At 71.6% G+C, this 323,215-nt stretch carries 280 protein-coding genes and 6 pseudogenes; 115 read left to right on the top strand and 171 right to left on the bottom strand.

Features of this window, described 5'->3' with window-relative positions:
- Both AB0L65_RS23695 and AB0L65_RS23690 read right to left on the bottom strand, forming a co-directional pair.
- Positions 1–141: pseudogene (locus AB0L65_RS23695) on the bottom strand (deoxyribose-phosphate aldolase); the annotation flags it as partial.
- Positions 138–1,178, bottom strand: a complete 1,041-nt coding sequence (locus tag AB0L65_RS23690; protein WP_364248814.1) for a LacI family DNA-binding transcriptional regulator — start codon at positions 1,176–1,178, stop codon at positions 138–140. The gene AB0L65_RS23690 and the pseudogene AB0L65_RS23695, both read right to left, overlap by 4 nt.
- A gap of 418 nt (positions 1,179–1,596) precedes the next feature.
- Between AB0L65_RS23690 and AB0L65_RS23685 the strand changes: the two genes are divergently transcribed.
- Genes AB0L65_RS23685 through AB0L65_RS23670 form a run of 4 tightly spaced genes read left to right on the top strand, consistent with a single transcriptional unit; the run spans position 1,597 to position 6,151 of the window.
- Entirely contained in the window at positions 1,597–2,853 is a 1,257-nt protein-coding gene (locus tag AB0L65_RS23685) for an alpha-L-fucosidase (protein WP_364248812.1), read from the top strand.
- Between the two features lie 24 nt (positions 2,854–2,877).
- Positions 2,878–4,353, top strand: coding sequence for a sugar ABC transporter substrate-binding protein (locus AB0L65_RS23680; protein ID WP_364248810.1), 1,476 nt, complete (start codon positions 2,878–2,880; stop codon positions 4,351–4,353).
- Between the two features lie 2 nt (positions 4,354–4,355).
- The gene (locus AB0L65_RS23675) at positions 4,356–5,243 is read left to right on the top strand and encodes a sugar ABC transporter permease (protein WP_355213135.1); all 888 of its coding nucleotides are present in this window, start codon (positions 4,356–4,358) and stop codon (positions 5,241–5,243) included.
- Between the two features lie 8 nt (positions 5,244–5,251).
- Positions 5,252–6,151, top strand: a complete 900-nt coding sequence (locus AB0L65_RS23670) for a carbohydrate ABC transporter permease (protein ID WP_364248807.1) — start codon at positions 5,252–5,254, stop codon at positions 6,149–6,151.
- 80 nt (positions 6,152–6,231) lie between these two features.
- Here the strand turns inward: AB0L65_RS23670 and AB0L65_RS23665 are convergent, their stop codons facing one another.
- Positions 6,232–7,305, bottom strand: a complete 1,074-nt coding sequence (locus tag AB0L65_RS23665; RefSeq protein ID WP_364248805.1) for a Gfo/Idh/MocA family oxidoreductase — start codon at positions 7,303–7,305, stop codon at positions 6,232–6,234.
- A gap of 198 nt (positions 7,306–7,503) precedes the next feature.
- On the opposite strand from AB0L65_RS23665, the gene AB0L65_RS23660 reads away from it, so the two are divergent.
- Positions 7,504–8,535, top strand: coding sequence for a hypothetical protein (locus AB0L65_RS23660; RefSeq protein ID WP_364248803.1), 1,032 nt, complete (start codon positions 7,504–7,506; stop codon positions 8,533–8,535).
- 259 nt (positions 8,536–8,794) lie between these two features.
- On the top strand, positions 8,795–10,537 hold the full coding sequence (locus AB0L65_RS23655) for a DUF1996 domain-containing protein (protein WP_364248801.1): 1,743 nt from the start codon (positions 8,795–8,797) through the stop codon (positions 10,535–10,537).
- On the opposite strand, the gene AB0L65_RS23650 is transcribed toward AB0L65_RS23655, so the two are convergent.
- Genes AB0L65_RS23650 through AB0L65_RS23640 form a run of 3 tightly spaced genes read right to left on the bottom strand, consistent with a single transcriptional unit; the run spans position 10,515 to position 12,437 of the window.
- The gene (locus AB0L65_RS23650) at positions 10,515–11,075 is read right to left on the bottom strand and encodes a hypothetical protein (protein ID WP_364248799.1); all 561 of its coding nucleotides are present in this window, start codon (positions 11,073–11,075) and stop codon (positions 10,515–10,517) included. The genes AB0L65_RS23655 and AB0L65_RS23650 overlap by 23 nt on opposite strands.
- Entirely contained in the window at positions 11,003–11,431 is a 429-nt protein-coding gene (locus tag AB0L65_RS23645) for an FAD-dependent oxidoreductase (protein ID WP_364248797.1), read from the bottom strand. Before AB0L65_RS23645 ends, AB0L65_RS23650 begins: the two co-directional genes overlap by 73 nt.
- Positions 11,432–11,459: 28 nt before the next feature.
- Positions 11,460–12,437 (bottom strand): nitroreductase family protein, encoded by a 978-nt coding sequence (locus tag AB0L65_RS23640; RefSeq protein WP_364248795.1) that lies wholly within the window; start codon positions 12,435–12,437, stop codon positions 11,460–11,462.
- A 162-nt stretch (positions 12,438–12,599) separates the two neighbouring features.
- On the opposite strand from AB0L65_RS23640, the gene AB0L65_RS23635 reads away from it, so the two are divergent.
- Entirely contained in the window at positions 12,600–13,007 is a 408-nt protein-coding gene (locus AB0L65_RS23635; protein ID WP_364248793.1) for a pyridoxamine 5'-phosphate oxidase family protein, read from the top strand.
- 341 nt (positions 13,008–13,348) lie between these two features.
- Here AB0L65_RS23635 and AB0L65_RS23630 read toward each other — a convergent pair whose 3' ends face one another.
- A complete protein-coding gene (locus AB0L65_RS23630) occupies positions 13,349–13,990 on the bottom strand; it encodes a DUF305 domain-containing protein (protein WP_364248791.1) in 642 nt (213 codons plus the stop codon).
- A gap of 117 nt (positions 13,991–14,107) precedes the next feature.
- Complete coding sequence (locus tag AB0L65_RS23625; protein ID WP_364248789.1) at positions 14,108–15,802, bottom strand: GAF domain-containing protein; 1,695 nt, start codon at positions 15,800–15,802, stop codon at positions 14,108–14,110.
- 72 nt (positions 15,803–15,874) lie between these two features.
- On the opposite strand from AB0L65_RS23625, the gene AB0L65_RS23620 reads away from it, so the two are divergent.
- Positions 15,875–16,516: a response regulator transcription factor gene (locus AB0L65_RS23620; RefSeq protein ID WP_364248787.1), complete on the top strand. Its 642-nt coding sequence runs from the start codon at positions 15,875–15,877 to the stop codon at positions 16,514–16,516.
- 26 nt (positions 16,517–16,542) lie between these two features.
- On the opposite strand, the gene AB0L65_RS23615 is transcribed toward AB0L65_RS23620, so the two are convergent.
- From AB0L65_RS23615 to AB0L65_RS23570, 10 genes are all read right to left on the bottom strand, one after another.
- Entirely contained in the window at positions 16,543–17,028 is a 486-nt protein-coding gene (locus AB0L65_RS23615) for a CBS domain-containing protein (protein WP_364248785.1), read from the bottom strand.
- A 101-nt stretch (positions 17,029–17,129) separates the two neighbouring features.
- Positions 17,130–18,227 carry a YbdK family carboxylate-amine ligase gene (locus AB0L65_RS23610; protein ID WP_364248783.1) on the bottom strand — a complete coding sequence of 366 codons (1,098 nt, stop codon included), beginning with the start codon at positions 18,225–18,227 and terminating at the stop codon, positions 17,130–17,132.
- A gap of 48 nt (positions 18,228–18,275) precedes the next feature.
- Positions 18,276–19,115 carry a universal stress protein gene (locus AB0L65_RS23605; RefSeq protein ID WP_364248781.1) on the bottom strand — a complete coding sequence of 280 codons (840 nt, stop codon included), beginning with the start codon at positions 19,113–19,115 and terminating at the stop codon, positions 18,276–18,278.
- A gap of 114 nt (positions 19,116–19,229) precedes the next feature.
- A complete protein-coding gene (locus AB0L65_RS23600; RefSeq protein WP_364248779.1) occupies positions 19,230–20,684 on the bottom strand; it encodes a hypothetical protein in 1,455 nt (484 codons plus the stop codon).
- A 92-nt stretch (positions 20,685–20,776) separates the two neighbouring features.
- Complete coding sequence (locus AB0L65_RS23595; protein WP_364248777.1) at positions 20,777–21,847, bottom strand: cellulose-binding domain-containing protein; 1,071 nt, start codon at positions 21,845–21,847, stop codon at positions 20,777–20,779.
- 142 nt (positions 21,848–21,989) lie between these two features.
- A complete protein-coding gene (locus AB0L65_RS23590) occupies positions 21,990–24,032 on the bottom strand; it encodes a GxGYxYP domain-containing protein (RefSeq protein WP_364248775.1) in 2,043 nt (680 codons plus the stop codon).
- A 101-nt stretch (positions 24,033–24,133) separates the two neighbouring features.
- Positions 24,134–25,456 carry an FAD-dependent monooxygenase gene (locus AB0L65_RS23585; protein WP_364248773.1) on the bottom strand — a complete coding sequence of 441 codons (1,323 nt, stop codon included), beginning with the start codon at positions 25,454–25,456 and terminating at the stop codon, positions 24,134–24,136.
- Positions 25,457–25,486: 30 nt separating this feature from the next.
- The gene (locus tag AB0L65_RS23580) at positions 25,487–26,032 is read right to left on the bottom strand and encodes a PadR family transcriptional regulator (protein WP_364248771.1); all 546 of its coding nucleotides are present in this window, start codon (positions 26,030–26,032) and stop codon (positions 25,487–25,489) included.
- A 126-nt stretch (positions 26,033–26,158) separates the two neighbouring features.
- Entirely contained in the window at positions 26,159–27,619 is a 1,461-nt protein-coding gene (locus tag AB0L65_RS23575; protein WP_364248769.1) for a serine/threonine-protein kinase, read from the bottom strand.
- A 132-nt stretch (positions 27,620–27,751) separates the two neighbouring features.
- Positions 27,752–28,126, bottom strand: a complete 375-nt coding sequence (locus tag AB0L65_RS23570; RefSeq protein WP_364248767.1) for a substrate-binding domain-containing protein — start codon at positions 28,124–28,126, stop codon at positions 27,752–27,754.
- Between AB0L65_RS23570 and AB0L65_RS23565 the strand changes: the two genes are divergently transcribed.
- A complete protein-coding gene (locus tag AB0L65_RS23565; protein WP_364248765.1) occupies positions 28,125–28,256 on the top strand; it encodes an SDR family oxidoreductase in 132 nt (43 codons plus the stop codon). The two genes, AB0L65_RS23570 and AB0L65_RS23565, sit on opposite strands and share 2 nt — an antisense overlap.
- Before the next feature lie 7 nt (positions 28,257–28,263).
- Here AB0L65_RS23565 and AB0L65_RS23560 read toward each other — a convergent pair whose 3' ends face one another.
- On the bottom strand, positions 28,264–28,983 hold the full coding sequence (locus tag AB0L65_RS23560; protein ID WP_350727581.1) for a GntR family transcriptional regulator: 720 nt from the start codon (positions 28,981–28,983) through the stop codon (positions 28,264–28,266).
- A 74-nt stretch (positions 28,984–29,057) separates the two neighbouring features.
- On the opposite strand from AB0L65_RS23560, the gene AB0L65_RS23555 reads away from it, so the two are divergent.
- From AB0L65_RS23555 to AB0L65_RS23520, 8 genes are all read left to right on the top strand, one after another.
- Positions 29,058–30,554: an amino acid permease gene (locus AB0L65_RS23555; protein WP_364248763.1), complete on the top strand. Its 1,497-nt coding sequence runs from the start codon at positions 29,058–29,060 to the stop codon at positions 30,552–30,554.
- Between the two features lie 2 nt (positions 30,555–30,556).
- Positions 30,557–31,987: an FGGY family carbohydrate kinase gene (locus AB0L65_RS23550; protein WP_364248761.1), complete on the top strand. Its 1,431-nt coding sequence runs from the start codon at positions 30,557–30,559 to the stop codon at positions 31,985–31,987.
- The gene (locus tag AB0L65_RS23545) at positions 31,984–33,354 is read left to right on the top strand and encodes an NAD(P)/FAD-dependent oxidoreductase (RefSeq protein WP_364248759.1); all 1,371 of its coding nucleotides are present in this window, start codon (positions 31,984–31,986) and stop codon (positions 33,352–33,354) included. Before AB0L65_RS23550 ends, AB0L65_RS23545 begins: the two co-directional genes overlap by 4 nt.
- Entirely contained in the window at positions 33,351–34,589 is a 1,239-nt protein-coding gene (locus tag AB0L65_RS23540; RefSeq protein WP_364248757.1) for an FAD-dependent oxidoreductase, read from the top strand. Before AB0L65_RS23545 ends, AB0L65_RS23540 begins: the two co-directional genes overlap by 4 nt.
- A 203-nt stretch (positions 34,590–34,792) precedes the next feature.
- The gene (locus AB0L65_RS23535; RefSeq protein ID WP_364248755.1) at positions 34,793–34,981 is read left to right on the top strand and encodes a hypothetical protein; all 189 of its coding nucleotides are present in this window, start codon (positions 34,793–34,795) and stop codon (positions 34,979–34,981) included.
- Positions 34,982–35,174: 193 nt separating this feature from the next.
- Complete coding sequence (locus tag AB0L65_RS23530; RefSeq protein ID WP_364248753.1) at positions 35,175–36,512, top strand: cellulase family glycosylhydrolase; 1,338 nt, start codon at positions 35,175–35,177, stop codon at positions 36,510–36,512.
- A gap of 73 nt (positions 36,513–36,585) precedes the next feature.
- Positions 36,586–37,785: an ROK family transcriptional regulator gene (locus AB0L65_RS23525; protein WP_364248751.1), complete on the top strand. Its 1,200-nt coding sequence runs from the start codon at positions 36,586–36,588 to the stop codon at positions 37,783–37,785.
- 48 nt (positions 37,786–37,833) lie between these two features.
- Positions 37,834–38,559 (top strand): FadR/GntR family transcriptional regulator, encoded by a 726-nt coding sequence (locus tag AB0L65_RS23520; RefSeq protein ID WP_364248749.1) that lies wholly within the window; start codon positions 37,834–37,836, stop codon positions 38,557–38,559.
- Here the strand turns inward: AB0L65_RS23520 and AB0L65_RS23515 are convergent.
- Together AB0L65_RS23515 and AB0L65_RS23510 are read right to left on the bottom strand one after the other, a co-directional pair.
- Positions 38,556–39,998, bottom strand: coding sequence for a pectinesterase family protein (locus tag AB0L65_RS23515; RefSeq protein ID WP_364248747.1), 1,443 nt, complete (start codon positions 39,996–39,998; stop codon positions 38,556–38,558). The genes AB0L65_RS23520 and AB0L65_RS23515 overlap by 4 nt on opposite strands.
- 64 nt (positions 39,999–40,062) lie before the next feature.
- Positions 40,063–41,541, bottom strand: coding sequence for an RICIN domain-containing protein (locus AB0L65_RS23510; RefSeq protein WP_364248745.1), 1,479 nt, complete (start codon positions 41,539–41,541; stop codon positions 40,063–40,065).
- A 374-nt stretch (positions 41,542–41,915) separates the two neighbouring features.
- Here AB0L65_RS23510 and AB0L65_RS23505 point away from each other — a divergent pair, with 374 nt between their 5' ends.
- From AB0L65_RS23505 to AB0L65_RS23495, 3 genes are all read left to right on the top strand, one after another.
- Entirely contained in the window at positions 41,916–45,755 is a 3,840-nt protein-coding gene (locus tag AB0L65_RS23505) for a Pls/PosA family non-ribosomal peptide synthetase (RefSeq protein ID WP_364248743.1), read from the top strand.
- Complete coding sequence (locus tag AB0L65_RS23500) at positions 45,752–47,023, top strand: M1 family metallopeptidase (RefSeq protein WP_364248816.1); 1,272 nt, start codon at positions 45,752–45,754, stop codon at positions 47,021–47,023. The genes AB0L65_RS23505 and AB0L65_RS23500 overlap by 4 nt, the downstream gene beginning before the upstream one ends.
- A 183-nt stretch (positions 47,024–47,206) precedes the next feature.
- Entirely contained in the window at positions 47,207–47,503 is a 297-nt protein-coding gene (locus AB0L65_RS23495) for a DUF3817 domain-containing protein (RefSeq protein ID WP_363984751.1), read from the top strand.
- 37 nt (positions 47,504–47,540) lie between these two features.
- Here AB0L65_RS23495 and AB0L65_RS23490 read toward each other — a convergent pair whose 3' ends face one another.
- Positions 47,541–49,343 (bottom strand): cytochrome c oxidase assembly protein, encoded by a 1,803-nt coding sequence (locus AB0L65_RS23490; RefSeq protein ID WP_364248741.1) that lies wholly within the window; start codon positions 49,341–49,343, stop codon positions 47,541–47,543.
- 184 nt (positions 49,344–49,527) lie between these two features.
- Between AB0L65_RS23490 and AB0L65_RS23485 the strand changes: the two genes are divergently transcribed.
- Positions 49,528–51,489, top strand: a complete 1,962-nt coding sequence (locus tag AB0L65_RS23485) for a beta-N-acetylglucosaminidase domain-containing protein (RefSeq protein WP_364248739.1) — start codon at positions 49,528–49,530, stop codon at positions 51,487–51,489.
- A gap of 12 nt (positions 51,490–51,501) precedes the next feature.
- Here AB0L65_RS23485 and AB0L65_RS23480 read toward each other — a convergent pair whose 3' ends face one another.
- The gene (locus AB0L65_RS23480; protein WP_364248737.1) at positions 51,502–53,397 is read right to left on the bottom strand and encodes a glycoside hydrolase family 35 protein; all 1,896 of its coding nucleotides are present in this window, start codon (positions 53,395–53,397) and stop codon (positions 51,502–51,504) included.
- A 142-nt stretch (positions 53,398–53,539) separates the two neighbouring features.
- On the opposite strand from AB0L65_RS23480, the gene AB0L65_RS23475 reads away from it, so the two are divergent.
- The 8 genes from AB0L65_RS23475 (at position 53,540) to AB0L65_RS23440 (ending at position 62,885) form a co-directional block, all read left to right on the top strand.
- Positions 53,540–54,514 carry a LacI family DNA-binding transcriptional regulator gene (locus tag AB0L65_RS23475; protein ID WP_364248735.1) on the top strand — a complete coding sequence of 325 codons (975 nt, stop codon included), beginning with the start codon at positions 53,540–53,542 and terminating at the stop codon, positions 54,512–54,514.
- 206 nt (positions 54,515–54,720) lie between these two features.
- Positions 54,721–56,043: a carbohydrate ABC transporter substrate-binding protein gene (locus tag AB0L65_RS23470; protein WP_364248733.1), complete on the top strand. Its 1,323-nt coding sequence runs from the start codon at positions 54,721–54,723 to the stop codon at positions 56,041–56,043.
- A gap of 1 nt (position 56,044) precedes the next feature.
- On the top strand, positions 56,045–56,938 hold the full coding sequence (locus AB0L65_RS23465) for a sugar ABC transporter permease (RefSeq protein WP_364248731.1): 894 nt from the start codon (positions 56,045–56,047) through the stop codon (positions 56,936–56,938).
- An 11-nt stretch (positions 56,939–56,949) separates the two neighbouring features.
- Positions 56,950–57,816, top strand: coding sequence for a carbohydrate ABC transporter permease (locus tag AB0L65_RS23460; RefSeq protein ID WP_364248729.1), 867 nt, complete (start codon positions 56,950–56,952; stop codon positions 57,814–57,816).
- Between the two features lie 29 nt (positions 57,817–57,845).
- Positions 57,846–58,025 (top strand): hypothetical protein, encoded by a 180-nt coding sequence (locus AB0L65_RS23455; protein WP_364248727.1) that lies wholly within the window; start codon positions 57,846–57,848, stop codon positions 58,023–58,025.
- Positions 58,022–59,434: an alpha-L-fucosidase gene (locus AB0L65_RS23450; RefSeq protein WP_364248725.1), complete on the top strand. Its 1,413-nt coding sequence runs from the start codon at positions 58,022–58,024 to the stop codon at positions 59,432–59,434. The genes AB0L65_RS23455 and AB0L65_RS23450 overlap by 4 nt, the downstream gene beginning before the upstream one ends.
- Positions 59,431–60,531 carry a peptidylprolyl isomerase gene (locus AB0L65_RS23445; protein WP_364248723.1) on the top strand — a complete coding sequence of 367 codons (1,101 nt, stop codon included), beginning with the start codon at positions 59,431–59,433 and terminating at the stop codon, positions 60,529–60,531. Before AB0L65_RS23450 ends, AB0L65_RS23445 begins: the two co-directional genes overlap by 4 nt.
- Positions 60,528–62,885, top strand: a complete 2,358-nt coding sequence (locus AB0L65_RS23440) for a discoidin domain-containing protein (protein ID WP_364248721.1) — start codon at positions 60,528–60,530, stop codon at positions 62,883–62,885. Before AB0L65_RS23445 ends, AB0L65_RS23440 begins: the two co-directional genes overlap by 4 nt.
- Positions 62,886–62,927: 42 nt before the next feature.
- Here AB0L65_RS23440 and AB0L65_RS23435 read toward each other — a convergent pair whose 3' ends face one another.
- Genes AB0L65_RS23435 through AB0L65_RS23420 form a run of 4 tightly spaced genes read right to left on the bottom strand, consistent with a single transcriptional unit; the run spans position 62,928 to position 66,668 of the window.
- Positions 62,928–64,220 carry an FAD-dependent oxidoreductase gene (locus tag AB0L65_RS23435; protein WP_364248719.1) on the bottom strand — a complete coding sequence of 431 codons (1,293 nt, stop codon included), beginning with the start codon at positions 64,218–64,220 and terminating at the stop codon, positions 62,928–62,930.
- Positions 64,221–64,224: 4 nt separating this feature from the next.
- Complete coding sequence (locus AB0L65_RS23430; RefSeq protein WP_364248717.1) at positions 64,225–65,007, bottom strand: amino acid ABC transporter ATP-binding protein; 783 nt, start codon at positions 65,005–65,007, stop codon at positions 64,225–64,227.
- Positions 65,004–65,735, bottom strand: coding sequence for an amino acid ABC transporter permease (locus AB0L65_RS23425; RefSeq protein WP_364248715.1), 732 nt, complete (start codon positions 65,733–65,735; stop codon positions 65,004–65,006). The genes AB0L65_RS23430 and AB0L65_RS23425 overlap by 4 nt, the downstream gene beginning before the upstream one ends.
- A gap of 12 nt (positions 65,736–65,747) precedes the next feature.
- The gene (locus AB0L65_RS23420) at positions 65,748–66,668 is read right to left on the bottom strand and encodes a transporter substrate-binding domain-containing protein (RefSeq protein WP_364248713.1); all 921 of its coding nucleotides are present in this window, start codon (positions 66,666–66,668) and stop codon (positions 65,748–65,750) included.
- Between the two features lie 141 nt (positions 66,669–66,809).
- Between AB0L65_RS23420 and AB0L65_RS23415 the strand changes: the two genes are divergently transcribed.
- Positions 66,810–67,979 (top strand): sugar diacid recognition domain-containing protein, encoded by a 1,170-nt coding sequence (locus tag AB0L65_RS23415; RefSeq protein ID WP_364248711.1) that lies wholly within the window; start codon positions 66,810–66,812, stop codon positions 67,977–67,979.
- Positions 67,980–68,078: 99 nt separating this feature from the next.
- Positions 68,079–68,309 carry a hypothetical protein gene (locus tag AB0L65_RS23410; RefSeq protein ID WP_364248820.1) on the top strand — a complete coding sequence of 77 codons (231 nt, stop codon included), beginning with the start codon at positions 68,079–68,081 and terminating at the stop codon, positions 68,307–68,309.
- Between the two features lie 11 nt (positions 68,310–68,320).
- Here AB0L65_RS23410 and AB0L65_RS23405 read toward each other — a convergent pair whose 3' ends face one another.
- Together AB0L65_RS23405 and AB0L65_RS23400 are read right to left on the bottom strand one after the other, a co-directional pair.
- Complete coding sequence (locus AB0L65_RS23405; RefSeq protein ID WP_364248818.1) at positions 68,321–68,671, bottom strand: hypothetical protein; 351 nt, start codon at positions 68,669–68,671, stop codon at positions 68,321–68,323.
- A 22-nt stretch (positions 68,672–68,693) separates the two neighbouring features.
- Positions 68,694–69,176: pseudogene (locus AB0L65_RS23400) on the bottom strand (LLM class flavin-dependent oxidoreductase); the annotation flags it as partial.
- 141 nt (positions 69,177–69,317) lie between these two features.
- On the opposite strand from AB0L65_RS23400, the gene AB0L65_RS23395 reads away from it, so the two are divergent.
- On the top strand, positions 69,318–70,010 hold the full coding sequence (locus tag AB0L65_RS23395) for a hypothetical protein (protein ID WP_364248709.1): 693 nt from the start codon (positions 69,318–69,320) through the stop codon (positions 70,008–70,010).
- Between the two features lie 7 nt (positions 70,011–70,017).
- Here AB0L65_RS23395 and AB0L65_RS23390 read toward each other — a convergent pair whose 3' ends face one another.
- Positions 70,018–70,644 (bottom strand): TetR/AcrR family transcriptional regulator, encoded by a 627-nt coding sequence (locus tag AB0L65_RS23390; protein WP_364248707.1) that lies wholly within the window; start codon positions 70,642–70,644, stop codon positions 70,018–70,020.
- Positions 70,645–70,728: 84 nt separating this feature from the next.
- On the opposite strand from AB0L65_RS23390, the gene AB0L65_RS23385 reads away from it, so the two are divergent.
- Both AB0L65_RS23385 and AB0L65_RS23380 read left to right on the top strand, forming a co-directional pair.
- Positions 70,729–71,931 carry a cytochrome P450 gene (locus tag AB0L65_RS23385; protein WP_364248705.1) on the top strand — a complete coding sequence of 401 codons (1,203 nt, stop codon included), beginning with the start codon at positions 70,729–70,731 and terminating at the stop codon, positions 71,929–71,931.
- Positions 71,932–72,009: 78 nt separating this feature from the next.
- Entirely contained in the window at positions 72,010–72,909 is a 900-nt protein-coding gene (locus AB0L65_RS23380; RefSeq protein WP_364248703.1) for a CHRD domain-containing protein, read from the top strand.
- Positions 72,910–73,026: 117 nt separating this feature from the next.
- On the opposite strand, the gene AB0L65_RS23375 is transcribed toward AB0L65_RS23380, so the two are convergent.
- The 4 genes from AB0L65_RS23375 to tatA form a co-directional block, all read right to left on the bottom strand.
- Complete coding sequence (locus AB0L65_RS23375; RefSeq protein ID WP_364248701.1) at positions 73,027–74,322, bottom strand: hemolysin family protein; 1,296 nt, start codon at positions 74,320–74,322, stop codon at positions 73,027–73,029.
- 65 nt (positions 74,323–74,387) lie between these two features.
- Complete coding sequence (gene mgtA, locus AB0L65_RS23370; RefSeq protein ID WP_364248699.1) at positions 74,388–76,913, bottom strand: magnesium-translocating P-type ATPase; 2,526 nt, start codon at positions 76,911–76,913, stop codon at positions 74,388–74,390.
- Entirely contained in the window at positions 76,897–77,265 is a 369-nt protein-coding gene (locus AB0L65_RS23365) for a metalloregulator ArsR/SmtB family transcription factor (RefSeq protein ID WP_364248697.1), read from the bottom strand. Before AB0L65_RS23365 ends, mgtA begins: the two co-directional genes overlap by 17 nt.
- A 19-nt stretch (positions 77,266–77,284) precedes the next feature.
- Positions 77,285–77,548 carry a Sec-independent protein translocase subunit TatA gene (tatA, locus tag AB0L65_RS23360; RefSeq protein WP_364248695.1) on the bottom strand — a complete coding sequence of 88 codons (264 nt, stop codon included), beginning with the start codon at positions 77,546–77,548 and terminating at the stop codon, positions 77,285–77,287.
- 198 nt (positions 77,549–77,746) lie between these two features.
- Between tatA and AB0L65_RS23355 the strand changes: the two genes are divergently transcribed.
- Together AB0L65_RS23355 and AB0L65_RS23350 are read left to right on the top strand one after the other, a co-directional pair.
- On the top strand, positions 77,747–82,456 hold the full coding sequence (locus tag AB0L65_RS23355; protein WP_364248693.1) for an amino acid adenylation domain-containing protein: 4,710 nt from the start codon (positions 77,747–77,749) through the stop codon (positions 82,454–82,456).
- Complete coding sequence (locus tag AB0L65_RS23350) at positions 82,453–91,947, top strand: amino acid adenylation domain-containing protein (RefSeq protein WP_364248692.1); 9,495 nt, start codon at positions 82,453–82,455, stop codon at positions 91,945–91,947. The genes AB0L65_RS23355 and AB0L65_RS23350 overlap by 4 nt, the downstream gene beginning before the upstream one ends.
- Before the next feature lie 57 nt (positions 91,948–92,004).
- Here the strand turns inward: AB0L65_RS23350 and AB0L65_RS23345 are convergent, their stop codons facing one another.
- From AB0L65_RS23345 to AB0L65_RS23255, 19 genes are all read right to left on the bottom strand, one after another.
- A complete protein-coding gene (locus AB0L65_RS23345; protein WP_364248690.1) occupies positions 92,005–92,709 on the bottom strand; it encodes a BTAD domain-containing putative transcriptional regulator in 705 nt (234 codons plus the stop codon).
- 254 nt (positions 92,710–92,963) lie between these two features.
- Positions 92,964–97,121, bottom strand: coding sequence for a DUF4157 domain-containing protein (locus AB0L65_RS23340; RefSeq protein WP_364248688.1), 4,158 nt, complete (start codon positions 97,119–97,121; stop codon positions 92,964–92,966).
- 2 nt (positions 97,122–97,123) lie between these two features.
- Positions 97,124–98,446: a DUF6519 domain-containing protein gene (locus AB0L65_RS23335; RefSeq protein ID WP_364248686.1), complete on the bottom strand. Its 1,323-nt coding sequence runs from the start codon at positions 98,444–98,446 to the stop codon at positions 97,124–97,126.
- A 10-nt stretch (positions 98,447–98,456) separates the two neighbouring features.
- The gene (locus tag AB0L65_RS23330) at positions 98,457–100,523 is read right to left on the bottom strand and encodes a phage tail protein (protein WP_364248684.1); all 2,067 of its coding nucleotides are present in this window, start codon (positions 100,521–100,523) and stop codon (positions 98,457–98,459) included.
- Positions 100,520–102,982: a putative baseplate assembly protein gene (locus AB0L65_RS23325; RefSeq protein WP_364248682.1), complete on the bottom strand. Its 2,463-nt coding sequence runs from the start codon at positions 102,980–102,982 to the stop codon at positions 100,520–100,522. Before AB0L65_RS23325 ends, AB0L65_RS23330 begins: the two co-directional genes overlap by 4 nt.
- Before the next feature lie 105 nt (positions 102,983–103,087).
- Complete coding sequence (locus AB0L65_RS23320) at positions 103,088–105,691, bottom strand: putative baseplate assembly protein (protein WP_364248680.1); 2,604 nt, start codon at positions 105,689–105,691, stop codon at positions 103,088–103,090.
- A complete protein-coding gene (locus tag AB0L65_RS23315; RefSeq protein ID WP_357745506.1) occupies positions 105,688–106,056 on the bottom strand; it encodes a GPW/gp25 family protein in 369 nt (122 codons plus the stop codon). The genes AB0L65_RS23320 and AB0L65_RS23315 overlap by 4 nt, the downstream gene beginning before the upstream one ends.
- Positions 106,053–106,397: a hypothetical protein gene (locus AB0L65_RS23310; RefSeq protein ID WP_364248678.1), complete on the bottom strand. Its 345-nt coding sequence runs from the start codon at positions 106,395–106,397 to the stop codon at positions 106,053–106,055. Before AB0L65_RS23310 ends, AB0L65_RS23315 begins: the two co-directional genes overlap by 4 nt.
- A gap of 14 nt (positions 106,398–106,411) precedes the next feature.
- Positions 106,412–106,999, bottom strand: coding sequence for a phage baseplate assembly protein V (locus AB0L65_RS23305; protein ID WP_364248676.1), 588 nt, complete (start codon positions 106,997–106,999; stop codon positions 106,412–106,414).
- Positions 107,000–107,008: 9 nt separating this feature from the next.
- The gene (locus AB0L65_RS23300) at positions 107,009–108,118 is read right to left on the bottom strand and encodes a hypothetical protein (protein ID WP_364248674.1); all 1,110 of its coding nucleotides are present in this window, start codon (positions 108,116–108,118) and stop codon (positions 107,009–107,011) included.
- Positions 108,108–108,422 (bottom strand): LysM domain-containing protein, encoded by a 315-nt coding sequence (locus AB0L65_RS23295; protein WP_350727530.1) that lies wholly within the window; start codon positions 108,420–108,422, stop codon positions 108,108–108,110. Before AB0L65_RS23295 ends, AB0L65_RS23300 begins: the two co-directional genes overlap by 11 nt.
- Positions 108,422–109,102: a hypothetical protein gene (locus AB0L65_RS23290; RefSeq protein WP_364248672.1), complete on the bottom strand. Its 681-nt coding sequence runs from the start codon at positions 109,100–109,102 to the stop codon at positions 108,422–108,424. The genes AB0L65_RS23295 and AB0L65_RS23290 overlap by 1 nt, the downstream gene beginning before the upstream one ends.
- Positions 109,099–109,332 carry a hypothetical protein gene (locus tag AB0L65_RS23285; RefSeq protein ID WP_364248670.1) on the bottom strand — a complete coding sequence of 78 codons (234 nt, stop codon included), beginning with the start codon at positions 109,330–109,332 and terminating at the stop codon, positions 109,099–109,101. The genes AB0L65_RS23290 and AB0L65_RS23285 overlap by 4 nt, the downstream gene beginning before the upstream one ends.
- Entirely contained in the window at positions 109,329–111,455 is a 2,127-nt protein-coding gene (locus tag AB0L65_RS23280; RefSeq protein ID WP_364248668.1) for an ATP-binding protein, read from the bottom strand. Before AB0L65_RS23280 ends, AB0L65_RS23285 begins: the two co-directional genes overlap by 4 nt.
- A complete protein-coding gene (locus AB0L65_RS23275) occupies positions 111,452–112,639 on the bottom strand; it encodes a DUF4255 domain-containing protein (RefSeq protein WP_364248666.1) in 1,188 nt (395 codons plus the stop codon). The genes AB0L65_RS23280 and AB0L65_RS23275 overlap by 4 nt, the downstream gene beginning before the upstream one ends.
- Positions 112,636–113,325, bottom strand: coding sequence for a hypothetical protein (locus tag AB0L65_RS23270; RefSeq protein ID WP_364248664.1), 690 nt, complete (start codon positions 113,323–113,325; stop codon positions 112,636–112,638). Before AB0L65_RS23270 ends, AB0L65_RS23275 begins: the two co-directional genes overlap by 4 nt.
- The gene (locus AB0L65_RS23265) at positions 113,322–113,960 is read right to left on the bottom strand and encodes a hypothetical protein (RefSeq protein ID WP_364248662.1); all 639 of its coding nucleotides are present in this window, start codon (positions 113,958–113,960) and stop codon (positions 113,322–113,324) included. The genes AB0L65_RS23270 and AB0L65_RS23265 overlap by 4 nt, the downstream gene beginning before the upstream one ends.
- A gap of 12 nt (positions 113,961–113,972) precedes the next feature.
- Positions 113,973–114,503, bottom strand: coding sequence for a phage tail protein (locus tag AB0L65_RS23260; RefSeq protein ID WP_364248660.1), 531 nt, complete (start codon positions 114,501–114,503; stop codon positions 113,973–113,975).
- Between the two features lie 26 nt (positions 114,504–114,529).
- Complete coding sequence (locus AB0L65_RS23255; protein WP_364248658.1) at positions 114,530–116,029, bottom strand: phage tail sheath C-terminal domain-containing protein; 1,500 nt, start codon at positions 116,027–116,029, stop codon at positions 114,530–114,532.
- A gap of 166 nt (positions 116,030–116,195) precedes the next feature.
- On the opposite strand from AB0L65_RS23255, the gene AB0L65_RS23250 reads away from it, so the two are divergent.
- The gene (locus AB0L65_RS23250; RefSeq protein WP_364248656.1) at positions 116,196–116,927 is read left to right on the top strand and encodes a DUF3592 domain-containing protein; all 732 of its coding nucleotides are present in this window, start codon (positions 116,196–116,198) and stop codon (positions 116,925–116,927) included.
- A 16-nt stretch (positions 116,928–116,943) separates the two neighbouring features.
- Here AB0L65_RS23250 and AB0L65_RS23245 read toward each other — a convergent pair whose 3' ends face one another.
- Both AB0L65_RS23245 and AB0L65_RS23240 read right to left on the bottom strand, forming a co-directional pair.
- Complete coding sequence (locus AB0L65_RS23245; protein ID WP_364248654.1) at positions 116,944–117,525, bottom strand: carboxymuconolactone decarboxylase family protein; 582 nt, start codon at positions 117,523–117,525, stop codon at positions 116,944–116,946.
- 80 nt (positions 117,526–117,605) lie between these two features.
- On the bottom strand, positions 117,606–118,988 hold the full coding sequence (locus tag AB0L65_RS23240; RefSeq protein WP_364248652.1) for a cytochrome b N-terminal domain-containing protein: 1,383 nt from the start codon (positions 118,986–118,988) through the stop codon (positions 117,606–117,608).
- A gap of 151 nt (positions 118,989–119,139) precedes the next feature.
- On the opposite strand from AB0L65_RS23240, the gene AB0L65_RS23235 reads away from it, so the two are divergent.
- The 6 genes from AB0L65_RS23235 (at position 119,140) to AB0L65_RS23210 (ending at position 129,994) form a co-directional block, all read left to right on the top strand.
- Entirely contained in the window at positions 119,140–119,625 is a 486-nt protein-coding gene (locus AB0L65_RS23235; protein ID WP_185075897.1) for a SigE family RNA polymerase sigma factor, read from the top strand.
- The gene (locus tag AB0L65_RS23230; protein WP_364248650.1) at positions 119,622–120,794 is read left to right on the top strand and encodes a hypothetical protein; all 1,173 of its coding nucleotides are present in this window, start codon (positions 119,622–119,624) and stop codon (positions 120,792–120,794) included. Before AB0L65_RS23235 ends, AB0L65_RS23230 begins: the two co-directional genes overlap by 4 nt.
- A gap of 192 nt (positions 120,795–120,986) precedes the next feature.
- Entirely contained in the window at positions 120,987–121,886 is a 900-nt protein-coding gene (locus tag AB0L65_RS23225) for a sulfotransferase domain-containing protein (RefSeq protein ID WP_364248648.1), read from the top strand.
- Between the two features lie 55 nt (positions 121,887–121,941).
- Positions 121,942–123,120, top strand: a complete 1,179-nt coding sequence (locus tag AB0L65_RS23220) for a peptidogalycan biosysnthesis protein (protein ID WP_364248646.1) — start codon at positions 121,942–121,944, stop codon at positions 123,118–123,120.
- 21 nt (positions 123,121–123,141) lie between these two features.
- The gene (locus AB0L65_RS23215; protein ID WP_364248644.1) at positions 123,142–124,794 is read left to right on the top strand and encodes a non-ribosomal peptide synthetase; all 1,653 of its coding nucleotides are present in this window, start codon (positions 123,142–123,144) and stop codon (positions 124,792–124,794) included.
- Positions 124,787–129,994, top strand: coding sequence for an SDR family NAD(P)-dependent oxidoreductase (locus AB0L65_RS23210; RefSeq protein WP_364248642.1), 5,208 nt, complete (start codon positions 124,787–124,789; stop codon positions 129,992–129,994). Before AB0L65_RS23215 ends, AB0L65_RS23210 begins: the two co-directional genes overlap by 8 nt.
- Here AB0L65_RS23210 and AB0L65_RS23205 read toward each other — a convergent pair.
- A complete protein-coding gene (locus AB0L65_RS23205; RefSeq protein ID WP_364248640.1) occupies positions 129,975–130,673 on the bottom strand; it encodes an alpha/beta fold hydrolase in 699 nt (232 codons plus the stop codon). The genes AB0L65_RS23210 and AB0L65_RS23205 overlap by 20 nt on opposite strands.
- Positions 130,674–130,742: 69 nt before the next feature.
- Here AB0L65_RS23205 and AB0L65_RS23200 point away from each other — a divergent pair, with 69 nt between their 5' ends.
- From AB0L65_RS23200 to AB0L65_RS23185, 4 genes are all read left to right on the top strand, one after another.
- Positions 130,743–131,465 carry a sulfite exporter TauE/SafE family protein gene (locus AB0L65_RS23200; protein WP_364248638.1) on the top strand — a complete coding sequence of 241 codons (723 nt, stop codon included), beginning with the start codon at positions 130,743–130,745 and terminating at the stop codon, positions 131,463–131,465.
- 137 nt (positions 131,466–131,602) lie between these two features.
- Positions 131,603–132,088 carry a molybdopterin-dependent oxidoreductase gene (locus tag AB0L65_RS23195; RefSeq protein WP_364248636.1) on the top strand — a complete coding sequence of 162 codons (486 nt, stop codon included), beginning with the start codon at positions 131,603–131,605 and terminating at the stop codon, positions 132,086–132,088.
- 69 nt (positions 132,089–132,157) lie between these two features.
- Entirely contained in the window at positions 132,158–132,607 is a 450-nt protein-coding gene (locus AB0L65_RS23190) for a cytochrome b/b6 domain-containing protein (RefSeq protein WP_364248634.1), read from the top strand.
- 48 nt (positions 132,608–132,655) lie between these two features.
- Complete coding sequence (locus AB0L65_RS23185; RefSeq protein ID WP_364248632.1) at positions 132,656–133,207, top strand: CGNR zinc finger domain-containing protein; 552 nt, start codon at positions 132,656–132,658, stop codon at positions 133,205–133,207.
- Positions 133,208–133,223: 16 nt separating this feature from the next.
- Here the strand turns inward: AB0L65_RS23185 and AB0L65_RS23180 are convergent, their stop codons facing one another.
- Positions 133,224–133,757, bottom strand: a complete 534-nt coding sequence (locus AB0L65_RS23180; protein WP_364248630.1) for a hypothetical protein — start codon at positions 133,755–133,757, stop codon at positions 133,224–133,226.
- Between the two features lie 73 nt (positions 133,758–133,830).
- Positions 133,831–134,037, bottom strand: a complete 207-nt coding sequence (locus AB0L65_RS23175; protein WP_364248628.1) for a hypothetical protein — start codon at positions 134,035–134,037, stop codon at positions 133,831–133,833.
- Positions 134,038–134,076: 39 nt separating this feature from the next.
- On the opposite strand from AB0L65_RS23175, the gene AB0L65_RS23170 reads away from it, so the two are divergent.
- The gene (locus AB0L65_RS23170; protein ID WP_364248626.1) at positions 134,077–134,970 is read left to right on the top strand and encodes a PAS domain-containing protein; all 894 of its coding nucleotides are present in this window, start codon (positions 134,077–134,079) and stop codon (positions 134,968–134,970) included.
- A gap of 10 nt (positions 134,971–134,980) precedes the next feature.
- Here AB0L65_RS23170 and AB0L65_RS23165 read toward each other — a convergent pair whose 3' ends face one another.
- Genes AB0L65_RS23165 through AB0L65_RS23155 form a run of 3 tightly spaced genes read right to left on the bottom strand, consistent with a single transcriptional unit; the run spans position 134,981 to position 140,470 of the window.
- Positions 134,981–135,496, bottom strand: coding sequence for a hypothetical protein (locus tag AB0L65_RS23165; RefSeq protein ID WP_364248624.1), 516 nt, complete (start codon positions 135,494–135,496; stop codon positions 134,981–134,983).
- A gap of 31 nt (positions 135,497–135,527) precedes the next feature.
- Positions 135,528–140,087, bottom strand: a complete 4,560-nt coding sequence (locus tag AB0L65_RS23160) for an amidoligase family protein (protein ID WP_364248622.1) — start codon at positions 140,085–140,087, stop codon at positions 135,528–135,530.
- The gene (locus AB0L65_RS23155; protein ID WP_364248620.1) at positions 140,087–140,470 is read right to left on the bottom strand and encodes a YbaB/EbfC family nucleoid-associated protein; all 384 of its coding nucleotides are present in this window, start codon (positions 140,468–140,470) and stop codon (positions 140,087–140,089) included. The genes AB0L65_RS23160 and AB0L65_RS23155 overlap by 1 nt, the downstream gene beginning before the upstream one ends.
- A gap of 99 nt (positions 140,471–140,569) precedes the next feature.
- Between AB0L65_RS23155 and AB0L65_RS23150 the strand changes: the two genes are divergently transcribed.
- Entirely contained in the window at positions 140,570–140,875 is a 306-nt protein-coding gene (locus tag AB0L65_RS23150; RefSeq protein WP_364248618.1) for a hypothetical protein, read from the top strand.
- Positions 140,876–140,898: 23 nt separating this feature from the next.
- Here AB0L65_RS23150 and AB0L65_RS23145 read toward each other — a convergent pair whose 3' ends face one another.
- From AB0L65_RS23145 to AB0L65_RS23110, 8 genes are all read right to left on the bottom strand, one after another.
- On the bottom strand, positions 140,899–141,144 hold the full coding sequence (locus AB0L65_RS23145) for a hypothetical protein (RefSeq protein WP_364248616.1): 246 nt from the start codon (positions 141,142–141,144) through the stop codon (positions 140,899–140,901).
- 43 nt (positions 141,145–141,187) lie between these two features.
- Positions 141,188–141,412 (bottom strand): hypothetical protein, encoded by a 225-nt coding sequence (locus AB0L65_RS23140; RefSeq protein WP_364248614.1) that lies wholly within the window; start codon positions 141,410–141,412, stop codon positions 141,188–141,190.
- Positions 141,413–141,537: 125 nt separating this feature from the next.
- Positions 141,538–141,669, bottom strand: a complete 132-nt coding sequence (locus tag AB0L65_RS23135) for a hypothetical protein (RefSeq protein WP_364248612.1) — start codon at positions 141,667–141,669, stop codon at positions 141,538–141,540.
- A 139-nt stretch (positions 141,670–141,808) separates the two neighbouring features.
- Entirely contained in the window at positions 141,809–143,056 is a 1,248-nt protein-coding gene (locus AB0L65_RS23130; RefSeq protein ID WP_364248610.1) for an amidohydrolase family protein, read from the bottom strand.
- Entirely contained in the window at positions 143,053–143,859 is an 807-nt protein-coding gene (locus AB0L65_RS23125; protein ID WP_364248608.1) for an ABC transporter ATP-binding protein, read from the bottom strand. The genes AB0L65_RS23130 and AB0L65_RS23125 overlap by 4 nt, the downstream gene beginning before the upstream one ends.
- Entirely contained in the window at positions 143,852–145,537 is a 1,686-nt protein-coding gene (locus tag AB0L65_RS23120) for a dipeptide/oligopeptide/nickel ABC transporter permease/ATP-binding protein (RefSeq protein ID WP_364248606.1), read from the bottom strand. Before AB0L65_RS23120 ends, AB0L65_RS23125 begins: the two co-directional genes overlap by 8 nt.
- Complete coding sequence (locus tag AB0L65_RS23115) at positions 145,524–146,540, bottom strand: ABC transporter permease (RefSeq protein ID WP_364248604.1); 1,017 nt, start codon at positions 146,538–146,540, stop codon at positions 145,524–145,526. The genes AB0L65_RS23120 and AB0L65_RS23115 overlap by 14 nt, the downstream gene beginning before the upstream one ends.
- A gap of 5 nt (positions 146,541–146,545) precedes the next feature.
- Positions 146,546–148,051, bottom strand: coding sequence for an ABC transporter substrate-binding protein (locus tag AB0L65_RS23110; RefSeq protein WP_364248602.1), 1,506 nt, complete (start codon positions 148,049–148,051; stop codon positions 146,546–146,548).
- A 290-nt stretch (positions 148,052–148,341) separates the two neighbouring features.
- Between AB0L65_RS23110 and AB0L65_RS23105 the strand changes: the two genes are divergently transcribed.
- Together AB0L65_RS23105 and AB0L65_RS23100 are read left to right on the top strand one after the other, a co-directional pair.
- Entirely contained in the window at positions 148,342–149,436 is a 1,095-nt protein-coding gene (locus tag AB0L65_RS23105) for an Lrp/AsnC family transcriptional regulator (protein ID WP_364248600.1), read from the top strand.
- A gap of 48 nt (positions 149,437–149,484) precedes the next feature.
- A complete protein-coding gene (locus AB0L65_RS23100) occupies positions 149,485–150,738 on the top strand; it encodes an amidohydrolase (protein ID WP_364248598.1) in 1,254 nt (417 codons plus the stop codon).
- Here AB0L65_RS23100 and AB0L65_RS23095 read toward each other — a convergent pair whose 3' ends face one another.
- Positions 150,739–151,869, bottom strand: coding sequence for an acyl-CoA dehydrogenase family protein (locus tag AB0L65_RS23095; protein WP_364248596.1), 1,131 nt, complete (start codon positions 151,867–151,869; stop codon positions 150,739–150,741).
- 135 nt (positions 151,870–152,004) lie between these two features.
- On the opposite strand from AB0L65_RS23095, the gene AB0L65_RS23090 reads away from it, so the two are divergent.
- Together AB0L65_RS23090 and AB0L65_RS23085 are read left to right on the top strand one after the other, a co-directional pair.
- On the top strand, positions 152,005–153,474 hold the full coding sequence (locus tag AB0L65_RS23090) for an ATP-binding protein (RefSeq protein ID WP_364248594.1): 1,470 nt from the start codon (positions 152,005–152,007) through the stop codon (positions 153,472–153,474).
- Between the two features lie 95 nt (positions 153,475–153,569).
- Entirely contained in the window at positions 153,570–154,058 is a 489-nt protein-coding gene (locus AB0L65_RS23085; protein WP_355375479.1) for a flavin reductase, read from the top strand.
- Between the two features lie 14 nt (positions 154,059–154,072).
- Here the strand turns inward: AB0L65_RS23085 and AB0L65_RS23080 are convergent, their stop codons facing one another.
- Positions 154,073–154,705 carry a response regulator gene (locus AB0L65_RS23080; RefSeq protein ID WP_355200259.1) on the bottom strand — a complete coding sequence of 211 codons (633 nt, stop codon included), beginning with the start codon at positions 154,703–154,705 and terminating at the stop codon, positions 154,073–154,075.
- 159 nt (positions 154,706–154,864) lie between these two features.
- Between AB0L65_RS23080 and AB0L65_RS23075 the strand changes: the two genes are divergently transcribed.
- Genes AB0L65_RS23075 through AB0L65_RS23065 form a run of 3 tightly spaced genes read left to right on the top strand, consistent with a single transcriptional unit; the run spans position 154,865 to position 158,023 of the window.
- Positions 154,865–155,950 (top strand): Gfo/Idh/MocA family oxidoreductase, encoded by a 1,086-nt coding sequence (locus AB0L65_RS23075; RefSeq protein WP_364248591.1) that lies wholly within the window; start codon positions 154,865–154,867, stop codon positions 155,948–155,950.
- Positions 155,947–156,354, top strand: a complete 408-nt coding sequence (locus tag AB0L65_RS23070; RefSeq protein WP_364248589.1) for a gluconate 2-dehydrogenase subunit 3 family protein — start codon at positions 155,947–155,949, stop codon at positions 156,352–156,354. The genes AB0L65_RS23075 and AB0L65_RS23070 overlap by 4 nt, the downstream gene beginning before the upstream one ends.
- Positions 156,355–156,394: 40 nt before the next feature.
- Positions 156,395–158,023 carry a GMC family oxidoreductase gene (locus AB0L65_RS23065; protein ID WP_364248587.1) on the top strand — a complete coding sequence of 543 codons (1,629 nt, stop codon included), beginning with the start codon at positions 156,395–156,397 and terminating at the stop codon, positions 158,021–158,023.
- A 34-nt stretch (positions 158,024–158,057) separates the two neighbouring features.
- Here AB0L65_RS23065 and AB0L65_RS23060 read toward each other — a convergent pair whose 3' ends face one another.
- Positions 158,058–158,993 carry an NADP-dependent oxidoreductase gene (locus tag AB0L65_RS23060; RefSeq protein WP_364248585.1) on the bottom strand — a complete coding sequence of 312 codons (936 nt, stop codon included), beginning with the start codon at positions 158,991–158,993 and terminating at the stop codon, positions 158,058–158,060.
- A 212-nt stretch (positions 158,994–159,205) separates the two neighbouring features.
- Between AB0L65_RS23060 and AB0L65_RS23055 the strand changes: the two genes are divergently transcribed.
- Genes AB0L65_RS23055 through AB0L65_RS23035 form a run of 5 tightly spaced genes read left to right on the top strand, consistent with a single transcriptional unit; the run spans position 159,206 to position 165,579 of the window.
- Positions 159,206–160,774: an ABC transporter substrate-binding protein gene (locus tag AB0L65_RS23055; protein WP_364248583.1), complete on the top strand. Its 1,569-nt coding sequence runs from the start codon at positions 159,206–159,208 to the stop codon at positions 160,772–160,774.
- 14 nt (positions 160,775–160,788) lie between these two features.
- Positions 160,789–161,736 carry an ABC transporter permease gene (locus AB0L65_RS23050; RefSeq protein WP_364248581.1) on the top strand — a complete coding sequence of 316 codons (948 nt, stop codon included), beginning with the start codon at positions 160,789–160,791 and terminating at the stop codon, positions 161,734–161,736.
- A 2-nt stretch (positions 161,737–161,738) separates the two neighbouring features.
- Positions 161,739–162,608 carry an ABC transporter permease gene (locus AB0L65_RS23045; protein ID WP_364248579.1) on the top strand — a complete coding sequence of 290 codons (870 nt, stop codon included), beginning with the start codon at positions 161,739–161,741 and terminating at the stop codon, positions 162,606–162,608.
- Entirely contained in the window at positions 162,605–164,704 is a 2,100-nt protein-coding gene (locus tag AB0L65_RS23040) for an ABC transporter ATP-binding protein (RefSeq protein WP_364248578.1), read from the top strand. Before AB0L65_RS23045 ends, AB0L65_RS23040 begins: the two co-directional genes overlap by 4 nt.
- Positions 164,701–165,579 (top strand): sugar phosphate isomerase/epimerase, encoded by an 879-nt coding sequence (locus tag AB0L65_RS23035; RefSeq protein WP_364248576.1) that lies wholly within the window; start codon positions 164,701–164,703, stop codon positions 165,577–165,579. Before AB0L65_RS23040 ends, AB0L65_RS23035 begins: the two co-directional genes overlap by 4 nt.
- A 9-nt stretch (positions 165,580–165,588) precedes the next feature.
- Here the strand turns inward: AB0L65_RS23035 and AB0L65_RS23030 are convergent, their stop codons facing one another.
- Positions 165,589–166,386, bottom strand: a complete 798-nt coding sequence (locus AB0L65_RS23030; RefSeq protein ID WP_355200268.1) for an IclR family transcriptional regulator — start codon at positions 166,384–166,386, stop codon at positions 165,589–165,591.
- Between the two features lie 125 nt (positions 166,387–166,511).
- On the opposite strand from AB0L65_RS23030, the gene AB0L65_RS23025 reads away from it, so the two are divergent.
- Positions 166,512–167,321 (top strand): alpha/beta fold hydrolase, encoded by an 810-nt coding sequence (locus AB0L65_RS23025; protein WP_364248574.1) that lies wholly within the window; start codon positions 166,512–166,514, stop codon positions 167,319–167,321.
- Here AB0L65_RS23025 and AB0L65_RS23020 read toward each other — a convergent pair whose 3' ends face one another.
- From AB0L65_RS23020 to AB0L65_RS22985, 8 genes are all read right to left on the bottom strand, one after another.
- Positions 167,322–168,146: an IclR family transcriptional regulator gene (locus AB0L65_RS23020; protein ID WP_350727480.1), complete on the bottom strand. Its 825-nt coding sequence runs from the start codon at positions 168,144–168,146 to the stop codon at positions 167,322–167,324. It lies immediately after the preceding gene.
- A 70-nt stretch (positions 168,147–168,216) separates the two neighbouring features.
- On the bottom strand, positions 168,217–169,167 hold the full coding sequence (locus tag AB0L65_RS23015; protein WP_364248572.1) for a zinc-binding dehydrogenase: 951 nt from the start codon (positions 169,165–169,167) through the stop codon (positions 168,217–168,219).
- Positions 169,164–170,057 (bottom strand): alpha/beta fold hydrolase, encoded by an 894-nt coding sequence (locus AB0L65_RS23010; RefSeq protein ID WP_364248570.1) that lies wholly within the window; start codon positions 170,055–170,057, stop codon positions 169,164–169,166. Before AB0L65_RS23010 ends, AB0L65_RS23015 begins: the two co-directional genes overlap by 4 nt.
- Positions 170,058–170,070: 13 nt before the next feature.
- Positions 170,071–170,196, bottom strand: coding sequence for a hypothetical protein (locus tag AB0L65_RS23005; protein WP_364248568.1), 126 nt, complete (start codon positions 170,194–170,196; stop codon positions 170,071–170,073).
- Positions 170,193–171,041 carry an alpha/beta hydrolase gene (locus AB0L65_RS23000; RefSeq protein WP_364248566.1) on the bottom strand — a complete coding sequence of 283 codons (849 nt, stop codon included), beginning with the start codon at positions 171,039–171,041 and terminating at the stop codon, positions 170,193–170,195. Before AB0L65_RS23000 ends, AB0L65_RS23005 begins: the two co-directional genes overlap by 4 nt.
- A 9-nt stretch (positions 171,042–171,050) precedes the next feature.
- Positions 171,051–172,343: a peptidase dimerization domain-containing protein gene (locus AB0L65_RS22995; protein ID WP_364248564.1), complete on the bottom strand. Its 1,293-nt coding sequence runs from the start codon at positions 172,341–172,343 to the stop codon at positions 171,051–171,053.
- Positions 172,340–173,278: a hypothetical protein gene (locus tag AB0L65_RS22990; protein ID WP_364248562.1), complete on the bottom strand. Its 939-nt coding sequence runs from the start codon at positions 173,276–173,278 to the stop codon at positions 172,340–172,342. Before AB0L65_RS22990 ends, AB0L65_RS22995 begins: the two co-directional genes overlap by 4 nt.
- Positions 173,278–174,492 carry an aromatic ring-hydroxylating dioxygenase subunit alpha gene (locus AB0L65_RS22985; RefSeq protein ID WP_364248560.1) on the bottom strand — a complete coding sequence of 405 codons (1,215 nt, stop codon included), beginning with the start codon at positions 174,490–174,492 and terminating at the stop codon, positions 173,278–173,280. The genes AB0L65_RS22990 and AB0L65_RS22985 overlap by 1 nt, the downstream gene beginning before the upstream one ends.
- Before the next feature lie 206 nt (positions 174,493–174,698).
- Between AB0L65_RS22985 and AB0L65_RS22980 the strand changes: the two genes are divergently transcribed.
- The gene (locus AB0L65_RS22980) at positions 174,699–175,673 is read left to right on the top strand and encodes an NAD(P)/FAD-dependent oxidoreductase (protein ID WP_364248558.1); all 975 of its coding nucleotides are present in this window, start codon (positions 174,699–174,701) and stop codon (positions 175,671–175,673) included.
- A gap of 15 nt (positions 175,674–175,688) precedes the next feature.
- Entirely contained in the window at positions 175,689–176,042 is a 354-nt protein-coding gene (gene fdxA / locus AB0L65_RS22975) for a ferredoxin (RefSeq protein ID WP_364248556.1), read from the top strand.
- On the opposite strand, the gene AB0L65_RS22970 is transcribed toward fdxA, so the two are convergent.
- From AB0L65_RS22970 to AB0L65_RS22945, 6 genes are all read right to left on the bottom strand, one after another.
- Positions 176,043–176,813, bottom strand: coding sequence for an enoyl-CoA hydratase-related protein (locus AB0L65_RS22970; RefSeq protein WP_364248554.1), 771 nt, complete (start codon positions 176,811–176,813; stop codon positions 176,043–176,045).
- Positions 176,814–176,821: 8 nt separating this feature from the next.
- Complete coding sequence (locus tag AB0L65_RS22965; protein ID WP_364248552.1) at positions 176,822–179,125, bottom strand: CoA transferase; 2,304 nt, start codon at positions 179,123–179,125, stop codon at positions 176,822–176,824.
- Between the two features lie 92 nt (positions 179,126–179,217).
- Positions 179,218–180,798 (bottom strand): AMP-binding protein, encoded by a 1,581-nt coding sequence (locus AB0L65_RS22960; RefSeq protein WP_364248550.1) that lies wholly within the window; start codon positions 180,796–180,798, stop codon positions 179,218–179,220.
- A 95-nt stretch (positions 180,799–180,893) separates the two neighbouring features.
- On the bottom strand, positions 180,894–182,846 hold the full coding sequence (locus AB0L65_RS22955; protein WP_364248548.1) for an ABC transporter ATP-binding protein: 1,953 nt from the start codon (positions 182,844–182,846) through the stop codon (positions 180,894–180,896).
- Positions 182,843–184,579: an ABC transporter ATP-binding protein gene (locus AB0L65_RS22950; protein WP_364248546.1), complete on the bottom strand. Its 1,737-nt coding sequence runs from the start codon at positions 184,577–184,579 to the stop codon at positions 182,843–182,845. The genes AB0L65_RS22955 and AB0L65_RS22950 overlap by 4 nt, the downstream gene beginning before the upstream one ends.
- On the bottom strand, positions 184,579–185,175 hold the full coding sequence (locus tag AB0L65_RS22945; RefSeq protein WP_364248544.1) for a helix-turn-helix domain-containing protein: 597 nt from the start codon (positions 185,173–185,175) through the stop codon (positions 184,579–184,581). Before AB0L65_RS22945 ends, AB0L65_RS22950 begins: the two co-directional genes overlap by 1 nt.
- 105 nt (positions 185,176–185,280) lie before the next feature.
- On the opposite strand from AB0L65_RS22945, the gene AB0L65_RS22940 reads away from it, so the two are divergent.
- The 5 genes from AB0L65_RS22940 to AB0L65_RS22920 all read left to right on the top strand — a co-directional run bounded on the left by AB0L65_RS22940 (position 185,281) and on the right by AB0L65_RS22920 (position 190,741).
- Complete coding sequence (locus tag AB0L65_RS22940) at positions 185,281–186,222, top strand: DMT family transporter (RefSeq protein WP_364248542.1); 942 nt, start codon at positions 185,281–185,283, stop codon at positions 186,220–186,222.
- A 105-nt stretch (positions 186,223–186,327) separates the two neighbouring features.
- Positions 186,328–187,410 carry a hypothetical protein gene (locus tag AB0L65_RS22935; protein WP_364248540.1) on the top strand — a complete coding sequence of 361 codons (1,083 nt, stop codon included), beginning with the start codon at positions 186,328–186,330 and terminating at the stop codon, positions 187,408–187,410.
- A gap of 28 nt (positions 187,411–187,438) precedes the next feature.
- Positions 187,439–188,581, top strand: coding sequence for a toxic anion resistance protein (locus AB0L65_RS22930; RefSeq protein WP_364248538.1), 1,143 nt, complete (start codon positions 187,439–187,441; stop codon positions 188,579–188,581).
- The gene (locus AB0L65_RS22925; RefSeq protein ID WP_364248536.1) at positions 188,578–190,134 is read left to right on the top strand and encodes a VWA domain-containing protein; all 1,557 of its coding nucleotides are present in this window, start codon (positions 188,578–188,580) and stop codon (positions 190,132–190,134) included. Before AB0L65_RS22930 ends, AB0L65_RS22925 begins: the two co-directional genes overlap by 4 nt.
- Complete coding sequence (locus AB0L65_RS22920; protein WP_364248534.1) at positions 190,121–190,741, top strand: hypothetical protein; 621 nt, start codon at positions 190,121–190,123, stop codon at positions 190,739–190,741. The genes AB0L65_RS22925 and AB0L65_RS22920 overlap by 14 nt, the downstream gene beginning before the upstream one ends.
- Positions 190,742–190,769: 28 nt before the next feature.
- Here AB0L65_RS22920 and AB0L65_RS22915 read toward each other — a convergent pair whose 3' ends face one another.
- Both AB0L65_RS22915 and AB0L65_RS22910 read right to left on the bottom strand, forming a co-directional pair.
- Positions 190,770–191,819 carry an aldo/keto reductase gene (locus AB0L65_RS22915; RefSeq protein WP_364248532.1) on the bottom strand — a complete coding sequence of 350 codons (1,050 nt, stop codon included), beginning with the start codon at positions 191,817–191,819 and terminating at the stop codon, positions 190,770–190,772.
- 67 nt (positions 191,820–191,886) lie between these two features.
- On the bottom strand, positions 191,887–192,165 hold the full coding sequence (locus tag AB0L65_RS22910) for a hypothetical protein (RefSeq protein WP_364248530.1): 279 nt from the start codon (positions 192,163–192,165) through the stop codon (positions 191,887–191,889).
- Between the two features lie 271 nt (positions 192,166–192,436).
- Here AB0L65_RS22910 and AB0L65_RS22905 point away from each other — a divergent pair, with 271 nt between their 5' ends.
- Complete coding sequence (locus AB0L65_RS22905) at positions 192,437–192,931, top strand: hypothetical protein (RefSeq protein WP_364248528.1); 495 nt, start codon at positions 192,437–192,439, stop codon at positions 192,929–192,931.
- Here AB0L65_RS22905 and AB0L65_RS22900 read toward each other — a convergent pair.
- Positions 192,880–195,000, bottom strand: coding sequence for an AAA family ATPase (locus AB0L65_RS22900; protein WP_364248526.1), 2,121 nt, complete (start codon positions 194,998–195,000; stop codon positions 192,880–192,882). The genes AB0L65_RS22905 and AB0L65_RS22900 overlap by 52 nt on opposite strands.
- A 236-nt stretch (positions 195,001–195,236) precedes the next feature.
- Here AB0L65_RS22900 and AB0L65_RS22895 point away from each other — a divergent pair, with 236 nt between their 5' ends.
- The 6 genes from AB0L65_RS22895 to AB0L65_RS22870 all read left to right on the top strand — a co-directional run bounded on the left by AB0L65_RS22895 (position 195,237) and on the right by AB0L65_RS22870 (position 202,157).
- Entirely contained in the window at positions 195,237–196,466 is a 1,230-nt protein-coding gene (locus tag AB0L65_RS22895) for an MFS transporter (protein WP_364248524.1), read from the top strand.
- A gap of 257 nt (positions 196,467–196,723) precedes the next feature.
- Positions 196,724–197,479, top strand: coding sequence for a TnsA-like heteromeric transposase endonuclease subunit (locus AB0L65_RS22890; protein ID WP_364248522.1), 756 nt, complete (start codon positions 196,724–196,726; stop codon positions 197,477–197,479).
- A complete protein-coding gene (locus tag AB0L65_RS22885; RefSeq protein WP_364248520.1) occupies positions 197,479–199,575 on the top strand; it encodes a Mu transposase C-terminal domain-containing protein in 2,097 nt (698 codons plus the stop codon). Before AB0L65_RS22890 ends, AB0L65_RS22885 begins: the two co-directional genes overlap by 1 nt.
- Complete coding sequence (locus AB0L65_RS22880; RefSeq protein WP_364248518.1) at positions 199,569–200,600, top strand: ATP-binding protein; 1,032 nt, start codon at positions 199,569–199,571, stop codon at positions 200,598–200,600. The genes AB0L65_RS22885 and AB0L65_RS22880 overlap by 7 nt, the downstream gene beginning before the upstream one ends.
- A complete protein-coding gene (locus tag AB0L65_RS22875; RefSeq protein WP_364248516.1) occupies positions 200,597–201,562 on the top strand; it encodes a hypothetical protein in 966 nt (321 codons plus the stop codon). The genes AB0L65_RS22880 and AB0L65_RS22875 overlap by 4 nt, the downstream gene beginning before the upstream one ends.
- A 376-nt stretch (positions 201,563–201,938) precedes the next feature.
- Positions 201,939–202,157, top strand: coding sequence for a hypothetical protein (locus AB0L65_RS22870; RefSeq protein WP_364248514.1), 219 nt, complete (start codon positions 201,939–201,941; stop codon positions 202,155–202,157).
- 75 nt (positions 202,158–202,232) lie between these two features.
- On the opposite strand, the gene AB0L65_RS22865 is transcribed toward AB0L65_RS22870, so the two are convergent.
- The 5 genes from AB0L65_RS22865 to AB0L65_RS22845 all read right to left on the bottom strand — a co-directional run bounded on the left by AB0L65_RS22865 (position 202,233) and on the right by AB0L65_RS22845 (position 204,502).
- Positions 202,233–202,607 (bottom strand): nuclear transport factor 2 family protein, encoded by a 375-nt coding sequence (locus AB0L65_RS22865; protein WP_364248512.1) that lies wholly within the window; start codon positions 202,605–202,607, stop codon positions 202,233–202,235.
- Positions 202,608–202,717: 110 nt separating this feature from the next.
- Positions 202,718–203,011, bottom strand: a complete 294-nt coding sequence (locus AB0L65_RS22860; RefSeq protein ID WP_364248510.1) for a DUF952 domain-containing protein — start codon at positions 203,009–203,011, stop codon at positions 202,718–202,720.
- Entirely contained in the window at positions 203,008–203,562 is a 555-nt protein-coding gene (locus AB0L65_RS22855) for a GNAT family N-acetyltransferase (protein WP_355203509.1), read from the bottom strand. The genes AB0L65_RS22860 and AB0L65_RS22855 overlap by 4 nt, the downstream gene beginning before the upstream one ends.
- 20 nt (positions 203,563–203,582) lie before the next feature.
- Complete coding sequence (locus AB0L65_RS22850) at positions 203,583–204,182, bottom strand: TetR family transcriptional regulator (RefSeq protein WP_364248508.1); 600 nt, start codon at positions 204,180–204,182, stop codon at positions 203,583–203,585.
- The gene (locus AB0L65_RS22845) at positions 204,179–204,502 is read right to left on the bottom strand and encodes a multidrug efflux SMR transporter (protein ID WP_364248506.1); all 324 of its coding nucleotides are present in this window, start codon (positions 204,500–204,502) and stop codon (positions 204,179–204,181) included. The genes AB0L65_RS22850 and AB0L65_RS22845 overlap by 4 nt, the downstream gene beginning before the upstream one ends.
- A gap of 106 nt (positions 204,503–204,608) precedes the next feature.
- On the opposite strand from AB0L65_RS22845, the gene AB0L65_RS22840 reads away from it, so the two are divergent.
- Positions 204,609–205,586, top strand: coding sequence for a radical SAM protein (locus tag AB0L65_RS22840; protein ID WP_350736340.1), 978 nt, complete (start codon positions 204,609–204,611; stop codon positions 205,584–205,586).
- Positions 205,587–205,635: 49 nt separating this feature from the next.
- Here AB0L65_RS22840 and AB0L65_RS22835 read toward each other — a convergent pair whose 3' ends face one another.
- The 17 genes from AB0L65_RS22835 to AB0L65_RS22755 all read right to left on the bottom strand — a co-directional run bounded on the left by AB0L65_RS22835 (position 205,636) and on the right by AB0L65_RS22755 (position 224,196).
- Complete coding sequence (locus tag AB0L65_RS22835; RefSeq protein ID WP_364248504.1) at positions 205,636–206,283, bottom strand: response regulator transcription factor; 648 nt, start codon at positions 206,281–206,283, stop codon at positions 205,636–205,638.
- Positions 206,284–206,420: 137 nt separating this feature from the next.
- Positions 206,421–207,608, bottom strand: a complete 1,188-nt coding sequence (locus AB0L65_RS22830; RefSeq protein ID WP_364248502.1) for a M20 family metallopeptidase — start codon at positions 207,606–207,608, stop codon at positions 206,421–206,423.
- Positions 207,605–208,942: a SagB family peptide dehydrogenase gene (locus AB0L65_RS22825; RefSeq protein ID WP_364248500.1), complete on the bottom strand. Its 1,338-nt coding sequence runs from the start codon at positions 208,940–208,942 to the stop codon at positions 207,605–207,607. Before AB0L65_RS22825 ends, AB0L65_RS22830 begins: the two co-directional genes overlap by 4 nt.
- The gene (locus AB0L65_RS22820) at positions 208,939–210,318 is read right to left on the bottom strand and encodes a pitrilysin family protein (protein WP_364248498.1); all 1,380 of its coding nucleotides are present in this window, start codon (positions 210,316–210,318) and stop codon (positions 208,939–208,941) included. The genes AB0L65_RS22825 and AB0L65_RS22820 overlap by 4 nt, the downstream gene beginning before the upstream one ends.
- Before the next feature lie 10 nt (positions 210,319–210,328).
- Positions 210,329–211,585: a pitrilysin family protein gene (locus AB0L65_RS22815; RefSeq protein ID WP_364248496.1), complete on the bottom strand. Its 1,257-nt coding sequence runs from the start codon at positions 211,583–211,585 to the stop codon at positions 210,329–210,331.
- A 73-nt stretch (positions 211,586–211,658) separates the two neighbouring features.
- Positions 211,659–211,874 (bottom strand): hypothetical protein, encoded by a 216-nt coding sequence (locus AB0L65_RS22810; protein ID WP_355203530.1) that lies wholly within the window; start codon positions 211,872–211,874, stop codon positions 211,659–211,661.
- 186 nt (positions 211,875–212,060) lie between these two features.
- Complete coding sequence (locus AB0L65_RS22805; RefSeq protein ID WP_364248494.1) at positions 212,061–215,054, bottom strand: adenylate/guanylate cyclase domain-containing protein; 2,994 nt, start codon at positions 215,052–215,054, stop codon at positions 212,061–212,063.
- Complete coding sequence (locus tag AB0L65_RS22800) at positions 215,051–215,236, bottom strand: aroma-sacti cluster domain-containing protein (protein ID WP_364248492.1); 186 nt, start codon at positions 215,234–215,236, stop codon at positions 215,051–215,053. The genes AB0L65_RS22805 and AB0L65_RS22800 overlap by 4 nt, the downstream gene beginning before the upstream one ends.
- The gene (locus AB0L65_RS22795; protein WP_364248490.1) at positions 215,233–215,919 is read right to left on the bottom strand and encodes an iron-containing redox enzyme family protein; all 687 of its coding nucleotides are present in this window, start codon (positions 215,917–215,919) and stop codon (positions 215,233–215,235) included. The genes AB0L65_RS22800 and AB0L65_RS22795 overlap by 4 nt, the downstream gene beginning before the upstream one ends.
- The gene (locus AB0L65_RS22790; RefSeq protein ID WP_364248488.1) at positions 215,909–216,901 is read right to left on the bottom strand and encodes a hypothetical protein; all 993 of its coding nucleotides are present in this window, start codon (positions 216,899–216,901) and stop codon (positions 215,909–215,911) included. The genes AB0L65_RS22795 and AB0L65_RS22790 overlap by 11 nt, the downstream gene beginning before the upstream one ends.
- Entirely contained in the window at positions 216,889–218,016 is a 1,128-nt protein-coding gene (locus AB0L65_RS22785; protein ID WP_364248486.1) for a radical SAM protein, read from the bottom strand. Before AB0L65_RS22785 ends, AB0L65_RS22790 begins: the two co-directional genes overlap by 13 nt.
- A 7-nt stretch (positions 218,017–218,023) precedes the next feature.
- Positions 218,024–218,671: a GAF domain-containing protein gene (locus AB0L65_RS22780; RefSeq protein WP_364248484.1), complete on the bottom strand. Its 648-nt coding sequence runs from the start codon at positions 218,669–218,671 to the stop codon at positions 218,024–218,026.
- Positions 218,672–218,679: 8 nt separating this feature from the next.
- Positions 218,680–219,498, bottom strand: a complete 819-nt coding sequence (locus AB0L65_RS22775; RefSeq protein WP_364248482.1) for a S8 family serine peptidase — start codon at positions 219,496–219,498, stop codon at positions 218,680–218,682.
- A complete protein-coding gene (locus AB0L65_RS22770) occupies positions 219,495–220,820 on the bottom strand; it encodes an MFS transporter (protein WP_364248480.1) in 1,326 nt (441 codons plus the stop codon). The genes AB0L65_RS22775 and AB0L65_RS22770 overlap by 4 nt, the downstream gene beginning before the upstream one ends.
- A 19-nt stretch (positions 220,821–220,839) precedes the next feature.
- Positions 220,840–222,048, bottom strand: coding sequence for a YcaO-like family protein (locus tag AB0L65_RS22765; RefSeq protein ID WP_364248478.1), 1,209 nt, complete (start codon positions 222,046–222,048; stop codon positions 220,840–220,842).
- On the bottom strand, positions 222,042–222,857 hold the full coding sequence (locus tag AB0L65_RS22760) for a TOMM precursor leader peptide-binding protein (protein WP_364248476.1): 816 nt from the start codon (positions 222,855–222,857) through the stop codon (positions 222,042–222,044). Before AB0L65_RS22760 ends, AB0L65_RS22765 begins: the two co-directional genes overlap by 7 nt.
- Positions 222,850–224,196 carry a radical SAM protein gene (locus AB0L65_RS22755; protein WP_364248474.1) on the bottom strand — a complete coding sequence of 449 codons (1,347 nt, stop codon included), beginning with the start codon at positions 224,194–224,196 and terminating at the stop codon, positions 222,850–222,852. The genes AB0L65_RS22760 and AB0L65_RS22755 overlap by 8 nt, the downstream gene beginning before the upstream one ends.
- Positions 224,197–224,342: 146 nt before the next feature.
- Here AB0L65_RS22755 and AB0L65_RS22750 point away from each other — a divergent pair, with 146 nt between their 5' ends.
- Genes AB0L65_RS22750 through AB0L65_RS22735 form a run of 4 tightly spaced genes read left to right on the top strand, consistent with a single transcriptional unit; the run spans position 224,343 to position 228,920 of the window.
- The gene (locus AB0L65_RS22750; protein ID WP_364248472.1) at positions 224,343–225,248 is read left to right on the top strand and encodes a TIGR03621 family F420-dependent LLM class oxidoreductase; all 906 of its coding nucleotides are present in this window, start codon (positions 224,343–224,345) and stop codon (positions 225,246–225,248) included.
- Entirely contained in the window at positions 225,245–226,582 is a 1,338-nt protein-coding gene (locus AB0L65_RS22745; protein WP_364248470.1) for a YcaO-like family protein, read from the top strand. Before AB0L65_RS22750 ends, AB0L65_RS22745 begins: the two co-directional genes overlap by 4 nt.
- Positions 226,561–227,268, top strand: a complete 708-nt coding sequence (locus AB0L65_RS22740) for a TOMM precursor leader peptide-binding protein (protein WP_364248468.1) — start codon at positions 226,561–226,563, stop codon at positions 227,266–227,268. The genes AB0L65_RS22745 and AB0L65_RS22740 overlap by 22 nt, the downstream gene beginning before the upstream one ends.
- Before the next feature lie 14 nt (positions 227,269–227,282).
- Positions 227,283–228,920, top strand: a complete 1,638-nt coding sequence (locus AB0L65_RS22735) for a DUF692 family multinuclear iron-containing protein (RefSeq protein WP_364248466.1) — start codon at positions 227,283–227,285, stop codon at positions 228,918–228,920.
- 15 nt (positions 228,921–228,935) lie between these two features.
- On the opposite strand, the gene AB0L65_RS22730 is transcribed toward AB0L65_RS22735, so the two are convergent.
- From AB0L65_RS22730 to AB0L65_RS22700, 7 genes are all read right to left on the bottom strand, one after another.
- The gene (locus AB0L65_RS22730; protein WP_364248464.1) at positions 228,936–231,791 is read right to left on the bottom strand and encodes a BTAD domain-containing putative transcriptional regulator; all 2,856 of its coding nucleotides are present in this window, start codon (positions 231,789–231,791) and stop codon (positions 228,936–228,938) included.
- A 130-nt stretch (positions 231,792–231,921) separates the two neighbouring features.
- The gene (locus AB0L65_RS22725) at positions 231,922–232,440 is read right to left on the bottom strand and encodes a GNAT family N-acetyltransferase (protein ID WP_364248462.1); all 519 of its coding nucleotides are present in this window, start codon (positions 232,438–232,440) and stop codon (positions 231,922–231,924) included.
- Position 232,441: 1 nt separating this feature from the next.
- Positions 232,442–233,650: an Ig-like domain-containing protein gene (locus AB0L65_RS22720; protein ID WP_364248460.1), complete on the bottom strand. Its 1,209-nt coding sequence runs from the start codon at positions 233,648–233,650 to the stop codon at positions 232,442–232,444.
- Between the two features lie 122 nt (positions 233,651–233,772).
- Positions 233,773–235,977, bottom strand: a complete 2,205-nt coding sequence (locus tag AB0L65_RS22715) for an ATP-dependent RecD-like DNA helicase (RefSeq protein ID WP_364248458.1) — start codon at positions 235,975–235,977, stop codon at positions 233,773–233,775.
- Positions 235,978–237,210: 1,233 nt separating this feature from the next.
- On the bottom strand, positions 237,211–237,486 hold the full coding sequence (locus AB0L65_RS22710) for a hypothetical protein (protein ID WP_364248456.1): 276 nt from the start codon (positions 237,484–237,486) through the stop codon (positions 237,211–237,213).
- A 1,274-nt stretch (positions 237,487–238,760) separates the two neighbouring features.
- On the bottom strand, positions 238,761–239,900 hold the full coding sequence (locus AB0L65_RS22705; protein ID WP_364248454.1) for a tyrosine-type recombinase/integrase: 1,140 nt from the start codon (positions 239,898–239,900) through the stop codon (positions 238,761–238,763).
- 686 nt (positions 239,901–240,586) lie between these two features.
- Positions 240,587–240,796 carry a hypothetical protein gene (locus tag AB0L65_RS22700; RefSeq protein ID WP_364248452.1) on the bottom strand — a complete coding sequence of 70 codons (210 nt, stop codon included), beginning with the start codon at positions 240,794–240,796 and terminating at the stop codon, positions 240,587–240,589.
- 356 nt (positions 240,797–241,152) lie between these two features.
- Here AB0L65_RS22700 and AB0L65_RS22695 point away from each other — a divergent pair, with 356 nt between their 5' ends.
- The 3 genes from AB0L65_RS22695 (at position 241,153) to AB0L65_RS22685 (ending at position 244,247) form a co-directional block, all read left to right on the top strand.
- A complete protein-coding gene (locus tag AB0L65_RS22695) occupies positions 241,153–241,875 on the top strand; it encodes a DUF6082 family protein (protein WP_364248450.1) in 723 nt (240 codons plus the stop codon).
- A 471-nt stretch (positions 241,876–242,346) separates the two neighbouring features.
- On the top strand, positions 242,347–243,819 hold the full coding sequence (locus AB0L65_RS22690) for an MFS transporter (protein ID WP_364248448.1): 1,473 nt from the start codon (positions 242,347–242,349) through the stop codon (positions 243,817–243,819).
- Between the two features lie 38 nt (positions 243,820–243,857).
- Positions 243,858–244,247, top strand: a complete 390-nt coding sequence (locus tag AB0L65_RS22685; RefSeq protein WP_364248446.1) for a cupin — start codon at positions 243,858–243,860, stop codon at positions 244,245–244,247.
- Positions 244,248–244,274: 27 nt separating this feature from the next.
- Here AB0L65_RS22685 and AB0L65_RS22680 read toward each other — a convergent pair whose 3' ends face one another.
- From AB0L65_RS22680 to AB0L65_RS22670, 3 genes are all read right to left on the bottom strand, one after another.
- The gene (locus AB0L65_RS22680) at positions 244,275–245,024 is read right to left on the bottom strand and encodes a hypothetical protein (RefSeq protein ID WP_364248444.1); all 750 of its coding nucleotides are present in this window, start codon (positions 245,022–245,024) and stop codon (positions 244,275–244,277) included.
- Between the two features lie 29 nt (positions 245,025–245,053).
- Positions 245,054–245,602 carry a YciI family protein gene (locus tag AB0L65_RS22675; protein ID WP_364248442.1) on the bottom strand — a complete coding sequence of 183 codons (549 nt, stop codon included), beginning with the start codon at positions 245,600–245,602 and terminating at the stop codon, positions 245,054–245,056.
- Between the two features lie 276 nt (positions 245,603–245,878).
- Positions 245,879–246,280, bottom strand: coding sequence for a hypothetical protein (locus AB0L65_RS22670; RefSeq protein ID WP_364248440.1), 402 nt, complete (start codon positions 246,278–246,280; stop codon positions 245,879–245,881).
- A gap of 153 nt (positions 246,281–246,433) precedes the next feature.
- On the opposite strand from AB0L65_RS22670, the gene AB0L65_RS22665 reads away from it, so the two are divergent.
- Positions 246,434–246,802, top strand: coding sequence for a hypothetical protein (locus AB0L65_RS22665; protein WP_364248438.1), 369 nt, complete (start codon positions 246,434–246,436; stop codon positions 246,800–246,802).
- Between the two features lie 187 nt (positions 246,803–246,989).
- Here AB0L65_RS22665 and AB0L65_RS22660 read toward each other — a convergent pair whose 3' ends face one another.
- The 7 genes from AB0L65_RS22660 to AB0L65_RS22630 all read right to left on the bottom strand — a co-directional run bounded on the left by AB0L65_RS22660 (position 246,990) and on the right by AB0L65_RS22630 (position 251,675).
- Positions 246,990–247,745, bottom strand: a complete 756-nt coding sequence (locus AB0L65_RS22660) for a hypothetical protein (protein WP_364248436.1) — start codon at positions 247,743–247,745, stop codon at positions 246,990–246,992.
- Entirely contained in the window at positions 247,745–248,638 is an 894-nt protein-coding gene (locus AB0L65_RS22655; RefSeq protein WP_364248434.1) for an ABC transporter ATP-binding protein, read from the bottom strand. The genes AB0L65_RS22660 and AB0L65_RS22655 overlap by 1 nt, the downstream gene beginning before the upstream one ends.
- Positions 248,635–248,853: a PLD nuclease N-terminal domain-containing protein gene (locus AB0L65_RS22650; RefSeq protein ID WP_364248432.1), complete on the bottom strand. Its 219-nt coding sequence runs from the start codon at positions 248,851–248,853 to the stop codon at positions 248,635–248,637. The genes AB0L65_RS22655 and AB0L65_RS22650 overlap by 4 nt, the downstream gene beginning before the upstream one ends.
- Before the next feature lie 122 nt (positions 248,854–248,975).
- Positions 248,976–249,638 carry a DUF4097 family beta strand repeat-containing protein gene (locus tag AB0L65_RS22645; RefSeq protein WP_364248430.1) on the bottom strand — a complete coding sequence of 221 codons (663 nt, stop codon included), beginning with the start codon at positions 249,636–249,638 and terminating at the stop codon, positions 248,976–248,978.
- A 227-nt stretch (positions 249,639–249,865) separates the two neighbouring features.
- The gene (locus AB0L65_RS22640) at positions 249,866–250,477 is read right to left on the bottom strand and encodes a response regulator transcription factor (protein ID WP_364248428.1); all 612 of its coding nucleotides are present in this window, start codon (positions 250,475–250,477) and stop codon (positions 249,866–249,868) included.
- Positions 250,456–251,466: a histidine kinase gene (locus tag AB0L65_RS22635; RefSeq protein WP_364248426.1), complete on the bottom strand. Its 1,011-nt coding sequence runs from the start codon at positions 251,464–251,466 to the stop codon at positions 250,456–250,458. Before AB0L65_RS22635 ends, AB0L65_RS22640 begins: the two co-directional genes overlap by 22 nt.
- Before the next feature lie 11 nt (positions 251,467–251,477).
- Complete coding sequence (locus AB0L65_RS22630) at positions 251,478–251,675, bottom strand: hypothetical protein (RefSeq protein ID WP_364248424.1); 198 nt, start codon at positions 251,673–251,675, stop codon at positions 251,478–251,480.
- 59 nt (positions 251,676–251,734) lie between these two features.
- Between AB0L65_RS22630 and AB0L65_RS22625 the strand changes: the two genes are divergently transcribed.
- On the top strand, positions 251,735–252,529 hold the full coding sequence (locus tag AB0L65_RS22625; RefSeq protein WP_364248422.1) for an LLM class flavin-dependent oxidoreductase: 795 nt from the start codon (positions 251,735–251,737) through the stop codon (positions 252,527–252,529).
- 66 nt (positions 252,530–252,595) lie between these two features.
- Here AB0L65_RS22625 and AB0L65_RS22620 read toward each other — a convergent pair whose 3' ends face one another.
- The 14 genes from AB0L65_RS22620 to AB0L65_RS22555 form a co-directional block, all read right to left on the bottom strand.
- Positions 252,596–253,504 carry a MerR family transcriptional regulator gene (locus AB0L65_RS22620; protein ID WP_364248420.1) on the bottom strand — a complete coding sequence of 303 codons (909 nt, stop codon included), beginning with the start codon at positions 253,502–253,504 and terminating at the stop codon, positions 252,596–252,598.
- Between the two features lie 125 nt (positions 253,505–253,629).
- Positions 253,630–255,045 carry an MFS transporter gene (locus AB0L65_RS22615; RefSeq protein WP_364248418.1) on the bottom strand — a complete coding sequence of 472 codons (1,416 nt, stop codon included), beginning with the start codon at positions 255,043–255,045 and terminating at the stop codon, positions 253,630–253,632.
- 119 nt (positions 255,046–255,164) lie between these two features.
- A complete protein-coding gene (locus tag AB0L65_RS22610; protein WP_364248416.1) occupies positions 255,165–256,151 on the bottom strand; it encodes an NAD-dependent epimerase/dehydratase family protein in 987 nt (328 codons plus the stop codon).
- Positions 256,152–256,275: 124 nt separating this feature from the next.
- Positions 256,276–257,412 (bottom strand): bifunctional class I SAM-dependent methyltransferase/N-acetyltransferase, encoded by a 1,137-nt coding sequence (locus AB0L65_RS22605; RefSeq protein WP_364248414.1) that lies wholly within the window; start codon positions 257,410–257,412, stop codon positions 256,276–256,278.
- A gap of 49 nt (positions 257,413–257,461) precedes the next feature.
- Positions 257,462–258,544, bottom strand: a complete 1,083-nt coding sequence (rsgA, locus tag AB0L65_RS22600) for a ribosome small subunit-dependent GTPase A (protein ID WP_364248412.1) — start codon at positions 258,542–258,544, stop codon at positions 257,462–257,464.
- 237 nt (positions 258,545–258,781) lie between these two features.
- A complete protein-coding gene (locus tag AB0L65_RS22595; protein ID WP_364248410.1) occupies positions 258,782–259,270 on the bottom strand; it encodes an Ohr family peroxiredoxin in 489 nt (162 codons plus the stop codon).
- Positions 259,271–259,320: 50 nt separating this feature from the next.
- Complete coding sequence (locus AB0L65_RS22590) at positions 259,321–260,013, bottom strand: hypothetical protein (protein WP_364248408.1); 693 nt, start codon at positions 260,011–260,013, stop codon at positions 259,321–259,323.
- Between the two features lie 169 nt (positions 260,014–260,182).
- The gene (locus AB0L65_RS22585; protein ID WP_364248406.1) at positions 260,183–261,085 is read right to left on the bottom strand and encodes an RNA polymerase sigma-70 factor; all 903 of its coding nucleotides are present in this window, start codon (positions 261,083–261,085) and stop codon (positions 260,183–260,185) included.
- A gap of 59 nt (positions 261,086–261,144) precedes the next feature.
- Positions 261,145–261,378: an alpha/beta fold hydrolase gene (locus AB0L65_RS22580; RefSeq protein WP_364248404.1), complete on the bottom strand. Its 234-nt coding sequence runs from the start codon at positions 261,376–261,378 to the stop codon at positions 261,145–261,147.
- On the bottom strand, positions 261,375–263,123 hold the full coding sequence (locus AB0L65_RS22575) for a ferritin-like domain-containing protein (RefSeq protein ID WP_364248402.1): 1,749 nt from the start codon (positions 263,121–263,123) through the stop codon (positions 261,375–261,377). Before AB0L65_RS22575 ends, AB0L65_RS22580 begins: the two co-directional genes overlap by 4 nt.
- A 34-nt stretch (positions 263,124–263,157) precedes the next feature.
- Positions 263,158–263,388, bottom strand: coding sequence for a hypothetical protein (locus AB0L65_RS22570; protein WP_364248400.1), 231 nt, complete (start codon positions 263,386–263,388; stop codon positions 263,158–263,160).
- The gene (locus tag AB0L65_RS22565) at positions 263,385–264,176 is read right to left on the bottom strand and encodes a class I SAM-dependent methyltransferase (RefSeq protein ID WP_364248395.1); all 792 of its coding nucleotides are present in this window, start codon (positions 264,174–264,176) and stop codon (positions 263,385–263,387) included. The genes AB0L65_RS22570 and AB0L65_RS22565 overlap by 4 nt, the downstream gene beginning before the upstream one ends.
- A 143-nt stretch (positions 264,177–264,319) precedes the next feature.
- Complete coding sequence (locus AB0L65_RS22560; protein WP_364248393.1) at positions 264,320–265,075, bottom strand: SDR family oxidoreductase; 756 nt, start codon at positions 265,073–265,075, stop codon at positions 264,320–264,322.
- A gap of 136 nt (positions 265,076–265,211) precedes the next feature.
- The gene (locus AB0L65_RS22555) at positions 265,212–266,942 is read right to left on the bottom strand and encodes an FAD-dependent oxidoreductase (RefSeq protein ID WP_364248391.1); all 1,731 of its coding nucleotides are present in this window, start codon (positions 266,940–266,942) and stop codon (positions 265,212–265,214) included.
- Between the two features lie 179 nt (positions 266,943–267,121).
- On the opposite strand from AB0L65_RS22555, the gene AB0L65_RS22550 reads away from it, so the two are divergent.
- A complete protein-coding gene (locus tag AB0L65_RS22550) occupies positions 267,122–267,964 on the top strand; it encodes a sigma-70 family RNA polymerase sigma factor (protein WP_364248389.1) in 843 nt (280 codons plus the stop codon).
- On the opposite strand, the pseudogene AB0L65_RS22545 reads toward AB0L65_RS22550, so the two are convergent.
- The 7 genes and pseudogenes from AB0L65_RS22545 to AB0L65_RS22515 form a co-directional block, all read right to left on the bottom strand.
- Positions 267,918–268,979: pseudogene (locus AB0L65_RS22545) on the bottom strand (adenosylhomocysteinase); the annotation flags it as partial. The gene AB0L65_RS22550 and the pseudogene AB0L65_RS22545 overlap by 47 nt on opposite strands.
- Before the next feature lie 18 nt (positions 268,980–268,997).
- Positions 268,998–269,795 (bottom strand): Cof-type HAD-IIB family hydrolase, encoded by a 798-nt coding sequence (locus tag AB0L65_RS22540; RefSeq protein WP_364248387.1) that lies wholly within the window; start codon positions 269,793–269,795, stop codon positions 268,998–269,000.
- A complete protein-coding gene (locus tag AB0L65_RS22535) occupies positions 269,792–270,994 on the bottom strand; it encodes an MFS transporter (protein ID WP_364248385.1) in 1,203 nt (400 codons plus the stop codon). The genes AB0L65_RS22540 and AB0L65_RS22535 overlap by 4 nt, the downstream gene beginning before the upstream one ends.
- Positions 270,994–271,950: a hypothetical protein gene (locus AB0L65_RS22530; protein ID WP_364248383.1), complete on the bottom strand. Its 957-nt coding sequence runs from the start codon at positions 271,948–271,950 to the stop codon at positions 270,994–270,996. The genes AB0L65_RS22535 and AB0L65_RS22530 overlap by 1 nt, the downstream gene beginning before the upstream one ends.
- Positions 271,947–273,101 (bottom strand): NAD(P)-dependent oxidoreductase, encoded by a 1,155-nt coding sequence (locus AB0L65_RS22525; protein WP_364248381.1) that lies wholly within the window; start codon positions 273,099–273,101, stop codon positions 271,947–271,949. The genes AB0L65_RS22530 and AB0L65_RS22525 overlap by 4 nt, the downstream gene beginning before the upstream one ends.
- Before the next feature lie 57 nt (positions 273,102–273,158).
- Positions 273,159–273,860 carry an SDR family NAD(P)-dependent oxidoreductase gene (locus AB0L65_RS22520; RefSeq protein ID WP_364248379.1) on the bottom strand — a complete coding sequence of 234 codons (702 nt, stop codon included), beginning with the start codon at positions 273,858–273,860 and terminating at the stop codon, positions 273,159–273,161.
- Positions 273,857–274,546 carry a phosphoribosylaminoimidazolesuccinocarboxamide synthase gene (locus tag AB0L65_RS22515; RefSeq protein ID WP_364248377.1) on the bottom strand — a complete coding sequence of 230 codons (690 nt, stop codon included), beginning with the start codon at positions 274,544–274,546 and terminating at the stop codon, positions 273,857–273,859. Before AB0L65_RS22515 ends, AB0L65_RS22520 begins: the two co-directional genes overlap by 4 nt.
- 290 nt (positions 274,547–274,836) lie before the next feature.
- Here AB0L65_RS22515 and AB0L65_RS22510 point away from each other — a divergent pair, with 290 nt between their 5' ends.
- From AB0L65_RS22510 to AB0L65_RS22495, 4 genes are read left to right on the top strand one after another with little or no spacing between them, the layout of a single operon-like run.
- The gene (locus tag AB0L65_RS22510; protein ID WP_364248375.1) at positions 274,837–276,390 is read left to right on the top strand and encodes a hypothetical protein; all 1,554 of its coding nucleotides are present in this window, start codon (positions 274,837–274,839) and stop codon (positions 276,388–276,390) included.
- Positions 276,391–276,408: 18 nt separating this feature from the next.
- Complete coding sequence (locus AB0L65_RS22505) at positions 276,409–277,740, top strand: serine hydrolase domain-containing protein (protein ID WP_364248373.1); 1,332 nt, start codon at positions 276,409–276,411, stop codon at positions 277,738–277,740.
- A 39-nt stretch (positions 277,741–277,779) separates the two neighbouring features.
- The gene (locus AB0L65_RS22500; protein WP_364248371.1) at positions 277,780–280,863 is read left to right on the top strand and encodes a BTAD domain-containing putative transcriptional regulator; all 3,084 of its coding nucleotides are present in this window, start codon (positions 277,780–277,782) and stop codon (positions 280,861–280,863) included.
- Positions 280,857–281,309, top strand: coding sequence for an SRPBCC family protein (locus tag AB0L65_RS22495; RefSeq protein WP_364248369.1), 453 nt, complete (start codon positions 280,857–280,859; stop codon positions 281,307–281,309). Before AB0L65_RS22500 ends, AB0L65_RS22495 begins: the two co-directional genes overlap by 7 nt.
- A 3-nt stretch (positions 281,310–281,312) precedes the next feature.
- Here AB0L65_RS22495 and AB0L65_RS22490 read toward each other — a convergent pair whose 3' ends face one another.
- Positions 281,313–281,999: a gamma-glutamyl-gamma-aminobutyrate hydrolase family protein gene (locus AB0L65_RS22490; RefSeq protein WP_364248368.1), complete on the bottom strand. Its 687-nt coding sequence runs from the start codon at positions 281,997–281,999 to the stop codon at positions 281,313–281,315.
- A gap of 70 nt (positions 282,000–282,069) precedes the next feature.
- Between AB0L65_RS22490 and AB0L65_RS22485 the strand changes: the two genes are divergently transcribed.
- Both AB0L65_RS22485 and AB0L65_RS22480 read left to right on the top strand, forming a co-directional pair.
- A complete protein-coding gene (locus tag AB0L65_RS22485) occupies positions 282,070–282,936 on the top strand; it encodes a LysR family transcriptional regulator (RefSeq protein ID WP_364248366.1) in 867 nt (288 codons plus the stop codon).
- A 48-nt stretch (positions 282,937–282,984) separates the two neighbouring features.
- Positions 282,985–283,622: pseudogene (locus AB0L65_RS22480) on the top strand (ATP-binding cassette domain-containing protein); the annotation flags it as partial.
- Positions 283,623–283,871: 249 nt separating this feature from the next.
- Here AB0L65_RS22480 and AB0L65_RS22475 read toward each other — a convergent pair.
- Both AB0L65_RS22475 and AB0L65_RS22470 read right to left on the bottom strand, forming a co-directional pair.
- The gene (locus AB0L65_RS22475) at positions 283,872–284,987 is read right to left on the bottom strand and encodes an SWIM zinc finger family protein (RefSeq protein WP_364248364.1); all 1,116 of its coding nucleotides are present in this window, start codon (positions 284,985–284,987) and stop codon (positions 283,872–283,874) included.
- Positions 284,984–287,737 (bottom strand): DEAD/DEAH box helicase, encoded by a 2,754-nt coding sequence (locus AB0L65_RS22470; protein WP_364248362.1) that lies wholly within the window; start codon positions 287,735–287,737, stop codon positions 284,984–284,986. Before AB0L65_RS22470 ends, AB0L65_RS22475 begins: the two co-directional genes overlap by 4 nt.
- 101 nt (positions 287,738–287,838) lie before the next feature.
- Here AB0L65_RS22470 and AB0L65_RS22465 point away from each other — a divergent pair, with 101 nt between their 5' ends.
- Genes AB0L65_RS22465 through AB0L65_RS22455 form a run of 3 tightly spaced genes read left to right on the top strand, consistent with a single transcriptional unit; the run spans position 287,839 to position 290,160 of the window.
- Positions 287,839–288,456, top strand: coding sequence for a DedA family protein (locus AB0L65_RS22465; protein ID WP_364248360.1), 618 nt, complete (start codon positions 287,839–287,841; stop codon positions 288,454–288,456).
- A complete protein-coding gene (locus AB0L65_RS22460; protein WP_364248358.1) occupies positions 288,440–289,525 on the top strand; it encodes a histidine kinase in 1,086 nt (361 codons plus the stop codon). The genes AB0L65_RS22465 and AB0L65_RS22460 overlap by 17 nt, the downstream gene beginning before the upstream one ends.
- A complete protein-coding gene (locus AB0L65_RS22455) occupies positions 289,516–290,160 on the top strand; it encodes a response regulator transcription factor (protein WP_364248356.1) in 645 nt (214 codons plus the stop codon). Before AB0L65_RS22460 ends, AB0L65_RS22455 begins: the two co-directional genes overlap by 10 nt.
- 44 nt (positions 290,161–290,204) lie before the next feature.
- Here the strand turns inward: AB0L65_RS22455 and AB0L65_RS22450 are convergent, their stop codons facing one another.
- A complete protein-coding gene (locus AB0L65_RS22450) occupies positions 290,205–291,713 on the bottom strand; it encodes an FAD-dependent monooxygenase (protein WP_364248354.1) in 1,509 nt (502 codons plus the stop codon).
- A gap of 124 nt (positions 291,714–291,837) precedes the next feature.
- Here AB0L65_RS22450 and AB0L65_RS22445 point away from each other — a divergent pair, with 124 nt between their 5' ends.
- Complete coding sequence (locus AB0L65_RS22445; RefSeq protein WP_364248352.1) at positions 291,838–295,038, top strand: BTAD domain-containing putative transcriptional regulator; 3,201 nt, start codon at positions 291,838–291,840, stop codon at positions 295,036–295,038.
- A gap of 98 nt (positions 295,039–295,136) precedes the next feature.
- Here the strand turns inward: AB0L65_RS22445 and AB0L65_RS22440 are convergent, their stop codons facing one another.
- The gene (locus tag AB0L65_RS22440; RefSeq protein ID WP_364248350.1) at positions 295,137–295,997 is read right to left on the bottom strand and encodes an oxidoreductase; all 861 of its coding nucleotides are present in this window, start codon (positions 295,995–295,997) and stop codon (positions 295,137–295,139) included.
- Between the two features lie 217 nt (positions 295,998–296,214).
- Here AB0L65_RS22440 and AB0L65_RS22435 point away from each other — a divergent pair, with 217 nt between their 5' ends.
- The 4 genes from AB0L65_RS22435 to AB0L65_RS22420 all read left to right on the top strand — a co-directional run bounded on the left by AB0L65_RS22435 (position 296,215) and on the right by AB0L65_RS22420 (position 300,307).
- The gene (locus tag AB0L65_RS22435; RefSeq protein WP_364248348.1) at positions 296,215–296,355 is read left to right on the top strand and encodes a LysR family transcriptional regulator; all 141 of its coding nucleotides are present in this window, start codon (positions 296,215–296,217) and stop codon (positions 296,353–296,355) included.
- A gap of 75 nt (positions 296,356–296,430) precedes the next feature.
- A complete protein-coding gene (locus tag AB0L65_RS22430) occupies positions 296,431–298,890 on the top strand; it encodes a xanthine dehydrogenase family protein molybdopterin-binding subunit (protein ID WP_364248346.1) in 2,460 nt (819 codons plus the stop codon).
- Positions 298,887–299,828: an FAD binding domain-containing protein gene (locus AB0L65_RS22425; protein WP_364248344.1), complete on the top strand. Its 942-nt coding sequence runs from the start codon at positions 298,887–298,889 to the stop codon at positions 299,826–299,828. Before AB0L65_RS22430 ends, AB0L65_RS22425 begins: the two co-directional genes overlap by 4 nt.
- The gene (locus tag AB0L65_RS22420; protein WP_364248342.1) at positions 299,825–300,307 is read left to right on the top strand and encodes a (2Fe-2S)-binding protein; all 483 of its coding nucleotides are present in this window, start codon (positions 299,825–299,827) and stop codon (positions 300,305–300,307) included. Before AB0L65_RS22425 ends, AB0L65_RS22420 begins: the two co-directional genes overlap by 4 nt.
- 214 nt (positions 300,308–300,521) lie before the next feature.
- Here the strand turns inward: AB0L65_RS22420 and AB0L65_RS22415 are convergent, their stop codons facing one another.
- The gene (locus tag AB0L65_RS22415) at positions 300,522–300,755 is read right to left on the bottom strand and encodes a helix-turn-helix domain-containing protein (RefSeq protein ID WP_364248340.1); all 234 of its coding nucleotides are present in this window, start codon (positions 300,753–300,755) and stop codon (positions 300,522–300,524) included.
- Positions 300,756–300,846: 91 nt separating this feature from the next.
- Positions 300,847–303,345: a hypothetical protein gene (locus AB0L65_RS22410; RefSeq protein WP_364248338.1), complete on the bottom strand. Its 2,499-nt coding sequence runs from the start codon at positions 303,343–303,345 to the stop codon at positions 300,847–300,849.
- 47 nt (positions 303,346–303,392) lie between these two features.
- Here AB0L65_RS22410 and AB0L65_RS22405 point away from each other — a divergent pair, with 47 nt between their 5' ends.
- Positions 303,393–303,614 (top strand): hypothetical protein, encoded by a 222-nt coding sequence (locus tag AB0L65_RS22405; RefSeq protein ID WP_364248336.1) that lies wholly within the window; start codon positions 303,393–303,395, stop codon positions 303,612–303,614.
- 83 nt (positions 303,615–303,697) lie between these two features.
- Here AB0L65_RS22405 and AB0L65_RS22400 read toward each other — a convergent pair whose 3' ends face one another.
- The 3 genes from AB0L65_RS22400 to AB0L65_RS22390 all read right to left on the bottom strand — a co-directional run bounded on the left by AB0L65_RS22400 (position 303,698) and on the right by AB0L65_RS22390 (position 305,970).
- Positions 303,698–304,942, bottom strand: coding sequence for a GNAT family N-acetyltransferase (locus AB0L65_RS22400; RefSeq protein ID WP_364248334.1), 1,245 nt, complete (start codon positions 304,940–304,942; stop codon positions 303,698–303,700).
- Between the two features lie 12 nt (positions 304,943–304,954).
- A complete protein-coding gene (locus AB0L65_RS22395) occupies positions 304,955–305,290 on the bottom strand; it encodes a metalloregulator ArsR/SmtB family transcription factor (protein WP_364248332.1) in 336 nt (111 codons plus the stop codon).
- Between the two features lie 152 nt (positions 305,291–305,442).
- Positions 305,443–305,970 carry a GNAT family N-acetyltransferase gene (locus tag AB0L65_RS22390; protein WP_364248330.1) on the bottom strand — a complete coding sequence of 176 codons (528 nt, stop codon included), beginning with the start codon at positions 305,968–305,970 and terminating at the stop codon, positions 305,443–305,445.
- Between the two features lie 329 nt (positions 305,971–306,299).
- Here AB0L65_RS22390 and AB0L65_RS22385 point away from each other — a divergent pair.
- Positions 306,300–306,839: pseudogene (locus tag AB0L65_RS22385) on the top strand (tyrosine-type recombinase/integrase); the annotation flags it as partial.
- 236 nt (positions 306,840–307,075) lie between these two features.
- On the opposite strand, the gene AB0L65_RS22380 reads toward AB0L65_RS22385, so the two are convergent.
- Both AB0L65_RS22380 and AB0L65_RS22375 read right to left on the bottom strand, forming a co-directional pair.
- A complete protein-coding gene (locus tag AB0L65_RS22380; protein ID WP_364248328.1) occupies positions 307,076–307,387 on the bottom strand; it encodes an EthD family reductase in 312 nt (103 codons plus the stop codon).
- Between the two features lie 78 nt (positions 307,388–307,465).
- On the bottom strand, positions 307,466–307,612 hold the full coding sequence (locus AB0L65_RS22375) for a hypothetical protein (RefSeq protein ID WP_364248326.1): 147 nt from the start codon (positions 307,610–307,612) through the stop codon (positions 307,466–307,468).
- Positions 307,613–307,818: 206 nt separating this feature from the next.
- Here AB0L65_RS22375 and AB0L65_RS22370 point away from each other — a divergent pair, with 206 nt between their 5' ends.
- Positions 307,819–308,721: a LysR family transcriptional regulator gene (locus AB0L65_RS22370; RefSeq protein WP_364248324.1), complete on the top strand. Its 903-nt coding sequence runs from the start codon at positions 307,819–307,821 to the stop codon at positions 308,719–308,721.
- Here AB0L65_RS22370 and AB0L65_RS22365 read toward each other — a convergent pair.
- Positions 308,656–309,096 carry a DUF4158 domain-containing protein gene (locus AB0L65_RS22365; protein WP_364248322.1) on the bottom strand — a complete coding sequence of 147 codons (441 nt, stop codon included), beginning with the start codon at positions 309,094–309,096 and terminating at the stop codon, positions 308,656–308,658. The genes AB0L65_RS22370 and AB0L65_RS22365 overlap by 66 nt on opposite strands.
- A gap of 268 nt (positions 309,097–309,364) precedes the next feature.
- Between AB0L65_RS22365 and AB0L65_RS22360 the strand changes: the two genes are divergently transcribed.
- Positions 309,365–309,610 (top strand): arginase family protein, encoded by a 246-nt coding sequence (locus AB0L65_RS22360; RefSeq protein WP_364248320.1) that lies wholly within the window; start codon positions 309,365–309,367, stop codon positions 309,608–309,610.
- A gap of 191 nt (positions 309,611–309,801) precedes the next feature.
- Here AB0L65_RS22360 and AB0L65_RS22355 read toward each other — a convergent pair whose 3' ends face one another.
- Positions 309,802–310,995: a hypothetical protein gene (locus tag AB0L65_RS22355; RefSeq protein WP_364248318.1), complete on the bottom strand. Its 1,194-nt coding sequence runs from the start codon at positions 310,993–310,995 to the stop codon at positions 309,802–309,804.
- Positions 310,996–311,401: 406 nt separating this feature from the next.
- On the opposite strand from AB0L65_RS22355, the gene AB0L65_RS22350 reads away from it, so the two are divergent.
- Complete coding sequence (locus AB0L65_RS22350) at positions 311,402–311,956, top strand: Lrp/AsnC family transcriptional regulator (RefSeq protein ID WP_364248316.1); 555 nt, start codon at positions 311,402–311,404, stop codon at positions 311,954–311,956.
- A 411-nt stretch (positions 311,957–312,367) separates the two neighbouring features.
- A complete protein-coding gene (locus AB0L65_RS22345; protein ID WP_364248314.1) occupies positions 312,368–312,517 on the top strand; it encodes a hypothetical protein in 150 nt (49 codons plus the stop codon).
- Positions 312,518–312,601: 84 nt separating this feature from the next.
- Here the strand turns inward: AB0L65_RS22345 and AB0L65_RS22340 are convergent, their stop codons facing one another.
- The 4 genes and pseudogenes from AB0L65_RS22340 to AB0L65_RS22325 all read right to left on the bottom strand — a co-directional run.
- Positions 312,602–314,227, bottom strand: a complete 1,626-nt coding sequence (locus AB0L65_RS22340) for an alpha/beta hydrolase (protein WP_364248312.1) — start codon at positions 314,225–314,227, stop codon at positions 312,602–312,604.
- 303 nt (positions 314,228–314,530) lie between these two features.
- Positions 314,531–314,725: a helix-turn-helix transcriptional regulator gene (locus AB0L65_RS22335; RefSeq protein WP_364248310.1), complete on the bottom strand. Its 195-nt coding sequence runs from the start codon at positions 314,723–314,725 to the stop codon at positions 314,531–314,533.
- Positions 314,722–315,000 carry a hypothetical protein gene (locus AB0L65_RS22330; protein WP_364248308.1) on the bottom strand — a complete coding sequence of 93 codons (279 nt, stop codon included), beginning with the start codon at positions 314,998–315,000 and terminating at the stop codon, positions 314,722–314,724. The genes AB0L65_RS22335 and AB0L65_RS22330 overlap by 4 nt, the downstream gene beginning before the upstream one ends.
- A gap of 505 nt (positions 315,001–315,505) precedes the next feature.
- A pseudogene (locus tag AB0L65_RS22325) lies at positions 315,506–315,849 on the bottom strand (recombinase family protein); the annotation flags it as partial.
- A 443-nt stretch (positions 315,850–316,292) separates the two neighbouring features.
- On the opposite strand from AB0L65_RS22325, the gene AB0L65_RS22320 reads away from it, so the two are divergent.
- From AB0L65_RS22320 to AB0L65_RS22310, 3 genes are read left to right on the top strand one after another with little or no spacing between them, the layout of a single operon-like run.
- Entirely contained in the window at positions 316,293–316,790 is a 498-nt protein-coding gene (locus AB0L65_RS22320; protein WP_364248306.1) for a hypothetical protein, read from the top strand.
- A gap of 20 nt (positions 316,791–316,810) precedes the next feature.
- Complete coding sequence (locus AB0L65_RS22315; RefSeq protein ID WP_364248304.1) at positions 316,811–317,059, top strand: Tn3 family transposase; 249 nt, start codon at positions 316,811–316,813, stop codon at positions 317,057–317,059.
- Between the two features lie 5 nt (positions 317,060–317,064).
- Positions 317,065–317,277: a hypothetical protein gene (locus AB0L65_RS22310; RefSeq protein ID WP_364248302.1), complete on the top strand. Its 213-nt coding sequence runs from the start codon at positions 317,065–317,067 to the stop codon at positions 317,275–317,277.
- An 88-nt stretch (positions 317,278–317,365) separates the two neighbouring features.
- On the opposite strand, the gene AB0L65_RS22305 is transcribed toward AB0L65_RS22310, so the two are convergent.
- A complete protein-coding gene (locus AB0L65_RS22305; protein WP_364248300.1) occupies positions 317,366–318,055 on the bottom strand; it encodes a TetR family transcriptional regulator in 690 nt (229 codons plus the stop codon).
- Between the two features lie 96 nt (positions 318,056–318,151).
- Between AB0L65_RS22305 and AB0L65_RS22300 the strand changes: the two genes are divergently transcribed.
- The 5 genes from AB0L65_RS22300 to AB0L65_RS22280 all read left to right on the top strand — a co-directional run bounded on the left by AB0L65_RS22300 (position 318,152) and on the right by AB0L65_RS22280 (position 321,799).
- Complete coding sequence (locus AB0L65_RS22300; protein WP_364248298.1) at positions 318,152–319,063, top strand: SDR family oxidoreductase; 912 nt, start codon at positions 318,152–318,154, stop codon at positions 319,061–319,063.
- A 30-nt stretch (positions 319,064–319,093) separates the two neighbouring features.
- A complete protein-coding gene (locus AB0L65_RS22295) occupies positions 319,094–319,480 on the top strand; it encodes an SDR family NAD(P)-dependent oxidoreductase (RefSeq protein ID WP_364248296.1) in 387 nt (128 codons plus the stop codon).
- A 284-nt stretch (positions 319,481–319,764) separates the two neighbouring features.
- Positions 319,765–320,697 (top strand): SDR family NAD(P)-dependent oxidoreductase, encoded by a 933-nt coding sequence (locus AB0L65_RS22290; RefSeq protein ID WP_364248294.1) that lies wholly within the window; start codon positions 319,765–319,767, stop codon positions 320,695–320,697.
- A 247-nt stretch (positions 320,698–320,944) separates the two neighbouring features.
- Positions 320,945–321,208, top strand: a complete 264-nt coding sequence (locus AB0L65_RS22285; protein ID WP_364248292.1) for a hypothetical protein — start codon at positions 320,945–320,947, stop codon at positions 321,206–321,208.
- Between the two features lie 87 nt (positions 321,209–321,295).
- Positions 321,296–321,799 carry a hypothetical protein gene (locus AB0L65_RS22280; protein ID WP_364248290.1) on the top strand — a complete coding sequence of 168 codons (504 nt, stop codon included), beginning with the start codon at positions 321,296–321,298 and terminating at the stop codon, positions 321,797–321,799.
- 275 nt (positions 321,800–322,074) lie between these two features.
- Here AB0L65_RS22280 and AB0L65_RS22275 read toward each other — a convergent pair whose 3' ends face one another.
- Positions 322,075–322,341, bottom strand: coding sequence for a hypothetical protein (locus AB0L65_RS22275; RefSeq protein WP_364248288.1), 267 nt, complete (start codon positions 322,339–322,341; stop codon positions 322,075–322,077).
- Positions 322,342–322,393: 52 nt separating this feature from the next.
- Positions 322,394–322,963: a TetR/AcrR family transcriptional regulator gene (locus tag AB0L65_RS22270; RefSeq protein WP_364248286.1), complete on the bottom strand. Its 570-nt coding sequence runs from the start codon at positions 322,961–322,963 to the stop codon at positions 322,394–322,396.
- Positions 322,964–323,215: the final 252 nt, after the last annotated feature.

Here is a 323,215-nt window from a genome sequence, read left to right as displayed (position 1 = left end):
GGTCTTGATCGAACGGGTGCCGAGCATCGCCGCCCGCTGGTCCGCGCCGACCCGGTCAACCCCGGGCAGGCCGTGCAGGAAAGCTCGCAACGCCGCCTCCGAAGAGGCCACGTCCGCGAGCGAGGTGGTCGCTACGCTCATCGCGATCGGGTCTTTCTCGTGCGTGAGGGGGCCGGCCAGCCGCCCGGCGGGGCGGTGGAGGCGCGTTCGATCAGCTTGGTGTCCAGGACGATGCGGCTGGCGCTGCCGCCGGCCTCGTCGGGGTCGAGCCGGCGCAGCAGCAGGCGCATGGCGAGCACGCCCTGCTCGACCATCGGCCGGTCGATGACGGTCAGGGGCGGCCTGAGCAGCGGGCCGGTGTCCAGGTCGTCGAAGCCGATCAGGCTGATCTGGCCGGGGATGTCGATCCGCATGTCGTGCAGCGCCTTGAGCACGCCCAGCGTCATGAGGTTGTTGGCGGCGAAGATGGCGGTGGGCGGCTCGGGCAGCGACAGCAGGGACAGCGTGAGCTGGTAGCCGCTGTGCTCCTTGAAGTCGCCGACCAGGTCGTACTCGGGCGGCACCTCGATGCCCGCCTTGGCGAGCGTCCCGACGAACCCCTCGCGCCGCAGCCGCCCGGGGGTGGTGTCCAGGGTGCCGCTGATCGCGGCCACCTTGGTGTGCCCGAGGGCCAGCAGGTGCTCGGCCGCCTGCTTGCCGCCGCCGTCGTTGTCGACCAGCACGGCGTCGAACCGTTCGCCGCCCGCCAGGTCGCGGTCCACGAACACCAGGGGCACGTCGGCGTCGCGCACGTGCAGCGGCGTCTGGTCCTGCTCGGTGGCGGGGGCGAGGATGATGCCGTCGACCCTGCGCACCAGGTCCGCCAGCACGTCGTCCTCCTGCTCGCCGCTCTCGTCGCTGTTGGCGAGCAGGATGCGGTACGGCTCCGTACGCGTGACCGACTCCATGCCCTTGACCACCGCGGCGAAGTACGGGTTCGTGATGTCCGGGACGACGACGCCGATCGTGTTGGTGCGCCCGGACTTCAGCGACTGCGCCGCGGCACTCGGCCAGTAGCCCAGCTCGTCGACGGCGGCCTGGATCGCCTCGTACGAGCGCACCCGCTGGCCCCGCAGGAAGCGCGAGACCGTGGCGGGAGAGACCCCCGCGCGAGCTGCTACGTCATGGATGGTGACCAAGTGAGCTCCAAACTGAAATCGATGTCAGTGATGATGGCAGGATCCGGCCACGGAGTGTCAATGGCATGTTTCCAAGTCGTTACTTCCACGGACATTTGCCCAACTCAGGGCCCCGTCCGGCCGCCCTCCCCAGAGGCTTACTGAAACCGTTGTCAGTAGAACGGGCGTGGAGGAAACATCGGATGTAGTAGCACTCATCAGCGCCGTAGCAGATCCCCTGGAGCGCTCGCCAAACACTCCCGCACCATCTCGGCTCAACCGCCAGGGCCTGGGACGGAAGAACGATGCAGGCCGGGCCGCGCGACTGATTCGCAACTCAGGAAACCCTTGACCACATCCGATGTTTCGCCTACGTTACCCGCAAGTCGAGAGTTGCGAAATTTTTCGCACAGCGCCAACACGACAGAGGGTGTCACGGATGTCCGATTCCCGTATCGACGAATTCCGGCAGCGCAGGTTCGGCCTGTTCATCCATTGGGGGCTCTACGCGCTGGCGGCCCGCCACGAGTGGGTCAAGCAGCGCGAGCACATGTCCGACGAGCAGTACCAGCGGTACTTCGAGCGCTTCGACCCCGATCTGTACGACCCCGACGCGTGGGCGGAGGCCGCGCAGCGCGCGGGGATGCGCTACACCGTGCTGACCTCCAAGCACCACGACGGCTTCTGCCTGTGGGATTCGGCCCTGACCGACTACTGCGTGAGCGGCACCCCGTACGGCAAGGACCTGATCGGCCCGTTCGTGCAGGCGTTCAGGGGCAGGGGCCTCGGGGTCGGGTTCTACTATTCGCTGCTGGACTGGCATCACCCGGACTTCCCGATCGACGGGCTGCACTCGTCGTACGTCGAGGGCGGCACGTTCCCCGACCGCGATGTCACGAAATATGCGGATTATCTGCACGGGCAGGTCGAGGAGCTGCTCACCCGCTACGGCCCCATCGACACGCTGTGGTTCGACTTCTCCTACGCCGGCCGGGTCAAGCAGGGCAAGCCGGTCTACGGCGGCAAGGGCAGGGCCGAGTGGCGCTCGGAGGAGCTGGTCGACAAGATCCGCCGCATCCAGCCGGACATCCTGATCAACAACCGGCTGGAACTGCCGGGCGACTTCACCACGCCGGAGCAGTTCCAGCCCCCTGCCCCGCTGTCGACGGTCTGGGAGGCCTGCCAGACGCTGAACGGAAGCTGGGGCTACGACCGGGACAACAACGCGTGGAAGTCGCCCGGCCTGCTGATCCGCATGCTGATCGACTCGGTCTCCAAGGACGGCAACCTGCTGCTCAACGTGGGGCCCAACGGCCGCGGCGAGTTCGAGCCCCGGGCGCTCGACACGCTGCGGGAGATCGGCGACTGGATGCGGCTGCACGGCCAGTCGATCCACGGCGCGGGGACGAGCGAGTTCCAGGCTCCCGAGCACTGCCGCTACACCCAGCGCGGCGACCGGCTCTACGTGCACGTCTTCTCCTGGCCGTACCGGCATCTGCACCTGCCGGGGCTGGCGGGCAAGGTCCGCTACGCGCAGCTGCTCAACGACAGGTCGGAGATCCGCATGTGGGCCCCCGACCCGAAGGTCGACAACGGGAACGTCAACTTCTTCACGATCCCCGAGGGCACCCTCACCCTCGAGCTTCCCGTGGAGCCGCCGGACGTGGCCGTCCCGGTGATCGAGCTCTTCCTCTGAAAAGGCTGAAAGGCGATACCCCCCATGGACAACCCCCTGCGCGGTCTGAACACCACCGGCCTGAACCGGCGCCAGGTTCTCAGCCTCGCCGCCATGGCGGCGGCGGCCGTACCCCTCACCGCCTGCGGGAGCGGCGAGCGCACCCGCCAGGCCGGCCCGGCCTCCTCGACCGCCTCCGCGTCCGGCAACTCCGCGGTGATCAACCCGGACCGGCCGGAGAGCGCGCTGTTCCCCTACGCCGAGGCGGAGCAGCTCTTCGACTCGCTGCCCTGGCCCAAGACCAACGTGCCGGAGCCCACGTCCAAGGTCACCGTCACCGTCGCGATCATCCCGGGTCAGCGGCACGAGGTGCGGCACGCGCAGTTCGCCAAGTTCATCAAGAAGCGGCATCCGAACATCGAGATCAAGGTGGAGGTCACGCCGTTCGACGACTTCCGCACCAAGTACCTGACGGGCGCCGCCAGCGGCGTGCTGCCCGACATCATGTACTCGCAGTTCCAGTGGGGGCAGAGCTTCATCAAGAACAACCTGTACCTGCCGCTGGACGACTACATCGCGGCCACGCCCGAATTCAACCGCGCGGACTTCTCCGAGGCGGCGCTCAGCTACTGGGAGCGTGACGGCAAGCTCTACGCGCTGGGCACCGACTCGGCGCCCAAGCTGCTCTTCTACAACAAGGAGATCCTCGACAAGGCGGGCGCCAAGGCGCCCGACGCCTCGTGGACCTGGGACAAGCTCATGGAGGCGGCCCGCGGGCTGGTCTCGGGCACGGGCGCGCAGAAGGTCTTCGGGTTCACGCCGGTGCCCAAACCCACCAGCGACCTCACCGCGACGTTCCTGCGCGCCCACGGCGGCCGTTACCTGACGGCCGACGAGACCAAGTGCGTGATCCAGGAGCCGGCCAGCCGCGACGTGCTCAAGCGCTGGATCGACCTGCTGATCAAGGACAAGGCGATGCCCGACCTGGCCGAGACGCAGGCGACGGCGAAGGTGGAGCCGTTCACGCTGGGCCGGGGCGCCCTGTACGTCGGCGGCGCGTGGAACATCGTCACCCTGCTCACCCTGCCCGCCGAGCAGCAGTTCGAGTGGAGCCTGACGCACGTGCCCAGCGGCCCCGAGGGCCGCTTCACACCGGTCCTGGGCAGCGCCTTCGGCATCACCAGCAGGACGCGCAACCCCGAGGCGGCGTGGATCGTGCTCAACTCCCTGCGCTCCTACGCCGGCCACCGCTTCTTCCTCGACACCCCGCCGTCGCGGCTGTCGGCGTTCGAGGAGAACCTCCAGGACCTCAAGCTCGACAAGGAGGTGATCGACACCACCAAGGACTCGCTGCACAAGTACGGCACCAGCGACGGCGTGCTGAGGCTGCCCGCGACGCCCAAGCTCGAGGACCTGACCAAGCCGATCTGGGAGCGGGTCATGTCGGGGTCGCTGTCGGTGGACGAAGGGCTCAAGCAGGTCACCGAGCGGGTCACGCCGATGCTCGCGGAGAACGTCTGATCATGGCCGCCTCCCCGCTGGTCCGGCGCGAGGCCCGCCGGTTCCACCTGTTCGCCCTGCCGTGGAGCATCGGCTTCGTCTTCTTCACCGGCGGGCCCATCGTCGTGTCGCTGGTGCTCAGCTTCACCCGCTACGAGCTGCTGTCGTCGCCGCAGTGGGTGGGCCTGGACAACTACGCCCAGCTCCTGCGCGACCCCGACTTCTGGATGGCGACGAAGAACACCGTGTACTTCGGCGCCGCCTCCGCCGCGGCCGGTGTCGTCTACAGCCTCGCCGCGGCGCTGCTGCTCAACATCAAGGTACGCGGGCAGGCGATCTTCCGGACGATCATCTACATGCCGTCGGTGATCTCCGGCATCGCCACCGCCCTCCTCTGGATCCACGTGCTCCATCCCGACTACGGCCTGGTCAATTACCTGATCGGCCTGGTGGGCATCCAGGGGCCCGGGTGGCTGACCGACGCGAGCTGGGCGATCCCCGGCCTGGTCATCATGACCACCTGGACGACCGGGAACGCGATGATCATCTTCCTGGCCGGGCTGCAGGGCGTGCCCGCCTCGCTGTACGAGGCCGCGCACATCGACGGCGCCGGCTGGTGGAGCAGGTTCAGGCACGTGACGGTCCCGATGATGTCGCCGGTCATCTTCTTCAACCTGGTCGTGGGCTTCATCGGCAGCCTGCAGGCCTACCAGCTCATCCTGTTCATGACCGACGGAGGGCCGGCCAACTCCACCCTGGTCCTGGGCCTGTACGTCTACCGCTACGCCTTCAAGTACTTCGAGATGGGCTACGCCTCGACGATCGCCTGGGCGCTGTTCTTCCTCGTCATCGTGTTCACCGTGATCCAGTTCGCGCTCGCGCGCCGCTGGGTCCACTACGAGGTCAAGTAGGTCACCAGATGGCAATCAAGGTCCTGCCCGCACAGGCCCGCCCGGTGGAGAAGCGGTCCGTGGCCCCCGCCCAGGCCGAGCGGATCCGCCGGGTCCAGCGCCTGACGGCCTACGCGCTCCTCGTCCTGGCCTCGGCGGCCAGCCTGCTCCCGCTGCTGTGGATGCTGACCACCGCGCTCAAGCCGGCCGGAGCCGTGCTGGAGTTTCCGCCGAGGTTCCTCCCCGACGTCTTCACCTGGTCCAACTTCCCCGACGCGTGGACGAGCCTGCCCTTCAGCACCTTCCTGGTCAACAGCGTGGTGGTGACCACGCTGTCGATCGTGGGCAATCTCATCTCCTGCATCCTGCCCGCCTACGCCTTCGCGCGGCTGCGCTCGCGGGTGCGCGGCATGGCCTTCGCGCTGATGCTGGGCACGATGATGATCCCCGCTCAGGTGGTCATCGTGCCGAGGTTCCTGCTGTTCTCCCAGCTGGACCTGGTGGACACCTTCTGGCCGCTGTTCCTGCCCAACTTCTTCGGCACCGCGCTGTACATCTTCCTGCTCAGGCAGTTCTTCACCACGATCCCGCAGGAACTGGTGGAGGCGGCGCGCATCGACGGCGCGGGGGAACTGCGGATCCTCTGGCGGATCATGATCCCGCTGTCCAAGCCGGCGATCGCGACCGTGACGCTGCTGTCGTTCGTCGGGGCCTGGGGGGAGTACATCGATCCGCTCATCTACCTGCGCTCGACGGAGAACTACACGATCCCGCTCGGCATCTCGCTGTTCCGCGGCCAGTACGCCGATGACTACAACCTCATGATGGCGGTGTCCATCCTCGCCCTGGTCCCGGTCATCGTGGTGTTCCTGGCGGCGCAGAAGTACTTCATCCGGGGCATCATGCTCACCGGCATGGCGGGGAGGTAGGAAACCTCCGGCCTCGCCTTTCGAAACATGGCGAAAGGCGAGGGCCCCGCGCCGCGCCGCCGTCGCGGAGAAGGCATCCGTCAGCCCGCCCACGCCTCCTTGCCGGTGGTGACCGGGCCGCCGGTCCTCGCCGACTCCTGGACGGCGAGGCTGATCAGGTGGTCCTGGCAGGCCTCGGCCAGCGGGTACGGCGGCGGGCCCTCCTGGCGTGCCCAGGCGCCCGTGCGTTCGAGGAGGTCCGCGACCGCGATGTCGTCGTCCGACCGGGACGCGCCCTCGAACGGGTTGCGGTAGACCACCCGCCCGTCGAAGCTGATGTGCTTGAGGTCGCGCAGCTCCAGGCTGAGGTCGACGCCGGTGTCCCGCCGGATCAGCGCGGACTCCACCGGCGTCGTGGGGTCGACCAGCCGGACCACCCGGTCGTCGACCAGCTCGCCGATCGAGCCGCGCACCACGATGCGCCGCATCCGCAGGGGGTTCCACCACTGGTTGTCGGTGAAGTCGTACAGGCCCATCCTGCCGCCGAAGTCGAGCGTGGCGATGGTCGTGGTCAGCCGCTGCGGCGTGGCGTCGCCGGTCCACCCGCCGAACCCCAGCGGGTCGGCGAGCGGCGCCTCGAACGCGCCGGCGCGTACCTCGGCGGCGTCGAACCCGACGCCCAGCAGGCCGCGGATCAGCGACACCGCGTGGTAGAGGTGGGTCGAGGAGATCTGGACAGAGGTCGGCTCGCCGATCACGCCTTCCCGGACGAGCGCCAGCCGGGCCGCGTGCCCGGGCATCAGCAGGTACTGCTCGGCCACCTGGACCAGGCCGGTGGCGCCCACGTCCCGCCACAACGAGCGCAGCCCGGCCAGGTCCGGCGCGGGCGGCGTCTCGGCGAGGACCGGAATCCCGTGCCCGGCCACCTCGCGGACCGCGTCCGGCATCGCGGCCCACGGCACCGCCGCCGCGAGGTAGTCGGGCCGCTCGTGCCGCAGCAGCTCGTCGATCGAGCGGAAGGCCGGTACGCCCCATTCGGCGGTGACCTCGTCGCCCCGCTCCGCGCTGCGGGTCACGACGCCGCCGACCCGCAGCCGGTCCGGCATCGCGGCCGCCAGCCGCAGGAAGAACCGGGTCCGCCGCCCGCTGCCGATCGCGCCGAACGTCGTGGTCATGAAACCGGACCTCCTCGGGAGCCGGAGCGATCTCGTGCCGGATCGACTCCGGAACAACATACTCGGCAGGCGCTGTCCCGCCCCGTCCGGGCGGCCGCTCGGCGAGAACAACCGACGGTGAACATTTCTGAACGGGCTGTCAGCGCAGGACCCCTTACGCAAGAATCGGTGGAGACCGTAATCAAGGAGGTTTTCCCTGTGCGCGCCGTTCTCACCGCCGTGCTCGCGACGCTCATCCTGTTGGCCACCGGGGCCGGTTCGGCCGGAGCCGCTTCATCCCGATCGTCCTTGCCCGGCGGAAAGGCCAACTTCGTGGTCACGCAGGGCTTCCTGCGTGCCTCGTCCACTCAGAACTGGGTGCGTCTGGGGACGTACCAGTTCAAGGCCAACGGCACCGTCAGCGCGAACACCTACCTCTGGTGGCAGCGCAACCCCGAGGGCAGGCAGGCCACCGGTGTCGTCCCCGACTCCAGCTGCTCGACCAAGGCGGGCGGCTCCAGCACCCGCGTACGCGCCTGCGACGTGCTGACCGCTCCCGGCTTCCCCGGCTCCCCGGACGAGGCCCGCACGGGGACGTACACCGTGGCCGGCAACGTGGTGAGCATCAGATGGAAGATCGCCCAGACCTGGACCGAGAAGTGGCGGGTGCAGCTGTCACCTGACCGCAAGCTCGCGCAGCTGCAGCTCGCCGACAGCAGCCTGGCCACCAACGGGTACGGCTACGGCAGCAACGCCTCGCTCACCACCCGCCGGGCGATGAGCTCCGTGCGGGCCTTCGGCGGAGCCCTCAAGCAGGACCTGGTCTCCTGGTCGCGCAACACCATCGTGAAGTCCGACGGCCAGGTCTTCAAGCAGTCCTCCTTCCGCAGCTGCGCCACCACGACCTGGTGCCTGACCTACCTGCAGCCCTCCTCCCCCGGCGCCTGCCAGAAGGCCGGCGGCTGCCCCAACTTCGGCGGCGGCACCAAGGCGAACGTCAGCTCCATCCAGTACTACCTCACCAAGATCTCCAACAACGATCGCCGTGACACCCTGTGGCACTGGTGCACCTGCCTGGCGATGGAGAGCAAAACGTTCTGCTATTCGGGCAACTCGCACATCAAACCGCTGCTGCAGATCATCGACGACAGCGGAGCCTTCCGTGGCTGGGTCGGCGCCGAGGCCTCGTTCTACAACGGGTCCCGGTCCAAGGACATGATGGCCGTGTTCCGCATCTCCGACTTCCGCTGACGTCCGCGCGCCGCTCCTGACTGTCCCGGGTCACGGATTTGTCAACCACGATTCTCGGTAAATAGTCGAACTGCTCCCGTATGGCCTCGCGTATCTCCCGGAGACCGGACTTCCACCCGGGTCATGAGACTTGAAGGAGCAACACATGCGGAATCCGCTCGGGGGGAGCCGACTCAGGTCGTGGCGAGCAGTCGTTTCCTTAGGGGGAAGCATCGCACTTGTCCTGACCGGCTCCTCACTGTCCGCGCAGGCGGGCACGATGGCGGCGGCGCAGACCATCGTCTGCCCCAGCGTGGCGGACAAGCTCCCTGAAATACCGGCGGCCGCCAGGGCCGAAGTCGACAGAAATCTGGCCCTCCTGGAAACCCAGATCCAGGAGGCCAACAACCGACTCGCCCGCTCAGCCGGAGAAGGAGGCCCCAACTTCGTCCAGAACGCCATCCTCGGCCCGCTGGCCGACAAGCGCGCCGCCACCCTCGACCGCATCGCCATCTCCATCGGCCGCACCGGCCAACGCCCCACCGGCCTCAACAACCTGGCCACCTGCAGACTCACCGGCACTGCCGATGGCGGCAACAACGGCAATAACGGCAACGGGGGTAACGGCGGGAACGGAGGTAATGGCGGCAACGGCGGGAATGGGGGAAACGGCGGCAACGGCTCGACCCAGGCGCCGAACCCCGGGAACACGGTGAGGCCGACCCAGGGAACAGGGTCGGGATCCGGGCAGACCATCGTCTGCCCCAGCGTCGCGGACAAGCTCCCCGAAGTTCCCGCCGCCGCCAGGGCCGAAGTCGACAGAAACCTGGCCCTCCTGGAAACCCAGATCCAGGAGGCCAACAACCGACTCGCCCGCTCAGCCGGAGAAGGAGGCCCCAACTTCGTCCAGAACGCCATCCTCGGCCCGCTGGCCGACAAGCGCGCCGCCACCCTCGACCGCATCGCCATCGCCATCGGCCGCACCGGCCAACGCCCCACCGGCCTCGGCAACCTGGCCACCTGCACACTCGGCAACGGCGGTAACAACGGCAACAACGGCAACGGTGGAAATGGCGGCAACGGGGGCAACGGCTCGCCCAGCCCCAGCCCGACCGGTGGCCAAGGCAACGGCAACGGTGAGGACCCCGCCAACGGCGTCGGGCCGTTCGCCCAGGACTTCGTCGACATCCGGCAGGTTCAGCCGGGCCAGTCCAACCTCGCCGAATTCGGGGCCGGCAGGAACGGCTCCCGCGGCACCTTCGTCGCCCAGTGCGGAAGGAACGAGAACCGCCACAACAACTCGGACAACTTCATCGTCACCCCCGGCGTGAGCGACGGGGCACACCACCTTCACGACTACGTGGGCAACCTGACGACGGACGGATTCTCCACCGACGAGAGCCTGGCCGCAGGCGGTACGACCTGCCAGCGCGGCGACAAGTCCGCGTACTTCTGGCCCGTGCTCAGGGACCGCACGTCGAACGAGAACGCCGACGACGAGCACGGCAACATCGGCCGGGTGCTGACGGCCCGCTCCGTTCAGCTCCAGTTCCGCGGCAACGCGAGCTCCCAGGTCACGGCCATGCCGAGGTTCCTCAGGCTGATCACCGGCGACGCCAAGGCCGCGACGAACGGCGGGGGCAACGCCCGCGCCGCGTGGACCTGCACGGGATTCCAGAACCGGATCACCGACAAGTACCCGCTGTGCCCGCGCGGCAGCCAGGTCGTCCGGATCCTGGACTTCCCGAGCTGCTGGGACGGCCAGAACATCGACAGCGCCAACCACCGCACGCACGTGGTCTTCCCCGGCCAGAACGGCGCCTGCCCCCAGGGCACCCAGGCGGTTCCCCAGCTGCGCATGACCCTCGCCTACTCGGTGCCGCAGGGTCAGTCGTTCGCCGTGGACGCCTTCCCTGAGCAGAAGCACAACCCGATCACCGACCACGCCGACTTCGCCAACGTCATGCCCGACAACCTGATGCGCGTCGTCGTCGACTGCATCAACCGGGGCCGCCGTTGCTGATCTGACACCCGGCCGGACCACCCCCTTCCCGGGGGCGGTCCGGCCGTTCGGCTCTGATCATCCGGTGGCACCCTGGCACCGCCTCCAGCTCGCCGAACACCCGCTCGCCGTCCCCCGGGATGGGCTTGCGGCCGAGCCGCCACGACGCCGCCCGGAGGGAGACCTCCCCCTGGAGCAGGGCGGACGCCTCGGCGAGAAGTTCCTTGACGTACGCCTCGTCGATCGAGCAGGAGCCGTCGTCGTGCTCGACGATGTGCTCTTCGTACCAGGAGTGGTCGATCGCGAACGTCGAGCCGGGATGGGGGCGCATCGCGGCACGTGGGGTGTTCAGCACCGTCACAGCCTCGGTCTCGACGGCTCCGTGACGACGAGCATGGACAGCGTCCTCCACGGTCACCGAGCAGCGGCCCGCGCCGGTGACGAGCCGTCCCCCGCGCCGGACCAGCTCGTCCGCGAGCGCCTGGATCAGGTGCGGCAGGGAGACCCAGCCCTCGCCCGGGTTGTGGATCGCGAGCCCGCCGCGCGGGCCCGCCCGCACCCCGGCCACCCGCTCGCCGACATCCGCCCGGTCCAGGAGGTGGGACTCGTAGCCGCGGTCTCGTGCTCGTGCCGGGCGCGGGTCCGCTCGGCGCCGTCGGGGGTCGTCCACCACAGGCCGCCGTCGAACCGCAGCCACTCCAGGACCGGGTCGGCGGCGAACCGGGTGCGGTAGCGGTCGATGCCGAGCAGGCGCCGGAGATGGTACGGGCCGGACCGCGCGCCCGCCGAGTTGAGCCAGGACAACGAGCGGCCCGACGCCCCGCCGGCCGGCTCCGCCTCGGTGACCAGGACGACCTCGGCGCCGCCCCGCCCGAGGTGCGCGGCGGTGGACACGCCGAGGATGCCGCTCCCCACGAACCTCCTGGCCGAGCGGAAGTGACCGCTACATCGTCGCCTCCGACACCGTGCGGCGGACCGACCCCTTGTCGTCGGAGGTGACGCCCAACCGCATGATCATCTGCGGGTACTCGTCCGAGCAGAGCTCGTGGCGCAGGAACTCGCGCAGCAGATCCATCTCCAGCGCCTGCGTGTGGAAGGCGGCGCTGACACCGTAGGCGGCGGCCTCCAGCAGGACGTGCTGCAGCGCCTGCCCGGCGTCGATCCACTCCTGTCGGCCGTCGCCCCGCGTGGTGAGCAGCGCCACAACTCCGGCACACGTCTCGGTCCGCTGGTCGGCCTGGCTGCCCCAGTCGTGCCCCCAGGAGTAGTCGCGCTGGGGGAAGTCCGGGTCCGTGCGTACCGCCTGGCGGGGGTAGCCCTCGGCGGGCACCCCGTCCTTGCGGCTGCTGCCCGGCGGCCGGGCCCAGCGGACCACCTCCAGGCTGAAGCGGCGGTCCTGCGCCTGGATGCCCTGCGCGGCCTGGGTGAGGGCCGCGATGACCCTGACCGCGTCCGGGGAGCGGACGGGGGTCAGCCTGGCGCCCTCCTCCATGGCCGCGCGGGTCAGCCGTTCGATCAGCCTGTCGGGCACCGGCACGTCGGCGAAGCCGGCGCGGTGGGTACGGCGCCGCTCGATCTCCTTGCCCAGAGTCTTGAGGGACTCGTCGGGGGCCATTTCGGCGCCCGGACGGAGCCTGGCGAGCAGCGAGGGGCGGTCCGGGTCCGGCAGCGTTCGCACCACGGGCTCCCAGCCTTCGCAGCGCATGGCCGTACGGAGGGTGTAGAGGGCGGCGCCGCAGCTGATCAGCAGCTCGCGGCCGGAGGTGTCGCTCACGCGCAGTTTTCTGTCCGGGTCCGCCCGCAGGCTGATCTCCTCCCCGGAGGTCGTGAAGATCCAGGGCTGCGTGTTGTGTATGGACGGCGCCCAGCGCGCGGCCTCCAGCGCGGTGTCGATCGCGTGCTTCGCCGATAGGACAGCCATGGCTTCCACCTCCGTCGGGCCCTCTGTCCAGCGCATCACACCCTCCACTTCCGGGTCAGGGCCGAAGGTCCCGGCCGCCAGGGCCGTCAGGCCCTCTATCGGCGGTGACGAAGGGACTTTCGCCTCTAACGCGGAGGTGGCACCAGCAGGGAGGTTAAGGGTATGCAGCTCGATTCGTCCGGACTTCAGGTGCTCTCCCGCGAGGAGTGTCTCGGCCTGCTGTCCACGACCCCCATCGGCCGGATCGTGTTCACCGAACATGCCCTGCCGGCCGTGCAGCCGGTCAACTTCCACCTCGACGGCCGCTCCATCGTGATCCGGACCTCGATCGGGTCGAAACTGGCGGCCGCCACGCGGCACGCCGTGGTGGCCTTCGAAGCCGACGAGTTCGATTCCGAGCTGCGTACGGGCTGGTCCGTCACCGCGGTCGGGCAGGCGCGGGCCGTGACGGACCCGGACGAGATCCACCGGCTGGCGGCGCTGCCGTTGACCACCTGGGCGCCGGGGAACCGGGACCACTACATCGTGGTCGACGCGCAGGAGCTGTCGGGCCGGCGCATCACCCCCTGAGGGCCCTGAGGGTGCCGCTGTTCGCGCGTTTGACGAATCCAGGAAAAAGCGCGGGATTCATAGCAAGCCATCAGGCAACAGTAATAGCAACATCACTGTCTGTAATCGGGGTGAAGTAATGCGCAAAGTGATCATTCTGACTGTGGCCGTGGCCGCCGCCGCCGCGCTGACGATGGCGGGCCTGGCGGTCCTTCGAGGCGACTCGCGTTCGGCCAAAGCCCGCTAGGCGGACCTGGGGCCAGGACCCCGAAGTCCCGCAGTTCGCGTCGCGGGCTGCGGGAAGGTCGCGGACTGCGGGAAGGCCGCGGGCTGGGGAAAGGCCGCAGGCTGGGGAAAGGCCGTCACTTCCGCATCCCGCACGGCATGCTCCAGCCCTTGAACCAGTGGGCCAGGTACCGCTGCATCCGGAACATCTCGGCATGCCGGGCGTCGCGCATCCTGACGGCGAAGCCGGCGGTCTCGGCGTGCGTTGCCCGCCCGGACATCAGCAGTTGCTGCGACATCGACACCGCGGCCATGTGATGCGGAATCATGTCGAGCAGGAACGCGTTGTCCAGCGCGTCGCCCGACAACTCGGACAGATCGCGGATCATCGGCTGGTAGCCGGTCACCGTCCCCGAACGCCCTGGATACCACTTGTCCAGCCAGGCCCTCATCGTGGCGATGTCGGCGCTCTGCCGGGCGATGATCGAGGCTCCGAGAGTGCGCATCTGCGGCCGGTCCGAGCGCCGCAGCTGCCGGGCCGCCGTCACGGCTTCTTGGTCGTGAGCCACCATACGGGCCAGATAGCCGGCCTCGTCGGTGACGTTCATGCTGCGCGTCGACCCGTACGGCCCGGTCAGGCTCCGCTCCGTCGGCGTGGCGTTGCGCTGCTCGACGATGGCCTGCTGGGCGATGCCGGTGGCCGTTGCGGCAAGGCCGGTAACCGCGACGGCCGCCAGCGCGGAACCGGCCGCGATCCCCGCCACTGCCGAACGCTTCATCTCGGCTCCCCGTGTTCGATTCCCCTTCCTCTCCCATGCTCCGGGGTGACTCACCGCGTCCGACAGGGCCTTACGCCCCATACGATCAGGACCAACGTCCTTCCAGCAGAGTCGATCTCACAGGGGGATCAGCCAGCACAGCCGTGTCCCGCCCGCTTCGGGCGTCGTGAGCTCCGCGCTGCCGCCCAGCCGGGTGGCGCGTTCCTCGATGTTGCGCAGGCCGCTCCGGCGTCCCGTCTCCCCCAGGCCGACGCCGTTGTCCGCTACGACGAGCACGAGCCCGCCGCCCGCGGCCTCGACGAGGACGTCGACGCTCGTCGCGCGGGAGTGGCGGACCACGTTGGACAGGGCCTCGCGCAACACGGCCAGCAGATGATCGGCGACCGGCTCGGGCACCAGCGCGTCGATCTGCCCTTCCATGCGCAGGCCCGGCATGAAGCCCAGATGGCCGGCGGCGCCCTCCACCAGCTCCACGATCCGGCCCCGCAGGCTGGGAGCGGCCTGCTCGCCGGAGCCCTGCAGCGCGAAGATGGACGAGCGGATCTGCCGGATCGTCCCGTCCAGCTCGTCGATCGCGTGCTGGACCCGCTTGGCCGCCTCCGGCCGCTCCACCAGCCGGATCGTGCTCATCAACGTCATCGCGGTGGCGAACAGCCGCTGGATGACCACATCGTGCAGATCTTTGGCGATGCGATCGCGATCTTCCAGCAGGCCCAGCCGCTCGGCGTCCTTGCGCGCCTCGGCCAGCTCCAGCGCGATCGCCGCCTGACCGGCGAACGCCTGCACCACCTGCTCGTCCGCCCCGCTGAACGGCAACCGCCCGCTCCGCTTGGCCAGCACCAGCACCCCGCGCACGTTCGGCGCGGTGCCGAGCGGCACCATCATCACCGGCCCGTAACCCAGCCGCCGCAGCGGCGAGCCGGGGCGCGGGCCGCTCTGCATGTCCGGGTCGGACATCGACTCGCCCTGGACGAACACGTCGCCCGCGAGCGTCTCCGACACCACGAAGACGGCGCCCAGCAGCTCCTGCGTGCCCTCGCCCTCCGCGAACTCCACGATCAGCGACTGCCTCGACGGCTCCGGCATGAGCACCTCGACCAGGTCCGCATCGGTCATCGCGAGGGCGGAGTCGGCCACCAGGCTCAGCACCTGATGCGGGTCGGCACCGGACAGCAGGCGGGTGGTCACCTCGGCCGACGCCTGCAGCCAGGTCTCCCGCCGCCGGGACACCTCGTACATGCGGGCGTTGTCCACGGCGACGCCCGCCGCGGTGGCCAGCGCCACGACGATGGCCTCGTCCTCCTCGTCGAACTCTTCGCCGCCGCGCTTCTCGGTCAGGTAAAGGTTTCCGAAAACTTCCTCGCGCACCCGGATCGGGACGCCGAGGAAGGTGCCCATCGGCGGATGCCCCTGGGGGAAGCCGTACGACTCCGGGTGATCGGCGATCCGGCCGAGCCTGAGCGGCCGCGCGTCCTTGATCAGCAGGCCGAGCAGGCCCAGGCCGTGCGGCCAGTGCTCGATCCTGGCGATCTCCTCCTCGGTCAGCCCCACCGGGATGAACTGGATGAGCGTGCTCTCGTGGCCGATCACGCCCAGCGCGCCGTAGCTGGCGTCCACGAGCTTGGTCGCGGTCTCCACGATGCGGCGCAGCACGGTCTCCAGATCGAGCTCGCTGCCCACCGACACCACGGCCTCGAGCAGTACGTGCACCCGATCCCGGGTGGCCAGCACGGCGTTGAGCCGTACCTGCAGCTCGGCCAGCAGCTCGTCGAGCCGCACCTGCGGCATCACCGGATGATGCTCGCTCTCCACATCTTCAAGTGTCGCACCAGGTCGGCGGCGGTGTCTCTCGCGGTGCTCCCGGCATCGGATAGCGTCGTATATGTGATTCGTGTGTTCCTCGTCGACGATCACGAGGTCGTCCGGCGGGGCGTGGCCGCGTTGCTGGAATCCGAGGACGACATCGAGGTCATCGGAGAGGCCGGCACGGCCGAGTCCGCGATCGCCCGCATCGTCGCGCTGAAGCCCGAGGTGGCGGTGCTGGACGTACGGCTGCCGGACGGCAACGGCGTGGACGTGTGCCGCGAGGTGCGCTCGAGGGTGCCGGGGCTGGCGTGCCTGATGTTGACGTCGTTCGCCGACGACGACGCGCTGTTCGACGCGGTGATGGCCGGCGCGGCCGGCTACGTGCTCAAGCAGATCCACGGCTCCGACCTGGTCGGCGCGGTCCGCACGGTCGCCGCGGGACAATCGCTGCTCGACCCGCAGACCACCGCCGCCATGCTGCAACGCCTGCGCGACCAGGCCGCCAGGAAGGATCCCCTCGCCGCGCTGTCGGACCAGGAACGGCACATCCTCGACCTGATCGGCGAGGGGCTGACCAACCGGCAGATCGGCGAGCAGCTGTTCCTGGCGGAGAAGACCGTCAAGAACTACGTGTCCAACCTGCTGGCCAAGCTCAACATGCAGCGCCGCACCCAGGCCGCCGCGCTGGCGGCGCGGCTGCGGGACGCCCGTCCCGAGTAACCCGCCGGCGGCCGGGGGGACAGCGTTCAGGGCGCGTCTCCCACGGTGGAGGCCGGGGGAAGGACGGGTTCGAGGTGGAACATCCCGGTGACCACCTCATGGGACCCTTCGGCGGGGCGGAGCCGTCCGGCGACGGCCAGCAGCACGTCATGAGCCGTGACCAGGCCGATCAGCCCGCCGCCGTCGACCACCGGCACGGCGTCGCACCCGGCGTCCAGCATCGCCGCCGCGACCCGGGTCAGCGGGGTGTCCGGGCGGACCACCGGCCTGCGCTCGCACCCGAGCAACGTCCGTACCTGACGGCTGGACTGCTCCTCCGGACCGCCCGACCAGGACACCGCCACCTGCTCACGCGTCAGGATGCCGAACACATGCCGCCCCTCGACGACCGGCAGGTGGTGAACGTCGGCGCGGCGCATCAGCTCCCAGGCCATCAACGGCGACTCGTCCGGCTTGACCGCCACCAGGACCCGGCTCATCACCTGCTCGGCGGCCAGCATTTCGACGGTCATGACCCCTCCTTTCTCCCACCTCCACCTTCGCGACGGCGAGCCCGCCGCGCCCGGGGACGAAGTCCCGAATGGGGGTGACATTGGTCCCCATCTCGCCTGATTCAGGGGAGTGTCGCGTCGGCGAGCAGCTGGGCGAATCGACGGGGCGTGCCGGCCTGGGACCACATCGTCCGCTGCCGGGCCGCACCCGTCCCCCGCCGGGCGAGCCGGTGGAGCAGCAGGGCGATCGGTTCGGGCTCGGGCAGGCGCGGCAGGAGAAGCTCAAGCAGGTCGCGGTGGGTCAGGGCCCGCGACGTGTACGGATCGAGGGCGAGCGCGTCCAGGCCGAGGCGGGCGGCGGCGGCCAGCTCGGCGACGATCTGCCGGTCACTCAGCGCCTTGATCGGCACATTTCTTGTCATGTCGGCGATGGCCAGGGCGACGAGCGCCCGCGCCATGGCGGCCAGCAGCACGGTGTCCTCGACCGAGAGGCAGGTGTCCATGACCCGCAGCTCCACGGTCGGGTAGCGCGGTGACAGCCGGGCGTGGAAGTACACGCTCCGTTCGTCCAGGGCCCGGCCGCGGCGGATCAGGTGGCACACGGTGGCGTCGTAGTCGGCCGCCGACCGCCACGCCAGGGGAGGCGCCGCCGTCGGCCAGCGGCTCCACTGCCGGTAGCGGCGGCTGGCCCAGCCCGTGTCCCCGCCGGCGGCGATCGGAGAGTTGGCGCTGAGCGCCAGCAGCGTGGCCAGATAGGGCCGGAGCCGGGTCAGGATCTGCACGCCCAGCTCGCGGGAGGAGATGCCGACGTGTACGTGGCAGCCGCAGGTGCCCGAGCCCGCGACCAGGGCTCCATAGCGGGCCGCCAGCGCCCGGTAGCGGTCGTCGGCCGTGAGAGCGGACAGACCGGGCATGTTTCGCTGGGGAATCCCGCACGCGACGAGATGGCAGCCCAGTTCCCGCGCCGCGCTTGCCGCGAGCACCCGGTGGCGGGACAGCTCCTCGGCCACCTGCGCCAGGTCCGTGCACACGCCGGTGACCGTTTCGAGCTGGTAGCGCATGGCCTCGGCTTTGACGTGCGGATCGCCGCCGAGCAGCGCCAGGACCGCCGGCGCGGCCAGGGCCGGGCGGCCTTCGGCGTGATCCAGCAGCAGGAATTCCTCCTCCACGCCCACCGTCAGCGTCCGGACCACAGGCGTGGGGATGCCCTCCGCTCTCATCGCAGCCTCCCCGGAAGCGACCTGCGTACGAGGCGATCGATCCGTTCCCTACCGCACCACGGCGACGGCGCAGCGGGCGTGGTGGAGCATCGCGTGGCTGACCGAGCCCAGGAGCGCCGAGCGGATGACTCCGCGCCCGTGCGAGCCGACCACCACCAGCGCGGCCTGGGCCGAAGCGGCCACCAGAGCGTCGACCGGGTGGGCGCGCCGCACGTCCTCGACCACCTCCACCCCCGGGTACGCCTCCCGGAATCGGGTGATCCGGGTGGCGACGACCTGGTTGGCGGCCGCGGTGATGTCGTCGGGGTCGTAGTTGACCTGTGGGGCGTACAACTGCACCGGCGGCTGCCAGGCGTGGATCGCGCGCAACGGGCTGCCGCGCAGCTCGGCCTGGCGGAAGGCGAACTCGAGCGCGGGCTCGCACTCCGGCGAGTCGTCGACGCCGACCACCACCTCACCGCGTACGGACTCCTGCTCGGGCCGCACCACGACGACCGGGCAGTGCGCCTGACCGGCCACGTGCAAGCTCACGGAGCCGAGCAGGGCCCCCTCGAACCCGCCCAGCCCCCGGCTGCCGATGACGATCTCGGTCGCGTCCTTGGCCTGCTCCCGCAGGGCCACCGCCGCGGGCCCCTCGACGACCTCGGTCGACACCTCGACGTCCAGCTGGCGCTCGCCGGCCAGCTCGGCCGCCTCGGTCACCATCGTCTGCGCCATGCGGTCGAGCACGTCCGGCTCGGGAGCGGCGTGGAACCTCGAAAAACGGTACGAATCGCGGTTCACGGCGTGCACGACGCGCAGCGGCTCGTGCCTGCGCTTCGCGTCATCGACCGCCCAGGCCACCGCCGCGCACGACGCCCGCGATCCGTCGACACCTGCAATGATCATGTCGGTCCCCCCTCTCCCCCTCATCGCACCGCACGCGACCTCGCCGCCCCAGGGCCATAAGTCCCTCATGGACAGGGCCAACGACCCGGCGTCCGACGGTCGTGAAAGGGCTCGTCAAGGGGCCTTTTCGGGGCCTGGCGCGCTGCCGGCCGGCTCGCGCGCGAAGAGCCCGCCGAGAGCGGCGGCGAGGACGGGCAGCGCGACGACCACGGCCGCGATCGTCGGCCACGGGGTTTCGAAGGACACCCGCGGCGGCGAATCCCACGAGGTCGTCGCCGTCAACGGCCACATCAGCAACATCCCGATGGGGCACCCGGCGACCGCGCCCAGCACCGTTCCGCACAGCGCGCTCAGCCCGGCGCGGGAGGCGCCGAACCACCGGAAGGTCGCGGCCGATCCGCCACCGGCCCGCCTCAGCACCCGCCCAGGTCGCGAACTCGTGGCCTTGCCGCCCCCGGCGGCGCAGGCGCAGCCGAGCGCGACGAGGAGCGCCGCCGCGGCGACGATCATCCAGCCGGTCGAAGGCTGGTATCCCCGCTCGACGTAGGTGTCCGCGACGCCGCCCAGGCGACCGTCGAGCCGTTCCTGCTCGCCCGCCGAGATCCGGCGGAGGGAGGGGTCCACGATCAGCTCTTCCGGCTCCAGCCGGTAGCCGAGGTCCCGCACGAGCTTCGCCGGGACGAAGATCGTCTCCATCTGGGGGTCGGCGGTTCTGGCGACGATCGCCGGAATGGTCTTGATCTTCTGCGGTTCGTCCATCCCGATCAGGTTGACCGAGTCGACTTTCACGTCGGCGGCCGTGATCACCACGGCCGTGCCCTCGTCGTAAGGCGTCGACCGGTCGCCGGTGAGATACCGAAGCAACGTCTCGTCGCCGATGACCTCGGATGAGTACATGGACTCTTCCGTCAGGTACACGTTCTTGGCCCGCGCGTCGAAGTACCGGTCCTCACCGGGGGTCTCACTCTGCGTGATGGGCACTCCGGGTAACTCCCGCTGGATCGCCGCGCGCACGGTCCCCACGTGCTCCGCCGGGAAGTGCCCCACCAGGAGGGTCCCGGGCCGGGCCCGGGGCACGTATTCGGCCCTGAGCTGCGCCGTGAAGCCGACCGCGATGATCGTCAACGCGATCCCGAAGGCCGTCGCCAACATCGTCAGCGTGATCGCGGGAGCCGTGGTGGCCCGGCGACCGGCCAGGTCGCGGGCCGCCAGGCGAACGGGCAGCGGCAGCCGTTCCGCGTATCGGCCGAGGATCTCCAGCGACCACGCGGCGAACGGGCCCAACCCGAAAACGAGCAGCCCTCCACCCGCGAGGGTCGCCAGCGTGATCGTGGCCCAGTCGATGATGCCGTAGCGCGTGTCTTCACGGGCCGCCCACGCGCCGAACCCCATCATCCAGACGCCGAAGAACGACAGGAAGAATCCCCCGGCCACGTAGCGCCGGCGTATGCGCGCATGGCGATCCGGTGGGGCGGACAGCACCGCGAAGGGGACGGAAGCGGTCGCGAGCAGCGCCGGAATGCTCGTGATCACGGCAATGATCGGGAGTCCTATGAGATCGAAGATCATGGCCGAATGCTAGTGAGCTTCGTGCGGACCAGGCCGGCGATCGGAGCGCGCCGATGGGCGGCGTGATCGTTGATCACGCCGCCCATCGCCGGTCAGGTGAGGAAGCTGCCGTAGGGGCCGTTCAGCATGCCGTTCTTCTGTGTCTGGTTGAAGATGCAGTTCGGGTAGGAGTAGAAGGTCGCCGACATGCACGTCCCGTCGGTGGAGGTGGCGTCGGGCAGGCCGAACGCGTGCCCCAGCTCGTGCACCATTCCGCCGTACCACCGGTTCATCGCGCCGTTGATCCCCGCGGCGCCGTCGGCGTCGTGTCCGCTGAGGATCACCCATCCGTTGCCGCCGCCGCCACCGGCGCCGTCGCCTTCGGCGCTGATCTCGCCGACGTTGACCCAGCGGTTGTCCGGCGCCCCGAGTCCGAGCTTACGGCGCAGCTCGGCCTGCATGTTGCACACCGTCCACCAGTACTTCTCGCCGCAGTTCGGGGTGTTCTCGTACCAGGTCCGCGGCTGGTCGCCGTTGACGACCTCGACGACCGGGTTGTTCAGCGTGAACGTCTTGCCCAGCTGCTGCTTGAAGAAGCGCTGCGCCTCCTGCATGACCTTCGCGATGCCGTCCGGGTAGCGCTGGTCGTAGGCCACGTCCGAAGGCTTGAGCCAGTAGACCCGCACGGTCCGCGACGGCGGCGGGCCCGACGTCGGGGTCACGGTCGGGGTCACCGTGGGAGTCACGGTGGGGGTGGGGGTCACCGTGCCCGTGCAGGTGACGCCGTTGAGGGTGAAACTGGCCGGCACCGGGTTGGTGGAGTTGTTCCACGTACCGTTGAACCCGAACGAGGCGCTGCCGTTCGTCGGCAGGGAGCCGTTCCAGCCGGCGTTGGCGGCGGTCACCGCGCTGCCGCTCTGCGTCACGACGGCGTTCCAGGCCTGGCTGACCGTCTGCGAGGCGGCGAAGCTCCAGCGCAGGGTCCAGCTCGTGAGTGGATCACCGAGGTTCTTGATCGCGACGTTGGCGCTGAAGCCGCCGGCCCACTGCGAGCCCAGGGTGTAGGTGACCTGGCAACCGGCCGCGGCCGCGTGCGCCGTGATCGTGCTCGCCACCGCGGCACCGGCCATGCAGACGGCCAGGACTCCGGCGATGAGGCCCCTGCGTAATCCTCGTAAGTGCATCCGCTTTCTCCGTGTGAGGGGGGAGCCCGAAAAATGTGAACCTTAACAACGAGTACGGTGATGATCCATACCGAGCCTGTCAATGAACGTCGGCGGGAGGCTGCTACGGACGTGGGGAAATGCTTTTGGGACTCTGAAAGTTTCAGGCCGACAGATGTTCGCGCAGCAGCGCGAAGAACGTGTCGCCGCGGACGATCTCGAACGGATCCCCCAGGAGGCCCGCGAGCTCGGCGATGTCGGCCGGCGTCCAGTTCCAGGCGTTGACCGCGCCGGCGATGAACAGCGGCGCTCCCCCGTCCCATCCCTCGATCCGCCGCACCAGCGTGTCCCGGTACTCCCGCGCCTTGCCCTGCGGCGAGAAGTTCCCGATCACGGGCAGGCCCGCCGGGTGGATCAGCAGGTCGCCGGTCTCCCACGACTGGATGATGCCGCGCACCGGGGTGTCGCGCCCGTAGGCGGCGACGACGCGCTCGTCGAAGGCCACCCAGCCGTCGCCCTCGGGCCTGCGGTGGTTGTAGGCGTAGACGAGATCCATGCCGGTACGGCGCAGGAATCGGCCGGTGAGCCGCGTGTACGCGGCCAGTGCCGCCGTCGGCCAGGACCCCGGGTAGGTGTAGCCGGCGCCGGACGGGCCGGCCACGAGCAGGTCGTTGGCGGTGGCCGTGCGCTGGTAGTACGCCAGCAGCGCGGGCCCGATGTCGGCCAGCAGCGGGCTGACCGTCCAGTTGACCGGCACGCCACCGCGCTTGGGGTCGTCCCAGATCTCGCGCATCCGGCGCTGGCAGTACTGGATGTTGTCGCCCTCGCCGACCGTGAGCGTCAGATAGACGCGAGCGCGTAACCTGGCCGGCGGTCGCGGGCGTACCCGATCGGAGATCCTGGCGGAGACCCCGGCGTGGACGGTGGCGTTCATGTAGTAGTCGGCGGGGACCACCTCGACGCCGTGCTGCGAGGCCCGGTCGACCCCGCCCCACTCGCCCGCCACGTCGTTGGAGAACCAGCCCGCGTACGGCGTGGCGGGCTCCACCCGGCCGAAGATCTCGTCGAGCAGCTCACCGGTGGCGCCGCTGGGCGGCAGCCAGAAGACCATGGCCCGGGTGGCCACCGCGTAGTCGCGGAAGTAGGGGAACGGCTCGACCCGGGTGGGCGCGGTCGTCGCGGCCATGACCAGGTACTGGTTCCACAGGTCCACCTCGACCAGCAGTTGCCGGGCCCCGGCCGGGGCGGTGAAGCGGTAGATGAAGTAGTTGCCGCCGTCGGCGAAACGGTTGTCGTCGCCGCCGATGGCGGAGTTGAGGCCGTCGAAGAGGTAGGGGGCCTCGGCCTCCGTGCCGGGGGTGAACGCCGCGATCTGCGTCCCGTCCGCGGTCACCTTCACCGAGCCCACGGAAGCGCCCCAGCCGTCGTCGCCGAGCGAGTCCTGGAAGCGCAGGTAGACGCCGTCCTGGGCGGTCGGCAGCTCCTGGCTCAGGTCGAACGTGCGCACCGCCCGGTTGGAGGAGTCGCGGACGCGCTCGGTCTCCCGCGCGAGCTCGCGCCACCGCACGCCGTCCACCCGCACGGTCCTGGTGGGCGGGAGCCCGGCGAGCAGGGCGTGGGTGCAGCGCGGGAACAGGTGGTCGAGCTGCCAGCGGTACGTGGCCAGGACGTCGGCGGGGTCGAAGCGGCCGCGCAGGTCCACGACGGTACGCAGGCCGTACGCGGCGGCCTGCTCGGCGGTCGCGGCGACGGCGTCCTCGAGACCGGCCAAGGTGGTGGCGACGTTGACGGAGTCGGGGACGTCCGGGTCGTGCAGGATCGCCCCGCGCACCTCTCCGCGGTAGCGGGCGACCAGGTCGAGGGGGCGGTCGTGACGGGTGACCGCCGCGCCGGTGCTGGACAGCCAGCGCTGGTCGTGTCCGGCGGCGTCGTAGTTGAAGTAGAGGCGCGGCCGGCGGCGGTTGACGACACCCTGGAGGGTGGTCAGGAGCAGCTGGTCGTCGCCGTGGAGGGTGGTGAGGTCGGCGAAGTCGAGGTGGGTGGGACGGCCGAAGTTCGGCAGGAAGGTGGGGAGGGTTCGCGCCGCGACGGGGCCCTGGCCGGTGGGGAGGGTTCGCGCGGCGGCGGGGTCCTGGAAGGTGAGGCCGAGGCCGCCGGCCGCCAGGACCACGCCGTTCGCCCGCAGGAAACTGCGTCGTGACACCATCGACGATCTCCGCTCCTCGTGGGGGGACAAGGATTGACACCGCTGTCAACTGCCCTCGAACGTAACAACGTGACGTGATGTTGTCCATGGTGTAAACCACCTCAGCGCTCCCCGAACACCGCCCGCCCGAGCGGCGGGACGGCCCCGCAGGCGCGGAAGAACCACCGGGTCGCCGACCGCTTCAGCGGGCTGCGCTCGAGCGCGGCGTCGGTGTTGCGGACGACCTCGCGGACGCTGTCGAACCCGTGGCGCAGCATGTCCGCCTCGTAGGCGCGCAACGCCTGCGGCAACGGCTGCTCGCCGCGGTCGGCCGCGGTGAGCGCGGCGCAGAGCCGGTGCGCGTCGCGCAGCGCCGCGTTGCCGCCGAGCCCGCCGACCGGGGGCATGTGGTGGACGGCGTCCCCGAGCCCGGTGACGTTGCCCGTCTCCCACGGTCGGAGCGGCGCGGCGGCGCTGAACTCGGTCTGGTAGAGGGTGTCCGGGGTCGAGTCGGCGAGCAGCCGGCGCAGGTCGGGATGCCAGCCGGCGGTCCGCCGGGCCAGCATCTCCCGTACCGCGGCCGGGTCGGCCTGGGCCTGCGGCGTGAAGTCGGCCGGGAGGGAGTCCCGGTGCGCGATGAACGCCCACAGCACGTAGTCGTCGTCGTGCGCGTCCGCCAGCAGCCGCTCCGGCTCCAGCCCGAGCGCGCGCACCCGGTCGCCGAGCCGGGCGGTGATCGCCGCGGGGTCCTCGCGCCTGCGGAAGATCGCGGTGAACAGGAAGTCCCGGCGTGGCCAGAAGACATTCATGCCGGCGAGCAGCCGCTCCGGCAGCCATCGCCGGTTGTCCTCCGTGAGGAAGAGCTTGCCGGCCACGGCCGTCGCCGGCAGCGTGGTGCGGCCGGCCGCGGGATGGAGCTGCGCCCACACCCGGGAGTTGACGCCGTCGGCCGCGACGAGCACGTCGGCGGTCGCGGCGGTGCCGTCGGCGAACTTCGCCGTGACCGTCCCGTCGTCCGCCCGGGCGAAGCCGGTGAACTCCTTGCCGAAGCGGACGACGTCGTCCAGGCCGGCCAGCAGCAGCTTGCGCAGGGTGATGCGGCTGACCGCGTGCCGGCCGGTCGCGGGATCCAGCGGGTCCCGGTCAGGGCCGTCCTGGCCGATGCGGACGAGCGTGCGCATCCGTTCGTCGAGGAAGCCGATCCCGGGCCCCGGGTCGCCCGCGGTGGCCACCAGCACCTCCCACAGGGCGGGTGGCAGGCAGGCGTGCAGCGCGACGCTCCCGGACGGATCGATGTTCAGCCGGAAGCCCTGGAGGCGCGAGTCGGCCGTGCGGTCCCGTTCGTACACGGTGACCGCCACGCCGGCTCGCTTCAGGCCCTGCGCCAGGCAGAGCCCGCCGATCCCGCCGCCGATGACGGCGACGTGCAAACGCCGAGGGGGCATGAGTTTCTCACCTTTCTGGTAGCGGGCGCGTCAGGGCTGCCCGGCGGGGTTCGCGAGCTCCGCGAGCAGGCGGTCGTGCCAGGTCAGCTCCATCTCGAGCTGCATCAGGGTGTAGTCGAAGGCGACGGCCTCCAACCTGGTCAGGTGCGGGTCGGCCTCGACGCGCAGGTTGCGCCAGAAGTCGAGCTGCGCGGCGAAGGCGTCCCGCCGTCGCTGGACGGCCGTGCGCAGCTCGTCGGGGCCGATCTCGCCGCTGTGCAGGAGCACGAGCTGGATCGCGTCCGGCCGGAACTTCGTGTCCTCGAGGACGGACCTGATCAGCGAGACCAGCTCGGTCCGGCCCTTGCCGGTGATGCCGTAGACCGTGCGGGCGGGCAGATTGCCTTCCTGCTCGGTGCGGACCACCTCGACGACGCCTTCGTCCGCCATCCGGCGCAGCGCGCCGTACAACGAGCCGGGCTTGACGTCCGCCCACAGCTCCACCCGGTCCAGCTGAGCGGCGGCCCGGATCTTGTGCCCGTGCATGGGGCCGCCGTCGGCCAGGGCGCCGAGAATGAAAAGGCGTGTTGCTCGCATATGAGTACTCAAACACGAGCACCCGCCGCGACGCAAGTCCGCCGGCGGCAGGCGCGAGCCCGAAGGCGGCGGGCGACCTGATCGCCCACCGCCCCCTGCGACCGCCGCCGACCGGGCGGTCCGTCCCTACAGCCCCTGGACCAGGGCCACGATCACCGAGGTCAGCGCGACCGGTCCCATCACGGCCACCGTCACCACGGTCGCGTTGCGGCCGGGCAGCAGGCGGGCGAGGGTGCGCGCGGCGACCTGCCGCACCACGCCCGCGCCGGGCAGCACGAACAGCCCCAGCGTGAACGCGCCGGCGGCCAGGGACTCCGCGTGGCTGGCGCTCAACCGGCCGGACAAGTGCAGGAGGCTCGCGACGACGGTGCCGAACGCCAGCGACAGGAACAGGTGGCCCACCGCGACGAGCGCGGCCCTGCCGAACGGCGGCCGGGTCTCAGCGAGGAAGTGATCGCCGGCGCGCAACGCCAGCGAGAGGGCCGCCGCCACCAGACCCACGGCGACCGGCATGACGACGGTCGCCGCCACCAGCGTCACGAGCACCAGCACCCCGACGAACCCGCTGCCGGCCAGGAAGCGCTTGAGCTCGAAGGGCTCCGCGGGCGGCGGGGCCGGGCGGGGCTCCCGCGGCCGGTCGTCGTGGACGGTCGGAGCCGGGGCGGGCACGTAGGGCGGCGGCCGCTCCTCCTGGCGGCTCGGGGCGTACTCGACCGGCGGGAGCAGGTCGGCGACGATGTCCATGGTCAGCGTGCCGCTCGCGATCCGCTTGGTCCTGTCCGGGCGGCCCGCCGGATCGAGGGCCCTGGCCAGCCGCAGCAGCTCCCCCGCGCCGGGCCGCGCCGCCGGATCGACCTGCATCGCCCGGCTCAGCCAGCCCCGCAGCCACGCCGGCGCCTTGTCGATCTGCGCCCGCCCTTCCATGGTGTTGAAGCAGATCGCCTCGAACGTCCCCGTCCCGAACGGCGGCAGCCCCGTGGCCGCGAAGAACACCGTCGAGGCCAGCGCGTGCACGTCGGCCGCCTGGGTGATCTGCGAGTCACGGATGATCTCCGGCGCCAGGTAGCCCGGCGTGCCGACGAACATCCCGGTCTGCGTCAGCCGGGCCGCGTCCACCAGATGCGCGATGCCGAAGTCGATGACCAGCGGCTCGCCGTCGACCAGCATGACGTTGGACGGCTTGAGGTCGCGATGGATCACGTCGGCCGCGTGGATGTCCACCAGCGCCTGGCACAGCCCATGGGCGAGCTTGACGACCTCGCGCGCCTCCAGCGGGCCGTCGGCCAGCACGGTGTCCTCCAGCGTGCGGCCCGCGGCGAAACGGGTCACCACGTAGGGCCGGTTGCCCGCCAGCTCGGCGTCGATCACCTCGGCCACGTAGCGGCTGCGCACCCGCCGCATCGTCTCCACCTCGCGGAGCAGCCGGTCACGCGACTTGAGATCGGCGGCCACGTGCGGGTGCAGCACCTTGATCGCGACCTCGCGGCCCGCGCCGTCCAGACCGAGGTGGGCCACCCCCATGCCGCCCTCACCGATCTTCCCGAGCACCCGGTACGGGCCGAGATGCTCGTGCGTCTGCGTGCTCATTCCCGACGTCATCCTCCGTTTTCCCCCGGTACGCCGCGCTTCCGTGCGCGCTGGCCCGGCCATTCTCCCGCAGCGTTTCCCCGAGATGCACAGTAAGCGAAGATCGGCCCGAGCGCGGCGCTCCCGGAGGTTTCAGGTGGAGGCGCGGTGAATGACGTGCGGGGACAGCGAGGCCGGCGTCAGGCGGGGCTTGCGGCCCGACAGGTTGGCCACGACCGCGTCGGCCAGGGAGCGGCCCACCTTCTCCAGGTCGAAGGCGATCGTGCTGAGCGGCGGGTCGGCCGCCTGGGCGAGGGGGATGTCGTCGGTGCCGATGACCGCCAGATCGCCGGGGGCGGCGAGCCCGGCCCGGCGCATGCCCATGAGGAGGGCGATCGCGACCTCGTCGTTGTAGGCGCACACGGCGGTCACGGACTCTCGCCGCCAGCGCCTGGCGGCGCGGGCCATGGCGGCGCCGTCGAGCTTGGTGTCGAGCGCGGCCGGCGACCTCCCGCCGACCGACCTCATGCTGAACGGCCCGATCGGCCGGATCGGCGTCCCCGACGACATCGCGCGCGTCGTCCTGTTCTGCGCGTCCGACCTGTCCGCCTTCATGACCGGCAGCACGCTGCCGGCCGACGGCGGCGACACCGCCTGACGCGCGTTCAGCCGCCTTCGACGGGTACCGGGATCCGCGCCTCCACCTTGAACGACGCGCGGTCGGCCCGGTACACGTCGCGCGCGAACTCGATGCAGCGCCCCTCGGCCGTGTAGGTGCGGCGGGTCAGGAGGATCCCGCTGGAGGCGCTGCGGACCTGCAGCCGGGCGCAGGAGGCGTCGTCGATGACGATGGACTCGATGACGGCGGAGGCGTCGGCCGGCACGACGCGATAGTGGGCACGCAGGATGTGCCAGAGCGAGCCGGTGAGGGGCCGCTCCAGCAGGCCGGGCGTGATCGCGCTGGGGAAGTAGGTGGTCTCCAGCGCGATCGGCTCGTCGTCGGCGAAGCGCAGCCGGTGCAGAGCGTGCACGGTCTCGTCGCCGGCCAGGTCGAGCGCCTCCCGGGCCGAAGGCGTCGGGGGGCGCTCCTCGGCCCAGATGAGCTGCGCCGACGGCCGCCGCCCGGCCAGGATGATCTCGTCGGAGAAACTGCCGATGTGGAACGGCACCCGCGGTTCGGCCACGAACGTGCCCCGCGGCGGCCGCCGGTAGACGTATCCCTCCTTCTCCAGCAGCGCCAGGGCCTGCCGGGCGGTCATCCGGCTGACGCCGAACGTCTCGCTGAGCTCCCGTTCCGACGGCATGAGGGTGTGCGGGCCGAGCTTCTCGCCGGTGATCCGGTCACGCAGCTCCGCGGCGATCGTCACGTAACGGGGTGAACCCATGCTTGACACCCTAGCCCACTTGGACGATACCTTGCGGTCTACACCACATGGTATATACCAAGAGGGAGGTTGCGATGAGAGACCACACAGCGCGTACCGACAGCGCCGAGCTGGCCCGGTTCGGCTACGAACAGTCCTTCGAGCGGCGGACCGGCAGGTTCGCCTCGTTCGCCGTGGCCTTCGCGTTCGTCTCGATCGCGACCGGCATCTTCACCACCTACGGGTCGGTGCTGAGCTCCTCCGGGCCGCTCGGCATCTGGACCTGGCCGATCGCGGTGGTCGGCCAGCTCGCGGTGGCGTTCGTCATCGGCTCGCTGGCCTCCCGGATCCCGGTGACCGGGTACGCCTACCAGTGGACCTCCCGCCTGGCCAACCCGGTGCTCGGGTGGATCATCGGCTGGATCTCGTTCATGTTCCTGGCCGTCGTCGTCGTGGCCGTGGACTACACGGTGGCCTCGACGGTCCTGCCCGTCCTGCTGGACTACACGGCGAGCGGCGGCATCACCTGGGCGGTCACCGCGGTGATCCTGCTCGGTCAGGCCGCGCTCGTCGGCGGCTCCACCCGGTGGTCCGAGAAGGTCAACAACACCGCCGTGTCGGCCGAGCTGGCCGGCATGGTGCTGCTGACCGTGCTGCTGCTCGTCGTGGCCGCGGTCCGCAACGACATGGACTTCGGCAACCTGTGGAGCCGGGGCGCCGTGCCCGCCGAGGGATACTGGAGCTTCGGCGACCTGACCTCGGCCGGGCCGTGGGTGCTGGGCTTCCTGCTCGGCGCGTTCACCATCGTCGGGTTCGAGTCGGCGGCCAACCTCGCCGAGGAGACCACCGACCCCGAGCGGGTGGTCCCGCGGGCCATGTGGCAGGCGGTCCTGGCCTCCGGCGTCCTGGGCTTCCTGTTCCTGGTCGCGGTCACGCTCGCGGCCGGCGACCCGGTGGCGCTCGCGGCGTCCGGCACCCCGATCGCCGACGTCATCAAGCAGACCCTCGGGCCGGTCGTCGCCACGCTCCTGCTGCTGCTGGTCGTGCTGGCGATCTTCGCCTGCGGCCTGGTCATCATGATGACCGGCACCCGCCTGACCTGGGCGATGTCCCGCGACGAGCGGTTCCCGGGCTGGCGGCACTGGCAGCGGGTCTCGCCGCGCTTCGGCACCCCGCTGCGGGCGACGGTGTTCTACGTGGTGCTCGCCGAGGTGATCCTGGGCCTGTTCTCGGCCTTCTCGGAGGACGCGCTGTTCACCCTGTTCGGCGCGGCCACGCTGCTGCCGGCCGTCATCTACGCCGCGACCGTCGCGCTCTACCTCGCCAAGCGGCGGCACCTGCCGGCCAACGGCAAGTTCGACCTCGGCGCCTGGGAGAAGCCCGTCCTGGCGGTGTCGGTCGTGTGGCTGGTGTTCGAGCTGTCCCTCTTCCGCGATGCCTCCTTCCGCGACGCCTGGCTCTACGTTCTGGTGATGGTCGTGATCGGCGCCGCCTACCTCGTGACGCTGCTGGCGACCCGTGGCCGCCGGGCGCTGGACATGCCCGACATGCACTCGATCGACGGCGCTTTCGCGCAGAAGGAGCAGATCTGACGATGCACGTCCTCGCGATCGACCAGGGCACGTCAGGGACCAAGGCCATCGTCGTGGACGCCGGTGGCGCCGTCCTGGCGATCGCCGAGGAGGCCCTGCGCCCGCGTTACCTGGAGGGCGGCGGAGTCGAGCAGGACCCGCGTGCCCTGCTCGACTCCGTTCTGACCGCCGGGCGGCGCGCGGCCGCCGCGGCGGGCGTGCCGCTGGACGCGGTCGCCCTGGCCAACCAGGGCGAGACCGTGCTGGCCTGGGATCCCGTCACCGGCGAGCCGCTCACGCCCGCCATCGTCTGGCAGGACCGCCGTGCCGAGCCGCTGTGCGCCGCGCGGGCCGGGCATGCCGGCCGGGTGGCCGCGCTGACCGGCCTCGTGCTCGACCCGTACTTCTCGGCGCCGAAGATGCGCTGGATCCGCGAGGAGCTGACCACCGAGGGCGTCGTGACGACCACCGACACCTGGCTGGTGCACCGGCTGTGCGGCGCGTTCGTCACCGACGCCTCCACCGCCAGCCGCTCCCTCCTGCTCGGGCTGGAGGACGCGCGGTGGAACGGCGAGCTGCTGGAGCTGTTCGGGCTCGGCTCCGAACGGCTCCCCGAGATCGTCGCCGGTGACGCCGTCGTCGGCACGACCACCGCTTTCGGCCCGGAGGTCCCGGTGACCGGGCTGATCGTCGATCAGCAGGCCGCGCTGCTGGCCGAGGCGTGCCTGGAGGCGGGCACCGCCAAGTGCACGTACGGCACGGGCGCCTTCCTGCTCGCCCAGCTCGGGACGTCCCCGGCGCGCTCGGTATCGGGCCTGGCCACCTCGATCGCCTGGCGGCTGCGCGGCGAGACGCGCTACTGCGTGGACGGCCAGGTCTACACCGCGGCCTCGGCCGTGCGCTGGCTCGCCGACCTCGGCCTCATTTCCGGCGCGGACCAGCTCGACGCCGTCGCGGCGCCCTCCGGCGACGGCGTGCTGTGCGTGCCCGCGCTAGCCGGGCTGGCCGCGCCGTGGTGGGACGCCGGCGCCACCGCCTCGTTCACCGGCATGACGCTCAGCACCGGCCGCGGGCACCTCGTACGGGCGCTGCTGGAGGGGATCGCCGCGCAGGTCGCCGAGCTGACCGCGCTGGTGGGGGCGGATCTCGGCGCGCCGCTGTCCCGGCTGCGCGTGGACGGCGGCCTGACCCGCTCGCGCGTCCTCATGCAGGCGCAGGCCGACCTCGCCCAGCTCCCCGTGGAGGTCTACCCGTCGCCGCACGCGACCCCGCTCGGCGCCGCCGCCTGCGCGCTGATGGCCCTCGACCCGGCCCTGGACGCCGCCGCGGCGGTCGGCGGCTGGCGGCCGTCGGCCGTCTACGAGCCCGTCTGGCCCGCGGACCGGGCCGCCGCGTACCTGGAGCGGTGGCAGGCCGCCGCCCGGGCCACTCTGTCGTCGAAGGAGAACTCGTGAACACCTACGACGTGGCCGTGATCGGCGGCGGCATCGTCGGCGCGGCCATCGCGCGCCTGCTGGGCGGCACCGCGCTGTCGGTGGCGCTGGTGGAGGCGCGCGACGACGTGGGCGACGGCACCAGCAAGGCCAACACCGCCATCCTGCACACCGGCTTCGACGCCAAGCCCGGCACCCTGGAGTCCCGCCTGGTCGCCCGCGGCTACGACCTGCTCGGCCGGTACGCCGAGGCCACCGGCATCCCGGTCGAGCGCACCGGGGCGCTGCTCGTGGCCTGGACGCCGGAACAGCTCGACGCCCTGCCCGAGCTGCGGGCCAAGGCCGAGCGCAACGGCTACACCGCCTGCGAGATCGTCGACGCCGCCGAGGTCTACCGCAGGGTCCCCGCCCTCGGCGCGGGCGCGCTCGGCGGGCTGACGGTGCCCGGCGAGTCCATCATCTGCACCTGGACCACGAACCTCGCCCTGGCCACCGACGCCGTCAACCGCGGCGTGACGCTGCTGCGCGGCCACCGCGTCACCGCGGTCCACCCCGGGCCGGACGCCACCCGGCTGGTCACCACGGGGGGCGAGCTCTCCGCCCGGTGGGTGATCAACGCCGCCGGGCTCGGCGCCGACGCGCTCGACGCCCTCTTCGGCCACGACCGCTTCACCGTCACGCCGCGCCGCGGCGAGCTGCTGGTCTTCGACAAGCTCGCCCGGCCGCTGGCGCCCTGCATCGTGCTGCCGGTGCCGTCGTCGGCGGGCAAGGGCGTGCTCGTCAGCCCCACCATCTACGGCAACGTCATGGTCGGCCCGACCGCCGAGGACCTGACGGACCGGACCGCCACCGGCACCTCCGAGGCGGGGCTGGAGTTCCTGCGCGAGAAGGGCGCGGAGCTCATGCCCCGGCTGATGGCGGAGGAGGTCACCGCGACCTACGCGGGCCTGCGCGCCTCGATCGGACGCGACGACTACCTGATCGACCTCGACGCCGGGCAGCGCTATCTCCTGGTCGGCGGCATCCGCTCCACCGGCCTGACCGCCGGCATGGCGATCGCCGAGCACGTCGCGGACCTGCTCAAGGGCCACCTCGACCTGGCCGAGCGCACCGCGCTGCCCGCGCCGCCCCGCATGCCCAACCTGGGCGAGGCCTTCCCGCGCCCCTACCAGGACGCCGCCGCGATCGCCGCCGACCCCGAGTACGGCCGGGTCGTGTGCTTCTGCGAGCGGGTGACGAAGGGCGAGATCCGCGACGCCCTGGCGTCGGTGATCCCGCCGGCCGGGGTGGAGGGCCTGCGCCGCCGCACCAGAGCCATGAACGGACGCTGCCAGGGCTTCTACTGCGGGGCCCGGGTACGCGAGATCTTCGAAGGGGGAACGGAATGAACGAGCGGGTACGGGTGGCCGTGATCGGCGGAGGTCCGGCCGGGCTCACCGCCGCCGCCACGCTCGCCCCGTCCGTGGACGGCGACGTCCTGGTCCTGGAACGCGAGCCGGAGACCGGCGGCATCCCCCGGCACAGCGACCACCCCGGCTACGGCCTGCGCGACCTGCGCAGGTTCATCTCCGGACCCGCGTACGCGCGCCAGCTGACCCGCCACGCCCGCGACGCCGGAGCCCGGCTGGAGACCGAGGCCATGGTCACCGGCTGGGCCGGACCGCGGACCCTGGAGGTGACCTCGCCGAACGGCCGCCGCCTCGTCCAGGCCGACGCGGTGGTCCTGGCGACCGGCGCCCGGGAGCGGCCCCGCCCGGCCCGGCTCATCCCCGGCGACCGTCCCGACGGCGTCTACACCACCGGCCAGTTGCAGAACCTCGTCCACCTGCACCACCGCGAGGTCGGGCGGCGCGCCGTGGTCGTCGGCGCCGAGCTGGTCAGCTGGTCGGCGGTCCTGACCCTGCGCGAGGCGGGCTGCCGCACGGTGCTGATGACCAGCGAGTACGACCGGCCCGAGGCCTACGCGGCCTTCCACCTCCCGGGACGGCTGGCCTTCGGCGTGCTCGTCCGGGCCCGCACCCGGGTCGTCGCCGTCAACGGCAAGGGCCGCGTGACCTCGGTCGACATCGAGGACCTCGGCACCGGGCGACGCCGCCGCGTCCCCTGCGACACGGTGATCACCACCGGCGACTGGATCCCCGACCACGAGCTGGCCCGTACGGGCGGCCTGGAGATGGACGCGGCCACGCTCGGGCCGCGTGTGGACACCTCCCTGGCCACGAGCCTGCCCGGGGTGTTCGCGGCCGGGAACCTCCTGCACCCGGTCGACACCGCCGACGTCGCCGCGCTCGACGGCCGCCACGTGGCCGCGGCCGTCCTGCGGCACCTGGCCGGGAGCCCCGCCCCCGCCGGCGGGGTGCCGCTGGTGGCCGAGGCTCCTCTGCGCTGGGTCGCGCCGCAGCTCGTCCGCCCCGGCGGGCCGCCGCCCTCCCGTGGCAGGCTCCTGCTCTGGGCGGACGCCTTCCGGACGCTTCCGCGGGTCACCGCCACCCAGGACGGACGCGTCCTCGGCCGTGCCCGGCTTCCGTGGCCGGCCGCTCCCGGCCGCGTCTTCCGCGTCCCCTACTCCCTCGTGGCGGACGCCGACCCCACGGGCGGCCCGGTGCACCTGGCCTTGGAGTGACCGCTATCCCTGTGGTTTGCGGCCGGCGAGCGCGAACCGCCAGAGCCCGTCGAGGCCGACCAGCTCGCGGGTGGGGGTGGAGCGCGGCTTCAGCATCAGATCTCCCCTCGGCGGGCGACCCCGCCCAGCCAGGCCAGGCTCGGCTTGGGGTGGCGCTCGAACGTCGTGCGGTCGACGGCGATGAGCCCGAAGGTCGGCTCCCGGTGTCCCCACTCCGCGACGGGCTGCGCCCGGCGATCGACCCCGAGACGCTGGCCACCATGACCATCTCCCTCATCAACGGCCTGCAGGCGCAGTGGCTCTTCGACCGCGACTCCGTGAAGGTCGAATCCGCCATCCGCGAGTTCTTCCTCTCGGTCATCCCAGGGCTGCCCCGCGCGGCCCTGTCGTGAGCAGACTTATTTAACGGCTGAAACTTTCAGGTGATCCCTCACCTCCCCCGGGCCGGTCGCCGCAGGCAGGGGCATGGATCGGCAGTTCGCGCGGGCCGGGCGTGATCTCCCCTGCTTCTCCGGCCTTCGGCGGCTCTATAGCGTGTGGGGCGCTTCCGCCCCGGATGGCCGGGGCCCGACCACGAGGTAGGTCATGAGAAGAAGGCTTCTCGCCCTCGGCGCCGCCGTGCTCGCGGCCGTCGCGTCGGTCTTGGTGTACGTCCAGTCCGCGTCCGCGGCCGCGGGCCTGCACGTCAGCGGCACGAAGATCGTCGAGGCCAACGGCCGGGAATTCATCATGCGGGGCGTCAATCACCCCCACGTCTGGTACACCAGCCAGACCGGCTCGTTCGCCAACATCAAGGCGCTCGGCGCCAACACCGTGCGCGTCGTGCTCGGCAGCGGCAAACGGTGGGGCCCGTCCACCGACGTCGCCAACGTCATCTCCCTGTGCAAGCAGAACAAGCTGATCTGCGTGCTGGAGGTGCACGACACCACCGGCTACGGCGAGGAGGGCGCCGCCGCCTCGCTCGACGAGGCGGCCGACTACTGGATCAGCCAGAAGAGCGCGCTCGTCGGCCAGGAGAACTACGTCGTCATCAACATCGGCAACGAGCCGATCGGCAACACCAACGCCGCCCAGTGGACCGCCGCCACCGCGAACGCGATCAAGAAGATGCGCAGCAACGGCTTCGAGCACCTGCTCATGGTCGACGCCCCCAACTGGGGCCAGGACTGGCAGTACGTCATGCGCGACAACGCCCAGACGATCCTGAACGCCGACACCCAGCACAACACCGTGCTGTCGATCCACATGTACGCCGTCTTCAACACCGCCGCCGGCATCGTCGACTACCTCAACCGCTTCCAGGCGAACGGGTGGCCGCTGGTCATCGGCGAGTTCGGCTGGCGCTTCAGCTCCAGCGAGGTCGACCACGAGACGATCCTGGCCGAGGCGCAGTCACGCGGCCTCGGCTATCTCGGCTGGTCCTGGAGCGGCAACACCGACCCGATCCTCGACATGGCGACCGGCTTCAACCCGAGCCAGCTCACCACCTGGGGCCAGCGGATCTTCAACGGCGCCAACGGCATCAAGGCGACCGCCAAGGAGGCCACGATCTACGGCGGCTCGTCCGGCACCCCGTCACCCACTCCCACCCCAACCCCCACGCCCACCCCCACGCCTCCCTCCGGCGCCTGCTCGGCCACCTACCAGGTGACCGGCCAGTGGGGCGGCGGCTTCCAGGCCGAGGTCCGGGTCACCGCGGGCAGCTCGGCGATCAGCGGCTGGACGGTGACGTGGGCCTTCGCCAACGGCCAGACCGTCACCAACGCCTGGAACGCGACGGTCAGCAGCAGCGGATCCAACGTGACCGCCCGCAACATGAGCTACAACGGCAGCCTCGGCGCCGGAGCCAGTACGACCTTCGGGTTCCTGGGCTCGTGGAACGGCAGCAACAGCGTCCCCACGCCGTCCTGCGCCGCCCGCTGACGGAACGACGGCCCGGGCCGGACACACCGGCCCGGGCCCGGCTTTCTTTGGCACCCGAAGTAAGGGAGACCGAGTGGCCGGTAGGCCGAGAACCCGCGGGATCGTGCTCAACCGCATCCGGGCGGCGCGCACCATCAGCCGGATCGAGCTCGCCGCCGAGTCCGGGGTCACACCGGCGACCATCACCCAGGTCGTCCGCGAGCTCATGGACCACGGGCTGGTCGTGGAGGTCGGGCGCGGGGCGTCCACCGGCGGCAAGCCCCGGACGCTGCTGCAGCTCAACCCGCGGGCCCGGTACGCGGTGGGCGTCCTGTTCGAACGCAACACCTGCGTCGTCGTCCTCGCCGACCTGACGGGCCGGCCGGTCGCGCGGACCTCGTTCCCCGGCACGGCCCTGCTGCCTCCCGGGCAGGGCCTCACGCTGGTGGCCTCGCGCGTGAACGCCCTGCTCGACACCGCCGGAGTCGATCGCGGGAAGGTGCTCGGGGTGGGACTGGCGACGTACGGGCCGCAGGACCGGCGGGCGGGCGTGCTGCTGACCCACCAGCCGACCGCCGAATGGTTCGGATACCCGGTCGCGCCGCGCCTGTCGGAGATCCTGGGCCTGCCGGTGCTGCTCGACAACGACGCGGCGGCCGCGGCGATCGGGGAGTACTGGCTGGGGGCGGTGGACACGCCCGCGTTCGGCTGCGTCTACATGGCCAGCGGAATCGGCGGGGGCGTCGTCGTGGACGGCGAGCTCTACCGGGGCAGCTCCTCCAACGGCGTCGAGATCGGCCACATCACGGTCGACCTGGACGGAGGGCCGTGCGGCTGCGGCAACTACGGCTGCCTCGGCAACTACGCCGATCCCACCGCGGTGATCAGGCAGGCGCTAGAAGCATCCGGCCTCGGGCTGCGGCTGGGGCTCGACCCCGCCGACTCCGACGTCATGGCCGGGTTCGGCCGCATCGCGACCGCGGCGCAGGCCGGAGACCCCGAGGCGCGTACCCTCATCGAGCGCTCCGCCCGCCACCTGGGCACCGCCGCCGTCACCATGGCGAGCCTGTTCGACCTCGACACGATCGTGCTCGCCGGGCCCAGCCTCGCCGCGGCGGGCCCGATCTACCAGTCGGTCGTCCAGGAGGAGGTGCGGCGGCGCACCTTCGCCCGGCGCGCGCACCCGGTGCGGGTGGTCTCCTCGGTCAGCGGCTCGGACGCGGCCGCGATCGGCGGGGCCGTGCTCGTCCTGCAGGGCGAGCTGGCCGTCCTGGAGCTGGCTCATCTTCATTAATATGATTACTTTTTGTTGCAGGCGGTCCGGCCATGGCATGATTCCGGCATGGAGGAGATCGGAAGGGCCGGCGCCCACGACCGCGTGGTCGTCAGTCTCGGCACGGCCATCGTCAACGGCGTCATCGCCCCCGACGACGACCTCGACGTGGTGGCGCTGCAGGAGCGGTTCGGGGTGAGCCGGACGGCGGTGCGGGAGGCGCTGCGCGTGCTCGCCGCCAAAGGTCTGGTGGGCGCGCGGCCCCGGCGCGGCACGTTCGTCGCGCCGCGCGAGCAGTGGTCGCTGCTCGACGCCGACGTGCTGCGCTGGCGCTTCGCCGCCCAGGTCGACGAGGTGTTCCTCGACGAGCTGGGCGAGGTGCGCCTGACGATCGAGCCCGCGGTGGCGCGCATGGCCGCGCTACGGCGTACCGACCGGGACCTGGCCGCGCTCGAGGACGCTCTGACCGCCATGCGCGAGGCCGCCGGTCGGCCGACCGGCGACCAGGTCGAGGCCGACCTGGCCTTCCACCACGCGCTGTTGCGCGCGGCGCACAACGAGCTGATGGCCCGGATGGCGACCGCGATCGAGGCCGGGTTGCGGCTGCGCGACCAGTTCGTGCACGCGAACCTCACCAGCGAGTCCGCCGACAAGCACGCCGAGGTCCTGCTGGCCGTCCGCCGGCAGCGCCCGAAGGCGGCCGAGACCGCGATGCGAGCGCTCATCGAGCGCTCGATCGCGGACGTCGACATCGCCAAGAAGATCCACGCCGAACAGGGCGGTCACCGGCGCTAGCCGGCGGGGTTCCAGCCGTCGCCGCCGGCCAGGTACTTCTGGGGGGTGTAGTTCGCCGCCTGCGCGTCGCTGAGCTGCGGGCGGTTGGCGTTGGTGGTCGCGCCGGCGCCGTTGTTCCGATATTCGAGGAAACGGGCGTTCTTCCAGGAATTCGATGACATGTCCGTCCAGGGCTGCGCGGTCGCGATCGTCGCGCTCAGCGTCGACTCCCGGTAGAGCACCTGCGCGTCGGGGCGCCACGGCCGCCCGAGGGTGGTCGTGTTGTTCGTGGCGCCGGTGATGCGCGACTTGTAGAACAGGAAGCCGTACGTCTTGGCCGCCGCCGTGCTGGCCGCGGTGACGGGACCGCCCGTGCTGCGCTTCTCGTAGATGTCGCAACTGTGGAAGACGATCGTGCCGCCGCCGAAGACGAAGTCGACGGTCCCCTCGACGTAGGAGTTCTTGACGTACGCGCGGGCCGAGTCGTTGACGAGGAAGGTGTCCTGGTCTCCCAGGATGCGGACGTTCGTCAGCGTGGTGCGGTCGCCGTCCAGCCGCAGGGCTACGGCCTGCGCACCGCTGGGGACGGTGCTCTCGTCGAGGTCGTTGGAGATCGTCAGGTTGGTGGCGGCGGCGTCACGTGCCGAGATCAGCGCGGTGTAGCTGCCGGAGGTGCCGTGGGTGTAGGCCGAGTGGTTGTTCACGATGAGGGTGTCCGACGGGGACGAGCCCAGGCCCTGCAGCGTCACGTACGGCTTGTTGACGACGACGATCTCCCGGTAGGTGCCCGGCTTGATGGTGATCACCACCTGGCTGCCGTTGCCGGCCGGCACCGCGTCGATCGCCGCCTGCACGGTCCGGTAGCGGCCGGTGCCGTCGGACGCCACCGTCGGAGTGGCCGATCCGGAGATGGAGTTGAAGGTCCACTGCATGCGGGCCACGTCGGAGCAGGTCTCCTGGACGATGGGGTTGTTGCCCGCCGTGGAGCCGTCCTTGTTGCTCACGCACAGCCCGGTCGCGACGCTCTTCACCAGATACTTGCCGGACGCGGCCGTCGAGGGCATGAGGGTCCACTGCTGGTTGGTCTTGCCGCCGTCGCCGCAACCCCACTGCTGCAACTGCGTACCGGAGACCGTCGAAGCCCCGGGCACGTCGACGCACCGGCCGCTGCCGCTGTTGACCAGATTGAACGCGCTCCCCCGCGCCACCGCCCTGAACTGCTGATCGAGCGCGGAGGAGGCGCAGGCGGTCTGGACGAGCAGGGCGCCGTTGTCGGCCGAAGCGCCCGTCACATCGACGCACTTGCCGCTCGACCCCGACGCCAGCGTGTAGACGCCGCCGTCGGCCGGGGCAGCGGCGGCCGAGCTCACTCCGGTGGAGAGGGTCAGGACGGTGACGGGCATCGCCAGGACGACCGCGATCTTCGCGGCGCGTGACGGTGCCTGGATGCCGTGGCGCATGGTCGGCCCTTTCCTGAGGTGGGGGGTGCCCCGGGCCGGCTCTGGCGCCGGCCCGGGGTGTCGATCACAGGCCGATGTTGGCCTGCGGGCCCGCGTAGGTGCGAAGGAGCGCCGGGACCTGCGCCGCGGGGTCCAGCGTGTAGGAGTAGAAGGAGGACGGCGTGAAGGCGGAGCCGCCGGTCTCCCGCTGGCCCGTCGAGTTGACCACGATGCTGCCGCTCTGGCGGAGCTCGGCGGCGTCGTCCCTGTAGTAGGGGTCCTTGACGTTGTCGTAGTAGCTGTTCTCGAGCACCATCTTGGTGGCGCCGCGCGAGTAGTTGCCGTAGCCGGTGATGTTCTGCAGGTAGTTGTTGTACAGGTGGGCGTAGGCGACGTTGTCGGTGCTGGGGTTGCGCTGGTTGTTGTCGTGGATCCAGTTGTGGTGGATCGTCATCCGCGCCGTGACGTTGTCGGTCCAGCCGATGCCGAACGCCTTGTTGTTCTCCGACAGGACGTTCCAGGACACGGTGAGGTAGCTGGTGTCCTTGCGGCTGTCGATCAGCCCGTCGTTCATCCGGGTGATCGTGTTGTGGTCGATCCAGATGTGGTGGGCGGTGTCCATCTGGATGCCGTCATAGTCGTACAGCTTGTCGTCGGGGTCGTCGTCGGCCATCCGGGTGTCGCGGATGGTCAGGTTCCGGATGATCACGTTGCTGACGCCGGTGCCGAGGAAGAAGCCGCCGTTGACGATGTGGCCCCTGGTGCCGACGCCGACGATGGTCTTGTTGGAGGCGACCTTGATCTCGGTGCCGTACGGCGTGACGGTGATGGCGCCGTTGACCTTGATGACGTACGGGGCGGCGGCGGTGGCGTACTTGACCAGGTCGGCGTAGGTGGTGACGGTCACCGTGGCGCCGGCCGCGCCTCCGGTGGTGGTCGTCAGGCCGCTGCCGCTGGTGGCGGCGAACCCGTCGGCGTTGTTGGACCAGACCCGGTCGCCCGACGAGGTGGAGTTGACGGACCACTGCATGCGGGCGACGTCGGAGCAGGCCTCCTGGACGATCGGGTTGTTGCCCGCCGTGGAGCCGTCCTTGTTGCTCACGCACAGCCCGGTCGCGACGCTCTTCACCAGGTACTTGCCGGACGCGGCGGAGGAAGGCGTGAAGGTCCACTGCTGGTTGCTCTTGCTGCCGTCGCCGCAACCCCACTGCTGCAACTGCGTACCGGAGACCGTGGACCCGCCCGGCACGTCGACACACCGGGTGCTGCCGCTGTTGACCAGATTGAACGCGCTCCCCCGCGCCACCGCCCTGAACTGCTGATCGGCGGCGGTGGGGACGCAGGCGGTCTGGACGAGCAGGGCGCCGTTGTCGGCCGAGGCGCCCGTCACATCGACGCACTTGCCGCTCGACCCCGACGCCAGCGTGTACACGGCGCCGTCGGCCGGGGCCGCCGCCTGCGCCGGTCCCGCGGACGTCACCAGCGCGGTGGCGGTGACCAGGACGGCGGCCATGGGGACGCCGATCGATCGGGTGCGGCCTTTGATGGTTGTGAGCAGATTCATTGATCGCATCCTCGAAGGTCGAGAGGAATCTCCGCATCGGACGAATCAGCGCGCTTCACTAAATCGCCGCCCTCCGCGTCAGTGCGCTGAGGTTACGACCGCTTTTCTGATTACGTCAATCCATGAAACAAACAGGAGGTAGCTGGTCGAGCCCGGTTTTCAGCGCCCCTGACGGCCGGTCAGCCCACCCTTGCGGCGTTCTTCGCTGGTCATTGCATGACCCCGGGGCGAAGGGCGACAAGCCGTCATCCGAAAAATTTCGATGATTCGGCGGCGCGCCCATCTGAAACTTTCCTCGGTCACCCGGCGGCCCGGTCCGTAACTCGGTGCGCGTACTCTGGCATGTCACCCGTCGTCCACCCAGGGAGCACCGCTTGCGCAGCAATCCGGCCGATTTACGCCTGAGGGCCTCGACCGCGGTCTACCCCGCGGGCGTACTGGCCCCATCACCCCGTACCCTCATCGACGTCCTCGACGAGACCGCGCGCCGCCACCCGCACGCGCCGGCGATCGACGACGGCACCGTGGTCCTCGACTACCTGTCGCTGCGCGCCGAGGTGGACCGGCTGGTCGCCGAGCTCGCCGAGGCCGGGGTCGGCCGCGGCTCCCGCGTCGGCGTGCGCCTCGCGTCGGGGACCGCCGAGCTGTACGTGTCCATCCTCGCCGTGCTCGCCGCCGGCGCCGCCTACGTGCCCGTCGACGCCGACGACCCGGCCGAGCGCGCGGAGACCGTCTTCGCCGAGGCCGGCGTGGACGCGATCGTCTCCGGAGAGCTCACGGTGACCGGCACCCCGGTCCGGGCCCCCGCGCCGCCGGAGCCCGGCGACGACGCGTGGATCATCTTCACCTCCGGCTCGACCGGCAAGCCGAAGGGCGTCGCGGTGACGCACCGGTCCGCCGCCGCGTTCGTGGACGCGGAAGCGGGGCTGTTCCTGCAGGAGCGGCCGCTGGGCCCCGGTGATCGGGTGCTGGCCGGGCTCTCGGTGGCCTTCGACGCCTCCTGCGAGGAGATGTGGCTGGCCTGGCGGCACGGCGCCTGCCTCGTGCCCGCGCCCAGAGCCCTGGTGCGCACCGGGATGGACCTGGGCCCGTGGCTGGCCGCCCACCGGATCACGGCCGTCTCGACCGTGCCCACGCTGGCCGCGCTCTGGCCGGCCGAGCACCTCGACGGCATCCGGCTGCTCATCTTCGGCGGCGAGGCCTGCCCGCCCGAGCTGGCCGAGCGGCTGGCCGTGCCGGGGCGCGAGGTGTGGAACACGTACGGGCCCACCGAGGCCACCGTGGTGGCCACGGCGGCGCGGCTGACCGGCGAGGGCCCGGTCCGCATCGGCCTGCCCCTCGACGGGTGGGACCTCGCGGTCGTGGACGGCACGGGCGAGCCGGTCGCCATGGGCGAGACCGGCGAGCTGGTGATCGGCGGCGTCGGCCTGGCCCGCTACCTGGACCCGGCCAAGGACGCCGAGAAGTACGCGCCGCTGCCCTCGCTGGGCTGGCAGCGCGCCTACCGCAGCGGCGACCTCGTACGCGCCGAACCCGACGGGCTCATCTTCGCCGGCCGGGCCGACGACCAGGTGAAGCTGGGCGGCCGCCGGATCGAGCTGGGCGAGGTGGACGCGGCGCTGCAGGCGCTGCCCGGGGTCGCGGGCGCGGCCGCCGCCGTCCGCACCGCCGGCGGCGGCCACCAGGTGCTCGTCGGCTACCTCGTCACCGAGCCCGGCTTCGACCTCGCCCAGGCGCGCGAACGGCTCGCGGACACGCTGCCCGCGGCCCTGGTGCCGCGCCTGGCGCCGGTCGACTCGCTGCCCACCAGGACCTCGGGGAAGATCGACCGGGCCGCGCTGCCGTGGCCGCTGACCGAGCCGGCCGCCGCGGAGGTCGCGCTGAGCCCGGCCGAGGCGCGGCTGGCCGGACACTGGACCGCCGTCCTCGGCGTGCCGCCGAGCGGCCCCGACGCCGACTTCTTCACCGACGGCGGCACCAGCCTGGCCGCGGCCCGGCTGGTGTCGGTCCTGCGCGCCGACCATCCCGACGTGGCCGTGGGCGACGTGTACGCCCAGCCGACGCTCGGCGGGCTGGCCCGGCTGCTGGCCGGCAGGGGCGAGGCCGAGCCGGATCGGCCGCCGGTGACCCCGATGCCCCGGCGGGCCGCGCTGGCCCAGTCCGCGCTCATGGTCGTGCTGCTGAGCGCCGGCGCGGCGCGCTGGATCGTGCTGCTCGCCGCGCTCGGCAACCTGCTCGCACCCTCCTGGGCCCCCTTGTTGTCGTGGTGGTGGGTGGCGCTGGGCGCGCTGCTGTTCGTCACCCCCGCGGGACGGATGGGCCTGTCCGCGGCCGTGGCCCGGCTCGTGCTGCGCGGCGTGCGGCCCGGCGCCTATCCGCGCGGCGGCGGCGTGCACCTGCGGGTGTGGTTCGCCGAGCGGTTCGCGGAGCGGCTCGGCGTGCCCGACCTGGCCGGGGCCCCGTACATGGCGTGGTACGCCCGGCTGCTCGGCGCCCAGGTGGGCGCCGACGCCGACCTGCACTCGCCGCCGCCCGTCACGGGGCTGCTCAAGCTCGGCAGAGGCGCCTCGGTCGAGCAGGAGGTCGATCTCAGCGGCTACTGGTACGACGGCGACCTGCTGCGCGTCGGAGAGATCAGGATCGGCGCGGGCGCGACCGTCGGGTCCCGCTCGACGCTGCTGCCCGGCACCAGGATCGGGAAGAACGCCCAGATCGCTCCCGGATCGGCGGTCGCCGGCACCGTGCCGGCAGGGCAGCACTGGGCCGGCGCGCCGGCGTTCCGGCAGGGCAAGTCCCGCCGGTCGCGCCCGGCGGAGCGGCCCGCCCGCTCCCGGTTCTGGGCCGCCGTGTACGGGGTGAGCGCGATGGTGCTCAGCCTGCTCCCCGCCGTCGCGGCCGCGGCCGGGCTCGCGGTCCTGGCCGCGTTCGCCGGGGACGCGCTCACGATCGGCGCGGCCCTGGCCGCCGCCCTGCCGGGCGTGCCGGTCGCGACCCTCGCGGGCATGGCGGCCTTCGCCCTGGTCACGCTGGTCAGCGTGCGGCTGCTCGGGCTGGGCCTGCACGCGGGCCGTCACCCGGTGCACAGCCGCCAGGCGTGGCAGGCGTGGGCGACCGGACGGCTGATGGCCTCGGCGCGGGTCTGGCTGTTCCCCCTGTACGCCAGCGTCCTGACGCCCGTGTGGCTGCGGGCGCTCGGCATGAAGGTGGGCCGCGGCGTCGAGCTGTCCACGGTTCTGGCGCTGCCCACCATGACCTCCGTCGGCGACGGCGCGTTCCTGGCCGACGACACGATGGTGGCCCCGTACGAGCTGGACGGCGGGTGGATGCGCATCGCCTCCGCGCGGATCGGCAAGCGGGCCTTCCTCGGCAACTCGGGGATGACCGCGCCCGGCCGCAAGGTGCCCAAGGACGGCCTGGTCGGCGTGCTGTCGGCGACGCCGAAGAAGGCCAGGTCCGGCTCGTCGTACGTGGGCATGCCGCCCATGGAGCTGCGCCGCACCGCCGAGGACGCCGACCGCAGCCGCACCTACGACCCGCCCGCCCGGTACAAGGCGGCCAGGGCGCTGGTCGAGGCGTTCCGCGTGGTGCCGGCGATGTGCGCGGTCGCGCTCGCCGTCCTGGTCGCCGCCGCCTTCGAGTGGCTCGCGGCGAGCTACGGCTTCGCGGTGACGCTCGCGCTGGGCGGCGTGGTGCTGCTGGCCGCGGGTGTGGCCGCCGCTCTGGTCGCGACGGCCGCCAAATGGGCGCTGATCGGCCGGATCCGGGCGGGCAGCCGGCCGCTGTGGAGCTCGTTCGTGTGGCGCAACGAGCTGGCGGACAACTTCGTGGAGGTGCTGGCGGCGCCCTGGTTCGCGCAGCCGTGGCTGGGGACCGCGCCGCTGAACGTGTGGCTGCGTTCACTCGGGGCGCACATCGGGCATGGTGTCACATGTGACACATATTGGCTTCCAGAGGCAGATCTGGTGACATTGGGTGATGGAGCCTGCGTCAACCGGGGCTGCGTCCTGCAGACCCACCTGTTCCACGACCGGGTCATGAACATGGACACCGTGACCCTCGACGCGGGCGCGACGCTGGGTCCGCACGGCGTGGTGCTGCCCGCCGCGCGGGTGGGCGCCGACGCCACGATCGGGCCGGCCTCGCTCGTCATGCGGGGGGAGTCGGTGCCCGGCCGTACGCGCTGGTTCGGCAACCCCATCTCGGCGTGGCGATGACACCGTACTTCCCCGGGCACGGCGACCACCGCTACATGGTGTCGCACTATGACCTGGCGCTGAAGTACCGGTTGGCGAACAACCGGCTCGACGGCACGGCCCTGCTCACGGTGACGGCCGCCGAGCCCCTCAGCGTGCTCGACCTGGACCTCGGCCGCTTCCGGGTCGAAGGCGTCACCGTGGACGGCGTTCCCGCCCGCCATACGCACGGCCAGGGCAAGCTGCGGGTGACGCTGCCCTGGTCGCTGGCCGCGGGCGCCGTCGCCGGTGTCGAGGTCCGCTACGGGGGCAGGCCGGCGCCGGTGCCGAGCCCGTGGGGCGGGCTGGGCTGGGAGGAGCTGTCCGACGGCGCGCTGGTCGCCGGGCAGCCCATCGGCGCGCCGTCCTGGTTCCCGTGCAACGACCGGCCCGGGGACAAGGCGACGTACCGGATCTCCGTGACGACCGCGTCGCCGTACGTGGTCATCGCGAACGGGGCGCTCACCGGCCAGCGTCGCGCGGGCGGGAACACGACCTGGGTCTACGATCAGCCCGAGCCGATGGCGAGCTACCTGGCCAGCGTGCAGATCGGGCGCTACCGGCTCGCGGAGGTCGCGGGCGCCCGGGTGGCCCACCCCACGCGCCTGGCCACCCGCGTCCGGCACGACTTCGGGCGGCAGGGCGAGATGATGGCGGTGTTCACCGACCGTTTCGGGCCCTATCCGTTCGGCGGCTACGTCGTCGTCGTGGTCGACGACGAGCTGGACATCCCGGTCGAGGCGCAGGGCATGTCGATCTTCGGCAGGAACCACGTGGACGGGCGGCGCGGGTTCGAGCGGCTGGTGGCGCACGAGCTGGCCCACCAGTGGTTCGGCAACAGCCTCACGCTGTCCCGCTGGAGCGACATCTGGCTGCAGGAGGGGTTCGCCACCTACGCCGAATGGCTCTGGTCGGAGGCCTCGGGCGGGCAGCCCGCCGCCGCCCACGCCCGGCGCTGGCACCAGCGCCTCACCGCCCTCCCGCAGGACTTCATCCTGACCGACCCCGGGGTGGGCACGCTGTTCGACGACCGCGTGTACAAGCGGGGGGCGCTGACCGTGCACGCGCTGCGCCGGACGCTGGGCGACGAGGTTTTCTTCCCCATGCTGCGCGACTGGACGGCGGGACGCCGGCACGCGAACGTCACCACCCAGGACTTCGCCGCGCACGTCCAGCGGCACGCCGCCCAGCCGGTGGGGCCGCTGCTGTCGGCCTGGCTCCACGACAAGCCCCTGCCGCCGCTCCCCTGACGACGCGCCCTAATACCGGTTCATCCTGGCGTCCATGGCGAGACCCGCGTCGATCACCTTCGCCGGAACCCCCTTGATGCCCATTTGGTCCTTGGCGATCCGACCAGCCGGTGGTCGTCGAGGACCAGCACTGTGCTCTACAGCCTGTAGAGTTAGCGCGACAATCGGACGAAAGGGTGGATTGTGCTGCGCTGGTTTCGACTCGTGGCGGTGGCCGAGGCGTGCTCGTGGGCGGGGCTGCTGGTCGGGATGTTCTTCAAGCATGTGACCGAGACCGGCGAGCTCGGCGTGAAGGTGTTCGGGCCGATCCACGGCGCGCTGTTCGTGCTGTACGCGGCCGGGGTGATGCTCTCGGCGCGGGAGGCGGGCTGGAGCCGGGGCACCGTGGTGCTGGGGCTGGCGTGCGCGGTGCCGCCGTTCACCTCGGTGTGGTTCGAGCGGCGGATGGCGGCGCGTACGGCGGCCGGGCAGCTCGCCTGACCCCGACGGCGGGCTGCCAGGGCGCCGAGCGCGTGCGTCACGGGCCTGGCACCTGCCGCGCCTGCCGCACGGCCAGGAGGGCGAGCGGGAGCAGCGGGACGAGCAGGTGGACGGCCCCGGCCAGCTGCTGGTCGGTGAGAAGGTCCGGCCCGTCGTCGGGGCCCACCAGGTAGAACCAGTCGGCCGCGACCGGCGGGCCGAGCAGCAGGAACGCCCCCACGGCGAGCTGCACCAGCAGCACGCCGCCCAGCAGCCCGGCACGCAGCGGCCGGGAGACGGGGCGCGGCATCGGGTCCACGCCGGCCAGCACCCGGAAGACCAGCAGCCCGCCGCCCAGGAACAGGGCCATGGTGAGCAGGTGGGCGGCGTGACCGGCCAGCGACCAGACCAGCCAGCCGGTGCGGTACAGCAGCGGGAACGCCACCATGTACGCCGCCGGCAGCAGGGCGAGGAAGGTCAATCTGCGCTTCCGGAGCCGGGCGCCGAGATCGCCGTACTGGGAGGACTCCGTCGTGGCCCGGGAGGCGAGGGTGAGCGGGGCCCCGAGGCAGAGCAGGAGCGGAGCCACGACGGCCAGCACGACGTGCTGCAGGGCCTGGACCGACAGCATCGCCCGCGCGTAACCACCGATGCCGGAGAGCAGGACGAGCGCCAGGAGCGCCAGGCCGGCGTACCAGGCGAGTGTGCGGCCGAGCGGCCAGTCCCCCACGCGGCGCACGCCGACCAGGTATCCGACGGCGGGCAGGGCCAGGCAGAGCAGGATCAGCGTGTCCGGGCGGAACTCGGTGAGCAGCGCGCCGGGCGTGAAGGGCGGCAGGTCGTACTCCAGCAGGCGCTCATGCGCGTCCCCGGCGCCCGGCGACGGGGGCGGCGGCGGGGTGCGGGACAGGCCGACGGCCAGGCCCATGGCCGCCATCATCACGATCATCTCGCCCGCCGCCAGCCGGACGAAGACGTGGCGCGCGCTCCGGTCGGCGACGTGCGCGACCGTACGGCTCCGGTGGGTCCAGCCGAACAGGCCGAGCAGCGCGAGCGCGGCGGTCTTGGCCAGCAGGAACTGCCCGTACTCGGTCCGCCAGAGGTCGGACACGACGCTCAGCCGCACCCACGCCCCCACGACCCCGGAGACGGCCACCGCCGCGAAACAGCACAAGGCGATCGTGCTGAACCGGGACAGCACGGCCCGCAGGTCGCCGGCGCGGCGGAAGTGGATGAGGACGGCGCCCAGCCCGCCGACCCACAACGACACCGCGATCAGGTGAGCCGTCAGCGCGGAGACCGCGACGTCGTGGTCAGCGGCCGAGGCGGCGTGCCCGACGTAGGCGGGGGGCAGCAGCCCGAACGCGGCGACCGCGAGCGCGATCCACCCGGGCAGGCGCGGCAGCCGGGTGGCCAGGACGACCATGGTGATGGCGCCGAGCACCGGCAGCAGGGCCCGCGCCTGCGGGATGGTCAGGCCGTAGCGCAGCAGGCCGGGATCGGCGATCAGGTCCGTGACGGGCAGCGGCAGCACGTACGACATGGTCAGCGGGTAGCTCAGGGCGGCGGCGACCGCCCATCCCAGCGCCCACCACCGGGCCGCCCGCAGGCAGGCCGCCTTCTCGGGCGAGCCGGCCGGCGCGAGGACGACGGCGGCCAGCAACGTTCCCAGGGTGGCCACCGCGCACAGGTCGTAGCCGAGCTTGACCAGCGGCAGGGCCCACTCGGTGACCGGGCCGGCGGTGGGCAGGCCGGCGATCACCGGCTCCGCCTCAGCACCCCCGAACCGCAGGGCCGCGACCAGCACCACGACCCCCGCCGCCACCACCGAACCGGCGTAGATCCGCGTCGCTGCCCTCATATTCATCGGATACGCGGAGGGGCGGAGGCCGGTTCATTGGCAGGGTTTGCCGGACATGTGCTGCATTGCAACTCTTGACAGTAAAGATGCCGATATTAGGGTGATGATCAGGTTGCCGGTCTAGACCGCGCAGAGAAAGGCGCGCCCCCCGACCCCTCATGGGTATAGACCAGTGGAGACTTCCTTGAGCAGACGCAAGATCACCCCTGCGGCGTGCCTCGCGCTGGCCGCGACCCTGTGTGCGGGGGCGCTCCTGCCCGTCCCCGCGGCCCAGGCCGCTCCCGTCCCGCCCTTACCCTCGGTGTCGCCCACCCCACAGTCGCTGACCGGCGCCGGCGCCGCCGCCGTCGTCACCGGCCGGGTGCTCGTGGTCGCCGACGGCCAGACCGACCCCGCCGCCCGCGACCGCCTCGTACGGGAGCTCAAGGCGCACGGCGCCGGCCGGGTGGACACGGTCGCCCCCGACAAGATCCCCGCAGGCACGTCCGGCCTGCTCAAGGTCCGCCTCGGCCCGGCGGCCCGCCCGGACATCGCGCAGGCGCTCGGCGGCACGGTCGTCCCCGGCCAGGCCGAGGGATACGCGTTGCGGGTCTCGGGCGGCACGCCGCGCCAGATCGCGCTCGGCGGCAAGGACGCCGCGGGCCAGTTCTACGCCGTGCAGACGCTGCGGCAGCTGTTCGTCCCGTCCGGCGGTGGCTGGCAGGTGGCGGGGGTCCAGGTCAGCGACTTCCCGTCCATGCCGCTGCGCGGCACCATCGAAGGCTTCTACGGCGCGCCGTGGACCCACGCCGAACGCCTCGACCAGATGGACTTCTACGGCGACGTCAAGGCCAACACCTACATCTACGCCCCCAAGGACGATCCCTACCACCGCGACAAATGGCGCGACCCCTACCCGGCGGACAAGCTGGCCGAGCTGGGCGAGCTGGTGGCCCGGGCCGGCGCCAACCACGTCCGCTTCACCTTCGCGCTCTCCCCCGGCGTGTCGATCTGCTATTCCGACCGCGCGGACCGCGACATCCTCAAGCGGAAGCTGCAGGCGCTCTACGACCTGGGCGCCAGGGCGTTCTCCATCCCGCTGGACGACATCAGCTACACCCGCTGGAACTGCGCGGCGGACGAGACGGCGTACGGCGCGGCCGGACGCACCGCCGCGGCCAAGGCCCAGGTCGACCTGCTCAACGATCTGCAGCGCGACTTCATCGCCACCCACGACGGCGCACAGCCGCTGCAGATGGTGCCCACCGAGTACGGCGACCTGACCGACACCACGTACAAGCAGACCATGCGGGCCTCCCTCGATCCCGCGGTCGAGGTGATGTGGACCGGCACCGACACCGTCCCGCCGGAGATCACCAACGCGCAGGCCGAGAAGGCGGCGCAGCTGTTCGGCCGCAAGGTCTTCGTCTGGGACAACTACCCGGTCAACGACTACGGCAACACCAGCGGCCGGCTGCTGCTGGCGCCCTACGACAAGCGCGAGGGCGGCCTGGCGGCGCACCTGTCCGGCATCGTGGCCAACCCGATGAACCAGCCGTACGCGAGCAAGGTCGCGGTCTTCGGCGCCGCGGACTTCACCTGGAACGACAAGGTGTACGACGCGAGGAGGAGCTGGCCGCGCGCGATGGCCTATCTCGCCGGCGGCGACCAGGCGGCCACCGCGGCCCTGCTGGTCTTCGGCGACCTGGAGCACATGGCCCCGACCTTCGGCGGCACCCCCTGGCAGACCCAGGCGCCCGAGCTCGCCGCGCGGGTGGCCGCGTTCTGGCAGGCGTGGGACGCCGGGCGGCGCACCCAGGCGATCACCGCGCTGCGGCCGTACGCGAAGGCCATCGCCACGGCGCCGGCCACCATCCGCGGCGGAGCGGTGCAGAAGGGCTTCACCGACGACGCCGCGTCCTGGCTGGACGCCACCGAGCTGTGGGGCCGGGCGATGGTGGACCTGCTCGACGCGCTGCAGGCCCGGGAGGCCGGGGACGAGACCAAGGCCGCCGCGTTGCTCGCCGAATCGCGTGACCTGCAGCGGCAGGCCCGCGCCGTCCGGGTCAGCCCGCCGCGCAACCGCTGGGGCGCGGCCCAGCCGCAGGTCGGCGACGGGGTGCTCGACGTCTTCCTGGCCGCGGCCGACGCCCGGCTCCAGCGGTGAGGGGCCGGCGGGTCAGCCGAACTCCTCGACGTACTCCTCCGGCGGGCCCAGCTCGGGGCGGTCGCGCAGCTCCAGGGTCGTGCCGAGCCGTTCGAGCTCGAGGACCGTCACGGTGTTGCGGCCCGCGCGGAGCAGCGGCGCCGGGCAGTACAGCGTGACCTGCGGCCCGATGTCCCAGTAGCGGCCGAGCAGGAACCCGTTGACCCAGACGAGGCCGCGCCGGGATCCCGGCAGAGCGAGGAAGGTGTCCGCGGGCGTCTCGACGTCCACCGTCGCGACGGCGAACCCAGCCGTCCCGGACCCGCGACCGGCGTGCTCGGCCTGCCCGGGCCCGGGACCGCCCTGCTCGACCGCACCGCCGTCGAGGGCGCGGGTCAGCTCGGCGGTGGACCACTCCTGCAGGGCGATCGGCGTGCTGTCCCAGCCCTGCACGATCCGCCGGTCCACGAGGACCGGGCCGATCAGGCCCTTGTGCCGGCCGATGCCGGGCCCGTAGTTCACCCGGCCGAGGCTCTCGACCAGGACCTCCAGGTGGACGGCGGCGCCGGTGCCGCGGACCGGCAGCTCCCGCTGGTCGGGGCCGGCGACGCCGAGGAAGGCGCCGTCGGCGAAGACCAGGGCCCGGTCGCGTACGTCGGTGAGGACGAGCCGGTGCTCGCCCGCCGGGATCCGCGGTCGAGCGCTGTGCAGGACCATGCCCGCGTCGAGCCCGAGCCGCTCGAACGAGGCCGGGCGCGGCCCGCTCGAGGTGGACGCCGGCACGGCACGCAGGCCGGCAAGCAGGCCCGCGCGGTGGACGAGCGGGACGGACGCCGGCGGCAGCGTCGGCGTCCGCACGGGCATCCGCACGGGCCCGCGCGCGCCGAGCACCTCCCGCACGGCGAAGAACTTGGCGGTCAGCGTGCCGTCCTCGGCGACCGGCGCGTCGGAGTCGTAGCTGGTCACGGTGGGCTGCAAGCGGCCCTCGTGCTCATTGGCGCCTGCCCAGAGCCCGAAGTTGGTCCCGCCGTGCGCCATGTAGATGCTCACGCTGCCGCCGTCGGCGACGATCTGCTTGAGCGCGTCCACGACGCCGCCGGGGTCGCGGACGTGGTGGCGCTCACCCCAGTGGTCGAACCAGCCGTTCCAGAACTCGGCGACGACGAACGGCTCCTCCGGCCGCCGCGCCGCGAGCAGCCGCCGGGCGGCGTCGGGCTTGGAGCCCAGCGTGGCGGCCGCCAGGGTCCCCGGCAGGGTGCCGCCGTCCAGCATCAGCTCGGTGGGCCCGTCTGCGGTGAACAGCAGCTCCCCGATGCCGCGCTCGATCAGGGCCGCGCGGTTCCAGCGCAGGTACGCCTGGTCGTCGCCGAAGCTGCCGAACTCGTTCTCCACCTGCACCGCCACGACCGGCCCGCCCTCGGCGGCCTGGAGCGCGGCGATGCGCGGGACCAGCTCGTCGAACCAGCGGCCGACCGCCGAGGTGAACGCGGGGTCGGAGCTGCGGATCGCGACGTCGCGGCCGGTGAGCCAGCTCGGCAGGCCGCCGTTCGACCACTCCGCGCAGATGTACGGGCCAGGCCGGACGACGACGTCGAGCCCCTCCTCCCCCACCATGCGGATGAACCGCTCGACATCCCGCCAGCCGTCGAAGCGCGGCTCCTCGTCCTCGCGCGGCTGGTGGAAGTTCCACGCCACGTAGGTGTCCACCGTGTTGAGCCCCAGGTCGGCGAGCCGGCGGATGCGGTCGCGCCAGAGGTCGGGGTGGACGCGGAAGTAGTGCAGCCCCCCGGACAGGATGCGATGGGGGACGCCGTGCCGGTACAGGCGGCGCCCGCGCCAGGTGAGCGCGGTCCCAGCAGTCGGGCTCGTGGTCGGGGTCGTGGTCGTCGTCGGGGCCGGCGAGAGGTCCGGCGCGGGCAGCTCGATCACGGTGGGAGAGCCTATGTTATCGATGCCATACGTAACAAGGGCGGTAGGATCAGCTGACGACGTCGCGGGCAGGCCGCAAAAGGGGAGCGCCATGACGAAGGCCACCGGGCAACCCACTGGGCGGCCCACGAGGCAGCCGAGCATGGCTGACGTGGCCAGAGCCGCCGGGGTGTCGGCGCAGACCGTCTCGCGCGCGCTGCGCGACTCGCCGAACGTCAACCCGGAGACCAGGAAGCGCGTGATCGCCGCCGTGGAGCGGCTCGGCTACCGCTTCAACAACGCCGCGCGAGTGCTCTCCTCCGGGCGCAGCCACACCGTCGGGCTCGTGCTGCTGCAGTCCGGCGGCTACTACTCGCGCTCGGCGGTGACCGCCGGCGTCGAGGCGGCCGCGGGCGCGGCGGGCTACGCGGTGAGCATCGCGACCATCGCCAGGCTCGACACCGGCCTGATGGAGCGGTCCCTGTCCAAGCTCGCCGACCAGGGAGTGGACGGCATCGTGATCGCCGTGCCGCTCATCTCGGTGACGCAGAAGATGGAGGACATCACCCGCGACATCCCCACCGTCACGCTCGACGGCTCCCGCACCGCGAGCGCCCGGGTGCTCGGGATCGACCAGAAGGAGGCGGGCCGCGTCGCCACGCAGCACCTGCTCGACCTGGGGCACCGCCAGGTGTGGCACGTGTCGGGCCCCGACGAGTGGATCGAGGCGCGCCAGCGGCGGCAGGGCTGGCAGGAGTGCCTGGCCGCGGCCGGGATCCAGGCGCCTCCCCCGCTGGAGGGCGACTGGTCGCCCGACTCGGGATACCGGCAGGGGCAGGTCCTCGCGATGATCCCGGACGTGACCGCGGTCTTCGCCGCCAGCGACGAGATGGCCTTCGGGGTGATCCGCGCGCTGCGCGAGCACGGCCGGTCGGTGCCCGCCGACGTGTCCATCGTGAGCGTCGACGACATCGCCCTGGCGGCCTATTGCCACCCGCCGCTGACGACCGTGCGGCAGGACTTCTACCGCTCCGGCGCGGCGGCCGTCGCCCTGCTGCTGGCCGGCGAGACCGCCGACGCCCTCGCCACCGCGTCGCTGTCGGTGCGCGACTCCACGGCGCCGCCGCGTCACCACTGAGTCATGTCGCGCTTGTCCGCAAAGTTCCTCTTGCGCCTTCATGTTATCGATGCCACTGTAACAACGTCCGGATCCTGCCGAGAGATCCAGATCCCCGGTCGGCGGCGCGGCGCCCCGTCGTCGTGACCTCCGGCGCGGCCGGACCCCGGACTCGTTCCTCCGCCTCACCCAGGTGGGCAGTCGTCCACGGGAAGGACTCCAGAACCATGAGGAGATCACTCGTCCTCGCGAGCGCCGCGATCTCGGCGCTCGGACTGCTCACCGGCTGCTCGGCCGACGGGGACGGCTCGGGCTCCGGCAGGACGACCCTGAGCGTCGCCGCCCTCGAAGGCGGTTACGGCCGGGACATGTACGCCCAGGTCATCCAGGCGTACAAGACCTCCCACCCCGGCGTCGACGTGCAGTTACAGATCTCGAAGAGCATCGAGGACGAGATCACGCCGAACATGAAGGCCGGGCGCTTCCCGGACGTCGTGGTGCTCGGCCAGGGCCGCAAGGCCGCGCTCACCGAGACGCTCATCAAGGACAAGGCCCTCGAGGACCTGACGCCCGTGCTGAAGGCGAAGGTCCCCGGCGAGGACAAGACCGTGGCTGACAAGCTCATCGGGGGCATCGTCGGCAACCTCAACACCAACCCGTACGGCACCGGCCAGACGTACACGATGCCGATGTACTACGCGCCGAGCGGGCTCTTCTACAACAAGGGGCTGTTCGCCCAGAAGGGCTGGAAGGTCCCGGCCACCTGGGACGAGATGTTCGCGCTGGGTGAGAAGGCCAAGCAGGAGAAGATCTCGCTGTTCACGTATCCGACCGCCGGGTACCTCGACGCGTACTTCTTCGCCCTCCTCGCCGACGTCGGCGGGGAGCAGTTCTACACCGACGTCATGACGTACAAGCAGGGCGTCTGGCAGACGCCGCAGGCCCGGCAGGCGCTCGACCTCACCACCCGGCTGCTGAAGTACGCCGCGCCGACCACGGTCGGATACGCCAACGAGCAGGACTTCACCAAGAACCAGCAGTCGATCCTCGACAACAAGACCCTGTTCATGCCGAACGGAACCTGGGTCGTCGGCGAGATGAAGGACGCCCCGCGCGCCGCCGGCTTCCAGTGGGGCCTGACGCCGCTGCCGCCGGTCACCGTGGGCGGCAAGCGCTTCGTCACGACGTCGGTGGAGTCGGTCTGGGTCCCCGCCGCAGCCAAGAACAAGGACGCGGCGAAGGAGTTCGTCGCCTACCTGTACTCCGACGAGGCGGCGAAGATCTTCGCCAGGTCGAACGCGATCCAGCCGATCAAGGGCATCGCGAGCAGCCTGTCCGGGGAGAACGCCGAGTTCTACAAGGTCTACGAGGAGACGGCGGTCGAGGCGCTCGTCGGCGGGTTCGCGAGCACCGCGCCCGTCGAGGGCGTCGACATCAAGGCCGCCCTCTTCGACACCGCCAACAGCATCATCAGCGGCGACAAGACCGAGGACCAGTGGCAGGCCGCGCTCAACGACGCCAGCGAGAAACTGCGCCAGGCAGGTGGGTGAGGTGACCACGCGGCGGCGCGGCGACGGCCTCTTCGTGCTCGCCTGCCTCCTGCCCGCGCTCGTGCTCTTCGCGGTGTTCATGATCGTCCCGACCCTGAACGTGTTCCGGATGTCCCTCTTCACCTGGAGCGGGTTCTCCCCGGACATGCGCTTCGTCGGATTGGGCAACTTCGCCCGGCTGCTCGACGACGCGCAGTTCGTCCGCGCGTTCCAGAACACCGTCGCACTCCTGGTCGTGGTGACCGTCGTGACGATGGGCACGGGCCTGTTCCTCGCGGCGATCATGACCCGGCAACGGCTGCGGGGCCGGACGGTGTACCGGTTCGTCCTGTACGTGCCGAGCGTGCTGTCCGTGGTCGTGATCGCGGCGATCTTCTCCGCGATCTTCGACCAGCGGAACGGCCTGCTCAACGGCGCCCTGCGGCTGCTGTCGCTCGACGGCCTGCAGCAGATCTGGCTCGGCGACCAGCAGCTCGTCATCTGGTCGGTCGCGATCGCGATGGTCTGGCAGTCGCTCGGCTACTACATGGTCCTCTACATGTCCGGCATGGCGAGCATCCCGGAGGAGATCTACGAGGCCTCCGCGCTCGACGGCGCGTCCGCGGGGCGGCAGTTCTTCGCCATCACGCTGCCGCTCATCTGGCAGAACCTCCGCACGACGCTGACGTTCTTCGTCATGAGCGCGGTCAACCTCAGCTTCGTCCTGGTCCGCGCGATGACCGGCGGCGGGCCCGACGGTTCCTCGGAGGTCCTGCTGAGCTACATGTACAAGCAGGCGTACACGAACTCGTCGTACGGCTACGGCATGGCCATCGGCGTCGTCGTCTTCGCCTTCTCGTTCCTCGTGTCGCTGCTGGTCAGCCGCGCGACGCGGCGCGAGCCGCGCCAGTTCTGAGGACCGCCACCATGACCACGATCAAGCGCGCCGGAAGGCCGCTGACCTACGTGCTCGTCACCGCGATCGCCCTGGCCATCGCGGTGCCGGTCGGCTGGGTGCTGCTCGCCTCGCTCAAGGAGAAGGGCGAGTTCTACGGCAGCCCCTGGACGCTGCCGAAGGGCCTGCACGTCCAGAACTACGCCGACGCGTTCGTCACCGCGCGCATGGGCCAGTACTTCTTCACCTCGGTGCTGGTCACGGTGCTCGGGCTGGTGTTCGTCGTGGCCGTCTCCGTCCCGGCGGCCTACGTCATCGCCCGGTACGAGTTCCGCGGCCGCGGCCTCGTCGAGGTCGCGATGCTGGCCGGGCTGTTCGTCAACGTCAACTACATCGTCGTGCCGATCTTCCTCATGCTCGTCGGCTGGGACCGCGCGCTCGCCGACGTGTTCCCCGACGGTTTCTTCATCGACAACCCCGGGGTCCTCTCGCTCGTCTACGCGGCCACGTCTATCCCGTTCACCATCTACCTGCTCACCGCGTACTTCCGGTCGATCCCGGCCGACTACGAGGAGGCCGCGGCCCTGGACGGGGCCTCCCGCTTCCAGGTCATGGTCAGGGTGATGCTGCCGATGGCGCGGCCGGCGCTCACCACCGTGATCCTGTTCAACTTCCTGGCCTACTGGAACGACTTCATCATCGCGCTCACCCTGCTGCCCGGCGAGGGCAAGACGCTGCAGGTGGGCCTGCTCAACCTGATGACCGCGCAGAAGGCGGCGGCCGACTACGGGCGGCTGTACGCCGGCATGGTCATCGTGATCGTCCCCGTCCTCATCTTCTACGCGCTGATCCAGCGCCGGCTGATCGAAGGCATGGCATCCGGCGGCGTGAAGGGCTGACCGGCCCGTTTCCCAGAGAGGAAACCGTCATGAAGGATTCGACGCGCAGCGTGCTGCTCGTCACCGCTCGCACGCTCGTCGCGGCCGTCTGCGTCGCCGTCGTCGTCTCCGCCCGTACGACGGCCGGGTGGGGCAGCCTCGCGATCATGCTCGCGGCGCTGGTCGGGCTGCTGGCCGTGCTGGCCTCGTACAACCGGCGGTTCCGGTGACCCTGCGGACACTGACGGCGGTACGGCCGAGCGAGCGCCAGCTCGCGTGGCAGGCGATGGAGTTCTACGGGTTCATCCACTTCGGCATGAACACGATGACGGACCGGGAGTGGGGCGAGGGGCACGACGACCCGGCCGCCTTCGACCCGGCCGGGCTCGACGCCGACCAGTGGGTCAGGGCGCTCAAGGCCGCCGGGATGACCGGCGTGATCCTCACCTGCAAGCACCACGACGGCTTCTGCCTGTGGCCGAGCGACGTCACCGCGTACTCGGTGGCCGCGTCGCCCTGGCGCGGCGGCCGCGGTGACGTGGTCGCGGAGGTCTCGGAGGCGGCGCGGCGGCACGGCCTGCGGTTCGGGATCTACCTGTCGCCCTGGGACCGCACCGAGGCGTCCTACGGCAGCGGGAGCGCGTACGACGACTTCTACGTCGCCCAGCTCACCGAGCTGCTCACCCGCTACGGGCCGGTGTTCACGGTGTGGCTGGACGGCGCGAACGGCGAGGGCCCGAACGGCAGGCGCCAGGTGTACGACTGGGAGCGGTACTACGCGGTGGTCCGCGAGCTGCAGCCGGACGCGGTCATCAGCGTGTGCGGCCCCGACGTCCGCTGGTGCGGCAACGAGGCAGGGAGCACCCGCCCCGACGAGTGGAGCGTCGTCCCGCGGGCCCTGCTGGACGCCGAGCGGATCGCGGACCGCTCGCAGCAGGCGGACGACGGCACGTTCGCCCGGCTGGTCCGCAGCGACGACCTCGACCTCGGCAGCCGCGCCGCCCTGGCGGGACGCGAGGACGACCTGGTCTGGTACCCGGCGGAGGTGAACACCTCGATCCGGCCCGGATGGTTCCACCACCCGGCCGAGGACGCCCTGGTCCGACCCGCGGACGAGCTGTTCGGCATCTACCTGCGTGCCGTCGGCGGCAACTCCTGCTTCCTGCTCAACGTCCCGCCCGCCCGTGACGGGCTGCTGCGGGACGCCGACGTGGCGGTGCTGGAGCGGCTCGGGCGGCGCGTCGAGGACTTCCGGGCGCGGCGCCTGGAGGCGACCGTGACGGTGTCGTCCGGTACGGCGGGCGACGTCGCCACCGCGTGGCCCGGCGGGGGCCGTACGCCGTGGCGGCCGGACGACGCCGACCCCCAGCCCGGCGTGCGGCTCGTGTTCGCGCGGCCCGGCCTGGTCGAGGCGGTCGTGGTGGGCGAGGACATCGCGTACGGGCAGCGCATCGAGCACGTCGTGGTCCGCGGCCGCCGGGACGGCCGGTGGACGACGCTCGCGGCGGCGAACGCGGTGGGTTACCAGCGCATCCTGACGTTCACGCCGGCCGAGGTGGACGCCGTGCTGGTCGAGGTGCCGCAGGCCCGGGACACCCCCGTCGTCGCCCACGTGACCGCGATCGGAGCAGCGTCATGAAGGCCGTCCTCGTGAAGAACGCCACCAGGAACGCCGCAGGAAAGGGCACCGTTCGTAGCCGGTCACCTCGCGCGGCCGTCCTCATCGCCGCCGTGGTGGCCGCCCTCGCCGCGCTGGTGGTCGGCGGCGTGGCGCTCGCCCAGCGCACCGACGAGGTCGCCTCCCTCGACGGGCACGCCGTCACCCGCGACGAGCTGCTCTTCCACATGCGCCGCCTGACGCCCCAGGTAGAGAACGAGTTACGCAACCAGTACCGGCTCCAGGGCGCGATCGACTGGAACGCGAAGGCCGGCGACAAGACCGCACTCCAGCGGCTCGCGGCCCGCGCGCTCGACGAGATCCGGCGGGACAAGACGGCGCTCGTCCTGGCAAAGGAGCAGCACCTGATCGGCTCCGCCGACCACGCGGACTTCCTCGTCGAGCTGGCCGCCGAGAACGAGCGGCGCGCCGACGCCATCGCCAGGGGCCAGGTCGTCTACGGCCTGGCGGAGTTCTCCCCCGAGGAGTATTACTCGCACCGGCTCACCGGGCTCACGACGGGCCTGAAGCAGCGGCTCAGCGCGAACGGCCCGCTCCGGGTGAGCGAGGCCGAGGTCCGGCGGGCGTTCGACGCCGACCGGGACTCCTGGAGCGCCAACGCGACCACGTACACGTACGCGACGCTCGTGGTGCCGGTGCCCGGCGGCGCCTCTGCTGACCACACGGCCGGCTACGCGGCCGGGCTCCAGCGGCGGGTGGCCGCCATCCGCCGGCTGGCGGAGCTCGCGGACCGCGAGCCCGGCGCCAGGCTCACGACCGCCACGCAGCGGGGCGGCGGCTCGGCCGCCCACGACCAGGAGCTCATGGCCGTGCTGGGCAAGCTCGCGCCGGGCCAGATCTCCGGCCCGGTCCCGGGCACCGGCCAGATCACGTACTACCAGCTCAACGGCAAGACCGTCGACGAGGACGCGGCGTTCGCCGAGTACTCGCGGCGGATCCGGCAGTCGCTCATCGAGGAGAAATTCGACCGGTTCCTCCAGCGCCGGGTGGCCAGCAGCGTCTTCAAGGTCGACACGGCGGCGGTGGACGCCATCAACGCAGAGGATGTTCAACAGTGAAACCTGTCGGTATCGCACCCCCCGCCGCATTACCCGCGCCCGCCCGCCGGCGGCCCGTGGCCCGGGCGCTCCGCGTGGGCCTCACCGCCCTGCTCGCCGCGCTGCTCGCAGGGTCGCTCGCGCCCGCCGCCGCCGCAGCCGCAGCCCCGGACCGCTCCCCCACCGCCGCCAAGAAGGCGGACTTCCCGGGCAACACGCCGAACCCGACGGGCGGCAAGGACTACTTCATCGACGCCACGACCGGTCGCGACAGCGCGGCCGGGACCACGCCGCAGACCGCCTGGCGCACCCTGGCCAAGGCGAACGCGACGACGTTCAAGCCCGGCGACCGGATCCTGCTCAAGGCCGGCGAGCAGTGGAACAACGAGCAGCTGTGGCCGAAGGGCTCGGGCAGCGCGGGCAAGCCGATCACCATCTCGGCCTACGGCGACTCGAAGGCCCGCCGGCCGTACATCGCGACGAACGGCCGGGTGCCGAGCCCCTTCCGGGCGGACGGCACCAAGAACCCCGACACGGTCGGCCGGACCGGCGCCATCGTGCTGCGCAACCAGCAGTACTTCGAGATCAACAACGTCGAGCTGTCCAACGACGACAACTTCGCCACCGACATCACCACGGGGACCTACGTCCGCGACGGCATCGTGGTCTCCATCAACGCCGACCTGCTGGCGGCCGGCGCGGACAGCGTCATGGACCACTTCCGCATCTCCAACGTCTACGTCCACGACCTCGACGGCCCGAGCACCTGGCAGACGATCCACTACGGCGGCGTCAACTTCCAGGTCTTCGGCGGCAAGAGCTACAAGTCGTACGGCACCGGCGGCTATTACTTCAAGGACGTCCGGATCGAGAACAACACCTTCGTGAAGGTCGAGCTGCACGCCGTGCAGTTCTCGTTCAACTGGTTCGCCGCCGACGGAGCCGACGCCGGCCAGTACGACGAGAGCGGGAAGTTCCACGAGGGCTGGGAGCAGCTCTGGGTGCGGACCCGCGACCTGTACAGCCGTGACGTCTACATCGGCCACAACTACGCGGAGAGCGTCGGCCAGGGCGCGTTCCAGTTCGCCAACGCCAAGAACATGACGGTCGAGTACAACGAGGTCAACGGCTTCCTCAAGCGCTACAACGCGGTGTCCTGCGGGCTCTACCTGTGGGCGGGGGCCGACTCGGTCATGCAGTTCAACGAGGTCTACGGCGGCCCGGACAACGAGTACGACGGCACCCCGTGGGACCTGGAGTACACGAACTTCAACGTCACCTACCAGTTCAACTACTCGCACGACAACGCCGCCGGCTGGATGGCGTACATGGGCAACAGCTCCAACTCGGTCGCCCGCTACAACCTGAGCGTCAACGACAACGGCGTGCTGGTGAAGAACATGTTGTCGACGAACTACTCGCCGACCTACTTCACGAACAACACCTTTGTGTACGACGGCGCGGACCTCGACTACATGCATGACGAGACGTTCCTGAGCAGGGTCTACTTCCTCAACAACATCTTCTACAACACCTCCGCGACGAGGCCGACGCCCTGGTACCGCCGCACGGGCGCCCTGCGCCAGGCGGTGTTCGCCAACAACGACTACTACGAGGCCGGCGGCACCCACTCCACCCAGGAACCGGCCGACCGGGCCGGCCTGCGCGCCGACCCGAGGTTCGTCGGCGACCCGGCGAAGTACGTCACCGGAGCGGGCGTGGACCGGATCCGGACGGCCGCCGCGCACTTCAAGCTCCGCGACGACTCCCCGCTCATCGACGCCGGCCGCTACAACCCCCACCTGGGCACCGAGGACTTCCTCGGCACCCACATCTACTACGGCGACGCGCCGGACATCGGCATGGCGGAGAGCCCGATCGGCGTGAAGGTCACCGACCCGGTCGACGACGACCCCATCGAGAACGAGCCCGGCGACGGCCGGGTCAACCTCGCCCTCGGCAAACCGGTCACCGCCGGCTCGACCCACCCCGGCCAGAACGGCACGCTCGTCGCCAAGAACCTGACCGACGGCAACCCGGCGACCCGCTGGGCGGCGGCCGACGACGCCGCCTACCCGATCACGCTCGACATCGACTTCGGCGCGGCCACCACCTTCGACGAGGTCTACCTGGACGAGTACACCGACTCGGGCACCAACCCGCGGGTCCAGACGTTCGACCTGCAACGATGGGACGCCGGGACCGGCGCCTGGGTGACGTTCGCCAGCCGCGCCGACGGCATCGGGCACGACCGGTCCGTGACCGGCTTCGGCAGCGTCACGACCTCCCGGCTCCGGGTGTCGCTCACCGGGAAGGTGCCGAGCGAGGTGTACACCCCGACGATGACCGAGATCGCCGTCTATCGCGCCGCCTGACGACGCGGGCGGGTGGCTGCCACGGCCGCCACCCGCAGGGGACTACCTGTGGAGCGGGCCGGCGAACCGGTCGCAGCGGAAGGCTTCCAGCCCTTCCGGCCGGCGTCCCGTGGTGACGTAGCCGGCCATCGCCTCGCCGGTCGCCGGTGCGAGGGTGATGCCGAGCATGCCGTGCCCGGTGGAGACGTACGCGTTGGGGACCGACGGCAGGCGGTCGAGGACGGGCAGACCGTCCGGCAGCATCGGGCGCCCGCCGACCCACGGGTCGTGGATCAGCGCCATGAGATCGTCGGGGCTGTCGTACCACGGCCCCAGGTAGTCGCGGCTGGCGCGGGCGATGGCCTCCACGCGCCGCCAGTCGAGCCGCCGGTTGTTGCCGCTGAGCTCCATCGTCCCGGCGATGCGGGTGGTGCCGCCGATGGGCGAGATCGCGATGTGCTTGTCGCCGAGGTACAGGGGGTGCAGGGGCGGTGCGGCGAGGTCGACGGAGAAGCTGTAGCCCTTGCCGGCCTGCAGAGGGAGCCGCAGTCCCAGCGTACGCAGCAGATCGGCGGACCAGGCGCCGGCCGACACGACCACCGCGGCGCAGTCGATGTCGCCGTCTGCGGTGCGCACCGCGCTCACCCGGCCGCCCCGCACCCGGAAGCCGCGCACCGCCACGTGCTCGGTGATGCTCGCTCCCCCCTTGCGCAGGTGGGCGGCGAGGGAGTCGATCAAGGCGGTCGGGTCGAGCACGCCTTCCCCCGGCACGAGGTAGCCCGCCGCGACCCTGCCACCCAGCGCGGGGTCGAGGGCCGCGGCGTCGGCGCCGGTGAGGATCCGCTCGGGGATCTCGTAGCCCGTCCAGGACATGGCGCTCTGCGTGCGCTGGACGCGCCGGGCCTCGTCCACGGAGGTGAACGCGTGCACCAGGCCGGGCCTGGTCAGGGTGGTGTCGACCCCGGCGGCGGCCAGCTCGCCGAAGCGGTCGAAGGCGGTACGGGCGAAGCCCGCGACAGCGGCGTACCCGCGCTCGAAGGCCTGCCGCCGACTGCTGCGCTGGAACGTCAGCAGCCAGCGCGCGAAGGCGAAGGTGAGCTGGGGCCGCAGGTAGAAGGGCGAGTCCGGCCTGCCGATGGAGCGGGCGGCGTGGGCGATGACGCCCGGGGCGGGCACCGGGGCGGAGTGGCTCAGGCAGACCCAGCCCGCGTTGCCCCGGGAGGAGCCCCCGCCGACGGGGCCGCGGTCCACCACGTGCACCGCCACGCCCTGGCGCCGCAGGTAGAAGGCCGTGGCCAGGCCGATGGCGCCGCCGCCGACGATGACGACCGGGTTGTCGCCGGACAATGTGGTCACGTGGTCACCTTTGCCCGAAGGAACTGAGGAAGGCCCTGGTGCGCTCCTGCCGCGGGCGGTCGATGACCTCCTGCGGCGGCCCCTGCTCGATGACGCGGCCGCGGTCGAGGAAGACGACCTCGTCGGAGATCTCCCGGGCGAAGGCGACCTCGTGGGTGACGATCATCATCGTCATGCCCTCGTCGGCGAGCGCGCGCATGACCCGGAGCACCTCGCCGGTGGATTCGGGGTCGAGAGCGGAAGTGGGCTCGTCGAACAGCAGCACGGCCGGCCGGAGTGCCAGCGCCCGGGCGATGGCGACCCGCTGCTGCTCGCCGCCGGACATCTGGTCGGGGAAGGCGAGCGCGCGATGCGCCAGGCCGACGCGGCGCAGCAGCCGTACCGCGGTGGCGATCGCCTCGTCCTCGGCGATCCCGGCGGCCTTCGTCTGCGCCAGGACGACGTTCTCCACGGCCGTCAGGTGGGGGAACAGGTGAAAGCGCTGGAAGACCATGCCGACGCGCTGCCGCAGCCCGGCCAGGTCGGTGCGCACCGGACGGTCGCCGGTGAAGATCGGCTCCCCGGCCAGTTCGATGGTTCCCCGGTCGGGCCGTTCCAGCAGGTTGACGCAGCGCAGCAGCGTGCTCTTGCCGCCACCGCTCTGGCCGAGGATGCTCACGATCGCGGCGGGGCGTACGTCGAGGCTGACGTCGTCGAGCACCGGGCGGCCGTCGAACGCCTTGCACAGGCCGCTGATCCGCACGACCGGCGCGGTGTCCAGAGCCGGTTGGGTGAGTTGCGGTTTCATGACGCCTCCACGGCCTGATCGACGGAGGCCAGCAGGGCGCGGGCCTTGCGCAGGCGGCGTCGCCTGCCGGGCAGCAGCGGCGTGCCCGCCCGGATCCGCCGTTCCAGCCACAGCAGCGCCTGTGACAGCGGATAGCACAGCGCGAAATAGATCGCGGCGATGACGAGATAGACCTCCAGGGCACGGAAGGTGTCGGAGGTGATGAGCTGGGCCTGGGTCATGAGTTCGGCCGCCGAGATGGTCACGAGCAGCGACGTGGACTTGAGCAGGTCCACCAGCATTGTGCTGGTGCCCGGCAGGGCCAGCCGGAGCGCCTGGGGCAGGATCACGTGGGCGAAGGCGCCGGCCGGGCTCATGCCCAGCGCCTGGGCGCTCTCGAGCTGACCGGCCTGCACTCCGGCCAGGGCGGCGCGGAAGATCTCCGACAGGTACGCGCCGTAGAAGATCACCAGGCTCAGCGCGCCCGCCTCGACCGTGCCGAGCCTGATCCCGATGGAGGTCAGCCCGAAATAGGTGACGAAGATGATGGCCAGCAGGGGGATGTTCTTAAACACTTCGGTGTAGACCGTCGCGGGCAGCCGGACCAGGCGCAGGCCGCTCATGCGCAGCAGCGCGAGGAGCAGCCCCAGGACGACGGCTCCGGCGAAGCCGAGCGCGGCATACTCAAGGGTGCGCAGCAGACCCTGGAGCAGCGCGCCGGTGTACTCGGACCACGGCACCTCGAACACGTCGGATCTCCGTCACACGGTGGGGGGCTGCCAGTCGGCCGGCCGGTCGACGCCGCGCCGCTGCCCGGCCATCCACGGGGACGGCTTCAGGAACTGCTCGGGGTCGCCGCCGTACTTCTTCACCAGTGCGGCCAGCTCACCGCCGGCGTACATCTGCCTGATCTCCTTGGACACGGCCTGCTCCAGCCTGGGCTCCTGCTTGGGGATGTAGAAGCTGGTCATGTACGGCCGCAGGTATTCGTACGACGCGTTCTCCTTGACCTCCGCGTCGGTGGGAGCGGTGAGGTAGCGCGTGCTGAATCGCATGTCGGGACGTTTCTGCTGGGTGTAGATGATGAGCAGCGGATCGAGGAAGCCCACCTTGATGCGGCCGGCCGACAGGTCGTTGAAGACGCCGTTGGCGTCGGGGTAGGCGTGCAGCTTGGCACCGGGGATGGCCTGGATCGACTTCACCCACACGTACCCCGTGACCGTGCCCAGCGGGAGCCCGGCGAGGTCCCTGACGGTCGAGTAGCTCTGGTCGCCGTGGACCGCCATCGCCGGCGGGGAGTAGTACGGCGGGTCCGTGAACAGGCCCTGGGCCTGACGCTCCTTCGACCAGGCGATGCCGCCGATCGAGATGTCCACCCGGCGGGCCTGCACGTTGCCCAGCATGCCGCTGAAGTCGGTGACCTGGGGTTCGAGCCGCAGGCCCAGCTTCTTGGCGACCGCCTGGAGGATCTCGCTGTCGATGCCGACCAGATCCTCGCCCCTGACCGCCGTGTACGGCATGTACGGCTGGACGGCCACCTTCAGCACCCCGGGTTCGAGGGTGCCGTACGCGTTCCCGGCCGCCGGTTCCGCCGCGTCGTCGCCGCACGCAGTGAGCGAGGCGAGCGTGACGAGAGCGAGGGCCGCGCTGAAGACGTTGCTCCGGCGCCTTGTCCACCACATAGATCCCGACCTCCATTTCGGTGGCCTTGTCGAACAGGCACCACGTTAAAGAGGGTTAACTCCGAGGTCATTGGATGATAAGTACGTAGATATCTCGATGAATGGTCTTCAATTCGTACGATTCGCACGAAGGCAGGTCTCATGGCGATGTCCGGCCACGGGTGGCCGCCGATTCTGACGCCCGCGCTCGCGCAGGGGATCGCCGGCGACACCAGCGACATCATCGGCTTCAACGTCCTGATCACCGATCGGGACGGCATGGTCATCGGCAGCGGCGACAGCAGCCGCCTCGGCTCGTTCCACGAGGCGTCGGTCGAGGTCATGCGCACGCTGGAATCGGCCGCCCACTCCGGCGACCAGGCCCGCAGGCTGCGCGGGGTGCGGCCCGGGATCACCCTGCCGATCGTCATCGACGGCCGCGCGGTCGGCACGGTCGGGATCACCGGCTCCCCCGCCCAGGTGAAGCGGTTCGGCCTGGTCGTCAAGCGCCAGACGGAAATCCTCCTGCAGGAGTCGATGTTGCTGCGCTCGCGGCTCATGCGCGAACGGACCATGGAGGACCTGCTCCGCGACATCATGCAGTTCGACCCGGACGTGGCCGACCCCGACGAGCTGCTGGCCAGGGCCCAGGAGCTCGGCTTCGACCTGGGCCGATCGCACACGGTCGTGCTCATCGAGATCTCTGGGCAGGGGGATGGCACGGACTCCCGGCCGGGCCTGCTGCGCGTCATCCGGGAGGTCTTCTCCGGCCCGCAGGACCTCGTCGCCTCCGTGGCAGGCGGCCGCTATGCCGCTCTCCGCCGGACGCTCACCCCTGGCGACCTGCGCCCGCTCGCCGACCGGGTGGCCGACCGCCTCCGGCAGCGGTCCGGGCTGCAGGCCAGGATCGGCATCGGCGTCAGCGCCGCCTCCATCCCCGAGCTGCACGCCTCCTTCGCCGACGCGGCGGCGGCGCTGCGCCTCGGCCCCCGCGTCCGCCCCGGCTCGCCGGTGCACGCCATCGACGAGCTACGCGTCCACCAGGTGCTGGCCGCCGCCCCCGCGACCGCCCGCCTGCGGCTGGCGGAGGTCTTCACCGCCGAGCTGCGCGCCCGCCCCGAGTGGCCCGCCCTGCGCCAGACGATCATCGCGTTCTGCGAGAACGGGTTCAACCTCGTCCAGGCGGCCTCGGCCCTGAACATCCACCGCAACACGCTGCTCTACCGCCTCGACAAGATCGCCGCGCTGACCGGCCACGGCGGCGACGATCAGGTGGCCCGGCTCGGCATGTACCTGGCCTGCGTCGCCGACCAGGTCGACCGCCCGACATAAGCCCACAAACCCGCACCCTTTGCCTGACCTGCAACAACACCCCGAACAACCACCGACAACCGAGCATCAAACCCGGCAGACCACAACACCGGGAGCACCATGAGAACTGGAACGAGAGCAGCCCTCGCCGTCATCACCGGCGCCCTCACCACGACCGCCACGTTCCTCATCACCGCCGCCCTGAGCCCCGTCCCGACCCCCGCCCAGCCCGGCCTCCAGCCGCCCCGGCCCCACTGCGCCGGCCGCCACGGCACCTGGCACCCCACCAAACGGACGTGCCGCCGCGACCCCGTCGGCCGGCCCCGTGAGCTCAGCCCGGCCCGGCCATGACCCGGCCACGGTCAGCCGCGCAGCAGCGGTAGGAGCCGGTCGCCCTGGCGTCTGATCTCCGGCAGGTAGGGGGTGTCGGAGAGGACGAAGTGGGTGATGCCGAGGGCCTGGTAATTGCGCAGCGACGTTGCCACGTCCTCGGCCGAGCCGACCAGCCAGGTGCTGCCCGCGCCGCCGCCCCCGAACCTGCCGGGGGCGGTGTAGAGGTTGCCGTCGAGCACCTCTCCCCGCGCGGCCAGGTCGAGCAGCCGCCGCTGGCCGACGGCGGCGCGCCAGTTCGGGTCGCGCGAGATGCCGCCTCCGGCCATCCTCCCGACCCTGGCCTCGGCGTCGGCCCAGGCCTGTTCGGTGGTGTCCCGCACCAACGTGGTGACCCGCAGGTGCCACGGTGGAGCCGGTGACGCTGAAGTGCTCGCCGTGGTAGGTGACGTTCTCCTCGGTCCACAGCTTGCGCACGATCCGCATGAACTCCTTGGTACGGGCGTAGCGGTGCGCCTGGTCGCCCTCGCTGTCGCCGTACGCCGCCAGGTCGTCCTTGCCCGACACGATGTTGACCAGCACCCGTCCCCCGGTGAGATGGTCCAGGGTCGCGGCGGCGGAGGCGAAGTTGGCGGGCCGCCAGTAGCCGGGCCGGACCGCGATCAGCGGCTGGAAGGTCGTCGTCCGCGCGGCCAGCGCGGTGGCGACCGTGAAGGTGTCGGGCCGTCCCCAGCCGGCTCCGATGAGCGCCCCGCTCCACCCGTGCTCCTCGACGGCCCTGGCATGGCCGCTGAGGGTCTCCAGGCTGTTGTGGTCCGCGACGACGTCGTCGCCGCGATGCCCTGGCCGGGCCTGGTTGGGGATGTACCAGAGGAACTGAAGGCTCATAAAACCCATTATTCCCGTAGGTAAAGGCTAAAACATCCGCGAAAGTTTCACCCGGGGTTGACCGGCCGAGTCAACAGGCGCAAAGTGTCGTTTAGTTTGGACGTCAGCCAAACTAACGATGGCAGGCAGAAGGGATCCAGCATGCGCAAGATCGTGCGTTCCGCCGTCCCCGTTTGCGTACTGGCGATGGTCGCCGTCCTCTTCGCCCCGCCCGCGCTGGCCGCCACCTGGTCCTCCACCGACCGGTGGGGCACCTGGTCCAACGGCGGCTACACGCTCTACAACAACATCTGGGGCAGCGGCGCCGGCCCGCAGACCATCTGGGCGAACTCCTACAGCAACTGGGGCGTGTGGGCCAACCACCCCAACACCGGCGGGGTGAAGTCGTACCCGAACGCCACCAAGTACGTCGGCAAACGCATCAGCGCCCTCGGCAGCGCCACCAGCAGCTTCAACGTCACCGTGCCGAACGGCGGCTCGTACACGACGGCGTACGACATCTGGGACTCGGCCAACGCGTACGAGATCATGCTCTGGATGAACAAACACGGCGCCGTCGGCCCGCTCGGCTCCCGCCAGACCGGCGCCACGGTGGGCGGCCACAGCTGGGACGTCTACCGCGGCAGCAACGGCGCCAACCAGGTCTTCTCGTTCGTCAGGACCGGCAACACCAACTCCGGCACCGTGGACGTCAAGGCGGTGCTCAACTGGCTGCGCACCAACGGCTGGATGGGTGACGTGACGCTCGGCAACGTGCAGTTCGGCTACGAGATCACCTCCTCCAGCGGAGGGATGGACTTCGTCACCAACAGCTTCTCGGTGTCCGCCGGCTGACCGCTCCCTAGGCCTGGGGGTGGTCGTCCCCTCGGTAGACGGCCATCAGCAGCGGGCGGGTCAGGTCCGCCATCTCGGCGGGTGAGCGCGGGCAGTCGTGCTGGAGCCAGTCGGTGGCGACGCCGATGAGCGCGCCCGCCGTGAACGCGGCGGGCACGTCATGCGGGGTCCGGGCCGTGTAGTCGGTCGGGGTGTCGTCCCCGGTGGCCTTGCGGCGCGCGCCGACGTAGGCCGCGACGGTGGCGTGGCGGCGCACGTGGTCGATGACGCGCGCGCTGCCCTGGGGGCCGAGCACGCTGCGGTAGAGGCCGGCGTGCTCGTCGAGGTGGGCGAAGAAGGTCAGCAGCGTGTCGGGGGCGTCGTCCGGGACGTCCCGGACACCGGGGTCGGGGATGGCCTCGATCAGGTCGTCGATCATCGTGGTGCACGCCGCCTCGGCCAGTTCGTGCACGTCACGGTAGTGGTCGTAGAACGTGGAGCGGCTCACCCCGGCGCGTTCGGCGACATCGGCGACGCTGATCCTGGACAGGTCGCCGTCCTGGACGAGGTCGATCAGCGTGCGTTGCAGGGCCGCCTGGGTGCGGCGCACCCGCGGGTCGCTCAGGTCGCTCTTTCTGTCTCTGGTGAGGGCCACGCCTCAGTGTACTGTGCCCTACATCTGTAGGTTAGCCTACAGATGTAGGGAAATTTGGGAATGGCACGCTGATTGGGGACAACCGTGACCGCCGACTCCGCTGAGACGCTCCAGATCACCCGCACCTGCCCGTACGCACCGCCCGAGCAGCACCTTCGCCTCCTGCGCGAGCAGCCGGTCACCGAGGTCGCGCTGCCGGGCGGTTCGAGCGCCTGGGTCGCCGCCCGCTATGAGGACATCCGTACGGTCCTGAGCGACCCGCGTTTCAGCGCCGACCGCCGCCATCCCAACGCCCCCAGGCTGAGCGGCGAGATGGCGCCCGGCGAGTCGCCGCTGCCCAAGATGATGCTGGAGATGGACCCGCCCGAGCACGGTCCGGCGCGACGCGCCGTGATCGGGGAGTTCACCCTCAGGCGCATCGCGGCCCTGCGGCCGCGCATCCAGCAGATCGTGGACGAGCACCTCGACGCCCTGCTGGACGGCCCCCGCCCGGTCGACCTGGTGCGGGCGTTCGCCCTGCCGGTGCCCTCGCTGGTGATCTGCGAGCTGCTCGGGGTGCCGTACGAGGAGCACGACTTCTTCCAGACCCACTCCGCGCAGCTGCTCAACCGCGCCGCCACGCCGCAGGAGCGCCAGCACGCCTCCTTCGAGCTGGCCGTCTACCTGGACAAGCTGATCAGGGCCAAGGAGGAGGACCCGACCGACGACCTGCTCGGCCGCCAGGTGGTCAAGCAGCGCGAGAGCGGCGAGGTGGACCACGGCGCGCTGCTCAGCCTGGCGTTCCTGCTGCTCATCGCCGGGCACGAGACCACGGCCAACATGATCTCGCTGGGCACGTACATGCTGCTGCGCCACCCCGACACGCTCGCCGCGCTGCGCGAGGACCCGAGCAGGACGCCGGGCGCGGTCGAGGAGCTGCTGCGGCACTTCACCATCGCCGAGTTCGCGATCATGCGGGTGGCCACCGAGGACGTGGAGCTCGGCGGCGCGGTCATCCCCGCGGGGGCGGGCGTGCTCACGCTGGCCAACGCCGGCAACCGCGATCCGGAGGTGTTCGCGGACCCCGACGCGTTCGACATCGAGCGCGACGCCCGCAGCCACCTGGCCTTCGGTTACGGCCCGCACCAGTGCCTGGGCCAGAACCTCGCCCGCGTGGAGCTGGAGATCGTCTTCGACGCGCTGTTCCGGCGGATCCCCGGCCTGCGGCTGGCCGTGCCCGCCGAGCAGCTCTCGTTCAAGGACGAGGCCAGCGTCTACGGGATGCACGAGCTGCCCGTCACCTGGTGACGCGGAACCGTTGAACCAAGTTCATGAATCGGCCCGTACCTCCCAGGAGTAAGCAATCACCTAACCAAGGGCCGATTCATGAACAAGCGCACCCTCGTTCTTCCTGGCCTGGCCGTCACCACCGCACTGGTCGCCGCTCCCGTGCCACCGGCCGCCGCGCAGACCAGCACTCCCGTCTACCTGGCCGCCAGCCTCGCCGGCAAGCACGAAGTGCCCGCACCCGGCACCAAGGTCGGCGATGACGACGGCGCCGCCCTCGCGGTCTTCCGCATCCATGGAAACCGCGTCGACTATGCCGTCCGCTGGAGCAACGTCAACGCCCCCAGCGGCTTCCACATCCACAAGGGCAACGCCGGCCAGAACGGCGAGGTCAAGATCCCCTTCATCACCACCGCCCTGCCGGCCCAGCTCCACGCCATCAAGGGCACCGTCATCGTCAAGGACCTCAACCTCCTCGGCCGCATCCTCAACAACCCCCAGGGCTGGTACGCCAACCTCCACAACGCCGACTTCGCCGGCGGCGCCGTACGGGCCCAGCTCCAGCGCATCCGCCCCGTCGCCCTGGAGAGCATCCTGGCCCACGGCTTCGGCCGCACCCTGACCACCCGCGCCGACGGCAAGCAGGAGATCCCCGCCCCCGGCACCAAGGTCGGCGACCACAACGGCCGCGCCGCCTGGCTCGTCCAGCCCGAAGGCGACCGCGTCTGGTTCGCCGCCACCTGGAAAAACGTCGACACCCCCACCGCCGCCCACGTCCACCGCGCCCCCAAGGGCAAGAACGGCCCCGTCGTCGTCCCCTTCTTCGAGGCCAAGGACGGCCTGCCACCCAGCGTCAACGGCCTCGCCGGCAGCTCCAAGACCGACACCGCCACCGCCGGCCGCATCTGGAAGAACCCCAAGAACTGGTACGCCAACCTGCACAACGCCAAATTCCCCGGCGGCGCGGTCCGCGGCCAGCTCTACCGGGGCGACTGGTAGCGGGGGTCTCCTCGGCCCGGCGCGGGTGCGCCGGGCCGAGGAGGCGGTCCGGCTGGGGCGGCCGGTCCCGCGCGGCTAACAGGCCGGCTCGGCGACGGCCGGATCCGCCGCTCCGGTCTACGCGTCCTGTTCCGCGGCGTCGGGTACGGCGGCCGGATGCAGGCGGACCTGCGTGATCGCGTGGCGTTCGACGCCGAGGACCTCGATGCGCCAGCCGGCCACGGTCACCGACTCGCCCGGCGCGGTCGGCACCCGTCCGAGCTCGGCCAGGACCAGGCCCGCGACGGTGGTGTAGTCGCCCTCCGGCTGCCCCTCCAGGTGCACGTCCACGTCCGGCAGGTCGTGCACCGGGAAGCCGCCGGGCATCGTCAGCGTCCCGTCGTCGCCGCGCTGGACGGTCTCCAGGTCGCTGTCGGTCTCGTCGTAGATCTCGCCGACCACCTCTTCGAGGAGGTCCTCCAAAGTGACGATGCCGTCCACGGCGCCGCGTTCGTCGACGACGAGGGCGAACTGCTGGCGCTCGGCCTTGAAGCGGCGCAGCGCGTCGGAGACGTGCAGGCTCTCGGGGAGGACCAGGGCGGGCCGGGCGACGTCCGCGGCGGCCTCGGCGTCCTGGGTGAGCAGGTCGCGCAGGTTGGCGATGCCGAGCGTGTCGTCCAGGTTGCGCCCGCGGACGACCGGCGCGCGCGAGTGCCCGGACGCCGCCAGTTCGGCCGCGGCCTGCCGGAGCGGGGTGCCGGCCTCGATCGTGAACACCTGGCGCGGGGGCACCAGGACCTCGCGCAGCACCCGTTCGGTGATCTCGACGGCGCCGGAGATGATCAGCCGCTGCTCCGGGGTGAAGCCGCGATGGACGCTGACCAGATCGCGGATCTCCTCCGGGCTCATCTCCTCCCGGTGCAGGTCGGGGTCCCCGCCCATCAACCGGACCGTCAGGTCGGTGGACTTGCCCAGCGCCCAGATGACCGGCCGCGACATGCTCCCCAGCACGCTCAGCGGACGGGCGACCAGCAGCGCCCAGGTCTCCGCGCGCTGCATCGCCACCCGCTTGGGCGCCAGCTCGCCGAACACCAGGGTGAGGAACGTCAGCACCAGGGTGACGAGGATGATCGCCACCGGACCGGCCGCGCCGCCGAGGAAGGACAGCAGCGGCACCAGGGGTTCGGACAGGGTCACCGCCGCGGTGGCCGAGGCGAGGAATCCGGCCAGGGTGATGCCGATCTGGATGGTCGCCAGGAACTGGTTCGGGTCGCGGGCCAGCTTGGCCAGCACCCGTCCTCCGCTGCTGTGCTGCTCCAGGCGGCGCAGCTGGCCCTCCCGCAGGGAGACCAGCGCGAGCTCGCTTCCGGCGAACACCGCATTGATCACGATGAGGACCGCGACCAGGGCGAGTTGCACCCAATAACCATCCACGAAAGGGGTTCCTCCAGACGCCATGACACTTGCCGTATTGCGCAACTATAAAACAAGTGTGGCGTCTACGGCGTTCTGCGGCCTCTGTCCTGGAATCTCCGGCGGGTGATGGCCAGCAACGCGCCGCCGTACAGGCCGACCACCGCCAGCAGCCACAGGTAGCTCGTGGCGGGCAGCGCGACCAGCCCGAACGCGCTCGCCAGCGGCGAGAGCGGCAACAGCAGGCCGACCGCGGCGAGCGCGCCCGTGGCCAGTCCGAGCGGGCGCGACACCCCGCTGATGGGACGCAGCAGCAGCATGATGACGGCCTGGGTGAGCATGTTCTCGATGAACCAGCCGGTGTGGAAGGCGGGCGCCCCCTCCACGCCGAGGACCCAGGTCAGGACGGCGAACGTGACGAGGTCCGCCACGGCGTTCAGGGCCCCGAACCCGACGACGAAGCGCAGGAGGGCGCGTGGCTGGAGCCGGAGAGGGCGGCGCAGGACGGCCGGGTCGGCGCGGTCGAAGGCGAGAGCGAGCTGCGCGGCGTCGAAGCACAGGTTCTGCACCAGCACCTGGACGGGCAGCATCGGCAGGAACGGCAGCGCCAGCCCGGCCGCGAGCATCGCGATCACGTTCCCGACGTTGGACGACAGCGCGATGCGCAGGTAGGTGACGATGTTGCCGGTGCTGCGCCGCCCGGCGGCGACCGCCTGATCGACCGCGGCGAGATCCTTGGCCGCCAGCACGACGTCGGCCGCCTCCCGGGTGACGTCCACCGCGCCTCTCGGGCAGATGCCGACGTCGGCGGCGCGCATGGCGGCCAGGTCGTTGACGCCGTCGCCGAGGAAGCCGACCGTGTGGCCGGAGGCGCGCAGCGCGCGTACGACCCGTGCCTTCTGCTCCGGGGTGCAGCGGGCGACCACCGTCGCCCGGCCGACCGCCTCGGCCAGCTCGGCGTCGGACAGGTCCGCCAGCTCGCCCGCGTTGACCACCGTGCCCACGCTCAGGCCCAGGTCCCGGCAGGTGCGGGCGGCGGTCGCCGGATGGTCGCCGGTCAGCACCTTGGGAGTGATCCCGCGGCGGGAGAGCGCCGCCAGGGCCCCGGGCGCCTCCGGCGACGGCTCGTCGGCCAGCGTGACGAAGCCGGCGAAGGAGAGCCCGCGCTCCTCGCCCAGGCGGTGGACGGCAGGGCGGCCGGCCGTGGCGACCGCGAGCACCCGCAGCCCTTCCTCGGCCAGCCGGTCGGCCAGGCGGGCGGCGCGCAGGCGATCCTGCGGGCTGAGCGTGCAACGTTCCAGCACCGGCTCCACGGCGCCCTTGACCACGACGCGGTGCGCGCCGCCGTCGTGCACGAGCGCGCACGAGACGCGGCTCACCGGATCGAACGGCGAGGCGTCCACGCCCTCGACGTCCCCATGGTCGGGCGCGCCGAGCAGGATCGCCTCGTCCAGGGCGTCGGGCACCGGCGGGTCGGCCAGGTGCAGCGTCCAGAAGCTGTTGATCGCGGCCCAGCGCAGCGCCTCGGGGTCCGGACCGCCGTCCGGGCCGATGGAGTCCCGGAGCACGGGACGGTCCCGGGTGAGCGTGCCGGTCTTGTCCATGCACAGCACGTCGATCGCGCCCACGTCGTGCAGCGCGGCCAGCCGCTTGACGATCACGCCGCTGCGCGCCAGCAACGCCGAGCCCCTGGCCAGGGCGGTGGTCACGACGACGGGCAGCATCTCGGGCGTGAGCCCGACGGCCACCGCCACCGCGAACGGCAGCGCCTCCAGCCCTCGGCCGCGCAGGACCGCGTTGGCCACCAGCGCCAGCGGCGGGATGATCACCATGAGCCGGACCAGCGTCCAGGAGATGCCGTTCACCGAACGGTCGAACGCCGACAACTCGCGCGCCGGCGCGGCGGAGGAGCCCGCGAGCATCGTGTCCGCGCCGGTGGCCGCCACCACCGCCAGCGCGCTCCCCGAGACGACGCTGCTGCCCTGCCGGCACAGGTGGTCGTCACCCTCGGGCAGGTCGAGCGCCCGCTTGGGAACCGGAGCCGACTCCCCGGTCAGCGGCGCCTGGTGCACCGTCAGACCCCTGGCACGCAGCAGCCGGACGTCGGCCGGCACCAGGTCGCCCGGCCCCAGCTTGATCACGTCGCCCGGTACGAGCTGATCGACCGGGATCTCCCGCTCCCACGGCTCGGCGTCCTCCGACGCACGCCGCCGGACCGTCGCCGTGGTGGCCACCAGCTCCCGCAGCGCCGCGGTCGAGCGGTCGGCCCGGTATTCGCCGTTGGAGCGGAGCACGCAACTGGCCACGACCAGGAGCACGATGACGCCCGCCGTGCCCCAGGACGCGATCAGGGCCGACACCACCCCCAGCGCGAGCAGCACCATCGTGAACGGGTCCCGCAGGCTGCGCGCCAGCCGGCGCGGCCAGGACACGGGACGACGACCGGGAAGGATGTTCTCACCGTGGCGGAGCAGCCGGGACTCGGCCTCCGCCTCCACCAGGCCGCGCGGCCCGCTGTCCAGCAGCCGCAGCACCTGCAGCCTGCTCAGGGCCGCGACCTCGTCCCCGGCCGGCCGGGACGGCGTGCTCGGCGCCTCAGGCGCCCAGACCACGGGCCTGTCCCCCCGGGCGGCCCGCCCGCTCGGCAAGGCGTCCCACCAGCACCTGGACCGTGGCGACGATGTCCTGATCGTCGATCAGGTAGACCACCCGGCGCCCCTCGCGCCTCGACCGCACCAGGCCGGCCAGCTTCAGCTTGGCCAGGTGCTGGCTGACCGCGGGAAGCGCGCCGCCCACCCGCTCGGCCAGCCCGGTCACGTCGCATTCGCCCTGCGCCAGCGCCCAGACGATGTGCAGCCGCGGGGGCGACGACAGCAACCCGAAAGCGGCCGCGGCTTCGGCCAGCACGTCGGCGGGCGGGTCGCCGGCCTCCCCCATCGCCACCGTCACTCCTCCTCCGGACATAGCCGCCCAGTCTAGGGCGTCACGGCTTGGCCTGCCCGTCCTCCCGCATACCCGCGCGCAGCCTGGCCGCCTGCTCCTCCAGCCGCCGCGCCTGCTCCTCCAGCGTCGGGCCGGAAGGCGGCGGCTCGGCCGGTTCGTCGTCGTGGAGCTTGCCGGCCTCGGCCTTGAAGATCCGCAGGGACCTGCCGACGGCGCGGGCCGTCTCCGGGAGCTTCTTCGCGCCGAAGAGCAGTACGAAGACCAGGGCGATGATGAGGATTTCAGCCCATCCGAGATCCTGCATGAGGAGTCCTAACGTTGCTCGGATGCGCAAGTATAGGAGTGTCCGGGCGCATCGAAGACGCCACCTGCCGGTCGAGCGCCGCCGCCTCTGGATCGCATGATCACCAGATGGTTGACAGAGATCTAATGACAAGGTCATTCTGTTCGGCGGCCCACCCCCAAAGGGTCCTAAAAAACTCAACAATCGGCAGGCGTGACAATGACGTCAGATGCACCACCCTTGGCATCTGTTCTGCACCTTTACCAGGAGCAGTTGTGCGCGGCCCCCGAAAGGGTCGCTGTTTCGGCCGGGCAAGAACACCTCACTTGCCGGCAGTTAGATCGCCTGGCGAACGGCATCGCCGCCCAGCTGCGTCATCTCACGATGACCGGACAGCGGTGGGTCGCCGTGCTCGCCGGCCGTTCCATCCGGCTGGTCGCGGGACAGCTCGGCGCGATGAAGGCGGGCGTCGCCTTCGCGCCGATCGACCCGGCCACGCCCGTGGAGCGGATCCACGCCATGCTGGCGGGAGCCGGCGCCGTGATCACGGCGCCGGAGTGGAGATCGCTGGTCCCCGACGGCATCCCGGTGATCGACACCCCCGCCGAGGCGGACGCCTCACCCCTGCCCGACGTCGAGCCCGACGACCTCGCCTACGTCGTCCACACCTCCGGCTCGACGGGGGCGCCCAAGGGCGTGCTCGTCCCCCACCGCGCGCTGGCCAACCTGATCGGGTGGTCCCACGAGACCTTCGGCCTCGGTGGCCGTGCCTCGCTGCTCACCAGCCCCAACTTCGACCCGTCGGTCTGGGAGATCTGGATGTGCCTGACCGCGGGCACCACGATGGTCATCCCCACCGAGGAGATCCGGCTCTCGCTGCCCGCGCTCCGCGACTGGATCGTGGACCAGCAGCTGACCACCTGCTACGCGCCCACTCCCATCGCCGAGGGCCTGCTCGGCCTGTCCTGGCCTGCGGAGACCGCGCTCGCGACGCTGAGCACCGGCGGTGATCGCCTCACCGCCTACCCGAGGCCCGGGCTGCCCTTCCGCCTCGTCAACCTGTACGGCCCGGCGGAATGCGCCGTCAACGCCATCGCCGGCGAGGTGCCCGTCCACGACGGCCAGAGCCGCCCGCCCGCGCTCGGCTCGCCGCTGCCCGGCGTCACCGTCCGCCTCCTGAACGAGGAGATGCGGCCGGCCGACGAGGGCGAGATCCACCTCGGCGGCGTGTGCGTCGGCCTGGGCTACCTCGACCGGCCCGACCTCACCGCCGAGCGATTCGTCCGCGATCGCGACGGGCAGTTGCTCTACCGCACCGGCGACCTGGCCCGCCGCAACCGGGCGGGCGAGATCGAGTTCCTGGGACGCCTCGACGACCAGGTCAAGATCCGCGGCAACCGGGTGGAGCTCGGCGAGGTCGAGACCGTGCTCGGCCGTCACGAGCGGGTACGGGCCGCCACCACCGCCGTCCGCGGCCACGAGCTGGTCGCCTACGTCGTGGGCACGGCGACCGAGCAGGAGGCCCGCGCCCACCTGCGCAGGTTCCTGCCCGACTACATGATCCCCACGGCCTGGGTCTTCCTGGACGAGCTCCCGCTGACCGGCAACGGCAAGGTGGACCGGGCCGCGCTGCCCGACCCGGTCCGCGCGCCCCGCTCGATCACGCCGCCCGCCACCCCCACGCAGGCGCTGCTCGCCGAGATCTGGCAGGACGTCCTGGGCGCCGGGCCGATCGGCGCCGACGACGACTTCCTGGCGCTGGGCGGCCAGTCGCTGCTGGCGATGCGCATCGCCGCCCGCGCCTTCGAGAAGCTGGGCAAGCCGGTCGAGCCCCGGATGCTCTTCGAACATCCCACGCTCGCCGCCCTCGCCCACGCGATCGACGACCTCCCGGAGGCGACGGCCGTCACCGCGGCCCAGGGCGGGCTCACGCCCGCGCAGCGCCGCCTCTGGTTCATCGACCAGGTCGCGCCCGGCCCGCAGTACAACGTGCCCATCCTGTTCGCCCTGGACGGCCCCCTCGACACCGGGCGCCTGGAGAACGCGATCAACGAGATCGTGCGCAGGCATCCGCCCCTGCGCACCCGCTACGAAGAGCGCGACGGCGAGCCGGTGCCCGTGATCGACGAGGCGGCGCCCGTACGGATCAAGGTCATGGACGCCACCCCGCGTGGCGCGCACGCCCTGGCGCTGCACCACGCGCGCGACCCCTTCGACCTGCGCGACGGTCCCGTGCTGCGGGCGCTGCTGCTCCGGCTCGGCGACGACCGGCACCGGCTGCTGGTGACCGTCCACCACATCGCCTTCGACGGCTGGTCGGCCGGGGTCTTCCTGGACGAGCTGGCGCGGCTCTACGCCGGGGAGAGCCTGCCCGCGGCGGCCGGGCCGTACCGGCGCGGGCAGAGCCTGGACGGCCTGCCGTACTGGAGGAAGGTCCTGGACTCGCCGCCCGAGCGGCTGGGGCTGCCCGCGGACGGGCCGGGACCGGCCCCGGGACCGGCAGGGGCGTCCCGGCGCGGCGGCCGGGTCCGGGCCACGCTGCCGGACGGGCTGCTCGCCGAGCTGGAGTCGCTGGGCAGGCGCGCCCAGGCCAGCCCGTTCATGGTGCTGTTCGCGGCCTTCCAGGCGCTGCTGCACCGCTACAGCGGCCAGGACGACATCGTGACGGGCGTGCCGTTCTCCGGCAGGGAGACGCCGGGCGCGGACTCGATGATCGGCTTCTACGTGGAGACGCTGCCGATCAGGACCCGTCTGGACGGCGAGCCGACCTTCGAGCGGCTGCTGGCACAGGTGCGGGCGACGGTCCTGGCCACGCCTTCGGACGTGCCGCTCGAGGAGATCGTACGAGAGCTGCGCCCCGACGGCCGGCCGCCCTTCGACGTGATGTTCGCGATGCAGGAGCCGGCGGACGCCAGGCGGGGCGACGGGGTGACCTTCCGGATCCTCGAGGAGGTCGAGAACGGCGGCGCCAAGGCCGACCTGGTGCTCTACGCCGAAGGGCGGGAGATGAGCCTGGAGTTCGCCGCCGACCTGTTCGAGCGCGCCACCGCGGAGCGGCTGCTGGGCCACTACGTGCGCGTCCTGGAGCAGGTGGCGGCCGACCCGGCGGCACCGCTCGCCGCACTGCTCGCCCGCGAGCACGAGCCCCCCGGCCGTGGCCCGGACCAGTGCCTGCACCGGCTCTTCGAGCAGCAGGCCGACCGGACGCCCGACGCGGTCGCCGTCGAGTTCGAGGGCGCCGCCCTCACGTACGCCGAGCTCGACCGGCGGGCCAACAGGCTGGCCCACCTGCTGCGCGGGCTCGGGGTCGGCCCGGAGGTGCCGGTCGCCCTGCACGTACGGCGCTCGCTCGACCTGCCCGTGGCCTTGCTGGGGATCCTGAAGTCGGGCGGCGCGTACGTGCCGCTCGACCCCTCCTACCCCGAGGGACGCCTCACCCAGGTGCTCGGCCGCGTCGACACCCCGGTCCTGGTGACGCACCGGGCGCTGGCCGGCGGCCTGCCGCACGAGCGGCCCGTGTACGTCGACACCGACCTCGACGGACAGCCCGAACACCGGCCGGACAGCGGCGTCACCCCGGACGACCTGGCCTACATCCTGTTCACCTCGGGCTCGACCGGACAGCCCAAGGGCGTGGCGATGCCGCACCGCCCGGTCGCCAACCTCATGGCCTGGCACAGCGGCGCCTACCGGAGCCTGCAGTTCACCGCGCTCGGCTTCGACGTCTCGGTGCAGGAGATCTTCAGCACCTGGGCGTACGGCGGGACCCTGATCATGGTCAGCGACGAGGTCCGGCGCGACCCGGCCGCCCTGCTCGACCACATCGCCCGGACCCGCGTGAAGCGGATCTTCCTCCCCTTCGTGGCGCTCCAGTCATTGGCCGGCGCCGGGGTCGAGCCGCCCGCCACGCTGCGCGAGGTGATCACCGCGGGCGAGCAGCTCCAGGTCACCCCGCAGCTCGAGCGGTTCATCAAGCCGTGGATGACGCTGCACAACCAGTACGGGCCGACCGAGGGCGCGATCATCGACATCGCCCACACGCTCACCGGTCCTCCGGCGGACTGGCCCCGGCTGCCGCCCATCGGCAAGCCGGTCACCGGTGTCCAGGCGCTGATCCTGAACCGCCTGGGCCACGAGGCGCCCGACGGCGTCCCCGGCGAGCTGCACCTCGGCGGCGCCTGCCTGGCCAGGGGCTACCACGGCCAGCCCGAGCTGACGCGGGAACGCTTCATCACCTGGCGGGACGGGCGCCGGCTCTACCGGACCGGGGACCTGGCCCGCCGCAACGAGGCCGGGGAGATCGAGTTCCTGGGCCGCGCGGACGACCAGGTCAAGATCCGCGGTTACCGGGTCGAGCCCGGCGAGATCGCCGCGGTGCTGGCCGGGCATCCGGCCGTGCGTGAGGCGTTCGTCATGGCTCTGGAGGGCAGGCTGGTGGCCTACGTGGTCGCCGACGGGACTCCCGAGCTACGTCCCTACCTGGTCGAACGGCTGCCCGAGTACATGGTGCCGAGCACGTTCGTCGCGTTGGACGCCCTGCCGGTGAACCCGTCAGGCAAGGTGGACCGGCACGCCCTGCCGGACCCCGGCCAGGGCGTGCGGACCGTCGCGGCGCCGCTCACCCCGGTGGAGCAGACCATCGCCGCCATCTGGCAGGAGGTGCTGGGCGGGACGGTCGGGCGGCACGACGACCTCTTCGAGCTGGGCGGCCACTCGCTCAACGCGACCCGGATCGCCGCCCGGTTGCACGAGGCGCTGGACGTACGGGTGCCGCTGCGGACGCTCTTCGCCCACCCGACCGTCGCCGAGCTCGCCGCCCAGCTCACGTCGCCGGACGTGGAGGCCGCGGCCGAGCTCTATCTCATGGTCGCCGCGTATTCAGATGACGAGGCCGAGGCCCTGCTGCGGTCGATGGAAGGTGACGAATGAGCCTGTCAGACCAGCAGCGCCAGCTCCTGGAAGCGTTACGCAAGAAGAAGCAGGCGCAGGCCGGGCCGCTCAGGCCCGACCGGCTGCCGATGTCCTTCACCCAGCTCCGCGCCTGGTACCTGGACCGGATGGCCCCGGGCGCCGCGCACTACCTCATCCCGCTCGCCTTCCGCGTCGAAGGCCCGCTCGACCGAGACGCGCTGCACCGCGCGTTGAACGCGCTGGTGGCCAGGCACGAGAGCCTGCGCACCACGTTCGCGATGGACGAGGACGGCCCGTACCAGATCGTGGCCGGCTCGCTGGAGATCGACCTGGCGGACGCCGCCGACGGCACGCCGATGGACCTGACCACCGGCCCGCTCATCCGCGCGCACCTGGAATGCGAAGGCGCGGACCGGCACGTCCTGCACCTCACGCTCCACCACATCATCGCCGACGCCTGGTCGCTGGACGTGCTGCGCCGGGAGCTGGGCGCGCTCTACGACGGCCGGGAGCTGCCGGCGTTGACCCGGCAGTACCCCGACTACGCGATCTGGCAGCGGGAGAACGACTACGGCCGGGATCTGGACTTCTGGCGGGAGAGGCTGGCGGACGCGCCGCCGATCAGCGAGCTGCCGCCGGACCTGCCCCGGCCGGCCGTCCAGACGTACGCGGGCGCCGAGCTGCCCTTCTCCCTCGACCTCCCGCGCGAGGAGTTCAAGGCGTACTGCCGGCGCCTGGGCGCCACCCCCTACATGGTGCTGTTCGCGGCCTATCTGGTGGTGCTCTCCCGGCGCTCGGGCGGGCGGGACCTGGTGGTGGGCACGCCCATCGCCAACCGGGACAGGGTCGAGTTCGAGGGCCTGATCGGGTTCTTCACCAACACCCTGGCCATCCGCGCCGACCTGTCGGGCGACCCGTCGTTCGCCGAGGTGGTCGAGCGGGTCAAGGACGCGGTGCTCGACGCTCACGACCACCAGGGGATGCCCTTCGAGCGGCTGGTGGAGGAGCTCAACCCGGAACGCCGCCTGGACCGCAGCCCGGTGTTCCAGACGATGTTCAACATGCTGCCCGAGGCCACGGCGGCGCTGGAGCTGGACGGGCTGACGGTCACCCCCGTGGAGATCGCCGAGCACACGGCCAAGTTCGACCTGACCGTGGGCGTCCGCGAGACCCTGGACGGGCTCGTGGAATACAACACGGACCTGTTCCACGCGGGGACGATCCGCGATCTGGTGGCCGACCTCTGGCGAGTACTCTCGGCTGCGATGGCCGGGGACGAGGCGCCCACGGAGATGCCGCGCCACCAGATCGCCCAGCTCGTCACCCGAGCCTGGCGCAAGGCGCTGGGCAGCGACGCCTTCGGCCCCGACGACAACTTCTTCGACGTGGGCGGCCACTCGCTGCTGGTCCTGCAGGTGCACGAGCGGCTGCGCAAGCAGTTCAACCTGACGGTCACCGACCTGTTCAGGTACCCGACGATCGCCTCGCTGACGGCCTACCTGAGCCCTGACGCGCCGCCGCCCGCGGTGGTCGCGAGCACCGCGGCCGCCGGCGGCGCGCTCGCCATCGTCGGCATGGCCTGCCGCTTCCCCGGCGCCACCGGGCCGGAGGAGTTCTGGGCGGCCATCCGCGACGGCGTCGAAGCCGTACAGGACTTCACCGACGAGGAGCTGCTCGCCGACGGCGAGGACCCCGACCGGCTGGCGGACCCCGCCTACGTCAGGTCGGGGACGGTGCTGGACGGCATCGACCTGTTCGACGCCACGCTGTTCGAGTTCACCCCGCGTGAGGCCGAGATCCTCGACCCGCAGCAGCGCCTGTTCCTGGAGACCGCCTGGGAGGCGCTGGAGGACGCGGGCTGCGACCCCGCCCGCCACCCGGGGCGCATCGGCGTCTTCGCCGGTTCGGCGATGAGCAGCTACTACATCGAGAACCTGCTGGCCGCGCCCGACGTGCTCAGGGCCGTGGGCGAGTACCAGGTCATGCTCGGCAACGACAAGGACTCCCTGCCGACCAGGACCTCGTACAAGCTCGACCTGCGCGGGCCGAGCGTCAGCGTCAACAGCGCCTGCTCCACCTCGCTGGTCGCGCTCCACCTGGCCAGGCAGAGCCTGATCGCGGGCGACTGCGACCTCGCGCTGGCCGGGGCGGTGCGGGTCAACGCCTGGAGCCGCCGCGGCTACCTTTACCAGAGCGGCGGCATCGGCTCCCCGGACGGCCACTGCCGGCCCTTCGACGCCGAGGCCCAGGGCACGATCGGCGCCAGCGGCGTGGGCATCGTCGTGCTGAAGCGGCTGGAGGACGCCCTCGCCGCGGGCGATCCCATCCACGCCGTCGTACGCGGCTCCGCGGTCAACAACGACGGCACCAGGAAGATCGGCTACACCGCGCCGGCCGTGGACGGGCAGGCCGAGGTCATCACCGCGGCGCTGGCCTCGGCCGGCGTGGACCCCGGCACGATCGGCTACGTCGAGGCGCACGGCACGGGCACCGCGCTCGGCGATCCCATCGAGGTCGCGGCGCTCTCCCAGGTCTTCACCGGGGATCGGCCGATCGCGCTGGGCTCGGTCAAGTCCAACATCGGCCACGCCGACGCCGCCGCCGGGATGGCCGGGCTGATCAAGACCGTGCTGGCGCTCAAGCACCGTACGCTGCCGCCCACGGTCAACTTCGCGACGCCCAACCCGCGCATCGACTTCAGCCCGTTCTACGTGCCCACCGCCGGCGCGGAATGGCCGCAGGGCCAGGGACCGCGCAGGGCTGGCGTCAGCGCGTTCGGGATGGGCGGCACAAACGCCCACGTGGTGCTGGAGGAGGCGCCCGAACAGCCCGCCGCCCCGCCGGCGACCGGCCCGCACCTGCTCGTCATGTCGGCCGCCGGGGACTCGGCGCTGACGGAGACGGCCACGCGGCTGCGCGCCCACCTGGCCGCGCATCCGGACGCGGACCTGGGCGAGGTCGCCGCCACCCTCCGGCACGGCCGCCGCCAGCTGCGGCACCGCGGCATCCTGGTCGCCGAGGACCACCGGTCGGCGCAGGACGCCGAGCTCGTCGCGGGCGAGTCGCGCCCGCGCGAGATCGCCTTCCTCTTCCCCGGCCAGGGCGCGCAACGCCGCGGGATGGGCGCGGGCCTGTATCGATCGGAGAGCGTCTTCCGCGCCACCGTCGACGCCTGCTCCGGCCTCCTCGAGCCGCACCTCGGCCTCGACCTGCGCGAGGTCCTGTACGGCGAGGCCGGCGATCTCGACCAGACCTGGCTCACCCAGCCCGCGCTCTTCGTCACCGAGTACGCGCTCGCCCGCGCACTGATCGAGCGCGGGGTCCGCCCGGCGATGATGGCCGGGCACAGCATCGGCGAGTACGTCGCCGCCTGCCTGGCCGGGGTCTTCACCCTGGAGGACGCGCTGCGCCTGGTCGCCGCCCGCGGCCGCCTGGTGCAGAGCCTGCCCTCGGGCTCGATGCTGGCCGTGCCGCTGCCCGAGTCCGAGGTCGGCGACCTGCTCGGCGAGGACATCTCGCTGGCCGCGGTCAACGCCCCCGAGCTGTGCGTCCTGGCCGGCCCCGAGCAGGCCGTCGCCGAGCTGGAGCGGCGGCTGGCGGGGCAGGGTGTCGCCTGCCGCGCGCTGCGCACCTCCCACGCCTTCCACTCCGCCATGCTGGATCCGGTGCTCGACGCCTTCGCCGCCGAGGTCGCCTCGGTACAGCTGGGGGCGCCGGACCTGCCGTACCTGTCCAACGTCACGGGCGGCTGGGCGTCCGGCGCCGAGACCAAGGACCCCGCCTACTGGGTGCGCCACCTGCGGGAGACCGTGCGGTTCGCCGACTGCGCCGGCGCCCTGGTGGCCGCCGACGCCGCGGTGATCGAGGCGGGGCCGGGCCGTACGCTGACCACCCTGGTCCGCCGCCAGGGAGGCCAGGCGGCGGTCGCCCCGTTCACCGAGCCGGACAGCGGGCAGTCCGCCCTGCTGGAGGGCATCGGACGCCTGTGGGTGAGTGGCGCCGGCATCGACTGGACGGCGTTCGGCCCGCCGGGCAGGCGGGTGCCGCTGCCCACGTACCCGTTCGAGCGGCGGCGCTACTGGATCGGGCCGCGTGCCCGGCGCTTCGAGATCGCGGCGGCGGCTCCGGCGCCGCTGACGGCGGAGCCGGTGGCGCAGGCCCGGGCGGTCCAGGAGCTCGACGCGGTCGCCGCCGCCTGGCAGGACGTGCTCGGCATCGTGCCCGCCGGCCCGCAGGACGACTTCTTCGGCCTGGGCGGCGACTCCCTGGTGGCCACCCAGCTCGCCTCCCGCCTCGGCCTGCCGATCGAGGCGATCTTCGAGCACCCGACGCTGGCCGGCCAGCGGGCGCTCGTCGCCCCGGCGTCCGCCCCCGCGCTGGTCCCGGCCGTCGCTTCGGTGGGAGCCCGCGAGGTGATCCCCGTCGTCGAGGATCCCGGTCCCGCGCCCGTCTCGTTCATCCAGCGGCGCATGTGGTTCATCGACCAGGTGCACGGCTCGGCCGCGTACGCCGTGGCCACGGCTCTGGACCTGCGGGGCGAGCTGGACCTGGAGCGGCTGCACGGCGCCCTGCGCGAGCTGGTGCGGCGGCACGAGTCGCTGCGGACCGTCTTCCGCGCCCCGGACGGTGAGCCGGTGCAGGTGGTGCTGCCCGCAGGGGAGGTGCCGCTGCCGGTCGAGGACTGCGACGACGCCGAACGGGCGCTGAGCGAGGCCGCGGCCGAGCCGTTCGACCTAGCGCACGGCCCGCTGTTCCGGGCCCGGCTGCTGCGGCTCGCCCCGGATCACCACGTCCTGTCGCTCGGCTTCCACCACATCGTCGTGGACGGCTGGTCGATCACCCTGCTGCGGACCGAGCTGGTCGCGCTGTACAACGGCGAGACGCTCCCCGAGCAGCCGGTCAGGTACCGCGACTACGCTCGCTGGCAGCGGGAGCAGGTCGCCGATCTCGGCTTCTGGAAGGAGCGGCTGCGCGGCATCCCGCACAGCCTGGACCTGCCCACGGACCGGCCGCGCCCGCCGATGCAGACCTTCGAGGGTGCGGTCGCCACCCACGTACTCCCTGCGGAGCTGGCCGGGGGCCTGCGGAAGCTCAGCCAGGAGCGCGGCGCGACGCTCTACATGACGCTGCTGGCCGCGCTCCACACGCTGCTGTACCGCTACAGCGGCCAGGAGGACATCTGCGTCGGCTCGCCGGTGGCCGGGCGCACCCGCCCCGAGTTCGAGGGCATCGCGGGCTGTTTCATCAACACCCTCGTCATGCGGGCCGCGATGGACGGCTCGATGCCGTACACGCAGCTCCTGGCGCAGGTGCGCGAGTACGCCCTGGGCGCGTACGCGCATCAGGACGTGCCGTTCGAGCAACTGGTGGAGGAGCTCAACCCGCCCAGGGACCTGTCGCGCAACCCGCTCTTCCAGGTACTGTTCAACCTGCTCAACCTGCCCCAGAGCGACCTGGACATGAACGGGCCGGCCGTGCGGGAGCTGGCCGTGGAGACCGGCACCGCCCAGGTGGACCTGGTGCTCTACGTCTACGAGCAGGGCGACGAGCTGCTGTGCCGGCTGGAGTACAACACCGCGCTCTACGACGCCGGCACCGCCGGGCGGCTGCTGCGGCACTACGAGACCCTGCTCTCCGCGATCGCCGCGGCACCCGGGACCGCGCTGTCCGGCCTGGACTTCCTCACCGGCGAGGAGCTGGAGGAGCAGCTGGCCTGCCAGGACGTCGAGGTGCCCGACCTGTGCATCCACGAGCTGGTGGAGGCCCAGGCCGACCGGACGCCCGACGCCGTGGCCGTCACCTTCGAGGGCGTCTCGCTGACGTACCGGGAGCTGGACGAGCGGGCCAACCGGGTCGCCCGGCGCCTGCGGGCGGCGGGGACGGGACCCGAGACGCTGGTGGGCGTCGCGCTGGAGCGGTCGGCCACGATGCTGGTCAGCCTGCTCGGCGTGCTGAAGGCGGGTGGCGCGTACGTGCCGCTCGACCCGATGTACCCGCAGGAGCGCCAGGACTACATCCTGGACCACTCCGGCATCGGCGTCCTGGTCACCGAGCGCGAGCTGGCCGGGCGCTACACCGGCTACCAGGGCGAGCTGATCCTCGCCGACGACGGCTTCCCGGAGGAGAGCCCGGAACGGCTGCCCGCGCAGGCCACCCGGCAGAACCCCTGCTACGTCCTGTACACCTCCGGTTCCACCGGGCGGCCCAAGGGCGTGCGCGTCCAGCACTCCTCGGTGGTCAACTTCCTCACCTCGATGAGCCGCGAGCCCGGCCTGACCGGCCAGGACACGCTCCTGGCCGTCACGACGTCCGCATTCGACATCTCGGTGCTGGAGCTGTTCCTGCCGCTGACGGTCGGCGCCCGCGTGCTGATCGCGAGCCGCGAGGCGGCCTACGACCCGGTGAGCCTGGCCGCCCTGCTGGAGGACGCGACGGTCATGCAGGCCACCCCGGCCACCTGGCGGCTGCTGCTGTCGGCGGGCTGGGAGGGCAAGCCGGGGCTGAAGGCGCTGTGCGGCGGCGAGGCACTGCCCGCCGACCTGGCCACCGGCCTGCGCGGGCGCGTGGCCGAGCTGTGGAACATGTACGGGCCGACCGAGACCACGATCTGGTCCACCCTCACCCGCGTCACCGACGGGCCGATCACGATCGGCCACCCGATCGCCAACACCCGGATCCACCTGCTCGACACCGCGATGCAGCTGGTTCCCACCGGCGTGGTCGGCGAGCTCTACATCGGCGGGGCGGGCCTGGCCCGCGACTACCTCCACCAACCCGAGCTGACGGCCGAACGCTTCGTCACCTGGCAGGACGGCAGCCGGCTGTACCGGACCGGTGACCTGGCCCGCCGCCGGGCCGACGGCTCGATCGAGTTCCTCGGCCGGGCGGACGGGCAGGTGAAGGTCCGCGGCTACCGGATCGAACTGGGCGAGATCGAGTCGCTCCTGCTGGCACATCCCGCGGTCCGCGAGGCGGCCGTGGTGGTGCGCGGCTCGGACGAGGACAAGAGCATCGCCGCCTACCTGGCCGCCGATTCCGACCATGACTGGCGCGAATACCTGCGGCGCAAGCTGCCCGACTACATGATCCCTTCGGCGTTCGTGCCGCTGGAGGCGCTGCCGCTCACCCCCAACGGCAAGGTGGACCGCAAGGCGTTGCCCGAGCCGGTGGGCCAGGCACGCGCCGAGGGCGCGGCGGCGCGGACTCCGGCCGAGGTCAAGCTGGTCGAGCTCTGGTCGCAGATCCTGGGCGTGAAGGGGATCGGGATCGACGACGACTTCTTCGCGCTGGGCGGCGACTCCTTCAAGGCCGTGCGCGCCGTACGGGACTCGGGGATCCAGGCGACCGTGCTGGACCTCTTCAAGAACCCCACGATCCGAGCGTTCGCCACGCTCGACGGCTCATCGCACGACATCGGCCTCCTGCACGAACTGACGCCTGCGCGCCCGGCGGCCTCGCTGACCCTGGTCTGCGTGCCGTTCGCGGGCGCCGGTGCGATCACGTACCAGCCGCTGGCCGCGGCCCTGCCCGAGCACATCACCATGCTCGCGCTGGAGCCGCCCGGCCACGACACCGGCAACCCCGGCGAACCCATGCTGCCCTTCCACGAGCTCGTCGAGGGCTGCGTCAAGGAGATCAAGGAGAAGGTCGACGGGCCACTCGCGCTCTACGGCCACTGCATGGGCGGCGCGCTCACCGTCGAACTGGCCCGCAGACTGGAGGAGGAGGGCGTCGAGCCGGAGAAGGTGGTGATCGGCGGGCACTTCCCGGCGCCCCGCCTGCCGGGCAAGGCCTTCGCCTGGTTCCGACGGAACTTCCCGATGGAGCGGTGGACCTCCAAGCGGCAGGCGCTGGAGTTCCTGCGGGCCATGGGCTTCTTCACCGAGGCGCTGGACCCACGCGAGCGCGACTTCATCATGGGCGTCTTCCTCCACGACACCCAGGAGGGCGAGGACTACTACACCGAGCTCTACCAGGCGCCCATCAAGAAGCTGTCGGCGCCGCTGGTGTGCGTGGTCGGCGAGAACGACCGCGCCACCGAGCTGCACGAGGAGCGTTTCCGCGAATGGGAGGCCTTCTCCGACTCGGTGTCGCTGGAGGTCATCCCCAAGGCCGGGCACTACTTCCAGAAGCACCAGGCGACCGAGCTGGCCGGGATCCTCGGCGGCCACGACCGGGCGGCGGCTCCGCTGCCGCCCCGCTACCAGCAGGCCAGCCTGAAGACGTTCTCCCTGGTGGCCTTCGGCCAGCTGGTGTCGCTGATCGGCACCGGGCTGACCACGTTCGGCCTGGGCCTGTGGGCCTATCAGCAGACCCGGTCGGTCTCCATGTTCGCCCTCGTCTCGGTCATGGCCCTGCTGCCCGCCGTCGTGCTGGCGCCGATCGCCGGCGCGGTGGCGGACCGCTTCAACCGCAGGCTCGTCATGATCACCGCCGACTCGGCGGCGGGGTGCGCCTCCGTCTCGCTGGCCGCCCTGCTCTGGACCGGCGGGCTCCAACTCTGGCACGTCTACCTCATCGTCGCCATCGGCGCGGTGTCGACGGCCTTCCACCAGCCCGCCTACATGGCGGCCGTGGCCCAGCTGGTGCCCAAACGCTATTACGGCAGGGCCAACGGCCTGACCCAGCTGGGGCAGGCGGCGGGAACCGTACTGGCGCCGCTGCTCGGCGGTGCGCTCGTGGCCGCCGTCGGGCTGAGCGGCATCATCCTGATCGACCTGTCCACCTTCGCCTTCGCGGTCGTCGTGACCTTGGCGGTCCGGTTCCCGGACACGCTGTTCAAGAAGCGGGAGGAGCCGTTCTGGCAGGAGGTGACCGGCGGCTGGCGCTACATCAGCCGCAGGCACGGGCTGCTGGCGATCATCCTGTTCACGGCGTTCCTGAACTTCCCGTTCGCGATGGTCGAGGTCCTGTCCACGCCGCTGCTGCTCAGCCTCACCGACACCCGCGGCCTGGGCGTGGCGCTCTCGATGACCGGCATCGGGCTCCTGCTGGGCAGCCTGGTCATGACGGTGACCGGCGGCCTGGCCCGGCGCACCAACGGCATCCTCGGCTCCTTCATGGCGCTGGGCGTCGCCTTCGCCGTCATCGGGATCGCGCCCCATCCGGCGCTGCCCGCGATCGGGCTCTTCCTCATCGGGCTGCTCACCGCGTTCCTGAACGCGCACTGGTTCTCCATCGTGCAGCAGAAGGTCGGGCTCGACCTGCAGGGCCGGGTCATCGCCACCAACCTGATGCTCAGCTGGGCGCTGGTCCCGGTCGGGTTCCTCCTGGCCGGACCGCTGGTGGAGCAGGTCTTCAACCCCATCGCCGGCTCCGCGCACGGCCGGGGGATCGCCCTGCTCACCATCGTGGCGGGCGCGGTGACCGTCCTGATCGGGCTGGCGGCCTTCCGCTACCGGCCGGTCCGCTTCCTGGAGGACGAGCTGCCCGACGCGACCCCCGACGCGGTGGCCATCTCCGACAAGAACCTGATCCAGCGGGAGGCCGACAGACAGCTCGTCGCGTGACCCCTCCTCTCCCCCGGTACGGCGTGTGCCGGGGGAGAACTGCCCTGTTGAACGTGGTCAGCTCGGCGCCGGAAGCTCGACCAGCCCCGTGAACTCGGGGCTGGGCCGGACCTTGATCTCCCGCCACAGCAGCTCCGTGAACGCGCGCACCGCGCGGACCGCCTCGACCAGGTTGCCCTCGGCGAGGTGGATGCGGACGACCAGGCGCTGGGAGCTCTCGCGCAGCGGCTCGTACTCGACGGCGGCCAGCGCGAGGTCCAGCGCCCGGCCGTAGGCGCCCCGGACGAGCTGCCGTTCGGCCATGGCCTCCAGGGTGTGCAACTGGAGCTGACGGACGCGCTCGCGGACGGCGACGACCCACTCGTCGTACCAGCCGGGCAGCAGCACGCCGCGCGGCGGCACCCACGAGCCGTCGTCCTCGGCCTGCGCCGGTCGCCGCACGTGCAGCCGCCGGCTCAGCGCCTGCAGCTCGTCCACGTCGACCGAGACCCGCGGGTCCAGCCGCATGACCGGGCCGCCCGTGACGATCAGCCCCGGGCAGGCCCGGCCGGCCCGCCAGAGGGTGGTGCGGAGGTCGGCCTGCGCGCGGGCATCGCTGGAGTCGGGCCACAGGCTGCCTGCGGCGAAATCACGGGTCGCGGTGCCGTGCAGGCCGAGAAAGGCGACCAGCCGCCGAGCGCTGTGCGGGAGCTCGCCCCACCGTGCACCGCCCGTTTCAGCGCATGCCGACACCTCGAAGGTGCCCAGCAGACGCAGGCTCACCGACCCCTCCGGCCGTGCATCGTACGCCGCGACAGCAGAAGTGCTGTCCATCGGGCGCCCCTCCTCTGCACGAACAGATCCCCCTGGGTTTTATGTCGTCCGCAGATGATCTGTCAATAGGGCGTAACTTTTCGTGAGCAAGGTGGCCATGAGCTGGGCTTTTGAGCTACATTCAGGCGACCGATAAAATCACGCTGAAACTGCCGAAAATCCCATTCGCCGTTTATTCCGAGCGATATCGAAAAGCACGTGACTCAGCCGTATTTGGTCAGTTCCGGGTGGCGGCGCAGCGCCTCGTAGGTCTTGCGGTCGGGGGCATACGCGTCGGCGCGCGACCCGTCCTCGCCGCGTTCGCGGAAGACCTCGCGAAGCCTGTCAACCAGCGGGTCCCACTGCGTGTAGACCGGCTTGAGCTTGTTGAGCGCCTGGATGACGGCGATGACGTCCGGGCCCCGGTACCACGGCGGATGCTCGAGCTCCTTGCGCACCTCGGCGAAGACCGCCCTCTCCTGGTCGCGCAGCGTCAGCATGGCGGGGATCAGGCTCCGGAGCTTGGCGTTGCGCTCCTCCACCGCTTCGGCGTCAGGAGCGGCCGCGGGCGGAGGGCCTATCGTTTCCTTCTGCACGGGTGCAGCCGCCGGCTTCAGCTTGCGCAGCTCGGTGCGGATCTCCGTCTGCCTGTCGCCGATCCTGCGCAGCATCTCGGCCACCGCCGCCACGTCGGTGAACTGCTCGGAGGCGGCCGTGATGGCTCTGGCGGCCTTGTCGAGCCTGAGATTGTCGGCCTTCAGGCCCGCCTGGGCCTCCTCGAACGCCCCGGCCGCGGCGCGGGCCTTGAGCTGGGCGACCCGGTCGCCCACCACGATCGTCTCGAACGCCTCCCGCTCCTTGGCCAGCTCGGCCGGCCAGTCGTATCGCACGCCGCCCTCGGCCTGGCCCTGCGGCCGGACCACCGCCTGCACGGCGTCGGACGCGCCGTCGTTGTGGCTCGCGTACTCGGCGAGCGCGCGGCTCATCGCCTCCCTGTCCCCGCCGCCGGCGGCGATCCTGCGGCCGAGGCGCTGCCAGTCCTGGAAGCTCGCGATCCGGCCGCGGAAGGCGTGGTTCCACCTGCCGGGTTCCCGGGAGATCGACGCGATGCTCGCGAAGTCGTCGTCCGACAGCTTCATCCCGATCACCTCGGTACGGGACTGCAGCAGCTTGCTGCCGCCGGTGGCCAGTTTGAGCGAGCCGGCGACGGGCGACTGGTCGGCGGCGGAGGCCAGCGCGCGGGCCGAGGCCCCCAGGTCGGACTCCGAGGTCGTGGTGCTGACGTCACCCGTGGCCTTGTTGCCGGGACCGACGGCGGCGGTGACGGCCTGCTCGGTCCGGTACTCGAGCTGCGGGCCCGACGCCGCTCCGGCCGTGAGCGCGCCGCCCGTCGCCCCCGCGAACAGCTTGTGCGTGCCCGTCTCGTCGACGACCGTCCTCTCCGCGAAGGAATGGGTGGTCGAGATCGACGCCTCCAGCCCCCCGACGCCCACCTTGGGGGTCAGCGTGCTCGACCAGCCGGTGCCGGACTCCGTACCGGCCACCCGGGTGGGGTCGGCGGCGGCCAGGGCGGTCAGTTCGGCCGCTCCGTCGACCGCGAGGATCCGGTCGAACCTGGTCTGGTAGTCCGGGTCGCCGGGGTTCAGGCGGAAGGTGACCGCCCTGGCCTCCGACGTCGTCCTGCCGTAGCTGAGGCCGGCGCTCACGGCTCCCGACGAGCCGGACGCGCCGATGGACCTCGCGGTCTCCGACACCACCTCGACCGTGACGAGCACGGCCCCGCCCCTGCGCGCCACCGTGCGCTTGAGCGACCTGCTCCTGCTGTAGGAGACCTCGGCGCCGACCGGCGATCTGCCCGCGCCGGTCACGCCGAGCGAGCCGCCGACGCCCTTCCTGGCCTCCAGGCTCGCCTGGTCGCCCTCGCCGAGCTTGGCCGCCTCCGCGGCCGACAGCGGGGCCGCCAGGGTCGTGAGCAGCTGCCGCGCGTCGTCGACGCTGCCGCGCGCGACGAGGTTGACGACCCGCAGCTCCTGCTCCGCGCCGCCCGATCCGTCGCGGGCCAGGTCCCCGAGGTAGCGCTTGGTCTCCGCCTCGCTGAACCGGTGGACGAACGTCCCGGTCACCGACCCCGTGACCGACAGCGACGCGTTCGCCGTGCCCTTCCGTCCCGCCCCGCCGCCCGCCCCGCCGCCCACTGTGCCGGTCGCGCCGATCGTGACGGTCACCATGAGCTGGTACGCCGGCGGGTCCGTCGCCTCGACCCGCGTGGCCTTCACCACCACGCGGGCGTTGCCGGCGACGGACCTGGTGGTGGTGAAGCCGTTGCCGTACGCGGTGGTCCGCTGGGCGCTCGCGGCCCCCTGCCCGCCGAACCCCTCGGGACCGGCGACGACGCCGGCACTCGCCTGCCGGCCGGTCCGGGTCCCCTGCTGGAGCCTGCCCTCCTCGTCGAACGTCCCCGTGCTGGTGTCCTTGCTCCGGGTGAGGGTCAGGCTGCCCTCGTTGCGTGCCACCGTCGTCCCCGTCGTGCTCTTGGACGTGGCCTCAGGGGCCCCCTTGGAGGGAGCCCGGGTCCCGGACGCGGGGGCCGCGGACGCTTTCGGCGCCGTGCCAGGAGGCGGGGTCGGCACAGGGGCCGGGGGCTTGGTGGGTGCCGGGGTCTTGGCCGGTTCGGGGGCGGGGGCCTGCTGCGGAGCTTCCGGTTTCGGCTTGGCCTTGGGCACCTTCGGCTGGGCCTGGGCCTGCTGGAGGATCCCGTCGTCCGCATCGGCCGGGACCGGGAGGGTCACGATCCTGCGCCGCGGCGGCGCCGGGGGCGGGGCCGCGGCCGGCTGTGGGCGCGCCGGGCGGCGCTGCTCGACGACCGGTTCGGGCCTCGACGGCTTGGGCGGGAGCTTCTTGATGGCCTCCAGCGCCGGGGAGAGGTTCGCAGGGACGTGCTCGCGCAGCGGGTCCTTGGCCCGGCCGGTGCCGACGGTGGCGCCGGCCAGCCCGAGCTTGGCCGCGCAGTGCGGGCAGATCAGGGAGCTGGCGCCGACCGCTATCAGCTTGAGCTTGTGCTTGGCCGCGTGGGCGACCAGCCTCGCCTCCGCGTCCTTGCGCGCCTGCTCCGCCGTACGCTTGCGCTCCGGCGCGTCCGACTCCGACGTCTCCCCTTCAGCGCTCCCGCCCTCATGCTGGTCGACGAGATGCGGCCCCGGCTGGGACGCCGGAGCGGTCTTCGGCACCACCCCCGACAGAGGCACCGGCTCGGACTTCGGCACCACTCCCGACTGTGGCACCGGTTCGGACTCGGGCTCGGGCTCGGGCTCGTGGGCGTGCGCGAGCGCCGACCCGGGCGCGGGCACCGGGCCGGGAGTCGCCGAAGGGGCCGCTGCCGGTGAAGGGGCGGGCTTGGCGGCCGGGGCCGGTTCGGCGGGTTCGGCCGGTACGACCTTGAGATCGGGAGCCTCCGGCTTCTGCTTCTTCAGGCGGACGGCCTTGACCCACGTCTCCCCCGGCCCCAGGTCGACGAGCTTGCGGCGGCTGCCTTTGGTGGTGGTGACGAGCTCGTGCAGGTTGCCTTCCTCGTCCACGGCGTAGCCGACGGTGACGGTGACGTCACCCCGGATGGAGCCCTCGGCCGCCTCGCGACGATCCTCAGGGGTGCGCTGGTCCACCGGCAGCGGCTTGCCCTCCTTCTCCGCCTTGGCGGCCTTCGCCTCCTGTCCCGCCTCCCACCGGACGAGGCTCTTCCGGACGACCCCCTCCATCAGCTCGGTCGCCCGCAGGTCGGCGGCGTCCTGGAACTCCCGCAGCCGGGCGAACGCCGCGACGTCCTCCGGGCTCGCGGGGCCGCCCGTCTCCTCCGCCATGGCCAGCCCGACCGACGCGCTGCCGCCCACGGCCACGTAGCCGCTCTCTGGGCCGCTCTCTGGGCCGCTCTCTGGGCCGCTCTCTGGGCCGCTCTCTGGGCCGCTCTCTGGGCCGCTCTCTGGCCCGCTCTCGTGCGCCACCGCGTCGGCCGCCGCGTGGGCCGCGGCCTCGAGCCCGGCGTGGCGGGTCGGCCGCGGGCCCGCGCCGCGGCGCTGCTGGATGACGTGGGCCAGCTCGTGGGCGAGCAGGTGCCTGCCGTCGGGGGTGTGCGGCGCGAATCTGCCGGGGCCGAAGACGATCCGCTCCCCGACCGTGTACGCGCGGGCGCCCAGCTCGCGCGCCGATCTCCCGGCCGAGCCGTCGGAGTGCACTCTGACCTGGCTGAGGTCCTGCCCGAACCGCTGCTCCATGGCCGTACGCGTCGCCCGGTCCAGCGGCTCGCCCCTGCGCGCCAGCTCCCTGCGGGCCGCGGCGGGGACGGGCGCCGAGGCCCGCGCGGGTTCGGCGCGTCGGTCGCCGGCCGCCATGGTCACAGTCCGTGCGTGAGCGGCAGCGCGAACGACGTCCGCCAACCGGTGACCCCGTCGCCCTCGACGACGGCCAGCGGCGCGTAGTGGTAGGCCACGCCGTGCGGGCCGCGGCCCTGGGGATGGTGCCAGATGACGTCACCCAGCGTGCGGCGCGCCGGGAAGACCCAGTAGTCGCCCGTACGGTAACGGTGCGGGTTGCCGCGCTCGCCGGTGAGGAAGCGCACCTCGACGCCCCGCTCCAGCGGGATCCACCCCGCGTCCTTCCTGGCCGCCTGCGCCTCGGTCACCGGGACGGCCCCGTCGGGGGACTTGCCGGGCGGCGTGTGGTCCCAGCGCCGCAGGTACGGGTGGCGGCGCCGGTCGATCCCGGGCGGCGGCTCGTCCAGGGTCACGGTCGACAGGTCCACGTCCACGTCGACCACCTGCCGCAGCGGCGCGGCCGGACGCGGCCAGCCCAGCTCGCGGCGCAGCGAGACGGCGTCGTCCACGGCCTCCACCCACTGGCCGACCTCCAGCGCGGTGTGCCGGTCGCGGCCCAGGCTGCTCACCTGGACCACGGGCCCGTCGCTCGTCACGATCGGATAGATCACCGAGCCGTTGTCCCGCGACCAGGCGAAGCTCGCCCCTTCCCGGGCGGTGCCGCCGCTGCGGATCTCCACCCGGTAGAGCTGGTTCTCCCCGGTGTACCCCGCGTCGGACGGCGCGGTGCACGGGTCGTCGTCGGCCTCGTGCGGGCGCGTGGCCCGTACCTGGAGCACTCCCCGGTGCTCCGCCGACTCGGCGGCGGCGATCCAGTCGGCGACCCAGGTCTCCACCGACACGTCGCCGGTCGGCACGGGCACGGCGCGCGCCTGCCAGACCACCTGCGCGCGGCTGCTGGTGTCGGGGTGGTGCGGGCCGAGCGCGGGCTCGTGCAGGGTGGGGTCCTCCACCTCGGTGACGTGCCGCTCCCAGACCTTCAGGTAGACCAGGTACCTGCCCTTGGGCAGCCGGTCGGCGCCCGCGACGTCCAGCACGGCGTGCGGCTGCCTGGCGTAGGTGGTCTCGGCCGGGTTCTCGACGCCGATGCCGTTCACGTAATAGCGGCCCGCCCCGATGGTGAAGTCCGCCACGGCCGGGTCGCCGACGGCGAAGCCCAGTCCGGGGCCCGCCGGCCCGGCGTGGGGGCCCATCAGGTCGGCCAGCACGCCGCGCAGCTGGTGCAGCAGGAGCGCGGTCTGCTCGTTGCGGTTGGCGTCCAGGCCGACCCTGCCCTGCAGGTCGAAGACCGCGGAGTAGCCGCGCTCCGGCGAGAAGGTGATGTTGGAGAAGTCTCCGTGCACAGCGGTCTCCCTAGGTGGCGTTGATGACGGCTGCATCGACACCGAGGGGGACGAACCCGTCCAGGTGGTCGACGAGGTTGGCGAGTCTGCGCGCCTCGAACAGGTCGTGGAAGGCGCCCATCTCGGCGCCGTCCTCCGCTCCTGTGCGGATGGCGTCGGCACAGGTCTCGTGCAGCCGGCAGTAGCCGGGCGTGCCGTACCTGACGCTGGTGAACCTGGGCCGCAGCCGGTTGTCCGAATCGGGCGGGCACCGGTAGCGGGGCGGGCCGCCGTGGCAGGCGTAGGAGACGTAGGAGTGGCGCGCGCAGCCGGCGTCGCGCCTGGCCACGTGCACGCAGCCGGTCACGATGCTGTCCTCGGCGAGCCTGAGCAGGTGGACGCGCACCTGGCCGAGCACGGTGCAGCGGCGCAGGGTCAGGTCGGCGTAGGCGTTCCTGGCGTCCACGCCCGTCACGGCGGCGAGCTCGCGGCCGGTCGCGTCGATGATCGAGTCGTACGCCTCGACGATGAGCGGCTCCCCCGCGGTCTCGTCCTGGTCGACGAGGATCGTGCCGACGATCGACCGTTCGACGCGCAGGCGGGCGGTGGTGCGGCGCAGCTCGATCGACGGCTCCTCGCCGTGGCGGGGCTCGCACCGGTCGTCCAGCTCCCAGCCGGGCACGAGGGTGCAGTGCCTGATCGTCACCTCGCCCACCTGCCCGGTGATGTCGACGCTGCGGCCCGAGATCACGAGCCCGTCCAGGAGCAGGCGGGGGCGGCGCGCGGACGGCGGCGGGCAGTCGGCGGCGCCGCCCGGCGGCGGGGTCTTGGAGCGGGCGCGCACCGAGAGCGCGTCGAACCTGTTGGCCCGCTGGTTGAGCAGCCTGATGACCGGCCGCTGGTACGGCGCCGCCCGCAGCTCCAGCCGGTCGTCCAGGTCCAGCTCGACGCAGAGCGCCTCGGTGTAGTCGGCCGAGTCGACGATCTCCACGAGCGCGTCGTGCAGCGCCGGGTCGGCCTCCTTGTCCTCCTGCCACTGCCGGAGCGCGGCGGTGATCGAGCCGAACCCGTCACCGCCGACGACGTACCGGCGGCGCTCGCCGACGGGAGCGGTCGCCCTGGCGTAGGCGCCGCCGCCCATGCGCTCGCTGAAGCCGTAGCACCAGCTCACCCACACCCCCTCCTCCGGCGCCTCGTCCGGCGGGAAGGCGATCCTGCCCAGCACCGGGTCCACGACCACCTGGCCCGGCTGGGGCCGGTAGCGCCAGTCACTCAGGTCGGCGCCGACGATCCGGCTCGCGGGGACGGGGTTGTCCAGGCTGTCGCGCCAGATCCGCAGGGCGCGGCCCGGGCCGTAGTACTCGGTCACGGCCGCGGCGAACTCCTCGTGGCCGATCGGCTGCGGCAGGTCGGCGGGTCCCGACAGGTGGGCGGCCTTCGGCCCCGTCCCCTGCGGGGCGAACAGCTGGGTGTCGATGCCCAGCACGTTGACCAGGTAGCGGCTGTAGCGCTGGTCGACGCAGAACGCCGGTGCCCGGGTGACGGGGAAGGACAGCAGCCGCCACACGTACAGCGCCAGGCTGGGGATGTTGGGCAGGCCCCGGGTCAGCTCGCTGTTGATCCGGCGCACGTCGGGCAGCCTGGGGGCGGTGTCGAAAGGGCCGCCGACGCGCTCGCAGGCGACGAGGTCGCGCACGTCGAAGGTGGCCGGCCGGTCCGGCCGCAGGTGCCGGAGGTGCTGGTCGCGCACCAGCATCCGGTACGTCTCCACCGCCCGCGCGGGCCGGCCGGCGACGTCGAAGGCGAGCTGTTCCAGCGCGGCGGCGGTGCCCTTGCGGCGGCGTACGGCCACCGCGTCCGCCACCTCGGCGCGGGAGACGCCCTCCCTGTCGATGCCGACCAGGGCCGCGATGTACGGCACGATCCACTCGTCGCAGGTCTCGACGAACCAGTTGGCGTACCAGGTGTCGAGGTCGTCCTCGATGACGCGTACCTGCTCCTCGATGATCCGCAGCAGCGCCCGCAGCGGGTGGCCCCGCTCCTCGTCCCTGCTGCGGTGGATGGCGGGCAGCAGCGCGGCCAGCTCGTCGCGGGTCATCGGGCCACCTCCACGTGCAGGACGGCGAACCCGTCCAGGCCAGGTGTGATCAGGACGAGCTCGGCGGGGTCGATGTGGACGCCGTCGGCCCGGGTCCTGGCCGGTCTCGCGGGTATCCGTTCGGCCACGCCGGTGACCGCGGCGGCGTCGGGGGCGGTCGTGCCGAGGGTGGCGCCCAGCCGTACGACGTCGGCGAACGCGACGCCGGGCACGCGCTGGAGCTGCGCGACGACCTCGGACAGATACAGGCTGCGGCCGAGAGCGCGCGCGTCGAACCCGAACGCCGACTCCAGGGCCGCGCGGGCCTGCGGGCCGACCAGGTCGGGGGCGCGGTCGGCGTCGATCCACACGTTCGCCTCCAGGACGACGTTCCACAGGGTGCGCGGCGCCGCGGCGACCGGCACGCCGGGGTCGCCGTAGCGGCGGCAGGCCGCGAGCAGGCCGCGCAGGAGGTCGGAGTCCGGCTCGATCGGCGCGTCGTCCACGCCCGCCACCGTCACGTGGACCAGTTCCCTGCCGCCCGCGCTCAGACGGGTCGCCACGGCCTTGCCGATGCCCGCGCGGGCCAGGGTGAAGTCCGCGTAGTCGCGCAGGCCCACCAGCCGGTCCATGGCCAGCGTGGGCAGCGGCGCCCGGCCGCGCAGCGCCGAGTCCGCGTCGTGGTCGGTGCCGCCGCTCGCGCGCAGCGGGTTGGTCACCGCGCTGACGCCCAGCGGCTTGGTCTGCAGCTGGCTGAGCTGCCCGGCGCGCACGTTGCCCGCCCTGCCGATGCCCACCCGGTAGGTGAAGGCCACGTTGCCGGTGCCGGTGGGCAGCCGCGATCCGCGCCTGCCGTCGCCGAACTCGACGGTCGCGCCGCCCGCGGCGTCCACGCTCAGCTGGTAGGCCCGCTCGGACGGCCCCGCCCAGGCCAGCTCGGGGACCTCGTGCCAGGCGATCCCGCCGACCCTGACGATCAGCTCCGCCTCGGCGCCGTCGGCGTCGGGGGTGGCGAGGTACGTCAGCGGCTGCTGGCCCAGGGTGAAGCGCTGGCCGGCCGCGCCGGCGTCGCCGCTGCCCGCCGCGGGTTCGAGCTTCGTCTCGCCGTTCGTGGCCCGTACGACGTTGGCCCAGACGGTGACGGTGGAACGGCGGTAGCTGCCGCGCAGCGGGGCCGCGAGGTCCAGCACGGTGTGGTCCGGCACGCTCCCCGACGAGGAGACCCGCCGGGTGCCGATGACCCGCGCGACCTCGCCGCTCGGCGGGGTGAGCGGGCCCGCGTCCTGCGGCATCCCGGACACGACGATCGTTCGGCCGGTCGGCAGGTCCTCGATCACCACGCCGAGGTCGATCGAGCCGCCCTCGACGGGCCCCGTGATGGGCTCGTCGGCCAGGGCGAGGGGCTCGGCCTGGACGTAGAAGGTGTAGCCGCGCAGCTCGGACAGGGAGCGCCCGGCGTCGCCGTGCTCCTCGGGGAACCAGGGCGCCACCAGCACGAGCGCGGTCACCCTGCCGGAGATGCCGTAGCGGGCCAGGCCCAGCGTGCGCACCTCTTTCACGAGGTTGACGTTCACGAGGCCGTCGCCGGAGACCACCACGATCCAGCTGCCCGGGAGGATGCGCGGGTAGTCGGCGTCGAGCGGGAGCAGGGTGCGCGCGCCCGCGTCGGAGTCGTACAGGCCCTCGTCGAGCTCCCAGTCGGAGTCGTCCGCGGCGACCTCGCCGACCACCCCGCCGGATGTCGCGGGCGGGAGCGGGGCGGCGGAGCCGAACGTGGCCGCCTTGGCCCGCAGGACCTCCAGCCGGACGAACTCCGCCTCCTCGTCGCCGTCCTCGGCCGCACCGGCCGGGGACAGCTGGAGCCTGGCGGCGGTCACCTGCGCGTCCAGATCGGTCTCCGCCGACTCGACGATCCTCAGCAGGGGCGATCCGTCGGTGAAGTGGAAGAGCAGGCGGTCGTTGGGCGCGAGCCCGGTCGCGATCCCTTCGACGTGCACCACCCGCAGGGAGGCCACGCGGCAGCGGGTCAGCCGCGTCGGGCGGCGCAGCCTGGGCGGCAGCGCGCCCCACGACGGGCGGGCCACCAGCTCCTCAGCCGTCTCGAAGATCTGCGGCTTGGCGCCGGGGTCGGGCACGCTCTGCACCCTGGCGCCCGCGGGCACCCGCACGAGCGGGTCGCCGGGGTCGGGGTCGAGGGTGTAGGCCAGCCAGGCGCTCGCCGCCAGACCCGGCCGGGGCCGGTAGCCGACGAGCGCGGCCAGCTCCACCAGCGAGCGCCGTTCCTTGGCCGTCGCGAGGTAGCCCTCGTCGGCGATGCGTTCCTGGTAGAAGGTCAGCACGTCGCCGACGCAGGCCCACGCGTCCAGCAACGCCAGCGCGGGGTCGTCGGGGGCGCGCGTGGTGAGCCTGGCCAGCTCGGGATGGTCGGCGGAGGCCAGCCGCCCGATCATCCTGGCCAGGAACGCCGCCCGGGTGCCCACGCGGACGCTCAGGCTCGACCGCCCCGGCGGGTTGGCCGTCTGCAGCAGTGTCCCCGAAGCGCACCGACCGCAACATCCCGCCGCTTCACCGCAGCTCATACCGGCTCACCGCCCTCCCACGAGATCCAGCGTCAACGTCCCGGCCGAGGGGATCTCCAGCGGGCCGAACGCCAGCGCGCCGCCGGGAGGCACGGGCGGCCCGGTGGAGACCGTGCGGGCCAGCCGGACGACGCTCGCCGACACCACTCCCGGCACGGCCATGGCCTCGGCCAGGATCCGGCTCACGTACAGGCCGGTGCCGAAGGTGAGGCGGTCGGGGTCGAACATGCCGCCCGGCGCGTCGCCGAGCCGGGCCCGCAGCGCGACGGTGACGGCCAAGCGGGCCGCGGTCGCCGCCAGGCAGACGCGTAGCCCGAGGTCGACCGCGACCAGCCGGGGCGGGTCGGCCCGCAGGTCGTGCCCGATCCGCCGGACCTGCTCCAGCCGGGTCCGCACCGCCTCGAGGGGGAACTCCTCGCCGCAGCGGCCGCGCAGGGGGTCGATCGCCACGTCGGCCTCGTACCAGCCGCCGGTCCAGGCCAGGTCGGTGGCCGCGCTCTGGACTCCCGGCTGGGCGGCGGCGATCGTGGCGTAGTCCTCGGCGGTGACCGCCCGTATCAGGCGGTGCCGGTAGGCGGTGGGGCCGAGCAGGCGGGCTTCGGCGACCGGTTCGGGGTCGATGCCGCCCGTGGCGGCCAGCGGGTTGCGTACGCCGGTCACGGGCACCGCGATGGGGCGCGAGGCCACCAGGTGAGCCACCGCCTCGGGGCCGACGTTGCCGGCCGTCCCGTTGCCGACCCGCAGGCGCAGCTCGAAGCGCTGGCCGGGGCGGACCCCGCGGCCGTACTTTCCGTCGCCGAAGCGCAGGTGCGAGCTGCCCTCGTCGTCCGCCTCGACGACGACGTGCCGGTCCTCGGGGCCGCTGCCGATCAGGTCGGCCCGCACCGTCCACGTCTCGCGGTCGGAGGTGAGCCACAGCTGGGCCAGTGCCGTACGCGGGTCCTGGGTGAGCGCGGCGGCGGCGGGACCGGCGGCGACCGGCTCGGCGGGGTCGAGCCCCGCGCCGACCCCCCAGGTGGCGGCCACCTCGGCCGCGTCGGCGGCGTCCAGCGGCAGGCCGAGGCGGGCCTGGGCGGTCAGCCTGGCCAGCCTGGCGAGCTGACGCGGCCGGAGCGCGGTGCCGGCGGGGATGCGGGCCAGCGTCAGGGCCTGGCCTGCCGCGACGGTCTCGGGGGCGGGGTAGGGCGCGCGGCGGGTGAGGGGCGCGTGCGGCAGCACGGGTTCGAAGCGCACCCGTACGGGGTCGCGCTCCGGACGGCCGAGCCCCTCGCACCGCACAGGGCCGGGCTCCCCTTCGGGCACGGTCAGCGTGCCGGTCTCGGTGGCGCCGTGGTCGACGAGGACCACGTTGGCCCTGGCCACGCTCACGTCCTCGAACAGGCAGCACTCCTCGCCGCCGATGGCGGCCAGGCACAGGTCGAACGTCAGGGCGTCGGCGCACGCCCAGCTCACCCGGAGCAACGGCTGGTCGTAGACCGGGTCGTCGAGCTCCTCGACCTCGGTCAGCCGTACGGCCTGGCGGTGGGTGACGTCCCGGTCGCCCGGCACCCCGGTCAGCGGGCCGCGTACCTCCTCGAAGATCACCACGTCGCCGGGGCACAGGCCGAGCAGCCGCTCCGACCGCTCCTCGTCGCACCAGCCGTCCACCAGCGTCGCGGCGGTCGCGCCGCGCGGCAGGCAGCACTCCTCGCCGCCCCAGGTCCACAGCCGGATGCGGTTGCGGGCGGGGCTGACGGCCACGTCGTGCTCCAGCACGGGTTCGTACACCTGGTAGCCGCCACCGGGCGCGAGGCGGCGCAGCTCGCCTTCCGAGACCATCGGGCGGCCGCCGAGCGCCGGGACCGCCGTCACGAACCGGTAGCTGCCCGCGTGCAGGACCCCGGGCTCCTCGACCTCCAGGTGCACCCAGGTGCGGGCGTTGCAGCCGTCGTGCATCCGGTAGTCGACCAGCCGCAGGTGCCGCCGCACCGAGGTCCGCAGCCGGGCCGTGCCCAGGTACGCCTCGGTGGCCACCGCGTCCTGGCGGTAGGAGAGCTGGTCGCCGACGTAGGCGAGCAGCTCGACCAGCGTGACGCCCAGGTCGGGGATCTGCCGGTCGGTCCAGGCGGGGGAGGTCAGCGCGAGCCGGTCCAGGATGAGCCGCCGGAAGCTCGCGTAGTCCTTGGCCAGGTAGTCGATGACCGCCCGGTCCTCCTCGCCCGGCGGGCAGGGCGCCGTCGCGCCGCAGTCGCTCTCCTCGCCGCAGTCGCGGGTGAAGGTGCCAGTGAAGGTGAAGGCGGCCCGGGCGTACCGGGGGTCGAGGTCCTGCGCGCAGGCCAGCTCCACCTCGTACGGCGAGCGGTCCCCGAGCCGGTCGAGGTGGACGACCAGCTCGTCGTAGCGACCGGCCCGCGCGGCGACCACCTCGACGTGGACGGCCCGCACCACGCGCCCAGGACCGGTGATGGCGACGTCGTCCGCCTCCGGCACCGGCTCGGGGGCCTTGCCGAACAGCAGCAGCCGCAGCGTGCGCGCCTCGTTGTCGACCTGCACGCCCGCGATGCCGCCCCATCCGCAGGCGCGGTCCCGTTCCCGCCGCGCGCGGGGCGGGCAGCCCTCGTCGGCCGTCATGGCCCGGTCCTCCGTTCGACGGTGACCGAGTTGAGCTCCCCGGTCAGCAGCAGCACGTACGCCACCGACACCAGCAGCGCCCCCTCCTCGGCCCGCACGTCCACGCGCTCGACCCGCAGGTCGTCGGGCAGCCACTGCTGCAGGGCGGCCTGGAGGGTGTACTCGACGGCCCCGGCCAGTTCGGGGCTGTTGGGGGCGAAGACCAGCCGCAGGACGCCGGTGCCGAAGTCGGGCCGGTTGACCCGCTCCCCCGGGATCGTGAACAGCAGCTGCTCGACCATGTCGCGCACGTGGTCCTCGTCCGTGGTGGTGGCCGACCTGCCGTGCGCGTCGACGTGGAAGGGGAAGTCCAGGTGGGTGCTCATGATCCGGCCGCCCTGAGCTGCGTCGAGGTGATGACCGGCGTGCCCTGGGGGGCCTTGGTCGCCGACTGGCTGACACCGGTGCCGGGCCCCGCGGGCTCCAGGACGACCGGTTTGCCGAGCACGAAGACCCGGGTCGAGGCGGCCAGGGCGAAGTCGACGGTGACGCAGGGGCTCGGCGGGGTCGCGCCCGACAGCGCGCAGCCCGCCACCGCGACCACGTCGCCGACGGTCACCACCGGCGCGCCCCCGGCCAGCACCACGGTCTGGCCGGGGACGATCGTGGCCTTGCCCTGGTGCAGGCAGGTCACCTGCGAGGCGACGGTCAGGAGGAAACCCGGCATCGTCGGCACCCCTCTCAGGCCGGCTTCACGACGAGCGCGCCGTTGTTGATGTTGACGAGCCCGACGAGGTTGATGGCCGGCGCGGTGATGGTCACGCCCGAGGTGTCGACCGTGATGGCCGCCGACTGGGACTGCAGCAGCACGCCGCTGCCCTTCATCGGGGCCACCGGGGTGTCGGACAGGGCGATCTTGCTCTTGCCGATGGTCTCGATGAGGAGCGCGGGCACCGCCGGGGGCAGCAGCTTGGCGGTGGCGGGCGCCTCTTCCCGGCTCCCCCAGAAGAAACCCACCCAGATGGGGCTGTCGGGGCTGCCCTGCTCGAACTCCACCCAGACCCCGGCGCCGGGCGGCGGCACGGCGAAGAAGCCCATCTGCAGCCCGGCCAGCGGCACGCACGGCATCGCCCACGTCGACGGCAGCACGCCGAGCACGTCGGGCACGCTGACCAGCAGCCGTCCCTTGCCGAGAGGGTCGATGTTGTTCAGCACCGAGCCCCGGTACTTGCCGTAGAAACGTCTGGTGCCCGGCGGCTCGGCGTCCTCGCGCTCGGCGGGGCCGAAGAAGCCGGGAGACTCGACATAGCCGAGCTCGTCCATGTTCATGGCAGGTCCTTAGGAGAGGGGCAGGAACGCGTTGCGGGTCAGGGTGAACTGCTGGGTGTAGCCGCCGCGCGTGATGTCGTGGGTGACGCTCTTGACGAAGTAGGTGCCGTCGTAACCGAGGCTCGCGCCGCGCACCGTGACGGGACGGCGGGCGCGCAGCGGCTGGCCGTAGCGCAGCACGTCCAGCTTGCCCTGCCCGCTGATCACCTCGTAGCCGTCGGCGGCCCTGGCCAGCGCGACCAACCCCGCCTCCAGGGGGGACAGCTTGGCCAGGCCCCTGACCACCGACGCCTTCAGCGGCAGCGGCTTGCGGGCGCCCATCGGCGGGTTGACCGGGGTGATGTCCGGGATCGGGACGGGAACGGGGAACTTGGTGACCGGCTCCTGGACCAGCGCCACGTACTGCGTCGCGGAGAACCCGTCGAAGGTGAACGTCAGCGTCTCGACGTTGGTGGTCGCGTCGGCGTTGGCCCACAGAGTGGGCTGTGGCGGCCCGGCCTTGACCAGCGGCCCCCAGTACGCGTAGTTGACCCCGGGGTCCGGCCCCGGCTCGACGTAGAACTGGTAGCCGACCTGCGCCGCGAGCGCCTTGACGTAGGCCAGGTCGGTGCCCTGCTGCGCGGGGATCGACTCCATCGGGTTCGGGGTGATCAGCTTGACGCTCGGCACGATCTTCGGGACGAGCCCATACATCGGGTATTTGGCGCAGATCACGGCAACCCGCACCTCCGGCGGCAGACCTATGTACGGCACGCCAGTGAAGTCGACGACGTCCATCATCCGGGAGACGTCCTCGCCGGTGAGCGTGAGCCGCGCCTGGCCGGGCTCGGCGGACGGCGTCACCTCGTGCCGGGTGACGACACCGTCCATCAGCACGGTGGCCTGGCCTCTGATCGTCACGACGATCTGCGCCCTGGCCGGCGGGTCGAGGGCCCCCGAGGGCAGCAGCTCGCGGAACAGCAGCGACCGCTTGCCCATGCCGAACGACAGCCGGAACCCGCCCGGCTGGCCCACGCCCTCGCTCACCTGCACCGACAGCAGCGCGTCCACGACCTCGCGCGGCACCCGCTCGGCCCGCACCGCGCCGAGCCTGAGCGACAGCAGCAGCTCAGAAGCCATGCGGGCTCCCGATGGTCGCGGTGGGCAGCGCGACGTCGAGCCGCCGTCCCGGGCGGGCGGTGAGGTCGGCGGGGTCGAGCACCGGGTTGGCGTCCGCGATCTGCCAGAAGCGCTCGGGGTCGTCGAGGTGCAGCGCGGCGATCCGGTCCAGGCGGTCGCCGTCGCGCACCACGTGCACGGCGATCACGGTGAGCGTGCGCCGGTCCGGCAGGAACCTGCGGCGCACGTACGGGATCGGCTCGCCGCCCTCCGGCCGGTGGGTGGCGATCTCGATCCCCTGGTAGCGACTGGTCGCGGTGAACATCAGGTGCCTCCTGGCGGGCCGTCGAGGCCGAGGGTGCGCAGCTGGTCGGACGGGTGCAGCGCGGCGAGCTGCTCGCGGCGCCGCTGGTGGCCGATGAACAGGCCGCTCCCCCGGTGGGTGAACCCCAGGTCGTCGACGGTGAGGATGCGCATCGACAGCGACACCTTGGCCCTGATCGGGTTGAGGTTGGAGTCGAACGCCTCCTCCGTGACGGTGAACTCGGTGAGCCTGACCGGCACCACGCGCTCGCGGCTCCACACGAAGACCGTCAGCGGCGACTCGACGGGGACGATCTCGAAGGCGCCCTTGCGGGCCGCCTCGTCCTGCGCGATCAGGGCGCCGGCCGTCGGGTTCACCAGCAGGTCCAGCGTGGCCAGGACGGGCAGCAGGCCGTACGCGGCGACGGCGTCGTTGCCCGGCGCGAAGGGGTCTTCGAGCTGCGTCGTCGCGTCGAGCTCCGCCTCTAGCTTGATGGTCTCGTGCGCGGGCCCGCGCAGCCGCAGCGCCTCGCTGCGGTCGCCGGGTTCGGCGCCCACGCCCTGGGGCTGGAGCGTGCGGGTGATGGTGTCCGGGTTGTACTGCAGGGTGATGACCCTGAGCACCGTGCCGTCGGCGGGGTCGAGCAGGACGAGCCCGCCCCTCGGCACCACCGGCGTCCCCGGTGCGAACTGCGCGCTCACCGCTGCCCGCCTCCCGCCAGCCCGTGGATCCCACCGACGACGGCCTGTGCCAGCCCCGGCGCGGAGCCGTCGGCGGCGTCCACGCTCAACCGCCGCCGGGCGGCCTGTCGAGTGGGCCCGTCCGCCAGATCCCGCCGTACGGCCTCGGCCAGCGCGTCGATGAGCTCCTGCCGGGAGAGGCCCGCCGACTCCAGCACGACCCTGTCGATGTGCAACACGATGCGCGTCACCGGCCCACCCGCTCGGGGTGCGGGACCGTCAGCGGCAGGCCCAGTTTGCGGAACTCCGCCCGCGCCGCCGTGAGCACCGTCGCGGTGTCGACGGGCTCGCCGGCGTCCGCGGCGAGGAACGCGGCGCCCAGCGCGATCGCCTGTACGGCGGCGCCCGTGACCGGCAGGTCCACGAGCGCGTCGAGGTCGAGGCCGCCGAGCGGCACGCCCGCGGGAAAGGCCGCCGACCACAGCCGTCTGCGCTCCTCCCGCCCCGGCATCGGGAAGTCGACGACGAACCGCAGCCTCCGCAGGAAGGCCGGGTCCAGCGCGGCACGCAGGTTGGTGGCCAGCACCGCGACCCCCTCGTAGGCCTCCATCCGCTGGAGCAGGTAGCTGACCTCGATGTTGGCGTAGCGGTCGTGGCTGTCACGCACCTCGCTGCGGCGCCCGAACAGCGCGTCGGCCTCGTCGAACAGCAGCAGCGCGCCACCGTCCTCCGCCGCGTCGAAGACCCTGCGCAGGTTCTTCTCGGTCTCGCCGATGTACTTGTTGACCACGGCCGACAGGTCGACGCGGTAGAGGTCCTGGCCGAGCTCGTGGGCGAGCACCTCGGCCGCGAACGTCTTGCCCGTCCCGCTGGGGCCGCTGAACAGCGCGGTGACGCCGTTGCCGCGTGCCCGGCGCTCTCCGTACCCCCAGGTGGACATGACCGTGGCGCGGTGCCGCACCTGCGCGACGAGCCCGCGCAGCAGGTCCGTCTGCTCGCCGGGCAGCACCAGGTCCTCCCACCTGGCCTGCGGCACCGTCCGCTGGGCCAGGGCCTCCAGCCTCGGCCTGGCCGAGCTGCGGCAGGCCGCCCACAGGCGTGCCCGCCCGTCGGGGGCGTCGAGCACGGGCCGCAGGGCGGTGGCGATGCGGTGGACGGCGGGCACGCTCAGCCGGAACTGGCCGGCCAGCGTGCGCGGCGCCCCCTCCAGGGGCAGCCCGGTCGCGGCCGCCCACAGCTCGGCCTGCTCGGCGAGGGTCGGCCGGCCGACGTCGATCACCGACGTGGCCCGGTCGGTGACCGGCCACACCTCGCGCGTGGCCAGCAGGACGAGCCCGCCCACCTGGGACAGGAAGCGCCGCAGCGCCGCAGCGGTGGCGGGGTCGGCCAGGTCGGCGTCCACGGCGTCGAGCAGCAGCGCCATCGGCAGCAGCAGGCTTTCGCGCTGCCACAGCCTGGCCACCAGGTCCTGGTCCGCCCCCGCCGCCACGAGCGCGCCGACGGGCAGGTGGTACAGCTCGCGGTTGAGCAGCGCCATGGCCCGTACGGCGACCAGCTCGCAGCTCGGCTCGTCACCGCCGAGCAGCTGGATCACCGGGAAGCGGCCGTCGGGCGTGTCGGTCAGCGCCGCGCCGACCAGGGCGTCCGCCGCGGCCTGCGACGAGCGGGGCAGCCCGAGGCCCGCCGCCGGGTCGGGGCGGTGCTCGACCAGCCCCGTCAGGCGCTCGTCGAGCCGGTTGAGCCCTCTGATCAGGTCCACGATCCGGTCGTCGGCCCGCAGCGGCACGACGGCCAGCGGCTGGGCACCCGCGCCCACGGGCTCCACCAGCCGCCAGAACCGCAGGCCCCGCTCGGGCGAGAGCACGTCCCAGCGGGCGTCGTCGAACAGGCGCAGCGCCAGGGCGAAGGTGGGCGCTGGCTCCCCCTGTGCCGCGGCGATCAGCGCGGTGATGCCGGGCTCGATCGCGGGGGCGGCGCACAGCAGCAGCACGTCCCGCTCGAAGTCGCTCAGCCCCAGCCGCTCGGCGATCTGCACCAGCGCGGGCGCCCCGAGGCCCGCCATCGCCCGAGCCGCGGCCTCCCGCGCGCCCGCCATCGCCTGCGCCGGGGTTTGCCGATCATCCGCCATCGCCTGCGCCGCACCCTGCCGTGGGGCCGCTTGGCCAGCGGCCGGCGCGTCGGCGGGCACGGCGGGGACGGCGGTGCGGTCACGGGTCCTGCGCCAGCCCTTCCTCGTCTCCAGCGGCTCCGGCTCAGACCGCTGGGCGGGACTCGGGGGTTGCGGGGTGAGGCCGGCGAGCCGGACGGCCAGCCAGTCGAGGGACGCCTTCAGGTAGGCGCCGTTGGCCTGCTCCCAGGCGGGCGCGTCGGTCATGGGATCACCACCTCTGCCGTGGGGCCGGTCTTGAAGGCGCCCGTGGCGCGGTCGACGATGTCGGTGTCGACGCCGTCCACGCGGACGCGGACCTTGTACGTGCCCGGCGGGATCGCGGCGACGACCGAGAGCGTGCCGGTGCCGGCGGTCAGCAGGGGCACCGGCAGGTGCAGGCCACCCACGAGGACGGCCGCCTGCTGGCCGACCAGCACCGGATCGGCGACGGTCGCGGTCACCGTGGTCCTGGCCGGGGTGCCACCGGCGGGGGTGGCGGCGAGGGCGATGATCTCGGGGGCGACGGCCAGGGGGACCTCGTTGGTGGGCACCCCGCCGGACGCGGGCGTCAGGGAGATCGCCCACGGTCCCGCGGGCAACCCGGTGGCGGGCAGCGCGACGGCAACCTCGTCGGTTCCCGGAGACGGGAGGTGGACCTCGGTCGCGGCCGGCACCCGCAGATGACGCAGGTGGGCCACGAGGGCGCCCGCGGGGAGGTTGCGAACGCTCAGCGTGACGGTCTCGCCGGGCAGCGCGACCGGGCTCCCCGGCACGCCGTACCGGATGCCGGTGAGCGCGGGGAAAGGCGAGGCGGCGTCCGGGTGGGCGACCGGCGACCTGCCGTCGGGACCGCGCTTGAGCACGGGCAGCGGCGCGGCGCCGGGCGCGGGGTTGTCGATGAGCACCGCCGAGACCTGGTAGGACGCCGAGACCCGGTACGGCGTGGCGAACGCGGTCCACATCTTGGCGATGTCGTCCTGGCTCAGCGACTCGAAGCTGACCTTCACGTTCTCGAGCTGCAGGTGCAGGTCGCTGCCGGGCAGCGGGATCGCCGTGGCGGCCCGGATCTCCTCCCCCGGCAGGATCGGGGTGTCGTGCAGGGCCAGCATCGCGGCGCCGAGCAACTCGTGGGCGGTGCCCTCGTCGTTGCTGTAGGCGGCCAGCAGGTAGTGCAGGACCAGCGGGAGCAGCGGTCTGGGCGACTCCCCGGGCGGCGCGCCCGGCGGGTCGGCGTTGCGGAAGGCGGGGTGCATGTCGGTGCGGTACAGGAACAGGTTCACGTGGTCGCCGTTGACCTCGTCGGGCGCGCGGTCCGGCGGCACGATGGTCACCTGCGGGCCGCCGAGCCGGTTGAAGATCCTGGCGCGCAGCGCGGCGGTCACGGCGGCGATGGCGAGGGAGTTGCTCATGCCAGCTCCCCCTTGCTCCGGCCGCGCAGGTACGCCTGGAGCACCGAGGCGTGGTCCTTGCGCGGCGGCTTGGCCTGCGGGGCGGCCTGGGCCTGCGGGGCGCGTACCTCGAGCCGCCCGATCGAGATCTCGACCACCGACGGCGCGGGGGCGTCCTGTGCCGCCTGGGCAGGCGAAGGCCGCGCCGGCGCGGCGAGCACGGGGCCCGCGGCGACCCGCAGCAGCGGTGCGCCTGCCGCGCGCCTGGCTTCGGCGATGTCGGGGAGCGGCGAGTCGGGCCGGTCTGCGGGGGCGTGCGACCGCGACGGGGTGGCGGGGGCGCGGCGCCCGACGCGCGGCGCCTGGGCCGCGGCGATCGTGTCCACCACATCGGGCCTGGTCACGGACGGCACCGGCGGGGTCCGCTCGCGGCCAGGTTCTTCGGGGGCGCGCGGGGGCCGTTCCATGTCGATCTCGTGCTCCTCGTACGCCTCCGCCTCCTCCGCCGCGGGCCGTCGGAGTCTCGTCGCGGGGACGGCGGGCGGCCGGGCGGCAGGGGCGGGGTGCGGCACGTCGGAGAAGGCGGGCGGTTCGGTCTGGGCGCGGCTCATCGGCGGCTGGTCCTCGTACAGCGAGGCCGGGCGGGGGCGGATGCCGGTCACCGGTTCGCGGCTGCGCGCGATCAGCCGCTGGACCAGGCCGCTCACGATCTCACCAGCCCCAGGTAGCACTGCCGCCGCCAGGCGCTCAGCGCGAGGACCTGCGGCTCGGTCCAGCCGTAGGCGGCGGCCAGGTCGTGCACCTCCAGCAGGGTCCTGCGGCACCAGCCGTCCAGCTCCGACCACAGGTAGCTGACGATGTCGAAGGACTCGGCCCACTCCAGCCCGCAGTCGGGGCACGCCAGGCACAGTTCGACGTCCACCAACGGGTCGGCCGCGGCCCAGGCCGCGGCCGTCTTCTCGATGTCCTCCACGTCGGAGCAGCGGCCGACGAGGGCTTCGCACGGGTCGCGCTCGGACAGCGCGGCGGCGACGTCGGCGCTGGTGGGCAGCCGGCACGGCGCCGAGGACGGCGGGTCGAGCAGTTGCTCCTGGTCGAAGGAGACCTCCACGTCCGTGCCGCACTCCGGGCACGTGGACACGCCGTCCAGGCTGGAGCCGAACAGCGCGGCACGCAGCTCGAACAGAGCCCGGTCGCGCTGCCCGACGGTCAGGTGGGCCAGCTCGCCCGGGGAGCGGCCCGTACCGGCCTGGAGCAGGGCGAGGCCCCGCTCCAGCGGCGTGCGGTCCCAGCCCGCCTCCCACGCGTCGAGCAGCTCAGCAGCACCGGCCACCACTGTCACCAGGACCGCCCCTCAGGAGTCCTGCTCGGTGGGCTCGGTGACGCTCAGGTCGCGCACCCATCCCTCGTTCTCCAGCTTCAGGTGCTGGATCGCGATGGCGTTGGCGTTGGCGTCGAGGTCGGGCAGCGCCTGGAACTCCGACACCCAGCAGCGGAAGACCTGGTACGCCAGCACCTTCTGGCCCGCCTCGTTGAAGACCTCGATGACGAGGTCCTTCCTGAAGGCGGCCAGCGCCACCTCGCGGTCGCGCTGGTCGGGGCCCGCCTGGGCGTTGGCGTAGTTCCACACCTTGTTGGCCCACAGCTCGAACTCGGGGTCGTGGGTGACCCCGCGTTCCAGGGTGATCGGCTCGTACTTGGTGCGGCCCGGCGACTTGCGCGAGCTGGAGTGGTCGCCGCCGTCGCGGTGCTCGACCACCTCCGTGGTCCGGCGCAGGGCACTGACCTTGCTGATCCCGGCGACGTACTTGTTGTCCCACTTCACCCGGAACTTGAAGTTCTTGTACGGGTCCAGGCGAGTGGTGTTGACGGAGAACTGAACCAATGTCGCTCCTAGGGAGTGGCCGATCGTCAGGCGTCGGGACGCTTCTGCTGGATCCGGATGCGCACGAACTCGGCGGGTTTCAGCGGCTGGAAGCCGACGTCCACGTTGACGACGCCGACGTCGATGTCGGCCTGCGGGTTGTTCTCCCTGTCGCACTTGACGAAGTACGCCTCCCGGGCCGTCCTGCCCTGGAAGGCGCCCTGGCGGAACAGGCCGTCCATGAAGGCGCCGACGTTCAGCCGGATGGAGGCCCACAGCGGCTCGTCGTTGGGCTCGAACACCACCCACTTGGTGGCGCGGAACAGCGTCTCCTCGATGAACAGGGCGAGCCTGCGGACGGGGACGTACTTCCACGGGTCGCCCACCTCGTCGTTGCCCCGGCAGGTCCGCGACCCCCACAGCACGTGCGAGTAGACGGGGAAGGTGCGCAGGCAGTTGACGCCCAGCGGGTTGAGGCCGCCGTTCTCCGCGTCGGTCAGCGCCACGGTCGCCGAACGTACGCCGGCCAGCGCCGCGTCCACCCCCGCCGGCGCCTTCCACACCCCGCGCAGGGTGTCGGTGCGGGCGAACACCCCGGCCACGGTGCCGATGGGCCCCACGGTCAGGTCGGGGCCGCCCGCCGGGTCGGAGATCGTGAGGCGCGGGTAGAAGACGGCGGCGTTGCGCCCGGCGACGCCGGTGACCGGCAGCCCCACGCCCGCCCCCGAGGTCGCGTTGGCGACGCTGGTCCAGGAGAAGGGCGGATCGAGCAGCAGCATCGCCCTGCGGTCCACGCACAGCCGGGCCGCCGCGTCGATCACTGGCGCCCAGCGGGCGTCCCTGTCGTCGGGGCTCCCGGACGCGGGGGGCGCGAGCTGCGGCGGGATCACCAGCAGGTTGAAGATCGGCACGTCGAGCAGGGCCTGCATGCCGGTGCGCCGGACCGGGTCGCCGATCACGTCGGCGGCGTTGAGCGTCACGTCGGCCGCCGGAGTGACGGTTTTGTCCCCTTCGGCGGGCCGCTTGTCGACCGCGCTGCCGTCGGCCGGCCCGACCAGCCGGGAGGTCTCCAGCGCCCGGTCCAGCCACCTGCCGCGCAGGGCCGCGTCGATGGAGATCTCGTACGTCTCGGTCGCCTTGCCGGAGACCTTGATCGTCAGGGTGTAGTGCTTGCTGTCGGCGGGGTCGTGCTTGACGGTCGCCGTCAGCGTGTTGCCCGCCGTGCCCGGGGCAGTGGCCCGCAGCTTGACGCCGTCACCGAGGTCGATGGTGGCGTACTGGGTGTCGGCGCCGACCCGTACGACGATCGCCTTGGCGCCGCCGTTGAGGAAGAACTGGTAGACCGCGTAGCTCAGTTCGCTGCCGGTCCACAGCCCGCCGAAGGTGCTGTCGTACTCGGTCCAGCTGTTGATCGTCGTCGGGGTGCGCGGCCCTTCCAGCGCCAGGCCGACGAACGCCGCCACGGACGTGTCGACGCCGACGATCGGCCGGACCGCGCTCTCGATCTCCTCAAGATAGACACCGGGATAGGTGAATCTCGTCGCCATCGGCCTTCCTCGTCCTGTAGCCGCAGAGCCTCTGCCGGTAGTGTCGGCCCAGGCCATAACCCGGCCGTCACCTCACCGTCACTGCGCCATCACCCGGGCCCTGGACGGGCCGTTTCCCGGCTGGACCGCCGCGACCCTCATGGGGCCGATCGGGCACACTCGTCCTATGCGTAACGGACGGCTCTTCACCATCGTGGGCGGGATCTTCGGTCTGATCGGGCTGGTGCTGCTCTGCGTCGGCATCGCGATCGCCGCCTCCACGGCGGGCTTCCTGGCCTCGGCCGAGCGGACCGACGGCACGGTGGTCGAGCTGACCGCGCGGACCAGCACGACCCGGAGTTCCGACGGCCATACCCGCCGCGCGACGTTCTGGTACCCGACCGTGGAGTTCACCGTCGGCGGCAGGCTGTACGCGTTCCAGAGCTCCACGGGCAGCAACCCGCCGTCCCATCAGAAGGGCGAAAGCGTGCCGGTCGCCTACGACCCGGGCGATCCGTCCGACGCGCGGATCGCGTCGTTCTCGTCGGCGTTCCTCGCTCCGCTGATCGTCGGCGGGCTGGGGGTGGTGTTCACCCCGATCGGCACGGTCCTGTTCGTCAAGGGACGGCGGATCACCCGGCTGCGAGCCTGGCTCCTGGAGCGGGGACAGCAGGTGTGGGCGGAGGTCGAGCACGTGGGACGCGACTTCAGCGTGCGGGTGAACAACCGGCACCCGTACGTCGTCCATGCGACGTGGCAGGACGAGCGGACGGGCCGGACGTACACCGCGGCCAGTGACCATCTCCGCGACGACCCGGGTCCCCGCCTGCGGGGCCGGACCAGCGTTCGGGTGCTGTACGACGCCGCCGACCCCGATCGCAACCTGATCGACCTGGACGCGCTTCCGTCCCCGTCCTGACGGGCCCGCAGGCCGGCTAGAGTGGCGCGCCGATCGCGAACACGTCCATCAGCTGCGCGAGGGTGCGGTAGTAGCCGATGAGGACGACCAGCTCCACGACACCCTCGCGGCCGAGCGGTCCGGCCGCGGCCGCGTACTCCTCGTCGTCCAGGGGGCGCGGGTCGTCCTGCAGCCGCCGGCATAGGCGGTAGGCCGCCGCCTCGACAGGGTCGGCGGAGGTGAAGGTGCCGGAGGCGAGCGTGGACAGCTCCTCTTCGGTGAGCCCGGCCGCGCGGCCCACCCGCTCGTGGGCGTACCTCTCGAAGTCGCTTCCGGTCGCCGCGGCGACGGCGAGAATCGCGATCTCGCGGGTGCGGGCGCTCATCCGCGTGCGGTAGCGCAGCGCCGCGCCCAGTTCCTGGAGCGGGCCGCCGAGGAGAGGCGCGTGCAGCATCACGCCGAAGGGCCCGTTGAGCGCCCCGTCCTGGTCCTGGAGCGCGAAGAGCTGGGGCCCCGCGGCGCGGGGACCCGAGGTGATCTGCCGGTAGAGGGCCAGCTGCTCCTCGCTCAGCTCGGCCTCGGTCAGTTTCGGAAGCCGCGGGGCGGGCGTGTCGCGCACGTCGATGTCCTGTTCGCCGGTGTCGGGTCAGAGATGTGTGGTGAAGAAGCCCGCGACGGTGGGCAGGGCGAGCGTACCTGTCATCGCCCTGAGGTGATCGCCGGTTCCCGCCGCGCCGGCGCCAGCCGTTCGTGGAAACCGCCGTCAGGGGAGCGCACGATGATCCCGGTCTCCACTCCGTGCTCGGCCACGTCGCGATCGGTCTGCTGGAGGGCCAGGCAGATCCACCGGGTGACGACGAAGGCGATGACGGGGCCGATGAGCACGGCGTACCTGAAGAAGATCGTCACGGCATCGACCGTGAGCTGGAACTGGTGGGCGAACTGGTCGTTGGCCGCGGCCGCCCACAGCAGGCCGTAGAACGTGACGCCGGCGACCGCGACGGCCGTCTTCACCGGCGTCTCGCGGGGCCGATCGAGCAGGTCGTGCGCGAGCGTCTCGCGGGCCATGCGGCCCGTCGTCTTGGGCCGGCCCAGCGCGTCGCGGCGGCCGCGTCGTGAGGCGAGGAAGCGCTCGGCCATCGGGTAGGCGGCCAGGGCGGTGAAGAAGACCCCGGGGATCACCAGCGTGGGGACGATGACCGCGAGGCTGAGCGTGTAGTCCCCGATGGTGAGCTCCCACCCGGGCATGATCCGCAGAGCGCCGTCGAGGAACCCCATGTACCAGTCGGGAACCGAGCCCGCCGAGATCTGCGTCGGCGTCGCCGGGCCGTACAGCCATATGGGGGCGATCTGGAACCCGAACCCGAGGATGATCAGCATCCCGATCGTCGCGAGCGCCATCATCGGGCGCACGCTCCGCCGCGCCGGCAGCGAGGCGACGAACCGGGAGTGGCCGTGCCGCCGCACCAGCAGCTCACGGGCGATCAGCAGCGCGGCCATGATCACCGCGACCAGCAGGTGGCCCCCGTACATGACCGGAATGACCCTGTCACCGGGGAAGTCCGGGCCGAACAGCAGCGACAGCGCCCAGGTGCCCACCACGGGGACGGACTGCACGACCGACTTGATCAGCCACAGGCTTCCGCCCGACAGCAGGTCGTCGGGCAGGGCGTTGCCGGTCTCGCCCGCGGCCATGCCCAGCGCCAGCAGCGTCACCCAGATCAGCCACTGCCCGGTGCGCGGGCGGCGGAACGCGCCGGTGAGGAACATCCGCAGCAGTTGCACCGCGACGGCCGCCACGAAGACGAGCGCCGCCCAGTGGTGGACCTGGCGGATGAGCAGGCCGCCGCGCACCTCCAGGCTCAGGTGCATGGTCGAGTCGAAGGCCCTGCTGACGAGGAGTCCGCGCAGCGGGCCGTACGAGCCGTCATAGGTCACCTGGGACATGCCGGGGTCGTAGAACACCATCAGCACCGCCCCGGTCACCGCCAGGACGACGAACGACCAGACGGCGATCTCGGCGAACATGAACGACCAGTGGGAGAACTGAAACGAGCGGCGCTTGGCCGGCAACGAACGCATGTGAGCCCCCTCAAACGTGCCTCACTCACAAGACGAAATCGAGCCGGGAGGTGTGACACCGAAGAGCCGCCGGTGACGGTGATTCACGTCACCACCGACCTGATTTCGCGGAGGCCCCAACCGTTCACCCCCTCTGGGACGTCTTGTCTACATGACGGATTCCGAGGCGTTCGAGGCCTTCGTCGCCGCCTGGCACCCGCGCCTGCTGCGGGCGGCCATCCTCATCAGCGGTGACAGGCATCTGGCCGAGGACGTCCTCCAGGATGCCCTGATCAAACTGGCGCGCCGCTGGTCGAAAGTGCATACCGACCCGGTCAATTACGTGCGTACCACCCTGTACAGGGACGTGGCGTCCAGCTGGCGGAGGCGGCGGGAATTCGCCTACGGGGAGCCGCCCGACCTGGCGGATCACGACACCTCGGGAGCGTCGGACCTGAAGGTGGTGTTCGCCCGCGCGCTGGCCAGGCTGCCGGTGAAGCAGCGGGCGGTGCTGGTGCTGCGCTTCTACGAGGACCTGCCCGTCGGGGAGGTCGCCGCGATCCTGCGGGTCTCGCCGGGGACGGTGAAGAGCCAGACGCACGCGGCGCTGAAGCGGTTGCGCGAGGTCGCTCCCGAGCTGGAAGAGGTGTTGATATGACGGACCAGAGGCTGCGGGAGCTCTTCGACGATCTCGCCGAGACGCTGCCCGAGGGGCCGTCCCGCGCGGGCGAGCTGTGGCGGCAGGGCACGCGGAGCCGGGCCCGCCGCCGGTGGACGGCGGTCGCGGTGGCCGCGACGCTCACCGCGCTCGTCGCGGTGGAGATCGTCGTGTCCCCGGAGCCGGTCGAGCGCGGCATCACCGTGTACCCCAGCGTCACCCCCACTCCCACGATCCCGTCGACCCCGCCCATGGACACGGCGCCGCCGCCCGGCGGTGAGGCGGGGCTGCCCACGCTGGCGACCGGGCTGCCGCAGAAGTGGGCCGGCATCCCCGCCGTGACCTCGGTTCCCGGACCCGTGCTGGCGCTGGCCGAGTTCGGCGACGGGCGGATCTACCAGATGAAGTCCGACGGCCGCGTCCCCCTCGATGTGAAGCTGAGTGATTCGGTGGACTCGGCCGGCAACGGCGGGACGGCGCTGAAGCCCAACTCGCTCTCCCCCGACGGGACGATGGCCGCCTTCCCGCAGAAGGACGCGGTGGTGGTCGTCGACCTGGTGATCGGCCAGACCAGGCGCTACAAGGTGCCGGGGTTCAACGAGGTGGTGCTCTGGCGCGGCGAGCAACTCCTCGTCGAGCAGGAGAAGGCGAACTACCTGCTCGACCTGGCCACGGGGAAGGCGCGGCGGCAGTCGTACCAGGGCTTCACGGGTGTCGCGGGCTACCGCGACCTGAGGATCGTCTCGCCCGGCGAAGGCGGCCGGACGGTCATCCAGGAGGGCGGGTCGGAGGTGGTGCTGGACGTCCGGGGCCTCACCGGCGAGGGCGGCATGCCCGTGGGCGTCCTGGGCAACCACGGATGGCAGCGCGGCGACCTCGTCGCCAGGTCGGCGTCCGCCCAAGGCGACCAGGCGGGGAACGCCGACGTGGTCGTCGTGGCCGACCCCGACACGGGACGGGTGGTCAGGACGCTGCTCCTGCCCTGGGGCGACGCTCCTGACACGAGGTGCGGGAAGGGCGGCTGCCCCGTACGCGGCTGGATCGGCCAGGACACGGTGATCATCGAGAGCGGGGACAGGCTGCTCGGCTGGAACATCGGCACCGGCGCCCTGTCCCGCGTCGCCGAACTGCCCGATGAGGTGACCGCCTACTCCCTGCGCGGTTGGTGAGCCCGCGATTTGATCATCAAAAGCCCAGACAGGGGGTTTACCGGAACAATTCCCGGCTAGTCAGATCAGTAATATGGATAAATCCCGATTCATATACGGAATGCACACGCACAATCACATACCTTCCGTAACTCATGTGCAGTGATTAAACTCACACAAATGACGACGCATCTAGCTCGTTACCTCACACCGATGGAGGACAGCTCTCGGTGGGACGGGTTCCAATTCCGGCCTGGCGACATCGTCATCAATTCCCCGGCTAAGTGCGGCACCACCTGGACCCAGATGATCTGCGCGCTCCTGGTCTTCCAGACGCCTCAGCTGCCCGCGCCGCTGTCGAGCCTCTCACCGTGGATCGACATGCTCGTACGTCCGAAGCAGGAGGTCTGGGACCACCTGTCCGCGCAGCGGCACCGCCGTTTCATCAAGACCCACATCCCGCTCGACGGCATCCCCACCGATCCGCAGGTCACCTACATCACGGTGGGCCGGGATCCGCGCGATGTCGCCATCTCCCTGCGCAGCCACGGCAAGAACCTCAAGCGCGAGGTGATCCGCCGGCTGATCCACCAGGCCGCCAACCCCGGCAACGGGGCGGCCGAGGCCCCGGTCGACGGCCATGACGAGAGGGACCTCCTCGACGAACGGACGTACTTGTTACGTTGGGTCGACAACGACGACTCGCCGTACGCCAACCTCGACTCGCTGCGCGCGCTGATCTGGACGCAGAGCCGCGCATGGGTCCGCCGCTCGGAGCCGAACGTCATCCTGCTCCATTACGCCGAGCTCTCCGAGGACCTCCCCGGCCAGATGCGACGGCTCGCCGGACGGCTCGGCATCGAGATCGACGAGAGCAGGTGGCCGGAGTTGGTCGAGGCAGCAACGTTCCAACAGATGCGAAATCGCGCGGAGGAACTCGCACCCGATGAGCAACTGGGCTACATCCGCGATCGCGAACGCTTTTTCCGCAGCGGTAAGTCGGGCCAATGGCAGCAGTTCCTCAGCGTTGAGGATCGAGCGCACTACGACCGCCGGATAGCCGAGTTCGCGGAGCCGGACCTGCTCGAATGGCTCCATCACGAGCCCGGCTGACCGTGACTGCGGTGTTTCGATGACGCACCAGAAAATTCCAGAAATACAGCCAGAAGTGCCCGGGCTCGTGACGGTCGAGCGCGTCCCCTCGTTGGACGACATCGCCGGGCGCGCGTGGGATGACGTCGCCGACCCGCGGGACCTGTTCCAGAGCCGCGCGTGGCTGCGGGCTCTGGAGCAATCCGGCGAAGCGCCCGTCACCTACCTGATCGCCCGTCAACCCGGGCACCCCCGGATCCTCGGCGCCCTTCCCCTCTATGACCCGCTCCCCAGTCGTGGTGACTTCCTGTACTGGCCGGAGCTCCACTTCCAGGACCTTCTACACGCCGCGGGCCCGCCCGGCGGCCGGCTGGGACTGCTGGCCGGTTCCCGTGCGGGGTTCACCACGCGGCTCATCATCGACCGCACCCTGCCGGCCACGACCAGGACGGTGGTCCTGCGCGCGCTCCGGGACGCCGCCGGCGCCGTGGCGGCCGAGCGCGGGCTCCCGTACACCTTCTTCCTGTTCCTCGACGCCTCCTCATGGAGAGATCTCGCTCCGGTCGTCGGCGACGGAGATCACCACCGGCTGGCGAGCGTCGCGCAGACCGAGCTGGTGCTCCCCGGTGAGGGCTTCGAGGATTACCTCGCGACGCTGCCACGGAACACCCGAACCAGCGTCCGCAGGGAGGTGGGGCTCTTCGCCAGGACCTGTGCGACCGAGACCGTCCCTCTCCGCGAGGCCATCGCGACCGTCGCGCCGATGATCGTGAACGTGCGGGCCAAGCACGGGATGGCGTACGGCGTGGACGCGGTCACGCGGCGCCTCGCGCAGTACTCGGCCGCGCTGGGAGACGCCGCGGCGACGGCCGTGCTGTGCAGGGTGCGGGGCCACGTCGTCGGCGCCGGAGTCCTGTGCCGCTGGCATGACCGGCTGTACGTGACGGACTTCGGACGCCTCGACGACGACGCGCCGGACCCGTTCGTGTACTTCAACGCGGCGATCTACGAACCCGTCAGGCACGCCTATGCGATGGGGCTGTCGAGCGTCGTCACCGGCGCCGGGGCGGAGCTGGGCAAGGCCAGGCGTGGTTCGGCCGTGCTCCCGCTGACGCACCTGGCGTGGGCGGCGGCCGGAGATCGCCCGGACCGCCGGATCGACACCGCGCCGGCGGAGCAGCGCAGGAAGCACTGGAGCGAGCTACGCGGCGCGCACCCCAGGTACTTCCACTCGGCGTGGGATGAGCTGTTATGACCCGATCCGAGGGAGGCTAGCGTGAGCCGAGGGGACGAGCTGATCAGTCCCGTCCGTGGCCCGGCCGGTACCGCCGCGCCGGGGCTTCTCGGACGGGTGCCACGCGACCCGAGCAGGGTCGCCCTGGTCCACGAGGGCCGTGACATCACCTTCGGCGACGTCGCCGCGCTCAGCGAGGACGTCGGCGACGCCGTGCGGGCTCACCGCCTGGAGGGCCGCGTGGTGGGCGTGCCGGCGGAGCGGAGCCCGGAGTTCGTCGCGCGGATCGTGGGGGTCTGGAGCGCGGGCGCCGTCCCGGCGATCCTCGGGGACTGGGGTCCTGAACGGGTACGCGGAGCGTTGACGGCCACCGGTGCCGCGGCGACCTTCGGGCCCACCTTGACCGGTCTGGAGCCGCTGGACACCGGCCGGCGGCTCCATGGCCAGGACGTGGGAGAAGTCAGCCATGTCCTCTTCACCTCCGGCACGACGGGCAGGCCCAAGGGGATCGTCGTCGGACGGGCGGCCTTCGAGGCCGCCGGCGTGGCGTTCTTCAAGGAACTGCCCATGGACGAATCCGATCGGATCGCCTTTCTCAGCAGGCCCGGCCACGACCCGAGCCTGCGGGAGCTGATCGCGCCCTGGCTCACCGGCGCGACGTTGTTCATTCCCGACGGCCGCACGGCCTCGGATCCCCGGCTGACGGCGGCCTGGCTCGCCAGGCATTCCATCACCGTGCTCCAGGGCTCGCCGGTCCTCCTCCAGCTCATGGCGGGCTCGTCGGGGCTTCCCGTCGAGAGCCTGCGGCTGGTCTGCTCGGTGGGGGCACGGCTCACGGCGGCGGCGCTGCGGTCGGCGGCCCGGTTCGCCCCGCGTGCCACCATCGCCAACTGCTACGGCGCGTCGGAGACCCCGCAGGTCGTGTGCATGCACCAGGTGCCGCCCGGTGAGGGGGTCGCGAGCGAGGACCCGGTTCCCATCGGACGCGCGCTCGGCCACGCCTCTGTCAAGATCGACAGTGCGGGCCGGCTGCACGTGGAAGCCGGCGCCTGCGCGCTCGGCTACACCGACGGAACCCCGCTGCCGGCTCCCGGCCACGACGGCCGGCGCTGGTACGACACCGGCGACATCGTCCGCCGGCTGCCGGACGGCTCGATGTGCTTCCTCCGGCGGGCGGACCGTCAGGTCCAGGTCAACGGCACGCGCGTGGAGCTGGACGAGATCGAGGGCGCGGCCGCCCGGGTCGCCGGCGTCGTCGACGCGACGGCGACGTTCGTCGAGGACGGTAACGGGGTCGGATCCGTACGCCTGACCGTCGTGCGCGGCCCCACGGCGGCGGTCGACGGCGACGAGGTTCGTGCGGTGCTCAGCGACTGCCTGGACCCCGCGGTCGTGCCTTCGAGCATCGAGGTGCGCGACTCGCCAGGCGGGCAGGGTACGGACCGGGCGGCGACGCTGTGGGAGGTGCTGCACGAGAGCGCGCAGTCCGCTCTCGGCCGAGGCGGAGAACGGATCGACCCCGACGGCGGGTTCTTCGAGGCCGGTTTCACCTCGATGTCTCTCATGCGTTTCGTGGCGGAGGTCTCCGTGCGTCTCGGAACGGAGATCTCTCCCGTGCTCGTCTTCCAATATCCCACCCTGAACACCTTTGCCGATCACCTGCGGGAGAACCTGAAAGAAGGACGACATGGGTGACCTCGTCGAGCCGATCGCGATCATCGGGATGGCCGGTCGTTTCCCGGCCGCGGCCGACATCCGGCAACTCTGGAGCAACCTCGTGGCCGGGGAGGAGGCAGTGCGCTTCCCGTCCGCGGACGAGCTCCGGTCGAGCGGCGTGTCGCGCGAGGCGCTGGACGACCCGGCCTACGTGCGGGCAGTGGCGGAGCCTGAGGGCATCGACCTGTTCGACGCCGAGTTCTTCCGCCTGACCCGGCGTGAGGCCGAGGCGTGCGACCCGCAGCTGCGGCTGTACCTGGAGACCTCGCACGCCGCCGTCGAGAACGCCGGCTACGACGCTTCGAGGCTCGGCAGAGCGGGCGTGTTCTCGTCGGTCGCCGCGAACCGCTACGGGATCGGCCGCGTCCTCGGGAGCCTGGAGGCGCTGCGGAGTGCCACCGGCATGGCGGCCGGCATGTGGAACAACCCCGACAGCGCCTCGACGCTGGTCTCGTACAAGCTGAACCTGCACGGCCCCAGCATGACCGTGCAGAGCGCGTGTTCGAGCTCGCTGGTGGCCGTGCATCTCGCCGTGAACGCGCTTCGGCTCCAGGAGTGCGACGTCGCCCTGGCCGGCGGCGCCGACGTCGAGTTCCCCGTCGGTCACGGGTACTGGTGGGCCCAGGACGGCCCGCTGAGCCGGGACGGCCACTGCCGCCCCTTCGACGCGGCGGCAGGCGGCACGATCTTCGGCAGCGGCGTCGGCGTCGTGGTGCTCAAGCGGCTCGCCGACGCCCTGGCCGACGGTGATCGGATCTCCGCGGTGATCCGCGCCGTGGCCGTCAACAACGACGGCGCGAACAAGGTCGGCTTCACCGCGCCCAGCGCCGATCGGCAGGCGGAGGTCGTGCTGAGAGCCATGGAGGTCGCCGGCGTGGGTCCCGGGGACATCGGGTACGTCGAGGCGCACGCCACCGCGACCCGGCTGGGTGACGCCATCGAGATCGCGGCGCTGCGGAAGGCGTTCGGTGCCCGGGCGACGTCGGGGCAGTGCCCCATCGGATCGATCAAGGGGAACGTGGGCCACCTGGGTCACGCGGCGGGGATCACCTCGCTGATCAAGGCCGCGCTGTCGCTGGCCCATGAGCAGATCCCCGCGAGCATCAACCTCGAGGAGGTGAACCCGCTCCTCGGGCTCGGGGACTCACCGTTCTTCGTCAACGACACCCTGCGGCCCTGGCCTCGATCGGCCGGCCGCCGCCTGGCGGGGGTCAGCTCGTTCGGGATCGGTGGCACGAACGCGCACGCGATCCTCGAAGAGGCGCCGCCCCGCGCGGTCGCCCCGGCTCCGGGGCCCACGCAGCTGATCGTGTGGTCAGGACGGACGCCGTCCGCGGCCGAGGCCCACCCGGAGCGGCTCGCCCGTTCCTTCGAGGAGAGCGCGGACCCGCTCTCCGACGTCTCGTTCACGCTGCAGCAGGGGCGCACGCCGCACCCGGTCCGAGGCGCCGTCGTGGTCGAGAGCCTGTCAGACGCGGCCACCGCCGTGCTCGACCGCGCGAGGCGAATCGTCACGCCGGAGGAGCCGGCGGACCGGAGCACCGTGTTCCTGTTCCCGGGGGAAGGGGCGCAGCACGCCCGCATGGCGGCGGAGCTCTATCGCACCGAACCGGCGTTCGGAGCGGCACTCGACGAGTGCTTCGAGCTCTTCGAGGCCCACGGCCTGGCGCAGCGGCAGACCTGGGAGGGGGCGTCGGAAGGCCCGGAGGACACCACCGTGCTCTTCAGCGTCGAGTACGCGCTGGGGCGCCTGTGGCTGGCCCTGGGCATCGAGCCCGACGTGCTGCTCGGCCACGGCATCGGGGAGTTCGCGGCCGCCGCGCTCGCCGAGGTGTTCACCCTCCAGGAGGCGGTACGGCTGGTGAGCGCCCGGGCCCGGGCGATAAGCGAGGCGCCCCGGGGCGCGATGGTGGCGGTCGCGGCCGGCCTGGACACCGTGACGCCGCTGCTCTTCGGGAGCCTCGGCGTCGCCGTGGTGAACGGCGACCGGCAGACGGTCGTCGGCGGCTCGGTGGAGGACGTGCGCCGCTTCGAGGACGAGGTCCTCGCCGGGACGGGGCTCGCCGCCTCCCGGCTGAGAGCGCGGCACGCCTTCCACACCCCGGCCATGACGGGCGCCGCCGAGCGGTTCCGATCGGCCTTCGACGGCATCCGGCCACGCAGCCCGCGTTGGCAGGTCTGCTCCGCGTCCGCGGGTGGCCTGGTGGAGGCGGCGCGGCTGCGCAGCGCGGACTTCTGGGTCCACCAGCTCACCCGGCCCGTCCTGGTCAGGCAGGCGCTCGATGCCGTGTTGTCCGGCGGTGACCGGGTGCTGGTGGAGGTGGGCCCCGGGCGGACGCTCACCACCCTCGTACGGTCACATCCTCAGGTGCGCGCCAAGCGGCACCTGGCGGTGCCGACGCTCCCGAACGGCCCGTCGAAGGGCGCCACCGAGCGCACCTCGTTCCTTAACGCGCTGGCCCGGATGTGGACCCTTGGCGCGGACGTGAACTGGTCGGCGCTGAGTGCCACGGGTCCTCGGGAGCGCGTGCCTCTGCCGGGCTACCCGTACCAGCGCGAGCGGCACTGGATCGAGCGGGCGTCGCCGGGCGGCCCGCCCGCTCAGGAGGCGACGGAGCCGGCGGGCCGCGCGGTGTACCGGCTGCCCACGTGGGTGGAGGCCGCACCGGGCGGGCACCGCGACACCCCCGCCCGGGACCGGCCGCTGGTGTTCCTGCCCGACGATCCGCGACGAGGCGGCGAGCTGGCCGCCCTGCTCGGCAAGGCCGGCTGGGACGCGTTACGGGTGCGGCACGGCTCCTCGTATTCGGAGGCGGCGGACGAGTTCGTGATCCGCCCCCGGCACCCGGCGGACGTCGTCCGGCTGCTGGACGAGCTGAGAGAGTCGCGGCGATACCCGGACCTCATCGTCGACGCGACGCAGCTCGGAGATCCGGCCGAACCTGACCTGAGCAACATCGACGACCAGCTCGACGCCGGTTTCCACCGGATCGTCGAGCTGCTGCAGGAAGCGGCCCGGCGGGCGCCCGACAAGCGCGCCCGCGACGTCCTGGTGGTCACCGAGCTGTCCGCGGACGTGACGGGCGGCGAGACCGTGCACCCGGTGCGGGCCATGCTGCTGGGGCTCCTGCGGAGCTACATGCTCGAGAACCCGCGTGCCAGGTGCAAGCTCGTCGACGTCCAGGGCGGCGCGATCGACGATCGGCTGCTCGGGGAGCTGCGCGGCCCCGAGCGATCGGAGATCGTCGCCCTGCGGGGGGATCGGCGTTGGGTCCCCGGCGAGCGGGAGCTCGTCCCTGGCGGGGTGGGCCCTGCCGACCTGCGCCGCGAGGGCGCCTACGTCATCACCGGCGGGCTCGGCGGCCTCGGCCTGGCCGTGGCACGCGGGCTGGCGGACACCGGGCTGCGACCGCGGTTGCTGCTGCTGGGTCGCCATGCGACAGGCGGGCACGACGCCGAGCTCGCCGAGATCCGGGCGCTTGGAGCCGAGTGCCGCGTCGAGGCCTGCGACGTGACCGACGTGGAGGCGCTGCGGCGCGCGATCGACCGGGCGTCGGACTCCTTCGGGGGCGTCAACGGGGTGTTCCACCTGGCCGGCGTGGCGGGAGGGGGCATGCTCCAGTTCCGGACGCGGGAGCAGGTGTCGGCGACGCTCGCGCCGAAGGTCCACGGTACGTTGGCCCTGGTCGAGGTGCTGCGGGGCCGGACGGACCTCGACTTCTTCGTGGCCTTCTCCAGCCGCGCGGCGCTCAGGGGCCTGGTCGGCAGCGCCGACTACGCCGCGGCGAACGCCTTCCTCGACGCGCTGGTGCGCCGCCAGCCCTTGACCGGCTGCGCCTCGATGACCATCAACTGGCCGTCCTGGGCCGAGGTCGGCATGGCCGCCCGCCAGGGGCGGCAGCCGCAGGCCGGGCGCTCCGGGCCGGGGGCGGAGGTGCGCCGGTGGTCGACCCCGCTGTCGGCCGAGGACTATCCGATCCTGGACGAGCACCGGATGAACGGCGTGCCGGTGCTGCCGGGCACGGCCCAGGTCGACTTCGTCCTGCGCGCCTTCCGCGAGGCGGTCGATCACCCGGACGGGCGGCCCGCGCAGCTGCGCCACATGGTCTTCCGGCAGCCGATCACCACGCCGGAGCCCGTGTCGCTCGAGGTCGGCTTCGAACCGCATGAGGACCTCTGGCGATTCACCGTCCGCTCCGCGCCGCTCCCGCCGACCCCCGGCGACTACCGCGTCCACACGACGGGTGAGATCCGGCTGGCGGACGCGAGTGCGGGCACGGTGGACCTGGACGGGCTGCGCGCGTCGCTGCCCGAGCGGCGGGTGCCCGCGAACGACCCTGACAACCGGCTGTTCACCATCGGTCCGCGGTGGCCGGGAGAGGAGATCTGGACCTCCGGGGAGGACGGCGGCACGAAGCTCGCCGTACTCACCTTCCCCGAGGCGTTCGACCATGAGCTCGACGAGCACGCCCTGCATCCCACCCTGCTGGACGCGGCGGTGTCCCTGGCGCGGGATCCTGACCACGAGCCTCCGCACGCGCCCTTCGCGTACCAGTCGATCGTGGTGCACCGGCCGATCCCGGGCCTCGCGTACAGCCACATCCGCCGGCGCCCGAGCGGTTCGGACACGATCGTGGCCGACATCGACGTGCTGACGGCCGGCGGTGACGTCGCCGTCGAAGTCAGGGGCTTCACCATGCGCCGCGTCGACGAGTCCATGGTCGCCACCGAGACCTACCGTGAGGAGCGGGACCCGGGGATCACGCCCGCGGCCGGGGTCGGCATGCTGCTGCGCATCCTGGGCGGGCCCGGCCACAGACAGGTGGCGATCACCCTGGCGGGCGAGGACGCGGTCCTGAAGAACCCCGAGGTCACGCCGGACGACGATGCGGAAGAGGACGCGTCGCCCGATCGCGTCTCGGGTGAAGCGCCGTCGGACGAGGTGTCGCTGGAGGCCCGGCTGACGGAGATGTGGTGCGCCGAATTCGGTGTGGAGTCGGTCCGCCCCGACGAGGACTTCTTCGAGCTGGGCGGCGACTCCTTCGCCGCCGTGGGGCTGGTCGAGGAGATCCGCAGGGGTTTCGACGTGGATGTCGGCATCGCCGTGATCTTCGACCACCCGACGGTGGCCGAGCTGTCCGCCGAGCTGCGGCGGCTGCTCAGCCGAGAACCTTCCTGACCCATTCGCGAAGGGTCTCGGCAGGCAGCTCCTCGACGATCTGGTGGCCGCCGCCGATCAGGTGGACCGAGAGCCACTCCGTCGTGTAGTGGCTCCAGTCGTCGAGGCACTCGGTGTCCCAGGAGCTCGCATCGTCTCTGGCTCCGACCGCGACGATCGGCGCGTTGAGCACCGGGCGCGGGTCCGACTCCAGATAGCGGTTGAGGAGGCGGTACTCGGACCGCCAGAGACGTGCGTACTCGGGGAGGGCCACCGTGTCCAGGATGTGCGGCGGCGCCTCGATCTCCTCGGCCAGCGCCCGGTCGGGCAGCTCCGCCAGAGGCGAGACGGGCGTGCGATGCGGCGGGTACTGGCACATGACGACGATGCCGCGCAGCTGCCGCTCCAGGTGGCCGGCCGCCTCCAGGCAGACCAGGGCACCCATGCTGTGGCCCACGAGCACGACCTCCGTGGCACCGGAGTCCGCGACGAGGGACGCGAGCGCCGCGCCGCGGACGTCGACGGAGGGCACGCTCATCGGCTCGCTCCAGCCGGCCCTTCGGATGACAGGTTCCCGGCCCGGTTCGTTCCACCGGTCCACGAACTTCGTCCGGCCTCCCAGACCGGGAACGAAGATGACGACCTGATCGCCATCGAGTGACGGGCTGACGACGTAACTCGCAGATTCCTGACCACTCATGTAATTCGCTCCTAATTGACCCCTGACAATACTGGATCATTTAAATGGATCTATGGCAAAGTGTGATAGGTGTCCACGCTGCTCGCCGCCGCCGTGATCATCCTGATTGCTTCAACGGTGCACGCCGTGACCGGATTCGGGTACGCCCTCGTCGCCACCCCGCTGCTGGCCCTCGCGGTCGACCCCCATACAGCGGTGGTCTCCACCACGATGTCCGCCCTGGCCATGACCATCACGATCGCCGTACGTCAGCGTCACCACGCCGAGTGGAAGGTGGCCATGATCGCCATGGCCGGCATCGTGCTCGGCCTGCCGATCGGCCTCTGGGTGTACGGAGTGACGTCCGAGCGATTGCTGACGGCGCTGATCGGGGTCGGAGTCTTAGGCTGCACGGTGATGGTGTGGCGGCGCGTGAAGGTACCCGGAAATGTCCCCGTATTGGTGGGAGTCGGTCTCCTGTCCGGCGCGCTTTCGACGTCCACCGGCACCAATGGGCCGCCGATGGTCGCCGCCTTCCAGGGCATGGGCTACGAGCCCGCCCAGTTCCGCGCCACCCTCTCGGCGGTGTTCGCCGGCACCAGTGTGTTCAGCCTGATCGGGTTCGCCGTGGCCGGCGAGGTGAACTCCCAGTCGCTCTGGATCGGGCTGGTGGGCCTGCCCGTCGTGCAGTTGGGATGGTTCGCCGGCAACGCGATCTTCAGCCGGATCGATCCGGATCGTTTCCGCAAGGTGGTGCTGGCGGCTCTCCTCGTCAGCGCGGCCGTGACCCTCGCCAGCGCGCTCAACGGCTGACGCCTTCGAGCGAAACGCGCACTCGGGGACAATAGTGACGGAAGTCTTACGGGACTCCGCCTTTCCGCCCGGCCGGGGGCCGCGGCGGGCTGCTGCCCAACCCGGGCGGCTTCCGGTACTACAGCGTCGCGGCCTCGGTGCCCAGGAAGACCGCGGCCGACTACCGGCTGGAGATCGGCGGCCTGGTCGAGCGGCCGGGGACGTTCACGCTGGACGAGCTGCGCGCGCTGCCCCAGACCCGGGTCGTCGGCGAGGCACGGTGCACCGACGGCTGGCGGGTGCCGGACGTCCCCTTCTCCGGGGTGCTGCTCTCGCACCTCCTCGACGCGGCGGGGGTGCGACCCGAGGGCAAGGCGGTCCGCTTCACCTGCTTCGACGGCGTCTACAGCGAAAGCCTCACGCTCGAACAGGCCCGCCGGGCCGACGTGCTGGTGGCCCTGGACATGCTGGACGCGCCGGTCACGCACGCCCACGGCGGCCCGGTGCGGCTCTACGTCGCCCCGATGTACTTCTACAAGTCCGCCAAATGGCTCTCCGGCATCTCGGTCACCGACCAGGTCATCCCGGGCTACTGGGAGGAGTACGGCTATGACGTCGACGGCTGGCTCGACCCGGCGGCCTGAGCGTTCGCTGCGGCGCTTCAGCCGGGGCGAGCGGCTGGTCCACCGCGCGACCGCCGGGCTCATGCCGCTGTGCGCGGGGACGTGCTGCTGCCCGTGCCCGTCCTGCTCGGTCTCGCCTCTCGGGCGTTCCGCGCCGACCTGCGCAGGCTCAACCGGCTGGCGCCGTACGACAGGGAGTGGCTGCGCGCGGCACGCGGGCGTATCCCGGGCCCGCGCCCGGCCGGCAAGTTCAACGCCGGGCAGAAGGTCTACGCCGGGTGGATCGCCGGGGCCGTGCCGGTCATGACGTTCACCGGCCTGTTGATGTGGTTCACCGGCCTGCTGCCGGGGATTCCCCGCGCGAGCGCGATCTTCGTGCACGACCTGACGGCGGTGGCGATCGCCGCCGTCGTGGTCGGGCACATCCGGCTGACGTACCGGGCCCCGGAGGCGCGGCGCGGGATGCGTACGGGCTGGGTGACGACCGCGTGGGCCAGGAAGAACCATCCCCGCTGGCTCGACGACCAGTCACCGGTCTGAGCGGTGATGACGATTGCGCGGCGAGACGTCACCTGTCAAACTGGTGATGTGAAGCATGTCTTTCTGTGCGGCAACCCCGCGCTCGACCTGGCCTGCACGCTCCGGGCGCGCCGCACCACGCGCTTCGAGACGCTGGATGCCCCGGACCGGCTCGACGCCTGGTATCTGGAGTCCGGCATCGTCGACGCCGTCTCCCCCTGCCAGGAGGCGGACCTCGTCCAGGCGGTGGCGGTGCGGGAGGCCGTCTACGCGCTGGTCACCGCCCGGCTGGCCGACGACGGATACGACGACGAGGCGCTCGCCCTGGTGAACGAGACGGCGCGCAAGCCGCCGGCGACACCCCAGCTCACCGCCGAGGGGCGGTGGGTCGAGGCGACGCCGGCGCAGGCGCTGTCCACCGTGGCGCGGCACGCGATCGAGCTCCTCAGCGGCCCGGAGGTGCCGCTGATGAAGGAGTGCGCCAACCCCGAGTGCACCAAGGTCTTCATCGACCGCTCGCGGGGCGGGCGGCGGGAGTGGTGCGGCATGGAGTCCTGCGGCAACAAGATCAAGGCGGCGGCCTACCGGGCCCGCAAGAAGGAGCCGGCCGGGGCCCGCTGACCCCGGCCGTCGGCGATCAGGCCGGGTAGTCCTTGGGGTTGATCTGCGAGGTCTGCGCCTTGCCGCCCTTGACCGGGTGGAGGGTGATGGTCCAGATGCTGTACGAGGTGGCGGTGGTGACGAACTTCAGCCGCTGGTTGAAGCGCTGGTAGGCGGCCCCCACGGCGAACCTGCGCTTGCTGGTGCTGAAGCGGGAGCCGGTGGTGAAGTAGATCCGGTACGAGCCGTCCCTGACGTCCTTGATGCTCGCGGACGACTTGGCGCGGACGTAGATGCTGATCGCCTTGGTCCTGCCCTTGACGAGGGTGACGACGCCGTCCCTCGGCGTGCCGTTCTTGATCTTGAGGACACCGCGGCCGCCGCTGAGGCCGTCGTAGATGATCCTGCCGTTGCCCGGGCGGGCCGCGGCGGCGTTCTGCGGGGCCAGGGCGACGGACCCCGTGCCGGTCGCGGCGGTGGCGCCGGCCGGGGAGGCGGTCAGCAGGCCGGCGGTCAGCGCGACGGCGACGGCACCGGCCCGCAGGGCGGCTCCTTCAAGAGGTTTCTTCACGACGAACATCTCCTTGGGCGCATGGTCACAGCCAGGGACAAACATAGAAGAAACCGGGCGGATCGCGTACCTGTTATGTCACAGGAGCACTCTTCACGAAGTCGCGGAGGTCGCCGGACAGCTCCCGCAGGCTCGCCTCCACGCTGTACATCATGTGTCCCCCGGCGTAGCCGGCCGTCCGGACGCGTTCGCGGGGCCAGGCCGACTGGCGCACGGCGTGCCGGGCGGCGCCGATCGTCGTCGTGAGGTCGAACAGGCCGGTGCAGATGAGCAGCCGCATCGCCGGCAGCGTCCCGCGCGCCGACGACCTGGCCGACCAGTGCGCCTTTTCGCCGCGCGCTGCGACTGGAGCACACCCGACTGCGCCACGTCCCGGCCACCGCTCGCGTCCGTCGGCGACGGCCGCTCGTCCGCCTGCCTCCGTCTGGACGAGATCCGCGCCGACCTGCGGCTGCGCCGCCAGGAGGCCGCGGACCGGCTCTCCCATCCTGACCGTGTCCGGGCTGCCACGTCCGCGGACGGCGAGCCGACGTTCACCACGAACGAGCGGGCCCACGCCGCCCTGGTGGTCGAACTGCTGGGCCCGGTCATCCCGGCGCTCGCCCAGGCCATGGGCCCCAAGACCGAGGCGGTGCTGCACAACCTGACCACCATGCCCAACACGATCGCCGCCATCGGCGGCACGCTGACCGGCAGGGACATCGGCGGTCCGCCCACCGACCTGGGGTTGCGCACGTTCAAGGCGGGCTGGACCGAGCACCTGATCGGCTACCGGTCCGAGACCGCCGACGGGCTGGTGATGCGCTCGTCGAGCATCTTCTTCCACGCCCCGTCCGGCAAGTCGGTGGTGTGCCTGTGCGTCAACACCGACATCGGCGACCTGAAGCGGGCCGAGGAGGTCCTCCATGCGATGACCGCCCTCTCACCCGGGGCGGGCCCGATGCTCGACGCCCCTCCCGGCAGGCCGGCGGAGACCTTCCCGGTGTCGCTGGAGAGCCTCGGCGAGGGGATCCTCGACAACGCGATCAACGGGGCCGGGGTGCCGGTCGACCTGATGAAGATGTCGCACAAGGTCGCGGTGGTCGAGGACCTCAACAAACGTGGCTTCTTCACCCTGCGCGGCGCGGTGGACCAGGCGGCCCAGCGGCTCAACGTCAGCCGCTTCACGATCTACAACTACCTCAACGAGCTCCAGGCCGAGACCGTCGACTGAACGTCCGGCCTCAGGCGTCCTCCCGCGCTCCCACGACGATCACGCCGGCCGTGTGCAGGCTGGTCAGCAGGGTCCAGTCGTCGGCCGGGTCGAGCCAGACCTGGAGCTCCGCCGGCCCCGACGGCCGCGGCAGCGCCCCGGCGGGCTCGTAGAAGGCCGAGACCAGGACCAGGGGCACCGGCGCCTCCCATCGGGAGGGGGCCGGTGGCTCGTGCCGGCCGCCGAGCAGGACGGCGCGCTCGGCCTCGTCGCAGGCGTCGAGCTGCGGCCCGGCCGCGAGCTGGGCCTGCACCCTGACCTGCACGTCCATCGCGAGGCCGACCCGCGCAGCGGCCCGCTCGCCGTCGGTGGCGAGCGAGGCGTAGCCGGGGATGAGCATCCCGGCCAGCTCGGCGGCGTCGTCGGCGTAGCCGCGGTAGGTCCCGTCCGCGTAGATCATTTCATAGCGGTACGGCCGGCCGTCGCCGTTGACCGGGGCGGCCGGAGGCGGCTCCGCCGCCGAGGAGTTGCGGATGATCACGGCCACCGGCCGGCCTCCCGTTCCGTGGTGAGGTCGTTCACGCCGCGGGCACCCAGCGGGTGGCGGCGAACAGGGCGGTGAGCTGCTCCTTGTCGGCGGCCCGCCAGAACAGCTCGTCCATCAGGACGCGGAAGGAGAGGCTTCCCTGCTCGGTGAGGTCCAGCCCGGGATCCAGCTTGAGGAGCTCGGCGTGGGCGCCCAGCTGGTCGAGCCGGCCCAGGTTGGGCAACTGACCCAGCGTCGCGGTGCGGAAGGCCGCCTCGACCTCCGCGAGCGACACCTTCACACGGGACTGGATCACGGCGGGGTCGAGCGAACCGTCCCACAGCCGCCACTCGACGTGGTCTTTCGCGGTCCCCTTCATGCTCTCCATGTTCACCGCGGACTTGCGGCCGTTGAGATTGCGCACCGGGGCTATCGACCGGTAGCCCTCCGTGGGGAGCCGGTTGGGCTTGCATTGCGCCACGCCCCGGTGGCTTTCCCGCTCCGGATTGTGCCCGAGCCTGAACAGGGTGTCGGTGTGCAGGCCCCCGTGGTTCAGCAAACTGGTGTAGTTCTCCACGATGTGGTCGAAGTCGTGCGTGCTCACGTGGACGTGCCCGCCGGTCGAGGCGCCGGCCGTGCCGCCGTGCGCGCGGATGATCTCGGTGGCGACGAGGAGGTTCTCCCACGTCGCCGACTCGTCGTACAGGATGGGCGAGATCAGCTCGCCGTCGACCGTGCCGTCCTGCTCCAGCCTCCAGAGGCCGCGCCCGCCGTTCTTGCCTGACCGGTAACCCTCGTCCCGCATGGTGTGGTAGTTGTCCACCCGGGCGTCGGCGACCAGGCCGGCCTTGTGCAGGGCACGGGCGATGGCCTGCAGGGCCTGGCGGGCGTTGTGCTTCGGCAGCTCGAACTCGATCTCCACCCCGAAGCCGCGCCCGCCGTCCCGGGCCCCCAGGGACGCGGTGGCGTTCTCCCGCATGTAGGGGATCACCGCCTCTCCCCTGACCGCGCGTTGCACCGCCTGATCGTAAGCGTGCCGGTACGCCGCGAAATCCCCCGTGAAAGAGACCTCGGGGCGATCCGGCCAGCGCTGCCACGCCCGGGTGCGGGCCTCCAGCGAGGCCACCATTTCCTGCCTGGCCACCACCAGGGGGTCCTGGCCGACCAGGCGCGACACGGTGCGGCGCAGGGAGGACTGATGGAAGGCCTCCTTCGCCTGCGCGTGCGCGTGGACCGCGGCCTGCCGGGCGTCCCGGACGGCCGCGGGCGACAGGTCGTGCAGGCCCGGCGGGACCTGCTGCGGGTCCGGCCGTACGACGGCGTTCGTACCCAGGACGTCGAGCACCCGCTGCCTGTCGAGCGGCCCGAAGGGGTCGACCCCGTGCGGTAGTCCCACGGCGGCATGCCGCACCAGCTGCTCGACGGAATGGTGGTGACCCGCGTCCCCCGCCAACCGGCGCAGCGGATCGAACACCCACATCCGGGACGGCGACTCGGAGGCGATGATCTCGGCGAGGCGGGAGAGGATGCGCGCCTCGTCGTTGCTCAGCCCCGTGAGGCCGCGCTCGGCCGCGATCCGCAACCCGTCCCAAAGGTACGGGTCGCGCGCCCGGTAGGCGGCGAGGCGGCCGACGAGATCCTGGCGGTCGGCCGCCCGCGCCAGGTCGGCGCCGTTCGCCTGCGCGTCCGCGGCCAGGCGGACGAGCTGCTCGGCGGAGCGGCCCAGCCCGAGGTCGCCGGCCAGGCCCTCCAGCGGCGGAACGGTGTCACGGCCGGAGTGCGCGACGATCTCCTCCAGGCGCGCGGACAGACGCGCGGTCGGGTCGCGCAGCTCGGGCAAGGAGTATCTGTCGGCGAGCAGCACCCCGTTCCACAGGTACGGGTCGTCCTGCCAGAACAGGTCCATGGCCGCGCGGAACTCCGCCTCCCCGGTCGTCCCGGCCGGGAGGTAGCCCTTCTCGTGGGCCGCCCGGACGACCGGGAGCAACTCCCTGACGTCGCCGATGCCGTGCCGGTCGAGCACGGGTTTGACGAAGTTCCGGACCTTGGCGGAGGTGACGGGCTCGCCCATCATCTCGACCATGAGCCCGATCGTGCGTGCCTGCGCGGGGGTCGCCTCGGGGAGGGAGAAGCGGGCTTGGTAGTGCTGCCCCGTCCAGCGGTAGGAGTCCGCCGCCATGGCCGCTCTGAGAGCGTCGACCAGGCCCGTACGGCCGGTCGCTCCGTCCGGGTTCATACCGAATCCACGGGCGTTCTCGTAGACCTCCACCAAGGCGTCGAGATCGAGGTTCAGGCCGAGTTCGGAGGCCAGGTCGTGGAGGGCCCTTCGCGGGTTCGGCCAGTTGAGGGTCCGGCTCATCGAGGCCAGGGCTCTTGCCGTCGTGTCGCTCCCGTCGATGACGGGCAGCTCCTCCACCAGGCGCCGGCCCTCCGCCAGGAGGACGTCGTCCGCCGCGGCCGGGGGGTTGCTCAGCAGGTGTTCGATCCGGTTCGGCGGGCCGTTCTGGTGCGGGCCGCCCTGGTGCGGGCCGTTCTGGTGCGGGCCGTTCTGGTGCGGGCGGTCGTTGCCGGGCGACCAGCGGTGGACGGTCGCCGCGGCTTCGGCGAAGTTCCGTGGCCGCGGATCGGCGATCGGCGAGAATCCGTCGGTGTCGGGGAGGCCGGGCATCTCGTGCGTGTTCGCCGGGTGCGGTGGCCGGGGACGGGTGTCGGGAGCGGCCAGGACGCGGTCGAGTTCCGTGCGTACGTCGGGCCAGGCCCGGGCCAGGTCGGGGTGCAGGTTGAGGGCCGGCACCTCCTCCACCGGCACCCACACGTTCTCGAGCGACTCCCGGGAGGCGGGCCAGACGTCGGCCTGGTGGGACACCGGCTCGATCCGGCGCGGGTTCTCGGGCAGCGGGCTGGACCTGGGCACGACGGTCTGACCGCCCTGGAGGTCCGTACTCGCGTGATGGGGCGTCGTTGTCGGCTGGCCGGTCACCGGCGGATCGCCGTCGACGCGCGGCAAGGGAGCGGAGTCGTCCGGGTGCCGCTCCTGGACGGCCGGCGCCGTTTCGGCAGGTGGGCTGTCCTGGGTCTGGTGGTGGTTGTCCTGTTCGGCGGCGCCGTCGGGGGTGGGCGTGATGATCGCCGGGACCGTGGCCGGGAGCAGCGACGTGTGAGGGAGGCTGCCCGGGGTCGCGGGCTCGGCCCGCGGGACGGCAGGGGCGGTGTCGCCGATCGGGGCCCGGGCGGCGGGGAGGTTCTGCTGGGGTCGTGCGAGGGGGCCGCCCTGCTCGGCTGGGCTGTGCAGGAGCACGTCGTGGCGCCGCGTGACCTCGCCGACGATCACCTGGCCCTGGTGCGGCTGGGGGAGGTTGGTCCCCGGTTCGGACGGCCGGCGGTTGATCAGGGTGGCGACGTCGGCGTGCTGGTCGGGCCGAGGATGGTGCTGCGCCAGGGTGGTGGTGTCGTGCCCTGCGAGCCGCGGTGCGGCGTCGTGCAGTACGGGCGGCGAGGCGGCGTCGTGCGGTACGGGCAGCGGGGCGGTGTCGTGCGGTACGGGTCGGGGCGAGGACGGAAGCGCAGGCGAGGACGGGAGCGGGGGCTCGCCGCCGGATGTGGGCGGCGGGTCGGCATGCGGAGCCGTGGCGGACGGAGTGTCGCCGAGCTCCGCGACCGCCCGCATCGGGATGTGGCTCACCCGTGCCGCCGCGGGGATGTCGAGGCCGCCCGCGACACCGGCGATGAAGGTGTACGCCAGGTGCTCGCCGTCGAGTTGCCCGCTGATCGCCAGCCCCGGGACGGCTCCGGCGGTGCCCGCCACTCCGCCCAGCAGGGCCTGGCCGTACATGCTCTGCGCGATGGCCGCGATCTTGTCGCGTACCGCCAGTTCGGCCTCGGAGGCGACGTACACCATCCGCCGGCTCAGCAGACGTGACAGGGCCGCGTTCGCGCCGGCGAACAGGGCACCGGTCAGCGCGCCGCTGCCCACCGACATCGCCAGCGACGCGAGGTCGAAGTCCCCCGCCTCGCGATCCCCCCAGATCTGCTGCGCCACCTGCACGCCGAAGTCCAGGCCGCCCATGATCCCGGCGAACTTCAGCATGTTGACCAGCATCAGCCGCTTCAGCGTCTGGATGTTCACCTGGGTCAGCAGCGTGTTGTGCTGGATCAGCCGGAGAACGGCCGGGCCGTTGACGTAGATCCACACCAGCAGCTTGACGATCATCGCGCCGAGCAGCGCGAGAGAGGCGTAGATCATCCACTCGGTGTGCTGCATCCGCACGCCGTGCTCGCGCAGGGACGCCGCCTCCTCCCGGAGCCCCTTCTCCAGGAGGTCGATCAGCGTCTCGTCCGAAGGGGTGCCGTCCGCGTCCGGCTGTCCGCCGAGCATCTTGAAGACCTGCTCGAACGTTTCCTTGGCGGCGCCCTGCCACTGGTGGTCGCGCAGCGACCGCACGACCGCGGCGGCGTCGTCCGACTTGATCGTGGCCAGCAGGTCCGCCAGGTTCTCCAGCACCTGCGCCTCGGCGATGACCCCGTCGACGTCGGTCTCCGGAAACGCCCCGCCCGTCAGCGGCAGCGCCAGCGGCCGTACGATCTCGGGCACCAGACTGAGATCGAGTCCCATCACCGCGGCTCGGGCGTACCGGGGTGCGGCAGGAACGACTCGAAGTTCGTTCCCTCGCCGAACAGGTCCTCGAACGGGAGCTCCGGCACGCCGAAGGGCTCCATCAGTTCCTTCATCTCGGCGGAGACCTGCCTGGTCGCCCGCCCGATCTGCTCGACGACGGAGGCGGACAGCTCCGACGGGGACAGCTTGCGGTAGACCCGGGGGTCGAGCTCGATCGTGCGCACCTCACCGCGGGGACCGACGGTCACGGTCACCATGCCGTCCTTGGACTTCGCCGTCGCCGACAGCTCCCGAACCCTCTCCTGCATCTTCTTGAGCTGTTCGGTCTGCTGGTTGACCTCCTGGACGAGTTGTTCCAACAGCCGCCACGGTTCGTCCATCGTCACCTCCGTCCCTCACGAGCACCAAAAACCTCAGAAGCACCATTCTTTCCCGATTCTTCCACTCATGTCTGCACATGCCAGCTAGGCTCCCGAACCGTGGAGTTCGACGGCGTCGTCTACAGCAAAACCCACCTCCACCGGCTGGCGAGCGCGGCGGACGGCATGGCCGGTGACGTGTCCGGCGCCCACACCCGGTTCGAGGCGGCGTCGAGCGCGGCACATACCGCCGTCGGCGACGACGACTACGGCCGCGCGTACTGGCAGGCGCGCGGGCAGCGGATGGAGAGCATCGGCAGAGGGCTCGACCTGCTCGCGAGCGCGCTCAGGGAGCAGGAGAACCGGCTGCACCTGGCGACGAAGACGTACAAGGCCGGCGAGGACGCCAGCACCCTGCCCACCTGATTCACGTGCGGATCAGGAGACGGTCAGGGTCGGCTCGGCACGAATCGCTTACGTCTTTTCCGCGTGATGATCAGCGTGGCGGCCACGCCGATCAGGATTCCCACCGCGACCCCGGCGATGACGGGCAGCCATGCCACGACCTGGTCGGCGAGGGTGGGCTCATTCAGCAGATCGACATATCTCTTGAATTCGGAAAAGGTCTCGTCCGGGACGGGGGCCTTGAATACATCCCCGTCCGGTAAGGGGTTGGGTGTTGGAGTCACGGTCACCCATCATGGCGTCGATCACGCGCTGAGGCGAGGCCGACTCGCCCTAGATGCACTTCACCCAGGATCGGGCCACCCCGGGAGGCATTGCCAATTCTTCCTGAACGAGCTGGATTGCTTCTTCCTCGCGTCCGCGTACCTTGAGCTGGCGCACGCGTCCGGTGATTTCGGTGGCCCTGATGGCATCGGTGTATTTGAGGACACGGCGCTGGCGGAACGCCTGGGTCGCCTTGACAATGAAGAAGATCCAAAACGAGATGAAGATCGCCATGAAGGCGCCGACTAATAAGGTGGGAGTATCAAACACAAAGCGATCTTAGGGCAACACCGGGCGGGCCGGAAACAATCGTGGGTCAGACTCGCCGGCGCCGACGAGGTCAGCCGGTGACGATTACGTCACGCAGGAGAAAACTGCAGGTAGAGGTGGAATTTCTCGGCCTTCGACCTGGCCTGCTTGTTCGCGATGACGATCGGGACGACCACGTATTTCTTGGCGGGGTTCGGAGCTGTTCGTGTTTGAGTGTTCATGACACGGCTCTGCTCCACGACTGAGTCAGAACCCGACTGGGGCAGCAGTCACGACGCGGCCGCCGTGGCGATCGGCAGACGCGCCCAAGGGCCCCCTGCCCACCGGAGCGATGAGCGGGGGCATCGGACTGAACCCGGCCTACGGGCCAGTGCGTACCAGGCCGAGGTCCTTGACGATGGCGCCCGCCTTCATGACCATCTCGATGTGCCCCGGGTCGGCCAGCGCGTGGATGTCCCGCAGCGGGTCGGCGTCGGTGACCACGAGGTCGGCGAGCTTGCCCGCCTCCAGCGTGCCCACCTCGCCGGAGATGCCGAGCAGCTCGGCGGCGGTCCGGGTCCCGGCGACGATGGCGGCCATCGGGGACATGCCGAGCTCGACGAGATGCCCGAGCTCGCGCAGGTTCTGCCCGTGCGGGCACACGCCGGCGTCCGTGCCCAGCGCGATCCTGGCTCCGCGCGCGATCGCGTGGCCGATGTTCCTCTTGGTGATCTCGGACCACTTCACCTTCTTGGCGTAGTGGTACGGCTGCATCGTCTCCTTGTTGATCGCGAACACGGTCGACAGCGTCGGCACGAGGAAGGCGCCGCGCTCCTCCAGGAGGTCGAGTCCTTCGTCGTCGATGCCGTACCCGTGCTCGACGCTGGTCACCCCGCCCCGGAGGGCGGTCAGGATCCCCTTGCGTCCCTGCGCGTGCGCGGCGATGGGCTTGCCGCCGTGCCGGTCGAGCTCGTCGGCGATGGCCCGCACCTCGTCCAGGCGCAGGCCCTCGTCGTCGGGGTGGTCGTGCCTGCTCCCCATGCCGCCGGTCGTGCAGATCTTGACGAGGTCGGCTCCCTGGCGCAGCACCCGGCGCGTCGCCTTGCGGACCTCGTCCACGGTGTCGGCGATCTCGATCAGCTCGGGCACGGTGGGCGCGATCGTCCCGCCGTACAGGTGCATGTCCCCGTGCCCGGCCGTGTGGCTGATCGGGCTCACCGCGAGCTTCAGCCGCGGGCCCGGGATCAGCCCGCGCTCGATCGCCTCGCGGAAGCCCGAGGACAGCCCGCCGAGGTCGCGCGCGCTGGTGACGCCGGCCTCGAGGGTCGCCCGGAGCCGCGCGGCGGACTCGAGGACGGTCAGGGCGGGGTCGTTCTGGAGGGCGTGGAAGGGGCCGTTCCCCAGGGAGAAGCCCATATGCACGTGGCAGTCGATAAATCCGGGCAGGAGCGTCCTGCCGCGCAGATCGCGTACGTCGGCGCCGTCGACCTCCGGGGCCTCGGCCGCCGGGCCGGCGAACGCGATGACGCCGTCCGGGGTCACGTCGAGGACGCCGTCCTCGACGGGCGACGCGCCGGTGCCGTTGATGATCCTGACGTTGGCGAGGCGGAGCTTTCCATGGGTGGTCAAGCGGAGTCCTTCTGACGGGGTTCGATGTCGAAGCCTGGGGCGCCCGGTACGGAGTCGAGCAGGGTGCGGGTGTACTCGTGCCGCGGACTCCGGTAGAGGTCCGCGGCCGGGGCGTGCTCGACGACGTCACCGTGGTAGAGCACCACGACCTCGTCGCTCACGTGCCGGACGACGGCGAGGTTGTGCGAGATGAAGAGCATGGTCAGGTTGAGTTCGCGGCGCAGCTTGGCGAGCAGGTGGAGGATCTCCGCCTGGACCGAGACGTCGAGCGCGGAGGTGATCTCGTCGGCGATCACCACCTCGGGCCCGATCATCAGCCCTCGGGCGATCGCGACCCGCTGCCGCTGCCCGCCGGAGCACTCGTGGGGGTAGCGGTCGATGGTGTCGGCCGGCATCCTGACGGCCTCGAGCCACTGGACGATCTCGTCCCGGTGCCGCCGCACGTCCGCCCGGCGCGGGTCCACGGCCTCGGCGAGTGCCTCGCCGATCGTGCGCCTGGGGTCGAGCGACGAGTACGGGTCCTGCGGGATCATCTGGACCTTGCGCCGCAGCGCCCGACGGCCCGCGCCCCGCGCGGAGGTGATGGGGACGCCGCCGATCCTGACGCTCCCCGCGGTCGGCCGGACGAGCCCGACCAGCGCCTTGGCCAGCGTCGACTTCCCCGATCCCGACTCGCCGACGATGCCGACCGTACGGCCCCGGGCGACGTCCAGGGTGATGCCGTGCAGGACGCGCGTCGCGTTCTTGCCCCACCCGTAGCCCACCTCGAGGTCGCGTACCTCGACGGCCGTCTCCTCATCCATGCGAGTGCTCCTTCGTGCGCGGCGGGGTCCACGACGCGTCGATGTCGGGGGTGGCCTCCAGCAGGGCCCTCGTGTACGGGTGGCGGGCGGTCTCCACGGTGAGCTCCCCCGCGGCGACCTCCTCGACGATCTCGCCGCGGTACATCACGAGGACGCGGTCGCACAGCGCGCGGACCACCCCGATGTCGTGCGAGATGAACATGATCGAGGCGCCGAACTCGCGGTTGACGCGCTTGAGCTCGCGCAGGATCTCCGCCTGGACGGTGACGTCCAGGGCCGTGGTCGGCTCGTCCGCGATGATCAGGCGCGGCTCGACGGCCAGCGCGGCGGCGATCATGGCCCGCTGCCGCATGCCGCCCGAGAGCTCGTGCGGATGCTGCTTCATGCGCTGCTCGGGCCTGGTCAGGCGGACCACCCGGAGCGCCTCGAGGATGCGCTGCGCGGCCTCACGCCCGCCGAGGCGCTTGTGGGTGCGCAGCACCTCCGTGAGCTGGGTGCCCATGCGCAGCGCGGGGTTGAACGTCGAGCCCGGGTCCTGGTAGATCAGGCTGACGGCCTCCGCCAGGAGGGCCGGCGGGACGGGCCGGCGCAGGTCCAGGTCGCCGACCGCCATGCGGCTCGCCGTCGAGGTCAGGCCGTCCGGCAGCAGCCGCGCGAGCGACATCGCGGTGAGGGTCTTGCCCGATCCGCTCTCCCCCACGATGCCGACGATCTCGCCCCGCCCGATGCCGAAGGAGATGCCCTTGACCAGCGGCGTGTCGCCGGCGTGGATCCACAGGTCGCGGACGTCGGCGAGCCGGTCGCTCGTCGCCTCCTGCGCGGCGGCCGGGGGTGTTCCGGTCCGGCCCGGCACCGTGTGCCCGCGCGGGTTCGCCGCCGCCGCGAGGCCGTCGCCGATCAGGACCGCCCCCAGCCCGGTCAGGACGATGAGGCAGGCCGGGCCGACCATCTGGAAGGGCCGGTCGGCCAGGAGCGAGGGCAGGGCCTCGTTCAGGAGCTTGCCCCAGTCGTAGGAGGGCGACTGGACGCCGAGGCCCACGAACGACAGCGCGGAGATGGCCGTGAGCGTGGCCGCGAACGTCGAGGCCGTCAGCACGAGCAGCGGCTCGGCCATGTTCGGCAGCATGTGCCTGATCGCGATCCGGGCGCGGCTCACACCCAGGAGGCCCGCGGTCGACACGTACTCCTGCTGCGAGACCTTCGCGGCGAGGTTCGCGGTGAGGCGCGCGAAGTAGGGGATGCCGGACAGGCCGATCGCGATCACCGCCGAGGAGCCGCCCGCTCCGAGCACGGCCGCCACGACGAGCGCGAGCAGGAGCCCGGGGAAGGCCACCATCGCGTCGATGACGCGCAGGCAGACCTCCCTGACGCGGGGCCGCACGAGCCAGACGCCGGTGCCCAGGACGACGCCGAAGACGACCGACATGGCCGTCGCGCCCACGGTCATCAGCAGGGTGAGGCGGGTGGCGACCAGGCTGCGCAGCAGGACGTCGTGGCCGGCCGCGTCGGTGCCGAGCCAGTGCCCGGACGAGGGCGCGGCGAACCGCGGGCCCAGTACGGCCGCCCGCTCCGTGAACAGGATCGGGGCCACTATGGCGATCAGCACGATGCCGCTCAGCAGGGCCAGGCCGAGCACGAGCCCGGGGTTGCGGCGGCGCGGCCGGCTACGCGGAGACATGCGACCCTCCGAGGGTCCGCTGGTCGATCAGCCCGAGCAGGACGTCGACGAGGAGGTTGACGAGTGCCGCGATCATGCCGATGACCAGCACCATGCCCTGGATGACCGGATAGTCGCGGTCGAGGATGGCCTTGATGATGCCGCTGCCCAGGCCGGGCAGTGCGAACACCGACTCGATGATGATCGCGCCGCCGATCATGCCGGTCAGGATCAGGCCGCTCAGGGTGAGCGTGGTGGTGAGCAGGTTCGGCAGCGCCCATCGGACGTGGCGCCGGAAGGTGGGCAGCCGCCAGCCGCGGGCCGTCCGCATGTAGTCGGTGTCGAGTACGACCGCCGTCTCGCGGCGGACGACCCGGGAGATGGTGCAGATCGGGCCGATCACGATCGCCGCGACCGGAAGCACGAACGACGCGGCCCCGAAGCGGGGTGCGTAGGCCGGCGGGAAGAGCGGCACCAGCCCGATGCCGAGGGCGAACATCACGACCAGGAACGACGCCATGATGTAGCCGGGGATCGAGTCGAGGAATCCGGTGACCACCCCGAAGGCGGCGTCCAGCCACCTGCGCCGGCCGCCGCGCGTGAGGACGCCGATGACCATGCCGAGCGGTACGGCGACCAGCAGGACGACGACGATTCCCGTCACCGCGATGGTGGCGGTGAAGGGGAGACGGTTCATGATGATCGTCTCCACCGGCTGCCGGTACATGAACGACGTGCCGAGGTCCCCGGAGAAGACGCCGCCCGCGTAGACGAGGAATCGTTCCCAGATCGGCCGGTCGAGCCCCAGCTCGGTCCGGACGCGCTGGACGTCGGCGAGATCGGCGTTGGCCCCGGCGACGCCGACCGCCGGGTCACCGGGAATGAGCTGGACGATGAGGAACGACACGACCAGCAGCGCGACGAAGATCACGACAAGGCTGGTGAGCCGCCGCACGGCGAAACCGAGCCAGGCGGAGGAACCCCGCGACCGGGCGCTCGGACCAGACGTGGAAAGAGAGGTCATGTCGGCTACTTGAGGATGCGCAGGGTGGCGGGGTCGAGGTAGTCGTCGAAGGTCCGGATGGCGAATCCGTCGGCGACGACGGTGGTCGTGGGCAGGGTCGACAGCGGGATCGCGTCGACCCGCTGGAGGAACGACTTCTGCGCGGACTGGAGGGCGGCGCACTGTCCGCCGCTGTCGGTCACGCTCATGGCCTGGGTGACGAAGCCGTACCCCTTCTCGTTGACCGATCCCGTCTTGTTGCGGCCGCCCTTCTCGGTCACCGGGCCCATCACCCGGAGCAGGGAGGAGGTGAGGGTGCCCAGCTGGTTGTTGTCGCCCTGGACGTTGATGTCCCAGTCCGAGCCGCCGGCCGTGGTCACCGTGGCCCAGTTGGCGTTGTCGAGGGAGCTGACGGTGACGTTCGCGCCGGCGTTGCGCAGCGCCTCGCCGATGTAGTCGTTGCCGCCCTGCAGCAGGGTCGTGCCGACGATGCGGACGCGGACCCCGGCCAGGGTCTTGGCGGCGGCGCCGGAGTCCTGCGGGACCAGCAGCGACCGGTCGGTGTTCACGCAGGGGAGCTTGGCCGAGCCGACGGACAGGATCGTGCTGCCCCGCTTGCCGCTGATGATGTCGCTGAACGCCTGCGGATCGACGGCCTGGGCCACCGCGGCGCGCAGCTCGGGCCGGTCGGCGAAGGCCGTTCCCGGACGCTCGTTGAACAGCAGGTACGTCGTGGTGTTGGAGGCGCTCGACGTGGAGAACCGGGTGTTGCCGTCGAACCGGGCCACGTTCTCGTCGGAGACCACGCCGACGTCCAGGCTGCCGGCCAGCAGCTGGGTGGCGATGGTCGCGTAGTCGGTGATCGGCGTGAGGTTCAGCTGCTTGGCGGGCACGCCTTCCAGGGGCTTGGCGAACGCCGGCCAGCCCGCGTAGCCGTCGCGCAGCGTCAACTCGTAGGACACCGCCGCCTGGGACGAGGTCAGCGTGTACGGGCCGGAGAACGCCCCGGCGGCCTTCCCGGCGGCGAGTCCCTTGAGGTCGCTCAGGCCCGCCGGGCACACGATCCCGGCCTGCGGCAGCGTCAGCCCGGTGAGGAAGTCGGACCACGGGACGGACAGGGCCGCCTTCACCGTGTTCGTCTTGTCGTCGGCGGTGAACGTCGCCGTGCCCGATCCCAGCGCCAGCGTGCGGCCCGAGGAACCCGTCTCCTTCGCCGCGAACCGCGTCAGCGAGGCGGCCACCACCGACGGAGTGATCGGCTTGCCGTCCGAACAGGTCAGCCCGCCGCGGATGGTGAACGTGTAATGCGCGGCGTCCTCCGCCTGCCAGGCGGACGCGATGCCGCCGACGAGGGAGTTGCCCGAGTCCTTGCGCACCAGCGTGTCGAACAGCAGCCGGGCCATGCCGAAATCGTCGCCGCCCTTGGCCAGCGCCGGGTCGAAGGTCGCCGGATCGGTGTTCAGCGACATGTTGATGGTGTCGGTCGCCCCTTCGGCGACACCGCATCCGGCCAGGCCCGCCACGAGCGCCATCGCGAGAATGGAATTGCGAAACACTGATCCTCCAGCGCACTCGCGAGAATGAATGGCGCCGAGCCTAGGTGTCGCCTGCCGAATCCAGGTCTTCCGTGACGCAGAGCGCACGGAATTGCGTGATATCGCGGCCCGGGCGCACGATCTTTCCCGCGGGCTTCGCCGGAGGTTTCCCTCGCGTTACGGCTTCCTGCACGTGACCGTGTTGCTGTGAGCCGATCCTACGCGGCGGTCCGGCAGGCGATACATCCTCATGGGCAGATGAGGCGTGTCCGTGCAGGATGAGGCGCATGGTCGACGGGCTGGACTTCCAGATCATCAACGCGCTCCAGATCCATCCCCGGGTCCCGTGGGTCCAACTCGGGAGGATCCTCCGGGTGGACCCTTCGACGATCTCGCGCCGCTGGTCGGCCCTCACCCAGCAGCGGCAGGTGTGGACGAGCTGCTTCGAGTGCGAGCCGCGCACCGGCCAGCAGGAGATCTCGGCCCTGGTCGAGATCCGATGCGCGCCCGGCCAGCGTGGCGACGTGATCGCCGAGCTCAGCCGGCAGGGACCCATCATCAGCGTGCACTGCACGTCGGGCGCCCGCGACCTCTATGTCATGATCTCGATGCCCACCCTCCTCTCCATGGACCGCTACATCGACGAGCGCATCTCCGGCGTCCCCGGCATCGTCGGCACCCGTACCCACTACCTGCGCAGGATCTTCCTGGAAGGGTCGGGCTGGCGGCTCAACGCGCTCTCCGACGAGCAGGCGCGCGCGTTGCACCTGCTGCGGCCGTCCGAGCCGCCCGAGCACCGCAAGCCCGCCCACCTCGACGTCATCGCGGCGCTCAGCACGGACGTCCGCCGCACCGCCGCCGACATGCAGCGGCAGCTGGGCCGCTCGATCTCGGTCATCTCCCGGGACATCGACGCGCTGCTCGCGGCGAACTGGGTCAGATGGCGCGTCGACTTCGCGCACACCCTCCTGGGCTGGTCGGCGGCGGCGGTGCTGTGGCTCGACGTCAAACACCCCGACCTGGAACGCCTCATCGCCTCGCTGCGGCTGCTCTGCCACGTGCGGCTGTGCGCCTCGGTGACCGGTGAGGCCAACCTCGCGGTCTTCCTGTGGCTGCGCAACCTGCAGGAGCTGGACGAGATCGAGGGCAGGCTGTCGTCGATGTTCCCGAAGCTGCTGGTCAAGGACAGGTGGATCGTGCCGAGGATCGCCAAGCGCACGGGCTACATTCTCGATCTCGACAGCCGGCGCCTGCGTTACGTGCCCGTCGGCGGCCAGCCGGTGTTCGACGACCAGCTTCGTGCGGGCTCGGCTCGAAAATCCGATGTTTCATGCGGGATCAACGCCGATCGACGTTCATTCGCGGCGCCTTTCCTAGCCTGAGCGAAACGACCGCCCGGCCGTTGATCAGTGCGCAGAGAAAGAGGTCGTGTGGACATCGAGGAGCTCAGGGCATTCCGGCGAGAACTGCACCGCAATCCGGAACCCGCATTCGTGGAGATCGGGACGGCGGCCCGGATAGCGCGGGCCGTCGAAGACCTGCCGGTGACCGTCCTGACCGGAAAGGACGCCCACGACCTCTCCCCCGTCGTGAACTACCCGTCGCCGCGCACGCTCGCCGAATGGGCGGCCCGCGCCGTCGATTCCGGCATCCCGCCGGAGCAGGCCCGGTATTTCCAGGAGAACGGCACCGCGCTGGTCGTCGACCTGGCCGGCGTCCGGCCGGGGCCCCGATGGGGCCTGCGCGCCGACATCGACGCGCTGCCGATCCGGGAGTCCGCCGATCCGGCCCATTTCCCGGCCGCGAACGGCTTCGCGGCGGCGAACGGCGCGATGCACGCCTGCGGCCACGACGCGAACGCCACCATTGGCGTGGGCCTGCTGCACCGCCTCGCCGACCGCGACTTCGCGGGCTCACTGAGAGTGCTGTTCCAGCCTGCCGAGGAGGGCGTACGCGGAGCGCAGACGATGATCGACGCCGGGGTGGCCGACGACATCGACATCATGCTCGCCGTGCACATGGCGGGCGAACTGGGCGTCGGCCACGTCGTGGGCAGCTTCACCGGCGGCATGGCGACCCGCAAGCTGAAGGTCGACTTCACGGGCCGGGCCTCCCATGCCGCCGGCTCGCCCGAGTCGGGGCGCAACGCGCTGCTCGCCGCCGCCATGGCCACGCTGGCGATCATGGCGCTCCCCCGCTACGGGTCCGCGGACACCCGGCTCAACGTCGGCACGCTCGTCGCCGGTGACGGTGTCAACATCGTCCCGGCCTCGGCCGTGATGACCTGCGAGGCGCGCGCCACCGACGACGAGGTCGTGGACGAGCTGGTCGACCGGATCCGGTCCATCGTGGACGGCGCCGCCCGCACGCAGGACGTCGAGGCGGCGCTGGTCGTGACGGGCCGCTCCGCCACCGTGACACCCGACGACGACCTGGTCGACCGCATCGTGGACGTGGCCGGAGCGCACCCCGGCGTCGTGGAGGTGATCAGGACCCAGGCGTTCGCCGGCAGCGACGACGCCAACCTGCTCATCCGGCACGTCCAGCGGCGCGACGGCAAGGGCGCGTACCTGATGATCGGAGGCGGCAGCCCGGGCCCGCACCACAGCGCGGGCTTCGACGTGGCCGAGGAGTCGATCCCGCTCGGGATCGACCTCCTCGAATCGCTGATCCGCCAGGGATGATCACCTGAAGGCGGGGACGGTGGGCGGCAGGCCCATGAGTACGGCGCCCGCGGCGTCGTACATCGCCGGGCTGAGGAAGGCGTGCTCCTGCGGCACCAGCGCGTCGCCGAGCAGGGCGGGCAGCGGGTGGTCCTGGTAGATCGCGGCGGTGCCGGACAGCGAGACGACCTTGTGGACCACCTCTGACGCGGTCCGGGCGAGGTGGGCGGCGGACAGCCGCAGGTGCGCGTTCTGCTCGTCGCTGACCAGGCCGCCGGCGACGAGCGTCTGCCAGGCCTCGTCGGCGGCCTCGTAGAAGTAGGCGCGGGCGGAGCGCAGCATGGCCTCGGCCTCGGCGATGCCGGCGCGGTAGTAGGCGCGGTCGGCGAGCTTGGGGGCGCCGGTGATGCTGCCCCGGCCGCTGCCGACCCCCTCGGCGAAGTCGAGGGCGGCCCGGGCTACCCCGGCGGAGACCACGGAGAGCGACTGGGCGACGTACGTGATCGCCGGGTAGCGGTAGAGCGGCTCGTCGACCACCGGCTCCCCGCCGCGGATGAAGGTCCACTCCCGGTCGACCTCGACGTCCTCGGCGATCAGGTCGAAGGAGCCGGTGCCGCGCATGCCGACGACGTCCCAGTTCTGCACGATCTCCAGGCGTTCCGGACGTACCAGCGCCCCGCGCGGCTTGCCCGAGGTCAGGTCGTCGCCGGGGATGCCGACGCAGATGATGTCGGCGGCCATGCAGCCGCTGGCGAACTTCCACCGGCCGTTGACGAGGAAGCCGCGCTCCGTCGGGGTGGCCTGCTGGATCGGGAACAGCGCCCCGGCGAAGACGACGTCGGGGCCGCCGGCGTACAGCTTGGCCTGGGTCTCCAGCGGCAGCGAGCCCAGGTAGACCAGCTGGGAGCCGAAGCTCGCGACCCAGCCGGTGGAGCCGTCGACGGCCGAGATCCGCTCGATCTTCTTCAGGAACTCGGCGGGCGCCATCGTCTCGCCGCCGAACCGCTCCGGCGTCGCGCAACGGTACAGGCCGAGCCGCTTGAGCCGCTCGACGAAGTCTCTGGGGACGTAGCGCTGCTCGCGGAACTCCTGGCGACGCTCGGCCAGCTCGGCCAGCATCGCGTCGAACGCGGCGGGATCGTCCTGCGCCATCCTTGCTCCTCATGGGTCTGACGGTGTGATCCGAGGTTAGGAAGAACGCTTGCGCCCGTCAGTCGTCATTTCCTCACCTTGACGTAGGGGATATCTTCATCCCCGGCCCCACCCCGGGTGACCTACCCTGTGTCGATGCGAGTAGATCCGCGGGCTCCCGAGCTCGTCGCCGCGGACTTCGTCGCGATGATGAACGCCTCCCGGATGTGCGTCCTCATCCACGACGCGGCGACCAAGAACATCCTGTGGGCCAACCCGGCCGCCTGCGAGCTGCTGGAGTTCGGCCTGAGCGAGATCCGGCCGCTCAAGGCCGACCACATGAGCAGCTCGGCGCAGCAGTACGACCGGGTGATCGGCCGGGCCTGGCTGCAGGACGCCGTCGAGAAGGGCGCCAGCCGGATCGAGTGGCACTACCGCTCCAAGTCCGGCCGGGTGATCCCGACGGACGCGCTCGCGGTGCGGGTCGAGCTCGCGCAGGGGCCGGCGGTGATGGTGCAGTTCCGCGACATCGAGCGGGAGCAGCGGGTGGAGCGCGAGCTGCGGCTCACCACGTCGTACGTGGACGCGCTGGCCCACTACACCTCCACCCTCGCCCTGATGCTGGACGAGACCGGCACTATCAGGTTCGCGACCGACACCGCGCTCACCGCGATCGGAGCTCCGGTGGACGGGCCGATGCGGCCCTTGACGGCGTTCGCGCGGCTGCGGCTCGACGGTCGCGACGCGAGCTGGGCGGACGTCCTCGCCCGCGCCACCCCGGTCACCCCCGTCCAGCTGGAGGCGGGCCGCGTGTGGCTGGAGGGCTCGCTGGAGCGGCTGCGGGAGGAGGACGCCACCGCGCTGCTGATGATCCTGCACGACGTCTCCGACCGGGTCCAGGACCAGGTCCGCCGGGCCCGGGAGCTGCACCGGGAGAACTACCTGGCCCGCTACAACGCCATGGGCGACATGGCGATGGCGATCGCCCACGAGCTCGGGCAGCCGCTGGCCGCCGCCGCCAACTTCCTGGCCGGCGTGCACACCCGGGCCGCCCGGCTGCCGGAGGCCGGCGGGCTGGCCCAGGGCGTCGCCAGCGCGGTCAGCCAGATCGAACGCGCCGCGGCGATCGTCAGCTCGGTGCGTGCCTTCGTCGGCCATCTGGAGCAGGTGGAGCAGGTGGCCGACCTCAACGAGGTCGTCGAGGAGTGCCTCTACTTCGTGCGGCTGCGGGCGGCGCCGCTCGGGGTCGAAGTCCGGGTCCGGCTCGCCCCCGAACCGGTCCTGGTGCGCTGCGAACGGGTGCTGACCGGCCAGGTGGTGCTCAACCTCTGCTTCAATGCCGTCGACGAGATGGGGCAGTCGCCTACGGCTCCGAAACGGATCGACGTGGCCACCGCCGCCGACGGCACCTTCACCGTCGACGACCGGGGCCGGGGGCTGCCGCGTGACCCGTTCGCGGAGTCGTTCACGTCCAAGGAGCACGGCAGCGGGATCGGCCTGGCGCTCAGCCACCGGATCATCACCCGCCAGCACGGCACGATCCGGGCGGAGAGAAGGGCGGAGGGCGGGTCCCGGTTCGGGTTCACGCTGCCGCTCGCCGAGCCCGAGCAGCCTGCCGGCGCGTAGGGGAAATCCTCAGCCGGCGTGGATGAAGTCTCGATTTCGGCGCCGGCGGTCGCGGCCTAGCTTCGGAGGCAGCCGATCACTTCCAGGAGGCAGCCGTGACCGAGGCGCAGCGCCGTTTCCGTGCCGCGATGGCGAACCTGTCCGCCGCCGTCAACGTCGTCACCACCGATGGCCGGCACGGCCGGGCCGGGGTGACCGTGAGCGCGGCGTGCTCGGTCACCGACTCCCCGCCGACCATGCTGGTCTGCGTCAACCGCTCCAGCAGCTCGCACGACATCGTCATGGCCAACGGGCGCGTCTGCGTGAACGTGCTCGGCACCGACCAGGAGGAGCTGGCGATGCACTTCGCCGGCGCGACGAACGTGCCGACCTCCGAGCGGTTCGGCGCGGGCTCCTGGGACTTCGGCACCTACGGCGTGCCGGTGCTGCGCGACGCGCTCGCCTCGGTCGTCGGGCGGATCGTCACCAGGCGCCGGCAGGGCTCGCACACGGTGGCCTTCGTCGAGATCGACGCGGTCACCTCACGCCTGGACAGCGGCGCCCTGGTCTACTTCCAGCGCCGCTTCCACAGCCTCACCGCCTGACGCCGCCGGGCTCGTCAGAGCTCGATCCGGCACTGGAGGACGTCGCGGACCAGCGCGCCCAGGCTGTCCGCGCCGGTCTTGGCCTTGATCCGGGCCCGGTGCACGTCGACGGTCTTGACGCTGGTGCCGAGCCGGCGGGCGATGAGCTGGCTGGGCAGGCCGTCCACGACCAGCCTGAGCACCTCGCGCTCCCGCGTGGTGAGCGACTCGACCCGCTCGCCGACGGCCCGCCGGTCGGCGTGCTCGCGGAAGCGCCGCTCGGCCTCCCGCAGCTGTTCCTGGACGACGTCGAGCATCTGCTGCGGCTTGTACGGCTTCTCCAGGAAGTTGACCGCCCCCTGCCGCAGGGCCCGTACCGACATCGCGATGTCACCATGGGCGGAGCAGAAGATGATCGGGGCGGGATAGCCGAGCCCGAGCAGCCGTTCCTGCAGCTCGAACCCGCTCAGGCCGGGCATCCGCACGTCCACGATCAGCACGGCGGGCTCGGCGGCGTCGTACTCGGCCAGGAACGTCGCGGCGTCGGGATAGGTGAGCGCCTGGACCCCGACGCTCTCGAAGAGAAAGACGAGCGAGCGCCTCAGGTCATGGTCGTCGTCGACGATGTGCACCACCGGGCCTGCCAGGGCCGATTCAGTACCGCTCATCTTCCCGTCCTCCGCAGGCCACGTGCTCGTACTATGCGCAGCCCGCCGGATCGGGGCAATCCCGCCGGTTCGGCCAGCGGACTGGCGAGCTTGGTGAGCGGGCCGCGCCGGACGTTGACTTCCATCGGTCCCGTACGCAACCAGAAGGACGGAAAACACGTGCACCACCGCATCGGCATCCTCGGCACCGGCAACATCTTCGGCCGCTACGTCACCGGCATGGCCCGCTACCCGGAGCTGGAGATCGTCCGCGTCGGCGACATCGACGTCGACAGGGCCAAGCGGGCCGCGGAAGAGCACGGCATCCCCGCCTGGGGGGACGGCGACGAGCTCTACGCCGACGACTCGATCGACATCCTGGTGAACCTGACCCCGCCGGCCCACCACGCGAGCACCGTCATCCGGGCCCTGGAGTCCGGCAAGCACGTCTACGTCGAGAAGCCGCTCGCCGCGACCGTCGCCGAGGCGCGGGAGGTGCTGGCGGCGGCCGGGACGAGCGGCCGCGTGCTGGGCTCCGCGCCGGACACGTTCCTGGGCAGCGCCTCCCAGACCGCGCGCAAGGCGCTCGACGACGGGCTGATCGGCGAGCCCATCGGCGTGTCGGCGTTCGTCCGGCACAGCAAGGCCGAGACCTGGCATCCGGACCCGCGGTTCCTCTTCCAGCGCGGGGGCGGGCCCGTCCTGGACATGGGGCCGTACTATCTGGCCATACTGGTGAACCTGCTCGGCCCGGTCAGGTCCGTGGCGGGGGCCGCTCGCGTCGGCGCGCCGGTGCGAGCGGTGACCGCGCCGGACCGCGTCGTGGACCGGATCGACGTCGAGGTGGCGACCCATGCCTCCGCCGTCCTCGTCTTCGATTCCGGGGTCATCGGCACCACGCTGATGAGCTTCGACGTCTGGGACAGCGACCTGCCCGCCATCGAGGTCTACGGCACCGAAGGGACCCTCACCTTGCCCAACCCCAACCACTTCGACGGCGACGTACGGGTGCGACGGCACGGGGAGGCGGACTGGTCGGTCCTGCCGCCCGTCGTCGGCCTGTTCGGCGCGGTCGGCACCAAGGAGCAGGCGCGCCGCGGGCTCGGCGTACGGGATCTGGCCGACGCGATCGAGGGCGGCCCCCACCGCGCGAACGCCACGTTCGCCTTCCACGTGCTCGAGGCCCTTTCCGCGATCGACGGGCCCGGCCAGGTCGTCCGCCTGGAGAGCACGTGCGAGCGCCCGGCCCCCCGCTTCGCGGAGTGACCCCGGGGCAGGCCGCGACGCTGGGCGCGGTGGTCGACACGATCGTCCCGACCGACGATCACCCGAGCGGCACCGAGGCGGGGGTCCTGGACTACCTCGCCGGGCAGTTCGGCCGTGACCTGGCCGGTCTGCGCGCCTTCTACGAGGCGGGGCTCGACGCCGTCGAGGCCGAGGCGCGCGAGCGGCACGGCACCGGCTTCCCCGAGCTCCCGCCCGGGCGGCGCGAAGAGCTGCTGCGGGCGCTGGAGGCGGGCGACACCCGCGTGCCGTGGCCGTTCGACGCGGCGGCGTTCGTGGAGACGGTGGTCGGGCACGTCATGGAGGGCTTCTACGGCGACCCGGGCAACGGCGGCAACCGCGACGCCGCCTCCTGGCGGATGATCGGATTCGAGGTACGGGACTGATGCGGACGCGGGCTGTGGCCGGATGCGAGGTACGGGGCTGATGCGGGTGGACGCGGTCGTGATCGGGTCGGGCGCCGGGGGCGGGGTCGCCGCCGCAGTCCTGGCCGAGGCGGGCAAGCGCGTGCTCGTGCTGGAACGCGGCCGTGACCTCACCTTCGCGGAGATCGGCCGCGACCATCTGCGCAACCACCGCCTCACCCGCTATCCCCACCGCTCCGGGCCCGACTACGAGGACGGCCCGCGCGTCGCCGTCGACGCCACCGGCGGCGAGCACCTGGTACGCCCGCACGAGCCGGGCTTCCACGGCAACGCCACGCTGGTCGGCGGCGGCACCCGGCTCTACGGGGCGCAGGCGTGGCGGTTCCTGCCCGCCGACTTCACGATGGCGAGCACGTACGGCGTGCCCGCGGGCAGCAGCCTCGCCGACTGGCCCATCGGATACGACGACCTGGAGCCCTTCTACGAGCGCGCCGAGTGGGAGATCGGCGTCTGCGGCGACCACGCGGCCGGCAGCCGCCACTGGAGGCGTGCCAAGCCGTACCCGATGTCCCCGCTCCCGGAGGGCCTGCAGGCCGCCGCCCTGCGCAGGGGCGCGACCGCCCTCGGCTGGGACGTGCTGCCGGTGCCGTTGCTGATCAACTCGGTGCCGTACGGCGGACGGGCCGCCTGCACCCGCTGCCAGCACTGCGTCGGCTTCGCCTGCCCGGCCGACGCCAAGAACGGCTCCCACAACACCGTGCTGAGCCGCGCGCTCGCCACCGGCCGCGCCCGGCTGCTGCCGGAGGCCGTCGCCGAACGCGTCGAGTGCGACCCGTCGGGCCGCGTCACCGGCGTGCGCTGGGTGGATCGCTCGGGGGCCCGCCACGTCGTCGAGGCCGAGGTCGTGATCTGCGCGGCCGGCGCGATCGAGACGGCCCGGCTGCTGCAGAACTCCCCGACCCGGCGCGAGCCGCACGGGCTGGGCAACAACCACGACCAGGTGGGACGGCATCTCCAGGGCCACGCCTACGCATGGGCGCTGGGCGAGATGGACGAGCCCGTGCACGACGGGCTGGGCCCCGGCGTCTCGCTCGCGACCCTCGACTTCGTCCACCACAACGACGGCCTGGTCGGCGGGGCGATGCTGGCGGACGAGTTCACCGTGCTGCCCCTGGCCTTCTGGGCCCGGAACCTGCCGCCGGACCTGCCCCGCTGGGGCGCGCGCAACAAGCAGTACATGCGGGACAACTACCGCCGCGTCATGCGGGTGGGCGGGCCGGTCCAGGAGATCCCCGACCCGGAGGCGAGGACGCGGCCCGACCCCCGCGTGCGCGACCGGTGGGGCATCCCGGTCGCCCGCCTGTCCGGCACGACCCACCCGGAGACCCTGCGTACCGGGGACTTCATCGCCGAGCGCGCCCGTGAATGGCTGCTCGCCTCGGGCGCGCGCCGGGCGTGGGCGGCGCGGGCGCCCCTGGGCCTGCACGCCGGGCAGCACCAGTCGGGGACGTGCCGGATGGGCGACGACGAGCGGACGTCGGTCGTGGACCGGTGGGGCAGGGTCCACGGGCACGACAACCTCTATGTCGCCGACGCCTCCGTGCACGTCACCAACGGCGGGGTCAACCCCGTACTGACGATCATGGCGCTGGCATTCCGGACGGTCGAGCGACTGTGCGCCGAGTGGTGACGCCTGCTCAGGACAGCCGAGTGGTGACGTCTCTTCAGGATGATCGCGTGGTGACGTCGAGCACCACCTTGCCGGTGGCGTGGCCCTCCTCCACGAGCGCGAGCGCGTCGGCCGCCGCGGCGAACGGGAACACCCGGCGCACACACGGGTCCAACTTCCCCGCGACCACGAGCTCGGCCAGGGCCGACAGCGTCCCCGGGTCCCCGGTCCGCGAGAGCGGGCGCGCGCCGAAGCGCGCGGCGGTCTCCTCGCCGGCCACGGTGAGCACGCGTGTCCCGGCGGTGAGAACCTCCGCGACACCATTGAGGGCGTCACCGCCGACCAGGTCGAGAACGGTGCCGGCGCCTTCGGGAAGAAGCTCCCGCAGCCGGCCCGCGACGTCCTCGCGATCGTAGGCGACCGCCGTGGCGCCGAGGGATTCGACGAACGCGCTCTTCGCCCCGCTCGCCGTGCCCACGACGCGTACCCCGTCCATGACCGCGAGCTGGGCCGCGACCGTGCCGACTCCCCCGCCGGCGCCCAGGATCAGCAGCGTCTGGCCTGGGGCCGGGGCGAGGGCGGCGAGCCCCTCGTAGGCGGTCCCCGCCGCGATCGGCAGCGCCGCCGCGTCGGTGAAGCTCAGCCCGTCCGGCATGCGCGCGGCCCGGCCCTCCGGCAGCACCGCCAGCTCGGCGTACCCGCCGCTCCCGCCGGCCGTGCTGCCGAAGACCGCGTCCCCGACGGCCGGCCGGGTGACTCCGGGGCCGGTCCGCACCACGGTCCCGGCCACCTCGCGCCCGAGGACCGCGGGCAGGCGCAGCGGCAGGAAGGCCCGATGCATGCCGGCGCGGACCTTCCAGTCCACCGGGTTGACGCCGGCCGCGCGCACCTCGACGAGCACCTCGCCCGGTTGCGGCTCGGGCGCGGGAACGTCGAGGAAGCGCTGGACATCCGGACCGCCGTAGTCGATGAACCCGTAAGCGAGAGGCATGGTCAGGGACGCTACCGACCGGGCGCGGGCCGGGGTGACGGCCTGTTCCGGTCAGCGAACCGGCGCGGGAGCCGCCCGAATCGTCCGGCTCTAGGGTTTGAGCCCACCACCTGAAGAACGGTGACTCCGCGTCCGGCAACAATTCGGGCAATTAGTACGATGCCCGACACCTCGTTACACCGCACGCCCCCAGATTGTCTCGAGGAGTACCTATGTCACTGACGAAGTCAGTATGGCGCCGTCGTCTCGCCGCGAGCGCCACCGGCGCGGCCATGCTCGCCTCCGCCGCGTGCAGCGCCGCCAACCAGGGCGCCATCGGGAACTCCGCGAGCGCGAGTACCGGCCCGGTGCGCGGGGGCGGCACCCTCATCGTCGCCCAGACGAGCGACGCCGACCCGGGTTCGTTCCTCAAGACCTCCTTCGGCAACGTCGTGGCGGAGTACGCGGTCTTCGAGACGCTGACCCTCATCGACGGCAAGACCGGGCAGCCCAAGGGCGTCCTGGCCGAGTCGTGGACCCTGGCTCCCGACGGCAAGAGCCTGGACCTCAAGCTCCGCGACGACGTGACCTTCCACAGCGGCCGCAAGCTGACCGCGGACGACGTCGTCTTCGCCATCCAGAAGGTCCAGGACCCGGCCACCGGCGCGGCCAACCAGTCGATCGCCGCCCAGATCTCCGACATGAAGACCAAGGGCGAGCACGAGCTGACGCTGACGTTCAAGCAGCCGCTGCCGAACATCTTCGACCTCTTCGAGACGATGCCCATCCTCAACAAGGACTCCTACGGCGACTACGCCGCGGGCACCAAGGTCGACGGCACCGGGCGCTTCACGTGGAAGTCGTGGACTCCCGGTGGCAAGCTGGTGCTCGGCAAGTACGCGGGCTACCGCGACGCGGCGGGCACCCAGCTCGACACCATCGAGATCAACCTGATCAAGGACCCGACGGCCATGGTCGCGGCCATCCGCAGCGGCCGCGTCCAGTACGGCGTCGGCATGGCGGCCCTGGACGCCAGGACCCTGAGCCAGCAGCCGGGCTTCTCCCTCGTGACCTCGGGCGGCGCGGCCATCCCGCTGGCGTTCGACGTGACCAAGCCACCGTTCGACAACAAGGCCGTGCGCCAGGCGGTCCACTACGCGATCGACCGCGACCGCATCGTGCAGCAGGTCATGGGCGGCCAGGCCGACCCGACCAACGTGCCGTGGCGGGCCTCGACGATCGGCTACGACGCCGCCCAGGCCAAGCAGTACACCTACCAGCCGGACAAGGCCAAGCAGCTGCTCGCCGAGGCGGGGGTGAAGAACGTCTCGTTCGACGTGCTCACGCTGAACTCGCCCGAGGCCACCGGCGTCTTCCAGATCGTCAAGAACAACCTGGCCGCCGTGGGGCTGAACGCCAACCCGGTCGTCGTGCCCGTGGCCGACTACGACGCCAGGATCGCCAAGAAGGACCTGGGCGCCCCCGCCTTCCTCATGCAGAACAGCAACGGCCTGTCCCCCGCGACCGCCGTCGTGAGCCGGCCGGAGCTGCTGGCGGACGGCAACGTCTCGCACTTCAAGAGCCCCGAGTACACGAAGCTGGTCAAGGCGGTCACCAGCGCGAGCACCACGGAGGACCAGCAGAAGGCCCTGCGCGACTACGACGCCTACTTCATCGACCAGGCGTTCGTGCTCCCGCTGGTCACCCGCCCCACCCTCACCCTGCGCGCGAACTCCGTGAACGGCATCAAGTCCACGCAGATGGGCTTCCTCGACCTCAGCCAGGCCTGGCTGTCCAAGTAACCGGAGGCAGGACGATGGTCCGGTTCCTGATACGCAAGCTCCCTTCGCTGGTGTTCGTGCTGCTGGCCAGCTCGATCGTGGCCTTCGCCCTGCCCCGCCTGGCGCCGGGCGACGTGGCGGTCACGCTCGCCGGAGCGGACCCGACCGCGGCCAACATCGCCGCGATCAGGCAGCAGCTCGGCCTGGACCGCCCCCTGGTGATCCAGTACGCGGACTGGATGGCCGGGCTGCTCCAGGGCGACCTCGGCCAGTCGTACCTGCTGCGCCGCAGCGTCGCGAGCCTCATCGGCGACCGGCTGGGGAGCACGGTCGAGCTGGCCGCCCTGGCCACGCTGCTGGTCATCGCGATCGGCACGGCCCTGGGCGTCGTGGTCGGCTCGGTCCGCAGCGGCTGGGCGCGGGCCGGCCTCGACCTGGTCAACAGCGTCCTCGTGGCCGTCCCGTCGTTCGTCACGGGGCTGGGGCTGATCCTCGTCTTCGGCGTGCTGAACCGCTGGCTGCCCGTCAGCGGCGAGGTCGCCTTCCTCGACAACCCGGTGATCGGCTTCCAGTTCCTGATCCTGCCGGCGATCGCGCTGGCGCTGCCGCCCGCGGCGGTCGTGGCCCGGCTGCTGCAGGCGGAGATGCTGGTCGCCAGGAACGAGGACTACGTGGACCTCGCGCTCAGCAAGGGAGCCTCGGGCGCCCGGATCACGATCCGGCACGTGCTGCGCAACAGCGTGGGCACCGCGGTCGTCGCGGTGGGCCTGCAGGTCGGCAACCTGCTCGCCGGCGCCGTCATCATCGAGGCGATCTTCAACCGCAACGGCCTCGGCCAGCTCGCCGTCTCCAGCGTGCAGACCCGCGACTTCACCGTGCTGCAGGTGCTGATCCTGGCCGTCGTCTTCGTGGCGGTGATCTGCCAGATCCTCACCGAGATGATCCTGGCAGCACTCGACCCCCGGATCACGTTGGGAGCGTAGGCATGGCAGACATTCCACTCGAAGGGGGAATCCCGCGCGCACGCCGGCTGAACCCGACGCTGGCGCGCTACCTGTCGGCGTTCCGCACGCCGAAGGGCGTCATCGGGCTGTCGATCCTCGCCGTCATGAGCCTGGCCGCCCTGCTCGCCCCCGTGCTCTTCCCCGGCGGGTACGACGAGCAGGGCCGCGAGGCGCTGACCGGGATCTCGGCCGGGCACATCTTCGGCGTGGACGAGTTCGGCCGCGACATCTTCGTCCGCAGCGTCTACGGCCTGCGCATCGACCTCAGCCTGATCTTCACCGCGGTGCCGCTCAGCATGGCGATCGGGGTCCTGCTCGGGCTGAGCGGCGCGCTGTCGGAGCACCTGGGGTCGGCGGTGCAGCGGCTGCTCGACGTGATCATCGGCTTCCCCGGCCTGATCCTGGGGATCTGCCTGGTGGCCATCCTGGGGCCGGGCTGGCCGGCGCTGTTCCTGACCATCCTGATCAGCGGACTGCCCACCGCCGGCCGGCTGGCCCGCGGCGCCTGGCTGGCCCAGCAGAGCAGGGAGTACGTCCTCGCCGCCCGGGTGCTCGGCGTCTCCCGCCCGCAGCTCCTGGTCCGGCACGTCCTGCCGAACGCCATGGACTCGGCCGTGGTCAACGCGGCCGTGTGGATGGTCGTCGGCGTCTACATCGAGGCCGGGCTGAGCATCGTCGGCCTCGGCGTGCAGCCGCCGACGCCCTCGCTCGGCGTGCTCCTGAACAACGGGCTGCGGTTCGTCACCCAGTCCCCCACCTACATCGTCGGCCCCGCGCTCCTGCTGCTCCTGGTGGCGGTGGGCTTCAGCCTGGTGTCCGACGCGCTCAACGAGGCGGTGAACCGCCGGTGACCTCCACCGAACCCCTGGCCCCCGTGACGGCGAAGGACGTGCCGTTGCTGCGGGTCGAAGGCCTGCGCACCGAGTTCCGGCTGAGGAACGGCGGCGTCAAGGCCGTCAACGACGTCAGCTTCGACATCTACCCGGGCGACGTGCTCGGCATCGTCGGCGAGTCCGGCTCGGGCAAGTCCGTGACGGCGCGCTCCATCATGCGCATGCTGCGCCCGCCGGGCGAGGTCGTGGCGGGCTCCGTACGGCTCGGCGGCGAGGACCTGCTCGCCCTGCCCGAACGCGAGATGCGGCGCCGCCGCGGCAGCAAGGTCGCGATGGTCTTCCAGGACCCGCAGGCCGCGCTCAACCCCGTCATGAAGGTGGGCGACCAGATCGCCGAGGCCATGACGCTGCACGGGGTCGACAGGCAGACCGCGCGCAGGCGCGCGATCGAACTGCTCGACCAGGTCGGCATCCCCGACGTCCGGACGAAGATCGACCATTACCCGCACCAGTTCTCCGGAGGCATGCGCCAGCGCGTCGTCATCGCGATCGCCCTGGCCAACGACCCCGCGCTGCTGATCGCGGACGAGCCCACGACCGCTCTCGACGTGACCATCCAGGCGCAGATCCTGCGCCTGCTCGCCCGGCTGCGCACCGAGCTCGGCATCGCCATCGCGATCATCACCCATGACATGGGGGTCGTGGCCGAGCTCTGCACCGACGTCGTCGTCATGTACGGCGGCCGCACGGTCGAGAAGGGCACCGTCGAGCAGGTCTTCGAACAGCCGCGGCACCCCTACACCGCGGCGCTGCTGGCGGCCATGCCCCGCCTCGACGACGACCGGATCGGGCAGCCGCTGCCCGCGATCCCGGGAGCGCCGCCCGACCCGGCCGCGCCGCCGCCCGGCTGCCCCTTCGCTCCCCGGTGCCGCTTCACCGAGGACGTCTGCGAGCACGAGCCGCCGGAGCTGCTCCAGATCGGCACCGACGGGCAGTCGGCAGCCTGCTTCGTCGCGCAACGCGCCACCACCGACGTCTCGGTCCGCGACCCGGAGCCGGCCCCCGCCGACATCTCGGTCCACGCCGCCCCAGAGGCGGCCGTGGCGGACGCCACGACGCCCGTCCTCGAGGTGCGCGACCTGCGGATCGACGTCGGGTCCCGGCGGCGCGGGCTGTTCCACCGCGACCCTCCCGTGTACGCGGTCGACTCCGTGAGCCTGTCGGTGCACGCCGGCCGCACGCTCGGGCTGGTGGGCGAGAGCGGCTGCGGCAAGTCGACGCTGTCCAGGAGCATCGTCGGGATCAACCGGGTCTCCGGCGGATCGGTCCTCGTCGACGGCGCCGACGTGAGCACGATGGGGCAGGCGGACCTCGGGCGGGTCAGGTCCTCGGTGCAGTACCTGTTCCAGGACCCGTACGCGTCGCTGAACCCGCGGCGCACCATCAGGCAGTCGCTGTCCGAGGCGCTCGCGTTCAGAGGCGTCGGCCGGCGGGAGCGGGAGGAGGCGGCGCGGTCGCTGATGGAGCAGGTCGGGCTGCGCGCCGAGCACCTCGACCGCTACCCCCACGCGTTCTCGGGCGGCCAGCGCCAGCGCATCGGCATCGCCCGCGCGCTGGCCAGGCAGCCGCGCGCGCTCATCCTCGACGAGCCGGTCTCGGCCCTGGACATGTCGATCCAGGCGCAGATCATCAACCTGCTGGAGCAGTTGCAGAACGAGCTCGGCCTCGGCTACCTGTTCATCGCCCACGACCTGTCGGTGGTGCGGCACCTCAGCGACACCGTCGCGGTCATGTACCTGGGCCGGATCGTGGAGTACGGCGACGCCGCCGACGTCTACGGCAACCCGCAGCACCCCTACACCGCCGCCCTGATGTCGTCCTCACCCGTCCCGTCGGTCTCCGCGCGCACGCGCGAGCGCATCGTCCTCCCCGGTGACCTGCCCAGCCCCGCGAACCCGCCCTCGGGCTGCCGGTTCCGCACCAGGTGCCCGATCGGCCCGCTGGTCAACCCGGAACGGACGATCTGCACGGAGATCGACCCTCAGCTCACCCTCACGGCCACCGGCCAGCGGGCCGCCTGCCACTTTGCCGACAACGGAAAGGAAACCGAATGACCGCGAAGATCGCGCTCAACCCGATCCAGTGGATGGCCAGCGCCGACGGCTGGCTCGACCCCTCGCTGGCCCCCGCGCCGAAGGAGCTGCTGACCCAGATCAAGCGGGCCGGGTTCGACCACGTCATGTCCGACGTGCCCGCCGGCCTCGACGTCGAGCAGTACCGAACGCTGCTGGACGAGGTCGGCCTGTCGCTCGCGCCCGGCTACTTCCCCTGCCGCTCGGACGGCAGGGACGGCAACGAGGACACCGTCGTGGCCGCCGCCGCCGAGGTCGCCCGCACGCAGGCCCGGCTCGGCCTGACCGAGATCGGCCTGGGCCTGGGCATGGGCAAGGAGGCGCCGCGCGTCCTGAACCCCGCGCAGGGGCACGACGCCGACCCCGCGCGCGTCGAGGCGGTGACGGAGCTGATCGGGCGGATCTGCGACGCCATGGTGGCCGAGGGCGTCCGGCCGTGCCTGCACCCGCACGTCGGCACGTGGGTCGAGACCGAGGAGGAGGGCCGGGCGGTGCTCGAGGCCCTGCCGGAGTCCCGGCTCGGCTTCCTGCCCGACACGGGCCACCTGGCGTGGGCGGGCGCCGACGTCGCCCGCCTCGTGAAGGACTACGCCGAGCGGATCCCCTTCGTGCACGTGAAGGACTGCCGGCTCAGCGTCGCCGCCGAGGGCCGCGAGAAGGGCTGGGACTACCGGCAGACCGTGCTCGCGGGGCTCTGGGTCGAGCCCGGCCGGGGTGAGCTCGACCTGACCGGCATCATCGGCAACCTGCCCGGGGCGTTCGACGGGTGGCTGATGGTGGAGGTGGACCGGCCCGACATCGCCGACCCGTACGAGAGCGCGCAGGTGTCGGCCGGCTGGATGCGCAGCGCCTTCTGAGGATGATCGTCAGCACTCCCGCTCGACGGCGCGGGAGATGCCGTCGGCCGCCGCGAACAGCCCCGGCAGAAGCCGCTTCGCCACCAGGCGCGACAGCGGCGCGGCGGCCGACACGGACGCGAGGACCGTTCCATCGGCTCCCGCGACGGGCACGGCGATGCTGCCGAAGCCCAGCAGGATCTCCTGCCGCTCGATGGCGTAACCCCGTTCCCTGACGACCGCGAGCTGCCGGCGCAGGTCCTCCACGGACGCGACGGTGCGCGGCGTCAGGCGCGGCAGGCCGGTCCGGGCGAGGCGGCGCAGCCGTTCCTCGAGGTCGGGGAGGTTCGCGAGCAGGGCCTTCCCCGTCGCCGTGCACGCCGCGGGCAGGCGCCCGCCCACCCGGGAGTGGGTGTTCACGTTCTGCTCCCCGGCCACTTTCTCCACGTAGAGCACGTGACCGCGGTCGAGGACCGCCAGGTGGATGGTCGCCCTGGTGGCGGCGAACAGGTCGGTGAGGAGGGGCCGGGCCACGCGGCGCAGCACGGCGGAGACCGGCACCCGCTGGCCCAGCTCGAACATGCGCATGCCGAGCTGGTAGGAGTCCCCCTTGCGCTCCAGCAGCCCCCATTGCACCAGCTCCTGCGCCAGCCGGTACGCCGACGCCTTCGGCACCCCCGAGCGCCGGCTCAGCTCGGTGAGCCGGAGCTGGACCGCCCCCGACTCGAACGCCCCGAAGATCAACTGAGCCTTGCCGAGCACCGAATTGGGGTATTCCTCCTCATCGTCGGGGCCGGCCGGCGCCGCCACGAACACCTGTGAGGACATCGGAACTCCCCTCGCGACCACTTTCCATTTGTCCCATGAATAGTGCAGAACGTCTGGAATGTATAGGTTTCGCCGGGCGGACCGATGTAAAGATCAGGTGACGACCCGGCATGAGGGAGGACCCCTTGGACATCACGGCGCCGCCGCGCTTCGGGTACGCCGACTCGCCCTTCGGCCAGCTCCACTACGCCGAGCAGGGCAGGGGCCGGCCCCTGCTGCTCCTGCATCAGACCCCCCGATCGTGGGACGAGTTCCGCGAGCTGATGCCCCTGCTGGCGCCGCATCGGCGCGTCCTGGCCATGGACATGGTCGGCTTCGGGGCCAGCGCGAAGCCCCCGGCGCCCCACACGATCGAGCTGTTCGCGGCCGGTGCGCTGGCGCTGCTGGACGGCCTCGGCATCGAGCGGGCCGACGTGCTCGGCCACCACACCGGCGGCGCGGTGGCCGTCGAGCTGGCGGCGTCCGCGCCGGAGCGGGTGGGCCTGCTGGTGCTGTCGTCGGCCCCGTGGGCGGACGCCCGCTACCGCGCCTCCCACGCGCACGGCCCGGGGGTGGACGAGGCCGAGCCGTCACCGGAGGGCGACCACCTGGTCAAGCTGTGGCGGCTGCGGCAGCCGTACTATCCCGAACCGGTCACCGGCCTCCTCGACCGGTTCGTCCGCGACGCCCTCGCGCCGGGGGTCGATCCGGCCGAAGGCCACCGGGCGTGCGCGCGCTACGTCATGGAGGACAGGATCGGCCTGGTGACGGCGCCCGTGCTGCTGCTGGCGGGCGCCGCGGACCCGTTCGCGCTGCCGAACATGGCCCCGCTCCGGGAGCATCTCACCGGGGCGGCGAGCGTGACGTCGGCCGTCGTCGAGGGCGGCACGATCCCGCTCATGGAGCACAAGCCCGCCGAGGTCGCGGCGGCCGTGGCGGCGTTCCTGACGGCCTGATCAGGTCCGGCCGCCGTCGGCGGCCATGATCGACTTCGTGATGCGCCTGCTCACCATGCTGAGCAGGCCCACGTACTTGTTGACGTCGGCGCGGAAGGTCGGCGCCGTCACGGACAGCGCGGCGACCATGGTCCCGGTGGCCCCGGTGAGCGGGATCGCCACGCTGAGGTAGCCGACCCGGGTCTGCTCCCGCTCGACGGCGTACCCGGCCTTCCTGGCCTGCTGGATCTCCTGGGCGAGCAGCTTCGGGGCGGTGACCGTGCGCGGCGTCACGCGGGCCAGCGGGGTGGCCACGACGTCGCCGAAGAGGGCCGCCGGGCCGAACGCCAGCAGGGCCTTGCCGGTCGCCGTGCAGTGCAGCGGCATGCGCCCGGCGACGCGCGACGGCCTGGACACCTGGCCGTGGCCGGAGACCTTCTCCAGGTAGATGACCTCCAGCCCGTCCAGCACCGCCAGGTGGATGGTCTCCCCCGTCGCCTGGTAGAGGTCCTCCATGAAGGGCCGAGCCGCCTCCCGCAGGATCCGCTGGCGCGGCACGCGCTGCCCGATCTCGAACAGGCGCATGCCCAGCCAGTATTCGGACCCGCGCCGCTCCAGCAGGCCCCACTGCAGCAGCTCCTGGGCCAGCCGGTGGACCGACGCCTTGGCCACGCCGGTGCGGCGGACGATCTCGGACAGGCCCAGGCTCTCGTCGTCGGGGCCGAAGGCCTCCAGGATCAGCCGCACCTTGCCCAGTACGCTGTTCGCCGCCGCGTCGTGCTCGGGCGAAGGGACGATGGCCAGGGGCTTGACGTCAGGTGACGACGGGGAGTGCATAAGAGCCATTGCCCGATAATCGGGCCCATGTCCGTTCCGGACAACGGCCCTGTCTCGCTGAGCGGAACGGGCCCGGCGGCTATCCGAACGTGACGACCGCACGCCCGCGTACCCGGCCCTCGCGCAACAGCTCCAGGGCCTTGGCGATCTCGGCCAGGTCGAACCGCTCGACCTCCACGCCGAGCTCGCCGGAGGCCAGGCGGCCGACCAGCGACGGGGCCACCTCGCGCGCCCGGCGCTCGTGCCGGACCATGTTCACGGGCAGCAGCGCCACGTCGTCGAGCAGCCACGACGGGAGATCGACCGTCACGGACGCGCCCAGCACGTACCCGATGACGACGGCCCGGCCGCCGGGTCGGACCCAGCGCGTGCGCTCGACCAGGCCGGCGCCTCCGAGCGTGTCGACCAGCAGGGACGCCGAGCGCGCCGAGGCCAGCTCCGCGACCGCCGCGGCGTCGTCGGCCGCCACGCCGCGTACCCCCTCGGGCACCCGATCGAGCTGGTCGGACCGCCCGACCAGCCCGGTCACCGTGGCCCCGGCCAGCCGCGCCTGCTGGGCGACCATCGCGCCGACCGCCCCGGTGGCTCCGGTCACGACGACCTCCTCCCCCGGCTCCAGGCGGGCGACGTCGTGCAGGGCGACGTACGCCGTGGTGGCCGGGACGAAGAACGACGCGGCGACCTCATGGGGCAGCGGCTCCGCCAGCGGGCTGACGGCCTTGGGGCTGACGCTGACCCGTTCGGTCCAGCAGCCGTCGCGCAGCAGGCCCAGCCCGCCCCCGCGCAGGAGCACCTGCGTGCCGGGGGCCAGCTCGTCGGCTTCCAGGACCACCCCGCTGGCCTCGACCCCGCCCACGTACGGGAGGGCCGGTTTCATCGCGAAGGACCCGGTGGCGACGGTCAGGTCCAGATGGCTCAGCGCCGCCGCCTTGACCTCGACCAGCACCCGTCCCGGCTCGTACGCGGGTTCGGGGACGTCCTCCACGACAGGGGCCGCGCCCCACGCGTGGAAGCGCGCCGCGCGCGTCATCGGCCCGACACCCGACCAGTGATCCGGCCCGAGAAGCCCGCCGCCGAGCTCTTGGCCAGGAAGGACAGGCTGAGCGGGTTGTAGCGCGCGGCCTGCTCGTGCTGGGGCCAGTGGCCGCACTCCTCGAACAGCTCCAGCTGCGAGCCCGCGATGGCCTCGTGCATGGCGGTCGCCTCCGGCACGTCGCCGAACGGGTTCTTGCGGCCCCAGACGATCAGCGTCGGCTGGGAGATCCCGGCCAGGTCGCCGGGGCGCAGGATGTTGCGCTGCCGGGTCTCCATGTCCTGCAGACAGAGCAGGTTGTCCACGTTGGCCACGAACGCGGGCTCGTGGTAGATCGCGTGGCGCACCTCCACCAGCTCCTCGGTGGCGTCGGCCGGGTCGGCCATCAGCAGCCGCAGCCGCTTGCGGGTGAGCTCCACGTCGTCGCTGAGCACGGCCTCGCGCGTGCTCGTCCTGATGCGCTCCATGACCTGCGGGTTGGCGACGGTGCCGCCCGCGCAGAGCAGCTGCAGGCTCGCCACGCGGTCGGGGTGGTCGATCGCGGTGCGACCACCGACCCAGCCTCCGAGCGACTCCCCCACGATGTGCGCGCGCTCGATGCCCACCGCGTCGAAGTACGCCAGCAGGTGCTCGACATAGCGCGGGATCTCGTACGGATAGTCCGGCTTGCCGGTGTAGCCGTGGCCCAGCATGTCGATGGCGTGGCACTCGTACTGCTCCGCGTGCGCGGCCAGGTTGCGGGTGAACGCCTCCAGGTGCCCGCTGGTCCCGTGCAGGAACACCACGGGCTCGCCCGATCCGGCCCGCAGGCTGCGAGTCGGCACTCCCCCCGCGTCCACGTACGAGACGCTCAGGCTCAACGGGCTCAACTCGGTCCATATGGTCATCGTCACGTCACCTTCAACGGTCGAGAGCGGGTTTGTCCTGGTTGATGCGGTGCACCTGGGTGTTGCTGCGGGCCGCCAGCAGGCGGGCGAGGAGCACGGCCAGCACGACGGCGGGCACGGCGATCAGCATTCTCTTCATCGGCCCGCCCCCGCGAGGAATCCGGTGACCACGGCGTGGTACGCCTCGGGACGCTCCTCCTGGAGGTGGTGCCCCGCGTGGTCCATGACGTACAGGTTGCCCCGGGGCACCATGCGCGCCAGCATGAGCGGATAGTCCGGCGTCAGGAACGCGTCCTGCATGCCCCACATGAACAGCGCCGGCGCCTGGATCTCGGCCAGCTCGGCGGTGAGGTCCTGCCATTCGCCGCGCGGCGAGTCGGACATGGCGGCCAGCGCCCGCTCCTCCGGGTCCAGGCTCTGCTCGTAGCGCAGGTCCAGCGTGGACTCCGGCAGCCGGTCGCCGTCGTACCACTCCAGCCGGGTGATGAGGTCGCGCATCTTCTCCCGCGTGGGCCCCTCGCCGCCGTAGTAGACGTCCCGCGCGTTGCGGCCGCGCCGGCCGCCCTCGGGCAGGGGCGCGAGCGGGCCGTGGAAGACCGGCATGCTGCCGGTGATCACCAGCGAGCGCACCCGGTCGGGGTAGCGCGCGGCCAGGCACAGCGCGATGGTGCCGCCCCAGGAGTTGCAGACGAAGTCGGCCCGCTCCACGCCCAGCGCGTCCATGAGCGCGACGGTTCTGGCCGCGTGGAAGTCCCACATCGGGCCGGTGATGACGCACTTCTCCGACCTGCCGTACTGCAGGATGTCCACGATCAGGCAACGGCGCTCGGCGGCGAACAGCGGCGCCACCGGGCCGAAGTCGCTCCACCCGGTGCAGCCGGGGCCGCCGCCGTGCAGGAAGATCGTGTCCGGTCCCGACCCCAGGTCGAGGTAGTGATATTTGACGCCGTCGGCGTCGGCGTACGAACCGCTGGGCGGTTCCATGGCGCCTCCTCAGTCGTTGGTCTCGTCGATCTCGGCGCGCGTGCGCGTGACGGTGTCGGCCGCCACCCGCAGGAGCACCTCGCACAGGCGGCGCATGGCCCTGACGTCGACGGTGTTCATGCCGAGCGCGAAGTCATCGGATACGGCCTTCGGCATGCCCACGCGGGCCGTCGGGATCCCGCGCGCCCGCAGGATGTTGGCGTCGGTGGCGCCGCTGTTGCCGTCGATCGGCTCGTGCGGGCGCCCGTTCACGCTCTCCCAGGCGCGTACGGCGCTGCGCACCACCCAGCTCTCCGGCGGCGTGCGCGTGCCCGGGATGGCCAGCACCATCTCGACCGCGAGCTCCGTGCCCAGCTCCGCCGACACCTGCCGGACGTACTCCGCCAGCTCCCGCTTGGCCTCCAGCGGCGTCGTGCCGGGCGCGATGCGCAGGTCGAGGCGGATGCGGCAGGCCGCAGGGGTGACCGCGAGCATGCGCTCCCAGCCGCCCGCGATCGACCCGACGATCCCCTGCGGGGCGGCGGTCGCGGTGCGGTGCCGCTCGGGGTAGTCCGCCAGCCACCGTTCCAGCCGCGTCACGACCTCGGCGGCGGTCACGATCGGGTTCCGGTACGGCAGGCGGTGCCGGCTCCCCGCGTACGTGTGGGTCCCTGGGACGACGATCTCGAACCAGCACAGGCCGACCTCGTCGTGCGCGACGAAGTCCCCCGGCTTGGCGATCACCGCGTGGTCGGGCAGCCAGCCGCGTTCGAGCAGGAACGAGCAGCCGACCCCGTGCCCCGTGTTCGCCCGGCCGTCCGGGGCGATGGCGTTGGTGGGCATGCCGCCGGCCCCGAAGGCCACCAGCAGGTCCCCGGCCAGCTGCGGGCGCAGGGCGGCCAGGGCCTCGCCCACGACCAGGACGCACGCGGCGTGGCCCTTGGGGTTGCTCGCGCCGAGGCCGCTGACGTAGGGGCCCTCGCAGCGGGCCTCGGCCCGCATGTCGGGGCGCAGCTCCGGGCCGATCCAGGGCACGTCCAGGTCCGGGTCGCCGGTGGTCAGGGTGTCGATCGGGGCGTACAGCATGAGGTCGGCGCCCGTGCCGTCGCCCCTCAGCCGGCCGACCGCGTTGGCCTGGCCGTCGTCGATGCGCTGCGCGTGCGCCTCCAGACCGGCGGCGGCGAGCCGGTCGGCCAGCCACCGGGCCAGCGGCGCCTCGCCGCCGGTGGGGCTGGCGATGGAGGTGACGTCCACCGCCGCCGCGCGCAGGCGGTCCTCGGTGATCGACGCGAGGGCCTGCCGCACCAGCTCGTCGCGGGTCATGACGCCGGCTCGATGACGGCGACCCCCATGCCGGTCAGCCACTCCGGCATCGGCTCGTACGCCAGCCGCCGCCCGGGCGCGAAGCCCAGCGCCGCCGCCATGGCCAGCCACGACCGCAGCTCCTGGCCGCCGTTGCCGGCCGCCTCCTCGATCTCGGCCGTGGACAGGCCGGCGTAGCGCTCCAGCTCGCCCCGCTCCAGCGCGGCCAGGAACTCCTCGTCGAACTCGGGGAAGATGACCGGCCGCGCGGCGGTGATGATCTGCCGGCGGCGCGCGTCGTAGCGCTCCCAGTCGCCCCGGCCCTCCCGCCAGGCCTCCACCAGGAACTCCTCGTCCGGCCCGTGCGGGTCCTGCCAGCGGCTCGGCCACGGCAGCCGGTGCGAGAGCCCGCCCGAGGCGATGACCGCCACCCGCAGTCCCTCGGGCAGCGACTCCACCGCGGCGGCGAGGTTTCGCCCCAGCTCGACGCAGCGCCGCATCAGGGGCAACGGCGTGGCGAACACATTCACCACCAGCGGGATCACGGGCACGTCGAGGTCGCGCAGCAGGTACTGGACGGCGTGGCTCTGGCCGTGGTCGATCTGCAGCTTCGCCGAGATCGCCACCTCGGTGCCCGCCGCCACCAGGGACTCCGCGATGCTCTGGGCGAGGTCGGGGCGGGTGCGCTGCGGGCCCGACGGCGTGCCGGACTCCCCGGACGCGATGACCTCGTCCACGCCGAGGGTGAAGGCGGGGATCAGGTCCAGCCAGAAGCCGCGGAAGTGGTTCGACCCGATGATGACCGCCACGTCGGGACGGGCCGCGGCGAGGGCGTCGCGGGCCGTGCCGAGCGCGTCGCGGAAGCGTTCCGCGCGGTCCTTGTGCTCGACCTGGTCCCAGTGGGTGTTCATGAGCGTCGAGTGGGACGCGCCCACGCCCAGGACGATCTTGCCCATCAGCCGAGGTCCCCGGAGATCTTGAGGCGTTCGGCGCGCTCCTCCGTGATCTCCTCGGCCAGCTTGCGCCACTGCAGGAGCGAGTCGTCGGGACGGTAGAGCCGCTCCGGCGGCGCGTCGGTCACCTCGACCATCCACTTGTCCTGGCCGGAGAACTGGCCGTGGAAGAGCCAGCGCACGGCGCCGAGGTATTTGGCGTAGAAGGGCAGCGTCCTGATGCCCTTCTCGAAGTTGGCCATCACGCCGACGTAGAGGTGGTTGTCCGCGTCGACCGGCACGTAGAACTCGTAGTGGATGAAGGTCGGGTAGACGATGCGCAGGACCCCCGGCATGCTGACCGAGGCGAACCCGGGGAACTCCTCGGCGGCGATGGCCGGGTTCACCTTGCGGTGGCTGCCCGTGTTGCCGATGTTGGCGACCTGCTTCGGCGGCTTGAGCTTGAACCACGCCTGGTTGTTCCATTTGCCCAGGCCGGGGAAGTCGGCGTCCCAGTGCTGGGCGTCCTGCACCCGGTAGATCCATCGGCCGCGGCGGACGATCCGGGTCTCGTTCCACACCGGCATGGCCTTGAACAGCCGCCACAGCGCCGTGCGGTGCAGATATTTCGCGTGTCCCTCGTCGTAGCCGTTCTCGCAGGCGAAGCGCCAGTTGCCCACGCGGGACTGGATGCGCGCGCCGATCACGGCGGGGTTGTCGCGCAGTTCCTCGGGGAGCTGGTCGTCGATGGGCGGGGCGTCCTCGCCGTCCCCCACGAAGATCCACACCATCCCGAGGCGCTCCTCGACCTCGTAGGTGGGCTGGGTCACCTTCCCGCAGATCGGCGACTGCGGCCCGTCGGTGATCACCGCCTTGAGCGCGCCGGTCTCCAGGTCGAACGTCCAGCCGTGGTACGGGCAGGAGATCGTGCCGGGGAACTGCTGGTTGCCGTAGCTCAGCGGCACGCCCCGGTGCGGGCAGCGGTCCTTCAGCGCGTAGACCTTCCCGTCATCACGGATGACGACGATGCGCTCGCCGAGCAGGGTGATCGCCTTCGGCTTCCCGGTGATGTGCGAGGAGAACGCCACCGGATACCAGTAGCCGCGGAACCCGCTGGCCGCCGCCTGGTAATGGGGCCAGCTCGACCAGTCCTGCCGACCCGGCAGGCGGCCCCGCCGCGATGGCCGGCGCCTGGCGTCTCCCCCGATCGCAGCCGGCGTACCCGCCTCCGCACTCATTCTCGCCTCCGCTTCCATGGCTTGTCCGCGGCTCCCGATGCGCCGCGACACGCAGTTCACCACCCGGGGGGCCGAGCGGCCCAGTGCGGCATCCCGCCCAGCGGACCGTGTCCCGCTGAGCGAGCCGTGTTCCGGTCAGCGGGCCGCGACCCGCGGGCAGGCGCCCGGGCCCTGTGTAGCTTCCGTGGCCGGAAAGGAGAGCGACGTTGGAGATCGAAACCGATATCGCGATCATCGGAGCGGGGCCGACCGGGCTCTACGGCGCCTACTGCGCCGGGTTCCGCGGTCTGCGCACCGTACTCGTCGACGCGCTGCCCCAGGTCGGCGGGCAGATCTCGGCCCTGTACCCGGAGAAGGAGATCCGGGACGTGGCCGGCGTCCCCGGCGTTCTCGGGCGTTCGCTGGTGGCGGCGCTCTCGGCCCAGGCGGCCGCGTACGAGCCGGTCCACCTGCTCGGGCGGCAGGCGGTGGAGCTGCGCCGCGACGCGGACCCGAGGCCGGTCGTGGTGCTGTCCGACGGCACGGCGGTCCGCGCCGGGGCCGTCGTGCTCACCTCGGGCATCGGGACGTTCACCCCGCGGCCGCTGCCGGCCGGCGAGGAATGGCTCGGCCGGGGGCTGACGTACTTCGTGCCGGACCCGTCCGCGCACGCCGGCCACCACGTCGTGGTCGTGGGCGGCGGGGACAGCGCGGTCGACTGGTCGCTGGCCCTGGCGCCGCTGGCCAGGTCGGTCACCCTGGTGCACCGCCGGGCCGCGTTCCGCGCGCACGCCGGCGGCGTCGCGGCCGCCCGCGCGGCGGGGGTCCGCATCGTCGTCGACAGCCAGGTCGTCGGCCTGTCCGGCGCGGAGCGGGTCGAGCGGGCGCACCTGCGCACGCGCGGCGAGGCCGACCGCACGGTGCCCGCCGACTCGGTCATCGCCGCGCTCGGGTTCATCAGCGACCTGGGTCCGCTCGCCGGCTGGGGGCTGTCGCTGCGCGGCAGGTCCGTCCTGGTCGACCAGCGCATGCGTACGGGCCTGCCCCGGGTGTACGCGGCCGGCGACCTCGCCGAGTACGACGGCAAGGTCCGCCTCATGTCGGTGGGCTTCGGCGAGGTCGCCACCGCGGTGAACAACGCCGCCGTCGAACTGGACCCCGAGCTGTCCCTCTTCCCGGGGCACTCCACGGAAAGCGTCTGAGCACAGGAGAGATTCATGAGCTACGTCATCGGCCCCGCGTGCGTCGACGTCAACGACCGTGCGTGCGTGGACGTGTGTCCCGTCGACTGCATCTACGTCGGCGACCGCAAGAGCTACATCAACCCCGCCGAGTGCATCGACTGCGGGGCGTGCGAGCCGGAGTGCCCGGTGGACGCGATCTTCGTCGACCGCGCCGCCCGGGGCGACGAGACGCGCACGCTCTTCCTCGACGACGCCAAGGCGTTCTTCGCCGAGGTGCTGCCCGGCCGCGACGCGCCCCTCGGCACCCCGGGAGGCGCCCGCAAGGTCGGCGACCTCAACGCCGACACCCCGCTGGTGACCGGGCTGGTGACCGGCTACGGCGCCTGATCAGCGGCCGGTGAACCGCGGAGGGCGCTTGTCCAGGAACGCCTGGAGCCCCTCCGCGGCGTCCTGGGTGTGGATCAGCTCCAGGACCGCCTGCCACTCCAGCTCCAGCGCGTCGTCGAGAGGCAGGTCGTACCCGGCCTCCACGACGCGCTTGAGCAGGCCGATCGTCGTGGTCGGCCGGGCCGCCAGGTCCTCGGCGTGCCCGGCCACCACGCGGTCGAAGTCGTCGTCGTCCGCCACCACGTCCACCAGCCCCAGGTCGAGGGCCTCGGCTGCGGACAGGCGGGCGCCGCCGATCATCAGGCGCTTGGCGCGATGCGGGCCGAGCAGGCGCGGCAGCCGCTGGCTGCCGCCCGCTCCGGGGAAGAGGCCCAGGCTCGTCTCGGGGAAGCCGATGGTCGCCGAGGAGGCAAGGATGCGCAGGTCGCAGGCGAGCGAGAGCTCGGCCCCGCCGCCCAGCGCGTGGCCGTTCATCGCCGCGATCACCGGCTTGGGCGCGCGTTCGAGCAGGCGCTGGACCTCGACCCAGCGGCGCATCTTGACGTGGTTGGCCACGGACAGGTCGCGCATCACGGCGATGTCGGCCCCCGCGACGAAGAAGCGGCCGGTCCCGCGGATGACCAGGCAGCGGACCGAGGTGTCCTCGGCCAGCGGGGGGATCACCTCCAGGAACTCCTCGATCAACGCCGGGTCGACGGCGTTGGCGGGCGGCCGGTCGATGACGATCGTCGCCGTCCCCCCGTCCCTCCGCACATCCAGATATTTCGTCATCTGCGCTCCTATTCCAGTGCGCCGGCGTCACGCAGCCGGGCGAGCTCTTCGTCGTCCAGGTCGAGCAGGTCCTTCAGCACGCGGTCGGTGTGCTCGCCCAGCAGCGGGGCGGGCGCCGTCAGCGCTCCGGGGGTGCCGGACATGCGCACCACGATGCCCTCGTGCCGCACCGGGCCGATGAGCGGGTGCTCCAGCACCGGGTAGAAGCCGCGCGCGGCCAGGTGCTCGTCCGCCTCCACCAGGTCCCGGCCGGTCGCGACGACGGCCGCGGCGACGCCGAGCCCCTGCAGCTCGGCCGCCAGCGCCTCGCCGTCGCGCTCCGAGCACCAGGCCGCGAGCGCGGCGTCGATCTCGTCCTCGCGGCGGCGCCGCTCCTCCAGGTCCGCCGAGGCGGGCTGCGGCAGCCCGGCGTGCGCGGCCAGCCGCCGCCACTCCTCGTCACCCTGTACGGCCAGCGCGATCCAGCGGTCGTCGCCCCTGACCGGGTAGACGCCGTGCGGGACCATGCGCGGGTGCCGATTGGGCCGGGTCACCGCGTGGCGTTCGCCGAGCTCCGCCTCCAGGACGGCCGGGCCCATCGACGCGGCCATCGCCTCCAGCTGCGAGAGGTCCACGTGTCCCCCGCGCCCGGCCGCGACCAGGTCCAGGACGGCGAGCACGGCCGAGTTGGCGGCCACCATGTCGCCCAGCCCGAACGTCAGCCCCTCCGGCGCCTCGCCGGGGTCGGCGGTCTCGCTGGTGAGGCCGGACATCGCGGCCAGCGTGTCGGCGAAGGTCACCGCGCTCCGCCAGGGGCCGCTCTGCCCGACCCCGGCCATCGACACCAGGATGACGCCCGGCCGCAGCTCCGCCAGCCGGTCGTAGGACAGCCCCCACCTGGCCAGGACGCCGGGGCTGAAGTTCTCGATGACCACGTCGCACTCGGCTGCCAGGCGCCGCAGCACCTCGAGGCCGGGTTCGGTACGCAGGTTGAGGGCGACGCTGCGCTTGCCGCGGTTGAAGTTGACGAAGTAGCCGCCGTCGTCGATCCCGGCATCGGGACGCAGCCGCATGGACGGGGCGAAGCGCGTGGGGTCGCGCCGGTGCCGCGATTCGATCTTGATGATGTCCGCGCCGTGCTCGGCCAGCGTCTTGGTGGCGTACGGGCCGGCCAGCACCCAGGTCAGGTCCAGGACGCGGATCCCTTCGAGCGGACGCGCGCCGGGCCCGCGGACACCGTCCCGGCGGCCCCGGGGGCGTTCGCTCCGCCAGGGCGCCTCGGCGGCGGCCGGTCGCGGCTCGGTGAGGCGTACCGGGCGGGGCAGGGCCGCGAAGGGGAACCCGACGTCCGTGACGCCGTCCTCGGGCAGGCCCGCGCCCAGGACGCGGGCGAAGAACCCGCGGTCGGCGAGCTGCGGGTTGCCGGTCAGGCTCGTGGCCGTGGAGACCTCCGCCCACGGCAGCGCCCGGGCCCGCCCCTGCTCGGCGAGGGAGGCGGCGGAGCGCCGGGCGACGAACCTGGCCACGACCTCGTCCACGTGCTCGCGCCCCCGCCAGCGGAAGACGGGATCGGACCACTTCTCCTCCGTCAGGTCCTCCGCCTCGCCGGATTCCGCCATCCAGGCGAGCAGGTCGGTCCACATCCGGTCGCTGCCGGAGTATCCGCCCGCGACGTGGCCGTCGGCGGCGCGGAAGACCCGGTGGGCCACGTGTTCGTACACGCCGCCGGTGCGGGACGGGTACCGTCCCGCGTGGATCCAGGCGATGGCGCCCGTCTCCAGCGTGGCGGCCACCGCCTCCTGCGCGGAGACGTCGATGAGCTGGCCCTGCCCGATGCGGTCGCGGGCGATGAGGCCGAGCAGCGCGGCGATGGCCGCGTGCGCCCCCGCGAGCTGCGTGGCCTGCTCGCGGGGAGGGGGCTTGGGCGGGCCGCCGGGCTTCCCGCCCAGCCAGGCCATGCCGCCGGCGGCCGCGGCCACGAGATCGTCGGCACGCCAGTCACGCCGGGGGCCCGTCGTGCCGAACGGTGTGACCACGACGTGGACGACCCGCGGCCAGCGCGACGTGACCGTGCCGGAGCCCGTACGGAGGCCGCGGAGCTCGCCGAACGGGCCGCTCTCCATGACCACGTCCGCCTGCTCGGCTAGCCGGTCGAGCGCGGCGGGGCTCACCGGCGCGCTCACGACCCGCTTTCCCGCGTGCCAGTGCAGAGCCTCCGCCCGTGACAGCCCCGGGCTCCGCGGACGCTCCACGCGTACGACGTCGGCGCCGAGGCCGACCAGCAGCCTCGCCCCGTTGAAGGCCAGATCGTCGGTGAGGTCGAGAACCCGCAACCTCGTCTCCTCCCGTGTGTGCCGGAGGCTCGACGCTAGAGCGCGCGATCGCCGGGGCGCGACCCTGCCGGTCTGTCCAGCGGTCCGCGCGATCAGGCCGTACGGGCGTCCCACGCGTCCGGCGGCACCCCCTGGTCGCGCAGGTCGCCCTTGACCACCTTCGTCGAGGCGTTCCTCGGCAGGGCGTCGAGCACGCGCACGTACCGGGGGACGGCGTGGCGCGGGAGCCGGTCCAGGCACCAGGCGTGCACCTGCGGCGGGCTGAGCGTGGCCCCGGGCGCCGCGGTCACCGCCACCAGCACCTCCTCCTCGGTCAGCTCCGACGGCACACCCACCGCGGCCACGTCGAGCACGCCCGGCATCGCGGCCACCGCCTGCTCCACGTCCCAGGTCGGGATGTTCTCGCCGCGCCGCCTGATGACGTCGGCGCGGCGGCCGGCGAAATGGAGGAAGCCGTCGTCGTCGAGCCGGCCGCGGTCCCCGGTCACGAACCAGCCGTCACGCAGGGCCTTCCCGGTGGCGGCGGGGTCGCCCGCGTACCCGCTGAAGATCATCGACTCCGCTCGGGGCCGGACGGTGATCTGCCCGATCCGGCCCGCCGGCACCGGCAGGCCGTCGTCGTCCCTGATCACCACCTCGTACTCCGGGACGGGCCGCCCGGCCGCGCCCGGCCGCCGGATACCGGCCGTGCTCGCCGCCACGTCGCCGAGCTCGGTGCACGCGTACGCCTCCAGCAGCAGCACGCCGAACCGCTCCAGGAACCGCCTCGACAGCCCCTCCGGCGCCGGTCCCCCGTAGGCTCGGCGCACCTGGTGAAGGGTGTCGGAGCCGGTGGCGGGCGCCCGTTCCAGGATGGCCGCCACGGCGCCCATGAAGTTGAACGCGGTGACCCCCTCCCGCCGGCAGATCTCCCAGAACCGGGAGGCGGAGAAGCGCTGGTGGGCCACCAGCGTGGCGCCGGAGATCAGCGCGGGCAGCAGGCCCGCGTGCCGGACGTTGATGTGGTTCCAGGGGAAGACGTTGAACAGCACGTCCCCCGCCTCGTAGCCCATGGTGCGGGCCACCCGCCGGGCGTGCCGGACCCCCGCGAAGTGCGGCAGCAGCGCTCCCTTGGACCGGCCCGTGGTCCCCGAGGTGGCCATGACGACGGCGGGGTCCGCCGGTCCCGGCCGCCGCGCCGGAAGGCGGTGCCGCGCGGCGAGCAGGTCGTCCAGATCGGCCGAGCCCGGCAGCTCGGCCGCCTCCCGCCCGATCACGAGCACCACGCGGTCCATCCCCGCGGCCAGCTCGACCAGGCCGGGGTTGGCGCGCACGGCGTCCGTGCCGGCGATGAGCATGCGCGCCCCGGTGGCCCCGGCCAGCCGCCGCGCCGCGTCGAGCCGTACGTCCAGGGCCAGCGGCACCTCCACGGCGCCGAGCCTGGCCAGGGCGAACATCACCTCGACCAGCCGCGGCCCCGGAGGCAGGCACGTGAGGACCCGGTCGCCGCCCGTCACCAGGCCGGCGAGCCCGCCCGCGACGGCGGTCGCCCGCTCCAGGCACTCGCCGACCCGCAGCGAGGCGCCGCCCTCGAACCGCACGAGCTCCGCCTCCGGAGCGCCGGCCGCCCGGCGCTCCAGCACGTCGAGCATCGTCTCCGGCGCGGCCGTGACACCGTCCGTGACACCGTCCATGTTCTCCCTCACGAGATGACAGGATGTCCCACCGCCGTCACGGGGACCACGGCGGGTGGATCGATGTACGGACCGCGAGCCGCCGGGGAACGCGTCTAGTCCACCTCCACGACGGCCTCGGCGAACTGGGCCGAGTACAGGCGGGCGTAGGCCCCGCCCTCGGCCAGCAGCGACTCGTGCGTGCCCTGCTCCACGATCCGGCCGTCCTCCATGACGAGGATCAGGCTGGCGTCGCGGATGGTGGACAGCCGGTGGGCGATCACGAAGCTGGTGCGCCCCTCGCGCAGGGAGCTCATCGCCCGCTGGATGAGCACCTCGGTGCGGGTGTCGACCGAGCTGGTGGCCTCGTCCAGGATCAGGATCGCCGGCTCGGACAGGAACGCCCGGGCGATCGTGATCAGCTGCTTCTCGCCCGCGCTGACCGTCCCGCCCTCCTCGTCGATCACCGTGTCGTAGCCGTCGGGCAGCGTGTGCGCGATGCGGTCCACGTGGGCGGCCTCCGCGGCGGCCTCGATCCGCTCGCGGGTGGCGTCTTCCGCCCCGTAGCCGATGTTCTCCGCGATCGTGCCGCCGAACAGCCAGGTGTCCTGCAGCACCATGCCGATGTTGGCGCGCAGCTCCTCCCTGGACATCTCGGCGACGTCGACGCCGTCGAGCGTGATGCGGCCGCCGGTCACCTCGTAGAAGCGCATGATGAGGTTGACCAGCGTCGTCTTGCCCGCTCCCGTGGGGCCGACGATGGCGACAGTCTGGCCGGGCTCCACGGTCAGCGACAGGTTCTCGATCAGCGGCCGGTCCGGCGCGTACCGGAAGGACACGTTCTCGAACGCCACCCGGCCCCTGACCTGCGCCGGCCGCTCCGGCTTGGCCGGCTCGGGCGACTGCTCGGGAGCCTCCAGCAGCTCGAAGACGCGCTCGGCCGAGGCGACGCCCGACTGCACCAGGTTCGCCATGCCGGCCACCTGGGTGAGCGGCTGGCTGAACTGCCGCGAGTACTGGATGAAGGCCTGCACGTCGCCCAGCGAGATCGAGCCCGAGGCCACCTTGAACCCGCCCACCACGGCGACCAGCACGTAGTTGAGGTTGCCGATGAACATCATCGCCGGCTGGATGATCCCGGAGATGAACTGGGCGCGGAAGCTGGAGGCGAACAGGCTGTCGTTGTGCTGCTCGAAGATCTCGGCGGCCTCCTTCTGCCTGCCGAACACCTTGACCAGCGTGTGGCCGCCGTACATCTCCTCGATGTGGCCGTTGAGCTTGCCCGTCGAGGACCACTGCTTGATGAACTGCGGCTGGGAGCGCTTGCCGATGACGGTGGTGACGTAGACCGACACCGGCACGCTGACCAGCGCGATGAGGGCCAGGACGGGCGAGATCCAGAACATCACCACGAGCACCCCCACGACCGTCAGCACCGAGGAGATGAGCTGGCTCATCGTCTGCTGCAGCGTCTGGGCGATGTTGTCGGTGTCGTTGGTGGCGCGGCTGAGGATCTCGCCGCGCGGCTGGCCGTCGAAGTAGCTCAGCGGCAGCCGCGCCAGCTTGGCCTCGATCCGCTCGCGCAGCCGGAACGCCGCCCGCTGCACGACGGTCGTGGTCAGCCGGAACTGCACGATGCCGAGCAGCGCCGCCAGCACGTAGATCGCCAGCACCCAGGCCAACACCTGGGCCAGCGCGGTGAAGTCGATGCCCTGGCCGGGCACCACGTTCATCGACGACACCAGGTCGGCGAACGTGCCCTGGCCGTTGGCGCGCAGCCCCGCCACGGCCTGTTCCTTGGTGGCCCCGGCAGGCAGCTGGGCCCCGATGATGCCGGCGAAGATCAGGTCCGTGGCATGGCCGAGGATCTTGGGGCCCGTCACGGTCAGCGCGACGCTGGCCGTGCCGAGGGCCAGGACGACGGCCAGCAGCGTGCGCTCGGGGCGCAGCAGCCGCAGCAGGCTGCGGAGCGTGCCGCCGAAGTCGAGGGCCTTCTCGGCGGGCCCGGACATCATCCTGCCCGGCCCGAAACCGGGCTGGGGCCGGCGCGCGGGCGCTTGCGTGGTCATGCCGCGGCCTCCTGTTCGGTGAGCTGGGACAGCACGATCTCCCGGTAGGTCGGGCAGGTCGTCATGAGTTCGGTGTGGGTGCCGCTGCCGACCACGCGGCCGTCGTCGAGGACGAGGATGCGGTCGGCGTCGCGGATGGTGTTCACCCGCTGGGCCACGATGACGATCGTGGCGTCGGCGATCTCCTCGGCCAGCGCCGCGCGCAGCCGGGCGTCGGTGGCGTAGTCGAGGGCGGAGAAGGAGTCGTCGAAGAGGAAGATCTCGGGCCGGTGCACCAGGGTCCTGGCGATGGCCAGGCGCTGACGCTGGCCGCCGGAGACGTTCGTGCCGCCCTGGGAGATCGGCTCCTCGAGGCCGCCGGGCATCGCCTCGACGAACTCGCGGGCCTGGGCCACCTCCAGGGCCTTCCACAGCTCCTCGTCGGTCGCGTCCGGCTTGCCGTACCTCAGGTTGGAGGCGACGGTGCCGGAGAAGAGGTAGGGCGACTGCGGCACCAGGCCGACCGCCCGGGAGAGCGCGGCCGCGTCGAGGTCGCGCACGTCGACGCCGTCCACCAGCACCTCGCCGGCGCTCGCGTCGAACAGGCGCGGGATGAGGTTGAGCAGCGTCGTCTTGCCGCTGCCGGTGCTGCCGATGATCGCGGTGGTACGGCCGGGCCGCGCCTCGAAGCTCACGCCGCACAGCACCGGCTCCTCGGCGCCCGGATAGCGGAAGTCCACCGACCGCAGCTCCAGCTCGCCGAGATGTCTGTCCGGGGTGACGGGGGCCTTCGGCGGGTGCACGGTCGGCTCGGTGTCGAGCACCTCCTCGATGCGCTCGGCACAGACCTCGGCCCGCGGGATCATCATGAACATGAACATCGCCATCATCACCGACATGAGGATCTGCATCAGGTAGGAGATGACCGCGGTCAGCGCGCCGACCTGCATGCTCCCGTCGGCGATGCGGTGCCCGCCGAACCACACCACGGCGACGCTGGAGACGTTCACCACCAGCATCACGGAGGGGAACATCAGCGCCATCAGCCGCCCGACCCGCAGCGACACGTCGGTCAGCTGGTCGTTGGACTCGCCGAAGCGCTCGCGCTCGTGCTTGTCGCGGACGAAGGCCCTGATGACCCGGATGCCGGTGATCTGCTCGCGCAGCACCTGGTTGATCCGGTCGATGCGCTCCTGCATCGTACGGAAGAGCGGGCGCATCAGCACCACGATCACGCCCACGATGACGATCATCACGGGCAGCACGACGAGCAGCAGCGACGACAGCGCCGCGTCCTGGCGCAGCGCCAGCACGATGCCGCCGACGCACATGATCGGCGCCGCCACCATCATCGTGAACGTCATCAGCACGAGCAGCTGGATCTGCTGCACGTCGTTGGTGGTCCGGGTGATCAGGGACGGGGCGCCGAACCTGTTGACCTCCTGGACGGAGAAGTCCTGCACCCGGCGGAAGATCGCGGCCCGCAGGTCCCGGCCCAGGGCCATCGAGGTCCGGGCGCCGTAGTAGACGGCCACGATCGAGCAGACGATCTGGATGAGGGTCACACCGAGCATCACCAGCCCGATGCGCATGATGGTTGCGGTGTCGCCCTTGACGACGCCGTCGTCGATGATGTCGGCGTTGAGGGTCGGGAGATAGAGCGTGGCCAGGGTCTGCACGAACTGGAAGAGGACCACGAGTGTGATCTCTTTCCCGTACGGCCTGAGCTGGACCCGCAGGAGACGGAGCAGCATCAAGAGGCGCTTTCTGTCGATGGGGTGGGGGAGGGCCGCACGAGCAGCCCGTCGAGCAGTACGGAGACGATCTCCTCGTCGTCCATGTCGCCGAACTCGCCGATCCGGCCGAAGCCGCGGTGCTCGCTCGACGCGATCAGCACGAGCAGCAGTTGCGCCGTGGCCTCGGGCGAGCGGCGCAGCCGGTCGCGGTCGGGCTCGATCAGGGCGGCGAGCCCGTCCACGATCAGGCGCCGGCCCTCCATGATCTGTTTGTAGAAGTCGGCGTCGTCGACCATCAGCTCCTTGGGCACGGCCATGAGGTTGGCGTTGGTCCTCATCCCCGTCCGGAGCATCGTGACCGCCTCGCTCAGCCGCGCGCGCAGCTCGGCCCGCGTGCCGATGCCCGCCAGCGCCTGTGCCGCCGGCCGCGAGTCGAACGCGACCATGAGCGTCGCCCGCAGCAGCGAGGCCTTGTCGGGGAAGACGCCGAAGATCGTGCCCTCGGCCACGCCCGCGGCCTCGGCGATCTGACGGGTGCTCACCGCTGCGCCGTACTCGCGCAGCAGCGGGAGCGTGGCGGCGATGAGCGCGGCACGGCGGTCTTCCGGCGCCATGGCCGGCACCCTTCGTCTCCTCCTGTTCATAGCGGGCAATCCTAATGAGCGAGTACTCACTCGTTCAAATGGTTATACGTCAGGACCAACCGCTACGCTCCATCCGTGCTCAAACCTTGGTTGCCCGGTTTCCTGCTGCTCGCCGCCATCTGGGGCAACAGCTTCTTCTTCATCAAGGTCGCGGTGGAGGCCCTCCACCCGCTCCAGGTCTCCTTCGGCCGGATGGTCATCGGGGCGCTGGTGCTCCTGCTGGCCGTGCTGCTCGGCGGGAAGCGGCTGCCGCGCGACCCGCGCCTGTGGGGTCACTTCCAGGTCGCCTCGATCGTGCTCACCACGCTGCCGTTCACCCTCTTCGCGTACGGCGAGCAGTACGTCTCCTCCGTGGTCGCCGCCATCTGGAACGCCACCACCCCGCTCTGCACGCTCGCCTTCACCCTGCTGCTGCGCACCGAGAAGGCGACCGCCGGCCGGGTGGCGGGCCTCGGCCTCGGCTTCGCGGGCGTCATGGTCGTGCTCGGGATCTGGCAGCCGATGGGCGGCGGGCAGCTCGGCGGCAGCCTGGCCTGCTTCGCCGCCGCGGCCTGCTACGGGATCGGCGGCGCCTACATGGGCCGCTTCATCACCGGCCGGCGCCCCGAGCCGCCGGTCGTGCTGGCCGCCGGACAGCTGCTCAGCGGCGCGGTGCAGCTGGCCGTGATCACGCTGCTGGCCGGGGTGCCGCTGGTGGACCCGCACGCGCCCGCCGCGGTCTGGTGGAGCCTGGCCGGGCTCGGCGGGCTGGGCACCGGGCTGGCGTACCTGCTGCTCTACTGGGTGCAGGTCCGCGCCGGGGTCACCACGACCTCCACGGTCACCTACCTGCTGCCGGTCTTCGCCGCGATCTCCGGGGTGACCATCCTGGGCGAGGGCCTCAGCTGGAACCAGCCGGTCGGCGCCGTCGTCATCCTCGCCGCCATCGCCCTCACCCAGCGGGCCGCGCCCCGTCCCGTTCCCGCTCCGCCCGAGCAGGCGCCCGGCGCGGTGGATCAGCCGGCTCCCCAACCATGAACGGGGGATGAATTCTGCCGTACGGTCGCCTTTCCGACCGCGCGGACCCGGCAATCGCCATCCCATAATTCCAGCCATGGGGGTTATTTCTAGAAACAGGATGCGATGAAGCGCTGGATCGGTGTCATTCTGGCGGCGGTTCTGGCCGGGGTGGCGGTCGTGGCGATCCTCTTGGGGAATCGGGCGGACGAGGCCCCGGAGACGCTGGTGGTGCGGGGGGTCATCGGGTCGGAGAAGAAGCCGTTCTTCGACGACCCCCGGGTCAAGGCGGCCTTCGCCAAGCACGGGCTGCGGGTCGAGGTGGACACTGCGGGGTCGCGGCAGATCGTCACCGACGTGGACCTGAGCCGCTACGCCTTCGCCTTCCCCTCCAGCGTTCCCGCCGCCGAGCGGATCAAGCGCGACCGCAAGGCGGTCACCACCTATTCGCCGTTCTACTCGCCGATGGCGGTGGCCACGTTCGAGCCGATCACGAAGCTGCTGGCGGGGGCGGGCGTGGTCCGCGATTCCGGCAAAGGTTACCAAATCCTCGATATTAGGAAATATCTGGATTTAATAGGCAAAGGCACTCGCTGGGATCAGCTTCCCGGCAATTCTGCTTACCAGGCTCGTAAGCGGGTCCTCCTCACCACCACCGACATCCGTACCTCCAACTCGGCCGCCATGTACCTGTCGGCCATCGGCTATGTCGCCAACGGCGAGGACGTGCCCACCTCCGACGCGCAGATCGCCAAGATCGCCCCGATGATCGCCCCCGCCGTGCTCGACCAGGGCTTCTCCGAGTCCACCAGCGAGGCGTCGTTCGACGACTACCTGGCGCTGGGCGCGGGCAAGACGCCGCTGCTGGTCGTCTACGAGGCGCAGTACCTGGCGCACGTCTTCGCCGGAGACGGCGCGATCAAGCCCGAGATGCGGCTGATCTATCCGTCGCCGACCGTGCTCAGCAAGCACACGCTGGTCCCGCTGACCCAGCCGGGCGACCGGGTGGGGCAGCTGCTCACGAAGGACGCCGAGCTGCAGGGCCTGGCGGCCGCGTACGGCTTCCGCACCACCGACCCTCAGGCGTTCGCCGGCCTGGTCGCCAAGACCGGGGCGCCCGCGGCGGCCGAGCTGGTGGACGTCGTCGAACCGCCCACGTACGAGCGGCTGGACCAGCTCATCACCACCATCGACTCAGCCCGGCCCTAGCCCCGGTCCGAACAAGGAGATCCCGCACGTGTCCGATCTGGTGCTCACGCCGCCCGAGCCGGTCGCCCCGGTCCCGGCCGAGACGGCGGCCACCATGCTGCCGATCGCCGCCGAGCGCGCCACCGAGCTGGCCGCCAAGGCCCGCGACTTCGCCGGCGAGCTGAGCGGGCTCGACCACCGCTCCCCCGAGTTCTCCCGCAAGGTGCACGACATCTCCTCGATGGGCGACACCGAGATCAAGTCGGCCTCCCAGGTGGCCAACCGCATGCTCAAGCGGCCGGTCGCCGCCCTGGACGCGGCCCGGGGCGAGGGCGCCGACGCCCAGGGCAGGGTCGCCAAGGAGCTGGTGGCGCTGCGCCGTACCGTCGTGGACCTGGACCCGAAGCAGGCGGCCAGCGGGACGCGCAAGCTCCTGGGCCTCATCCCGTTCGGCGACCGGCTGCGCGACTACTTCGCCAAGTACCACTCCGCGCAGAAGCACATCGACGACATCATCCGCGCGCTGAAGTCCGGCCAGGACGAGCTGCTGCGCGACAACGCCGCCATCGAGGGCGAGAAGGCGAACCTGTGGGAGACGATGACCCGGCTGCAGGAGTACGCGGTCCTGGCCCAGGCCATGGACGCCGCTCTTGAGGAACGCATCGTGCTGGCCGACGAGGAGCGGGCCACGGCGCTGCGGTCCGACGCCCTGTTCACCGTGCGCCAGCGCCACCAGGACCTGCTCACCCAGCTCGCCGTGTCGGCCCAGGGTTACCTGGCGCTCGACCTCGTACGCAAGAACAACCTGGAGCTGAGCAAGGGCGTGGACCGCGCCACCACGACCACGGTCGCGGCGCTGCGCACGGCGGTCACGGTCGCGCAGGCGCTGGCGAACCAGAAGCTGGTGCTCGACCAGATCACCGCGCTGAACGCCACGACCGGTGACCTGATCCTGGCCACCAGCGAGATGCTGCGCACCCAGGCGGGCGCGATCCAGAACCAGGCGGCCTCGACGACCGTGGACCTGGACACGCTGCGGCAGGCGTTCGACAACGTCTACGCCACGATGGACATGATCGACGCGTTCCGGTCGAAGGCCGTGGACAACATGGCGGCCACCGTCGACAGCCTGTCCGCCGAGCTGGGACACGCCAAGGCGTACCTGGAGCGGGCCCGGGAGGGCGAGCGATGAGACGAGCGCTGGGACGAGCGCTGCCTCTCGTCCTGCTCGCCGGCCTGCTGGCGGGCTGCGGCGCGGGCGAGGAGCCCGCCGACGCGCCCGACGTGCTCCGCGTGCTGGCCGGCAGCGAGATCAAGGACCTCGAGCCGCTGCTGCGGCGGGCCGAGGCGGAGGCCGGCGTCAAGGTGCGGCTCACCTACACCGGCACGCTCGACGGCGCCGAGCAGGTCGCGAGCGGCCGCGCCGACGGCCGGCTGGACGCGGTCTGGTTCTCCTCCAACCGCTACCTGTCCCTGATCGACGGCGCGCAGGCCAGGCTGTCCACCCAGTCCAAGATCATGATCTCCCCCGTCGTGCTGGGGCTGAAGCCCGCCAAGGCCCGCGAGCTCGGCTGGGACGGCAAGCAGGTCACCTGGGCCGACATCGCGCGGGCGGCCAAGGAGGGCAGGTTCGGCTTCGCCATGACGAACCCCGCCTCCTCCAACTCCGGCTTCTCCGCCCTGGTCGGGGTCGCCGCGGCGCTGTCGGACGCGGACGGCGCGCTCAGCGCCGAGCAGGTCGCGTCGGTGACGCCGCGGCTGAAGGAGTTCTTCTCGGCGCAGCGCCTGACGGCCGGCTCGTCGGGGTGGCTGGCCGACGCCTACGCCCGCGACCGGCGCGTGGACGGCATGGTCAACTACGAGTCGGTCCTGCTGGGGATGCGCGAGCCGCTGACGCTCGTCTACCCGTCCGACGGCGTGGTGACCGCCGACTACCCGCTCACGCTGCTCGCCTCGGCTCCCGAGCCCAAGAAGGCCCTGTACGGCAAGCTCACCGCCTGGCTGCGCAGCCCCGCCGTGCAGAAGGACATCATGACCGGCACCCACCGCCGGCCGATCACGCCGGGCGTGGCCCCGGACCCGCGCTTCGGCGGCAGGCAGCTGATCGAGCTGCCGTTCCCCAACCGGCGCAGCACCGCCGACGAGCTGATCGCCACCTACCTCAACCAGGTGCGGGTCCCGGCGGAGACGCGGTTCGTGCTGGACACCTCGGGCTCGATGGCGGGCGAGCGGATCGACGCGCTGCGGCAGGCGCTGGTCGCCCTGACCGGCGCCGACACCTCCGCCTCCGGCGCGTTCTCGCGCTTCAGCAACCGCGAGGCCGTCACGATGATCCCGTTCAGCAACTCGCCGATGCGGCCGGTCCCGTTCACCGTGCCCGAACGCGACCCGCAGGCGGTGCTCGCCCAGATCAAGGCGTTCGCGGAAGGGCTGTCCGCGGGCGGCGGCACCGCGATCTACGACAGCCTGACCGCCGCCTACGACCGCCCGGTGACGCCCGGGCACTACACCTCGGTCGTGCTCATGACCGACGGCGACAACACCGACGGCTCCGACTACGCCGCCTTCGAGGCCCGTTACCGGGCGCTGCCGGAGGACCGGCGGGCGCCGGCGTTCGTGGTGCTGTTCGGCGAGAGCGACGTCGAGGAGATGCGCAAGGTCGCCGAGCTGACCGGCGGCGCCGTGTTCGACGCCCGCAAGACGTCGCTGAGCAGCGCGTTCAAGGAGATCCGTGGCTATCAGTGAGCGCGTCCTGCGCTACCTGGGCTCGAACCGGAACATCGCCGGCTCCTGTCTTGCGCTGCTCGGCCTGGTGGCCCACTTCCTGGGCCTGGCGGGCGCGTTCTGGCCGGTGGTCGTGGTGGCGCTGTACGGGGTGGGCGCGCTGCTGGCCCCGCGGGACCGGGTCCGGCTGACGATCTCGCACGCCGAGGTGGAGACGCGGGCGCTCAGGGCCGACCTGGACGAGCTGCTGCGGCGGATCGGCGGGCGCTTCCCCGGCGACGTGCACGCGGCCGTGGACGCGCTGGCCGAGGTCCTGAGGGGTGTGCTGGACCGCGCCGAGCAGCTCACCGCCTCCCCCGACCAGCTGCACGTGGTGTCGCAGACGATCCGCCTGTACCTGCCCGCCAGCCTGGAGGCGTACGCGAACCTGCCGCGCGGCTACGCCCTCACCCGCCGCGGCGGGCGGGAGCGCAGCGCGCACGAGGAGCTGCTCGCCCAGCTCGGCCTACTCGACGCCCAGCTGCGCAAGGTGGCCGAGGCCATCCATCGGGGGGACGAGCAGGCGCTGCGCGACCAGGGCCGGTTCCTGCGGGACAAGTTCGGCGGCTCGGAGCTGGACCTGGGCTGAGTGTTTGAGGGCTGCTGGGCTCGTGGGCTCAGCCCGCGGCCCGGTCGGCGGGCAGGCGGCGCCGGCGGGCGGTGTCCGTCAGCGCCGGGCGTCGCCAGGCGCCGTCGGCGCGGTAGAGGTCGGTGCCCGGCGGGATGATCTCGTCGATGCGGTCGAGGGTCCGGTCGTCGAGGGTGAGCGCGGCGCCCTTGAGCGTCGCCTCCAGCTGCTCCATGGTGCGCGGGCCGATGATGACCGAGGTGACGGCCGGGTGCGCGGCGGGGAAGGCGACCGCGAGCTCGGGCAGCGAGCAGCCGAGGTCCGTCGCGAGCTCGATCAGCTCCTCCACCACCTCCAGCTTGGCGGCGTTCTCGGGGATGGAGGGGTCGAAGCGGTTCGGGCTGAGCGAGGCGCGGCCGGTGGTCAGGTCGATGGGCTGCCCCTTCCTGAACTGGCCGGTCAGGAAGCCGGACGCGAGCGGGCTCCAGGTCAGCACGCCCATGCCGTACCGCCGGCACACGGGCAGCACGTCGGCCTCGACGCCGCGGGCGAGCAGCGAGTACGGCGGCTGCTCGGTCCTGAAGCGCCGCAGGCCGCGGCGCTCGGACACGTGGTGCGCCTCGACGATGTCCTCCGCGGGGAACGTCGAGCAGCCGAACGCCCGGATCTTGCCCTGCCCGACGAGGTCGCCCAGCACGTCGAGCGTCTCCTCGATGTCGGTCGTGTGGTCGGGCCGGTGCACCTGGTAGAGGTCGATCCAGTCGGTCTGGAGCCGCTTGAGGCTCTCCTCGACCTCCTTGAGGATCCAGCGCCGCGAGTTGCCGCGCCGGTTCGGCCCCTCCCCCATCGGGAAGTGCACCTTCGTGGCGAGCACGACGTCGTCGCGGCGGCCCCGCAGCGCCTTGCCCACGATCTCCTCGGACTCACCGGCCGAGTACATGTCGGCCGTGTCGATGAAGTTGACGCCCTGGTCGAGGGCGTGGTGGATGATCCGGGCGCAGTCGTCGTGGTCGGGGTTGCCGACCGCGCCGAACATCATGGCGCCGAGACAGTGGACGCTCACCTCGATGCCCGTGCCGCCGAGGACGCGGTAACGCATGATCAGACTCCTAGCGATGTGGATGGGGTGCTGGGCGCGCGTCGGAGCCTACGGGCTAGAGCCGACTCTAGATCAAGCGGCCGCCGGGAGCCGCCCGGGGCAGTTGGTGCGCGTACGCCCCCGAGGTCCAGCCGCCCTTGACCAGCCGCGGGTCGGACAGCAGCGCCCGGGTCTCGGCGTAGCCCGTCACCAGCCACGCCTGCGTGCCGGCCGGCGTCGTGATCGGGTGGACGGGCCCCCTGGCGGCGAGGTCCGCGTAAATGTGGTGCCGCCCGTCGCCGCGAATCGCGGTGAACGGCGCCGGCCCGGATTCTCCGGGCGCGGAATCAGACAAGGCGATCCCCATTGCTTCGATTATTGAATTCGCGGGGGGAAACGTTACTCATGGGCGATATGCGGGCCGTTGACAGAACGTAGACGCCCGGGACTACGTACTTACGTTCGACGGCTAGGTAGTCATCCGGGTATCCCTCCCGTGCCGCTCGCGCCGCCGCCGTACGCACGCTGGATTCATCGACAACACCGTCGAGGGACGAGGAAAACATCAATATGTGCAAGCACCGGCCACGGTGCCCATCCGCATACGCCGCCTATCGACTCGCATGTGGGAGTCCCGCATGAACGACCACGCCTTCATGAACCACGGCACCGGACACCATCTCGACCTGAGCGTCCTGAGCCGGGCCTGGGACTGGATCAAGTCCAGGGCCCTGGGCACCGACGAGAGCGAGGTTCCGGGTGAGCGGGTCGCCACCTGGTCGCTGTCACCGGACACGCGGGCGCGGCCCCTCATCCACGCCCGGCTGGCCTCATGGGGGCTCGACGGGCTGGCAGAGGCCGCCGAACTGCTGGTGGAACAGCTGGTCGCCGATGTCGAGGAGCACGCGCCCGGGCCGTACCGGCTGACCGTCTGGGCCACCGACGGCGTGCTGCGCTGCGAGGTCGAGGCGGAGGCCGCGGACGACGCGCCGATGCCGCATGATCTGCGGGTGTTCCGGCGGCTGGCCTGCTGCTGGGGCGCCGCGGGCCATGCCTTCTGGTTCGAGATCCCGATGAACGCTCAGGACGAGTGCCGCAACTCCGGTTGGGCCTCGGGAGGCCGGATCGCGTAGGTGACGGCGCGGTCGACACCCAGCTTCGCGCCGTGGCGGAAGGCGGACGTGAACGCCGGCTTCCCGAGGGCGTGGCGGGCCTGCCGCGTGCAGCGTTCGTGCCAGGCCGCGTGGTAGCAGAGCCGTTCGGGTGAGGCGCCCGCCGCCTGCCACAACGCGTGCGCCGCGCCGAGGAGTTCGGCGGCCCTCTCGTGCTCCTCCCGGGCGCCGGCGATCCAGGCCAGCACTTCCAGGCACTGGGTGAGGCACCACCGGTCGTCGATCTCGCCGGTGAACCGCGCGGCCGACGTCAGGAGCGCTTCGGCCTGCTCGTAGTCGCCCAGGTTCCAGCGCGCGACGCCGAGCGCGAACTGCGCGTACGCGCGTGACACCAGCGCATGGTGGGACTCGCTCAGGGCCAGCAGCTCCTCACCGAACTCAGCGGCCAGGCCGGGATCCTCGGTCGATCCGTACGCGGCGGCGAAATAGAGGTTGAACATGAGCCCGTCCATGTCGTTCAGGGACCGGTGGAGGGCGAGCGACTCCCGCAGCAGCGCGAGGCCGCGCCGGGTGTCGCCCGCGGTGCAGGCGGCCACGCCCGCGGTCCGGACGGCGTACGGCACGAGGTCCTCGTTCCCCGATCTGCCGGCGAGGGCCCGGCAGTCCTCCAGCAGCGGCATCGCCGCGTCGAGGTCTCCCTGGCGCAGGGCGAGCATGCTGTCCGCCCAGAGCGCCGTCGCCCTGGCCCGGGCGGGCTCCGGCACCAGCTCCAAGCCGCGCTCGATCCAGTAGCGGCCCTCCGTGAGCGCGCCGGCGAGCACCCAGAAGCACCACATCGCGGACGCGGTGCCCAGGCCCAGGGGCGCCAGCGCGGGCTCGTTCAGGCACGCCTGGAGCGCGACGCGGATGTTGGGCAGCTCCTGGCGCAGGGCCAGGTACCGATCCAGCTGGTCGGACACCAACTGGTCGGTCCGGTGCGTCTCCGTCAGCTCGCGGTAGTGGCCGACGAAGCGCCTGCGCAGCCATTGCCGCTCGGCGGGCGTCAGCTGCTCGCAGCCGTACGCGCGCAGGCTCTCCAGCATGCGGAAGCCGAGCCCGCCCCGGTACAGGACCGACTTGTCCACCAGCCCGGCCAGCAGGTCGAGCATGTCGGCCGGATCGATGCCCTCGCCCGCGCACACCGTCTCCGCGGTGTCCAGATCGACCCCTCCGGCGAACATCGACAGCCGGGCCCACAGCCGCCGCTCCTCGGGCGAACACAGCCGGAAGCTCCATTGGATGGTCGCCCGCAGCGTCTGGTGCCGCGGCAGGGCCATGGGGCCGCCGGTGGCCAGCACGTCGAAGCGCCGGTCCAGCTCGTACGCGAGCTCCTCCAGCGACAGGGTACGCAGCCGGGCCGCGGCCAGCTCGATCGCCAGCGGGATCCCCTCCAGCCGCCGCACCAGCCGCACCACGCAGGCGAGGTTGCCCGCGTTCAGGGAGAAGCCCGGCACGACGTGTGCCGCGCGCTCCACGAACAGGCGCACCGAGTCGTGTCTGGCGGCCTCCCGTACGGTGCGGCTGGGCGTCCGCGGGCCGGCCTGCGCCTCCTCGTGGAGCGCCTGCCCCCCGTGGAGTACCTGGACGGGCCCAGGTACGGACAGCGGCGGGACCGGGAGCACCTGCTCGCCGTGCACGCCCAGCGAGTGCCTGCTGGTCACCAGGACCCGCAGGCGGGGTGTGGCGTGCAGCAGCCGTTCCACGAAGTGCGCGCAGAGCATGTCCAGGTGCTCGCAGTTGTCCAGGACCAGCAGCATCCGCCTGTTGGACAGGTGCTCCACCAGCAGCCCCATGGGGTCGGGGTGAACTCCGCGCAGGCCCAGGGCCTCGGCCACCGCCGGCTCCAGCAGCTCGCCGGTCTCCAGGGTGGCGAGCTCGATCACCTCGACGCCGTCCCGGTACTTGTTCCGCAGGTTGTCCGCGAGCCTGAGCGCCAGCCGGGTCTTGCCGACCCCGCCGGGGCCGGTCAGGGTGAGCAGCCGCGTCCTCGACAGCGCCTTGCGCGCCGCCGACAGTTCCCACCTTCGCCCAATGAAAGTGGATTTATCCAACAAAAATGTCATGAGGGCCCTGCCACTCCCGTGAGACACCGAACGGCGCCAAGCCTCCACACCCCAGAGTATTCCTGGCCCGTTTCCCGGCACAGCCGTCCGGAGCCGCCGGAGTCGCGTATTCTCATTTCCCGGCAAAAGGCGTACCGCACCAACTTTGCCAATGCGCACCCACAAATTTGCCGGACACTTGATTTCGATGAATCGCATCGGCGCCATGTGATTCCTTGTTCATCATGAGTCTCACCGCGGCGCCGGTCGTCGTCCGCCGCCCGTATCGCTGGGTCGTGCTGGCGCTGGCGTGGGCCGCCTTCACGATGACCGCCGTGGACCGGTCCACCTGGGGTCCCGCCTCGGTGGCGGTGGGCGAGCACCTCGGCGTGTCGCTGGCCGGGCTCGGCGTCTTCGCCACCGGCTACTACGTCGGCTACGTCGCCTCCAACGCCGCGGGCGGCGTGCTGACCGACTGGCTCGGCCCCCGGGTGGTCGTCGGCTGCTCGCTCTTCCTCGCCGGCGGGTTCATGATCCTGTTCGGCGGGACGGACTCCGTGGCGATGGGCATCGCGTTCCAGGCCGGGGTCGGGGTGTTCGCCGGGTGCGACTACTCGGCCGGGGTCAAGCTCGTCTCCCAGTGGTTCCCGTCCAAGGACCGCGGGTTCGCCATGGGCGTGTTCATGACCGCCACCTCGCTGGGCACGGTGATCGCGAACGCGGTCGTCCCGAGCCTCATCGCCGCCTCCGGGTGGCGTACGTCGTACCACGTGTTCGGCGCCGCCTCGATGGTCGTCGCGGTGCTGTGCCTGCTTCTGCTGCGCGACGGCAGGGCCACGTCCGCCGCCCGCGCGGTGCCGGACCTGCGCCCGCTGGCCCGCGACCGGGACCTGTGGCTGCTCGGCCTGGCCGGGTTCGGCGCGCTGTGGGGCACCTACGGCTTCATCACCTGGTCCAACGCACTGATGATCAAGGGCGGCCACCTCACTCCCGTGCAGGCCGGCACCGTGGTCGCGATCTTCGGCGTCACCGCCATCGCGGCGAAGCCGTGCATGGGCATGGTGTCCGACCTGTTCGGCGGCCGGCGCAAGCTGCCGGCCGTCGCCGTGCTCGCCGCCTTCGTCGTGACGCTGCTGGTGTTCGGCACCCGCGACAGCCTGACCGGGTTCCTGTGGGTGGCGCCGTTCCTGGGGATCGCGGCGTACGTGTACAGCCCGCTGATGATCGCGCTGATCCCGGAGCTCGCCGGCGTCCGGCTCGCCGGGTCGGCGGCCGGTGCGACGAACGCGTTCTGGCAGCTCGGCAGCACGATCGTGCCGGTGGTGCTCGGCGCGGTGTTCCAGGCGACCCACTCGTTCTTCTGGGCCTTCGCCACGCTCGCCGCGGGGCCGCTGCTCGGCCTGGTCCTCCTCCTGGGGGTCCGGGAGCAAAGGACCGGCGCGCGCGTCCCCGCCGCGACGGCTCTCACGGGGTGAGGACGCGCACGTACGCCGTCATCCGGCCGCCGCCTGGTTCGGCGACCTCGTCAAGATCGACCGTACGAACGCGCGGCGGCTCCTGCGGCTGTGGGCTCCGGTCAGCACATCGAGGGAATGCAGGTGAAGGGATTCTTGTCCCGTCTCAATTGAGCTGGCGCAGTCTCAGTCAACCTGACGCATTCGACAGTTTTCTCAGTTGACCTGACACAAGATCGCTATAGTGCTCCCCACTAGCGATCTTTGTGTGAGGTCGGATGGGCAACCCACTTCTGGCGCCTGAGCCCCTGGCGGCGCGGTTTGGCCTGCGCTTTCTGGATGAGGTGGATGGGCGGTTGCGCCAGCGGCAGACACCGTTGGCGATCGCATGGAACACCCGTTTTGAGAGGGTTCAGCCCGTACGGCACTTCCCCTCCTACCGAGGCCAGCGCAACTTCTCGGGGTATTGGTGGTCATCCACGATGCGGGATCTGGTTGGGTTTGAATCCTGGCTGGAGCGCGATCAAGTGATGATGCTCGACTTTGCGCCGGAGGTGACCGCGTTCTCCTCCCAGCCGTTCTGGTTGACCTGGCCGGAGGGAGGCAAGACCCGCCGGCATGCTCCGGACTACTTCGCCAGGCTCTCGGATGGGACCGGCGTCGTTATCGACGTCCGGGCAGATGACCAGATCGAGCCGAAGGACGCCGCGGCGTTTGCGGCCACTGAGGCGGCGTGTGAGACGGTGGGCTGGGCCTATCGACGTGTGGGAGCCGTTGATCCGGTACTGGCGGCGAACGTTCGGTGGTTGTCGGATTACAAGCAGCCCTATTGCCTCAACCCGGACCACGATGGTCCGTTGCGGAAGGCATTTGCCCAGGCCGCGCCGCTGCTGGAGACGGTTCGATCGGTGGGTGATCCGATGGCGGTGCTGCCGTCGGTGTTCCACCTGATGTGGTTGCAGGTTCTGCAGGCTGATCTGGCCAGGGCACCGTTAAGCGGCTCGATGTTCCTGGCTGTCGGGGACGGAGCGTGATGACGGTTTCGAAGCCGCCTGAGCTGAAGGCGGACGATGACGTGCTCGTCGGTGGTCGGCGGGCCACAGTTGTCGCGGTGACCGGGTCTGGGATCGAGTTAGAGGACGTGGCGGGGGCTCGGTTCACGGTTACGCAGGGTGCGCTGTTCACCGATCCTGGATTTCGGATCATGGAGGCTCCCAGTGCGCCACTCCCCCCGTCTGGGTTGCTGGATAGCGTGCCGGAAGAGGTGGCGGACAAGGCTCGCTGGTGGGAGCGGCACATCGTCGAGGTGTTGACCGGGTTGCCTCCGGGGGGCGAGGCAGGTTCGGGCATCAGGGCGGAATACGACCCTCGGACCAGCAGCCTGCGGCAGCGAGAGTTGGCCAAGCTTGAGGAACTGCATTCAGCGGGGCACGAAGTCGTGTTGCGCACGTTGCAGCGGTTTCGGCGCAGATACGAGACCGAAGGGCTCTGGGGGCTTGTTGATGCCCGATTCGCCCGGCAGTCCTCCCCCACGGGAAGGGCCGACCCGAGGGTTGTCGACGCTGTTGGCCAGGCCGTGCTGGAACAAACCGATGCGTCGACTGGCACCGTCGATCGGTTGCGGCGGCGGGTTGAACAGATTCTGGTGGAAGCTGGGGTCGATCCCGCGGAGGTGATGCCGTCGCGGGCGGGGTTCTATCGGGTGGTGAGCGCGGTGTCGGCCGGCAAGCACACGTTCGGGTCGGCTCGCACGCGCCGGTCGCTGGCTAAGCAGCCCGACCGCCCGTTCGGGACGGTGACGGCGGTCCGGCCCGGTCAGTGGATGCAGATCGACTCTTCTCCGTTGAACATCGCAGTGCGGTTGGACAACGGCCTCATCGATCGCGTGGACCTGACCTGGATGATCGATCTGGCGACCAGGACGATTCCGGTGGCGGTGCTGCGGCCCTCGACCAAGGCTGTTGATGCTGCCTTGCTGCTGGCCCGTTCGCTGACGCCGGAGCCGATGCGACCCGGTTGGGTGGATGCGTTGCGGATGTCGCGGTCGGTGCTGCCCCACCGTCGGCTGACCTCGATCGATCAGCGGCTGGCGGACGCGGCGGCGCGGCCAGTGATCGTGCCGGGCACGATCGTCTGCGACCACGGCATGGTCTATATGTCGCAGACCTTCCGCAACGCCTGCAGAGCGATGGGCATCAATGTTCAGCCCACGCACAAGGGGTCTCCGTGGGAGAAGGGCAACGTCGAGACCAGTTTCGCCGCCGTCGACACCTTGTTCGCCCAGTACGTGGCGGGATACGTGGGCAACAGCGTGGAGCATCGCGGCAAGGACGCCGACCAGGCCGCGGTCTGGTCGATGATCGAGTTGCAGGAGATGCTGGACGAGTGGCTGGTGGCCACGTGGCAGAACCGTCCGCATGACGGGTTGCGTGAGCCTCTCTTCCCCGGCAAGGCGCTCACTCCGAACGAGAAGTACGCCTCTTTGATCGAGGTCGCCGGCTATGTCCCGGTTCCTCTGTCGCAGAATGACTACATCGAGTTACTCCCGGTGGAATGGCGAGCCATCAATTCCTACGGGATCAAGATCAAGCACAGGAAGTATGACAGTCGGGCACTACGTCGTTACCGGAGGCAACACTCGGGGGTCGCTGCCAAGAAGGGGTTGTGGGAAGTGCACCGGGATCCCTATGACGTCTCGCGCATCTGGGTGCGCAATCACCGAGACGGCGGGTGGATCGAGGCCACATGGACCTATTTGAACGCCGGTCCTGTCCCCTTCGGGGATCTGGCCTGGGAGCACGCTCAGCGGATGTTGGCCCGCAGAGGCATCGGCAAGCCGACCGAAGAGGAGATCGCCCGAGCTGCCAGCGATTTGCTCGATCGAGCCGAGCGCGGCCCTGACCGCGAAACGACGCGCCAAGACTTGCGGGTTGCCGCACGCACCCGGGCGACCACGAGCCAAGAGGTCGCTGAAGCCTGGCCTCGCGCGCAGGCGGAGACGCCGGTTGCCGAGCCCTCGCCGCCTGAAGAGGACGCTGATGACGAATTTGACGATGAGGAGGAAGAGTTGGCCAAGGTGATCCCGCTGGGTGTCTTCGATGCTGCGGAGGAGGCCAAGAAGCGATGGTGAGCACTCCGGCCGGTGAGCCTGACGACGAATCTGACTTCGATCTCGACCGGCGTGAACCCACCATGACGCTGGCTCGCTGGCGACGGTTCGTCGACACGCAGCCGGCCGCGTTCACCCTGTTGTCCGACCAGCAGTGGATGGATCTGGACGATGAGCAACACGACGCCTACGACGAGAACCGGATCAGCTATCACTCGGAAATGATCGTCGTCGCGACTTCCCTGGTCCGTCAGGTCGCCCGCCAGGGCAGGCTGCTGACCATGCTGAACCGGCGGGAGATCAGCGCCCGGCGCATGATGATCCTTAGCGGTCTGCAGACCACCGGCAAGACCACTGCGCTCAAGCAGCTTGGCCGCATGCACGAGCTTCGGCTACGGGAGCGGCAGCCGGGCCGGATGAGCGATCGGATCCCGGTCGTCTACGTCAGTACGCCGCCCAAGGGATCGCCTCGCAAGCTGGCGGCGGAGTTCGCCCGTTTTCTCGGTCTTCCTCCGGTGAAGCGCATCTATAACACCACCGACATCACCGACGCCGTCTGCGAGATTCTGATCAAGGCCAAGGTCGAGCTGGTCTTGGTGGACGAGATTCACAACCTGAACCTCGCCACGGCAGCCGGCGAGGACATGTCCGACCACTTGAAATACTTCACCGAGCACCTCCCCGCCACCTTCGTCTATGCCGGGATCGACGTCCCGCGCAGATTGTCGGGTGTCCGCGGCGCTCAGATCCTGGGCCGCAGCGTGGTCATCAACACCGGCCCGATCCCCTACGGCGACGAATGGAAAGCGATGATCACTACCTTGGAGGACGCGTTACGGCTGCACCGGCACAAGGACGGCACGTTGCTCCGCAACGCCAAATACCTGCACCAGCGGACAGGCGGCATGATCGGCAGCCTTTCCCATCTCGTTCGAGCCTCGGCCCAGACGGCGATCCTGGAAGGCCAAGAGGCCATCACTCGCAAACTGATGGACACCATCCCCGTCGATTACATCGCCGAGTCGGACGGCGACACGGCGGCATGATGCCCTCCGATCCGGGCGCCCTCGGCGACTGGCTGGCCGTCAGCCGACTGCAACCGCTGCCTCAGAGCATTACACCCGTTCATGATGAAACCGTCACGTCCTACCTGATGCGACTGGCCCAGGCCAACAGCATGAACGGCTACCACCTGATCGACTACTTGAGGGGCAGCACGAGCCCCAGGATCCCCGTCCCTCCTGAAGTCGTCATCACCACCAGCGGCCAGCCGGCCCAGAGCATGCGTTACGCCATCCTCGAACTCTGCAGCGCCCAAGAACTCGCGTCGATGAGCGTCACGGGACGGCCGCGACCGCACTCGAGTATCACGTTCGTCAAATGCACCCGATGCACACGCGCTCGCGGCATCTATCACCCCGTCACTTGCTGGAGACGAGCGGAGGATGTCATCTGCCGCCGACACCGCCGTTGGATTGCAGGGCCCACACAGATCGACCTGGCCGGATTCGACGACATCCTCCAGGCCAATCGTCAACATCGACGACTCATTCGACGGCACGGGCGATTCACCGTTCATCGCGCGTTCGAGCAGGCCCACAGCATCGTCGACGAATGGGCCACGCGCGGTTACCACCGCGGCCAGGTCGATAGGCTCATGCACCGCTTTCATGGCCCCTCCTGGCGTGTCCCACCAGATGATTCGACTCTGCAGGCAGCCAAGTATCCGCCGACCGTCGCTCTGACACGGCTTCTGGCCTCACCCTTCTGGAAAGCACTCGCTCTCGACGTCACTGGCAACGCCATGTTCGTCCAGGAAGTGCGTCGCACCGCCGAGCCCGACTACATCTGGGAATCGTCCTCCTACTCGCGCTACACCGATCCCTTGAGGCGCATGTTCCGCGAGGAACCAGAAGAGCGAGCACTCGAGGCCAGACAGGCTGAGCACCGACGCGCCTACAACCTCCCTGAGCCGCTCAGCGACACCATCGGATCCGATCAGTTGTGACAGTTCTACTGAGACGCCGTGCTCCTCGGGCGTCTCAGTAGAACTGTCACAACCGAGGTGGATGAGCCTCTCTGCGTCACATCAATTGAGACGGGACAGGTGGGTCCGGTGGGTCTGATGGGATTTTTTTCCCGGCGGCGCGGCGGGGTGTCGGGTGGTGTGGCGGGGGGCGGTTCCGGGGGTTGAGCGGGGGTTTTGGGGTTCGGTGCGGTGGTGTGGCGGGCTCCCCTGGGTGCTTACGGAGAGTTTGACGTTCTGTCGATTCGCTGTCCTTGGCGCGAGGTGTGGTTTTAAGCTGGAAGTCCTGCTATTCGCGCCGCGAGAGGAGCAGCACGTGGGGAGCCAGTCGGTGTTATGCCCGGTGTGTCAGGGGGTCGTGCCTGCGACGGGTAAGGAGGCGTACACGGCGCTGCGGGGTCGTCTCATTCTGACGAACGGCTATTGCGCGGGTGGGTGCGCGGAGCGGCGTGCCGAGGAGCAGGCCCAGCAGCAGACGCAGCAGATGGCGCGTCCGGAGCCGGCTCCGGCGCCGGTGGCTCCTGTGCAGATGGCGCCGGCGATGCCGGTGCGGACGCCGCTGCGGGTGGTGCGCTGATCGTTTCGGTGTGTTCTTCCCCGTGCGGGGGTGCGGGGTGACCGGTCGTGCGGGCCGGGTGTGGTGTTGCCGGGGTTATGAGTGGCCGTCGGTGGTGTGCCAGTAGTCGCGGGTCTCGGTGGCCAGGCCGTCGGGGTCGAAGCGGGCGAAGACGCAGCCTGCGAGGGTGATGGGGCGGCCGTTGTCGTGGGCGTGGACCCGGAATTCGATGGCGGCCGTGTCGCCGTCGACGATGGGGTCGGCGAAGGTGACGTGGGGGTCGGTTTCGCCGGCGAATGACCATTGGATGTAGTCGGCGATGGCCTGTCTGCCCTGGTGTGGGGGGCGGAAGGGCATGCTGGTGTGGACGGCGTCGTCGCGGTAGAGGGCGATGATGGCGGCGGTGTCGTGGTGGGTCCAGCCGTGTTGCCAGGTGTCGGCGAAGCGTTGGGCGGCGGTTCGGGTGTCCATGGGCCCATTGTGCGGGCGGGGGGTTGGCTGTGAGGCCGGTTTCGCGCGGGTTGGGGCTCGGGTCGAGGTGGGTGGCCGCTCCCCCGCGGCCGCTCTGCTTCCCTGTGGTGTCACCAGGGGTGTACGGCGGTTACGGCGGTGATGGGCAGGGGTCCGTACAGGTGGGGGAAGCCGTTTTCGAGGCGGATGTCGAGGCCGGTGGGGTCGATGTCGAGGATGAGCAGGGGTTCGGTGACGTGGGCGTAGAAGGTGGTGTGGACGCCGCGTAGCTGGGCCTGGTCGCGGCTGCAGTGGATGAAGCCGATCTCGTCGAGGGTGTGGCCGAGGGTGGAGATGCGGTACTCCCCCGCTTTCTGGGCGGCTTGCCAGTCGGTTTGCAGGGCGAGGTGGTGGATGGGGGTCATGGCGTCCATTCGGAGTGGAGGATGGCGTAGATGGTTTCGCTGCTCCATTCGCCTTTGACGTATTCGTTGTCGATGAGGGTGGCTTCGCGGCGCATGTGGAGTTTTTCCAGGACGCGGGCGGAGGCGGTGTTGCGGGCGTCGAGGCGGCCGGTGATGCGGTGGAGGCCGAGGTCGTCGAAGCCGAGGCGGAGCATTTCGCGGGCGGCTTCCGGGGCGTAGCCGTGGCCGTGGTGGTCGGGGTGGAAGATGTAGCCGATTTCGCCTTGGCGGTGTTGTCTGCTGGTCCAGATGAGCAGGGTTTGGCCGATGAGTTGGCCGGTGTGGCGCAGGGTGACGGCCAGGTCGATGGCGTCGCCTTCGTCGTGGAGGGCGGTGCGGGTGGCTCTTTTGTCGAGGAAGGTTTGGGTGGCGTCGCGGTCGCGGGGTTCCCAGTAGAGGTAGCGGGCGACGTCGGGGCGGGATTCGTAGGCGTGGACGGCGTCGAGGTCGTCGGGGGTGAAGGGCCGCAGGTGGAGGCGGTCGGTGGTGATCGGGTAGTGGGGTTTGAGCACGGAGGAAGTGTAGGGAGGGGTCAGGGGGGCGGCAATGCGTTTTCGGCGGTTTTGACGGCGAGGGCGAGGAGGGTGCGGGCTTCGTCGAGGGGGCGTTGTTCGACGACTTGCTCGAGCCAGAGGGCGCTGAGGGTGGTGTAGAGGAGGCGGACGCGGGTGTCGGTCTCGGACAGGTGGAGGGTGTCGGCGATGATGCGGATGCAGCCGTCGGCCCAGCGGCGGGCGATCTGCTGGAGGACGGGGTCGCGGCCGGCGTGGACGTAGAGCTCCCAGAGGCCGAGTTGGCGGGTGCGGTCGGCGGTGGCGATCTGGTCGGTGAGGGCGGTGAGGCCGTGGTCGGTGATCCAGGTGCGGGTGGTGGTGAGTTCGGTTTCGACGAGTTGGGCGAAGGCTTCGGCGAGGAGTTGGTCGCGGGAGGCGAAGTAGTAGGTGGTGGCGGCGAGGGGGAGGTTGGCGTGGTGGGCGACGGCTCGGTGGGTGACGGCGGCGAAGCCGCCTTGGGTGAGGAGGTGGACGGCGGAGGCCAGGAGGGTGGCGCGGCGGCGGCGTCCGCGTGCTTGGGTGGGCGGGTGCGGTTGGGGCCGCTCCCCTGCTTGGGTGGGGTTCTGGTCCGGGTTCAATGGCCACCTGCGAGGTTGAGGATGACGACGCCGCCGATGATGAGGAGGATACCGCCGATCTTGGTTGGGGTGAGGGTCTCTCCCATGAAGGCGGCGCCGATGAGGGCGATGGCGGCGGTGCCGGCGCCGGACCAGATGGCGTAGGCGGTGCCCATGTCGAGGTGGAGTTTGAGTGCTTGGGACAGGAGGGTGAAGGAGGTGATGTAGCCGGCGGCGACGGCGATGGTCCAGCCGGGGTGGGTGAGGCCGTTGCTGAGTTTGAGTGCGGTGGTGGCCAGGACTTCTGTGGTGATGGCGAGGGCGAGCAGGAGCCAGGGCATGGGGGTCCCCCAGACGCAAAGTGGTACGTTCGTGCCAGTTTAGCCGGGGGGCCGGATCCGGTCCGGGGGCGGTGTGGTTGCCGGAACAGCTTGAAAAGGCTGTCGAATGCGTGTTCCATTGGTCGGTGTGGGTTGGGACGCGCTTGCGCTTGTCGACGAGGCCGCTGATGAGCGTCCGCTGATCGAGCGGCGTGCGGTGGTGCGTGACGGTTTCTACGAGTTGCAGGCCCGCACGATGATCGAGCGGGTGCCGCAGACCGCGGGCATCGCCCAGCAGTGGGCCCTGTCCCCCTATCGTGGGTGCGCGCATGCCTGCCGCGGTTGCGGTGCCCGGGCGGGTCATGGGCGGCTGGGGCTGGACGCGGGGCGTGATTTCGACACGCGGATCGTGGTCAAGCCGAACGCGGTGGCCAGGTTGCGGGCGGAGCTGGTGCGCTGGGACGGTCAGGAGCTGGCGGTGGGGGTCAGCGGTGACTGTTATCAGGCGGCCGAGGAGACGTATCGGCTGATGCCGGGGGTGATCGGGGCGCTGTCGCAGGCGGCGGTGCCGTTCACCGTTTACACCAAGAGCGCGCTGGTGTTGCGTGATGCGGGGTTGCTGGCGCGGGCCGGGGCGCGGGTGGCGGTGTCGATCGCGTTCGTGGACGAGCGGATCCGGCGGGCGGTGGAGCCGGGGGCGCCGACCGCGCAGGCGCGGCTGGAGCTGGTGTCGGCGCTGGTGGAGGCCGGGGTGGAGTGCCGGGTGCTGATGGCGCCGGTGCTGCCGTTGCTCAGTGACGCGGCCGATCAGCTGGGTGCCACGGTGCGGCGGATCGCGGCGGCGGGGGCGCGGGCGGTGGAGCCGGTGGTGTTGCGGCTGCCGCCGGGGACGCGCTCGTGGTATGGGGAGTGGCTGGCGGGGGCGCATCCGCAGCTGGTGGAGCGTTATGAGGAGCTGTACGACCGGGCGGGGATGCCTTCGCCGGATTATGAGCGGCGGATCACGGGGCAGATCGCGCAGTTGTGCCAGATGTACGGGATGGGGTGCGGGGCGCCGGAGGCGGGGCCGCGGCGGCCGCGGGCGGCGCAGCTGGCCCTGGTGTGAGGCGGGCGTCCGGGAGGCGGGCGGCTGCGGGCGCGGGGGGCGCGCGTGGTTACGTCCGGGTGGGCCGGTTGGTCGGATCGCCGCTGATGTGGGTGCGGTGGTAGAGGGCGGCCTGGACTCTGTTGCGCAGGCCGAGCTTGCGGAAGATCTCTTTCACGTGGCCCTTGACGGTCGAGTGGGCGATGCCCAGGACATCGGCGATGTCGGTGTTCGACAGTCCTTGGGCGATGAGGCCGGTGATTTCCTGCTCGCGTCTGGTGAGGGTCTGGGCCGTGTGCGCTTCGACGTCGTCGTCGTGGCGGGGTGTGAACGCGCTCGCCAGGTATCCCGCGTTGCGGCGGTCCACGATGGCGTAACCCGCGATGATCAGGCGCACGGCGGCGATCAGTTCGGTGGCGGTGAGCTGCCGTTGGGGCAGGGTGTAGCAGCCGAGCCGGAGCAGGTCCAGTTGGAGGCCGGCGGGGTCGGCGGTGACGATGAGGACCGGCACGCGCGAGGGCCGCTCGGTCATGAACCGGACGGTGTCCAGGGTCTGGGTGGTGACCGACGGGGAGTCCACGACGAACAGGTCGGGTCTGGCCTGGACGAAGATCCGGCCGGCCTGGGTGAGGTTGTCGGCCTCGCCCACGACCTGGAGGTCGGACTGCTGGGAGAGGATCGATCGCAGTCCGCTGCGCGCCAGCAGGTTGTCGTTCACGAGTAGGACTCTGCCTGGCCTCATCGTCGGTCCGCCCGTCGGAGGGTTGGAGTGCCCGTCGGGGCGAATATGTCAGCGGTCGATCACACCTCGTTTTCACGGCGTTCTCATCGGGCGGCGCCGGGCGGTGTGGGTTTTCAGGTGGGTAACGCCGTGCGGCGGGCGGCCAGTTCGGCGTACATGGCGGCGCCGTCCGTCAGCACGGCGTCGTCGAAGGCGGCGTACGAGGAGTGGTTGGCGGGGGCTCGGCCGGGGTCGCGGTCGGCGGGGCAGGCGCCGAGCACCGCGACCGCGCCGGGGATCTCTTCGAGCACGAAGGAGAAGTCCTCGGCGGCCATGGAGGGCTGGGCGGCGAGTGCGGTGCGCTCCTGGCCGTAGAGGTCGCGGGCCACCGTGTGGACGAACGCGGTCTCGTGTTCGGCGTTGACGGTGGGTGGGTAGGCGGAGGCGGTGTCGATGTCCACGGCCAGGTCGTGGGCGGCGGCGATGTCGCGCAGCAGCCGTACGGCGCGGTCCTGGGCCTGGCGCTGCAGGCGCGGTGCCGGCGACCGGATCGTGACGGAGAAGCGGGCCTGGTCCGCTATGACGTTGTGGGTGGTGCCCGCGTGGAAGTCGGCGGCCGAGACGGTGACCGGGTCCTGGTGCGGCAGGCGTATGGTGCTCAGCGCGGTGACCATCCGGCAGGCGGCCGGCAGCGGGTCCTTGGCGAGGTGGGGCAGGGCTGGGTGTCCGCCGGCGCCGCGTACGGTGACCGTGAGCACGGTGCGGCCGGCCATGACGCATCCGGCCCTGGTGACGAAGACGCCGCGCGGGATGCCGGCGGAGACCACGTGCAGGCTGTAGGCGGCGGCCGGGCGGGTGCCGGCGGCGTCGAGCACGCCCTCCTCGATCATGATTCTGGCGCCCGCGTGGCCCTCCTCCCCCGGCTGGAACATGAAGATGACGTTGCCGTGGAGGGTGTGGCGGCGGTCGCTGAGCAGTCGTGCGGCTCCGGCCAGCATTGTGGCGTGCATGTCGTGGCCGCAGGCGTGCATCCGGCCGGGGAAGCGTGAGGTCCGGCCGGTGTCGCCGTGTTCGTGGAGCGCGAGTGCGTCCATGTCGGCGCGCAGCAGTACGGTCGGGCCGGGCCGGGCGCCGCGTAGCACCGCGGTGATCGAGGTGGCTTTGTTGCCGGTGCTGATCTCCAGCGGCAGGTCGTGCAGGGCTTGGAGGAGTTTGTGCTGGGTGCGGGTGAGCGTCAGTCCGATCTCCGGCTCTGTGTGCAGGTCGTGCCGGAGCCGTTGGAGGTGTTCGTGGAGGGTGCGGGCGTCGTCTGCGATGGTCACGGTGTGGGCCTCTCCCCCGGGTGGTCGGGGCGGCGGGTGCCGAGGGTGAATTCGCCGAGGCTGCTTTCGGTCATCGGGTCGAGGCCGGTGGCGTCGGCGAACTCGGTCGCGCCCGCTCCCCCGATGGCGCATGGGGCCAGGCCCATCGCGGTGGCCACGGTGTACATGGTCTGGGTCAGGACGCCGACGTCTTTGAGGATGAGCGCGTAGGCCATCTCCTGGTATTTCCACATGACCCGGCCGAAGCGTGCCGCGATGACGAGCAGGACCTGGGGTGGGGTGGTGGTGCGGGCGCAGGCGGCGGTCACCTGGAGCAGGCGGCGTACCGCGGCCGTCATGGGTGCTACCTGTTCGAGCCGGTGCGTGGCCGGGTCGTAGTGGTACAGGCCCTGGTCGAGGCCGTCGGCGTGGCGGATGAGCGGGTAGATCTCGAGTTCGTGGGAGGCTCCTCCGCTGGGGTGGGGGCGGCGGACGTGCTCGACGGCGTCGCGCAGGTAGGCGCCGGTGTCGCGGCCGCATCGGTAGAGGAACTCGCCGAGTTGCGCGGCTGTGAGGGGCCGGGTCTCGTCGTGGTCGCGGATGGATCGCCGGTCTTCGAGGACGGTCGTGACGGTGGGGTCGTCGCGGCGCAGTCGTGCGAGGTCGGGGGCGTGGAGGTCGACCTGGGGTCCGGGGAAGGGGTCGTGGCGGGCGGGCAGGGGCGCGAAACGTTCCCGCGCCCACCAGGTGACTCCGAAGGGGGTGTCGCGGACCGTCCGGCTGCGCGCGTGGAACCACAGCTCGTGGGGGCTCCATTGGCGTAGCCGGAAGTCCTCCTCCTCTTGTCCGTGCGGGACCGCGAGGCGGGCCCAGACCAGATCTTTCAGCAGGTGGTCCGGGACGTCGTCCTGGTTGGCGGGGAGCCCGGCCAGCGTGGCGAGCGTCTGGGGGTCGTGGACGAGCAGGGCGCACCAGGATCGCGGGGAGTCCACGACCATGGTCGCGTTCTGTTTCGTGATGAGGGCGAACCTCGACAGGCAGAGTTTCGCCGCGGGCTGTTGCGGGGGCGGGGCCGGCGGTGGCCGGTGGGGTCGCAGCGTGTAGAGGGGGTGTCCCCGCTGCTCGACGGTGATCGAGAGCCAGCCCTGGCGCAGAAGCTGCTGGACGAGGTCGTCGTGGGTTTCGCGGTCGGGCAGGCCGGCGCTCAGGTGGCGCAGCAGTGCGCGCTTGTCCGGGGCGGCCGGGCCCAGGGACGCGGTGCGCAGTTGTGTGACCACGTGCAGCCGGCCGTCGGCGACCAGGGCGCGGACGTGCGGAAGCAGGCGCAAGGTTCGGCGGAACGCCGCCTGTGTCATGGCGGGTTCCCTTCGATGGTCTCCGGGGCCAGCCCGACGGCGGACAGTGCGGGGTGGATGATGTCGGCGTCTCCGGCCACTGCCAGGGTGAGGCGCTCCGGTCGCAGGTGTTGCGGGTCGAAGGTGGCGATGCCGGGCCGGGCAGGGCCGATGGCGGCGGCGATGGCGGTGGTCCGGCGCTGCAGGAACCCTGGCGGGTAGCCCTTTCTGACGAGGTGGGCGTAGGCCTCGGTCAGGTGGCGTGCCGCTTCCCAGCGGACGCCCTGCACGCCGATCAGGTGGTCGGCGGCCGAGCGCAGGTCCGCGGGCGTGAGGTCGCCGCCGGCTGCCGCGGCTGCCGTGTCGATCAGTTCGCGGGCCGTGTGGCCGAGGTCCGGGTTGGCTGTGGCGGCCCGGAGCTGGAGGGTGCACTGGTGCCGGCCGCGCGCCGCCGGGCGTGAGACGAGCCAGCCCTGGACGCCGTAGGCGTGGCCGCGTTCCTCGCGCAGTACCCGGTTGATCCGCGATCCGAACCAGCCGCCGAGCGCGTGAACGGCGATCTCCAGGCCCGCGCGGGGGCCGAGCGGTAGTGCGGGGCCGGTCCGGCCGAGGATCAGGGCGGCCTGTTTCGCGCCGGGCAGGTGCGTGATGAGGCATCGTCCGGCTCCGGCCGCGGCGGGGGTGAGAGGGGGCGGGGGGTGGCTCGGTTTCCGCCACGCGCCGAACGTCTGTTCGACCTGTTGGCGGATGCGGGTGGCCGACAGGTCGCCTACGACGATCAGGTGGGCGTGTTGGGGGCCGATCCTGTGGTCGTAGAACTCCTGGAGGTGCTGTGGCCGCAGCCGGTTGATCGACTCCGTCGTCCCGCCGGCGGGCCGGCCGTGGCCGCGGCCGGGGTGGACGGCGGCCGCGAACAGTTGCGCGGCCCGGTGGTGCGGGTCGGCGGCGGCCCGCCGGATCTCGACGAGGTGCCGGTCCACGACCTGCCGGATCGGCCGGGCGTCGAGGGCGGGCCGGGTGACGGCCTCGGCCAGCAGGCGCAGCGCCGGGACGAGGCACGTGGCGGGGGCGACGACGTCGATGTGGGCGCCGTCGGGGTCGCAGCCGGCGGTGAAGGTGGCTCCCATGCCCTCCACGGCGAGCGCGAACTCCTCCTGGCCGCGCGTCGCGGAGGCGAGGATGAGAGTGTGGGCCAGGACGTGCGACAGGCCCTGGAGTCCGGGTGGGTCGTGCGCTCCGCCGCCGGCGAAGACGAGTTGCACGGCGGCCACGTCGCGGCCGGGCAGGTCGACGTACGTGGTGCGCAGTCCGGTGTCGAGCGCGGTGCTGTGGGCCGCCGGCAGGCCGCCGTCCTGTGCCTTCGGTAGCGGCGGCCGGGGCGGGCTGGTTCCTGTCATGGGCCCTCTTCTAGGGGGATCGGGTCTGGTACGTGAGCACCACCCGCTCGGCCGGGTCGGCCCATGCGGCGGCGCATCGTCGCACGTCGGCCGCCGTGACCTCGCGTAACCGGGGCAGGATCTGGCCGGTGTGGGCCGCGGTGCCGGTCAGGAGGGCGTGCCAGGTGAGCTCCTCGGCTCGGCCGCCGGTGGTCTCCAGGCGGGCGGCCCAGCCTGACTCCAGCCGGGTCGTCGCCCAGCGCAGGTCGGTGTCGGTGCAGCCGTCGGAGGCGAAGGCGGTGAGCTCTTCCTGGTAGGCCTCCTCCACTGCGGCCGGCGTGACGCCCGGGCGGGGGGTGATCTCGGCGATGCCCAGGGAGGCGCCGCCCACGAGCGGTGTCAGCCGGAATCGCAGGTCGGTGACGAGGTCGCGGGCGTGGGCGAGCCTGCGCCACAGCGGGCCGCCCCGGCCGTGGCCGAGCATCACGGAGGTGAGGCGGGCGGCGTCGAAGGCGGGTGTGCCGGCGGGGGCGAGGCGGTGGCCGAGGAAGAGTTTGCACGGGATGCGGCCGGTGACGTCCAGGCGCCGGCCGCCGGTCGCGGATATCGCGGGTTCGGGTGGGGGCGGGGGTGGTGGGGTGGCGGCGGGGATCTGTCCCAGATATTTTTTTGCCCATGTCGCGGCTGCGGTCGTAGGGAAATCGCCGACCACTGCGACGACCGCGTTGCGGGGGGTGTAGAAGCGCGCGAAAAAGGCGGTGAGGTCGTCGAGCGAGACGGTTTCGATGCCGTTCCGGGTTCCTATCGGATGGTGGTGGTAAGGGTGTCCGGGGGGAAACAGGTGGGCCAGCAGGAGTTCTTCGGCGGTGCCGTACGGGATGTTGTCGATTGTTTCGAGCCGCTCGTTCACGACGACTTTTCGTTGCGCGTCGAGGCGGTCCTGTCCGGCTGTGTCGAGAAAGGTGCCCATGCGTTCGCCCTCCAGCCACAGGGCCAGTTCCAGCCCATCTCTGGGGAGGGTTTGCGCGTAATAGGTGCAGTCCATGGACGTTCGGGCGTCGGTCCGGCCGCCGAGGGATTCGACCAGGCGGACGTGTTCTCCGGGGGCGACTTGGCGTGAGCCCTGGAACATGAGGTGTTCCAGGAGGTGGGCCTGGCCGGAGTGGCTCTCGTGCCGTGCGCCGGCGCCGTAGCGGACGGCCACGGTGACCACGGGCATCGTGCGGTCCTCGGCGAGGATCGCCCGCACTCCGTTGTCGAGTTCGAGTTCCGTGCACCTGTCGCGCATGCCTCTGTGCTCCTCGCAGGCCGTGTGCGGCCCTCCGGGAGGAGGGCCGCACACGTTTTTCGGTTACGGCGTTTCAGGCGCAGCAGAAGCAGCCGCTGTTGGTCGGCCCGAAGCGGCCCGAGACCTCTTCGCCCTCCTCGAACAGGTCCACGTCGGAGTGGCCCTCGACGTCGGCGTTGACGCGGTCGCGGGCGGCGCCGAGGGTTTTGCCCACGCGGATGGCGGTGGCCAGGTCGTCCGCCGGAATGGAAGCGGCGGCTTCTTCGGTGGCCAGGGTTTCGGAAGTCACGCGTCCTCCTGATGTGGTAAGTCAGCCGACCGTCTTCGGCTTCTTATATTGAGATTAACATGACCGGATGGGCCGGTCGAGATTTGTTTTGCAATTATTTTGAGGCCAGGTAATTGTCATTTAATTTGCATGGGAATATGCGCCGCCGGCCGTGGCCGGCGGATTTGTTTTTCGTTTTGCCGGTTGTCAGGTCTTTCTTTTTTCCGCCTCCGTGAGCGCGGCCCCGATGCGTGTCGTGTCCGCCTCGGGCCCGATCGACGCCGACAGGCGCAGGCACGAGCGCAGCGCGATGATGACGGCCCCCTCTCCCCTGACGCCTTCGATCTCGTGGAGCGCGGCGGCCAGGTGCTCGCGCGCGGCCTCCACGTGTCCCAGCCGGTGCTGCCGCAACGCGGCCACCTGGTGGGCCAGGGCACGCATGTCCCAGGGCGCACGGGGACCGGGCCGCAGGGGGGCCTTGGGGGCCACCCCGGTGGCCAGTGCGCTCTTCATGCGGCAGCGCTCGGCCGCGGCGGCCAGGCCCATCTCGCGATACAGCGCCGCCGCCCGATCCAGCCAGCCGGCCGCGCCGGGCAGGTCGTCTTGCAACTCCCTGACCATGCCGCGGAACTCATAAGCGCCCGCCTTGCCGATGAGATGGCCGGTGCCGGCGAAGACGGACTCCGCCTCGGCCAGCAGGCTCTCGGCCCGCCGGCCGTGGCCGCGCATGGCGAGCAGGAACGCCATGGGGCAGGCGACCGCGGCGTCGCGGACCGGGGTCTCGGCCAGGCGCCGGCGCAGGTCGGCGCATTCGGCGAGCGCCTGCGTGACCGGCGTGCCGCCGTAGGCCAGGCACAGCGCGAGGTTGCCGAAGATCTCGCTCTCCCCGAAGCAGTAGGCCGCCCGGCGGGCTTGGGACTCGGCGACTCTGAGGCTCGCCTCCGCGGCCCGGTAGTCGCCCGACTGGGCGGCCCGCAGGGCTTCGAGCAGCAGGAGCCGGGCCCGGGTCCCGGCGTCGCCGGACAGCTCGGCCAGGCGGTGGGCCTGGCGCAGCAGTTCGGCGTCCCACGTGCCGCGGGTGAAGAGGATGGCCAGCTCGTTGGCGCGCAGGTTGGCCGCTGCGGGGAGGTTGGCCCTGGCGGGGACGCGGGCGCGGGTGCGCCTGATCCGGGCCAGGGCCTCGGCCGGGCGGCCGCAGGCCGCCAGGGCGTAGGTCTCGATGGCGCCGATCTCCGCCTCCAGGGCGGGGCCGGCGATGCGCAGCCGCCGGGCGCGCCCGGCCAGCTCCAGCCCGAGCGAGACGTCGGCGCGGGAGATCGCCAGGCGGGCGGCCGCGCACAGGCAGCCCGCCGCCCGCGCGGCCGCCGAGCGGTCCTCGGCGGCGCCCGGCGCGAGGTCGTGCCAGGCGCGGTGGGCGTGCTCGGCGTGCAACGCGGCGGAGTCGATGTCGCCGGGGTGGTGCAGCGCGCGCCGCCGCAGATGCTCGGCGATGCCGGCGTGGACGCGGGCCCGATCGGCCAGGCGCAGCCGCGTGTAGGCCACCTCTCCCACGAAGGCGGACGTGAGCTCCAGGCCGCCCTCGGCCAGCTGGGCCAGGGCGGCGTCCACCTCGGCCTCGGCCATCCCGCAGGTGGCGAGGAGATCGGTGAGGGCGACCTGCCCGCCCCAGGCGCCCGCGCAGCCGAGGATCCGCACCGCTTGGGGGCCGAGCCGGTCGATCCGGGAGCCCAGCGCGGCCTCGGCGCTGGGCGCGATGAGGTCGCGCCGGTCGGAGCCGGTCTCCGAGGCGGTCTCCGAGCCGGTCTCTGAGGCGGTCAGGGCGGCGAGCTGCTCCAGGAACAGGGGGTTGCCGCCGCTGCGCAGGACGATCTCATCGGCGTGCGGCAGCGCCCCGGGCAGGCTCAACCGGGCCGACAGGCTCTCCAGCAGGGTACGGGACTCGGCGGGCGCGAGCAGGGGCACGGCCAGCCGGTCGGCCTCGGGGATCGGGAGCGCGGGCAGCGCGCGCCCGCTCAGCAGGAGGACGACGCTGCCGCCACCGGGCTCGTCGGGCCCGTCGCAGAGCTGGGCCAGCTGGTCCAGCGCCTTGTGGCAGTCGTCCACGATCACCACCACGGGGCGCCGGCGAGACAGCCGGGCCAGGCGGCGGCGCAGCGTCCAGCGCAGCTCCTCGGCGCTTCGGTGCGCGGCCGAGCGGCCGGCCCGTTCGTCGCGGGCGGGCCCGACCTGCCCGACCTGCCCGCCGCTCAGCCGGGCCAGCTCGTGGTCGAGCTGCTGGAGCGGCCACAGCCCGCGCCGGTCGCCGTCGTGTTTGCAGGTGACGAACAGCACCTGGCCGCGGCTTTCCAGGGCGAGGCCGAGCTGGTGCAGGATCCTGGTCTTGCCGACGCCGATGTCCCCCTCCAGGGCCAGCGTCGACAGGCCGGGCTCGCGCATCGCCCGCTCCAGCCTCGTGGTCAGGTCGGCCATCAGGCGCCGCTGGTTGACCAGCTGGTCGACCGGCCGGCCGACCGGGGGGCCGCCGTGCTGGACGTCGCCGCCCTGCTCCACCAGCCAGCACCGCAGCGGCTGGGCGAAGCCCTTGGCCTCGACGGGGTCCAGGGGGCGGCAGTGCACGGCCTGTCTGGCCAGCAGCCAGGTCTTCAGGTCGAGGACGACGCCGCCGGACGGGGCGAACTGCTGGAGCCGGGCGGCGCGGTTGGTGACGGGCCCGACGGCGAAGGAGGCCGAGCGGGTGGTGGTGAGCACTCTGCCGGAGGCGATGCCGAAGCGTACGGACAGCTCGATGCCGCGGCGGCGCAGGGCCTTGGCCCGCGCGGCCAGCCGGCGCAGGGCCTCGCCCGCGGCCTGGACGGCGCGCACCGCGTCGTCCTCGTGCTCGCCGTCCGCGCCGAAGACGCCGACCACGGCGTCCCCGATGAACTTCTCCAGGCGGCCGCCCCGGGCGTGCAGTGCCTGGCTGACATCCGTGAAGTACGCCTCCAGGACGTCGTTCCAGAGTTCGCCGCCGAGCCGTACGGCGAGTTCGGTCGAGCGTTCGACGTCGCAGAAGACGACCGTGACCAGCCGGATGCGTGCCTGCGCCGGCTGGGTGGCCGTGATCGCGACGCCGCAGGCCATGCAGAAGCGGGCGGCGGGCGGGCCGGTGGCGCCGCAGCGGCGGCAGACGGCGTCGTTCCTGGGCGCAAGGGTGGTGTTCACCAGCAGAACCCACCACCGTCCATGTGGCCCTCGACGTCGCCCGCCGCCTCCTCCAGCCGGCTCTTGACGTCGGCCAGCAGTTCGATCTCCTCCTGCGACAGCGACTGCAGCACCGCGCGCTGCTCGGGGGTGGCCAGCTCCAGGTCGAAGCCGAGTTCGGCGAGGCGGGACAGGCCGGTCATGGTCGGTCGCTCCTTTCTGCGCGCGCTACGAGCTCCCGGACGACGTCGCCCAGGCCGTGGACGGAGGTCAGCGCGCTGCGCGTGAGCAGGGACTCCTGACGGCGGCTGATCGGGCCGGTGTCGAGGAGGCGGGCGAGCCGGTCGCCGTGGTGGGCGTCCAGGAGCGCGTGGCCGGTGATCGTCCTGAACGCCGTGCCGGGCAGCCCGGTGCGGCCGGCCAGCGACCGGGCGAGTTCGCCGGCAGGGGGATACCACTCCAGCACGGCCATGTGGCCGAGCAGCGCAATGGGGTGTTCGTGGCGCAGCCAGTAGTACTGCGCGCCCACCAGCCGGGCGACCGCGGGGGCGGCCAGGCGTTCGCGCAGGTTCCGGGGAGTGCCGCCGGCTGCCGCGTAGTCGGACATGACCCAGCTGCTGTGCCCTGATTCGTCCTTGATCTGCGCGGTGTAGTAGGAGGCGAGGGCGGGCGCCACCGGGTCCGTGCGCCGCTCGCTCTCCTGCAGCGCGGCGCGCAGCAGCGGGACGGTCGCCCGCGTCATGCTGTAAGAGACCTCCAGCCAGGACAGATACGCCTCCCGGACGCGGTCGCCGCAGAACATCCGGCCGCTCGCCCGGGCCAGGCCGGGGGCGAGCAGGTCGAGCAGCGCGCGCAGCCGGGTGCCCGTCGTCGTCCTACCGGCCATGGCGCCCCTCGGGAATCGTCGCGGCCAGCGCCACGGCCATGCGCCGGGCCTCGGGCGCGGCCTCGGCGCTGTCGTGGGCGGCCCAGCAGGCGCGGCAGATGTCGGGGTAGCGCGTTTCCCGCAGCTCGGCGAACGGCGGGAGGGCGGCGAGCGCGCCGGGGCCGTGCGCGCCGACGATCTGCAGGACGGGCGAGGCCCGCAACGAGCGCAACGCGGCGGCGACCTGGCCGCGCTCACCCGCGAACGAGCGCAGCGCGGCGGGTCCGCCGCCCGCGATGACGGCCTCGCCGCAGCAGCCCAGGACCGTGCCGTCGTAGCGGATGGTGGGAGAACGGGTGAGCGGGCAGCGGCCGAAGTCCGCGCACCGCCTGCGGGGCGTGGGGTGGAAGACGCCGGCGCCGCGTCCGTGCCGCAGCGGCGTGATGACGTTCACCTCCGCGGTGGCGCCGGCCACGGCGGCAAGGGGTCCGGGCAGGCCCGGCTCGGGGCCCGGCTCGGGGCCCGGCTCCGCGAGGAGCTGGACGATGAGATGGCAGCCGGCGTCGATGATCGCCTGTGCGGCGGCGGCCGGCCGTGCCGCGCCGACCGGGTGAAAGCGGTCGGTGCTCAGGACGACCGTCGACACCTGGCGCAGGGTCCGCGTGATCCAGGAGTCCGGCCGGGCCGGCGCCCAGTAGCCGCTGGTGAAGACGACGACGTCCTTGCCCGCGTCGCGCAGGACGGAGACGGCGTGCGACAGCCCGCGCCGCTCGGCGAACGGCTCGCCGCCGGAGATCGCGACGGCCTGGAGTTCGGGCACGGCCGCGATCCCCGCCACGATCTCGGCGAACAGCTCCCAGTCGGTGATGCCGGCGCCGTCGGCCTCGGCGGAGACCGAGCAGTGGCGGCAGCCGACGGGGCAGCGGTCGGTGATGAACAGCAGCGCGCTGGCGCCGGGTGTGGCGCGCAGCCGCTCGGTGTCGGCCAGTGTCAGTCTGCGCACGCGTCCTCCGATCCCAGGGCGACCAGGCGGCTGTAGCGGGCCGACCCCCATCGCGCCACGAAGCGGTAGGGGTCACGATCCTCGGCCAGGGCGCGGGCCATCCGCTCCACGGCCTGGCCGGCCGCTCCGGCCAGGTACTGCTGCGCGCGCGCCGCCGTTGCCGGCTCCTCGGACAGGCCCATGCACGTCGCGCATGGGCCGCCGGCGCGCTCGCCGGAGCCGAAACGCCGCTGGGTCAGCTCGGGGCCGATCGCCCGGACCATCCGCAGCAGGGCGCGGGCCTCGCGCCGGGCCCGTAGCGCCGGCCAGCCGTCCGCGGCCTGGCCCAGGACCAGATGCGCGGGGCGATGCCGCTCGAGCAGGCTCTGGCGGGCGCAGCCGTACACGGTGCCGTCGTAGCCGACCAGCGGCCAGGTGGCGAAGTCGCAAGGCGCGGGCCCAGGGGCGGGCCCAGGGGTCGGCCCAGGGGTCGGCCCGGCAACAGGCGCAGCGGCAGGCCCAGCGACAGGCGCGGAGGGTCGGGCCAGGGCGCGGGCCCGGCCGGTCGGCTGGAGATGGGTGACCAGGACGGGCACCCGGTCGGCGAACTCGCGCCTGATGTCGGCGACGGCCTCGGCCAGGTACGGGTCGTCGTCGTCGACGCCGGTGAGCTGGAAGCTCACGGCGGGCACGAGGTCCAGCGCGGCGTGGACCGCGCGGTAGACCTCCGCCCTGGCCACCTCGCGCTCGTGGTGGGCATCCAGGCTGGCCGCCAGGTGGTCGACGGAGCCGAGCGCGCGCCGGATCGGCCCCGGCAGCCCTCGCCCGGATCGCGCGAAGTACATGCCCGACAGGACGTAGCTGCGGGTCCCGGCCTGCCTGGCCCGTCCGGCGAGCTCGGCCACGAGGCCCGCCCGCAGCAGCGGTTCCCCGCCCGACATCAGCATGACCTCGGGATGGTCGTCGCGGGTGAACGACTCCACCAGCCGTCGGAAGGGGCCGCCCGGGAACTGCGTCCCGCCCATCGAGGAGTTGGTCGAGCAGTGAGCGCACGACAGGGGGCAACGCTGCGTGAGCGCCAGCTGGATCCCGGCGGCGGGGATCGCGCGCAGTGCGGCTATCTCGGCCAGGTGCATGCCGTGCCTACCCGCGCTCGCCCAGCAGCTCGGCCAGGGCGGTGACCAGGGCGTCGGCGGCCTCGCGGCCCTTGCCGTCCCGGCGGCCCAGCGCGGCGTCCAGCCGCCGCAACGGGTCCGACTCCTGTTGCGCCCGCAGGCCCGGTCCCAGGGATCGGGCCGCGACCAGCAGGGACAGCGCCGCCGACGACTGGCGGGTGATCTCCGTGAGCAGCTCGATCGCCGCGGTGTCGCCGTAACCGTCCAGGCGGGGATCCAGCACCTCCAGCACGCCGATCGAATCGCCGTCGAGGTCCAGGGGGCCGGCCATGATCTCGTTCGGCACGAATCCGGTGCTCTCGGCGAACTCGCGGTTGAACCGCGGGTCGCGCCGCAGATCGTGCGCGATGATCGTCTCTCCGGTGTTCCAGACCCACCCGACGATGCCCTGGTCGCAGGGGACGGACACGCCCAGCAACCGGTCCTCGCCCGCGCCCGAGGAGGCCTCGAAGACGAGCTCGTCGCGCCGGCGGTCGTACAGGAACACCGAGGCCGCGCCGGATCGGAAGGCGAGGCGGGCCAGCCGTACCGACGAGCGCAGCAGCTCGTCGTGGGTGGCCGGGTCGAGGAGCCGGCCGACCGTGGGGCGCAGGGCGCCCGGGATCTCGTAACTCACGTCTCTCCTCACCTGAGATTGCCTGCCGCGCCCGCCAGCACCTGCTTGAGCTGCGCCGTCCTGAACCCCGGGTGTTTTTGCAGGATGCGCGCGCACAGTCCGGTGACGTGGGGGGCGGCGAAGCTGTTGCCGGATACGGTCAGCCTCGCGCCGGGCGGTCCCGCCGCCGGGATGCCGACTCCGGGGGCGAAGAACTCGACGGGCGGGTCGGGGCTGAGTTCGATGTGCTCGGGGTCCTGCGCATCGTGGGAGCCCACGGACAGCACGGAGGGGAAGCGCCACGGGTAGCTGTCCACCGGGCTGTTGTGCGCGGCCGACACCAGGGTCACCCCGGCGAAGTAGGCCTCGTCCGCCAGGTCGTGGAGCCGTTCCTTGAAGGCCGGTTTGCGGGTGGACAGGCTCAGGTTGACCAGGGCGAAGCGGTGCCGGATGGCCCATTGCAGGGCCGCGAGCAGTGCCTCGCCCTGGCCGTGCAGGTTGCGTCCCAGGACGCGGACGCTGACCAGGTCGCAGTCCGGCGCCAGCCGGCGGATGATCGCCGCGCACGTGGTCCCGTGTCCCGCGCTGTCGCCGTCCTGGTCCGGCTCGACCGTCCAGGAGGTCCCGCTCTCCCGTACGGCGAAGCAGTCGACGCGGCCGCGGGCGTCCTCGGCCCGGACGCCGCTGTCGATCAGGCACACGCGTACGTTCCTGCCGGTGGCCTCGCCCCAGGCCCAGTGGCGCGAGATCGCGCCGGGCAGCACCAGGCTGCGCGCGTCCACCGTGGCTCCCGTGGAGGTGTGGGCGAAGCGGATGGTCCTGCGCGGGCGCGCCGCCGTGCCGGTCATGACCGGTGACCGGCGCCGTCGTGGGCGCGCAGGCGGTAGTGCAGGCCGCCGACCGCGGGCGTCTCGACCGTCAGCGCGCCGCGCAGGGCCGAGGCGGGCGCGGGTAGCGCGTGCGCCACGACTTCGGCGGCCTCGCCGCGTGCCGAGCCCTCGCGCAGGAGGATCAGTGCCACGGGGACGAGTACCACCATGGCCGCCACGACGATCGGCTGGAAGGAGCCCATGGCGCCCAGCCAGAGCGCGCCGATCGCCAGCCCGCCCACCTGCGCGAGGTTGGTGTAGGCGTCGAGCGTGGCGAAGGAGCGCCCCAGCAGCTGTTCCGGTACGGCGTTCTGCACGACCGTGACGTAGACCACGAAGAGCACCGACGTCCCCAGGCCGACCAGCGCGATGCCCGTCACCGCCAGCGGCGCGACACCCGACAGCAGGGCGGGGCCGACCGCGCAGAAGGCGGCCGTCACGCACAGGCCCGCGCCGCGGATCCGGTGGGCGGTGGCGAACCAGGTGCCCAGGGGGCCGCCGAGCATCCCGCCGATGGCCTGGCCGGTGGCCAGGACTCCGGCGAAGTCCGGTGACGCGGCCAGCCCCGAGGTGATCATCGCGAACCAGCTGCTGGACAGGAACCCGGCCGCCAGGCCGCACCCGAGGTTGAGCAGGGTGACCGTGCGCAGTTCTGGCCGGCTGGTGATGAGCCTGGTGCCGCGCCGCAGGGACTGGATGTAGCTTTCGGGCTCCGAGCGCGTCGGCCGGTGTCTCGCCGCCCGCGCGAGGGGGGCGAGCAGTGCCAGGGACACGAGGAACGTGGCGATGTCGAAGACGATCACGGCGGTGATGCCGCCGGACATCGTGAAGATCAGCACCCCGGTCCCCGGGGCGGCGAGCCGGCCGGCCTGCATCGCCGACTGCAGCCACCCGTTCACCGACGACAGCCGGCCGGCCGGGGCGAGCTGGGGCAGCAGCGCGTCGCCCGCCACCGAGATCAGGCCGGCGTTGACGCCCTGCAGGAGCTGGACGACGTAGACGATCCAGATGTCGGAGGGGTCGTCGACGAGGAAGAAGCACGAGATCATCGCCGCTCCGGCGGCCTGGCTCACGGCGAGGGCGGCCAGCCGGTCCATTCTGTCGATCAGCTGGCCGATGAGAGGGTAGGCGAGGGTCGGCAGGGCGAACAGCAGCATCGACAGGGCGGCCGCGTCGTCGCGTCCGGTCAGGGTCCTGACCCAGATGACCACGACCATGCCGGATGCCCAGCTGCCGAAGGTCGACAGGGCGCGGGAGCCGACGAAACACACCAGGAGCGCACGGCCAGGGTTGGCGATCATGGACCTCTCTCCAGTGGGGTCAGGCCAGCGGGATCGGCGCGAGGTTGACGGGCCGCCCGCTGACCAGGGCCTCGCGGGCGGGGTGGCGACGCAGGCGGCGGGCGAGGTCGGGGCTGCCGGGTCCCAGTTCGAGCGGATACAGGTCCGGGGAGCGGGCGACGATCGTGTGGATCCCGTGGGGGCGCAGCCAGGCGGGCGTGATGTCGGCCACGTGGAGCGCGACGCCGCCGCGGGCCAGCCGCTCGGCCAGAGCGCGTACGTTCTGCTCGCTGTCGTCCTGCTTGCTGTCGTTCTGCTTGCTGTCGTCGCCGGGCGCGGCGGCCCGGGCGGTGGTGACGGGTCCCGAGTCGAGGAGGTCGAGCAACCGGGCCTTGTCCGGATCGAGGTAGTAGAAGGCGTGGTCGATGAAGTCCGCGAACGTGAGCTCCTCGTGCCGTCCCAGCCTGAGGCGTTCCGCGGCGACCTGGTGGACGCTGCCGGCCTCGACGGCGGCGCGCGCGGCCGCTCGCCGCAGCGTGCGGTCCGCGGCGCTGCCGACGGTGCGTACCTGGTGGCCGTCCACCTGCCCGCCGGCGACGCTGACGACGGTCGGCAGGTCGTGCAGGGGCGAAAGGTCGGCCAGGGTGAGGGTCAGGCCCTGCCCGCGCAGCGCTTCGACCTGGTCGGGAACGAGGTCGTCGGCGGGCAGGCGCGGCGGGCGCAGGCCGAAGCGCCACGTCGTCATGAGGGCGTCGCGTTCCAGTAGTTCAAGGAGGCCGCGCTCCACCGCGCTCCAGTAGGAGTCGCCGGCGGCCGCCCCGTTCGAGGTCGGCCGGTCGGGGCCGGCGGCCCTGGGGCAGGGTGGCGGGTGAAGGTAGAAGTCGCCCGCGGGACGCTCGAGCATGGTGCCGGAGGCGAGGTCGCGCACCGGGATGGTCCGGCCGGCGAGCGGGCAGTCCGGGCCGGCCGGCGCCGGCCCGCGGCCCGGAGGTTCCCTGAGGGCCAGGCGTTCGGCGCATTCGTAGAGCGCGTTCCTTCTGGCCCACGCCTTGTGCGGCGAGCGTCCCGCGCCGCTCGTCGGGATGTACGCGCCGTGCAGCCGATCGACCGCCACCCCTGAGGCGATCACCAGCCAGTCCGCGCCGCCGTGGGTGTGCGGGGCGTGTTCGGTGACCTCGAACACGGGTCCGGTGCGCGCCGAGACCAGGGCCTGCTCCAGGGCCTGCTCCGGGCCCGCGGGCATCACCATGACGCCTCGCCCCCGCAGGCGGGGCAGGCGGCCACCGGCACGAGGGTGTGACGGGTGATGGCGGCCCCCGGCTGCGTCGGCACCTCGAAGTACGATCCGGGCGGCGAGGGGTCCGCGCGCAGCCAGTCCAGCGCCATGCGGGCCGCCAGGCCGGCGATCATGTGGAGGTGCCACGGGCCGGCCGGTCCCGATCTGCCCGAGCGCATCAGGACGCCGTACTCGGCCGGGTGGGCGTAGGCGCTGCTGCGCCTGGACCAGTAGCACTCCAGGCACCCGGTACGGCCGGGCACGAACAGCGGGCCGACGAGCACCGGGGCCGCCGCCCGCGGGTGCACCAGCAGCCACGGGGCCCCGGCGGCCAGGAAGGCGCGGTTGACCCTCCGCAGGTCGCCCGCCCCCGCGACGACCACGGCCAGCCCGCCGGGCGGGCACGGGCCCGGGACGGGCTTGCCGTACACCTCGTGGGGTTGCCCGCGCAGCTCGGCGCGCAGCAGGTCCTCGATGAGGGCGGCGCTCGCCCCGCTCCCCTGCACGGTGATCGACCGGCCGGCGGGCGCGCCGGCCCCGGGGTCGCGCTCACGCAGGACGCCCCGCTCGGCGAGCCGGCTCAGCCGGGCGGCGGTGTCCGGGCCGGAACGGATGACCCGCTGCCGGCCGGCCAGCAGTTCGCGCACCTGCCGGCCGATCCGCCCCCGCAGGATGGCGTACCAGCCGTGTGCCGAGACGATGACACCGCCGGGCAGGTCGTGGAGGTCGGCCCAGCTCGCGTGCGGCGTCGGCTCGTACTCGATCGGCGGCGGGTCAGTCACAGCGGACCAGCCCCTTCGACTGCGCGGCCAGGTCCAGCCGCTGCCGCCAGTTGAACTTGTAGCTGGGGCAGGGCGGGGCGCCGTCGTGCCACAGCTTCGGGCAGCTGCCGCCGCACACGGGCAGGAACGGGCAGCGGGCGCAGGGCCACCGGTCCTGCTCGATCTCGTCGTACCAGGTGTCGAACATGCCGGCGGGCCGCAGGGCGGTGGTGGCGAGTTCGTCGAGCGTGGCGAGCACGCCGCTGTCGCGGTCGCGGGGCACCAGGGGGTGCTCCGAGCAGGAGTAGACGGCGCCGGACGGGTCGAGGAGCTCGCCGTTCCTGGTCGTGGCCAGGCACGTCGTGCTCCTGCGCCGGGTGGGCAGCAGCCGGAAGCGCAGCCCCAGCGAGCGGGCCAGCGCCAGCCACTCGGCCTCCCGCTCGGCGTAGCCCGCCGGGGTGAGCTCCACGTCGGAGACGTCGTTGCCCCAGGAATGCACCGGCATGAGGTCGAGGTCGACCGACGGGTGCCCGAGCCCGTGCGCCGCCAGGGTCTGCAGCAGGCCGGGGATGTCGTCCTGGTTCTCGGCATCGACGTTCACGCGGATGTCGAAACGCAGCTGCGGATGGTTGCCGGCGGCCAGCACCGATGACAGCAGAGCGACGATCTTGCCGAAGGTCCGGCGGCCGTTCTTCATCTTCCTTCTGCGGTCATGGGTGTCGGCGGCGCCGTCCAGCGTCACCTGGATGGCGCGCACCCCGCACTCCTCGTACAGGACGTCCACCCGGCGCTCGTCGAGGAGGCTGCCGTTGGTGATGATCGCCGCGGAGTAACGGGTGCCGTGCCGGGCGGCGGCGGGCAGGAACCGCCCGCTCATCTCGACGATGGTGCGAAAGCCCAGCAGCGGTTCGCCGCCGAACCAGGTGACCTCGACGTGGCCGGTGTGGGGGTCCGACATGGCCGCCAGAACGCGGGCGATCATCCGTTCCATCCGCTCGTGCCGCAGCGAGCCCTTGCGATGCTCCTGGCCGCAGTAGCTGCACGCCATGTTGCAGTAGGCCGTCGGCATGATGGTGAATCCGCGCAGCCCGGGACGGGCGGAGGTGTCCCTGATGCCGTCCAGCACCGAGCCGAGCTCGTCTTGAGGGGGCACCAGGATCTCGCGGCGGGTCAGGTCGTCGCGGACGTCCTGACCCAGCTCGGCCAGGGCGCCCGTTTCCAGCAGGCGCGCGGTCCGCGGCGAGACGGAGAAGACGCGGCCGGTCCTGGTCGAGTAGCCCAGGCACACCCGTTCGCCGGCCTGGGTCCGGTATTCGTGTGGCGACAGGAGAAGGTATCTGCTGCGTACCAGAGGTGACATCGGCGGCATCCGATCCATGGCTGGCGTGTGGTTCAACCGTGCGCGCCGGCCGATGCGCCCGAAACCCTCCTCCAGAGGGGTGTTGCGGCCGCTCCCCCGCCGTCGAGGGGCGGACCTCGGCGGCGCTTTGCTGGAACGTGATCGGCATGCGGGATTTTCGTTTCGGGTGCAACGTGTTCAGCGTCGGCACGCGCACGGAGTTCGTCGCCACGTGCCGCGAGGCGGACGCCTACGGCTTCGACGTCGTCCTCGTGCCCGACCATCTGGGCAGCGGGGCGGGCAAGCCGTCGGCGACGGCGCCCTTCCCCGCCCTGGCGCTGGCGGCCGAGACCGGCGGGCGGATGCGGGTGGGTACGTTCGTGCTCAACATCGCCTACTGGAACCCGTACCTGCTGGCCAGGGAGGCGGCCACCACTGACCGGCTCATCGGGGGCAGGCTCGAGATCGGGCTGGGAGCCGGGCATCTGCCCGGGGAGGCCGCGGAGGCCGGCATCGCGTGGGCGAGGTTCGGGGACCGGCTGGCGCGGCTGGAGTCCGCGGTCGAGCGGCTACGGCTGCTGCTGGAGCAGGACGACAGGTACGCCGGCGCCCAGCGGCCGCGCCCGCCCCTGCTGATCGCCGGCACCGGCGACCGGATCCTGCGGCTGGCGGCGCGGCGGGCCGACATCGTGGCCGTGGCGGGCGCCTACCCGTGCCCAGGGGGGCGGCCGCGGCTCGGGACCGCGCGAGAGATCGACGAGCGGGTGCGGTTCGTGACCGGCCAGGCGGGCGAGCGGGCGGGCGGGCTGGAGCTGAACCTCCTCGTCCACGAAGTGATCATCACGGGGAACAGGCGGTCGGCCGCGGCGGACCTGGTCGCCGCGCACTATCCCTACTACAGCGTCGCCGACGCCCTGGACAGTCCGTTCCTGCTGATCGGCACCAGGAAGCAGATCGCCGAGCAGATCCTCGAGCGCCGCGAGCGCTACGGCTTCAGCTACATCGCCGTCCACGACTGCGAGATGCGGAGCCTGGGCCCGGTGATCGGGGAGCTGGGGCGGGCTGGCCGATGACGGATCCGGACTCCTTGAACGTGCTGCTGTCCCCGTACGGGGTCGTCTCCCGGGTGGAGACGGCACACGAGCTGGACAGTCCCGAGCGGCTGTCGTTCGCCGTGGCCGGCATCGGCAGCGGCATGCCGGGGCGGGCCACCTCCAGTTACGGCCGGATCCAGAAGGGCGGTCTGGCGGCGGTGAACCACGTGTTCAGCGGCGGCCGGGCCTGGGACTCCCCGGCGATGGCGCGCTTCGTGGCCATCGCGGAGGGCGCGGAGCGCTACGCCGGGTTCGACATCCTCGGCGAGGAGCGGATCTGGGCCAGCGCCGACGAGCTCGGCGGCGACTGCCTGGACCCGGCGCGCTACCCGCGCTGCTCCCCCGTGGAGTACGCCGCCGCGGACTGCCCGATGCGCCCCTTCGACCCGGCGGCCCGCATCCGGTGGTCGCGGGGGCTCGACCTGGTCACCGGGCGCGAGGTCTGGGTGCCGTCCGTCATGGCCTGCCCGGGGCTGCGGGACGCGGTGCCGGCGGAGGGCTTCACCTTCCGCATGTCGACGGGCATGGCGGTGCACACCGACCCCGTGGAGGCGGTCGTCCAGGGGATCTGCGAGGTCGTGGAACGGGACGCGGCGGCGCTCGCCTGGCTGCAACGCCTGCCGCTGCCCCGGATCGCGGCCGGCGACCGCTCCGAGGCGGCACAGGTGACGATCGACTGGTGCGCGGCTCGGTCCGTCGAGACCCACCTGTTCGACGCCTCGACCGAGCTCGGCGTCCCGGTCGCCTACTGCGTCCTGGCCGACCGCCGCGACCGGCGAGCCTGCCACGCCGTGGGCGCGGGCACCGGGCGCACCCTTCGCGCGGCGGCGGACAAGGCGCTGTTCGAGGCCGTCGGCATGCGGGCCGAGCTGCGCCGGGCGACGGGCCCGGCGCCGGACTCCCCCGCGGACTTCCGCGCGATGGAGGACGGCGCGCGGTACATGGGCGCGGCAGGCCGGGCGCCGGCGTTCGCGTTCCTGCTGGGTCAGGCGGGGACGGGCGCCGGGCGGCCCGCGCTGCCGGCAGCGCTGCCGACAGTGCTGCCGGCAGCGCCCGACCTGGCGTTGCGGCACCTCGTGAGCGGCCTGGCCGCGGCGGGGATGAGGGCCGTTGTGGTCGACCGCACCCCCGACGAACTGGCCGGCGCCGGGCTGAGCGCGGTCAACGTCATCGTCCCCGACCTCCAGCCGCTCAGCCTGCATCCGCGCGCCCAGTTCAAGGGCCATCCCCGCCTGTACGAGGCGCCCGCCCGCATGGGCCACAGGGTGCTGGCAGAGGAGGAGCTGAATCCGTGGCCGCAACCGTTCGCGTGATCGCCGTGGGGCAGGGGCCGTTCGGCGCCCGGGTCGCCGACCGTCTCCAGGACCGGCCGCCCGGCGCCCGGTTCACCGTCGACAATCTCGACGCCCGGTTCACCGTCGACGATCTCGACGCCCGGTTCACCGTCGACGATCTCGACGCGGTGTTCGCCGCCGGGGCGCAGGCCGTCGTGGTGGCGCTGTGGCGGCCGGTGCCGGACCTGTGCGAACGCGCCGACGAGCTGTCGCACGCCACCGGTACGGCCTGGCTGCCGGTCGTCATGGAGGACGCCTCGATCATCGTCGGGCCACTGGTGCGGCCGGGCAGCGGTCCGTGCTTCCGCTGCTACGCCGACCGGCGCGTCCAGCACGACCCGCGCTGGCACCGGACGCGGGCCGCGTACGCGGCCTACGACTGCGACCCGGCCCTCGGCCCGGCCGGGTTCCGGCCGCGGCATGCGGACGTGGCCGCGACGGCGGCCCGCCTGCTGCTGCGCCCGGCCGGGGACGGCCAGGCAAGGGCAGCCCGGGATGCGGCGGGAGACGCGGCGGGAGCGGTGATCACCCTCTCGATTCCCGGCCTGTCCCTCTCTCGCGACCGGGTGGTGGCCTGTCACGGCTGTGACCGCTGCGGCCGTCCACGGCCGGCCCGCGACCTACGGCGCCTGCTTCGACTCGGCGAATGGCGCACCCCACAGTGAACGACGGAGGGCAGATGGCCACGTTCGGACCCGGATACTTCCAGGCTCTTCCCATCTTCGGCGTCGGGGTCGGGGTCAACCCGTCCGACCTGCACGCCGACTACCTGGCGGACTCGCCGGGACGGATCGACTACTTCGAGATCACCGCCCCGTCGGCCCGTCACCTGGGCGGGCCGACCGGCTACGCGGAGATCAGGCATCGCCGCAACGCCAGGAGCAAGGGATTCGTCGCCATGAAGATCCCGCAGGTGGCCGGCGAGAAACGGGTGCTGGTGCACAGCACGAACATCAATCCCGTCTATCCCGACCCGCCGACGGCCGAGGACCTGGCCGAGCTCGCCGAGCTGGTCGAGGTGACCCGTACCCCGTGGATCACCGAGGACCTCGGGGTCTGGCTCATGTCCGAGCGGCACGTGTACCCGCACTTCATGCCGTTCCCGCTGACCGACGCGACCCTCGTGGTCACGGCCGGCAACGTCCGCGAGGTGCAGGAGCGGCTCGGCGTACCCTTCAACGCGGAGTTCCCGCCGACCACGTTGGTCGTCGGCGACATGCACGCCTTCGACTTCTTCGCCGAGCTGACCCGGGAGACGGGCTGCGGCATGTGCTTCGACCTGGGGCACGTGCTGAGCTACCAGATCGCCCGGGGCGCCGCGCCCACGAGCGACTTCCACCGGCTGCCGTGGTCGTACATCACCGAGATCCACGTCGCGGGCGGCGGCATCGACCTGCGCGAGGACGGCTACCACTACGACGACACGCACGGCGACCAGCCCATCATCTCGGTCTGCCTGGACATGCTCGACGAGGTCGTCCGCAACGCTCCCAACCTGCGGGCGATCACTCTGGAGGTGTTCGGCGCGAAGATCCCGGCCCGCGCCCTGGCCAGGATCGACGAGATCAGGGCCAGGCCGGCGGTCGCCTCCTGGCTCGCCGGGACGCGGCCGGCGCCGCCGCCGCGCCCCTCGCGCGAGCAGGCACGTCTGAGGACCAAGAAGGCGACCGTGGGGATGTACGACCTTCTGCACGGCGGCTCCCCCGTCCGGCTCCCGGCTGCCGGCGAGGAGGTGCTGGAGGTGTTCGCGGTCGCCGAACAGCGCAGGTGGGAGTACGAACGCCTGTCCCGGATCCAGCTGCACGGCCGCTTCGCCACCAGCTATTACCCCCTCGCGACCCGCTGGCTCATGCGCCGGACCGGTCTGGACCGGGGCGCGTTCTACGACCTGCTGGTCCCGCCGCTGCTCCAGGACAGGTCGCGGGAGCTGTGGGAGAAGGCCAGGTCGGCCTACGAGGACCTCGTCGCGCAGGACCCCGGCGATGCCGTCGGGCCCGAGCTCGTCCGCGTCGAGAGCTGGATGAACCTCTGCGCGGCCGGGGCGGCCGCCCCGGACACGATCGACGTCGGGGTCGACCTGACCTATCTCAGCGACGCCTTCCGCGGCGGCTCCCTCGACCCGCAGCGGGCGCTGCTGCCGGCCCGGGTGACGGTGCGGCACCTGGGCGAGTGCCGGTTCGCCTTCGTCGCCGGGCCCGCGTGCGCAGCCGACGGGACAGCCGGCGGGGCAGCCGGTGGAGCGGAGGCCGATCTGGCCGATCTCAGCTACCACACCCTCGTCGAGCCGGGGACGGCGACCTGCTGCACGGGCCAGTGAGGCGCACGCGGGCGGTCAGGTGTTCCTGCGGATGATCTCCGGCGTCGGCGGGTGCGCCTCGGCCTCGATCAGCTGCCTCTCCTGCGCCCCGATCAGCCCCAGACGGTGGAGCAGGGCGCCCGCCGCGCGCCTGCACTCCTGGGCGGGCCCCGACTCACCCAGGTCGTCGTGGCAGCGGCCCAGCCCCCACCAGTGCTCGGCCTCGTCGTACGTGCCGGACCGGCCGGCGTCGTCGTCGGCCCGCAGCGCCTCCTGGAACAGGCGGACCGCCAGGTCGGGCCGGCCCGCGAGCCGCCGGGCCTCGGCAAGGTTGCCCAGCAGGCAACCGAGGCCGAAGGGGCTGTCGGTCTCGCGGTGGATGGCGATGGACTCGCTGTGGGCCTGGACGGCCTCGGCGAAGCGGCCGGCCTTCTGGTAGGTCAGGCCCAGGTTGCTGAGCGTGATCCCCTCGTTGAACCGGTCGCCCTGCTTGCGGTCGAGCGCCAGCGCCTGCAGGTAGCAGTCGATGGACTCGTCATAGCGGCCGAGCAGGCCGTAGGCGCCGGCCAGCCGGTCCAGCTGCGAGGACTCCCCGCGCGGATGCCGAAGGCGGCGGTAGGCGGCCAGGGAGTCCCGCAGCCGCGCGATGGCGTCGCTCAACTGGCCCAGCTGGGACTGCACGTCGCCCAGATCTCCCTGGACGACCGCGAACTGCAGCGGGTCGCCGGTGCGCCCGGCGGCGTCGGCCGCCAGCTCCTCCAGCGTGTACTGGTCCTTCCACAACCGTTGGTACCCCAGGGGGAGGTAGAGCGCCGCGGCCAGGCCGACCGCCAGCGACGGGCCGTCGTCGAGCTCGCCGATCGCCTGGCGCAGGACCACGGGGAAGTTCGCGGTCTCCGCCTTGATCCAGGTCTGGATCTGCTGGTGGCTGTCCATGACGGCCCCCGGCACGGCCAGGTCCTGCGGCCCGATGCCGGTCCGCCATGCGGCGTCCGGATTGACCCGGACGCACACGGCCCGGGCCGTCGCGAGGTACCAGTGCAGCACGTTCCGCAGGGCCGCGGCGCGCCGGCCGGCGTCGTCCTCCTCGTGCGCGCGCTCGTAGGCGAACTGGCGGAGCAGGTCGTGCATGCGGTAGCGGTGGGGGGCGTGGTTCTCCACCATATGGAGGTCGACGAGATAGTCCAGGACATCCTCCGCCTGCCGTTCGGGGATGCCGGCCAGGGCTGCGGCGACCCCCACGCCGACGTCGGCGTTGGCGAGCAGGCCCAGGAGCCGGAAGAGGCGGGCGTGGCCGGCGTCGAGCTCGTCGTAGCCGACGGCGAAGCTGGCGCGCAGCGCCCGGTCGCCGACGTGGAGTTCGGCCAGCCGGTGCCGGTCCGTCTCCAGCCGGTCGGCCAGGGCGCGAACGCTCCAGGTGGCACGGGCGTTGAGTCGGGCCGCGGCGATGCAGACCGCCAGGGGCAGGTGATCGCACTGGCGGACGACCGCCTCCGCGGCCGCGGTCTCGGCCCGGACACGGTCACGGCCGACCAAGTGCGCGAAGAGCGCCAGGGAGTCCTCTTCGGGCAGGAGCTCCAGGCGCAGGTGTGTGGCGCCGTCCAGCTCGGTGAGCACCTTGCGGCTCGTGAGCAGGACCGCGCCGGCGCCGTGGCCGGGCAGCAGGTGGCGGATCTGGGCGGCGTCCAGCGCGTTGTCCAGAACGATCAGCAGGCGTTTGCCCGCGATCAGCGACCGTAGCTGGCCCGCGGCCTCCTCGACCTCGGCCGGCACCGCCTCGTCGTCCGTCCCCAGCGAGCGCAGGAGCCGGGCCAGCGCCGCGGACGTCTCGACCGGCCTGGTGTTGGGGGTGGATCCGTGCAGGTTGAGGTACAGCTGCCCGTCGGGATAGCGGGCGGCCAGACGGTGGGCCACGTGGATCGCCAGCGCCGACTTCCCGACCCCGCCGCCGCCCGAGATCGACACGACGACCGGGCCCTCCTGGCGTGCCGCTCCGAGCAACCCGCACAGGTGCTCGACCTCTCGCCTGCGCCCCGTGAAGGTCGCCACGTCCATCGGCAGCTCGGCGGCCACCGGCCGGGCCCGCTCGGGCGGGGTCTGCGCCGCGGGCTCGGGGGCGGGCTCGGGGGCGGGCCGATGCTCGCGCAGCAGCTCCGCGTGCGTGGCGCGGAGCTCCTCGGAGGGGTCGACGCCGAGTTCGTCGGCCAGCCTGCGCCGGATCTCCTCGAAGCAGCGCAACGCCTCGGCTCTGCGGCCGGTGGCGCCGAGCAGCCTGATCAGCCGGGTCTGGAGCGGCTCCTCGTACGGCATGTCCGCGGCGACCTCCCGCACGTGCGGCAGGGCCGCCTCCGGCCGGCTGGTGTGCAGCGCCAGGTCGGCGGCCCTGGCCGCGCAGCCGGCCCGGGCGGTCTGCAGCCGGCGGATCCCCGCGTGCGCGCGGACCTCCTCCGGGGCTCCTTCCAGTACGAGCCCGCGCCACTGCCCGAGCGCCCGCAACAGCAGGTCGAGTCCGAGCGCGGGGTCCGGCTCGCGAGCGGCGGCACGGTAGCGGCCGAGGAAGCGGGCCGCGTCCACATGGCGCGCGTCCAGGTCGAGGACGTAGCCGCCGGACCTGGTGTACTTGACCGCCTCGGTCATCCCCGTGTGGTCGCGCAACCATGATCGCAGCCGCGACACGCTGGTGCGCAGAGCCCGCAGGCTGACCTCGGAGGTGCCCCAGACGTGGCTCAGGAGCTGGCCTTCGGCGACCGGCTCCCCCCTTGACAGCAGCAGCACGGCCAGGAGCCAGCGAACGTGCTGGCCGGGAAGCGGGACCTCCCGGCGGGACAGGCTGATCTCCAGCGGGCCCAGGATCCGGAAGTCGGGGAAGGGGCCATCGTCGTCGGCGGGCATCCAACCTCCACCCGAGGCGCTGTCCGGCAGGAATTCCGATATCGGGCGTATGGCTTCACCATGACACAGATCAAGATCTGCTCCAAACCGGGTGCCCCCGCAGGTCGGCCCGCCGCGACCGGGCCAGGGGTCAGATGCGGCGCTGCAGGAGCATGCCGGGCCACTCCCCCACGGTGAAGGGGGCGATGCGGGTGAAGCCGCAGCTTTCGTAGTAGGCGACCAGGCGGCCGTCGTCGCCGGCGTAGCAGTCGACGCGCAGCAGGCCGACGCCGCGTTCGGCGGCTTCGGTGGCGGCCCGGTCGAGCAGGGCGCGGCCGACGCCGTGGCCGTGGTAGCGGCGGTCGGTGACTAGGACCTGGACGTAGAGCTCGGGTTCGGTGGCGGGGGTGACGTAGTCGTGGGCGCCGCCGACGACGAGGCAGCCGGCGGGGTGGTCGTCGAGTTCGGCGATGCGCATGCCGCCGAGTTCGAGCCAGCCGGTGACCTGGCGGGTGCGGCGTGGGTTGCCGGTGAAGGGGCTGCTGCCCCATTGGCCGGTGCGTCCTTGGGCGGTGAGCCAGGCGACGGCGCTGTCGAACATGCTCAAGACGATGGGGACGTCGCCGTCGCGGCCGTCGCGGATGCGCGGGAGGGTGCTGGAGTGGGTCATGTCAGGCCTTGGTGCTCTTCAGGGCGCTGCCCTTCTTCCATTCCTTGAACGGCAGTTGCCAAAAGCCCCAGCCGTTGTTCCATTCGAGTTCGCGGGTGGTGCCGGTGATGTCGACGACGTCGCCGCGCTGGAAGTTGTCGTAGAACCATCTGGCCTGGTCGGGGCGGGCGTTGAGGCAGCCGTGGCTGACGTTGCGGACGCCTTGGGCCCAGACGTTGTCCTTGGCGTGGACGTATTCGCCAGAGTTGGAGATGCGGACGGCGTGGTCGATCATGACGTCGTAGTAGCCGGGGTCGCCCTTTTTGCGGCCTGGGGAGATCATGCGGACGGGGTTGCCGCGTTCCATGGTGAGGTGGACGCCGGAGGTGGTGGTGTATTCGCGGGTGGTGGCCATTCCGGCGCTGATACGCATGGTTTGTACGCGTTTGCCGTCTTTGTAGACGTACATCATGTGCTTTTTGGTGTCGACCTTGCTGATCTGCCGGGCGCCGATCTTGAGGGTGGCGGAGTAGTCCTTGACCCCGTACAGGCCGGCGCCGCCCTTGATGCCGGTGATGCGGGCATTGAGGGTGACCTTCTGGTGGGCGGGCCAGTATTTGGCGGTGCGGTAGATGGCGACGGTGTCGTTGATCCAGCGCCAGGCGCCGGTGACGGGCTTTTCGGCCTCGATCTCCAGGGCGCGTTCGATGGTGGCCTTGCTGGTGACGGGCTGGTTGAAGGTGACGATGATGGGGGCGCCGACGCCGATGGTCTCGCCCTTGGCGTGGGGGGTCACGTCGGCGATCTGCAGGGCGCGTTCGGGTTTGGCGGTGGTGAACGTGCTGGTGGCGGTGGTGGCGCCGGCGGTGGCGTTGACGGTGTAGTCGGTGGAGGGCTTGAGCGCGGTCTTGGAGACCCACTTGGTCTTGTCGGCGTTGTACTTGCCCTCGACCTGTTCGCCCGAGGCCTCGACGGTGACGTTGTCGAGGACGCCGCCGTCGGAGGTGACGACGACCTTCTTCTCGGGGCTGACCTTGCCGCTGCCCTGGGCGGGGCTGATCTTGACGGTGGGGGCCTGGGGGGTGGCGGTCGTGGTGGCTTCGGGCGCGCCCGCTCCCCCGCTGCCGCCGTCGGGGGTGGTGCCCGATGAACATGAGGCCGTCAGTGTGGCTGCGGTGAGCAGCGCGACTGCGGTGGCGGGCTTCCTCCAAGCGGGCGTAACGTTCAACACTGTCCTTTCCCCCATGGCATCAAACGCACCTCAAAAACCTTAATGCTGATGCATGTAAGACGAGGAATCATTTGGGAGAGTTCGGTCACATTTCAATCACTTGTGCCTGGGAAAGGGTCGCCTTAGAGGCGGTGGGTCAGGCCGGTGTGCCGCCGTCCGGCGCCCTTGGTGCGGACGGCCTGGGCCAGGGCGCGGCGGGAGCCGACGATGACGACGAGCTTCTTGGCCCTGGTGATGGCGGTGTAGAGGAGGTTGCGCTGCAGCATCATCCAGGCGCTGGTGGCCAGCGGGACGACGACGGCCGGGTATTCGCTGCCCTGGGAGCGGTGGATGGAGACGGCGTAGGCGTGGGCGAGTTCGTCGAGTTCGTCGAAGGCGTAGTCGACGGCCTCGTCCTCGTCGGTGACGACGGTGAGCTTGTGCTCGTCGGGCCGGATGTCGGTGACGATGCCGACGGTGCCGTTGAAGACCCCGGCGGCGCCTTTGTCGTAGTTGTTGCGTAGCTGGGTGATTTTGTCGCCGACGCGGAAGACGCGGCCGCCGTAGCGGCGTTCGGGCATGCCTTCGCGGGCGGGGGTGAGGGCTTCCTGCAGGGCGGTGTTGAGGGCGCCGGCGCCGGCGGCGCCGCGGTGCATGGGGGCCAGGACCTGGATGTCGCGGCGCGGGTCGAGGCCGAAGCGGCGCGGGATGCGGCGGGCGACGACGTCGACGGTCAGGGCGGCGATGTCCTCGGCCTCCTCGCAGGGGAACAGGAAGAAGTCGTTCATGCCCTGGAGGATGGGGTGGTTGCCGGTGTTGACGCGGTGGGCGTTGACGACGACGCCGGACTCCTGGGCCTGGCGGAAGATCTGCGTCAGGCGTACGCGGGGGATGTCGTCGGCGGCGAGCAGGTCTTTGAGGACCTCGCCGGCCCCGACCGAGGGCAGCTGGTCGACGTCGCCGACGAACAGCAGGTGGGCGCCCGGCGCGACGGCCTTGACGAGTTTGTTGGCCAGCAGCAGGTCGAGCATGGAGGCCTCGTCGACGACGACGAGGTCGGCGTCCAGGGGGTTGTCGCGGTCGAAGGTGGCCTCGCCGCCGGGGCGCAGCTGCAGCAGCCGGTGGACGGTGGTGGCCTCGTGCCCGGTCAGCTCGGCCAGGCGTTTGGCGGCGCGGCCGGTGGGGGCGGCCAGGATGACCTTGGCGCGTTTGGCGCGGGCCAGCAGGACGATGGAGCGTACGGTGAAGCTCTTGCCGCAGCCGGGCCCGCCGGTCAGGACGGCGACCTTCTCCGTCAGGGCCAGGCGGACGGCCTGGCGCTGCTCGGAGGCCAGGTCGGCGCCGGTCTGGCCGTGCAGCCAGGTCTCGGCGCGTTCCCAGTCGACGTCGGCGAAGGCTTTGAGCCGGTCATGGCCGGAGCGCAGGAGGGAGAGCAGGCCGGAGGCCAGGGAGTTCTCGGCGCGGTGGAAGGGCGGCAGGTAGACGGCCGGTACGACGTTGTCGCCGGCCGGGATGGGCTCGCGTACGGCGCCTTCGGCTTCGATGAGGTCTTCGAGGCAGGTGGTGACGAGGTCGGCGGGCACCTCGAGGATCTTGACGGCGTCGGCGGCGAGGTTGGGGGCGGGCAGGTAGCAGTGGCCGTCGTCGGCGGCCTGGGACAGGGTGTAGCGCAGGCCGGCTTTGACGCGTTCGGGGCTGTCGTGGGGGATGCCGACGGCCTGGGCGATGGTGTCGGCGGTCTTGAAACCGATCCCCCACACGTCGTCGGCCAGCTGGTACGGGCGGGTCTTGACGACGGAGATGGACGATTCGCCGTACTGCTTGAAGATGCGCACCGCGATCGAGGTGGACACGCCGACGCCCTGGAGGAAGATCATCACCTCTTTGATGATCTTCTGTTCCTCCCAGGCGGCGGCGATCATCTTGGTCCGCTTGGGTCCCAGGCCCGGGACTTCGACCAGGCGCTGCGGCTGCTGTTCGATGACCTCGAGGGTGTCGGTGCCGAAGTGGTCGACGATGCGCTCGGCCATCTTGGGGCCGATGCCCTTGATCAGGCCGGAGCCGAGGTAGCGGCGGATGCCCTGGACGGTGGCGGGCAGGACGGTGGTGTAGGAGCGCACCTCGAACTGGCGGCCGTAGCGGGGGTGGGAGCTCCAGCGGCCGAGCAGCCGCAAGGACTCGCCGACCTGGGCGCCGAGCAACGGGCCGACGACGGTGAGCAGGTCGGAGCCGGAGCGTTCGGTGGCGACGCGGGCGATGGTGTAGCCGGTCTCCTCGTTGGCGTAGGTGATGCGTTCGAGGACGGCGTCTAAGGCGACAACGACTGAACCGTCTGGACCATGCGCCACGTAAACTCTCACTCCCCTGCCGTTCTGGGCCCAGATTAGAGCAACTGCCCGGTGGCCACGGAGTCCCCACGCGATGCCGGGGCGGTCGCGCTTTCGAGAACTTTCCCGCTTGTACGCCTGGAAGGCTGGGATTGTGCGAGAAATCGGCGGCATCCCACTCATCGGTACGACGTCCTTCGCGACGCCGCCGACTGGGTCGCCGGCAGGAGGACGGTCACGATCAGTGCTGATCGTCCGTGGCGGGCATCCGCGAGGTTGGTCAGGCCCGCTGCTCGGCGGGATCGATGGACAATTCCCAGTCGACCAGCGCGGTCAGCCGGCCGAACGGCGGCTGGAACAGCACTTCTTGGACGAGGTCGCACACACTGAGCACCGGCTGCCAGCTCCCCGGCTGCGGCCTGAGCGGCCCCAGCCAGGCCCTTGATCACGTCCTCAACCTCGTACAGGGCCAGGCGACAGGGTCGCGAGTCCGGCCGCTCCGAGCGCCGCCACCCCCGGCAACGCCGCGGCCAGCCCAACAGGGGGAGCGAGCGCCGCCCCCAGCGAGACGACACCGTTACTAAGCACACCCCTTTTGCGGAGTCACGCGGAAAGTGATGGCGCGCACGCAAACCGTTAGTGCGAAATGTCCCGCAAATGTCCGGCTGTTGTCCTCGCCCAGGACCTTAGCGGCAGAGGACGATGTCAGTCACCCCTGCATTGGGTGGACGGAATCGGACATGATTCCGCGTCGCTAGAACAGAAGAAGGGGAAAACCATGCGTACGAAAATCATGCGGATAGGGCAAGTGGCCATCGCTACAGCCACAATGGCCGTAGCCATGACCGCCTCTCCTGCAGAAGCGCACACGGTCAGAACGGGAAACAGCTATGGCTTCGCAGAGATCAGCTCCAACCACGCGACCCTGAACGTCTGCAGGATCCTCGGAAGCTGGCCCGATTCAGACGTCTGGGGCACGGTAAGGTACAGCGGCGGCACTCTCATTCGTTATGACGCGCCAACTCGCTCCGGCCTGTGTTACCCCCACCCCCTATCGGCCAACCCCACCGATATCAGGTTCTGTTGGCGGCCTTCGGGGACGAACAATCAATGTATGGCGTGGAAGGCCGTCTGACCTCAGCGACACGTTAAGGGCCCTGCGTAGGCCGCACAACCAGGTATGCAACGCTGATCGCCCTCATCCCTCCCTCTCCCGTGGTGTCCGGAAAAGGAAAGGAGGGACGGGGGCGACGCTCAGGCGAGGCCGAGCACCGACGCGTACGGCAGACCCTTGTTGGCCGTCTTCGACGTGGGCTCGCCCACCAGGTAGTTATTCGTCACGTAGACCGTGGTGTGGTTGCCGTAGGCGCCTGGCACCATCCCGGGAGCGAGCGTCGCAACCAGCTCCGGCGTGAACGCCTTGGTGAGCTGACCGGCGATCCCCGCCGCTCGCGCGAGCACCTTGGGCGCCACCCGGGTGATGCCCTGATCAAGCCCGGCCGCCGTGTTCACGTGGACGTCGGCGAGCACCTTGAAGGGCGAGTGCGGTGTCGCAGACTGCTCGCCATCGCCGAGATCACATCCTGATGAGGATTCAGCATTCTCTCGCGCTACATCGGACCGGGATACTGCGGACGATTCCGCCAATGGCTCCGGGGGACCGAGCAGAACCCTCCAGCTCCGGAGGATCTGGCGGACCCACAGGTCATCCGAGGGGAGAGATGGGTCTGGTTCCCGGAACCAGCTATTGGCTGGGACGTGAGGGCATTGCCATTAAGCGACCCCCTCTGCGCGGGTGCGTCACTGACCGCCAAGGACGGAAAGCTCATTATTCAGCCCGAGCAGTCACGCTGAGGCACTGAACACGCCACAAAGTGCCTTCCCGCTCGTTGGCGACCGCTTATCCCCCGACCTCTTCCGAGGGATAAGCGGCCTCCCAAAACCGGCTGTGCAAAGTCGATCTCGGCGAGAGGCCATCGTCGCAACGGGCCGTTCGTCGAGTTCCCCGGCGACGATGCAGCCGAAGGCTTCCACCGACGTGCGGATGCGGTGAACGAGCAGCCCGCGCTGGCGGCCGTCCCGCTCGAGGAAGTCGATCGAGTGCCACCACATGAAAGGGGCCCTCCGGAAGGAGACCGAGCGCGTCGTCGGCGTCAGCAGGGTGATCAAGAGGTTGATCGGCGTGGATCCATGGAATGCGTGGCTGGAATGGTAGACGCATGAGCGATCCCAAGACGCCGCTGCCACCGCCAAGCCGTGAGGATGTGGCTGCTCGATGGCGAGCGCTGGCTGCGGGTGACGTGACCCGTGAGGCCGTGCATGCCTGGGCGGCTCCATGGGTGGAGGGTGAGGGGGCATCCGCCGACTGCCCTCCCCTGGTCCTCACGGCTCTGCAGTACCTGCATGGGTTCGATCTTTGCCGTGATCCAAGTCGTCCTGGTGTCGTGTGGCACGGAACGGCAGGCGAAGGCGAGTGGCTTCATTCACTCGATGACATCCGTGATGGACTCGCCCGCTGGCAGGAGAAGTGCGAGCTCTACGATGCGGATCCGCAGGGTTGGATGCAGGCGGTACGTCAGCAGGCGAGGGCCCTTGTCCAAGGCAGCGAGGGGCCTTTCGGTGCTGGTGAGGGCATGCGAAAGGCCCCTGAAGATGGGGGCTCCAGAGGCCTAGATTGTGATCATGGAATCTGAGACTTGAGGGGGTATGGGGACTCCGCGCTCGCGCCGGAGAGACGCTCTCAGCGCGTCAAGCGATTCCTCATGCCGCCTGATGCCATGGGGCATGTGCTTCATGGACGGTACTCACTTCGCCACCGCCTCGACGTCGGCGCGGAAGTCGGACTCGTGCGCGGCCTCGCCGTGCGCGAATGCCTGGCCGAGCCTGTAGGCCGGGGACCGGTTCAGTGCGGATTGCTCCTTGTCGTACCGGCGGGTGGTGCGAGGGTCCGCGTGGCCGAGGAGGTCCTGCACGACGTGGAGCTCCACACCCTCGCTGAGCAGGTATGTGGCAACCGCGTGCCGCAGCGAATGCGGCGAGATTGCATCCCAGTGCGGGATCCCGGCCTTGCGAGCGATCTCGCGGATCTTCCTGAAGATCGCGGGCTGGTCGAGCGGCCTACCGGTGTCCGTGCGGAACAGCGGGCCCTCGTCGCCGCCGCGCAGCGTGATGTACCGGTCGAGGGCAGCGCTCGCGTATGGCGGAACGGCCAGCCGCAGCGTCTTCCCGGCCGGGCCCTTCACGGGCAGGTCGATCACCCGGTGGCCGGTGTCCCACCCGAGGGACGACAGGCGGGACTCGATGACACCGCCGACCCGGCAGGCGGTCACAACGACCAGGCACAGCATCGCGTACGCCCGGGCGCTGTCCCGGACCCTGGACGCAGCGGCCCGGCCATCCTCATACGCGGCTGCGGTCTTGTCGGCCTCTGCCTTGGCCCAGGCGAGCATCCGGTCCATGTCGGCCTTCGCCAGGCCGCGCGTGGTCGACAGGGAGGAGGGCTGCGCGCGCTCCATGTCGAGGAAGGGGTTCCGGGCGGCGGCGCCGGCGCGCACGAGGTACCGGTACCACGACGACGCCGCGGAGATGCGCCGGGCTCGGGTCGAGGCGGCAAGGCCCGCGTCACGCAGGGCCGCGCCGTACAGGTCGGCCTCGATCGGCGCGATGTCCATGGGGTCGAGGCCGCGGGCCAGGATGTAGGCGAGCCAGAACGACAGGTCCTGGGAATAGCCGCGGCGCGTCTTCGGGGAGCTGCGCTTCTCGCTGGACAGCCATCCGGCCGTGGAGGTGAGCACGATGGGGTCCGTGCCGGAGGCTCGCATGAGCTCGGCCAGCTCGTACTCATCACTCGCGGGCGGAGTGCCTCGTACGACCGGGCGAGACACGGTGATGGCGACCCCCTGCTCGTCGGGGGCCGAGTCGCGAGGTAAGGGGGAAACGATCACGAAAACGATCTTACATGATAAGAGACATTGGCATGTAAGATCATTAGTCACGAGGAGTCGTTCCCGAAAGCCACAAACCGGTGCGCAGTGATGGGATCGAGAAATCCAGTCATAGGGCATCGACGCAGCGTGACGTCATGGCACAAATGGAACCAAGGAAGCCTTGTCTGTCCTGATCATCGTCTTCGCGTGCCTTGGGCTCCTCGCAGGTGGCGGTGCCCTCACAGAGGAAGGCCATACCCCTGCAAGCTGGATCGTCATCGCGGCGAGTGCAGCATTAGGCACGTTCGGTGATTGAACACAGTCGTGGGCCTCCCCTCCCTCGCCCACCGCCGAACCGAACTCACCGACACCCCGCACCGGCCCGCAGCCGAAACAAGATCCACCCACACACCACCGTCATGAAGCGGAAAGGCGACGCAGAATGCAGGCGTCCGCGCGGCCGCACGACCTGCATGAGAAGCCGCCTGCGATCTTCCTCAAGCGGCACGTCCGGCGGGAGCCCTTAGATCACCGGAACGGCGTCCCGAGCGTCCAGGGCTCCGTCCCCTACCCCTGCTGCCAGATCTGCTGAACCCTGTCGCAGTTAGCGCGAAGCCGATCCCGGGACGGGATGTACTCCTCCTCAAGAACGATGCCGCGCGAGACCAGGTCGGTCTGGCGGGCAAGGTCGGCCTCGATCCTCTTCAGCTCGCGTTCCAGCCGCGCGGACCCGGGCTCGGCCGGGCCCCATCTGTGCCCTCGGCGGCCGTCTCGATGTCATGTGCCCACTCGGCCAAGATGTCGAGGACCGCGACCGTCACCAGGGCGCGCTGGGCGAACACGCTCTTGCACTTCACCCCCTGCCGGATCCGAGCTCGGCAGATATAGCCGGGGAGGTCCCGTTCGGTCTTCATGTGCATCCCGCCGCGGCAGTGACCGCAACGGCTCACTCGTTCCCGGTCAAGCCGCAGTGCGTTCGAGAACGGCATCCAAGGATGAAACGGGTGGACTCTTCACACGAACCCCTCTCCCGCCTGCTTTGCCGCACGAGTAAACCAGCACGAGTAAACCGGCACGGGCGAGCCGCCGTGCGGGCGGCGGATCGCCGGGCACGTGAGGCATCTCGCGGTCGCCTTTCGGAGGCTCGTGCGAAAGTGGATCGATGGCAACCCGCTGTCGGTCATGCCCCCGTTGTCCGCTCGGCCCGCTGTGATGCGGTCGCGGTCGGGTGGGTGTGACCGAGGGTGCGCACACCCTTCAGGAGGGGGCTATGGCAAGGGCTGTCGTGAAGTGGGCTGGTGGGGTGGCGGCGGGGCTCGCGGTCCTGGTGGTGCTCCTGGCGTCGCCGTTCGCGCTCGGCCGGCTCGCTGGTGCGACGGGGGTTGACTGGGCCTCGCTCGCCGACGTCGGTGACGCCTATGGCTCCGTCGTTGCGCTGCTCACCGCGGTGTCACTCTTGGTGCTGGCCGTATCGGTGGCCTTTCAGGCGCGGACGGCACGCATCTCATCGGAGACCGCCGTGCGGATGCTCCATATGGAGATGATGCGTTTCACGATAGAAGACCCGTCTCTCCTGCAGATGGAGGGCGCGGAGTGGGACGGGACGGCCGAGGCATCCGAAGAGATGCGGCGGTGGGCGTTTGTCAACATGCAACTCGGGCTCTACCGGTCGTTCCACGCGCTCAAGGAGTTGCCGACAGCCGAGTTGCGGATGGCGATGGCCGCCAGGTTCAGGTCGCGGATGGGCCGGGATCATTGGGAGCATAACCAGGCCTGGTTCCGGGCGAGCGAGCGCAACCGTCACGACCGCCGGTTCAACGAGATCGTCGAGGAGGAGTATCAGAGGGCCGTCCAGGCGGGTGAGGCGGTGGCGGAACGCTCGCGGGTGTCCCGTGGCGGGCTGCCGCGGGAGCTCGTGGTGGGCGGGGTTGCGGCCGTCGTCGCAGTCGGGGTCGGGGTACTCCTCGGCAAGAGGCGCGGCAGACAAGGCTGACCATGGGCAGCCGCTCGCGCGGGCCGGTCCCGCACCCGAGGTGAAGACGTTCTCTCCCGGGTCGAACCGAGGCAGGCCTGCTCAGAAGGCCTGCGAGTGCAGGGGGTACGACGGGCCGAGTCCGCCGAGCCACTGCGGTGAGTCGGTGGCGGCGCCGTGATCCGGTCGGCGTCGTAGATCGCCTGCAGCGGTGGGCGATCATCGGTACAGCGCGTCCCCCAGGAGTCCAGCGCGCGCCCGGCGGTGCTGTGGCGGCGACTACTCCCGGCGGTGTAGTCCGGTCGGTCGCTGGTCCCGGGGCGGTAGCGGCAGATGACTTCGCTTGCAGGACGCCCCCGAGCAGCAGTTGAACGACGATTGCGGTCATGACAGCCCCAGCCCATACATCCACCGGGCTCCCCGCCCGCATCGCCGCCGCGCAACCGGGTCCGAACCGCGACGACCCCCTCCGGCTCAAAGGACTGAGCCGCGTTGACCAGTAGACAATCAGCAGGCCGAAGCGCGCTCGCCGAGCCGGATGCCCGGCCGGGGCTCACCCTCGCCGCGGTGGCCGTCGTGCAGTTCATGGTGTCGCTGGATCTGTCGGTCGTGAACGTCGGGCTTCCGCAGATCGCCGCCGGCCTCGGATTCAGCGCGGTGGGCCTGACCTGGGTGATCCACGCCTACGCGCTCACCTTCGGCGGGCTGCTCCTGCTGGGCGGCAAGGCCGCCGACCGCTACGGCCGCAAGCCGGTCCTGCTCCTCGGGCTCGCCCTGTTCGGCCTGGCCTCGCTCGCCGGCGGCTTCGCCCAGGAACCCGGTCAGCTGGTCGCCGCCCGGGCCGCGCAGGGCATCGGGGCCGCCGCCCTGGCGCCGGCCGCGCTGGCGCTGCTGACCACGACGTTCCCCGCGGGCAAGGAACGCGTGCGCGCCTTCGGGATCTGGAGCGCGACGAACGCCGCCGGGGGCGCGCTCGGCGTCCTGATCGGCGGCCTGCTCACCGAGTACGCCGGCTGGCGCTGGGTGATGTTCGTGAGCGTGCCCATGGCCGCCTGCGCGCTGGCGCTGACCTGGCGGGCCGTGACCGCCGGGCCGCCTGCGGTGCGCGCCGCCCGTCCGGATGCGCTCGGCGCGGTCCTGGCCACGGCGGGCATGATGCTGCTGGTGTTCGGCATCGTCCGCACCGACCGGTACGCGTGGACGTCGCCGGTCACCGTGGCGACGTTGGCGGTCGCCGCCGCGCTGCTGGCCGCGTTCATCCTCGTCGAGCGGACCACGGCCCGCGAACCGCTGATCCGGCTCGGCCTGTTCACCAACCGCTCGGTCGCTGGCGCGAACGCCTACAACCTCCTGGTCGGCGCGGCCATGGCCGCGGCCTTCTACTTCGCGTCCCTGTACCTGCAACGCGTGCTCGGGACGGGGCCGGCCCTGACCGGGGTCGAGTTCCTGCCGTTCGCGCTCGGCGTGGTCGCCGGGTCCGTACTGGCCGTCAAACTCGGTTATCGGCTCGCGCCGCGTACGCTTCTGGTCATCGGCGGGCTGCTGACGGCGGCCGGGTTCGCCTGGTTCGGCCTGATCAGCCCGGACGGCGCCTTCGTCACGGACGTTCTGGGGCCCTCGATCGTCGCCAGCGTCGGCTTCGGGCTCTGCCTCGGACCGGTCGTCTCCACCGCGACCGTCGGCGTCGCGGCCCACGAGAGCGGCACCGCCTCAGGCCTGCTCAACAGCTCACGTCAGATCGGCGCCTCACTCGGGCTGGCCGCCCTCGGCACCGTCGCGCACAACCGCACCGGCCGGGCCGTCACGCCCGGGTCCCTCAACGACGGTTACGCGCTCGGCCTGAGCCTCGGCGCCGTCCTCCTGCTCGGCGCCGTTCTCATCGCCCTCACGGTCCTGCGCCGGACCGGCCCGCCCGCACGGGCCGAGCGGCCCGATGACCGCGTTTCGCTCTCCGTCCGGGATTGACCGGCGATCCACCCACCGCAGAAAAGGGGCGTCTCGGCATGTCTGTGAACCCGATCGATCTCTTCGCGTCCTCCGTTCACCTGCGCCAGGGCGGCAAGATCCACGCCGGGAAGGCGATGATGGACGCCGACCAGGACGGCTGGCAGCTGACGGCCTTCCACGCCAAGACCGGCGCCGACGTCCACGCCGATCACTGGGAGGTGCATCCCGAGGCCGAGGAGGTGGTGTCGTGCCTTGTCGGGAAGATCCGCCTCTATCTGCGGCCGGAGCGGCCGGGGCAGCAGGAGGAGGAGATCAGGCTGACAGCCGGGACCGCCGCCATCGTCCCGCGCGGGCGATGGCACCGCATCGAGCTGGACATCCCCAGCAACATCATGGCCGTCACCCTGCCGCGGGGCAGCCGGCTGGAGAAGCGCACCGAAGCCTAGGCCCGCATCATCGCCGGGGTGGCGAAGTCACCGAAGGCGGCGCCGGTGCAGGCGCTGGCCTCTGGCTCGGGCGCTGTGCTTCAGGTCTCCCACGGCGAGGACCTTCGTCGGGCTCATCCAGCCCTGCGAGGGTTTGTGAAGTGCCCAGCCGTCCCCGAGGGTGACCGCGGCGTGCTGCGCGGCTCCGTCGGCACTCCGCCAGACCAGGACGGTCCCCGGCTCGTCGTCGTACCCTCCCTTCGCGGTGTGCTCCGCGAGCCAGTCCTCGAACGGCTCGCGGAGCATCCACTTCTCTTCCGCGCCCTCGGCGCCGCAGGCCGCCATCACCGTGCCGAAGCAGTTCGGGCCGCTCCGGGTGGGGAAGGTCCCGGCGAGGTGCCGCGCTCCGGGCAGCGTGGAGGCGATGGCGTCCCATGTGGCGGGGGCGACGTCGCCGTGGCGGCTGGGGCGGCGCCCCTTCTCGACGTACGCGACGACCGTCTCGACCTCACGCCCGGCGATCGAGCCGGGCCAGCGGTGCGGCGCGGGCTGGCTGCGCCTGACCGAGGCCGGCAGCCGGCGCGCGCCGGCCTCGGTCAGCCACACGAGCGCCGACGAACCCAGACCGTAGAGGTAGAAGGTGTCCCTGACCTCGGGCGTGAGCCGGCCCCGGTCATCCTCGAGATCGAGGGAGCCGGCGAGATCGGACGGGATCACGAAGGGCTGCACCGGCGGCGCGAACCACCCGAGCCACCGTTGGAGCAGGTCGTCCGGCACCTCGGTCCCCAGTACGAGCATGACGCCACCCTAAAACGATCACGTGCTCATCACCGCCGCCCGCCGAACTCCCAGTCGTGCACCTCGATGTCGGCGTAGCGGTCCTGGGTCAGGAGGGCGCGGGCCGCGTCCGGGTCCGGCGCGCGGACCAGCAGCGCCGTACCCAGCCAGGTGGCGCCGTCGTCGGACAGCAGCGGCCCGTACGCGATCAGCTCGTCCCGGTCGGCCGGCGGGACGAGGTCGGCCGCCTGACCGGAACCGAGGCCCAGCACCAGATACCGGTTGCCGCCCTCCCTGCCGCCGGGGAAATCCCACATGGTGCGGCCCAGCACGTTCCGCCATCGCCGCAACATCACATCCCGGTACACACCGGCCTGGTAGTTGGGCTCATCGAACGCGAACGCCCGCGCGGTGGCCGGATCCGGCAGGTCGACGATGTGCACGCTGCCGGTGGCCCGCTCGCTGCCGCGGCCGAAGGTCGGGCCACGGGCGATCATCTCCGCCGCGTACCCGTCCATATAGGACCAATGCTCTTCCACCAGCTCGACGCGCAGCGCCGCGGTGTCAGACCGGTCACGGTGATAACAGAAGAATTCCATGCCAAGAGTGCCTACCACGGACCGCGCCGGTGGCTCCATTCCGGCAGGCGCGGCTACCAGGTTCGGTCGCCGGCGCGGACCGGCATCTCGTTGACGGCGACCCGCCGCTCTCGCGTGACGTCCTCCGGCCGCAACGCTTGGGCGCGTGGCGCACCACCATCAGTGGCACACGCGGCTGTCTCGGTCCGTCACGGCGACAACTACCTGCCGCCGCTGGACCAGTGCTGCCGCCCGCACCGGTCAGCGTTGTTCACCCTGGTGACGGCGGCGGCGCCTTCACCGGTGGGGCCGCGGCGCCTCACGCGCTGTGACCTCGCGCCGCAGTTCCTCGACCCGCTCGACCAGTTCCCGCGCCGCCTGCAGGAGCTCCTCCTCACCGCCACGGTCCCAGTCGTCCATCTCGCGCTCCGTCTCGCGCAGTTCTTCGAGGTGAAGGTCCTCCAGCACCGCCAGCAGGGAGTCGCCCCGCCGCTTCACCTTGTCGCGGCGGGTGGTCTTCTCCCGCAGCCTGAAGACCGTCGGCCGGCCTGCGGCGAGCTCGGACAACCGGTAGCAGAGCACCTCCTTGTTCTCCCACGATGGGCTTTTCGCGCCGAGCGTGTAGGCGAGGGGCAGGAGATCGGGGTCGAGGGCGAGGAGCTTTCGCTCCACCCCGTCGGACGGATCCGCGGCGGCCACGGGGCCGCCCCGGGCCGGCGGAAGTGATCATGCCAGCCGTGAGGGCTCCGTGAGCGGGGTGCTGTCGGCTGCATACGAAGCTCGGGAACGACGGCTTTGCGTGCCTATTTCGGTCTTGCTGTTGTCTTTGAGGCCATGTGCTTGACTGGGCCGATGAAGAAGATCGTCTACATCGCGGCCAGGGCGGCGCTGGTCGGTCTTGGGGTGGGGTTGGTCGCGTCCGCTGTCTTCATCGGCGCGTTCGTGGGCGACGAGGAGAACCCTGGAAACCCCGCCCTCACCTTGAGCGTGCTGGTCTCCTTCCCGCTGGGCGCCGGTCTGTCCTGGCTGACCCCGCTGCCGCGCTGGTGGCTCGTGGCGATGGCCGGCCCGATCGCCGCTGTGGCCTTGTGCGTGGTGCTGGTGCCCGTGGCTCCGTTCTTCGGTCTCGGCGAGCTCGGGCAGATCGCCGGGATCTTCACACTCAGCGGCACCCTTGGCTACGGCGCGGTGGCCCTGGTGGGCAGCACGATGGCTCGCTGAAGCCCCCACTCACCGATAAGACGGGGAGCGCGGGCCGATTCCCGGTCTCGCCGGGGCTGGCGTGGCCGGGGCCCTGCGCGAGGCCTGTGGGTCAGGAGGCGTAGGCGGCGACCTTCGCGATGACGGCCGGTTCGGCGTCACATCTCCCGCACTGCTGGACACCGTCTACGGTTCCTGACCCGGCCGTTCATCGCGCGACCGCCCGGGAGCCGCGCAGCAGGGCCAGCACCAGCGTGACGCAGCACAACGCCAGGGTCACGGCGACGGCCCGGGGATGGTCGGCGGCCCCGTTCTGCACGATGAGCGCCGCGGGCGGGGCGACCAGCGTGGGCGGCGTCCAGTCGGCGATGGCGGGAAAGTTCCGCAGGATCGGGGCGAGCAGCAGGACGATCAGGGTGGTGCCCACCGTGCCGAGCACCCCGCGGACGAGGGTGGCCGCTAGAGCGGTCACGCACACGGCGAAGACGAGGTAGAGCGACTGCAGGGCGGCGGCCTGGAGCAGGCCGGGCAGGCTCGGCGCGCCGATGAGCGAGACGGTCTCGGCCCAGGCGGCGAGCATGCCGCACAGGTAGGCGGCGATGACACCGGCGGCGATGACCGTGACCCGGGGCAGGAGCAGGTCGGCGAAGCGGGCGCGACTGCGGTAGTAGACGGCCAGGGCGGGTTTCGCGTCGATCGCGCAGGCGAGCGCGGTGACGATGACCGCCGCGATCATGCCCAGCTGGGTGGCGTTGCTGGTGTAGCTGATGATGCCGTCGGCGGGCGTGGGCGGCGTCATGATGATCCGCATGCGCGAGTCGGCCGCGGTGGCCAGGATCTCGCCCATGTACCGGGTCACCGCAGGGCCGGTGATCCCGAAGAACACGAATGTGCCGACCAGGACGATCAGCCGCCCGGTGCGGGTCAGCCGCAGGCATTCGGCCCACCAGGTGCTCAGGGGCATCACACACGCTCCTTGGTGAGGGTGAGAAAGGCGGACTCCAGATCCGCGTCCAGCGGGGTGAGGCTGATCAGGCGGACCTGGGCGGCGGCGAGCGCGGCGGCGAGTTCCCGTTCGGCCGCCTCGGTGCTGGTCGCGGTCAGCTTGACCGACCCCGCGCCGGCGGTGGCGTCGGTGACCCAGGGCTGGGAACGCAGCTGCGCGGCGAGCGCGTCGGCGTCGCCCCGCACCCTGATCTCCCAGAGCGGCCGGACGAACCGGTCGACCAGCGCGCCGACGGGCCCCTGGAACAGCAGCCTCCCTCGGTGCAGCACGGCGACCGTGTCGGCGACCCGCTGCACGTCGTCGAGGATGTGGCTGGAGAACAGGACGGTGCGCGTTGTGCCGATATGGGAGATGAGCTCCAGTTGCTCGGCCCGCCCTGCGGGGTCCAGCGCGCTGGCGGGTTCGTCCAGAATGAGCAGCGGTGGGTCGATCGCCAGCGCCACCGCGATGCCCAGGCGCTGGGTCTGGCCTCGGGAGAAGCCGCCGACTCGCCGCCGGGCCTGGTCCGCGAGTCCCACCATGGCCAGGAGTTCGGCGGCCGATTCCGGGCCGTGACGCCGGGCCAGCCCGCGGGACTGCCGCACGACCTCCTCCCCGGTCAGCCAGGGCTCGAACTCGGGGGCGTCCGGGCAGATCGCGACCGGACCGTCCACGGAGATGTCCGCCCGCCCGGAGTCGGCCCGGCGCAGGCCCGCCAGGATGGACAGCAGGGTCGTCTTGCCCGCGCCGTTCGGGCCGACCAGCCCGTACACGCCTCCGCGCGGCACGGCCAGGTCCACGCCGTGCAGGCCGGCGCCGTCGCCGTAGTCCTTGACCAGCCCTTCGGTGACGATCGCGAGGTCGCCGCTCACCGGTCGTGGCTCCGCCCCGCCAGGATGTAGGCGATCGCGCCGAACGGGTTGGCGAACAGCGTCAGCAGCACCCAGGCCCACCGTGGCAGGTTCCGCACCCGCGGGTGGCGGATCGCGTCCACGATGACGTACGCGTCGAGCGCCAGCTCGATCGCCAGGACCGGTATCAGCGCGCCCCAGGGGAAGGTGGACGGATCAATGAGGTACGTCTTCATCGGGCTTCCTTCTGCGTGAGCCTTGTGCGACATAGTGATAGTACAATTAGCACCATAACGTGGCTACGCGCCCCTGAAATGCAAAGGAGGCCCCGTAGGGCCTCCTGAGCTGCGCTTTCAGGTCACAGGCTGCGAGCGGTGATGTCGCCGTTGGAGGTGGTGGCGTGGATGTCCAGGACGGTGTCGCCGTCGTTCTTGAGGGCGTTGGTGATCCGGCCGTGGGTGGTGCCGGCGTCCAGCGCGGCCGAGACGCCCGCGGCGGCGGTGATCGAGATGTCGCCGGACTGGGTGCGGAGCAGGACCTTGCCGCCGGTGGCCTCGGCGATCCGGATGTCCCCGCGGGCGGTGCTGATCTCGGCGGGGCCGCCCAACCGGCCGACCTCCACGTCACCGTCGGCCGCGGTGAGCCGCAGACCCGCGACGTCCTCCAGCGTGATCCGGCTGTAGGCGCCGTCGAAGACGACCTCGCCGAGCCGGCCGGTGGTCTGGAGCTCGGCACTGGCCGCCTTGGCCTCGACACGAGAGCCGGCGGGCAGGTGGACCGTCACCTCCAGGGAGCCGGTCGGGCCGAGGTACTGGTTCTTCACCGGCGTCTCGATCCGCAGCACCCCGTCGGCGTAGGCGACCGTGGTCTGCTCGGCCGCCTTCACGTCGCGGCTCCTCGACGCGTTCGCGGGCCGGACCTCGACCGTGGTGTCCGCCCGGTCGGCGGCGACGAAACGGACGCTGCCGGCCGGGATGTCCAGAACAGCGGAGATCGGGGCGGAGGTGGCGAACTTCTGCATGACATGCTCCCTTAGGGCGATTCAGGTGGTGGTCCGGCTCGCGGCCGAACCGTTCATGACCGCTACGATCGCCGACCCCTCTGATACCGCGCCGTCACCGCCCTGACGCCGCCACTGACATCACGCCATGGCACGACACATCCGCCAAATGCCCGGTGGCCGCCCTGTTCCGAAACGCCCTCAATCGAACATTGATCGCATGTGCGTGAGGAGCCCGCGATGACAGGTCACAACCGCGTCGCCATCCCGGCCGTAGGGCCCAGAACGCGCCCAGGAGGCGAGACGTCCGGCATCCAGGTGCCGCCCCGGCCCACGGCGACGGCCACCTCCCGTTCCCGTTCGCTGAGCAGGCTCAGCACGCGTACGGCGTGCTGCCGCCGGGCGGCGGCGCCGGTGTCGGCGACGTGGGCGATCAACTGGCGGGTCACCGTCGGCGACAAGATGGGCTCCCCGGCCGACACCCGTACGATCGCGCGCAGGATCTCGGCGGGCGGCGTGTGCTTGAGCAGGAAGCCGCCGACCCCGGCACGCAGGGCGCGCAGCACGTACTCGTCGGCGTCGAAGGTCGTCAGCACGACGACCTCGGGCGGGTCGGGCCGGGCACGCAGCAGCTCGGTGGCGGCCAGGCCGTCCAGCACGGGCATGCGGATGTCCATCAGCACCACGTCCGGGGCGCAGGCCTCCACCGCGGCGGGCACCTCGGCTCCGCAGGCCGCCTCGCCCACCACGCTCAGCTCGGGCGAACCACCGATGATCATCGCCAGGCCGGCCCGTACCAGCGGGTCGTCATCCACGATGAGAACCCGGATCGCGGCCTTCACCTCGGCCACGGCAGCCATGCCCACAGCCGGAACTCACCCGCGGCGGTCGGGCCGTATTCCAGCCGTCCACCGGCCAGGCCGGCCCGCTCGGCCAGGCCGATCAGGCCACTGCCGCCGCCCGGGATCCCGGCGACGGCGGTGGCGCCGATCGGGATCCCGGCGACGGCGGTGGCGCCGATCGGGTTGCGCACCTCGACCGTCAGCCCCTCCCCCGCCGCCCCGCCGGCGGCCACCGACACCTGGCCGTCGCGGCCGTGCTTGCGGGCATTGGTCAGCCCTTCCTGCACGATCCGGTACGCGCCGCGCCCGATCGCCGCGGGCGCGGCCGCCGGTTCCCCCACCCGGCAGTCGAGCAGCACCCGCATGCCCGCGCGCCGTGACTCATCGACCAGGTCGGGAAGATCAGCCAGGGTGGGCTGGGGCCGCTCCGGCCCCTCATCGGACCGGTCGAGGCCGACGCGGAGCATGCCGATGACCTCGCGCAGATCCTCCAGCGCCCGGTACGCGCTGTCGCGGATCACCCCGACGGCCCGGGCGACCTCCTCGGGCGCGGCGTCGGGACGAAGCTCCAGCGCCCCGGCGTGCAGGCTGAGCAGGGACAGGCGGTGGGCGAGCACATCGTGCATCTCCCGGGCGATCCGGTCGCGTTCGGACTGGCGGACCTGGGCGAGGCGCAGTTCCCGCTCGGATTCGACCCGCCGGGCCCGTTCGCGCAGGGACTGCCGCCGGGCTCGTACGAACATCCCCCAGGCGAGCACCGCGGCGATGCAGGCGAAGCCCAGCAGGACCTCCCACCAGGGTGGCACCGGGACGTCCGGCCGGACCAGCGGCGTCAGGAACGGCACCAGCACGCACCCGGCCACGATCGGGCCGGCCACCGCCGCGCGCCGGTGCGCCGCGACGGTGAACAGCGCGATCAGCGCCACCCCCGCGGCCGACATCGAATAGACGCTGAACGCCACCGCGACCGCCGTGAAGCCGACTGGCCAGCGCCGGCGCAGCCACACCCCCAGGCAACTCAGCCCGCCGAGGGCGGCACCGGCGCGGGATGTTGGCCGAGGCCTTCCACCACGCTGAGCGCCGTAAGGCCGATGGCCAGCAGGAACAACGCCACATCGGCCGCCCAGTCGCGCCTGGTGCGTCCGGCAGGGCGGGCCGGGGCGGGCTCGGGGTCGCTGAGCGCGCTGGCGGGGAGGTCAAGCAACCCCGCGCCCATGGTTGCTCAGAGTCACTAACGCCGGATTTCGCTCCGCGGCGACGCCGCTCGTTTGGGCCGTGTGGCGCGATCCTTACCGGCAGGCCTACCCGGCCCCCGTCCTGCGCGAGACGGCCGCGGCCGTCGAGGACCTCGGATACCCGGCGCTGTGGTTCCCCGAGACGACCGGCCGCGAGGCCATGGCACAGGCGGCTCTGCTGCTGTCGCTCACCCGGCGGACCGTCGTCGCCACCGGCGCCGCCGGCATCTCCGCCCGCGACGCCGTCACCACCGAGGCCGCGCAGCGGACCCTCGCCGAGGCGTTCCCCGGGCGGTTCCTGCTCGGCCTCGGCGTCGGCCACCCCGCCCTGGTCACCGATGTACGCGGCCACCGCTTCGGCTCGCCGGTCGCGACCATGCGTGCCTACCTGGACGCGATGGACGCCGCCCCGTTCGGCCCGGCGGGGCCCAGGGTCCTGGCCGCGCTGGGCCCGAAGATGCTCAAGCTCGCCGCCGAACGGGCCGCGGGCACCCACCCGCTGGGCATGCCGGTCGCGCACACCCGCCACGCCCGCGGCCTGCTCGGGCTGCGGGCGCTGCTCGCGGTCACCCAGCTCGCCGTCCTCGACCCGTCTCGTCCCCACGCGGCCGCCGCCCTGCCCAACCCGCTCACGCCGCTGCGCGATCTGGGCTTCGACGACCCCGAGTCACTGGACGAGGGGCTGGTGGCGACCGGCGGCGCCGAGGACGTCGCCCGCCACGTCGGCGAGCACCTCGAGGCCGGCGCGGACCACGTCAGCCTGCACGTGCTCACGGCCACACCGGACCGGCCGCCACTGCGTCAATGGGAAGATCTCGCCGCGCTGCTGCTGTGAACGGAGGTCCCGGTAGCGGAGCGGTCGGGACCCTTATGGATGCGGCGAAAGGAGGTGCCGGACGGATCAGCGGTGTGCGCGCAGCGCGGCCAGCACCCATGCGAAGGCCGGTACCGCCGGTGGGGACGGCTTCTGGCCCTTGAGGATGCTCAGGAGCTGCCAGTACCGCTCCACTCGGGGCTCGGCGACCATGTCCAGCCACATGATCAGGGCGGCGGTCTCCTCGGCGGGAAGGTCGTCGGGGACGATCCGCTTCAGGATCGGTCGCGCCCCGGCCGATTCCGGTGCGATGCCGCGCGACAGAGCGGCGCCCGCGTGCTCCAGGACCGAGGGCCGGAGGCTGAGGCCGTACTCCAGGCGGTTGTCGTCCTCGCCGCTGAGAACCATTCCTCGGACCGTCTGCCGGAAGCCGTCGTCGCCCACCAGTTCGGCCAGTTCCACCCACGCGTTGATCTGTTCGGAGGTGGGGTCCTCGGGGAGGTCCGGCGGCAGGTCGCGCATCCAGCCCGCGACCAGCGCGGCATCCTCGTCGACGACGCCGGCGAACGCGCGGTCGACGAAATCGTCGAGGATCTGCTGACGTTCCCGTGCCGACAGCCGGGCCAGCGCGTTGATCAATGCGATCTCCTTGGTAGAGCTGTCACGGTTGGCTAGCACGCGCAGGACGGACCGGCGTACCTTCAGGGTGCGGATCTCGGCGTCGAGCGCTTTGACGTGCAGGTCCGCCACCTCACTCAGCGTGGCCCGCTGCTCCAGCACCTGCTGGACGGCGTCGAGACCGAGCCCGAGATCGCGAAGCGTCCGGACCAGGTCCAGCCGCGCGACCGCCTCCGCGTCATAGAGCCGGTAGCCGCCCCCCGACCTCTGGACCGGGGGGACGACGCCGCAATCGGACCAGAAGCGGATCGTGCGCGCCTGCAACCCCGTACGCCGGGCCAGCTGCCCGATCGTGTAAAGACCCGTCGCGTCGTTCATGGCTCGAATCTGCACCTTCCACCCGGTGGAACCTCAAGCGATTTGTCGGAGATTCTCGCCGCGGACGCGGCCCGGAGGAGAAGCGCTACGGATGTCATCGGGTAAGAACGCCGCCCACGGCAGCGTCAATCGCGATCGGCGGCGAGCGCGCGGTCCGTCCGGTTCGCCGCGTGTGCGGTCAGGGCGCCGAGTGCGCACAGGAGCGCGAGCCCGAACAACACGTACCGCGCCGAGTCGAGCATCGACCCGCCGCCCAGGTTGACCAGGACTCCCGCCACCGCCGTGCCGAACGCGATCGACAGACTCGTCACCGTGGCGATCCCCGCGGCCGCCCGCCTGCCCTCCTCCGGATCCCGCGTACTGGACATCGCGGCCACCGACAGGTGCGGATAGGCCAGCCCGATGCCCGCCCCGGCCACGAACAGCACCGGCACCCACACCGCCACCAGCCACAGCGGCGTCTCCTCGCGCTGCAGCAGCCCCTGGACGAGCAGGCCCGCGGCCAGCAGCACCGGGCCGAGCACGCGCAGCCGGCGCACCGCGCGCCCGCCCGTCACCGACGAGCTGCCGATCTGGGTGAGCGACCAGCCCAACGAGATCGCCGCGGCGAAGAACCCCGCCACCAGCGGCGCCAGCCCGGCCAGCCGCTGACCGAACAGCGGCAGGAACGACTCGGCCGCGACCCCGCAGGCCAGCAGCCCCAGCGTCAGATAGACCCACTTCAACGACGAATCGCTCCGGTACGTCGCCTGCGGGAAGACCCGCAGCTCACTGCCCCGCTCATGGACGACGAACCCGGCCACCAGCAGCACCGCCGCCCCGATGCCGGCCGCCTTCGCCGGCGTGCCCGCCAGCACCCCCGCCACGCTCACGGCCCCGGCGGCCGCCGTGACCAGCAGCAGGGACACGACCGGAACCGGCGGGCGCAGGTCCCGGTCGTGCGACAGGCCGCCCGGCAGCACGCGGGGCACGAGCGCGCCGCACACCGCCGAGACCACCGCCATCACCGCGAACGCCAGCCGCCACGAGCCCAGCTGGGCGAACAGGCCGCCCAGCGCCGGACCGGCGAAGTTGCCGACGCCGTACATCGCCGACATCAGCGCGGTGCCGCGCGTCCAGAGCCGGGGCGGCAGCGCCGACCGGATGACGGCGAACCCCAGCCCCGACAGCAGCCCCGCCCCGAACCCCTGGACGCCGCGCGAGGCCAGCAGCACCGCCATCGCCGGGCTCAGCGCGCAGGCCAGCGAACCCGCCGTGAAGACGGCGAAGCCCAGCAGGTACGCGCCGACGTTCCCCCACCGGGACAGGAACCGGCCGGCGAGCATCGTCGCGATCACCATGGCGACGAGGTAGATGGTCATGTTCCAGGCGTAGAAGCCCGCCCCGCCGAGGTCGGCCACCGCGGTCGGCAGCAGGCTCGCCGCGAGGTAGATGTTGATCGCACCGACGAGCACCCCGCCGGCCAGCACGATCATCGGACCCGGCAGCCCCGCCTCGGCGTGGGTTTGCCCGGATATCGGGTCGTAGTCGTCAGCACTCATGGCTTCAAGGCTGTCGTTGAACCGGTTCCGGAGAGTTTGCGCCGCCTGCCGGGCGACGGCGCTGGGCCGGGCTGCGGGAGAGTTTCAACCCGCGGTGGAACCCCGGCCCGCGCGGGCCGTCAGCCGAGGGCGTCGAGCAGTTCGCGCTCGCGCCGGCCGCTGAGGCCGGCGCGCCGGACGCGCTCCAGCCCCTGCTCGCGCTCCCATTCCAGCGTGTCGGCCAGCATTTCCGCCCGGGGCCGATGGCGCAGCCCCGCGGCATGCGCCGCGGCCCCGGTCCGGGACGCGAACCCTTCCCAACCCGGCTCGACCAGCCACATCGGCAGCGACTCGGGCCCCATCCACTCGGTCACGCCGTTGGCCAGCAGCCATGCCGACTCGGCGGTGACCACCGGGCCGGTGTGCCCGCCGGCGGCTCGGGACAACTCGATCCATTCCCCGAACGAAACGACCGGCCCGACGGCGTCGAAGGTGCCGGCGACGCCCTTCTCGCCGGCGTCCAGCAGCCAGGCGGCCAGGTCTCGTACGTCGATCGCCTGGGTCGGCAGGTGTGGCGCGTCGGGCACCAGCATCGGCCCCTGCGGGTCGCGGGCGGCACGGGCCGCCCAGTAGCCGGTGCGTCCGCTGTGATCGCCCGGGCCGCCGATGAGGCCGGCGCGGGCGATGAGCAGGCGCTCGCCCACGGCGGCCGTGGACGCCAGCTCGCAGGTGGCCTTCGCCTCGCCGTACAGGTCGCGCTCGACCTCGTCGCGATCGGTCGCGGGGAGCAGGGCCGTGGACTCGTCGGCGTCCGGTGCGGCATGGGAGGCGTAGGCGCTGACGGAGGAGACGTAGGCCCAGTGCCGGGTGCGGCCGCCCAGCGCGTGCAGGGCCTCGCGGACGAAGCCCGGCTGCCATGACACCTCGATGACGGCGTCCCATTCCCGGTCGAGCAGCGGCTCGTACGCCGAAGGATCGCGCCGGTCGGCGGCCACCAGCCTCGCTCCGTCCGCCACCTGGCCGCTCTCGCCGCGCGCCAGGCACGTCACCTGATGGCCGCGCTCGATCGCCTGCCGCGACAGCTCCCGGCCCAGCCAGGCCGTTCCCCCCAAAACCAAGATCTCCATCCCGACACCCAATCACCGCGAACGCCGAGCACCCAGCCGGGTTCACTGACAGCGCACCGGATTCGCCGAGAGCGGAGCGGGGCCTGCCCGGGACGCGGTTCGTCCCGGGCGGGCCTGTTGAGCGTCAGACGCCGAAGGGCGCGGGGTAGACGATGGTGCCGCTGGGCACCGCGATGGTGTCGTCGAAGACGAGTGCCATCATCGCCTCGTCGGGCACCTCGAAGGAGGGGCGGATCCCGTACGCCGAGGCCGGGGTGAAGCCGAAGCGCGGGTAGTACTCGGGGTGGCCGAGCACGAGGACGAGGTTCTCGCCCTTGTCGCGTGCGGCCTGGAGACCGGCGCGGACGGCGGCCGAGCCGGCGCCGGTCTTCTGGTACTCCGGCAGGACCGCGCACGGGCCCAGCGCCAGGGCCGGAGCGGCGTCGACGTGGCAGCGGGTGAGCAGCGCGTAGCCGGCCACGGTGCCGTCGGGGGCCTGGGCGACGATGGACAGCTCGGGCGACCAGGCCTCATCGACGCGCAGCGCCTCGATGAGGTCGGCCTCCAGCGGCGTGGGGAAGGCGCCGAGGGCGACCGTGCGGATCGCGGGGATGTCCTGCGGGGTCTCGGCGCGGGTGATCCAGGTGTGCAACATGGTGTTCTCGTCTCTCGTCATGGGAGGGGTCGTGGGGCTGGTGGGGGCGGTACGCAGGACGTAGCCGGTGTAGGCGTAGTCGGCGGCCTTCGCGGCGGCGAGGTTCTGCTCGGTGCTGCGCAGCGGGTAGCTCTGATCCCAGTAGGCGCGCAGGTCCGGGGCGGGGTCGGGGGTGGTCCATTCGCATTCGGTGACCACCAGGACGCCGCCGGGGGCCAGCAGGCGCCGCCAGCTACGCAGCGCGTGGTCGAACCCGAGGTGATACACCGAGCCCTCGGCCCAGATCAGGTCGAAGCTGTGATCGGGGTAGGGCAGTTCGGCCATGGACACGTTCACCGGTCGGATGGCATGCTCCAGCCGCCGCTGGATGGCGGACCGCCGGAGCTGGTCGAGATAGGGCTGATGGGTGTCGACCGCGGTGACCTCCGCGCCGGCCACGTCGGCCAGCAGCAGTGCGGCGCGGCCTGGGCCGCAGCCCAGATCCAGCGTCCTGGGCCGGTCGGGCAGCGGGCCGGCCAGGGTCAGCAGCCGCTGCGTGGTGGCATCCGAGCCGGGCCCCTGGCGGGGCAGGTCGCGGTGCAGGTCATAGAACGCGTTGATGATCGCGTCATCGATGAAATCGGGCACTGTGCCAGATGTTCCTTGAGTAGAAGAGAGGTCGCGGGCCGCGACCTGGTCACGACCGGCGCTGCCGGTCCCGGAAGGCGTAGGTCTCACGCAGCGAGCGGGTGATCGCCTTCTTGCGATCGTCGTGCTGGGCGCGCAGGCGCGCGTCGCTGCGGGAGCTGGCCCAGGCGTTCTCGCGCTGGAGCTTGCGGTAGCTGTCGAGGCGGCGTTCGCTCAGATCACCTGAGGCGATGGCCGCCTGGACCGCGCAGCCGGGCTCGGAGTCGTGCTCGCAGTCGCCGAAGCGACACTGCTCGGCGAACTCCTCGATGTCGGCGAAGACCTGCTGCAGGCCCTCGTCGGCGTCCAGGAGGCCGACGCCGCGCAGACCGGGAGTGTCGATCAGCACGCCGCCGCCGGGAAGCGGGACCAGACTGCGGCGGACCGTGGTGTGGCGGCCCTTGCCGTCCTGCGCGCGTACGTCGCCGGTCTCCAGGACCTCGGTGCCCAGCAGCGCGTTGCCCAGGGTGGACTTGCCCGCTCCGGACGGGCCGAGCAGGACCACGGTGCCGGTGAGCGCCGCGGTGAGCGCGTCCATGCCCTGGCCGGTGGCGGCGCTGGTGGCGATGATCTCCACACCCGGGGCGAGCTCGGTGATGGCGGTCACCGCCTGGCCGGGATCGGCCGACTGGTCGGCCTTGGTCAGGACGATCACGGGCTGGGCGCCGCTCTCCCACGCCAGCGCCAGCAGCCGCTCGATCCGGCTCGGATTCAGCGGGCCGCCGAGGGAGACGGCCACGACCGCCGTGTCGACGTTGGCGGCCAGGGCCTGGCCGTAGGAGGTACGCGACGCCGACGACCGGACGATGACGCCGCGCCGCGGCAGCAGCGCGACCAGCTCGGGCGTGGGGCCGGGCCGCAGCGCCGCCCAGTCGCCCGTGCACGGGGACTCGACCGGATCCGCCACCGCCGGGAGCGAAAGGCGGGCCCGGAGCGGGCCGGTTTCGGTGATGACGTCGCAGGCGCCGCGATCGACGCCGACCACGCGGGCGGGAATGAGCCTCGCGGAGCGGTAGGAGGCGAAGGACTGTTCGAGCCCTGCGTCCCAGCCGTACGCGGACAGGCCATCGTCAAAGGAATGCTCGAATGACAACGGAATGGAACCCTTTGCAGAAAAGGGGCCTTGGCGGATGGGACATGCCGCATCCGTGCCAGGAAAGGCGCCTCGAAAGGTCAGCCAAGGCCCGGGGACGTGAGGATGGACCGAGTGCCGCAGATGGCAGCCATCACCACGACGGTCATTTAACCTCACCCCCCTCGAAGAGTTCCTGTTGTCACGAACGTGTCTTGCGCTGGACAAGATAGCAGCATGAGCGGCCCCCCGCAAAGATCAGGGGGTGGCGAGGTTGATGGTGGCGGGGATGCCCTGGCGGGTCATCTTGGCGTACGGGCACAGCGCGGTGGCCTGGGCGAGCAGCGGGGTGACCTGGTCGGGGTCGGCTCCGGGCCAGGTCACGACGAGGTCGGCGCTCAGCCGGTAGCCGCCGTCGGCCGGATCGCGGCCGAAGGCCACGCTCGCCTCCACGGTGATGGACGCGGGGTCGAGGAGGTGCCGGCGGGCCAGCAGACTGAGGGCGCCGTGGAAGCAGGCGGCGTATCCCGCGGCGAAGAGCTGCTCGGGGTTCGGGCCGGGGTTGTCGCCGCCGAGCTCCTCGGGCATCCGCAGCTGCAGGTCGAGGGTGCCGTCGGCGGAGCGGGCCCGGCCGGTGGCGCGGCCGTGGGAGGAGCTGCCGCCGCTGACGGCGACGCGCGTGACATAGAGGGGTTTGAACGTGGAGCCGCTGTAGTCGTGCTCCGTGGACAGCATCGATTCGTTCACCGGTCCGCCTTTCAGCGGCGCATGAGGCGCCTGGGGTGAGGGCACGCTGGTCATGGGCGGTGCCAGTGCTGCAACTTGTCGGGGTTCAGGACGATCCACACCGCGGTGATCTCGGCTTCGGCGACGCTCACGCCGACCACGGCCACGGCCCGGCCCGCCTGGCGCAGCACCAGGCCCGTCCGGCCGTTCACGGACTCGACGGCCACCTCGGTGCCGGGCCGGCCGGCCAGCAAGGACGTGACGAACCGGGCGACCGCGTCCGCGCCGTAGGTGGGGCGTACGGGGGCGCGCAGTTTGCCGCCACCGTCGCTGACGACGATCGCGTCCGCGGCCAGGACCGCCCGCAGCGCTGCCGCGTCCCCCAGGTCGCAGGCCGCGGCGAAGCGGCGCGCGACCCGGTCGTGCCGGACGAGCATCCCCTGGTCCGGCCTGGCCTGCTGGTGTGCCGGCAGCATGGCGGGCCGGGGGCGGGGCGCCGGGGCTCCGGCCGAGCCCGGTACGGGCAGGGGGCCGGGGGCGGCGAGCAGTTCCAGGCAGATGCCTCCGGCGACCCGCGTCAGCCACGCGCGCGGCACCACGATGCCGGCGCGTTCCTCGTCGTCGAGGGCGTACCAGCGGCGATAGGTCTCCTGGACGATCCGGTCGGCCGTGCTCTCCGAGCCGAACATCCACAAGGCGATCTCGAGCAGGTGCTGCCGCTCGTCGAGCATCTCCGCCAGCGTCCCGGCGCTCACGTCGGTCATGTCCGGCCACCCTCACGGCCAGGAGAGCAGGCCTGTTTCCATGCTGTGGAGGTGCCGGCGTGGCCGCCGGGCAACGAGGTCGTCCGCACGATGTCCTCTGTTCTTTCGGAGTCGGCAGTTAAGACAGGACAGCCGCTCAAGTTGTGACACCCCACACAAGCCGAACCGTCTAACTCCCTCGTGAGCGGTCGTACGCGCCGAGTTTGGCCGGGTTGACGATCCACATGACGTGGTGGATGCCCTCCGGCGAGGCCTCGATGGTGAGCAGGGTGACCTCGGTCCGGTTGCGGGGGACGAGCACACCCGCGCGCCCGTTCACCTCGACCCAGGTCAGCTTGGCGCCCGGCCAGAACCGCGGCGCGTACGCGGCCAGGAACTTCGCCACGCGCGCGCTGCCCAGCAGGGGGAAGCGCGCCGCCCCTCGGATGCCGTTGCCGTCGGAGGAGCTGACGACGTCCTCGGCGAAGAGGTCTTCGAGGGCGGCGATGTTCCCCGTCTGGGCGGCGTCGAGGAAGACCGCCAGGAGGCGCCGATGCTCCGTCTTGTCGATGGGCTCGCGCCGTGCGGCGGTCAGCCGTTTACGGGCGCGGCTCACGAGCTGGCGCGCGTTGACCGTGCTGACCTGCAGGATCTCCGCAATCTGCGGATAGGGATAGACGAAGGCCTCACGCAGCACGTACGCGGCCCTCTCGGTGGGGGTGAGCCTCTCGAGCAGCAGCAGGAAGGCGAGTTCGAGCGCTTCACCCCGTTCGGCGCCCAGCGTCGGGTCCATGCTGGTGTCCACCGGTTCGGGGAGCCAGGGCCCGATGTAGGCCTCGCGCCGCGAACGGGCGGACTGGGCGACGTTGATGGCCAGGCGGGTCGTGATCAACGCCAGGAAGGCCGAAGGGTTCTCGACGGTCGAGCGGTCGGTGTTCTGCCAGCGCAACCAGACTTCCTGAAGGACGTCCTCGGCTTCCACCGCGCTGCCGAGCATCCGATAAGCGATGCCGAACAGCCGCGGGCGCAGCTCGACGAAGGCGGACGCGGCCCGTTCGAGTGCGTTTGCCTGTTTCAGTGATCCCACATGCATGATTCCCCCACGCCTTCAGCTCTCCACATCGATCCGTCCCCCGGCCGGGCGAGCCCCGTTCAGCCCCGTACGTGGCCGACGGCGTCGAGCACGGCGGCGGTCACGGCGTCAGGCTGGGGCGCCGCGATCGCGTGCGAGGCCCCGGCGTCCACGTCGGCGCAGAACTGGTGGTGGAACTTGTCCGCGGCCACGTAGACCAGGGCCCGCACGGCCGGGTGGCCGGCCGCCGCCTCCGTGATCACCATGCCGCCGTAGGAGTGACCGACCAGGACGATGACGGGCTGCTCGCTCATGAGTGTGCCTTCCCTGCGTTAACTTCGGTGGGCTCGGGTTCCTCGCGGAAGCCGATCTCCCGGTGGGTGCCGTCGCACAACGGCTTGTTGCCGGAATGGCCGCAGCGGCACAGCGTCATCCGGTTGCGGGCCTCCAGCGGCCGGCCGTCCGACCGCACGACCGGCACCTTGCCGGTGACCCACAGCGCGCTCGCCAGCCCGTCCTCTTCCTCCAGGACCGAGATCGCCTGTGGCAGGTCCGGCTCGATCGTCTCGCCGCCGCGCTCCAGGGCGTAGCTGTAGGAGCCGGAGGGGCAGTGGTCGATGCGGCCCATGACGGTGGAGCGCACGTCGCTGTCGCCGGTGTCGGCGAGCATCGCGGCGATCGGCCTGCTGCGCCCGATGCAGAAGGCGGCGTGAACGCACAGCTCCCCCACCCGCTGGGCCGAGATGCCCACCCCGTCGTGCACGTGCTGCAGCTCCTTGTACGGCCGCATGCCCGCGCTCTCCGAGCCGTCGAACCCGATCACGACGTGGGTCCCGTCGCAGAACGGCTTCGACGACGAGTGGCCGCAGCGGCACAGCGCGTAGGTGTCCTCGGCCTCCAGGGGCTCGCCGGTCTTCCAGGTCAGCGCGTCGTTGTTCTCGGCAGAGACGATCTTGCGTTTGCGTCTGAGGGGGACGCCGCCGTACACGACGTACGGGCCGTCGCGCAGCACGACGATCCGCTGCCGGTCGCCGACGCTCCACCGGCGCGCCTCGGGCGGCACGTACTCGAAGGTCGGGCCGGCCGTGGTGCCGTCTCCGTCGGACATTCCCATCAGGGCCCGGGCCTGGTCCTTGAGCGCGTACATGGTGCCGGTGGCGGCCCCGAGCAGCTTCGGGCTGCCGTTGAACGCCCGTTCAAGCAGGTGCAGGACCGCGCAGTAGGTGTGGTTGAACTCTTCCTGCGCGGTCCTGATCGCGCTGCCCGGCTCGTGGTCGGACAGCCGCGGATTGTGGCGCATCGGACGTACGCCGGTCGGGTCCACCGAGATCGTCTCGCCGGTGGGCCCGGACTGGGGGGTGTCGCCCCGCTGGTAGCGGCGGCCGAGTCTGAGCTCCTGGAAGCGGTAGTAGTGTCCGACTTCTTGGCGTTCGGGGTGGAAGACGTCCTGGTCGCCGTCCCAGACGCCGCCGCGGGCGGTGCCCTCGCCCTGCTCGACGATCTCCTCCAGCGCCGCCAGCGCCGAGGTGAGATCACCGACCTGGACCAGGTTCCCGGCGGTGTGGCGGAAGTGGTCGGCGCTCACCTGGCGGTCCGGGTCGCCGGTGAAGACCGCCTGCTCGCCGAGCCGTTCGCACAGGTGGCGCAGGCCTTCTTCGATGGCGGCGTAGAACTGGCCGATCGTCTCGTAGCCGTCGGCTTCGGCCGGGGCGCCGGGCGGTGCCGGCTGTTCGATCCGCAGGAACATCTCGAGGGCTTCCGGTCCGAAAGGCACCAGGGACAGTTCCAGCGAGCCGTGGGGCAGGGGACGGGGGTGCGGCGGCAGCATCCCCGGCGTGTCCAGTCGCGGCCGGCCGCCTACGGCGTTGAGCAGGTTGGCGGCCAGCGCCAGGTGCAGCATCTCCTCGACGAAGACGCTGCCCACGACCTCGACGGCTTCGGGGTTACGCTCCGGGTCGAGCGAGTACAGCGCGCACAGGTACGGCGGCAGGGTCGCGTGTTCCAGCTCGATCGCCCACTGCAGGTGCTCGCGCAGGCTGTCGAGGGTGTCGATCTTCATCAATGTCCTGTCTCGGTTGCCGGAAGGGGGCGTGTCACGCGACGTGATCGCCGGGCCGGGAGCCGTCCTCCAGTGCCTCGACCGCGTCGAGCAGGCCCCGCAGGCCGATCTCCTCGCGCTCGGCGTCCGTCGGGTCGAACAGCCACTCGGTGACCGGCAGCTCGGCGACCTCCTCCGGATGGCTCGCCTCGATCAGGGTCACTTCGGTCTCGACCTCGATCTGGAGCTCGTACAGGAAGTCGTCCTCGCCGCTGGGAACGCTCATCTTTCCTCCATGCGTGGCTTGAGTGGATGTCCGGAAGACCGGCTGACCGCGTGGATCAGCCGTACAACGATCTGGCCGGAGGCGAACAGGCGGGTGAAGCGCTCACCCTGGTGAGCCGCCAGCGCGTACGCGGGCTCGGCCCGGTGGCGGGTCGCGATCACCGCGGCGACCTGCTCGGCGCGGCGCGACCAGGACCGCGGCGCACCGCCGGGCTGGTCGACCTGCTCGACGATCTCGAACCCGGCGCCGGCGAGCAGTTCGAGAAGCTCCCCCTGGGTGGGGAAGTGGTTGCCGTCCGGCACCGGAAGGAGCTGCGGGCCCCGGGCGACGACCACCAGCAGCCCCAGTGAGGCGCCGGGCTTCAGCACCCGGTGGATCTCACCGAGCACCGCGGCCTTGTCCTGTACGGTGCACAGCACCCCCAGGCACCAGGCGGCGTCGGCCGACCCCGTACGGAGCGGAATCCGTCGCCCGTCCCCCGCGACGACCGGCAGCCCGAACAGCCGGGCGGCGGCCCGGCGCGCGGCCGGCATCGGCTCCAGCAGGATCGGCCGGACCCCGAACCGCTCCGCGGCCCAGGCCGCCGGCCCGCCGGCGCCCGCGCCCACGTCCAGCAGCGTGATGCCGGCCGACAGCTCGCACGCCTCGGCCAGCCAGGCCAGTGCCGCCGGACTCGCGCTGCCGCGGCAGGCGGCCGGTATGGCGTGCCGCTCCCCCAGTTGCTCGACGGCGTCCGCGGTCCAGCCGGCGACATCATCGAACTCGGCGACCATCGCCGATGCGGTCACTGCGTAACTCCTGTTCCGTCGCGGGCGCGTGCGTCGCCCGCCGGCCGTCCGGTCGCCGTCATGGCAGTCGCCGGCGCTCGGGCATGACGGCCGGGCCCGTTGGTCGCCGCGTCGCCGCCGCACCTGGAACAACCTCTCCCGCGCTACTTGCCGGCGGCGTTCCGGCCGGCCCAGTCGAGATAGTGGATGGTGCCGAGGATCGCGTCCTCACCGGGCACCAGCGTCCGCTCGCCCGGCACGCTGCCGTAGTAGCGGGCCTGCGGGTCGGCGACCACCGTGCGCGCATCACCCCACGCGGCCAGGGCGTCGCGGAAGAACTCGTCCATCCGGACGTTGTCGGGGCCGCCCACCTCGACCCGGCCGTTCAGCGGCTGCCCCACCGCGACCCGGCCGACCGCCTGCGCGACCTCCTCGCCCGCGATGGGCTGGAACCGCACCGGCGCGATCCGCACCGTGTCGCCGTCCGCGGCCTCCTCCGCGATGGCCCGTACGAACTCGAAGAACTGCGTCGCGTGCACGATCGAGAACGGGATCCCCGACTTCTCGATCAGCTGCTCCTGAGCGATCTTCGCCGCGAAATATCCGTTCTCGGGCATCCGCTCCGTGCCCACCACCGACAGCGCGACATGATGACCGACTCCGGCCGCCGCCTCCGCGGCCAGCAGGTTGCCCGTGGAGGTCTCGAAGAACTCCATCACCGCCGCGGGCTCGAACGACGGCGAGTTCGACACGTCGACCACCACCTGCGCACCCGCCAGCACCTCCGCCAGCCCCTCACCGGTCAGCGTGTTGACACCGGTGCTCGGCGCCGCCGCCACCGCCTCGTGACCGTGCTCCCCCAGCATGGCCACCACCTTCGACCCGATCAGGCCCGTCCCGCCGACCACGACGACCTTCATTGATGCCCCTCTCTGCCTGCCGGGGCACCCGTGTGCCAGCCGGTCGTCAGCTAAGACAGGGCAGCCTTGAGGCTTGTGACAGCAGCCGCGAAATCTTTTCCTCTTTTCTGGATGAAGACCTCGTCAAGGCCGGCGGCTATTCGACGAGTTTTCCGGCGGTTGAGACCTCGCGCATGAGCGCCGCGATCTCGGCGGGAATGGGCGGGATGGCCTCCCTGGCCACCGATCCGGGGCCGGACCACACCAGGTTGACCTGCAGCGCGGGGTCGAGTTCGGGGTAGTCGGAGCGGTTGTGGCAGCCGCGGGTCTCGCGACGCTCAAGGGCGGTCTCGATCGTCGCGCGGGCGGCCAGCGCCGCGGACTTCAGGTCGAAGGCGTGGGCCAGGTCCTGGAAGCCGGCCAGGTCCGGATGCACGCCGACGTCGGCGATGCGCGCCTCCGCCGCGGCCAGTTCGGCCAGGCCCTTGCGCAGGCCGCCCTCGTCGCGCACCACGCCGGCGTGCTCCGTCATGATGTCGCGCAGGGCCCGCTGCAGCGCGCGTACGTTCTCGGGGCCGTCCGCGGCCAGGAGGTCGTCCACCTCCGCCTGTGCCGCGTCGAGCGCGTCGGCCGAGCGGCGCTGGGCGTCGAGGCCCGCGGAGTACTCGGCCGCCGCCTGACCGACGATGCGGCCGAAGACGAGGAGCTCGATGAGCGAGTTGCCGCCCAGGCGGTTGGCGCCGTGCAGGCCGCTGGCCGCCTCCCCGATCGCGTACAGGCCGTCGACCCCGGTGCCGTGGTCCTCGGGCCGCACCCAGACGCCCCCCATCGAGTAGTGCGCGGTCGGCGCGATCTCGATCGGGTCCTTGGTGATGTCGAGCATCTGCAGTTCCAGGAGCGTCTGATAGACGCGCGGCAACCGCGTCATGATCGTCTTGCGCGGCAGCTGCGACACATCCAGCCAGACGCCGCCGTTCGGGGTCCCGCGGCCTTCTTTGATCTCCGTGTACGCGGCCAGGGCGATACGGTCGCGCGTGGACAGCTCCATCCGCTCCGGGTCGTACCTGGACATGAACCGCTCGCCGAGCTGGTTGCGCAGGATTCCGCCCTCGCCCCGGGCGGCTTCGGAGACGAGGGTGCCGGCCGCGTTCTCGGGCGCGATGAGACCGGAGGGGTGAAACTGCACCAGCTCGGCGTCGCGGATCCGGCAGCCGGCCAGGACGGCGAGGCGGAAGGAGTCGCCGGTGTTCTCGTCCCTGCGCGAGGAGGTACGCCGCCAGATCCGGGTGTGGCCGCCGGCGGCCAGGATCACCGCGTCGGCATGGATGACGTAACGGCTGCCATCGGTCAGATCGAACCCGTACGCGCCGAAGACCGCGTTGTCGCGGACGAGAAGGCGCGTGATGTACACGGTGTCGAGGATCGGGACATCGAGCTGCGCCGCGCGGTTGATCAGGGTGCGCTGGATCTCCAGCCCGGTGTAGTCGCCGGCGTAGGCGGTGCGCCGGTAGGTGTGGGCGCCGAAGAAGCGCTGCGAGATGCGCCCGTCCTGTTCGCGGGCGAACGGCATGCCCCAGCGTTCGAGGTCCTCGATGCCCCGCGCCGCCCCCTCGGTGACGATCTGCACCGTCTGCGGATGGGCGAGGAGATAGCTCTCCTTGAGGGTGTCGGCCGCGTGCTGCTGCCAGCTGTCCTCGGGGTCCATCGTGGCCAGCGCCGCGTTGATGCCGCCTGCCGCGAGGGAGGTGTGCGCGTCGGCCTTCGGCCGTTTGCCCACCGCGAGGACGCCGACCCCGCGTTCGGCGAGCTCGATGGCAGCCCGCAGCCCGGCTCCTCCCGTGCCGATGACCAGGACGGACGTGGCGATCCGGTGCTCTGGCGAGTGCATGGTGCTCCTTTGACAGCGTCTATGGAAAGCCGTTACGGGAGCAAGACCGGATAGTGCCGCGATTTGTGACAGGAAGAATCTTCCTGGCCTGTACCTGGCCACCGGCCTGGCCCCGCTGTCCGGGGGGTAGCTGTCGAGGAATCGCACTTCCGGCGAGGGGGACGCCGGAGCGGGGGGCGATGGCGGTGGCCGATCTGGAGCAGGCGGCGGCGGTGTTCGCCGGTGTGCGACCACGCCTGTTCGGGATCGCGTACCGGATGCTGGCCAGCGTCACCGAAGCCGAAGACCTGGTCCAGGACGTCTGGCTGCGCTGGCAGGCCTACGACCGCGCCACGGTCGACGACCCCGCCGCGTTCCTGGCCACCACGACCACCCGGCTGGCGATCAACGCCACCCAGTCCGCCCGCGTCCGCCGCGAGACCTACCTCGGCTCCTGGCTGCCCGAACCCGTCGACACCACCGGCGACCCCTACCTCGGCGCCGAACGCGCCGAAGCCCTGGAGTTCGCCGTCCTGCTCCTCCTGGAACGGCTCTCCCCCACCGAACGCGCCGCCTACGTGCTACGAGAGGCGTTCGACTACCCCTACCGGCAGATCGCCGACATCCTCGAACTCAACGAACCCGCCATACGCCAACTCGTCAGCCGAGCCCGCAAACGCGTCCTCGTCGCCCGCCCCACCCCCGTCACCCAAGCCGAACAACGCCGCCTCCTCACCGCCTTCGTCGCCGCCGCCCGCTCCGGCGACATGACCGCGCTGGAAGAGCTCTTCGCCGCCGACGTGATCGGCTACTCCGACGGCGCCGTACGGGCCTCCCGGCTCTGGAGCGAACTCGGCGTGGCCTGGTCGAGCACGAAGCGCCGAACCTGCGCACCGCTGAAACGCGTCATCTCGCCCGGTTGGCGAGGGCTACGTAGGCGTGCGCCACCTTGGCGTCGATCTCAGGGGGCACAGGGACCACGCACTGCCCGGCCGGCACGAGCCCGCGCGCGATGGCCTCCAGGCAGCGGGCCTGGAGGGTGAACCCGAGATCCATCGACTCCACCGAGTTGCCCAGCGGGCGCGGCCCGGACAGGTTCACCATGTGCCCGCCGGCGAGCACGTGAACGCGTCTGCCGTCGCCGAGGATCAGGCTCGTGACGCCTTCGGTCGGCTCGACGGTGCCGACCACGTCGGGCTGCCCCAGGAGGTCGGCCAGGTCGATCTCCCAGGGGACGTGACCGGCGTTCGCCAGGATCGTGCCGTCGGCCAGCAGGCGGAGATCGGCCCCGGTGAGGACGCGCGCGGCCCCGGTGACGGTCACGATGAGGTCGGAGGACGAGATCGCCTGCTCCCGCTCCGGTACCGCGAAACCGTCGAGCAGCGCGTTGAGCCGCCGCACCGGATCCGTGTCGAGCACGGAAACGCGGGCGCGCGCCCGGCCGAAGTTGCCGGCGACCCCGCGTCCGCAGGCTCCGTAGCCGATGACGGTGACCCGGAGCCCGTTCGTGGCCCGGTTGGTGATGCGCATGAACGACTCGAGCACGCTCTGGCCCACCGCGTGCTCGTTCTCGGCGAACTGCTTGATCGGGCTGTCGTTGATGACCAGGAGCGGCCGCGCGATCCGCTCGCGCAGCGGCAGCAGCCTCGCCCGCCCTGAGGTGGTCTCCTCGGTCCCGCCCACCAGCGACTCGTACGGCGCCTCCAGGAACCGGGCGAACAGCTCCCCGCCGTTGTCGAGGATGAGATCCGGCCGGCAGGCGAGCACGTCGCGCAGGTGGGCCGCGTGAACCTCCGGATCGCCGGTGCGCTCGCCGATCACGTTCACCCCCCGATCCCGCAGCACGGCCACCGTCTCCTGCTGGGTGGTCATCAGGTTGCCGGTGGCCACGATCGCCGCCCCGCCCCGTCGCAGCGCGAGGAGGAGGGTGGCGGTCTTGGGTTCCAGATGGATGGCCGCGCCGATCGTCAGGCCGGCGAACGGACGAGTACCGGCGAACTCCTCGGCGGTCTCGGCCAGCAGCCGGCAACTCCCGAGCACCCATTCCAGCTGCGGCATCGGCGTCTCCAGAAGCGGTCAGCGCAGGATGGCGTGGATCAGCGAGGCCACGCCGTCGTCGTCGTTGCTGGGCAGCAGGATACGGGCGGCCGCCTTGACCTCGGGGTGCGCGTTGGCGACGGCCGCGGGCAGGCCGGCCTCGCGGAGCATGGGAAGGTCGTTGGGCATGTCCCCGACGGCGGCCGTGGCGGTGAGGGGGATGCGCCGGTGCGCGGCCGCCCAGCGCAGGGCCTCGCCCTTGTTGGCGTGCTCCGGCGAGATCTCCAGGAAGTGCGCGGTCGAGAAGGTGGCCCGCAGGCCGGTGACCGCCTCGCCGGCGAACGCGTCGGCGAGTTGGGGCGCCGACAGCTCGGGGTGGGCCAGGAGCACCTTGACCGCGCGGTTGCCGCGAGTGGCGCGGCCGATCAGGTCTGCCGAGACGGTGTGGGGCCAGCAGTCGGGCACCAGGTCGGCGAAGCCGGGTTGCAGCACCAGCTCGTGCTCGGTGTCGAGGCCCAGGACACCGCCTCGCACCGACCGTTCGGCCCAGGCGAAGACCTGCCTGAGCCGGTCGGCGGTGAAGCAGTGGTCGAACAGCACCCGCTCGGTGCGGGTGTCCCAGATCACCGCGCCGTTGCTGCAGGCGAGCAGGCCCTGGAGGCCGGCCTCCAGGGCCCAGTCCAGAGCGTCCCGGGTGGGCCGCCCGGTGGCGACCATGACCTGGAGGCCGGCGGCGCGGGCGTCGGCCAGCGCCTTCCTGGTGTCGTGGCTGAGGCCGCCGGCGCTGGTGAGCAGCACCCCGTCCAGATCCGTGCAGACCAGCTGGATCCGTGTCATACGGCGGCGCCCGCGGGGTCGTCGGCGGTGTCGGCGCTCCCGACCGCGAGGCACCGCTGCCCGGCCGCCAGGACGACGACGCCCACGGCCACGCCCAGCACCCCGACGGACGCGGCCCAGGACTCCGTGGCGTGTTCCAGGACGAGGCCCGCCGCGGTCGATCCCAGGGCGATTCCCGTCGTCATCAGCGTGACCAGCCAGGCGAAGGCCTCGGTGACCGTACCGGCCGGTGCGAGCTTCCCGACCAGGACGAACGCGGCCGTCAGCACGGGCGCGAGGAAGAGCCCGGTGAGGATCATGAGCCCGGCCATGTACGGCGGGGACGGCACCAGGCACAGCAACGCGTACGCGGCGGCCAGCCCGACGGTCAGCAGCAGCGTCCGCCGCGGCGGCGAGGACGACCAGCGCACGGCGCCGTAGCCCAGACCCCCGACCAGGGCGCCGAAGGCGTTCAACGCCAGCAGAGTGGCCGCCCCGCCCACCACGTAGCGGTGCTCGGTGTAGAAGACCACCAGGACGTTGAGGCCACCGATGGCGGCGCCGACCCCGGTCAGGCTCACCAGCAGCACGGTCAGACCGCGGCTGCGCAGCGGACCGAGCCAGTCCGGCGAGCGGACCGGCGCCTTCCAGCCGCGGGTCGGCGACGCGGTGGCGACCACGAACACGCCCAGCAGACCCAGCAGCGCCCCCACCCACAGAGCGCCCGCCGCGGACCCGGCCGCCACGCAACCGGCCACGACCAGAGGACCGCCGACGAAGACCAGCTCCTGGGAGGCCGAGTCCATGGCGTAGGCCGACTCCAGCCGGGCGGGCGGAACAAGATCAGGCCACAGCACCCGGAGGCAGGGCTCCAGCGGCGGGGTCGCCGCCCCCGCCAGGAGGGCGCCCGCGACCACGGCCACAGGATCGGAGGGAGCCACCGCGATCGCGATCAGGCCCGCGCCGGCCGCGACGGCGGCCGGCACCAGGACCCGGACCTGGCCGACCCGATCCACCAGCCGGCCGAGCACCGGACCGCCGCCGGCGGCGGCGATGGCGAACGCTCCGGCGGCCAGGCCGACGAAGTCGTAGCTCGCGCCCGCCTGCCGCAGGACCAGCGGGATCGCCAGCGCCGCCATCGCGCTGGGCAGCCTCCCGACCAGGGTTCCCAGCAGCAGCCGGGTCACGTACGGGGCCCGGAGCAGGCTGAAATAGCCCATCACTCGCCCCGCAGGTGCAGATGGAGCGCCACCGGTTGGTTCTTGCGCAGTTGCAGCTCGATGTCCCCGATCCCCTCGATGCGGTGGTGCGGCCGGTCCTGGGACAGGACGATCCGCCCGTCGGTGGCCAGCAGGTCCGGCACCTCCAGCAGGTGGACCGCCGTCGGCCGCCCCTGCCCGTCGAAGGTCAGCGAGACCGGCCCGCGGAAGCCGACCCGGACGACCGGCTCCTCGGCCTCACCGCGGGGCTCCTCCACCGACAGGAAGCGGGTGCGCGAATCCCACCGGACCCGCGAGCCGGCGGCCTGCCCCCTGTCCCACTCGGATCGGAACCCGGCGGCGAACCGGTGCAGCAGCAGCGCCCGGTCGGCCGCCATCCGGCGCGCGGGCTCGGTGAGCATGTCCTGCTCCAGCCGGATCAGCTTCTCGTAGAGGTGGGCCAGCACCGACGAGGTCTCGCCCTCCTGGTAGACCTCCTTGAGAGCGGCCCCGGGGTCCCACAGCGGCTCGCCGAGCAGCCCGCCGTAGGCGAAGGCCCGGCCGATGCCGATGGCCCCCATCGCGTCGAGGTTGTCGGCGTCGTGCACCGCCGCGGCGATCGCGCACCCGTCGTCGAGCTCCTCGTCGGCGAAGCGGTAGCGGCCCGTCAGCTCGACCGCGCGCAGGATCGGCGGATGCCAGTCCTGCGGCACTCCGCACCCCTCCAGCACGTCCAGCACGGCCGCGCAGGCGTCCTCGGGCCGGATGGGCCGCCGGCTCTGCCTTGCCTCCTCCACCCGGTGGTAGTCATGAACGTACGCGGCCACCTGCGCGATGCACGGGTCGGCGCCCGTCCGGACCGCGATCTCCCCCGCCAGGGCGGCGACCCGGTCGACGTGGCCGATGTCGTGGGCCGAATCGGCGGTCGCGAAGTCGACCACAACGCGGGCCCGCACCTTCTCGAGAATCGCATTCACCGCTGTCCGTACTCCTCACGCCAGCGCTGCGCCAGCTCCTGCTGCAGCCGCGGGTCGAGGCGGTGCAGCCCCGGCGCCCAGGTCTGCCTGGCCAGCTCACGCGTGCACAGATACAGCTCGGTGTAGACCAGGTCAAGGACCGACCCGAGGATGCTGTGCTCCATGAAGTTCACGGGCTTGCCGTCGTTGAGCAGATAGACCGTGCGGTCGGCCACCCGCAGTTCGAGCACCTCGTCGACCTCGGCCGACGTCGACGCCGCGCGGCGCAGGCCCTTGACGTCGAACTCGACCTGCTTGGAGCTCCCGCTGGCCAGCACGACGCCGTCACGCAGGTGCGGCAGGTCGGCCGTGGTGAGGGCGCGGTGGCCGGAGACGCCGATGATCACCTCGGCCCAGGAGAGCAGGTCCTGGCGCGGGCCCACGCGGAATCCGTGCACCAGGGCGGCGGACATCCGGATGTCGTCGGGATCGTAGACGGCGACCTGGACTCCGGTGCGTCGCAGGTGCTCGGCAAGGGCCGTGCCTATCCCGCCGTAGCCGAGCACGAGGACGCGGCGTTCGCTGAGGAGCCGGTAGAAGCGCAGCCGCAGGAGGCGTTCGACGCTGTAGGCCACCGACCGCCCGACCTGGACGTCCTCGAGGGCCTTCAGCGGGCTGTCGGCGATGGTGAACACCGGTAGGGGAAGCGGCGCGGCGCGCTCGTACTGCCACTGCCCTTGCTTGGTGTCCTCCACGATGCCGCGAAAGCCCGGCACCCCGGCCAGGTCCCGCACCGCCCCGGCGCAGTATCCGCCGACCTCCTGGATCATCACGGGCGACCCGCCCTGCCGCGCGGCCCGCTGGGCGGCGGCGACCGCCATGGGCCCGACCTCCTCGATCGCGGCCGGCATGCTCACCGGAAGGTCTCCCAGCAGCGACAGCGCCTCCGGCTGGGCGCTGTAGGGCACCGGCACGATCTGGACGAGCTCGGTGGATCGGCTCAGCGACCGCACGTAGGGCACCGCGGTGTCGAGCAGGTGCGCGATCAGGATCGTGCGGGCGGGCGGCATCGGCCAGTCGGCCTGGGCGCTGCGCAGCACGGGCAGGTCGCAGGCACGCGACGCGTGCCCGGCGCGTGACGGCAGGGGTTGGCGCTCGAGAATCGATGTCATGGGAGGTCCCCCTCGGAGAGATGGAGAGATTGCGGCGCGGCTCGACGCCGGGCGGCTTCAGACCGCCTGGAGCCGGTTCAGGCCGGTCACGGCCATGGCGGGCAGGTGCGCCGGGCGCAGTTCGATCTCGCCGATCGCGGTGTCGGCGGGTGCTTCGACGACCCACCGCACGGCTTGGGCGACAGAGGACGTCGACAGCTTGAACGGTGAGTCGTCACCGATCTCGTTGGCGATCGCGCCGGGATTGATCAGCGTGGTGCGGACCCCGTTCGGTCGCTCTTCCAGCAGGAGCACCTCGGCCAGCGCCTTCAGGGCCGCCTTGCTCGCGCAGTAGGCGCCGCCGCCCTCGAAGTAGCGGCTCCCGGCGTGGCTGCCCATCAGGACGATGCTGCCCCTGCGCGGGCGCAGGTACGGCAGGGCCGCCTGGAGCAGCGGCAGCACGGAGACGATGTTGACGTCGAACGCGGCCCGCCAGTCGGGCAGGCTGAGCGCGCCGATCCTGCCCAGTGACCGCGCCACCGCGTTGACGACGAGCGCGTCGATGCGCCCCCGCCGGCGCGCGACCGTCTCGACGGCGGCTGTCACCGCGTCGGCCGACTGCAGGTCGCACCGGGCTTCGGGGAGCCAGGACTGTCCCGCCGAGGTGCGGTTGAGCCCCCATACGTCCCAGCCGCTCGCGTGGAGCTCCGTGGCGATGGCCAGACCGGTGCCCCGGTTCGCCCCGGTCACGATGGCGACCGGGCGGTGCGCCTCGGTCATGCCGGGAGCCTGCCGACCAGCTCGGACCAGACGGAGACGATGTGCTCGTGGCCGGCCCCCTGCCGGAACAGGTCCTTGTCCAGAGAGTTGCCCTGGCCGTCGCGCAACCGCATGCAGTCGGGCGATATTTCGGAGTTGATGATGAGATCGCCTTCGGACCCCGGGCCGATGATCAGGCAGAAATCCCAGAGTTCAAGCGGCTCCAGCCACTTGCGGAGGCAGTCATTGCATTCTCGGGCAATGCGGCGGAACTCCTCGACATCCACTCCGTAGGCCCACAGATAGTCTTCGCCGATGGGCTGATCCTCGGGATCGATCCGGAAGTCGAACTTCACCACCGGGGGATGGAAGACATGGCCTTCGGGGAAGAGGCCGGGATACTTGCGGACGGTCGATCCGACGGACCGGTTTTTGACGATGACCTCGAAGGGCGGAGCCGGCACGTAGTCGGCGAGATAGGTGGTCTCGCCGAGCCGCTCCCTGAACACCGTGCGAATGCCGGCGGCGTGCAGCGCGCGGGCCGCACGCTCGTAGAAGTCGAGGCGCAGGCGCGCGGTCGCCGGCACGAGCTCGTCGCGGTCGAAGGTGTGGCTGCGCAGGCTGGGGATCAGTTCGACCGTGCAGGTGCCGTCGTCGTGCCGCCAGATCCGTTTGCTGCGACCTTCGACGGCAGGCGGCCCGGTCATGCCATTCTTTGGAGGGGTCACAGAACAGCATGGTCATTCTTCTGACTGGCGATGTCAAGCACAATTCAGCCGGGGAATCTTCGGCCCTTTCCGGAGATATTCACAGATCAGGCTATTTGTATTCTCGCCCGCCTTCACCTGGCCGGACAAGCGAAATACGCGTCGATATCCTCTTTAAGCGGTAGGGCCGCATGAGCCTCAGGATCGCCGCGGCGGGCTAACGTCGCGGCGTCTCGGCCCGATAACGCACCAGCGGCCCTTGCCGACCAGCCGTGCCGAGGAGACAGCCCATGAGCGACGATGTACGCGTCACGATCGAAGCGGTTCCCCGCGCGGGCCTGACAGCGCAGCAGCTGCGCCAGGCGGTCGCCGAGCACCCGGACGCGCTGGCCGCGCTCGAGGTCGCCGACCCCGACCGGCTCACCGTGGCCTTCGCGCCCGGCCTCGGCCACGACCCCGGAGAGAACGCCCCGTTCCATGCCACCGTGTTCGACCCGGTCGGCAACCGCGCCGTCGAGCTGCGCGGCACCCTCGACCGGCCCGAACGCGCCGAGCTGCGCCCCAGCGCCTACCGGCCGCAGCCCAGCCGCGAGGAGCTGGCGGCCGCCGCCGAGATCCTGCGCGCCGACCCGGGCTTCCCGGCCGGCGAGGACGTGGTCGTCTACCGGCCCATGCCGCCGCTGGCCGACCTGGAGAACCCCGACGGCACCACCGTGCGCCGCCCCACCCTCGGCGTCTACACCCCCGGCGAGCCCACCGGGCTGCGCCACCGCGTCGTCGCCGTCGACCTGGTCAACCGCGCCGTCGACTGGACCCCGTCAGGGATCAACGTGCGCATGCACCACGACTGCGAGCACAGCGTGCCCGAGGGCGTCGACGCGCTGACCGACCACGGCGGCCCCGACCAGGTACGGGTGCGCGTGCACCGCGGCTCCACCGAGCTGTGGAACCTGCTGGTGGTGCGCCCGCGCGCCTCGGCCCCGCAGAACCCCGGCGTGGGCGGCGGCGTCGAGCTGCGCGACGTGCGCTACCGCGGCCGGCTCGTGCTCCGGCAGGCCCACGTGCCCGTCCTGAACGTCGAGTACGAGGAGGGCACGACCTTCCGCGACGACGCCAGCTTCGAGACCCGCTTCAACGCGACCGGCACGGACCCGGTCGGCTGGGGGTGGCGGTTGTGCGACAGCCCGCCCCGTACCATCCTGGAACGCCCCTCGACCGACGCCGGCAACTTCCAGGGCGTGGCCTTCCACTACGACGGCGAGCAGCTGCGGATCGTCAGCGAGCTGGCCGCCGGCTGGTACCGCTACGCCAGCGACTGGCGCCTGGCCGACAACGGCGACATCAGCCCCCGCTTCGGGTTCGCCGCCACCGCCAACCCGATGACGTGCATGGTGCACCGCCACCACGCCTACTGGCGGCTGGACTTCGACATCGAGGGCGCCGGCAACGACGTGGTCGAGCAGATCGACGACACCGGCTCGATCATCCCCGAACCCGTGCCGATCATCCGCGAGACCTCCCGCAAACGCCTCCACCCCGCCCTGTACTGGCAGGTGCGCGACAAGTCCTCGGGCCGCGGCTACCAGATCCACCCCGGCGAGTTCGACGGCACCGCCGACGCCTACGGCGTGTCCGACCTGTGGTTCCTGCGCCACCACCCCCGCGAGCTCGACGACGGCAATCCCGGCCCGCGCGACCGCGCCGCGCTCAACCGCTTCCTCAACGGCGAGAGCCTGGACGGCACCAACGTCGTGGTCTGGTACGCCGGGCACTACTACCACGACCAGGCCCACCCGCAGCCGCACCAAGGTGAGCTGATAGGCCCGCGGCTGGTGCTCATCTAGCGGCTAATCTTGTCGCTCATGAGCCAGGTGGGACAGGCGACGGCGCGCGCTCTGCTGCGCAGACTGGCCGTCGAACAGGCCGAATGCAGGGTGCCGTCGCTGGCGGCGGCGATCGTGCGGGACGGGAGGCCGGCGTGGTTCGGCGGTCGCGGCCGGGTGGACGGCGCGCCGCCGACCCAGGCCACCCAGTACCGGATCGGGTCGATCACCAAGAGCATGGTCGCCGTCGTGGTCATGCGGCTGCGCGACGAGGGAGCGCTGCGGCTGTCCGACCCGCTGGAGGCGCACCTGCCGGGCACCCCGCTGGGCCACCTGACCATCGCCCAGCTGCTGTCGCACACCGCCGGCCTGACCGCCGAGCCGCCCACCGCCTGGTGGGAGCGCACCCCCGGCGTCCCCGTCGCCGAGCTGCTGGAGCGCCTCGGGCCCGACGAGCTCAAGCACCGGCCCGGGCGGCGCTTCCACTACTCCAACGTCGGCTTCGCCCTGCTGGGCGAGCTGGTGGGCAGGCTGCGCGGCACCACCTGGCTCAAGGCGCTGCAGTCGGAGGTGCTCGACCCGCTCGGCATGAACGACACCACCGCCCGGCCGCGCATCCCGCACGCCACCGGATACGCCGTCCATCCGTACGCCGACGTGGTGCTCGCCGAGCCGGAGCACGACGCCGAGGCGATGGGGCCGGCCGGGCAGCTGTGGTCCACGCCGCACGACCTGGCGCGATGGGCCGCGTTCCTGGGCGGCGACACCGCGGGGGTGCTGTGCGGCGACACGCTGGCCGAGATGCGCGAGCCGGTCGGGGTGGACGACGGGGACTCCTGGACCGTCGGGTTCGGGCTGGGCCTGCAGCTGTCGCGCCCCGGCGGGCGGCGGCTGGCGGGGCACTCCGGGTCGATGCCGGGGTTCCTGGCCACGGTGTGGGCCGACCCCGCCGACGGGGTGGGGGTGCTGTTCATGGCCAACACCACCTCGGGGATGAACGGCTCGCTGCTGACCGATCTGCTGGACATCCTGGAGGAGTACGAGCCGCGCCTGCCGGACGAATGGCAGCCGGTCGCCGCCGATCCCGGGCTGCTGGCGCTGACGGGGCTGTGGCATTGGGGGCCCAAGCCGTACACGCTGCGGTTGCTGCCCGAGCGCGGGCTGTCGCTGGAGCCGGTCGGGGGCGGCGGGCGGGCCTCGCGGTTCGTGCCGCAGGCCGACGGGACGTGGCTGGGGCTGGACGGCTACTACGCCGGGGAGAGGCTGCGGGTGGCCGCCGACCACCTCGACCTCAACACGTTCATCTTCACCCGCACCCCGTACGACCCGCAGGCGCCGGTGCCGGGCGGGCCCGGCGACTGGCACGCCTGAGGGGCGGGCACGCCGCCGCGGAGGTGGCAGCATGGTCGTGTGCGTGTGGCGATCCTGGGGCCGCTGGAGGTCGAGTCCGCCGCGGTCGGGGGTGCCCGGCTGCGCCGGCTGCTGGTGCGCCTGGCGCTGGCGGCCGGCCGCGCCGTCACCGTCGAGGAGCTGGCCGCCGACCTGTGGCCCGAGGAGCCGCCCGCCGCCCCGGACAACGCCCTGCAGTCGCTGGTCTCCCGCCTGCGCCGTGCGCTGCCGGAGGCCGGCGCGCTGGTGTCGGTGCCGGGCGGCTACCGGCTGGAGGCCGACACCGACGTGGGCGAGTTCGACCGTCTCACCGCCCGGGCCAGGCAGCATGGCGACCCGGCGGTCAGGGCCGAGCTGCTGAAGCAGGCCCTGCGCCTGTGGCGGGGGGCCGCGCTGGGCGAGGTGGCGGCGGCCCCGTTCGCGCTGGGGTACGCCACGCGCCTGGAGGAGGCCCGCCTGACGGCCGTCGAGGACCGCGCGGAGGCCGAGCTGGCCCTGCTCACCCGGCCGGAACCGCGAGAACCGCCAGGAGGGCTGGCGGCGCTGGCGAGCGAGCTCGGCGAGCTGGCCGCCCGCCACCCCCTGCGCGAGCGCCTGCACGCGCTGCGCGTCCAAGCGCTGCACGCCGACGGCCGGCGGGCCGAGGCGCTGGCCGCCTACGAGGAGTGCCGCCGCCACCTGGCCGACCAGCTCGGCGCCGACCCCGGCGCCGAGCTGCGCGAGATCCACCTGGCCGTGCTGCGCTCCGAGCCGCCCCGCCCGCCGCGGACCAACCTGCGCGCCCCGCTGACCAGCTTCGTCGGCCGCGACGCCGAGCTGGCCCGCGTCCGCCGGCAACTGCGCACCGGCCGGCTGGTCACCCTGGTGGGCCCCGGCGGCGCGGGCAAGACGCGGCTGGCCACCACCGTCGCCGCCGAGCTCCTGGGCGAGTGCGGCGCGGCCTGGCTGGTCGAGCTGGCCCCCGTCACCGACCCCGGCGACCTGCCCCAGGCCGTGCTGGCGGCTCTGGGCAACCACCCGGTGATCGGCCACCCCATCCGCCCGGTCGACACCACCGCCGCCCTGGTCGAAGCCCTGTCGGCCGGGCAGGTGCTGCTGGTGCTCGACAACTGCGAGCACCTCGTCGAGGCCGCCGCCCACCTGGCCGAGGACCTGCTGGGCCGCTGCCCCGCACTGCGCGTCCTGACCACCAGCCGCGAACCCCTGGGCATCCTCGGCGAAACCCTCAGCCCCGTGCCGCCCCTGCCGCCCGAACCGGCCGTGCGGCTGCTGGCCGAACGCGCCGCCGCCATCAACCCCGGCCTGACCATCGAACCCGCCGTGGCCGCCGAGATCTGCCGCCGCCTCGACGGGCTGCCGCTGGCGATCGAGCTGGCCGCCGCCCGGCTGCGCACCCTGACGCCCCGGCAGCTGGCCGCCCGGCTCGACGACCGCTTCCTGCTCCTGACCGGCGGCAGCCGTACGGCGCTGCCCCGCCACCAGACGCTGCGCGCGGTCGTCGCCTGGAGCTGGGACCTGCTGAACGGCCCCGAGCGCCGGCTGGCCGAGCGGCTGGCGGTCTTCGCCGGCGGGTTCGACCTGGCCGCGGCCGAACACGTCGGCGGCAGCCTCGACCTCGTCGCCGCGCTGGTGGACAAATCCCTCGTCCAGCCCGCCGACGACGGCCGCTACCGCATGCTCGAGACCATCAGGGAGTACGGGCTCGAACGCCTGGCCGCCGACGGCCGCATCGCCGCCGTCCGCGCCCGGCACGCCGCCTACTTCCGCGACCTGGCCGAACACGCCGAGCCGCGGCTTCGCGGCCGTGACCAGCTCGCCTGGATCGCCCGCCTGCTGGCCGACCACGACAACATCCTGGCCGCGCTGCACCACGCCGTCGGCAGCGCCGACGCCGCCACCGCGATCCGCCTGGCCGCCGCCATGGGCATCTTCTGGACCATCCGCGGCACCCGCGCCGAGTCGGCCGGCTGGATCGGGCGGGCGCTGGACGTACCCGGTGAGACGCCCGCGCGGGAGCGGCTGATCGCCGGCGCCGTCTACGTCATCAACGCCAGCCTTGACGGCGGCCACACCATGGTCGCCTCGGCGGCGCGCGAGCTGCGCCGGGCCGCGAGCCTGCAGGAAGAGGAGGAGGCCGGGCATCCGGTGCTGGCGATGCTGCAGCCGGCGCTGGCGCTGTTCACCGACGACGCCGAGCTCGGCTTCGCCGTGATCGAGCGGCGGCTGGCGCACCCCGACCCGTGGACGCGCGGCATGCTCCACGTGACCAGGGCCGCGCTGAAGGAGAACGGCGGCGACATGGCCGGCTCGCGGGCCGACCTGCTGGCCGGCTGCGCCGAGCTGCGGCAGGCCGGCGAGCGGTGGGGGTTGTCGATGGCGCTGACGTCGCTGGCCGAGACGCACGCCGTGTTCGGGGACTTCGGCCAGGGGCTGGAGGCGATGGACGAGGCCGTACGGCTGCTGCTCGAGCTCAACCCCGAGGCCGACGTCACCCACCAGCGGGTCTGGCAGGCCTCCATCCTGGTGCGCCAAGGGGATGTGGAGCGGGCCAGGGCCGTGCTGCGGGGCCTGATCGACGCGCCGGAGGGCCGGGAGACGCCCGCCCGCAATGTCGCGTTCGCGCAGGTCGAGCTGGGCCATCTGGCCCGCCAGGAGGGAGACCTGCGGGCCGCCGAGCGCTACTACGCCGCGGCCGGGCACGCGATGGAGGACGGGAGGGCGATCGCGCCGCAGTTCCGGGCGCTGCTGCTGGTCGGGCAGGCCCACCTGGCGGTGGCCACGCACGACCACCAGGCGGCGGCCCGCCACGTGGAGCGGGCGGGCGAGCTGGTCGTGGCGGCGGCCGACATGCCGGTCCTGGCGCGGGTCGCGGTGGCCGTGGCCGAGCTGTGCGCGGCGCGCGGGGACCTGCTGCCGGGGGCCGCCGCGCTGGGCGCCGCCGAACAGCTGCGCGGCGCGCCCGACGCCGCCAACCCCGACGTGGCCCGCGTGGCGGCACGCCTGCGCGACGACCTCGGCGAGGAGGCTTTCGCCGCGGCCTTCGCCCGCGGCCGCGCCCTCGACCGCGCCCGTGCCGTTGAGCTGACCACCGGAGGTCCATGGTGAGGTACGTCTACGCGGGCGCCGCCGTGAACGTCCCGGCGCCGCCGGAGCAGGTGTTCGCGCTGATCACCGACTGGCCGCGGCACCGGGAGTGGATGTTCATGACCGACGCCCGCCAGGTCGGCGAGCACGCGGTCGAGGCCTACACCGGAGTGCGGCCGTTCGGATTCCTGGACACCATGACGATCACGACCTGGCAGCCCCCGTTCCTCGTGCTGGTCACCCACACCGGCCGGTTCGTACGCGGCCACGGCGCCATCCGGATCCGGCCCCAGGACGGCGGCAGCCGCGTGATCTGGGCCGAGCGGCTGCGGCTGCCGTTCGGGCCGCTGGGCCGGGCCCTGTGGCCGCTCGCCCGCCCCGTCGGCGTCGCCCTCCTGCGCCACTCGCTGCGCAATCTGTCCGGCCTGCTGGCCCCGGGAACCCAGGCGCCGCACCTGAACCCGTGAAGGTCAGGTGTGAACCGCCTGGCGGGCCACCGCGGCGGCGAAGGCGGAGATCACCGGGTGCGCGCGCCGCCCGTCCCCCGACAGCTCCGGCTGGAACAGCGTGCCCACGAAGAACGGGTGACCGGGCAGCTCGGCGGCCCGCACCGCCCCGTCGTCGGCGTGCCCGGAGAACACCAGCCCGTGCTCGGCCAGCGTCCGGGTGTAGGTCTCGTTGAGCCCGTAGGAGCAGACGTAGGACTCCATCGTGACGGACTCGCCCATGATCTGCTCCATCAGCGTCCCGGGCGCGATCCGCACCCGCCCCTCGTGCCCGGCCAGCGAGCACGCCAGCGGCGTCAGCAGGAAGTCCCGCGCGTCCGGCTCGTTCTCGGCGTGCGCCACGTCCAGCCGGCACACGTGCCGCGCGTACTCCAGCAGCATGTGCTGGAACCCGGCGCACGTGCCCAGGAGCGGGATCCGGTGCTCGCGGGCGACGCGCGCCGCCTCCACCGCGCCTTCCTCGTCCCGATACGGGCTGCCGGGCACGATCCAGATGCCGTCGAAGCGCTCCAGGCCGGACACGTCGGTGGTGGCGATCCAGTACGGGTCGAGCGCGATGCCGTCGCGCTCCCGCAGCGCCTCGACGACCAGCGGGATCCGGGCATGCGAACGAACACTGGGGGACCGATCCCCCACAACGGCGATTTTCATGCCCTCATCCTGACCGCCTCCTCTGGTTAAGCGCCAACGATGATTTCTGGACCTGCTATAAGCAACACTGATGGATCCTCATTTGCTGACCACGTTCGTGACCGTCGCCCGGCACGGCTCGTTCTCCGCGGCCGCCGCCGAGCTCGGCTACACCCAGTCGGCCGTCTCCCAGCAGATCGCCGCGCTGGAGGCCGACCTCGGCCTGCCGCTGCTGCTGCGCCGCCCGGTCGAGCCCACCGAGGCTGGCCGGCGGCTGCTGGAGCACGCCGGGCCGCTGCTGCTGCGCCACCGCGCGGCCCGCGCCGACGTGCTGCGCGCCGCCGCCCGGCCCGGGCACCGGCTGCGGCTGGCCGCCACCCCGCTGGCCGTCAACCCCGTCGTGGCCGCCCGGCTGGCGCGGGCGCGTGCCGGGAACCCGCGCCTGGAGGTGAGCCTGCACACCTGCGGGCGCGACCAGGCCGTCGCGATGGTCGCCGAAGGGCGGGCCGACCTGGGCCTGGCCGACGGGCTGGCCGCCCCGTCCGACCCGCTGCGCCTGCTGGACGCCGGGCCGATGACGGCCGTCGGGGTGAGCGAGGAGGAGCTGGTCGTGGCCCTGCCCGCCGGTCATCCCCTGGCCGGGCGGGCGGCGCTGGCGCTGGCCGACCTGGTGGACGCGCGCTGGCTGCAGACCCCGCTGTGCCCGTTGGCCCGGCTGCGCGACCTGGTGGGCGACGGGTTCCCGGTGGGGCTGGACTATCACGGGGACAACGTGCACACCGTGCTCAACCTGGTAGCCGCCGACCACGGCCTGACCCTGCTGCCCGCCTCCGCCCTGTCCGGCGCCGCGTGCGGGGTGCCGCTGGCCGCGCCCCGGCTGGTGCACCGCGTCGAGCTGCTGCACGGCGCCCTGCCCCCGGGCCCGGCGGCCGACCTGGCCGCGGTCCTGTCCGGCTGACGGAGATCTGTGCGTGCGATGACAGCGGCGCCTTCGAGGATGGTTCACATGAACGCCTTCGAAGCCGAGGGGCTGGTCAAACGCTTCGGCGCGACCACAGCCCTGGACGGCATCACCCTTTCGGCCCCGCCCGGCACGGTGCTGGGAGTGCTCGGGCCCAACGGCGCCGGCAAGACCACCGCCGTGCGCATCCTGGCCACGCTGCTGCGCCCCGACGCCGGCCACGCCACCGTCAGCGGCCTGGACGTCGTCCGCCACGCCGCCCGCGTGCGCCGCCTCATCGGCCTGACCGGCCAGTACGCTCCGTCGACGAGGACCTGACCGGCACCGAGAACCTCGTCCTCATCGGCCGCCTCCTGGACCTGCGCATCGTGGACGCCAAGGCCACGGCCGCCCGGCTGCTGGCGGACTTCGGCCTGGCCGAGGCCGCCGACCGGCGCGCGAGCACGTACTCCGGCGGCATGCGGCGCCGCCTTGACCTGGCCGCCAGCCTCGTCGGCCGCCCCGACGTGATCTTCCTCGACGAGCCCACCACCGGCCTGGACCCGGCCAAGCGCGAAGACGTGTGGGCCATCGTCCGCCGCCTGGTCGCCGACGGCGTCACCGTCCTGCTCACCACCCAGTACCTGGAGGAGGCCGACGCGCTGGCCGACGCCATCTCGGTCGTCGACCACGGCAAGGTGATCGGCGATCTGATCCGGTATCTGGTGGCGGTGGTGGTGCTGCTCGGGTTCGGCTTCGCGCTGGGGTTCCGCGCGCGGACCGGGCCGCTGGAGGTGCTGGCGGCCTGCCTGCTGACGGTGTTCTTCGCCTTCTGCGTGAGCTGGGTGGGCCGGCGGGGGCGTCGGTGTGGTGGACGCCGGCCTCCGGCGCGCTGTTCCTGGCCGTCTTCGCCCCGCTGGCCGTGGCCGCCTACCGCCGCCGCGCCTGACGGCTCACCCGCTGACCAGCGCCGCCGGGTCGCGCTCCGGCGGGCCGGCGGGCCACCACTCCCCCTCGACCCGGGTGAAGGGGTACCAGCGGCCGTCGCGGCCGTAGCGCAGTTGCAGCGGGCCGAGGGTCCAGCGGTTGCGCCAGGCCTCCAGCGGCGGCGGCTGCTCGCCCTCCCAACCGGCCTCCAGCAGGGCCTGCGACCTGGCCAGGTCCTGGCGGGGCGGCGTCCAGGCGTGCTCGAGCACCTCCAGGCCGTGCGCGCCGCCGTACCGCCACGCCCGCACGGGCGCCTCCAGCCCGAGGTCCAGGTCGTGCTCGGCGGCCAGGCGGACGCGGTCCTGGTATTCGGACAGCTCCGGTAGCCGCCCGTGCAGCAGCACCTCGCGCGCCCGCCCGGCGGCCGAGGCGATGAGCACCCCCAGGGCGGCCACGTCCACGCCCGGTGCCGGGTCCAGCACGGGCGGCGCGAAGGCGGCCCCGAACGGCGGGGGCTCGGGCAGCGCGGTTACGTCCGCCGCGAACGCCTCCACCGCCGGCACCCCCGCGGCCGCGGCCGGCTTCTTCGGGGCCTCGCGCCCCTGCAGCGCCTCCAGCAGCTCCTGCTCGCCGCGCCCGCGCATCAGCAGCAGCACGAACGGGTCCGCGTCCAGCAGCCACGACGCCTGGTAGCACAGGGCGGCCGCGTGCTTGCACGGATGCCCCCAGTCCGGGCAGGAGCACTCCGGCTCCAGGTCCCCGACGGCCGGCAGCAGCGGCACGGCGGCGTCCTCGGCGGCCTCCACCAGGTCGTGCGGCATGTCGCGGTCGAGCAGGGCCGCGATGTGCCCGCTCTTGGCGGCCACCTGGTCGAGGAAACGTTCCCAGGCGGCGTCGGTAAGCTGCTCGACGCGTACGACGGTGTCGTACTCGCTCTCGGTCACGGCGGCGATGCGGCCGGGGCTGACGGTGATGGGGCCGACCTGGCCGGTCTTGGCGTACGCGCGGCCCTTGCGCAGCAGCCCCTGGTCCAGCGAGGTGTCCTCCATGGCCTTGACCCAGGCCAGCCCCCACCAGGAGGTGGCGAAACGGGCTCCGGCGCGTTGCGGAGGGAAGGCGGCGAAGCCGCGGGCGGCGGTCATCTGAGCTCCACGAGGGCGGCGAGTTCGGCGTCGGTCAGCTCGGTCAGGGCGGCTTCCCCGGAGGACAGCACGGCCTCGGCCAGCGCGCGTTTGGCGCCGAGCATCTCGGCGATGCGGTCCTCGATCGTGCCCTCGGCGATCAGCCGGTGCACCTGGACGGGCCGGGTCTGGCCGATGCGGTAGGCACGGTCGGTGGCCTGGTCCTCGACGGCGGGGTTCCACCAGCGGTCGTAGTGGATGACGTGGTCGGCGCGGGTGAGGTTGAGGCCGGTGCCGGCGGCCTTGAGCGACAGCAGGAACACCGGCACCCGGCCCTCCTGGAAGCGCTCGACCATCTCCTCGCGGCGGGCGACCGGGGTGCCGCCGTGCAGCAGCTGGATGGCCACGCCCCTGGCGGTCAGGTGCCGTTCCAGCAGGCGGGCCATGGTGACGTACTGGGTGAACACCAGCACCGCGCCGTCCTCGGCCACGATGGTGTCGACCAGCTCGTCCAGCAGCTCCAGCTTGCCCGAGCGGCCGGCCAGGCGCGGCGCGGCCTCGTGCAGGTACTGGGCGGGGTGGTTGCAGATCTGCTTGAGGCCCGTCAGCAGCTTGACGATCAGGCCGCGCCTGGCCATGCCGCTCGCGTCGGCGATCTGGGCCATGCTCTCGCGGACGACGGCCTCGTACAGGCCGGCCTGCTCGGTGGTGAGCGCGACCGGGCGGTCGGTCTCGGTCTTGGGCGGCAGCTCCGGCGCGATGCCGGGATCGCTCTTACGGCGCCGCAGCAGGAACGGCCCCACCAGCCGCGACAGGCGTTCGGCCGCCTCGCCGTCGCCGGACTCGACCGGTTTGGCCCACCGCGCCCTGAACCTGCTCAGCGGGCCCAGCAGCCCCGGCGTGGTCCAGTCGAGGATGGCCCACAGCTCCGACAGGTTGTTCTCCACGGGGGTGCCGGTCAGCGCGACGCGCGCCGCGGCCGGGATCTCGCGCAGCGCCTTGGCGGTGCCGGAGGCGGGGTTCTTGACGTGCTGGGCCTCGTCGGCCACCACCAGGCCCCACGGGTGCGCGGCCAGGCGGGCCGCGTCCAGGCGCATGGTGCCGTACGTGGTCAGCAGGAACCCCTCATCGGGCAGCGTGCGCTGCGCCCCGTGGAAGCGGCGCACCGGCACGCCCGGCGCGAACTTGGCGATCTCCCGCTCCCAGTTGCCCAGCAGCGAGGCCGGGCAGACCACGAGCGTGGGCCCGGCCCCGTTGCCGGCCCTGTCGCCGGCCCTGTCGCCGGCGCGGTGCAGGTGCAGGGCGATCAGCGTGATCGTCTTGCCCAGGCCCATGTCGTCGGCCAGGCAGCCGCCCAGCCCGAGCGAGGTCATCTGGGCCAGCCAGCGCAGCCCGGCCAGCTGGTAGTCGCGCAGTGTCGCCGCCAGCCCTTCGGGAGGGCCGGCGTCGGCGGGTTCGGCCAGGCGTTCGCGCAGCTCTCGCAGCCAGGCGGTGGGCTCCACGGCGACCTGCTCGCCCTCGACCTGGACCGCGCCGGTCAGGGCCGCGCCCAGCGCCTCGATGCCGGTCAGGGGCTTGAGGTCGCGCTGGCGGGCCTTGCGGGCCAGGTCGGGGTCGATGAGGACCCACTGGTCGCGCAGCCGCACCACCGGGCGGTGGGCCTCGGCGAGCCGGTCCATCTCGGCCGCGCTCAGGCGCTCGCCGCCGAGTGCGAGCTGCCAGTTGAAGCTGGTCAGGTGCTGCCCGCCGAGGAACGACGGCAGGTCGGACGGCTTGGTGTCGCGCTCGCCGATGACGGCTCGCGCGCTCAGCCCGCGTACCAGGGCCTTGGGCCAGTGCACCTCGACGCCGGCGGCGGCCAGGCGTTCGGCGGCGCCGGCGAGCAGTTGCTCGACGTCGCCGTCGGTGAGCGCGAGCTCGTCGGGGACGGCGCTGTCGAGCAGCCGTTCCAGGCGCGGCCAGGTACGGGCGGCCCGGCGCACGGCCAGCGTGGCCTCGATCCTGGCGCGCGGGCCGAAGCCCGCCTCGCGGTCCTGCCACAGGTCGGCCGCGTCGACGACGAGCGAGGGGTCGGCCAGGCTGTGCAGCTGGACGATCGCGCGGAAGTCGGCGGCGGCCAGGTCGTCGGCCTCCAGGCGCAGCGACAGCCGTACGCCGGAGTCGAGGCCGGCCGCGACCTCCTCGGCCCAGGGGCGCAGGTGCGGCACCTTGACGGGCTTGGCGGCGGCGAAGGCGGTGGCGCCGGTGGCCCGTACGGCGCCGGGCGAGCGCGGCATGGCGTCGGCGACGGCGTCGAGGAACGCGCGTACGAGCGGCTCCGCCTCCGGCAGCCACGGCTCCGCCTGCTGACCGGGCTGCAGGGGGATGGCGCGGGCCGCGGCGGGCATGGCGGCGGCCAGCTCGCGTACCCGCTGGATGTCGGCGGCGTCGAGCGGGCCCGCGCGCCACGAGTCGTGCTCCCCCGCCGACACCCCCGGCAGGATGCGGCCACGGGTGACCAGCTGGAGCGCCACCAGCGCGGCCGCCCCCCAGAAGCGCGTCGCCGGGTGGGCCCGCGGGTCCATGCGCGCCCTGGCCAGCCCCGCCACCGCCTCCCCGACCGGGACGAGGGTGGCCGCGACCTCGCGCGTGCGCATCGTGCCGTCGTGCTCGTCGGCCACCGTCACCGCGGACGGCCCGTCCGGGTCGAGGAAGGTGACATGACCGGACCTGGGTGGGTCGCCGGGTTGGAACACTGCCGCGTGCTGGGCCAGATCCGTCGGGAAGCTCACGACCGTACAGTGTACGGTACGTAGGGGTGTGGTTTACCGCACCCCGCGATCAGAAGTCCGCCTCATTCCGGGCATATCCGATCATCCCTAGGCTTGAGCCCATGACTGATTGGCTGGTTGGACTGATGGAGACTCTCGGCGCGCCCGGGGCCGGGCTCGCGATCGCGCTGGAGAACCTCTTCCCTCCCCTGCCCAGCGAGGTGATCCTGCCGCTGTCGGGCTTCACCGCGTCCAGAGGCGAGATGGACCTGCTGGACGTGCTGGTGTGCACGACGCTCGGCTCCGTGGTCGGGGCGCTGGCGCTGTACTGGGTGGGGGCGCTGCTGGGCCGCGAGCGCACGCTCGCCATCGCCGCCAAGCTGCCGCTGGTCAAGACGTCCGACATCGAGAAGACCGAGGCGTGGTTCCTCAGGCACGGCCGCAAGACGGTGCTCTTCGGGCGGATGATCCCCATCTTCCGCAGCCTCATCTCCGTGCCGGCGGGCGTCGAGCGGATGCCGCTGGTGCCGTTCACGCTCCTGACGGCCACCGGCAGCCTGATCTGGAACACCATCTTCGTGATGGCCGGCTATCTGCTGGGCGAGAACTGGTCGCTGGTGGAGGCGTACGTCGGCATCGGCTCCAAGGTGGTGCTCGCGCTGGTGGTGCTGGCGTTCGTGGTGTTCGTCGGGGTGCGGCTGGCCGAGCGGCGCAAGGGCAGGCATGCGAGTCGCCGCTGAGGGGCTGCGGCTGCTGGGCGCGGTGACGCTGGGCGCCGTCACCGCGCTGGCCGAGCTGGTCTTCCTGCTGCTGACGCTGCCGTTGCTGGGCAATCCGAACGTCGCCGCAGCGGCCCGCCGGCTGGCCCGCCTCGAGGCGCGCCGCCTGCGCCTGGACCCCGACGCCCTCCAGGACGGCAGGCCCGTGCCCTACCTGGCCGCCCGCGTCCCGGTCGGGGTGCTGGGCGGGCTGGTGATCACGCTGCTCGTGTACGGGGCCCGCACCTACGTCCTCCTCCTCACCGCCTGGGCGCGCGGTGAGCGGTTCGACGGGATGGCGCCCTCGCTCCCGCTGGTCGCCTACCTCCTGGTCGGCGGGATCGTCCTGCTGTTCCTCGCCCTGTCGGGCGTGGTGGGCGTGCACGCGCTGGAACGCCGGCTGGCGGTGCGCATGCTCGCCCCCGACCCGACCCGGGCCCTCGAACGCAGGATCGCCGAACTGGCCGAGAGCCGCGCCGGCATCGTGACCGCCGTGGACTCCGAACGCCGCCGGATCGAACGCGACCTGCACGACGGGCTGCAGCAGCGGCTGGTGGCGCTGTCGATGCTGGTCGGACGGGCCAGGCGGGGCCGGCCGGAGCTGCTGGAGCAGGCGCACCAGGAGGCGCAGCAGGCGCTGGCCGAGCTGCGCGAGGTGGCCTGGCGGGTCTACCCCAGCGGCCTGGACACCCTTGGGCTGGGCGAGGCGCTGGCGGGGGTGGCCGAACGGTCGAGCGTTCCGGTCAGGGTAGCCTGCGACCTGCGGCGTCGGCCGCCGATGGCGGTGGAGACGGCGGCGTACTTCGTGGTGTGCGAGGCCGTCACCAACGCCGCCAAGCACGCCGGCGCCACGCTCATCACGGTCGAGGTGCACGAGGAGGACGCCGCGGTGCTCGTACGGGTGCGAGACGACGGAGCGGGCGGTGCCCAGGCGGCGGGCGGCGGCCTGTCGGGGCTGGCCAGACGGGTGGCCGCGCTGGACGGCGGCTTCGAGGTGAGCAGCCCGATCGGCGGGCCGACCACGATCACGGCGGTGCTGCCGTGCGGGTGATCCTGGCCGAGGACTCCACGCTGCTGCGCGAGGGCCTGGTACGGCTGCTGCTGGAGGAGGGCCACGAGGTGCCGGCCGCGGTCAGCGACGGCGACGCGCTGGTCACCGCGGTGGCCGAGCACCGGCCGGACATCGTGGTCGTGGACGTCCGCATGCCGCCGACCCACACCGACGAGGGCCTGCGGGCGGCGCTGGAGATCAGGCGGCGCTGGCCCGCCGTGAAGGTGCTGGTGCTGTCGCAGTACGTGGAGAAGCGGTACGCCACCGAGCTGATGAGCGCGGATGTCGAGGGCGTCGGCTACCTGCTCAAGGACCGGGTGGCGCAGGTCGGCGACTTCCTGGACGCGCTGGAGCGGGTGGGCGCGGGCGGGGCGGCCTTCGACCCGGAGGTGGTGCGTCAGCTGCTGGCCCGTACGACGCAGGTGGATCCCCTGGCCCGGCTGACGGCGCGGGAGCGGGAGGTGCTGGAACGGATGGCGCAGGGGTTGACCAACGCCTCGATCGCCCAGGCGCTCCACGTGTCGCAGAGCGCGGTGGAGAAGCACGTGAACTCGCTGTTCGACAAGCTCCAGCTGTCGCACACGACGGGCTACAGCCGCCGGGTGCTGGCCGTGCTGCACTTCCTGGAGTCCTGACCTGCTGTCTCCGCCCGCCTGCCGCTCATCTACGCCGCCGCCAGTCAGATCGCCGGACTACCGAACCAATGGCCGGCGGCCCGCTCGAACGCTTCACGATCAGGGGCCCGATCGCCTGCCCAGGCGACCACGCCGTCAGGCCGGACGAGCACGGCACCCAGTCCGAGGTCGTCTCTCGCCGGCCCGGCCGCATACCGCATCCGGCTCTCCCACCCCATCGCCGAACCATGCAGGCGTCGGCCGTCGCTGAAATCGAGCGCGACGCCTCGTCCGTCCTGCATCAGGTCGCCGAGGCGGGTGCCGTCCTCAAGGCAGAAGTCCGGGGCGCTGCGGCCGACCAGCGGGTGCTCGCCGCCGAGGTCGTGGCGGAGCGACGATCCCGAGATCCTGTCGAACACGTAGGTCGTTCCGTCGCGGGTCCCGAGCAGGTCGCGCATCAGTCCTTGGATCGCCTGGGCATGCGGGTCCGGCCTCATGACCGCCGTCTGGGCGCGCGTCCAGCCGAGCACCCGGGCGCCGATCGGATGGCGCTCGCGGGTGTAGGTGTCGATCAGCCCGTCCGGCGCGTGCCCGTGCACGGTCGCCGCGAGCTTCCAGCCCAGGTTCATGGCGTCGCCGAGGCCGAGGTTGAGGCCCTGCGCCCCGAGGGGAGAGTGGATGTGCGCGGCGTCGCCCGCGAGCAGGACGCGTCCCTGCCGGTACGTCGTCGTCTGCATCGCCCGATCGGTGAAGCTCGAAGCGAGATGGACGTCGTTCAGCGTCACGTCGGTGCCGGACACACGGCGCAGAACCGCCTGGAGGTGTTCGCGGGTCGGCCGCCGCGAGCGATCGAACGCGCCGCCGTCGAACTCCAGCATGCCGACGTACCCTTCCGCGGGCGTGCGCAGGTACATGCCCGTCGGCGTCAGATTGAACCCGGGGCGCAGCTTCCCGGGATCGGCGATGCTGGCGAGCACGACGTAGCCGGTGAACTGCGGCTCGGTGCCGGCGAAGCCGAAGCCCGCGAGCCCGCGCACCGCGCTGCGCCCGCCGTCGCAGCCGACGACCCAGCGCGCCGCGTACTCGTGCTCTCCGGCCCGCGCGACCGCGATCTCGTCGTCCTGCGCGACGGCCGAGACCTCGACGCCGCGCCTGATCTCCACGCCGAGCGCGGATGCCCGCTCGGACAGCACCGTCTCGACCGCTTCGAGGCTCGTCATCACGCCCTCCGTCGCCGGGCTGGGAAGCCGGAAGGGCAGGGCGGCGACGTCCACCTTGGCCGGATCGAGCATCATGCCGGCGAAGTGGCCCGCGCCGCGAGGGGGTCCCGGCTCGTCCGCGCCGGGATAGTCGGCGACGCCCGACGCCTTCAGCAGCGGGTCCAGCATCCCGCGGCGGTAGAACGCCTCGACCGACGTGGCGGACAGGCCCCGCATCCCCAGCGGGTCCGCCTTCCACGGGGAGCGCAGCTCCGGCTCCCGCTCCAGCACCAGGACAGAGCAGCCCGCCAGGCCAAGCTCGCAGGCGAGGAAAAGACCGACCGGGCCGGCGCCCACGATCACTACATCATGCACGAGAACTCCCTTCACAAGCCTCTTCTCCGAGGCAGGTGAAGGCTGACGCGGGCCGCTCACACGGGGCACACACGGCGCTGACACGGATTTGGGGACTCGAGGGTGCGTGCGCGAGGATCGAGCGATGGACGGGGATGCGCGGCTTCGCGTCACGCTGCTCGGCGCCTTTCAGGCGTCTCGCGGTGACGCCGCCGTGCCCGTTCAGGGTGCGCGGTTGCAGGGCCTGCTCGTACGGCTGGCGCTCGCCGGCGGGCGCGCGGTCGAGCCGGGCGTCCTGGTCGACGCGATCTGGGCCGAGGACCCGCCGGCCGGCCCCGCCCACGCCCTTCAGGCCCTCGTCTCGCGACTGCGCCGGACCCTCGGCTCGGCCGACGACGTCGCGCAGGTCGCGGGCGGCTACCGGCTGGAGGTGGACGCGGCCGACGTGGACGCGCTGCGGTTCGAACAGCTCACCGCGGCCGGCCGTGACCGCCTGCGCGCCGGCGACCCGCATGCCGCGGCGGCCGTGCTCGGCGAGGCCGTGGCGCTGTGGGGCGACCGTCCCGGCGCCGAGCCCGCGGTCGTCGCCGCGGTGGCGCCCGCCGTCGCGACCCGGCTGGCCCACGCCTCGGTCGAGGCCGTCGCCGACCTCGCCGACGCCGAGCTGTCCCTGGGCCGTGCCGACGCGGCCGCCGCCCGCCTGACCGCCCTGCTCGCCGAGCACCCCGTCCACGAGCGGGCGGCCGCGCTGCTCATGGACGCGCTCGCCGCCCAGGGGCGCCAGGCCGAGGCCCTGGCCCTGTACGAGCGGGTCCGCGAGAGCCTGGCCGACGCCCTCGGCGCCGACCCGGGCACCGCCCTGCACGAGCGCCACCTGCGCCTGCTGCGCGCCGAGCGGCCTGCCCCGGAAGCCTCGCGAACCAGGTCGGGCAACCTGCCCGCGCCGCTGACCAGCTTCATCGGGCGCGACGACGACCTGGCCCGGATCGACACGCTGCTCGCCGCCGGGCGCCTGGTCACCGTGCTCGGCCCCGGCGGCGCCGGGAAGACCCGGCTCGCGCTGGAGGCCGCCCGTCGCCACCGCCACGAGTACCGCGACGGCGCCTGGATGATCGACCTCGCCTCGGTCACCGAGCCGGTCAAGGTCGGCGCGGCCGTGCTCGCCGGGATCGGGCTGCGCGGCGGCGCGGTGTTCGAGGCCAGGATGCGGGTCGAGGGCGACGACCTGGACGTGCTCGCCGACCGGCTCGGCGGCCGGGAGAGCCTGCTGCTGGTCGACAACTGCGAGCACCTGATCGACGCCGTGGCCCACCTGGTCGCGGCGCTGCTGTCCCGCTGCGCCGGGCTGCGCGTGCTCGCCACCAGCCGCGAACCTCTCGCGGTCGACGGCGAGGCGCTGGTGCCGCTCGGCCCGCTCGCGCTGCCCGGGCCGGACGACGGCGTCGAGCAGGCCCGGCGGGCGGCGTCGGTACGCCTGTTCACCGAGCGGGCCGCGGCCGTGCGCCCGGGCTTCGAGGTGGACGAGACGACGCTGCCCGAGGTCCGGCGGGTGGTCCGCGGCCTCGACGGGATGCCGCTGGCGCTGGAGCTGGCCGCGGCCCGGCTGCGGACGCTGTCGCTGCCCGAGCTGGCCGACGGGCTGTCCGACCGGTTCCGGCTCCTCACCACCGGCAGCCGCACCGCGCTGCCCCGGCACCGCACGCTGCGCGCGGTCATCGCCTGGAGCTGGCAGCTGCTGAGCGAGCACGAGCGTACGGTCGCCGAACGCGTCTCGATCCTGCCCGGCGGCATCACGCCTGCCTCGGCCACCGCGCTCTGCGCCGGCACCGCGGTGCCGGCCGCCGAGATCCCCGAGCTGCTCGCGGGCCTGGTCGACCGGTCGCTGCTGCAGCTCGCGCCCGACCCGGGCCGCTACCGCATGCTGGAGACGCTGCGCGCGTACGGCACCGACCGCCTGGCCGAGACGGGCGACCTCGACGCCGTCCGCGACCTGGCCGCCCGCTACTTCGCCGACCTGATGGCCCGCCACGACCCGCAGCTGCGCGGCCCCGGCCAGCTGGCGGCCATGCGCGTCATCAGCGCCGAGTACGACAACGCGCTGGCCGCCCTGCGCAGGCGCTGCGACACCGGCGACGCCTCCGGCGCGGTCGCTCTCGCCCTGAACCTGACCTGGTACTGGCAGATGTTCGGCCGGCAACCCGACGCGGCCTACTGGCTGGGCGAGGCCCTGGCGGTGCCCGGCGGCGGGCCGACGCCCGCCCGCGACTGCGCCCACGCGATCTACCTGATCGACCGGGTCGAGACCCGGCCGGGGATGACCGCCGAGGAGGTCGCCGACGACCAGGCGCAGATGCGCGAGCTGGCCGACCGGCTGCTTGCGTACCCGGAGCTGCCGGGACCGTACGGCGTGATCACCGCGCTCCTGCAGGAGGAGCGGACCAGGCTCGCGATCATCGGGCAGCTGGCCGAGGGCGACGACGTCTGGCTGTCCGGGCTGGCCCGCCTGTTCCGGGCCCGGTTCGCCGAGAACGCGGGCGAGCTCGACACGATGCGCACCGACGTGGAGGCGGCCCTGGCCTGCTTCCGGCAGGCCGGCGACCGCTGGGGCCAGGCCGGCGCGCTGCCGATGCGCGCCCAGCTGCGGCAGTACGACGACGACCTCGACGGCGCGCTGGCCGACCTGCACGAGGCCCGGACGCTGGCCGGCGAGTTCGGCTCGCTCAGCCTGCGCGACGAGGTGTACAGGGACCTGCGCTGGATTGACCTGCACCTGCGGCGCGGCGACACCGACGTGGCGATCGCGATGATCGACTCGACCCGGGAGCGGGCCCGGCGCGCGGCCTCCGACGAGATGCTGATCCTGGTCGACGCGCGGGAGGCCGGCTTCTGGCTGCGGCACGGCGACCTGGACCGGGCGCGGCAACTGCTCGACGACGCCGAACGGGGGCTGCACGGCGACACCACGTTCCCCAGTGACCACGTGCGGACGCTGGTCGGCAACGTACGGGCCGCGCTCTGCCTGGAGCTGGGCGACCTGGCCGGCGCGGAGGAGATGCTGGCGAAGGCGTACGCGGCGGCGCTGGGGACCCGGGACCTGCCGATCCTGTCGCTGGTGGCGGTGAACGCGGCCGCGCTCGCGGAGGCGCACGGGCGCCATGACGAGTCGGCCGTCCTGCTCGGCGCCGCCTCCCGGCTGCGCGGCACGCACGACCGCACCGATCAGCAGGTTCGCGAGCTCACCCGCCGGGGGCGGGTTGCGCTGGGCGAGGAGGCCTTCGCGGCGGCGTACGAGAAGGGTCGCGGGAGTAGAGACGTCTTGGACCGGCATTTCCTCGCTGGTCAGTGAGCCGTCTCTTTCGCCTCGTCTCCAAGATGGTCAACGCCGGATTCTGTGCCCGCTCGCGCGTGCCGGCGAAGGACCCGCGGTGGCCCCGGTGGCTCCCATTAGCGGAGGTCCGTGGACAGGGTGATCTCTTTGTTCTGCTCGATCCCGGCCGCCAGGTTCTCGATCTTCTGGGTCGCCAGTCGCAGCGCGTCCGATCCGAGCAGGAGTCGCAGCGGGGCGGGAGTGCGTGAGGCTACGTCGATGATGGCTCCGGCCGCACGTACGGGGTCGCCGAGCTGATTTCCTTCCATCTTGTTGTGCTCCTCGGTCATGTCGCGAACCGCGGTGTAGGCATCGATGGCGTTCTCGGGCAGCGCGAGGGATCCGCCGCCGAGGAAGCTGGTCCGGAAGTATCCGGGCTCGATGAGAGTGACCGAGATGCCGAACGGCTCGACTTCCTGCGCCAGCGCTTCGGAGAGGCCTTCGACGGCGAATTTGGTCGCGTTGTACAGACCCCATCCGGCCCCGGAGACCAGACCGAAGATGGAGGACATGTTGATGATGCGCCCCCCGCGCTGGGCGCGCATCTGCGGGAGTACGGCACGTGTCACGTTCCAGAGCCCGAAGAAGTTGATGTCGAACATCGCGCGGGCCTCGGCGTCGCTCGTCTCCTCCACGGAGCCGAGCAGGCCGTACCCGGCGTTGTTGACGAGGACGTCGATGGAGCCGAAGTGCTCGACGGCTCGATGCACGGCACTGTCGATGCTGCTCGCATCGGCGAGGTCGACCTGCAGGGGAAGGAACAAGTCGCTTGAGGCGTCCTCGCCGAGGTTCTCACGCAGACGGGCGGTGTCGCGGGCGGTGGCCGCCACGCGGCGCCCGCCGGCCAAGAGCTGCTTGACCAGCTCCAGCCCGAAGCCTTGCGAGGTGCCGGTGATGAACCACGTCGTTCCTGCTGAATTGGCGTCCGTCGTGGGCATGTCGACGCACCCCTTCGAACATAGAGATGGCTGGTCTGGTGGATCCGTTCGCTTCGTACGCTAATCGCCCTGAGGGAAAGTCAAAGTAACGCGCGCCTTATCACCGGGTCGTCCAAGGAGGTGGATGGTGGGGTCTGCCCTGCCCGTAGGAGTTGCGTGCTTTTCCGGGTCGGTGAATTCCGACGAAGGACATCGCCTCGGGATCCTCCTTCCTCGAATGTTGCGGCAGATGGAGGTCGTGGTCGCGGTTGCCGAGGAGGGCGGGTTCACGGCGGCGGCGCGGCGCCTGCACCTGGAGCAGTCGGCGGCGTCCGGCACGGTGCGGCGCGGATCGTGCGAGCGGTCCCCTGCGTCGTAAGTCCCTTATCGGTACAGGTCAGGCAAAATCGGTTCGAAGTTTTCCCACGGCCTATCGAGGACCCTTCGAGCTGACATGTACCGTCGAATCGGGACTAGCTTGCTTTGTGAGTCAATGATCCACGCCGACACGGCGGGTCGGATACGGATATTCGATTCTTATTCACGTCGAGAAATAAAATCTGGCCAACCGTGGAACACGGGCGGAGCGGAGGTCTCGGTTGTGGAGCATTGGTCGAGGCGTGAGGACGAACGACTGCTCACCGGCGCGGGCCGCTATGTCGCCGATATGCACGTGCCGGGCTGTTTGGACGCCGCTTTCGTGAGAAGCGATGTCGCGCACGGCATATTGCGCGAGGTGGACTGCTCCGTCGCCTGTGAGGTGCCGGGTGTGGTGGGGGCCTGGTCTGCCGCGGAGCTCGCGGATCTGCCCGAGTGTCCGCGGTCGGCCGCCACGTTGCAGGATCTGCCTCCGGTTCCGCACACGCTGCTCGCCAGGCTGTCCACGGAAGAGGCCGTGGCCGGCCGGGAGTGGCCGGTGCTGGCCAAGGATCGGGTGCGGTACCCCGGTGAGGCGCTGGCGGTGGTCGTGGGCGAGGACCGCTACCGGGCCGAGGACGGGGCGGCCGAGGTCGTCGTCCGGATCGATCCCCTGCCGGCGGTGGTGTCGCCGTCGGCTGCGGCGGCTGACTCCGTTCGCCTGTTCGACGGTCTGAGCAACATCGCGTTTCTAGGGGAGGCCGGGGAGCCGATCGAGGAGTCGGTGTGGCGGGAGGCGGCGGTCGTGGTGGAGGCACGGTATCGCCAGCAACTGCTGATGCCCACGCCGATGGAATGCCGGGCCATTCTGTGCGTGCCCGAACACGACCGGCTGACCGGGTGGTCGGGGCACCAGATGCCGCACCGGTTGCGGCGGGAGCTGGCCGCGTTGCTGGGCTGGCCGGCCGAGCGGATACGGGTGGTGGTGCCGGACACCGGGGGCGCGTTCGGGTCGAAGAGCGCGGCGTTCCCCGAGTTCGTCGCAGTCGCCTTCCTGGCGGTGCGGCTCAACCGTCCCGTTCGATGGGTGGAGGACCGGCTGGAGTCCATGCTGGTCGCCAGCCGGGGCCGGGGGCAGGATCAGCGGGTCCGGCTCGCCGCGGACGCCGACGGGCGCCTGCTCGCCTACGAGTTGACCATCGACGCCGACGTGGGCGCCTACCCCCACCTCGGGGTCGGCCTGCCCATGCAGACGGCCTGGATGGCGACCGGGCCGTACGCCACGCCCCGGGTTCATGCCGGCGTGCGCTCGGTGCTCACCAACACCATGGTGACCTACCCGTATCGAGGTGCGGGCCGGCCGGAGGCCGCGATCGCGCTGGAGCGGTCGATGGACGTGCTGGCCCGGTGGCTGGGGATCGACCCTGCGGAGCTGCGGCGGCGCAACTTCATCTCGCCCGACGACTTCCCGTACCAGACGCCCACCGGCCGGCGCTACGACAGCGGGAACTATGCCGCCGCGCTCGACCTGGCGCTGCAGACCCTCGATTACGACGGGTGGCGGGCCGAACAGGACCGCCGCCGGACGGATCCGGACGCCCTGCCGGTGGGGATCGGCCTGTCCTGTTATGTGGAGCGCTCCGGAGGCGAACCCGGGGGGCTGCACGAGTTCGTCAGCGTCGAGGCGGGCGAGGACGGCACGTTCACCGCCCGATGCGGCGCCTCCCCCAGCGGCCAGAGCCACGAGACGGTCTTCCCCGCGCTGGTGGCCGAGACCTTCGGCGTGGACGCTGCACGGGTGCGGCTGGTCGAGGGCGACACCGACGCCCAGCCCGACGGGCTTGGCTCCTTCGCCAGCCGTTCGGCGCAGGTCGACGGAGCGGCGCTGCAGCACGCCGCCACCCTGCTCATCGAGCAGGCGCGCGAGCGGGCCGCAGTCCTTTGGGGGGTGCCGGCGCAGGAGGTGGCGTGGTCCCACGGCACCGTGCACCCCGTCCGGGACGGCTCGGCGGCCATGGACCTGGCCGAACTGGTGAAGGCGACCGGGCCGATGCGCGTGGACGACCGGTTCGAGGCGGGCATGGCGTTCCCGTTCGGCGCCCACGCGGCCGTGATCGAGGTCGATCCGGAGCTGGGCACCGTACGCGTGCTGCGGGTGGTGGCCGTGGACGACTGCGGCCGGGTGCTCAACCCCATGGTGGTGCACGGGCAGGCCTTCGGCTCGGTCGTGCAGGGCATCGGCCAGGCACTGTACGAGGGCATCCCGTTCGACCAGGACGGCGTTCCCCTGCTGGCCAACGGCCTGCTGGACTACCTGCTGCCGACGTTCACCGAGATCCCGCCCATCGAGATCAAGGGCACCTGCACGCCGAGCCCCAGCACACCGCTGGGCGCCAAAGGGGCGGGTGAGTCGGGCTGCATCGGCACGCCGGCGGCGATCGTCAACGCCGTGGCGGACGCGCTGCGCGTCGCCGACCCCGACCTGCTGCAGATGCCGCTCACCCCGGACGTGGTGTGGCGAGCGGCCCGCGCCCCGAAACTGGAGGAGATCCAGTGAAGCCTGCCTCCTTCGACTACGTCGCGCCGCGCACCGTGCGCGAGGCCGTCGACGCGCTCGCCGGCAACGGGCGCAAGACCCAGGTCCTGGCCGGCGGGCAGAGCCTCATCCTGGAGATGCACCTGCAACGCATCCGCCCTGAACTGGTCGTCGACATCAACCGCGTCGCCGAGCTCGACCACATGGACGTGCAAATGGACGGGGACGACAGCACCTTGCGGGTCGGCGCCCTGATCCGCCACGACGCCTTCGAGTCGGAGCAGGCCGTGCCGGGGCCGCTCGGCACGCTGTTCGCATGCGCTGTCGCCAACATCGCCCACCCGCCCATCCGCTCCCGCGGAACCATGGTCGGCAGCCTCGCCTGGGCGCACCCCGCCTCGGAATGGTGCGCCATCGCCCTCGCGCTCGACGCCGACCTCGAACTGCACGGCACCGGCGGCCCACGCGAGATTCCGGCCCGCGGCTACTTCCATGGGCCGTTCCAGACCGCCCGCAGGCCGGACGAGCTCATCACCGCCGTACGGTTCCCGCTGCTCACCGGCGACACCGGGGTCGGCTTCATCGAGCACCGGCGCACGCACTTCTGCTTCGCCCAGGTGGCCGTGGCGGCGACACTCACCGCACGCGACGGGGTGATCACCGAGGCCAGGATCGGGCTCGTCAACTGCGCCGACAGGCCGGTGCGGGCCAGGGCCGCCGAGCGGGCGTTGATCGGCGCCGACCTCGCGCCCCCGGCAGGACGCCGGGTGCCCGGCGACCACCCGTTCGCCCGGGCGGGCCGCATCGCCGCCGAGCAGGATGCTGCTCCCGTGGCCGAGCCGTACGCGGACGTGGAGTACCGGCGACAGGCCATCGCCGTCCTGGTCGGCAGGACCCTGCGCGAGGCCGCGAAGGACCAGCGCTCCCGGGCCGCCGCGAGCGAGGGAGACCACCGATGAAGATCACCCTCACGGTGAACGGCGAGCAGTATCCACTCGACGTGGAGCCCCGCCGGGTGCTGGCCGACGTGCTGCGCGAGGACTGCCGCCTCACCGGCACGCATCTGGGCTGCGAGCACGGCGTCTGCGGGGCGTGCACGGTGCTGGTCGACGGCCGGGCCGTGCGATCGTGCCTCATGCTGGCCGTGCAGTGCGACGGCGGCTCGGTGCGTACCGTGGAAGGGCTGGCCGGTCCCGACGGCGAGCCCCATCCCCTGCAACGGGCCTTCTCCGCCGAGCATGCCCTGCAGTGCGGCTTCTGCACGCCGGGCTTCTTGATGGTGGCCGCCGGGGCGCTGGAGCGCGATCCCGGCATCGGTGACGACCCGGAGCGCGTCGCCGCCCTGGTCGGCTCCAACATCTGCCGGTGTACCGGCTACGAACCCATCCGACGCGCGATCATGCGCGCCGCACGCGAGTGGCCGGGCAGGCCAACCTGAGACAACCCGCGCGAACGCGACGGCTGCCCTAGAGGCCAGGAGCGGAAGATGGCGATCACAGGAGACCTCCGCGCGGCGATCATCGACGTCCACGCACACTGGCTGCCGCACGACCTCGGGGTTGAGGAAACCTGCGGACAGCCGTTATCGATGAGAACGATCTTCCTTGGGATCCGAAGAGCAGGAGCGGGGATGCGGGTGGGATAGCTGCTGGTCAGCGTCCCGCGAGTGCCGCGTAGGCGGTGGAGCGGCCGATTTTGAGGGTGCGGGCAGCCTCGGTGACCGAGACACCGTCGTCGACCAGGCGACGTAGTGTGGCCAGTTCGGCGGGGCCGATGACGCGCGGCCGGCCGGTTTTCCTCTTGCCGGGCAGCATGGCACCGGTGGCTTCGCGGCGCCGGGGCACCGTCGATGCCTCGATGCGGATCTGCCTCCGGGCCGCCGTCACATGATCACGGTAGGTGGCGTATCTGATAACTGCCGAGGTCATCGTCCGTGGTACGGGCGACCCTCATAAGATCGTGCTTGACGCGGGGTGCTCATTCCTTGATCTGCTCGGCGATCGTCTCGTCGATGCAGTCGGCAAGATGTAGCTCGTAGACCTGCACAAGCTCGCCGTTTTCCTCGTAAGTGCTGGGGCCGTCGCCAAAGCGGCGCCGCACCGCCTCCAGCGCCGGTCCGACCTCACGGGAGGCCGCCAGAGCCGCGGGCGGCATGCCCAGCAGCACATCGAGCAGGAGGCTGAAGCCTTCCGACTCGTCATCCTCGCCGTTCTCGTCGTGGACGAGGAGGTCGGCTCGCCGCCGGACCTCGGCGGCGATCGTGTCGGCCGTCTCCGGGAGGCCGATCGCCTGCAAGGCCACCTTCGCATAGTGTCGGGTGTCCCGGTAGATCTCGTCGTCGTACAGTACCGCCAGCAGGGTCGGCGTCGCGGGGGCCGCGTCGGCACCGGCCTGACGGAGGGCGTACAGCAGCCAGTACTTGGTCGTCTCGTCACGCCACCAGTGGTTGGTGTCGTCCCGGGTCGGGAAGGGGAAAGCGCGGAGCGCCGCGTGCACCGCCGGAACCGCGGTGGTGCCTCGTTCGCCCAAGGTGGCCGAGGTGAGCACACCGAGGAAGCTGCCATTCCCAATCCCGGGCAGGCTCGCGATGAGTTGCTCCGTCGTGGGCGCGTCCTCGCCGGTGAAGTACCCCAGCAACCGCCCTGCGGAACCGTGACCGTCGTGACGATCGAACATCTGATAAAGGGCGGTGGTGACCCTGTCCTTGGCGATTCCCGCCAGTGCGATTACCGCCGTCTCCCGGGCCGCGGGGTCCGCACCGTTCACAATCAGGTCCGCCAGTGCGTCAGCCACCGTCTCGTGCCAGGCCTCGTCGAGGTCGCCTGTAGCCAACTCACGGGCCGCTGTCGTGCTCGCCGTGCCATCGTCCCAGTGGTGGCGGATGTCGTCGAGCAGGGTTTCCACGTCACCACCGTCCATCGTCCAGGAGGGGCGGCCGACGCGTTGCGGCACGAGCCCGGCATGGCCAGACCAGTGGAGAACGTGGACCTGGCCGCCGCGCCCGCCGATCAGCCAGCACCGCCCGTCCGGCGTACCGGCCGCCTGAGTCAGCTCCCGGGAGGCGGCGGGCGTGGGGGGTGCGAAGCGGCCGACGGGCCCACGGCCGTGCAGTCGCCAGAGCGCGGCCGTTCCGTCCTGGGACACCGACATCACCAGGTCCGTGGCGGTGGCGAGTGCCAACGCCCGGACGCGGCCGTCATGCGCCTGAACCCGTCCGAGGCAGTGGCCCGAGCGGGCATCCCACCACGACAGCGAGCCGTCCCGCCCGCCGAGCACCACCAGCGGCCGGTCCGGATGCGCCGCGATCGCCGTGGGCCGGGCGGGCGGAGTGAACGCGGTCACGACTATCCCGGTCTCCGCATCGAGAACGACCACCCGGCCACGCCGCGGGGACACCACGAGCCGCCATAGGTCGCAACAGCGCGTCAGCCGCTGATCCGCCGCGTCATCTTTGCCGCCGAAGGCCCACACGACCTCGGCATCGGCGTACGGCCTCTCCCTGGGAGGCCGTCGCCAGGCCTCGATCAGTCCTCTGTCACCGCTCACGACGATCAGTCCGGAGCCGGTGCGTCCCAGCGCCGCCGGATCATGCCGATCGCTCAAGCCGAAGACGCCCAGCCAGCGAAAGTCTCCGCACTGCCTGAGCACCGCCTCCCGGTCCGCGGATGTGAGGAGCCGCCCGCCGTCCCGAGGAAGCCGCCGCCATTCCAGGGTCTCGGCCGCCACCGTCCACAGCGAGGCCGACCCGTCCGTGGTCAGCAGTTGGGGCCGCCTGGCGTTGCCGATGAAGGCGGCGTTCTCCACAGGTCCGTCCTGGAGCCCTCCCACATACGCGGTGAGCAGGCCATGGCGGAGATCCCACAGCCGGATCTCACCGGAGCGCGCGCCGGTCGCCCCCATCCGTCCGTCTGCGGAGACCGCGACCGCGGTGACGGCGTCGCCATGGTCCTCAGACGGCCCTGAACAAAAATGATCGTCGCCGGGCATCCCCGAGAGGTAGCACGTTTCCGGCATTTCTGGCGACTCAAAATCCGGCCGGCCCCGCGGATGCCGTAAGGGTTCAGACGCCGTCCTTGTCCACGACGGCCGACCACGCGTCCTGAGCCTGACCGCCGGCACCGGAGCGGTCGCCACCACCCCAGCGCCGAGCCGGGCGATCTCGGCCACCCGGCGCAATTCCCCGGCCAGCACCCGGCCCGAGGCCTTCCTCGGCGGCGTACGCAGCCGCTCCAGCTCCGAACGACGCCTGCCGTCCGGAGCCGCCGGCAGCCCCACCAACGCGGCCCGCATCTCGGCCGACAACCGGCCCGGCAACAGCGCGTGCAGCCGCTCGTTCTCCGCCCGCCGGACCTCCCCGGCCAGCCGCACCAGCACCGTGATGCCCGGCAGCGGGATCCGCTCCTTGAGCAGGTACACCCGCGCCCGGTCGAACAACGCCCGCGGCCCCTCCACCGACGCCCGCACCCGCGCCGCCACGTACCGTCGGAACGCTGGCCCTGGCCGCCGCGCTGGCCGGCTACACGATGCGCCGCCGACGGCCGGCGCTGCACATCGCCGGCCTGGGAGCCTCCTACATCGCCCTGCCGACCGGCTTCTACCTCGACAACGGCCCGCACCTGCCGCTGTGGGAACGGCTGCCGGGCTGGAGCCACGGGGCGTTGCCAAGCCTGGTGGGCGTGCCGTTGATCACCCTTGCCCTGTGGCGCAGACGTCCCACGCGGACCCCGAAGAAGGTGACGTCGTGAGCATTCCCCTGATCGAAGCGACCGAGCAAGGCCCGGCCCACGCGGGCGGGAAGGCCGCAGTACCCGCGGAGTCGTGGAGGCACCTACCCAGATCGGCTCCCACCGCCGACCGCTGAGCTACGGCGCTCCACCATCAGCACGTCCCGCCAGACGCCGTGATGGCAGCCGATGCGCTCACGCGTGCCCAACACGCGGAAGCCGACCGCCTGATGCAGGGCCAGGCTCGCGGTGTTCTCACCGAAGATGCCGGACTGGATCGTCCACACCCCGGCGTCCTCGCTCGCCGCGATGAACGCCTCCAGCAGCGCCCGTCCGACGCCCTGCGCCTGGCAGCCAGGGTGAACGTACACGCTGTGCTCCACCACACCCGCGTAGACCGGCCTGGCCGACACCTGTGAAGCGGCCACCCAGCCCAGCACCTGACCGGTCGCGGTATCGGCGGCCACGTAACGCAGGCGCGGCATCTTGACCGCGGTGAAGCCCTCCCAACTCGGCACCGTGGTCTCGAAGCTAGCCTGCCCGGTGTCCAGCCCGGCCTGGTAGATGGCCAGCACCTGCTCGGCGTCGTCTTCCCGCATCGGCCGGATCTCCACCCCGGGACCAACCGCGGGCTTGACGGCCTGGACGATCGCCGAGTGCACACCGTCTCCATGGCCAGCGGTCAACGTGATGCGGACGCCCACGAACCCGGCCGCCGCCAGCAACTCCCGGTACTCGCCCGCTGGCAGCGCCCCGGCCACGCACCCGATCCGCTGCTCGGCAGCCCGGCGACGGGCCGGGTCAACGTCGCCGTCGACCACCACGTCGCTCACCCCGAACCGACCGCCCGGCCGCAACACCCGGAACGCCTCCGCCAGCACCGCCGCCTTGTCGTCGGACAGATTGATCACACAGTTGGAGATGACCACGTCCACCGACCGATCCGGCAGCGGCACCCCTTCGATGCCGCCCTGCAAGAACTCGACGTTGCCCACCCCCGCCTGCTCGGCGTTGCGGCGAGCCAGCGCCAGCATGTCCGAACTGGCATCCAGCCCATACGCCTTGCCGGACGGACCGACCCGCCGAGCCGACAGCAGCACGTCGATGCCCCCACCCGAGCCGAGATCGAGCACGGTTTCGCCCGGACACAGATCGGCAACCGCAACGGGATTGCCGCACCCCAGGCTGGCCCGCACCGCGCCTTCGGGCAGGACGCTGGTGTCGTCATAACCGGCAGCGCCGAAACAGCCCTCCTCGAACGCCTCCTGCCCGCAGTCGGCGACCATCCGGCCGTCGGCCGCGGCCCGGGCCAGAGCAGAGTAGTGGTCGATGATCTCGTCACTCGCCATGACAACGCTCCTTCACTCACAGATGGGCGCGCCTGGGGCGGGATTGCCCATGACCACGTCGGCGGCGGTCGGGAAGCAGCTCACACAGTTCTCGTTGATCCGGTACAGGCTGGAGGTGCCCTGCTTCTCGACCACCACGAACCGCACCTCGGCCAGGATCTTGAGGTGGTGCGAGACGGTGGACTGGCCCACCCCGGACGCGGTCACGATCTCGCCCACGCTCATCGGCGCGCGCCGCCGGGCCAGCAGCGACACGATCTGGATCCGCGTCGCGTCCGCCAGGGCCTTGAACCAGCTCGCGTACTCTTCGGCCTCTGCCCGCGGCAGCGGCCCCTTTTCCTCATTCATCGACAATCGACGATAGTCGATGGAATGGGCGAGCGGAAGGCCTCGGGTGACACGCCGACGTCGCATGCCTACTCCCGGAATTGCTCAATTCCGGAAGTAGGCTCCAGGAGTGACTTCCGGAAACACAACTCCAGAGACATCGCAGAGTCCCGTCAGTCGCGGAGTTCGCCTTCAAGGAGGCCCATAAGGATCATGTCGTGCCACTTGCCATCACGACGGAAGCACTCGCGGACGCGGCCCTCCTCGACGAAGCCCACCTTCTCGTAAACGCGGCGCGCGGCAGTGTTCTCTGCTGCGAAGTCCAGAGTGATCCGGTGCAGGCGCATTTCATTGAAGCCGTACCTGCACATCAGGCGCATCGCCTCAGTGGCGTAGCCACGACCCCAGACATCCTTTTCGCCAAGCTGGATATCCAGCTCAGCATTCCCGACCTCCGGCTTGGCGTCCCTGAGCCGGACGAACCCGACGGCACGCTGATCGTGAAGCGGCTCGATGATGAACCGGCAGTTCTCGTAGCCGTTGCGCGGCGCCGCTGCCAACCGCTCCTGCGCCTGCACGAACGACTCGGGATAGCCGCTGCTCATCCAGCGCATCACCTCGGGGTCGTGACTCCAGCGCCATATGCTCTCGAAATCCGTGGGTTCGACGGCGCGTAGGCGGACAAGCTTTCCAGTCAGCATCGCCGAGTTCTACCAGCGTGCGATCCGGACAATCAACTCGATTCACTCTCCCTTATGGGGATCAGTTCAGACGCAGGCGCTGAGGCATCCATGTAGATGCCCCACATCGATAAGACAGTCCGCAGTATGGCCAGGTACGACGGATCGACCACGCCGGGAGAACGCGGAGATGCCTCATGATCGGTGAGACGGGCACCTTGTGGACCGTCTCACCGAACTTGAGGCACCGCAGGCCAGAGGCGCTCCATGCCTCAGATTGAACGAGACGGAACACGAACCGTCGTGCTCCCCGGCCCGTACCCCGCGCCCTCGACACCCGCCGCGCCCGCCGATTCGTCCGCCACGTCCAGCTCACCGCCGCCCCGCGCGACAAGGCGCTGGCCTTGCTGCCCTACTTCGCCGGGCTGCGCATCTCCGAAGTCGTCGGCCTCGACCTGGCCGACATCCGCCTCTCGGCTCGCAAGGGCGAACTACGCGTCCGTGGCAAGGGCCGCGACGGCGACAAAAGCCGCCACCTGCCCGTCCACCCCAACCTTATCGACTGGCTGGCGGACCGGGCCGGCTGGAAAGGCACCCGCACCGCTGCGGTGTTCCTCAACCAACGTGGAGGCCGCCTGACCGACCGCGCCGCCCGCGACATCATCACCAACCTCGGCGAAGCCTGCGGCATCAACGACGACCCCGCCGAACCCTTCGGTCCCCACGTCCTGCGCCACACCTTCGCCACCCAACTCATCCGCGACGGCAAGGACCCCATCCTGGTCGCAGAACTCCTCGGCCGCGGCTCCCTCGACACCACCCGCCGCTACGCCCAACCCACCGAAGCCGACAAAGCCGCTGCCCTGGAAGCCCTCATCACCGATCACTAACCAGGTGAAGAAGCCGCAGGTCGCTACCGCTAATTTCGGCACTCAGCCTCCGAAGGCCTATTTGGCGGTTGGTGACACGCTGGTTAGCGGCACCCCATCAACCACCGTGACATCCGGCCAGGACATCGGCCCACCTTTGACGCTCAACGAACCGGCAACCGCGAACGGCGTTCCGCCGATAGCCGGACCTGGCCGCAACGGCCGACCGAACGCGTCCCGGAGCGTACCGTCCTGCCTCAGCCGGTGCCGTCCTGCACCGGATAGTGGATGATGACCGCACCGCCGGTGGCGTAGTTGGCGACATCGGCGGCCGCCCGCTGGCCTTGCGGCGACGCCCGCGACGCGGCCATGGCGGCGGCGTCAGCGAAGTCGCCTTCGAAGACCGCGAAATACGGCGCTTCTCCCTTGGTCGCCGCCACGTCGAAGCTGTAGCGCCACGCAAGCAGGCCAGGCATATTCATGACCAGTGGAAGGTGGTTGGTCACGTAGTAGTCGCGGAAGTGGTCAGGGTCGGCGGGCTTGGAATATAGGACCACCAACTTATGCATGACGACCTCCGTCCAGAGACGAGACCATAACACTCCGGGTGACCTGGGAGCTCCTGCCAAGAACTGCCGCCGACCTCGCTAGGTGCGGAGCATCGGGATCTGGGTGAGGACGGAGGTGGTTTCGAGGAGCGCGTGGGAGTCGGTGGCCAGCCACAGCGGGAGGTCGCCGCCGAAGGCTACGACATCGGGGAGAGTCCGGGTGGGTCGGGTCGCGCCAGAATCCATAGTCGCGCACACCGGGCTCGGTGGCCGCGGCCTTCGCGAGAGCCGTGAGGGCGGACTCGAAATCGGTGGTGTGCGTGAGTGCGATGTCCAGTACTGCGGTCAGTTGAATCGTCATATACGCAGGTTAGGGCTTGATGTGCGGCCGAGGGAAAGACCGATACGGGATAGACTCAGAACGGATCGTTATCAATCGGCAGGGAGGGCACGTGGCGCCGGATACGGTGAGCCTGCGGTACTTCCTGGTGCTGGCGCAGGAGTTGAACTTCACCCGCGCGGCCGCACGGATCGGTATCGCACAGCCCGCACTCAGCGCCCGGATGCGCCGATTGGAGGCGGAACTCGGTACGGCCCTGCTGGTCCGCAACACTCGTAGCGTCGTATTGACCACGGCCGGTGCGGCTTTGGCGGAGTCCGCGCCGCCCGCGTTGGCGGCGCTGGACCGGGCATGGGACACCGCCCGGAGCGCGGCGGCCGGTGAGCTGGGCACGCTGCGCATCGGATACAGCCTCAGCGCCGGGGCCGAGACGGCACCGGCCCTGGTGGACAGGCTGATTCGCGGCAACAGCGGACTCGAGGTCGGCGCGGTCCCGATGGCGACACCGGAGATCTCCCCCGCGGTCGCCGACGGCCGCATCGATGCCGGGATCACCCGCGGTGAACAGCCGGGCCGTGGCGTGCGCCGGTTCCTGCTGCGGCGTGAGCGCGTCGGGGTCCAGCTGGCGCAGCACCATCCGCTGGCCGAACACCCGGAGATCGAGATCGCCGACGCGGCCGCGTATCCGCTGCGACTCCCGGACCGTGCGGCCAACCCCGTGATCCACGATCAGCTGTCCGCACTGTTCCGAGACACCCGACCACACCCCCGATTCCACACGCCCGAAGTCTCTTTCGACATGTCTCAGCGCGACCTGCGCGACGGGGTCACCCTCGCCCCGGCCGGAGAAGCCGCGGTCACGGCAGCACCGGCCGGTCTCACCTGGCGACCGCTGCGGGGCGCGCCCAGCCTGACGTTCCACCTGGTCCTCCCACGCGAGCAGTCGCCACTACACCGCCGCATCCGTGCCGTCGCCAAGACCCTGGCGCACGAGCTGCACTGGCTGCCGGACTGACGCGCAAGAGGTCAAGCGAGACGGACGTCTGCGGTGGCGAGGCCGAAGACCTTGCGCCCGGCGGACTTCGCGGTGATGACGACGACGGCGGTCTTGCTGAATGTCCGACACGACCTCGCTACGCCGGCGGATCAGCATCCGATGATGGCCCCGGGTCCGGTCCGAGTCGTACACCGCGGCGACGTCCTCGCCCAGCCCGAGATCTCGGCGGATGTGGGCCACCACTGCCTCCGGGACGTCATCCAGCCGGGGGAAATAGCCCATCCGGTTGAAGCACTTCAGCTGCACCATCAGTGCCGGCAGGTGGTTGTCCGACCGCACCTGCCCACTCGCCCACGCGATCTCCTCCGTCTGCGGCGTGTAGAACACGTGCAACTCCCGGGCCGATCGTTATCTTGGGTTCTTGACCCATTCTCGCAGGTCAGAGCGCTATGATCTTGTTAGGTAGGTAAGGCACGGCGCCGAGCTGGGCAGCCATAAGCGATCGCCGCCGCCCGCGACCAGCTCGCCGCACTACTCGCTGTACGCCAACGGGTCCTGGGCGCCGGGCACCCCGACATCCTGACCACCCGGCAGGAACTCACCAGCTGGACAGAGCAAGCGGAAGAAGCGAAAGGCTAGGGCGGCCTTAATCGACGGTCTGGTGTCGTTCAGGTCGCTGCATCCCCCCAGTGGCGACCATTTGTCGGGCCGAGGCGTTAAAGTGCTGTGGGAGTCAGGACGCGCACGCTCCTTGCCGCTGCCACCGCCTACAGCTGACGACTTCGTGGTTTATCTGCATATCGACTTCGATGTGCTCGACCCGCGGTTCTTGGAGAGCGTGGGATATCCGACGCCTGGTGGGCCGGCGCCTGACGAGCTCATCTCGCTGATCACGGCGGTGGGGTGAGCGGTTCGAGGTCGTGGGGATCGGGCTCATGGAGTACGAACCGGGGAGGGCGGAAGATCAGGAGCTGATGGGGACGATGGTGGCCGGAATCATGGAGGGATGCGGCCGGGGGCGAGGCCACGGCCGACGCCCATCCCCCGGCGACAGGGAATGGGCGTGAGGGTGCCTGGGCCGCCCGGATATCGGATCAGCTAATCATCCGAATTGTCTTTGGCCCAGATATAGTTCCCGTCAGAGTCGGTCTTGTCAGGATAAACCCACTCATATCCCGACACCTTCTGGAAAGGAATTGGAGGTTCGGGCTTGTCCCAGTAAGGGTTGTAAATCCACGGGAAATCATCATCATGGGTGACCACTGTCACGGCATGCTCCTGCCGCCACCATGACGGGATGTCGCCTCTCAGTGCCTGCAGCGCGACCTGCAAGACTCCACCGGCGGTCTCCGGCGACGGCGACCCAATGATCACTCCCGCCTTTCTGTTGCGATCGCCCTCGAGCTGGTCCTGATCTAAGAATCGCCCGACACCTCGCAGGTTCCACTGCCATTGGTGCTTCGTGCCCGCACTGCGCTCCAGCAACAGCGCCGAATCTTCGTAATCCTCGAAGACGATGGCCGATGGCCCGGAGAATCGAACGCACAGAGCATAAAAATCGCCCGTTCGCTCGCCGATGTCCTCTACCCCATCTCTCCAATCCACCTGGGACTGAAGGTCGCGGGGGGCACGGGAGAGAGTGTCCAGCATCTTCTGGCGCGGGTCGTCGGTGACCAGGTCCGACGCCCGGCCGTAAGCGTTCACGTGCGCGGCCACTGCCGCTCGGGCGAGCGGTCCAGCGCTGTCGCGGGAAGGGTCGAGCGGGTCCAAGAAGTCGTCAGCGCTGAGGCCAAAGGATTCACCGACGGCCCACAACATGTCCAGCATCTGCGCGGCGGCGAACTTGGCGCTCTCGGTGTACACCACGAAAGGGGGATCCCGTTCGTCGTCGTAAAGGGAGTCAAGGGGCGAGGATGCCGTGGCCTGGGCGATCACATCGCACGCCTTGTCGCTGGCCGGGGCGGCGCTCTCATCGGTATACGCCGGCATCGCCCCAAGGTCCGGGGCACAAGGGCGTCCTGCCATGGAGGTGTTGACCTGCCCATTGAATATGGCGGTGACGAGAGGGTGTGGCCGCCCCGACAGGCCTCTGATCTCCGAAGTATCGAAGTCGTCGGCGACGAGCCCACGCGCCTGACCGGCAGCCCACATCGCTTTCAGCAGCTTTACGGCCGTGTCCTGCTGTGCTTTGACGATATTGTCGAGCTCCAGCGCCTTGTTTTGGTATGGCGTCACATCACCGCCGTACCAGTGCGTTTCATGCTCGATCATGTCCGCTGCCGCGTCGCTCATGACGGTCCCCTACCTCCCGCAGTTCGGCGAACAAGCCGGGAAGATCCCCGGACTTCATACATACCGCGCGAATACCACCTGCGGAAGTCGTTGCCCGGCCGCACCTCGGCGCGCTCGATCTGGCCGCGTCGCGGTGACCAAGGACGGATGCGCACGCCGTTGACTTAACGTGCAATTGCGTTCAATCCACATCGCAGGCCGCATCCCTACCGTGTCGGCATGACTGAACCCGCTTCCGTCCCCCTTGACCTGACCCCCGCCAAGCCCTCGACCTCGTCATCCGCCAGGTCGCCGCCCTGCCCGACGCCCCCGCCAGCGATTACCGAGCCGCCGATGGTTATCTTGGGTTCTTGGCCCCTTCTCGCAGGTCAGAGCGATATGATCTTGTCAGGCAGGTAAAGGCACGGTGCTGAACCGGGCAGCCATAAGCGCGAGGTTCGCGGCCCTGTCCCGCAAGCGCGATGATCATCACCGCGCCCCGTTCCGGCTCATCGGCGAGGTCGTCGGTGTCTCCGAGCAGACCGCGGCCCGCCGCTACCAGAGCCTGTGCCGCAGCGGTGTCATCCGGGTGATCGGTCTGGTCGATCCAGCCGCGTACGGCCACGCTCGCTGGCTCACTCGGATCCACCGCCACCCCGAGCACGTCGATCCGCTCGTCCGTTCCCTCGTCCAGCGCCCCGACGTGGCGTATGCCACCCTCACGGACGGCCTCGAGATCGTCTACTTCATCAGCGCGCCGCTGCGCTCCTCAAACCAGCAGCTACTACCCAAGGCGGCCGCAGTCCGGGAAATCACCACCAACCTGATCATCCACCACTTCAGCAGAACGGGCCGCAACTGGACCGCCTACGGCGAGCCACTGACCGCCGGGCAGCTGAACCTGCTCGAACCACACCGGCATCATCGGGTACAGCGTCAGCATCCGGGTCCGCCGCCTCAAGCAGGCCACGTCGCTGATTGAGCACGGCCGCCTGGTGCCGCCGCCGGCCTGGCGACCGCGGGCCGAGCCTGCCCAACAGTTCCGTGGAGAACGAAGCCGACGCCGCGGGCCGGCCTGCCAGTAAGGATCTTGCTGTCCGGTACATGCGGCAGTCCTGACCGATCAGAACCCAAATTTCTGTCCGGTTCCCGAACGTACATCGTTGCAGGTCAACGCCCCGATGACAGCGTGTGCGCCAATGTGGCCATGGTCGCCTCCTCATCGTCCCCAGCCGAAACCGCGCTCTGGCTGCTCGGCATACACCCTGCGTGACCTGGTACGACGGCCCCGGAATGTACTTCGCTGCAGCACTCCTACCGACAGGCCGAGAGCCAGGCCTCGGCGCGCGAGCGGGGCCGCAATGGTGGCCGCCCGAGGGCGTTCGACGACGACATGATCGCTTATGCCCGCAGCCTGCGCGGGCGCGGGGTGCCGGTGCCGGAGATCGCGGCCAAGCTGGTCATCCCCACCGGCAAGAACAAGGGCCGCAACCCCTCCCTGGCCAGCGTCTACCGCGTCCTGGGCGCCGACGGCGAGGACTGACGGCGGGGGCTTTGAGCGTTCGGGCGGACCGACGCCTCGTCAACACCTGGTGAACCGGCACACGGCACTCCACAGACGACGGCCCTACAGCGGCCACGCGGGAGGTATGTACGGCAAGGGCGCGGAGCGGGCGGCGGTGTCGGCCGGTGACGGAGCCGGGCAGAAGCGGTCCCGCGCCGGCAGTGCCCCGGTGGCAAGGAAGGTGTTCGTCGCCTCGTCGGCGCAGCTGCCCAGTCCGAACACGCCGTGGCCGCCCTGGTCGACGGTGATCATGGCGGCCCGCCGTCCGAGCGCGGCGCGCAGGCCGCGTGCGCTGCGCAGGGACGTGGCCGGATCGCGGGTGTTCTGCAGGATCAGCACATTGCGCGGCCCGTTGCCGGTGACCGTCACCGGCGGCTCCACCGGCCGGGTCGGCCACGCCGCGCACGGCCAGAGGTTCGAGGGCATGCCCGCCGTCACGGGCCACGCCTTCCGGTCGGCCGCGACCTGCCGGGCGTGCAACGCCACGTCGCGCGGCCAGGCGACGTCATCGCAGACCACCGCGTAGAGAGCAGCGATGCGGTTGTCCGCCGGTACGTCCGCCGTCCCGGCTCGGTCGCCGACCGTGACACCCCCGGCGGAGGCCAGCCGGGCCAGGCGCGCCACAGCGGCGGCGTCCACGGCTGATCCCGTGGAGACGGCCTCCGCCACTTCCTGCCAGAATTCGGCCAGGCTCGGCAGGGCGAAGTCGAAGTAGAGCAACCATCGGGTGATCTCGCGCAGCGCGTTGCCGTCGAGCTCCGGGCCGCCTGGGTTCGGCAGGGGCCGCTCGTCGAGGGCCGCGGTCAGCCGGTCGTAGGCACGCCGCACCTCATCCGGTGTCGCGCCGAGGTGGTAGACGGCGTCCCGCTCGGCTGCGAAGGCGAGGAAGTCGGGCAGGCGCAGCGCGACCGCCTCGTTCCAGGTCCGAAACATGTCCCGCCACACCAGGCCCGGATCGACGGCGCTGTCCAGCACGATCCGGTCGCTGCGGCCGGGGAACAGCGAGAGGTGGACGGCTCCCAGGTAGGTGCCGTAGGAGGTGCCGTAGTAGGAGAGTTTCGGCTCGCCGAGCACGGCTCGGATGCGGTCCATGTCCCGGGCGGTGTTGGCCGTGGTGATGAACCGAAGCACATCGCCGGAGTGCTCGGCGCACGCGGCGGCGGTGGTTCGCGCGAAGGTGACATTGCGCTGGATGCCGCCGTCCGGCGCCGGGTAGGGCAGCACATGCGACCGGGGGGTCGCGGGGTCGATCCCGCAGGTGACCGGGGTGCTGTGGCCGATTCCTCGCGGATCGAACCCGATCAGGTCGTACTGATCAAGGACCTCCGGCGGCAGCACGGTCGCCAGCGCGCTGGGCAGGTCGAGGCCTTGATCGCCGGGACCGCCGGGGTTGGACAGCAGGATCCCGCGGCGCGTCCCGGGCTGCGCGGTCGCGATGCGGGAGATCGCGATCTCGATGGTCCGCCCGCGCGGGGCGCGGTAGTCCAGCGGCACCCGCAGGGTCGCGCACTGCTGGCGAGGATCGCGCGGGACGCCGGATTCCACCTGCGGGCACTCGCCCCAGACCGGGGCCGCCGCTCCCTTGGCCGGCCCGGCGGCTTCGGCCACCGCCTCCGGCGTGCCGATCAGGGCCTCGGCCGACGTGGCCGCGCCTGCCGTCGTGGTCACCATCGCCGCGGCGATGAACATTGACAGCGTTGATCGCAGACTTAATCGCACTGACCACTCCTTGTCTTAGGAACAGATGCTTTCTTGACGACAAGCAAATCGGCACTGCCGGGTACGCGAGCCCTTTGCTCGGAATGGTTTCGTGGGGCACTTCAGTCGAAGATTTAGCGTGACCGGCCGTCGGGCCGGGCCCATTCGCGTAAGCCATGCCGGCGATGACAGATGCTCTTTCCGAGCACGCACGTACGGGGTCACATGGGCGATCTACCGGCGCGGGTGCTTCCGCGGCCGTCCGATTGGTGTTCGGCTACTTCGGATGATGTTCTACTGCTCGTCGAGAAAAACTTCTTCGATCGTCAGGTCGAACGCCTTGGCGAGGCGGAAGGCGACGGGAAGACTCGGGTCGAACTTGCCTTTTTCGATCGCGATGATCGTCTGCCTCGACACGCTGATCCGCCGAGCCAGATCAGCCTGTGTCCAGTCGCGTTCGGCCCGGAGTTCCGTGATGCGGTTCTTCATCGGTATCTGATCATGCCAGCGGCGAAGGCGATCAAGAAGACGACTCCCAGGAGCGCGGGCAGGACTGCAGCGTTGACGTCGTAAGTGATGAGGCCGGCGGTGTCCGCGACGACATAGGCGAATCCGCCGACCCACCCTGCTCCGAGGGAGATGGCCAGGGCCTCCTGCATGACCTTGCGCTGCAACTCATCGACTCTCTGAAGAAAGCGAGTGAAGGCGACGATCCATCCGATGCCGACGGCCAGGTTGACGGTGACCGCGGCCCAGCTTGCCACCGGTTGCTGAGGGTCCCACAAGAGGTCGGGACCGAACTTGGCCAAGGCGAGGGTCGCCGTCCAGGCGAGTGTCCAGAGTACGAGCCGGACGGTTGCCCTGGTCGACTCCCGGTAGTCCCCGGTTGTGGTGTGTGCTTGCACGGGTCGCCCTCCTGCGGCGAGAAGTAAAGGACACTTGACACGGTAGGAAGAGGCCGCCGTGATGTCAAGTGTCCTTTACGTCGGCCGGGTCGATCCCTGGTCAGGGCACCATGGGACGGTCAGGGGTCCTGGTCATATCCGGCCGGAAATTCCCGCTAAGCGATGAGGCACTGGTCAGCGGGGCTCGTCCCTGGTGGTCCAGCCATGTTTGGTGATGAGCTTGGACAGCGTGTTGCGGAGGTGGTTGATGCGTGCTTGGGCATCGGGGCCCTGGATACCGATGGTGAGGGCTGAGTCGGTGGCGTAGCAGGGGTGCGGTTAACCAACGTGACACAGGCCGCCAAATAGGGTCTGAGCTGCGAAATCAGCTTCCTGCTTCCAGTTCGGCCCGCGCCGTCGGCTGTTCGACGGCAGGGCGGCCTGTCGCGAGTTCGGGAACGTACTTGTAGATCGTGGAGCGACTGACGCCGAGCAAGCGGGCGATGGAGGAGACGGTGTTCTCCGGCCGGCTGCCAGGCCCTCGTGCGTGCCTTCCACGATGAGTTCGCGGATGAACTCGGCAAGCGCAGCGAAGACGTGGAAGACGAGTCGGCCGCCGGGGGTGGTGGTGTCCAGCGCCTCGTGCAGGGGGCGGAAGCCGATTCCGCGTTTGCGCGGCCCCGCCACGATGGAGATGAGATCTTGCAGGGAACGGCCCAGCCGATCCAGCGAGGGCACGCAGCGCGCCGTGACGGCTCGCCAGTTTGAGGACCAGCTCGCCACCCCGCAGGGGGAACGCCTCCGCAAGCGGGTCGTGGAAGCTCGGCGCCGGCGCCAGGCTGAAGCTGCCCGGCTGGCACGCGGTCCCACGATACGCCCGAAGAACCCCGGTTCTAACAGCAACGCACAGCAACCTCCCACCGGAGGCTCCCGACTGATTCGCCTGTGAGGCCGACATGACCTGTGGTCAGCACGGACCGAGTCTGGCCCAGCCGGCAACCAGAGCGCGGCAACCGAGCGGGCGACCGAGCCTGGGTGATACCCCGGCGCCACCCGGCAGAACCGACCGAGAGTTATCGACCGGAGTCGTCGTATTCGGGCCACGTTGTTCGTAGCCAGGATGAGAGGCCGCCCGCCAGGGGCGCTGCCACGACCACAGGAGATGACCACCGATGCCGCATCCACAGGCCAAGATCCACCGCATGTTCGAGCTGGTCGAGCCGATCGCCACCGTCACCTTCTCCGAGGTGGCGAACGAGGCGTTCCTGGCCGTCGGCATGCGCAACTACTGGGACGGATACTTCGCCGGTCGGGCCGCGCCGCTGGGGATGGCACCGGCTGGAGTGGTGCACGCGGTCTTCTACAACTTTGCCGACGGCGAGGTGGCACGCCACATCCCCTGGGTGTGGGGGAAGATCAGCCCGCAGGAGGCGATCGCCGTACGCGAGCGGGGCAGCGCCGCCGCCCTGCGGCAGATGATCGGGGAACTCGTCGACTCCCCCGCTCTGGTGCGGGCCGCCGACCTCGCCACCCGAGCCGTGCTCAGCGCGCCGGCCGAGGGCCGAGTGCTGTACGCCGGGCTCCGGGCGCTCGACGTGCCCGAGGAGCCGGTGGCCAGGAGCACCGAGGCCAGCGTCCGGGGATCGACCGGTACGCCACCGGCCGCCTGACACGCGGTAATGAACGTGGGATGGAAAACCAGCTCGGCGCCCTCGGCCTGGGCCTGAACGCGATCACCTGGTGGAACGGCCTCTACCTAGGCGCTGCCGTCGACCGGCTGGAGGCGAGCGGCCTGGCCATCGGACCGCAGATCCGCGCGCGCCTGTCGCCACTGCTGTTCGAGCACATCAACTTCCACGGCTCCCACCCCTTCCACCGCCCGGACCTGCACGGACGCCTGCGCGAGGTCGCCACCCTCGATGCTGAGCCGGGGCAGTAGACCCGGTGAGCGATGCGAGCGACGGCCCAGCCGAGATCGCGCTGGCCTACACGGTGCCGGCCCGGCCGGACGGCCGGCCCGACCTACCGGGTCGGCGGCCGCTGAGTAACGCCGAGCGGGCCCGGCTGCGCGCCGTACCCGGCTCTCTCGCGGCCAAGCACGGCTGGGACCTCTCCGAGGTGCCTACGGACAACGGGAAGGCTGAGCACCAGGAGTGAGTGGGTGTCTTCAAAGCCCCTCGGCCCTGGAATTTGATCTTCAGCCTGAGTCCAGCCCGACGCATCCCGTCGTGACGTCCGCCGGCGCTCAGGGACGCGGGCTCGCGCTCGTCGGCTCTTTCTGGCGGGCGAGGAGCCCGGAGATGGTCACCTCTGCCGTCCGGCGCATCACCTCGGTGAAGTCGAGTCGCATGGCGGCCAGTGCCGGGTCGGAGGCGTAGGCGGCCAGCATCGCCTCTGATGGCCGGTCGCAGGGCCAAGCCGCGGTGGACATCAGCAGGGTCACTTCCACCACCCGGGGCGCGCCGTGGGCGCCGAGTTCGGGCACGTGCCGCAGGACCAGCTGGACCAGCGCCTGCATGGAGTGCTTGGCGGCGTACTTGTGCCGGATGGCGACCTCGGTGGAGATGTTGTGCTCCAGCACTGCGGCCTGCGCGCTGATCAGGTCGCACAGCACCGGCCGCTGCGCCATCGACTCGGCCAGCATCCCGGCCAGCCGGTCACCGCGCTCTCGCGGCGTGCCCTCGCCGGGCTGAAACGACCGCTCCAGCTCAGCGATCCAGTCCTGGACCTCGGCGTCCAGTAGTTGGAGCAGGACCGCCTCGCGCGAGTCGAAGTAGCGCAGCACATTGACCTTGGCCAGGCCGACGCGCCGACTCAGTTCGTTCAGGCTCAGCTTCGCGACCGGCATCTCGGCCAGCATCGCGGCCGCGGTCTTCAAGATCTGCCGGCGTCGTTCGGTCCGCTGCTCCTCGTTGCGGGCGCGCTTGAAGTTCACCAGCCCATCGTACATACCGCCGGTATTTTGCGAAGATACCGGTGGTGCGTTACCGTGACCAGAGACAAGAAACCGGCAGTACTTAAGAGGTGCGTCATGTACCAGGTTCCTCGCCAGCAGGGAAAGCTCGCCGTGGTGACCGGCGCGAACAGCGGAACCGGCAAGGCGGCCGCGACCAAGCTGGCCGCGGCCGGCGCGCGGGTGATCATGGCGGTGCGCACTGTCGCCAAGGGCGAACAGGCGCGCGCCGAGATCCTCAGCGCCCACCCGGCAGCAGAGGTGGAGGTGCGGCGGATCGACCTGGCCGACCTGGCCTCGGTCAAGGAGTTCGCCGACGGCCTCATCGCCGACGGGCGCCCGGTCGACATCCTTCTCAACAACGCCGGGGTGATGTTCCCCCCGGTGCGGCACGAGACCGTCGACGGGTTCGAGCTGCAGCTGGGCAGCAACTTCCTCGGCCCGTTCGCCCTGACCGTGCGGCTGCTGCCGCTGCTGCTGAAAGCGCCCGGCCCGCGCGTGGTGACTATGAGCAGCGGCATGGCCGCCCGCGGCAAGATCGACTTCGACGATCTGAACTGGGAGAAGAGCTACGACCCGACCGGGGCGTACGGGCGTTCGAAGCTGGCGGACCTGCTGCTGAGCCGGCACCTGGCCCGGCTCGCGACCGAGCGTGGCTGGCCGCTGCTGTCAGCCGGGGCGCATCCCGGTGCTGCGGCCACCAACATCGCCGCCTCCGGCCCGAGGCTCGGGGGTGAGCCGAGCCTGCTGTTCCGCGTCGCGCTGAAGATCACCCCGCAGCACAGCGCGGAGGCCGGTGCCGACCCGATGCTGTACGCCGCGACCGCGCCCGGCGTGACCCAGGGCGGCTACTACGGCCCCCGCTGGGGGCTGGTCGGTGCCCCTGCCATCGCGCGGCCCACGAAGAAGGGCCTCGACCGCGACGTCGCCGCCCGATTGTGGGCCGAGGCCGAGCGCCTGACCGGCGCCACCCTCCCCGCCAACCTCTGATCACCCACCAAGCGACAGGCAACACCAGAAATGTCATCTCTCAATGGCAAGGTGGCCCTCATCACCGGTGGCAGCAAGGGCGCCGGCCTGGGCATCGCCAAGGCCTACGTCAAGGAAGGCGTGGCCGTCGCGATCACCGGCCGCAACGCCGATGCCCTGGCCCACGCCAAGGCCGAGTTGGAAGCAGCCGTCCTCGACGCCCGGGTGCTCGCGGACAACAAGGACCACGAGGCCGCCGCGCGGGTCGTCTCCCAGGCCGTCGAGGAGTTCGGGCGGCTGAACATCCTCATCGACAACGCCCAGGAGTTCCGCACGGGAATCGCTCTGGAGGACCTGAGCCGGGACGACATGATCTCCACCACGAGTCCGGCGTGTTCGCGACCTGGCGGTTCATGGCGGCCTCGCTGCCGTACCTGAAGGAGACCGAGGGCACCGTCATCAACCCCCTACGTCACCTCCGCCGAATCCGAGCGCTACGAGCGCGAGTACCCCGACGTCATCGCCGACATCCTGAAGGGCATCGCCCTCGGCCGCATCGGCAACGCCGAGAAGAACGTCGGCAGCCTCTGTGTCCACCTCGCCAAGCCCGAAGGCAAGTACATGACCGGCTCGACGTTGACGGCGGTGCTTTCATCCGCCCCTGACCCATCCGCAACAACCGCACGTACCGATCACACGACCATGAAGGAACACACGACATCATGACCGACCAGCTCAACATCCCGTTCACCAAGGAGAGCACCGCCGATGACGTCATCGCCGGTGTGGACCTGACCGGCAAACGCGCCATCGTCACCGGCGCCTCCTCCGGCCTGGGCGCCGAGACCGCGCGCGCCCTCGCCTGCGCCGGCGCGGACGTGACCCTCGCGGTCCGCAACCTCGACGCCGGCCGGCAGGTCGCGGCGGACATCACCGCGAAGACCGGCAACGCGAGCGTGCATGCCAGAAAGCTCGACCTGGACGACCGCGCCTGCATCGACGCGTTCGTCGCCGCGTGGGAGGGGCCGCTGCACATCCTGGTCGACAACGCCGGGATCATGGCGCTGCCCGAGCTGACCCGCACCCTCCAGGGGTGGGAGCAGCAGTTCGCGACCAACCACCTCGGCCACTTCGCCCTCACCACCGGCCTGCATGACGTCCTCGCCGCGGCCGGCGGTGCCCGCGTCGTCGTGGTCAGCTCGGCGACGCATCAGGCGTCCGGGATCGTCTTCGACGACATCCACTACGACAACCGCCCCTACGACCCGTGGCAGGCATACGGGCAGTCCAAGACCGCGAACATCCTCTTCGCGCTCGAGGCCGCCAAGCGATGGGCCGGCGACAAGATCGCGGTGAACGCGATCGAGCCCGGCGCGATCTACGACACCGGCCTGCTGCGGCACGTCGAGATCACTCCCGAGTTCCAGCAGATCGTTGACGCCACCGCGTGGAAGACGGTCGAGCAGGGCGCCGCCACGCAGACGCTCCTGGCCGCGTCTCCGTTGCTGGAGGGCATCACCGGCGGCTACTTCGCGGACTCCAACGTGATCGAGCGGTCCGAGACCAACCCGCAGGGGCTCGCCCCGCATGCCGCCGACCCCGAGGCCGCCGGCCGACTGTGGGACCTGTCAGAGCAACTGCTCAACCAGCAGTGACCGGCACGGCAGCGACCAGGACACCTACCCGCCCTTGTCCCTGCCCTGTCTGCGCCGGCCGCCTCGACACCCGGCGGCAAGGGGAACAGCCCCGCCAGACGCCCACGGGTGACCGCAGCCGGTTCCGGGAGGAGACGATCACGACGCTGTGGGGATGCCGCTCCATCTCCGGGAGCGCCGCGACGATCGGCAACCCGCAAGACGACGAACGACCGGCGATACGAGGTCGACATCACGAGGAGGAGTCATGCAAGCACAGGGAACCGTGAAAGACGCGTTCAGCGCAGTCCGTGACGAATTCGACAAGGGTCTGCACAGCGACGAGCTCGGGGCCTGCGTCGCGCTGGATGTGAACGGCGAGACCGTCGTCGACCTGTGGGGTGGCCACCGCGACCCCGAACGGACCTCGCCATGGACCCGCGACAGCATCGTCAACTACATCGGAGACCATGGCTGTCACGGCGAACTGATGCGGCTCGGTGAACCCGATGCATCGGTTCACGCCGTCTGACGTGGCTCAGCGAAGGTCCGGGGCACCTCCCTGGCTCGCTCAAGGCTTGATCGACATGGCCCGAGCGGGGCGGGCAGAATGCCTCCCATGATGGATGCGAGTGTGATGCTGCGACTGCTGGCGCTGCTCCGTGACGCGGATTGCGAGATCTGGGTTGCTGGTGGATGGGGCATCGATGCCCTGGTCGGCAAGGTCACCCGTGAGCATCGTGACCTTGACCTGTTGCACCGCGTCGAGCAGGAGCCGCTGCTGATCAAGAAGCTGGAGGCCGCAGGGTTCATCGAGCAGCCCGATGTTCAGCCCGGCCGACCCGTCCGGTTCGTCATGAAGGATCGCCATGGTCACGAGCTGGACCTACATCCGCTGCGGTTCGAGGCGGACGGCTCCGCCGTCCAGCCAGCCAACGATCAGGGCGGCACCTTTCACTACCCTGCGGACGCCTTCACCACGGGCATGATCGAGGGCGTTCCGGTGGACTGCTTGTCGGCGGCCCAGCAGGTCGCCTTCCACCAAGGGTATGAACCCAGCGACCGAGACCGTCATGACATGGCCCAACTGCGCGAGGCATTTGGTGTCGCCACCCACTTCTAGAACCTCATCCTGTGGTCGTTCTCCGGTCGCATCGAATCATCATCGGCGGAGCCCAGACGTCGCGTAGGTAGTCTCCAGGGGGTGCTGGAGGCTCCGACCCTTCTCCGCACACGGGCTTTCTCCTCTACTGAGCTGTACGCCCACGCGGTCGGCTCACCGCATCTGGAATCAATCGAGAGTCGCTCTGATGCTGCCGACCGCGCGGACGACGTAGTCGTAGTCCAGCGCGTGGCCCGATGCCAACCCCACCGTGCGGGCGGCGGTGTCGATGCGCATCACGCTGTCGGCGACCAGCTGAATCCCTCGCCGAGCAGCGTGCCGTAGTCAATCGTGGCGTCGCCGGCACAGGCCACGAACTGGTGCGGCCGGATGCGTTCGACGAACTTCGGGCGGGGGTTTACCAGGGTGATGCCGACGTCGGCGCGCATCCGCAGACGGTTGGCCGCGAGCGTTCCGGCGTAACCGCCGTCGATGACGACGACCTTGCTGGGTGTTTCGTCAGGCCCTCCGGACACCGGGGATCGCCGAGACGTGACGAGCATCGGCCCGTTGCGCTTCCGCGCCCCACGACATCGAAGTCGAAGCGATCGGCAGTCAGGACGCGTCGTCGGTGAAGTGCGAGAGAACCATCTCGACCAGTGCGGCGACGTCGGCATCCACCATCGGCTCGCCGGTCATGCCCATCCGGTGGAGCAGGGTTCCGACGACGACGTCGATGAAGAACAGGACCCGGGTCTCCGGCTCGCCGAGCGCCTCCTGGAGCGCGAGCCGGTAGGGGTCCTGCAACCGGGCGGACAGGATCTCGCGCAGGGCCGGGTCGCTGACGGCGTCGCTGAACACGCCGGCGAACGCGTCGCCGACCCCCGGCTCGCTGATCTTCCCCGCGATCCAGTGGATGGCCGAGGACATGAGCTCGGCTCGACCGGTGCCCTCCAGCGGCACCGGGCCGAACACGTCCAGGAGACAGTCCACGATCAGCGTGCCCTTGGACGGCCAGCGGCGGTAGATCGTCGTCTTGGCGACCCCGGCCGCGGCGGCGATGCGGTCGACGGTGGCACGCGCGTACCCGAGCTCCTGGACCGTGCTCAGCGTCGCGGCGAAGACCACGTCGTTGAGGCCGGCGCGGGGGCGACCCGGCGGTCTGGCGGATGCGGTCGAGGTCATGCCCACACGATAACCCATTGCGCTACCAGCGGTATCGATACTTTCGGTGGCGCAATTACCGGGCTCAGGGCAGCGGTTTTGCCGTGCCGGCTGTAGGTCGTGCAAGCGTTGCGGCGTGTGGTCATGCTCCAGGGTTCGGCGGGCCGGCCTGCTCGGTGGGGGTGCTCAGCGGCAGGCGCAGGACGAAGCCGGCCCCGCCGATCGCGGCCTGCTCGACGTGCAGGGTGCCGTGGTGGGCGGTGGCGATGTCCC

This window comes from Nonomuraea sp. NPDC052116 (assembly GCF_040680035.1).
GTDB classification, from domain to species: Bacteria; Actinomycetota; Actinomycetes; order Streptosporangiales; family Streptosporangiaceae; genus Nonomuraea; species Nonomuraea angiospora_A.
Note: the sequence above shows the minus strand (reverse complement) of the source record. Positions and strands in the feature narration are given on the sequence as shown.

What these genes read in the sequence shown, in the direction of transcription:
- AB0L65_RS22345 (WP_364248314.1), top strand. Translation starts at nt 312,368, where the DNA reads ATGATCGCTTATGCCCGCAGCCTGCGCGGGCGCGGGGTGCCGGTGCCG.
- AB0L65_RS23365 (WP_364248697.1), bottom strand. Translation starts at nt 77,265, where the DNA reads ATGTCCGGAGGAGGAGTGACGGTGGCGATGGGGGAGGCCGGCGACCCG.
- AB0L65_RS23115 (WP_364248604.1), bottom strand. Translation starts at nt 146,540, where the DNA reads ATGACCTCTCTTTCCACGTCTGGTCCGAGCGCCCGGTCGCGGGGTTCC.
- AB0L65_RS23340 (WP_364248688.1), bottom strand. Translation starts at nt 97,121, where the DNA reads ATGGCGGCCGGCGACCGACGCGCCGAACCCGCGCGGGCCTCGGCGCCC.
- AB0L65_RS23590 (WP_364248775.1), bottom strand. Translation starts at nt 24,032, where the DNA reads ATGGTGTCACGACGCAGTTTCCTGCGGGCGAACGGCGTGGTCCTGGCG.
- AB0L65_RS22675 (WP_364248442.1), bottom strand. Translation starts at nt 245,602, where the DNA reads ATGGAATTCTTCTGTTATCACCGTGACCGGTCTGACACCGCGGCGCTG.
- AB0L65_RS22700 (WP_364248452.1), bottom strand. Translation starts at nt 240,796, where the DNA reads ATGAAGACCGAACGGGACCTCCCCGGCTATATCTGCCGAGCTCGGATC.
- AB0L65_RS23305 (WP_364248676.1), bottom strand. Translation starts at nt 106,999, where the DNA reads ATGAACATGGACGAGCTCGGCTATGTCGAGTCTCCCGGCTTCTTCGGC.
- AB0L65_RS22755 (WP_364248474.1), bottom strand. Translation starts at nt 224,196, where the DNA reads ATGTCACCTCTGGTACGCAGCAGATACCTTCTCCTGTCGCCACACGAA.
- AB0L65_RS22845 (WP_364248506.1), bottom strand. Translation starts at nt 204,502, where the DNA reads ATGCCCTGGCTCCTGCTCGCCCTCGCCATCACCACAGAAGTCCTGGCC.
- AB0L65_RS22320 (WP_364248306.1), top strand. Translation starts at nt 316,293, where the DNA reads ATGCCGCATCCACAGGCCAAGATCCACCGCATGTTCGAGCTGGTCGAG.
- AB0L65_RS22875 (WP_364248516.1), top strand. Translation starts at nt 200,597, where the DNA reads ATGATGCCCTCCGATCCGGGCGCCCTCGGCGACTGGCTGGCCGTCAGC.
- AB0L65_RS23510 (WP_364248745.1), bottom strand. Translation starts at nt 41,541, where the DNA reads ATGAATCTGCTCACAACCATCAAAGGCCGCACCCGATCGATCGGCGTC.
- AB0L65_RS22860 (WP_364248510.1), bottom strand. Translation starts at nt 203,011, where the DNA reads ATGACCCCCATCCACCACCTCGCCCTGCAAACCGACTGGCAAGCCGCC.
- AB0L65_RS23300 (WP_364248674.1), bottom strand. Translation starts at nt 108,118, where the DNA reads ATGGCTTCTGAGCTGCTGCTGTCGCTCAGGCTCGGCGCGGTGCGGGCC.
- AB0L65_RS22475 (WP_364248364.1), bottom strand. Translation starts at nt 284,987, where the DNA reads ATGACCGCCGCCCGCGGCTTCGCCGCCTTCCCTCCGCAACGCGCCGGA.
- AB0L65_RS23135 (WP_364248612.1), bottom strand. Translation starts at nt 141,669, where the DNA reads ATGAACACTCAAACACGAACAGCTCCGAACCCCGCCAAGAAATACGTG.
- AB0L65_RS22520 (WP_364248379.1), bottom strand. Translation starts at nt 273,860, where the DNA reads ATGACCGAGGCGCACCGCCCGGTCGCCATCGTGACCGGGGCGAACCGG.
- AB0L65_RS22580 (WP_364248404.1), bottom strand. Translation starts at nt 261,378, where the DNA reads ATGAGCGAGCAGCCCGTCATCGTCCTGGTCGGTCACTCCTACGGCGGC.
- AB0L65_RS22440 (WP_364248350.1), bottom strand. Translation starts at nt 295,997, where the DNA reads ATGCCCACGACGGACGCCAATTCAGCAGGAACGACGTGGTTCATCACC.
- AB0L65_RS23320 (WP_364248680.1), bottom strand. Translation starts at nt 105,691, where the DNA reads ATGACGGCCGACGAGGGCTGCCCGCCCCGCGCGCGGCGGGAACGGGAC.
- AB0L65_RS22680 (WP_364248444.1), bottom strand. Translation starts at nt 245,024, where the DNA reads ATGCTCGTACTGGGGACCGAGGTGCCGGACGACCTGCTCCAACGGTGG.
- AB0L65_RS22315 (WP_364248304.1), top strand. Translation starts at nt 316,811, where the DNA reads ATGGAAAACCAGCTCGGCGCCCTCGGCCTGGGCCTGAACGCGATCACC.
- AB0L65_RS22645 (WP_364248430.1), bottom strand. Translation starts at nt 249,638, where the DNA reads ATGCAGAAGTTCGCCACCTCCGCCCCGATCTCCGCTGTTCTGGACATC.
- fdxA (WP_364248556.1), top strand. Translation starts at nt 175,689, where the DNA reads ATGAGCTACGTCATCGGCCCCGCGTGCGTCGACGTCAACGACCGTGCG.
- AB0L65_RS23140 (WP_364248614.1), bottom strand. Translation starts at nt 141,412, where the DNA reads ATGGCGATCTTCATCTCGTTTTGGATCTTCTTCATTGTCAAGGCGACC.
- AB0L65_RS22840 (WP_350736340.1), top strand. Translation starts at nt 204,609, where the DNA reads ATGCGTGTTCCATTGGTCGGTGTGGGTTGGGACGCGCTTGCGCTTGTC.
- AB0L65_RS22270 (WP_364248286.1), bottom strand. Translation starts at nt 322,963, where the DNA reads ATGACCTCGACCGCATCCGCCAGACCGCCGGGTCGCCCCCGCGCCGGC.
- AB0L65_RS22985 (WP_364248560.1), bottom strand. Translation starts at nt 174,492, where the DNA reads ATGAGTGCGGAGGCGGGTACGCCGGCTGCGATCGGGGGAGACGCCAGG.
- AB0L65_RS22795 (WP_364248490.1), bottom strand. Translation starts at nt 215,919, where the DNA reads ATGGCCGGTAGGACGACGACGGGCACCCGGCTGCGCGCGCTGCTCGAC.
- AB0L65_RS23060 (WP_364248585.1), bottom strand. Translation starts at nt 158,993, where the DNA reads ATGCCTCTCGCTTACGGGTTCATCGACTACGGCGGTCCGGATGTCCAG.
- AB0L65_RS22990 (WP_364248562.1), bottom strand. Translation starts at nt 173,278, where the DNA reads ATGGGCAAGATCGTCCTGGGCGTGGGCGCGTCCCACTCGACGCTCATG.
- AB0L65_RS22335 (WP_364248310.1), bottom strand. Translation starts at nt 314,725, where the DNA reads ATGAAGAACCGCATCACGGAACTCCGGGCCGAACGCGACTGGACACAG.
- AB0L65_RS23030 (WP_355200268.1), bottom strand. Translation starts at nt 166,386, where the DNA reads ATGTCCTCACAGGTGTTCGTGGCGGCGCCGGCCGGCCCCGACGATGAG.
- AB0L65_RS23430 (WP_364248717.1), bottom strand. Translation starts at nt 65,007, where the DNA reads ATGAAACCGCAACTCACCCAACCGGCTCTGGACACCGCGCCGGTCGTG.
- AB0L65_RS22765 (WP_364248478.1), bottom strand. Translation starts at nt 222,048, where the DNA reads ATGGTGATGCCCGCGGGCCCGGAGCAGGCCCTGGAGCAGGCCCTGGTC.
- AB0L65_RS23090 (WP_364248594.1), top strand. Translation starts at nt 152,005, where the DNA reads ATGCGAGTAGATCCGCGGGCTCCCGAGCTCGTCGCCGCGGACTTCGTC.
- AB0L65_RS22405 (WP_364248336.1), top strand. Translation starts at nt 303,393, where the DNA reads ATGCGCCGCCGACGGCCGGCGCTGCACATCGCCGGCCTGGGAGCCTCC.
- AB0L65_RS23155 (WP_364248620.1), bottom strand. Translation starts at nt 140,470, where the DNA reads ATGGACGAACCGTGGCGGCTGTTGGAACAACTCGTCCAGGAGGTCAAC.
- AB0L65_RS23250 (WP_364248656.1), top strand. Translation starts at nt 116,196, where the DNA reads ATGCGTAACGGACGGCTCTTCACCATCGTGGGCGGGATCTTCGGTCTG.
- AB0L65_RS23655 (WP_364248801.1), top strand. Translation starts at nt 8,795, where the DNA reads ATGGCGGCGGCGCAGACCATCGTCTGCCCCAGCGTGGCGGACAAGCTC.
- AB0L65_RS22460 (WP_364248358.1), top strand. Translation starts at nt 288,440, where the DNA reads ATGCGAGTCGCCGCTGAGGGGCTGCGGCTGCTGGGCGCGGTGACGCTG.
- AB0L65_RS22400 (WP_364248334.1), bottom strand. Translation starts at nt 304,942, where the DNA reads ATGGCGAGTGACGAGATCATCGACCACTACTCTGCTCTGGCCCGGGCC.
- AB0L65_RS23675 (WP_355213135.1), top strand. Translation starts at nt 4,356, where the DNA reads ATGGCCGCCTCCCCGCTGGTCCGGCGCGAGGCCCGCCGGTTCCACCTG.
- AB0L65_RS23310 (WP_364248678.1), bottom strand. Translation starts at nt 106,397, where the DNA reads ATGCCGGGTTTCCTCCTGACCGTCGCCTCGCAGGTGACCTGCCTGCAC.
- AB0L65_RS22815 (WP_364248496.1), bottom strand. Translation starts at nt 211,585, where the DNA reads ATGCGCGACAGGTGCACGGAACTCGAACTCGACAACGGAGTGCGGGCG.
- AB0L65_RS22725 (WP_364248462.1), bottom strand. Translation starts at nt 232,440, where the DNA reads ATGACCCACTCCAGCACCCTCCCGCGCATCCGCGACGGCCGCGACGGC.
- AB0L65_RS23445 (WP_364248723.1), top strand. Translation starts at nt 59,431, where the DNA reads ATGAAGGCCGTCCTCGTGAAGAACGCCACCAGGAACGCCGCAGGAAAG.
- AB0L65_RS22955 (WP_364248548.1), bottom strand. Translation starts at nt 182,846, where the DNA reads ATGACCACGCAAGCGCCCGCGCGCCGGCCCCAGCCCGGTTTCGGGCCG.
- AB0L65_RS22445 (WP_364248352.1), top strand. Translation starts at nt 291,838, where the DNA reads ATGGACGGGGATGCGCGGCTTCGCGTCACGCTGCTCGGCGCCTTTCAG.
- AB0L65_RS22550 (WP_364248389.1), top strand. Translation starts at nt 267,122, where the DNA reads ATGGCGGTGGCCGATCTGGAGCAGGCGGCGGCGGTGTTCGCCGGTGTG.
- AB0L65_RS22915 (WP_364248532.1), bottom strand. Translation starts at nt 191,819, where the DNA reads ATGCGTTACCGCGTCCTCGGCGGCACGGGCATCGAGGTGAGCGTCCAC.
- AB0L65_RS23015 (WP_364248572.1), bottom strand. Translation starts at nt 169,167, where the DNA reads ATGACGCGCGCGGCGCGCTTCCACGCGTGGGGCGCGGCCCCTGTCGTG.
- AB0L65_RS22515 (WP_364248377.1), bottom strand. Translation starts at nt 274,546, where the DNA reads ATGACCGGGCCGCCTGCCGTCGAAGGTCGCAGCAAACGGATCTGGCGG.
- AB0L65_RS22880 (WP_364248518.1), top strand. Translation starts at nt 199,569, where the DNA reads ATGGTGAGCACTCCGGCCGGTGAGCCTGACGACGAATCTGACTTCGAT.
- AB0L65_RS23355 (WP_364248693.1), top strand. Translation starts at nt 77,747, where the DNA reads ATGACGTCAGATGCACCACCCTTGGCATCTGTTCTGCACCTTTACCAG.
- AB0L65_RS23275 (WP_364248666.1), bottom strand. Translation starts at nt 112,639, where the DNA reads ATGAGCAACTCCCTCGCCATCGCCGCCGTGACCGCCGCGCTGCGCGCC.
- AB0L65_RS23605 (WP_364248781.1), bottom strand. Translation starts at nt 19,115, where the DNA reads ATGATCATTGCAGGTGTCGACGGATCGCGGGCGTCGTGCGCGGCGGTG.
- AB0L65_RS23565 (WP_364248765.1), top strand. Translation starts at nt 28,125, where the DNA reads ATGCTGAACGGCCCGATCGGCCGGATCGGCGTCCCCGACGACATCGCG.
- AB0L65_RS23395 (WP_364248709.1), top strand. Translation starts at nt 69,318, where the DNA reads ATGCGCAAGATCGTGCGTTCCGCCGTCCCCGTTTGCGTACTGGCGATG.
- AB0L65_RS23235 (WP_185075897.1), top strand. Translation starts at nt 119,140, where the DNA reads ATGACGGATTCCGAGGCGTTCGAGGCCTTCGTCGCCGCCTGGCACCCG.
- AB0L65_RS23455 (WP_364248727.1), top strand. Translation starts at nt 57,846, where the DNA reads ATGAAGGATTCGACGCGCAGCGTGCTGCTCGTCACCGCTCGCACGCTC.
- AB0L65_RS22295 (WP_364248296.1), top strand. Translation starts at nt 319,094, where the DNA reads ATGTCATCTCTCAATGGCAAGGTGGCCCTCATCACCGGTGGCAGCAAG.
- AB0L65_RS22555 (WP_364248391.1), bottom strand. Translation starts at nt 266,942, where the DNA reads ATGCACTCGCCAGAGCACCGGATCGCCACGTCCGTCCTGGTCATCGGC.
- AB0L65_RS23380 (WP_364248703.1), top strand. Translation starts at nt 72,010, where the DNA reads ATGAACAAGCGCACCCTCGTTCTTCCTGGCCTGGCCGTCACCACCGCA.
- AB0L65_RS23225 (WP_364248648.1), top strand. Translation starts at nt 120,987, where the DNA reads ATGGAGGACAGCTCTCGGTGGGACGGGTTCCAATTCCGGCCTGGCGAC.
- AB0L65_RS22890 (WP_364248522.1), top strand. Translation starts at nt 196,724, where the DNA reads ATGGGCAACCCACTTCTGGCGCCTGAGCCCCTGGCGGCGCGGTTTGGC.
- AB0L65_RS22615 (WP_364248418.1), bottom strand. Translation starts at nt 255,045, where the DNA reads ATGAGTGCTGACGACTACGACCCGATATCCGGGCAAACCCACGCCGAG.
- AB0L65_RS22525 (WP_364248381.1), bottom strand. Translation starts at nt 273,101, where the DNA reads ATGACATCGATTCTCGAGCGCCAACCCCTGCCGTCACGCGCCGGGCAC.
- AB0L65_RS23520 (WP_364248749.1), top strand. Translation starts at nt 37,834, where the DNA reads ATGGAGGAGATCGGAAGGGCCGGCGCCCACGACCGCGTGGTCGTCAGT.
- AB0L65_RS23010 (WP_364248570.1), bottom strand. Translation starts at nt 170,057, where the DNA reads ATGACCATATGGACCGAGTTGAGCCCGTTGAGCCTGAGCGTCTCGTAC.
- AB0L65_RS22575 (WP_364248402.1), bottom strand. Translation starts at nt 263,123, where the DNA reads ATGAAGATCGACACCCTCGACAGCCTGCGCGAGCACCTGCAGTGGGCG.
- AB0L65_RS22495 (WP_364248369.1), top strand. Translation starts at nt 280,857, where the DNA reads ATGGTGAGGTACGTCTACGCGGGCGCCGCCGTGAACGTCCCGGCGCCG.
- AB0L65_RS23255 (WP_364248658.1), bottom strand. Translation starts at nt 116,029, where the DNA reads ATGGCGACGAGATTCACCTATCCCGGTGTCTATCTTGAGGAGATCGAG.
- AB0L65_RS22430 (WP_364248346.1), top strand. Translation starts at nt 296,431, where the DNA reads ATGTACCGTCGAATCGGGACTAGCTTGCTTTGTGAGTCAATGATCCAC.
- AB0L65_RS22775 (WP_364248482.1), bottom strand. Translation starts at nt 219,498, where the DNA reads ATGACCGGCACGGCGGCGCGCCCGCGCAGGACCATCCGCTTCGCCCAC.
- AB0L65_RS22610 (WP_364248416.1), bottom strand. Translation starts at nt 256,151, where the DNA reads ATGGAGATCTTGGTTTTGGGGGGAACGGCCTGGCTGGGCCGGGAGCTG.
- AB0L65_RS22650 (WP_364248432.1), bottom strand. Translation starts at nt 248,853, where the DNA reads ATGAAGACGTACCTCATTGATCCGTCCACCTTCCCCTGGGGCGCGCTG.
- AB0L65_RS23500 (WP_364248816.1), top strand. Translation starts at nt 45,752, where the DNA reads ATGACACCGTACTTCCCCGGGCACGGCGACCACCGCTACATGGTGTCG.
- AB0L65_RS23415 (WP_364248711.1), top strand. Translation starts at nt 66,810, where the DNA reads ATGGCGATGTCCGGCCACGGGTGGCCGCCGATTCTGACGCCCGCGCTC.
- AB0L65_RS23490 (WP_364248741.1), bottom strand. Translation starts at nt 49,343, where the DNA reads ATGAGGGCAGCGACGCGGATCTACGCCGGTTCGGTGGTGGCGGCGGGG.
- AB0L65_RS23050 (WP_364248581.1), top strand. Translation starts at nt 160,789, where the DNA reads ATGGTCCGGTTCCTGATACGCAAGCTCCCTTCGCTGGTGTTCGTGCTG.
- AB0L65_RS23555 (WP_364248763.1), top strand. Translation starts at nt 29,058, where the DNA reads ATGAGAGACCACACAGCGCGTACCGACAGCGCCGAGCTGGCCCGGTTC.
- AB0L65_RS22660 (WP_364248436.1), bottom strand. Translation starts at nt 247,745, where the DNA reads ATGCCCCTGAGCACCTGGTGGGCCGAATGCCTGCGGCTGACCCGCACC.
- AB0L65_RS23530 (WP_364248753.1), top strand. Translation starts at nt 35,175, where the DNA reads ATGAGAAGAAGGCTTCTCGCCCTCGGCGCCGCCGTGCTCGCGGCCGTC.
- AB0L65_RS22825 (WP_364248500.1), bottom strand. Translation starts at nt 208,942, where the DNA reads ATGACACAGGCGGCGTTCCGCCGAACCTTGCGCCTGCTTCCGCACGTC.
- AB0L65_RS23045 (WP_364248579.1), top strand. Translation starts at nt 161,739, where the DNA reads ATGGCAGACATTCCACTCGAAGGGGGAATCCCGCGCGCACGCCGGCTG.
- tatA (WP_364248695.1), bottom strand. Translation starts at nt 77,548, where the DNA reads ATGCAGGATCTCGGATGGGCTGAAATCCTCATCATCGCCCTGGTCTTC.
- AB0L65_RS23685 (WP_364248812.1), top strand. Translation starts at nt 1,597, where the DNA reads ATGTCCGATTCCCGTATCGACGAATTCCGGCAGCGCAGGTTCGGCCTG.
- AB0L65_RS23000 (WP_364248566.1), bottom strand. Translation starts at nt 171,041, where the DNA reads ATGGAACCGCCCAGCGGTTCGTACGCCGACGCCGACGGCGTCAAATAT.
- AB0L65_RS22730 (WP_364248464.1), bottom strand. Translation starts at nt 231,791, where the DNA reads ATGCCCGCCGACGACGATGGCCCCTTCCCCGACTTCCGGATCCTGGGC.
- AB0L65_RS22420 (WP_364248342.1), top strand. Translation starts at nt 299,825, where the DNA reads ATGAAGATCACCCTCACGGTGAACGGCGAGCAGTATCCACTCGACGTG.
- AB0L65_RS23230 (WP_364248650.1), top strand. Translation starts at nt 119,622, where the DNA reads ATGACGGACCAGAGGCTGCGGGAGCTCTTCGACGATCTCGCCGAGACG.
- AB0L65_RS22300 (WP_364248298.1), top strand. Translation starts at nt 318,152, where the DNA reads ATGTACCAGGTTCCTCGCCAGCAGGGAAAGCTCGCCGTGGTGACCGGC.
- AB0L65_RS22910 (WP_364248530.1), bottom strand. Translation starts at nt 192,165, where the DNA reads ATGGGGATCGCCTTGTCTGATTCCGCGCCCGGAGAATCCGGGCCGGCG.
- AB0L65_RS23665 (WP_364248805.1), bottom strand. Translation starts at nt 7,305, where the DNA reads ATGACCACGACGTTCGGCGCGATCGGCAGCGGGCGGCGGACCCGGTTC.
- AB0L65_RS22945 (WP_364248544.1), bottom strand. Translation starts at nt 185,175, where the DNA reads ATGGCGCCGGAAGACCGCCGTGCCGCGCTCATCGCCGCCACGCTCCCG.
- AB0L65_RS23125 (WP_364248608.1), bottom strand. Translation starts at nt 143,859, where the DNA reads ATGGATGAGGAGACGGCCGTCGAGGTACGCGACCTCGAGGTGGGCTAC.
- AB0L65_RS23280 (WP_364248668.1), bottom strand. Translation starts at nt 111,455, where the DNA reads ATGACCGACGCGCCCGCCTGGGAGCAGGCCAACGGCGCCTACCTGAAG.
- AB0L65_RS22275 (WP_364248288.1), bottom strand. Translation starts at nt 322,341, where the DNA reads ATGCTCGTCACGTCTCGGCGATCCCCGGTGTCCGGAGGGCCTGACGAA.
- AB0L65_RS22340 (WP_364248312.1), bottom strand. Translation starts at nt 314,227, where the DNA reads ATGTTCATCGCCGCGGCGATGGTGACCACGACGGCAGGCGCGGCCACG.
- AB0L65_RS22785 (WP_364248486.1), bottom strand. Translation starts at nt 218,016, where the DNA reads ATGCACCTGGCCGAGATAGCCGCACTGCGCGCGATCCCCGCCGCCGGG.
- AB0L65_RS22435 (WP_364248348.1), top strand. Translation starts at nt 296,215, where the DNA reads ATGTTGCGGCAGATGGAGGTCGTGGTCGCGGTTGCCGAGGAGGGCGGG.
- AB0L65_RS23600 (WP_364248779.1), bottom strand. Translation starts at nt 20,684, where the DNA reads ATGATCTTCGATCTCATAGGACTCCCGATCATTGCCGTGATCACGAGC.
- AB0L65_RS22735 (WP_364248466.1), top strand. Translation starts at nt 227,283, where the DNA reads ATGGCCACGTTCGGACCCGGATACTTCCAGGCTCTTCCCATCTTCGGC.
- AB0L65_RS22885 (WP_364248520.1), top strand. Translation starts at nt 197,479, where the DNA reads ATGACGGTTTCGAAGCCGCCTGAGCTGAAGGCGGACGATGACGTGCTC.
- AB0L65_RS23210 (WP_364248642.1), top strand. Translation starts at nt 124,787, where the DNA reads ATGGGTGACCTCGTCGAGCCGATCGCGATCATCGGGATGGCCGGTCGT.
- AB0L65_RS22560 (WP_364248393.1), bottom strand. Translation starts at nt 265,075, where the DNA reads ATGAAGGTCGTCGTGGTCGGCGGGACGGGCCTGATCGGGTCGAAGGTG.
- AB0L65_RS23240 (WP_364248652.1), bottom strand. Translation starts at nt 118,988, where the DNA reads ATGCGTTCGTTGCCGGCCAAGCGCCGCTCGTTTCAGTTCTCCCACTGG.
- AB0L65_RS22665 (WP_364248438.1), top strand. Translation starts at nt 246,434, where the DNA reads ATGAAGAAGATCGTCTACATCGCGGCCAGGGCGGCGCTGGTCGGTCTT.
- AB0L65_RS23475 (WP_364248735.1), top strand. Translation starts at nt 53,540, where the DNA reads ATGGCTGACGTGGCCAGAGCCGCCGGGGTGTCGGCGCAGACCGTCTCG.
- AB0L65_RS22935 (WP_364248540.1), top strand. Translation starts at nt 186,328, where the DNA reads ATGAAGCGCTGGATCGGTGTCATTCTGGCGGCGGTTCTGGCCGGGGTG.
- AB0L65_RS23095 (WP_364248596.1), bottom strand. Translation starts at nt 151,869, where the DNA reads ATGGCGCAGGACGATCCCGCCGCGTTCGACGCGATGCTGGCCGAGCTG.
- AB0L65_RS22895 (WP_364248524.1), top strand. Translation starts at nt 195,237, where the DNA reads ATGAGTCTCACCGCGGCGCCGGTCGTCGTCCGCCGCCCGTATCGCTGG.
- AB0L65_RS22585 (WP_364248406.1), bottom strand. Translation starts at nt 261,085, where the DNA reads ATGCATGTGGGATCACTGAAACAGGCAAACGCACTCGAACGGGCCGCG.
- AB0L65_RS22640 (WP_364248428.1), bottom strand. Translation starts at nt 250,477, where the DNA reads ATGGCTGCCGTGGCCGAGGTGAAGGCCGCGATCCGGGTTCTCATCGTG.
- AB0L65_RS23020 (WP_350727480.1), bottom strand. Translation starts at nt 168,146, where the DNA reads ATGGCTCTTATGCACTCCCCGTCGTCACCTGACGTCAAGCCCCTGGCC.
- AB0L65_RS23005 (WP_364248568.1), bottom strand. Translation starts at nt 170,196, where the DNA reads ATGAAGAGAATGCTGATCGCCGTGCCCGCCGTCGTGCTGGCCGTGCTC.
- AB0L65_RS22905 (WP_364248528.1), top strand. Translation starts at nt 192,437, where the DNA reads ATGAACGACCACGCCTTCATGAACCACGGCACCGGACACCATCTCGAC.
- AB0L65_RS23540 (WP_364248757.1), top strand. Translation starts at nt 33,351, where the DNA reads ATGAACGAGCGGGTACGGGTGGCCGTGATCGGCGGAGGTCCGGCCGGG.
- AB0L65_RS23315 (WP_357745506.1), bottom strand. Translation starts at nt 106,056, where the DNA reads ATGAGCACCCACCTGGACTTCCCCTTCCACGTCGACGCGCACGGCAGG.
- AB0L65_RS22505 (WP_364248373.1), top strand. Translation starts at nt 276,409, where the DNA reads ATGAGCCAGGTGGGACAGGCGACGGCGCGCGCTCTGCTGCGCAGACTG.
- AB0L65_RS23515 (WP_364248747.1), bottom strand. Translation starts at nt 39,998, where the DNA reads ATGCGCCACGGCATCCAGGCACCGTCACGCGCCGCGAAGATCGCGGTC.
- AB0L65_RS22390 (WP_364248330.1), bottom strand. Translation starts at nt 305,970, where the DNA reads ATGCTGACTGGAAAGCTTGTCCGCCTACGCGCCGTCGAACCCACGGAT.
- AB0L65_RS23640 (WP_364248795.1), bottom strand. Translation starts at nt 12,437, where the DNA reads ATGGCTGTCCTATCGGCGAAGCACGCGATCGACACCGCGCTGGAGGCC.
- AB0L65_RS22590 (WP_364248408.1), bottom strand. Translation starts at nt 260,013, where the DNA reads ATGACCGACGTGAGCGCCGGGACGCTGGCGGAGATGCTCGACGAGCGG.
- AB0L65_RS23585 (WP_364248773.1), bottom strand. Translation starts at nt 25,456, where the DNA reads ATGCCCCCTCGGCGTTTGCACGTCGCCGTCATCGGCGGCGGGATCGGC.
- AB0L65_RS22290 (WP_364248294.1), top strand. Translation starts at nt 319,765, where the DNA reads ATGACCGACCAGCTCAACATCCCGTTCACCAAGGAGAGCACCGCCGAT.
- AB0L65_RS22865 (WP_364248512.1), bottom strand. Translation starts at nt 202,607, where the DNA reads ATGGACACCCGAACCGCCGCCCAACGCTTCGCCGACACCTGGCAACAC.
- AB0L65_RS22800 (WP_364248492.1), bottom strand. Translation starts at nt 215,236, where the DNA reads ATGACCGGCCTGTCCCGCCTCGCCGAACTCGGCTTCGACCTGGAGCTG.
- AB0L65_RS23110 (WP_364248602.1), bottom strand. Translation starts at nt 148,051, where the DNA reads ATGGCGCTCGTGGCGGGCCTGGCCGGATGCGGTGTCGCCGAAGGGGCG.
- AB0L65_RS22770 (WP_364248480.1), bottom strand. Translation starts at nt 220,820, where the DNA reads ATGATCGCCAACCCTGGCCGTGCGCTCCTGGTGTGTTTCGTCGGCTCC.
- AB0L65_RS22995 (WP_364248564.1), bottom strand. Translation starts at nt 172,343, where the DNA reads ATGACCCGCGACGAGCTGGTGCGGCAGGCCCTCGCGTCGATCACCGAG.
- AB0L65_RS23595 (WP_364248777.1), bottom strand. Translation starts at nt 21,847, where the DNA reads ATGCACTTACGAGGATTACGCAGGGGCCTCATCGCCGGAGTCCTGGCC.
- AB0L65_RS23420 (WP_364248713.1), bottom strand. Translation starts at nt 66,668, where the DNA reads ATGTGGTGGACAAGGCGCCGGAGCAACGTCTTCAGCGCGGCCCTCGCT.
- AB0L65_RS23550 (WP_364248761.1), top strand. Translation starts at nt 30,557, where the DNA reads ATGCACGTCCTCGCGATCGACCAGGGCACGTCAGGGACCAAGGCCATC.
- AB0L65_RS23175 (WP_364248628.1), bottom strand. Translation starts at nt 134,037, where the DNA reads ATGCGGCTGCTCATCTGCACCGGCCTGTTCGACCTCACGACGACGATC.
- AB0L65_RS22485 (WP_364248366.1), top strand. Translation starts at nt 282,070, where the DNA reads ATGGATCCTCATTTGCTGACCACGTTCGTGACCGTCGCCCGGCACGGC.
- AB0L65_RS23680 (WP_364248810.1), top strand. Translation starts at nt 2,878, where the DNA reads ATGGACAACCCCCTGCGCGGTCTGAACACCACCGGCCTGAACCGGCGC.
- AB0L65_RS22285 (WP_364248292.1), top strand. Translation starts at nt 320,945, where the DNA reads ATGCAAGCACAGGGAACCGTGAAAGACGCGTTCAGCGCAGTCCGTGAC.
- AB0L65_RS22355 (WP_364248318.1), bottom strand. Translation starts at nt 310,995, where the DNA reads ATGAGCGACGCGGCAGCGGACATGATCGAGCATGAAACGCACTGGTAC.
- AB0L65_RS23610 (WP_364248783.1), bottom strand. Translation starts at nt 18,227, where the DNA reads ATGAGAGCGGAGGGCATCCCCACGCCTGTGGTCCGGACGCTGACGGTG.
- AB0L65_RS22570 (WP_364248400.1), bottom strand. Translation starts at nt 263,388, where the DNA reads ATGAGCGTTCCCAGCGGCGAGGACGACTTCCTGTACGAGCTCCAGATC.
- AB0L65_RS22395 (WP_364248332.1), bottom strand. Translation starts at nt 305,290, where the DNA reads ATGAATGAGGAAAAGGGGCCGCTGCCGCGGGCAGAGGCCGAAGAGTAC.
- AB0L65_RS23105 (WP_364248600.1), top strand. Translation starts at nt 148,342, where the DNA reads ATGGTCGACGGGCTGGACTTCCAGATCATCAACGCGCTCCAGATCCAT.
- AB0L65_RS22960 (WP_364248550.1), bottom strand. Translation starts at nt 180,798, where the DNA reads ATGGACGGTGTCACGGACGGTGTCACGGCCGCGCCGGAGACGATGCTC.
- AB0L65_RS22465 (WP_364248360.1), top strand. Translation starts at nt 287,839, where the DNA reads ATGACTGATTGGCTGGTTGGACTGATGGAGACTCTCGGCGCGCCCGGG.
- AB0L65_RS22750 (WP_364248472.1), top strand. Translation starts at nt 224,343, where the DNA reads ATGCGGGATTTTCGTTTCGGGTGCAACGTGTTCAGCGTCGGCACGCGC.
- AB0L65_RS22510 (WP_364248375.1), top strand. Translation starts at nt 274,837, where the DNA reads ATGAGCGACGATGTACGCGTCACGATCGAAGCGGTTCCCCGCGCGGGC.
- AB0L65_RS23035 (WP_364248576.1), top strand. Translation starts at nt 164,701, where the DNA reads ATGACCGCGAAGATCGCGCTCAACCCGATCCAGTGGATGGCCAGCGCC.
- AB0L65_RS22925 (WP_364248536.1), top strand. Translation starts at nt 188,578, where the DNA reads ATGAGACGAGCGCTGGGACGAGCGCTGCCTCTCGTCCTGCTCGCCGGC.
- AB0L65_RS22820 (WP_364248498.1), bottom strand. Translation starts at nt 210,318, where the DNA reads ATGACAGGAACCAGCCCGCCCCGGCCGCCGCTACCGAAGGCACAGGAC.
- AB0L65_RS23460 (WP_364248729.1), top strand. Translation starts at nt 56,950, where the DNA reads ATGACCACGATCAAGCGCGCCGGAAGGCCGCTGACCTACGTGCTCGTC.
- AB0L65_RS23330 (WP_364248684.1), bottom strand. Translation starts at nt 100,523, where the DNA reads ATGACCCGCGACGAGCTGGCCGCGCTGCTGCCCGCCATCCACCGCAGC.
- AB0L65_RS23635 (WP_364248793.1), top strand. Translation starts at nt 12,600, where the DNA reads ATGCAGCTCGATTCGTCCGGACTTCAGGTGCTCTCCCGCGAGGAGTGT.
- AB0L65_RS22970 (WP_364248554.1), bottom strand. Translation starts at nt 176,813, where the DNA reads ATGACGAAATATCTGGATGTGCGGAGGGACGGGGGGACGGCGACGATC.
- AB0L65_RS22695 (WP_364248450.1), top strand. Translation starts at nt 241,153, where the DNA reads ATGGCAAGGGCTGTCGTGAAGTGGGCTGGTGGGGTGGCGGCGGGGCTC.
- AB0L65_RS22280 (WP_364248290.1), top strand. Translation starts at nt 321,296, where the DNA reads ATGATGGATGCGAGTGTGATGCTGCGACTGCTGGCGCTGCTCCGTGAC.
- AB0L65_RS23575 (WP_364248769.1), bottom strand. Translation starts at nt 27,619, where the DNA reads ATGAGCACGCAGACGCACGAGCATCTCGGCCCGTACCGGGTGCTCGGG.
- AB0L65_RS22630 (WP_364248424.1), bottom strand. Translation starts at nt 251,675, where the DNA reads ATGGGCGCGGGGTTGCTTGACCTCCCCGCCAGCGCGCTCAGCGACCCC.
- AB0L65_RS23630 (WP_364248791.1), bottom strand. Translation starts at nt 13,990, where the DNA reads ATGAAGCGTTCGGCAGTGGCGGGGATCGCGGCCGGTTCCGCGCTGGCG.
- AB0L65_RS23205 (WP_364248640.1), bottom strand. Translation starts at nt 130,673, where the DNA reads ATGAGTGGTCAGGAATCTGCGAGTTACGTCGTCAGCCCGTCACTCGAT.
- AB0L65_RS22380 (WP_364248328.1), bottom strand. Translation starts at nt 307,387, where the DNA reads ATGCATAAGTTGGTGGTCCTATATTCCAAGCCCGCCGACCCTGACCAC.
- AB0L65_RS23560 (WP_350727581.1), bottom strand. Translation starts at nt 28,983, where the DNA reads ATGGGTTCACCCCGTTACGTGACGATCGCCGCGGAGCTGCGTGACCGG.
- AB0L65_RS23670 (WP_364248807.1), top strand. Translation starts at nt 5,252, where the DNA reads ATGGCAATCAAGGTCCTGCCCGCACAGGCCCGCCCGGTGGAGAAGCGG.
- AB0L65_RS23160 (WP_364248622.1), bottom strand. Translation starts at nt 140,087, where the DNA reads ATGGGACTCGATCTCAGTCTGGTGCCCGAGATCGTACGGCCGCTGGCG.
- AB0L65_RS23120 (WP_364248606.1), bottom strand. Translation starts at nt 145,537, where the DNA reads ATGTCTCCGCGTAGCCGGCCGCGCCGCCGCAACCCCGGGCTCGTGCTC.
- AB0L65_RS22490 (WP_364248368.1), bottom strand. Translation starts at nt 281,999, where the DNA reads ATGAAAATCGCCGTTGTGGGGGATCGGTCCCCCAGTGTTCGTTCGCAT.
- AB0L65_RS23470 (WP_364248733.1), top strand. Translation starts at nt 54,721, where the DNA reads ATGAGGAGATCACTCGTCCTCGCGAGCGCCGCGATCTCGGCGCTCGGA.
- AB0L65_RS23580 (WP_364248771.1), bottom strand. Translation starts at nt 26,032, where the DNA reads ATGCGAGCAACACGCCTTTTCATTCTCGGCGCCCTGGCCGACGGCGGC.
- AB0L65_RS23055 (WP_364248583.1), top strand. Translation starts at nt 159,206, where the DNA reads ATGTCACTGACGAAGTCAGTATGGCGCCGTCGTCTCGCCGCGAGCGCC.
- AB0L65_RS23065 (WP_364248587.1), top strand. Translation starts at nt 156,395, where the DNA reads ATGCGGGTGGACGCGGTCGTGATCGGGTCGGGCGCCGGGGGCGGGGTC.
- AB0L65_RS22685 (WP_364248446.1), top strand. Translation starts at nt 243,858, where the DNA reads ATGTCTGTGAACCCGATCGATCTCTTCGCGTCCTCCGTTCACCTGCGC.
- AB0L65_RS23570 (WP_364248767.1), bottom strand. Translation starts at nt 28,126, where the DNA reads ATGAGGTCGGTCGGCGGGAGGTCGCCGGCCGCGCTCGACACCAAGCTC.
- AB0L65_RS23080 (WP_355200259.1), bottom strand. Translation starts at nt 154,705, where the DNA reads ATGAGCGGTACTGAATCGGCCCTGGCAGGCCCGGTGGTGCACATCGTC.
- AB0L65_RS22620 (WP_364248420.1), bottom strand. Translation starts at nt 253,504, where the DNA reads ATGAACGACGCGACGGGTCTTTACACGATCGGGCAGCTGGCCCGGCGT.
- AB0L65_RS23615 (WP_364248785.1), bottom strand. Translation starts at nt 17,028, where the DNA reads ATGACCGTCGAAATGCTGGCCGCCGAGCAGGTGATGAGCCGGGTCCTG.
- AB0L65_RS22535 (WP_364248385.1), bottom strand. Translation starts at nt 270,994, where the DNA reads ATGGGCTATTTCAGCCTGCTCCGGGCCCCGTACGTGACCCGGCTGCTG.
- AB0L65_RS23350 (WP_364248692.1), top strand. Translation starts at nt 82,453, where the DNA reads ATGAGCCTGTCAGACCAGCAGCGCCAGCTCCTGGAAGCGTTACGCAAG.
- AB0L65_RS23295 (WP_350727530.1), bottom strand. Translation starts at nt 108,422, where the DNA reads ATGTTCACCGCGACCAGTCGCTACCAGGGGATCGAGATCGCCACCCAC.
- AB0L65_RS22950 (WP_364248546.1), bottom strand. Translation starts at nt 184,579, where the DNA reads ATGCTGCTCCGTCTCCTGCGGGTCCAGCTCAGGCCGTACGGGAAAGAG.
- AB0L65_RS22540 (WP_364248387.1), bottom strand. Translation starts at nt 269,795, where the DNA reads ATGACACGGATCCAGCTGGTCTGCACGGATCTGGACGGGGTGCTGCTC.
- AB0L65_RS23410 (WP_364248820.1), top strand. Translation starts at nt 68,079, where the DNA reads ATGAGAACTGGAACGAGAGCAGCCCTCGCCGTCATCACCGGCGCCCTC.
- AB0L65_RS22375 (WP_364248326.1), bottom strand. Translation starts at nt 307,612, where the DNA reads ATGGATTCTGGCGCGACCCGACCCACCCGGACTCTCCCCGATGTCGTA.
- AB0L65_RS22745 (WP_364248470.1), top strand. Translation starts at nt 225,245, where the DNA reads ATGACGGATCCGGACTCCTTGAACGTGCTGCTGTCCCCGTACGGGGTC.